The sequence below is a fragment of the Belliella baltica DSM 15883 genome (genome assembly GCF_000265405.1).
Classification (GTDB): Bacteria; Bacteroidota; Bacteroidia; order Cytophagales; family Cyclobacteriaceae; genus Belliella; species Belliella baltica.
In genome coordinates this window covers 574,212-1,035,584 of the sequence record NC_018010.1, presented here as the reverse complement: position 1 = coordinate 1,035,584, position 461,373 = coordinate 574,212, and the positions used below count along the sequence as shown (strand labels likewise).

Below are 461,373 nucleotides of genomic sequence, written 5' to 3'. Positions count from 1 at the left end.
ATCAAAAGAAAAGGAAAGCAAGGTGATATGCTTGCTAACTTCAAAAGAGGTAGAGGTGATTATGCAGGTATAGCTGGTGGCATTGCAAATGATGGGGATATCATTCCTACCAACGTTTATAATTATCCTCCGAATGACTTTGGATTGTACCAAATGGCAGGAAATATGAACGAATGGGTACAAGATGTTTATAGACCACTTTCATTTACAGATTTTGATGATTTGAATCCATTGAGAAAGGATGGAATCTATGACGAATCTGAGGATTACAATACCACTTTAATTGACGATAACTATAGAGTTTACAAAGGAGGTTCTTGGAGAGATATGGCTTATTGGTTATCTCCTGGTACAAGAAGGTTCCTTCATCAAGACTCTGCTACTAACCATATTGGTTTTAGATGTGCTATGATTTCTGTAGGAGCAGTTGGGAATTAAAAACTGTAATCTGAGACCTTGACAGAATTAACAGAAAGGTTTTTAGGAATAAGTAATAAAAAGGAGCTTTTGGGCTCCTTTTTTATTTTTTAAGCATCGGATTTGACCGTTTAAATTCAGAGAGTACCTCAAATTCAAAAATTTGTAAGAAACTGAGTAGAAAGGGTTAAATTTCTCTAATAAAAAGAACTTAAACTATGCTATACTCATTACACAAAACGATGCGCCTATCCTTGATAGTTTGCTTGACATGGTTCGCCATTAGTCCTGCGGTATCCCAAAGTGCGCTAACTTATCAGACCCCACCAAAAGAAATAGCTGACTTGGTAAAGGCTCCTTCTACGCCTTCCGTCAGCTTCAGCCGTACAGGTGATTTTATGTTGCTTCTAGAGCGCTCAGGAAATCCATCTATAGAAGATTTGGCTCAGCCGGAATTGAGAATTGCCGGTATGAGAATCAATCCTGCTACCAATGGTCCTAGCCGTAGTGGTGCTGTAGAAAATGTAAAAGTAAAAAACACGAGAACAGGTGTAGAAAATCAAATCACTGGACTTCCTGCAAATGCAAGATTAGGCAACCTATCTCTCTCTAAAGACGAGAAGTATGCTGCTGTTACAAATACGACAAACACAGGTATTAGCCTTTGGGTGGTTGATTTGAGCACCTTTGAAGCTAAGAAGCTGACTGACGAGATTGTCAATGATGTGATGGGTGGAACTATGACTTGGACACCAGACAACAAAATCTTATTGAAAGCCATCAACCCAAAAAGAGGTTCTATGCCAGTTGCGCCATTAGCTCCACTTGGTCCTACGATTCAGGAAACTTCAGGGAATGCGGCTCCTTCCAGGACTTATCAGGATTTATTACAAAATAGACATGATGAAAATTTATTTGCCTACTTCATGGATTCTCAACTAATGATGGTGGATCTTGAAGGCAATAAAACTCCTTTTGGTCAGCCAGGCATGTATTCTTCTGTGAGTCTTTCTCCAGATGGAAACTATGTGATGGTAGATAAAATCAAAAAGCCATTCTCTTATTTGGTACCAGCATCAAGGTTTCCTTATGATGTTCAGCTTTGGGACATGACTGGTAAAAATGTTAAAACTTTCGCTGAAATTCCTTTGGATGAAGTAAGACCGACTGGATTTGATGCTACTGTAACAGGGCCAAGATCTATCAATTGGAGAGCGGATAAGCCAGCGACATTATACTGGGTAGAAGCTCAGGATGGTGGAGATGGTAGAGTAGAGATTGCTGAAAGAGATATTGTTTACACATTAGATGCACCATTTACAGGAGAGAAAGTGAAATTTGCAAGTACTCCATATAGATACGGTGGAATCTCTTGGTCTGATGATAGCTTCGCATTATTTAGCGAAAGATGGTCAGCCACTAGAAAGCAAATTGTAAGAGTAATCAACCCTTCCAAGCCAATGGATAAAGGAACTGTGATCATCGAAAGATCTTCTGATGATATTTATAATGATCCAGGAAGTCCAGTGTTTACTACTAATGAATTTGGAAGAGGTGTGATTCTTAGAAAAGGAGACGATGTATTTATGACAAGTGAAGGTGGTTCTCCACAGGGAAGTATGCCATACCTTTCTACTTTCAATGTAAAGACAAAAACAGAAAAAATAATCTGGAGAAGTGAAGCACCTTATTATGAAAGAGTAGTAAAAGTCTTGAATGATAATGCTACGGAATTTATTACTTCAAAAGAAGGTGTTGAAATACAGCCTAACTATTGGTTGCTAAGCACAAAAAGAAGAGTTGCTCCTGTTCAAATAACTAATTTTGAACATCCATACGAATCTATAAAAGGTATCAAGAAGCAATTGGTAAAATATAAGAGAAACGATGGATTGGATCTTTCAGCTGTACTCTACACGCCTGAGGGATATGACCCTGCAAAAGATGGTAGGCTACCTGTGTTGATGTGGGCATATCCAAGGGAGTATAAGTCTGCTGCGGTAGCTGCTCAAGTAAGAGGTTCACAGTACCGATTTACTAGATTAAGCTGGGGTTCTCCATTGTATTGGGTGACTCAAGGTTATGCTATTATGGATCAGACAGAAATGCCAATTGTAGGTGAAGGTGACTTAGAACCAAATGATTTCTTCTTGGAACAGTTGGTTGCGAATGCTGAGGCAGCAATCGACTTTGTGGTAGAGTCTGGAGTTGGTGATAGATCTAAAATCGCTGTAGGAGGTCATTCTTATGGAGCATTTATGACAGCAAACTTACTTTCTCACACCAATCTATTTGCTGCGGGTATCGCAAGATCAGGTGCTTATAATAGAACGTTGACTCCATTTGGATTCCAATACGAACAGAGAACCTATTGGGAAGCTCCAGATGTGTACAATACGATGGCGCCATTTATGCATGCTGACAAAGTAAAAACTCCAATCCTATTGATTCACGGAATGGCTGACAACAACTCTGGTACTTTCCCAATCCAATCAGAGCGTTATTATAATGCCTTGAAAGGACATGGGGCTACTACAAGATTGGTGTTTTTACCTCACGAAAGTCATGGATATTCTGCTGAAGAGTCTATTCTTCACACCCTGTATGAACAACATCAGTGGTTGGAGAAATATGTAAAAAATAAATAATATTGTCAACAGTCCACAGTCAACAGCCCACTGCTGATTGAAATGAACTTCAAACACGACTGTTAAGAAAGTTGATTAAATTACAATTAATTGCCTCAATAAATAGAAAAAGAGCCTCCATTAGGGGGCTTTTTTTGTTTTTTGCCTTAATCGCTTTAAAATTAGATTTTGGAATTTAAATTTTACAAAAGAGAAAACTTTCACTCATCTGCTTAACTTTCTTTATTTCTAGGAATATAAATTATATTAGCCAATATGAGAAATTCAAGTAGTAGTCTTATGAACCTGAAACATAGCTTAAAATCTTTCCACGAATTGAGTATAAACGAGCTTTATGATCTACTTCGTTTAAGAAGTGAGGTTTTTGTGGTAGAGCAAAACTGCGTTTTTTTGGATTTGGATGATAAGGATCAGAAATGCTTTCATCTGCTTTTATACCAAGAAAATGGATTGGTTGCCTATACGAGGATTGTTCCAGCAGGTTTATCCTACGAGGAGGTTGCCATTGGCAGGGTTGTCTCTTCTCCTGCTTTTCGAGGAAAAGGACTAGGTCGAAAAGTAATGGAACTTACTTTAGATGCTTGTTATCAGCTTTTTGGTTCCTGTGATATTCGCTTAGGTGCGCAAACCTATGCTTTAGGATTTTATGAATCTTTGGGATTCAAGTCAGATGGGGAGATCTATGATGAAGATGGGATTGAACACATAGAAATGGTACGAAAAGCTTAAAGCTCTCCTTTCCCTAAAAAGGAGTTTCACTTTTATTCAATAATCTTGTTTGGTGCTTCATTCGACTCAACTTAGAGCCTTCGTGGCTTTTTTACATTTTAGCCACAAAGACGCTAAGGCACAAAGGGCTTCTTACATCCTTTGAACAAACTCCATGAAAACTTCTTTATGTCGCTCTAAATCTATATTAGGGGAAACTGAGGCTCTGACAATGTAATCTTTGTCGCCTTCCTTGGTAGTCCCTTGGGTGGATGTGGCTGGAATGGTCCAGTAGCAACCTTTCAATTGGCCGTAGCTGACACAGAATTTGCTTTCATCTGGAATCTTTGTGATCATCAAATCAATCAATTGTAGATTCAATTCCCTTTTATGGGCCTCCTTTTCCTCCGGCGTATTTCCTTTGGTAGGAAGATCCAGTGAAAATACAGAAGGAGTGAAGCCTCTTTCTGCCAGTTCTTCTGAGACAAAGTTGATCTTGGCTTCTGGCAAATTCGCTTGAATGAAATTGACAAATTCTCTGGTATTGACATAGGCATCTTGAATTCTTTGATTCATAGAAGGCAGCTGTTTGGCCAAAATCTCGTACTGCTGTCCCGTTGCTTCATTGTCACATAGTGCCAAGTGAAGCCCGATTTTATCCATCAATTCCTCAGCTTTTTGATTGGCCACGCAATAGCCTGCCGTGCATTCTCCCCCACTTGGAAACTTAGACCCACTGGCGTAAGCAATCGCTGGGACAACTGAAAGCGTATTTTCTTCTCCCAAAAAATGCACATTTGGGCAGAAAGTCTGATCTAGAATAAAAACAGGTTCAATGGCTGTTTCTCCGTTTTTTGTTTGACGAGTTTGGCTTAAGACTTCTTTTAGGCGATCCAAATCAGGAACTTCCACTCTTGGGTTGGTTGGAATTTCTGCTATGATAAAGGGTACTGCGTCTTTCTCGGCCAGTTCGTTCAATATCCTGTCTAGGCTTTGGTTCATGTCGTTGCCGGCATCCACGGGTAAGTCTACGATCTCTACATGAGACAAAGCAGCAGCTACTCTCCTCGCTTGGTCATTGGTCCCCCCGTAGCAGTTGGGCGGAACAATAAATTTGAGTTCCTTTCCCGGGTGTTTCTCCATGGCATCGTGGATCAATCCCATCATGATGGCATATTGAATCGATAAGCCACTGGAGGCAACTAGAGGTTTGACATCTGTACTTGTGATGTTGGCGATGGATACGAATACGTCGTCTTTGTAGTTGACGTCTCGATCATCTTGCGGTATTTTGATTGTTTTTCCTGCTAAAATTTCCAAAGCCATCAAGCAATTAGCTGGCGTCATGGCTATCGTTTCCCTTCTTCGTACATGCTGTATTTCACCAATATATGAGGCATGCTCTTTTTTAGTGACATGAATAATACTTCCCAAGGATCCATGCGTGGTAATCACAAAATCGCTGTTGAAATCATCTTGAATTTCCCCGATAGCGCTGGATTGAGAAATCAAAACTCTGCTCCCTTCAAAGTCGGGAATTTCCTCTTCAGCACTCACCTGTTTCATGTCAAATTGATACCCATAGATCTCACGAATCAATTCAGCTCCGAAGAAATTAGAAATATCTTCTGTGTAGAGTAACTGTGTTTTTCTACCGAGGAATAGGTTTTTTCTGAGCACAGCCAAAATAGGGGCTGTTTTGGAAGAAAAGCTAATGACATGGTCAAAGGGCAACTGATTCAATTCGGCAATGGCCCATTCCAAAATACTGGACAATGGATGACCGAGGCGGATGTAGTCATAGGCTGTGGGTAATTGATTGAGTTGCTCTGCGTCGATAGAATTCGACTTTAACAAACTTTCAAAATGCTCTAAAAATTGGGATTTGGCTAGCTTTTCATTATAGATATCTAGGCGATGCGTGGTGAGCTTGAGCCAGTCCACTGGCATATTTGATAAAATCGTTTGAAGATGCTGTTTAATTTGGGTTTGATTCATAGGATGTTTTGAATTGGGTGGCAAGATAGTTTAAATAGGAATATAATTATCCGCAATTACACCAGTAACTAAGTTTAAAATCTGAATTATAACGAATTGTCAACAGTCGGCGGACAACGGTCAACAGCTGATCTAAATCTGATAATTACATTATTTTGGATGGCTACTGGCATGAAAGCGGATATGCATAAATAGGAATTTTAATTTCCTTAAGGATTAACAAAATGGCATATTCATCAATATGATTATCTGCAATGACAGAAGTATGTGAAGATTTCATTTATAATTATGCTAATAATCGCCAACAGTCCATAGTCAATTGACCACAGCTGATTGAAATGAACTTCAAACAATATTATAAATGGCTGCTGGTATAAAAGCGGTTATTCATATTCATCAATATTTAAAGAAAGTAACAACAAGAAGGTATTTGAGTTCCTGAAAGCAAAGGAGAATGAGAAATTTAGAGGGATGAAAAAATGAGTGTTTAGTGGATTGGTTATTGGTTAAATTAGGCTGGGTAGTTTTATAATTTGATGTTTCTGTGAATGGGATTGCAAATCCCTTTTATCTGGTTTCGAGATTGCAAATCTTGAAAAGCCGGCAGATATCGAGTGGGGGATTGCAAACCCCTTTAGTCTGGTCTTGAGATTTCAAGTATTGTAAACCGGCGCTATTTTTTTTCTAGATGGGCATTTAGCAGATCTAGGAAATAGAATTCATTCTGAGTTTTCCTCAACTCATTAGATTTTTTCCTTGGTTCAATTTTTTGTGGGAGGTGTTTGGTGTCCTGTAGGCTACTTTTGAATCATCAATCATTCAAAACAAAAACCAAATCAATATGAACAAGGAATTAGTATTACTTAGGACTTTTGCAATAGCCATGGCGGGTGGAGCAATTTTACTTACTTCAGTTGCCTTTAAAAATAATGGTAACCATCATTTTGAAGAAATCGATGTACAGAGAATAAACATCGTGGAACCCGATGGCACGGTCAAGATGGTCATCACTAATGTGGATAAATTCCCAAATGGGGACACTAAAATCAACGATCGACCAACCAATGCAGAAAGGAAAAAGCGATCAGGGATGTTATTCTTCAATGAAGAAGGGATAGAATGCGGTGGACTTATTTACGATGGTGCACTCACCGAAAACGGCCACAGCGCTGGATTATCCATGACATTTGACCAGTATGATGGAGATCAAGTGATGCAGTTATTGACCACAGATTCCAAGCAAGGAGATAAAAGAAGGGTAAGCAGTAGTCTCGTGTTTATGGATCGAGCTGAAAAGGAAACCCAACTCAAAACGATGGAAATCATGGCAGAGGTGCAGGAATTGAGGAAAACCGATCCAGCGGCAGCTCGTGCCAAAATGCTAGAATATCAAGAACAAGAATTGATTGGTGGAGCTCCTAGAGTGATGTTAGGCAAATCAGGAAGTCAAAATAACGGTCTTTTTCTATTCGATGATCAAGGCATGCCGCTGGCGATGTTCTATGTAGATCAAGCGAATCAAGCCAAACTAGATTTCTTCAATGAAAAAGGTGAAGTGCTCTACTCCTTCCCTCCTGCAGCAGAAACAAATTGATCCATTAGTTTATTAGCCCTTTTGAAAGAAAGGGCTATTTTTACACCCTCCTAGTTCTTAGCAATGAAAAAGTTTTTCCAATCACTTTATTTAAGCAAATACTTTTTGGCTTTCATAGTCATCTTTGCCTATTTGGAATCCATACAGATCAGGTTCTACTTTAGTAAATCCTTCCGTTGGTTTTTATTTACTCCAGACGCAGCCATAGGTCAGTTGATCAATGCCATGCTTTTGTTTGTCATCATTGGCTTGGTGATCCGAAGGTTTGAAGAGAAGCTGACACTTAGCCATGCGCTTTCAGTATTCACTATTTCCCTTGTTGTTTATGTGATTGGTAATAATATTCTGTCCTTTTTGATCTCACTTGCTTTCAATACTGTAGCGCGTAATTTCAATTTTAATTCCTTGGCAAGCTCAAACATCAAATATGTAGTTGATGTATTTGTCTATGGTGGATTCTTCTTGGCGCACTATTATTTTCACAAAAATCAAGAAGACAAAAAGAAAATTTCCGAGCTTGAAAAGGCTCAGATTGAAAGTCAATTGTCTAAGCTCAAGGCACAATTGGATCCGCATTTTCTCTTCAACAACCTGAACGTGCTAGATCAATTGATTGAAGAAGATCAGAAACAAGCGTCGGCATTTTTGCATGATTTCTCGGATATCTACCGCTATGTGTTGCAGTCTTCCGATAAGCAACTCGTAAGCTTAGAAGAAGAGTTGGATTTTGCACAGCGCTATTTCCGATTGATGCAGCAGAAATATGGGGATGCTTATATTTTGAAAGTTGGTGGTGTGATTTCGAAAGGAGCTCTTTTGCCCGCATTGAGTTTGCAGGTGTTGATTGAGAATGCTATTGAGCATAATTTGGGCACAGAGAAGGATCCTGTATTGATTGAGTTGGATTTTGAGGAAAAGTCACTTTCTATCACCAATTCACTCAAACCCAAGAAAAATCCTAAAAAGAATGGAGCGCTATGGGAAAAACAATTTGGCTATTCAGGTTGTAGGTTCCGACAAAAAGCTAGTGACGAGTCAATCCAGTACGGCTGCATTCCGAGAGTGGGTGGAGCAGTGAGATAGAAAAGGAGGGAAATCTCGCTAAGACCGCTGAGGAGCAAAGGCTGCAAAGTGATTTTTCCACGGATGAACGCAGTGGGTTTTAGATTTTTGGGTTGCACAGAGTTTCGCTGAGGATGCACGGAGGTGCGCAGAGGAATTCTTTCACATGTAAAGGGAATTCAAATAGCCGTGTTTTTTGTGTTTATCCGTGGGAGAAATTTATTTAGATCTGTAAAAAGATATAAAGGCGTAGTTTCAAACTAGGCCTAGTTGGAGGCGAATATTAAAATTAGAATGGCACTGTTTTAAGCAAATGGAGGTAAAGCAGCCTCGTTTTTGTTGGATTTAAAAACTTAATCTTTAAATTTAAAATATACGAAGCAGCAACTCTCAGTAAATTGAAATCAAACCAATCGACACTACTCAAAAAAGTAAGAATTCTAAAGACCTTTTATCGGGCTTTTTCTGCGGCTAGTCTTACGCTAACCGTTGTGAGTTGGGGGATCATTTGGACTTCTGGAAATGCAGCTTTTGCCCCATTGTTTTGGTTGAAAATATTAACTTCTGCGGGGATTATCTTTTTCCTCCAAGATGATATGAGGAAACAGTTTTACTACTTTCAAAATTTGGGTTTCAATAGAAGACAGCTTTGGTCTTGGACCATTGGGTTTGATATTTTCTTGTTTCTATTTGGTTATTTTTTGATCCTAAAGTTTTTATGAAGCATACTTTAGAAGTGGACGGTGTCATGCTGAGTTTTGGGCAGAATCGTGTGTTGCAGAACATCTATTTGAAATGTGAATCAGGTAGTGTGACGGGTCTTCTAGGAAGAAATGGATGTGGAAAATAAAGGGATATTGATATCTGATCATCTTTACCAGCATATCATGGAGGTCTCTGATCAAGTGTACATGATCAACAATGGCAGAAGTTTTCCAATCCAAACTGCTGAAGAGCTTCATGAAAATGGGTATATCAGGCTTAGATAGGTTTGCCATAGATTTAATTGCACGCGGAGCCTCGAAGTGATTCTGCCACAGAACCTGTCCCGAGACGATCGCGATGAACACTGGTGGATTTTAGATTTTAAATTGTAGAATTCAGATTTGGGGGTGTGTAGTTTTATGGGGTTTGGTTGAATTCATTACTTTTTAGGGACAGTAGGTTTTTTGGGTTGCACAGAGTTTCGCTGAGGATGCACGGAGGTGCACAGAGTTTTTTTATTTGGGAAAAGCACTCGGATCCATCCCACCTTCGGCAAAAGGCATATTTTGTTTGAATTGATTTAGCACTAACAGCGATAGAAATTTCTAATTCTTGAATAATGAGTACTAAATTTGCTAAATTAGGTATAAAAAGCTTTAAATATGAAATAAATGACTTTAAAATAAATTAAAAGTTAAAATAATAATAAGAAAAATTATAAAATAACTTTAGTATATGTTGGATTATTATTTTTTTTATCTTATGTTTAATATATAAAGATTTCTAAACCAGTTGTGAAAACTTTTAAGGTTATCTACACTACCTTTTTAAAGTGTATTAAGATTAATTATTTTAATTTATGAACAGATTTAAAAAAATGATTGCTTTTGTAGCGCTGTTTGGAACACTAGGTGTATTAAATTACAGTTATGCATATAGACTAGCTTTTGATGTAAGGAATACCTCCGGTGAGTTAATTTATACCACTTGTTTTCTTTCAGGTGGAACATGTCTTCCTACTGTTGTTGTTACTCCTGGAAATGATGACTTAGAAGAAGGAGTAGGATGAGCAACTCATCATTTCAAAAACAGTTAACCAAGGCATTCAAAAATGCCTTGGTTTTCTTAAGTTTTATATTTACCGGTTTAAATTGCTCTGGTCATAAAATTTCTAATTCTGAATTTTTAAATTTAGATTTCAAAGAATTTATAACAATCTCTCTCAACAATAACGCTACTAATAGTTGGCTTTATCATCAAATTTTTAATCTAAATAATGGGAGTAAATATATGGTTATTCAAAATCCATTCCCAATGAACCCAAATCGGTTATTTCTGAATTCGCTTGAAGAAAAAGAAAAAAATATCGAACTGATTTTTGATGTAGAAGGACCTAATGGAGTTGGAAATGTAACAGATTTTTATCTTCACAACTTCGATTCCATTTTTCTAGTAGATAGATATTCTTACCTTTTATCTTTAGTCGATTCGTCAGGAAAAGTAAAACTCAGTTATCGTCTTAAAAAATCAGAAGGTAACAAGCCCGATGAAGTCTCTAGTTTACCATTCACTCTTAAAGGTAGAGACATTAGATTAGCAGATGGTTCCATTTATATACCTACAGTTCCTGATATTGATCCGTATCAAAATGCATATAAAAATAAAAATTTAATTGTTAAAGTTGATTTAAGTGACGGGAAAATCGAATATTTATTAGGATATCCTACAAGTTTTGGAAATGAGTTTCTAGGAGGTCCAGATCATTTTTTACCCAGTATTACTGCTTTTCGAAATCCAAATGAATTTCTAATTAGCTATCCTACAAGTGACTCTGTTTATTTTTTTGATGCAAAAAATGATGTTTTAAGAAAAATGTTTATTTCTAAATCAGATTTTGTTGAAAATATCAAAAGTCCAAATCCTCAAAATTGGGAGTATGAAGATCGAACTCGGCATCAATTAGAAACTCCTAGGCATGCTTTAGTAATTTTCGATCAATTTAGAGAGAAGATTTATAGAATTTCTTTAGGGGGATTTGATGATGAATCAGTTGATAAAATTATGAAAAATAGCAAAGTTACACCTAGAAAAGCTTCATTAAATGTTCATGATATCACTGGTAGGTTAATTAGTACTCATGTTATTGACACACGGAATTATGATCCTTTTGATATTATTGTTTTAGAAAATGGATTGTATTTAGGAGAAAATTCAAATAAGAGCGAAAATGAAAAAACTTTTTATAAAATTGCTTTTGATTAATATTTTATTCAGTTGTAATATCCACTCCAACGAAGAAGGCTATAAGCTTATTGAAATTAGTTATGAACAGTTAAATGAAATAAAATGTGATCATAAGTTGATTATAATCCCTTCTGTGGCTTGCTTTGAATGTCACACGACAGCATATTCATTAATAGAAAGATATGGTCAACATTTAGATTATCAGATCATTATTTCTGGAAGTTACAATAAGAATTCTAGAATTATGTTTGATGAAAAAGTTAGAGATTTTAAAAATGTAAAATTTGATAGCTTAGGTTTTTGGACAGAATATACAAGGCTTAATCCTAGTAAAATCATTGTTGTTTTTGTTAACGATGAATTTAGAACCCAAAAATTATTAAAATTAGATTCGAATAATATAGAAATATTAAATGCATTAGATTCTCTATGTCAAGATTGATTATTATAATAATTCTATTATTTCCTAGTTGTATTGATAAAACGACTTATCCAATAAATGAACTTGATGTTTTACCTGAATACCCCCAAGGCTTAGATGCTTTTTATAAATATCTTAAAAATGGACTTATACTTTCAGATAATCTAGAACCAGTAGAATTAGTTTTTAGGTTAGAAATTGACCTTGAAGGAAATGTTCGCAATCCACGAGTAATTAAAGGAAATTTCCCATTTTATGAAGAACAGATTGTAAAGAAGTTAATTGATTCTGAAAAATGGATCCCAGGTAGGTAAAGGGCTGCTTTTTTGCGACAAGTTAAAAATAGAGTTTTAACTTTATAAATAGCAAAAAAGAGTATGAAAAAGTCAAAGTTTACAGAAGCACAGATCTTGAAAGTGCTAAAAACCCAAGAGGAGGGAAAAAAGGTAAGTGAGATCTGCCGCGAGTTCGGTATTTCAGAGCCAACATTTTACAATTGGAAGAGCCGATATGGCGGAATGACATTGTCTGAGCTACAGCGCGTTAAAGAGCTGGAGGCTGAAAATGCACGCTTAAAGCGGTTAGTTGCAGATTTATCTTTAGACAACCAAGTGCTTAAAGAGATTAACTCAAAAAAGTGGTAACGTCTTATCAAAAGGAGCAATGCTTAACTTTTGTGCAAGAAGTTTTTCCTAAGTTAAGTTATGCTAAGACGTGTAAGTTGGTTAGTTGCTCAAGAACAAATAAGTATTACAAAAAAGTAATGCCTGAGAAGGATGTCGTGGTTAAAGAGGCTATTTCAAGTGTGATTGGTACGAGTCGATTAGGGCGAAGAAAAGTAATTGTAAAAGTGCAAAAGAAGTATCCGGGTATTGGAGCAGCAAAAATCAGACGTGTTTACGAAAAGGAAGGTTTTTCACTGTATAAGCGAATGAAGAAAAGACGCATTGATAATCCTGCAAATCCGATTGAAGTACCATTAGCTGCAAATGTAGAATGGGCAATGGATTTCATGTCTGATTCACTGGCAAGTGGTAAAAAGTTCAGAACACTCAATATTGTCGATCAATACAATCGAAAATGCCTAGAAATAGGCATAAACTACTCACTTCCATCAAGAAAAGTGATTGAAATCTTAGAAAGAACCATTATTGAGCACGGAAAACCTTTAGGAATTAGAACCGACAATGGACCAGAGTTTACATCGTGTTTATTTCAAATCTGGCTAGACAAAAACGATATAGAGTGGATAAAAATCCAGAAAGGGAAGCCACAACAGAACGCTATCGTTGAGCGATTTAACAGGACTTACCGCGAAGACATTCTTGATGCTAACTTATTCTTTTCATTGGATCATGTCTATGAAGTAACTCAACCCTGGAAAGAAGATTACAACCAAGAAAGACCCCACGAGTCCCTGAACTATTGTACACCAAATGAATACGCGGCATGATGTGGGTTTTTGAAGGCATAGCACTCGGAAAATGGGTAAAAAGAAAGACGTCCAACAATCGAACGCCTCCCTTTCATTTTCGTCGGTCAATTTATCCCTGATGAGTTGCTCCCCAGCAGAGCTCATTTCCGTTTCAATTGAACAGTTCAAATTTCAATTTAATCAACTATATTTACAAACTGTCGAAAAAAGCAACCACTTACCGGTAGAATTAATAAAAAAAATGTTAATACATATTTAGACTTACCATTTTTATTTTTACCAGATAAAAATCCTGAAATCTAATTATGTATTTTAGTGGATATTCCAGAGCATATTGACCCCTCAGAATCGGAATGTTTTTGTTTAGTGAAAAGGAAATGAATGGCAATATTCGACTGATATTCCGGAGCATGTTGCCCTCTCTTTGGTCAAAATTCAGGAGCATATTGACCTCTTTGATTAATGGTTTTAGTTTTTTTAGCGGATACTTTTGTTAACTGCTGATTATAATTCTATGGTTTGAAAAAAAAACCAATAAGTCAGATGAAGCAATTGATATTACTTAACAGACAACTTCAAGTCATCTTTTCATAATATTCATAAGATTTAAGAAAAAATCACCATAGAGGCAGAATCTCAAAACATAGAATATAAAAGCACTTTGAGGGAGGAATACCTTGCGTTCCTTTATTGATAAAAATATTTTTTACAGTGGATTAGGATTATCGGGATTAGTTGATTGTGAATATTGATTCTCACGCGGATCCTCCCTAAAGTGAGGTAAACCTCCCAGAGGGAAGCAAGTGCGTGGATTTTTTACCACGGATGAATATGGTGAATTTTAGACTTTAGATTGTAGAATTCAGATTTGGGGGTGTGTAGTTTTATGGGGTTTGGTTGAATTCAATACTTTTTAGAGACAGTAGGTTTTTTGGGTTGCACAGAGATTCACAGAGGAATTACGGAGGTGCACTGGGTTTTTTGATTAGGGAATTGCACGTGGATCTTTAGAAGGAGGCAAGTTCGGGGATTTTTATTTTACCACAGATGAACACGGGTGAACACAGTGGATTTTAGAGGGTAGATTTTAGATTTAATCAAATCAAAAACTGTGTTATTTGGCTTTATCAGTGGCTTTCTGGTTTTTAAATTTTCCTGTTTGAAAAATAAACCAGACCTTTTAACTTGTGAGCTATGAAGATCAATTTAGAAGAAAAGTATTCCAAAATAGCCGGTTACTGGCATCCGCATATCATCGGCGAACTGAATGAAAACTATGTCAAACTTGCCAAGCTAAAAGGTGACTTGGTGTGGCACAGTCATCAGGAGGAAGATGAGATGTTTGTGGTGATTAGTGGTACTTTGATGATGGATTTCAGAGATGGCAAGACGATTACAACCAAACCTGGAGAAATCTTGATTGTCCCCAAAGGTATAGAGCACCGCCCTTGGACGCATGATGAAGAGGTTCGGGTGATGCTTATCGAACCTAAATCAACTCAGCATACAGGTACTGTCAAAGTAGAGCAGACTGTAGAAGAGTTGAAGTGGATATAAATTTTACCATAGGTGTTTTCTCTCCGCCGCAAATGTTTTAGCCGCAAAGGAACGATAGGGAACGCAAAGAAAAACTGTGTTTACCTGTGTTCATCAGTGGTAAAATACCTCTGCGATTCACTGCGCTCTCCGCGGCAAATATTTTTAGCCGCAAAGGAACGCTGGGGAACGCAAAGAAAAATTGTATTCATTCGTGTTCATTTGTGGCTAATTAATTCCTAAACCTCGAATGTAAAACTTCGAATTATGAATTATGAAGGAGTGGGAGAAGTGAAAATTGAGAGAGAATTTATGTTGAAAAGGCAAATAGATCTCTCTAAAACAATTGAACACAAAAATATAATTGGCCTATATCTGGTGATATATCTTTTAAAAAAATCAGGGGAACAAAGCTCCCCTGATTCATTCAATTATTCACTCGTAATCTGGCTAATACTTGCCAGAACGGTACCCGCGGTTAATAAATAACCAGCTACGTTTGTCAAAACGAGGGGTAAAGCTACAGGAGCTGTTAAGATTGCTCCGCCAATTCCAGCTAGAATCAATCCGAGTTGACCCAGTTTTTGGAATAAAGGTGGTGTTGGTTTCTTCCACCTTGTCTTCAATTCAGAGATTAATTTGTTTACTTCCATGGTAAATTTAGATATGAGATTTGAGACGTAAGACATGAGACTTGAGCCTACTTAATGATAGGCGGGTTTAAGTCTTGGAAATCTTGTGTTCTAAGCTGATCTGCTTGGCTTTGAGCCAAATGCAGAGTTCTCTCAGGTCACCGTAATCTTTTCTAAGATCCCGGATATCCTGAACCAAAAGCTTGAGGAAATATGCGATGATAGAGAGGAGGAGTGACACCACCCCTCCCACTCCTATTATTATTAAACTAATCATCTTCCAAGAAATCTTGGTCTCCCTCCGTAATTTCAAGCCATAATCTGTCACCTGATGCAAATACTTTTTCAAAAGCTTCCAATACTTTGAAAGTTGCCAACCTTGAGAACTTTGCTTTCCTATCCCAATGCAGAACAGGTGCTATTCCCAATAGCGGTATAAACTTCCCTTTTTGTAATGGGCTGATGATGTATTTGTCAGGTCCTTCATTGCGAAGCTGAAGGAACCAACCTCTTCTTTCATTGTGCTTAAGGAGAAGTTCGTACTTTCCTTCTTTGATACAGGGAGTTGGAAACATCCTGATTTGTTCGATGGTTTTGGAAATTACTTTTCCTTCGCACATCAAATACCCTACGGTCATCTCAGGCCTGTATTTCCTAAAGAGCTGCACTGTCATGGCTTAGTCTCTTTCAGCTGTAATGATTTTCGCAGCATTAAAATCACCATTGCTGAGTGCATAATTTATTCCATTAGAAATCTGGAGAAATTCTACACCAAGCAGGTAAACTTTATGCGGGTCTACCAAGGTTGCTTTAGGAATAGTTAGCGTCAAAGGAGCTGACACATCCCCGATTGGGAGTTCTGTCGATGCTTCCATGATGTAGTTCCTTTCTGCTGTTTGGAAATTGACCGATGCACCTACTGCGAATACTCTGAAGTGCGTGGCACCTTCAGGAATCATCAGAAAATCGCTAGGCTGAAACTCCGGAACAGACACTGACCAATCCGCTGCTGAGTTGGCGAATGTGAGTTCTGGTTTGAGTACCGTCGCCAAGTTGGCTTTGATATTCATTTCCAGTCCCTGCATCATCAACCAGTCACCTTCGGCTACCTGTCGCTCACCTCTCACGTTGATTGGGTCAGTACGGAGGACTTCCAGCATTCTCTTGATCATTCTTTGATGCAGTCTAGGATCAGAGATTTTGATGATTGCCGGTCTGACTGTATCCTTTAGCAGTTTGACTGCTACAGCATTTGTCTTGAACTCGGCGATATTTTCTCTGGTTCGTGCATATCGAGGGTCAGTCATGATTCTGGATTTTGTGACCCCACCTTTTTCTCTGGCCTGGTAGCCATCGCGGTTTTTGAAGAAGTTCAACTTTCCAATGTTACCGCTGAGGGTTATTATACCTGTTTGTTTTGCCATTTTGATATGGTTTTAAGTGAAACATGGTCAAATATGGCTGGTAGTCAGAAGGTTTGGAAATGAGTATGCGGATTCTGCGGGTTTTGCGGAAAAGGGGGTTATTTGCCAAAGATGGACGCGGATGGACACGGTTGATTTTGTTATTGGTTGAATAAGTTAATTGGGGGATTGAGGGATTGGATTATAGGGATTAAGAGGTTAAAGGGGTTAATTGGATTGAATGAGGGAAAAGGGGAAAAGGAGAAAGGGTGTTTGTACTTCCCTAAATAGCGTTGACCGTTTGGTTCAACATTCATTAAGTATTTCCATCGGGCAATCATGAGCCAGAGGTTCTTCTCTTGGGCAAACTTCGTAGGGGCTCGACGCCCCTTCGAAGTTTTTCTTTCCTTCGGTATAAACAATCACCGTCGGTCTTTCTTGGGCAGATAAATGTACTAATTTTTGATAAAATCCCATAGGAGTAAATTTCATTTTGAAAGCTCTGTGTAGTCTTTTTGTATTGTAGTGTTCAACTGCTTTTCCCACTTTTTTCTTCAGGTCTTTTAAGTCCTTAATCTGCCATCTTTTGAGGTATTCATTTTTAATAATTCCGTTGATTCGTTCAGCATAAGGGTTTTCCCATGCAACTGTTCCCATACTGATGTGAATATGGTTTTCTTTTAGTAAACAGGTATATTCCTTACTACTATACTGGGATCCTCTGTCTGAATGATGGATCAAGCCCCAAGACTGGTAATTCATTATCTTGAGAGCCATTTTCATAGCCGCTATATTTCCTTCTGTCCTCAGATTTTCGTTGACTGCATATCCTACTACCAATCTGGTATAAACGTCAATGATAAACACCAAATAATAATGCTCACCGTTTAAGTGAAAATAGGTTATATCGCTTTGGATTACCTGAAATGGCCTTTTTATTCCCATCCCCTCTATCAGGTTGGGATAAATATAAGCCCCGCTATAAGTAGTTCTATGATAATTACTTACACGTTTGACTCCATAACCTAATTCCATGAAAATCTCACAGAACTGATCCCTACCCATAAAGGATGGGCGCAATGTATAATACATCTTTTCAACCCCACAACCAGGGTGTTCTTCCTTGAGCTTATCTGCTAAGATTACCAATTCGGAAACCTCAAGATCAAAGGCTTCCTGTCTTTTCTTAGCCTGATGAACAGCTTGCTTGCTCACGCCTACGACCTCGTAAAGTGAATTGAGTGAATAACTCATAGCTTGTCGGTTGTCTTGGAACCACCAGAGTGTGGGGTGTTGGAGTTTTTTTTAATATCAATCGAATAGTTCTCCTTGGCCAGATCAATCATCTTCTCTAAGTAATCAATCATTATCTGCTTCTGACCTACTGCGCGTTCCAATTCCTTGACCTTTTCTTCCAGTTCCTTTAGCTTGTTTGTCTGACTATCTTTCATCTCAACTATCCTAACATTTTTTTCATTATACGTCGAATACTTATAAATCCAATTGTAGATAAGACCATTTCTAATATTATAAAAACGCTCCATCTGAGCAACAGACATTATCCCTTTCTCATAATCATCAACCAATTTACGTTTAAACTCTTCAGAAAATCTCCTTTGGGAATTAATCCTTTTTCCAGTCTTTAACATCTAATTTAAGGGTTAAAAACGGTCAACCTATTTCAGGGAATGACAGGAAAAAGGGTGACCACGGATTTTACGAATTGAACGAATTAGGGATTTGTGGGCTGATTTGGGTTTAAACTAGTATTTATTTCTTTAAAATCATTTTGAATTTTGCGCCAGAGCGCTTCAAATTTTGCGAATTGAAGGAAAGGGTTGAAAAGGAGGAATTATGAAGGATGAAATTAAAAAAGGGAAAAGGGGAAAAGTGAAAGGTTAAAGGGGAAAGGATTTGAAAGGATGAAATTAAAAAAAGGTTAAAGGAAAAAGGTTAAGTAATAAAATTAAGAAAAATAGCTGCCCGATTCTATGGGGATTGAGTACTAGGTAGAATCAGCACAAGACCCAGGCAGTATGAAGGAGAAAGCCGAAAATCCTTATTTAGAGTAGGCATTTTAACCATAAACGTTTTTACTGTCTTTTTTGATTGTTAAAAAAAGGAGAATATTATGGAAACTTTATTGAAAAAAGTACCTCTTTTAGCTTTCATGGTTGCAGCTGTTTTTGCTTTTGCATTTACGCAGCCGAACCATGCACCCATTTTTGCGTTCAATCCAATGACGCAACAATGGGATAATTTGACAGAATTAGAATTTGAGTTGGGGACTGATTATATCTGCAACGAAAGTTCAAATGTATGTACTGCAAGTTATACCAATGATGATCCTGAGAACGAGAATCCTATCCCTGCCACAGTGGTTGATGGAGATTACATCAGGTTGACATCGCAATAAAATTGTAGTGATTCTGTTTAAAAGTAAATAAAATCAAAGGGTGAAGCTATTGGCTTCACCCTTTATCTTTTGATTATCTCGGATTAGGGGATAGTCCACTTCTTTGGAGTTCATCATCTGGGATTTGAAAAGCATACTTTGGACTGTTTATTGGCAAAACATAACTTTCCCCTGCAATTTCTTTGTTGAGCTCTGTAGCTGTTATTGGACTAGATGCAAGCCTTCTGATATCCGACCACCTGAGTCCTCGAAAAGCCAATTGTTTTCTTCTTTCTAATAGTATTCTTTCCAACAATTCCATATCGGAAATTCCATGGACTTCTTGAAAAGAACCGTTTTCAACTCTATTAGACAGTAGATAATTTAATAGTTCAAGAGCTTCTTCTGATTTACCCGTTCTTGCTTTTGCTTCTGAGGAAATCAGAACCACCTCATCAACAGCAATCCCAGTAAAGTAAAATAAGTTTCCCATGTAAGACCCTCTAAAGACCCTCCCAAACACTGTAGGTTGAGCAAAGAATAAATTAGATCTTAAATCTTCCTCTTCGTACAAAGAGAGTAATTCCGGGTTTGCAGGAATGGTCGGGAAAACTGAAAAAGTATATATAACCGAATTGGCATTGAATATCACTTCGCTGTTGAATCTTTGAAAAGGTCTTGCAGGAGAAGGGTTGATTTCATTATAATCCATCAATGTATCGTCGATTTCCAAACATAAATCTGCATATTGTTCTGCATTGGGATAGTCGCCCATCGCCAAATAAATTCTAGCCAGCAAAGCGAACGCAGCTTGTCTGGAAGGCCTGTTTTTGAATTGTGCTATTGAAGGTAATAATTCCATAGCCTCATTTAAGTCTTGAAGCATAAATTGATATGTTTGCTGTACTGTGGATCTTTGAGCAATAGTTGAAACATCAGAAAAATCTCTCAAAGGCATACCCAATGGTTCATTCGCAACATTTGTGCTGTAAGGTGGCATAAACATCTGCGATAACTGGAAATAGGCATGGGCTCTAAAGAACAAAGCGGCACCTTTGATTTCCTCTTTCCAAGCTTTTTCATTGGGCTTGATTTGAACTTGCTCTAATCTTTCCAGAACCACATTTGCATAGAATATTTGCTCAAAAGGCCTATTCCAGTCACCAACTAACGCCCCTTCATACATATCATCCGCCCAAATGAAGGCATTTCGTTGGATTTCCGGAATAGCATTCCACCCTTGTGGCGAAGGGAGTAATTCATCAGCTGCGGCAATTTGGAGCGCCGGTGTAATGTTCATCACCAATGCATCTGAATCCAGTAAACCTTGCAAGTCAGTGAGTGTTTCGGGTAATAGCAGAGACTTTTCTGGCTTGACATCTAGAAATTCCTCACAAGAAGTAAGGAGGATTAGGGATAAGAGGAAGTATAATTTGTTTTTCATGATTATGTAAATTTGAAGTTTTAAATAAGCTCATCCATAATACTTTTAGCATCAAAATCTGTCGACAGTTGACAGTCGTCTAAGCGTATGAGTATTTTCTTTTTGTTGTGGATAGTTATCAGGTATTTTATCATTTGGGAATCCATCTGTAATGATCAAAATATCGATTAATGGTTTGGGATTTGGGTTTAAACTTGGAACTGAAATTAGTTGCTGCATGATTGTTTATTTAAAAGTCAATTCTAAAACCTAGAGAAAGGCTTCTCTGCGGAGGCAATAATCTAAAATCAGGGTCTATTGGTTGATCTGTCGCTTTCCATAATAGGCCTATGTTATTGATGTAGGTATAGATCTCAGCTCTTTGAAAAGGAAGACTTGAGAAATTTTTCCTATCAAGTGTATAGGCGATGCGAATATCTTGCAGTCTGATGTGATCACCCTTTTCGACGAGTGCGGATGAATTGCTGTAGAAATTATCTCTTTGCGCATTATTTGTCAGTGGCCTTGAAGGAACGATAGTGGTGAGTTCATCTCCTGGCTGTTGCCATCTGCTTGCGTAATCTCCATGGAGTGGGTTCCCGCTAAACATGATGCTATACCTTACAGACTCTCTTCTAAAGTAATAGCCCAATCTATATGCGATATTGAAAGAAAGGGAGAGGTTTTTCCATGCGACATTATTTCTCAGGGCTCCAAATGCTGTTGGGGTAGCACTTCCGTGAAATACCAGCGATTCGGGAGTCACAGCATTCATTACAGCAGAATAATTTGAGCTTGGTTCTCCGTCTAAAAAGCCCATTGGATCACCCGTGGCCGGATCTAAGCCTGCAAATTGATAGCTATACACTGCAAATAATGGATTGCCTGTCAATGGTACAGGTGGGAAATTTTGAGCCCCAGCCCCATTCTGCACATAGGAAGCTACTGCTGCTTGAAGTTCATAATCCAATACCTCTTCTTTCAACGTAGTCAGGAAAAACTCCGAAGTCCACCTTACTCCTTTGTCGACAAGTGTTGATCTCAATGTGAGGTCAAGTCCTCTGGTCAGCGTAGAAGCTGTATTGCCTCTGAAAGTAGTCACCCCTGTAGAAGGCGCATAAGGGATGCTTCCTATCAAATCAAGCCCTTTTTTGCTAAAGTATTCGATAGAGCCTGAAAGGATGCTGTTTTTCATTTCAAAATCTAGGGCAAGGTTTGTCGTACTCACTCTTTCCCATCTTAGGTTAGGGTTTGGTGGGTTTTGAATTCGGGCAAATGGCAGGCCTGTATTGGTGCTCAAGCCAGAGAATGCAGAAGTGATGTATGCAGAGATCGTTCTATCTAGGTTGCCATTGTACCCATAGGTTGCTCTGACTTTGAGGTATGGGAGCCAGCTGCTATTGTAAAAGTCTTCTTCTTGAACTTGCCAATACCCTCCAACTGACCAAAGCGGGACTCCACGCATGTTTGCATTGACACCAAATAGGTTAGAAGCATCTCTTCTTGCGCTTACGGAAAGGCCGTATTTATTATCGAATACATAGGCCCAGTTGGTATAGTAAGAAAGAAATCTATCCGTTGTACCAGATAAACCCTGAAGGTTAGGAATTCTAGATTGGGTAGCTCTGTTTACTGAGAGCGGGAATTCGGAAATTAAATTAACGGGTTCGGAGAAAGCCAACTCATCTCTATATCCAAAGTACCTTGTTCTGGATAAGCCAAAAATCACATCTTTGATTTCCGTCCCTATGATTCCAGTGACTTGATGTTTGTCTTGGAATGTTCTATTGTAGTTTATTTGAAATCTACCATTGTGACCCCTAGAGTTTCCTTGTGAAAAATCTAAGATTCCACCCAGTGGAATTGGTCTTGTCAAGGTTCCATCTGGGTTTTCTTGGGTGTATCTATTGATGAGGTTTCTTACAAAGTAACTTTCAGCAGAGCGATGATGATTTTGCGTGTTTTGGCTTCCCCAATATTGGTAGCTTAGCTCAGCCTGAAGGCCTGGAAGAATTTCATAAGACCCTCGAAAGTTAATTCTATAATCATTGAGCGTACTTTTGTTATCAATTTCATCTAGGTCTTTCAGTGGAGCATATCTCCAATCTAGGTATCCCAAGGCTTCTTTTTCCTCGATAAATTCTTTTCGGTAATCCTTGACAATATGGATAGGGTTACCCATATCATCTACCAAAGCTGCATAAGGTGAGAGTCCTAGTCCTGATGATGAATTCATTTGGGATTCGCCTTGGTTGTCATTTTGGGTAATGGCATTGGCATAGTAAATCCCCGTATTGATCTTAAGCTTATTGTTGGCTGATTTGAATGTATTGGTGAAGTTTACTGAAGTTCTATCTCTTCCATTACCTATCAGGTTGTTGGCTACCCTATCATGTCCTAAAGAAATTGCGTAATTGTGGTTCTTTGATCCACCTGAGATATTGAAACTATGCTGCTGGTGTGCGGAGGGTCTATAGAAATACTGCTGGAGGTCATTCCTAACATCTCTTTGGGCGAGTAGTGCCAATTGACTATCCATAGTATTTTGATCAATAAGGCCATCTCTTTGGGCAATTAAAAGTTCAACGACTGGTGAAACTGGGGCTCTCACGATGGAATTCTCTACATTGTTGTAAATACCCTGAGCAAAGAGTTCCTTTTCTAGAGTAATAAAATCAGCGGGACTGATCTGAGGTCTAAAAAAGAGGTCAGGTCTTTCACTTGAGGTAAAATTACCGTTGTAAGTCACTTTCATCTTTTTGTCAAAAGCACCTTGTTTGGTAGTAATGATGATCACACCATTGGCAGCTCTTGCTCCCCAAATAGAAGCTGCTGCGGCATCTTTTAGGACAGTTATACTTTCTACATCATTGGGGTTGAGCGTTGAGATATTTCCTTCATAGGGGAAGTTGTCAATGACGATAAGTGGCTGGTCATTGGCAAAAATGGTACTTCTCCCACGGATACTTAGGTCAGGTCTATCTCTGCCTTGCACCCTCCTATTGAATATTAAGCCAGGAGTGACATCTTCAAGCCTGTCTAGGATATCTACAGACACTCTTCTGTTGACAAGTTCCTCATCGATTTGTACAAAGGATCCTGTAGCTCTTTCCTTGGGCAACTTTTGGTATCCTGTAGACACCAATTCAAATTCCTGCATAGCCAAACCTTCCCCCGTCATTTTGACAAGCAGGTTTCCATCATAAGGAATTGTAACGGTGACTATTTGGGTTTCAAAGCCGAGGTAGCTGAAGGTCAATTCGACTTTACCTTCTGGCAATTGAATTTGAAATCCCCCATTTTCATCAGTGACTACAGCCCTATTTTCATTTGCATAGATGATGGTACCTGGAAGTGGTGTGTTATCTGATTGGCTTAATACTCTTCCTTTGAGGAGCGCTGTATTCTGCGCAAGGGTGCTGAACTGTATTGCTAAGGCTAGCATACAAAAGAGTAAAACTTTTTTCATGGCTGATGTTAGTTTAAGTGTGACAATTGATTCATTTGGTTAAAGTGATGTTGGGATTCTATTAAGATTATCTGAGATAAGGAGCACTGGTACTTTTTCTTTTTGCGGTATAAAATCAAGGCCATAAGGTTCCAAGGCTTTTCTGATACTTTGTATATCTGTCATATTTCCTTGAAGAAGCAAATCGATATTATCTTTCAATCCAGTCTTATCAACTAGGGTAGCATTTAAGTCTTGGAGGTATTTGATATTGAGTATGGAAATCAGCCAACTTACTTTCCTATTTGTCATGGAGAATTCCGAGAAGCTGTCTTTGAGTATGGATTCAGATCTCTTGGTTTTCAATTGTGCTGCTTTTTCTTCATCTGTGATTACAAGGGCCCAGATATCTATATCTTCCATGATTACCTGGGCTTTATATTGTGGGAAGAAGCGATTGAGGTCATCCCGCATGATTTCAAAAGCTCTATCTCTAAAATATTCACCTAAAAAGAGCTCGTAGCAAAATGCATTGCCTTGTTTTTTCCAGTCAATAAATTTTTGTCCTGAACCATCGAATTGGATAGAATCTAAATGTTCTACTTCAATTCGGAGCCTATTTTGAGAAAAAGTAGAGTTGAGTTCTCCATAAGCTAATTTGTAGAGTTGAATGATGCCTTGGTTATTAACAATAATTCGCTCAACTTTTTTATTCTCATCAAAATGAACTTTATAAGCTCCCAAAAGTCCTTCAGTATACCCAGCTATGGAGCTTTGAAAAAGCAAGGTCTCTGGTTTAATGATTTCCGAGTTAAAGTATGACTTTTCGAGAATGGTGGTTTTGTAAGTCATATCTTTTTGATTTAGGGAAGTATTATTGTCTTCGAGAATTTTCTGGATGTTTTTGGTTGTTACTTCAGAAGACTCTGTAAAAGCCAAGACTTTACCCTCCTGATCTATCCATACATAATGGGGAAGTATTTTGTGGGGAAATATGGAGCGCAGGATATTATCTTCCACTATCATGGGTTTGCGGATATGCTTAATGCTCTCCATGCGGTTGAATAAGTTTTCGACTGGTTTGACTTTTTCGTATGTGGCAGGAATAATGGCGAGTTGGTCACCAAAAGCTTTATCGAGGCTATCGAGTCTAGGGAATGAAGCGATGCATGGTGCGCACCAGGTAGCCCAGAAGTCAAGGATCAGGATTTTGCCTTTGTAGTCAGAGATGCGGATGGGCTCTCCCTCGGTGTTGAGGACATTGGAAAATTTGAAGTCGGGGATTTGGTCGCCGATTTTGAGAGGAACTAGCTTCTGCTGAGCGGAGGTGTAATAAGCGAACAGAAAGGTAAGTAGGAAGATTATTCGTGTTTTCATAGATATTAGTTGATTAGGTTATTGGTTGATTAGAGGTGAAAGGGAAAAGGTGAAAGGTTTGGTTAGTGGTTGAAAGATGAGGTAAAAGGGCAAAGGTTAAAGGCTGGGTCTGAATAGGTTATTTCCGCCACGGCGGACAAGTGGTTAATTGGTTAATTGAGTTAGGGTTAGTGGTTGAGATTTCGTTTTTTAGTCGTCAAATCGAACAGAGTGAGATATCTCGTCTTGGTTACTAGGTGTAGATTATTTAGAACTCCTCTTCTGTTTTTGTCTAGATGAGATTTCTCCGTACCGTCGAAATGACGAAGTAGAAAAGGGAGGCCGGCGGGTTGTGAGTGGAATCGTGTTTGCCGGCCTGGGGAGTTACGGTGAGGCTCCCCCACTCCGCCGTCCAATAGTTTCGTCACCTTCTGTGTCTCCGAACTATTTGGGTCTATATTTATCGTTTAACCTTATGAGAAAAGGTGGACGGGGAGGCCCTGGGTATTGGTGATTTTAGATTTTAGAATTAAGATTTGGGGGACGGGTTGGTTTCATGGGTAGAGTTATTAGTGGAATAGGTTGAATTGTTAATCGTTAAATGTTAAGTGTTAAATGTTAGGTTTATGGTTGAGATGGTATACTTGAGTCATCATATCAGGATAGTTTATTGGGTTATCAGTTGAATTGTCATCTTTGAGTCGTCACATCGAGCGAAGGGAGATGTCTCGAACTAATAACTACATCTTAATTGCATCTTTCCTGAATTGCTCTAGATGAGATTTCTATCCCGAAAGCTTTCGGGATCGAAATGACAGAGTCTCGAAAGAAGGGTAAAAACCCCAGCGCGGTGGGCAGCAATGTGTTCGCTGCAAACCAGTTTAGCATCACTTGTTTTTAGGTTAGACATGGATTCCACTGGCTGGGGGGTACTTGATTTATTGGGGATAAGCAACCTTTACTTCTATCCATAGGGTTTCAATCATAAGTTCTGGTTTAGTCCGAGTTCAGCATTTGTCGGGAAAAAGAAGGCATAGGAATCCCATGGTGATCCATTTTTATGGATGACGTGTAAGGTCATTTGACAAATGGACATACCTCTTTCAACCCAGTGAAATACTGGTCAATGGCATATTAGAAATTGATTTGAATTGTAAATCTTTTATAGCTTCTGCAGCAGCTATATAAAGATTGCGAGCTCACTTAATTGCGTAACTACCTTGGAAAAACGTATCTCTGTCAGTGGCTCGACTCGCATGTAATAAAATAGGTTTAAATAGGGTTTTTGGGTTTGAGTGGAAATAGCCTATCATACGCTGTAAGCGCTATTTCAAAGCTCAGTACCAGCATGCCTAGCATGCCAATTTTGGACTCGAAGGCTACCTTTCTCAACAAGAAAGACAATACGATTCCGAGCTTCTCAGAAATAAACATTCTGAAATCTAGAATATAAAGCTGGATGGTGTTGCTCGCTTTCATGTTTTTGAAAAGTTTTTAAACGAGTCGGTAGTTGAAAAAGGAGTTATGGAGGGCTCCTTACAACCAAGCTGCTGGCTTCTGACGGCCTACGGATTGGAATTACGATAAGGAACCCATAACATAACTATACAAATATAGCTTGCTATGGGCATTTCCCTATCGTCTCGTCCGATTTAAGTGTCAGAATTTGCAGCCGAGACTCTTTAGAAATACCTTTTTGTATTAACCTTTGGAATAAGTAATTTATTTCATTTGGTTCTTTGAATCTGTTTCTAATTCTAAATTTGTCGCTACTAATATAATAATCAAATAAATATAAACAAATATAAAATTCCTATTTTAATAGATTTTATTAATTTTTCTTTGTTTATTCTTTTATGAATGCGAAATGAGGAGAGCAATTCAAAGGAATCAAACAAAGAAGAAAGACTTTTAAAGTTCAAAAAAGAGCTATCTGAATTTTTTTTAAAAGCCAGATTAGAGCTTGGATATAAAACAAAAGATGACTTCTCAGACGCAAAAAATATAGTTAGATCGCAGTATTCGCACTATGAAAGTGGCAAAGCAAATCCAACTATTGAGACGGTTTTTAACTTATTAAATGATCTTGGCTTAGACTATACTGATTTATTTAAACTTCCTGTGAATTCCGAAAAAGATTGTAAAGAATTTGATCATGATTTGTTATTTGAGTTCATTAAAGAACAAGTATTAGAACAAGTAAAAAGACTAAAGGGTAATGAATTTGCATCAAAATTCTCTTCAATTAACACAATTAGAATTTTAAAAACACTCACATTTTGTATAAAGCCCAAATCCAAAAAAGAAATACTTGGCAATCTTGGGTTAAAAAACACAACAAATAATTTTAAAAGAACAATAAGTATTGCTTTAGAATTAAATTGGCTGCAAATGACTGATCCTATAAGCCCAAACAATCCTCACCAAAAATATTATACAAGTGAAAAGGGCAAGAAGATCATATGATTTTTTAAGGTGAAAAATACCCAGTTGGGGGTATTTTTTGTTTGTGGGGGAATGGGTAGGTTTGAATGTTATAATAATTCAATTTCAAATAAAACTCTATAGAAATTTTTAAACCATCATTTATCATATACTTTGCTGATATAAGCTTTGGTATAACCTCAAAACAGTTGTCTGACTTTCACTAATATATTTAATTCAAGTCTTATAATTTTAAGTCTTGAACTCATACTTTTCAAAGAAATTTGTTACTTTGAATAAATTATCATAAAAATTTGAAGTGAAAACTTATGTTACTCAATCTAAAGGAATTAGAAGAAGAGATAGTTAGTCAATATTTTGAAGATGATGGGAATCGCCCTTGGATTATTGGCTTTAGTGGAGGTAAGGATTCTACAATGCTTTTACAACTAGTTTGGAACAGTGTTAGACAGCTTCCACAGGAATTGAGAAAACGAGAATTATATGTTGTTTGTAATAACACTCTAGTAGAAAATCCAAAAATTCTTAATTATACGGAAGAAGTTCTTGAAAAAATAGAAAAGGCTGCTTTTGAGCAATCTATGCCGGTTTTTGTGGTAAAAACAACACCAAAACTTGAAGATAGTTTTTGGGTAAATCTGATAGGTAAAGGTTACCCCGCACCAAATAATGCATTTAGATGGTGTACAGAAAGATTAAAAATCAATCCGACTACTGAGTTTATAAAAAATAAAATCAGTGAAGTAGGTGAGGCCATCATTTTGCTAGGAACCAGGAGTGAAGAAAGTGCAAATAGAGCCCGAAGCATGAAGAAACATGAGGTAGATGGTCAAAGGTTAAGGAAACATGTTCTTCCAAATGCGTTTGTGTATGCTCCTATTAAAGATGTTTTGGTAACCGAATTATGGCAATATCTAAATCAAGTTCCATCACCTTGGGGAGCAAATAATAAAATGCTAAATGCATTGTACAGAAATGCAAACAGTGGTGATTGTCCTCTAGTAATAGATGATACCACTCCATCATGTGGAAAAAGCAGATTTGGTTGTTGGGTTTGTACAGTGGTTAGTAAAGATAAATCTATGGATGCTTTAATTCAGAATGGTGAAGAATGGATGGAGCCCATGGCAGAGTTGCGAGACATGTTGGTAACCTACAGAAATCATCCAGAATGGAGGCAACCTACCCGGAGAGATGGGTCAGATGGCCCTGGTCCATATTTTATACATAAACGTGCATTAATTTTAGAAACGTTACTCATGGCTCAGAAAGAAGTTAATGAAACTGAGCCTGAGATTAGCTTAATCAATTACCAAGAATTGGTTGCAATTCAAGTAACTTGGTATAGGGATAACCATTTCAATTTCAGTGTAGCTGATATTTATAATAAGGTTTATGGAACTGAATTAACAGACCGTGACTTCAAAGATCACTTGATTTTTGAAAAGGAAATTTTGAAAGAATCATGTACGGAGCATCCTGAAGATTATCAGTTGATAAATGAACTTTTGAAGCTTCAAAAGGCCAAGACAATTATGGTCAAAGCGAAGGGCTTACAAAACGACTTGGAAAACAGACTTGATCAATTTGTAAAAAGCCAATAAGATGCTTATAGATAAAATTACATTAAAGGATTTTAGAATTTACCAAGGCGTTAACGAGGTTTCATTCCTTCATGCACCTGAAAAAAATGTTACTGTTATCGCTGGCAACAATGGTTTTGGTAAAACAACCTTTCTCACTTCATTGGTCTGGTGTTTTTACGGAAAACTTATGGTCGATGTGGATTATAGGTACAAAAGAGAAATTTATGAAAGTGGAGGCTATAAGCGTTTTTGTAGGAAAACTATAAACAAAGCTACTTGGGAAAGTCCTTCAAAAGAAAAATTGAAAAACGAATTAGAAATAAGTTTTGGGAAGGAAAAATCCAATATTCAAGAGCAATTAGACTTGCTCAATACCTTTAGTGTAAGCATATTGATTTCTGACATCTTTATTCCCTCTGTACCATGTAACAAGGTAGAAATTAAAAGATCATTCAATGTAGAGACAGAGGATGAAAAAGTTGAAATCCTGATTGATGGTAGAGTAAATGAATTAACCAAAGAAGTAGGGTCAGAGATTTTTATTCATGATTTTATAATGCCCAAAGAGATTGCAAAGTTTTTCTTCTTTGATGCAGAGAAAATTGTATCGTTAGCAGAAATTAGAACCGTGGATGAAAAAAGAGAGCTAAGCCGAGCTTACTCCGAAGTTTTGGGAATCAAAAAATATGAAGATTTAAAACGAAATCTTGAAAATTTAAGACTTAGACTAAGAAACAGTCAAGCTTCTGGTGAGGATAAACTTCAACTGGAGAAAGTCAACAAGGAGATTCAAAGTGCAGAAAAACTGCAAAAATATTTTTTGGAAACTATTGAAAGCAAAAGAGAAGAGTTTCTAAGAAAGCGGGAGGAATCAGAAAAGCTACAGGAAAAGTTAATCAGGGAAGGTTCTACTATTACTTTGGAAGAATTAAACGACCTAAAACTATTAAAGGAAAATGCTTCGCGAGAAAATCAAGTAGCTAATCAACAATTCAAGGATTTCATAGAGCTAGCCCCTTTTGCAATTGCATTTAAAAAAATGCAACGAGTTAACAACCAGCTTTTATTGGAGGAAGAAAACCAAGCATCTGAACTTTCGGCTGAATTTATAAAAACCAAGATAAATGCCATTGAGAGAATAATTGAGGAGAGGAAAGAAGAATTAGCAATATCAAAGGAAGCTAAGGAGAAATTGTCTAAAGTGCTTCTTTCTGAGCTCCTTTCATCAGGTGATAAAAATTTCAAACCTCTTTTAGAATTTAATAAAGAACAAACTAATCGGTTTAGATCTTTAATTGACAACATTGAAACTTCTTATTCGGAAAGATTCAGGGCATTGACACAGGATATGAGAGTCAAGCAAAGCACTATGAGAATAATCGTAAATAAACTTTCAAATGCAGAATCAAAAGAAGACGACCTAGTAATTCAAGAGATTAGAAAGGCTAAAATGAAGATAGATGAAGAATTGGCTAAAATTGAAGAAGAAATCATCTCGTTGAAAGTCCGGTCAGAAACTAATTTGAATGACTTAAAAATATTGTATAAGAGGCAATCCGAACTTAGTAAGAAAGTAAATATCGCATTGGCAGATGTGCAGAAAGATGAAACGGCTGCCCGGCTTATCAAGGAACTTACTGTTTTTCTTAAAAAACTAAAAGATAAGAAAAAGGAATCTCTTGAATCTAAGATTCTTTCAGAACTCCAGCAGCTGATGCACAAAAAGCAGTTTATTGAAAGAGTGGAAGTGATATTGGAAAAAGATCTCTTGGATATTGAATTTTATGATTCAGATGGAAGGGTTATCAATAAGGATGGTCTATCCAAAGGGGAGCAGCAATTATATGCCACTGCACTTCTGAAGGCTTTGGTAGAAGAATCTAATATTAAATTCCCTATTTTCATAGATAGTCCACTTCAGAAGTTTGACCATCAACATGCCACCAATATTATAAAGGATTTTTATCCTACAATCTCAGAGCAGGTGATTTTACTACCACTTCTTGAAAAAGAACTAACACAAAAGGAATATCAAAACCTTTACCCATTGGTCTCAAAGGCTTATTTGATAAAAAATTCTACCAAAGACAAATCGTACTTTGAAGAATGCAGGCCAACAGAGTTATTCAATTCTTTAAAATTTGTAGCCAATGTTTAATACCATCAAAACATCAAAAGAAAATAAGGAGCGGGTAGTTCAACTTACTCGAAAACTTAACTTAGGCGCTGAAAATGTGATTGCCAGGATAGCCTTTGCCTATTCATTAGGAAATGAGCATAAAGTGAACCTATCTGAGGTCCATGATTCACAAGGTAAAGAATATACATATAAGGTGCTGTTTGGAGATTATGGAGACTTTTACATGGCTATACTTTGTGTACATTACAATATTCATATTTCAGACAAGGATTTAGCTCGATATGTCAAAATGCATATTGATGATGGGCTAGAAATGATTGAAAAAGAATTCAAGAACTTCTCAGGTTCGGGTATTGATTTTTTGACTCAAAGAATTGAAGGGGGTTTAACTTAGCATTTAATAAAATGAAAAAATTCATAAATGATATAGAAGCAATTCCTTCAAAGCGTTTATATCTTTCCATAATTGTAGACTACCATTTGGAATTGGCTTTGTGTGAGCTTATTGATAATGCCATTGACAATTGGATTTTTAATCAAAGGCCTAGAGATTTGATAATTAAGATTGACTTGGATTATGAAAGGCAAACTATTCAAGTTGTAGATAATAGTGGAGGTATTAAAGAAGATGATATTCAATTAATTGTTAGTCCTGGTCAATCACGGGAAAATTATAATGATGAAATAATAGGAGTGTTTGGCGTTGGCTCTAAAAGAGCGGTAATAGCTCTCGCTGAAGATGTAAAGATATTTACCAGACACTCCAATGAAAAAACAATATTGGTTGAGATTGATGACGCATGGATATCGGATGAAGAAAATTGGTTTTTGAAAGCTTATGAAGTAGATCCTATTGAGGAGAATTCTACAATGATTGAGCTCATTAAGTTAAGAGATCCAATACTCCCAGAAAATGAGTCTAATCTTATAGAACATTTGGGTGCTACATATGCTTTATTTTTAGATACAGTTGGATTAGATATTATTCTTAACGAAAAAGAAATTAAACCCAAGACTTTTGACAATTGGTCTTACCCTCCTGGTTTTGAACCGAAACACTTTAAAGGACCAATCGATTTTGGAGACAGAGGCAGAATTGACGTTGAAATCCAAGGTGGGTTAACAAAATCTCACCGTGAAGAATCTTCAAGTGAGGAATATGGAGTTTATTTTTATTGTAACGACAGATTAATTGCCAGGGGATATAAGGGGTCTGAGGTTGGTTATAAACCTCCACGTGTAGGGAAACCACACCCCTCTTTGTCACTTGCAAGAGTCTTAGTTAAACTACATGGTACAGTAGAGTTGATGCCATGGAATAGTAGTAAATCTGAAATCGACTTCAAGCATAAGACATTCAGGGAAATAATGGACCATATTGAACGAGTTTTGTTTACTTATGCCTCTATGTCTAGGAATTGGTCTGGTGAATGGGAAGAAAAAATTTTTCAGTATAAAACAGGCATAGTAAAAACAGAAGCTCTCAATGATGTTTCTAGAAATGTAAGGATACATCTACCCGCTGTTCCAAGAAGTCCAAAAAAGAGGAAATATGCTGATATATTGAAGAGAAACAATAGGGCTATTGCTCAATCTAAGCCATGGATAGTAGGCTCTTATGAAACGGAGATAGCAGTTGAACAAATCATATCCTTGAAGCTTGAGCAAAATTTTAGAATATCTATGCTATTGCTAGACAGTGGTCTCGAAATAGCATTTAAAGACTATCTGGTAAATGATTCAGGAAAAACATTTAGCGAAGGACGGTTAGCTGCTATTATGAAGAATCGTTCTGAGGTTCATAATGAAATAAAGGGATGTAAAGTCAGAATTAACAAAGAACAATGGAAAAAGATTGAGCATTTTTATAGACTCCGGTGTGATCTAGTTCATAAGCGAAGCACAGTTACGATTTCATTTAATGATTTAAATACCTTTAGAGAAACCTATAAGTACACAGTCAATAAATTATTTAAGGTTGATTTTAGTAAAGAATTGAGAAATTAATATGTTACAAAATGCTGAATTCAAATCTGTATATGCCTCTGGTGAACACGAGCCTGCTGAGTTTTTTATTGAAGCATTGGTTAATAGTAATTCTTTTGATTTAGGGCTTGGATATTTCAGTTCAAGTGGTTTTAGAGCACTTTCAATTGGTTTTGCTTATTTTATCAAAAATGGCGGTAGAATGAGAATCATTATCAATGATGTTTTATCAGAATCAGATAAGATAGCTATATTGAAAGGTCAAGAAAAAATAATTGATTCAACTTTTGAAAAAAAAATCCTAAATGATATTTTGAAGTTAAAAAAGACGCTATCTAAATCAGATAAACATTTTTTCAATTGCATTTCTTGGCTTATAGCTACCAATCGGATAGAAATCATGGCAACCGTACCAAAAAACAATAGAGTTGGTATAGTGCATCAAAAATTCGGGATTTTTAAAGATCTAATTGGCAATGAATTAGTATTTACTGGGTCTATTAATTTTTCAGCTAACGCTATATTTAACAACATCGAGTCACTTATTTGCGATTATTCCTGGGCAGAAAACCAAGTAAGCAAAGATAGAATTCAACATTTTAACTACCTATTTTATAAAACCTGGAACGGATTATCCGAGGTTGTTGAAAAAATACCCATTGAGAGTATTAAAGCAATTATTCAACAAGAATTTCCTGTTAATGATATTGAATCTCTTGTTGAAGAGGAACTAGAATTAATGCGGGAATTAGAGGGAGATTACAGATTATCAGAATCTTTTAAAAAAAGAATCCAAGATCTAGTTCAAAAGCTTGAACCTATTTCCCGAAAAACAAAAAGTGTATCAGAATTACCTAAGTTAAGGGCTTATCAAGAGAATGCGATTTCAGCATGGAAAAACAATGGCTATAAAGGAATGTTGGCCATGGCTACTGGCACAGGTAAAACTTTTACTGCATTGGCTGCCATATGGGAACTACTCAGGAATAAAGAAAGACTGTTTATTATTATTTCATGTCCATTTATCCATTTGGCCGAACAATGGTGTGAAGAAGCTTTGAAATTTGGCCTTGACAATATTTTGGTTGGGGAATCCAGAAGCTTGTGGGAAGAGCATGCTGCAAGGCAGGCTCAACTATTTAGGAGGAAACGAATAAACCGTGTCGTTCTTATTACAACCAATGCCTCTTTTTCTTCAGAAACTTTCCAAAAAATTGTAAATCCATGTATCGAAGAGTTATTGCTAATCATAGACGAAGCCCATTATGCAGGTTCGAATTCAATGAGAAAACTTCTCCCTGAATTGTGTCCATTTAGATTAGGGCTAAGTGCTACACCTGAACGGCATGGAGATCCCGAGGGTACATTGGCATTAATGGATTATTTTGATAAGATTGTATTTAGTTTACCTATTAAAGATGCAATTGGGAAATTTCTAACACCATATTACTATCATCCGATTCCGGTAGAACTTACAGAAGAGGAATTCGAAAACTACGTTGATTTAACTACTCAAATTGCGAGATTAGCCAGTCGTAAAGATATTGATAGTGTCGAAAAACTTGAAAAACTGGCTATTAGACGTGCGAGGATTCAAAACAATTCACTCAATAAAATAGAATGGCTAAGGGAAAATATTCAAAATAAACCGATAGATTTTAGTTTGTTTTATGCAGGAGATCAGATTTTCGGGCCAGTCAAGGAGCTTTTGGGAAAAACTTTCAAAATAAAACTTCATGAATTTACCTCAAGACAAAGTAGAAAGGAAAGAAGAGAATTGCTTAAGGAATTTGGTGATCAAAAAATCCAATCTTTAATGGCAATGAAATGCCTGGATGAAGGTGTGGATGTGCCTCCTACTCGAGTAGCTTATTTTTTAGCCTCTTCAGGTAATCCTCGTGAGTTTGTGCAAAGAAGAGGAAGAGTTTTAAGAAAACATCCAGGAAAAGAACATGCAGTCATATATGATTTAGTGTCCATTCCTCCTCAAAGGCTTATTGCAGAAGGAAGAAAAAGTGTATCCTATTCAGCTGTAAAAAGTGCATTTACCAAAGAATATAAAAGAGTACAAGAATTTTCGAGCATGGCAATAAATCAATTTGACTCTATGAACCAGTTATTTACAATGGCAAACCAATTGGATTTGCTAGATATCACAGACCAATAAAATATGAAAAAAAGTAATATTGGTCGTTTGGAAGAAGTCCTTAATCAAGTGGAAGACGAAAAATTAAGAGACGTGATTAGAGGTGTCTTTAGAGTCGAAATTAGTTATCGATCTACCGAAAGGGTGAATTTCCCTTGGCAAAAAATTAGAGATATTATTGAAGGGGTTGCCAGAAGTACTCAACTTAATTTAGGTGATAAGCAAAAAGAAGATGAAGTTTCAAAAAATTGAATTAGAGAATTTTGCTTCTTACTATGGCAAAGTTGGACCTATTAACCTTGAAACTGATGAAAAAAAACCATTGATTATTTTCATTGGCGGTACTGGCTTTGGGAAAACCTCACTTTTTGATGCCATAAATTGGGCGTTGTATGGAGAGGAATTTGAGAAAGACCTAAAAAAAATAAAGGAAAGAGAGATTATTGATTTCCTTAATGAATCAGCATTAAGTGAAGCTGCTAATGACAATTCAAGGCTTAATATGTCTGCTACACTTTATTTCGAGCACGAAGATGAAAGTGGTAAAAGAGAGTTTTATATTAGACTTTCATTAGTACTTCAACCAAAAAAGGAATTAGACCATAAACTGACTGCGACCCTTGTCGATAGAAATCATATCCTCAAAGAAATCACACCTCAAGGAGATCATATTACCATCCCATATACCCGAACATTTTTGGATGAAATCTTGCCCAACAATGTTAAAAGCTACTTTTTATTTGATGGTGACCGGATACATAACCTTGCCAAACCAGGAAATAGTCAAGAAGTTCAAGATGCAATCTATAGGGTTGTTGATTTGGAAATTGTCAGAAATGCTTATGACCATTTGGAAGAGACAGCTCTATGGTATAGCAAAAAAGCCGCAAAGGCGGCCAAAGGAGAGTTAGGAAAAGTTGAGGAAGCTTATAATCAAGAGTTAAAATTTCAAAATGGTTTAAAAACTCGAATAAGTGATATCAAAAAAGAACGATTGGCAATCAATGATCAAATTGCATTAATAGACTCTAAATTAAAAGATCTCCCTGAAACAAGTACGCTTCAAGAAAGGAAAAACCAATTAAGTAAGGAGTTAACTCAAACTAAAGAAAATATTAAGGTTATCAAAAACCAAATGAGGGAGGATGCAGCTAAGGCTTCATTAATTTTAGCTAAAGAGCCCTTGATTGAGTTAAAAGAATTACTGAGAGAAAAAAGAGCTAAAGGCGAAATTCCTAAACATATAAGAGAAACATTTTTTCATGATCTGTTTGACCAAGAGGAATGCATATGCGGGACACAGTTTGAAGCTAAACCAGGAAATCCAATTTTCGAAAAATTAATTTCCAGACTTGAAAAAGAAAAACACAGGTCTGGTGAAGAGGATAAACTAATTGACCTATTCCATGATTTAAATAATGCTGAGGATATCATAAATAATTCCATTGATAATTTGGGGTTAAAAGAGAATACAGCCATAGAACTTGAGAAAGAAGAGAAAAGCCTTGTGTATCAAATTCAGGAAATCGACCAAGAGTTGGAATCTCTTCCAATAGAGAATGTTGCAACCTTAATGAATGAAAGAAAACAGAGAAAAGATAAGGATGATGAATTAATAGCTGAGCTAAGTACCAAACAAGAAGAAAGAACCAATTCAGAGCAGAAATTGAGAGAACTTGATGTGGAACGAAAAGCTCTTGGAAAAATGCAAGAAGAAGCTAATTACCTTCATATAAGGAGTGAATTAGCGAAGAAGGCAGGGGATGTTTTAGGAGCACTTTATGATGATTTCGCTGAGAAAAGTAGAAAGACAGTGGAGGATTTGACCATCGAGGAGTTTAAAAAATTTGTAGTTTCTTCTTCAGCTTACCATGTAGCTTTGAGTAAAGATTACTCACTAGAAGTTTTGGATTCCAATGGAAACAGAGCCTTACAAAGGCTTTCTATGGGACAATCACAGTGTTTGAGTTTAGCCTTTATCACTGCCATTTCAAGAGTATCAAGGAAAAACCCACCGCTAGTAATAGATATGCCGTTTAGTCGTTTGGATCATTCCGTTCATGCTGCTATTTCCGAACGTTTACCCAAATTGGCGGAACAGACTATCTTATTTTTGATTCCAGATGTTGAATGGAATCAAACGACACGGCTAAACCTATCAAAATATGCAAACCATGTTTATGAAATGCATTTTGATGAGACAATGAGACAAACAAGCATAACAGAATTAAAATGATATGAAGAATTTAAGGATCTATATCGATAAGGATAAGCATGAAACCTATGAGAAACTGGTGAAAAGAGGTTCTGAAAATCCGGACCACTATCCTTTTCAGACTATGAAGGATTTGTTCATGTTAGCTGCCTGTATGGGACAGAAATACAATGCCTTTGAAGAAATAACTGCTTCAAAGGATATTTTCAGTTCGGATGTTTTTGAAGAGAAAGTCGATGTGCCTGTCTTGATTGCTATCGCTTTTGCGAAAGAAAAAAATCTACTAAATTTATTGAACAATAGAAAGGTTCTGGATATAGCTCAGGGTTATGCTAACGGGGGTATTGTTTATGTGGTGGAAGAAATTGTAAATAACCCAGGGAAGCCTTTAGATAATTTGGTTGAGATGGTTTTAATGGATTAACTAATATGGCAAAAGGAAAATTTGATGCAGAACCAACAAAGGAATTCTTTATACATATGTTGACTAAAGACATTCCTTTGGAAAGAGCTATTATTGATTTAATTGATAATTCAGTAGATGGTGCAAAAACTGTCATGGAGAAGTCATTGGCTGAAATTCCGTATAGTTCATTTAGAATTGACATAGTAGTAAATGAAAATGAATTTATTATTAGTGATAATTGTGGAGGCTTTAGTAAGAAGGCTGCAAATGAACATGCCTTTAAGTTTGGTAGACCTACTGATATGAGTAGTGAACAGGGGAAAGGATTAGTAGGGAGATTTGGGGTTGGAATGAAAAGAGCATTATTTAAGTTAGGAAATTATTTTGTGGTAGAATCTAAGTGTGATGCAGACCATTTTATTGTTGAAGAAGATGTCGCTAAATGGCAAGATGAAGTAGGAAAATGGGAATTTGATTTTCACGACGTAAATGGAGAAGTTACTGAAGAAGGATTACATTCTCCTCTATTGGAATCAGATGGGACATATATTAAAGTTACAAATCTTAATGATGCGGTTAAATTAGATTTCTCATTAACCTCCTTTAAAAACAGGATGATAAGCGAGATTGAACGTACACTAAACTATACTCTTGAAAGTGGCTTAAAAATATTCTTTAACAAAATAGAACTTAAATCTAAGCCAATTCAACTATTGGTTTCAGAAGATTTGAAACCTTACTATTTTACAGATGATATAAGTGGGGTAAATGTTAAGATATTTGCTGGAATAGGCGAGCCTAATCCAAATTTAGCTGGTTGGTATATTTACTGTAATGATAGATTGATGGTAGAAAGAGATAAGACAAATCTTACTGGTTGGGAAGGAGGAAAGAATTACTATGATGATTCAGGTGTACAGAAATTTCATAATAAAGTGGCAATGTTTAGAGGTATAGTTTTCTTTTCTTCTGATGACCCTACAAAACTCCCAATGACAACAACAAAATGGGGTATAGATGTTAATTCAACAATTTTTAAAGAAACAAGGAATAAAATGATTTTCGCAATGAGGTCTGTTTTAACTGATCTCAATAGATTAGATAATGCAGAACAACGTCAATTTGTGGTAGATGATTCTATGCAAGTAGATATTGTTGCATATCAGCAAGAAAAGCAAGATTTAACCGAAGAGTTTAAGTTTCCAATTATTAAGAAAAGAGATTTTGGAGATGACAAAGCACTGGTATCTTATAGAGTCGATAAGGATGTTTTGAATAGGGTGAAAAAACATTTAAAAGTTTCAACAAATGGCGATGCTGGTGAAAAAACTTTTTTTTACTTTGTAGAAATGAAGGAATTGAACTATGAGTAGTGATAGAAAAATAAACTATAGCTTAAGACCCTCTAAGTCAATTGAACGAAAGATGCTTCTTGATGTATTTAAAGAAGTGTGCATTCCTTCAAATTGTGATCAATACCAATATATTGGGTTCGGAGCATCTTTTTTCTCTGATTTTAAATTAATTCACCGGGAATTAAGTATAACTGATATGATCAGTATAGAAGGTAATTCCGATAAATTGAATATTAAGAGGTGTGAATATAATAAACCCTTTAGTTGTATTGTGATTCGTCCTGGATATTCTTATCAAGTACTTAACAAATTGCCTTGGAAGAAAAAATCAATTGTCTGGCTAGATTATGATAAATCATTACAGAATTTCATGTTTCAAGATATTGAAACTTGCTGTCATAAAGCCAAGCCTTGGAGTTTTTTGGTATTATCACTTAGAAGAGACTTTGAACAAACCGAGAAAAAAAGTTTTCAGGATGAATTTGGAGATAAAGTTCCTGACTATTTAACCCCAGAGTATTTAGAATCTAAGAAAAGCCATATTTTGATAAGAGAAATGATAATAAATGTAATTGAGGATGTGATAGTAAATGATTATTCGACCAAAAAAGAAGAGGATCGTCTCATTTTCAAACAAATATTTAACTTTACTTATAAAGATGACGCTCCTATGTATACGTTTGGAGGCATTTTTATTTTAAAGAGTCAGGAAAATGAATTTAATAAATTAAAATTCCACTCTTATAATTTCGTAACAAATGATGTTGAACCTGTGTGTATTAGTTATCCAATCATAACTTCAATGGAGTATCATAGAATGACTCAATTATTGCCTTCTACAGAGGAAAACTTTGTTATTAATTCGGAAATTGATTTTGTCCCTAAGGCTCATAAAGAAAATTATTTCAACACTTATAAATATTATCCTTCATATTTAGAAAGTCGGGATTTATAGCTATTGTTATTCTAAAAATGATGAAAAATTTTTTATAGTATGTATTTCCTTTATTATTTTGGTTTTTGAGATATCAATATTTGAATAATTAGTAAATCGCCCTAAGCTCAGCCTCAAACTCGAATAAGCTTCACTTTCACTCAATCCCATAGCCGTCAAAACATGGGATGGTTCAACTTTAATCGAGCTACAAGCAGAACCATTAGAAACGGCAATATTTTCCAGTCCAGCTATAATTGCATCCGCATCAGCTCCTTTGAAACAAATATTAGAGACATTGTATAGCCTTTTTTTGGGATGTCCATTTAGAAAAGTGTCAGGCATTCCGAGAAAAGTTTTTTCCAATTGATCTCTTAGATCGCCAATCCTTTCTTGGTCTGCTTCCATTTCCTTCATGGATATTTCGGCTGCTACGCCTAAACCAACAATTCCAGGTACATTTAAAGTCCCACTTCTTACTCCCCTTTCATGCCCTCCACCGTGAATAAGAGATTCTAGTTTTACCTTATATGGTCTTCTACTCCTTAAATAAAGCCCTCCCACACCTTTCGGACCATAAAATTTATGTCCAGAAAACGCCATGATATCAATGCCCATTTCATTGACACTAACTTTCATCTTTCCAACAGCTTGGGTGGCATCAGTCATGAAAAAGGCTCCTTTTTGATGTGCTAATTCAGCGATTTCTTTGATGGGTTGAATCACCCCCGTTTCATTGTTGACCAGCATCACTGATACAAGTATCGTATCTTTGCGGATAGCCTTTTCTACTTCAGCTAAATCGACCAACCCAAATTTATCTACAGGCAAATAAGTTATCTCCACATCTTTTGATTCTAAGTACTTGGAAGTATCTAAAACTGCTGGATGCTCTGTGGACACCGTAACAATATGGTTTCCTTTATCTTGGTTTTGCTCTACAATGCCTTTAATTGCAAGATTAATGGCCTCTGTTGCTCCAGAAGTGAAAATAATTTCATGTGGGTCAGAATTAATTAGGTTTGCTACTTTTTCCCTTGCTGAATTTACAGCGCGATTAGCCATCACACCGGCAATGTGGTTACTTGAAGCATTTCCAAACGTTGTTGTCAAATAGGGCATCATAGATTCAAGAACCCTCGGGTCTAAAGGAGTGGTTGAATTATTATCTAGATAAATTAAATTATTTTGCATCTCTTGTAAAGGTAGGGAATGATTTAAATGTAATAAATTTGATTAGATATTATACAGATATATTCATTTAAAGGATTGTAATTATGAATCTTTATATTTGTCGTTATTTAGCAAGAGTTAAATTCAAAAGTGCTTAGCTCGTTTTTGCAATTTTGGTTAAAATTATGGAAAAGCCCGAATATAGAATCATCCCTTTGGATCAATTGAAATTAGATCCTAATAATCCTAGATTACCTAAATCACTTCAGGGGAAATCCGAAAAGGAAATTCTTGAATACATGTTGTTGGACGCATCATTGATTGAATTAATGTTGGCTATTGGTAAGAATGATTTTTTTCCTGGTGAACAACTTTTGGTTGTTTTAGATTCAGATGAAAAATTCAAGGTAGTAGAAGGTAATAGGAGGCTTTCAGCTCTCAAGCTTTTATCAAATCCAGGTCTTGCGGAAGTTCAGAAAGCAAAAGTCAATCAAGTAATAGATGAAACAGAATTTCGCCCGGATGAAATACCTTGCTTGGTTTTTTCAAAAGAAGAAGATATTTATAACTACTTAGGATATAGACATATTACAGGTATAAAGGAATGGAAGTTATTGGAGAAGGCAAAATATTTATATGACCTTTGGCAAACTTCCTCTTTTGAACTTTCTTTAAATTTGGCATCACGTGAACTTGCTAAGAGTATAGGAAGCAGAAAAGATTATGTCAAAAGGCTGCTTGTGGGATACCAAATCTATAAGATGATAGAAGATGAGAAATTTTTTAAAATAAAAGATCTTGATGACACCTCATTTTACTTCAACTATATAGCGGATAGTCTCTCAAGGGCAAATATTTGTGAATTCCTAGGTGTGGATTTGACAGATGACCGAGACGATTATTCTACCTCTATCAACCTTGGAAATCTCAAAAAATGGATCCATTGGTTGTTTGAAAAAAATGATCAGAACAGAACCCGATTGATTGGTGACAGTGAAAGTTTGACTGTTCTAAATAGGGTTATAGGTCATCCTGTTGCTTTTAAGGCATTTGATCAAGAAGGTGTTTCTTTGGAAGTGGCTCGAGAATTAACAGGGGAACTTGATCAACAATTTATGAATTCAATTCATAGTGCATTAAATGCTTTAGAACACGCAGATAGACTGGTAATCAAGGTCACAATAACTGAAGCTGAAGTCATAGAATACGTCAAAAACATTAGATCCTTGGCTACAAAAATTGCTAGAACTTTACAAGATAGGGAGGACGAGAAAGATGAGCTTTGAAGAAAAACTTGATTCTTATTTTTCAAAAATTTCTATTCAGTTAAAAGAATCTACTGGGCTGACTGGGAATCCAGCAAAACATTTATTGCATATATATGCCGATTATGTTGAAGTGGTCTCTGTTTTTTCCAATGGCACATATATTTCGGTTACTGATATTTTAGATAGATTTAAAGATGAAGGATTGATCCATCAAAAAGAAAAAGATTCAGACCAAGCAGAAGGAAATGACGAAAACCAAACTTTTGTGGAGAACATTTTTCGACTAATCTTGGAAAGAGAGCAATTGTATGGTAATGATTATCCTTTTTTAATAAGAGATTCAAATAAAATAATTGTTAAAGAGATAGCCGAATTGACATTAAGAAATAAGCTTTATTTTTTCTTGTTATTTTCTTCTTCATTGAGTCTTTTCAATTTGTTTCAACCAGAATTAACAAAAGAGTTTGAGTTTATCTGTTTTAAGGCTCTAAAAAATTTCTTACCTAATGACTCCGAAGTCAGATCTTTTGGAAAAAACACAACTTATTCTGGCACAGCAATTACAAAGATTAGACAACTCGCGTCAGAGTTGAATGTAGATATTGACGAAAGAGCTCTTGACCAAATTTCCCACCGTGGTACTCAAGAAAGAGGGCTGGATTTGATAGGTTGGATTCGTTTTACGGACAATGTACCTAATCTCCTTACAATCTTAGCTCAATGTGCCTGCGGAAAAGAATGGTATCAAAAACTAAGAGAAACAGAAAGGTATAACAGATATTTTGATTTTCATTGTAGCAAACCAATACATGTTATGTTTGTCCCCTACAGTATTATAGATTATAACAGAAGTATATTCTACCAAAATGATGAATGCAATGATAGAATAATTTTTGAAAGAAAAAGGATTTTAGATCTTTCAAAAAATGCAGAAGTATACAATGAATTAATTTCAGGTGAGTTTATTGAGCGATGTATTAATGCAAGAGAAGATTTAGTTTAAAAATACTTTTCCTTTTTTTATCACACCTTCTCCATAATCTCGGCATAGCTGATTCCCATGTGGCTGTTGTCGTAGACGGCTTTTCCATCTTTGATCAAAATGACCTGTGGGCTTTGGTGATAGACACCAAAATCGTCCGCAATCTGATTTGAAATCGCTCTATAAGAAAGTAAATCCAAATAGTATGGAGTCACCTTTTGAAGATCCTCTTCTTTCCAGTTTCGCTGTATTCTGTTCCATGCCATACCACTGATAGAACAAGAAGTGGAATGCTTAAAAATCAATACCGGCTTCTCACTGCTCTGAGCTTTTATCTCTTCTAATTGCGCAAGATTCTCTAGGGTTAACCAATTCATAGTCTTAAAATTTCTTAATCTAATATCCCGTTTAATTAATTATCCGTAAAAATAGTTCCTTTGTATCTTTAGCCTTTGATAGCTGGCAGGTTTTTTGAAACTTCGCTTCCTATGCAAAGCATAACTCATCCGAATTCCCTTTTCATGAACATATCTTTCCGAATCCTGATTCTTTTAATTTTTACCGTTTCTTGCAAAAGCATCAATCCCAACAAACCTACCTATTCCGGTGAACCCGTTGCCCTACCCCGAGCAACATCAATCATCAATATCCCTATAGAAATCCCCTTTTCAATGATTGAAAGTAACCTCAACAATGCCTTGGGGCAAAAACTTTTTGCGGACAAAGGCTTGGACTTAGGTTCCGGGTTTTTTACTGATATCGATGTCAATAGAACAGGTTTGATCAAATTAGCTGCAATTGATTCCAAAAAAATGTCTATTCATATCCCCATGAATATGGTGGGTAATCTCAAGTTTGAAAAGCGGGTTTTTGGTCAGAATCTAAAAACGGACATTCCCTTCAATGAAACCATGTTACCTGAAATCAGCTTCAGGCCGAAAATCGGGCAAAACTGGGATTTTTCCCTCGAATACATCAATATCGAGAGTTACGGCAGATCGATGAAATATAACTTGCTTGGATTTGAGATTGACCTCGACCCGATGATTCGCAGGCAGCTGCAGAGTGTGCTGAACAATCAACTGAGTGCCTCGAACCTGACACGAATGGATTTTAGGGAGATGGCCCAAGAAGCCTGGGATGGATTCAGCAAGCCCATTGCCCTCGAGCAGGATGGTGTATCAGCCTACATTTATACGCAACCTACCAAACTCAAAATCAGAGAAGAAGTGACTGCCGATCGCAAACTGAAACTCTTTTTAGGAATAGAAGGCGAGGTGTTTTCCCAGATAGGCAGTTCACCGCAAACCAAAAAAACACCTCTTCCCAACATCACTTACAACGAGAGCAGCGAAAACAAGGTGGATATCATGATTCCTTTGGCGATCAGCTACAGTGATTTGGACCAATATCTCAATGAAAATCTTGCAGGGAAAAGATTCCGAACCGACAAGAAAACCGAATTAGAAGTGTCGAATCTAGAATCCCAAAGTTTTGGAGACCGTACTTTGCTGAAAATGGACTTTTTGGCCATCAGAAAGGGCAGAAAGCAAATCACAGGACAAATGTATCTTGTGGGCAAGCCCAAATACGATGCTGCTACTGAGTCAATCCGATTTGAGGAGATCGAGTTTGACATCAACACCAAAAATATCCTCGCCCGAAGTGCTACTTGGATGAAGCAGGGGCAGGTTTTGACCCAAATCAAAAAACTCGCTTCCTACCCAATCGGAGAATACTTAGATGAAGCGCGCCGAGAAATGCGCCTACAAGGTCAGGTAAGGACTGAATATGCTGACTTCTCCCTGCTCAATTCCCAACTCGAGGTTGAGGGCATTTACAACACCGAAAACGACATCCGCATCTACCTCCGCACTACTGGAAAAATGAATGTGAAGGTGAGGGGGATGTGAGTTTGGGGGATTGAAGGATTATTTTCGATCAGTAAATGTAATTTTAAGTCAAAAATAAAAAATAGACTTTATTTATTATTTTGAGGAAAATTTGATAGAAGTATATCCATCAAAACAAGTAGAGATTCGAATCTAAGGAGCCTTTCAAAATAGTAGTTTATGTTTCCAACCTATCAAGCGAGAAAACTTATAAGAATTATCGAACCTGAATATGGACATACTCAACCTTGGGTGGTTCTTTGTGAAGGAGATAATGGTTTGGAAGAGTTCGTTGTAAAAGTATTTAACGAAGAACACCTTTTAGATAAGCCACGAGTTCATGGTGAATTTGCAGGAAGTTGGTTGGCTGAGGAGTTTGATCTATTAACACCAAAAGTAGCCTTGGATCGCTATTGATCAGTTATTTTTCAACTCACTTCCTACAAAATATGCAACTAAAATTGATTTTGACGATGATCGATTAAAATTTGGATCTAAAATTTAAAATCATTCCAACATTTCCCTAAGGGATATAAGAAGAAAGCATTTTCAAAATTGATCCCTATCGATAGGCTATTTGCTTTTGATAATTTTTATGTGTATCCGCTTGAATGCACGTGACAAAATTTGACAATACGTGTCAATTAGTTGTAGGTTGAGATTCGTTGTTGTTCCTTGTATAAAAATAGGAAACATTATGACAATACTTCAATTTCTACAATACTTTCCAGATGAAGAAAGCTGTGAAGTTTATATCAAAGAGAGCAGAGAAAAGGCAGGAATATGCTGTAAAACCTGTAAATCCAATACTAAGCATTACTGGTTCAGTGGTGGAAAATTCTTTGAATGTAGTCAATGCAGAAGGAGGAGCTCCTTAAAAAGTGGAACTGTAATGGAGAGCAGCAAGATATCTCTTCATACCTGGATGTTGGCTTTTATCTTCATGTCAGCTACTAAGAAAGGCTTTTCGTGTCTTGAATTCCAAAGGCAGGTTAGCTTGTCAAGATATGATACTGCTTTCAGACTGATGCATAAGATTCGTGCCATGATGGGTAAAAGGGATTCGCTGTATATCTTAAATGACATGATTGAGTTTGATGAATGCTTTGTAGAAGTTGCAACCAAAAAACAGGTAAAGCAAAACCTCAAACGAGGAAAAGGGAGCCAAAGACAGGCAAAAGTAGCAGTGGCTGCCGAATCTACCCCACTTGAAAATCCCAGAACAGGAAAGAAAGACAGAGCATGTGGATTTTATAAAATGGAAGTACTAGGAAAAGTAGATTCAGATCATGTCAACAAATTCATTAAGAAGAATATAGCTGGAGATGTCGTCCTGTTTACCGATAAAAACACAGCCTATGTTGATATTGTAGATATTGTTGACACACATTATATGGTTGTTTCAGACAAAGTAAGTGTCAATGAAACCCTGAAATGGGTACATAAAGGAATCAGTAACCTGAAAAGAAATCTATTGGGAATACATCACATGATCACATATAAATATTTACAGAACTACCTCAATGAATTCGTCTATAAGCTTAACCGAAGATATTTTGGAGAAAGACTATTTGACCAATTGATTATTGCAGCTGTTCATCCTTACGTGCAGTGATGCGGATACACATAAAAAAATTTCATCTTTTCTTCATCTAAACCATAACTTTACTCAGGAGTTTAAACTACAATGAAGCAAAAATCAATCATCATCGGGGCAGGAATCGCAGGTATTGCAGCCGCAATTCGACTTGCAGTAAAGGGGTATCTGGTAGATGTTTATGAAGCGAATTCCTACCCTGGAGGGAAGCTTTCCGAAATTACACTCAAAGGCTACAGATTTGATGCGGGCCCTTCACTTTTTACCTTACCAGAGCAAGTTGAGGAACTTTTTCTTCTTGCTGGTAAAAACCCATCTGATCATTTTGAGTATTCAAAGCTAGATGTAGCTTGTCATTATTTTTGGGAAGATGGCAAATCAATCAAAGCGTATGGAGATGTGAATGCATTTGCAGAGGAAGTAAATACTAAATTAGGAGAACCCTCTGAGAATATTAGGAAGGCACTTCGAAGCTCAGCTTATATCTACGAGCATCTTGCTCCGCTTTTTATGCACAGATCACTTCATCAGTGGAATACATGGGTCAACCCCCAAGCCTTACGTTCTTATTTGAAAATGGGGAAATTGGGAATTTTTGAGACTATGAATGCAGCCAACGAAAGGCTATTTCAACAAGATAAAACTGTGCAGCTTTTTAATCGATATGCCACTTATAATGGTTCAAATCCTTACGAAACACCTGCTACACTGAATATTATTCCTCATTTAGAGTTTAATATTGGAGCATTTTTTCCAAAAAAAGGAATGCATGATATCACACAAAGTCTTTATCAACTTGCTTTGGATTTGGGAGTAAGATTTCATTTCAATGCTAAGGTAGAAGAAATTTTGGTGGAAAATGATCAGGCAGTTGGTATCAAAGTCAATCAAAATGAAGTAAAATCAGACCTTGTCATCAATAACATGGATATGGTCAATGCATACAAGACCATTTTAAAAAAACAGAAACAACCTAAGAAACTTCTAGAGCAACCCAAGTCAAGTTCAGCACTCATTTTCTATTGGGGTATCAAAAAGGTGTTTCCTGAACTTGATCTACACAATATTCTTTTTAGCGATGATTATAAAGAGGAGTTTCACCATATTTTCGAGAAGAATGCAATTTATCAAGACCCAACGGTCTATATCAATATTACTTCTGTACATAAAAAAGATGATGCTCCTGAAGAATGTATGAATTGGTTTACCATGATCAATGTTCCCAATAATCAAGGTCAGGATTGGGATGTTCTAATAAAAGAAGCTAGAAAAAACATCATTTCTAAAATAAACAGGATTTTGAAGACAGATTTGGAACCACTCATTGAAGTAGAGCAAATTTTGGAACCAAGAACAATAGAAAGCAAAACTTCAAGTGCTAACGGCGCACTTTATGGCAATAGCTCTAATAATAAATACGCAGCATTTTTGAGGCATGCGAACTATTCTTCAAAACTCAAAAAACTTTATTTTTGTGGAGGAAGTGTTCACCCTGGAGGAGGAATTCCACTTTGCCTGCTATCTGCAAAGATTATGACAGAGCTGATTAAAAAATAAGACCTGTCTGGTTTCTAAAACCTGACAGGTCACTTGATATATTAAGATGTTATTTACATTCTATTGAAAATGATATAAGAATACCAAAACTCCTGAAAAAGCTGGTTTTTTTTGATCTTTAATTTCCAACTTGACATTTACTTCGGCTTTGATAGTTCCGCGTAAATTCACTACACTTTTCAGGTTTGCATTGAGCCTCACTTCGTTATTGACCAAAACAGGCTGAGCAAAACGTAAGTTTTCTATCCCATAGTTTACCATCATTCTTAAGTTCTGGACATCTACTACTTGCCCCCAAAGGTATGGGACAATCGAAAGTGTAAGGTAGCCGTGCGCGATAGTATCACCAAATGCACCTTCCTTTTTGGCTCTTTCAGGGTCTGTATGAATCCACTGATGATCCAAAGTAGCTGTTGCAAATTGATTGATCTGTTCTTGTGTGATTTTGTGGTAATCGGAAACCCCAAGTTCCAATCCAATATATTTTTCGAAATCTTCGAAACTTCCAATTGTTAGCTGACTCATAGATATTTCTGTTTTAAAAAAATTAAAGGTATTAAAAATCTGGTAAATTTCAGCTTAATTTGCTTTCCATTAGTCATGTCCATGAGTCAAAATACAACTTCCAAATATATTCACGGTTACTTAGAAACTGAGCAGGAAAGGCTTAGACATCAAGCTCATGTGATCGAAAAACCAATTTATGATTTCATTGATTTTTCTTCCAACAAAAAACTTTTGGAAATCGGTAGTGGTGTTGGTGCTCAGACAGAAATCTTACTTCGATATTTTCCAAACCTACACATTACCTGTGTGGAATACGAGAATCGTCAAATCGCCAAAGCAAAGGAAAACTTGCAAAATCTAGGCTTCGATGAATCAAAAGTAGAGTTTTTGAATCAAGATGCAAGAAACCTAAAACTCAATGGGAAATTTGATGCTGTATTTATCTGTTGGGTGCTCGAGCATATTGCAGAACCTCTTCGCGTTTTGCAAAGTATGAAGCCATTCCTTGACATAGATGCAAAGGTCGTGATTACAGAAGTTTTCAATGCTACTTTCTACACTTATCCACTCGTTCCTGCAATTATGGATTATTGGAAAATATATAATGACTATCAAGTATCTATCGGAGGAGACCCACAGGTGGGTGCTAGATTAGGAGATCTTTTGGAGGAAGCGGGATATAAGAATATTTCAATTAGATCAGGCGGGTTTCACCTTGATAGAAGAAATCCTCTTGATAAAAGGACTGTTTTCGATTACTGGAAAAACTTAATGAGTAGTGGTGCACCACTACTTTTGGAGGAGGGTTTGGTTACTGAAGTTCAAATCAAAGCCATGCAGACTGCTATGGATGAGTTAAGTGAGAGAAAGGATTCTATATTTTACTACAGATTTATACAGGCTACGGCTTTTGCCTAAAATTTTAACTATGAAAATATTCAAAAAAGTCTTTTTAATCTTAGCCAAATTGGTCATGTGGTTTTTCATTATCTCAATAGGTTTGACTGTGGTCTATAAATTTGTGCCGGTACCAGTTACTCCATTGATGCTTATTCGTGTTTGGGAACAAAGTTTAGATGATAAAAAAGAAGTTCGACTCTATAAGAACTGGGAATCTATTGATAATATTTCTAAGCATCTTCCACAAGCAGTAGTAGCAGCAGAAGATCAAAAATTCATGAATCACAATGGATTTGATCTTGAGGCAATGAAAAAGGCCTGGGAAGGAAATAAACAAGGGAAGCGAATAAAGGGGGCTAGTACCATCTCTCAACAAACTGCCAAAAATGTTTTTTTATGGCCCGGAAGAAACTTAGTTCGAAAAGGACTTGAAGCTTATTTTACTATTTTGATTGAATTTATCTGGGGCAAAGAAAGAATTATGGAAGTCTATCTCAACGTGATAGAAATGGGCGAGGGAATCTATGGTGCAGAAGCTGCTGCTGATGTTTTTTTCAAAAAATCAGCAGGAAATCTTAGCAGAAATGAAGCTGCATTGATTGCTGCGACACTTCCAAACCCAAGAAGATGGACCCCTTCACGACCGACAGGCTACATTTATGGGAGGCAAGCTTGGATTTTAAGAAATATGAATAATTTAGAGCCTGTAGGCTTTGGGAAGTGATAAAAAATATTTAACCGTAATTGACCATGTAAGAAGATTTAGCACTTAAATTAATGCGGCCAATTGTTATCGCTGAATTAGTCGATCAGTTATCAATTCATTAAAAGACATTGAAATAAAAATTTTGTTTGACTACTGATAATAAGAGTAAAACCAAATAAAAATAAAAAAGCCGCGAAACAAAGTTTCACAGCTTTAGTCAATTAACAATAAACCCAAAATAACCAGCTGTAGGAGAAGGATTCGAACCTCCACGGGACGGTTAGGCAAAACACGAGCTCGATATTTGCTTTATTCCGGAACCCCACCCCCGAGACAGGAGGGCATGTCTGCCAGTTTCAACATCCTACAGTATAATATTTTCAAACTTTAATTTTTAAAAGTCTTACACTTCTAAAACTTGGCTGTAGGAGAAGGATTCGAACCTCCACGGAGTAGTTAGGCAAAAATACGAGCTCGATATTCGCTTTATCCTAGAATCTCCACCCTCGAGACAGGAGGGCATGTCTGCCAATTTCAACATCCTACAAGTTGTTTATCAAATTTTCTGACCTTTTGTCTTTGTTTGATATTTCAAAGTTAATAAAACATTCCGTTCATTAAAATTTATTCAATAAAATAGATAAAAGTTTACATTAAAATTAATTTTTAACTTATTTTATTAGATAAATGATAATTAAGGCTTTTGATTTTCCGTGAATTTTAATAATATGGAAATGACTTCTTAGCAGATGTTCAGCTAAGAAATAATATAAGGTATTACATTGGATTGCTTTGAATAAAATTTTATGATGTAGACAGAATTCAGGTTAAAAAATTAAATTTTGAAACTTTACAGCATATATAAACTAGGTGTTGGTATTGAGCTCCTGAAGTATATGGTGAATTTTTTCTGCGTTGGGAGACTTGAAAAACTAACTTTTAAAATTTTCTGATGTTCCATTGGGGATCAATACTTCTGCATCAAAGCAATGAACAGATTTATTACTTTGATTTTGAAAAATAATTAAATCAAAATGAGCTGTGTAAGAATTACCTAAAAATTGTGGTGCATGAATAACATGAAGTGTAATGGCATTTCCCAAAACTTTATTGAAATAGGACTTTTGCTTTTCAATTTCATCCTGACTTTTCAAAACAATTAAAACTCGGTATCCTTTAGCAGATTCTGTGAATCTTGAATGTTCTGAAGGAGCCATTTCAAATAAAAAATCCACCTCCTTTCTGACATATTCAGAAGAACCATCTTTACGTTTGTCAGAAATTGATTTCATATAGAATTCGTTTAGACAAATGAAAGGAGGCAGAGACAATGCCTCTGCTTCCCAAAACAATTAAGTAAGCTTTACTAGAATTCAAAAGTATAATAGAACACTTAAATAGAATTGTTCTGAGGTTGCAATGATTTGTTGAATTGATTCAAAATAAAAAAAATCGTCCTATTTTTCTTGAATAAAGCTATTTATGTATTCAGATGGAGATTTGCCATACTTTTCTTTAAAAATTTTTGAGAAATGTGCGATACTGTTGAACCCACAGGAGTAAGCAATTTCACTGACTGTTCCCGCTCTTGATTCTAATAAAATGGCACTTCTTTCTAGCCGAACTCGCTTTAGTAAGTTGCTTGGAGTTTCTTTGGTCAGCGCGAATACTTTTCGATAAAGATTTGACCTACTTTGATTCATTTTTTCTGCAAGAGATTCTATGGAAAATTTTTCATCAGAAAGGTTTTCCTGAATTATCTCGAATAATGATTTGAGATAACTTTCCTCATTAGACTCAAGTGTGGCGTGTTCAAAACCAAATACATAATTTGTTTCTAAGGATTCAGAATTTGAGTAAAAGGCTTTCAACCTTTTTCTTAGCATAAATTGATGCCTGATGATTCCGATTAATTCATCCATTTCAAAAGGTTTTGGCAAAAATGCATCGGCTCCAATTTCTAATGCCTGAAGTTTGTCTTCTACTTGATTTTTTGCTGTAAGAAAGATAACTGGCAAAAATGCCCACTCGGGATTGTTTCTTATTGTATTGAGTAAGAAAAAACCATCTCCATCGGGCATCATTACGTCCGTAATAATCAAATCTGGAATTGAATATTCGAGATTTTCCAAAGCGGCATTTCCAGAAATAGCTTCTGTAATGTTGTATTCTTCAGAAAGGTGATTGATTACATATTGACGGATATCTTTATTATCATCTACAATGAGAATATTGGGCAATTCAGCTTTGAAATTATTGGAATGAACTTGTCCAAAGTATTTTTCATTTTTGATTAACTCCGTACTTGATGATACATGCAATGCATGCAAAGTACCTGATTCATTTGTATCTAGGCATCCATCACAATTTCTTCTGTATTAGGGTTTAATCTATTTAGTCCCTTATCTTCCGTGGCAATCCAAATATTTCCTTTTTGATCTTCCATCAATCCCCTGACATTGTCACTTGACAAGCCATCTGAAATATCATAAACTTTAAAATCTCCAGTTTCATAATTAAACTTTCGGATTCCTCCTCCATTAGTCGCCATCCAAAGTATATTATCCTTAGATTCTAAAATAAATCTCACAGGAAAATCTACCATCTCATCAGAAAATTTAATGGGATCTACAGCAGTTTCACCATTTTTGAGACGATGAAGGCCGAATTTATCCCCAAACCAAATAGTACCATCTCTACTTTCTTGAATAGCAAAAACACTTTCGTTTAAGCCCTGAATTTCTTCAAAAACCTTAGGGCCTTCTGATTTTAATGAAGTGTTTTGATTATTTTTCAACCTTCCCACATAAAGCGTTCCGTCTGACCCTTCAAGAAAAGAAGCCAAAGCACCCTTTCCTCTTCCAAATGGAAATGAGACGACCTGTCCATCCTTTGTCAGATAGTGCATTCCGTCAACCCAAGACCCAAACCATATTCTATCTGATGAATCTTCATACACGCCATAAAAATTGTTTCCAAAATCCTCAACTACAAGACTCTCTATCAATGACAATCTATACCTTTGGATTCCAGTCCTCAGGACACCCACCCAAATATTGTCCTCCAAATCACATAAAATACAGCTAGCAAGCTCTTCAGTTTGGAACTGTAATTCTCCATTTCTAAAAACTTTATTGTCTTGAATATTCCAAACAGCACCATCTTTGCACTTTGTCATCGTCGCTCCTCTCCAGACACTGATATCTGGAGCGAAAGAAAATGGCTTTTTATAAATGTACTCCAACTTTTCATCTGTGGCTTTGTATAAGCCAGTTTCTGAACTTACCCAGATATTATTATTGTCGTCTTCTTCAATTGCGTGATATAATGCAGGTACCTTAGACCATCCAGAATATATGGATTGTTCATTAGTAAAACCCATAACACTTTCTCCTGTTGAATAATTGATTCTGTTGTGTGCGCCCCAAATACGTCCTTTAGTATCTTCAAAGAGAATGCTTGTTTTGCCTTTATTAAATGTTTGAACGGTGTCAAATTCTATGTAGGGAAATTTTGTTTTGAGGACTTTTCCTTCTTCTCCGAAACCAATAAGAAGAGATCCATTCCTTAATCTTAAAAGGCTAGTGGCTTCTTTTTCTTTTGAAAACTTGGGGATTAAAGGTTCAAGTTTTTTGCTTTGATGATCAAATTGATTCACTCTGTTTTTTGCCAATACCCAAGTCAAAGAATCTCCATCTACAATTATTTGTAATTCTTGGGCATTCAAAATCCCTTCGAAAACAGTGAAATTTCCTTTATCAAAATGAATCAGGTGGTGTTGTTCAGTGGTCAACCAAAAGCTATTTCCTTGTCCAGCTGTGATTGTGGTGATTCTATTAGATGGCAAGTCAGGCGTATTGCTTACATCATAAAGTTTAAAGTTTACCCCATCAAATCGTAATAGGCCATTGAAAGTCGCTGACCAAATGAATCCATCGGGGGTTTGATACATTTGATTGATGTTATTTACAGGAAGCCCATTTTGTAAATTCCACTTTTCGCTTAGGTACATTTCTTCTTTACGATCTTGATTTTGCCAAATCCCTAAAGCAATATTGTTTGACTGAGCTTGTCCTTCATAAAAAACAAACAACAGTAAAAAAGAAACAAACCATTTCATTACATGTAAAAACTGCATCAATCCTCTCATTACTTTTTTCAATACTTACCAAAGAATTACACTTTACTAAAAATTTAAAGTGCCTTAACCTGAAAACCACAGTAATTTAAGTAGAAATAACCTGAAATGTTCAAAGGATCCAAATTAATTCTAACTATTTGAAAATCATCAATCAGACTTAAAATAATAGAACAATAAATGGCAAGAGAAAACTTGCTTCTAAAATTTTTCTAGTTATTTCTTTTGGTTTTTTTTCATCCAAAAAATAAATCATGTGTATCAACTGCATCAGCAGTAAGATTGCTGTGTATATATGAAAATAGGACATCAGACTTATAAATAAGTAAAAAGAAAAAGCTACTCCGAAAATTGCCAGCCCAAAAATCATCTTTTTCAGTTTTTTTGGTGCCACCCATTTGATTACTGAATCAAACCCATCTTTTTCATCTGAATCTTTATCTAAATAGGATAGTATGAGCAAATTCACCCAAGCAATGATAAAATAAAGAAAAGCTAGTCCATAAAAAGGTTTTGGAACTGAATTTTCATCAAAGGCTAAAGGAGCAAGTGTAATTCCTAAAACATAGAATGCAGCAATTAGAAATTCCTTCATATAAGCAATTTTTTTTCCGAAAAAATATACTAAAGACAGACAGCAGGTTATAATTGCAGCGAGCACAACCCCTGGAATAAGCAAAAAGTGAAGAGTTGATAAGCTTATCAATAATGAAATAACTATCAAAAAAATAATGACTAATACAATTTGCAGTGACTTTTTGTTTTGAAAATGAAAGTAGTGCCTTGGAGAATTAGGTTGGTGATTTGCTTTTTTGACATCCATCAAATGATCTAGTGTGTAAATGATCCAAACCGTCAAACCCAGTAATAAAATGACTTCAAAAGGGAGAGTTAATCGCAATAGATGTGCAAAAAACAACATCCCAGAAATGGCTCCCAAGACAACGTCAAATGATAGAAAATTGAAGTAATTATAAAGATTTTTGATTGCTTTCACTTCTCAAATCTACTATTGATTTTTGAAAAAATGATTAACCGAAGCTCTAACTCTATGAAATTTAAACAGTTTGAAATGAAACGGAGAGGAGTTGTTGGTGATCAGATAATCAGTTATCAGTGTGTCAAATGATACTAAATCCAATTAATTGTGGCACTCACAGTGAGAAAGTGGGTATACAAATTCGGAATTGTACCATAAGGAAATATCAAAATGAAAAAAGAGAATCAGTCAACTAAAATGATTGATTCTCTTTTTTGCTAGGATAAATTTAAAATCCTTAGAGCAAAATGATCAACAAGATCAAAATAATAATTAGCGCTCCAGTAGAAATGTAAACACCATTGTTTCTTTCATTTGCTTCTCTTTTCAGTTCCTTGAGCTCCATTCTGATTTCTTTTCGTTCTGCTTTGCTCATTTCTTTGAAATCCATTTCCTTGATTTCCAAAACTCTGGCATCGATTTCCTCTAACCTTTTGAGATCTTCGGCAGAGATTTCTTTTGCTTCTTTGTCTTTATCTTTTGCTGCAAATGAAGCAGTAGCTGTAAAACTTGTCAGCATAGCTGCTATAAATAATGTGTTGATAACTTTTTTCATACCCTAAATTTTAACCTGATTTAATTTATTTATTTCAAACTACCAATCATGTCTTCAGGTTTTACCCATTCATCAAATTGTTCGTTGGTCAGCAATCCTAAAGCGATCGCAGCTTCTCTTAGGCTTATGCCTTCTTTGTGCGCTTTTTTAGCGATCGCAGCAGCATTTTCATAACCGATATGTGGATTTAATGCTGTCACAAGCATCAAAGAATTTTCTAAGTGTTGTTTGATAAATGGCGTATTAGGTTCAATTCCAATCGCACAGTTGTCATTGAATGAAACTGCCGCATCTCCTAGAAGTCTCGCCGATTGAAGGAAATTGGCAATCATCATTGGTTTGAAAACGTTCAATTCAAAGTGTCCATTTGAGCCACCAACTGATATTGCAACATCATTGCCCATAACCTGTGCAGCGACCATAGTAATCGCTTCTACTTGCGTTGGATTTACTTTTCCAGGCATGATGGATGATCCTGGCTCGTTTTCTGGAATTAAAATTTCTCCAATTCCTGATCTTGGTCCTGAAGAAAGCATTCTGATGTCATTCGCAATTTTCATCAAGCTTACTGCAAGTTGCTTCAAAGCCCCGTGGGATTCAACAATTGCATCATGGGCTGCTAAAGCTTCAAATTTATTTGGTGCAGTAACCATGGGCTGTCCTGAGAATTCAGCGATTTTCTTCGCAACCAATTCCGAATATCCTTTTGGGGTATTTAAGCCTGTTCCAACTGCGGTGCCTCCCAATGCTAATTCAGAAAGATGAGAAAGTGTGTTTTTCAATGCTCTCAATCCATGATCAAGCTGTGCAACGTAACCAGAAAATTCCTGTCCCAAAGTAAGTGGTGTGGCATCCATAAAGTGTGTTCTGCCAATTTTAACCACATTCATGAATTTTTCTGATTTTGCTTTCAGCGTATCTCTCAATTTCTCAACTCCAGGAATAGTCGTCTCCAAAACCATTTTGTACGCTGCGATATGCATGGCTGTTGGGAAAGTGTCATTGGAAGACTGAGACTTATTCACATCGTCATTCGGATGGATTTTTTTCTTTTCATCCTCCAGCGATCCACCTAACAAAACATGCGCTCTGTAAGCAATGACTTCATTAGAATTCATATTTGACTGCGTGCCAGAACCAGTTTGCCAGATAACCAATGGAAATTGATCATCATGCTGACCTGCTAAAATTTCATCACAAACTTTAGCGATAATTTCTGCTTTATCCTGAGCCAAAACACCCAATTCAGCATTTGTGAATGCTGCTGATTTTTTCAAAATGGCAAAGGCTCTGATAATCTCGATAGGCATGCGATTTCGCTCACCTCCAATTTTAAAATTATTGATCGACCTCTGAGTCTGTGCGCCCCAATATTTGTCCGCAGGAACTTCCACAGGCCCCATGGTATCTTTTTCTATTCTGATGCTCATCGTATTGTTAGATTTAAGAGTTTTATTTTTCAAGATGCTAAATTAAGACCTGCGTTCCACAATCCATATAAATTATTTGTTATTCGGTCTTTTTCGTTTCCAAAATTTGATGAAATACTTCCTGAGAGATTTTGATTTTCCTTTTGAAATGCGCCCACGCAAATCCATAATTTAAGAATGCAAAACCCAAGCAAATTACTGCATACATGTATTTTTCATTAATCAATCCAAAAAATAGACTTAACAACAATGAGACTACATTCCAAAATCCAAGAAAGAATGCTGAACTTGGAAATAATGAATAAGAAAGAAAAAGAATTGATCCCATTGGGGTGTCTTCAATTTTTCCTTTTATCAAAGGGAGAAAGCTATCCGCTCTATCGATGACAAGGGAAATACTAAAGCTATTTTCTTTGATTAAACCATTAAAAAGATGTGTATTTTGCTTCAAAGCATTATAAGCTAGAAAATTCATGTTTTTAGTCACTTTTCCCAGATTACTCATCACCTCTGCTTTACTTTGAGGAGAGACTAAAATTTCGCTTTGATGAGGGAAAAATGGCATAAGGTCTAAACTTCGTTGTATCAAAATTAGTTTTTAGAGTTCATAAAATGAAGAAGTATGTCGTCAAACCAAAGAGAGACTTTTACTGAAGTATGGAAAGAATCTGTAGCGGGGAGGGAAAATCAGATTTGGGAAAATATCTGTGATATAGGTGGTGAAAGAGGCTGGTATTTTGGAACGGCTCTATGGAAAATTAGAGGTTTGATAGATCGTGTTTTTGGAGGGGTTGGCTATCGTAAGGGACGTCCTATTGGAAATCTTGAAGTTGGTGATCAGGTAGATTTCTGGAGAGTGATACATGTGGATAACTCTAAAAAAACCCTGAAAATGGAAGCTGAGATGAAGTTGCCGGGTAGCGTGTGGATAACTTTTGAAATCATCGGAAGCCAATTCATCCAAAAAGTGGAATTTCAACCCAGTGGAAATTACGGACGCGTCTATTGGTTCATGGTAAAACCAATTCATTATTTGATGTTCAATGGGATGTTTCGCGCCATCATCAAATACAAAAGGTGACTCAGCGAGCCACCTTTTGAAATTTATTTTACGGCGATGCAGGAGATTTCCACATTAACATCTTTAGGGAGTCTGCTGACTTCCACAGTTTCTCTTGCAGGTGGATTAACTTTGAAATATTGGCCATATGCATCGTTGATTGTAGCAAACTGACCCATATCTTTGATAAAAATGGTGCACTTCGCCACATTTTCGAATCCATACCCAGCTTGCCTCAGGACAGCTTCTAAGTTTTTCATCACAGCGTGAGTTTCTTCAGTGATATTTTCATTGATCAAGTCTCCTGTTTCTGCATCTAGTGCAATTTGTCCAGAAATATAAAGTGTATTTCCAGCTTTCACTGCCTGACTATACGGCCCAATCGGTGCAGGTGCTTCTGATGTATAAATGATTTCTTTTTCCATAAATGTCTCTCGCAGATTACGCGGATTTCGCAGATTTTAAATTAATTTTTTGATTTATTAGATTGTTCGAAATTATTTAGTTTGAGTTTTTTACAATATTTTTTAAATTTAATCATAATCATAATTTTTAAATAATGATTTTTTATGGATATCAATGAAAAGAGTTATTTGATAAGGAAAGCTTGCTTCAATGTGCATAATATTCTTGCCCCAGTCCATTCAAAACAAGTTCTTACGTATTTGAAAATTGCAAAAAAGGAACTGGGCTTTCTGGTAAATTTTAATTCAAAATCGCTTGATAAGTACAATTTAATTAGAATAATCAATTCAAAATAGTCCTTCCAACCAACCAAAAATTATTGAATCACAAATCAAAACAAAAAAATCTGTGAAACCCATGCACTTTCATCCCCTAGGGAGGATCAGCGCGTAATCAATATTTAGAAAAAAATAGAGGAATTTGCTAAAAATTGTTGTTAAAGAGCCATAGATGGGTTTAACAAAAATAAATTTTAAAAAATCTGCGAAATCCGTGTAATCTGCGTGAGCTCACTTTTTAGCTAGGGTTAAGAAGACCTCCAAATACTGATCGGTGACGTGGTCCCAGTTGTATTTTTGGGTAAGGCCGGAGCGGGAGGTTTCTCTTAAAATCTTCATTTCTTCTGGAGAATTTTCAGACTTATCCACAATTTCTCTCACCGAATTGCTACTTTTCTCAAAATACCAGCCATGTTTCCCGTTTTGCAACATTTCTTGATTGAATACGGTGTTCAGGGCTAAAATAGCACAACCATAGCCTAAAGCTTTCAGCATGGCCGGGTTTGTACCTCCATATTCATGACCATGAAAGTATCCATAGCAATTGTGATAAAGTGCCTTTAGCTCCTCTGGATCAGTTACATAACCTGTGAATATTAAGCGTTCATCTTGAATTTTCCGTAAGTTATCCACATAATCATCCTGATAGGGAACATCTCCCACGATAACCAACTTCCTTTTTGAGCTTGATTTGGCAAAACCTTGAATAATGATATCCGCATTGTTGTCAGGAACTAGCCTGCCAACGATAAGAAAGTAGCCTTCTTTTTCTAAATTCCACTTCTTAATTTTTGTCGCATCCGAACTTAGGGCAGGATTAGCTCCATATGCAATTACTTTAGAATTGGCTTGAAACAACTCTTGATAGATTCGCTGCATTTCATCAGAATCATTAATTATTTGATCATAGAGTTTTGTGGCTAGTTTTGATGACCAAAAGAAATATTTAGCCCCTAATCCTTTCCATTTTGGTCTCAACCATTCCAATCCATCGACATTGATGGCTGTTGGTTTTCTGAAAATTTTGGAAAAAACGCCAAAAGGACCATTGCCTGAATTCAAAACAAAAATCACATCAACATCAGAAAAACATGCGTGCAGCATAGAAACAAAAGAATGCGTCAGCTGAGTTAAGCTTTTCTTTTCAATGGCAGGTGTGTACACCAATTTAATTCCATTGACATAAGGTGGTCTGTCTTTAAAAAGTGCTCTATGACAATAGACAGTAACTTCTACACCTTTCTTTTGAAGTCTTTCTCCAAGTTCTTTGACCAAAGTATCGTAACCACCATAAACATAGGGATAACCCTTTGCGCCTAGGATCGCTACTTTTAATTTTTTGTTGGACGATGGGTAAGACATTTCTTTACTTTCTTAGATACTAAAATGTTGAATAACTCTTTCCTGACCTGATTTTCCCATTTTTTTGGCTAAAGATTGGTCATTGATAATAATGCTGATTTTCTCTACCGTATTTTCCAAATCATCTTTGTTGACCAAAAAGCCTGTTTCATTCTCTATTATGATCATTTCTGCAGTTTCACTTTTTGTACTGATCACTGGTAATCCTGTGGCCATTGCTTTCAAAAGAACCATCGAAGGATCCGTAGCTTCAGTTTCCGGTTGAAAAAATAGATTTGAAGCTTTCAGTGCATCTGGAATATCCTTCTTAGTTTTTACAATGTCCAACTTTCCTTTCAATCCCAGTTCAGATTTTTTTGATTTTAATTCTTTTTCAAAGTTGATATCTACTTCTTCACTTACAATCAAAAAATGAGTATTAGGAAAAATTTCAGAAACTCGAGTTGCTACTTTCAAAAAGAAAAAATGTCCAAACCCAGCTTTTAATGGCGCCATCATCGTCAAAATTTCTTTGTCTGGCGGCAGCTGTAAATAATATCTAGCATCAAGTTCCGGTTCTACGAATGGGCGATAGTCTATTTTATAAGGTTTTCTTTGGGTTGTATGTTCTTTTTGATTTTCTTTCATGAAGGGGTAATTATTGAATGTTAAATATAGTGGTCTTAATTGAATTTAGAAATTTGTGTCATTGAGAAACAAGAGCTGAAACTTCCGCAGAAAAGTTTTCCAAATAGGCTTCAATAGAAAAATGTTCTTTGATTCTTTTTTGCCCTGAAATACCCATTGCTATTCTTTTCTCTTTATTTTCTATTAATTCTTGAATGATTAAAGCAGCTTGATTCGCATTATCATGCGGAATTAACAAACCTGTTTCTCCATTGATCACCATCTCTCTTGCTCCTCCATGATTGGTGGCGATCACCGGTTTACCAGAAGCCATTGCTTCCAATATAGTTGTGGGCAATGGATCTGGAAGTATAGAAGGGAGAATAAAAATGTCTAATGTCTTCAAAATTTCAGGAATATCTTTCCTATAGCCCAAATAGCTTATTTTATCTTTGATTTCTGATTTACTTATTGTTTCATTCAGTTCATCAATAAAGTGTTCCGTTCCAGGAAAAGCATCTCCCACTATCACAAAATGTAAATTATCAAAGTTTCGAGAAAGTACTTGAGCGATTTCAATGAAATAACTTTGCCCTTTCCACTGATTTACTCTTGCAATCATTCCTATCAATACTTTGCCTGCGATATATTCAGGTAAGTCACCAAAGATATCTTTATTGATAATTTGATATTGATCATTATCAATACCATTGTAGACCAAAGACATTTTTTTTGAATCAATCTGATCAACCCAATTGTCTTTGACCGCTTGCGAGACAACAATAACTTTCTTAGAATTTTTATTGATAATCTTGCCTAAAAATATTCTCAACCAATTTGGTGATTGGATGATTTCATGAAGATGGGTAATGTGTGGAATATGGTTTTGTTTAGCAACCCAGCCACCAACTAAAACAGCTGAAGTGTTGGAGTAAATCAGGTCGATTTTTCTCTCCTTAACCAATGTGGATAAGTATCGTTTTGCTGCTGTAATTGTATTTATTCGATTGATTAAACCTGAAAAATTAAAATACTTTCTTCGAAGGATTCCTAGTTTTTGAATATGTACTTCCGAACCTAGTTTTGCAATTTCTTCTACCAAAGGACCGTCTTCTGAAAGTACTACAACTGTTTGGAATCCTTTGTTTTTAAGGGCAGTAATTGAAAGTAAAAACATTTTGCTAGCACCATAAAGATCTGAAGAACTATGAAGCATTAATACCCTTTGATTTCTTTCTTTCATGGATCTAATATTCTCTCTTAATCATGTAGAAACTTCCTAAAAAACCACCATGATTCGTTTTTACTTCTTTGACCTCACTTGAATATTTAGCAAAAAGACTTTTTAGCAAACTAGTATTGTAGAGGTTCATTTGCATTACTGGTTCAAACTTAAATTCCCTGTGTTTTATTGAAGAGTACAAAAAATTGTAAGCAGGCACTTTTGTTCTCAAATAAAAGTTCAGATAGGATTTGGTTGGCAGTTCGTGACCGTGAGTTATCTGAACGTGAGCGACCCCTCCAATTTTCACCTTATCCAATAGCTGTTGAAGTAAAGCAAGCCCTCGATCTACTTCAATATGCTGTAAGACGATATATGAATTTACAAGGTCGAAAGAAGGAAGCTCTGGAAGGTTTTTTCCATCATACACTTGAAATCTTACATTTTCTCTTTCAAATGTATGGGCATGTTCTTTTGCCTTTTCAATAATTTCTGGAGAGATATCCAAGCCTACGACTTCTTTGCCTGTAATTCTCGAAAAAGGTATAGCCAATCGTCCTACTCCACAACCAAAATCCAGAATAGACGCTTGGTCCAAAGAAATAGAAAATGCTTGTGTAATTCTCTCAGCAGTTTCTTTTACATACGCTTCTCCTGTTTCAAAAAATTCATTCAAGCCATCTTCTGTAATGTTTTCTGTTTTGTATTTTTCATCTGAAAGTACACCAAAGTAAGGGTCTGTTTTCCCAAATTTCTTCCAATTATCTAAAGAATCACGCTTCATTTTAATCTAGATTTAATAATTTTTGCAGGATTTCCTCCAACAATACTGAATGGTGGAACATCTTTCGTTACCACAGATCCTGCTGCTACAATAGACCCTTTTCCTACGGTAACTCCGGCAAGTATTATAGAATTTGCAGCTATCCAACAATCATTTTCAATTTTCACAAAGGATCGTGTAACACCCTGTTCAATCATGGACTTATCCACATCCTCAAAATTATGATTTTCAGAGTAAATACTGACTCTAGGAGACATCATTACGTTATCTCCAATTTCTATATATCCTGAACAACCAATGTAGCTATACGGCCCAATACTGCTGTTATTTCCAACTTTTAGACCAACACCTGCTTCACCACCATATAAATTTGTAGGTCGGATAATTGCATAGCTGCCTACTGTCACTTTATCACCAAAAATTAAGCCTTTTTGAGAAAGTCCATTAATTTCGCAATGGTCTTGTGCGATAAAATTTTTCCCCACTTCAATATATCCTACTTGCCTTAGCGTCACTCTTTTTCCAACTAAAAAAACTCCCTTTACTGACTTTAATCTCCATCTATACCATGTGCCTCGGATCAGCCAAATACTCATTCGAAAAATTACTCCCAATGTGGATAAACTATCCCAATCATCACCAAACCTTTCGCTTAGGTCAATTCCAGTGATTTTTGAAATACTTTTCCCTAGGAAATTACTCATCTAAAATATCGTTGAAAGTTTGCGCCAAAGATAAGAAAAACTTCTCCGTTGTAAATTCCTTGAGCCTCATTATCCCTTTCTTTCTTAAACTTTCTCGTAAATGCTCATCTTCAATTAATTTGATCATGTTCCTAAGCAAATTTTCAGAAATATTCTCCTCCAAAATTAATGCGGCATCTCCAGCTACTTCCTTCAGTGCACCTTGATTGGAAACAATGACAGGCAGCCCAAATGAAAAGGCTTCCAAAACAGGCAAACCAAACCCTTCATTTGAGGAAGGGAAAATATAAGCTAAGGCATTTTGAAAATAAGTGCTCAATTGTCCTTGGCTGACATAGCCTGGGAAAATAACCTGTTCTTCTAGCTTGTACTTTTTCACTAAAGCGATCAGGTTATCATAATCATCCAATGTTTCTCTTGGACCTCTCTGCCCGACAAGAAAAAGTTTAAAATCTGCATATTCAGGAATGTGGATAAGTTCGGAAAATGCTTTGATCAACATGCTAAGGTTCTTTCTTATCTCCAGGACACCCACATGTAAAAAATATCTTTCTGGTGATTTTGAATAAGATTTTAATGAGTTATCCACATTATTTCTTAAGCCAGATGATGGATAGGCAACATCGATTCTTAGATCCTTGAATTCATTCATATTTTGGAGACGACTTTTAGAAAATTCCGTAATTGTCACCACAGAAGCATTTTTTTGGAGTCCTTTTTTGAGGAAATATAAAAAGTATTTGAGCCAGATTTTTTGATAATGTTCAGGATTGTCCCAAAAAAAAGTATCATGGATGACCGAAACTTTTTTTCCTCTTCCCCACATTGGACTGAGAATATCAGGGCTGAAAATAAGGTCTGCTTGATGCCAAAAGGAAAGCAAAGGAAGAATAAGCTGCTTCCTAAAAAGGTATAACAATTGAAAAAGAAGATTTTTCCATTTTGGGGTTTTTCCTCTGAAAAAAGTGCTTTGACTAACACTTTCAAAATCAGGACTGATAATATATTCAAGATCTGAATTGGCGTTTTTCTTAACTTCTTCGCAAATGGAAAGGATGTAAGTCTTGATGCCCGTTTGGGCTACATGAAGGTAGAACACATCTATCAATACTCTTTTCCTAGGCTTCATCGGTTTTGAGTTTTGAGTAATTGTTCATTGCATAACCAATCATCCACCAAGAAATCCAGCTGATGTATAAATACATTTCTGCATTGGCGGTAAAAAGTGGAAGGATTAATCCAGTTTTGGCAGCTGCACCTGTGAATGCGATTCTCGCAGTCATCACATTGTCTGTATTTCTAAATACACGAATACTATGGATAATTGAAAAAGTTAAGAGTAAAATGTATATAATCATACCAATCCACCCTAACTGTACACCATAGATCAAAAATTGATTTTCACCACCAATCCTCAAATCATCAGTAACACTACCGGCATTACCACTCATGGCCAAACCTGCACCCCAAGGGTTTTCAATCATTCCTTCTAAGGCATTCAACCACTCAACGAGATGCCCAACACTAGAGAGGTTTTGGAATGTGAGTGTATCTAAGACGAAGAAATAAAAGTCTTCAGAAGCAAAGAAAACTACGAAAACAACAAAAGAGACCACCATAGAAAAGCCAATCATAATCAAGGTATAAAGTCTAAAAGTGATTGCAATAAAAAACAGCATCACAAAGAAAGATGCGAAAGAGGCTCTTGATGCAGCAAAAAACAAACTTCCCATTGCAAAAAGCATGATAAAAATGTAGGAAATTGAATCTTCTCTTTTACTCGTCAAATACCAAATTAACCCAGCTGCAAATCCCATCAAGACGGAACTTGATAGTTCTAAAGGATCTGAAAAGACAGAGGCCAGCCTCTTGGTCATCGCTTGTGTTTCAAAGGTCCAAGAAAGCCCAAAATTTCCTGATGGTTCTACATTGTTGATAACCTGATTGAAATTCGCATAACCGGTAAACGTTTGAAAATGTGTGTCTAAAACGACTTCCATTAAGTTGACTGCAAAACCAACTACTGTTAACCCAAAAATAATTTTGAAAACCAAAGCCACTTCTTGTTTATTGAATTTGGTATTTCGGCCCATAAAGTAGACCATGGCTGGAATAATCATTCCTTTGAAATAGAAGATTTTTCCTGAGAAGGTAGCTTCTCCTATAGGAGCGAAAAGAAAAAATACTGCAAGTAGAATCAATGCAGCAAATAGCTTATCCACAAGTGTAAGCCGAAATGGATATTGAAAGATATTTTTTTGAAAAAGTACAAAAACAAGAACAGCAAAAATTACTATCAGATCTTTGAAGAACTGCAGTGATTTGACTACGAATACCGATTCAGTTGATGCATAAGTGACACTTAAATAGACTGTATAAATTGGAAAATAAATCAAAAGAAAGTAGATGATATATTCCCATTTTCCATGCAGAATAGCATTTCTACCTGTCCAAAAAATAGTCAGTAAGAGCAGTGTGGATAAAATTACAAAAATAATAAAATGCATTCAGTGGATGTTGTTAGCTCAAATTTAGGGAAGTAAAGTTCTTATTTCCCAACTAGAAAAAAAATAATGGGTTCTTGTAATGCCTATTTTACACAGACTATCCATTGATTGATTTTGAAGAAATTCTGAACTACTCGTGTAAGCTTATTTTTCAGAGGCATTTTGTATTTGATCAGGTTACTATATTTATCTCCTAAGGTATGTGAATAATGCAATTTGATTTGAAGTCCTTGTTCTTTGACTAAAGTTGCCAAAAGATGTTTAGGGAAAATAAATGTATGCTCTAATCCATCGATAATTCGAGGAACTTTGAGTTGCAGGTGATTCAACCATTTGTAGCTTTTATAGAGTAGACTTGACATATCTGGAGTTCCTATAGCAAGTGTTCCTCCTGGCTTTAATATCCTCTTCATTTCAGCTATATATGCTTTAGGGTCCAATACATGCTCAATAACGTGGCTGATATGGATAAAATCAAAATAATTAGCTGTGGATAACTCCCCTTTAAAAACCTTGACAGGAAATTCACTTTCTACAAAATTTATTGCCCCTTGATCAAATTCTGTAGCATATAGCTCAAATCCAAGTTGATGAGCATAAGCCAAGCCCATTCCAAGTCCGCAACCTACATCCAAAAATTTCCCTGTTTTTTCATAAATACTGAAGTGAGGTGCACTTTTGAAAATCTCACCTTTATCCAGACTTTTAACTTTTAAAATCTCCTCTTTTATTGTGCTTTTGTAATCTGTACTTTGATAAATATCTTTTTCATAATAGTTGTTATAATACTGAAATAGGTCATTCGCATCAGCCATTGGATTGGCAAAAACTAACCCACAATCTTTACATCTAGCTCTTGAAATATGCGGTCCGAATCGATGAAGGTCGATCGCATCTCCGACAATGTTAGAAGAAGAACAAATTGGACAATTTTTATGGATAATCATTAAACGGCTTATTAATCATTAAGAAGTAAAACTAATAAAATTGTTTACCGAGGAGGCAACAATTCCTGAGATTTTGGGTCTTTGCTTAACCCGTCATAAAGTCCAAAAATAACAGCTTTAACTTTCCTAATCCGTAATCTGAGACAAAAATAAGTTATCCATATCAGAAACTTGAAGATTTGATATGGCCATGCTACCAGATAATGTGGAAATTTGGTATGAAGTCTCAATTGGAAAAGCTGATTTCTGGCTGTGAGATAGAAGACAGTAGGGCTCAACTGACCTTCAGAGGATTGCTTTTTGGAGGCAGCTCCTGCTTCATGATAAATTACAGCTTTCGGCTCAAGACCAATTTTGTAACCAAACTCAACCACGCGAAGAGAGAAATCCACATCTTCAAAATAAGCAAAAAAGGAATCGTTCAACAGACCAACCTTTTTAAAAATATAAGCAGGTACAAGCATGCAACATCCAGTTGCCCAATCAAGGTCTTTATGGACTTCATTTGAATATTGATTTAAAGGATCTCTATCAGCTATCGTTTTTGATCTTCCTAACCAAGTTTGGAATTTACCACCACCACTCCAAATGACATCTCTTTCTTGATTGAATAAAATTAAGGGTTGAACGATGCCATACTCTGGATTAGCTTGTTGAAAATCCACCAAATTGGATAAAAAATCTGGTTCCACTTCTGTGTCATTATTTAAGAGTAGTACTAAATCGAAATTGGCCTGTATAGCAGCATTGATACCAAGATTATTCCCTCCAGTAAAACCTAGATTACTTTTATTTTCCAATAAAGTGATATTTTGAAATCCTTCTTTCAGTTTTTGCACGGAATCATCAGTAGAACCATTGTCTATAACAAAAATTTGATGATTTAAATAGTCGATTCTAGAAAGGGAGACAAGACAAGCCCGAGTAAATTCAAATCCATTCCAGTTAACCAGAATTATAGCCACAGAAGGATTTGAATCTTTTTTCATTGTGTACAATTAAATTTGATGTGTTTTATTTAGTAAAATAAAAACAAGCTTGATCTCCTATTAGCTCTTGATTATAAATTTTAGCTTGTTGTATAGCTTTCTTTAATTCGATTTTATTAATGCTATTAACATCGTAATTCAATAAACTTCCACCATTTTTATAGTGTTTGGAGATCAAAAACTGTGATTCATCACTATCAAAAACTACTTTTTTTATCTTGAAGCCGGCATTTTGAGCCAAGGATAACATAGCCTTGACTGAAGGAATAAAGAAATGCCTTGGAGCATCTATTTGAAACCAATTGATACCATAATCTTTCCAAATCTTAGCATCAGAAACCGGGGTTCGGATAAGAAGTTGTCCATTTTTCTTGACTAATCTTGATAGAAGGTCGAAGACTTTCTTGGGTTCAGCCATATGTTCAAAAGAATGATGCATCATCACCACTTCAAATTCATCCTTAATATTATCGATGGCAACCTTTTTAACAGTTAACCCTTTCAAGTTAATCTCTTTGTAAACATACGGATCAAATCCATGAAGATTTATGAAACCTGAACAGTGCATCTCATAAAGCAATTGCCCAGGTCCACATCCGATGTCAGCTATTTTGCTGTTAAAATCAATATCTAGCTCTTTGATCCAATTGATATAAGGCTTTGTGGATTTCTTAAATATCCCAAAATTATAAAATTGCCATCGAACCTTTTTGAATAGATTTTTTATAGCATTGCTTTTGACAAATTTCCCTGTGGTATAATATTGAGAAGAGTAATAGCGATCAAGATTGTCAGGAACTGATACGATTTGTAGTGATCTGCATTTTTGACAATTCAGATATGTAAATTCATCTCCAAGACCAAACATTTTTTCATAAGCTTGAAAATGTTCATTCCCTTCTGAATTTCCGCAGGCAATACATACTTTAGCTCTATTTTCAATCATTATTCATTTGAATTTCAATAGGTAAATTTACCTTTTGTTGTTGATTAATATATTGAAAATATCAGTGATCTCTCTTTTATTATGTTTTAGATTTAGTGCAATGCAGATAAAAAACACAAATAATTCTGTTGAAATCAATGCAAATGAAAGCCCTACTCCACCATAATAGTGTGTCAAAGTGATTGATGCTAAAATCATATACAAGCACATCAGCCAAGAGGAATTGAACATTAAATTTTTTTGATTTTTGGCTAAAAACAGAATCACATTGATATTGTTAAGACAGGCTAGAAAAGGCACAAAAGCCAAAACTTTTAAGAAGGATACTGCTTCTGGGAGTTCTTTTTTTGAGAGTACTTTAATAATGATTGGAGCTAGAAAATAAGTGGCCAAGGATATAAATGTTCCAATTAACAATGCCCAGCCAGCTATTTTGATACAGAATCTATAGAATTTTTCCTTATCATTTTGATAGAGTTTCGAAGCATTTGGATAAACAGCCTGAATCACTAAAGCAGGAAACATCCTCAAAACCAATCCGATTTTTTCTGCCAAGCTAAACATCCCTAAGGTATTAGAGTTTGCAAAAAAAGAAAGAATAATCAATCCTCCATTAACTGAAATATGAGAAGCTAAAAGGGAAAAGAAAAACAAAGTATTAGATTTAATTGAATTGAAAACCTGCCTCAATCTTGGTTTGTAAAAAGTAATATCTAATTCATAATGAATATATAAAAGCAATAAAATATTGATTGAAAACCCTGCTCCTCCCAAAAGAAAATTAACCCATTTGGATTGGTCTGGACTGTGGATAAACAAAACAATCCCCATCAGGAAAAGGAGCTTGCTGAAGATATTTGCAATGGAAATCAACTTCATTTTTTCCATTCCCTGAAAAAACCAAAGCGGCATAGTCGCCTCTGAAAACAACATTAATAAAGAAAAAATTAGTATAATCTGATATTCTTGGAATAAGTTGAATCCAAAAATGGCAATTAAAATTATTGCTGAAGCAATCGTCGCTAAAATGATCTTTCCTGAAAAAATATTAGAAACTAAGTGAGAAAGTTCTGTATTATTTTTTTGATTGATCGCGACATCTCTAGGAGCACTAAGATTGAACCCAAAGCTCACAAAGATATTGGCCAAGACAACTACAGATAACGCTAAATTCACAAACCCAAACTGATCTACGCCAATCCCTTGAATAAGCAGAGGCATAGAAATCAAAGAAATCAAAACATTGGATGCTTGAATAATTGCCAAAAAAATAAAATTCTGAATCGACTTATTTCGAAACAGATTGATAAATGGAAAGGGGGATATTTTTTCAAGCATAAAAAAGTAAAAGATTATCGGGTTTCTCTCACATAGATTTCATACAACTTCGTCAAATAAAGCGAGAACAAAAGCATGATAAAAGCGATGGCAGCTCCAAATACAATTCCTTTTTTTAATTTGATTTCGATTCTTTGTAATGGGAATCTTGGAGAATCTATGATTTGAATTAAGGGTGAATTGTTTCTATGATTGACTCTGGCAATTTCCAGATTTTTGACAATTTCTGAATACACTGATGAGGCAGCAGAGATGTCAATTTGCCTTTTTCGGGCATCCACTGTTCCGGATTGCAAAAGCGGATTGGGATTGGGAATTCTATCGGCTGTATTGGCATAAGCTACTAAACTTTCGTCCAATATTTTCCTCACACTATCTGCTTGTGTTTGGAGAATTTGTAGATTTTCAGCAGTTTTTTTGGTTTTGGTTTCGAAATAAAAACCATTCACTTTTTCTACCAAAGTTTCATTAAACACTTTCGAAAACGCCTCATCTTTAGATTGAATGCTTACTTTGATGATGGTCAATTTCCTATCAGGCTTATTCACCCCAAGATGATCTTTTCTGATCAGCTTGGTGATTTCCTTCACTACAGAATCTTGTGTCACAGAAAAGGACGCTCTTTCGATTGAAAAATCAAAAGCACTCAAGTCCACTTTACTTTTCCACTTCTTTTGGAGCTTATTGAAAGCAATAAATCGATCAATTAAAAGGGATTCTTCATCAAAAGGACTCAAAAGTGCCTTATCAATCATATTGTCAGAGCGATAGAGCTCCATGATGTTATCTCCCTGAAAAAGGCCACTTGAACTTCCTAAAGAACCCAAATTCACTCCCACCAATGAAGCCAATCCAGACATGCCTCCCATACCTCCCATATCAGATTCTTCCAATACAAAAGAAGTTTCTGCTAAATAAACTGGCTTTTTAACTATTGAAATGACAGCTCCAAGTATTCCCCCAAGCAAAACAATTCCAAGTATCAATTTCCATTGACCCAAGAAATAATTGATCCAAAATCTAAATCTCAAAACAATCTCTTTAAGAGTAATCTTATCGTCCAAAATATGCTTTTCTGACATGCTACTTATTGACTTAATTGTGAGATAATCAAAGCTAGTGTGGCTATACCAGTCGTTAATCCTATTAACTCACCAGGTCTAAGCATTACTTTTGGTCCTTTTGTAGGTACGAAAATCTCTGCACCGGGCTCAACATTCGGATAGGCTCGAATGCCTAGGAAATTTCTTGTTCTCGATACTTCCCCATTGGCATAGACCACATAAGTTCTCTTCCTATTTGCTCTGGAATCAAAACCGCCTGCTTTATTGATGTAGTGCTTCAGCCCTTTTACATTTTCATACCTTACGGTTGTAGGATAGACGACATCGCCACGCATCCTGATGGTTTGCAATTGTCTCGGAATAGAAATGATATCCCCCTCTTCCAAAATCAAGTCATAATCGGAACCTGGATTATTGATGATTTTCTCTAAATCTATAGCCACTGCTTCCGTCTGTTTGATCTTGATAGGAGAAATATCAGCTTTACTTTCAGCGATTCCAGCAATCGTTTCCTTTTTTACATCAGATACAGCAGAGCTTTCTGCCGCACTACTTTGATCTGCTTCTCTATTTCCTAAGTCTTTGAATAACCTTTCAAGAAGTAATTCTTGTGCTTCAGTATTATTCGGGTCGAATTGGAGTTTTTGTTGAAGATCGATCAGGTTTTTCTGTCTTCTAAGTTGCTCAGATTCTGTATCATAATATTCTGTTCTTCTGATCAACGTTGCCCCTTTTGGATAAGCAAAGGCAGTCAAACCACCTGCTCTGCCGATGACATCAGAGATTCTTTCTTTCGCTGATTGCACGGCAAATGCGCCTGGAGAATTTACCTGACCTTCTATAAAGATCATTTTCTCCAAAGTGAAATTAGGCTTGCGTCTGATAATCACATTATCAAATGGTGCGAGAACTTCCGTTTCATTTGAAAGACTCAAATCTTGATTGATGGTGATAGGAATCAAGGTAGAAAAGACCCCTGATTCAGGATTTTCAATTCTTCTTGCGATTTCTATATCCTCAGTGCTTGCAGCTTCTCTAAGTCCACCTGCCAAAATAATGAGATCTTCTACAGTCATTTGTTTTGAGAAAGGATATGTTCCTGGCTTTTTTACCTCTCCTGTAATTTGAACATAGATCTCTTCTTTGAGATCGTAGATGCTTGAAATTCTGACAACATCTTCTCTTTCCAGTAGAATATCTTGAGCAGTTCCAGATAAAATGTTTTGAAGATTGACATTGATGATTTCTGTGCTTAAGTCATCTTTGGTTCTTAAGATACTCGCTCGCTCCAAGAAGGCTTCTCCTTTAATCCCATCAGCATTTTCTATCAATTTTTTAAGTGTCAACCCTTCAGTAAGTGCGTAGTTTCCTTCACGGAATACAGCGCCTTTGATTTGAACCCTGTTGCTAAACCTATTCAGTACTTTTCCTATGGTGTAGACATCACCGCCTTTGACAGTGAAAATTTCAAATTGATTTTTGAAGATATCAGAGACTGCCCTTTGTTTCCCAGTCACTCTCGTTACGGTAATTCGGTCTTGAAAAGCTTCATCGGTAAAACCTCCTGCGTATTTGAGTAATTGGTCAAAGCTTTCACCATTCTTCACTTCAAATATCTTCTTTCTCTTTACTTCACCTTCCATCGTGGCCCTACCTTCAAAAGGCTCCACCAAAATGATGTCTTGATCTTGGATTTGGAGATTTAGATTAGCTTTTCCATTGATCAGAAAATCATAAATATCGATCGTAGATACAACATTTCCGTTTCTTACCAATTTGATATTACGCATGGTACCATTTTCATTTGGCCCTCCTGCTGCATAAAGTGCATTAAAAACCGAACTGAAAGCACTCAGCGTAAATGTTCCAGGCAACCTGACCTCACCAACTAAGTGGACTTTTATTGTTCTTACATTTCCTAGGGTAACCTGAATAAAAGTATTTGGATTTGATCCCCTCATTCCCTCATAAAAACCAGAGATTCTATTTTTCAATATCGCTGTGGCTTCTTCTATCGATTTACCTGAAAGACTTACCGGACCGATATTATCTATGATCGCAAACCCGTCAGGATTGATATTAGCTTCATAATATTCCTCAGATTGGCCATAGATATCTATATAAATCATATCTCCAGCTCCCAAAATATAGCTTTTTGGAGTTGCTAGATTTAAGTTAGGTTCGAAGGTTAATTTCCTGTTTTTGTTATAAAAAAGGTCAGTCCCAAAATAAGGAGATTCTTCATCTTCCAAAGCATCACTTTGTTGAAATTTGAAAATTCCTTGTGTGATTTCATTGATGTCACCTTGGGTACGTGGTTCTCTTTTTGAGGCGCCAGCAGTAGTCGATCTTCCCATTGATCCAGCGAAATTTATTTTTTCAATTCGCTCTTGTAGCTTTTCAATCTGATACGCAGACAAGCCTCTTAATCGTGCCATTTGGATCAATTCAGCCTCAGAAAGCCCTGCTTCGCTTGCTCTTCTCAAAAGCTCTTTGATCTGCTCATCAGACAGTTCCTCTACATTGATACTAGAAATATCAGATAAAGACTGGGCTTGAGCTTGATAGGGGATTACTAAAAAAAGAGCTGAAAAGAGAATAATTGCAGCACAAAGGTTTCTAAATAATGAAATTAGAGGTGAATGCATAAGGGTAAAGACATTTAAGATCAATTGCATCAATGAAAATGAAAGCGTTCAATCCATAGAAGCAAGAATGGTATTCTTTCAGTATAAAATATGAGAAAACTTGCGTAAAGATAACTATTCCATGCAGTAAAGAAATAGTCTAAGAGCTAAAATAAGGGGTTTTTCATTTACTCTGAACAGTTCTTACAAATTTCTATCTCTGTTCTATCTGTAAGAAGCTGTTTCCTAAAATGCTGATATTTTGAATTTTGCCATATTTCAGCCATTGGGGTATAATTGATTTGACCCATGACATGTTCGGCATCTTTGTCAAAACAGCAGGGAACTACCCGTCCATCCCAAGTTACTACAGCACCTTGCCACATGCGCCAACATTTGTTTTCAATGGACTTTTTGAGTTTCCACTTTCCATTTTTCGCTAATATATATCGCGAATATTTCTCTTCGCTTGGAATTAACTCAGAGCCATTTTCAAAATCGTAAATCTGTGTAGACTTCAGCTGCAACTCGTCCACCTTCATTTCACTTGCCCAATATTTCAATTCATTGAGTTGATGTTCATTCTTACCTGTGACGAGAAATTGTAAAATGACTCGCGGATATAGCTGTTTTCTTTCTGCTCTTTTTTCGATCAGCAATTTCAGCCCTTCCTGAACTTTCGATAAACTCCCTCCAATCCGATAATCCTGATAAACTTCCTGAGTGATTCCATCCATTGAGATGATCAATTGTTTTAATCCGGAATCTAATGTTTTGGACACATTTTGCTCTGTCAAGTAATGTGCATTTGTAGAGGTAGCTGTGAAGACTTTTCGCTCATATGCATACTTTACCAATTCTAAAAATTTTGGATGCAGATAAGGTTCTCCCTGAAAGTATAAATGTAAATAGGTTAGCTCAGGTGCATTTTCATCAATAATTTTTTTGAAAAGTGCTTCCTGAATCATGCCTGTTGGACGGGAAAAGATCCTCAAGCCACTTGGACACTCCGGGCATCTGAGATTGCAGCTTGTGGTTGGTTCTATGGAGAGTGTCGTGGGCTTTCCCCAGACTATAGGTTTTTTGATCCAACGGCTATAGTGAAATGAAGAGAATAACAAAAAATAGTTAGAGATTTTCCTCCAACTGAGTAGTTTCAAATAGCTATGGGCTGTAATTAATTGATTCACAAAAGTCCGATCAGATATACGAAGGTAAGTTAGCAAAATGTTATTTATTGCGAAGGGATAATATGTTGGATCTTTAAATCTAATGAAGACATTCGACCCCAGTGGGCATACGCTTAAGTTAACGCGTATGCCCAATGGGGTCGGGGTTGGCATGTGCATATTGGTTTTCCCAGAAACATTAAACCTATTTGAGGTCGAGATTTATCAATCATGATCTATAATAGAAACTAACCAAAATTACGTTGAGCTTATCTATATCGGTAATATTTCTAACATTAACTTTAAAAAAAAGCATAATCGATTAGATTTTATCTTTATTTATCCTGAAGGGATAGCATGTTTATAGAAAAAATAGGATACAGTATCGTACCCAACGACCCTAAAAGGGTCGCATGTTTATAAATGAATATTATTAATCGAATATCGTTTTTACCTTTAGACAATTTGTTATTTAAGCATGAAAAAAGCGGAGAATCTTACATCTCCGCTTTTTTTATTCCTAAGTTTCTCAATTCTTCTTCGATTTCAACTCACCTGCAAGATCCATTAGGAAGCTATCGATAGTACCGGGCTTGACGTGAGGCATCACCACAATTTTGTACCATTCAGCTTTGTGTTCGTAGGAATTTGCAACCAAATAGTATTTGTCAGCAAGTTCGGCTGACATATATTTAGCTTTGATGGCTATGATATTATTATATGGATTTCTGAAATACTCCACACCCATTTTCTCCAATTTCTTACAAATCCGCTCAGTTTTGTCACAGAGGGTTTCCATCTTATATTTCCATCCTTCGGAGCCGTGAATTTTTAAAATCATCCACATTGAAATCGCATTGGCACCGGAGCGACTTCCACTGATCGTGTAGTCTTTTCCCGGAATGTATTGTGCTTCTTCAGTTTTCACATATTCTATATATCCCTTTCTGATCAAAAACAAACCAGTACCATAAGGCGTCTGAAGCATTTTGTGCCCATCCGCTGTTATAGAGTTCATGTATGGGTTTTGAAATGTGAATCGACTCGTCGTATTGGTAAAAGGATAGATAAATCCTCCATACGCAGCATCAACATGAATTCTGAAATCCACATTTTGATTACTGAAAAAATCACCCAACATATCGATATCATCCACCGACCCGAACATCGTTGTAGATAAGTTGGCAATGACAATAAAGTATTTGACTCCATTCGATCTGGCTTCTTTGATTTTCTCTTCCAGAGATGATTTAAGGATTTCCCTAGTCTCTGAATCTACTTCAAGAATGATATTTTGAATGTTAAGGATGTTTGCTCCCTTAGGCATAGAATAGTGAGAATCTTCTGAATAGACTAAGCCGATTTCTCCCAGTCGGGCACCATGCTCTTTTATGAAATAATTGCGGTATATCCACATGGCTTGGATATTCGCTTCCGTTCCTCCTGTAGCGACATAGCCATCTTGGCCATTGGGTTCTCCATTGAAAATTTCCTCGGCTACTAAGTGTATTAATTCTCTTTCAATCTTTTGTGTTCCTTCAAAGACTTCCAAAACAGATTTGTCGCTCAACGTATGTACGCCAATATGATTTGGGTTACGCACCATGGCAGACATATAAGGAGCATCTTGAAGGAATGGGGCATCAGGATAAAATTCTGAGGTATCCAAGTAAGTGCCTGGAATTCCAAGAATTGGTCTTTCGCCTCTATAATCAAGGTTTTCACCAAGAGCTTTGAAGACGATTTCTTTGATTTGTTCGTGTGATAATTTTTTCCAATACATGATAATAAGTTAAAATGGTAAGAAATTAATTCCAAATCTTCCAAGCAGCTTCCGCCTGAAGATGTAGCATTTCCAAACCGTTTTTAACTATAGCACCTCGTGCTTCCATGGAGCGCATCAAAAAAGTTTTTTCAGGATTATAGACCAAATCATACACTTTATGCTGATTTGTGATCAAGTTCACATCAATCTCTGGCATCACTTCAGTCTCTGGAAATGTCCCAAGAGGGGTAGAATTGATGATAAGATGATGACTTTGCAAGATGTTTTCATCTGCTTTGAGGTCCTGGTAAGTAATCATTCCTTCCACATTACTAGATGTACGAGACACAATCAAATATTCAATTCCTAAATCTCTCAAAGCTTGATTTACTGCTTTAGAAGCACCTCCAGTTCCTAAAACCAATGCTTTTGGGCGATCCTCACCCAACCAGTTTTCAAGTGAATTTTTGAAACCAATATAATCGGTATTGTATCCAATGAGTTTGTCACCTTCAATTTTAATGCAATTGACTGCACCGATTTTTTCACAAGCTGAATCGAGTTCGTCCAAAAGTGCGATCACTTTCTCTTTGTAAGGAATGGTTACACTCAAGCCTTCTAACTCTTTATTTTGAGTCAAAACATCTTTCAAATGCTCGATTTCATCCAATTCGTAAAGATCAAATTGACAATCAGACATTCCTTCTCTCTCAAATTTCTCAGAGAAATATTTCTTAGAAAAGGAGTGGGAAAGTTTAAAACCGATTAAGCCGAATTTTCTCATTGTTTTTTCAAATAATAGGCTAGCCTTTCAATTCCTACTACCAACAGAATACCAAAAGAAAAAGCCAATATTGCCTGTAAAAATAAAGATTCTTCTCCAGTTACAGCAAGGTAATTTTGAGGAAGAATATTTTCTGTCAAAAGTGGCTTCTGAGCTCCAGAAGAAGACAAGCGATAACTCAATACGACTTTCCATGGCCAAAGCTTATTGATTGAACCCAGCATAAAACCAGATAATAATCCAATAGTAAGTGCGTGGTGATTTTTTAATAACCAAGAAATCACTCGGCTAAATAGTAAGAGGCCTGTAATACAACCTGCACCAAAAATAGCAATGACCAAGAAGTTTTTATCTGAAACAGCAGCTAAAATCCGTTCGTATTGTCCGAGCATCAAGAGAAGAAAACTTCCTGAAACTCCTGGTAAAATCATTGCACAAATGGCAATTGCGCCTGCTACAAATGTAAACCAATATCCTTCTGGAGAACTTACTGATGGAATGCTAGTAAATAAATAGGCTCCAAGGATTCCAAGCAAAATTGCAGCTACGACTCCCAAAGACCACTTTTTGATATCCCGAAGAATGATGATAGCAGAAATGATGATCAGACCACCGAAAAAAGACCAAACAGGAATTGGGTGATTTTCAATCAGGTAGGTTATTAACTTAGAAAGAGCGAAAATGCTAGTTAGAATTCCAAACAAGAGCGTTGCTAAAAATCCTCCGTTGATATGCTTCCATAGAGCACTAAGTTGAAACTTAAACAAAAGTCTCAGAGCTGTTTTGTCTATAGCATTGATGCTGTTAAGCAGTTTTTCATAAATCCCTGTGATAAGCGCAATAGATCCACCAGAAACTCCAGGAACTATATCTGCTGCACCCATCGACATTCCTTTCAGATAGGTAAGGATTTTTTCTTTGATTTGAGTCATGAATGAAAACGAATTGGACTGTCTTGTTGAGATAAGACAGTCCAAGTTTTTTATAATTTTATATCTCCAAGGAAATGATCAAAAGTATCACCCCTAAGTCCCAGTCGGATAGTTTCTAATGGAATAAGTTCATTTGGAGCAATATTACCTAGATTGACATTCGCACCGAGCAGTTTTACAAACCATACCTGTTGTTCTTTCTGCGGAGCCTCCCAAATGATTTTTTCTTCTGGGATTTTTGTCAAAATCTCTTCCACAAGACCTTGTCTTACTTCTCCAGAATCTCTAAAAAGCCCAACATTTCCCCCTTCTCTTGCCTCACCAATTACTTTCCAAGATCCAGCTTGAAGTTCTTTCTCCATCTGATCGATCCATTTGTAAGGAGGGATGATTTTAGCGGCATCTTTTGAGCCTACTTCTGAAAGGACCGTGACGTCTTTGCTCAAGGTTTCTATAAACTCACATTTCTTGTCATGGGCCAAACTGATAGACCCATCGGAAACTTCCGCATAGCTCAAATTATACTTTTCTAAAACCCTTCTGTAGTCTTCGAATTGATTTCTAATGACAAAGGCTTCAAATAAAGTCCCACCAAAATAAACCGGAATTCCAGCATCTTGGTAAATACTTATTTTTTGGGCTAGGTTCTTCGTCAAATAAGAAGTAGCCCAGCCAAATTTTACAATATCAACATATTCTCCATGCGCATCTACAAAATCTTCAACTTCTCTTATGCTGAGTCCTTTGTCCATGACCATGGTAAAACCTGCGGTACGTGGTTTCTCTGTACGTACAGGAACGTTGTTTAGAACATAGTTCATTCTCTTTGTTTTTCAGGTATTAAATTGATTTCAAGAAGGCGAAGAACCTTCCTTAAATTGAGAGATAATCTTGAAAATAGCCTTTTGGTGCTTTACCTCAGGCATCAAATCATACAATATCGTATGCTTTTCAAAGTCCAAAGTTAATGCATTTTCTAAATAAGTAAAGGCTTCTTTGTATTTACCTGCTTTGATGAGATAGACTACCAAGCGATAATATAACTCTGAGTTTTCGGGCAACTCCTCTATCCCTTCTTTAATGACATCTTCTGCTTCTTCAAATCTATTTTGATCGAAATAAATAATAGAAAGATTGATATAGGTCTCTACAATTCCAGGTTCCAAATTGATTGCCTCTTCATAAGCTTCAGAGCTTGCATGGAGATTTCCCAATTGATACTCTGCATCTGCCAAGCCAACCCAATAATTTGCATTATCGTCAGACAACTTGATTGCTTTCTTGAAATAATGAATTGCCTCAAAAAATTTCTCTTTTTTCAGCATACACATTCCTAAGCCAAACCACGCATCTTCGTATTCAGGATCTAATTTTGCTGATTTCTTAAAATATTTAAAAGCCTGATCGATCTGCCCAAGCTTTTCATAAGCTGCTCCCATGTAGCAGCAGTTTTCAGAATTTGTTCCCTCACAGTTGATCGTATTTTGATACGCTTCGAGTGCCAATTCGAACTGCTCAGTATTCATATAAGCATTGCCAAGATTGAAGTATGCTGAAGCAAAAGCATCATCAATGATCAATGCATAATCATACGCTTTGATCGCCTCCTCGAACCTCCCTAATCGATTGTAAACAACACCTAAATTGTACCAAGCTCCCGCAGAATAAGGATCCTGATCTATAAACTCTTGGTAAAACTCCAAGATTTCATTAAACGACCCTTCTTCTTCTGTGATCATTGCCAATTGAAAGAGTGCGTCTTCGTGGTTGATCTTGACTTTGACACATTCTTTATAGTAATAGACAGCTTTTTCTTTATTATCATCTGCCCTATAAAAGGTGCCTAGGGAATAATATACTTCAGCTTTGTCCTCAGCTAAAGGAAGAAACTCCTCAAGAATAGCTATGGCCTCTTTGATACTTCCCGAAATCATCATCGCATTGGTCAAAGCCAAGATGATTTCTTCATTATTGGGAGAAATATTATTGATATTTTCTAAAAGCTCAAGACCTTCTTCCAATTCGTCATTAAAAATGAGGCATTGTGCTTTGAGTAATTTGATCTCTATGCTGAATGGAAATTTTTCCAAAGCATGTGTGGAGGCTCTAAGTGCCTTGAGGAATTTTTGATTTTCAAAATAAAACCGGATGATATCTTCCAGCTCCTCTTCTTCAAAATAAAGGTCTAGGTTAGCTTTGAGAGAGTTTTCAAACCTTTTTACCAACTCTTTATCATTATTCCATTCGTTTTCAAAATCTCCGGTCATCGGCTATATTTTAAATTCTAACTTAAGATACCAATTAAATCAGTGTCTCAAAATCAATTCAAATTATTTTTTGCTTTGTGAGAATAAATGCTCGCCTCTGTTTTGTTGGAGCGATTCTCTATTTTCGATCTTTTCAAACGACAGCATCCTAGGATTCGTTCTCTTTTGCCCAAGATATGGTTTCTTCTAATGTCTTAAACTCAAAATTGAGCTCCTTCTTGATTCTTTCATTAGACATGCTGAATTTAAGTTGGGCAAGTTTGGCAGATTGTGGACTAATTGGAATCTTGCTCAATCCTAATAGTCTTCCAAGCCAAGAAGCTGCTAGCACGATTTTGAGCATACCGTTACTAATCGGTTTAGTTGGGGGCTTTTTTCCAAATGCTTTACCCAGTTTTTCAAAAAATTGCTTGTATGGAATTGAGCCTGCATTGATGATGTAGCGCATTCCCCAAGTTTCTTTTATGTAGCATTGTGCGACGGCCTCTGCTACATCTCTTACATCTACATAATTGATGATTCCAGCTGGATAATAAGAATTCTCTTTCAGTACATAATCATAGATTTTTGTGCTTGTTCGATCATCTGTAATCCTTCCTAAAACAACTGAAGGATAGACTACAATAACATCCAAGCCTTCTTGAGCCGCTCTCCACACTTCCAATTCTCCCAAATATTTTGAAATTGCATAAGGTGAATTGAGGGGAGATTCTGTCCATTTTTGGCTTTCCGTTACAGTGAAAGCCTCTGGAGTTCTTCCTAATGCAGCGACAGAACTAATGTGAATCAGTTTTTTGATGTTTTTTTGAAGCATTACATTGACCACATTGGCCGTTCCAATCAGATTTACATCCATCAATGCTTTTTTATCTTTATCAAGATATGAAACCAATCCTGCAACATGTATAATCATATCCATGCCTTCAAATGCAGCTTCTAAAGATTGATAATCATTAATATCCCCTTCTATCCACTTGACTCTCTTGTCTTGAAGTAGTGAATCGTCACTTTGAGGTCTTTTGAGCGCATGGATTTCTCCCAGTGCAAAAAATCTTTTGGCAATATAACTTCCTACCAATCCTGAAGCACCTGTTATGAGAATCTTCATAGGGTTTTGTTCAACAAGTCTAATTCCTGTAATTTTTCATAATACTTGCTTTGAGGCAATGTCTCCAAAGCATCTAGGTACTTTCCATTGTGGCAATCAGTTCCCACCAGTTTTATACGGTTTTCATCTATAAGCGTCTCGGCAAATACCCTGCTTTCTTTGGAATAAAAACCAGTCAAAGAAAGAAGATTAATTTGAAAATAAACTTCTCTATCCAATAAATCCTGAACCAGCTTTTTATCATTCAATAAATAGAAATATCTTTCTGGATGTGCCAAGATAGGTTTGTAATGTTGAAGCTCAAGTTCAAACAAGGTTTCTAGTAAAATAGCTGGTTTTTCAATAAAACCAGTTTCTACCAAAATCAAATTGTCCGAAACAGTCAATAATTGCTCTCCTTTTTTTATTTTCTCAAAAAAGAATTCATCTAAGTAATACTCAGCCGCGCCAAGAATTTCTATATCTATTTCTTGATTTGACAATTCTTCTTGTAGTGCCTTGATTCCATTCGTTATGATCTCAGGAGTATTTTTGTAAAATTCCCACATGATATGGGGCGTAGTGATGATTTTTTTTATTCCATAACCTTTGAGTCTTTGGATCAATTCTATGGATTGCTCCAATGTTTTTGCTCCATCGTCTATGCCAGGAATGAGATGAGAGTGCATATCTATCTGCATCCAATCAAGCCTAAGGTTTTCTTGGGAATTGTTGGATTTACTCCTTCTAAAAATATCAAAAATACTCATTTATAAACCCCCTGTGTGTCTTTTAAATTCCTCTAATGTTGGCCATGTAATATCTTTTTCAGAAAGAATAGGATTTTCTACTTGCCAATCTATATTTAACTCAGGATCATTCCATAGAATTCCTCCTTCAGCTTCTTTATTATAATAATTGGAACACCTGTACATGAAAATCGCTGTATCCAATACAGAAAATCCATGAGCAAAACCCTCTGGAATAAATAGGGCATTGTTGATTTTACTATCTAGCACTATACTAAAATGTTGACCAAAAGTCTTGGAATCCTCTCTCAAATCAACAATTACATCTAAAACTTTTCCATGGATAACCCGAACCAATTTGGCTTGAGCATAAGGTTTTTTTTGAAAATGTAAACCACGGATGGTTCCCGCTTGGGAGTAAGATTGATTCTCTTGAACCCAATTGATTTGTATTCCTTGTGATTCTAAGGCTTCCGCTCTAAAGGATTCAAAGAAATACCCTCTACTATCTTCAAAAATCCTTGGTATCAGTTCAAAAACCCCTTCAAATGGAGTTGGGTGTACTTTCATGCTTTATTGTTTGATTTACCAATGAATTGGCTCTTTTATTAATATAAATTCAAAGATAATAGGATTTCATCTGAGCTTGGTATTTTTGCAGAATTATAAGCAAGGAACTAAAAAGCTTATCTTTTCCTTTTCAAACACAGAGCTTAAATTAAAAGATGACTAAATATTCAAAAAAACTTCAAAAATTACATGAAACCGCTCCAAAGGTGGATACTGCAGTTCTTGTAGCCCTGATCAAACAAGGACAGTCTGACAGGCAAATCCATGATTTTTTGGATGAGCTTGCTTTTTTGACTGAGACTTTAGGAGCAAAAACCGTCTACAGATTCACCCAAAGACTGGAAAAACCTGATGTAAAAAGTTTTGTTGGAACGGGAAAACTAGAAGAAATCAGAACTTATATAGAGCATTTTGAAGTCGATATGGTCATTTTTGATGATGATCTTTCTCCGTCTCAAATGAGAAACTTGGAAAATGAACTCAAAGTAAAAGTTTATGATAGGTCTTTGCTGATTTTGGATATTTTCCTCAAAAGAGCTCAAACCGCACAAGCAAAAACGCAAGTTGAATTGGCAAGATTTCAATATCTTTTGCCTCGACTGACAAATATGTGGACTCACTTGGAAAGACAAAGAGGTGGGACAACCACGCGTGGTGGATCAGGTGAAAAAGAAATTGAAACTGATAAAAGAGATATTCGTGGAAGGATTACACTTCTCAAAGAAAAACTCAAAGAAGTTGAAAAACAAGGTATTACTCAGCGTAAAAGCAGAAAAGGAATAGTTCGGGTTTCGTTGGTGGGTTATACTAACGTCGGAAAAAGCACCTTGATGAATCTGATCACTAAAACTGATATTTTAGCCGAAAACAAGCTTTTTGCAACTGTGGATTCCACTGTAAGAAAAGTAGTGCTTGAGAATATTCCTTTCTTGCTTTCAGATACGGTTGGGTTTATCAGGAAATTGCCTACTCACTTGATTGAATCTTTCAAATCTACTTTGGACGAAATTAGAGAGGCAGATTTATTAATTCATGTCGTGGACATTAGTCATCCGGGTTTCGAAGATCATATCGCTGTTGTCAATGAAACATTGAATGAGATAGGCGCAAGAGATAAGCCAATGCTGCTCGTTTTCAACAAAATCGATCTAGTGGCTCAGATGCCTTCTGAAGAGGAGCAAATGAATATGACAGAAATCGAATTGGAAGAAAGCAACTTCCTAGACTTCGAAAAACTCTCGGAAGCTTACAAGAAAAAAACCGGAATTTCTCCAGTTTTCATGGCAGCAGAAAGTGGTCAGAATGTTGAAGAATTTAGAGAGGTCTTAGTCAGAGAAGTCAAAAAAGAGCATAAGAAAATGTATCCGCACTATCTGGAAGATGAAAAGATAGACATGACAGGATTTGAAGAATAGATCAAAGGGGTTTCAAGAAATTGAAACTCCTTTTTTTGAGCCGAAATTGAGCTAAAATATCACCAGCTTTTCAAAATCAATCCATTGATTAATTCATCAAAATAAGCTCCATTGTATGGCCCATACCAATTCATTCCTCGAACTTCGTGGTAATCGTAATCATAATACTCATCAGGAGTTATGTATCCAATGTAACCCCCATTGAAAGTAGTCAACATCAAATTTAGCCCACGACTTTTTGCTAAGGCTTCCCAATCTTTCATAAAGACTCCTGACATTTCCCCACTTGAACTCAAAAGCAGAGTGTTTCCTAAAAGAAGTGCATCAATATGTGCATCGCTATTACCAAATGCTGTTTCAAAAATCCATGGGCTCAACCGTACATTTTTTCCCAATTTATAATGCGCTTCTCGAAGAGCTACTGGGAGCTTTGTAAATGCTATTTTCTCTTTTGCTATTGGGCTGATTTGCTTCACATTTTTTATGCTTTGCCGATAAACTGCCTCAGCAAAAGCTTCCACATGCTCTGGTTGATTCCCTGTTCGAGCAGGCCCCTGACTTCCTACTGCACCAGCGGCAAACAAAGCAAAATCATACATTTTATCTTCTAATTTCTCCATCAAATAGTGTGGGTAATCACCCGATAAACCCATGAACTTTACCGCCAAAGTAGTCGGATGGGCGCTGTATGTTAAAAATGCAGCACGCTCACCTGAATTTTTCTGAAAAGTCAACTGTCGAATAAATGGATCAATCGGTCCTCCTTTGATGAATCGATTGTATACCAAAGTATCTGTTTGAGAAATCTGATAATTGATAAAAGCAGTGTCTTGACTTGCCAAAGCTGATTCCAGTCCTTCGAGTGTTTTTTGCTCAAGCATCTTCACTATAGATTCATCATATCCACCAAAAGCAACTTTGCCCATCAATCCTGGGATATACCCTCCAATTCCGCTGTGAGTATGCGTAGCAGTGAAGTAAGTAAAATCAATTGGAAAGCCTTGATTTTTTATACTCGTTTTTATTCTATCCGCTAAATAGGGGTGAACGATCAGCAACTCGTAATTCAAAATCGCAATGTTTTGAACTCCGTTTCCAACAACCAAAACCCTCACAAAACTGCTATCTAGAACAAATTCATATTTTCCACGTGGTGCGTAACCTACGAGGTTTGCAGGTTGCTCAGGAGTCGCGTTGACTTTTGACCAACCCACCTGCCAAAATTCCCCTTCTGAAAAGTTGGGCTCGAGATTTTCAAGATCTGAAATGGTTTGGAGATAATAGTCTTTTGTTTTATAATCAGATCTATCAATAGATTTTGTCAACAAAACCCCAATCAAGGAAAGTATAAAAAGCACGAGGAAAAATGTAGAAAGGACTTTTTGAAGCATAATTTTAATTGATAAGTGTATTTTTCAAGAAGCCTTTCAACAACATTTCTAGTATTCAAAAGTACCATGAGCACCTTGAATGGTGACTTTCTTACCTTCATGTGGCAATACCCTTCCGATAATTTTTGCCTCTACACCAAATCCTTCTGCAATATCAATTATCTCTTCAGCAGATCTCTCTTCGAGGTAGATTTCCATTCTATGACCCATGTTGAAAACCTTGTACATTTCCTTCCAATCAGTACCGCTCTCTTCCTGAATAATTTTAAATAAAGGTGGAGTTTCAAACAGGTTGTCTTTGATCACATGTACGTTATCTACAAAATGAAGCACTTTGGTCTGTGCACCTCCACTGCAATGTACGATTCCACTAATCTTAGGTCTGAGATATTTCAATACATCCACCATAATCGGCGCATACGTTCGCGTAGGAGAAAGGACTAATTTTCCAATATCCACAGGAGTACCCGGCGCTGGATCGGTTAATCCATATTTTCCAGAATAAACCAAACTCTCAGGAACAGCAGGATCGAAGCTTTCAGGAAATTTTGTTTTGAGTACTTTAGAAAAAACATCATGACGTGCTGAGGTCAAGCCGTTGCTACCCATTCCGCCATTATAAAAATCTTCGTATGTCGCTTGCCCAAATGATGAAAGCCCTACGACTACATCACCTGCTTTGATTTTGTCATTTGATATCACTTCATCACGGCGTATTCTGCATGTAACAGTACTATCCACAATGATCGTTCTTACCAAATCTCCGACATCTGCAGTCTCTCCTCCAGTCAAAACTACATTGACCCCATTTTCTCGAAGCATTTGTAAAACCTCCTCCGTGCCTTCAATCAATGCTGAGATGACCTCTCCAGGTACAAGGTTTTTATTTCGACCAATAGTAGATGATACCAGAATATTATTGATTGCACCCACGCAGAGCAAATCATCTGTATTCATGATGATGGCATCCTGAGCAATACCTTTCCATACACTCAAATCCCCCGTTTCTTTCCAATACATATAGGCTAAAGCTGACTTTGTCCCTGCTCCATCTGCATGCATGATGTTGCAATACTCGGGGTCATTTCCAAGAGTATCTTCTACGATTTTACAAAATGCTTTGGGAAAAAGTCCTTTATCCAACTTAGAAATTGCTTGGTGAACATCCTCTTTAGAAGCAGAAACACCACGCTGCATATACCTTTCGTTCATGGGGGATTGATGGGTTGGTTATATGGAAGACAAAGTTAAGGATTAATTCCAAGAGATATTGGTTTGTCAACTGTTGAAATCATTTATAAAGACTAATTTTGTAGCATGATTGATCAAATAGACTTTAATAAATTAGAAATAACACTTAGCAATACCAAGAAAAAAGCTGCCGGTCTTTCGATTATAAGGCTTTTTTTGTTTTTCGGAATCATGGCTGTTGGAATCGTGGGGCTGAGTGAGATAAGATTACTTTTGATTTTATTACCTGTATTAGTTGGTCTTTTTGTTTATTTCATCATTGAATTCAACAAGCAAAAAGATAAGGAAGCCTATCTCAAAGAGCTGATCAAAATGAATGAGGAAAGGCTTCTGAGAAAGGAAAGAAAGCTGAGTAGTTTCAATCCGGGAACAGAATTTCAAGAGAAAAGCCATCCATTTGCAAATGACCTAGATCTATTTGGAGAGCACTCACTTTATCAGCTAATCAATCATACGGTCAATAAGGGAGGGAGAGAAAAGCTTGTCGCCAAGATGAAAAGCAGCTTTAACCCCAAAAAGGCTCAAATGGAAAGTAAAAGCATTGAGGAGCTCGCAAAGAAAGATACATTTTTGCAGAGTTTCGAAGCTTTGGGTCGTGCATTTATAAAAAAGGAAAAGTCAAAAGAAGCTTTTTATGACTGGATCGGCACAGATTTGACATGGAAATCCTGGCTTTTTATTCCCATGATTCTTGGACCCCTTGGGGGCTTGGCTATGCTGATTGGTACGGTATATTTTGGAATGCCATTTGGGTGGATTGGACTTTGGATTCTTTTAGGAGGAGTATTTCTTGCAACTGTTTTCAAGCCGCTTCAAGAGGCGGCTATGCTGATGCCTAATCAAGGAGACATTAAGACATTTGCTTTTTGGTCTTCTCTTTTAGTTAAAGAACAGTTCAAAAACACGCATTTGAAAGAACTTCAGCAGGCTTTTAAAAACGAAGATATAGAAGCTCCCAAGATTTTGAAATCTTTGGAGCAGAAGACTTTTATGATACAAAATAGACTAAATCTGATGTATCTAATTTTTAATCTACTCTTTTGGACAGACTTATTTCTTTGGTGGAGATTGATTTTATGGAAAGATAAAAACGGAAAATACCTCAGTCAATGGGAAAAAAGTTTTGAAGAGTGGCAAGTATTGGTTTCTCTATCATCTTTTTCCAATGAAGAAAACCTCAGCTGTAAAGTCAATTGGCTTGATAGGGAAGAAATCCGCGTGGAAAACCTTTGCCACCCCTTATTACACCCGCAAATTGCCATAGGAAATGATTTTAAGATGAAGGACTCCAATCATATTGTACTTTTGACTGGAGCGAATATGTCTGGTAAAACCACTTTCATGCGAACTTTGGGGATCAATATGGTTTTGGCCAACCTTGGACTTAGCCCTTTTGCGAAATCTTTCGAAATGGGGAGTTTTCAACTCTTTACAAGTATGCGAAACTCCGATAATTTGGGGGAAAGTGTCAGCTCTTTTTATGCAGAATTGGCCAGAATAAAGCTTTTACTTGATACAGCTGAGTCGGGTGTGAGGGTTTTCTTTTTATTAGATGAAATCCTAAAAGGAACCAACACCAAGGATAGGATTATGGGTAGTGAAGCGCTAATCCATCAACTCTATTCGGCGGGAGGAAAAGGAATCATTTCTACCCATGATATAGAGTTGAGTGAGCTAGAAACGAAATTGAATTACCTAGTAAACAAAAGTTTTCATAGCGAAATCACCGATCAAGAAATTCATTTTGATTACACGATAAAAGATGGGCCTTGCCCAAGTTTCAATGCACATAAGTTGATGGAACTGATGGGGATCAGATTTAATGAAAATTAGTTGCTGGCATAGTACTTGATTAAGGTTATGTAAATCAATTAATTACTAAACCATCTTACTATGAATTCTTTATTATATTTAATCGCAGTTATTTTGATTATCGGGTGGATCTTAGGATTCTTCGTCTATAGCGTTGGTGGACTAATTCACATTCTTTTAGTCCTTGCAGTCATATCAGTTATACTTAGATTGATCGGTGGACAACGGATCTGATCTAAAATTCATCAATATCAAGAAGCTCCTTTTTGGAGCTTTTTTGTTTTATGCTTTTCCTTTGAGTTGTTCTGTGCTCCAAGCTACTGCGTCTTCTTGTTTTTCAAAAATTTTGTAGGGAACAGGTTGTTTTTGGATTGAAAAAATCATTTTTAGAATAGCCCTAATGGCCAAATTTGAAATCACATAAGCTGTTCCGCAACAATAGTCTTCCATCAAGTTTTTATTTTCTTTAAGCCAATCAGCTTGCATTTTTTGATGCTTCAATGAGGGTAAACTAGCTTTCGATGCATCAAAAATTATCACAAGCTTTTATTTATCCGAATAGCAAGCTTTAAGTTTTTTTAGATAATTCAAAAAATTCTCATCTGTACTTGTCTCTCCTGTAAAAGTAACTTGAATTATAGGTCTCTTTGATTGATCTATTAATGCGTATTTTTCCATAGATCAGAAACCTCACAATAAGAAAATGGTTTTAGGACATGTTCTAATTCTGCAAAAGAAAAAAAGGTGACCTGTCTTCAGATCACCTTTCAAATTTATTTGATTATTGGACTAGGCTAAATCAAAGCGATCTAGATTCATCACTTTATCCCATGCTTTCACAAAATCTTTCACGAATTTTTCTTTCGAATCATCTTGTGCATAAACTTCAGCAATCGCCCTCAATTGAGAATTTGATCCAAATACCAAGTCAACTCTTGTGCCTGTTCTCTTTACTTCACCAGTTTTGCGATCATGTGCCTCAAAAGTATCTGCCTCTTTGCGAGAAGGTGCCCAAGCCACACCGATATCAACTAAATTCACAAAGAAATCATTACTTAATGTACCAGGTCGGTTTGTGAATACTCCATGTTTGGAATTTTTGTAGTTAGCTCCTAATACACGCATACCACCAACCAAAACAGTCATCTCTGGAGCACTCAACTCAAGCAATTGAGCCTTGTCTATGAGCATCTCTTCATCTGCTACCGTAAATGCAGCTTTTCTGTAGTTTCTGAATCCATCAGCCTCTGGCTTCAACCAATCGAATGATTCAGCATCAGTTTGCTCTTCAGTAGCATCCATTCTGCCTGGAGTAAAAGGTACTGTGATATCAAATCCACCGTCTTTAGCAGCTTTTTCAATCGCAGCACAACCTCCTAAAACAATTAAATCCGCAAGTGATACTTTCTTATTTCCTGATTGCGAACTATTGAAATCACCTTGAATACCTTTTAGGACATTTAATACTTTGGCTAATTGCTCAGGCTGATTTACTTCCCAATCTTTTTGAGGAGCTAGGCGAATTCTCGCTCCATTGGCTCCACCTTTTTTATCTGATCCACGGAAAGTAGATGCAGATGACCAAGCAGTATAAACTAATTCTGATACAGTTAAACCTGAAGCAAGGATTTTCCCCTTCAAGGATGCAACATCACTGCTATCAACCAATTCATGATTTACAGCAGGGATTGGATCTTGCCAAATAAGATCTTCTGCTGGAACCTCAGAACCTATGTAACGAGATTTTGGGCCCATATCCCTGTGCGTCAATTTGAACCAGGCTCTTTTGAATGCATCGGCAAATTCCTCTGGATTTTTATGGAAATGCTCTGAAATCTTTCTGTATTCTGGATCCATTTTCATAGCCATATCTGCTGTAGACATCATGATGCCCACTTTGATATTAGAATCTTCTGCATCTGGTGCTTTGTCTTTGTCGGCGAGATTCTTTGGCGCCCACTGATGTGCACCTGCTGGACTTTTTGTCAATTCCCATTCGTATCCAAAGAGTACATCAAAATAGCTCATGTCCCAAGTAGTCGGTGTTGGCGTCCATGCACCCTCGAGTCCACTTGTAATGGTATCTCTTCCTTTACCACTTTTAAAGCTACTTATCCATCCAAAACCCATTTGTTCCATTGGTGCCGCTTCAGGCTCAGGACCTACCAATGCAGCATCTCCAGCACCATGTGTCTTTCCAAATGTATGGCCACCTGCTGTTAGAGCTACTGTTTCATAATCGTTCATCGCCATTCTCTTGAATGTCTCACGAATATCTCTTGCAGATGCTAAAGGATCAGGATTACCATCCGGGCCTTCTGGATTAACATAAATTAATCCCATTTGTACCGCTGCTAGTGGATTTTCAAGGTTGCGATCACCTGAATATCTTTTATTTCCTAACCAAGTATCTTCTGTTCCCCAATATATATCTTCCTCAGGTTGAAAAATATCTTCTCTACCACCAGAAAAACCAAAGGTTTTCAAACCCATGGACTCAATCGCTACGTTACCAGCCAAAATAAACAAGTCTGCCCAAGAAATCTTATTGCCATACTTCTGCTTAATTGGCCAAAGAAGTCTCCTTGCTTTATCCAAGTTTCCATTGTCTGGCCAACTATTTAATGGGGCAAACCTTTGATTGCCCGTTCCTGCTCCTCCTCGACCATCACCCGTCCTGTAAGTACCAGCAGCATGCCATGCCATTCTAATCATAAAGGGACCATAGTGTCCATAATCCGCAGGCCACCAGTCCTGAGATGTAGTCAAAACCTCTTCTAAATCTTTCTTTACTTGAAGCAAGTCCAATTTTTTGAATTCCTCAGCATAGTTGAAATCTTCTCCAAGTGGATTTGATTTTGGAGCATGCTGATGTAAAATATTTAAATTGAGTTGGTTTGGCCACCAGTCTTTATTCATCGTTCCTCCACTTCCTAGTTGAGTGTTTGAACCATGCATAACTGGGCATTTACCTCCGCCATTTACATTGTAGGCTGTATTGCCTGTTTCATTGATGTGATCCATATTATTTTGATTTATTGTTCGTAATGAATTTCTAATTTAATGAAAATATTTTAGTATAAAATAAAAATTTCATTGATAAAATCTATGACTCTTTCTTGTTTTATTCTTCCCTTACAATTTAACTAAAAGGCTTCACCTAATCTAGGTATTTTCAATTCAAATTGATAGGTGGTATAAGGATTTTATCTGAGGAAATAAAAATTGATCAAGCCAGTCCTATTCTCATCTAAATAACTTAGTAAGCTGTAAGAGTACCATCCCTAATCTTTTTTCCTTATTTTTGAGGGAACAAAAAACCTCGTAGTGCAACAAAATTATCAACAAAAGACTCTAGGGATACTTGGTGGTGGTCAACTAGGTAGAATGCTTATCCAATCAGCCATAAATTATAATATTGATATCCATATTTTGGATCCTGATCCCAACGCACCTTGCAAGGCTATTGCCCATAAATTCATGCGTGGATCTTTGACAGATTATGATACTGTCTATGAATTTGGTCAAAACTGCGATGTTATCACAATTGAAATAGAAAATGTGAATACAGATGCATTGGAGAAATTAGTCGAAGAAGGCAAAGAAGTCTATCCACAGCCCCAATTGATTAAATTGATTCAAGACAAAAGAGAACAAAAGCAATTCTACAAAGACAATAACATACCTACTGCGGACTTTATTCTGACGGAAAATAAAGATGATGTTATTTCAAATTTAGATTTTCTTCCAGCTGTAAATAAATTAGGGAAAGAAGGCTATGATGGCCGAGGTGTTCAAATATTGAGGTCAGCTGATGACTTAGAAAATGCTTTTGAAGCGCCAAGTTTGTTGGAGAAATTAATAGATTTCGATAAGGAGCTAGCAGTAATTGTATCTAGAAATAAAAGAGGGGACTTAGTCGCTTACCCATCAGTTGAGTGTGCTTTTCATCCTACTGCTAATTTGGTTGAGTTTTTATTTGCGCCAGCCAATGTAAGTCTTGAAATTGAGAAAAAGGCAAAAAATGTGGCCATTGAAGTTATAGAAGCATTGGATTTGATTGGAATTCTAGCGGTCGAACTTTTTGTGACTAAAGATGGAGAAATCCTCGTCAATGAAATTGCCCCAAGACCTCATAATAGTGGACATCATACTATCGAAGCCAATTTCACTTCACAGTTTGAGCAGCATCTAAGAGCGGTGATGAATATGCCTTTGGGTAATCCTGATTTGAGAATGCCTGCAGCTATGGTGAATCTACTTGGCGAAGAAGGATATACTGGAGATGCTTTAGTAGAAGGTTTAGATGAGGCCATGAAGGAAAAAGGGGTCTATGTTCACCTTTACGGGAAAAAAATCACAAAGCCTTTTAGAAAAATGGGACATGTGACCTTGTTAAATGAAGACCTTGATGTCTTAAAATCAAAAGCAAAAAAAATTAAAGAATTGATTAAAATAAAAGCATAAATAATGACCAAGCAAGTAGGAATCATCATGGGTAGTAAGTCTGACCTTCCAATTATGTCAGAAGCAGCCAAGGCCCTTGAAGAATTGGGAGTAACTTACGAATTGACTGTAGTCTCAGCACATCGTACCCCACAAAGAATGATTGATTATGCCGAATCAGCTAGAAAAAGAGGCCTCAAAGTCATCATCGCAGGTGCTGGAGGTGCAGCACATTTGCCTGGAATGGTAGCTTCGTTGACATCGCTGCCCGTAATAGGTGTACCAATACTCTCCTCAAATTCTATCGATGGATGGGATAGTATCTTATCCATTCTCCAAATGCCAGCAGGAATCCCCGTGGCAACTGTTGCTCTAAATGGTGGGAAAAATGCAGGAATTTTAGCAGCATCAATGATTGGAGCTTTTGATCCAAAAGTTGCTGAAAATATGGACAACTTCAAGAAAGATCTCAAACAAAAAGTCGAAGATTCTGCCAGAGAGCTTGAACTTAAAGGTTGGAAAGAAAGCCTTGAGGATTAGTTATTACTTTATTATCACATAATCTATCAAACCAGTAGCCAAAAAAGTGTTGTATTTTAAACCACTTGATGCACTGATAACTAATCGACTAATAACTAATAACGGTCATTTCTGAAAAATATGCATACTGTTGTCATTGCGGATAATCATCAAAAACAACATGGATTTCAATAAAATCATCAAATTCAAAATCGGAAAAGAAGATTGGGAGATGCCTTTGGGCATTTTACTTCTTCTTGGAGGAATTACATTGGCAATGATTATAGCTGGACTTTTTATGGGCTTTAAGTTTGGTGAAAACATGCAATAAATTAATCCAAAAATAATCCCCAACCATCATCATAGCGGTCAGAAGAATCAAAGCCCTTTACCCATTCTCTAAAGAGTTCTTTAAATTCAACAATCGCATCTCGGAGTAATTGCAAATGCTCTTCCGCATGTGTACCCTCCAAAGCCAATTGATAGGTCATACTCCCCAAACTTCTTGCATGAACTTTCATGATCACCGCATTCTCCATTTTTAAAATGTAGTCATCAACTCCGTGCGCTGCAGAAAATTTAGCTCCCAACAAACCCGCACTTTCCATCATCAGTGTGCCATAAAGCTCTCTCCTTGCTTCATCGAGAGAGCCGACTAATGCATGCGTTAGTTCAAAAATCTCTAATGATTTGGATCGAAGGGGATGGTTTTTCATTTTGTCTCGTTCATTTCGAAACTCTTCCGCATCCTCTTCATTAAAGTCGTTATCATCAAAATCATCCCACATGGTAAAAAACACTTATAATTTTATGAATCATTTAAAAATTTAAAATGATCATTTCACCTTCCTAGAAAGCTGAAATGATCATTGATTAATAGGTTAGAATGGCAACACATCCCCTTCATCACTTGAAAATGAAGTTACATCAGGCATTGCTGCAGAGGTGTTTTGTGACTGTCGGTTAGCTTCAGCCCCACCTTGCTTGTCTACTTTCCAAACTTTTACATCTGTGTACCACTTTCCATTGTATTCTCTACTTTCTATTTCAATTCCAGCGCTCACTTGGTCGCCTTGCTGAAGATTGAATTGGTCAATTTTATCACCCCAAACTGCCAAAGCTACTTTTTTAGGGTAATTTCCTTCTGTCTCAAGAATGTAATCTTTTTTTCTCCAAACACCATTTCTACCATTTCCGCTTTGCTCAGCCATTACCTGAACAATTTTTCCGTTGATTTCCATATATCGCTATTTTATTGTTTTCTTCTGAAAAAACGAAGGTAATAAAATCAAGCAACAAACACCATTATTAAACCCATTGTATAGAACCACGAATCGTTATTTTCCCATATTTTTAAAACAGGTTAAAGAAGAAATAAACTATAGAGTTGCAAAACATCCATACTTACTATCTTTTAAAATTTACCAAATTTAATTTCATTGAATCATGATATAACGTCTCAATTATAAGATTGAAGATCTATTTTCAAAAAGGAATGCTTCAAAAAATTTAAATCATCTATTTGGAAGAGTGTTTTTGAATCTATACATTTGGTAGCATTCGTAAATATTCTTTCATTCCCAAAAAATATAATATGGCATAAACCTCTACGTTATTTTAAAGTCAAACAGTATGAGTAAAAGGATTGGTCCTAAAGACAGTGAACTTATAACACAGTATAGAGGTGGAAGTGAGGCTGCTTTCGAGATGTTGGTAGAAAAATATCAGTCAAGAGTTTATACCACCATCTATTTGATCGTCAAAGATCAGGGAGTAGCAGAGGATTTATTGCAAGACGTATTTATCAAAGTAGTGCAAACACTCAACTCAGATAAATACAACGAAGAGGGGAAATTTCAGCCGTGGTTAATGCGAATCGCACATAATCTCGCTATTGATTATTTCAGAAAAAGTAAACGCTATCCCACCATTATTATGGAAGATGGTGCAAATTTGTTCAATACATTAAGATTTGCCGAAGAGACTGTTGAAGACCTTCAAATCAAAGAAGACACTCTGGAGCTTGTTCGCAAATTGATCGATGAACTACCTGAATCACAAAAACAGGTATTAATCATGAGGCATTACATGGATTTGAGTTTTCAGGAAATCGCAGAACAAACAGGCGTCAGTATCAATACGGCTCTTGGAAGGATGCGTTATGCCTTGATCAATATGAGAAAAAAAATGAAACAACTTAACTTTGCCTATGACAAAAATATTTACCCCAAATGACTTGGTAAGATATATCTATCAAGAAATGAGCGAGGGTGAGAATGAGCTTCTAGTGCAGGCCTTACATCAAGACGAGTCTTTGATGGAAGAATATTTAGATATGCTGAGCACGATTGAGAAGTTAGATCAAATCATTCTCCACCCATCCGAAAAAGTAGTAAATGCGATTCTAAGGAAAGCTAAATCTACAGGGCTCGAAAGAGTTTAATCCTTTTAAAAAAATGGTAAGCCTGAGTTTTTCGACTCAGGCTTTTTTTAATTTCTACGAGTATTTTCTTTCACACCTGTAACCAAAGAAAGGATTGTGCTTTAAACCAATTGATGCACTGATAACGAACCTGATAAGAACCCTTTTCTACCTTAGCGTAAATGATGATTATCCGCAAGATTATTTTTGATAAAAGCACATACCTGAATCACTATGGATAATCTCATCAATTTATTACATTTCTATTCAAAGACTATTCTATCTGAGCTTTTAAAAACACGGCTACTTTTGCAATCAAATCCTGATTGACAGCTTGAGAAAAGCCATGTCCTCCTCCTTGGATATATTCATTTAAAAAGGGGACATTTGCTTCTTCAAGCTTTTCTTCCAAAAGGTAGCTTTGTTGAATTGGAACAACATTGTCAGCTGTTCCATGAAAAAATACAGTCGGGATGCTGCTTGTTCCTATAAAGTTTACAGGACTTGAATTAGCATAGCTAGTAGGGTTGCTATTTGGAGTACCTCCTATTAAGGCTTCTATCAACGCTGTAGTAAGGAAATTAAACCCATGAAATGTTGGGAAATCCGTAGGAGGAAAAAAAGCGACGGTAGCTTTTACCAAGCCATCATTGTTGTTTTTGTAGCTATGCAATAGTGCCAAATGACCCCCAGCACTTCCCCCAGCTAATATCACATCATTACTCAAATCCCAATCATTTAATCGGGACTTGACATAGTCTAACATGTTTTGAATATCTTCTTCTTGATTAGGAAATTTATTGCTTCCTGTGGTGATGTTATATAAACGATAATTGACCGCCACAAAAGCATAATCTTCAAGTTCTGCTTCTAACCATGGCTTAAACTGTACAAACTCAGATTTATCCCCATCAGTCCAAGCTCCTCCATGTATCCAAATAAATAATTTTGTTCTATCTGAGGATCGGTTTGCAGGAAGGTAAACATCCAATATTTGTCTAGAATGATTTCCATAAGGATCATCCTTTATTTCTACTGCAACACTTGAATCCAAATTTAAAGGTGCTTCTTCTGGCTCAGAGCAAGCAACAATCAAAAAAGTAAAAATTAGAATTATTGAGACTCTTGAGAATATATTCGATATCTTTTGCATTGCTAACCTGTTTATTAATTTCAAATTAAACGATCTCCTCTCGTACTTGTTGTAATTTAATCAATCTCAAACTTCAATATCAACAGGATGGATGCTAATTTTAAAAATCAAATACAAACCAGATGCTGAAAAAGGAAAGATACAATAACTTCATCAATCATTTTGAAGAGAACATGCCGATCGCAGAAACGGAGTTGAGTTATGAAAACCCATTTCAGCTTCTTGTCGCCGTAGTGCTCAGTGCTCAGTGCACAGACAAACGTGTCAATATAGTAACCAAAACACTTTTCCAACATTTCCCTACGGCGGAACATCTAGCTGCTACGACATTTGAAGAGCTATTTCCTTATATTAGAAGCATCTCATATCCAAATAACAAAACGAAACACCTCATCGGATTGGGAAAAATGCTGGTCAATGACTTCAACAGCGAAGTTCCATCAACAGTTGAAGAATTGGTTAGACTGCCCGGAGTGGGTAGAAAAACTGCCAATGTCATCACCTCAGTAGTTTGGAATCAGCCCAACATGGCTGTGGATACGCATGTATTCCGCGTTTCCAAAAGATTAGGCTTGGTACCGCTCAATGCAAAAACCCCACTTGAAGTTGAAAAACAATTGATCAAAAATATCCCTTCACAATATGTCCACAAAGCACATCATTGGTTGATTTTGCATGGAAGGTATGTTTGCTTGGCTAGAAAACCTAAATGCGAAGAATGTACAATCACACACTTTTGCAGATTTTTCGAGAAGTCAAATAAGCTTAAAATATCGACTTCCAAAACAGAATAAATTATGTGTGGAGTCAACCTGATTATCAAGCCTGAAGGTGATGGAAAAGAAGCGATCAAACAAATGATGCTATCTACAGCGCATCGTGGGCCTGATTTTTCAGGTTCTTGCCAAATATCAGATCAGGTTTGGATGGCTGGAAATCGACTCAAAATCCTTGATCTCAGTGAAGCATCAAACCAACCTATGTGGTCAGAAGATAAAAAGGCGGTCTTGGTTTGGAACGGAGCGCTTTACAATTATCAAGATCTAAGAAACCAACTACTTGATCTGGGTTACACTTTCAAAACCAATTCAGATTCTGAGGTTTTCTTACTTTGGCTCAAGCACTTTGGTGAAAATAAAATTAGTGAACTGCATGGAATGTTTGCCTTTACGTTCGTTGACTTAGAAAAAAAGGAAGTCATTGTAGGCAGAGACCCTTCTGGGGAAAAACCACTTTATTTTTACCAAAACGATCAAAGCTGGCTTTTTTCTTCTAAAGCAAGGGGAATTAATTCGGCTTTGATTTCCAAACCTACAATCAATCAAAATCAATTTTTACCCTACTTCTATTCCAGACATAGCTTCCCTAACCAAAGCTTTTTTCTTGGAGTGCATCAAGTGCTTCCAGGAAAGGGATACGTGATAGATTTTGAGGGCAATGTTTTAAAAAACCTCAGTTGGACGCATCAAAAATTAGCAAACATCACACCCAACCAAGCTGAGTTTGAAAGCAGACTTAAGGATGCTGTCTTGAAAAATTTCCACACCGAAAGACCAATAGGAGTGATCCTCAGTGGAGGGGCTGATAGCAGCTTACTTTATCAGCTTTGGTTGGAAGAAACTGGACAGCCAATGCCGACTTTTACAGTGGCTTTTGATAAAAAGTATCAAGAAAAATATGCTGATCCAATTTATGCCAACAAACTTACCAATAGATATGAAGGATATCATCATGAAGTCCTTGTCACGCCAGAGAAAATTACGAAAAATTGGCAGGAATACATCAACACCTTGGATCAACCTATTGGCGACAGTGCAAGTATTTTGACATGGCTAGTTGCAAAGGAAGCAAAGGAAGAAGTACAGGTTTTGATCTCGGGCGCAGGTGCTGATGAGCTTTTTGCTGGTTATAACAGACATTTAGCCTTTTTGAAGTATCTCCAAAGACCAAAATTCTATGAAAATTTAAAAGGAATTGCCTCAGGCTTTCCGCTTCCAGCTTCTCTCAAAAAATTCTTCTCCGGAATTGATCAAGATCCTCGCAAGACATTCTTGAACTTCAGTTCTCTACAAAATATCCCCGAAGAGGAATTTTCAAAATTCTTAGCTTGGTATCCTAACGAGGAATCAAATTTCCAAAATGCGCTGCACTTTGACAGAACATATTACCTCATCAATGATGTGCTCAAAATCCATGACAATGCCTGCATGGCGCACGGCATCGAAGGACGAGCCCCTTACCTAGATTTTGAATTGATTCAATGGACCAAGAGCTTTTCTGAGGCATCAAGCATTGCTTTTGCTGGAAAGAAGCTGATCAAAACCGCTTTAAAAGAGCGGGGATTGAAAATGATAGCCAACAGAAAAAAAATAGGTTTTGGGCTTCCACTCAAAGAATGGTTTTCAGAAAATCTTACATTTCGAAATTGGGTCTACTCCGAAATCAAAAATATGCACGATACTTGGGGGAAATATTTCCCGCAAGCCATGCAGCCTTTAACGAAAGAACCTCAAAAAGCTCCAAAAGACCAGTTTCTATTGATTTGGAATATGTTTATCTTAGCATCATGGCTGAAAAATAAGCAATGAGAATCATCTACATCCATCAGTATTTCTTGACGCCCGAAGAAGGAGGAGCGGTTCGCTCCTACCACCTTGCCAAAGGAATGGTAGAAGCAGGAATTGCAGTGGATATGATTACCACGCATAATAAATCCTATTATGACCTGAGAATCATTAATGGAATCCATGTACATTACCTACCCGTCGCTTACAGTCAAGATTGGGGGTTTGTGAAAAGGGTAAAGTCATTTATTCATTTTGTCCACTTGGCTCAAAAGTGGGTAGCAAAATTGCCTCGTCCAGATTATTTATACATCAGCTCCACACCACTGACGACAGGATTGATAGGGCTCTGGGCCAAGCGGAAATTTGCCCTACCATACATATTTGAGGTTCGGGACCTTTGGCCTGATGCACCCATCCAAGTTGGAGCTATCAGAAATCCGATTCTGAAAAACATGCTTTATGCTCTGGAAAAGCGGATTTACAAACATGCTTTGAAATGTATTGCTCTTTCGCCAGGTATAGCCAGTGAAATCAGAAAAAGAACTGAAACACCAATTTACATAGTCCCTAACTTTGGAGACACTGCGTATTTTACGCCAGAGAAAAAAGATCCTGTATTATTAGAGAAACTCAAACTCAATGATAGTTTTACCATCCTTTATGCAGGAGCGATAGGTCAGGTCAATGCCGTAGAAGAGTTGCTTGATATTGCAAAACTCGCTATGGATAGGGGTAAAGACTATCAATTTCTTGTCATGGGAAAAGGAAGTCGATTACCCAATTTGCACCGAAAAGCAGAACAACTGGAGTTGAATAATTTCAGATTCTTTGATTTTGGCAATAAAGAAAAAGTGCGCTATTTGCTGAACCTATCAGACATGGCTTTTATTTCCTTTGACCACCTGCCAGTACTGAAAACCAACAGTCCCAATAAGTTTTTTGATGCTTTGGCAGCAGGAAAAGCTGTCCTTGTCAATCATAAAGGCTGGGTTTATGACCTTACTAAAAAATATGAACTGGGATTGTATCATAACCCAAACAAGCCAGAGCAAACACTAGACAAAATTGAAAAAATGCTTGAAGAAGAAGCCATTCTTAAAAATTATCAGCAAAATGCGCGTAATTTGGCTTTACAATTTTTCACCAAAGAATTGGCTATTAAGAGAGTTTTAGCGGTCTTGGATTCAAAGAAATTTGGAAATGAATTTACTGACGAGGTTTATATCCTGACTGCCTAAATATTTTTTCGGCATCTTCCATTTCCATTAATTCATCCAATGAAATGTCATTATTGAATCGGTAATCATCCACAATATTCCATCCAAGCCACCTACCAACTCTTCCAGGTGCATCTGGGCTGATTGCATCTGTAGCAGGAGCTTCACCGGTATATTTTCGAATCTCAAATGGATTGGTCTCGTAAAGCAAATCATTCTCTATAAAGTGTGACCAAATAAACTCCTCATTTGCAAAACAAGCCACAACTTCCTCAGAAGTATATCCAATGATAAAATCATCTGCTGTGCAAGGCAAAATACTTTTTGTAAAATGATAGGCTTTTCCATAAAAAATCATCTCTGCCAACAAGGTATTTTGCTTGGGGTCTACCTTGTTGTATTTGGAAGAAATAGCTGTCACTACCATAGGAACTATATATTCTCGATCATATCGATCTGCAATATATCTCGGCAAATCTGTCGGTTGAAATTCATGCTCTTTGGGTAAAAAATAATCTAATCCAATTACAATCATTTCATCACTGATATAAAGGTCATTACTGAACCCAGTCAGAAATGTATACACCTTCGGAATATTGAAATCAGGAAAATAATACTTGATGTAAGCAAATGCATGACTCAAATCCTGCTCTAATTGATTTAAATCAGCATAGTTTTCTTGTACCTCTGCATAAAGTTCCTGCATTAAAGTGTCCTGATTGATAAATATCAATTCTTGAGCAAGCTGCTCTTTGGATTCGTAAAGTTCTACTTCCAAGTAATCTTTGGCAAAATCAGGATATTCTTCAAGGAGAAACAAAAATTCTTCCTCAGTAGAGGCGGTATAAAATTGCTTTTCTAATCTTTCAATGGATAAGTCGATTGGAACATCAAGAATTTTTTCATCTAGCTCACATTCTTCTTGAGAATTACCACAAGATGATAGTAGAAACATGCTGCAAGATATTGTAAGAATAAAATGGAAAGATTTGGTGTTCATTATAATCAGCTATTTAATCCCAAATGTAAGAGACAAATTACATAAAGTCATAATTTTTGGTGAGGGAGGTATAATTTGCTAAACATGAAACATTTGTATCCGCTTTCTATCCATTAGCCACGTAAAATAATGTAAATACCATTTTTGTAGCTGCTGTGGATTGTTAATCGTAGACTTTCGACAATTATTCGCATGATAATACTTCAAATTTTCATATTCTAGCATAATGGCGGATAATCTCAATGTTCACCTTTATGAGGATTGCCTTAATTTCATTAATAATACAATTCATTTACAAAATGAATTCATTCATACACATTTATCTGTTTTTTTTCTGAACCTACCCAACAATCCACCAATTGCTTGGGTTTAGCTGTTGTACTTTTAATTTTAACTAAACCAACAAAAATTATGAAAAAGAACAGTTTATTCAATTGGAATCTCAAGATTACTGCGGTTGCAATTGCTTTAGGTTTCGGTCTTGTGTCTTGTGAAGAAGAAGAGCCACCTATTGTAGAAACAAACACGATTGTGGATGTAGCTTCTGGAAATGCAAGCTTCTCTACTTTGGTAGCTGCGGTGGATAGAGCAGATTTGGTGACTACTTTATCAAGCCCAGGTCCGTTCACAGTATTCGCCCCAACAAATGATGCGTTTGGTGAATTCTTAACAGCAAATAATTTAACAGCTGATCAGTTATTGGCAAACCCTGATTTAGGTGATATCTTAACTTACCACGTGGTAAGTGGTTCTGTTGGTTCAAGTGACGTTGCTCCAGGAAGAGTAAATACTGCTGCTGGTGTTCCTTTCTATGTAAGCCAAGCTCCAGACAATAGTCTTTGGATTAATGGTTCTGCACAAATTACACAAACAGATATTGCTGCTTCAAATGGTATCATTCACGTATTGGATTATGTAATTACTCCTCCAACACAAAACATTGCTGAAATTGCTACTGGTTTTGCGGGTGCTGATGCTCCAGAATTTACACAGTTAGTAGCGGCTTTAGTAAGAGCAGATCTTGTAGATGCTTTCACAGGCGGTATTGATGATAACTTGACTGTTTTCGCTCCAACTGATGCAGCATTCGAAGCATTGTATGAAGCCCTTGGTCCTGATGTAAATGGAGTCGATGATATCGATTTAGAATTATTGACAAATGTATTGTTGTATCATGTAGTTCCTGCGAGAGCATTCTCTCAAGATTTGAGACAAGATGCTTCGCTTCCTACACTTTTAGAAGGTTCGAACTTGACTGTTGATTTGGCTAACCTGCAAATCAACGATTCTGGTCTTGTTCCAAGTCTTCTTAATGTACATGCAACAAATGGAGTTATCCACGTAATTGATCAAGTATTATTACCAGGATAATTTGAGTTTTTTTATGCTCAATAATTTCTAATTGAAAACTATTACTTGGTAACTTTGGTATAAATACTGCAGCAAGTTCAAAAGTTCGTTTATTTGAGTCATGATGAAATTCCAACCCGCTTCTTTTTTCAAAAATATATTTCTGATATTGATTTTTCCAGTTGCGTTCTTAGCTTGCAACGATGTACATGATCTTCCTCCAAGCAATGAACAACTACTAATCGAAACTGCAGCTGAAAGAGAAAATTTATCTTTGTTTGTCCAAGCGATTGATCATTCAGGTTTGAGACAAGCCCTTTCTGACCAAGGACCTTTCACCATTTTTGTACCCAATGATGAAGCCTTTCTCGAAGCTTTACAGTTTTTAGGAGCTTCGTCAATTCAAAGTATTCCAAGAGAGAATCTTGCTGCCTTACTTGTATATCATGTTATTCCCGGAAGAGTTCTATCTAGTCAAATTGCATCAGGTGAGGTAGATACATTTTTGGAAAATGCAGTTCTAAATATTAGCCGAACAGGTGGAAATATTGTTTTAAATGACTCTATACAGGTTATTACAAGTAATATTGAAGCAAGGAATGGAATGATTCATGAAATTGATAGGGTTCTTTTTCCTCCATCCAATTCTATTTTAGATGTAATAGAAAACAATGGTTTCACAACCATGCTAAATGCGGTTTTAACAGCCGAAATAGATGAAGAATTAGCTATCGGAGGGCCATTTACATTTTTTGTACCTACCAACGCTGCTTTTACAAGATTCCTCAATGACAATGACTTGACAGCCTCAGAATTTTCAGCATTTCCCAATTTAGAAGATCTACTCAAAATTCATCTTTTGGAGGGTGTGCTTCCTGCATCGGGAATTGAAGCAGGAGCATATCTTTCTGCTTCAGAAGAGCCTATTTTTATCAGTCTTGCCCCAAATGGAGCGATATGGATCAATGGAAATACGAGAGTTACTTCCACCAATCTTAATGCTGATAACGGAATAGTGCATGTCATTGATTATGTCATCTCTTCTCCTCAGCAGTCTTTGTCAGAATTGATTTTAGAATTTGCAACAGCCGAATCTCCACAATTCACGTATTTGTATGCTGCTTTGGAAAAATCTGGATTAGCAGCGAGTTTGAATCGAGGTTTTGAGGATAATGTGACACTTTTCGCTCCAACAGATGAGGCTTTTGAAGCTTTATTTATTGATCTGCGCGTGACGGGAATTGAGGAAATACCTGCGGAAACACTAGAAAGAATCCTGCAATATCATTTGTCTCCACAGAGGCTTTTCTCTCAAGACTTAAGGGAAGATGCTACGCTACCTACAACACTCAGTGGACAGACGTTAAACGTAAATTTAGCTCAGCTTAACATCAATGAATCTGGCCTAATTTCAGATTTCTTGAATATTCATGGCCAAAATGGTGTCCTCCACGGAATAGACCAAGTCTTGATTCCAGAAGATTAATTTTAGTTTCACGCAGAGGCGCAAAGGCGCAGGATTTCTAAGTAGGAAAGATTAACTGCAGAGGCTCACCATGATGTGCAAAGGAGAGTTTTACCACGGATAAATACAATTCTTCTTTGTTATCCTCCGCGTTCCTTTGTGGCTAATAAAATTTTATCGCAGATGATAAGAGGAAATTTTCCACGCATAAAAGCAATTCAAAAAAACCGTGTCTTTTGTGTTTATCTGTGGTTAAATAATTCCTCCTACCTTCTTGTAAATTCTTCCTTTGCGGTGTCTAGGAAATCGATGAAATTAGGGATACTTGTGTCATAAGCTTTTGGTCGGACAAGCAATTCCTCCTGATGATCCAAAATCACATAATAAGGCTGTGCATTATTATTAAATCTGGTAATCTGAAAGTCCGCATTTTGCTTGCCAATGGTTTTTTTCTCTTTGCCATCGTACTCGGATACATACCATTCTGATTCGGGCAACTCGAATCTTTCATCGATATACAAAGCCACCAAGACAAAATCTTCATTCAATCGCTGCATCACCTGAGGATCAGACCAAACGCGAGCTTCCATTTCTCTACAATTCACACAACCATGACCTGTAAAGTCTATAAACAAGGGTTTTCCTGTTCGCTTAGCCACCGCTAATGCTTGGTCATAATCAAAGTAGCCTTGAACTCCCGGAGGAAAATGTAAGAGGTCAGCATACTTAGGGACTTCATCGAGTTGATTTGCTTTTGAGATGCCTGAACTTCTATTTTCCATGATATTAAAATCATGTGTAGCCATAGGAGGAAGGTATCCGCTTAGGGCTTTCAATGGCGCTCCCCAAAGTCCAGGGATCAAATAGACCACAAATACAAATGTAGAAATCGCCAACATCAACCTTGGCACTCCTATAGTTTCCACCGGGGAATCGTGCTTGGTTCGGATTTTTCCCAAGAGATAAAAGCCCAACAAAGCAAAAATAACAACCCAAATGGCAATGTAAACATCTCTATCCAATAAGCCCCAATGATATACCTGATCGGCTACAGAAAGGAATTTGAATGCCAAAGCCAATTCTAGGAAACCCAAAACCACCTTCACAGAATTCAACCATCCACCTGATTTTGGAAGGGAGTTCAACCAATGTGGAAAAACCGCAAATAGCGTAAACGGAATAGCAAAAGCCAATGAAAAGGCAAACATACCCAAAATTGGTTTCAGCAAAGCTCCACCCGCAGAACTAATCAAAATAGATCCTACAATCGGACCGGTACATGAAAATGATACCAAAACCAAGGTGAAAGCCATGAAGAATATTCCTGTCATCCCGCCTTTATCGGCTTTTTCATCCATTTTGTTGACAAAACTGCTGGGAAGGGTCAACTCAAACATACCCAAAAAGGCAAATGCAAAGAAGATGAAAACCAAGAAGAAAAAGACATTGGGAACCCAATGGGTGGATAACCAATTGGCAAACTCAGGCCCTTGAATAGCAGCAACAGCCGTCCCCGCAATGGTGTAAATCGCGATAATCGAAAATCCATAAATAAAAGCATTTCTTATTCCCGAAGCTCTAGTTTTAGATCTTCCAGTAAAGAAAGTTACTGTCATCGGAATCATCGGAAATACACAAGGCGTCAACAAAGCTGCTAACCCTGCTAAAAATGCCAAAATCATAAAACCAATCAAACTCTCCTGCTCACCATCTGCCTCTAAATCAATATATGTTCTTTCTTCTGAAGCGGATTCCTTTGGTACAACCACTTTCTGATCAAGCGAATCTGCTACAATATTTTCTTCAATTTCCGCCTCTGTAGAATCAGCTGTTACAGCTACTATCCCAGGATTTACCACAGCAATAGCTTTTGCCTTGATCACAAAATCCTCTTCAAATGGCACACATTGACCAGTGACATCTGTACACATTTGATATCCCAAAAATCCATCAATATTGATGTTCTCCCCCGTTATCTTGATTGTTTGCTCAAAACTTCCCGTTCCTTCAAAATAGGTCACATCACCTTCCCATATTTCATCAAATTTCTTCTTAGGGTTGATGGCTTTTAGTTTGCCAACTAAGCTAAAACCACTTGAATTTTTTTCATCAAGCTCCAACTCAGTTAACATAGGACCCAAGTCTGGATCAAAATCATTGGAATAGATGTACCAATCTCTTGGAATCTGTGCTTTGAAGATCAACTTTACTTCATCACCAACTTGGGGTTCCTTCTCGGACAGCTGAATTGTCCACCTGGGAGGAGCAATCATTTGAGCTATAGCAGTACTTGTAAGAAGTAAAAAAAGAGAAAGAATCAGTGAAGATTTAATTAGTCTTGACATGGTATGTGTATGGATGCTAAACTGATTTTTAAAAGGATAATTGAACCAAGAAAGTTCAGTGATAAGTGTTCGATAAGAAATAGACAAAAGAAAAACTCCAAACTCAGCGAAATATGCAGTTTGGAGTTTTTCTGAAAGCAATTTATTTACCCGCTTGCTCTTTGAAATATTTGAAGAACAAAGCGATTGTTTCTATTCCCATGTAGTAATTTTTCACTCCATAATGCTCGTTTGGAGAATGCAATGCATCTGTATCCAATCCAAAACCAAGCAAAATTGGATCTAAGCCAAGTTCTTGTTGGAAAAGTGAACAAATTGGAATAGAACCTCCCTCTCGGGTTGGGATCGCTTTTTTGCCAAAAGCTTCCTGAATGGCTAAATCTGCCGCTCTGTAACCCGGAGTGTCTGTTGACACAACAGCTGCTTGACCACCATGATGCGGGGTAACTTTCACTTTTACAGAATCTGGAGCAATGGATTTGAAGTGGGCTTCAAATAGTTTTGAGATTTCCTTATGGTCTTGGTTGGGCACCAAACGCATGGAAATCTTTGCATAAGCCTTGGAAGGAAGAACCGTTTTGGCACCTTCTCCTGTGTAGCCTCCCCAAATTCCATTCACATCCAAAGTCGGTCGAATCCCAACTCTCTCAATCGTAGAATATCCTGCTTCTCCATACACATCATTGATGTCCAATTCTTTTTTGTAAGCTTCCAGATCAAATGGAGCATCATTCAACGCTTGTCTGTAAGCAGCTGAATATTCCTCAACTTTATCATAAAAACCCGGAATGGTAATATGATTATTTTCATCCTGAAGAGATGCGATCATCTTACAAAGGATATTGATTGGATTGGCAACTGCTCCTCCATACGTTCCTGAGTGCAAATCTCTATTTGGACCAGTCACCTCCACTTGCATGTAAGATAAACCACGAAGACCAACGGTTACCGAAGGATTCTCCAAGGAAATCATGTGTGTATCAGAAACCAATACCACATCTGCTTTCAATTTTTCTTTATTTTCTTTGACAAAAATATCCAGATGCTCAGATCCAACTTCCTCTTCGCCCTCTATCATAAATTTGATGTTGCAAGGCAGGTCATTGTTGGCCATCATCGCTTCGAATGCTTTTACATGCATATAAAACTGCCCCTTGTCATCTGCCGAACCACGAGCAAAAATAGCGCCCTCGGGATGTCTAGCTGTTTTTTTGATTACTGGCTCAAATGGCGGCGAGTCCCACAATTCATAAGGATCCGCAGGCTGCACATCATAGTGACCATATACCAACACCGTTGGAAGCGATGGATCAATTATCTTTTCTCCATAGACGATCGGGTAGCCTGCTGTCTGACAAAGTTCTACTTGGTCAGCACCTGCTTTTTCTAAACTCTCTCTAACAAATTCCGCTGCTGCAAAAACATCTCCCTTGAATTTAGGGTCTGCACTGACAGATGGAATTCTAAGTAGATCTAAAAGTTCATTAAGGAATTTTTCCTGATTGTCCTGAATATATTTTTTTACTGACATACTTGGGTTTGGATTATTTTCCACATCTGATTGAATTCAACCGATGTATGGAAATATTATGAATTTAAAATCTTGCAAAGTTCAAGGCTTTTGAAAGCGATTTGCGTGGGCAAAATTACGTTTTATATCATCAATTGCCTATTTTAGAGAAAACTTTTATCTATGAGAGCTATACTTTGTCAACAACACGGATTACCTGACTCCCTGATTTATACGGATATTCCCGAGCCAGTTTTGGGCAAAGGAGAGGTGCTGATTCAAGTGGCTGCCTGTGCGGTCAACTTCCCCGATGTCTTAATCATTCAGGATAAATATCAGTTCAAGCCAGAACTTCCCTTTTCCCCTGGTGGAGAAGTATCGGGAATTGTAGAGCAAGTCAGTCCTGAAGTCAAAAACCTCAAAGTAGGACAAAGGGTTTTGGCGCTTTGTGGCTGGGGAGGTTTTGCAGAAAAAGTAAAAGTGCAAGCTAACCGGGTTTTTCCCATTCCACCACAAATGGATTTTATCACTGCAGCATCTACGCTCTATACATTCGGCACTGCCTATCATGCCTTGAAAGATCGAGCAGAAATCAAACACGGAGAGACTTTGCTTGTTCTTGGTGCTTCGGGAGGCGTTGGGTTAGCTGCTGTAGCCTTGGGAAAAGTTATGGGGGCAAAAGTCATTGCCGCAGCTTCAACCACCGAAAAACTTGAAATCTGCAAGGAACACGGCGCTGAGCAAGTAATCAATTATGAAACTGAGAACCTCAAAGAGCGAATTAAAGAACTGACAAAGGACAAAGGTGTAGATGTGATTTTGGATGTAGTAGGAGGGAAATATGCCGAACCAGCACTTCGGGGCATGGCATGGAAAGGGAGATATCTTGTAGTGGGATTTGCAGCAGGCGAAATTCCAAAACTGCCATTTAACTTGACTTTACTCAAAGGTTGTTCGGTGATGGGTGTATTTTGGGGAAGGTTTTCTTCCGAAGAACCTCAAAAAAACCAGCAAAACATTCTGGAACTAGTCAACATGATTCAAAAAGGCCAAATCTCCCAGCACATTCATCAAACTTACTCTTTGCAAGATGCCCCCCAAGCCCTTCAAGACATGCTTGACAGAAAGGTAATTGGTAAGGCAATTGTAGAGATAGGGGAATAGTTAATTAAGTTATTCGGTTGATAAGGAACTAGATCTATTGCCCCCTCTTTGTACTTCGTACAATTAGCTAATTAAGTTTTCAGTGAGTTGAGTAAACTAATCACTCAGTTACCTAATCACTTAATCGACTAATTCCTTTACTCCAACAAAGCCTCAATATCATCCTTACTCAAGCTTTTCATAAAGCTTTCTTCAGTGCTAATCAGTTCTCCAGCAAGTGCCATCTTACGTTCCTGCAAAGCCATGATTTTTTCTTCTACCGTATTTCTTGTGATAAATTTATAAATCATCACCTTATTTTCTTGTCCGATTCTATGTGCCCTATCGATGGCTTGTGCCTCCACAGCAGGATTCCACCATGGATCGAGAAGGAATACATACTCCGCCTTGGTCAAGTTCAAACCGACACCTCCCGCCTTCAGGGAAATCAAAAATATCTTAACAGAATCATCTCCTTGGAAAGAAGTGACTTGTGCTTGCCTGTCTTTCGTAGAGCCATCGAGATACGCATATTTGATCTGATGCTCGTCCAAATAAGCCTTCACAATAGCCAAATGCCTCACAAATTGGCTAAAAACCAAAACCTTGTGCCCCTCACTCGCCGTGGATTTGAGCATATGAATCACATCATCAAGCTTTCCTGAATCGCCTTCATATTCCTTGTTGGTCAATTTAGGGTGATTGGCAATCTGTCTTAATTGTGTCAAACCCCTAAGTAAAGTAAACTGCTGATTTTTCGCACCGGGACTGGAAAGCTCAGAAACAATCTTCTCTCGGTAGTAACTTTTCACTTCCTCGTAAGCTCTCTCCTGATCTTCAGTCATGGAAGAGTATTTGACATTGATTACTTTCTCTGGTAAGTCTGTGGCCACCTGAGTTTTCAACCTTCGCATGATAAAAGGCTTGATCATCGCATGGAGCTTGGCGGCCTTATCCATATCATTCTTCTTCTCAATGGGCTGCAAAAATTGCTTTTTAAACATACTTTGGTTGCCCAAAAGCCCTGAATTGATGAAGTTCATCTGCGACCAAAGATCCATCGTGCCATTCTCTACAGGCGTACCTGTAAGAATCAACTTATGTCTACAATTCAACTCTCCAACTGATTTTGCAATGATACTTCCCGGATTTTTGATTGCTTGAGATTCATCTAGGATGATATAGTTGAAGTAAAAGTTCTTCAATAAGTCCAAGTCCAATCTGATAATCCCATAAGAAGTCAAAACCAAATCATAATTCGCAAATCGGGTGTTGTCCTTGATGCGCTGAGTGCCTGTGTATGTTAATATCTTTAATCCAGGGGTAAATTTCTTAGCTTCCAATTCCCAGTTGTAAATCAAAGATGTAGGCATCACCAAAAGAGAAGTAGCTCCTTCTGAGACTTTCTTTTCATGGGCTAAAAGCGCTAAGGTCTGAACAGTTTTTCCCAAACCCATGTCATCTGCCAGGCAGCCACCAAATCTATATTCGTTGAGAAATCTCAACCAATTGTATCCAGCTTTTTGATAAGGTCTGAGGGTTCCCTTGAAAGTTTCTGGTAGCTCATAATCCTCAATTTGAGAAAAATCACGCAGTTTTTCCAACTTCCTACTCATCGTCAATTGTACCAAGTTGTTGTTTTGAAGCTCCTGTGCTAAGGCAATATGATGCTTTTTCAACATCAAGGTTTTTTCCTCCGCATTTTCATTGTCTTCAAGGAATGCAAAAATCTCCGAATAATTCACAAACCAAGAATCAGGGATTACCGCAATCTCTCCATTGGGTAACTCAAACTCAGATTTTCCTTGCAACAAAAGCTTTCTAATTTTGGCAAAAGGAATTTTGTAGGTCCCAAATTTTATCAAAGCATTCACATCAAACCAATCTATATTTTCATTGACTTCAACAGAAATCTGTGCATGACCAATGAAATAACGCTTGCCCTTAAATGTGGCAGATTGTTGGATTTTGATCCCCATTTCTTCAAGGCTTTCTTTATGGGTATTGATCCAGCCAAATGCTTTTGATTTCTCCAAAGCGAAGCGAGAAGATTTCACGGGAAGACCTAAGTTTTTCAGATAATCTCCGTAAGATTTCTCCTTCACTACATCACGGATGACCTTGTGGAAAGTATAATTGTCTCCTTCTTGCTCCAATTCAATATTATTAGAAGCACTCTCCTCTGAGCGAAAGGCATAATTGCCATATTGGAACTTGAGATCAAAGACAATTTTTTCTTCTTCAAGGTCTGAGGATTTGTTTCCAAATAAATCTGCTTTTGGTGCGCCCGGCAGGTCACTTAAACTCAATACAGGTTCAGGTTGACTCCGCTCCACCTTGATATCAAAGCCCTTCGCATAGACATCAAAAGACGCCACGAGTTGGGTGACAAACTTCTGATAGTATTGCTGCTCTACTTTTTTGGGGATTACAATAAATTTTTTGTTCAAAAAAGGCATCAACTTCTTACCATCTTCACCTTTTGCAAAATGATAAAGATGATTATCTACTACAAGCCAAGCTGGCTGATTACAGATTAGATAGGCATTCCGATACTGCCACTCAAGCCTTTCTCCTTGATATTTGATTGTGGGAAAGTAATGGGTGTTCTCCTCATTTCTTCTAAAGTGAAAAAGTACAGAAGCAGGCTCCTCCATGATGAAAATTTCCCTCCAAATAGGATTTCCATCATTGGCCATTTCAAAAAGTCGCTTACCCTTCATTTTCTCAAGGATTCTTGATCTCAAACCTTCCAGCTTGATCTCAATCATTTCCTGTGAAGCCTTGTTCCCTGTCTTTTCATCGTAAATTTTACGAAGATATTCTTTTGGCTTCAACTTCTTGGTATTGAGCTTTTTGGTGATGGAATCCTGCTGCATTTCATCCATCATTTTGATCAACTGATAGTCTGTTTCGTCCAATCCTGATGCAAATTCAGAAGCATTGACATGCGAAATATTCTGATGAGCTAAGGACAATCTGCCTTTTTCGTCCAACTGAATTACAAAGGACTCAAAAAGTAATCCTAAATATTCATGGCTAAAAAGAGAATAAACAATTTCAAATGGCTGGTCAGCTGAAACTTTCATAGTGGTTCGGTTCTGTCGAAGAGTCAAAATCAACGACAAGTAGTTTTTTTTCAATTTAAACTAGTTCGAAAAATAGGGAATTATTTCGATTAAATGAAAAAATTAAAGAGAAGGAGTATTGTACAAAGTATAATCCGCCACGGCGGACAAGTTGTAGAAAGTACCAAGAGCTCAAGAACAAATAACTAAATCAACTAATCCCCAAATCTGAATTCTAAAATCTAAAATGCACTGTGTTCATCCGTGTCCATCCGTGGTAAAAAAAATCCACGTACAATCCCCAAATCAAAACTCTGCGCAACTCCATGACTCCTCTGTGAATCTCCGTGCAACCCAAAAACCCCATTGTCGAAAGTTGTCCCTAAACCAAGTCCTGCATCAATTTTGATTTCTTGTGCATGTGAAACAGAAAAGAATAGGAATAGTGCGGGTAAAAGAATTCTAAATTTCATAAAATCAATGTGGTTCGTTGAAAATAAAATATATCAATGCCAAAAAAAAGCACCTATTAAAAGTACGGTGTTAAGAAATAATGGTTTGGGAAAATGTACCAAGAACTTAGGAACTGATAACTAATTTAACTATTCCTCAATATTTGTGTTCATTCGTACCCATTTACGATAAAAAATCTGTGAAATCAGCGTACTTGCCTCACTTTGAGAGGATCTGCAAGAGATTCATTCTTCATCCTTTATTTCTTCACCAACCGGTACATATCCACGATCAACCCCTCGTTTTTGGATAGAATTAGTTCATCTTCATCACGCTCAACTCTAAAGTCTCCAGACAATATCAAGGTCCAGTCAAAATCCGCTGTAAAAAAACAGCTATTGGAAAAGTTGACTTTATTTCCCTCAACAGCAAAAGTGCCCCGACAGATGGTAGGATAGCGATTCGCTCCACCTTCACCCGAGAAACTATTTCCTTCCAAAAGCAAAGAAATACTTTCCACCCCCTCAGAGCTTCCATCTACAGTACGCTCAAAAGTACCCGTAAACTGCCCTTGAAGCAAAGTAGGATCCATATCGTCAGTTGAATTACAGGCTGTAGTACCCCAAAGGAGTAAAAGCCAAGTGATTGATCGTTTCATTTCAGTATCAAGTTACAGAATAGAGACGTGAAAAGAAGGGGGAATGTCTTGGGGTGGAGGTTAGAAATACGTTTTTACTGCAAACCGGAATTGCTCTATAAATACTTCCTTGAAAACACTAATATTATTTTGCTCATAAAAAATCAGCATAGCTTTTTTGTATTCAACAGAATCAATTGTCCTAAACGAGATTGGACAATATTGATTAGCAATCAGAATGGCGTTACTAATTATTCTTGCCGTTCGCTTGTTACCATCATTGAAGGCTTGGATATAAGATAACATTACCAACGCTAAAAGGGATTTTTCAAATATGTTTTCCTTGTTATTAATAAGTTTGCACATTTCTTCGAGAGCTTCCCTTATTTGATGTTCATTATCTAACGGCTTATAATTTGTGCCTGAAATACCTACGCGGCGTTGTCTAATATTTCGTTCGACAGGAAGTTCCTTAACTAGGATGCTATGTATATCTTCGATTCTTGCTATAGTCAAAGGCACAACATAGTCAGGATTATCAAGAATAAAGTTTAATGCTTCTTTGTGATTGAGGAGCATGGTTGCATCATCTTTCGATTTTCCCGCAGCAGTCTCTTTGTCTTTTAGTAGACGCTCTGTCTCTAACAAAGAATAGGTATTGCCTTCGATCTGTGATGATTTCCAACTCAAATCTATGGCAAGTCTTTCCATCTCTTTATTATACACATCCGGACTCATTTGAGCTATATTAGATTGAAACTCTTCTTGTAATTGTCGTAAAACTTTGACTTCATCCGCAGTGAAAATGTCTACTTTTGCCAAGACTTGTTTGACCAATTGAAAATTAAACCCTTCTTGGATTTCGCGTTCGTCAATTTCTTTTTCAAAGTAAGTCTCTATATCAATATACCCCAAAAGCTGATTTGATAAACTTACTTGATATCGGGTTGCACGTCGCTGCCCTTTGGATATTAACTGTCCATTTTCCAACAATTTAGCAATCGCCCGCTTCACTGTGGCATATGAACTTTTACCGATTCCTTTATGGATATCAGTAGAAGAGCTTAATGGGTTCTCTTGTAAGAATTTAATAATGTCATTGTCAATTTCTGCCATAATGAAGCTCAAATATTACCCTTTATAAGCTCAAACATAGGAATAAATGAGCTTATTTATAAATCTTTTTGAGCTTATTTCAATAATAAGCTCAAAAAGAACTAATTTAAAGCTTAAATAGTAGACTTTTGAGCTTTAAATAACATGAGATTGAGCTTATTGTTTTTATTTTTGGGATCCATATCCAAAACCGCTTTATGAAAATTACCATTGCATCTCTGTTGTTAAAATAATTTCATTTCCCATTTCTTTGATAAACAAAGTCCCTTCGTATTGAACATATTTCCCACCTTTTTTCTTTACCTCTTTCAGTGCTTTGATTAGTGTTTTCAATTTGACCTTTTTCATTGTTTTATTAGTTTAGTTTAGAAAATAATTTTGTAACTCCAAATTCATAGATATCGACATTTTCGCTTTGACATAGTTCAAAGCAGGATTCCAAGAGACAATTTCTCAGATTAGCTTCCTTACTTGAATAAGATGGAAGTCTTGTTTTTACATTGATGTAGTTTTTGAAATCTTCATCTGGATGAAAATTTAGACTTTCTTCTTCAAGCAGCTGCTCGAAAAATATCTTGACATCGGCTATTTCTTTTATTTCTAGAATCATACGATTGCTCTTAGGTTTTGAAATATTGCTTCATTTAGGAAGTTTCCCTTATAATCCAACCCCCCTAAATATTGTGCTTTTTCATTGCAAAGGATTCCTCCAATGAACTCCGCTTCTGATACTTGAAACATAGAAGTATAATTTTTGATGATCCTGCAAGCAGTCTCAATCAAATCAAAATCTTGGGCTATGAATTGTACTTTCTTGAAAACCAATGCCTTTCCAAAGGCATCAGAAACCATGAACTCACCACCCAAGTCATTTTTCACTTTGTCCATTTCTGAAACAGGACCAAGACCGACATATATTTCATGGGAAACAGGTGAAAAATTCGGATAATTGATCTTGACCATCTTCATAAGTTCGATCGCAGTGGAGACAGTTTCTTTCGGAGAGGCATGCCAACAGCTAATTCCAAACGTGGTATAATCATATCTCTGAAAGGCCCCTTTCATTTGTTGAAAATTCAGAAAATAAGGTTTGGATACATTTTCATCAGGCTCAAAACTTATTGATATCAAAAATTCACGATCATATCCCAAAAGTTCTATATACTTGTTATCAGGATCATCTTCTGAGATCATCCAATTCGGATCAATTGAAGAAGAGAAGTGAGCTTGATACATATACATTTTGTTTAAATGGTTGACAAAACTGACTATCTTAATGTAATGAAAAAAATCTAAATGTTTATAATAGTAAACAATATTATTTTATGGATATCAAAGAAAAATTTGGAAATAGACTCAAAACCCTCAGAAAAGAAAAAGGCCTGTCCCAAGAGGAACTGGCCGAAAAGTCCGGTCTCAATCGCCCCTATATCTCTGGAATAGAACAGGGCAAACGCAATGTATCTTTGGAAGTGATGGAGAAGTTGGCGGAGGCTTTGGGGGTGGGGATTGAGGAGTTGGTAAGGTTTTGATATATTAGATCCAGATAGTTTGTATAATCTAACTTATTTTTTAATAATTTTTTAAGTAAGAATCCAATTCATCCTCTGTATTAAAGCTTACACTACTATCTTTTCCAGATTGAAAAAATTCAAGTACGCTGATTAAGGTATCAAAGAATCTAAAGTGAGTTCCTTCATAATTGTAAACAAATACACAGCGTCTTCTTCTAGAATTTTCCAATGCTATTGTCTCTAAAGTTCTTGATGGCGTAATATACTCTGTGCCAATAACTGTGATCTTGTTCATGATAGGTTTTTTCTTTAATAGTTTTAAAAATATTTCTACCTTAAATCAAAAGCAAACTATTGACATTAGTTGTCACATTCATTTCGTGCATGCGAATTAGATTTGGACATTGAGACAAGAGAAAATATTTCTGAGACAATTAGCGTCAATCAATTATTTTCAGAAATTTTTACGGTCAAATATTCTATCATTTTTTAACTTTTGGAAAACTTATTATTATATATTTGTAACCATTGTGTAAGGTTTGATAATTTGGTTATGAATGAATATTTGTCATTAGCAGAAACAGCTGATTTGGTAGGTAAAAGCAAAGAAACATTGAGAAGATGGGACAAAGAAGGCATCCTAAATGCTGTTAGAGAGCCTGTTTCAAATTATAGGGTTTACCGAAAATCCGATGTTCAGTTACTTTTGGGGAGTTTATTTGATGAGGTTATTGATGACGAAGTCTCCAATTATGCAGAACCGAATCATGAATATGCTGTTCTCGAGCTTTTTGCTGGTGCGGGTGGATTAGGTATTGGAATGGAAAAGGCAGGCTTGAAATGTGTTGCACTTAATGAAATCGATAAGTGGGCATGTGAAACTTTGAGAAGAAATAGACCTCACTGGAATGTGATGGAAGGAGATATCAAAGACTTTGATTTTTCACAATACCGTAACAAAGTAGATGTTGTCACTGGTGGTTTTCCTTGCCAAGCTTTCAGCTATGCTGGCAAAAAACTAGGGCTTAATGATGCCAGGGGAACCTTATTCTATGAATTTGCAAGAGTAGTCCAAGAAGTTAATCCAGCCATCTGTATAGGTGAAAATGTGAGAGGCTTATTGAGCCATGAAAAAGGTAAAACCTTGCAAGGTATGATTTCCATTTTGGATGAAATTGGCTACAGAGTAGTTCCCGTTCAAGTTTTAAAGGCTATCCATTACAGGGTTCCTCAAAAAAGAGAGCGATTGATTTTGGTTGGCATTAGAAAAGACATAGATATAGATTTCCAATACCCGAAGCCACATAAAAAAATTTTCAATTTAGAAGATGCCTTGAAAAAAGGGCCATTGTTTGATACAGATGTCCCAAAATCAAACGGTGCAAAATATCCTGCATATAAAAAGAAAGTTTTGGATATGATCCCCCCTAAAGGATATTGGCGTGACCTTCCAGAAAATCTCCAAAAAGAATACATGGGAGGAAGCTTTTACTTGGGAGGAGGCAAAACTGGAATGGCAAGAAGAATTGGATGGGATGAACCATCACTGACCTTAACTTGTAGCCCAGCACAAAAACAAACTGAGCGTTGTCATCCAGAAGAAACCAGACCTTTTACGGTTCGAGAATATGCCCGAATCCAAACTTTTCCAGATGATTGGGAATTTGCTGGTTCCTTAGCTCAGCAGTACAAGCAAATTGGAAATGCTGTACCCGTGAACTTAGGTCAGGAGGTGGGTTTCGCAATCGTGAAGTTTTTGAATGCTTATTATAGCATTAAAAACTATAGTAGAAGGTGCGGAATTCTTAAGCTAATCGACCAATAATTAGTTTAAAGGGAATACATAGAAAGTTGGTTTTATCAATTTATTGAAAAGTAGATTTTACCTTATCTTTAGTGACAACTTGACTAGAGGCAATTACTTTTACTAATGGAGGCTCTTCAAATTGATAAGTTTTTAGGTCAGCAACTAACTTATCAAATTCAGGCTCAGTTGCTACAATAACATCATCTAAACCAATTACATCTCCTGTTTTTATTTTCTCCTTTACTCCTCGTGCTTCTCTTTCATCGAGTGTAATCAAGTAGCTCAGGGCTTTTCTATGAACATATTTGAGAGCTATTGATTCAAGGTCTGCTTGTTTGTATCTTTCTCTTAAGCTTGTTTTGACGCTCCAACAAACTGGCCCTCTTTCTGATGTGTAAAACATAAGATCATAAATAACATTTGGAACAAAAGCTACTTTAGCACTTATATAAATTGGTAAAATGTTTTCGCGAATACAAAGTGTTGCTAGTATATATTCAAAAACTTTACCGTTCAAATTACTATTTGTATCAACTAGACTTTGATACTTATTCCAATAAGTCTTCACGTACTCTGATGGCTTTGAATATTCTACTTCCATGAAGTTTGGGAAAAGTGATTCAAATGCCATTCCTGCTTTTGTATTAGACCCAATTATTATTCCTAACTCTTTAAGCATTTTTCAATATTCTTTTAATGATTTCATTTGCCGTAGCTCTGATAGCTGGCACAGCGACCGAATTACCAAACTGTTTGTATGCAGATGCATCCGCGACAGGAATCACAAATTCATCTGGAAACCCTTGAAGTCTTGCCCATTCTCTTGGCGTCATTTTCCTTATTCCAAGTCTATTTACTTCACCTTTGATATGGGTTATTGGAGTGAAGTCTTCCAGTCTATCATCGTAAACAAGGTTTCTTTCCCTGCCCATGCCTCCGCAGACCACTGCGTTAGCGATGCCTTCATCTGGGATGATTTCATACCCAAACCCATTTCCCTTGCTTTCATGTCGCTTTCTATGCTCTTGCAATGTTTTTAAGTATTGGGTTGATAAATAGTACTTTACAGAAACTGTATGTTTCTCTTTTACATCTTCAAAAGCAACTGGAATATTTTCAGGTTCTGGGTAGCTAAATTGTTTAATGCCTAAGTCTGATCTAAAACCCACAATAAAGATCCGCTCCCTGTTCTGAGGAACACCAAAATCCTTGGCATTAATTACCTTGGGATCTGGCACATAGTACCCAAGATCATTTCTTAGGACATTTAGTATAGTCGATAAGGTTCTCCCTCGATCATGATTTACGAGTCCTTTTACATTTTCTAGAAAGAAGGCTTTTGGTTTTTTTCTTTTGATAATTTCTGCTACGTCATAAAACAATGTACCTCTAGTATCTTCAAACCCACCTCTTTTTCCAGCTATAGAAAAGGCCTGACAAGGAAACCCAGCACAAAGCACATCAAAACCATCAGGAATAAAGTTTTTAGTTTCAGGCTTTGTTATATCTCCAAAAGGAATCTCACCAAAATTCGCATAGTAAGTTTTCTTTGCCTGTTCGTCCCATTCACTCGTAAAAACACATTTACCACCAAGACTTTGGAAAGCTAACCTGAATCCGCCTATCCCTGCAAAAAGGTCAATAAATTTAAATTTGGGTATTTCTACTTCTGGAAATGGTATTGATTTTTTATGGTCAAATAGGCTATATTGTATTGCCTCATAAGCTTCATGAAGTGTGATACCTTCACCATCTTTATTTTCTAAATAATCTCTGTAAAACGAAACAGCTCTCTCTTTATAAACTTCGCCTTCCTTATGCCCGTGAAGCATCATATAATGAGTCAAGGCCGCCTTTCCCGAGTCTTCCTCAACGAATCTAATTTTGAACTTTTTACCAAAAAATTCCTCTACCAATACTTGCTCTTTCAGATCAGCAATATTCCCCATTTCCTATAATTTATTTAATCTTATGCAATCTATAAATTTAACACTATTTGAACATATAGATTTCATTTTAATAACTCTAAAAAACATGTCAGTTTGCTTAAAAAGTATTCTTTAGGAAAATTTTTTTCATTCTCAATCTTTCTTGAAAAGATTCAATCTCAATTAAGTTTCAACTGTTCAAGATTAAACTTTAAAAAACTATTTCCATAGATAAGTTAGATCTATCAAATTCAAAATTATTGTTCCAATAAATGAAAGTAGAACAGAGACTATATATAACACTCCCCATTTGTTGGACCAAAAGTATCAGTTGCTAAGTTAATTTATTTATTTGTTAATACTTCTTTAGTTGTCCTATTTCCCAAGGGTACCCTTGGGAAATAGGACAACTAACTTTTACTTTATGCTGCTTTTCGGGTTGGCCCATAATATCTTTCCCCAGGCTTCTCCCTAGTGGTATGATGAACCTTTTGGTTGTAATATTCAATATACCATTTGACACCTTTGAGCAGGTCATAACCGTCCTCGCTTGGGTTCAGATAGATGTAATCATACTTGATCGACTTCCAGAACCTTTCAATATATACATTGTCCAAAGCCCTTCCCTTTCCGTCCATTGATACTTTGATATCCAGCCCTTCAAGGTAATTGATCCATAAGGCTGATGTGTACTGGCTTCCCTGATCGGAATTGACTATCTCTGGCTTACCATTTTCTCTGATGGCCTCTTCGATTACCTGCTTACACCATTTGGCGTCCTGACTGTTGGATATACCCCATGACAGTATCCTTCTGCTGTAAACATCCATGACTGCGGTCAGGAACATAAACCCCTTCTGCATCGGAATGTAGGTGATATCGGTTACCCACACTTGGTTGGGCCTTTCAATCTTTAAGTTCCTGAGAAGATAAGGCCTGATATATTCACGCAAACCGGATTTGGTAAGGTTCTTCCTCCTGTAAAGGGTTTCCCTGCCCATCAGCCTGAAAAGCCTCCTGATGCGCTTTGGGCCGACAACGAAGCCCAGTCCTGTCAACAGATAGACCATCGACACAACGCCTTCAGTAGGGTGATCGGTAAGATGCCTGTCCATGATTCCCATCAGTTTCAGATTGATCTCGTTTTCCCCTTTTGGTTTGTAATATAGACTGCTTCGGGGAACCTCCAATACTTCACACTGTTTCCTTATAGAAAGCCCCTTATAATCGGAACAAACCAATGTCGTCCGGTCTTTCATATCCCCAGTTTCTTGCAGCTTTTTTTTAAAAAGTCATTCTCTACTTTTAGCTCTCCGATCTGGGCATAGAGCTGCTCAAGGGCAGGGCCTTCTTCCTTTTTCTTTGAATGATCCTTTTCAAATACAGCTGACATATTATCCAAAAACTCACCCTTCCACTTGGAGATAATCACAGGGCTAACATCGAACTTCTTGGACAATTCAGCCAATGTAAACTGATTCTTGATTGCTTCAAGGGCCACTTTTGCCTTGAACTCAGGAGAAAACTTTCGTCTTGTTTGCTTGTTCATAAGGTTAAATTTAAACGGTTTTTTTAACTTAACCTCTGGTCTCAATTTTGGGGAGTATTATAATAAAGCTAACAATAATAGCTCTAGAACTTAATTCATTTTCTTGTGAAACTAATCCCGTGTAGGATACCATAAGAAACAACCAAGCGATAAAAAAAACAATTGTAGAAGTAACTTTTGTCATTAATCCTGCTTCGGTAAACCATGGTAAAATGAAAACCGTGAGCAATAATAAAATCGAAACAAATGTTAATAAGCCTAACACAAAACGCTTTATCCTTCCAATTTTTTTCTCCTCACTTTTTTCTATAACATAGTCAATATTCATGTTTAACACCCTATGGTATGGAATTATAAAACAATCTCCTGGAATCATTTTTAATTCAGGTTTTTGGCCTTCTACTTTCTTATATCTACCTGTCCCTGTCAAATATAATGTCTCAAGGTCGCCCTTAGGACATAGACTATATTGAGTCAATGCACTAGAAAAAAGAACATTATTACCCTCTCCATAATCTACCAACACATCCACAATAGTAGAGAATACCTTTCCATTCTTCGATTTCTTTAATTTAAATTCATGGGTATTTAAAATCTCTCCAGTAAAATAATAATACCACTTATTTGAAAAACGGAAGACTGCATAATTCAGATCCAACTTAGTTTTTCTAACTAGCTTATGTGACAAATGACCGAATAAAATCCCTATGGATACAGAGCCTATCAGATAGATAGAAGCAAAGTGAAATAACCGAGAACTCCCATTCGGAAGGCTTTTGTTTGAGATACTATTGTATACCTCGTTATATACATCAGAGAAGCTCCCCAAATTCAAATCACTCGTTTGTATTAAAATTTGAATGGTTATCCCTTGAATGATAGCACCCCAAAACAAACTTGTGATCAACCGATCTGCATATAACCCAGATTGAAACTGCTTATTAAAATGACCTTGAAAATAAAATCTTTTGAAAAAGACCCCAGGAATAATTAAGAAAACGATGTAGATAACAGTCCAAAAAGTAAGCTTATAATCCATGCAAAAATCAATGATTAAGTGTCAATGTCATCTCCCTCCTTTCCTCTTTTTTAGTTAAAATTCAACATAAATTTCACTCTATCCCCACATTCAAAAGTATAGCTGTATTTGGGAGGGTGAGTTTAACATTTAACCCTTAATAGTTTTCTACCCTGATTTATCCTGTAAGTGAGACGCCTCAACAGTTAAGCAATTAAACAATTTTCCTCCTTTAACCTCTCAAATTATTTCACTCCCCCAGTTTAACCTTGTAAATCTTTACAAAATCCTCCTCTTCTTCTAGATTGATGGAAGCTAAGAAATATAGATACCCATCTCTTTCAAGCCACTGACGGGTATTAAATTCTTTTGGAATGGGGATTTCCTTCAGCATATTTCCTTGCTTATCCATTACCAACATCCTCTTTGGATAGTCCACAGCTAGTTTGGGAAGCAATTCTTGCCAACCCATATTTTCATATTTGTCCTGATCTAATTCAGGAACTCCTGGGAAAAAGGACACTAAAATATACTCATCCGTTACTTTTAAATTTTCAAAAATCCCTGTAAAAATATCGGGATTGATCATTCTTGGGTCAGCTTCTGCAAATGGCTGACCTTGGTTAAATGTATAATCTGCAATATTGAGAGGAACCCGCGTGATTTTTTCATATGGCGCTTGGATACTATGAATATTCAGGGCAGGCTCTATGCCTTGAATAAGATAAATATGATCTTTATCTGCTGTCATTCTTGGGATCATATGTGCAATGTCATGCGCTTTGCCATTTCTGAAAAAACTGGTTTCATCTAAATAGAAAAATCGTTCTACTTTCCTTGCTGTCGTATCAAACCAAGCCAAAGAAGTATAATTTTCATAAAATTCAGGTGTGTTTCTTTGATATTGGGTTCTCCCTGCTCCTGTTGTCAAAATCTTATGTTCAACCCAATAAAATTCCATGTCCACTGATGCCCTTCCAGAAAAAGCAGGCATTTCCTCTACTTGATGCTTGCCACCTTGAATTAAATTGCCTTGCAAATCATAAGTATAGACCCCTTGATTTGAAATGATAGTAAAACGCTCCCCATCTTCACTAAATTTACCTGCTCCCAATGGAAATGATCCATAACTATCAGGTGAATCTGTATTTTTTGCAAATTCCTCGACTTGATTTCCTTCAAAACCTCCAACGACCAAAGTCCCCATCTGCTGATTGAAAAGCAAAACCTTTCCTGACTCTGGATGAACATCCATCAAATTAAGTAATCCTAAATATGGAATTTGAATTGAATCAACCTTCGTTAAATTAAGATTGTCAGGGTTTTCATTACTTTTATTATCTCCTTCAGAGCAAGAAATTATAAATACAAGTAAAAAGAGGAAGAGTGCTGTGTTTTTCATAGAATTCAATATTTCCCGTAAACTAATACTTAAATAGATAAAATCAAAAAAGGACATTGGATGTTATGAATTTATTTGACCTACATACCCATCAAAATACGTCTAGCTTTTCAATTTACAATCAAAGTACAAATGATCAAAAAGCAATTGCATGGTATTCTTTGGGCCTTCATCCTTGGTACTTGAAGGATTCTTGGGTGCAAGATTTAGAAAAAATGAAGGTTTTTTCTCAAGATAAAAATCTGATGGCAATAGGAGAGTGTGGCTTTGATTTGCTCAAAGGTTCCGATCTCAACCTCCAACTATCAGCATTTACAGCTCAAATTCATTGGGCTAAGGAATTAGGCTTGCCCATTATCATGCATCAGGTCAAAGGGCTTCACCTCCTCCAACAAATCCTCAAAAATGATTCAGCTCTTCCAGCTATCATTTGGCATGCTTACAATCAAAAACCAACTATTGGAGCATCTTTATTGAACTTTCCTATCTATTTTTCTTTTGGAAAAGATATCTTGAAACCTGCTTCAAATGCGCAAGAATTTTTGAAAAAATGCCCTTTGGAACGGATTTTTTTTGAAACTGATGATTCTGAACTTAAAATTGAACAAGTTTTTTCTCAAGCTTCCTTACTTTTGCAGCTTCCTGTAGAGACATTGGCAAAGCAGGTGATTGACAATTGGAATAAAATATCAAAAAGAAAAATTGATGAATGATTTTGAATGGCTCTCTAGAACAGAATTGATCACAGGTAGAGAAGGGCTAGAAAAATTAGCAGGTAAACATGTCTTGGTCGTTGGGCTTGGTGGAGTTGGTTCATTTGCTGCCGAATTTATCTGCAGAAGCGGTATAGGAGAAATGACAATCATTGATGGTGATGCCGTAGATATCAGCAATTGTAATCGGCAGCTTCCAGCAACTCAAAAAAATATAGGGCAACTCAAAGCAGAATGGATGGAAGAGCGCTTGACTGCAATCAATCCAAATCTCAAAATCCATGTGATCAAAGAGTTTCTCAAACCTGGAGCGATGTTTAATTTGCTTCAAGAGAATGATTATGATTATGTAGTGGATTGTATTGATAGTTTTACTCCCAAACTACACCTGATCGAAAGCGCTTACAAGCGTGGATTTCCGATAGTTAGTTCTATGGGTGCAGGAGGGAAAGTAGATCCTACACAAATTAAAGTAGCAGATATTTCTGAGACCTATAATTGTAAATTGGCGAAGCATGTTCGAAAAAGGATTAAGAATAAAGGCATCTCTTCTGGCTTTAAAGCTGTATTTTCCACCGAACTCTATCTCAAAGATAGTCTGATGATGACAGATGGTAGAAACTTCAAGAAGTCAGCTTATGGCACCATGTCATTCTTACCAGCCGCCTTCGGCTGTGCCTGTGCATCAGTAGTTGTCAATGATTTGCTTGCATAATGTACAAAGAATTAAGCACATAGAATACTAACCCATTAGCTCTAAATCTCCTAATCCACTATACCAACTCTTTTTCCCCCAAACCTTAAAACTTTCCAACTTTTTAACCTTCCAACACACATGACCCAATCCACTATTCCAACTCTCTTCCCCTATATTTACCCTCTTTTTTCACCTTTTAACCTGAAAAAAATCCTTTTAAAATTTACCAATTATACGAGTTAAACTTTTAGATCATTCCGGATGTCTAAGACTAGATTTAAAAACCAAATGAATGAAAATTACGATTTACAGATTATTTTTCTTGCTTATCATGATGGCTGCTACCTTGGAGGTTTCGGCACAGCGCACACAGCAAGGCAGGCCTGATTTGAAATTTAAAGGAAAGGTGATTGAAGGTCCTTCGAAACAACCTTTGATAGGAGCAAATGTATTGGTAAAAACCGTTACAGATTCTTTATTAGCTTCTACTGTCACTGATATTGACGGGAATTTTGAAGTAAGCAGACCATGGATTCCAACAGTGAAAGTTGAAATTATTTTCTTGGGTTTTGAGAAGTTCTCTAAAGAGATGGGCAGAGCAGAAGGGCTAGATTTGGGAATCATTGCTCTGAATGAAGACAGCAAACTCTTAGGAGAAGTGGTTATCGAAGGTCAAGTGGTAGTAGGTGAACAAAAAGGAGATACGACTTCTTTCAATGCTGCGGCTTTCAAGACCAGAGAAAACGGAGATGCAGAGGATTTGATTCGAAAGCTTCCTGGCGTTACTATCCAAAATGGTCAGATTCAAGCAAGAGGAGAAAATGTACAGAAAGTCTTGGTGGATGGACGTGAATTTTTCGGAAATGACCCATTTTTGGCCATGAGAAACCTTCCTTCTGATGTGATCGATAGAGTAGAAATATTAGATCAAAGATCCGATCAAGCGAGATTGACAGGCTTTGATGACGGAAATTATGCCCGTACCATAAATATTGTAACAAGAGGTGATAGAAGACAAGGAACTTTCGGTAGAGTTTACGCCGGATATGGTACCGATGACCGCTATTCTGCAGGTGGAAGTTTGAACTTCTTCAAAGGAGACAGAAGAATCTCGCTAGTCGGACTTTTCAATAATGTGAACCAACAGAATTTTTCCCAAGAAGACCTTGGTGGCGGAGGCGGTGGTCGTCCCGGAGGTGGAGGCCCAAGAGGTGGACCTGCTAATTTCGGAGGAGGTCAAGCTAATGGAATCATCACAACAAACAGTATGGGCTTGAACTATTCTGATAAGCTCGGTACAAAAATGAATGTAACAGGAAGCTACTTTTACAGCAATTCCAGAAATAATCTAAGCAGCTTTACCAACAGAGAAATCATCTTATCTGAAACCAACAGACAGTTTTATGAAGAGGATTTGATCAATACAGTTGAAAATGGTAACCACAGAGCCAATGCAAGAATAGAGTACGATATCAATCCAAAACATGCTTTGATCATCACGCCTAGCTTGAATTACACTACAAGCAACGCATTTACAGATAGAGATGCTTTGACAATGAATGGCATGCTTGACCCTTTGAGTGGAACAAGATCAATCTCTGATAACAACTCTTCGGGATATAACCTTTCAAATAATTTGGTCTATAGATACAAATTTGAAAAGCAAGGAAGAACACTTTCTACAACTTTGAATACCAGTTTTAATAAAAGAGATTCATTTGCAGAATTGCTGGCAGCAAATAGAGATTATATCAGGAATATTAGTGATACGATCAATCAAGAGACTTTTGGCTTGACTGACGGTTTCAATTATAGAGCCCAAATGCAATTGACAGAGCCAATCAATGAAAAATCATTGCTAACGCTTTCTTATCAAGTATCTAATAACAAATCCTCAGCTGATCAGCAAACCTTCAGCCTAGTTCCAGAGGTTGGAATTATGGTCTTAGATACTGCTTTAAGTAACGTGTTCGATAATAAATTTGTCGTTCAGAGACCTAGTGTGGGTTATAGATACAATTTCAAAAATTGGAATATCAACGCTAATCTTGACTATCAATATGCAGAACAAGACAACGAAAGCTTGTTCCCTCTTGAGAGAGTTTTCAATAGGTCATTCAGCAATTTGCTTCCAGGCTTAAACTTGAACTATAGAGATATGGCCAAAGGAAAGACATTCAGATTGAGATACAGAACCTCTACCAACGAGCCTAGCGTCAATCAATTACAGAATGTCATCAACAATGGAAACCCGCTAAACTTGTCTGTGGGTAATCCAAACTTAGGACAATCTTTCAATCACAATATATTTGTAAACCTTGGGAAATTAAATCTTGAGAAATCTAGAACCTTCTTTGTGTTTGCTTTCGCGTCTTTGACCGAGAATTTTATTGGAACAAATACATTTGTGGCACAACAGGATACTTTGATCAATGGTGAAGTTCTTTTGAGACCAGGTGGGCAACTTTCAAGACCTGAAAACCTAAGAGGTCAATTTAATACCCGTGTTTTCATGACTTATGGAGCTCCTATCAAGGCGATAAAGTCACAGTTTAACATGAATTCCTCAGCATCATTCAACAGGACTCCAGGGATCATTAATGGTCAGCTGAATAGAAATGATAACATTGATTTGAGTCAAGGTTTGACATTGACTTCGAATATTAGTAAAGATTTCGATTTTACTTTATCTACTACGGGGACGTACACGATTGTAAATTCTTCTTTGCAAAACAATTTGAATAACAACTATTACATTCAGAACTCAAACATTAGATTATACTATTCTCCAAATAATGGAAAATTATTTGTTTCCAATGTAGTGAACAACGCTTTATATAGAGGTTTATCAGCTGGCTTGGATCAGCAAGTATGGTTGTGGAATATTGAAGCTGGATATAGATTCTTGAAAGATAACAAAGGCGAGTTTAAAGTAACTGTATTCGATCTTTTGGGACAAAACAACTCAATTGCTAGAACAGTCAATGACATCTCAATTACGGATACTTTCACAAGAGTTTTGACGAGATATGCTTTGTTTAGTTTTACTTACAACATTGGAAGCTTCAAGCAGCCTACAAGAGAGCAAGGTGGGAATCCAATGATGAGAATGATGCAAGGTGGAGGCGGTAGAAGTTGGTAAGCTAAGTCTGACTTTAAACTAAACGAATAAAAAAAGCTGAACGAGTCTGTTCAGCTTTTTTTGAATTTAATTTTCAAAGTATTACTCGCTTTTAGGCAATACTACTGTGTCTACTGAGTGGATTACACCGTTTGACTGGTACACATCAGCAATAGTTACTTTTGATTTGTTGCCATTTTCATCAGAAATGTAAAGGTCTTTTCCTTGCATCCAAGCAGTCAATTTTCCTCCTTGGACAGTTGTTAACACAGCTTTACCATTTCCTTTTTTGATTGCCGCAGCAATTTCTTTTGAACCCATTTTACCTGCTACAACATGGTAAGTTAAAATTCCAGTTAAAGTAGCCTTGTTTTCTGGCTTTACAAGCGTTTCTACAGTGCCTGCTGGTAATTTTGCAAATGCAGCATTATCAGGAGCAAATACAGTGAATGGACCAGGTGTTTGTAAAGTTTCCACCAATCCTGCAGCTTTTACTGCCGCTACCAATGTGGTATGGTCTTTTGAATTAACGGCATTTTCTACAATGTTTTTAGAAGGATACATTGGAGCACCTCCTACAGTTACTGTTTTTTCACCTTGTGCAATTGCTAAATTCGAACCTATGAAAAATAGGATGACAAGAGCTGTCTGAAATAATTTGATAGTTTTCATATTATATAATTTTTGGTTTTGTTGATTTGGATGGAGATACGAGACAAGTTTAAAACTTGGATTTCCTAATCTATGATTATTTTAAAAAATGAGATCATTGTGGGTAATCTGAATATTAAAAGACAAAAAAAAGACCGAATCTTATGACTCGGTCTATCTTGATTTTAGGTTTATTGGTATTTGCTTAATTATCTTCTCGGAATTTATCTACTATATATAAAAATAGGTTGAAAGATAAAGTTGACATTTCCTCTTTTTTCACTTCCTTGTCACTTCCTTGTTTGTAAATCGGATTTTCTTTTTTGACAGTATTGCTTTGTGCAGGCTTTACTTCTCTAGTCGTATTTTGATAGTTTTGCCTTAAACCAAACTCATATCTTGATTCACTAGCCGTAGTCTCTTGATTTTCAAAAGTCCCTGCAACATCACTTGTTTTGACAGGAGTATCGGGTAAATTTTTTTCCTTTTCTCCTTGAGCGAATGAATTCAAAGATCCTAAAGCGCAAAATAAAATTGCGAGAATTATGTTCTTTCGATCGAATAGAGTAATATTATTTTGTTCTGACATACTGAGTGGTTCTTGTCCGAAATGTATAACAGTTGATTATGCTGTTAGGTTTTCAAAAATAGGAAAAATATAATATCTATGCAAACGATTGATTACTCTGATTTTCAAAAGATTGATGTCCGAATTGGGACAATTATTCGGGCTGAGGTCTTCGAAAATGCAAGAAAACCTGCCTATAAAATATGGGTAGATTTGGGGGATTTTGGAATCAAAAAGTCCTCTGCTCAAATTACAGATTTGTACCAACCCATGGAACTGATAGGGAAACAGGTCATCTGTATTTGTAATTTTTCTCCAAGACAAATTGCCAATTTTATGTCTGAAATACTAGTTACAGGTTTCGATGATGGTCAAGGTAGAATTTCCTTAGCGACCGTAGATTTTCCTGTTCCCAATGGAGGCAAATTACATTAAATAAAAATTTTAAGTCCTTCTTCAGTAAGTTTAGTCTTGTAGGTTTTTAGATCTCCACATGAACCTGCTCGAATTTCTCCGGATTTCATATCAAATCGATATTCATGAAGCGGGCACACAACTTCACCATAGACAGTGACCCAACCTTGATTTAATGCAGCTCTTTGATGTGGGCAGTTCGATTCAAAAGCAAAAAAATCTTTTGCTACTCGAGATACGCATACTTGAGTAGTTCCTAGTCGTACAACTCTGATGCTTTTGTCAGGGATCATTTCTAAAACTTGGTCTATATTTTGCCCTAGTATAAAGGTTTTCATTATCAAAGATAAAATCGGTAATTTAGAAGTCTAAACCTAATATAAAATACGCCATGAAAAAAATACTCTTCCTTCCTCTCCTTTTTATGATAGGTACATTACTTGGTCAAAACCTTGAAGGTGCTTGGAAACTCACCCACCAAAATGGGAAAGAAATTAAGGATAAAACATTTATTAAAATATATCAAGATGGTTACTTTTCTTTTGGAGCAAAAGAAACTGACACCAATAAATTCATCGGCGCAGGTGGAGGAGAATTCACTTTGAAAGATAATTACTACACTGAAATGTATGATTTCTACACTAGTGATACAGAAAGAGTTGGTACTACGACAGAATTTTCTCTCGATATAGTGGATAGCAAAATCGTCATTTCTACAGAAAAAGGAGGCAGTGCCATGGTTGAAATTTGGGAAAAAGTAAGTGATGCAAAAGACGATTTGACAAGAAATTGGGTCATCACTGGAAGAAAAAGAGGCGAAGAGATTAGTCGATCAACCCCAGGAGCAAGAAGAACTATTAAAATCCTTAGTGGAGGACATTTCCAATGGGTCGCTTTTAACTCAGAGACCAAAGAGTTTTCTGGAACCGGTGGAGGGACATACGCTGCTGAAAATGGGAAATATGTAGAAAATATTCAGTTTTTCTCTAGAGATGATAGCAGAGTTGGCGCTAGCCTAGAATTCAATTATGAGGTCATTGATGGGGAATGGCACCACAGTGGCATGAGTTCTACTGGAAATCCAATCTACGAAATATGGACAAAATATACTGATGCATACACCAAGCCTAAGTAAATTTTTTCCAGTTTAGCGCCAAAAAATCCCAACCAAATCGGTTGGGATTTTTTGTTTCAACGAATAAATTAAATCATTATTTCGCCAATAGCTTCACTTCTTCATAGCGAAAACAAGTTGTCAGATGATCATTGACCAAGCCGGTAGCTTGCATGTGTGCATAGATTGTAGTGCTTCCCAAAAATTTGAATCCTCTCTTTTTGAGGTCTTTTGCTAATTTATCTGATTCTGGAGTAGTAGCAGGTGCATTTTGCATGGACCTGAGTTGCCTGTCGATCACTTTTCCATCCACAAATTCCCAGATATACTTACTGAAACTTCCAAACTGAGATTGGATTTCCATAAATCGCTTTGCATTGTTAATGGCCGCTCGGATTTTCAGTTCATTTCTGATGATGCTTGGATCTTGAAGCAGTTCAGTAACATAAGAATCGGGAAGATCTGCCACTACTTGGTAATCAAAGTCTGCAAAGGCATGTCTGTAGCCTTCTCTTTTCTTCAATATAGTAGCCCAGCTAAGTCCAGCTTGTGCACTCTCAAGAATCAAAAACTCAAAATGTGTCTGATCATCATAAACAGGAACGCCCCATTCTTCATCGTGATATTTGATATATTGCTCAAAGCCCATACACCAAGGGCATCTGAATTTGTTAGGATCCTGAGGAATAGTTGGCATAGCGAAAGTTAATTAAGGTACCAGATACTTGCATTGAGTACAGTGGCAAAGCTTACCCAAAGTAGATAAGGAATCAAGAGGTAAGATGCCCATATGTCGATTGGGAAAAATGCTCTGATACAGACTAAAATCATAACCCAAAGTGGTACTATTACAAGCAAGCCCAATATTGGTGATTCAAGACCAAAGAATGCTGGTGACCAAATGGCATTGAGAAGCAACTGAATAGCAAATAACCAAAGCGCTTTTTTCTTAAAGGGATGATTTGATTTCCAAATTAGAAAAAGTGAAACCCCCATCATAATGTAAAGAACTGTCCAAGTAGGACCGAATATCCAAGAAGGGGGATTAAAAAACGGCTTATTAATGGACTGATACCAAGACCCTACAGATGAGATAGTAACCAAGGCACCCAAGCCACCTGCGATTTGGGGTAAGATAATAGAGATCAGTAATTTCAGCCAATTTTTCATGTTAGACCAATTCTAGTAAGGTCATGAATATCGCTAATTTCTTCGGAAATTTCTTTTGTACGATAGCATTATGTTGATCAAAGTATTGGTGCTGATAAGCCATGACATCTTGCATATCTTTTGCAAAATATTGTACAGAGTAATTGATTCCACCATCTTCTGAATCATGCATGATTCTAAACAGTTTATTTTCTACAAACATTTTCGTCTCCATGACAAAAGGAATGTGGGTGTTTTTCATCCAGTCAAGCCATTCTTTTTCCACGTCTTTTTCTACATTGACGGTTACATTATATAGTATCATACTTTTTTATCTTTAATTTTGCCTAGCAAATTTACCAACAAATATTAATCTGCCTTGTTAATTTGAACATATTCCAAAAATCAGATCACATTGGGATAAGCAGAAATGCACGCTTTCATGGAAAAAACCACCCTTAATAATACTTCAATCCCCTTTTTTTTCAATAAGGTCAATATTTTTAAAATTGTCATCACCATATTTCATTTGGTTGGAATATTGGGGATGACGGTGCCTGCGCTCAGACCATATTTTCAAGTTCTAACACCTTTTCATCTTCTTTTGTGTACCGGATTGTTGTTTGTGTTTCATAAAGGGTGGAATACTGCTTTTTATTTATTTGTGATTTTGTCTTTTGGTATAGGTTATGGCTCAGAAGTATTGGGAGTGCATACTGGATTTCCTTTTGGAAATTACAGGTATGGCCCTGTTTTAGGTTTTCAACTTTTCGAGGTTCCACTTTTGATTGGTGTGAATTGGTTGCTTTTGGTCTATCTGAGTGGGGAGATTTTTCACAAAAAAATAAAGAATGACTTCATAGCAGCGAGCTTGGGAGCATTAGTTATGGTTTTGTTGGACGTTTTGATCGAGCCAGTAGCAGTAAAATTGGATTTTTGGTCTTGGGAGAATGACTTGATTCCACTCTCCAATTTTATAGGATGGTTTGGTATTGCTTTTATTATTCAGTTGATTTACAGAAAATTGTCTTTTGATAAGTCGAATGTTCTTTCTTTGTATTTATTAATCAACCTAGCTATTTTCTTTCTTTTACTCAACTTGCTCTTGTAAAAGGATATTTTAGCAAACGTTAAACAAAAATAAAAAAATAGAGTTACGATTATGATGTACGCAATCCTTTACACCCTACTAGGTTTTGCCGCTATGGAATTCTCCGGATGGTTTATTCATAAATATATTATGCATGGACCTCTTTGGAGTATTCATAAGACACATCACCAAGCATCTAAATCATTCTTTGAGTTGAATGATTTATTTTCTTTGTTATTCGGGAGCATTGCTGTGATCCTTATTATTAAAGGTGTTGGACAGTTGGACTATAGATTTTGGATGGGGACAGGCATCAGTCTATACGGAATCAGTTATTTCTTTTTACATGATATACTGATACATAGAAGAATGAAATGGTTTGATAAACCAAAAAATTCATTCTTAAGAGGAATTTTCAAAGCGCATCAAGCGCATCATGCCACGAATAAAAAGGATGATGCAGTTTCTTTCGGTTTGTTTGTAGTACCCAAAAAATATTTTAAAGCAAAATGAACGTGAGCACCTATTCGATTAAAGATTTGGAGCAGCTTTCCGGTATCAAAGCACATACTTTGAGAATTTGGGAACAGCGCTACAATTTGCTTTCTCCTAAGAGAACAGATACCAATATCAGATTTTATGACGATGATGATCTAAAACTGATTTTAAATGTCGCTTTGCTCAATGACAATGGCTACAAGATAAGTAAGATCGCCAAAATGGATCTTCCTGAAATCAGAGCAGAAGTGGTCAAGCTTTCGGAACGAACACTGACACATGATGATCAGATTCATGCGCTTACTATATGTATGATAGAAATGGACGAGGAGCGATTTGATAAAGTGCTTTCGACTAATATTCTTAAAATTGGTTTTGAACAGACCATGTTGAATATTATATATCCATTTATGTCAAAAATTGGTGTTCTATGGCAAACTGGTGCTATTAATCCTGCGCAAGAGCATTTTATGAGTAATTTGGTTCGCCAAAAACTCATCGTAGCTATAGACGGGCAGATATATAAAGGTGGTGGGAAGAAATTCCTTCTATTTCTACCAGAAGGGGAATTACATGAAATTTCTCTTTTGTTTGCAGCTTATCTAATTAAGCTAAAAGGACATAAAGTCTTCTATCTGGGGCAAAGTACCCCAAGAGCTGATTTGGAATTGATATACAAAATGCATCAACCTGACTATTTAATGACTGTCATCACTACTTCACCTGGTGCCGAACAAGTACAAGAATATATCAATGATTTGTGCAGTAAATACAAGGAATCAGAGATCATATTATCTGGTTACCAAATACTAGGTCAAGATCTTTCCTTCCCTTCTAATGTCAAAGTGATGAACTATATCAGAAACATTAAAGAGTATCTTGAGGAATTAGATCCAGTTGTTCAAGAAAAATAATGAACAAAATGAAAAAATAATTAAACAGGCCTTCTGGCCTTTTTTTATGTTAAAAACAATGTATATACATCAAAAACAGCAATAATTTAAATTAAATTAGATTTTAAATTTTAGTTCACCTCTTTTTGTTTAACAAATATTTAAAAATATTCTACAAAATATTTTGCGGTTTGTTTAATCATTTCTATATTTGATTCAACAAAAACAAAAAGCCATGACAACTCTAGAATTCAGTTACTCATTAAACAAGCTCTCTAGTTCATTAAAGCCTTTCGCTTTAAAATTAACAAGAGATATGGATGACGCAAACGACCTAATGCAAGACACAATGGTTAAGGCGTTCACTAATAAAGACAAGTTTACAGAAGGTACAAATTTGAAAGCTTGGTTATATACTATTATGAAAAACACCTTCATTACCAACTATCAAAGAATGGTAAGAAGAGGTACTTTTGTTGACACTACCGATAATCTTCATTACATCAATTCAGGTGATGTGTTAGTAGAGAATGGAGCTTACGGGGATTTTACAATGGATGATATTCATGAAGCTATCGAGGGTTTAGATGAAGTTTACAAAACTCCATTCATGATGCACTACAGAGGTTTCAAATATCATGAAATAGCTGAAAAATTAGATATACCAATTGGTACAGTTAAAAATAGAATACATATTGCACGTAAAATATTAAAAGACGATCTTCACGTGTACAGACACAAAAACTAACAATATGTCAAAAAATAATGTCGTAGTAATTGGGGCTGGCTTTGCTGGCCTTTCTGCTGCTACACACCTTGCTGATCAAGGTTATCAAGTTACGCTTCTTGAAAAAAATAGTACCCCCGGAGGAAGAGCTAGAAAGTTCGAAACCGAGGGTTTTGTTTTTGATATGGGTCCCAGCTGGTATTGGATGCCGGATGTTTTTGAAACTTATTTTTCTCATTTCGGAAAAAAGCCTTCTGATTATTATGAGCTTCTCAGGTTAGATCCTTCCTATGCGGTGATTTTTGGAGATCAAGATTTTGTAGATATACCTGCAAACTTAGAAGAATTTAGAGCTCTGCTTGAAATGATGGAGCCAGGTGTTGGTCCCAAACTGGATGAGTTCCTTAAACAAGCAGCTTATAAATATAAAGTTGGCATTCAAGATTTGGTTTACAGACCTAGTCGCTCTTTGCTAGAGTTTGCTAGTCCAAAGTTATTAGTGGACATGATCAGAATGGATATTTTTCAATCCATGTCTAAGCATGTCAGAAAGTTTTTTAAAGAGGATAAAATCATCAGATTGATGGAGTTTCCTGTTTTGTTTCTTGGTGAGACAGCCAATAATATTCCTGCACTATATTCATTAATGAACTATGCTGATATCGCCCTAGGTACTTGGTATCCAAAAGGTGGGATGCATAAAATTATTGAAGGAATGGTGAGTTTGGCAGAAGAAAAGGGGGTAAAGTTTCATTTCGATGCTGAAGTAGATCATATTGATATTGAAAATGGTCTTGCCAAGGCTGTGAAAACCAAAAGTGGAAAAACTTTTGAAGCTGATATAATCATTGCTGGAGCAGATTACAATCATATCGATAGACATGTGCTTCAAGATAAATACAGCAATTACGATGATAAATACTGGGACAAACGTGTAATGGCACCAGGAAGTCTTCTATTTTATTTGGGCATTGACAAAAAGCTTAAAAATCTCCGTCACCACAATTTGTTCTTCGATGAGCCGCTAGGGCCTCATGCGCATGCAATATATACCAATCCGAGATGGCCAGAAAAGCCGCTTTTTTACGCCTCGGTTCCTTCTATAACCGACCCGACTGTCGCACCTGAAGGAAAAGAAAACTTGTTTCTCTTGGTTCCTCTTGCCCCTGATTTAGAAGATACTGAAGAAATGCGAGAAAAATATTACCAAATGATTATGGATAGATTGGAGAAGTTGACCGGTCAGGAAATTAGAAGTCATGTGATCTACAAGCGATCCTACGCACACAATGATTTCAAATCTGACTATCATGCTTTCAAAGGAAATGCCTATGGATTAGCCAATACGCTTTTACAAACAGCCATTCTTAAGCCTTCCTTGAAAAATAAAAAGGTAAAAAATTTATATTACACAGGACAACTTACTGTTCCAGGACCTGGGGTGCCTCCATCATTAATTTCTGGTCATGTTGTTGCCAAAGAAGTGATCAAAGAAAACAATTTGTAAATAAAATTGTATATTATCAGTATGGATGCAAAAGCCCTCTTTGATCAGACCACCTTTGAGTGCAGTCGGTTGATTACTCAAAGGTACAGTACTAGCTTTACTCTCGGGATAAAAACGCTCAACAAAAAGTACCATTTGCCGATCTACGCCATTTATGGTTTTGTAAGATATGCTGATGAAATTGTAGATACTTTTCATGATCAGGATAAAAAATCTCTCTTGGAGCTTTTTAAAAAAGACACATACAAAGCAATTGAAGATGGTATTAGTTTAAATCCAGTGCTTCACGCTTTTCAAATCATAGTCAATCAATATAATATTGATTTGGATTTGATTGAGGCATTTCTTCATAGCATGGAAATGGACTTAGATTTCAAAACTTATAACGATTCGAAATATCACGAATATATCTATGGTTCTGCAGAAGTGGTAGGCCTCATGTGTTTGGAGGTCTTCTGTGAAGGCAATGATGAAGAATATCAAAAATTAAAAGAATCAGCTTGCAAACTTGGTGCAGCATTTCAGAAAGTCAATTTCCTTAGAGACATCAAAAGTGATTATGAGGAAAGAGGGAGAGTTTATTTTCCTGGTGTAGATTTTTTGACTTTTGACAAACTCACCAAAGCTACCATTGAAGAAGATATTCAGAAAGACTTTGATGAAGCACTGATAGGAATTAATAATTTACCAATCGGAGCTAAAATGGGTGTAAAAGTAGCTTATCTCTATTACCAAAAACTATTTGACAAAATAAAAACTTTGCCACCTGAAGTGATTACCCAAGAGCGAATTAGAATTCCAAACTCTAGAAAACTTTCTTTATTGTTGGGTACATATTTTGGAATGAAATTAGGCTTTGCTTAGCACATGGATATCTATCTTTATTTACTCCTTAATCTTCTTACGATTTCATTTCCTTTATTTAGATCGTTTGAAAATCGCATTCAATATTACAAAAATTGGTATGCCCTGTTTCCAGGTATTCTTGTCACAGGTGCCTTCTTCTTGATTTGGGATCATTGGTTTACTGTAATAGGAGTTTGGGAATTCAATCCCCGATATATTCTTGGGATTTATTTCTTCGAATTACCGTTGGAAGAGTGGCTTTTCTTTTTGACTGTTCCATTTGCCTGCGTATTTATTTACGAGGTGTTGAAATACTTTGTGCCCAAAGACATTTTTGCCGCTGTAGCCAAACCAATTACATTTGTTTTAATTGTGCTTTTTGTATTAATTGGAGTATTGAATTTGGATAAATGGTATACTTCTGTAAATTTTATTGTAGCTGCTGTCGTTTTATCAATTCATTATATCGTTTTGAAAACGAAATTTCTTGGGAGATTTTATTTAACCTATTTGGTCTCGCTTATCCCATTTCTTTTAGTAAATGGCGTACTAACTGGTTCATTCATAGATGAGCCAGTAGTGAAATATAATGACATGGAAAACTTATCGATCAGATTGTTCACCATTCCTATTGAAGATACAGTTTATTCCATGACCCTATTATTGATGACGATTAGTATCTATGAGTTGATAAAAAGTAAAAAAACAATTAAACCCGCTTTAAGTTAATAGGCTATGATGAGTCTTCAAGTACATATAGACCAACATTCTGGCTTTTGCTTCGGCGTAGTTTATGCCATAGAGATGGCTGAAGAAATTTTAGATGAACAAGGTTATTTATATTGCCTAGGAGATATCGTACACAATGATGAGGAGGTAAATAGGCTGACGAAAAAAGGCTTGAAAATCATCAATCTTGAGGAACTTCAACATTTGAAAGATGAAAAAGTTCTCATTCGAGCACATGGTGAACCACCTTCTACTTACGAATTATCCATCAAAAACAACCTCACACTTATAGATGCTAGTTGCCCAGTAGTTTTAAAACTCCAGAATAGGATCAAAAACTCCTTTGATAAAGACGAGACGATCTATATTTATGGAAAGCATGGACATGCTGAAGTGATAGGTTTACTTGGTCAGACTAACAACAAAGCGGTAGTCTTTCAAGATATATCTGAGTTAGATATTCCAAGTTTACCAAAAAGCATGACATTATACAGTCAGACTACTAAGAGCACGGATAAATTCTATGAAATCAACGAGATTTTGAAAGTAAATGACATCGTAGTCAACACCAATGATACAATTTGCCGTCAAGTTTCAAATAGAGACAAAGAACTGAGAGCTTTTGCTGAGAAGTTTGATAAAATTATTTTTGTCAGTGGAACTAAGTCTTCGAATGGCAAGGTTCTCTATAATGTCTGTAAAGAAAAGAATCCAAATACCCATTTTGTATCCAATCAAGATCAGGTTTGTCCTTCTTGGTTTTCACCAAATGACACTGTAGGTATTTGCGGCGCTACATCTACACCCATGTGGCTGATGGAGCAGGTCAAAGAAAGATTGATCAACTTCTAAGACTCTGCAAAGATTTCATTAATTTTAATTTGTGTCCGAAAAAGTATTCCATACCAATAGAATTGATCCGAAAGGTGTTTTGATTGCTTCGGCAGTTATTTTTTTATGGTTCCTATCACTTGTGTTTTTATTGAATTTTGATTTGAATTGGAAAAATCCGCTAACTTATTTGGGGATTTTGATTCAAACGCATCTTTACACAGGTCTTTTCATCACTTCTCACGATGCGATGCATGGTCTTGTATCAAAAAATAAAAAAGTGAACCATGCCTTTGGTTGGTTCTCGGCCATTCTTTTTTCTTATAACTTCTATTGGAAGCTTTTTCCAAAACACCACGAGCATCACAAATTCGTCGCTACAGACAAAGACCCTGATTATCATAGTTCGGATAATTTTTTCCTTTGGTACTTTAGTTTTATCAAACAATATGTTACCATCTGGCAAATCCTCTTAATGGCCGTTACATTCAACATTCTTAAACTTTTTCTTCCAACTGAAAATCTAATTGTTTTTTGGATGCTTCCAGCAGTAATGGCAACTTTACAATTGTTTTACTTTGGAACCTTCAAGCCGCACATGGGCGAATCTCAAAATGCGCATCACTCCAAAACACAACCAAAAAACCATTTATGGGCATTCTTATCTTGCTATTTTTTTGGATATCATTTTGAACATCACGATTCTCCCGGGACTCCTTGGTGGAGACTTTGGAGAGTAAAAGAACAAAACATCTAATTTTTCAAAAAAAAATTGGAATAAGGCTAAACTTTTATGCCATAAATTGAATTAGGTATCTATTAATAATCAGATATGAGACTTCTATTTACACTAATTAGCTTTTTGTTTATTTCTTTTAATTCGATAGGTCAAGGTGGCATCATCCAAGGCAAGGTTAAAAATCCGGTTAACAACGAGCCTGTCCCATTTGCAAACATCATTATTTTGGATTCGGAAATAGGGACTGTTTCTGACGAAAATGGAAATTATATTCTCGAAGACATCAAACCTGGTTTGTACAATGTTCGCGCAAGCTTTGTTGGCTTCAAAAGTAAAACAGTTTTTGAAGTACAGGTCTCAAGAGCAAAACCAGTTCAGCTTGATTTTGAACTAGAAGAAGAAGCGGCTGACCTGAATGAGGTAGTTGTAAGCTCGGAGTTTTCAAGATCTGACGAAACACCACTTTCAGTCAGAAGGCTCAATGCGAATGAAATAGAAAGATACCCTGGTGGAAACAGAGACATCAGTAGAGTGATTCAATCGCTTCCAGGAGTTGCGAGTACTGCAAGTTTTAGAAATGACATTATCATCCGAGGCGGTGCACCCAATGAAAATAAATTCTATATAGACGAAATCGAAGTTCCCGTAATCAACCACTTTGCAACTCAAGGCTCTTCTGGCGGTCCTGTTGGAATACTCAATGTGAATTTGATACAAAATGTGGAAGTAATCACTGGCGGATTTCCAGCAAACAGAATGAATTCCCTCAGTTCATTCTTCGAGTTTCAACTCAAAGAAGGCAGAAGAGATAAAATGGCAACACAATTGACAGTAGGCGCGAGTGAATTGACCATATCAAATGAAGGTCCTCTTGGAGAAAAAACAACTTATCTGGTTTCTGCTAGAAGATCATATTTGCAAGGTTTGTTTAGACTGTTGGGATTGCCATTTCTACCAACTTTTAATGATTTCCAGTTTAAGACTACAACCAAATTCAATGATAAAACGGAATTGAATCTCATAGGGGTTGGAGCGATAGATCAGTTTGCTTTAAACTTTGATGTACCCAATGAAGAAACCCTAGAAGAGCGAGAAGAAAGACTTTTTAGATTGGATAATTTGCCGATTTCTTCTCAATGGAATTATGCTACTGGGGCAAAATTAAAACGATTTAGGGAAAATGGCTTTTGGACTTTTATTTTGAGCCGAAACATGCTCAATAATCAAGCTTATAAATATTTTAATAATGATGAAAGTGATGAAGGTAATCTGCTTTTTGATTATACTTCACAAGAAAGTGAGAATAAATTCAGGGCGGAGAATAGCATTTTTGGAAAAGGATATAGCTTGAAATATGGAGTAAATTATGAGTTTGCAAGATACCTGATCAACAATTTTGATAGAGGAACTCTTGCACAAGATGGTGGAGTGATTAATATCAATAACAAAGCTTTTTTCAACAGTTATGGTGTCTTTATTTCTGGTACAAAAACGTTTCAAGATGAAAGACTGCTGCTGTCAGGTGGCGTGAGAATGGATGGTAGTGATTTTGGGGCGACTGCCCAAAATCCTCTGAATCAAATCAGCCCTAGATTATCTATTTCCTATCAATTTAAACCAAACTTCTATTGGACAGCTAATGCGGGAATTTATTACCAAAAGCCGCCATACACCGCGTTAGGTTTCAGAAATAATGAAGGAGAGCTGATTAATCAGCTCAATGATATTCGTTTTATCCGTTCAAGTCAATTTATAACAGGAATTGAGCGCGTGATTCCTGAGAAAAATAGAAGATTCACCATCGAAGCATTCTACAAGCACTACAATAATTACCCAACTTCCATTAGAAATGGAATCGCTCTGGCCAATTTGGGGGCTGACTTTGGAGTGATAGGGAATGAGCCAGTAGCATCAAACTCTGAGGGAAGGGCTTATGGAATTGAGTTTTTAGCTCAGCAGCGATTATTCAATGACTTTTATGGAATCGCTGCAGTTACCTTGGTGAGAAGTGAATTTACCAATCCTAATACTGAAGGCTTCATTCCATCATCTTGGGACAATAGATTTATTGTAACAATGACTGCGGGTAAGCGATTTGGAAAGAATTGGGAACTCGGTGGAAGATGGAGATTTTTGGGTGGAGCACCTTACACACCTTTTGATATTGAAGCTTCTACTTTAAGGAGTAACTGGGATTTGAGAGGAGGAGGAATATTAGACTTCAATAGTATCAATGGAGTAAGACTCAAATCTTTCCATCAGTTGGACTTGAGAATAGACAAAAAGTATTTCTTCGAAAAATGGAATCTCAATTGGTACTTCGATATTCAAAATGCATACAATTTCAAAGCTCAACAACCAGATGATTTGATTCCTAGCAGAGATGCCGAAGGAAATATTCGAGTTGACCCAAATGATACAAGTAGATATCAGATTCGATCTGCCATGAACACCGCGGGTACAGTATTGCCCACGATTGGAGTTATCATCGAATTTTAATCCTTGTTTGAAAGAATTCATAGCTTAACTTTGCTGCCGATGAAAATGACATTGGCAGCTTTTTTATTTTTACTAAGCACCACCATTTATGCGCAGGAAACTGCTGAGACAGATTCAAGTTCCAATTCGGGGTTGATAGAAAAGCTATTTGATTTTGCTGATCATACCGTCGATTTGATTTCTGGAGAGAAGTGGTCGTTTATTCCAGCGGTAGTTTATTCACCCGAGACAAATCTTGGTTTGGGGGCCAGAGCTATTAGGATTTTCAAATATAAAAATGATGAAAACTCAATTTTACGTCCTTCATCTTTGCCTATTACTTTTCTTTACACACTGAATAATCAAGCTATTTTCACCACAGAACTTGAGCTTTGGGCAAATGAAAATAAAGAATATATCAATGCCCGTTTAGAACTGACAGATTATCCTTTCAAATTTTATGGAATTGGAAATGAGCTAGATGCTGCAAATGAGGAGTTTTATTCTACTCGCTATGCTTATTTTCATTTGAATTATGAAAGGCAAATCATAAAAGGGCTTTATTTAGGGCCAAGGTATGAATTTCGTGTGGATGATATTTACAAAAAGGAAATAGGTGGAATTTTGGATAGAGATGAAGTGGCAGGTTCTGATGGACAGCGGCTTTCTGGTTTAGGGTTGGTCTTGAATTATGATACTAGAGATAATATTTTCCAACCCAAAGGAGGCTGGTATAGTAGCGCTTCTTGGATGAGCTTTCAAGATTTTTTCGGTAGTAATTTTGATTTCAATCAGTATGCCTTAGACTTGAGAAAATATTTCAATCCTTATAAAAATCAGGTCTTGGCAGTTCAAAGTTATTGGAGTTTTACTTCGGGAAACCCGCCCTTTCAGCATGTTTCTTTGATTGGAGGGAGCGATCTGATGCGAGGGTATTTTGAAGGTCGATATAGAGATAGACACGCAATGGTCCATCAAGCAGAATATAGGTTACCTATTTATAGAAATTTTGGGATGGTATTTTTTGGAAGTGCAGGTCAGGTGGCAAGTCAGCCAAGTCAGTTTGCCATCAACCGAATGAAATATGGAGCAGGTTTAGGATTTCGCTACAAGTTAAATCCAGAAGGGCTCAATATCAGGATAGATATTGCTTTTGGGGATCAGCGAGCATTTTATTTTGGACTGAATGAAGTGCTTTAAATGAGTTTTATATTATTTTAGAATGTAAGAAAGCCCAATCTTTCCCACTACATTTTTTCTATCATCTCCTGGAACAAAATAAAAATCTGGATCATTTTCCAAATACCATTTATAGTTCAGAGTATTTACGTATTGCAAGCTTCCACTTAAAAGCAGGTTTCCAAACCTCCAATCTGCAAATAAGCCCGGGACTAGATCAATATATTTATTTCTCCAATCTTTGGAAGTTTCCATTCGGAAATAATAAAAGTCATTATTATAGACAATTCTTTCAAATTGGAATCCAATTCGATTGTAATTTTTCACCCAGCTTACTTCAAGCCAATTTACATTTGCTGCTGGTCCATAACCCATTCCTAAAACCTGACCTTGGTGAGTGTAGCCTTGTCTGATGTAATCGTGGATATACCAAGTGTCTAGATTTCTAATGCTTTCTCGGATGGTTTGACCAGTTTGCGTCATTTCGGCACTGAGTTGAATGTACTGGTCTTGTTTTTTTAGTGGAAACATATTACTGAACCCAAAAGTAAAACCTCGGTTTCTCTCAGGAGTGACCAAAAAGTCCATTAATCTACGGCTGTTTCCATTGGTTCCATACTCACCATAAAACTCGAAGTGTCCCTCGGGACTCATCCACCTGAAAAATCCTGAGCTAAATTGTTGACGTTGATCTCTTTTTTCATTTTCTACTCTACCGAATTTTTTCTCTCCATTAAAGACTGGTAAGTAATCCTTCAGTTCATCCATATCAGCGCGATACATGTGATTTGTCGAGGCATAACCCAAAGAAAGTCCGGGAACCCATTTTGGCTGGTAGGTCAAGATTAGGCCAGAAAGGTACCTGTCTCCATTTTCCCTTTTAGGAATGTACACCGTGTTTTGCTGAAAAATATAATCTTGGTGAGGAAGATCGTAATTCGTACTAGTCAAATGACCCGCAATGATTTGGCCTTCGAAATGTCCGATTGATGTTTTAACAGGCTTTCTTGTATTGAAAGTTAAATGTGCAAACCCTGGAGCATTATTACTTAGGATCAAAGAAGACCTTTTGGCAGGTCCCCACCAAAGATTTTCTGTAGAAAGACCAATAGAAAATGCTCCTGGATTGATTCTAATGCTCGATTGTCCTGGGTGAAATTTGCGATATCTGCTATTGCCAAATCTCTCAGGCATGTCAATTCTATTCAAATATTCATAATAGTAGAGAATCGTAGATTGATGCTCTATGGGAAAACCAATAAATTCTTTGTTTTCAGCTACAATAAGCTCTGGTTGAATTTGTACGCTAAAAATTCCATAGCTGGCAAAAAAACCAAGGCTATACAAAGTTTGCATACCTTTATTAGGAATCATGGAACCATCATTCTGACCAAAAGGAAGGTCTGAATTATATTGACTTGTAATCGTCATAGGCATCAAAAGAAAAGTGCCTTGCTGGTTTTTCCCAAACTTTCTATTGACTGGTGAAATATCAAAATCATGAAAAGTACTGTCTAAATCTAAGCCAGTATATCGATCAAATGCTTGTGCTGGGTATAATGGACGTATTGAAAAGGAACTGTTTGCATTGACATCTCCAAGTAATTGTTTTCTTCTCAAATATTCTTCCATTCCGGGAGTATTTAATGGAAGCGTTTGTGCACTCATTTCCTCAAAAACTGAAAAAATTAACAACACAAGAAAATTGATTTTAATGAACGTCTTCATACCCTATCCTACTTATCTTACTGCTACTGCACTTACTTCTATTTTGGAAACTGACCAACTTTCGTCACAAAGCGGACTGAATGCGTTGCTTTGCATCAATTCATCACCCATAGTGATTTTAACACTATCTTGAAAATGTCTAAAAGTTTTTGTGATGGAATATTTTGTGGTGTTGTTTGGCACTCCTGCTGTACTACAAAGCCCAGGCAAGTTGGTTTGTACTGCACCTTCTTTGGGAAAATTCTGTCTGAAAAATTGCTCTGGATAGGATTGTCTCAAACAATAAGTAGATACACAAACGCTATTAGAAAAAGTAGTTCTATAGACTTCTTCATCATCAAGCTTGAAGTACCAATAATCAGGTCCAGAAACACCATCATCTAAATTACCATCCCAGCTATCATGTGCCAGTACTTCAATCGTGATTTTTAGCGCATTATGTGGTGGAATATCGTAAAGCTTAACCCAAACTTCTTCATTGTGATAAAACCCCATAATGGTGTCGTTTTGATAAACAAAAAGTCTTGAGTTATTGAAATTTCTCAAATCCAACTGACTGAAATCGTTGGAATAGATTCTTACTTCTCCAAGTAATTCATCCTGGCAAGAACTTACTGTAATCATGATAAGTAGCCCAAAAAAATAAACAAGTACCGCTTTTCTGAAATTAAACATCATTATATAAATCTTTTATTAAATCACTTTACCTAAAGGTTAGGCATTGGGATTTTAAATAGTCTACAAATAAACGAAATAAATCTACAAAATGTCTTATTCCAAACTAGGAATACAAATTTGTTTGGCTTTGTCCCCCGATCAATTATAGCTATTTTAGCCATTCGAAATCACATCTATTACTTTATGATCAAGATTACATTGGTGGCTGGAGCTCGGCCTAATTTTATGAAAATAGCTCCTATTATTCACGCCATTCAAAAACAGATCAAAAATGGGGCTAAATTATCCTTTAGACTGATTCACACAGGCCAACATTATGATAAAAAAATGTCAGGGGATTTTTTTGATCAATTAAATATACCTGAACCTAATGTCAACCTAGCGGCTGGAGGTGGTACTCAGGCGGAGCAAACCGCTGCTGTGATGATTGCTTTTGAAAAAGAGCTGGAAGCCAATAGACCAGATTTGGTGATTGTAGTGGGTGATGTGACTTCTACCTTGGCATGCTCGATCACTGCCAAGAAGCTTTGCATTGATGTGGCTCATGTAGAAGGTGGTATCCGCTCTGGAGATTTGACCATGCCTGAAGAAATCAATAGAATGGTGACAGATAGCATTTCTGATCTTTTCTTTACCACCTCGGAGATAGCAAATGAAAATCTACACAAAGCAGGGTTTGCCAAGGAAAAGATTCATTATGTAGGCAATACCATGATAGATACCCTATTGGCTAACAGATCAAAATTCCAAAAACCAGAGGGAGCAGTATTTGAAGCTTTGGAAGCTAAAAAATACTTCGTACTCACCATGCATCGACCAGCCAATGTAGATCAAGAGGGACAACTCAAAGCGATGATAAATGCAATTATTGAGGGAAGTCAGGGCTTGCCAATAATTTTTCCTGTGCACCCAAGAACAGCCAAAAGCTTGGAAAATCTTGGTATATCACATTCTAATTTACACATGGTAGTTCCTTTGGGTTATTTGGAGTTCAATTACTTGGTAGAAAATGCTTTTGCAGTAATCACTGATTCGGGAGGAATCACCGAGGAGGCGAGTGTAATGAACGTACCCTGTTTGACTTTGAGAGACAATACAGAAAGAGCGGAGACCATACACTTGGGCACAAATGAATTGGTTGGTACAAATCCTCAAAACTTAGCACCTTTTATGGAAAAATTAATGAAAGGGAAATGGAAATCCTATCAAGGAATCCCTCTTTGGGATGGAAAGACAGCTGAGAGAATCGTGGATAAAATTATGGAATTATACGGATGAGTAAGTTTAGAATAGATGAGTTGGTTGCTCAATTGGATTTGAGGCCACATCCAGAAGGCGGGTTTTATAAAGAAATTTATAGATCTGATTTGGAAATTAATACAGACAACGGAGAACGAAGCCTGATGACCTCAATTTACTTTTTGCTGACTTCAGAGAATGTTTCCAAATTTCACCAGATCAAAAGTGATGAAATGTGGTTTTATCATGAAGGATCACCATTGACGGTTCATGTAATTGATGAAGGTGGGCAATATGAAAAAATCAAAGTTGGTCCTGCAGGTAAAAAATATAAGCCCCAGCAGATGGTTCCTGCTGGAGTTATTTTTGGTTCTACGGTTGATGAGCATGATTCCTATGCATTGGTTTCATGTGTTGTTGCTCCAGGTTTTGATTTTCAAGATTTTAGACTCTTTAACAAAGAAGAGCTCTTAGTAAAATTTCCCGAGCACGAAGAGATAATACAAATACTTACTTAGATCACATCAATCCAGCAGCTTTCAATGCGGTTTCAGCGATGATGCCATCTTGAGCGGAAGTTACTCCAGAGATTCCTATAGATCCAATGCAAACGCCATCTTTAAAAATAGGCAGACCTCCTTCCACAGCTGTGATAGGCATGGTGGTCAAATGAACTGCTCCTCCTTTGATCATATCTTCGAAAACCTTTGTCGGACGCTTGAATTCAAATGCTGTTTTGGCTTTGAGTTGCGCGATTTCTATACTCCCGATTTGTGTGCCATCCATTCTTCTCAGCAAAATCAAATTTCCTCCTTGGTCAAGAATTGAAATGACCACATTCCATTTCTCAGAAATTGCTTTCTCCTGAGCTGCATCAGCAATTTTTGTGGCATTTTCCAGATTGAGATAGGGCTGGGTCTGGGCATGGACCAAAGTAAAGAATGAAAGACCGAGCAAAAGTGTAACAAGAATATTTTTCATGGAATAAGAGTTTGATTTGGAGAATGAAGTTCAGAATAATATTTCCAAAATAGAAATTAATTCTATTTTAGTTCATTTGTAACCAGGAAATTATTAGGTTTGGATATGAAAAAAATCGGCTTAATTCTATTTATTACTTCTCTTATTTTTGGCATTTATTCTTGTGGGGGAAATTCTTCAGATTATGACAAAGATGTTGAATTTGAATTTGTAAAAGTGGATTCCTTAGTCATTGATATTTTAAAGACTGTCCATATACTGGACTATCATCATGAAAAAGAGCTGTACTTGATCATTCCTCAGATGAGTATGGAAGGCAGGTTTATAATCATCGATAAAGAAGGACAAATTGTAGCAGAAAACACATTAGCCGAAGGCCCTGATGCTTTTGGATTAGTTACAGCAAGAGTAGGGTTTGTAGGGGATGAGATTATGGTGGTTACAGATGGAAAGACTTTTGTATATGATCTCAATCTGAAAGTTCAAAGGAGCTTTCCATTTGAGCAAGGAATTAGATTTAGATTGATCAATTTCACTCGGGACAATATGAGTACTTTCAAAACGGAGGATGGAGCTGTTTCAGCTTTAGTGAATATGAATGATGCCTTTCTGCAAACTTATCCTGTTGATTATTTTGATACCCTGAATATGGTTCATTTGCAAAATGTCCAAACAGGGGAAATTAATAAAGGAGGAAAGATTGATGAAAGCAGTGCTTTTAAGCAAGGAGTTTTCATTCCATTTATGGATAATCCAATCTATTTTTCTGATTTAAAATCCACTACAATTTCCAGTATTATGTGGGGGGATTCTATCTTGTATCAAATTGATCCTAATGACAATTTCAAGATTGTCAATAAGATTAACTTGGAAAGAATCACGCCTAACAAATTGATAACTGTTCCATTGGAAGAAGCTACAAGAGCAGCTGTCCAAGAGCATCGTACTAATAATAGTAGATTTGGAGGGGTATTTAATGAGATAGTCGGTTATGGTGATGAAGTATTAGTTGGTTATAGAACTGGTTCTGATCCAAATTTGGTTTTTGAGAACCCAACTGAGGAGCAGCAGAAGTTAGAAACAGAATCACGTAAAAAATACTATTTCTATATCAAAGATGGTAAGCAAGTTGGAAAACCAATTGAATGGAATTTGCCTGGGAAAATCCAGCTTAACGTTGGCCAAAATAGATATTTACAGTACGGAGATCAAGCCGAACTGCATGATTTTGAAAAAGAATATCAGTGTTATTACATCTATGAATTGCGAGAAAAGGGCTAAAGGTTGTGCGCGACAAAAGATTTGGTCATGCCTAGAAATTTCTCTTTGTAGATTGTGGATTTTGGGAAGAGCATTTTCATTTCAGTTCCAGTTAGTAACCTAATTTCTTCAATATATTGCATGGCAGCATCAGGATCCCACTTTCGGGTTTGACTAAGCTTAGTTTTTGTAAGAATATCAAATAGGAGTTTGTTGGGGAGATATTGTGCAAAAGGAAGGGTATAATGAGCCTCTACTATAAAATGCTTATTAGGAGATTGGATAAAATGTTTTTTACCTACCCGAACACATTCATTGGCCATCTTGACTTGATTGTCCCATGTGTAAAGGTGTTCTATGACAGAATTTGAAAAAACGAGGTCAAAAGCTTCGTCTTTATATTCAGAAAGGTCTGTCGCATCTCCAACAATCGATTTCAACTGAGGGTGTTGTGTTTCAGAAGATTCCAAATTGAGTAAAATAATTTCTACTTTATATTTTTTTAAAAAATCTTTATCTCTCCAAAAATAAGCTGCACCACCTACGTCTAAGATTTTCAGTTCACTCCCAAGCGGAAAATTTTTTTTAATTAAGGTTTCAAATACAAAAAAGCGTCTACTTCTGAACTTATTCCCTATAGATTCGGGATTGTCCGAAGGGCTTAGTAAATTTTTAATTTTTGACATGGGCAAAATTGCCTTTTATAGCTTTGAAAGAAATATTGTAAAGAGAATAATTAATTACCTCAAATGTAATACTGCTTTGTAAATCTTTTTTAATTTTACAACCAAATTTAATTATTTGAAGGAAAAAATTCAGATAATCAATACTTAAAAGAAATCTATCCTAATTCGTAATTCCTTTTTAGGATTAATCAATTTTTATGAAAAGACGTTTTCACAAATATTTCCCTTGGCTTTTTGTACTTGGGGATCTTTTAGTACTCGCACTTGGACTGAGCGTAACTGCTCTCCTTTTCAGTTATTTTATAAATTATCCTGAGATAAATTTAGCCCTTTATGGTTATTTCCTCCTTTTTTGGTTACTTATATCTGTAGGTAGAAAGGATTACAAAATTGGAAGAACAACAGAAGTAGGATTTACGCTGAAGCAGTTGCCAGAATCCTTGATTTGGTTGCTGGGTTTATTATCCATTTTTTGGGTTCCGACGCAGGAGCATCCTTTAGGGATTTTCTTTTTGATTGGTGTAGCAGTGATCTCTGTGATGTTTTTGGGGCTCTTCAGAGTAGGGGTGCATTTAGCACTTAAGCAATATCGGATTCAAGGGAAAAACTACAGAAATGCGATTATCCTAGGCAAAAGCGGTGTAAGTAATAAGTTATCTCAAGTTTTCAAGCAAAGAAGAGATTTCGGTATTAATTTCCTTGGGTTTTACGATGATCTTGACAATAGAAGTATCAATGTTAGAGGAGGTCTTCCACAGTTTTTTGAAGAAGCTAAAGACTTGGATTTAGATTTGATTTACATAAGTGAAAGCCTTGATGCTAAATTTATAAAAAAGGTGATGGACTATGCTGACGATAAATATATCAAAGTAAAAGTTATCCCGAATGGAAATTTGCAATTAGAAAAGAACCTTTCATTTTCTAAATATGGAGAATTTTTTGTTATCAATGTCAATGATATCCCTTTAGATAATATGATGAACAGGGTTTTCAAGCGCGTTTTCGATGTGATTTTCTCTTTATTTGTCGTGATTTTTATTCTAAGTTGGATGATACCTTTAGTGGGGATTTTGATTAAATGGGAATCGAAAGGACCAATATTTTTTATTCAAGAGAGAAATGGTGTGAATAACGAGGTGTTTAGATGTTTGAAGTTCAGATCGATGACACCGAATGATTATGCAGACACGAAGCAAGCTACTAAAAATGACCCTCGAGTTACCAAAATCGGTGCTTTCCTAAGAAGTACATCTCTTGATGAAATGCCACAGTTTCTGAACGTGCTGATTGGAGATATGTCCATAGTAGGGCCTAGACCACACACAATTCCGATGAATCAAACATTTCAGCTTCAAGTAGAAAAGTATAACTCAAGACATAAAATCAAGCCAGGTATAACAGGCTTAGCCCAAGTAAAAGGATATCGTGGTGAGATAGAAAATCTAAGACAAATTCGCTCAAGAGTAAGATTAGATTCTTTTTATATTCAAAATTGGACGATTTGGATGGATATTAATATCTGCATTCGAACGATTATTGAACTGGTCTATAATAGAGAAAGCGCATATTAATTGTGAAATCAAACTCAAAAAAAAGGCGTGCTCAACGAGCACGCTCTTTTTTTGAGTTTTTGAGACAGATTTATATTTTCATCAAAGTATCTAAAAAGCTCATTGTTTCACCTTTGTTTTTAAAGATGATCATTGGAATTTCATTGTTTAGATTAATGATTTTTTCTGCAGTACTTCCTAAAAGCATTGCAGCGGAATTAGTTCTACCTCTACTTCCCATTAAAATTAAATTGATGTCATCATCTTTAGCTGTTTGTATTATAAACCTTCCCACATTGCCATCTTTTTTTAAGAGATATCTACACTCAAAAGCAGTGTGATTGTGCTTTTTAATAAACTTCTCGTAATCTTTTTTGGCATTTTCCTCCATAATTTTGGCGAATTCCTCAAATGATTTTCCAGTTTTATAATATCCTGTAGGAACTTCATAGACGTGTAAACCTACAATCTTTGTATCAAGTTCTTTATGTAGCTTTTCGGCAAACTCAAAAGAAAGATGTGAATGCTCTGAAAAATCCATAGGAATCATCACCTTTTTTGGAACAGCTATAGGCCCTATTTCAGTAAGGAACAGTACTGAACATGGGGCTTTCTGTGCCATTGTTTTAGACAGAGAGCCGCTGCCAGCCAATTCAAATTTTCTCCCCATGATGATGAGGTCCACATCTTTGATTTTTGCGGTTCGGAGAAAAGTCTCCAAAGGGCTGCCTTCTAAAACCAAAATTTCTGTTTCAATAGAAGGGTCTAATTCTTTTTCATTTTTCAGTAAAGTTTTAATCTCCGCATGGATGGTTTCATCCATTGGGGCAAGGAGATCAGGATAGGCCTTTCTAATTTCCTCAGGCAAAGAGAGATCTTTAGCTACATGAATCAAATATATTTTTTTGAACCCCATGATTTGCCTGATATAGGCGACTTTTTTTATCAAGATTTCATCCATTTCGGTGAGATCAAGTCCAATCATTGCTTTTTCAAAGTTCTTCATATTTCTATTTTCTGAATGATGTCTCAATTTAATGTTTTGCTGTTGAATTTTGTAATGCTTTAATATAATTATCCTCCTAATACCAATGAAATAAATAGAAGACAGCCTGAATTCAAATATATTTGTGTCAAATGGCTAAAATCTTTGGTAAATATTTCATTGCAATAGTTCCTCAAGGAGAACTCCAAGAGAAGGCAACAAGGATAAAGGAAGATTTGAAAGAAGCTTTCGGACTCAAATATGCCTTAAAATCTCCAGCCCATGTCACAGTCAAAATGCCATTCAGTTGGAACGAAGCAAAAGAGGATGAATTGATAAAAAAAGTCGGCTTTTTTCTTAAAGAAAGGAAAGGGTTTTCTTTAGATTTTGATGGCTTTAGTCGATTTGGTAAGCGAGTAATTTATATCAAAGTGAAACCAAACGAACACCTGAAAGTGCTTCAAGCTGAACTTGCTGAATATTGTAAAAGGGAGTTGAATTTGGTAAAGGAGCTAAGTGATTCAAATTACACTCCGCATATGACTGTAGCTTTCAAAGATGTCAAAGAAAAGAGATTTGACGAATATTGGAATTTTATCAAATCGAAGAAATTCAAAGCACATCATGATGTGAAAAGTCTGTTTATTTTAAAACGGATTGCTGGGCGATGGGTGATCTTAGAAGAAATTAAAAATTCTTTTGATTTCTAGTATTTGATTTCACTCTCTTTAAAAAGATATTTCCCCAAAAGTCTTGTCCTTGTATAGGATAAGGCTTTTTGGTTTTTTCTCAACATAGAAATTTATAATATTTTGTTGCTCACCAAAGGTTTCTATGAGGATTGTATTTATAATTTCAACAGATTTTGGTACTTCTACGTTTGTACCTTCTATATAGATCCAAGTGGCATCTTCTTCTATTTCATAACCTAAGTAATTAAGCGATACATTTTTGCCGTTAATTGTAATTTGATTATGCTTAAGGACATATTCCCTAATCATTTTTTCAAGCTTTTCCGGTGAGTTTGGATTTAGAAAATCCACCTTGGTTTTGTTGGTTTCTCCAAGTCCTCTTTCCAGATCATCCCAAAAAATCTTTTGTGCGATCTCAATGGTTTTTTCAGCATCGTTATACCTGATTTCTGTAAGGCTGATGTAGAAGGGATGAAGTAATACCTTCCATCCTAGAATTAATGTGAAAATGTAATATTGTAACATTTGGGATCTTTATTTTTACTTTTTGTGCAAATTATGCATTATACTTACATTCCCGAAATATAGATATTAAATAAATTATTAAAGCACCCAGTATAAATGAGTCAGTTTCAACTGTATTTTGAATTAGGTTACAAACATATACTTGATCTAAAGGGTTTTGATCATATTCTCTTTGTCATTGCACTTTGTGCAATATACTTGGCTAGAGATTGGAAAAAAATCCTAATTTTAGTTACCGCATTCACCATAGGTCATTCGATTACCTTGGCTTTGGCAACATTAAATATTGTAAAAGTAAATTCAAGCCTGATTGAGTTTCTTATTCCTGTCACGATTGCAATTACTGCTTTAGCTAATGTTTTCAAACCAAGGCCAAGTAATAGTAGAGGAATTCAGATCAACTATATCTTTGCTATTTTCTTTGGTTTGATCCACGGTCTAGGATTCTCAAATTACTTAAGGTCATTGTTGGGAAGAGAAGCTTCAATCTTTCAACCTTTGCTGGCGTTCAACATTGGCTTGGAAGTAGGTCAATTGGCCATCGTTGCCATTTTCTTGATTGCTTCATCGCTTATCGTAGGTCTCATAGGTGTCAATAGAAAAGAATGGACAATCACCATCTCAGCAATCGTTTTGGGGATGTCAATTATGATGATGATTGATACCAAATATTGGTAGTTTTCAAAAGAATACATCGGCCATTATAGGTCAAAAAACAATAAATAAACTCTATGAAAAGAATACTTACTCTCCTCGTTTTAGGTTTGATGTGTTCCGTTTCTTCATTTGCTCAAAGAAGCGAAAGAAATCATGCGGAAAGATTCGAACAATTAGGATCGATGCTTCGCTCTCCAAATGTATACAGAACCGCATCAGGAGCTCCAGGCCACATGTATTGGCAGCAAAAAGCAGATCATGAAATCGAAGTAGAATTGAATGATGACAATCAGTCCATCAAAGGTTGGCAGAAAGTCACCTATTTCAACAACTCTCCGGATCAATTGACTTATTTATGGATTCAGCTTGATCAAAACGAAAGAGCTGCTGATTCCAATACCCCAAAAATGGCTCAAAGCAGCATCAATTCAAGAGTGTCGATGAGACAACTTGAAGGGATTGTGTGGCATGATCAGGACTTGGGATACAAAATCAATTCTGTAAAAACCATGTCAGGTGAGGATATTCCTGTAACGATCAACAATACGATGATGCGCGTTGACCTTCCTCAGCCATTGAAGTCAGGCGAAAAGTTTGAATTCACAGTTGATTGGGCATTCAATATTCATGATAGAATGAGTTTTATCGGTGGACGTCCAGGATATGAGTTTTTCGAGAAAGATGGAAATTACCTTTATACGATGGCTGAATGGTTTCCGAGAATGGCCGTTTATTCAGATTTTGAAGGGTGGCAAAATAAAGAATTCGTAGGCAGAGGTGAGTTTGCTTTGACTTTTGGTGATTATAAAGTAAAAATAACTGTCCCTGCTGATCATATGGTTGGCTCTACAGGAGTGTTACAAAATCCTGAGGAAGTGCTTTCAGCTACTGAATTACAACGTTGGGAGCAAGCCCAAAAGTCATATGATAAGCCTGTAGTGATCAGAACACAAGCTGAGGCTGAGAGATTGGAAAAAGGAAAATCAAAGGACAAGAAAACATGGATTTTCCATGCTGAAAATGTAAGAGATTTTGCTTGGACTTCTTCTAGAAAGTTCATCTGGGACGCAATGGCTGTGAAGCAAGGCGGCAAAGATGTAATGGCGATGTCTTATTATGGAAAAGAGGGGAACCCACTTTGGGAGCAATATTCTACGCGAGTAGTTGCCCACACACTTAAATCATATTCTGCTAAAACATTTGACTATCCTTATCCTGTTGCGATTTCTGTAGAAGCGAGCAATGGAATGGAATACCCTATGATTTGTTTCAACTATGGTCGTCCTGATTCTGATGGAACTTATACAGATGCAGTGAAATACGGGATGATTTCAGTGATAATTCACGAAGTAGGTCATAATTATTTCCCAATGATCGTCAATTCTGACGAGAGACAATGGACTTGGATGGATGAAGGCTTAAATACCTTTATGCAATTTATGGCAGAGCAAGAGTGGGATAGAGATTATCCTTCCCGTAGAGGTCCAGCCCATAAGATTGTTTCTTACATGAGAAGTAGTCAGAATCTTCTTGAGCCAATTATGACTAACTCAGAGAATATCATTCAATTTGGCCCAAATGCTTATGCAAAACCTGCTACAGCACTTAATATATTAAGAGAAACTGTGATGGGAAGAGAGCTGTTTGATTATGCTTTCAAAGAGTATTCGCAAAGATGGATGTTTAAGCATCCTACTCCAGAAGATTTATTTAGAACTTTAGAAGATGCTTCTGGTGTTGATTTGGATTGGTTTTGGAAAGGTTGGTTTTTTGATACTGAGCCAGTTGACATTTCTTTAGAAGCGGTAAATTGGTACAAGCTTGATAATAGAACTCCAGCGGAGAAAAAAGCGGATGCAAAGAAAGCGTTTGATAGAGAAGAGAGTTATGTTTCTAAAACTTACAATGCCAAGGATATTGAAGAAACAGTCTTGGAAGCAGATCCTGCAACACGAGATTTCTATAATAGCTATAACCCATTCTCAGTCACTCCAGAAGATGAAAAGGCTTACAGAGACTTTATGGCTAGACTTAGCCAAGAAGAAAAAGACCTACTAAATAGTGGGTTGAACTTCTATGAAATGAAGTTTAAAAATGTTGGTGGCTTGGTGATGCCTTTGATTATTCAGTTTAATTATGTGGATGGAACATCCGAAGTTGAAAGAATTCCTGCACAGATTTGGAGATTGAATGAAACAGAAGTTTCAAAGGTCTTTGCGAAGAAAAAAGAAGTGAAAAATATAGTGCTTGATCCATTCAGAGAGACAGCAGATATTGATGAATCTAATAACTATTGGCCTAGAACTTTCACACCTAGTAGGTTTGAGTTATTCAAAAGCGCAGGTGGTGCAAGAGGGGTTTCTTCAGGAGATAATCCAATGAAAAGAGCCCAAAGAAAATAATTTTAAAATCTACCTTTTTAAAAAACCTCGGGATTTAAATCTTGAGGTTTTTTTTAATCATTTTTATTGAGTTGGTGTTATGCCTTTTGTAAATGACCGAAACTAAAGTCAATCTGCTTAAAAAGGATACTTACAGTCTAGAATTAAAATTATCCAACATGAAAAAACACTACTTCTTCCTAATCATATTTTTACCTTTTTCACTTTTTGCTCAAACCACAATTCAGGTGGTGGATCTTGAATCACAAGAGTCTATACCCGGGGTAGCGATCAAAGGAATAGGATTTAAAGGTCAAATCACCAATGATAAAGGCATTGCACAAATTGATTTGACACAATCTAAAAGCTTTAATTTTTCACATATTGCCTATCAGAAGAAGAGTCAAGAAATCATTCCAAATCAGGAGAATATTGTTGTCTTAGTTCCGGAAACAAACGACTTATCCACAGTGACAGTTTCTGCTTTTGATTCCGATAGACCTTTATTGCAGCAAGCCGGGTCTGTGAGTAGGGTTTTGGAAAGTGAGCTTTATAGATTCAATGAAACTTCCATAGCCAATGCTTTCAACACTAAAGCAGGTATCAGAGTGGAGGAAAGAGCTCCTGCTAGTTACAGAATATCTATTCGTGGAAGTTCGCTGAGGTCTCCCTTTGGTGTTAGAAATGTAAAAGTTTATTGGAATGGAATTCCTTTCACTTCCCCTGATGGAACGACTCCTTTGAACTTACTGGATCTCAGTAATATTCAACAGACCGAAATCGTAAAAGGACCTGCGAGTAGTATTTATGGTGCGGGAAATGGTGGTGTGATTAGCTTTCATAGTAAAACACAAATTGAAGAAAATAGGGTGTCTATGGATTTGAATGCCGGGGATTTTGGTTTGATAAGATATCGATTTGGAATTGATCAACAAATAGGGGACGGCGGTTTGAACGTTTCTTATGTTCATCAAAAATCTGATGGGTATCGGGAACACAGTGCTGTTGATAGAAAAGTATTTCAATTGGCAGCTCATATGAAGCCTTCGGACAAACAAAAGTTTTCCACACAAATTCTCTATAGTGACTTAGACTATCAAATTCCAGGAGCTTTAAACGCTACCCAATTGGAAGAAGACCCACGACAGGCGCGACCTGGTTCTGTAAATCAAAATAGCTCTATCGCTCAAAAATCTCTCTACGGAACACTTTCCCACACTTATACTTTTTCCGATAAATTGGAGAATCAAACCGCTCTGTATGTCAACACCACGGAATTTGAAAATCCGTTTATCTTAGATTATAAAAAGGAAACTGCTTTCAGTTATGGAGGAAGGACCAAGTTCACCAGAAATGATAAAATCGGTCGATTTCCTATCAGAATCATCGCCGGTGGGGAATATCAATATGGGAAAACTTTAGCGCAAAATTTCGGAAATAGAAATGGGCAAGCCGATACGGTTAGATTTAGCGATGATTTGGTGACTACTCAGGCTTTTCTTTTTCAGCAATTTGAAGTAGAATGGTCAAATCAATTCCTGATGACCATTGCGTTTAGTGAAAACTTCTCCCGATATGATATCAACAGAACCATCGATGCAAGTGCTAACGAACCATCTTCCAATCAGCGGAAATTTGATCCGATTATCGTTCCTAGAATTGCTTTGGCCTATCAGATCAATAACAAATCTGGAATTCATGGAAGTATCAGTTCTGGATTTTCGCCTCCTTCTATTGCCGAAGTACGAACAAATGAAGGAAGTATCAATTTAGACCTTGAAGCAGAAAGAGGAGTTAACTATGAGTTGGGCTACAGAGTAACACATGGGATCTTCAATGTGGATATCGTAGGCTTTTATTTCAAATTGGATCAGACCATTACCACATTTGCCAATGAACAAGGTGTGGTATTGTTCAGAAATGCAGGGAGTACCAATCAAAGAGGCATAGAAGCGCAAGTGGACTACGCTATTTGGCGAAATTCACAAACTCAAATTCAGGAATTTAAACTCAGCCACGCATTTACGGGCCATTATTTTGAGTTTGCTGATTTTAATAGTGGAGGAAATGATTTTTCAGGAAATCAACTTACTGGAATCGCCCCAAATACTTTAGTGAATCAATTAGATTTGAGAACAAAGCTTGGCTTTTATCTAAATTTCACGCATCAGTATGTGGATAAGTTACCCTTGAATGATGCGAATACAGTGTATCAAGATGCTTACAACTTGGTAAGTAGTAGAATCGGTTGGAGAAGCTTCTTTGCCAGAAATTGGGATGCTGAGGTATATTTTGGTGTGGATAACTTATTGAATGAATCCTACAGTTTGGGCAATGACCTCAATGCATTTGCCAATAGATTTTATCAGCCTGCTCCATTGAGAAATTATTATGGAGGTGTGAAGTTGGGGTATAGTTTTTAAGAATATTTTGATTTAAGAAACCTATTTTTCCAATCTTGCATTGTCTAAAGTAGAATAATACAAACACCTTTTAAAATATATGGAAAGACCAGAATTTAACATCGAAGAAGTCAATAAAATCATCCGTGGACGGAGATCCATGTTTATAGCTCAGTTCAAAGAAAATGATCCTGTGGAGGATTCAATCATCCAAGAAATGCTTGAAAATGCCAACTGGGCGCCAACACATAAGCTTACAGAACCTTGGAGTTTCACAGTTTTCTCTGGTGAGGGATTGAAGAAATTTGCAGACTTTCAAGCCAATCTTTACAAGCAAAGAGCAGAGAAAAATGGTAATTTTATCGAAGCAACCTTCCAGAAATTTTTAGAAAATCCACTGAAAGCATCCCATATCATAGCAATCAAAATGAAGCGAGATCTTCGAGCAAACCTTCCTGTGATGGAAGAAATAGCAGCTGTTGCCATGGCTGTTCAAAATATGTATTTGACAGCTGCTGCACATGGATTAGCAGCTTATTGGGGAACAGGCGGGCCAACGTTTTGGCCTGAAGCCAAAGAATGGTTTGGACTTGGCGAAGAAGATATGTTAATGGGATTTTTCTATGTGGCCAAGCCTGCCACAGACAGGTGGCCTGAGGGTCGTAGAAAACCAATAGAAGAAAAAGTAGATTGGGTAAGAGGCTAATTCGCTTAAAAAAATGAAGCCAAGCATTTTTGCTTGGCTTTTGTCTTTTACATTGCATTGAATCTCGGTGGCTCGATACCATTTGCTCGAATATAGGATATCGCTGCTCCTCTATGATGTGTACAATGATCATCGATCAAAGCTATAATTTGTCTTCTGCTAGCAGTATTTCCAAAGATTTCAACTTTTTCTGCTAATTGTGCCTCTGTTAACTTTGAAAATGTTGCTTTTCCATAATCATAGCAGGCAGTAACAAATGCTTTAAGTTCTTCTTTATTTGCAGGTTTTGAAGTGAGATCAAAAGCTGGATCTTCACCTGATAAAAAACCTTTGCTAATTCCAGCAATCGCTGAGGAGAGATGGGTTATTTGTTCATTGAAGCTCATGGCTGTTTCGTGCGGCTTATAGTTTTGTAAATCATCTGGCATTTTATCTACTACTTCCAAAGTAAACTGCTTACCATTTTCCCACTTCATCATAAATTCTTCCATAGTGGTTTGTGCAGTTGCTGTGAACTGTACAATGCATAAAAATAGAATGCTTAAAGCACTCGCGAGGATGGTTTTGTTAGTTTTCATAAGTTTAGATTTTTAAGTTTCTTATAAATATCGATATTTCAAAGTTGAAATCAATCCAAATTGATAACTTTGAAATATGTCAATTAAGTTTCTAAACTGGTTTTTTATAGTTTTGTTTGTGAGTGGATGCAGTGGGGATTATCTGCCGAGACCTTTGGGGTATAATCGCATTGATCTTCCTGAGAGAACTTTTGATACCCTGAATGGAAATTATCCATATCTTTTTGAAGTTCCAAGAGCTGCAACGGTAGAACAAGACACTTTTAATTTAGAACAAAAAGCTTGGATCAATCTCAATTATAGAGAAATGGGAGCTAAGGTTCATTTGACTTATTTGCCATTGGGAACAAAGGGTGGTGATGTAAAAATGGTTTTAAATGATGCCATCAACCTTACTGCTAAGCATCAAATAAAAGCGTATGGAATTGAAGAATCTATACTTCTTACACCAAAAGGTTATACTGCTGTGGTGGCAGAGTTGAGTGGAGAAGTTCCAACACAATTCCAGTTTTTTGTGACTGACTCTACGGATCATTTTCTTAGAGGGGCTTTATATTTCAATACTGCTATGAAAAACGATTCTCTCGCCCCAGTAATCGAACACATCAAAATTGATATGACCCATTTGATTAATACTTTGCAGTTTAAGAATGAGTAGTCCAATATTTTAGAATTTTTAAATTAGAATTAATGATAAAAAGAAAATCGAAATCTGAATTTGTAAATTGGTTTGGACCTTTATTGGATGCGTTAAGAGAGCTTGGATTTTCAGGTAAACCAAAAGAGGTTTCTGACAGAATAGCCGAAAATTTAAATTTAAATGAAAGTTTTTTAGATCAAACCTTGAAATCTGGAACTAATAAATTTCATAATCAAGTAGCGTGGGCAAGACAGTATTTAACTTGGGAGGGTTTATTGGATTCTTCTGTAAGAGGCACTTGGAAGCTTACTGAAAAAGGAAAGAATACCTACTTAGACAAAGATCAGTCAAGAGAGATTTTTTTAAAATGGGTAGCAATTAACCAAAAAGCTAGAATTAATAAGTCAAAATCTGAAGTCATCGATGAGCAGGAGGAGAATGATCCAGATTCAATTGAAATAAAGGCTGAAAACAGCTTATTAGAAATATTGCAAAGCCTTTCCCCAAGTGGATTTTAAAATGTATGTAAAGAGCTTTTAAGAGAACATGATTTTGAAAATGTTGAAGTTATTGGTCGGTCTCATGATGGTGGAATTGATGGTTATGGAATACTAGAAATCAACCCCTTTGTAAGCTTTAAAGTAATCTTTCAATGTAAAAGATATAAAGGATCAGTTTCTAGATCACAAGTTGGAGATTTTAGAAACGCTATGATAGGTAGAGCAGAGAAAGGAATTATCCTGACTACGGGAATATTTACTCGTGATGCTAAAAAGGAAGCTTCTAGAGAAGGAGCTCCTCAAATTGAGTTAGTTGACGGTCAAAAATTAGTCAAGATGTTTGAAAAAGTACAGCTTGGCGTTAAAGAAAGAAAGGTTTTTGACGTGGATATGGCTTATTTTCAAAAGTTTAAAGACTAAGCAATTAAGATCAAGTATTATAACTGAGTCAAAAATTTCTTACTTTCCATTAGCTAAAAAAAACCGAATTCAACTTCATAAATTTAGCTAAAAAACTGAAGTTGGTACTGCTTGTCAAGTGCTAATAACCTTGCCAAATCATAAAAAAACGTGTTTATTTGTGTTCATAATGGATAAAACCCATCACTTCATCCCTTTCCAACTTTTCAAAATAATTAATGCCCCAATGATTGCAATGATTGTGGATAAAGTAGCTGCCAATATATTTCCATAAATCCAGAAACCCACAGCAAAAAGAACAGCATATACCATCACAGACCCGACCAACATCAGTCCAATTTCTTTGGGAAGCTGTCCTTGCACCTGAGGTTCTTGTGGATAACGATCCAAGACCTTTTTCCAACCAAAAGCAGCAGGCTTTACTTTTCGATAAAAGGAAAGTAAGATATGATCTTTTTCAGGTTTCGTAAAAAATGTTACTGACAGCCAACCTACAGTAGTGATACCAACACCATACAGCAATTTTAAATATTCCTGTCCTTCAGGGATAGAAATTAAATCAATCTTTGGATTGATGACTTCAAAGAAAATGGCCACGACAAAAGAAATAACCATAGCGGCAATTTCTGTCATAGCATTGATACGCCACCAAAACCAGCGGAGAATGAAAATCGCTCCCGTTCCTGCTCCAATTTGTAATAAAATATTAAATGCCTCTAAAGCATTGGACAAGGCCAAAGCTAGAATCGCTGCAAGTAGCATCAACAAAACTGTGGATAACCTACCAACAAACACCAATTCTTTGTCAGAGGCATTTGGTTTAAGGAATCGCAGGTAAAAATCATTTACTACGTAGGAAGACCCCCAATTGAGGTGTGTGGATAAAGTGGACATCACCGCTGCGATCAGCGAAGCGAGCACCAATCCGATCAATCCTGCAGGAAGGAATGTGAGCATAGCTGAGTACGCTAGATCATGCCCCATCTTGTCAACAGGAATATGTGGGAAAGCTTCCTGCATGTCCGATACATTTGGGAAAATAATCAAGGAAGCCAAAGCAATAATGATCCAAGGCCAAGGGCGCATGCCATAATGTGCGATGTTGAAAAATAAGGTGGCGCCAATGGCATTTTTTTCATCTTTCGCCGAAAGCATCCTTTGGGCAATATAGCCGCCGCCTCCAGGCTCAGTACCAGGATACCATGTCGCCCACCATTGAATCGCCAGAGGCATAATCAATAGCGGGATAATCATATTCCAATCATTGAAGTCAGGAAGGAAATCTAACTTATCCACAACATTCGGATGTGTGAGTAGACCATCCAGAGAACCAATTTCTGGCATGTCCAAAACATAGATTGCTGCTCCAAAAGCACCTGCCATCGCGATGAAAAACTGGAAAAAATCTGTTAACAACACCCCTCTCAATCCACCAAGGGAACTATAAATCACAGTTACTATCGATGCGATAAGCAAGGTTTCAATAGGGCTTAATCCTAACATGACCCCGCCGATTTTGATCGCCGCTAAGGAGACAGTCGCCATGATGACGACATTGAAAAAGATGCCGAGGTAAATGGCTCTAAATGCTCTGAGGAATGCTGCTGATTTTCCTCCATATCTCAATTCATAAAACTCCAAATCTGTGGTCACTTCAGACCTTCTCCACAATTTTGCATAAACAAAGACTGTTAGCATTCCCGTCAACAAGAAAGCCCACCAAACCCAGTTGCCCGATACGCCATTGGTCCGAACGATGTCTGTAACAAGGTTTGGCGTATCTGCTGAAAAAGTCGTCGCCACCATCGATACTCCTAACAGCCACCAAGGCATATTTCTTCCTGACAGGAAAAACTCCTTTGCAGAGGCCCCGGCTTTTTTGGACGAGTAAACTCCTATCAGCATAGAAATCACAAAAAATGCAGCGATAATACTCCAATCGAGTAAGGAAATTGTCATTAGGATGGTGATTTAAAATTTCATGAAAGTAAAGATTTATTTCGAAAGCATGCAATACCTTTCGGAGGAATGATATAAGTAAGTGAATTCGTGTAAAAGCATCTTATTATGCAGATTATTTTTTTACCAGTAGCTACTTAAAATAATCTCAATATCATAATTGGAGGGCTGAGGACCGTTGACTGTCGGCGATTTATCCGCATAATTTTAAGTATAATAACAGCATTTATGTCTCTTTACTGATAATCATCCATATTTTTGATCCAAACTTAATCCCCATGCCTCACTACTCTTTTTTATCAACAATCAACCAAGCTTATGGAAAGCATTGGACTGAAGATCAAATTCAAGTTTTTGGAAATGGTCACATACATCAGACTTTTTTGGTTACGGAGCCTCAAGAAAAACACATTTTGCAAATTTTCAATAAGGGTGTCTTTGAAAATCCAGAATTTATTGTGGATAACCATCAAATTCTTCGAAAACAATTACCTTTTGAGAAGCTCCCCTATCAATTACCTTTACCTGTAGAGAATCTTAATGGACGCATGATTACAACCTTTGGTGAACAGGTTTTTAGAGTTCAACCTTATATCAAAGGAATTTGCTTGGAAGATGTAAAGAATCCCAAGCAAGCATTTCTTGCTGCTGAAGCCTTTGCGCAATTCACTCGTACAGCCAAAAATCTAGATGTTTCCGATTTCAAAGCTGTTATTCCAAGATTTCTAGATTTGGAGTGGAGATATCAACAATTTACAGAGGCCCTCGACCAAAAAGAGGGGAGGCTTGGTGAAGGATTAAAGGAGCTTATTGAATTTTATACAATCCATAAAAGCTTTGTTGAGGAATATCGCTATTGGGTAGAAAAACTTCCCATTCGTTTAACTCATAATGACTGTAAAATCAATAACCTGATATTTTCTGAAGATCAAGAAAAAGTGGTTGCGGTCATCGACTTGGATACCATTATGCCAGGATATGTATTTTATGATTTTGGAGATTTGGTCCGGACAGTGGCTTGCACGGAGGGAGAGAATTCAACTCAATGGGATCAAATCAATGTGGATAAGTTGAAATACGAGGCGCTTTATGAAGGATATACTTCTGCAGGAGAAGATTTCCTAACAAAGGAAGAACTCAATTCCCTAAACTACGGTGGAAAGATGATGACCTATATCTCAGGCCTGAGATTTCTAACCGACTACCTCAAAGACAATGTGTACTTTCCTGTGCAATATCCAGAGCAAAACTTCGATAGAGCAAGGAATCAGATGATGCTTTTAAAGTCTCTAAACGAATATTTTTTCCAATTAAAAAAAGCAACTTGACCATCAAGTTGCTTTTTTTAATTTATGAAAATTTGGACTTATCCACACTCTACTGATTAAACAGTGGAGGTCTTTTCTTTTGCCAATCGGTAATTTCTTGATAGGCCCTGCCGAGCATGATTAACTTTTCTTCATCAAATAAATTGGCTAAGAAAGTGATGGAAACTGGACTGCCATTTTGTAAAAACCCATTAGGCATACAAAGGGCAGGGTGACCTGTGAGGTTGGTGATTTGGAGTTGACTTCCTCCGTAGGAAGGAGTTACGATCACATCATATTCTTGAAATAAGGCATGCATTTCTTCTATTAAAATTGAGCGTAATCTACTTGCTTGGATATATTCTACTGCAGGGATAAATCTCGCAGAGCGGAAGAGATTTGGCCATGCATTTCTTCTTTGTCCGACGAGCAAATCATCTTGACCCAGCCTCGTCATGTCATCGAATGCCGCAGCGCCTTCAGCATAAAGCATGATCAACATACTGCTTACATCCACACTTGTTTCTAATTTCACAGGATATAGTGTTAGTCCCATTTCTCTCAAATCCTCCAAAACCCGTCTGTCTATTTCATTAGTTGGACGAGTGCCTTCAAAGAAATCTTCAAAATATCCGATTTTCAGATCCTTTACAGATTTGGTGGCATTGTAGTTCAATGCTGCAGGAATTGTGCTTTTGTCTAACTTATCCACACCATTCAGGATGGATAGGATTATGCCATTGTCCAAAGCAGATCTTGAGATCGGGCCGATTTTGTCCATACTCCAACTCAAAGCCATGGCACCATGTTTACTTACTCTACCATAAGTGGGTCGCAAGCCTGTCACGCCATTTCTTGTAGAAGGGGAGACTATGCTTCCCAAAGTCTCTGTTCCTAAAGCATAAGGAACCAAACCTGCACTGACAGAGGAAGCCGAACCTGCTGAAGAACCACTTGCTCCTTGATTCAGGTTCCAAGGGTTTTTGGTTACGCCACCATACCACACATCTCCCATCGCCAATGCACCGAGCGTGAATTTGGCCAGCAGAACCCCTCCAGCATCATTCAGTTTGTGGACAACTGTTGCGGTTTCGTCAATGACCTGATCCTTGTATGGCATCGCCCCCCAAGTGGTCTTTGTTCCTTTTACTGCAAAAAGATCTTTGATACCATAAGGAATGCCATGAAGTGGACCTCTGTATTTTCCAGCTTTTATTTCTGCATCCATCGCTTTCGCTTGGGCTAAAGCTTCGGTTTCCAGCACCGTGATTACCGATTGTAGCGTATCACCAAAGGTTTTGATTCTATTTAAATAGATTCTTGTTAATCTTTCAGAAGAAATTTTCTGCGTTTTAATCAATGTGGATAACTCTGCCACAGATAAAAAGGCGATATCATGATCATTCTCTGGAAGAGTAACATTGCTTGGAAGCCCCCAGTTATTTTCCTCTTGATTTTGATTGGGGAAAAAACCATGTGGCAAGGGATTGAAGGGCAGTGATGGGCTGACGGAGTTCTCTATTTTCGTTTTCCGCATATTTTCATAGCCATTGCGGTAATTGACGAGATTACCCACCATGCTGTCTTTTTCAGCGGGCGAGAAACTGATTCCGATCAAACTTTCAGCACCTTCGATAGCCTGAGGATTGATTTCTCCGATTTTTTTGCCGGCAATAAAACCGACTAGCAATAATGCAGGGACGAGAATAATAATCCCCAATCTTGGCGTGTTTGTAAAATCCTTCATGTAGTTTTGTATAGGGTGATGATCTCCAAAGAGATGTAATGTTAAATTTTCGGAATATAATTAAATAAACCTATGGATAAAAATAGTCTTACACCGACCTTTCCTATGCCAATGCGAGGATTACTTCTACTTACAGGAATGTACACCTTTGCCTGGTCGGCATTTTTCAGATATTTCGGAGCAGATCTGTTGAGGTGGCTGGCATTGAGTCCTGCTGAATCTACCACATTAAGCGCTACAGCCTTAGGGAGTTTTGGGATGCTTATTGGCTTTTTAGTGTTTTTGAGTGCGTTTTATCCCATTTCTTGGCATTATCTGATCGTAGTTGGGATTGCGGGAAAAATTGTGCTAGCTACTTGGTTTGTTTTGGGTTTCATTCCAGAGTTGGGGTGGAATAAAAGAACAATTTTTCACTTGGTCTTTACAGAATTATTTTGGCTTATTCCATTGATCATAATTTACTTGCGAGCAATCAAAGTAAAAGCTTACATTAAGACTCTTCCAGAAGAATAAAATAAAACCACTCCGAATCCACCTATGAAGTATTTTGTTTTCCCAGTCCTTTTTGCATTTATGTTTTCTTGTAATATCAAGTCTAAAGAGCAAATTGAAGCTTTCGATATCGAGGAGATTTACATTTTCTCTGAACCTGAAGTCAATTTTGGAGAACCATATCTATTTACTTCTCCAAAAGAGGAAGTATATCTTTCATGGATAGAGCAGCAAGAAGGCTTAAATTATTTCAAATATTCCCAACTCATTGATGGGCAATGGTCAGCACCAACTTTGATAGCCTCAGGATCAGACTGGTTTGTCAATTGGGCTGATTATCCACAGTTAGCAGCTTTTGAAGATGGATCATTGATGGCTTTTTTTCTTGAGAAAAGCGGTAAGGGGACTTTTGCATACGATATCAAAACTACTTTTTCAAAAAATGGAGTTGATTGGTCAGAACCAAAGACACTTCATGATGATGAAACACAAACGGAACATGGTTTCGGGTCTATGATTCCTTGGGAAAATAATATGTTGATAACTTGGCTAGATGGAAGAAATACCCAAGGAGGCAGCCATGATCACGGGAACCATGATGGACATGGAGGTCAGATGAATCTTCGAGCGGCTGTATTGACAAGCGATGGGGAGAAGTTGGAGGATTGGTTGTTGGATGACCGGGTATGTGATTGTTGCCAAACCTCGGCAACGCTTTTTGACAGTGAGCCGATTGTTTTTTTTAGAGATCGATCACAGGAAGAAGTCAGAGACTTGGGAATGGTTCGATTAGTGGATAACTCTTGGCAAGAGACACAGCTTGTTTATAATGATTTTTGGAAAGTCCAGGGTTGTCCTGTAAATGGGCCAAGAGCAGCAAGTTTTGGAAATACCTCAGCAGTTGCTTGGTACACAGGTGTCAATACCAAGCCGGAGGTGAAGGTGGCTTTTATCCAAGCCGGTCAGTCTACTTTTGAGAAACCCATCAAAATAGATTTGGGAAAAACGATTGGTAGAGTAGATCTTGCTCTTTTGAATGAAAAGACTGCTGTAGCTTCTTGGATGGAAGATGGTAATGTTTTTGTGAGAAAAATCAATAAAAATGGGCAATTAGAAAATCCAATTCTTGTAGCTTCCTCTTCTGAAAAAAGATCAAGTGGTTTTCCACAGTTAACTACTCAGGGTGATGATATCATCCTAGCATGGTCTGATGACAGTGGTGATAATCCTGTGATCAAAACAGTCAGGTTAACTCTAAGGTAATCGCATTTAAGGTTTTAAATGAAAAACCCTTAAAGAAGTATATCCTTAAGGGTTAAATATTTTCAGATAAATGATAAGAGCGCTTAGCTGCCGCAACCAACACAATCGATGTGACTGTCCATAGGTTTTACCCCTTTGAGTTGCATTTCTAAGTTGTGAATCTGATCTCTGGTGTCCATATCTTGGAACATATCACCAGTCAAGCTTGACTTCAAGTCTTCAATTCTTTTTTCGAGTGATGCTGTCTGTTCTGTAGTCATGATTTTATTTGGTTTAAGTGGTAAGCAGCTTCTAATATAAAAAAGTTCTCCAAAATTTTTAGACTTCTATGGCTGAGATATTTATTTTTTTCCACATATTCATCAAATACTCAAATTGAGGAACAATCCCAGCATTAATTTTGTCAGTTTGAAAGGTGTCTTTTCTGATTATAAAACTAGAATCCCCAATACATGAATAAAGCGACTTTCGAAAAGCTAAAAAACTTCCGAAGAACATTACATCAATATCCAGAACTGTCAGGAGAAGAAAAAGAGACAGCATCTCGCGTACTTGAATTTTTTAAAGAGATCCATGCGGATGAAGTTTTGGAGAATTTGGGAGGGAATGGTCTAGCCTTTGTTTTTGAAGGAAAAGAACAAGGGCCTACTACACTTTATCGTTGTGAACTTGATGGATTACCGATCAGGGAAGACAACAATATTAAATATAAGAGTACGATTCCAGGCAAAGCACATTTGTGCGGACATGACGGTCACATGGCCATCGTAGCTGGCTTGGGGCTTTATTTAAAGGAAAATCGTCCAAAAAAAGGGAGAGTAATCTTACTTTTTCAGCCTGCTGAAGAAACTGGTCAAGGTGCCGGAATGGTGGTGAAAGACAATAAATTTCAGAAAATCTTACCTGATTTTGCTTTTGCACTTCATAACCTTCCAGGATATGAAAAAAATCAAATCATCATCAAAAAAGGTGCATTTGCGGCAGCTTCAAATGGCATGATCATCAAACTCAAAGGTAAAAATGCCCATGCTTCGCATCCAGAAGCAGGCAATAGTCCTGCAGAAGCGATGTCAAAGATTATTGTAGCACTTCAAAAACTGCCTGATGCCATGAAGAAATTCACAATGATCACTGTGATTCATGCCAAGCTTGGTGAGGTGGCATTTGGAACGACTCCAGGAGATGCCACAGTCATGGCAACAATTAGGGCTTATGAGAATGAAACTAGAGAGCTTCTAGTGCATTATGCAGAAAAACTCTGTGAGCAGATTGCAAAAGAGTACATGTTAGAAATTTCCTTTGAGTACGTCGAAGAATTTGCAGCGACTCATAATCATCAAGAAGCTTGGGAATATGGTAATCAGGCAGCAAAAAATCTTAATTTGAAAACGAAGCATATTCGTATTCCATTTCGCTGGTCTGAAGATTTTGGACATTTTTCTATTCACACCAAAACCTTGCTCTTTGGATTAGGTTCAGGAAAATCTCAACCGCAACTGCATGAAAATAACTATGATTTTCCAGATGAAATTATTCCAACAGGAGTAAATATGTTTCAACAAATCATTGAACAACTTCATCATTGAAATTTATAGACTTGTTTTTTTAATATTATGAGTCAGATGACATCAATTTAAAACTCTTTTTATAATTATTATCGATTGAAAATCACATGAATCATACTTCCTACATTGAAATTAGTAAATCAGCTTATAAGAAAAATATTCAATTTTTAAGATCGGAAGTTGGAGAAGAAACTACGATTTCAGCTGTGATCAAAGGCAATGCTTATGGTCATGGAATAGAAAATATTGTTAGTATAGCGGAGGGAGTAGGTATTCGCCATTTTAGTGCCTTTAGTGCAGATGAAGCGATCAGGGTTTTCAATGCCAGCAAGAAAAATTCCCAAATTATGATTATGGGCATGTTGGAGAATAAAGATCTTGAAGAGCTTATCAAAAAAGGGATTAGTTTTTTTGTTTTTGAATTTGACCGATTAGAACATACGGTCAACGCAGCAAAAAAACTTCAAATAAAAGCCAAAATTCATATCGAGGTAGAGACAGGGTTTCACCGTACAGGATTTGAGTGGGAAGATCGAGAAGCGCTTCTAAAAATGTTAGAAGATCACAAAGACGATTTGGTTTTGGCTGGACTTTGCACGCATTATGCCGGTGCAGAGAGTGTGTCCAATTATGTAAGAGTAAGAGATCAAATCAAAAAATACCACACCTACAAAGATTGGTTGACAGAGAGAGGGTTGACTTTTGAAAAATTTCATACCGCTTGTTCAGCTGCTACTTTCAGTTACCCCGAAACAATCATGGATATGGTTAGAATTGGGATTGCTTCTTATGGCTTTTGGCCGACGCAGGAGACTTATATGTACAAATTCAAATCCTTACCAGAAAACAACAAAAACCCACTCAAACGACTGATCAGTTGGAAAAGCAGTGTCATGAGTTTGAAAAAAGTTAAGATGGGGGATTTTATTGGATATGGCTCTAGCTACATGGCACCAAGAGATATGCTGATTGCTTTGGTTCCTATAGGCTATTCACATGGGTTTAGCAGACTACTGAGTAATCAAGGGAAAGTACTTATTTCTGGGAAAATTGTTTCTGTAGTAGGAACAGTGACGATGAACAGCATAGCAGTAGATATCACTGACCTTAAAGGTGTGGAGAAAGGGGATGAAGTTGTGTTGATTGGAAAGCAAAAGAAAAATGAGATCACAGTTGCTTCCTTTGGGGAATCCATTCAGCAGGTGAATTATGAACTACTCACCCGCTTACCTTTGGATATTCCACGAAAGATTATTGCTTAAGCAGCTTGAGCTGCTTTTTTCAAGAAATAATAATGAGATTTTAAAGCCGAATAGAAGGTTTCGTTATCATGATAAGGCAAATCAAATTCATGTGCTGTTTCCTTGACAATCTCAGAAATAGCAGGATAATGAATATGACAGATTCTTGGGAATAAATGGTGTTCTACTTGAAAATTTAATCCGCCGCAAACGAAGGCTGCCAACTTACTTTTTCTAGCAAAATTTGCAGTGGTCCTCATTTGATGAGCTGCCCAAGGCTCTTCTATGTTTTCGTCCTCTTTTGGATGGGGAATATGTGTTTCTTCTACCAAATGTGCCAGTTGGAATACCAAACCGAGTACAAGCCCCATAGTAAAGTTCATTGCCAGATAACCAATGAGGAACTGCCACCATGCTATATCCATTACTACCAAAGGAATGATGATATACATGCCATAATAAACTATCTTATAAAAGAATAGATTGAAATATTCGATTTTCGGATGATTATTGACGTGAGCCCCGATTCTTTTTTGAAAAAATTTGACATAATCTTTTCTAAAAAACCAAGAAATAGAAGCAAGAGAGTAGAGGAAGAAAGCATAAATATGCTGATATCTATGAATGGGTTTTTTCTCTTCATCTTTTGATACTCTGATCAAACCCGGCGCTACGTCTAAGTCGCCATCATGTCCCATGATATTGGTATAAGTATGGTGCACTTTATTATGCGTGATTTTCCAGATGTAAACATTGGCTCCAATCAAATTAAAAATATAACCTAAGGATTCATTTACCCATTGTTTTTTCGAATATGATCCATGCAATGCATCGTGACAAATATTGAAGCCAATAAAAGACATAGTGGCACCAAGTCCAATGGCAAGCAATAAGCTGCCCCAAGGTGAGAATACTTCAAATAGAATGAGAAAATAAAACGACACAAAAAGTGTCAGATAAAGAATAGTCTTAAAAACCATTAGCCCATTTGCTGTTTTGGAGATGTTGTTACTTTGGAAATAATGATCTACGCGTGACTTGATGGTTGCAAAAAACTGGGAATTGTTCGTGTCCACGAACTTAATTGATTGATTCATACTGGTAATTGAATAATTTAGGATGGCTGGGTGTAGGCCTTTTCGTAAGTTTTGTTCTAAGTCATTTCTTGGAAACTTACTTCACAGAATTAAGATATTCTCAGCCCAAACAGGCTTTTGTTTAAATAGTAATGTGAACTTTTTGAAAGTTAGGGATAAATTTTCTCATCCCAAAATGCTTTTTAAATCAGCGGGTTGATAATTGATTGATTTTAATGTTTTTCTATCTCCCTCTCTATAAACTAAATATAAGTCTCCTTCCTTTTCATAAAAACAAGAAACACCTTGTTTTTGATAATGTGCCACTGTGGCTTCTGCATCAGCAATATTTTTGCAAGCTTTACTCATGTTCGAACGCTGAACCTCTTCGAATAATTCCTTGAACTTATCTGCCATCCCAAACTCAAGAATGGCGCCTGATAATACATATTGTATATCACAAAGTGCATCGGCGATTTCTATTAAATTATTGTCAGCAATAGCTTCTTGAAGCTCTTTTACTTCTTCTGCCAACAAGGATACCCGCAACTCACAGCGCTTGGCATCTGGAATTTGAGGATGTGGAAGGATCGGGTGTTTGAAAGTACTATGGAATTCTGCTACTGAACTGAGTGACTTGGGATCTTGCATTCTTCTTGATTTTATGGATTTTAATAACCCCAAATAAACAAAAAAAGACCGGAATTTTCCGGTCTCTTAAATAAGAATTCGATTTTAATTGAACATTATCTGCGCTTCAATACAACGGCTGATTCTAGATTACTTTCAATTTGAGCCAAGATTGTAGCGTTTCCATCAGCACTATTGGGGCCGATATCAATTTTCCCATCTGAATTTGCATCAACGGCCGTACTGAAATTTACATTTGCGAAAAGTTTGTCCATGTCAAAAGCCAAAACCATTTCTGTTTGACCATCTACCTCAACACCTGCGGCATTTTGTGATCTTGCTTTCAGGGCTTTTTCACTTGTCAACCAAATTGTAGAGATTTTTCCATCAATTTCACCCGCTATCCATAAGGATTTTTCGAACATGGGGTCGTTGCTGTTTCCTTCCATTTTTTTAAATAATCTAAAATCCACTTCTGTATAGTTTCCATCAGGACTTCTTCCCTCTGCTAATGCGGATACTTGGATAGTTCCGTCATTGACAAGAATTGCATTTTTAGACTTAGAAGACTCCGTATGCAGAGCAGTATTCACATTGGATTTCAGTGTAATATTTCCTATGCTTATTCCAGCCAAGAGGTCTGCTTTTGCAGCATATTTCATTTCAATGTCTTTCGTTCCAACGGCAAATTGGCTTGTAGCAAATCCATTGACGATTACTCTGTCATTGACCCTTCCTTCAGGAGAGGAACTTTCAGCTGTAGCGCTAAGAGCAATATTGCTTTGAGGTTCATTCATGTTGGCATCGTCATCTTCTGTACATGAAAATGTCATAGCTCCGAAGGTTAAAACAAAGGCTAATTTTCCGAAATTTTTGAATGTGTTTTTCATTTTCGTTAATAGTTGGTTTATGACTGCTATTTAGGCAATCGCTATGCCAACAGGCCTAGTAAAAAACAACAAAAAATAGAGGTTTTGAACCATTTTTATTAATCCTTTTTATAGTCATTTGTTTTTAAAAAATAACTATTCATTTACATTAATAATTATTTCATATCAAAATTTGCTTTTGATTAAGGAGTATTAAAAAAGGGTTAAGAAAATAAATTCTCAACCCTTTTTAAAAATAATGAATTTTTTAATTTAGATTATTTCAATGCATCAAATCTCTCTGCAACTGCATTCCAGTTGATTACATTCCACCAATTACCAATGTATCCTCCACGATCATTCATGTATTTGAGGTAGTAAGCATGTTCCCACACGTCAATTCCCATCAAAGGTACACCTTGAAAATCTGAAACATCCATCAATGGATTATCTTGGTTTGGTGTAGAACCTACAGCTAGCATTTGATTCTTATCAAGTACTAACCATGCCCAACCCGAACCAAATCTGGTTTTTCCGGCATTTTCAAATTCTGTTACAAATTCTTCAAAACTTCCGAATGAAGCATTGATCGCTTCGGCTAATTCGCCTTCAGGCTTTCCACCTCCATCTGGAGACATCGTTTTCCAAAAAAACTCATGATTGTAATGCCCTCCAGCATTATTTCTCATTTTAGTAGAATATTTCGAAATATTCATCAAGACATCCTCTAAAGGCTTGCTAATATCTACACTTTCTTCGGCAGCAGCATCAGCTAGATTTTTCGCATAGCCAGCTGCGTGTTTGGTATGGTGAATTTCCATCGTCATTGCATCTATATGAGGCTCCAAAGCTGCATAATCATAACCAAGCGGGGTTTGTTCAAATCCTGTGCTTAACATGATTTTTTCTTCTTCACCACTTCCGCCACTACAAGCCGCAAGGAAGGCAGAGCCAAAGACACTTGACCCTATTCCTAAGGCTAAAGTAGCTTTAGTGCTTTGACTGAGAAATGTTCTTCTTGAAAGATTTAAGGTTGGTTTTTTCATTTTAATATTTGTTTTTCAACGAAGTGATTGCTTTGTTTAAGAGAATACTATTTCTTCAATTTTGCCTAAGTTAAAGATTTCAGCGTTATAATAAAACCATAATTCGGACAATAAGTCTGATTTTATGACAAGATGCTTATGTTTGCACAACCAAAAACCCTTGGTTTGGTTTTTGAAATATTCCTTTCTCAGAACATAAAATTTAAGAATGACTTTATCTTTTTATAAATACCAAGGCACAGGGAATGACTTTGTCATGATTGATGACAGAAGTGAGAGTTTTCCAGAAGGAGACTTAAGCCTTGTTCGACAACTATGTGATCGAAAGTTTGGAATAGGTGCTGATGGATTAATTTTGATTAGAAACAAAGAAGGTTTTGATTTTGAGATGATCTATTTCAATGCTGATGGCTCTCAAAGTATGTGTGGAAATGGAGCAAGGTGTGCTGTATCTTTTTCAAAATTCCTTGGAATTATCGAGAGGCAAACATCCTTTATGGCAATAGATGGTGAACATAAGGCCGAAATCAACGACGGCTTGGTCTCGTTGGGAATGGGAAATGTGAGTAGCCTTACAAATTCTGGAAAGGATTTTTTCGTGAATACTGGCTCTCCACATCATGTTAGATTTGTAGAAAATGTGGAAAAGTATCCTGTAGTCGCTACAGGAGCAGAAATTAGATATAGCAAAGCTTATGAACAGCAAGGAACAAATGTGAATTTTGTCACTCCAATCTCAGATGATCAAATTTATGTAAGAACTTATGAAAGAGGCGTAGAGAATGAAACACTCTCTTGCGGTACTGGAGTCACAGCATGTGCTCTAGTCTATGGATATCAAAACGATTTAAATAAAGTAAATATCAAAACTCCTGGAGGAAATCTGATGGTTCAATTTGTTAATTCTTCAGATGGTTCTTTCAAAAATATTGTTTTAATCGGTCCTGCTGAACAGGTTTTTCAGGGAGTCTGGAGAAAATAAAATGCAATTTTCTGACTCGGAAAGATTTTAACTAGAAATAACAGGAAATACCAAGAATAGTGTTTTTATCTCTGCCGTAACTCTTTTCTAATTTCCTATTGTAATAAAAACAAAGTAATTTTAAGCCCCAATTATATAAAGTATCATATGTTAGAATTTATAGCAAAAGGTTTGGCGAAAGTTTTTGGAACTAAGTCAGATAGAGATATAAAAGAATTAAGTCCTAAAGTAGCGTTAATCAATCAAGAGTTTGACAAGCTTAAAAACTTGTCTGATGATCAGTTAAGAGCCAAGACCATAGAAATCAAGTCTACTATTAATGAAGATTTGAAATCCTTTGATGAAAAGATTAAAGGATTCAGAGATCAGATTGATGCTCTAGCACCTGAAAAGGTGCATGAAAAGGATGCACTTTATAATGAAATTGATAAGACTGAGAAAGAAAGAGATGAAGCCTTAGAGGTAGTTTTGGAAAAAGTTATGCCATTGGCTTTTGCCGTGGTCAAAGAAACTGCCAGAAGATTCAAGGAAGTTGGAAGTTTGAAAGTTACCGCGAATGCTTATGATAAGGAATTAGCAGTAAAGAAATCCAACGTAGAGATCGTAGGAGAAGAAGCCATTTGGCACAACAAATGGATGGCAGCAGGTACTGAAGTGGTGTGGGACATGGTTCACTATGACGTTCAGCTGATTGGTGGTATGGTTTTGCACAAAGGAAATATTGCTGAAATGGCAACAGGGGAAGGTAAAACTTTGGTTTCTACTTTACCATCCTATCTCAATGCTTTGGCAGGAAGAGGTGTTCACCTGGTGACAGTGAATGATTACTTGGCAAAAAGAGATTCCGAGTGGAATGCTCCACTTTTTGAATTCCATGGACTTTCTGTCGATTGTATTGACAAATATCAGCCAAATTCTGAAGGTAGAAAAAAAGCTTACAAAGCAGATATTGTTTATGGTACAAACAATGAATTTGGTTTTGATTACCTGAGAGATAATATGGCTCGTGATGCAGGTGATTTGGTGCAAGGAAAGCATCATTTTGCCATGATTGATGAAGTCGATTCTGTATTGATTGATGATGCAAGGACGCCGTTGATCATTTCTGGACCTGTTCCAAGAGGAGATGAACACGAGTTTATGGATATGAAACCAAGGGTTTCTACTTTGGTGGATGAACAGCGTAAATTGGTTCAAGGTTATTTGTCTGAAGCAAAGAGATTGATTGCCGAGAAAAATGAAAAAGATGGTGGTTTGGCTTTATTTAGAGCATTTAGAGGAATGCCAAAATATAAGCCATTGATCAAATACCTTTCTGAACCAGGTATCAGGGTAATTCTTCAAAAAACTGAGAATTATTATCTTCAAGACAATAAGCGTAACATGCCTGAGGCAGATGAACCGCTATTGTTTACGATAGAAGAAAAGACTAATGTCGTCGAACTCACTGATAATGGTATTGAGGTAATCACTAAGAAAAACGAAAACCCTGAATTTTTTATTCTTCCGGACATAGGCGTTGAAATTGCCGAAATGGAGAAAAATCCTGATTTAGATGACAAAGAGAAGTTAATCCGAAAAGAAGAAATCATTAAAGATTATGGAGTAAAGGCACAGCGGATTCATACGGTCAACCAGCTTTTGAAGGCATATTGTATGTTTGAAAAAGATACGGAATATATCTTGGTGGATGGCAAGGTGAAAATTGTCGATGAGCAGACAGGTCGTGTGATGGAAGGAAGAAGATATTCTGATGGTCTTCACCAAGCGATAGAAGCGAAGGAAAATGTAAAAGTGGAGGATGCTACGCAAACTTACGCGACTATTACCCTTCAGAATTATTTCAGAATGTACCACAAGCTTTCTGGTATGACAGGTACGGCAGAGACAGAAGCTGGAGAATTTTGGGAAATTTATAAATTGGATGTGGTGGTAATTCCTACCAACCGACCAATCGTAAGACAAGATAGAGATGATAAGGTATATAAAACAGTCCGTGAGAAATTCAATGCCGTAGCAGATGAAATCGTAGAACTGACACAAGCAGGCCGACCAGTTTTGGTTGGTACTACTTCGGTGGAGATTTCTGAATTGCTAAGTAGGATGTTGACAATCAAAAAAATTCAACACCAAGTATTAAACGCTAAGCAGCACGCTAGAGAAGCAGATGTGGTAGCAGAAGCCGGTAAGCCAGGAACAGTTACCATAGCCACCAACATGGCTGGTAGAGGTACCGATATCAAATTGACAGCGGAATCACGGTCTGCGGGAGGTTTGGCGATCATTGGTACAGAAAGACATGAGTCTAGAAGGGTTGATAGACAGCTGAGAGGTCGTTCTGGTCGTCAAGGAGATGTTGGTTCATCCCAATTCTTTGTTTCCTTGGAAGATAACTTGATGCGACTTTTTGGCTCTGAAAGAATCGCCAAATTGATGGATAGAATGGGCTTGGAAGAAGGAGAAGTGATCCAACATTCCATGATTTCTAAATCCATTGAAAGGGCTCAGAAAAAAGTTGAAGAAAATAACTTCGGAACAAGAAAGAGACTTCTTGAGTATGATGATGTCATGAACTCTCAAAGAGAGGTGGTCTATAAAAGAAGACGCAATGCCTTGATGGGAGAGCGACTTGAATTAGACATCTTAAACATCATGTTTGATGTTTGTTCAGATATCATTCAAATGGCAAAGTCCACCGAAGATTTGGATAATTTGAGGATGAATATTTTCAGTTCCCTGGGGATAGATCATCAGTTTACTGCAGAAGAAATTCAAAATAAAGATGCATATCAATTAACGCAGGAGCTTTTTGATGCTTCTTACAAGAATTATGTTTCCAAGAATGACAGAATACTTCAAAAGGCATTGCCAATTTTGAAAGATGTCTATGCACAACGTGGAGCTACAGTAAAGGAAATTATGGTTCCGATTACTGATGGCTTGAAGCAAATTGGCGTAGTTGTTGGTTTGGAATCCACAGTGAATCACGAAGGGAGAGATCTGATAAGAGCCATTGAGAAAAATGTGACTTTGGCGATTATCGATCAAAACTGGAAAGAGCATCTGAGAGATATGGATGACTTAAAGCAATCAGTTCAGAATGCTGTTTATGAACAAAAAGATCCACTTTTGATTTATAAATTTGAAGCATTTGAGATGTTTAAGCGCTTTGTAGGTAGGCTTAATGAAGATGTGATTTCTTTCTTGGCCAAAGCGGAATTGCCAACGCAAGATCCAAGTCAGGTGAAAGCAGCTCAAGCTCCAAGCAGACAAGAGAATGTACAAGCTTCGAAAGCTGAGGTTGGAAGTAGTCTAAATCCAGGATCCAATAGACAGGCAGCCGCTGCGGTAGCTAATAGAAGCGCAGAACAACAAGTGGTAGCACCGAGAAAATCGGATAAAGTCTATGGACGAAACGACAGAGTGACAGCTCAATATGCAGATGGTTCAGTAAAAAAAGATGTCAAATTTAAGAGTGTTGAACTCGATGTGGCAGCTGGAAAGTGTGTAATTATTGAAGGATAAAAAATAAAGTAATGAAGTCAATATTGAGTGGAGTAATTTTAATCATTCTCTTGGGTTCTTGTAAAGTTATCAAGAAGTCAGGGGCTGATGCTGATAAATATGCTTCTTATCAAGAAGACTTATCTGAATCTAGAATTAGTTTCCCTGCTTTAGATGATCAAGTCAAAGAGGAATCAACAGAAGCTTTTTATGAAGGGAGTTTGGCGATTGATGATGATTTGGATTATGCAATGCGAAGATTTGTAGAGAAAAATCGATCGGAAAGATATTATTCTGGCTATACTGTTTTGGTGTACAGTGGAGTAGATAGAGATGCCGCTTTCAAAACCAGAAATGATCTTTACAGGGATTTTCCAGAGATCAAATCAGAAATGCAGTATCAAGAACCTAGATACTTAGTGAAAGTAGGGAAATATATCAATAGGATAGAAGCACAAGCGAATTATAATAAACTAAAGGAATCCTTTCCAATGACTCGAATCATCCAAGACAGATTTGTGAGAGAAGGGTATGAGAATCCAAATGAAAAAGTAGATAATGATCAGAGAGAAAATTAAGTCATTAGCAAATAATTATAAATCTGAAATCATTGCAAATAGGAGGCATCTTCATGCCAACCCTGAACTTTCTTTTCATGAATTTGAGACCCTTGATTTTGTAAAAGCACAATTAAATCAGATCGGTATTACGGACATTGAGGTTAAAGCAAATACAGGACTTGTAGCATTAATCAAAGGTAAAAACCCAGATAAGAAAGTAATTGCACTTCGAGGCGATATGGATGCTTTGCCTATCATTGAGCAAAATGAAGTTTCTTACAAATCTACCAAACCTGGAGTGATGCATGCATGTGGACATGATGTGCACACGGCTTCACTCCTTGGAGCAGCAAAAATACTCCATGAAGTCAAAGAAGACTTTGAAGGAACGATTAAATTGGTTTTTCAACCGGGAGAAGAGTTGATCCCAGGTGGAGCTTCTTTAATGATTAAAGATAAGGCATTAGAAAATCCAAAGCCATCAGGAATTATTGGACAGCATGTGATGCCTTTGATTCCTGTAGGAAAAGTAGGTTTCCGAAAAGGAATGTACATGGCAAGTGCGGATGAGCTTTATATTACAGTCAAGGGGAAGGGGGGGCATGGTGCTATGCCAGAAACCTTAGTAGATCCAGTTTTGATAGCTTCACACATGATTGTTGCTCTCCAACAAGTGATTAGCAGAAATGCTTCTCCCAAAATCCCTTCTGTCCTTTCATTTGGGAGAGTTGAAGCACTAGGTGCGACTAATATTATTCCAAATGAAGTAAAGATCCAAGGAACATTCAGAACATTGAATGAAGAGTGGAGATCCAAAGCGCATGGGCATATGATTAGCATTGCCAAAGGAATTGTAGAGGGAATGGGAGGAGAAGTTGATTTTGAAGTGCGAAGAGGGTATCCATTTTTGAAAAATGCAGAAGAGCTTACAGATCGAGCCCAAAATGCTGCGATAGATTATTTAGGCAAAGAAAATGTAGTTGATTTGGACATTTGGATGGCAGCTGAAGATTTTTCATACTATACCCAAGAAATTGACGGTTGTTTTTATCGTCTTGGAACTAGAAATGAAGCCAAAGGGATCACTTCAGGAGTGCATACACCTACATTTGACATTGATGAAGATGCATTAGAAATTGGTGCTGGGTTAATGGCTTATTTAGCAGTAAAGGAATTGGAAGCTTAAATTTACCCTTAGTAATAACATTGAAATAAGCCTTGTGAAATAGATAGAAATATTGAGTTTCTCATCACAATTTTGACCAATTTCTAAAAAGTTCAACGAAGGCGTATTTCCATTTCTTTCTACCTTATTTCAAATAAATTAAATGGCCAAATTACAATTCCCAAAGGCTATATTTCTAAAGTATTTCTATTTTATTTCAATTTGAATTATGAAACAAATTAAATCACTAGCTCTTGCACTCGTTTTAGTGTTGGGCATGCAAACTCAGTCTTTCGCTTGGGGCGGAATAGGTCATTATGTGATCGGAAAGCTTGCAGAATGGCAGATGAAAACAGCTACAGTCGAGCGTGTGGAAACTATATTAAAGCAAGAATCCATCTCTGGCGTGGGCGTTTGGATGGACAATATCCGTTCGGACAAAAATTATAACTATACGAATACTTGGCATTGGGTTACTACGGTAGACGGAGAATACGATCCGACAATTCAAGAAGAAGCGGGAGATGCTTATGAAGCATTTTTGAGGCTGAAAGAAAACTTGAAAAGTGGGAAATTAACTCCAGAAGAGGAAAGAGATCAGCTGAGAATGTTGATCCACATTGTTGGAGATTTGCATCAACCATTTCACGTGGGCAAGCCAGGTGATCGTGGAGGAAATGACGTGAAGGTGAGTTTTTTCAACAAAGAAACAAACATCCATGCAATTTGGGACACTGATTTGATTGCTGGTAAAAACATGAGCTATACTGAAATCGCCACTGAATTACAGAAAAGAATCAACCCAAGTTTGATTGATCGCTATACACAAACTACCCCAGCCGATTGGCTAAAAGAGGCAGTAGCAATCAGGCCAGCAATGTACGACATACCAGAAAATGGTAGAATCGGTTACGAATATATTTATAAGCATTATCATCATACAGAAGAGAGGCTTATTGCTGCCGGTATTCGATTAGCCCAAGCCTTAGAAGAGATTTATGGGTAAGTAGACATTATCCTTCAAAAAGAAAATCATGGTCAATAAATGGCCATGATTTTCTTTTTATCCAATTTCTTTATCCCTTAGCTTTTTAAAATCATATGATTTAATTTGTAACTTTTAACCAAAAGCTATTTACCATTGTCCGGATTCTTTGATACTAAAATTGAATTTCTGAAGGGAATGGGGCCGCAGAAAGCTGCCCTTTTCAATAAGGAATTGAATATTTTCACTTTTGGTGAGCTGATACAGCATTACCCTTTTCGCTATGAAGACAGGACAAAATTTTTCAAAATCAAAGACCTCCATGAAGATCTTGAGCATGTACAAATCATCGCTAGAATTCGTAGCGTAGAGACTATTGGTGATGGCAGGAAAAAAAGACTGGTAGCCCATATCTTCGATGAAACTGGTGAAATGGAGCTTACGTGGTTCAAAGGGATTCAGTGGGTAATCAAAAAACTTGTGCCAGGTGCGGTATTCGTATTTTTTGGCAAACCAGCAAAATATGGTAGGAAATTTAGCATTGCGCACCCAGAAATGGATGTGCTCACTGCTGCCCAAGAGGAGCGGAGTTTCTTTCAACCTGTGTATCCAACTACCGAAAAACTCCGTGCTAGATTTCTCGATTCCAAAGGTATTTCCAGAATCATGGAAGGTCTCATCGCCTCGGCTTATCCGCAGATTCAAGAAACCATGCCAGAGAATGTTTTGCAACGTTTCAATTTGATTCCTAAAAAAGAAGCGCTCAGACAAATTCATTTCCCTGAGAATCCTGAAATCTTGAAAAGGGCTAGGTATAGACTGAAGTTTGAAGAGTTTTTCTATGTCCAACTTAGATTGCTTAAACTTAAGCTTACTCGAACCGAAAAGTCCGCAGGTCAAATTCTCAATCAAACCGAATTGCTTACTAAATTTTATAAAGAGCATCTCCCCTTTGAATTGACAGAAGCGCAAAAGCGGGTGGTGAGAGAATCCTTTGGTGATATGAAGTCAGGAAAGCAAATGAACAGGTTGATCCAAGGAGATGTGGGCAGTGGGAAGACCATGGTGGCTTTTATCTGTATATTAATTGCAATCAGTTCGGGCGCGCAAGCTTGCTTGATGGCACCGACGGAGATTTTGGCCAATCAGCATTATGAAGGGCTGAAAGAATATGCTGATTTGATGGGCTTGAATATTGCCTTGCTGACGGGATCTGTTAAGAAATCTGCCCGTAAAGTAATCCACGAAACGTTGCTTTCTGGTAATCTCCATATCCTTATTGGAACCCACGCTTTACTAGAAGATATCGTTCAATTCAAGAATCTTGGTCTCGCAATAGTTGATGAGCAGCACCGATTTGGCGTCGCGCAGCGGGCTAAATTATGGGCTAAAAATGAAAGGTTTATCCCCCATGTTTTGGTGATGACAGCCACGCCGATTCCGCGGACTTTGGCGATGACTTTATATGGAGACTTGGATATCTCAGTGATTGATGAAATGCCTTTGGGGAGAAAGCCAATCCAAACTGTTCATAGATATGACAAAGATAGGTTGAAAGTTTTTGGTTTTATGCGAAAGCAAATCGAATTGGGAAGACAGGTTTATCTCGTTTATCCATTGATTGAGGAATCCGAAACTTTGGATCTAAAGAATCTGATGGATGGCTATGAAAGTATCTGTCGGGCATTTCCTGAATATCCGATCAGCATCGTGCATGGCAATATGAAATCTACTGACAAAGACTTCGAAATGCAGCGCTTTGTCAAAGGAGAAACCAAGATCATGGTAGCCACCACAGTGATCGAAGTGGGTGTGAATGTGCCCAATGCTTCCGTGATGGTGGTAGAAAATGCCGAGCGATTTGGGCTTTCGCAGCTGCATCAGTTGAGAGGTAGGGTGGGAAGAGGGGCTGATCAGTCTTATTGTATTTTGATGAGTAAATACGAACTCTCCAAAGACAGCCGAGTTCGCCTTGATACCATGGTCAGGACAAATAATGGCTTTGAGATCGCCGATGTGGATTTAAAGCTCCGAGGTCCGGGTGATTTGATGGGCACACAGCAAAGTGGTGTCGCTGATTTGTTGATCGCTGACTTGAGTAAGGATGCACCGATATTGACCTTGGCGAGAGATGCCGCCCAAGAACTCCTCCAATCCGACCCCGATCTTTCCCAACCTGAAAACGCGCTAGTCTTAAGACAAATCCGTGCTCAAAAGAAGCACGAGATCAATTGGAGTAGGATTAGTTAGGGTGGTTTGCTCTCAGGGGAATGCAGGTGAACAGGGGTTTAGACTACCTTAGATTTTAAAAATTATTGAGTTTTAGACATACCAATTAGGAGTAGTGGTGTGGAATTGAGTTGGAAGGTTAAAGTAAATTTTGGAATTATAAAGAGAAGTTGGATGATTTATTGTAAAGTACAGTTCCTTCTAAAAGGAAAATTTTTGTAAATTTGATAGGTTGTAAATATTTAATTATGAAAGCGATTGATTTAAAGTTAGTAGATAGTTATTTCAAGTTGTTAAACGGATTAAGTCCTGATAATAAATTGGAGTTGATATCGAGGCTTTCTAAGTCTTTAAAGTCAGAAGAGAAGAAAGAAAAAGTTTCTTGGAAAAGTCTATTTGGAGCTTTGAAGCTTGATCAACCAATAGATGAATTTTTGACAGAATTGAAAGATGACAGAAAATTCGTACGAAAACAAATTGACATTTGAAAAAGTATCTATTAGACACGAATATTTGCGCCTATTTTTTGAATGGAAAATTCGATCTTGAAAGTAAAATCGAAGAAATTGGGATTGAAAGATGTTTTGTTTCAGAAATCACGATCGCTGAATTAAAATACGGAGTTGCTAAAAGTACTTTTAAAGAAAGAAATCAGAAGACTCTTGAGCTTTTTCAAACAATGTTTAATATACTTCCCATTTTTCCCGCTCTTGATATTTATGCTAAGGAAAAAGCTAGATTAAAAACAAAAGGGAAAATTTTAGATGATTTTGATCTTTTGATAGGCTCAACAGCAGTGTTTAATGATTTGATTTTGGTAACAAAGAATATTAGTGATTTCGATAGACTTGAAAATATCACTATAGAGGATTGGACAGTTTAGAAACAATTAGAACTACCAAATTCAATAGTTGCAGCCTCGGCATTCACTCATAAATTACCTTTGTTAACAGGTGATAAAGAATTTGCTAAGATTTCAGAATTGGATGTTATCCTTTTTGAAATTTGAGAAATCAACAAAAAAATTCTAGAATTGGTAAATCAATTTTTCCCTTTTATTCCAATTTCAACTTATATATCGGGTTGTCTTCATTCATTGGGTTAAATCCATACAAAACACCATTTGCTTCGTCAATAGTGATGAAATTCAAAGGATGATCCAAGATTATATTTTCTTGTAACTTTCCTTTCCAATCAAAAATCAACAGCCTACATTCTGTTGGATTTTCTAATTCGTTTACATTTTTCCCATAATAGACAGCATAGATGTTTTGATCAGTACTTGCGATGGCGGTGAAGGCAATATTCGTCTGATCTGCATCATATAGCAAGTCCCCAAAGAGTGTTTCGTGAAATTTAGTTTGCTTTCCATCAGTGATTAGAAGTTCATCATAATAATTGAAAACTGCCGCATAGCGCTCTTCGCTTGGCTTCTTGGTCAGGTAATTTGATGAAAATGTCAGTTTTCTAGTATTATCTAGACCTTGGAAATGAGCATTTTTGACTGAAAGCGAAAATGAACTTTTTGGCCCCCTGACCTCCCTAGCCATCTTGGTAAATAGGGTTTGGTATCCTCCTGGCTGAAAAACATATTCAGTCTCCGACACTGCTATTATTTCCTCCACAATATCAGATTCAGGAATCAGAAATTGTTCCTGCAAAAGGATCCCTTCTTCAAGTTCTAAGTTGAAAAGCTTGTTCCGAAACCCATCAAATACATAGACTTGCCCATCATCTCCAATTGACAAAGAAGGATAGCTTGAGAACTCATCAGGTCCTTCCCCTAGTTTACCCAAGCTATGAAGTACTTTCCAGTCCTGATCCAGGACCTTGATAAAAGCATGGATCCCAAACTCATCTATGATGACCATTTTTCCATTACCAGTGGCTTTCATTTGGCTCGGATTTCTAAGGAAGTCCTCTGATATGATGCTTTCTAAGCTTAGTTGAACTTCTATAAGGTTTTTTGAATTTTCAGAACAACCAAAAGTTACCAATAAGAATACTAAAACTAATAAATTACTTTTCTTCATAACAATATAAAGGTTAAGGCGGCTAAAATATTTAGCCACCTTTGATTTTACTTGCAAGCCTGTTCTGCTATTCCAGACTCTTTTCCACAGAAACAATTATAAAATGTTCTGTCTTTAGTTAAAGGACCCGATGAGGTCCACATAGATTGACCAAAATCAATACAGCCTGGACCATCTAAGCTTGGTTCACCAACCTCTGCATCTTGAGCAGATAAATGGCCTATAAATATGGACATTGACATAATCATTAAAATTGAAAATAACTTTTTCATACTTGATAAAATTTAGTTTAATTAAATAATTTAATAAGTGGCTAAAAGCCAGTGACAAAATCTTAAAAATTCCTGCGCAGTCTTTTTTATTCTTTCGACTCTTGATTATAAACATAAAACTCTTAGTTATAAACATAAAACATAATTATTTTTATGTATTACTTATAAGTAATTGGAAATCAGGGATAAAAAATATTATTGATATAGTTTTGATAAACCCACCTTTAGTTTAACCTATCGGTTTCTTATATAGCTAAAATCAAAATTCTTTAAAGTTCGGTTTTTGAGTAATTTTCTTTTGTGTTTTGCTTTTCAAAATTGAAAACCTATAACAATGTTACCAATTTTTGGTAACTTCGAAATATTAATCATTTCAATAAATTAAAATGGGGCGTAATACATCAGTTTCTTTAGGGAGCTATTTCGAAGATTTCGTTGATAGTAAAATATCAGAAGGACGGTTTAAAAATGCAAGCGAGGTAATTAGAGCTGGTCTGCGACTTTTGGAAGAAGAAGAAGGTAAGATTAAGTTACTAAAAAATGCAATTCAAGAAGGAATAGAAAGTGGAAGAGTAAAAGATTTTGATTCTGATAATCATTTAAAACTTTTAAAGGCAAAGCTCCAAAAGAATGGGTAAATATTTTTTAACTGCTAAAGCGCTGAGTGATTTATCGGATATTTATGAATACACCTACTATTTTTGGTCAGAAAATCATGCAGATAAATACTATCAAAATTTGATCGATTGTTTTCAAAGCTTAGCAAAAAGCCCAAGAATTGGAAGAGCGTATGACGAAATAGATCTTGGCTTGCTTGGATTTCCAATGAGGAAACATGTGATTTTTTACAAACTTTATGCTGAAGAAGAAATTGAAATAATAAGAATTCTAAGTTCAAATATGGATTTGAAAAAGCTTATCAAAGAATAAACTCTATGCCACAAAACCGCTACTTTATCATCTACAAACCTTTTGGCATCCTGAGTCAGTTCAGTGGTGATGCCAATACCTTGAAAGAACTTGGTGATTTTCCTTCTGATGTCTATCCAGTGGGCCGTTTGGATAAGGACAGTGAGGGCTTGCTGTTGATCACTAACGACAAATCTCTCAACCATCATTTGCTTAATCCTAGATTTGCTCATCAAAGAACATATCTAGCACAAGTAGAAGGTATTCCTACTGCAGAGGCGATCGCACAACTGGAAAATGGTGTAGATATCAATGTAGATGGGAAAATGTACCATACTAAAAAAGCCAAAGCCCAATTACTTAATGAAGCACCAACTCTCCCTCCAAGAAATCCTCCTATTCGCTACCGCAAAAGTGTTCCCGATTCTTGGATTGAATTAAACTTAATCGAAGGTAAAAATCGACAAGTAAGGAAAATGACAGCTGCAGTAGGATTTCCTACATTAAGGTTGGTGCGGTATGCTATGGAAAACTTAAGTATTGAAGGTTTTGAAGTTGGGGAGGTTAGAGAAATGGATAGAGCAACCCTCCTCAGTTTGTTAAAAATTGTTTAAAATCGCCGACCAACAAATTCATTTTGGCTTAAAACATATTTTGTTCTAATTTAGCCTGCGTTTGATAAAAGGATCAAGAAAAAACCAAACTAAGATAAGATTGAATAAGCTTTCTCGTTTTGGTAGGTGAAATGAGTTTTGGAAAACTGACTATTTAATGCCTGTTCTCATTTGCCAGAGGCTTTGCTGTTGACCATTGATAGTTGACTAATTACAGGTATTGGAATCTGCTAACAAAAGCAATTTAAAAATAAGCACAACAAGTACACATAATAAAACATCTCATGCATCAGGAGAAGATTCAGCAAGTCATAGAAGAAGTAAAGAAAATTGTAGTAGGTCAAGATCGCATGGTCAATAGACTTTTGATTGGCTTGTTTACCAATGGGCATATTTTATTGGAAGGTGTTCCAGGATTGGCCAAAACACTAACCGTAAATACCCTCGCAAGAGTTCTTCATTTAGATTTTAAAAGGATTCAGTTTACACCAGATTTGTTACCTTCTGATTTGATTGGTACGATGATTTACAATCAGCAGGAGTCTAATTTTGAAGTAAAAAAAGGACCCATCTTTTCAAATATTATTCTAGCAGATGAAGTGAACCGTTCACCAGCCAAGGTGCAGTCAGCACTTTTGGAGGCAATGCAGGAAAAGCAGGTGACTATTGGGGAGACTACCTACCAGTTGGATAGGCCTTTTTTAGTGTTAGCTACGCAGAATCCAGTGGATCAAGAAGGAACTTACCCACTTCCTGAAGCGCAGGTAGATAGATTTATGATGAAAGTGCATATCGACTATCCATCTAAAAGCGATGAACTTGAAGTTATGCGTAGAATGGCTAATATGTCTTTCAACTCAGAGGTAAATGCGATTCTTTCTAAAGAAGATATTTTTGCGATCCGTAACAAAATCAATGAAGTGAAGATTGCTGAGCCTTTAGAGAATTATATTATTGAATTGGTATTTGCTACGAGATTTCCAGAGAAATACGGTCTGAAGGAAGAAGCTAAGTATATACAGTTTGGAGTATCTCCACGAGCGAGTATCAATTTGAACTTGGCGGCGAGGGCTGTGGCATTTATGGATGGCAGAGATTATGTGTTGCCTGAGGATATTAAAGAAATTGCTGAGGATGTCTTAAATCATAGGATCATTGTTAATTATGAAGCAGAAGCAGACAATATCAATACCCGTGATTTGATCAAGATTATCTTAGATAAAATACCGATTAACAAAAGCGTAACATTAAAATAAGGCTTAATTGCTGAAAAACAGAACCCTCCGCCAAAACGGAGGTTTTTTTTGCTATTGAGTTTAATTGAATATTAAATTCTGTCTGTTTTTTTAAAAAAAGCATAATTCCAATTTTTATTTCCTCTGAGTTTTTTGAATCAGTTTTGTAGCGGTTAAAAAAAACATACCAATACTAAACTTTCTCAAAATGAAAAAAATTACCTCAATGCTCTTTTTGTTTGTCGCAGCCATTCTGGTTTTGACAAGCTGTGGAGAAGAAGAAACACCCGATTCTCAAGTGAGTATCTCTGGAATTCCACCAACGGCAACTATTGACGCTGGCGCAACTTTAGGTCCAGTGATTGCTCAAATTACCGCACCGGATGGTCTTGCATCTTTGACAGTAAGAAAAGATGGAGCTACTCTAGATACTGAAAACTTCAATGGAGCAACATCTGCTTCTTATGAATTTTCATATACTGCAGTAGCTGCTGATGCAGGAAATAATGTTGTATTTGAATTTGAAGCAGTTGATTCTGATGGTTCAAGAGCGACAGTTACTCATGTATTGACAGTAAGAGAAGCAGAAACTACTGTAAGAGTTACTACCAACATAGAGGGTGAAGTTACTTGGACAGCAGACAAAACGTATATTCTTGGAGGAAGAATTTTTGTTGTAGATGGAGGTAAACTGACGATTGAAGCAGGTACAATTATCAAAGGTGAAGCAGGTTCTGGTTCAAATGCAACAGCCTTGGTAGTAGCTAGAGGTGGTCAAATCTTCGCAAACGGAACGGCCGAAGCTCCAATTATTTTTACATCAATAGCAGATGAAATCGAAGCTGGAATGATCGCTAGTCCAAACTTAGATGCTGATATTTCTGGTCTTTGGGGTGGATTGATCGTCTTGGGTAGAGCTCCAAGCTCTTTTGCCGGTGATGTCTCTGAAGTTCAAATTGAAGGTATTCCACCATCTGATACAAATGGAAGATATGGAGGGAATATAGCCGACGATAATTCTGGTGTAATCAGATACATATCTATCAGACATGGTGGTGCAAATATCGGTGAAGGAAACGAAATCAATGGCCTGACTTTAGGTGCAGTAGGTTCTGGAACTGTAGTTGAAAATGTAGAAGTTATTGGAAATCAAGATGATGGTATTGAGTGGTTTGGCGGTACAGTGAATGTGAAAAACGCTATCGTTTGGAATTCAGGTGATGATGCTTTAGATACAGATCAAGCTTGGTCAGGAACTATGGACAATTTTATTATAATTTCTGGATCTGAAACTGATCATGCTTTAGAAATTGATGGCCCTGAAGGTTCTTTTAATGCTGCACACACTCTAAGAAATGGGACAATCGTAGGACATCCTGCTGCAGAAATGGGTGATTTTAGAGATGGAGCTAGAGGTACCTTTGAAAACCTTTATTTCATTGGTTTCCCTGATCCAGTAACAAGCACCGGCAGAGGAGATCTTTCTATCAGCGGAGATGCAAGTTTAGCAAATCTTGCCAGCGGAGTTCTTCTTTTCAACAACATTGAAACAACATTAGCAACTGGTGTACCTTTAAATCTTGCTTTCAGAAATGGAGTTGATTCAAAAGTTACAGCAGTGGCAGCAAATCAAAATACCGTAGGTGCAAACAAAGCTGTTTTCGCTGGTTGGTCTTGGACAGCTGTAGCTGGAAACCTTGATGATTTGAAATAAAAACCTATTAAATACAAAAAGAAGAGATTGCATGCACAATCTCTTCTTTCTACTTTTTTATCTAAAAATATAAACGTTCAAAAGCTGTAACAAATATTCTTGAAATATGAAAAAGTCATTATTTCTATCCATTATTGCCATATTATTAACTGTAGCTCCAATCTATTCTTTTGCTCAAAAAGGAACAATTAGGGGTACAATTTATGATGAATCTACTGGGGAACCACTCTATGGAGTTTCAGTTCTCGTAGTTGGAACTCAAATAGGAGCTGTTACTGACTTCGATGGTGATTTCGAAATCCAAATTGAAGCAGGAGTTCATTCCTTAAAGCTTTCTTACATTTCTTACAATCCTGTTGACATTTCCAATGTCACTGTTGAAGCTGGAAAAGTATTGGTCATGGAAAATCTAAAAATGTCAGAATACACCTCTGATCTTGAAGCCGTGACAATTTCCGCTGAAGCTATTAGAACTACCGAGGCTGCTTTGATGTCTGTCAAAAGAAATGCATCCAATCTAATGGATGGAATATCAAGTTCTACATTTAGGCAAATTGGTGATGGAGATGCCGCTTCGGCAATCAAGAGGGTGACAGGTGTATCTGTAGAAGGTGGTAAATATGTATATATTCGAGGTTTAGGGGATAGATATACAAAAACTGTCTTGAACGGGGTAGATGTACCAGGCTTGGATCCAGATAGAAATGCCATTCAAATGGATATCTTTCCTACCAATGTGATTGATAATATTGTCGTATCAAAATCATTTACAGCAGAGCTTCCAGCTGATTTTGCTGGTGGTGTCGTGAATATTGAAACCAAAGACTTTCCTGAAGAGAAAACTATGGCGGTCAATATCTCAGGTGGATATAATCCAAGTATGCATTTTAATCCAAATGCTCTTGCTGTCCAAGGAGGAAAAACAGATTGGTTAGGATTTGATGATGGTGGTAGAGCAATCCCTACAGCTGGTGTTGCTGAAATCCCTCAATTTCCTGAAGTAATCGGAAATCCAAATTCAGAAAAAGGACAACTTTTTCAATCTATCTTGGGCAAGTTTAACCCTACTCTAGGCGGATCTAGACGCACAAGTCCTATGGATTTTAATTTGGGTTACTCAATTGGAGATCAGCTAAGTATAAAGGATAAAAGTATAGGTTATAACTTTGCTTTGACTTATAGAAATGAAACTGAATATTACAATGATGCAGAATTTAATCTTTTTGCAAAACCTAGAAATTCAAATGAGTTTAATCTTGAGCCTTTAGAAAGGTCAAGAGGTGATTATTCTACAAACAATGTTTTGTTAGGAGGAATTGCTGGTTTGGCTTTTAAGTCTGATTTCACAAAAATCAAATTGAACTTTTTGAGATTGCAAAGTGGTGAATCAAAAGTGGCGAACTTTAATTTCATAAACACGAATTTGGGAGCTGAATTTGAAGCTGATCAATACAATATCGAATACAGTGAACGTGCTTTAACCAATCTTTTGCTAAGCGCAAGTCACTATTTGAACGGTGGTAAATGGCAACTGAACTGGAAAGTTTCTCCAAGTTTGAGTTCAATCAATGATCCAGATGTAAGAATTACAAGATTTAGGGTTCCCACAAATACAATAGGTACTGAAGTTGGTCTTCCAACGAGAATATGGAGAAGCTTAGATGAACAAAGTTTATTTGGAAATGTAGATTTGACAGATAACTATATGTTCAAAGGAAAAGCTGCCAAATTGAAATTCGGTGGGGCTTATGTTTATAAAAACAGAGATTTCCTAATAGAGAGTTTCCAGTTCAATCCTGGTAACACTCAGTTTGATGGTGATCCGAATCGAGTTTTATTAGAAGAAAACCTCTTCTCAGCTGAAAATAGAAATGGAATCAGATTTGACCCGACATTTATTCCGATAAACCCAAATCAATACAATTCAAATCTGGCGAATGTCGGTGCTTATGTTTCCAATGAATTCAACCCATTGCCAAATCTAAAAGCAATAGTAGGTTTGAGAGTGGAGCAGTACACACAATATTATACAGGTACAAATCAAACAAACACCATCATTTTTGATAATGAAAAAGTGCTTGATGATTTGGACTTTTTCCCTACATTGAATTTGGTACAGTCTATTGGCAAAGATCAAAATATCAGATTGGCTGCATCCAGAACAATCGCTAGACCTTCTTTCAAAGAATTGTCTTTTGCTGAAATCTTAGATCCAATCACAGGTAGATCATTTATAGGAGCACTTTTCCCTGAAACTTCTGAAGGTGGAACAGAAATCCTTTGGGATGGAAATCTTCAAGCCACCAGAATCAATAATTTTGATGTGCGTTGGGAAAAATTCACTGGTAGAAATGAAATTATTTCAGCAAGTGTATTTTACAAAATGTTTGATAGACCGATTGAAATGGTTCAGTTTCTCTCAGATCCTGGAGCATTTCAGCCAAGAAACGTTGGTAACGGTACAGTGCTTGGTGTAGAAGTAGAATTGAGAAAATCTCTTGGATTTATCACTCCAAAAATTGAAAATTTCTTCTTTAATGCAAACGTAACATTTGTTGAATCTCAAATCGATATGTCAGAATCAGAGTTTAGATCAAGACAATTGACTTCAAGAGAAGGTGAAAATGTGGCAAGAACAAGACAAATGGCTGGTCAAGCTCCATACATCATCAATACTGGAATTTCATATAATAGTATGATTTCGGGAATTGAAGCTGGGTTGTTTTACAACGTACAAGGATCTACTTTGAATTATGTAGGATTTGGTAATAGAACGGATACTTACACAGTTCCTTTCCATGCATTGAATTTTAATATCAACAAGACTTGGGGTAAAGAAGAAAGATTGCAAACATCAATGAATGTGGTCAATCTTTTGGATGATAGAAAAGAAGAAGTATTCAGAATGTTCAATGCTAATGATCAGATCTTCTCAAGCCTAAGACCAGGCAGGAGAGTTTCATTAAGTGTTAGATACAATATTTGGTAAGTTTAAAATCTAATTTTTGAAGCCCTCACCAATTTTGGCGAGGGCTTTTTTGTTTTAATGTTAATCTATTGTTAAATTCACTTAACAATTTGATAACATTAGAACATGAAGCGCTTCATTTTCATTATTTCGGCAATTTTCATTTCCTTTCAGGGAATGGCTATGCCTATAAATGATGACAAGGAAGTGGATTTTTCTTTAGAAAACTTTATATCGCATTGGGAGACACAGAATTCAAATTTTGAAAAAATGAACAGCAAATTGAAGGCTGATTTTTCAAAATATGGGAAAAGTCAAAAATTTCTAAAATTGCTTTTTTATAGAAGTCAAAAATATCTTTTAGGAAAGTACACTCAGTTTTCAGGAATTGAGGAGTTGATGCATGAGGGGAAATTTGATTGTGTTAGTGGATCTTTACTTTTATCAGTTTTCCTTGATACTTATGGCTTTGACTTTGAAATTATTGAAACCTCTTTTCATGTTTTTGTTCGTGTGAATTTGGATGGTAAATCTTTGATTTTGGAATCGACGGACAATTTTGATGGGTTTATATATAAGCCTGCAGAAGTGGAGGCCTATCTAGCAGAATTTGAAGAGGTAATTCCTTCCAAAGATGCTTATTATCTAGAGCCAACCCATCAATTAGTTTCAGAAATATTGAATCCTATAGTTTTTAAAATTATTGATGTTCGTGAATTAAAAGGACTTGAATACTTTAATAAAGCTATTTTTCATAATAATAAAGGTGAAATAGATTTGGCTTACAATTATATCAATCAAGCAGAATCTTATTACAGTTCAAAAAGAATCAAAACCATGAAAAATCTGATTCAGTCTCAGCTCGTTCTTGCTCAATCTGGGAGATAGTAGATTTCTGATTTTTTCCCTATTTTTAGATTATGAAAAAAGCGTTTTCATTTGCTTTGCTATTCTATCTGATTATGATGATGTTGACTCCTGTTCATGCAGAAGATCATTGTGATCATGGTGAAACGCATACAGAGCAACATGAATCTGATCACGCAGACAATCAATGCTGTCCTCCTTTTTCAGTTTGTAAGTTGTACTCACTTTTTGTCTATGAAATGGTATGGCAATTCGAAGGGCTTGAATTTGACCTTGTTCAAATCACAAACACGATTCTGATCCAACCAAAATACCCTATATCAAGCATACAAATCTGGCAACCCCCGAGGCAATCTTAATTTTTTTACAATAGCCATAAAATGGCTTTTCCTTCTTTGTCTACTCAGATTAAAGAGGATTTACATTTCAATTTTCCCAACACTACATAAAATGTTATGAAAAAAATATGCCTATTTAGCCTATTTTGGCTGAGTATAGTCACCACTTTATGGGCACAGGATCTCAGGATAGTTGTCAAAGAAGAACATGAAAAAACTCCTTTGATGGGGGTTGCAATGCTTATTTTAGAAAATAGGCAAGGGGCTGTATCTGATGAAAATGGTACGATCACTTTCTCAAATCCTCCAAGTGGAAAAATTACCTTGAGATTCCAATTGATTGGGTTCGAAAATAAAGAAATGACGATCAATTGGCCTGGGGATGCTCAAAATATGCCTATCGAAATTTTCCTACACGAGTCACATGATGAAATGGAAACTGTGACTATTTCATCCACTAGAAGTTCCCGTTCGATTGAAGATATTCCTACCCGGGTGGAGTTTATCGCTGGAGAGGAATTGGATGAAAAAGTCAATATGAAGCCAGGTGATATTAGGTTGCTCCTGAGTGAAAGTACAGGTATTCAAGTACAGGTATTCAAGTACAGGTCACTTCTCCGACATCAGCCAATGCAGGTATCAGGATACAAGGTTTGGATGGACGTTATACTCAGATTTTGAAAGATGGCTTTCCGCTTTATTCTGGAGCTGCAAGTGGTCTCGGATTGCTACAGATTCCGCCACTGGATTTGCAGCAAGTGGAGCTGATCAAAGGATCTGCCTCTACACTTTATGGTGGAGGAGCTATAGCAGGGTTGGTCAATTTGATCTCAAAAAGACCTACTGAGGAAAGCGAGTTGAGCTTTGTTCTCAATGGAACAAACGCAGGTGGATTTGATGCGTCAGGTTTTTATGCGAAGCGAAATGAAAAAATTGGCACTACTATCTTTGCAGCATATAACACAAATGCTCCATTTGATCCAGCAGATATTGGATTGAGTGCTATCCCAAAGTTCGATCGGTTTACTTTCAGTCCAAAAGTTTTTCTTTATCCTTCTTCTAGAACTGATGTCGAATTTGGTTTGAATTTATCTCTTGAAGATCGAGTGGGTGGAAATATGAATTATCTCAATGGAAATCGAGAAAATCAACAAGCCTTTTTCGAAAGGAATCTTAGTGAACGAATCAGCAGTCAGTTTGTTCTGAATCACGAAATGGGAGAAGGGCGCAAACTTCAAGTCAAAAATAGTTATAATCACTTTGATCGTAAACTTGGAACTCGAAATTATGATTTCAATGCTGTGCAGCAATCTACATTTACTGAGGTCAATTATAGACTAGATCGGGAGAAAACAGATTGGGTGATTGGAGGGAATCTCTGGACAGAAGCATTCAAAGAAGAACAAACCAACAGTTTTCCAGTGAGAGATTATAACCTCAATACTTTTGGTGCTTTTGTACAGAACAATACCAACTTGAGTAAAAAATGGGTATTGGAATCTGGTCTGAGAACGGATTATGTATTGGATTATGGTCTGGCAATATTACCAAGAGTAGCATTGCTGTACAAGGCAAATCTAAATTTCAGTTCTAGGTTTGGTGGCGGCTTGGGATACAAGGCACCGACTATTTTCACAGAAGAAAGTGAAAGGCTGCAATACAGAGATATTCAGCCTATCAATCCTGAATTCAATACTTTGGAGAAAAGTTATGGGCTCAATTGGGATTTGAATTATAAGACTGCGTTGTTCAATGATCAAGTGTTTTTCAGCGTCAACCACTTATTTTTCTACACCTACCTAGACAAACCCCTCTTTTTAGAGCAAGCGGCCGGTTTTCAATACAGATTTGTCAACATAGATGGTTTTAGTGATACTAAGGGTACAGAGACCAATCTAAAATGGACATTTCGGGATTTCAAGTGGTTTATGGGATATACCTATACTCATGCCCGAATCAATTCAAGTGGAGTTGTGAGAGATAATCCTTTGACTCCAAAACACAGAATCAATTCCGTGCTTTTCTATGAAGTTCATGACAAGTGGAAAATTGGCTGGGAGTCCTACTATTTCAGTCAGCAACGCTTGAGTGATGGTTCAGTTGGGCAGTCCTATTGGATCATGGGCTTTATGGCGGAGAAGATTTGGGAGAAATTTTCGGTATTTATCAATTTTGAAAATTTTCTTGATGCGCGCCAAACCCGATTTGACAACATTTTCACAGGAAGTATAGATAATCCTAGTTTCCGAGAAATCTATGCACCACTCGACGGCTTTGTCATCAATGGAGGAGTGAAGCTGAGGTTGAAATAGAAGATTTATGCCTAATATTTAGATTACAATCTAAGTATTAGGCGTAATTTTTTTCAAAATAGAATGTGAATCTATGTATCATGAAAAGTTAAGTTAGTTAACTTACAATCTAAATTCCCTCAGCCATCCAACCAATCTTTAAACGCCCCCACTTTTTCACGACTTACCAAAATATCATTATCCGAACAGTCTTTTAGAATGATTTTTAGGCGGCTGTTTGAGTAGGTATGGATCTCGGATATGGAAGAAAAGGAGGTAATGTATTTTCTATTCAGTCTGAAGAATTGTTTGGGTTCGAGCATATTTTCAAGCTGATCTAAGGTATAGTCCAAGACGAATTTTTTGTTTTCATAAGTTTTCAAAAAAGTAATCCGCTCTTCACTGTAAAAATATGCAGCATCTGAAGTTGGAATAGATTGAATTTTTTCACCGATTTTGACTAGAAATCTACTTTTATAAGTTTTGTTCTCAGCTTGAATTATCTCTTTAATTTTATTGAAATCTAAATTTGGGGTTTGAGTTTGCTGTTGAAATTTCTCTATGGCATGCTTCAATTCTTTTGGGTCGATTGGCTTGAGGAGGTAATCAATGGAATTGAGTTTAAACGCCTTGATGGCATATTGATCAAAAGCGGTTGTAAAAATAATAGGTGAATTGACCTCGATATTTTCAAAAATCGAAAAACTTAATCCATCAGCTAACTGGATATCACAGAAAATCAAATCCGGCGCAGGATTCGAACTTAGCCGGTCAATTGATGACTCGACGCTATCTAAATTCCCATACAAAATTGCCGTAGGAAGAATTTCCTTGATTAGCTGCATCAGTCTTTTCGCAGCCGGATTTTCGTCTTCTATGATGAGGATATTCATTATTTGGAAACTTTCAGTAGAGGCAGTTTGACGATAAATTCTTTTTCAGTTTGAGTTATTTCCGGTGAAGTCTCACTCAAAAGGTTGTACCGTTTTGTGATGTTATTGAGACCGATTCCGGAATTTGCTTTTTTATTCAATTTGGGTTGAATGTTATTTTTCACGATCAACTTTTGATTTTCTATGCCAATCCAAATTTTCAATGGCTTAGTTACACTCGTTACATTATGCTTGATGGCATTTTCAAGAAGCAACTGAAGTGATAGGGGTGGGATCGACCATTCTTTTGATTCGAAGACATCTATGTGGAATTCCAAACTTTGCTCAAACCGGATCTTTTGAAGACTCAAATAATTGAGCGCAAAATCAATTTCCATTTCCAAGCTTACCAATTCTTCATCTTGTACATCTAACACATAGCGATAAATGCGTGACAATTGCTGTATAAATTCAGCTGATTTATCTGCACTTTCATAGACCAAATTACTGAGCACATTTAATGAATTGAATAAAAAATGCGGGTTTAACTGGTCTTTTAACGATTGATATTGACTTGCAATATTTTCAGACTTGAGTTTCTCTGCTTCAATTGCAGCAATCTTCCACTCAAAAAGCCAAGATCTCGCAATGAATATGGTAATAATTATCACTTCTATACCTGTTGGCATCAAAGCATTTTGGCGAGGAGCAAAGGAAGGTTGCACCATTTGGGTGAACATGGCAAACTGTCTTTTGCTATCTATAAAGCTGTATGTGATCCAAAAATCTGTATTCTTGATTGATTTTTGATCTCTGTAGAAAAAGTCAAAGCCTTGGGCAAATCCCTCTCCAGTTTGTTCTATTTTTTGATAATTATATCGCTGCCCTTCAAAGGTTATCAAGTTATTGTATCCTTTGTAGAATGCTTCAGCACGGATAGTTCTTCCGTTTTTGTTGATGAAATAATTCAAAATCAAGTGCTCTGCTTTTGTGTTCTGAAGCGCTGGATTGATGATTCTGAGTTCTTCTAATGGCATTTGGCTAAATGTTCCGGCGGCCAAAGAAACCTGCCCTTCGTTTTCAAATTTGTATGCCAGTGAAAATCTGGGATCAAGCCAAGTTTGGTTTGCCAAGGAGCTATGTCCTGATCGTAAACCTCCTCGAAACACCAACTTATTGCTTAAATAGTAGTCGGCCTCTGTAAAAAGATTATACTGATTATCTGAGATTTCCCTTTTCAGATCCTGCGAAATTAATTGCTCAGAATATCGGGTCATATATGATTCTAATCCTGTTTTTATAGAAAATTTATCAGAAAAGCTTTTGATGGCTACCATTTTTCCATGATATAGTTTGTTTTGATTTCTGATTTCATCTGTTGCGATATTGAAATCATCGATGTTATTGGAGTAAGAAAATCCTCCATAATAGCTCCAGTCATTTTTTCCTACTTGCTTAAAAGAGCTTTGGGCAAAAGTATATTTGTTGCTGACATCCACTAGCTGACCTCTGTCTTCCGAGTCAGGTTGTTTGTTCCAGATTTTCATACCACTTGACTCCGTATGGACATAGGCTTTGGCCATGCCGTTTTTCCCCCATTTTTGTTTAGCGGCTATTTCAGCATCCCATCCGAAAGGTGCTCTTTCCCAATCGAAGTCTTGATTGATTAGACTTTGGTATGGAGATAAGTCGAAATAGTTTGCAGAAGCTGTAATGCTATTTTTTTCACTTGTAAGAGTTTGTGCAAAACCTCCCCCAATGGACATGATGCTAACATCTCCTTGATTTCTCAAAGGGATATCCACGGTATTGAGAGCCAATGCTGATGACAATGCCTGTCCATATTCTGCAGAATAACCACCTGTGCTGAAAAATGATCCTTTGAAGAGGTTAGGATTAAATCTTGTACGCGTAGGAACGTTTGATGCAGTGGTGCCAAAAGCATTGGCTACTTTCATTCCATCAATGAAAATAGTTGTCTCAGAAGCATCGCCACCGCGAACAAATAGTCGTCCATCATTGCCAACATTTGCTGTACCTGGCAAAGTCTAAAATGCGCCAATGATATCACCCATCGCAGATGGGACTGTGACAATATCGATAGGTTTGAGTACCACAGCTTTTTTTTCATCTGATGCTTCCATTGCTCCAGCGCTGATGGTTACAGCAGTCATTTCATTGATTGCTTCTCGAAGTGTCACTTCTAAAATGAGCGATTCTCCTTCTAGTGAGATTTCTTTTTCCAAGGAATTATAACCCATCGCCTGGAAGACAAGGATATATTCTCCAGTCAATGTGGTTTCAAGTATATAGTTTCCGTCTATTTCTGAGGATACACCCTCGTAAGTTCCTTTGAGAAAAATATTTACCCCAGGAATCGTTTCCCCCTTTTGATCTTTCACCACACCTTTGATGCTGGTTTGGGCGAGGACTTGTTGGGTCAGAATAAATAAAAAGAAGATGGCAAATGCTTTCATGGCTTTGAACTTTGATTCAAAACTCAGGGAAAACGTATTCAGAAAAAATTAAAGATTACTGAAGTGTAGAATTTGGTGACTGAAGTGCAATAAAATAAGATGTATGTACCACTGAATAATATTTATTGGTATATTTGAAAAGAGTAGATTAATTTTAACTACATGTCAAAAAATACAAGTATAACGCTGGGATCTCATTTTGAAGATTTTATAAGCAAGCAAATTGAGAATGGCAGATATGGTTCAGCAAGTGAAACTGTACGGGCTGCTTTAAGACTTTTAGAGGAAAAGGAAACAAAATTGGCTGCTATAAGACAGGCTTTATCTGAGGGAGAGGCAAGTGGAAGAGCCGATTATTCATTAGATTCATTAATTGAAGAACTTAACTTAGAATAATATTGGCATTTTTTTTAACCAAAAAAGCAAAAGATGACTTAAAAACAATTGCCCGATACACCCATAAAGAATGGGGGATCAGACAAAGGGATAATTATTTAAAGCAGCTTGATGATGTGTTTTTTTCTTTGTCCATAGCTCCAGAAAAAGGTCTTAAATGTGACTATATCCGTTTAAACTACCGGAAGTTTTGGGTTGGTCGACATATAGTTTTTTATCTTCTAATTGATAATTTAGACATTGAAATAGTTAGGATTTTGCATGAAAGTATGGACATTGAAGTTCATCTTGGTTGACTTAATACCTCCACTTATTCGCCAAAGCAACCAAGCTCAGCATAATAGGAACCTCTACCAATACGCCAACAACAGTCACCAAAGCAGCTGGGCTTTGCAATCCAAACAAAGCTATCGCCACGGCTACGGCCAACTCAAAGAAATTGCTTGCTCCAATCATCGCAGCTGGAGAACAAATGGCATGGGGAAGATTGAGTTTGCGGCCACCAAACCAAGCGAGAAAGAAAATAAAATAGGTTTGAATGATTAGTGGAATGGCAATCAATACAATGATTAATGGGTTGTTCAAAATATTTGGTCCCTGAAAAGCAAATAATAATACCAAAGTAAGTAATAAAGCGAAGATGCTGACAGGTTTAAATTTTGGTAGAAATTCAGTTTTAAACCAAGCTTCACCGTTGCTTCGGATCATAATTTTACTTGTGAGTACGCCAGCGACCAAAGGAACGACCACAAAAATCAAGACCGAAGCGACTAATGTGCCATAAGGAATTGTAATATCTGTGATACCTAGTAATAGGCCAACTAAAGGGACAAATGCCACTAAAATGATCAAGTCATTGACAGAAACCTGTACCAAAGTATAGTTAGGATCGCCATCAGTAAGATAAGACCACACAAAAACCATCGCTGTACAAGGTGCCACACCCAAAAGGATAGCTCCAGCGATATATTCTCCAGCAAGTTCAGGGTCAATATAAGCTGAGTACAACTTGTCAAAGAATATCCAAGCAAAGAATGCCATGGTAAATGGCTTAATCAGCCAGTTGATCACCAAAGTCAAAATCAGACCTTTTGGAGCTTTTCCCACTCCTTTGATGCTACTGAAATCAATCTGTAGCATCATCGGATAGATCATTAACCAGATCAATATCGCTATTGGAATATTGACATTGTAAATCTCCATATCCGACAAAAAAGTGATGTCCTCACCCGCTAAATGTCCAATCAGAATTCCTGCTCCTATACACAAGGCGACCCAGACTGTAAGATACTTTTCAAAAAAGGCGATTTTTTTGGTTTCAGACATTTTTTGTTCAATTAATATATGTTAAATACAATAGAAATACAGTTGAAATATTATTGAAGTAATGTAGAAATAAACTGGAAATAGGGTTTTATAATATTTCGGCGAACCTGTCTTCTGATATGTAAATCTATTTTCCTATTTATTTCGCCGAAGGCTTATTTCTTTTATATCCCGAATTACTTTGTTTGTAGGACCTCCGTGGCACTCGGATTTTACAAAGTTTATTTCAACAATATTTCGCGAAGCATATTTCTATTTTATTTCATTTTTTTATTTTTGAGAAAACAAAGAGCATTTCCGAAGCAATCTGAAGGGATCTTTCATCATACTTTTTCTCTTCATCAAGTGTGTCATCGAAGGCTTTTGGGTCTTCATATCTTACAGGAATTCTGGCTTCAGCACCTGGTATATATGGACAATTTTCATCTGCGTGAGAACAAGTCATGATTGCAGCGAAACCTTTTGGAGCATTGGCTGCATCATCGTAAACTTTACTAAAAGTCACGATCGGATCTTCATCTTCGGAGTAAAGGACAAAATATTTAGGATTGCCTTCCCCTTCTTTGCTGATTTTGAAACCAAATCTTTTGATAGAAGCTACTGCACGTTCATTGAAAGCGGTTACTTCAACCCCTCCAGAGAAAGAGTTGATATCAATCCCATGATAAGCAGCAGCCACCTTTCCCCAAATCTGCGAAAACTGGCTTCTTCGAGAATTGTGGGTACAGATGTAGTTCAAGTTGATCTCCTGATGCTGATCAATTTTCTTTTGGATGTAATCAATCAGGACTTGGAGTACAGCTTTGCGTTCTTCGCTAATCGGCAGTGCCTGAGCCTGCTCGATGTGGGATTGGAGGATAGGGTATAAGTTCATAGTAAATTGTACCATGTACCAAGTACGAAGTACCAAGACTGCACCTTACTTGGTACATGGCACTTTGTACTTCGTACAATGAATTAACAGCAACCCGATCCAGGTTCGCAGCTATTAGCGGTTTGAAGGGAAGCAAGTGAAACTCTGATTTTGGGTTTTTCGGATACTGGACCGCAGCAAGCGGCAGCTTTTTCTTCTGGAGTGGTGGCCCTGTCTTTGGCTTTGCAAGTTGTTTGGTCGGGTGTGAGTTGCACGATCAAGGCATTGCCACTGTCCTTGATGTTGTGAACAGGAAGTACTGCTGTTGGAAATACCGAATTACCATATTCAAACTTGATTTCAGCATCTGGGTAAATTTCTCTTACCTTATTGACTACATCAAAGATTTTCATCGCTTTTCCACTATCTACTGAATGATCCGGTTCGGGGATTTCATTTTCCCATAATTGTACATGCACTTCTGACCATTCATTGCGGATGCCACCGCAGTCCACGGTGTCGAAATTGACATTCTTGATTTCGGTGATGTGATAGTCAGTTCTTACATACTGACCACTTTGATACTCGAAGAAAAGTGCCTTTTCAGGGTTTTCTTGTAGGATTTGGGTAAACTCTTTAGTTTTCATAGTTTGTATTTTTTGTACCAAGTACCAAGTACGAAGTACCAAGACTGCACCATACTTGGTACATTGTACTTCGTACAATTCCTAGCAGCATCCAGATATCTTTGGAAAGCCGTCAAATAGCTCTTGAAATAGGTTTTGCACTTCTACCCATCGAATGGGGTCAATACAATAATTCACAGAAACACCTTCTATGCTTCCTTTGATCAAGCCAATGTCCTTGAGTTCTCGGAGATGTTGCGATATTGTCGCTTGGGCTAGTCCCAGTTCTTGCACCAAATCTCCATTGATGCAGGTGTTGGATTGGATCAAATATTCCAAGATGGCAACACGTGCAGGATGGGCAAATACTTTGGCGATTTTGGCCAGTTCGTTTTGCTTTTCTGTGAAGAGGTCTGTTTTGGTGACACCCATTTTATAAAGGAGGAATTAAGAAGGTAGAAGGATGAATTTAATTACATTGCAATATTACGATGTAATCTTGATAAAAAAAAATAATTTGATTTAAATTCTAATGAATGTCAGTAGCTTTTCTAGTTTGGGAAATGGTGGATAAAATCTATCATATTCATTAGTTTGTGTTTTTCTACAAGTACACCTATCATGAATTAGGAAACTATTGTCACCAGTTGAATTAGAATATTTAGCTACGTTTATGATTTCAAAGAATCCTGTAATAAAATTTCACCTTGATCATTTAAGTTCAACTTTTAAAATGACTTGATTTTGAGATAATCCAAAAAAAGGCTCGGTGTTTAAGCTTTCATAATCTGAGTTTGTGAGAAAAGAATAAAGATATTGATTATCCATAAAAAAAGGTCTCTTAATTATTTGATCACGCCCCTTTATAAGGTCAAGCTTATCATTCGCTTTATTATAAAATGCAAGATTTTCAAATTCATCTTTTCCCCACCACAAGAAAAACAAAAAATTATCATTTTCAATAAAATTACCGTTATGATAATGAGGTAATTCTTGCATCATACGCATTCGCATATCCATCAAAGGAAGTATTTTTATCTCGTCCGAAACTTTTTTCTCCCCAAAATCAATAAAATATTTAGGAGTGATTTTTTTTTCAAAAACACTATAAATAGTATCATTTAAAGACTTCGAAAAAATGAGTTCATGACCTGAAAAATAAAAATCTCCGGCAGTTTTATTTTGATCTGTCTTAGAGAAATCATTAACTCCTAGATAAATAAATTCACCTTTTTTTAAATCAAGGATTCCACCTAAATAATCCTTTTCATTTCCAGAAAATTTACCGTCAAAATGAACAGCAACAGTATTAGGAGAAAGAAACTGGATTGATTTTGCTTGGAAATTGATAGGTAACTCTCTAAGAAAACTACCGTCTTCTAATGAATAAAAAATAATTTTTCTTTGATTTTGATCTAAAATCGCAATCTGATCTGTAGAAGGAATTAAACTGATATCAAATGGCAATAAATAATTGCCTAACCCATCTCCTTTATCACCAATTTTGAATTGGAATACTCCATTATCGCTGAATTTAAAAACTTGATTTGAAATGTTTTTATCAGAAATAACAAATCCATCCTTTACTTTTAATATTTTGTGAATGTCGCCTACAATACAGTCTTCACAGAATTCCAAAGGTATAAATGATGTATCAGAAAAATAATCAATCGTATTTGAGAATTCAGTTCCCATAGAAATTCTCTTAATTCCGTCTTGATTTACTTCTGTGTTTTTTGTTGAGCAAGAAAATAAAAAGACAATTACAATAATAGTACTCAAAGATCTTAACATAATAAATTAAAATAAGAAATTGGGTCAGATTAAAATTATCTGACCCAAAGATTTAATTTAAGGTTTCTTCCTCCTCCTCATCAGGATGAGAAACACAACAAACTGCATCATGTGCTTCATCGCAAACTAACTCCCATTTACCATTAGGGCCGCCAAAATCTTGATTTCCTGTTGAATAATGGCCTGGATTACAATCTGCCATCACGGATTCCGAACTTAACAATGCAAAACATGCTATCAATAGAGTAGAGGTTAAAATAAACTTTAATTTTTTAAACATAGTTTTTTATTTAAATGAAAAGTCATTTAGACTATGTTTTAAAGAAAGAAGCAAGAAATTAGTTTAAAAATTTTTAATTTTTTGAATATTCTTGAAATAATATAATTTATATTCTAAAATATCCAGTGAAGTTTATTCTTTTTTTAGAATTAATTCTAATTGTCCAGTTTGAGGAAGGAGATTTGTATTGTTCTTTTTACATAATAATCAAAAATATGCCGTGACAATTGTTGTAAAGACAAGCCAAATTCAAAATAAGATTGTCGTCGACAAGGATTTTAGTGAAAGCTGTATCAGCATTAGTAAAACTCAATTTTGTGAATTCAAGCTCTCCATTTGAATTTAGTTTTTGTTCTTGCTTCCAAAGCAATATTTCTCTTGCTTCATCTTCAAAAGTAGATTTAATAGCCTTTACCAGTTGATTGTCCAAGGTGTAAATCTTTTCATTTAGCTCTTTTTCAATCCCAAAGCTTGTGACGCTATTGTAAAGATGCTCGCCTCCTCCGTCTTCGACTGGAAAAAAGTGATCGTTTAATTGGACGATTTTCCTTTTTTGGGCAATGGAAGTAAATTGTTCCCCAAGACTAAAATGAAAAGGAACAAGTGTGTTTTGTTAAAAATTTTTATCATGAAACTAACATATTAGATTTTTTCAAAATTTCCAAAACCTTGCTGATCCTTAATTTAGTTTTCAATGATAGATATCATATTTCATATGAATTTGATTTTCTACTTTGTCAAAAAAAATCATGAAAATGTTAATCGAACTCTGGAAAGAAGGCCGTACAAGGCTAACTAATCAATTGGTAAATATTAAATCTGAAGACCTCACCAAAAAGCTTGGGAACAGTCCAAATTCCGCAGGATTTCTGATCCGACATATCGCTGAAGTCGAGTTGCTCTTTGCCAAAAATGTCTTTTGCAATATGGAGGTGAAAGTGGATGCAAAAACCCTAAAGGCTGGTAAAGACACAGGAGAATGGACGGACTTGGAGTCTCTTTTGGGCCTAGTAAAAGAAGCAGGAGACCAACTCGAAAGAGCCATCAATAGTCAGACTGATTGGGATACGGTCATCAAAACCCAAGAGTTTGGAGAAAAAACCAAAGCTGAATCCTTAGGTAGAATTACAACCCATACTGCCTATCATGCAGGACAATTGGCGATTGTGCTGAAGTATGGTAAATAGTCTTTTAATTTCTTTCTTCAAAATTTTCCTGAGTGATTAATATCACTATACTGAGTGATTAATATCACTATACTTCTCTACTAGTATGTAGAGATTTGCTACTTCAAAAAAGATGAGTATGCGAAGCTTTATATATGTCATTATCCCAATACTTATTACATTTTCTTGTAAATCTGAGCAGAGTGATCAACACCTTGAAAATGTACCCAAAGAGAATTTGCTAAATGTGCTCTTGGAAGGAAACGAAAGATTTTCAGAGGACCATCCGATCCATCCAGATCAGACTCTTGACAGGTTGAGAGATCTTTCGCAAGGGCAACATCCTGTAGCGGCAGTAGTGAGTTGCTCAGATTCGAGAGTGCCACCAGAATTGATTTTTGATCAAGGTTTAGGGGACTTGTTTGTGATCCGTAATGCAGGAAATATTGTGGCGGATTATGAAATCGGTAGTGTTGAGTATGCTATTGAGCATTTAGAAGTTCCGTTAGTGATTATTCTTGGACATACCAAATGCGGAGCTATAGGCGCTTTTGTGGAACATGAACATGAGCCCTCACATCATTACTCAGATTATATCCAAAAGATTATTGATTTCATAGATGCTGAGGAAGAGGAACAAGTTCTTCAGAGAGGAACAGTTGATTTTTATGAAAAAGCTATCGAAGCAAATGTCCTACATGGTATTCATGAATTGAAAAATAAAGTCCCCTTAGTTAATAAGTTAATTGGGGCAAAAAAACTTCGTATTGTAGGCGCAATTTACGATGTAGAGACTGGGAGGGTTAAGGTGCTGGAAGATTTAGATTGATGATAATTGAATGTATGTATAGATATTTAAAGAGTATTTTACTTAAAACTAATAGAAATTAAAAAAACACACTACTTTATAAAAGTAATTTTAGGTTGTTAATTCAATATTTTTCTATCTTAGGGTTAAATTTTTCTAGTTAGGCAATTAAAAAGTAGCTGAGATTGAAAGGTAAACTAATTCATATTAAACTATTTGTTTGTATTCTGTTTTTTTTATGGGGTCCATATTTATTCAAGATAAAATTTCCCGCTTTTGAAATTTATCCTTCATTAGTTATGCCCGTGGGTTCGAGTGTTTTTCATAAACAATCTGAAAATTTTGTGGAGTATGAAATTACCGAATTGTTAACGATTAATAGAGAGCAAATAGATTTGAAGACTGTGTTTCCTGAAATACCAAGTCATTATTTAATGTACTTTTTTCAAACTGATTTTGGCACAGTTTCTTACGATAGGAGTCTAATTGTAAAAGGTTTTCTTCCATTAATTAAGTCCAATCGATTTTCCATAAAAGATAGAGATAGAGCTTTTATTTTTTTAAAGCGACGACTTGAGGATGCTGGGATCTATGAAAATCAATTAATAATTAGCAGAATTATTATAAAATTTGATTTACAATCGAAAAGAGTTATCTCTAAAATTATAGTAGATGAAAAGAATATTTTTATTGCTTGATTATTATTTTGAAAAATTATTTGAAAGATTAGAAAACAATACGAAGATTGAATCTAAGTATTTCCCATATATCAGAATTTTTTCTTCGCTTTTCACACTTTTATACTTTTTACCAAAATTCTCATGGATTGGTTTCTTACCTAACACTTTCTTTCGGCCAGATTATTTCAACTTTACAAATCTATTTAATGGATTTTTACCAAATTGGTATTTTATATTAACAGATATTATTATTGTTATTTTTTTAATATTGATAACTATTGGTGTATATTCTAGAGTTTGTTTAAGATTACTAGCTCTTCTACTTATTTTTAATTATGGCTTCCAGTTTAGTTTAGGTAAAATTGACCATTTATTGTTATTCCCATTATTTTTTTTATATCTAAGTTTTACTAATTCAGGATCAAGCCTAGCATTTAAGAAAGATAAAAAAATAGGGTTAGATTCTATAGTGACATCAATAATGGCAATTTTTATTGTATTTGCCTATTTTACAGCGGGTCTTGAAAAGTCTTTTGTTTGGGTGGACTTTGATTTATCAACAAGTGGGGTTTTGTCATGGTTATATTCAGGATATTTTTTAGTTGGTAGGGATCAGCTTCTCGCTAATAATTTTTTAGATCTTCACCCCCTAGTTTATGAAATTATGGATTATTCAGGTGTTTTTCTTGAGTTATTAGGGTTTGCCTTTTTATTCTATTCAAAAAAGACATGGAATTTGTATTTACTTTTCATTGTAATTTTTCATTTATTAAATACATTAATTTTAAATATTCCATTTACGCCGCATATTATTTTGGTTTCAGCTTGGTTACATTATCCAATTCTGAGCGAAAAAAAATATTTATATCTATTATTTTTGTAACTACTCAGGTACATTATTTACTGACCGATATTCAAGTATTTGGAGTCTTGTTGCCCTCTGTGGTGTATTGATGCGTATTTGTATGTGAATGTACGAAAATCAGCTTTAAAGTTGGTTTATCCACATTTTTTTGTGGGGAAAAACAGCGTGGATTATTGGTATTCATGGGATTATGTGCTGATATTCAGGAAACATTTCTATAGTATATTGGACCACAGGGATACGCTTATTCAGGAACTGATCAAGATGAACCTCCAGCTTATGGAGCAGGTCAAGTCTTTAAAATCTAGGGTATCCGATTTGGAAAATGAGCTTGCCCGTTACCGTAATCCAAAAAACAGCCGCAACAGCTCGGTTCCCCCTTCAAAAGACGAGAACCGCCCCAAAAAAAATCAGAGTCTCCGTCAGGATACAGGGCGCAAAACCGGCGGTCAGCCTGGACACAAAGGCCATACCCTTGAAATGACATCCTCCCCGGACATAATAGAAAACCACATCCCTTTATTCTGTACCTGCTGTGGTGGTGATCTGTCGGCGGTTCCAGCAGAACTGTCCTCCAAAAGACAGGTCCTGGATCTTCCTGTGATTAAAGTGGTATGTACCGAGCATAGAATCTTTTCCAAAAACTGTTCCTGTGGAGAAAAGATCAGTGGGTCATTCCCTGACAATATCAATGCCCCCATACAGTACGGGAGCGGTGTTGAAACCATTGTCGGTTATCTGCATGCCAGACAGTATGTTCCCTATAGAAGGATGAAAGAACTTCTCAGGGACTGCTTCGGTATTAATCTCAGCGAGGGGAGTATCGATAACATTATCGGTAGGTTTGCCCGCAAGTCTGCACCAATATATGCAAAGATAAAGACGGCAGTCTCTAAAAGTCCTGTGATAGGAGCTGACGAGACTGGGGCTAAAGTGGATGGAAACAAACAGTGGGTCTGGACTTATCAGACCGAGGAACTCACCCTGTTAGCTATATCTGAATCACGTGGACTTAAGGCGATGAATACACATTTTCCCGATGGGTTCGGAAAGGCAGTATTGTGCCACGATGCATGGAGGGCATACTTCAACTATTCGGAAAACCTGCACCAGCTCTGTTGTGCACATCTGCTTAGGGAGCTCAACTACATTGTTGAACGCTATAAATCTAAATGGGCTGACAGCCTTAGGGCCCTGTTCAGGGAAGCTATCTCACTGAAGAGAAAACTCAAAAAACTACCAGATCCAGAGAATAGCAGGAGTATTGCTTCCATTGAAGAGAAGATGGATAACCTACTCGCCCAACCTGTAGAGTCAAAACATAAAGAAGCAGTATCCCTACAAAAAAGACTCCTGAAATACAGAAAGTCACTTTTTACTTTTCTCTATCACCAAAAAGTACCACCGGATAACAATGCCTCTGAAAGAGCCATACGCAACATCAAGGTGAAACAAAAAATATCAGGACAGTTCAAATCCAACAATGGAGCTGAAAACTTCAGTGTTATAAGATCCGTCGTGGATACCCTGATCAAACGTTCGGGAAATATCTTAGAAAATCTAAATCATATAGCTAATTTACAACCTGAGTAGTTACTTATTTTTTATTCCTTTAATTTTTTTAGATCTAAAAAGGGAGTCGCTACTTTGGCTTTTTACTTTGATACTGAGCATTTTTAATTTACTTAAATATAAAAAACACTAAAAAAATCAATTTTGAGCCAAGTTTTAAACAAATTTTCTTAATTATTTTTAAAAACAAAAAACCCCGTATTTCTACGAGGTTTATGTACCAGGAGCGGGAATCGAACCCGCACGGCCGTGAAGCCACAAGATTTTAAGTCTTGCGTGTCTACCAATTCCACCATCCCGGCTTCACTAGAAGAATCTAGCTACTTGTAAACGACAAAGCCCTTCTTCAAGGGCTTTTTGAGCGAGAGACGAGATTCGAACTCGCGACCCCGACCTTGGCAAGGTCGTGCTCTACCAGCTGAGCTACTCTCGCTTTTTCTGACATCAACCATGTGTATCCGTCTTTTGTGTGTGCAAAGGTATATCAGTTTTCTTTATTTGCAAAAGTCAAACCCAAAAAAAATCATTTATTTGTGAAGATTTCTCCTCTAATATTGATAATCAGTATATTAATTCATTCGCGTGGCAAGTAGTATTTTCATCAATTCTACTGTGTTTTTTGCATTGAGCTTTTTCAATATATTTTTTCGATGTGTATTTACCGTATTTTTGGCTATATGCAGTTCATCAGCAATTTCTTGAGAATTAAAACCATCTAGGATCATATTGGCAATAGTTTTTTCCTTCTTAGTTAATTTGAAATTGATAGAAGCAGGATCTCTTTTTGAAGCGTGGATTTTATCACCATTCTTTGAAGTATAAGAATAGCTCCAGTCAAAGTTGCTTACCTGTGGAGGATTAGCCAAAAGAACTACAATGTGTAAGTCAAAAACCACATTCTTGTTTTTATCAATCAAGTATGGACGAACTTTGCAAGCAAACCATTTCACTTCTTTCGTTTTGAAATGAACCCAACGAACGGTGTATGAAAACTGGAAAGTATCCATTTCTTCTCTAGTGAGTTCTTGCAAAAGATCAAAAACAATCTTTTGAAATTTAGCCAACTCAGGAACATCATCTGGGTGCAACATGGTAAGAACTGCCTCCATACCTTTTTTCCTAAAAAAAGAACTGGGGTAGCCCATGATATCTTCCACATTATCCGTGAAAAAAGCTAAACTCAAATCCCGATAATCAATGCAGCCAATGATGATGCCTTCCTTCATCCCCATATTTTGACTGATTACTTCAAGATCTTTGAGGAGTTTGTCCTCATCTACATTTTCTAGGTCAAACTCTCTTTCTTTCCATTCAATAAAAAAATCAGAAAACGAATTTTGTTTTCTCAATTTATCTCTTAAAAATCCATCCATCTGATAAATATAACTTAGTTTAAAACTTACGAATCTAATTACTAATCCATCATAAAACAATTAATTCGCAAGTTTTTTCTTGATTTCATTTAGTTTTAAAAGGGCTTCTACAGGCGAGATAGTATTGATATCAATGGCGTCTAACATCTCTTTTGCCTCTTTGTATTTAGGGTCTATTTCGAACAAGGAAAGTTGAAAATTGTTTTTAGGCATATCCTTCATCTTTTCTTTTTGTTCATGAAGATCTTTGTCTTTTTCCAGGTGAACCATGATCTCAGAGGCTCTTAAGACTACGGGATTTGGCATTCCTGCCATTTGCGCTACATGAATACCAAAACTATGTTCGCTGCCACCTTCTTTCAATTTTCGCATAAAAATCACTTTGTTGCCAACCTCTTTTACAGAAACATTGAAGTTTTTGATTTTGGGAAAATCTTCTGCCAATTGATTTAATTCATGATAATGTGTCGCAAATAAGGTCTTTGCTCGTGATTTGGGGTGATTATGGAGAAATTCTACAATTGACCAGGCAATAGAAATTCCATCATAAGTAGATGTGCCTCTTCCAATCTCGTCCATTAGGACAAGGCTTCTATCAGAGAGATTATTCAATATACTTGCAGTCTCAGTCATTTCCACCATAAAAGTTGACTCGCCCTTGGCTAAATTGTCTGAAGCACCTACTCTTGTGAATACTTTATCTATGATGCCAATTCTAGCATAGGACGCTGGAACAAAGCTTCCCATCTGAGCCATCAAAACGATCAAGGCAGTCTGTCTAAGCAAAGCAGATTTACCAGCCATGTTTGGTCCTGTGATAATGATAATCTGCTGGGAATCATTGTCCAAGTAAATATCATTTGGAACATAGTCTTCACCAATAGGCAACTGCTTTTCGATCACGGGATGTCTTCCATCTTTGATTTCTAGGGAATCAGTATCAGAAATCTTAGGCTTACAATAGTTGTTGCTTTTGGCCACAGATGCAAAAGAAAGTAAGCTGTCCACAGTTGCTAAAACTCTTGCATTTTGCTGTATTTGGGTGACAAATTCAGAAGCATCTTGAACAAGTGCCAAGAAATATTTTTGTTCAATGGTAATCATTCTTTCCTCAGCATTCAGGATTTTTTCTTCGTAATCCTTGAGTTCGGGAGTGATATAACGTTCTGCATTTACCAAAGTCTGCTTCCTAATCCACTCCTCAGGCACCTTGTCCTTATGGGCATTGGTGACCTCTAGATAATAGCCAAATACTTTGTTGAATGCGATTTTTAATGATGAAATGCCTGTTCTTTGAATTTCTCGATGTTGCAGTTGAACTAGGTAGTCTTTGCCAGTATTAGCAAGCCCTCTATATTCATCTAATTCAGAATCAACACCATCTTTGATGATATTACCTTGATGGGTAAGCATAGGCGCATCTTCTTGAAGTTCTTTCTCGATTTTTTCGAGTAAGAATTCGCAAGGATTGATTTGATCTGCTAGCTTTTTTAGTGAAGCATTGCTTGATTTTCTCAATATTTCCTTGATCGGCAAGGTGTTTTTGAGTGCTTTTTTGAGTTGGTTCATTTCCCGTGGGTTGATTCTTCCAACAGCCACTTTGGATATCAATCTTTCCAAATCACCAATTTGCTTGAGGTGATTATGAATATCATCAGCAAGTTCTCTTTTAGAAAAAAAGTATTCTACGACTTTCAAGCGCTCTTCAATCGGTTCTTTTTCTTTCAATGGAAGGACCATCCATTTTTTCATCATTCTTGACCCCATCGGAGTGACGGTATGATCCAAAATAGAAATTAAAGGAATTCCCCCGTCTTGTTGAGGATAGACCAATTCAAGGTTGCGGATGGTGAATTTATCTAACCAAACGTACCTTTCTTCTGCTATACGTGATATCGCTGCAATGTGCTTGACTTCTTTATGTTCTGTTTCTTCCAGATAAAATAAAACAGCGCCAGCCGCAATGATTCCATGCTCCAAGTTTTCAATTCCAAAACCTTTGAGGTTATTCGTGGCAAAATGGTTGGTGAGTTTTTCGTAAGTATAGTCAAATTGATATACCCAATCCTCACAGTGAAAAGTTGAGAAATTGTCCTTCAGAATTTCTGCAGCTCTAGATTTTGCTGTTTTCGAATAGATGACTTCTGAAGGGCTAAAGCTCTGAAGGAGTTTTTCGATATAAGACTGAGACCCTTCGGCGCACATAAATTCACCGGTAGAAAGATCTAAAAAGGCGATTCCCAAGGTGTCCTTTCCAAAATAAATTGAAGCCAAATAGTTGTTTCTTCTTTTGTCAAGGACATTGTCATTAAAAGATAGCCCTGGAGTCACAAGTTCGGTTACGCCTCGCTTGACGATACCTTTGACTTCTTTCGGATCTTCGAGTTGGTCGCAGATAGCCACGCGATTACCAGCCCTGACGAGTTTTGGTAAGTAGCTGTCGAGAGAATGATGTGGAAATCCAGCCAATTCAATATGTGATGCAGCTCCATTTGCACGCTTGGTCAATACGATATCCAAGACCTTGCTAGCTTTGATCGCATCTTCTCCAAAAGTCTCGTAAAAGTCCCCTACTCTAAATAGTAATAAAGCACCAGGGTGCTTTGCTTTGATGGCATTGTACTGCTTCATCAAGGGTGTTTCTTTTACTTCTGCTACCTTCGCTTTGGCCATATTGTCCCTTTATTAAATCTTTATGCTAATTTTGAATCTGCTTGAAAGCTTGAAATTAAAATATAAAGGAAGGTAATCAAAACTCAATGAAAAAATTAAGCATGGAAGAACTCAATCGACTTTCGGTTGAGGAGTTTAAGGAAGTGAAAAAAAGCCCTCTTGTGATTGTCTTGGATAATATTCGGAGTTTGAATAATGTGGGGTCGTCTTTTAGAACTGCTGATGCTTTTTTGATTGAGAAAATTTACCTCTGTGGGATTACAGGAACACCACCTCACCGAGACATTCAGAAGACAGCCTTGGGAGCGACGGATTCTGTCGCTTGGGAATACAAAAGCAGCACGCTCGAAGCAATTGAAGAACTGAAGCAAAATGGATTTGAGATTTGTGCTTTTGAGCAGGTGGACAAAAGTGTGATGTTGCAGGAATTTCAGCCTCAAGAAGGTAAAAAATACGCCCTGATTTTTGGAAATGAAGTTTTTGGAGTGGAAGAAGAAGTAATCATGGCATCAGATCACCTCTTAGAAATCCCACAACTTGGCACCAAGCATTCCTTAAATATCTCAGTCACTTTAGGAATTGGTATTTGGGATTTCATGAGTAAGATGGGGCTTTTTGAAATAGAAAGAGAAGAATGAGATCAGCTATTTTTTAGAATCGTTCTCCACAAGATTTGCAGAAGATAGAATCGATGTCTTGATTTGCAGTTTTACAAACTCGGCAAGTTTTTCTTTCTTTTTTGAGAGCTTGACTACTTGCCATGGTTAATTCTGAGGTGACGATTCCTGTTGGAACTGCGATGATGGCATAGCCAAGAAGCATGATGACAGAGGCTAATAATTTACCAAGTGGAGTAATCGGTGTGATATCGCCAAACCCAACAGTTGTCAAGGTCACGATAGCCCAATACATCGACATGGCGATACTGGTAAACCCGTTTTCGGGGCCTTCTACTATAAACATCAATGTACCTGTGATCAATACAATGGTTAATACAGTTCCTAAGAAGAGTTGGATTTTTGGTCGGCTAGATTTGAGAGCAGTTTTCAAAACTTCGGCCTCTTTCATGTATCGGCCAAGTTTTAGAATCCTTACCACTCTCAGAAATCTGAGAGCTCTAATCACGACAAAAAATTGTGTTCCAACAAGGAATAGACTCAAATATGAAGGGATAATGGCAAGAAGATCTACGATCCCATAGAAGCTAAAAATATATCCAAGTTTTTTCTTACTCAGCCAAATTCTCCCAATATATTCTACAGTAAATAAACCAGTTAGGATCCATTCTAATATCAAGAATTCATTGTGGTATTTGGCATACAAACTAGGTTCGGAATCTAAAATCACAACGACTAAACTTGCCATGATCATCACTAAAATGATCAAATCGAAGTTTTTAGATGCCTCATCATCATGCTCAAAAACGATGTGTGCAAGTCGGGATTTGGATGGGAAAAGAGACATTATGATTTGAATTTTTTGAGTTTTACTATTTGAAATTATTTATCCCTAGCGGGAGAATGAACTCTCGTTTACTTCTATCATTTCTAATTCAATCAAATATGTAAATGTTTGCGTGAATTTTTGCAAAAAAGTTCCTAAAAATCATCTTAGAAATGTACTCGAGTTAATTTTATCTTTTTTGGAATTGGTCTTTATGATTTTCTTTCAATTAATCTTAGCCCAACTTAGACCGCAATAATACATTTAAAACTTTTATAAAAATCATAGAAAAAATCAATCAATATTTATTTGGATTTAATCTAAATAGAATGATATTTGTCATGTTATTTAAAATTAGTCTTAATAAATGAAATCTAACTTCTTTTTGTATCTATTCCTTTTAGGTGCTTGTTCATCTCCAAAGGAATCCGAAATAAAATCTGAAAAACGCATCATCACTGCTGGTGGAACAATCACGGAGATCGTATCAGAATTAGGTCTTGGCGATTTAATCGTTGCAACTGACATCACTTCTACCTATCCGACTAAAATGAAAGAACTCCCTTCTATAGGTTATCGAAATCAAATCAAATCAGAAGGAATTTTATCCATGAACCCAGATGTGATTTTGGCTGAGACAGATTATTTATCAGCGGATGTAGTTGCCCAACTCAAGGCTACAGGGATTGAGGTGAAGTTCTTTGAAAAGCCGACTTCAGTAAAAGGCGCTTTTAGCTTGATCTCAGATTTGGCTAATTATTTAGGTGTAACAGAAAAAGGTAAATTGATTCAAGAGGAAGTAAAAAACGAGCTTTTAGAGTTAGCGCAATTTTTAGAAAAGCAGGAAGTGGTTGAAAAGCCAACAATGCTGTTCATCATGGCTAGGGGAGAAGATATGGTTTTTGTAGGGGGAGATGATACTTTCGCCTCTTCTATTATTCAGCTTTCAGGTTTGCAATCTCCAGTTTTAGGTTTCAAAGACTTTATTCCATTGACTCCTGAAGCATTAGCGAAGTTCAATCCTGATTATATTTTAATGTTTGACTCAGGTTTGGCAACGTTGGGCGGAGAAGAAGGCTTGACGAAGATAAGAGGGATTGAACAGACTCATGCCTTCCAAAATGGGCAAATCTTAGCTTTTGATGGATTATTACTCTCTGGTTTTGGTCCTAGAGTAGCAGAAGTAGCTTTAGAAATCGCAAAATCTGTTTATCCATGATCAAAACTTTGCAAGCAAGTATTCCTAGAGAAAAGCACCGAATTCAAAATACAGTGTTGCTGTTTTTGAGTTTGCTTTTGGTGGGACTTATTTTATTATCTGCATCGCTAGGAGCATATCAGATTCCCTTTGAATCTGTTTTAGGTGTGCTTTCGAGCAAACTGGGGCTATCGTGGGGGTATTTTACTGAACCTCAATCGCAAGTTTTAATGACCATCAGGTTCCCAAGGATTTTGATGGGGATCTTGATAGGTGGAGGACTAGGACTTGCTGGCGCTGCTTTACAAGGACTGTTCAGAAATCCGATTGTAGAACCTGGTTTGATAGGTGTGAGTTCTGGGGGCGCATTTTTTGCAGTTGTTTTTATTGTTTTCGGTGCTGGTTTGACAAGTCTTTCACCTTTATTTTCCTTAATTGGTTTGCCCCTCTTTGCATTTTTAGGCGGATTGCTTGTCACATTTTTAGTTTATAACATTTCAAGTCATTCAGGTAAAACAGATATTTCTGTATTGATTTTGGCAGGGGTAGCTATCAATGCGCTAATGGGTGCTTTGATTGGATTGGTTTTGTTTTATGCGGATGATGCGGCATTGAGAAATTTTACTTTTTGGAGTTTAGGAGATCTTGGAGGTAGTAATTGGTCAAAACTCGGAATTGCTGCGGCTTTGATCCTTCCAGGAATAGGCTTTATAATCAGACTATTTCCACAACTCAATGCGATGGCATTGGGCGAGCGAGAGGCATATCATATGGGTGTGAATGTTCAACATGTGAAATATGTGTTGTTCCTTTCATCTGCATTGATTGTAGGGACAGCGGTGTCTTTGAGTGGAACTATTGGTTTTGTAGGCTTGGTGGTTCCACACCTTATCCGACTTGGTTTTGGTGCAGATCATCGTTTGGTTTTGCCGGGATCATTTCTTCTAGGGTCCATTCTCCTTTCTTCAGCTGATTTACTAGCAAGAAATTTGGTTCAGCCTGCGGAATTGCCAATTGGGATCATTACTGCTTTGCTAGGAGCTCCATTTTTTATCTATCTAATCGTCAATTTCAAAAAAGTAAAACACTAAAATGCTACAAGGGAAAAATATTCATTTCTGTATTACAGATACTCCGATCATAGGAGATGTAAATGTCAAACTTGAGCCTGGCAAATTCACAGTTATTATTGGTCCAAATGGAGCGGGAAAGTCAACGCTCTTTAAGATTCTATCCGGAGACATTTCTTGCAGTAGAGGTGAAGTTCTTTATAACGGAAAACCCATTAAGTCATTTTCGAGTCAACAATTGTCGAGAATCCGTGCAGTAATGCCACAGCACAGTTCCGTTTCTTTTCCTTTCTCGGCTTGGGAAGTAGTAGAATTAGGAACCCTTAATGCACCTCAAGAATTCGATCAAAAAGAGATCATTGAGGTAATGGAAAAACTCCAAATTTGGCACTTGAGAGATAGGTCATATAACCTCCTTTCAGGAGGAGAAAAACAGCGTGTGCAATTAGCAAGGGTATTGATTCAAATCTGGAAAAAACAGGCTTTCCCAAGATTTTTACTTTTGGATGAACCTATTTCTAGTATGGATATTTCTTTGCAACATTTGGTTTTGGGCCTTCTCAATGAGCTAAAAACTAGAAATATTGGCATTCTATCGGTATTGCATGATTTAAGTTTAGTAGGAAATTATGCTGATGAAGTGATCATGATGAAAAATGGAAATATCTCCTTCCAAGGCCATGTCTCCAAAGTTTTCAACAGCCATAATCTAGAGTTTTTATTTGGCTATCCTATTCAAGTTAGAAAGTTCAATGATGGCCCAGGACTTTTGGTTCATAGCCTTCCTATACATCATATAAATTATAGCATATCACAAGTACAATAAACATATGGAAACTACAATTTTGAATCAAACAAGTCCGCTCAAATTGGCTTGGGAAAAACTGAAAGTTGAGCAACCAAATTTAAGAATTAGAGACGCCGCAATTCAGCTTGGAGTATCTGAAGCCGAGCTTTTAGCTTCGCAAATTGGTGAAACAGTAACTGCCTTGAAATCAAATTGGTCTGATATTTTGCTGGATTTCAAAAAGCTGGGTAAAGTCATGTCACTTTGCAGGAGTAATGGCTGCGTGTTAGAACATAAAGGCAATTTTCAAAAAATTACCATCGATGGAAATGCACCACATCAAATTGCAACTGTAATTGGACCAATTGAGCAGAGAATATTCTTTTCAGCCTGGAAATTTGGATTTGCAGTTGAAAATGAGACTCCAAGAGGCAAAATACGAAGTCTTCAGTTTTTTGATAAATCAGGAACCGCGATTTTGAAGGTTTATCTTCAGGATGACTCAAAGATTGATGTTTACAATCATCTAGTGACAACTTACCGCTCCAAAAATCAGGATCAAAACTTGCAAGTTGAGGATTTTGCCAAGCCTGAATATGCTAAGAAAATTGACATGGAAGCATTTACCAATGATTGGGAAAATATGAAAGATACCCATGATTTTTTTGGGATGCTTAGAAAGCATAATGTACACAGACTAGATGCGGTGAAATGGGTTGATGATCGATGGGCACGCGAAGTGGATCGACTTTCCGCACGTAAAATCGTGGAAACTGCCTCAGCTTCTCAGTTGCCAATTATGATTTTTGCTGGGAATAAAGGAAACATTCAAATCCATCAAGGAAAAGTAAAAACTGTCCGGCAAATGGGAGATTGGTTCAATGTTTTAGATCCACAATTCAATATGCATTTAAATGAAAAATTGATATCACAAGCATTTGTTGTTCATAAGCATACAGAAGATGGATTGGTCTCTTCTTTGGAATTATTCGATGAAGATGGGGAAATGATTGCCCAGTTTTTTGGATTGAGAAAACCTGGTTTGCCCCAATTACCTGCATGGAAAGCATTGGTAGATAGTTTGTAAATTCATCTTGCAGGGAGAATACTTCCTGCAAAAAAATTTAAGTTTATGATTAGATTTAATCTAAATAAAATTAGCCTTCTTATTTTTTTCCTTTTTAGTGAGCTATCCTTTGGCTTTAGTCTCCAAGAGGAAAAGAAAATCGTGGATTCATATGGCAAACCTATTCCTCATGCTTTAGTCAAAATAGAAGGTGAGAAAGTGCTCTTAGTGGATGAGAAAGGAGTGGTGTCTTTGGATCAAACAGCAGATAAGATAATTGTCTTTGCATTGGGCTACGAAAGTTTACAATTGACTTGGGAGGAATGGGAAAGTAAAAAGGCTATCATTCTTCTAGAAAAGAGCGGAAACCTTCAAGAAGTAGTAGTCTCTGCTACTCGTACCGAAAGGAGTGTTGAACAATTGCCCATGCCTGTAACAGTTTTGAATACAATACAAATTCAGAATACTGGTGGAGTAAGATTATCGGAAGTTTTGCGTGAGCAAACAGGTCTTCAAATTACCTCCAATCATGGATCTGGCTTACAAATGCAAGGTTTAGATTCAGATTATATTTTGATTCTTTTGGATGGTGAGCCAATGATTGGTCGTACTGCAGGCACTTTTGATTTAGATCGTATATCCGTTTCTAATATTGAAAGGATAGAAATCTTGAGAGGTCCATCGAGCGCAATTTACGGCAGTGAAGCAATGGGTGGTGTGATCAATATCATCACCAAATCATATCAAGATAAGTCTGACTTGAATCTTGGTCTCCGACACCGTTCTTTCAATACTTGGAATCCATATTTCGAACTGGGAATAGGAAAAGATAAATTAAATGCTCAGATTTTCATTGATCATCTTCAATCAGATGGATTTGACCTTACTCCGGAAGTTATTGGTCAAACCCAAAATCCCTATAAAGCATCTACTGCACAGGTCAAAGTTTCAGGGATGATCTCTGACAAACTCAGTTTCAATTTGTTTGGGAGAGGGTATCTAGAAAACTCATATGGAATACTCCAAACAACTGGAAGTACTGAAACAGAATTACTAGACTTAGACAACCAAAGAGGCGATATAAATTTCAATCCTACCCTTCGCTTCAAGCCAAATGCTGATTGGACATTTACGCTGAGAGGAATGAGTTCTTGGTTTTCGACAAGGTCTGAATCAAACTTTAGAACTAGTGGGGAAATCTTCGAATTTCAAGAGTTCGATCAATTTTTCCATCGAACAGAATTGCAAACCGATTTTATGGCTAACTCCAAGAACTTAATCACGCTTGGTGTAGGACAGTCAGTTGAAACTGTAGAGGCCACGAGGTTTGAAGAGTTGAATCGCTTTGATGCGGGATATATTTTCTTGCAGCATATTTGGGATCCATTACCAAATGTAAATTTTGTTTCGGGACTGAGAGCTGATTTTCATAGCCAATTTGGGAATAGACTAAGCCCAAAAATCTCAGGACAATATCAAATTTCAGAAAACTTCAGTTGGCAGGCTTCTTTAGGAGCAGGCTTCAAGGCTCCTGATTTCCGCCAATTGCTTTTGAATTTCAACAATGCTGCTGCTGGATATTATGTGTTTGGTGCAAATTTGGCCTCAGATGGGATTACAAAACTTCAGGAGCAAGGCTTAGTTGCTCAAGTTTTGATAAATCCATCCTCTATAGGTCAGTTGGATGCAGAAACATCAAGGGCGCTGAATACAGGGTTCAGATGGAAACCAAGCTCCAATAGCCAAGTGACCTTAAATGCTTACAGAAATGAAATAGATAACTTGATTGAAACGGCGCCTATTGCTCAATTGGTGACAGGCCAAAACGCATTTTCTTATTTCAACATTAGCAGCGTGGTTACGCAAGGCTTGGAAGTTGATGTACAAGTTCGATTGTTAGAGAATCTTCGCTTGAGCGCAGGGTATGCTTTTTTGGATACTAAAGATGTAGAAGTAATTCAGCAAATAGAAAACGGGGAAATTTTCAAGCGAAACGATCAGAATCAAACCCGCAGAGTTACTCGGTCGGACTATGGAGGTCTTTTCAATAGAAGTAGACATTCGGGTAATCTGAAACTCAATTACCAAGAGAAACATTCAGGAATTGATTTAGCATTTAGAGCAATTTTCAGAGGAAAATTTGGGTTTGCAGATCTCAATGGAAACCTAATCCTCGACGATGAAAGTGAGTATGCTCCTAGCTGGATTAGTTATAATATGACAGCCACCAAGACTTTTGAAAATGGGATGTTCCTTGAAATTGGAGGGACTAATCTCCTCAACACCATAACAGCAGCCCAGCCAAACAACCCTGGAAGAGTAATATTTCTAGGGGTCAAATTGCCAATTCTTAACCTTATAAATAGATAAAATAAAAATGAAAACTATCCAAAAATTAATCTTTACAGTTAGTATTGCCACTTTGCTCTTTTCTTGTGACGACAATGATGATTTGGTTCCTACAACTCCTCTGGAAGTCACAATGGTAGAAGATTTAGCCGCACCAAATGATGAAATTGATCGCAATACAGGTGAGGTTGTAGTGGTACGCCCTTTTCAATATTTCAGTTTAGAAAGAAATGAACTTGTAACTGAGACTGAAGACTGGGATTTAGCCTTCAAAGGTACTACTATCAGAGTAAATAGTTCAAAAAATGTAGAGGCTGCCATAGTAAATGGAATTTTCGAAGAAATTAGTGAGGTTCCAGCAAATGCAACTTTTAGCACTGATTCTGACAACACCTTTGCCATCCCAACAGGTAGTGGAAGCGGTTGGTATAATTATAATTCTGCGACATTTACAGTGACACCAATACCTGGAAGAGTGATCTTGGTGAAAAGTACGGATGGAAATTATCTCAAACTTGAAATCTTAAGCTACTATAAAGGCAATCCACCTGCTGCCGAAATCGATCCTAGAATCACTCCAAGTGGATACTACACTTTTAGATATGTGCTCCAAGCAAATGGCACTTCCAAATTTTAGAGCTTTGATTATAAAAGCAAATACTTCAAAATTCATATCAAAAATTCGAATTTGACTTATTTAATAAGCAAAAAGGAAGCTTTATCAGGCTTCCTTTTTTAGATTGGAAGTAAGCGTTATTGTTTGTCCCATCATTGAATAAAGCAAAATTATTCACTTCGTTTATCAAAAAAGCAAGACTGTTTAGTAATTTAGCCTTATGGTGTACAATTGGAAGATCAGAGAGAAAGCAGAGGAAGAAAATGTGACAGCTTTGAGTAGTGAGATCAATGTGAACATGACCCTTGCTAATATGCTGGTCAATAGGGGCGTGAGTACTTTTCAAAAGGCAAAGGATTATTTTAGACCTGATCTTGACAAGCTGCATGATCCATTTTTGATGCAGGACATGGACAAGGCTGTAGATCGGCTAATTCATGCGATATCTAAGGAGGAGAAAATATTGATCTATGGTGATTATGATGTAGATGGAACTACATCTGTGGCCTTAGTTTATGGATATTTGAGTCAGTTTTATAAGCATTTGGAATTTTATATTCCAGATCGATATAAAGAAGGTTACGGGATTTCCGAACGCGGAGTAAGATATGCAGCGGAGAATAATTTTAAGCTAATCATATCTTTGGATTGTGGAATTAAAGCAATTGAAAAAGTCAATCTGGGAAAAGAACTCGGAGTTGATTTCGTTATTTGTGATCATCATACACCAGGCGATACACTTCCTCCAGCTGCTGCGATTTTAGATCCAAAAAGGAATGATTGTGCTTATCCATACAAAGAGCTCAGTGGTTGTGGGGTAGGTTTTAAGTTGATCCAAGGCTATGCCCAAAAAACAGGTAAGGATCTCGCACAAGTTATTTCTTATCTTGATTTGTTGGCAATTAGTATAGCAGCCGATATTGTTCCGATTACAGGGGAAAACAGAATTTTGACTTTTTATGGATTAGAAAGATTAAATAATAACCCAAGACCTGGAATCAAGGCACTGATTCTCAAAAGCAGAATTGAGAAAGAAATTGAAATCTCTGATATTGTATTTAAAATCGGTCCAAGAATCAATGCTTCTGGAAGGTTGGAGCACGCCAAAGCTTCAGTAGAATTGTTGATTTCCAAAGATTTGGATGATGCAATGAAGCAGGCAGAAGCCGTAGATACTGTGAATGCAGCAAGGAAAAATTTTGATGAAAATATCACAAGAGAAGCATTGCAAATGATAGAGGAGCAAGACACCGTGGCCCAAATGAAATCAACGGTGCTTTATAAAGAAGACTGGCATAAAGGAGTCATAGGAATAGTCGCTTCGCGCTGTATTGAAAAGTACTATCGACCTACTATCATCCTCACAGAATCAAATAATAAAGCCACAGGAAGTGCTAGATCAGTCTATGATTTCAATATTTACGAAGCTATCAGTGAATGTAGTGAGCTTTTAGAGCAATTTGGTGGTCATAAATATGCAGCAGGTCTTACTATGGCTGTGGATAAAGTAGCTGCTTTTCAACAGAAGTTTGAGGAAGTCGTCAGTGCCCGAATTAGGGAAGTCCACATGATGCCAGTCTTGGAAATTGATGATGAGATTTTATTAGATCAGATTAATTACAAATTCTACAATATTCTCAAACAAATGGCGCCTTTTGGTCCAGGAAATCCAGAGCCTATATTTTATGCCAATCAAGTATATGCTGAGGATGTTCGGATATTGAAAGAGAAACATCTTCGTTTCAATGTCGTTCAGAATGGTCAAGTTACAAAGCCTGTTTGCATTGCTTTTGGAATGGCAGATCGTACAAAGTATGAAGATGAGATTGTTTATAAAATGCTCAAACAAAAGATGAGATTTGATCTTGCTTTTGAAATTCGAGAGAATACCTTCAGAAATAATAGTAGCTTGCAACTTTACGTCAAAGACATAAAATTTGATTAAATATGATGATTTTAAAGGCAGATAATCTGGTCAAAATTTATAAGGGAAGAAAAGTAGTTAATAATATTTCTGTAGAGGTCAAGCAGGGAGAAATTGTTGGTTTGCTTGGTCCAAATGGAGCAGGTAAAACGACCTCATTTTATATGATTGTTGGCTTGATTCAGCCCAATGAAGGGCAGATTTTTTTAGATGAAAATAATATTACTTCCCTTCCTATGTACAAAAGAGCACAATTAGGAATTGGATATTTAGCTCAGGAAGCCTCGGTTTTTCGAAAGCTTTCAGTTGAAGAAAATATTATGGCTGTCTTAGAAATGACTAAGATGAAAAAAGCTGAAAGAAAAGAAAAAGTAGATAGTTTGTTGGAAGAATTTTCCTTGACCCATGTGCGAAAAAATCTAGGAATGGTCCTTTCAGGAGGCGAAAGAAGGAGAACGGAAATTGCTCGAGCTTTAGCAGTGGATCCTAAGTTTGTTCTTTTAGATGAACCATTTGCCGGAGTAGATCCAATTGCTGTGGAGGAAATTCAAACTATAGTTGCCAAATTGAAGACCAAAAATATTGGGATATTGATTACAGATCACAATGTGAATGAAACGCTTTCTATCACTGACAGGGCGTACTTGATGTTTGAGGGTCAATTACTAAAAGCAGGGACAGCAGAAGAACTAGCCGCAGATGAGCAAGTAAGAAGAGTTTATTTAGGTCAGAATTTCGAATTAAAACGTAAAGTATTTAATTGATGGAAGTAGTTAATTCTTTTATGACCTGGATTTTCAAAAGCCGTATAGGTCAAATCAATAACTTTAAGCAACACCCAATAGAAGTTCAAGAAGAAATTTTGGGTGAGCTCATTCATTCCGCTAAGAGAACAGAATTTGGCAAGAAATATAATTTTTCTAAAATCAAAGATTACAAAGATTTTGCTGCACAAGTCCCCATTCATGATTATGAACAAATGAAGCCTTATATAGAAAGAACTATGGAAGGGCATCAAAATACCATCTGGAAATCAGAAATTGAGTGGTTTTCTAAATCATCTGGCACGACTGCAAGCAGAAGCAAATACATACCTGTTTCTCAAGAATCCTTGGAAGAGTGCCATTTTAAAGGAGGGAAGGATATGATTTCGCACTATGTTAATAATTATCCAGAGAGCAAGCTTTTTTCTGGAAAGGCATTGACTATAGGTGGAAGCTTGGCCCCCAATCCAATTTCACCCAAGCTTGCAAGTAAAGTGGGTGATATATCTGCAGTGATTACACATAATTTACCTATTTGGGTTCAAATGGCTAGAACGCCACAGTTAAATGTGGCATTGATGGGAGAATGGGAAGCAAAGATTGATCGCATGGCGCGAGAAGTAATGAACGAGAATGTTACCAGTATCTCTGGTGTTCCTACTTGGACTATTGTATTGCTACAAAAGATTTTAGAGTTAAAAAAAGCAAATCATATTCTTGAAATTTGGCCAAACCTTGAAGTATTTTTCCATGGAGCAGTGGCATTTGGGCCCTATAGAGCGCTTTTCAAAGAGCTTATTCCTTCAGAGAAAATGCACTATATGGAAACTTACAATGCTTCCGAAGGCTTTTTTGGAATTCAAGATCAGAAGGATTCAGATGAGTTGCTTTTGATGTTGGACTACGGAATATTTTATGAATTCATTCCAATGGAAGAATGGGAAAATGATGACCCAAAAGTGATACCTCTTTGTGAGGTTGAAAAGGAAAAAAATTACGCCATCTTAATTTCTACAAATGCCGGTCTTTGGAGATACAAAATCGGTGATACAGTGAAATTCACTAACACGTCTCCATATAGAATTAAAATTTCGGGAAGAACGAAACATTTTATCAATGCATTCGGAGAGGAAGTTATTGTAGAAAATGCAGAAAAGGCCATTCAAGTTGCTGCAGAAAACACCCATTCTACCATTACAAATTTCACTGCTGCTCCAGTATATTTCGATGGGGCAAAGTCCAAAGGAGCCCATGAATGGATCATTGAATTCAAGACAATGCCAGAAGATCCTCAGTATTTTGTGAAATTACTGGATGATTCATTGAGAGAAATTAATTCTGATTATGATGCCAAACGTTATAAGGATTTAGCATTAACTTCTCCAAAAGTTCATTTTGTAAATGAAGGAATATTTGAATCATGGTTGAGATCTAGAGGAAAGCTAGGCGGGCAAAACAAAGTTCCAAGACTATCAAACACGAGAGAACATATCGAGGAGATATTAAAATTAATGGATAAAGCTGATTAAAAGTATCTGTATTTTGTGTTAAATCGACTCAGTTTTTTCAGTTGATTAAGGTAGTTTCAAGTGAATTAAAGATCTGTCGATTTTACTTTCGAAGCGATCACCGCAGGTCTATAGGAAGCAAGAAATGTGATCGTAATTACTGCGACACTAGTCCACAAAAAATCTGTCCAAATCATTTTTACCGGGTAATTGTCGATTACAGAAGAGCTGATTCCTAAAGAGACTATGCCATAAGTGTCCTGGATTAAACAAACGATAAACCCTAAAAATAACCCTATTGTAGCACCTGAAAATGCGATAATAGCACCTTGTTTGATATAAATTTTCTTGATCAATTTGGCTTTCGCACCCATAGCTATTAATACCGCTGTATCTTTTTTCTTTTCGATTGCCATCATAGATAAAGAGAAGAAAATATTGAAAGAAGCGACAGCAAGAATGAAACTTAAGGTTATAAAGACAAAAAGCTTTTCAACTTTAATAGTCCGTAGAAGTCCAGCATGTTGTTCATCTGTGTCTTTGACCGAAAAGTCTTCACCAAGGACAGTTTTCAATCGTTTTTTGACTGAGGAAATGCTGAATCCTTCCTTGACTTTAATTTCAATTGAAGTTCGTTTTTGACCGTAATTGAGTAGGTTCTTAACAAAATTAAGAGGAGCAATGATGTAATTATCATCAAACTCTTTTTCAATACTGAAAAATGCCGATGGCTTGATTACATCTCTTGAATAAAGTTGCCTTGGATCTAAAGTTCCAGCATTTCTAGGAGCTTTGGGATAGAAAACCTGAAGTAATTCAAATTCATTGTCTAAGTCCATGGATAAATAAAAACCAACCCCTCTTCCAATGATTGCTTTAGGTTGCGATTCAGTGCCCAGCTCTAATTCCCCCCAAATGTAACCTTCATTAAAACGACCCTGCTTCAGGTAATTTTCAGAAACGCCCTTGAGTCTAGCAAGATGTTGATAATCTTTGTATTTGAAAAGAGCATTATCTTCTATGACTTCTGTCAGAATTTCAACCCCCTCAGTATCTCTAATCTGTTGAAGCCAATCATCCGTGACTTCAAATGACTTTCCTTTTACAGATTCGATTTTCAATTCCGCATCAAAAGATGCATATAAACTCCTAATTAGATCCTCGAGGCCATTGAAAACAGAAAGAACAATCACCAAAGCCATTGTTCCCACTGCCACCCCAATCATAGAAATGCGCGATAGGATGGTGATGAAATTCCGTTTTTTTTTACTTCGGAAATATCTAGATGCTATGAAAAAGGAAAGATTCAAAGTCTTAAATTTTCTGATGATTAATCTTCTTCTTCGTCGTCTGCGGAGGCTTCTGGGATGTCTAAAGATGAAATAATTTTATCCATGTGCTGTGCATAAGAAGCGGACTCGTCCATAAAGAAAGCAATCTCTGGAATGATTCTCACACTTTTTCCAATGCGTCTTCCAAGATGCTTTCTGATTTCTTTTTTATGATCATTGATTTTATCAAAAAGTTCTTGATTATTGGCTAAGAGCAAACTTAAATTGATCTTAGCAACACTCAAATCGGGACTCATAATTACTCTCACTATTGTTACCATTGCATTACCTACCAATGGTTTTGCTTCCTTTTGAAAAATTTCTCCAAGCTCTTTCTGGATTAGCTTTGAATATTTTTGTTGTCTTTTACTTTCCATATTAATAATAGTTGGTACAAATTTAGTGAATTAAATGAGTAACCTTTAATTTCGTATGTTCCGATTGTTCCACCACTCAATATAAATCCTATTTTGCTACGATTTTTCAGAATCAACGACCCCTTCAGATTGATTGGTATTTTAATCATATTGGTTATACTCAGTGGGACATATTTTTGGATTTTAGATGTGCCTATGTTGCAACCTGAACTGATTTGGATGTTAGCAGGTGAAAGGCTTGCAGATGGGAATCATATGTATAAGGATGTTGTGGATGATACAGGGCCATTATCTGCTGGAGTGTATTGGATAATTCATTTAATCTTTGGAAAAAGCTTAACAGCTCTTAGGCTCTTGGCGGCATTGGTGATTTTGTTTCAAGTAACTTATATCAATTCATTGTTTATTAGATATAAGTCTTTTGAAGAAAACACCTACATACCTGCTGCTATAATGGTGGTTTTATTTCATCTTTCTTATGACTTTCTTACTCTTTCACCAGCTTTGATGGGGAGTACTTTTATATTACTTGCTTTAGGACAATTATTTTCTCAGACAGTTTTACAGAAAGAAGGCTCTGATTCAGTGTTGCTGGTAGGGGTTTTTGGTGGTATTGCAGCTTGTTTCCATTTTCCACTGGTTGTTTTTTTACCTTTCTTGGTAGTTTCAGGAGTAATAGTAAGTGGGTTTACTTTCAATCAATTTGTTTTGGCATTGGTGGGCTATTTTCTTCCTATTGTATTGGTTGGTCTTTATTATTTTTGGATAGATGCATTACCTGACTTTATTTTTGAATATTTTTTTGCTACACGTATTCTTGAGGTATATCAACATATTAGTATTGAGGACACCGGATTGCTTTTTGCCTTACCAGTAGCTTTGGCATTGATAGGCTATTTTGTCGGCCTGTGGTTTAAGCTTATCACAGTCAATCAACAAAAGCAGCGGCAGTTGATTTTTATTTTTCTTTTGTTTGCAATCAGTTCAGTGTTTTTGACTAATCGAAGGACACCATACCAATGGATTATTTTACTTCCTGCCTTGACTTATTTTATTAATCAAATTTTTATTTATCTAACTCAAAAAAGGGTCTTGCAAATTTTTGTTATTTTATTCTTTTTGGGGATTCCTCTGGTAGGATATGGCTGGTTTATATTTCAAAATAGCGCTGGTAATTTTGATTCTTATGCTATTGTCTATCAAGAAAAACATCAAATAGCTAGGGGAAAAAAGATTTTAGTACTTGGAGATGATATTGCCTATTATAAAGAGGCTAGCCTAGGAGCATCCTATCTGAATAGTAAGTTGTCAAATAGGATTTTAAAAGACTTCGATGATTTTGCAGATATGGCTGCTGTTTATCAAGAGTTTTTTACAGAGAAGCCAGATCTTATTATAGATCAAGAAGGCGTTTTTGCAGGATTGACTGACCGAGTTCCCTTGCTCAATAATTTATACCAAGAAGAAGCTAATGGGATATACTTGCTCAAATGAAAATGAGAGTTGGCAAGAATATAAAAAAAATAAGATTACTCAATTTAAAATTTTATTTTGTTTGGTTAATTTATCCACTTTTTAGAAGGACTAGTTGAATTTAAATTTCTCAGTTACGGTCTTTTATCCACAAAATTAGGGTTTAAAAAAATGTTTTATAATATTGATTTACAGATAGTTATGACTAGTTCGCTTACTGATGTTGATAACTTAATGAAAATGTGGATAAAAAAACCTTGCTTTTTACTATCTACGAATGCGGCTCATTTTAAAGGATTTTGATCAGTGGATAAACAAAAGAAAGAGGTCTGCGTTACGACTTTGTGTTATCAAATATGTATTTCAAATAGAATAAAATTTGGTTGCAATCTCTCTTAAAATTTTAAATTTCCTTTAAGCTAGAAGAAGATGTGCTTTTTATAAAATAATAGGTCAATTTCTTAACAGGATAATTCAATTGGTAATAATTAAGTAACATGTCAGATAAAGTCAGCATTTTAATATTACTGACTTATGGATCTACTTTTCTTGGTTTATCCTTGTAAAATTTTCTAGTAAAGCTTCATTTGAAATCATGAACTTTGAAGAGTTATTGAATAACCCTTCAAGGAAAATCAAAGTTTACAATCTTTGAGCGACGAGGCGTGAACCATGGGTTAAAGAAATCTCCTGTTTTGAGGTTGTTAAACTGCTTTTGCTGCATCCATTTGATCTATGATGTCTCCATAATCCAGTTTGTCCCAATTTTGAGTGATTAGAGGATTAGACATCACTTTGTCCATAATGCTTTCTTGTAGCTTTCCTTGAGCATAAGCTTCAGAATATGGCATATCTGAGAATGTCACCATAGTGTAGAGAGGTATCCAGTCTTTTGGATAGAGACTGTGTAGTTTTGCTTCTATTTTCTTTCTGATAATAAACTTAGGATCAGCTACAGCATCTCTCATTTCTGTGAAGTTTTCCAATGCCAATTGGCAAATCGCATCTGTATCAGGTTTTCTGTTTTTTTGGAATTTTGCAAAAATCAAATCCCAAGCAGTAGTTCCATATTTATCGATCAAGCTATCCAAGATAAAGCAATCCTCAAATCCACAATTCATTCCTTGTCCATAAAAAGGAACCATGGCATGTGACGCATCACCGATCAACAAAGCCTTGTCTTGAACCCAAGGATAGCATTCTATATTGATCAGTGCTGAAGTTGGGTTTCTTAGAAATTCCTCAGCAAGATTTGGCATTACTTGATAAGCATCATCAAAATATGTCTTAAATACGCCTATCACATCCTGCTTGTCATTGATTTTGTCAAAGCAAACTTTAGTACCTTCAAAAGGTAAAAATAAAGTACAGGTAAATGATTTATCTGGGTTGGGAAGGGCGATCAGCATGAATTTCCCTCTTGGCCAAATGTGAAGTGCATTTGGATCCATTGCAAATTCCCCATTTGGAGTCGCAGGTATTGTCAATTCTTTGTAGCCATGGGAGATGTATTCTTGCTTGTAATTGAATCGACCCTGCTTTTGCATTGCCATTCTTAAAGCACTATATGCTCCATCTGCTCCAATTATAATATTCGAAAAAACACGATTTTTTTCAAAACCCACTGCAAAATGCATCTCATTTTTGTGTAGGTTAATGTAGTCACATCGATGGCCAAAATTCATCTTCACACCTTCTTTTTCCGCTTCATCAATTAATACTCTATTGAATCGACCTCTCGAGATGGAGTAAATTGCTTGATTATCTTTGCCATAAGGCATAAAGGTGGTTTTACCGTGTTCATCATGAACTTTTCGTCCATACATCGGGATAGCCAAAGGCATAATTTTGTCTTTAAGCCCAATTTTTTCCAATGCCTTCCACCCTCTATCACTCAAAGCCATATTGATGGACCTGCCCTCTTCTTTGTATTGAGATTTTCTATTGTCTTCTCTTTTTTCATAGAGAGACACATCCAAACCTCTTTTTTTCAAATAAATACTCAAAAGTGATCCTATCAAGCCAGCACCTAAAATGCTTATATCGTTTTTTTCCATTACTTCCTTTTCAATACCTTTCTTTTCACGCAAACTTTTGCAGTGATTGCTCTAGGATTTTGGCAAATCTAAACACATCTTCATAGCTGTTATAAAGGGGTGTAGGAGCTATTCTAATCACATTTGGATTTCTCCAATCTCCAACAATGCCGTTTTTATAAAACTCATCGAAAACAGCCTTCCCGCCTTTATGAACGAGCAAAGATAATTGACAGCCGCGCTCGTTTATGTTTTTGGGTGTAATTATTTCAAGTACACCACTATTTCCACTTATTTTTTGAATTAAAAACTCAAGATATGAGGTTAAAGTTTCACTTTTTTCTCTTAAAGTTTTAATTCCAGCCTGTTGAAATATATCTAAAGAAGCTTGATGCGCTGCCAATGCCAACACATTAGAGTTGGCAAGTTGCCAACCGTCAGCACCAAACATAGGCTTGAAGCCTTTTTCCATTTTGAATCGCTCCCCTTCATCATGACCCCACCATCCTGCGAAACGTATCATGTCAGGTTTTTCAGCATGATTTTCATGAACAAATATCCCCGAAACATTCCCTGGACCAGAGTTCATGTATTTATAACTACACCATGTAGCAAAATCCACACCCCAATCGTGTAAAGCCAAAGGAACATTGCCAGCTGCATGAGCTAAATCAAATCCAACAAAAGCTCCTTCATCTTTTACGGCTTGAGCAATTGCTTTCATATCAAAAACTTGACCTGTGTAATATTGCAGCCCTGCCATCATTACTAAAGCCAGTTCCTCACCTTGTTCTTTGATCGATTGAAGAATATCCTCCGTTCGTAGTGTATGCTCTCCATCCCTAGGAGCTAATTCGACAATTGCTTTATTGGGGTCTAGTCCATGAAATTTTACTTGAGTTTCCAACATGTACATGTCGGAAGGAAATGCTCCTGCTTCTGTGATTATTTTAAATCGTTTTGCATTTGGCCGATAGAATGAAACCATCAAAAAGTGTAGGTTTGAAGTCAAATTATTCATCGCGACCACCTCGTGCTCATGTGCTCCTACAATTTCGGCAAGTGCTGGTTTAGATTTTTTTCGAATATGATACCACGCATCTTCTCCGTGGAAATGCCCATCAACAGCCATCTCAGCCCAATTACTCAACTCTTTTTGAATATAATTTTGCGTAGTTTTGGGTTGTAAACCAAGTGAGTTGCCACAAAAGTAGATTGCTTCTTTGTCCTCTACTTTCGGGAAGAAAAATTTTGACCGAAATGACTTGAGTGGATCTTTTTCATCCATTTTTTGGGCAAAATCCAAACTGTATTCAAAATTGATTTGATTACTCATGCTTTCATTTTTTTGATTTTGGGCTAAATTTTGAATCAGAATTATTTGGTCATGATAGTCCCACAACTTTTGCAAGTGGTATGTTCGGGGTTTGACCAAAAACGATCCATAATCGGTGGGAGTTGATTGACAATATCTGTGACAACAGCATATTCTTCATAGAGTTTTTCGCCACAGTTTTCACAATGCCAAATAAAACCATCTCGCTCCCCTTCTCTTCTATATCTTTCAAAAACCAAACCGATGGTGTTTGCTGGCCTTCTAGGGCTATGTGGGGTTCGAGGGGGTAAGAGGAAGATTTCTCCTTCTTTTATATTAATGTCCTCTGGTTTCCCATCTGTCACCACTTTGAGAGTAATATCTCCCTCTATTTGGTAGAAAAATTCTTCTCCCTCGTTATAATGATAGTCTTTTCGTGAATTTGGTCCGCCAACTACCATCACAATGAAATCTTCATTATTCTTAAAAATTTGTTGATTGCCAATTGGTGGTTTAAGTAAATGTCTATTTTCCTCTATCCATTTGATAAAATTAATTGGTTTTGATATTGGCATGGTTTGGCTGGTTTTGATTTTTGGTTTTTCTTTTTTTGCACTCTAGAAATGTTTTTCATCATCTCTGAGTTGTATTCAGGCTTTCAATACATTCTTAACTCAAAAGAAGGCTAAAAGTATAAAAAAACTGTCATTTTTTGAGTTTCTTTGATTTTCAAATCTATTCTTATGATACAATTACCCATTGTCGATACTCATTGTGATTTACTTTCTTACCTAGCAAGTGTGCCAGGGGCTCGTGCTGATAAGGTTGAAGATATTGCTTGTGCTGTTCCTTTTTTGAAAAAGGGAAATGTCAAATTGCAGATTTTGGCCATATTCACAGATGTAGTGCCGGGGAGCATGGACTTTGCTTCGAAACAAGCAGCTCATTTTCAGGAAATCTTAGCTACTTTTTCGAGTGATTTGCAGTATGCGACCAAAGATTTCCTAGCTGATTTAGCCCAACAAGAGAAAATTGGTGTCGTGACTTCTATAGAAAGCGCGTCGGGTTTGGCTAATGAAAGGGTGCCCTTGCAGACGGCTTTTGATAATTTAGATAAAATCATAGCCCAAACTGGGAGAGTAGCTTACATCAGCTTGACACATCACAAAGAAAATAGATTTGGTGGAGGGAATTATACTGAAGGAATTGGGCTGAAGGATGATGGCAAAAGATTGCTGGACTACGTGGCATTCAAGAATATCCCTATTGACCTCTCGCATACTTCTGATTTGCTTGCTGAAGGAATATTGAACCATATTGATCAAGAAAGTTTAGATATCCCAATTTTAGCAAGCCATTCTAATTTTCGTTCCATTTGGAATCATAAGCGGAATTTGACTGACGAATTTGTTAAGGAAATTATTCATAGAAAAGGTGTGATTGGGGTGAATTTTCTCAGGGCTTTTTTAGACAATGATAATCCTGATAGGATATATGACCATATTTTATATGGCTTGGAAAAAGGTGCAGAAGATCATATATGTTTTGGGGCTGATTATTTTTATACGGTAGGATTTGCAGATATTGGAAGAGAGCCTTTCTATTTCCCAAATGTGGAAAATGCTGGGAAGTACCCGGATGTTTTGGGTAATTTATCAGGAAGAATGAGTACTGAGCAACTTGAAAAGTTAGCTTTTAAAAACGCCCAAAATTTCTTTTCAAGAGTTTGGAGATAAGTTATAATACCTAAATAGAATACCATGTCCTCTCATCATTTTGTCAAAGAGCAACAAGAACCTGCCTTGCTTATTTTGGATACCAATGGCTTCGGTTACGAAACTATTGCGCCACTTTTGGAATGGTCACCTACTGTGTTGGTGGCTCAGGAAGAAGTACATACGGTTATTTCCTGGGGGATTAAAATCGACTGTATATTAGCAACTATGGATTTTCAAAAAGAAAATTACCATTTATTAGAAGAGCAATATCCAGTTAAATTTTTAGGGATTGATAATGACGAGTTTTTGGAAAATGGATTACAATACTTGATTGCGACAAAGCACTCGGCAGTAAATATCATTGGGTTTGATCATCAGCACATTTTTGATCTAGAAGAAAAATTAAGCTTTTTGGATTTAGTTGTGTGGTACCCTCCTATGCGGTATTTTCCAATTAAAAATGGCGTGTTTAAAAAATGGTTTTCTTCTGCGACCTTACAGCTTCATGCTCCTGAGGGGACTTTTATTGAGGTCCAAGAAGATGGGGAAAGTCACATTCATAGAATTTCCCATGCTACTTTTGTTGAAGTGGGTGAAGGGACGACCGTTTTGAAGTCGGATAAGGTTTTTTGGGTTGGAGAATTTGTTATGGAAGTTTAAGGGACAATTCCTATCAGCATTTATCTAACTGTTTGGAAATAAAAAACTCACTTCTGTGCCATTTGAATTGCTTTTTATATCAATATTGACTCCCAGATATAAAGCGATTTTGTACATAATTTGGAGACCAAATCCAGATTTATCTTTTTCCACTTCGTTTAAAAATACAATCCCATCTTTTACTTGATTCAAAAGGTTTTCAGAGATCCCCGGCCCAGAATCATTTACAGAAATCTCATATCCTTTGGTACTCATTTTTCCCTTTAAAACGATAGTACCTCCTTGTGGGGTATATTTCAGGGCATTGATCAGCGCATTTTGGATCATCATATTGCAAAGTGATTTATTACTGTTTTGAGCAATGAATGAATCTTTCTCCTTAATTCTTAAACTTATATCCTTATCCTCTGCTAAGGCAAGCCACTCTTCTTTGAGTTCGGAAATGATTTTATTCAAAGACACGGAGTCATTTTTTAAAAATTGGGTATTGTTTACTTTCGAAATCAACAAGAGTGCATTGACTGTTTTTTTCATTTTTTGAATAGTCAATTGCATGTCCATTAATTTTTCCATTTGTCTATCGCTTACGCCTTCACTTGAAAAAAGTGTCTCTACTTTTGTCTGAAGGATAGATATAGGAGTTTTTAATTCATGGGAGGCATGTGAAATAAATTCTCTTTCTTGATTGAAAGATTTTTGAATTCTTTTCATCATATCCGTAATCGATTCATCTAGCAATTTGAATTCATCTGTCGAAGTTTTCTCTGGCAAATAGGGAAATTGCTGTGGTTCATGGATCTGCGAAAGTTTCTTTGTGATGATTCTTTTGAATGGAAGGAGGATTCTTTCAGTATAAAGCGAGTCTAAAAAAGAAGTTAAAACTAGAAAAACGATCAACGTACTGATTAAAATATTGAAAAGGATAGACTCAATATCATTGATAGTTTCAATGCTTCTGCCTATTTCTATGATATATGTATTGTCATCAGAGGTAAAAGTATGTGAATAGACCCGATAGGTTACTTTTTCTCTTTCCAGAATTCTATCCTCAACGAAAATAGTGTCTACTTTGGTGTCGTACTGCCATTGTTCAAGTAAAATATATTCTTCTTTTAAGATATTATATGAACCAAAGCCAATACTTGGATTTTCTTCTTCAATAAATGTATCTATACCTTTTTCAGAAATTATTTCTAAAACCTCGTCTTTTTTGTCAAGAAGCTGATTGTCTGTGTCTAATATTGCGAAGTATTTTAGTAAAAAGGGAGCAGCGGTCAAGAATATCAATAGGATGAATCCTTTGGAAAGCAGATTATAGAGTAGGAGTTTTTGGGATATTTTCATAAAAATTATCTCCTGATTTTATAGCCCAATCCTCTTACGGTCTCTAGCCAATCCATATCGGCAAATACGCCCATTTTTTTTCTAATATTTTTAATATGTACATCAATATAATTCGATTGATGATCATCATCCAAATGATCTCCCCACAAATGTTCTGCAAGTTGGAATCTATTGAGTACTCTGTTTTTATTAATTAAAAGAAAATGAAGAAGTCTAAATTCTTTGTTTGTTAGAGGAATTTCCTCTTTTTCATGCATTACGACCTTGCTGTTGAGATCCATTTGGAAGTCTCCGATTTCTAGAATGTTGCTGTGCCATCCTCCTTTTCTCCTAGCGATTGCTTGCATTCTAGCTTTGAGTTCTAATAAGGAGAATGGTTTAGACAAATAATCATCAGCACCTTGTTCTAGTCCTTCAACTTTATCATTTATTTCAGATCTTGCTGTCAAAATAATGATAGAAACATCTTTTTGATATTGATTGATTTCTTTGATCAAATTCAATCCATTTCCATCAGGAAGTCCTAAATCGAGCAAGACAAAATCATAGGGATTAATAGCTAATTTTTCAGAGGCATCTTTCAAATTTTTTGACCAATTGCATATATATCCTTCTTTTTCCAAGAAGTCTATCATTTCAATTCCTAATTGTTGTTCATCTTCAACTAATAATACTCTCATAACCTCTATTTCTTTTTGATAGGAATCGCATAGGAGGTCTGCAAAGAAAAAACAAACCTACGTGTAGAATTATCGAACGCTGGAAGGTTTAAAGGGTGGATGTATCTTGTATGAAACTCTAAATCCCAATATCCGATTCCAAATGTAATTGGCAAAACAGCTTCCCAGCTTAAAAGCTGAAGTTTCTCTAAACTTAAATTCTCTTGTCCACTTAAATCATAGCCAGAATGATAAAATTGTGAGGTGCCAGCCATCAAGGTAAATTTGGGTTCAAATGAATCATGAAGTTTAGATTCCTCCTGGAGGCGTCACTGGCTTTCCAGGTTTATCTGGCCTAGATGGCCTTACTACAGGTGGAGTTGGTCTTGCTCGAGGAACTGTAATGTTTGGCCTTGTTATTTGACCCGGTATATTTAGTTTATTATTTGTTCTTGATTTAGCTTGGTTTGATATTTCTTTTCCTCTTTCAGCATTTCCTGCTCCTAGTTTTGCTTTTTCATTTGCTGGTTCAGAGGAGTTTCCTTTTTTTTCTGCTTTTTCTCTTATTAAAGTACTTTTTCGTGCTGCACTTGAGATACTTATTCCTTTTTCTTTCCCACCTTCAGTTGAAGTTGCCTTTTGACTGATTTCTACGCCTTTTTCGGCCTTTTCAGGTAATTCCGTTTTAGTTGGTTTTGTTTTCTCTTTTTCTGTTGATTGGGAGAAAGTAACTCCTGCTATCAAGAAAAATAGAAGTAAGAATGTTAAACTTTTCATTTCAGTTTAATTTACTTACAAAATAGAAACAAAAGAATGAAGCAAAGATGAAGAATTCTAATTTTTTGAAAATTAATACTTTAAAATGTCGCTTTTACAATTCTGTCTTTATTATTTAAGTCCTTTAAGATCGCAATTTCTGTGTAGCCCAGCTCTTTCAAAAGATCATATATTTCTTGTCCAAGTGCTTCATTGATCTCAAAATATAATTTACCACCTAAGATAAGACTAGATTTAGCTTTTTGTGCGATTATTTTATAAAAAATCAATGGGTCATTGTCTTTTACAAACAGTGCCAAATGAGGTTCGAAATTGAGGACATTTTCATGCATGAGAGATTTTTCTGACTCGCAGACATAAGGAGGATTGCTAACTATAATATCTAGATTTCTAATTGGAATTTCTTCTTTTAAAATATCAGTTTGGAAAAACTCAACTCTTGCTTCGTTTTTTTCAGCATTTTCGATTGCGACTCTTAGTGCATCTTCACTGATGTCTAAGGCAAAAATCTTCGAAGAAGGAATTTCTAAAGCTAAGCTAATTGGGATACAGCCTGAACCTGTTCCAATATCCAAAATTCGGAGATTCAGTTTTTTATTTTCTTTGATAATCAAATGAACCAGCTCCTCTGTTTCATTTCTTGGAATCAATACAGCCGAATTCACAATGAATTCACGACCATAAAATGGAGCTTTTCCAAGGATATATTGAATAGGTACTTTTTCTAAAAGTTGAGAAAATGCTGCCTCCAGATTTTTAGGGATTTTTGCTAAATTTTCATCTTTTAAAATTTCCATTTTCCCTTTTTTCAGAAAAGCTTCAAATAGCCAGAATATTAAACTTTCAGCCTCTTGCTTTCCATAGATGGGCTGGAGTTTTTCGGAATAAGTAGTGAAAAGTGTTCTTAGCGTCATATTGAAGAAATAAGGTGGACAAAGTTAAGATTTCCTGTTAATCAATCTATCAAAAATGATTGTTCCAATTCCATAACAAACCACATCCCAAATATCAGCTGTGTAAATATCAGACCAGGCAGACAATAGAACTTCAAAAAGAAAGGAAAAATATAGCCAGCCAACGAGCAGCTGGAATTTGGAGAAATAAAAACAATTTTTCAATGGGTGAATCCACTTCAATATTTGAAGCGTGATCCCCAAGACGACAGGCATAGCCAAAAAATCATCCAAAATAGGCATGGATAAATGGGACAAATATCCCAAACAATCTTTCGATAGCTTGATTGATCCAAAAAAGCAAACAAGCCATCAAAAAGTAAATGTTTCTAAATACAGTCATTAACCAGGAAGTGCAGCGATAACCCATGCCAAAAAGGTGATGATCGCCAAATAGATGGTATAAAAGAAGTTTCCGACTTTTTTCATGCCTTTCACAAACTCGCTATCGGTTTCTTTGATGTAAAAAATCCACTGCTCTTCATTGGCTTGAGTATCTCTATCCCTTTGCTCTTTGTATTCCAAATCTCTACCGCCAAGCGGTTTGCCACAGTGTTCGCAGATGTCATTGATATCAGTAGTCCAAACAGACCATTGTCCACAATGGGGACATTTTTTCTCTCCCATACTTCAAAATTAATAATCTTATGAATTAATCCTTAAAATTAGAAAAGCATCAATGATGATACCGAAAATATCTTTCAGTATTATATTTTGAATTTTTGACTTTTTCCTTATTCCATCCTTTTCTTTCTATCTTTGCTTTTTCAAATACAAAATCATGAAACTTCACACCAGTACAGTCCACGGAGTCATCACGGCAATAGAGGATATTTTCAAGAATAATAGATATGCAGATAAAGTAATAGAAAGGACACTACGCTCTAATCCCAAATGGGGAGCGAGAGACAGAGGTTTCATTGCAGAGTCTGTTTATGATATGGTTCGCTGGTGGAAACTAATCAACAAAGTAAGCCCATCAGATGATACGTATCATTTGTTTGGTACATATTGGCTACTTCAAGGGAACGAGTTACCTGATTGGCGTGAGTTCAAAGGTATTGATTCCAAGATGATAGAATATAAGTTCAATAAAATTGAAGATAGAGCCACACTTCAGTCTATTCCTGAATGGCTAGATGAGTTGGGCGAAAGTCTTCTTGGAGAAAAATGGGATTCGGAAATAGAAACTTTGAATACCCAAGCAGAAGTAGTCTTAAGAGTGAATACATTAAAGATTTCTAGAGAAGATTTGATGAATCGCTTGGCAGAAGAAGGTGTCGAAACCTATGCGCCTAAAGGGTATAAAGATGCTTTGGTGTTGGGCAAAAGACAAAATATTTTTAGAAATCCAGCTTTCAAAGCGGGCATGTTTGAAGTACAGGATGCATCCTCACAATTGGTTGCGCAGGCTTTAGAAGTTGAACCTGGAATGCGCGTGATCGATGCATGTGCGGGAGCTGGAGGGAAATCATTGCACCTTGCTGCCTTGATGGAAAATAAGGGTAGAATCCTTTCTATGGACATCGAAGGTTGGAAGCTTCAAAATGCTAAATTGAGAGCGAGGAGAGCTGGTATCAGCATTATTGAACCACGAGTAATTGAAGGGAATAAGACTATCAAAAGACTCAAAGAAACAGCAGATCGACTTTTGTTAGATGTACCTTGTACTGGACTTGGTGTTTTGAGAAGAAACCCAGATACCAAATGGAAAATATCTCCTGCGTCAGTTACTAAAGTTCAAGAAATCCAGCAAGAAATTATTCAAAGTTATTCAACTATGGTCAAGCCGGGTGGAATTATGGTTTATGCGACTTGCAGTATTTTGCCAAGTGAAAATCAAGATCAAGTAGCCAAATTCCTTTCCTCAGAAAAAGGGAAGCCTTTTGAATTGATTGAAGATCACAAAGTGTTGGCACAAGAAAGTGGTTTTGATGGATTTTATATTGCCAAACTCAAAAAGAAAGCTTAAGCACCTTTTTATTCTTATAATTAATCCTCCTTTCTATTAGAATCTTTTAGATTTGTAATTTCAAAAATTCTTGATCCGATGCAACAAGAGAAAATAGATGCAATAAAATCTGAAATAGCCGCCACAGATGCTCAAAACGCAGATGAGCTGGAGGCTTACAGAATGAAATATATCAGTAAAAAAAGTGTCGTTGGGGAGCTTTTTGCTGAAATGAGAAATATCCCTAATGAAGAAAAGAAAGCTTACGGTCAGTTGATCAATGAGGTGAAAGTTCTTGCCGAGGAGAAGTTTCAAGTATTGATCGATAAAGTAAATAGCAGCCAAAAGCAATCAAAAACTCAAGATAGAGACCTGACGCTACCGCCAACAAACGTGAGCGTTGGAGGGATTCATCCTTTGACGGCTACTCGTCAGCGAATTATTGAGATTTTTGAAAGAATTGGCTTTAATCTTTCTGAAGGGCCAGAAATCGAAGATGATTGGCATAATTTCACGGCTTTAAATTTCCCTGAAAATCATCCTGCTAGAGAAATGCAGGATACTTTCTTTATTGAGAAAAATCCTGATATCGCTTTGAGAACGCATACTTCGTCTGTTCAGGTAAGGGTGATGGAAAATCAAAAACCACCTATTCGGACACTTTCACCAGGAAGGGTTTACAGAAATGAAGCGATCTCAGCAAGAGCACATTGTATCTTCCATCAAGTGGAAGGGCTTTATGTGGATGAAAATGTGGGGTTTGCTGATTTGAAAAACACATTATATCATTTTGCAAAGGAGATGTTTGGGAAGGAGACAAAAGTGAGATTCAGACCTTCCTACTTCCCATTTACTGAACCAAGTGCGGAGATTGATATCTCCTGCCAACTCTGTGGAGGCTCTGGCTGTAACGTCTGCAAAGGTTCGGGCTGGGTCGAAATCGGTGGTTCTGGGATGGTAGATCCAAACGTCCTCGAAAACTGCGGTATTGATTCCAAAAAGTACACAGGATTTGCTTTCGGTATGGGAATAGAGCGGATTGCGATGCTCAAGTATCAAATCAAAGATTTAAGACTCTTCACTGAGAATGATGTCAGATTTTTGAAGCAGTTTAGGCCGATGCTGTAATTTGTTATTGAATAAAAAGCATAAATAATTCGAGAGCTTGGGTTTTATCAAATCCAAGCTTTTATTTTTTCAGTCTTTTGATTTCTTTGTCGAAAAAGTGTTTCCCCTTGCTTCAATCGGTCATCATCAAGCACAAATCCCTTGAAGATATATTCTCGCAATGTTTTAGTCGCCCAGATTCTGAATTGGGTAGCTTTAGCAGAATTTACCAGGTAGCCTACAGAAATAATTGCATCAAGATTGTAAAACTTTGTCTTGTAGTTTTTTCCATCAGAAGCAGTTGTTTCCAAAATGGAAATAACTGAAAACTCTTCTAATTCATGGCTTTCAAAAATATTTTTGTGCTAAAGGCTCAAATTATTTTCGATGATTTATCTAGCTAATTCTGCCAAATACAACACATACTTTTCCCTGGATTTGGTCCCAATCAGGAAATGTGTACCGCCGTCTTTGAGTTTGTATTTTTTCTTGAAATCGTCTGGAGAGAGTATATAATTTCTCGTAATGACATTGACTTTTCCAGATGGAACTAGCTGTTTCAATTCCTTTTTAGGATTTTCGACTTCTTGTAATATTTTAAAAACCCGTCCAGGTATCTGTTCAGCTGGTAATGCATCACAAGTAAAAAGATGACTATTAGGGTGTAGTTTTTTCAAACCGAATTGCTGCCCAAATAGCTTAAAAGCACCCGCTTTGAGGATACTTGACGTAGGTTCGATAAGATAGCTCCCTGCCGCCCCAAAAACACTTTCTGCTTCTTCTTCCGCTTCAAAAGTGAAAGAGAATTCTCTTTTCCCATCGTGGTGTAGATCGATAGCAATGATTTTTTGGTACTCTATTTTGGGTTCTTGCTGCCATTTGAGGAGCACTTCTTTGACTTCATTGCGGACAGAGATGACCCACACTTGTTGGATTTCTGGAATCTCAATTAGTACTTGCTTGATGTCAAGCATTGGAGAGGCTTTGATTAGAATGGTTTTAGCTTTAGATTTCAACAAACCCCAATGCTGTACGACATTAGGTTCACAATCTGCCAATTTGTAAAGTTTTTGGTTTTGTCCACCACGACGCGCAGGATCTACATAAATCAGGTCGAAATTCTCTTGACTTTTGGAAAGGAAATCCAAGCTGTCGCCATGGATGACTGTGAATTTATCGTTAGAGAGTTGCTTGAAATTATGTTCAGAAAGTTTAGCTAGATCTTCCTGTCTTTCGCAGTAGATTGCTTTTTCGAAATTCTGGGCCAAAAAATAAGTGTCAATTCCCAGACCTCCGGTAAAGTCGATCATGGATTTTCCTTTTACCAATTCAGCCTTAAAAAGAGCTGTATCTTCTGAGGAAGCCTGCTCCATAGAAATGGATGCTGGAAAAAGCAAATTTGGGTTTACAGCCCAAGAGGGGATTTTGTTTTTGGCTTTTTGCCTTGCTTGGATTTGCTGTACTGCAAACTTGAGATCAAATTCGGTCTTCCCAGCGTATTTTAAAAGCAATTGTGCAGGATCTTCATGAAGATGATCCTGCACAAATTGTTTGAATGTTTCAGTATCGAATTGGCTAAATTCCAAATTATACCAAGTTGTGTTCTACTAAGTATTCTGCGATTTGCACGGCATTGGTAGCAGCACCCTTTCTTAAGTTGTCTGCTACAATCCACATATTCAATGTATTTGCTTGGGATTCATCTCTTCTCAATCTTCCTACAAATACTTCATCTTTTTTGTGTGCTGTCAATGGCATTGGATACACATTGTTAGCCGGATCATCTTGTACAATTATGCCTGGAGCTGCAGTAAGAAGATTTTTCACTTCCTCCAAGTCAAAATCTTTGTGGAACTCCACATTGACAGCTTCAGAGTGGCCACCCATTGTTGGGATTCTTACGGTTGTTGCCGTGACTTGGATACTGTCATCGTTGAAGATTTTCTTGGTCTCGTTGATCATCTTCATCTCTTCTTTGGTGTATCCGTTTGGCTGGAATACGTCGATATGAGGAAGTACATTCAAGTCAATTTTATGTGGATAGACCATTTCTGCTTTTTCTCCAGCGCGTTCAGCCATCATTTGATCCACTGCGGCTTTTCCTGTACCCGTTACAGACTGATAAGTGGACACTACGATTCTTTTGATCCCATATTTTGCTCTCAAAGGCTCAAGTGCCAAGACCATTTGAATGGTAGAACAGTTTGGGTTAGCGATGATTCTATCATCAATTCGAAGGTCTTTGGCGTTGATTTCAGGGACAACCAGCTTCTTGGTGGGATCCATTCTCCAAGCGGATGAATTATCGATGACAATGGTACCCGCTGCCGCAAATTGTGGAGCCCATTCTTTGGAAGTGTCACCTCCTGCCGAAAAAATAGCGATGTCAGGCTTCTCAGAAACTGCCTGTTTGAGTCCAATTACCGTATATTCCTTACTCTTATAGGTCATCTTTTTGCCTGCGGATCTTTCACTTGCAACCAAGAGTAATTCATCAAATTGGAAATTGTGCTCTGCCAGCACTTCTAGGATTTCTGAGCCTACCAATCCGGTAGCTCCTACAACGGCTAGTTTCATTTTAAATAGTTTTTGAATTGTTAAAATTGAACCGCAAAGGTAAGTTAAGAATTTTCAAAATGAACTCCTTTGGCAGTGATAATTGGTTAAACATCAAAGAAATGCCATTTTGTTTAAGGATTTTGAAATAAAATTGATTTAAACGTTTAATTTCCAAATATTTTAGAAGTGATTTTGTAAATTTAGTTCATGAGAATTCTTTATTTTGTTTGGGGTTTTCTTGCTTTTTCCCTACTCAGATTTGGGTTTTTTGAAACTGCCCAAACATTAGCTCAAGTTCAGGATTTTGAAAGCAACTTTGAGATAGTCAATCATCCTGATGAATTTTTACCTTTTTGGTCTGCAAATGAAGTTAGAAGTACTTCGGCGAGAATCTTCCAAATCAATCAAGAAGGAAGAAGCAACTCCAGAGCATTGGCGGTTCAGCCGATTAGTACTTTTGATGGTGTTATTTACACACAAGTAAATTTGTCCGACATCGTTGATCCCAAAATTGCATTTTTTGCGAAAACTATTCAAAATGGAGCTGGTAATCGTTCGGCTTTGGTTTTTATATCTTTTTCCAATGATCAAATTCAATATTCTTCCCCTATTCAAGTCGGAGAAGATGAAACATTCAGTAATGAAAATTCAGAATTCAAATTATATGAATTGGAAATCCCAGAAAGCTATACTGAGCTTGTTTATTTGAAAATTGAAGTCAAGTATGGCTCAGGTTCAGGTTCTGCAGCAAGATTTGTGATGGATGACTTTGGTGTTTTTCCAGGTGCCGAGCAAGTAGATCCGATTCGAATTGATCAAGTTTTAATTTTGAACCCTTACGAGTTACAAATTCAATTTGATAGAGCTGTTCGGAGTTTTGAATTATCTCAGGTTAATCTTGATGGTTTACAAATCGAAAATATCATTCATATAGAAGAAAAGTTAGTGAACATTCAAACTATCGATCCATTTCCAAAAGGTAGGATTATGCTTCTCCTAGAAGATATTTGGTCTGAGCAAGGTGATCTGACTGAGCAAATTGATTTTGAAATTGACAATGAAAAGATTCAGTTGGGACAAATTCTAGTCGAAAATCCAAAGCAGATGAGACTGAGCTTTAGCCAACCTTATTTGGAAGCGGATGTTAGTCAAACTTCCAAGTTCACTATAAATGGGAAAAGTCCTCTAGAAATTCGAATCGATGAAAATGTATTTTCAATTCATTTAGAATTAAATGATGAGCTTGTTGTAGATCAAGAAGTCCATGTAGAGGTCAATTCGATCAGAAATTTAGATTTAGAAAATGGAGAACCTCAAAGACGGAATTTTTTATATACAGATGAAATTGAAGCTGTCTTCGCAGTGAATACAAATCAAATCAATATAAGTTCTTCAGTAAATTTGGATTTTTCTTCTTTTGAAGGGCAGGATTTTTCTGTTTTAGATTCAGATTTTGTTTTTTCTGAAATCGAGAATTCAGACGACCAAAAATCATTTCTACTTAATTCCACTACTGATTTTGAGGAGAATGTCGTGTACACGCTAAGTATTCCACCAAGGAAATCATCTAATGGAAAATTACTCAATGGCTCGTTCAGAGATTTTGTTTGGGATGCTACTCCACCAGAAATTGTCCGAGTAGTTGGAATTAGAGAAGATGAGCTTTTGGTGATTTTTTCGGAACCCATAGATCCTGTTTTTGGATTGATTTCAAACAATTATAGCATTGCTGACCAATTCCCAACGAGCGTAATTGTTCAAGAAAATTCGAGCTCTATTCTTTTAAAGTGGGATCTTGATTTTCAAGATCAAATTGAATATTCTCTTGAAGTTTCAGGAATTCCTGATTTGGCGGGGAATTTTATGGAGTCAATTTCTTTTCAATTTACTTTTGAGGCGGCAAAAAGCCTTTCATTCAAAAATCTAATCATCAATGAAATTATGCCTGCTCCAAGAGCTGGAAATTCACTTCCTAATGTGGAATATGTAGAGCTTTTCAATCCTAGTGATAATCCGATTGCTTTAGGAGGATTTCAATTAGCAAATTCTCGAAGAACGACCACTTTGCCCAACGAAGTAATCTTGCCTCTTGAATATGTTATTCTCTGTCCACGAACACAAATCTCTCAATTCACAAATTACGGGAGGGTGATGGGTTTGACTAATTGGCCAACCTTATTGAATGCTGCAGATCAAATTAAACTCTTTGATGACGGAGGGTTTGTTATTGACAGTTTGAATTATACGACTGCAAGTTTTGGGGGTAGTTCTTTTGCTTCGGGTGGGTATAGCTTGGAAGTTGTCAATCCATTTATCACTTGTAATTTATCTGGAAATGTAAAAACTGCTATTGCAGCCGAGCGTGGGACACCAGGAAAAATCAATTCTGTATTTGACGAAACCCCTGATATGACGAATCCTGTTTTGCTTTCAGCAAAAATGATTCATTCAAATCAGGTCTTGCTGGAGTTTTCGAAAAGCTTAAGTCTCAATTTTGATAATATTTCTTGGGAAATCAATCCGAATTTGGTTATTCAATCAGTGGGGATAGGAAATAATCAAGAAAGTTTGATTGTAACTTTTGAAAGCATCATTCAAGAGGGTCTACAATATTTGATTCGTGTCACTGGTTTAAGAGATTGTGTTGGAAACTTGATTCAAGATGGGGAGAATGAAACCTATTTTACCATTCCATCTCCAGCTGAATCAGGTGATGTTATAATTAACGAGGTACTTTTCAATGCCAATACTGGAGGACCGAAATTTGTTGAAGTGTACAACCACTCAGATAAATTTATCAATTTGAAAGACTGGAAATTGGCGAATTTAAGTTCAGAAGGAGAGATTGCAAACCGAAGAATTGTCGCAAATAATGATTTGATTATAGCTCCGAAAAGTTTTTTTGTTTTCACAACAGATGGCAACAGACTTCTATCAGAGTACCCTAAAGGGAATAGCAACAACTTTGTAGAACTTTCTTCCCTGCCAAGTTACCCTCAAGCAGCAGGGAACGTTGTCTGGCTTGACCCTGAGGAAGAGCTAGTTGATATTTTTTCTTATACCGAAAAGATGCATCATCGATTATTGAAAGAAGTTAGAGGGGTTTCACTTGAACGACTCTCTCCTACCGAGCCAACTCAAAATCCAGAAAATTGGAAATCTGCATCTGCTTCAGTTGGGTTTGCGAGTCCAGGATTGAAGAACTCCAACTTATTTGAAGGCTCAGAAGAGTTTGGCATAGAAATCAATCCAAAGGTGTTTGTGCCAGATGCTCCAGGAGAGCAAAATTTCACTACGCTTACATACAAAATGGATCAAGCCGGCAGTTTAGCAACAATCAGAATCTACTCAGTAAGTGGTCATCTGATACGCGAATTGTGTCAGAATGATATTTGGGGTACATCTGGATTTTACACTTGGGATGGAACAGATTCAAGTAATATAAAGGTTAGATCTGGTTATTATATTATCACAATTGACATTTTTGATATGCAGGGAAATGTAAGTCAAATCAAAAAAACTGTGGTTGTCGGAACAAAATTTTAGATAATATTTCATTATCAATTTATTATTTCATATTTTAACTGCCTGAACCTCAAAATATACCTAAAGATGAACCATGACATAATCTCTCAAACATTAAGAACCTATTTCGTAGAGAAAGGAAAAACGATTAAAGTAATCCAGCGCTACCTCAGGATGAAATACCGCTTGGTAATGGACGAAAAGCTACTCGAAAAGAGACTTCAGAATCTCTCAATGAATTAAAAACCGCCTTGTGCGGTTTTTTTATTTTTGATTTCCAAAACCTAAGTGTATTTTAGCGACTTTTAAACCCGATGGGTATAAAAAGAGTATAACTTTACTAAATTACTAACCAATGAGTCAAGACCAAAAAACAGCTTATTCCCCAGATGAACTTAAGGAATTTGAAGAAATAATTTTACAAAAACTTAGTGTAGCTAAAGCAGAGTTAAATTCATTAAAAGAAACGCTAAGCAAAAAAAACGATAGTGGTACTGACTTTACTGCTTCGACCTCAAAACTTTTGGAGGATGGTGCTGATACGCTAGAAAGAGAAAATATGAGTCAGTTGGCGGCAAGACAGCAGAAGTTCATCATCAATTTGGAAAATGCCCTTGTTAGAATTAAGAATGGCACTTACGGAGTTTGTGTTGATACAGGAAAATTAATCGCCAAAGAAAGATTGAAAGCTGTTCCTCACACAATGCATTCTATTGAAGCAAAATTAGCTAAAAGATAATTTGGACTTTCTACATAGACATATTGAAGCATTGGTCTTTTGCTCTCCTTCTCCAATCAGCATAGATGATATTCAAAAGTGTCTTTCTGAAATGTTTGAATCAGAGATACCAAAAGAGCATATTTTAGCTGCAATTTCAGATTTGCGGTTGAAGTATGCTGCTGAGGATTTTTCATTTGGATTTGAGCAAATTGCTGGTGGATATCAGTTTTTAACCAAGCCAGCATATCAAAGTAGTATTTCGATTTTGCTCAAGCAACAATCGCAAAAGCGTCTCTCAACTGCACAATTGGAGACACTTTCTATTATTGCTTATAAACAGCCTGTTACAAAGACAGAAGTAGAGCAAATCCGAGGAGTAAACTGTGATTATTCTATACAAAAATTATTAGAAAAGGAGCTTCTTACCATTAGGGGAAAAGCGGAAACTATAGGCAGACCCATATTGTATGGCACGAGTGAAAAGTTCATGGAGTACTTTGGAATCAATAGCCTTTCTGAACTTCCACAGCCGAAGGATTTTACTACTGAAGAAAATCAAATTGGGGAGTCAAAAGACTAATTTTTGATTTTAACTTCTGCATGACTTGAGATCAAGTATTTTTTACCTGAATTAACTTCTAAACAAAGAACGCGAGTGCGACGAGTTTCTAATTTTTCAAAGAGGCGGCCTTGGATTTCGAATTGTGTTCCTTTTTTGACTTGTTGTAAATATTGCAATTCATCACTTTTTTCAGAACGATCAAATTTGCGCAGCTCTACCATCAAGAAAAAGTCAGCTCCTGAACTTGCTTTCGGATTCATCATGTGTCTTTTGAGTGGAATTAATACATCTCTGGGAAAAATACTCACATCAAGCAAAGGCTCCATTAATTCCTGAAAATACTTTTTCCATTCTAAACCGTGGGGTTTGATGCTGAGACCAAACTTTGTAAATGCTCGGTAATGGGCTACTTCGTGAACATATGTGATCAGAAATTGATAAGGATTTAAATTGTGGTTGATTGTGATCGTTTGTACTTTTTTGTCTCTTCTATAGCGAAAGTCTCCAAGCTTGGTATTTCTTTCCTTTGTTATATAGAAATTAAAAGGGTCTTCTTTCCAGATGTCAAAACAATAATTTACGGCTCCTTTAGGCACATGCTTTTCGAAAGCTTCATAAAAATTCTGATCTCTATTCACAGGGCGAATATAAGAATAGATCAAATTATACTTGTTAAGAATCTGTACTTTTCGCTTTGATTCTACCTCTTTTATATATTTTCTTTTTTTGTTGTACGAATTTAAAATTTAAATCAACATCTTAGGGATAGGATTGGTTTTTGGATTTGATTTTCACATGATATAAATAGATGAATTCGAAATTACTCGTTCGGCTTTCGCTGATCTTTAACTACATGGTTTTTGCCGTTTTACTCAATTCGGTCGGAGCAGTTATACTTCAAGTTCAGAGAACTTATGACGTCAGCAAGGCAGAAGCCTCAGTTCTTGAAGGCTTCAAAGATTTGCCTATTGCAATCTTTTCATTTATTGTAGCTTCTTTTCTTCCAAAGTTAGGAATCAGAAAAGGGATGTTGATTGCCCTTTTTGCTGTGGCCGGACTTTGTTTTATGATGCCGATGGTGGCGGATGAGTTTTGGTATTTCAAGTTGCTCTTCGCTGTGGTAGGAATTTCATTTGCTGTGATCAAAGTGTCTGTTTTCGCTACTATCGGATTGGTGACGAACAGTACCAAGGAACACAGCAGCTTGATGAGCTCAATAGAAGGGTTCTTTATGGTCGGAGTTCTTTTGGGAAATGTCTTCTTCAGCTTGTTTGTTGATGATGCCAACCCAAATTCGAGTACTTGGCTGAATATTTACTGGTATCTGGGAGCCATGACACTAATGGCGGCCTTGCTTTTATATTTTGCCCAGATCAATGAATCAGAATCAAGGAGAGAAGATTCAAAGGCCTCGGAAGATTTTATGGAAATGCTCAAATTGGTAATCAAGCCCTTGGTGTTGGTATTTGCCGCATCAGCATTTCTATTTGTGTTGATCGAGCAGAGTTTTATGACTTGGACGCCTACATTCTATCAGGATGTGCTACAAGTCCCAGCAAGTATGGGAATTCAAGCTGGCGCTGTTTTAGCAGGAGCACTGGCTGTGGGAAGGTTATTGGCAGGAATTATTCTTCGGAAAATTCAATGGCTCACTTTCACCTTAACGTGTACCATTTTGGTTGGCGTTTGTGTGATTTTAACTTTGCCCTTGACCAATAATCAGCCAGAACTTACTGAAACGATTACTTGGTTCAATGCACCTTTTGTTGTTTATCTTTTCCCGATTTTAGGAGTTTTCCTAGCGCCAATTTATCCCACGATCAATTCCGTTGTGCTAAGTGCCCTTCCAAAATATATGCAAAGTTCTATGTCAGGTTTGATTGTTGTTTTCTCCGCATTGGGCGGGACGACGGGATCGATAGTGACAGGACATATATTTGAGTCTTATGGAGGAACTAATGCATTTTATTTCTCCTTATTACCTATCGCAGCACTTTGTCTGGTGCTGGTTTTGCTCTTTAGACAAGTAAGAAAACAAGCCGCATGAAATTTTACGAACAGCCAGAAGATTTATATTTAGCACTTTTTGAGGTTGTGCAAATGAGTGGGGTTTTCCCTGACTCCAAAACTTTTGTGGATTGTATTCCAAAAAGAGAAGCATACGATATTTTAAGTGATTTTTATAAAGCCTTAAAAAGTAAGGACTTTGATTTAAGAACTTTTATCGAAGAGAATTTTATTCTTCCTGAGGAAAGTGACAACAAAGAAATGCAATTTCCTGAGGGGATTACTCTAGAAGGAAGGCTAAAACTTCAATGGGATTTTCTAACTAGGGATGCCGATGAGGAAGTGGAAGGCTCGAGCCTGATTCCGCTGCCACAACCTTACATTGTTCCAGGAGGAAGATTTCAAGAGATATATTATTGGGACAGTTATTTTACCATGCTCGGGCTAAAAGCCTCTGGAAGAGTGGATTTAATTGAAGATATGGTAGAAAATTTCGCCCACCTTATTCGGACAGTTGGTCATATTCCCAACGGGAATAGAACCTATTTTCTTTCAAGGTCTCAGCCGCCATTTTTCTCTAAAATGGTTGAACTCTTGGCTGAAGTAAAAGGCGATAAGGAGGTCATTAAAGATTATTTGACTGAAATTTGGGTAGAATATTTATACTGGATAGAAGGAGAAACAGAAATTCCATTACCAGGAAAATATTACAAAAGAGTTGTCAGAATGGATGATGACACTGCCTTGAATAGGTATTGGGATGATGAAAATACACCAAGAGCTGAATCTTACGTAGAGGATGTAGAGCTTTCTGATCAGAGCAGGCGTTATCCCGAAAAACTCTATCGCAACCTCAGAGCCGCATGCGAGTCAGGATGGGATTTCAGTTCTAGGTGGCTGTACGATCCTATGGATCTTAAAAGTGTCCAAACGATCGCTCTGGTTCCTGTGGATTTGAATGTGTTGATTGCGGAGACAGAAAGAATTATTATAGATTCTATGGAGCTGTATGGTGAAGATGAGCAAGTCATCACCCGCATGAAAAATTTTAGAAAAAATAGAATCGAAGGAATTGATAGGTATTGTTGGGAAGAGGAGAGAGGGATTTTCCTTGATTTTCATATTAAATTCAAAGAAAAAGTCGATAGACCATCTTTAGCAATGCTTTATCCACTTTGGGCAAAAATCGCAGAACCTGTTCAAGCAGATCGGGTATTGGATTATGTAGAAAAACACTTCCTGAAAGCTGGCGGACTTGTCACTACAGAGATCAATTCAGGACAGCAATGGGATGCGCCCAATGGCTGGGCACCTTTGCAGTGGATTGGATTTCAGGCGATGTTGAACTATGGTAGGGAGGATATGGCTAGAACACTTGCAGAAAGATGGACAAAACTCAACGAGTCTGTTTTTGAGCGGACCGGTAAGATGATGGAAAAATATAATGTGGAAGATCTAACCTTGGAAGCTGGAGGAGGAGAATATTCTGTGCAAGATGGCTTTGGTTGGACAAACGGAGTTTATCTGGCGATGAAAGCTTGGCTAAAGGAGAACGCTAAATAAAGAATTGGTTTTAGAAATTATGGAAAGAAAAATAGCACTTATCACAGGGGCTACTTCAGGAATCGGAAAAGCAACAGCGATTGCATTGGCTCAAATTGGCTATCATATCATCGCTACGGGAAGAAGAAAGGAGAGATTGGATTCTTTGAAAGAAGAATTGCCTGAGGGAATAGATTTTTTACCACTTTGCTTCGATGTTAGAGACAAAGAGGCTGTGCATTCTGCCATTTCTGGGTTACCTGAAAATTGGAAAAGCATAGATGTCTTGGTCAATAACGCAGGGAATGCCCACGGCCTAGATCCAATACAATCAGGTTCTTTGGAGGATTGGGATGCTATGATGGATATCAATGTCAAAGGTTTACTTTATGTATCTCACGAAGTGATGCCCATTATGATTGCCAGAAAATCAGGCATCATTGTCAATGTTGGATCTATCGCTGGCAAAGAAGTCTATCCTAATGGAAATGTCTATTGCGGTTCCAAGCATGCTGTAGATGCCATCACCAACGGGATGCGCATGGATTTAAATCCTTATGGAATCAAAGTGATAGGTGTTCATCCTGGTTTGGTAAAAACTGAATTTTCAATAGTCAGATTTAAAGGTGATGCTGAGAGGTCGGATAAAGTATATCAAGGTTTTGAGCCTTTGCTTCCTGAAGATATTGCAGATACCATTGCATTTGCTGTGAGCAGACCAAAACATGTGGTTTTAGCAGATATTGTAATGCTCCCAACAGCTCAAGCATCAGCGACGATAGTGAACAAAAACCTATAAATATGACTCAGAAACTGAATAAATATCTTCTCTTTCTTTTGATCATTTCCTTGGCTTCCTGCGAAACAAAGCAAGTTCAAACAGAGGTTGAAGTTGAAGAAATATTTGAGCAATCAGAAGAAATTGTTCTGTCCGAGGATGAATTTATTGGTGAACTTGAGCAAGGCCTGATTGATGCCGGATTGATAGATATCGAGACAATCATTCCTGAGGTTTATGTGGATTTGAAATATTCTACCACAGATAATTTTTTTGGTCAAGATGTTTATGGAGAGTTGACACGCTGCTATATCCAACCTGAGGTAGCTAAAATGCTGCTTAAATCCTTCGAAATTCTTAAAAAGGAACATCCTGAATTGACTTTTTTGATCTATGATGGTGTACGACCACAATCTGTTCAGCAAATACTTTGGGATAATTTGGATAAACCTGACAGCATCAAGCCACTTTATGTTGCTGATCCGAAAGTTGGGGGATTACATAATTTTGGTGTTGCCGTGGATTTGACATTGGCTTTTCAGGAATCAGGAGAGGCTTTGGAGATGGGAACGAGTTATGATTATTTTGGCTATCCTGCTTACCCCGACAGAGAAAGTCAAATGCTCAAAGAAGGAAAAATCACACAAGAACATATATCAAACAGAGAGATTCTCAGGAAAGTCATGAAGCATGGAGGTTTCACCGGCATCGGTTCTGAATGGTGGCATTTTAATGCTTTTTCGAGGAAAGAAGCTGCAGAGCGATTTGAGATAGTAAAGTAGGTCTCACGCGGATTCCGCAGATTTCACAGATTTTAATTTATCACGGATGAACATATATGGACACTTTGTTAAAAAACAATTCAAATCTTAGTGCCCTCAGCACCTTGGCAACCTTTGCGAGAATCTAAATCTACAATCTACAATCTTAAATTTTAACCAAGCCAATTATGAAATTGAAAAACGTTATCATCCCTTTTCTAGCCTTATTTCTGATGATGATTATAAGTGCGGAAAGCTTTTCTCAGAATCAATTCAAAGCTCTGGTGTTTAGCAAGACGAAGGGATTCCGTCATCAATCCATTCCTGATGGGGTAGTGGCTTTGAAGAAATTGGCTAGGGATAATGTTTTCCAGATTTACACGACGGAAGATGAAGATTTTATTACTGACAAAAATCTAGCAAGTTTTGATGTGATCATTTTGATGAGTACGACTGGGACGATTTTCAACTCGGAGCAGAAAAAAAGTATTGAGAAATTTGTCCAAAGCGGGAAGGGCATAGTAGGTATTCATAGTGCAACAGATACAGAATACGAATGGGACTGGTACACTAAATTGATCGGGGCACAGTTTCTCAACCATCCCCATCAGCAAACACTCAAACTCAATGTAGTCGATAGAAATCACCCTGCGACTTACCATCTTCCTGAAAGTTGGGTTTGGTCGGATGAAATTTACGCCTTCAAAAACTTCAACGAAGATGTGAATGTCCTAATCACCGCTGATGAAAGAACGTATGATGCAAAAGACGGCATGGGAGATTTTCATCCTATTTCTTGGACCAATGAATATGACGGTGGTCGCATGTTTTACACTGCCTTAGGCCATACAGATTGGGCTTTTCAAGATGACAACTTTATGAAACACATCCTTGGAGGCATTTGGTGGGCTGCGAAGGGATATCCTGTGGAGTGAGGGAAAATAAAGGATGATCTCGCTAAGGACGCGAAGGGGCAAAGGGCGGAAAGGAAAAAGAAAAAAGAGGAAAGGGGTACGAAGTACAAAGTACAATCCGCCGTGGCGGACGAGTTGAACCAAGTAAGGCAAGTCTCTGTTGAGCATTGAACTGTTAATTTTGTCTTTTATTAGTCTTAGTTCTCGCTTCTTGTATCTTACGTCTGAAGTCTCAAATCTTATTTCCTCCTTCCGCTCTTCTCCATCATCCTTTTTTTCAACACCCTGTCATATATTATGTATTTTTAGACACTAAGTAATGTAAATGAAGCAAGAACTACTCAATCAAATCTTCAAAGAACTTCATCGCGAGGCTTATCTCTGGTCTCGGCAATGTTGTGGTTTTGATGATGAGCTTGCCAAAGATGTGCTTCAACAGGTGTATCTGAAGATATGGGAGGAAAAGGCGAAATACAATTCTGAATCAAAAATCAAAACTTGGTTGTTTTCTGTCATCAGGTTTACAGCACTAGAATGGTTGCGAAAAAATCAGAAAGTGGTACCACTACACGCCGATTTTGATTTGGTAGAAGAAGAAAGAATCCCTGAGACAGCCTCGCATGAAGATCTGATTCAATTACTCCCAGAACGGCAAAAAGAGGTTTTACTGTTGGTCTTTTACCATCAAATGACTCTGGAAAAAGCCGCAGAAGTAATGGAAGTCAGCATAGGAACAGCACGGACTCATTATGATAGGGGAAAGAAAAAATTGAAAGAACTCATCCTAATAAAACAGACTTATGAAGCTACAAGATGATATCAATGACAAGGAGCTTGAAATGTTTTTTGCAGAGCTCAAGCATCAAGATAGCGAAATCGCTATTCCTGCTTATAAAAAAAGAACTCCTTCTAGGATTTGGAAACTTCTTCCTTTAGGGATCGCTGCTTCTGTATTGTTAGGATTTTGGATATGGAATCAGGAGGAAAAAGAAGTGCCACTATATCAAGATTTGATTATCATTTCCTTGGTGGAGGGGGAAAATCAGGAACAAAAATTCGTCATCGAGCAAGCAGCGTCCATGGATGTTTGGGAATCGCCTACAGCATCATTATTAGATACTTACTAAACCAATTATACGATCATGAAAAAATTATTCACAGTTTATTTATTGCTCTTGGCCGGCATGGTGCAAGGTCAGGATTTATTTCAAGGAACTTTGTTTCCAGCTGAATTGATCATGAAAAACAGAGAGACGATTTCCTTGACTGATCAACAAGCCGAAAAAATCAAAACGATTCACGGCAAAAACGCTGGTGAATTCAGCACACTGAGATGGGATTTGGATGCAGAGAATGAAAAGCTGAAAAAAATACTGCAAGAACCAAAGATCAATACAGATGCTGCAATCAAGCAAATGGACAAGATCCTAAATCTTGAAAACCAATTGAAGAAGAAGCAGTTTAGCAATTTGTTGGCGATACGAGCAGAGCTAAGTGAGGATCAAGCAAAAACTTTAGCAAATTATTCCAAAACAGTAAGTCCTTTTGTAGTTACCACGAGAGGAAATGCCAATAATTCTACCGTAGTAGTTGGATCAAGTGATACCAAAAGCACATCTATCAAATTGACAGGAAAAAGTACCTTGTCAGGAGATAAACAACCGCTATATATTCTCAAACAAGATGGAAAGGATATCATTTTAAAGGGCTTTGAGGATATCAAGCCAGATGATATCGATAGCATTACTGTTCTAAAAGATGCAGCCGCAGTCAATACCTATGGCGTAAAGGGCGAAAATGGTGTAATTATTATCACCTTGAAAAAGGATAATAACCCTGATTTAGAGAAGTAAGAATTAATAAAGCCCTTCATACAGAGTAAGTTTGAAGGGCTTTTTTCATTATGTTTTTAATGTTTTGATTTTTTCAAGTAGGTTTTATTTTAAGATTTGACTAATATCTTGTCTTCCTACAATGGTCATTATTAAAACATTTGACGCAAATTTACATCACTATCGAACCAATGTAAAGTAAAATTTTCAAATTTTTCCATAAAACTCAATCTAACGCCATTTTTCAAATCTCTATTGGTATTCGCAGGTGACAAGTCTTGGTAATGTTTGGGATATTGTTTACTCGTAGAATCCCCTTACAAAGTTTCTAAAAATAAATTGAGTCTCTCAGTTTCATCTTTTTGATAGTATCATTTGATACTATGAGTCCTTTTTAAGTGTCGCAACTTCCAAAAAATAATAATCCATCAAATCCTCACTGCTTTGTGATTTGGCTTTGATCAAGAGTTTCCCAGTGAGCGGAATCGTAAAATTGCTGACATTCGGATTGATTGTTGATAAGTTCACTTCGTCAGTTTTGTAATTTAAAAATTTATTCCCTAGTCTAATGTAAATAAAGTTGGTAAAGGGAAAAATCTAAGAATTTTGAAGGGTGTATTTTTGTTTAATTAAAATAAGTTCATCAATATTTGGGTGAACACGAATAAAGTATAGCGATTCATTATCTGCATGAATCAATTTTTGATAGGGGTAGATTTCTTTTGAATAAATAATATTATTTTTTGAATCTTCAATCAATAGAAAGCCATGGTCTTCATTGATATCCATATTTTCATCTCGGTATTTAACAGCCATAGATGCTATAAATTGATCATCTATAGGTATTAATGATAGATAACTATCTCCAATTTTGCTTGAACCAATTTCCCCTCCTTGATACTCATATAATTTATAATCTAATGCACTACTATAAATTTTAGAGTATTTGATTAAATTTCCATTTGTATCAAAAATTTCGATTAGAGGACTTCCTAACGATTGCCTTATGAAAATTTTATTACCCTTAATATTAAATCTAAATAGACCCCTACTTAAAACATCAATTGGCTCTTTCTTTCTTTCCTGAGGAAATCCACCCATTACATTTTGTAATCTTCCATCAATTGCATTAAAAACACCCACAAAAGATGATGTGTTTATATATTTTCTAATGTCAGTATTTCTAAACTTGCTACGTATTCCAGTGACATAAGACATTTGTTCTGACAAGTAATAGAAAGACTCTTGATAATTAAAAAACTCATGTTCTTCGTCTTCTAAGCCTGATAATTCTATTTCTTGATATTTATCTCTTTGAGAGTTTAAAACAATTACTTTTGATTTATCAGGAAAAAATAAGTGTATATTCTTGGTTTCAGGATCATAATTTACTCCTTTCAAGTTGACTTCTGGTAGAGCAAATTGCAATGTGTTTAGATCAAGATTTTCCAGAATTTTCATATCTTTAAAATTAAGAATCAATATTTTTCTATCATCTTGAATGGTCAAAAATTCTGAGTTCTTGTCTAAAATAAAATTTGAATTATTAAAAATCACCTGTTTGGTATTAATCAATACTGTATCAGATGAAATTATATTTATCGGTAATTCAAGGAGTTCCTTATTATTAATATTACAGGAACTCAAAATAATCAAAATAATCAAAAGTGAAATTCTCATATTTTTAAGTAGAGTAAAGCGTGGTAAGGATACCACGCTTTTTTTAATTAGTGAACAATAACTTCTCTTAAATTACAAACTTGTTGTCTTGAACCATCGGGACAATCATACATTGCGCAAATCATCCATTCATCCCCTGAAATACTGTCTCTATCCAAAACACAAGTCATTGTGCCCCCACCTTCAAGTGAAGATTGAGCATTTGCATTTAGATTGAAAATACCGATCCCTATGAAGGCTAATAATCCAAAGAGAAAAAGAAACATTTTACTTTTCATAATAATAAAATTTAATTTGTTAATAAATTGATTAAAAAGGTTTTAGCGCCAAAAACTTGACCTAAACATACCCCCCCCCTAATTTAAAGTCAAGTTTTACTTAAAAAAATAATTCAAGATTTTAGATAAGTAGTTGATTTTCAGTTAGAAAAATTTTTTTATTAAAATAGTAATAAATCGTCATAAAATTATCCGATATATAGATTAAAAATGAATATTATGATGATAAATGTTATTTTATTGTAAATAGGATGACAGTACTAAGAAATAAGTGGTAAAACTCTTTGCTTAATCTGTTTTTAAGTCTAATTTTTAGATAAGATTGACTTGTTATCAATTAGTAACCCGATATTATATTTGGTTATGGAATGAATTTGGATAAGGTTGTGACAATAATTATTACAAAAGCGCTCTTTGTAAAAACGAAATTATTAGGAGTTTACCTCATTATTAGGAGTTTACCTATTAAAACAAAAAACCCCAAAAACATCTCCAATAGATATTTCCAGGGTTTTGTAATACTCAAATTTTCTCTGCGTCTCTGCGTGCACTAAACTTCCGCACACTTTGCTCCTTGGTGCACTTCGCGAGAGCCAGACTTATATCATCCCAACAGATCGCTTCACAAACTCAGTCAAGTCCTTACCTGTTAGCAAGCCTTGAGCAAGGAGTGCAAGGTCGAAAGATTGCTTGGCAAGTTTGGTTTGTTCCTCTTCGCTTTCGGCTTTGATCCTACTTTGAAAAAAAAGCGATATATTTTAAAACTATACTTTTGTTTTTAGTTGGTGTGTCTGGAAAGAAATTACAAGTCAAACAGGAAATTTTCAGATAGGTAAGAGGTGTTTTTGATTTGACTTCATTCATAACAAAATTAAAATCCTCTTCTAATTCAATATCAGTTTCTTTTAGAAGTTGGAAACCTATAAATATTTGTTCAAACTCATTAAAATTTAAATTATAATTCACTAAGTCTATAAAAAATCTCTCATTAAGGTTTTTGTTAATGCTATAAGATTTGTTGTCTTCAAATAAAAGTTCTCCTGGCCTTCCATCCGCATCACCATAAATTACAGGACGAATTAAAAATCGTTCCACTCCATCTGTATACCACTTATGATTAAAGAAAAATTCTAGGCCTTGCAAATTTTTATCCTTGACCTTATTTAGATTTAAAATGGAAACAACCACAGCTTCACCTTTAACGCCTACTCTTACGTTTTTCTTAGAAAAGTTGGGATTATTCACAAGCTGAAATCCCTCAGATTTGACTTCAACCTTTTCCAATTCAATAATTTGACTAGATAAATCTTGGGCAAGTGATAATCTACAGGTTAATATAAAGATCAGAGTGAGTAAGTTTATGATCTTAAGGAAGTCCTCAGTAAGCATTGTTTCTTCTTATTTAATATTTAACTAAGTGATCAAATCTATTGGGTTAACTATTACCATGGATGCTAATTTTTATAATAGTCAAATTGATAAATTAATGGGGGATGAATTCCCCCATTTAATTTTATAATAAAGCAGAACAATCAAAGTCATAACTGACCTCTGTCCCTACTGTTATCCATAGAAACTTTTGTTTACAAACTGTTTTTGTTTTTGGGCAAGAGCCAGGCTCTACCTCTATTTGAGTGGTTTCACAATCTTTTCCAAATGCGCTAGCTTCAGCACTATTTGGCATAAATGTAAGTCCCAAAGCAAATGCAATCGCTAGATTGAATGACATGAATTTTGTAATTAACTTTCTCATCTTAATAAAATTAAATTTGTTAATAAATAGATTAAAAAGCTTTTAGCGCCAAAAACTTGCACTAAACATACCCCCCCCTAATTAAAAGTCAAGTTTTACTTAAAAAATTAATTCAAGATATTAGATAAGTGGTTGATTTTCAGTTAGAAAAATTTTTACATAGGAATAGTAATAAATCGTCATAAAATTATCCGATATATAGATTAAAAATGAATATTATGATGATAAATGTTATTTTATTGTAAATAGGATGACAGTACTATGAAATAAGTGGCAAAATGCTTTAGTTATCTGCCCCTAAGTCTAATTTTTTAGATAAGATTGACTTGTTATCAATTAGTAACCCGATATTATATTTGGTTATGGAATGAATTTGGATAAGGTTGTGATAATAATTATTACAAAAGCGCTCTTTGTAAAAACGAAAGCATTAGGAGTTTGCCTCATTATTTGGAGTTTACCCCTTAAAACAAAAAACCCCGGAAATATCTATTGGAGATGTTTCCGGGGTTTTTTAAAACTCATATTTTCTCTGCGTCTCAGCGTGCACAAAACTTCCGCGCCCTCTGCACCTCAGCCTTACTTCGCGAGAGTCAGACTTATATCATCCCAACAGAACGCTTCACAAACTCAGTCAAGTCCTTACCTGTTAACAAGCCCTGAGCAAGGAGTGCCAAGTCGAAAGATTGCTTTGCAAGCTTGGTTTGTTCTTCTTCGCTTTCGGCTTTGAGGATTTTGTCGATGACGCTGTGGTTTCCGTTGATGGCTACTTTGTAGTTGTCAGGAAGTGAACCATAGAAGCCCATTCCACCGCCTGTTGCAGCCATGTCTTTCATTCTTCGCATAAACTCATCCATCGTCACAGTTACCGGAAGCTCCTCAGGATTCAAGCCTTCGATTTCTACACTGTAGGATTTGTTGTCAATCGCTTTTTCGAAGATTTCTTTCACTTTAGTGGATTGCTCTTCAGAAAGTAAATTTGCAAATGCATCATCCTTTTGAATCAACTTCTCTGCTACATCAGCATCTACGCGCTTTAGTTGTGTCTTCTCTTCCTTGCCTTCCAAGTGCTGGATAAAATGACTATCAATCGGAGAATCCATCACCAAGACATCATAGTCTTTTTTGTTTGCAGATTGGATAAATGCATCTTGCTTATTGATATCAGTAGCATATAAATAGATCGTCTGCTCGTTTTTGTCAGTTTGGATACTCTTTACTTTCTCCTTGTATTCAGGAAGTGTATAGAATTCACCTTTTGTGTTTTTCAGCAAGACGAAATCTTTTCCTTTTTCAGCAAATTTCTCTTCAGAAATCATTCCGTACTTTACAAAAAGGCCAATATCATTCCATTTGTCTTCGTAAACTTTTCTGTCCTTCTTGTAAAGCTCCGCCAACTTATCCGCCACTTTCTTCGTGATGTAGTTGTTGATCTTTTTCACATTTCCATCAGCCTGCAAGAAGCTTCTCGATACGTTCAATGGAATATCTGGAGAATCGATCACACCGTGTAGCAACATCAAGAATTCAGGAACGATGTCCTTCACTTCGTCCGTGATAAACACCTGTCTGCTGTAAAGCTTGATCTTGTTTTTCTGGAAATCGAAGTCATTTTTCACTTTCGGGAAATACAAGACTCCGGTCAAGTTAAACGGATAATCTACATTCAAGTGAATCCAGAAAAGCGGGTCTTCACTCATTGGATAGAGTTCCTTGTAGAAAGCAAGGTATTCCTCGTCAGTCAAATCACCTGGAGACTTGGTCCAGATCGGTGAAGTAGTATTGATGATGTTGTCAACTTCTACAGATTTCCATTTTTTCTTACCTTCTTCATCCACACCATCTTCCACACTTTCGGTCTTTGTTCCGAACTTGATCGTGACAGGGAGGAATTTGCAGTATTTGTCAAGGATTCCTTGAAGTTTCCACTTGTCTAGGAATTCTTCGGACTCTTCATTGATGTGAAGGATGATGTCGGTTCCTCTTTCTGTTCTGCTGCCTTCGGAAATTTCGAAAGATGTACTTCCGTCACACGTCCATTTGGCAGGCTCAGAGCCTTCTTGGTAAGAAAGGGAGTTGATTTCCACAGTGTGCGCCACCATAAATGCCGAGTAGAAACCCAAACCAAATTTACCGATGATTTCATTGGCATCTTTGGCGTCTTTGAATTTCTCTACGAATTCAGTAGCCCCAGAAAAAGCGATTTGATTGATGTACTTTTTGATCTCTTCGGCTGTCATCCCAAGTCCTCTATCGGAGATGGTGATGGTCTTTTTGTCTTTGTCGAAAGCCACTTCCACAGTGGTATCTCCAAGATCTCCTGTATATTGACCTAATGTGGCCAATCTTTTGATTTTTTGGGTGGCATCTACCGCATTGGATACCAATTCACGAAGGAAAATCTCATTGTCTGAGTATAAGAACTTTTTGATGATCGGGAAAATATTCTCGGTATGTATCGAGATGGTTCCTTTTTCCTGCATAGCTATATTGAATTTTAATTATTGATAAACAATTTTGACAATACAGCCTTATCAATGCTTGTTCCAAAGGGTGAAAAGTGTCATTTTGGCAGTTTAAAAAGAAATATATTTCGTGAAATATGTAGAAACATGCCTCTTCCTTTCGGTAGACAGGCTTGGTAAAATATCTTGATGTTAGTGGATATTAGCCTTTGGCGATATTGGTAGATATTTACTTTGTGATATTAGTTGATACTAGGGATATACTTTTGAAATAGAAATTATATAAGTCCTTTAGCTTTTAAGATACCTAGTGTAATTCCTATTGTGAACATTAGGAAGATTAATAGAAAAGTCAAGCAACCTCCTTTTCCGATTCTATGATGGGTTTGCCATTTTTGTAGAAGTCATAGACTATTCCATTGATTCCCAATGAGAATTTGAATTGATAATGATTTGTATTCTCTTCTTCTTTTAAGGAAAAATGATGGTCAGCACCGAAAATGGAGTACTTTGAAGAAACAATTTGGTCATCTACTTTTATGGTTTCTTTACCTAAAAGTGAGTTGAAAATTTCTATTTTCTTGTTGTCAAGGAAGATGGTAGTGTATTTCATTATATTAAAGAGTCTTCTTTGTCTTCTTCATCAGGTAAAATTCGTATAAGTATAAATGGTATTACAATACAGATGATGCCTATGATTGATTTGATTTCAAAATCAGGCAGAAAGTTCATGATGATCACATAAATCCCGCAACTAAGAAAGGTGAGTTTAAGCGCAGGTTTGTCAAAAGCCCAAGCAAAAGTCAAATAGGCAATTCCGATTAAACAAAACATGATGGTTCTGATCAATGCGTCTATTTCATCTCCGAAATCAATGAAATAGCCAAGAACTATAGCCGCTAAAACTAAAAATAATGCTACTCGGTAAATTGTTATAATGTGTTTTTTAAAGAAATCCATAAATCTACTTTTCGTGGATCAACTAAATAAAGACTTCAAGGTAATGGATTTAGACTAAATTCAAAAGAATTTTCTCAATCTAATATTTCAAAGTATTCCCACCTTATTTCTATTTATTTCCATGTATATCAAGATATTGAAAAATATCCCAATACCTTTCAATATCACCTTAATATCTTCTCCATTTTCTTTCCTTTGGCAAGTTCATCCACCAATTTATCTAAGTATCGAACTTGCTTTGTGAGTGGGTTAGCAATCTCTTGAATCTTGTAGCCACAGATGGTTCCTGTGATCATTTCTGCATTCGGATGTAGCTTTGCATGTGCAAAAAACTGCTCAAAAGTAACCTTTTCATCGATCAAGGTCTGAATCTTCTCATCATCAAATCCTGTCAGCCAGGTGATCACTTCATGCAGTTCTTCTTTGGTTCTGTCTTTCTTTTCCACTTTGGCAACATAATGTGGATAGACCGAAGCAAAGGTCATTTTTGCCATTCTTTCGTTGTGTTCTGGAGTAGGAATCATAATCTATATTATTTTTCAGGGAGTTTAAATTTAGGATTCTTTGAAATAAAGTGGAAATATAATCTCCAAAAATGCAGGCAGGTTCGTGAAATATGCTTTGAGAATAATTTTGAAATAGATATTTACATGGTGCTATGATTGTGTGGTAAATATGTATTGCTTATCAGGAAACAAGTTTAAAAGCTGTGTTTAATTTATTTCTATCATATTTCAACCTTATATCTACCTTATTTCCTATCTAAATCCACCTTATATCTATCATTTTCATAACTTTGACCTTGAATAAGACATCATGTTAAATCAAATACGAACACTTGTCCTCAAAGAACTCACGCTAGAATGGCGTCAGAAGTATGCCCTCAATGGGATTTTGCTTTATGTAGTTTCAGCAGTTTTTATTACGTACTTGAGTGTGGGAGCCAAGCAGGGAAATATTGGAATACCTACTTGGAATGCCTTGTATTGGATTATTATTCTTTTTTCAGCAGTGAACGCCGTGGCCAAAAGTTTTGTGCAAGAGCATCAGGGACGGCAATTGTACTATTATATGATAGCTTCACCAGAGGCTATTATTGTTTCGAAGATTGTTTATAACGCTGTTTTGACTTTGGTCTTGGCGTTATTGGGTTATTTGGTTTTTAGTGTGATTCTTGGGAATCCTGTGCAAGACCAAGGGTTATTTATATTGAACTTGGTGCTTGGTTCTTTAGGCTTCTCTGCTTGTTTGACGATGGTATCTGGTATCGCTTCCAAGGCTAGTAATAATGCCACTTTGATGGCTATTTTGAGCTTCCCAGTAATTATCCCCATACTTTTGATGACCATACGTGTATCCAAAAACGCCATAGATGGATTGGACTGGAGTGTCAGTGTGGACAAAATCGTCACCTTATTGGCAATCAATGCCATTATTTCTGCCACAGCTTATATCTTATTTCCTTATTTATGGAGGAGTTGATATTGAAAATTCATCAATTTATCGACATTCCTTTGGAACTGCTCAAATAAGTAACAAAAAGCACAGAAATCAGGAACTTATGCCTTATTTTTGCGCTTGAAAAGCAAAGATCAAATACATGAAATCAAGCTGGTGGAAAATTCTTACGATAGTATTACTTACCTATACTATCGTAGCAGGTCTCTTACTCGATGTTCCCCGACTTCCTATCCTCAACGAAACTATCAGAGCCTTATATTTCCATGTAACCATGTGGTTTGGGATGATCATCATGTTGGTGGTGGCAGTGATTTATAGCATCAAATTTCTTCGAACAAATGATTTGAGAAATGATGATATCGCTATAGAATTCACCAATGCAGCAATTCTTTTCGGAGTGTTGGGTATAGTGACTGGAATGCTTTGGGCCAAATTCACTTGGGGCGACTATTGGAGTGGAGATCCGAAGCAAAATGCTTCTGCGATTGGTTTATTGATGTACTTTGCCTATTTGATTTTAAGAAATTCACTTACAGATGTTCAACAGAGGGGAAGAATAGGAGCTGTTTATAATATTTTTGCTTTTGCTGCCTTCATTCCTTTGATTTTCGTATTACCAAGACTGACAGATAGCCTTCATCCAGGGAATGGTGGAAATCCTGGCTTCAATGCCTATGACATGGACAGCAATCTTCGAAAGGTGTTTTACCCAGCAGTCATTGCTTGGACGCTTCTTGGGACATGGTTGACCATTGTTAGAGTAAGGCTTCGAAGAGCAGAAAGAAAAATAGAAGACAAACTGATTAACCAATTAAAATGAAGAAGTGGTTTATAATATTATTTCTCCTTATCAGCCTTCAAGGAATGGCTCAAGAGAAAATTGCTATCACAGAAGACGATTACAATAATTCAAAGATTGAAATGGCAGATGTCATGCGGTCAGAGGGGAAAATTTACGTACTAGTAGGTGTGATCGGGATTGTTTTTGCTGGAATCTTGGTTTATATCATTGCAACTGATAGGAAAGTAAGCCGATTAGAAAAATTGCTTAAAGAAGAAAAATAAAAAATGCTGTTTTTTACTCAAAATATCAAAAGGGATAAAAAGCAATCAATATATTAAATTCACTGAATTATGAAAAAGGGGCACATTTTAGGACTTGGAATCATTGCTATAGCCATAGTGATTATAGTTTCTATGTTGGGCGATGCGAGTACTTATGAGAGTTTTGCGACCGCTAAGGAAATGAAAATGAAGGGTGATGAGAAGGCAATCCACGTAGTGGGCCAACTGAAGAAAAGTGAATTGGGTGAAGTTGAAGGGATTGAAGTGAATGAAAATAAGACCTCTTTCTATTTCATGATGGTGGATAATGATGGGACTGAACAAAAAGTTTTTTATAACGAGCCAATTCCAGCGGATTTTCACAGGTCAGAGCAAGTCGTAGTCATTGGTTCTTACAAATCTGACGAGATCTTTATGGCAGATAAGATTTTAATGAAATGCCCATCCAAATACCAAGAAACGGAAGTGAATACTGCCGGAATGTAAATTTGATTAAGATTAGATATGATAAATACCTTTGTGGGTAATTTAGGCCATTTTGCTACTATTCTTGCTTTTGTCAGCGCAGTAGTGACGGCCTTTTCCTATTATAAATACAGTGTAGCTTCCGAGCTTGAAAAAGGGAATTGGAGAAATTTCAGCAGAATACTTTTCTATATTCATTCAGCAGCTAGCGTGACTATAGCAATCTCACTTTTTGAGCTTATATATAGTCATAGATTTGAGTATTTCTACGCATACTCACATTCCTCCGTGGCTTTGCCTGTACATTATATGATTTCGAGTTTCTGGGAAGGTCAAGAGGGTGCATTTATCCTTTGGATCTTTTGGAATGTCGTACTTGGTTTGGTTATTATTCATACCAATAAATCTTGGGAGGCACCTGTTATGGTGGTTTTTGCCTTGGTGCAAGCTTTCTTGGTCTCAATGATTTTAGGTGTGGTGATTGGTGATCTGAAGATTGGGAGTTCACCATTTATATTGCTTAGAGATGCTGTATCTGCACCAATTTTCCAGATGAATCCAGATTTTATTCCAGAAGACGGAACTGGATTGAATCCATTGCTTCAGAATATTTGGATGGTGATCCATCCTCCGACTTTGTTTTTGGGATATGCGAGTACTTTGGTGCCCTTTGCATTCTTGATGGCAGGTCTAGCTACCAAAAAATATTCAGAATGGATTCGTCCGGCTTTACCTTGGGCGATATTCTCAGCAATGATTTTAGGTATGGGGATAATCATGGGTGCTTATTGGGCATACGTTACCTTGAATTTTGGGGGTTATTGGAACTGGGATCCTGTAGAAAATGCAGTTTATGTGCCTTGGTTAATCATGGTAGCGGGTATTCATACCATGATTACTTTCAAGAAAAGCAGTACAGCTTTGAAAACATCCATAGTTTTGGTGATTGCTTCCTTTATCTTAGTTCTTTACGCTACTTTTCTAGTAAGAAGTGGTGTTTTGGGTGATTCTTCAGTTCACTCTTTTACAGATTTAGGGCTTTCTGGTCAGCTGTTGATTTATATGCTGTTCTTTTTAGTAGTCGCAATCTTCTTATCGATAAGAGCTTGGAAGCATATTCCAAGTTCAGAAAAAGAAGCTTCTGTATATTCTAGAGAATTTTGGATATTCATCGGTGCGACTACTTTGGGGCTGATGGCATTTCAAGTGATTTTACCAACTTCTATTCCTGTATGGAATGCTCTAGTAGAGAGTTTTGGAGGGATTTCCAATATGGCACCTCCTGCTGATCAAGTTGGTTTTTATACAAAATTTCAATTGTGGTTTGCGGTAGCTTTGGCATTACTTACAGCTGTAGGTCAGTTTTTCTGGTGGAATAAAATCGATGGCAAAACCCTTAAAGAAACTTTGGTAATGCCATATATTATATCTGTTTTGATTTCCGCTGTAATAATTGTCTGGGGGAAAGTATATGATGTCAGTTATATTATTGTCGTTCTTGCTGGTTCCTTTACCATAGTTGCAAATGCAACCATTTTATTCAAGCTTCTCAAAAAGTCTACATTCAAACTGGCTGGTGGTTCCTTGGCACATATTGGTTTAGGTATGATTTTGATAGGGGTGATGTTTTCTTCAGGTTATTCTGAAGTGATTTCTTACAACTTATCTGGGTTGACCTATAGCAATAGTTTTGAAGATGAAATCAACAAAGAGCATGTTTTACTTTGGATTAATAAGCCTACTCAGATCAAAGATTACACGGCGATTTATAGAGGTAGACAAAAGAAAGTTGCAGGTGTGCCAGGGCTTGTTGATGCAAAATTGTTGAAAAAAGCAGATGGAGTCAACCAAGCTATAGCATTGGGAGATATCGTTGTAGATGGAAAAACCTATCATAGAGAAGGTGAATTTGTACAAATTGTCCTTGAAGAAAATGATTATTACAAAATTGATTATTATAAAGGTGATCAATTTGCATTTTCATTGAGTCCGATGGCACAATACAATACCACAATGGGTTTGATTTCATCTCCAGATTCTAGAAGATTCTTGAATAAGGATTTATATACATTTGTATCTGTGGTCAATGATTTTGATGATCCTGATTGGAGAGAAGATGAAGTATTTGAAGTATCACCAGGAGAAACTTTCTATGTTTCTGATATGGTCACCAAGTTCGAAAGTGCAGATGTAGTCAAAGAGCTTGATGGGATGCAGCTTTTTGATGGAGATGTTGCAGTCAAGGCTAGACTTGTCATTCAGGATTATGATGTGGAAAAAGTACTTGAACCTATTTTTATCATCAGAAACAATCAGGTAGGAAGAATTCCTGTTATCGAAAACGAACTGGGTGTCAAAGTGGAATTGACGAACATTTTACCTGAAAATGATAAGTTTGTCTTCACTGTTAACAGATATCAAAAAGACTATGTGGTTTTGAAAGCCATTGTTAAACCACAGATTAATGTTTTGTGGATTGGAACAATCATCATGTTGATTGGATTCTGCGTGGCGATCTATAGAAGATATGATGAATTCTCGAAAATGAGAGATAAAGGTCTGGAGTAATCTGGTAAATAGAATATTTCTACAGTACTTCAATTATCTAATATGAAAAAAACCTTCCAATGCATTGATGCCCATACTTGCGGCAATCCAGTCAGAGTCGTAGCTGGCGGAGTTCCTTTTCTAAAAGGGAGTAATATGCTTGAAAAGCGTCAATATTTTTTAGATCACTTGGACTGGATAAGAACTGGGCTAATGTTTGAACCAAGGGGTCATGATATGATGTCGGGTTCTATGCTTTTTCCTCCACATGACCCTGAAAATGATTTTGCGGTACTTTTTATAGAAACTTCGGGCTGTCTCCCGATGTGTGGACATGGAACTATCGGGACGATTACCATTGCCATTGAGGAAGGATTGATTCAGCCTAAAAACCCTGGTTTTCTTAGAATGGAAGCTCCGGCAGGGTTGGTTTTGGTGGAGTACAAGCAGGAAGGAAAGAAAGTCACTTCTGTCAAGTTGACGAATGTCAAGAGTTTTTTGGCAGCAGAAGGATTGGAGATAGAAAGTGATGATCTGGGAAAACTTATCGTGGATGTGGCTTATGGAGGCAATTTTTATTGTATTGTAGATCCACAGGAAAACTTCCATGGATTGGAACATTACAAAGCCGAGCAGTTGATATCCATGGCAAGAAATCTTCGTCAAAAGATGAATGAAAAATATGAATTTGTCCATCCTGAGCATCCTCAGATCAAAGGGCTCTCTCATGTGCTTTGGACTGGAAAAACCTTAGAAGAATCTAGTACGGCTAGAAATGCTGTTTTTTATGGAGAAAAAGCCATCGATAGGTCACCTTGTGGCACCGGAACCTCCGCACGAATGGCTCAATGGCATGCAAAGGGTTGGCTGAAGCCTGGTGATGAATTTATCCACGAGAGTTTTATTGGCTCAAAGTTTACAGGAAGGATAGAAGAAGTTATCGAGATTAAAGGAAAGCCGGCGATCATCCCAAGCATAGAAGGTTGGGCAAAAGTCTATGGTTATAATACCATCATTCTTGATGACGATGATCCTTATGTACATGGATTTCAGGTGATATAGAGAATGGAACGCGGAAGACGCTGATTTGGCGGATGAACACGGATTTTTGATCTGCGACCATCTGCTTAACCCGCGTTATCCGTGTTCCATCCTAAAAAAATCCTCACTCCAAGGGCTGAGCGTAGCAAACTCAAAATTAAAATTGGGGTAATTTTCTTGGAAGTAATTATATTTTTTGGCTTTGATTTGATTGCGATCAAATTTGGATTCTAAAGCAAGAGGAGACTGCAAGTCAGGAATAATGAAATCTACTTCCTTGCCATCTGCAGTTCTCCAAAAATGGATAGCATCCTCCCCATGCTTGTCGACCAACATTCTAAAGACGGTCATTTCCCAAAGCTCTCCCTTATCTAGTCTCATATTTATAGGCTGAAAATTATTGATCAGACAGTTCCTCAAACCTGTATCCATCAAGTATCCTTTTGGCATTTTAGTAAGTTCTTTTCTCAAATTGGCAAAAAAAGGCTTTACCAATGTTAAGTGGAAACAGGTTTGCATTACTTCTAGGTAGCTTTGGATGGTTTCATTCCTAGTCCTTAGTGTATTGGCTAATTCATTGACATTGACCAATTGGCCGGTTTGAGAAGCTAATATTTTGAGCAATTGATAAAAAGTATCTTCATTTCTGACTCCAGCTTCCTGAATATCTCTTTTTACAAATGAATCTCTTATTTCTTTGAGAATTTCTTTTTTTTCATTCGAATCTGGCTCTATCACTACAGCTGGATATCCACCATAAAGCATGTATTCTTCCCATTCTAGTCTTAATAGATCTGTTTTTACTGACTTATAATTCTTATTTTCTTGAATTCTTATGATTTCAGTCAATAGTTCTTTTTTATTTTTCAGCATTAAAAATTCTTCAAAATCGCAGGTGTTGATTCTGAATATTCTTTTTCTTCCAGCCAAAGAATCTTTGAATTTATTATCCATGAAAAAAGCGCTGCTTCCACTGCAGACAATTTTGACTTGATAACTGTGATCATCATAAAGTAATTTCAAAAAATTTGAAGGATCATTCAAGTACTGAATTTCATCTATAAAAAAAGTTACTTTTTTCTCAACTGTAGGTAAATATGCTAATAGATTCAATGGAGAATTATTTAACTCCTCCAAAAGGATTTTATTTTCTAAATTCAGAAATACTGTAGGCTCGCCTTTATTTTTAAGTGTTTTATCAAGATCTTTCAGCAGGGTAGATTTACCCGTTTGCCTTGCTCCTGTTAGTATTGTAAACTCTCTTTTCGAACAATGCCTCAAAAGTTTTTCAAATAATTTTCTTTTCATAATATTCATCCTTCTTAAGACAATAGTAAATATAATTTCCGATATTTTCACTATTATACTAGGTAAATTATCCGATATTTTTACTATTACATTAGATAAATTATCCGATAATTTTACCATTAGTAGGAATGAGCACCTGAAAATCATCAAGAGTTTATGATCAATTCTTAAACCTTATCAAACCAAATATTACCCTTCAATAATTTTTTCTAACTCTATTTTTCCAAAAAACATTATCTTTCTTGAGGAAAAGAAGGTTAGAGCAAACAGCCAAAATCCTTAACTTTCTTTAAATGAAATCCATGTCTTGGTACATGGTACATTATACATTGTACAATAAACTATGAAACCAACCATCATCATCGGCGGAGGCATTATTGGGCTTTTTACAGCTTACTATTTGGTAGAAGAAGGAGTGGAGGTAGTCATTGTGGACAAAGGTGACATGCAGGTAACTACTTCTACGGGAAATGCCGGGATGATCGTGCCAAGCCATATTATTCCTTTGGCTGCTCCAGGGATGATTTCTAAGGGAATCAGCTGGATGTTTTCTTCCAAAAGTCCTTTTTACATTCATCCACGATTGGATAGAAAACTGCTTGAGTGGTCTTGGTTGTTCTATCGTGCTGCCAATCCGCAACATGTAGAGAAAAGTATCCCTTTTTTGAAAAATATCAGTTTGCTCAGCAAATCACTTTATCAAGAATTCAAGACAAAACATGCCGATGCAGAGCTGGGTTTAGTCGAAAAGGGATTGATGATGCTTTATCAAACTCCTGAAGTGGAAAAAGAGGAAATTGAATTTGCGCACTTAGCTAGAAAGCATGGCTTGGAAGCTGAAATTCTTACACCTGACGATATTGCACAGGTAGAACCAAACCTGAAAGTTAAAGCGCGTGGAGCAATATTGTTTCCCGGTGATGCGCATTTGTCTCCTTCCGCTTTGTACAATTATCTAAAGACTTATCTCAAATCAAAGGGTGTTACTTTCAAATCTAATTTATCGGTTTTGGGTTTTGAGAAAAAAGGAGCTAAAGTCAGCGCAGTCATTACTCCTGAAGGGGCAATAGAGGGTGATCAATTTATCCTCTGCGGAGGTGCTTGGTCAGGTGAGTTGGCCAAAATGTTAGGATTCAAACTGCCCATGATGGGAGGGAAAGGCTATAGTTTCGTTCAAGAAAATCAACCTGAAATCCTTCGAGCTTCTATCTTAACTGAGATGAAAGTTGCTGTAAGTCCTTATGGAAATCAAGTCCGCTTCGGTGGAACGATGGAAATCGCCGGGACGAATGAAAATATTAATATCAACAGAGTGAAAGGAATCTTCGAATCGATAAACCGATTTTATCCTGATTTTCAGTCCAAGTTTCCAAATCATGAAGAGGTCTGGAAAGGCTTGAGACCTTGTTCCCCTGATGGCTTACCTTATATCGGACAGGCTCCAGGATTGGAAAATGTTTTGGTAGGTTCAGGTCATGGAATGATGGGAATCAGCATGGCTCCCGGTACCGGCAAACTCCTATGCCAAATCCACCAAAAAGAAGCCACAGGGATTCTGATTGATGGATTTGGAGTGGGGAGGTATCAATAATTCTGATTGAGTTTAAGTTTCTGATTATTTACCTCACCTTTATACTATTCTCTTATAAAATCTTAGAATAACCTATAGCTGACTCCAATTGTAGATATCCAATCAGTTTTAAAGTCTTTGAAGTGATTGTTATAAGAAATTTTAAAATGTGGATTGATTTGAAAGTCAAATCCTAAAAGATTATTTCTTTCACCAAAGAAGGTGCTTGCATGATTTGAACTAATCATTCTGCCGTATTTAATTGTTGTAGTATAATCTAAGACACCAGCCCTCCAGCCTCCAGTTAAAAAGAAATCGCTATTAAATTCAAAACCAGAGCCTTCATTTTTTTGAACAAAAGCATAATTTATCCAAGATAATTCAATGCCTGACTTTGATCTCGTTATCCATTTTTGCCTTTTCCCAAAATCTAAGAATAAAGAAAATTCAGTTGTTAAGGGGAAGTAACTATTGATAAATTGAGTACCAATATCAAAATTGAAATTTAAGCTTTTTGAATCCTCTAGATTATAATAAGTTATTATTTCTTTTTCTCCGCTAGCACTGATTTTTAAATCTTTATTAAAGAGTCCTTTTTCATATTTTTTGAACCAGTCTTTTTCAAGCATTAGGTTTCTAACCATTTCTGTGATACCAGCGTCTTTTAAGATTAAAAGTTCATCTATTTCACCGAGATAAAGCTCTATATCTGTCATACCAGCGTAATTAGTAAATCTTATAGTGTGTCGATGAATTGGAATGGCTTGATTTCCATCTTTTTTAAATCTTACATTGGGAAGATTTTCGTAAATTAATTGTGAGGTCTCTGGGCTGTACCTCACATAATAATTATTGTTTTCGAAATCCAAGCCGATTTCTTTAAACAGTTCAATAAGAGAGTCAACATGTTTTTCAAATCCTGGGAAATTTTCAAATTCCCCAACACTTGACCATAAGTAAGAAAGCTTTTTTTCATTCTCAAAGAATACATTTAATGTATCATTGACTCTTCTTAGAATTAAATCTTCTTGATTGTAGGAGCTTTTAAATAACTTATAGTCTCTTTTTTCAGCAATCTTTTCCTGTGCAATTGTTCGCTGTATCGAGAGCATAGAAAGAATGATAAATACTAAATTAATTTTTCTCATAATTACCACGAATTAAAGTGCTTAAAACTGACTCTTGATTTATATTATTTCCCTTAGCTAAGTCTAAATTTCTGTTGGCACCTAGAAATTCTGCCAATGTCATCCGTTGGAGGATAATTTTCTCCTTGAATTCTGATTTTGGATTGACCTTATCCAAACTCGCCTGCAAGCGCTGAGCTGCAGGGCTAAGCTGGGTTTTTACTGGTTTTGGTTCTACAACTTGAATTTCCTGAAGTATTTCTTTTTCAATTTCCTCTGTATCTGCAATGAAGCGATCAACTTCCTTGTTTTCCACATTTTCTACTCTCATGATTGAAGGCTTAGATTTTGATTGAGGAATATTTGATTCCTGACTCAGTTTTGCTTTTTCCACAATTTCATCAGCTTCTACTTTTTGTATTTCAGGAATAGGAAGGATGCCAATTTCCTGTTGTAAAGTAGTGGTCAATAAAAGATCTTCTTTAAAGTTCGCGGAATTTGAAAACAAGAATAGTCCAATCGAAACAATTAAAATTACGGACGCTGCAAACCACCGAAATACTGGCTTTTTGTTTTTCTTCGGTCTTTTGATTTGATCCCAAATCACATCTTCTCGGAAATTTATTCCTTCGGGAAGATTTACCTTTCGATCTATATTTTTTCTATTAGGATGCATGATTTAGTCCAAGTTTGATGATGATTTCTCTCAAGTATGCTTTTGCTTTACTCAATTGGGATTTAGAAGTCCCGATGTTGATTCCTAGTTTCTCCGCTATTTCTGCGTGTGAAAAACCTTCTATTTCATACAAATTGAAGATGGTCCGATAACCTTCTGGTAGCTTCAAGATCAATTCAAAGAGTTCTTGACTTTTGAGTTTGTCCAAAGCAGATTCACTTTGTTCAGCCACATTTTCGTCAGGTTCTATGATTAATGGTGCATTTTTTTGCTTTCGCAAAAACATCAGGCATTCATTGACCGTGATTTTTTTGATCCAAGCCTCAAATGATCCTTCGCCTTGAAAATCGAAGTTTGATATCTTCTCAAAAGCTTTGGTAAATGTGATGCTAAGAATTTCTTCTGCATCATGTTGATTTCTCACATACCTCAAGCATAGCATGAATAGAGGCTTGCCCAATTCCTCAAAGATGCTTCTCTGAGCTTGATGCTTTCCTTTTTTTGCTTGTTTGATGAGGTCGAAGTGGATCAAAATTTATAATCTTATTGGCTTACAATCGGATAAATGCAATGAAGTCGAAAATGGTTGTCTGAAGAAAACTAAAAATTGTATAAAAGAGTAAAAATTAACTATAAAATAGTGAGCAATTCAAAAAAGAGCCTCAAGGAATCTCCCTGAGGCTTTTATCAATCAACATTCTAATCAATCTGGATTATTTAAGATTTCAATCTTTTCCTAATCCATTAAACCACCACACTATCTATATTTTTGAAATACACTTGTTTTTCAGCATCCAAGTCAACCAAGACGGCTGAATCATTTTTGATATATCCCGATAAAATCTGTTTGGAAAGCTCATTCAGAATCAGGCGCTGCATGGTTCGCTTCAACGGCCTTGCACCAAATTGAGGATCGAAACCGACTTCTCCCAAATAATCCAAAACCTCTGGCGTGGCATCGATTTCAATATTTGCCTCTTCTAGTCTTTTTTGGATTTCTCTCCATTGAATATCGACAATTTTTCTAATGACGCCTCTATTCAATGGTTCAAACATAATCGTTTCATCAATTCTATTCAGGAATTCCGGTCTTACAGATTTCTTCAAAAGATCATAAACTTCCGATTTGGTTTTTTCCAATATTTCCTCTTTGTTCCATTCTTCTATTTCAGCAAATCTTTCTTGAATTAGCGTAGAGCCAATATTAGTCGTCAAGATGATAATCGTATTCTTGAAATTAGCGATTCTACCTTTGTTATCCGTCAAGCGACCATCATCCAATACTTGAAGTAAGATGTTGAATACATCAGGATGAGCTTTTTCAATCTCGTCAAGCAAGACAACAGAATATGGTTTTCTTCTAACGGCTTCCGTAAGTTGTCCACCTTCATCATATCCAACATAGCCTGGAGGTGCTCCTACAAGTCTGGAAACTGCATGTCTCTCCTGATATTCTGACATGTCTATCCTGACCATGGCATTGTCATCATTGAAGAGATATTCTGCAAGGGCTTTTGCCAATTCTGTTTTTCCAACTCCCGTTGTTCCCATGAAAATAAAGGAACCAATAGGTCGCTTTGGATCTTGAAGACCTGATCTGCTTCTCCTCACAGCATCTGAAAGTGCTACGATTGCTTCTCGCTGACCTGCTACTCTTCTTCCCAATTCATCTTCGAGGTGAAGGAGTTTCTCTCTTTCACTTTGAATCATTTTGCTCAAAGGAATTCCTGTCCACTTGGACACAACGGCCGCAATATCTTCATGATCGACTTCTTCTTTGAGTAGTGGAGAACCTTGTTGCATTTCTTCCAATTGATCTTTGAAAGATTCCAGTTTTTTTTCCGAATCTACGATCTTGCCGTACCTGATTTCTGCTACTTTTCCAAAATCTCCCGAGCGCTCAGCTTGTTCAGCTTCCAGTTTGAGCTTATCGATATTTTCTTTCTCTCTTCTGATACCGGTGATGACAGCTTTTTCGCTTTCCCATTTGGCTTTGACACTTTGTCTTTTTTCAGAAAGATCTGCGATTTCCTTGCTGAGGACTGTTTCTTTGTCTTTGTTATTTTCTCTTCTGATGGCTTCTCGCTCGATTTCAAGCTGCATGATTCTCCTATTGAGCTCGTCCAATTCTTGAGGGAGTGAATCGATTTCCATTCTCAATTTCGCTGCGGCTTCATCCATCAAATCGATGGCTTTGTCAGGCAAAAACCGATCAGAAATATAGCGTTGTGAAAGTTCTACTGCTGAAATTACCGCATCATCTTTGATACGAACACCATGATGAAGCTCGTATTTGTCTTTGATTCCTCTTAGAATAGAAATTGCATCAGCTGCATCTGGTTCGTCCACGATTACGGATTGGAATCGTCTTTCGAGCGCCTTGTCTTTTTCTATATATTTCTGATATTCTTTCAGCGTAGTCGCTCCGATGGCATGCAGTTCACCACGAGCCAAAGCCGGCTTAAGCAAATTGGCTGCATCCATTGCACCTTCTCCGCCTCCTCCAGCACCAATTAGCGTGTGTATTTCATCTATGAAAAGGATAATTTCTCCATCTGAATCTGTCACTTCCTTGATGACTGCTTTGAGTCTTTCTTCAAATTCTCCTTTGTATTTTGCTCCAGCTACCAGCAAACCCATATCCAAAGAAATCAATGTTTTGGATTTGAGGTTTTCTGGGACATCACCGCTTACTATTCGCTGTGCTAGGCCTTCCACAATGGCGGTTTTACCCACGCCCGGCTCTCCGAGTAAGATCGGGTTGTTTTTGGTCCTTCTTGCCAAAATCTGTAAGACTCTTCTTATCTCCTCATCACGGCCAATAACAGGGTCTATTTTCCCTTTTTTGGCCATTTCATTCAGGTTTTTGGAGTATTTCTCCAATGCCCTGTATTTTGATTCTGCATTTTGATCTGTCACTTTGTTTCCTTGTCTAAGTTCTTTGATTGCTTCGATCAGAGTTTTTTCAGTCAACCCTTGATCTTTTAATAGTTGCGCTGCTTTATCTGATCCATTAAGTATTGCCAGAAGCAAATGCTCGATCGCAACAAACTCGTCACCAAAAGTTTTAAGGTAATCTTTGGCTTTTGTAAGTACTTGATTAGCCGAATTGGATAGATACGGTTGTTGACCACTTATTTTTGGAAAGCTTTTGATAATCTCTTCCAGTTTTTGGGCGATCAGATTTTTATTCACTGATAATTTCTTAAAGATAAAATCAGTGACATTTTCATCTTCTGAAAAGATTCCTTTCAAAATATGTGCAGGCTCGATGACTTGCTGTTGTTCTGCTAAAGTCAATTCAGCTGCCTTTTGAATGGCCTCTTGAGATTTGATAGTGAATTGTTTGAAATCCATTTTATTGTTAGTTTTTCTGTTGCTGTGGCTATTTGAAATCATCTCATCAAATGATCAACCAGAGCAATTATTCGGAAAAAATGTCTGAAAAATATCCTTAAACAGCTTCAAATCAAGACTTTTTGACAGGAGTTAGGAGTTTTTTGTTTTTTTAAGCTTGTTTTGAAGAGACAAGTGACCCGATGCTTCTCGTGTCGAACTTCAGCTAAAAATGGTATCAACAAAAAATATAAAAATAAAAAAAGCTCACTTTTGTGAGCTTTTTTTATTTAATTTTCTTTGGCTTGATATTGTTTGATTTCTCTTTCAAATTTTGAGATTTCTGAGTTTGCTTTTTCCACATTGATCTCTAGTTGCTTTTGTTTGAGTTCCATTTTGGCAATTTTTTCATTGGTGGTGCCTTTTTGGATAGCTTTTTCAATCTTGAGGTTTTGCTCTGCAAATTTAATTTCGGCTTTTTGTCTTTTGGTTAAAGCCTTGTCATAGTTTTTCTGAGCTTTTTCTAAATTTTTCACTCTTTTTGCTTCAGCTTTTTCTGCGGCTTGAATTCTTTTTAGTTCTGCCTGTTGAGCTTTCAGTTCTCTTTTTGCTTCTTTTTCAGCCTGCTTTGCCTCTTTCATTTCTTGCTTAGACTGCTGATTTTCTGATTTTTCATTTTGTGCCAAGCCCTCTAAATTGATTAAAAGACCGAATAAAAATATTCCTACGAGTATTTTAAAGTTTCTCATGTTATTAAGATTTATTTGATTAAAATATGAAATACAAATTTGATGCCTCAAAGTAAGAAAAATTGGGTGATTAAAGATAGAATAGCCACTTATTATCTAGTGATTTTTATATTAAATCTATAATTTTTGTAAATTCACACTTGACTTTTATAGTAAGAATATGTTAGAGCAACTTCAATTTAATTTAATCTCATTTCCAGTTTTTGCAACAAGTACACTGTTTTTGTTTCTTATAATAATGAACATAAAAAGAGGGAATCAATCCGGTGAAAAATATTTTACTTTTCTCTTAATCAGTTGTTGTGTCTATGCAATATTGTACGGCTTTGAGATCATCTCAACAGAAAGAGCTTTTATCGTTGGTTTTTACAAAGCAGAATTTGTAGGTGGTGTATTTATCACACCCTTGCTTTTGGCTTTTATGCTTAAGTTTACAGGGAATGATCGGTTTTTGACCAAAAAGAACTTGATTTTACTGCTTGGTTCAGCTATTTTTTTTCTTGTTCTTTTGCTGACAAATTCTTTTCATCAGCTTTTTTATAGATCCTTTGATATTATTGAAAATAAGCACTTTTCAGCAATTCAATTTGAGGCGGGGCCTTTACACTGGATTTATGGAGGCTATAACATCACACTTGTGATCGTCACAAATATTCTTTTATTTCGGATGCTATTTTTCATCCCAAAGACTTATTCAAAACAAGTTTATGTGTTCCTTCTTGCAACACTAATTCCTTGGGCAACTCATATCATAGATTTGATTGGTTTTCATACCTATCAAGTTGATTTAGTTCCTTTTTCTTTAGCAATAAGTGCATTGATCATGTCTTTTGGATTATTTAAATTGAATATGCTCAAAACAATGCCTATAGCATTCGAGAAAATTTTTAATGAACTGAATGATGGGGTGATTATTTTGGATCAGGTTGGACATGTCGTAGCTCAAAATAAAACAGTACTAAAACAATTAGAACTTTATGCGCCTCTTGATAAGTTTAGTGTAGTCCAAAAGTGGCCAAGTCTCAAAGTTTATTTTGATCTTTTACAGGAGCCAAAACCTATGGAGTTTCAAGTAAATCCAAGACAAACATTTTTGGTAAAAAGGGATTCTGTGGTAGACTTGGAGGATCGAAACGAGGCAATTCATTATATAATATTTAGAGATATTACGATAGAAAAAAATTCTGAAGAGCGAATCAAATACAATGAAAGTAAGCTTCAGCTTGCAAATGAAAGTTTGCTGAAAAATGAAAAAATGCTGAAATCAATTGCTATGGCTACCAAAGAATTGCTATCTAATCCGGATTTTTCGATTGCTACACAAAAAGCCATTACTATTTTGGGGGAAGGTGCGTCTGTTGATAGAGCCTATCTTTTTGAAAACAGTCAGGATGAAGCAGGTAGTCTCTTTAGTTCACAGCGGTTTGAATGGAGTGCAAGTGGAGTTCCTCCACAAATTAATAACCCAGAGCTTCAAGGTTTGCCTATGAATATGTTTGGTGAGGCAGTTGATTTCTTGAAAGAAAATAAAGTTTACCAAGCAATTGTTTCCCAACTAGAGGATCATGATTTGAAGGAATTGCTAGAAGGTCAGAAAATCAAATCCATTCTTCTTATTCCAATTTTTGTTGAGAATGATTTTTGGGGTTATGTGGGCTTCGACGACTGTACCCAAGAGAAAGTTTGGAGCGAAGCAGAGGCTGCTCTTTTATTAAGTTTTGCAGATAGTATTTCTAATGCTTTGGAAAGAAAAAGTTTGGAGCAAAATCTGTTTGAATCTATGCAGCAAGCCAAAGATGCAAATATTGCTAAATCAGAATTTCTAGCAAATATGAGTCATGAAATCAGAACTCCACTAAATGGTGTGATCGGTTTTTCAGATTTATTAATGAGAACTAGTCTCGATGAAACGCAAAGGGATTATCTTAAATCTATAACCCAATCCGGTAATTTACTTTTAGAATTAATTAATGATATTTTGGATTTTTCTAAAATTGAGGCAGGAAAACTCGAGCTGAGTCCTGTGATATTGAATCTTCGGGAAATTGCTGAAGAGTTATTATCTATTTTTAAACCTAAGGCTGAAGAGAAAAATATCAAATTAATTCTTTCTCTTGATTTGAATATTCCAGAAGTGGTGGTGATGGATATTACAAGAATAAAGCAGATTATCATGAATTTGCTGAGTAATGCTGTCAAATTCACTAAAGAAGGTGAGATAGAATTAGCTATTCAAGTCAATGATATTAATCCTGCTAAGCAGATTGCTGGGATTACCTTTAGCGTCAGAGATACGGGAATAGGTATATCAAAAGAGAAAGAGAAAGTGATTTTTGAAGCGTTTGCACAAGAAGATAATACGACAACAAGAAAATATGGTGGTACAGGTTTGGGACTCTCTATTTGTAATAAACTACTAGAACTCATGGAGAGTAAACTAAAGCTTGAAACAGAGTTGGGAAGGGGAAGTAAATTTAGTTTTACAATAGATGTTCCATTTGATGAAGGGTCTTATAAATCTGAATTGGCTGATGGGACATTCCGTAAGAAAGTCTTAAATCCAAATGTACTTAAAACAAAAGCAAATAAGATTTTATTGGTAGATGATAATCCTGTCAATATGCTTTTAGCGAAGACTGTTGTGAGAAGTTTGATCCCTGAAGCGTCAATTTTTGAAGCAAAAAATGGTTTGGAGGCGATAGAGTCTTTTAAAATTCATAAACCTGATATTGTTTTTATGGATATTCAAATGCCAGAGTTGAGTGGTTATGAAGCTACTAAAAAAATTAGGGAATTTGAGCAAAATTTGAATCAAAGAGTTCCTATTATCGCCTTGACAGCAGGTACTGTAAAAGGAGAGCATGATAGATGTATAGAGGCAGGAATGGATGATTATTTGAGTAAGCCTATTTTAGTTTCTGATATTTCTGACATGTTGTATAAATACCTCAAAGGAGATAGGAAAACCGAAACACATCAATATCAATCCAAATTTGATGAATATAAGATTACTGATCCTGAGTTTTTTCTTGAATTGATAGAAGTGAGTAAAGTAAATATTTCTGAATTACGGAAAACTTTAGAATCTTATATTCAAGAGCAAAACCTGAATAAAATTAAACAAACGGGGCATGCTTTGAAAGGGGTCGCTTTGAATTTAGAATTAAGCAACCTAATTGATTTGGCATCAGAACTAGAAAGATTGAAAGAATTTCCAGCGTCTGAAAGTCAAGAAATTTTCAAAAAAACTGATAAAGAAATTCAAAAAATCATTGATACGCTGAGTGAAGAAATAGATGAAGCAAAAAAAACATAGGAGAAATCATTTGACTCCTCCTTTGTTTTTTTCTAGGAAGAAAGTTGAATTTTCGAATAACTTGAAATCCTAACTTTCTAATCTCCTTTTGGAAATTCTAATAATTTATTCGGCAATTGCTTCAACAGCTTTCCAAACTCTGAAGAAATTTTTATAGCAGATCTTTTCAAGATCTTCATTAGAATATCCTAATTTCATCAATTCTGCTATAAGGTTCGGGTACATGGAAGCATCTTTGAGTCCTTCAGGAAGACTATCTCCGACACCATCAAAATCAGACCCTAAACCAACATGATCTATTCCTACTAGTTTCACAACATGATCAATATGCTCAGCAACTTTTGATACATGAACTGTAGGCTTATTAGCTGCAGTGTAAGAGGAAATATATTCCTGTGCTGCAGAATCTCTTCTATTCAGGTTGTTTTCTTCTAGCCATTCCTGAATATGAGTCCTATTTGCAGTATTTTTCTCAGAATAAGCTTGATCTAAGAAGCTTCCTCCAAATGTAATCATCACCATTCCGTCTTTTTCAGCGATTTTTTGAATCACCTCGTCTGATACATTTCTTTCAAAACCGGGGGTAAAGTTTCGGACTGAACTATGTGTCGCCACGATAGGAGCAGTACTCAGTTCAGCCACGTCAAAAAATGTCTTATCAGTAATGTGCGAAACGTCGATAATCATGCCGAGTCTGTTCATTTCTTTGACTACGTCTTTACCAAATTCACTCAATCCTCCGTGAGTCTCTGCATCGTCATAGGAAGAATCGCCTACTAAGTTATCTTTTCCATGCGTCAATGTCATATAACGAATCCCTTTATCAAAAAAGTAAGCGACATTACTGAGATCGTCTTCGATTGCTGCTGCATTTTCTATACCCATAGGAAGAGAAAGCAGGCCTTTTTTGAAATTTTCCTCTATTTCTTCGGGAGATTTAGCAAGAGCGATTTTATCTGGCCACGTACTAGCAAGTCTTTCGACCATCATGATCAATGTATCTGCTAAAGCTTTTGCGCCTCCACTTTCTTGATATCCTGCTGGGATATATATTGCCATAAATGGTGCATCCATGCCTCCTTCTCGCGCTCTGACATAATCAATGTTTCCAGCTTCTTGCCTGTTGATAAAGTCATAAACTTCTCCTGTCATGGTATTTCCTTGATTATACATTCTATAAGGCAAGTCCATGTGCCCATCAACAAGGATTGTGTTTTTTGTAAACTCTTTAGCAATTTCAAGTCTTTCTTCGTCAGTCAGTTGTGTATAATCAACTTCTGCAGGTTTTTCGTTACAGGCAAATGTCAAGGACGCAGCAAGTGCAAGTGTTAGTATTTTTCTCATAGTGTTCAGGCTTAAGTTTCAATTTAAGAAAACCAATGAATTCCCTATCTAGAAGATTTATAAGCGGTTGAAATTTTTGCTAAAACAGATTTACAATTTTATTGTTATCAGTCATGTTGGAATTAAATGGATGAATAATTTTGTTGTTCATGATAATTGCGAATATAAAAAGTTGAAAATTCAAAAAATCTTAACCTTTACAAAATCAAATTATGAAAACTATTCAAAAACTAAGTTTAGCACTTATGCTTCCATTTATTATATGGAGCTGTGGCCCAGGGACAACTACGGAAACTTCAGAAACTACTGAGGAGATTGTCGAAGAAAGTGTAGAACCTTCATTGACAATGTTATGGGAAACTTCAGAAGAATTGATTACAAACGAATCTGTCTTGGTAGATGAAAATTCAGGGAAGATTTATGTAGCAAATATTGAAGGAAACCCAACTGAAAAAGATGGAAAGGGCTCTATTTCTATTATCAACAAAGCAGGTGAAATTATTGAAAATGTGTGGATATCTGGCATTGATGCACCAAAAGGAATGGGGATTAGTAACGGCAAGTTGTACGTAACCAATATTGACGAGTTGGTAGAGATTGATCTAGAAACAGCACAAATTAGCAATAGGATTGCTGTAGAAGGTGCACAATTTCTTAATGACGTAGATACAGATGGAGGGAAAGTTTATTTTTCTGATATGAATACTGGAAAGATCCATCTTTTTGAAAATGGAAATCTAAGTTTGTTTGCAGAAGGACAAGAAGGTATCAATGGATTGAGAATTGGGAATGACGGCACGGTATATGGTCTAGATGCTGCAGGATTGAAAAAGTACAATTCAGAGGGTAGCTTTGAGATCATCAATTCAGTTGTTACAGGCGGAGATGGCTTGATTATCTTAGACGAAAATACATTCCTAGCAAGCAGATGGCAGGGAGAGATTTATATTATCCAAAATGGTCAAGAGACAAAACTTTTAGATACTACAGCCGCTGAGTCTAATACTGCTGATATTGGATATATGGCTGAGGAGAATATAGTTTTCGTTCCTACCTTCTTCAAGAATAAGGTTGCAGCATATAAATTAAATTATTAAGGGATAAACTCAATTTAGAAATCGAGTTTCTAGCATCGAATTTCCCCATTTTGTGCTTATCTTTATAATGCAATTATCCAAAAATGATCCTTGAGAACATAAATTTTAAGAGGTCATTCTTTGGTTTTGAATGATTATAATATGAACAAGTCAGAGAATATCAATTACGAATTAGAAAAAAACATGGAAGTCATCAGTCAGCTTGATGGCTTCGTCGGTCACGCTGTGGATAACGTTCTTGTAGATCCAGACGATTGTTGGCAACCTACTGATTTTCTTCCTGACATGGGGAAATTAGATGCTTTTGATCAAGTAAAATTACTTCAAGAAAGAGCAGCTGGAATTCCTGACACTGTAATTACATCCTTGATTGGAAATATGATTACTGAGGAGGCACTTCCAAGTTATCAAACTTATTTCAATCTTTTGGAAGGCATCAATGAGGAAGGGAACTTGCTAAGCCCTTCAGGATGGGTAAGGTGGTCCAAGGCATGGACAGCTGAAGAAAATAGACATGGCGATCTTTTGAATAAATATCTTTACCTCTCGGGTAGAGCTGATATGAAAAAGGTAGAGCAAACCATACATAGATTGATTTACAATGGTTTTGATCCAAAATCTGAAAAAGATCCTTATCAAGCCATTATATATACTTCTTTCCAAGAAAGAGCTACAAAGGTATCTCACGTAAACACGGGGAAACTTGCTGACAAAGCTGGTGATGATGTGTTGTCAAGGATTTGTAAGACTATTGCAGGAGATGAAGCGAGGCACGAAAAGGCATATAAAAGCTTTATGTCTGAGATCTTCAAAATCGATCCTAATGGAGCAATTTTAGCATTTGAGAAAATGATGCGTAAGCAGATTGTCATGCCAGCAGTATTGATGGGAAAAGGAAGCCCAAACCCATCCTTGTTTGATCAATTCTCAGCAATTACTCAGAAAATTGGTGTTTATACCGGTTGGGATTATGCAAGAATCATAGATCACCTGGTGAAACTATGGGACATCGAAAAATTAACAGGCTTGAATGATGTCGCTTCAAAAGCTCAAGATTATCTTGCCAATTTAGGTGAAAGATATATGAAAGTTGCTGATAGGATGAAAGCCCCTGACGAGGTACAACTCGCATGGTTAAAGTAAAAATGACAATAAAAAAGATAGCATTGGATGATTCATTCAATGCTTTTTTTATGTCTAAATGGAACATTTTTAGTCAAATATCAATTACATGTATATACACACAAAAATGACTATGAAAACAAGAAAAGCAATACATGCGGCAGATTATCATCCGATTGCAGATTTGATAACATATAACCCGTTGCCATCTCACAAACTCAGACAGATTGATCCATTTATTTTTCTCAATCATCATGGACATCAGACTTATCCAAAAAACAACAATGGCTTGCCCTTTGGGCCCCATCCACATAGAGGAATGGAGACGGTGACTTTTATCTTGGAAGGAGATATTATGCACAAGGATTCAGGAGGTCACGAGTCAGTAATAGAAGCAGGAGGGATTCAATGGATGACAGCTGGTAGCGGTTTGATCCATGCTGAAGTCAGCTCTGAGAAGTTCAAAAAAGAAGGTGGTGACTTAGAAATACTACAACTTTGGGTAAATCTGCCTGCCAAACATAAGATGACAAAACCCAAATATATCGGCTTACAAAAAAATGAAATCAATCACTTCAAACTGGATGAAGATAAAGTGAATGTACAATTAATTTCAGGTGAATGGGAAGGTCAAAAAGGTTCCTTTGAAACGATTTCACCTATTATGTTGAGTACAATTCATCTAAAAGCAGGAGGGAAATTCACCAAGTCAATTCCTCAAGAAGAAAATGTATTCTTCTACATCGTCAAAGGTTCTGTCGAGCTCCAAGGAGAAAAGATTCCATTCAGAAATCTTGTTGAATTCAATAATGATGGAGAAAGTGTATCTGTTAAGGCTTCAGAAGATGCCATCATTATCTTGGGACATGCCAAGCCGTTCAACGAACCCATAGTTGCTCAGGGACCATTCGTCATGAATACCCAACAAGAAATCATGCAAGCTTATCAAGATTATCAGGCAGGTAAATTTGGTTCTTGGGATCATGAGTAAAAATTATATTTTTGAAGAAAAACGCACAAATCTAATAGTTGTAAGATTGTGTGTTTTTCTTTTTAATACCAAGTGAAATCCTATTCACTAAGAAATTAATTTTTCAATCTTAAAATTTTACAATTTTAATTCACATCAATGATGTCTTGAGAGATTAGACGGTATATTTCAGCTACTTGCTCGTTGTAATTCAGAAATTGAAAATGGTGGTCTAAAGTCCCATAATCGCCTCTAATGGCTGGACCTGTTTGGGCTCTTTTTGCACCTAACTCTAAGCTCTTGCTTACTGATTCGATAATCAGAGGCTTAAGCATTTCAAAATCTAAACCTTGTCTTCCCATGATTTCTTCTGATAAACGAATCATGTGATTGGTGAAATTACTGGCGAAAACAGCAGCAACATGTAAGGCTAATCTGTCCTTTGATTTTACTACAAAAACACTTGGGGAAAGGCTTTTTGCTAGTTTTTTTAATTTCTGTAAAGTTTCCTGATCCTCAGATTCTATCAAAAAAGGCACATCTACAAAATCGACTTCTCTCCCTTTAGAAAAGGTTTGCAAAGGATAAAAGATCCCTGTATATGAAGCTGAACTATAACCTAACATGCTTAAGGGAACGGTACCTGAAGTATGAACAAGTATACTCTCTTCAGGAAGGATGATTTCATCGGCAAGATCTGAGATGGCGGCATCACTTACAGCCAAAATAAAAATCTCCGCTTTACTATCAGAAAAATCCAAGTCACTTTTGGCATCGGCTACATAAACTTTTTCTGTTAGTTTTTCTGCATCATTGATGTCTCGCGCATAGATCTCGGTAATAGTGTGACCAGCATTTTCTAAAGCAGGTACCAAGTGGTTGGCGACATTTCCAGTACCCAAAATAGCTATTTTGAACTTCATGATTGAAATATAAAAAAAATATTATGAACCCAGAACAGTAATAAAGCTCTTACTTAGGAAAGAAAAGCGATTCATGATTTTTTGAGAGGATAATTATGGAGTTTAACTAAGAATTTATCCCTGCAAATCTAAAATATAATTTTAGATTTGCAGGGATAAAGACTAGAATTGAATCAATAATATTTTCTTTTAATTTCTCCAATTTTCATTACTGAATTGATTAAAAGTGCTAGTCCTGTACTTCCTAAAATTGATATATATATCCAATATTGGTAGCCATTAATACTTGCCGAAATACTTTTTGTTGCTGCTGTTTTGTGATAATAAATAACAAGAGCAATTATAATTAAACCTATTAAGCCACTTAAAAATGCCTGTTTAATTTCTGATTTCTTTTTTTTCTATGTTCAGTATTTAACCATTCTTTATCAGAGATTATTTTTCTTTTCATATTTTTGATATAAATCATCTTATAATTTCGTTCAGGAAATCTCGCAATCCAATCACATCAATATTTGATTCGTAGGCATACTTTTCTATACCTGGCGTGATGATATAGAGTTTTTCTAAGCCTAAATCTTCCATTGCCAAATAACTCCCTTTGGTCAATTTGGGAGAAAGACTGAGTTTGATTTCCGCGGCAGCGAGCCATCGGTTATTGACCCATCTATCATATTTCAACTTTATATCTATTTTTATTTCTATTATATTTCAATTTAAGATTCACCAATATCATTTGAATATGAAAAACCTAATTCTACTCTTCTTCAGTTTTTTGATTATCCAAACTTCCTTTGCGACCGAGTTGTATCATGCCATCAGCAGCTATCAAGCAGATGCGAGTGCGCTGAGTAGAAAATATAACAACCCCAATTCAGAGGAATATTTTCAAAGATTTGATAAGCTATATTCTGATTGGTTGAGTGCATTGCAGGCGATGCCATATGAGAGGTACTCTCTTGATGGGAAATTGGATTACCAGATTTTCAAGAATTACTTGGAGAAGCAACAGTACTTTCACCAATCAGCTTATGAGGAATTCAAAACTGTTAAAAATGTTGTGGATTTTGGAAAGCCTTTAGAGGATTTTTATCAAAAAAGAAGAGCAGCTATCAAGCCTAATGCACAAGAGCTAGCGGCTACTTTTGATCAAGTAGTAAGGCTTGCCAAAAACAAATGGGAGCAGATAAAGAAGGCTAAGCCATACACATCTTGGCAACAAGCAGAACTTGCTGCAGCTGTGGTGGAATCGCTGAGGAGAAATACAGATGAGGCTTATAGATTTTATTTTGACTATGATCCGGAGTTTACTTGGTGGATGAAAAAGCCTATGGAAAGTCTGAATCAGACTTTGAAAGCCTATTCTAGTTTTCTTCAAAGTCACTTTGAAAATACTGTGGTCAAGGATGATGGATCAGGAATTATAGGAAAGCCAATTGGCAAGATCAATATTGAAAAAGAATTGCAGTACAATATGATCCCCTACACGGCTGAGGAGTTGATCAAAGAGGGCGAAAAACAATATGCTTGGTGTGAAGCTGAGATGATCAAAGCCTCAGAGGAATTGGGTTTTGGTAAAGATTGGAGAAAAGCTTTGGAGCATGTCAAAAACCAATATGTTCCAGCTGGAGTATGGCCGGGGATGGTGGTCGAAATGGCTGATGAAGCCATCGATTTTGTGGAGGAGCGCGATTTACTCACAATTCCTGACATGGCAAAAGAAACTTGGAGGACAACGATGATGTCAGCCGAGAGGCAAAAAGTAAGTCCATTCTTTTTGGGAGGAGAGTCGATTTTGATTTCTTACCCTACTTCTGAAATGTCTCATGAAGATAAGATGATGAGTATGCGTGGCAATAATCCACACTTCTCTAGAGCTGTGGTGCATCATGAATTGATCCCTGGCCATCATTTGCAGCAGTTTATGAATCAGCGTCATTTTCCTCACAGAAGGATGTTCAACACGCCGTTTTGGGTAGAAGGTTGGACTTTGTATTGGGAGTTCAATCTTTGGGACAAGGATTTTCCTAGAAATGTAGAAGATAAAGTAGGAATGCTTTTTTGGAGAATGCATCGGGCAGCAAGAATTGTTTTTTCACTGAAATATCACTTAGGAGAATGGACACCACAGCAGTGTATAGACTTTTTGGTAGATAAAGTTGGACACGAAAGAGCCAATGCAGAAGCAGAAGTTCGCAGATCCTTTGAAGGAAGCTACGGACCGCTTTATCAATTGGCATACATGATTGGTGGTACTCAAGTCTATCAATTGAGACAAGAAATGGTCGAAGGGGGAAAGATGACCGAAAAGGAATTTCACGACTATTTCATTACACAAAATTACATGCCGATTGAACTCCTCAGGGCAAGGATGAAAGAGGATTTGCCGAGAGATTTTAGGAGTTCTTGGAAGTTTTTGAAGTAAAGTCACTTCCCAAATAAATAAAACCTTAGTAAGAAGGTAGCGTTTCCATAGTTATGTTCGTCTAGTAAAAAAATGTTTATGAAAACTCTACCTCTTATTTTATTTATTCTCCTAGCATTTCAGGCAAATGCGCAAGAAGGAAAAGGAAAACCGCAGTCGTCTTTGTTGCTCTATCCAGAAGTTTATCAAATTGCAAAAGTTGAATTGTCAGAAGCAGGACTGTTAAGTGATTTGGTCAATTTTTGTGATGCGGCAACATTCAGTTTGATTGAGGTGGAAAAAGGATACGAGATTATGCGGATTTATCCTCAAAGTGTGGGTGCAGAACTAGCCGCTATGAATTTTGAAGATCAGTTGAATAAAGAATTGGAAGGAAAAGCAAAAGTTGTAAGTATCAAGTCCTATGGGAGAGAATATTTGCCACAGGTTTATGTCAATCAAATATCAAAGGGAAGTGTGAGGATAAGAGTGGATTGAATTTATCAATATTGACATTTTAGATACTTTGGATGCCTTGAGATTTGCTTCCTTTTCAAATCAGATAAAAAGACTATTTTTGTAACTATGCTATCCAAAAAAACTAAATATGCTTTTCATGCCCTGACTTACTTGGGTAAAAATAGAGATCAAAAGACCGTCTTGATTCAAGATATCGCCGCTGCTTATGGTATCTCCCACAAATTTTTAGAAAACATCCTCTTAGAGTTAAAGAAAGCAGGGATTCTTGGCTCAAAAAAAGGAAAAGGTGGAGGTTATTATTTGATCAAAGAACCTAAAGATGTGGCTTTATCAAAAGTGATTAGACTATTGGATGGTCCGATAGCCTTGTTGCCCTGTGTGAGTTTAAACTATTACGAACCCTGTGCAGAGTGTCAAAGTGAAGCTGAATGTGGACTCAATAAGGTCATGATTCAAGTAAGAGACGAAATGCTTAATGTATTGGAAAACAAATCATTAGCAGACATTTTAGATAAAGAGTAAAATTTTTTCTCCATAAACCCTATTATTTTTATATAGTTTGTATACTTTTGTAATTCAACTTTTAATAAAAGTATTATGATTCTGGATCAACCGATCAAAAAATGGTTTGTGGACAACACAGGAAAGGATAGCAATATCAAGAGTTTCCTGAAATCTATTTCCTGGAGGATTGTCGGAACATTCGACACCATTGTCATATCATATTTCATTACTGGCCAATTGAAAATGGCTCTATCGATAGGTTCAATTGAGGTAATCAGCAAGATTGTCCTCTACTATTTTCATGAAAGAGTTTGGGAAAAATTCACAAAAGAGAAAAAAGATGAACATACAAAAGAGTTTGCCTGAGTTAAGGCTTAAGATAGATGAGTTGGGTCCTGTAAACGGCTTACAATTCCTAGCTGATCTTTTTCGAGAAAAGGTTGTTTTTTCTACTTCTCTGGGTCAAGAAGATCAAGTGATTACTCAAATGATTGCAGACAATTATATCCCCATACATATTTTTTCTTTGGATACAGGGAGGTTATTTCCTGAAACTTTAGACTTGATCGCCCGCACAGAAAGTAAATATAAAAAAAGAATTGAAGTGCTTTATCCAGAGCAATCTTCGGCGGAGTCTTTGGTCAGAGAAATAGGAATTAATGGTTTTTATGATTCAGTAGAAAACCGGAAATCTTGCTGCTATGTCCGAAAAGTTGAACCACTTAAGAGAGCTTTGGCAGGAAAAAGCATATGGGTAACTGGGTTAAGAGCGGAGCAAAGTCCAAATAGAAGTGATATGCAAAAGTTGGAATGGGATGAAGCCAATCAAATTATCAAATACAATCCATTGCTTGATTGGTCTTATGATGAAATGATCGCTTACATCAATCAAGAAAACATACCCTACAATCCCCTGCATGACAAAGGATTTATCAGCATAGGCTGTGCTCCCTGCACGCGAGCAATCTCAGAAGGCGAAGAAGCCAGAGCAGGAAGATGGTGGTGGGAAGAATCGAAGAAAGAGTGTGGATTGCATGCTAAATAGATGAAAAACATAAGACGCAAGATTCAAGACAGCTTTAACCAAACTTCAATATTCATCATTCGGAATTCATTATTAAAAATTTAGAATATCGAATAAAGAATATTGAAGTGGGTAACAAATGATTCAAGACTTTAGTCTTTGACCAAAAACTTGCAGTCTTCAGACTGCTAATAAAATTACAGAGATAAAACATGAAAATGATGGCTGTTGCAATTTTCGACAAAAATCTAAATTCTAAAATTTAAAATAAATATGTCAAACCTATTCATACCAAATCCAAAAGAAGCAGAATCTATTCATATTTTGAGAGAAGTTGCAGCTCAATTTGAGAAGCCTGTATTACTTTTTTCTGGTGGGAAAGACTCCATTACTTTGGTAAGATTGGCACAGAAAGCATTTTACCCGGCGAGAATTCCTTTTCCGCTTTTACATATTGACACCGGTCACAATTTTCCAGAGACCATAGCATTCCGAGATCAGCTAGTCGAAGAACTTGGCTTGGAATTGCTTGTCAGAAATGTACAAGATTCAATCGATCAAGGAAAAGTTACCGAGGAGCGAGGAAGGTATGCGAGCCGAAATACGCTTCAGACGACCACTTTACTGGATGCGATAGAAGAATTTAAGTTTGATGCTTGTATCGGGGGAGCTCGAAGGGATGAGGAAAAGGCAAGGGCAAAGGAACGTGTGTTTTCAGTAAGGGACGATTTTGGTCAGTGGGATGAAAAAAACCAAAGACCAGAACTTTTTGATATGCTTAATGGGAAAATCCAGCAAGGTCAAAATGTAAGAGTTTTCCCCATCTCAAACTGGACAGAATTGGATGTTTGGGAATATATCAAAAATGAAAACATGAAAATTCCCTCTATCTATTTCGCTCACAAAAGGGAAGTGTTCTTTAGAGATGGGATGGTATGGACAGCAAATCAGCATGTTTACAGAGATAATTCTGAGAAAGTAGTAGAAAGAATGGTGCGATTTAGAACAGTTGGTGACATGACTTGTACAGCTGCTGTACTTTCAGATGCGGATACCTTGGAAGCAGTTGTTGATGAAATTCGACTTTCAACCATCTCAGAACGAGGAGCAAGAATCGACGACAAACGCTCCGAAGCATCGATGGAAAAGCGGAAGAAAGTAGGGTATTTTTAGAAGCAAGAGTCAAGAGATAAGATTCAAGAAGGGAAATTCGTAGTCATCAGTATTGTAACTTTCTCAAGTAGAAAATGTAAAAAGTAATTCAAAAAATCTGTGGAATCTGCGAAATCCGCGAGAGTAAAAAATAGTAAAATGGCTGAAAATAGAAAATTAATAAAAATAGCTACTGCCGGTTCGGTGGATGATGGGAAGAGTACTTTGATTGGAAGATTATTGTATGATACAGGTTCACTAACTTCTGATAAATTGGAAGCAATCGAAAGAAATAGCAAACAACGTGGATATGATTACTTGGATTTTTCTTTGGCGACAGATGGATTGGTAGCCGAGCGGGAACAAGGAATTACCATCGATGTAGCGCATATTTATTTCAATACCGACAAGACCAATTTCATCGTAGCTGATACACCAGGTCATGTGGAATACACAAGAAATATGGTTACAGGGGCTTCGACTTCTCAAGTTACCATTATCTTAATTGATGCTAGAAAAGGTGTGATAGAGCAGACTTATCGCCATTTTTTTATCAGCAATTTGCTAAGATTGAGTCATGTGGTTGTTGCGGTCAACAAGATGGATTTGGTTGACTATGATGAAGAGGTGTATTTGAAAATCAAATCTGATTTTGAGGAATTGGTTGCGAAAAGTAACTTCTCTACAGACCAAATCACCTTTATTCCAATTTCTGCTTTGAAAGGCGAGAATATTGCCAAAAAATCTGACTTGATGAATTGGTATATCGGAAATACACTTTTAGATCACCTAGAAGTTTTGGAACCGGCAGATTTACAAGAAAGTAGTGCTGCAAGATTCCCTGTTCAATTTGTCATCAGACCAAAAACAGAAGCTTACCACGACTTCAGGGGTTTTGCAGGGAAAGTTTACGGTGGAAATCTGAAAAAAGGAGATAGCATCACGGTTTTGCCTTCAATGACAACCTCCAAAATCAAATCCATTCACTTTTTTGAAAAAGAAGTAGAAGAGGCAGCAATAGGTTCATCAATCACGATTACTTTGGAAGATGAGGTGAATGTGAGTAGAGGTGATACCATCGTGAAAAATTCCGATTTGCCAAAATCAGAAAAATCAATCTCTGCAACCATCTGTCAAGTCAATGCCAAACCATTGAAGGTTGGAGATAAATATACGCTTCAACATGGAGTCAACAGAGTCCTAGCGAAAGTTGAGAGCATTCAGGGAAGAATACATACGGATTTTTCTGGAGAAGAGGCAACCGATCAGTTAAAACTCAATGATATCGGACAGGTGACATTCAAATTGAGCAAAGCGATTCACTTTGATTCTTATAAACAAAATAAATCAACAGGCAGCTTTATTTTGATAGATGAAGGTTCATTTGATACAGTCAGTGTTGGGTTTATAAATTGAAGATTTTAGAAGGTAGATTTTAGAATCTACTAAAAATCAAAACATATAAGGTACATGAAACACATTGTACATCGTACTTGGTACTTTGTACAACAAATTAACCTATAAAACCGATAGAGAATAAATATTATGCAAAGTTTTAGAACAGAAATAGAAAATCCGGTTGTAGAAAAAGACATTATCGAATTGGAAAGAAAAATCGCGCTTTTCAAGGAAGGTAAAATTGATGATGAAAAATTCAGAAGCTTAAGACTTGCCCGTGGAATCTATGGTCAGCGGCAGCAAGGTGTACAGATGATCAGGATCAAACTTCCTTATGGAAGAGTTACTTCCGAGCAGCTTCACAGAATCTCTCAAGTTTCGGATAAATACTCCACAGGAAGACTTCATATTACTACCCGTCAAGATATTCAGATCCATTATGTCAAAATTGATCAGACGCCAGAATTGTGGGCTGAGTTGGAGAAGGATGATGTGACAATTCGTGAGGCCTGCGGAAATACAGTTAGAAATGTAACTGCTTCTGAGATGGCGGGAATTGATCCCAATGAGCCATTTGATGTAACTCCGTATGCTGAAGCTACTTTTCAGTATTTTCTTAGAAACCCAATTTCTCAGGAAATGGGAAGGAAATTTAAAATTGCTTTTTCATCAAGCGATGAAGATACAGCTTTGGCTTACCTGCATGATATTGGCGTGATTCCAAAAGTGAAAGAGGAGAATGGTGAGCAAATAAGAGGATTCAAGATTTTGCTGGGAGGTGGACTTGGTTCTCAGCCGAGACATGCTGATGCAGTGTATGAATTTTTACCTACGGATAAATTGATTCCTTTCATCGAAAGCGTTATCAGAATATTCGACCGATATGGAGAAAGAGCCAAAAGAATGAAAGCCAGAATGAAATTTTTGGTCAAAGATTTAGGCTTAGAGACATTTCTAGATTTGGTCAAAGAGGAAGAGTTGTCACTTCCTTTTAAAACCTATCCCATCGAGTATAAAGCCTATGAAGCTTCACAAATTCAGCCTTCTCCAGAAATCATCCAAGTTGAAGAACCAGCAGAATTAGCATATGAGCAATGGAAACTGACCAATATCATACCGCAAAAGCAAAGTGGATTTGTTGCTATTGGCATCAAAGTTAAGCTTGGCGATTTTTATACAGATAAGGCAAGATTGCTCGCTGATTTGGTGAAAAAATATGCAAATAATGAATTGAGATTTACCCTCAGACAAAATATACTGATCAGAGATGTGAAAGAAGAATTGATTCCTTTTTTCTACCAAGAACTCAAAAAACTCGGTTTTGTAGATAGAGGATACAACACCTTCGGAGATATCACGGCTTGCCCAGGAACAGACACTTGTAATCTTGGGATTGCATCTAGCACAGGAGCGGCAGGTGTACTCGAGGATGTGATTTTTAACGAATATCCACAATATCTCAGCAATAAAGACCTAACAATCAAAATCTCAGGCTGTATGAATGCTTGTGGGCAACATAATATGGCTTCCATTGGCTTTCAGGGTATGTCCATCAAAGCTGGGAAACATGTGCTTCCTGCGCTTCAAGTATTGCTTGGGGGAGGAACTTTAGGAAATGGAGAAGGAAGGTTTGCAGATAAAGTCATCAAAATCCCAAGTAAAAGAGGGCCTCAGGCATTGAGGATTTTGCTGGACGATTTTGAAGCAAATGCATTTGAAACAGAAAATTTCCTTGCGTACTACGACCGTCAAGGACAGATGTATTTCTACGAATTATTGAAAGAAACTGCCAACATAGAAGATGTTGTAGAAAGTGATTTTGTCGATTGGGGAAATAATGATCCTTACGTCAAAGAGATCGGCGTAGGAGAATGTGCCGGAGTGATCATCGACTTGGTATCCACCTTACTCTTAGAAGCGAGAGAAAAAATAGCCAATGCAGAAGAAAGCCTCGAATCTGGAGCTTGGTCAGATGCGATTTATCATACCTATGCAGGGTTGGTGAATACAGCCAAGGCAATTTTACTCGCAGAGGGAGTCAACACAAATTCACATGCCAGTATCTTAAAGCAATACGACGAGCAATTTACAGAAACTGGTAAAATCGATCTGAAGGATTCTATCGAGAATATTACATATCAGATAAAAAGCAACGAACCAACAGAGGCATTTGCTAAGGCATACTTTGCAACTGCACAGCAGGTTTTTGAAACAATCAGTAATTACAGAGCAAAAGAGGTAAGCGCATGAGACGAGATAGTAAACCTAAAGTCACCCTTCTAGGGGCAGGTCCAGGTGATCCAGAGTTGATTACACTAAAAGGAATTCTTGCACTCAACAAAGCAGATGTTGTGCTTTATGATGCCTTGATAGATCCTGTTTTACTCAAGCATGCACCTGCACAAGCGATCAAAATCTTTGTTGGGAAAAGGGTAGGCAAGCATTCTTTGCCACAGGAGGATACCAATAAGCTTTGTGTGGAAAATGCACTTAAGCATGGTCATGTTGTCAGACTCAAAGGAGGTGATCCATTTGTATTCGGAAGAGGCTCGGAAGAGATTGATTACATCGAAGCTTTCGGAATTCCAACCGAGGTCATTTCTGGAATCAGTTCATCGGTAGCTGTTCCAGCCCAAGTGGGAATACCTGTTACCAAACGGGGTGTTTCTGAAAGTTTTTGGGTAATCACGGGTACGACGAGCAGCGGGGAAATTTCCAGGGATATCGCACTAGCAGCCCAATCTACGGCAACGGTTGTGATCCTGATGGGAACAAAGAAGCTTCGAGAAATCGTCAGCTTTTATCAGCAATACGACAGAAATGATCTTCCCATTGCAATCATTCAAAATGGGACCACCAAGGAAGAAAAATTAGTTGCAGGATACATGGATGACATTCTTATCAAAGCAGAAAATGCAAAAATAGCCGCTCCAGCTATCATCATCATTGGTGAAGTGGTCAAGGAAAGTTATAGACTGAAAGAGATATATCAAGACGTGGTCAGTGTTGAAATCAATCGGGTTTGATATATTTTAGAAATATACGTTGCGAAATAAGATAGAAATATGGCTTCGCTGAAATTTGCTTCGCGAAATATTTATCCCCTTATTTCAATACATTTCAACTGTATTTCCACCCTATTTCTATTCTATATCTAATTTCCCCCGAATCTTTTCGTTATATGAATTTCTGCAAAAGTTCCTGTTTCAATCATATATCAATCGTATTTCCACTTTATTACAATCCAATTTCCTTCAATAAAATCAGAATAAATGAATCGATTATATCCCATTTTCCTCAAAGCCCATGAATTAAACTTTCTGCTCGTTGGTGGAGGGTTTGTGGGAACTGAGAAATTGAGTTTTCTGCTCAAAAGCAGTCCCGAAGCTCAGGTGACGGCAGTTTCAAAAGAATTCAATGCTGAATTTTTGGAATTGGCAGAGTCAGCGGCTAATGTTACTTTGATTCAAGATATTTATCATGAAAAGTATCTTGGAGGGAAGCACATCGTTATTGCGGCGACGAATTTCCCAGAGATCAACAGAAAGATTCATGATGAAGCCAAGGAAAGATATATTCTCGTCAATGTAGCTGATACACCAGAACTTTGTGATTTTTACTTAGGAGGAATCGTCACAAAAGGAAATCTAAAAATTGCGATCAGCACCAATGGAAAATCCCCTACTACAGCCAAAAGGCTTCGACAATTGCTGGAAGAAGTGCTCCCCGAGGAAATTGATGACCTGCTACAAAACCTCAACGCCTATCGCGATACGCTCAAAGGAGATTTTGAGTACAAGGTCAAAGCCATGAATGATATTACGGATTTGTTGGTGGAGAAGAAGGGTTAAGAATTAAAACTCTTGAGATAAGAGCTTCAAATCAAGAAATTAAAAGTTATCGTTTTGGTAACTTTTTTCTTTATATTTGTTTTAAACAAGTAAATTTGGTGTGAAAATATTTTCTAGAGGGACTTTAAGAGATTTTTGGGAAAAACACGCTAATTGTGAACAACAATTGAAAATTTGGTATCGTGAAACTGAAAAATCTAATTGGTCATCCATTCAAGATCTTAAAATAGAGTATCCTAGTGCAAGTATTCTAAAAAATAATCGAATTGTTTTCAACATTAAAGGAAATGATTATCGATTAATTGCCAAGTTCAACTTTGAATATCAGCTTTGTTGGATACGGTTTATTGGGACACATGCTGAGTACGATAAAATCAATGCAAACGAAATTTAAGATGAAAATTAAACCAATAAAAAACGAGAAAGATTATCAAAATGCACTTACTAGATTAGAGGTGATTTTTGATGCTAAGAAAGGTACTGAGGAAGGTGATGAATTGGAAATCTTATCCATTATCATTGATAACTACGAAAAAGAGAATTTCCCAATTGAAATGCCTGACCCCATTGCTGCAATTAATTTCAGAATGGAACAAATGGGATTAAAGCAAAAGGACTTGGTTGAGATGATTGGTTTTAAAAGTCGCGTTAGTGAAGTCATGAATAAAAAACGAAAACTAACTTTAGAAATGATCAGAAAACTAAGTACCAACTTAAAAATCCCAACTGATGTATTGATTCAAGATTATTAAGAGTTTTAGATAGGAGTAATTTTTTTGAAAAAATCAGGATATACTTCTAGAAACCTGAGTATAGCCTGATTTTTAGAATTTTAGACTAAAACAACCTAACACCCACTGTTGGTATAATTGTTTTCACATTATCTGTGAAAATAAAGCCAGCGTTGAGTTGGAGGTTGCCTTTTACCTGATATCTGTAAGCAAGCCTGAAAGTATTGCCTGTAAATACTGGACCTGAGCTTTTAAGTAAATACCCAGCTTGAATGGTACTCGAGGCTCTTTTGAATGGATTCAAATCAATTTCTGCATTTAAAAATGGATTATGATGAACTCTTACCCCTCCCTCAACTTTATCAGTGAAGAATGTTGTATTGGTAATTGAAGCTCCAAGTCCAAATTTTTTAAGGTCAGCAATAATCCTAAATCCCATTTCAGGGGCGAATCTCCCTGCTATAAAGTCAAGCCCAACAGGGATTCCTATTGTGTAGCTTGTCTTATGATTTGCATACTGTTGGTATAAATCTCTAGTTACAAATTCTAGTTCACTTTCCCAGAAATTTGGATTTAGATAATAGTTTCGCACTTCATTTTCGGAGATTTTGACAGCTCTTTTTAGGGAAGACGTAATTTCTTCTTCGATTTGCTGAGTATCATAATCATCAGGATTATAATAAACCATTACAGATGCAGAATTAGGAAGCTTAAATTCTAGAGTATCACTAAAATATTGCGGATTATTTTCAGCAAAGCGCTTAAATGACGCAATGTAATTTGGCGTATTACTTTTCAATTGTGCCTGTGCAAGGTAGCTGAAGCTACATAAGAAGATGAGAATGATAAGTTTTTTCATTGGTTTGTGTGTTTTGGTTGAATAATCCCTGTGCACAGGATTTTAGGTATTCAGCTGTTTATTGTTCATAAAGTCGGGCCGTCAGCGCATTGATTTGTAGCCTGAGCCTACCTTTCTTTCTATTATTTAAATCTTTGATAGCCTTCAGTTCTTTATCAGAAAGCTCTACGTTAAACCCATCAATCTTGATCCGTCGGTTAGGTTCTTCCCAATTGACTGCAATTACTTTTTTACTCCCCTTGATGTCCTTTGCAGTGTCAAGCTCATTTTCTATTTCATCTGTATAAATTTCTGCTACGAAGATTTCTGGGAGAGGAATAGCAACCTCTATTTCCTTCACTATCTCTTCCTTTTTAATTGTTGGAATCAATTCAGGAGAAGTTGTAAGCTCTTTTTTTGAGGGTGAAGTACTATTGATTTCCATTACATCTTGTGGTGGAGCTTGAATCAAAGTTGGTTGGATGGTGATTGTATTTGTAATGTCAGTCATCAAGAACTCTTCTTCAAAGACGCTTTTTTGCTTTGCTAACCAAATCATCCCCCAAATTCCAAAAAGGAATACTGCTGCTGCAGAAAATCTATAAAATACTATTATTCGCTTTTTGCGTTCTATGCCTTTCTGTATCCCAAACCATAAATTTTCTTTTGGAGTATGAATAGGAAGTTGATTTTTCAGACTAGACACCTGCTGATCCAAGAATTTTTCACCCAAGATCTTACCCCAGACAATTTCATCCGGAAGATGCTCTGGCAAGCGGTTTTTCCAAGAATTATGTTCGGGATCTTTCATTTTGAATAGTAGGTTTTGCTTAGGGCTTTCTGTAATAGTTTTTTAGCGTAATGAAGCTGCGACTTAGAAGTCCCAACACTCACTTTGAGCATGTTGGAGATTTCTTGATGGGAATATCCCTCGATTTCATAAAGGACAAAGACCGCTCGGCAGGATTCGGGTAAATTTCTGATTGCCTGATCGAGCATTACTGCATCTATCCATTGGTCTAGCATTAGGTCATTGGATTGGATATTCTCGTTCAGTTCTTCAAATGCAATCTCGGACCTAATTCCTTTGAGTGCTTTTCGAATCATAATTGTTTTGATCCAAGCTCCGAGAGTTGATTCATTTCGGAAGTTTTTGATATTTCTGAAAACTTCGATAAAACCTTCCTGCAAGTAGTCATTCGCTTGGTCATAGTCATTGCAGATTCTATAGATCAAATTGAACATGGCTACTTTATACTTCTCAAAAAGCGCAAACTGAGCCTGAGCATTTTGCTCTTTACAGGCTTGAATCAGTTCATCTTCATTGGTGTAGTTTTTTGCCATATTCAACATAAAGAGTCTTCTTATCTAAAAAAGGTTGGAAGCGAGTAGAAAAAAACTTAATATTCTTCAAAAATCAAAGAATGAAGACTATAGATGATATTGTGAAGCTTGGAGATCCAAGATTATATGAAGTTTGTGAACCCGTGCTGAAAGAAGAACTTCATCTCGTGGAAGCTTGGGTAAAAGATCTCCAAGATGCCATGGAAGATATTCGAAGAGTTTATGGCTTCGGAAGAGGGATTGCCGCGCCGCAACTTGGGATTATGAAGCGACTTTTTTATTTGAATCTTGATCGGCCTTATATCATCATCAATCCAGTATTGAAGAACCAAAGTGAAGAAATGTTTGAGCTTTGGGATGATTGTATGAGTTTCCCAAATCTGCTGGTCAAAGTCAAAAGGCATCAATCACTTACTTTAGAGTACTTGGATGAAAACTGGGAAATGCAATCTTGGGACGTTTCAGATGATATTTCCGAACTTGTCCAACATGAATATGATCATTTGTATGGTGTTTTATGTACCATGCGCGCAATTGACGACAAGAGTTTTCAGTGGAAAGGTTGAGTTTTTGTATATTCACGTTTGATAGAAAAGGAAAATATGTCATTTTCAAAAGAATTTAAAGAGGCAATTAGTAATCTTCCTGACAAGGAAAAAGACAAATTATTATTTCGTTTGCTCCGAAAAGATATGAAGTTGGCTAATCGCCTTTATTTTGAGCTAATTAGCGATTATTCTGTAGAAGAAGAAAGAGAAAAGGTTCGTGAAGCCTTGGGAAAACAAATTCAATCTATTAGTAATGACCATTATTCAATCGGATACCTCAGCATGGATGTTCGATCTCTGAGTGGGATAATTAATGAGCATGTCTCAACAACAAAAGACAAGATTGGTGAAATCGAATTGAATATATTTTTATTAATCGAAGTTCTGTCTAAGAATAAAGATAGGATATTTAGATCTCACCCATCTAAGGCTCAGAAGTTTTCAACGGCAGTAGTAGCAAGAGTTTTTAAAATACTTTTATTGATTAATAAACTTCATCCAGATTTTAGACTGGAGTTTAAAGATGAACTTGCAGAACTTGGAAATATCATAGGAGATAACCCATATATCATGAAAATGGCTATTTTTAATGGTTTAGATGTAAATTGGTTGACTTCAAGAGATATCCCTGAAGATATTGAAGAAATATATAAAGACTTGAGATCAAGGGGATATTTGAGATGAATTTGAAAGTTTATGGATCCTTTTAGGCGAACTATTCTTATTCTGTCAGGCTACTTTAAAAATTTTGTCTAAATTTGCACCAATTTAGCCATAAGTATTTACACCTCTTAAACCCTCACTCATAATGCCTAAGGATAGCAGTATCAAACACGTACTCATCATCGGTTCAGGTCCCATCGTCATCGGTCAAGCTTGTGAATTTGACTACGCAGGCTCTCAAGCCGCTAGGTCACTCAGAGAAGAAGGCATCACTGTCACGCTTATCAATTCCAATCCTGCGACCATCATGACTGATCCAGTCACTGCTGACAACGTGTATTTGCTCCCATTAGAAAAAAAATCTATCATTCAGATTCTAAAGGAACACCCAACAATTGATTGTGTATTACCAACTATGGGTGGACAGACAGCGCTCAATCTTGCTATCGACTGTGATGTTGCAGGAATTTGGAAAAAATTCGGAGTAAGAATGATTGGTGTAGATATTGACGCCATCGATACTGCAGAGAACAGAGAGAAGTTTAAAGTTTTGTTAGAAAAAATCGGGGTAGGTGTCTGCAAAGGAGCTACAGCTACTTCATTTCTTCAAGGAAAAGAAATCGCACAAGAAATTGGCTTTCCACTAATCATCAGAGCTTCCTATACTTTGGGTGGTGCAGGAGGGGCTTTTGTTGAGAAAGCCGAAGACTTTGAAAAACTTTTAATGTCTGGACTTGAGGCCTCACCAGTGCACGAAGTCCTGATTGAGCAAAGTATCCTAGGCTGGAAGGAATATGAGCTTGAAGTAATGAGGGATAATATCGGTAACATGATTGTAATCTGTTCTATCGAAAACTTTGACCCTATGGGTGTTCATACGGGTGATTCGATCACAGTAGCGCCTGCCCAAACACTTCCTGATACAGTTTATCAAAGAATGCGAAACTATGCCATCACCATGATGAATAGCATAGGAACTTTTGCAGGTGGTTGCAATGTGCAGTTTGCGGTAAGTCCTGATAACAAAGAAATCATTGGGATTGAAATCAATCCAAGAGTTTCACGGTCATCGGCCTTGGCTTCTAAAGCGACAGGATATCCTATTGCAAAGGTAGCCGCGAAATTAGCTGTCGGCTATAATTTAGATGAATTGAAAAACTCCATTACTGGAACAACTTCTGCATTTTTTGAGCCTTCAATAGATTATGTGATCGTAAAAATCCCAAGATGGAATTTTGACAAATTCAAAGGATCTGATAGAAGACTAGGCCTTTCAATGAAAGCTGTCGGTGAAGTAATGGGGATTGGAAGAAATTTCCAAGAAGCACTTCAAAAAGCATGTCAATCTCTTGAAATTAAAAGAAATGGCTTGGGTGCTGATGGGAAAGAACTTAAAAATCAAGATGAAATTCTTTATAGCCTTGCCAATCCAAGTTGGAACAGACTTTTTCATGTCTATGATGCTTTTAAGCTAGGCATATCATTTAGAACAATCCAAGATTTAACAAAGATCGATAAATGGTTTTTGAAACAAATCGAAGAGTTGATTCATTTAGAGAAGGAAATCGAGAAACAGGATTTGGATAGTATTTCGAGGGAATTGATGGAAACGACTAAGTTAAAAGGCTATGCGGATCGTCAATTAGCACATTTGCTAGGTTGTCTTGAAAGTGAGGTTTTTGATAAGCGTTATAAAGAAATGGGTATCAAGCGAGTTTACAAACTTGTTGATACTTGTGCAGCTGAATTTGAAGCACAGACACCCTACTATTATTCCACTTTTGGTGAAGAGAATGAATCTGTTGCGAGCAACAAAAAGAAAGTTGTCGTACTTGGGTCTGGACCAAATAGAGTTGGGCAAGGAATTGAATTTGATTATTCTTGTGTGCATGGAGTATTGGCAGCAAAAGAGTGCGGCTACGAGACGATTATGATCAATTGTAATCCTGAAACGGTCTCTACTGACTTCGATATTTCTGATAAGCTTTACTTCGAGCCGGTATTTTGGGAACATATTTATGAAATTATTCTTCAGGAAAATCCTGAAGGTGTGATCGTTCAGTTAGGTGGTCAGACTGCTTTGAAATTGGCGGAGAAGCTTGATAAATATGGAATCAAAATTATAGGGACAAGTTTTGAAGCACTAGATTTAGCAGAAGATAGAGGAAGATTTTCTCAGCTTTTGAAGGAAAATGATGTTCCCTATCCTGAGTTTGGTACAATCCACAATACAGATGAAGCTTTAGATTTGTGTAAGACAATTGGTTTCCCACTTTTAGTAAGACCTTCGTATGTACTTGGAGGTCAAGGGATGAAGATTGTAATCAATGAAAAAGAACTCGAAGAGCATGTAGTAAATGTGCTAAGAGATATTCCTAACAATGAAATTTTGCTTGATCATTTCCTAGAAGGAGCCATTGAAGCAGAGGCAGACGCCATCTGTGATGGGGAAAATGTTTATATCATTGGAATCATGCAACATATTGAGCCAGCGGGAATCCACTCTGGAGATTCTTATGCTGTGTTGCCTCCATACAATTTGGGAGATTTGGTCATCAGACAGATAGAAACTTATACGCACAAGATTGCTTTAGCCCTGAAAACAAAAGGCTTGATCAATATTCAGTTTGCCATCAAAAATGATAAAGTTTATATCATTGAGGCAAACCCAAGGGCGTCTAGAACCGTTCCATTTATCTGTAAAGCATATCAGGAGCCTTATGTCAATTATGCGACTAAGGTGATGTTGGGAGAAAATAAAGTGACAGATTTTGAATTCAAACCTGTAAAAAAAGGTTATGCGATCAAAGAACCTGTTTTCTCTTTCCACAAATTCCCAAATGTCAACAAGGAATTGGGTCCTGAGATGAAATCAACCGGAGAAGCGATCTATTTTATTGAGGATTTGATGGATGATTTCTTCTTGAAAATTTACAGCGAAAGAAACTTATATTTGAGTAGATAATTTAATTTGGGAATTGGTAAAACTCCAATTCCCAAATGAATAAAAATTTCATAAAATTGGTAAAAGCATTAGTAATTATTCTAGGTATTGGCTGGCTGCTTGGTCAGCTGATTAGGTACTTTCTGAGAAGCAAATTGGCTAAATTTGCCCAGCAGGTAAATGAGGCAGCCAGAGAGCAACAGCAATCTCAAAACAGAAATAGTACTCCTAAAAATGGCAATGTCCATGTAGATCATATCCCTGAAAACTTCAAAGCAAAGCGCTCTAAAGAAATTAAAGGTGGTGACTATGTAGATTATGAAGAAATAAAGGAATAAATTAACCTTAACTCATAAAAAAAGCCTGTCAATCTTAAAGTTGACAGGCTTTTTTGTATAAAATAAATCTTATTTGCCATCCAAAGCATTACATCTATCATAAGCTGGGTCAATGTCTATATAAACGTCTTCTTTGGCAGTGATAAACCATTTACTTAAAATTTCATCTTCTTTTTTCCTAAGAGTCGCGGCTTTTAGCTTTTCATAATCGTCATTCATATTTGCTCGATGTGCAGGATAGCGATTTTCATAGTATAGGATTCGCACTTTTGTTCCCTCTCTAGGATCTTCGAATTTCATAGGTTTTGTAATAGAGCCTATTTTCATGCTATCAATAGTGAAATATAAAACAGGATCGTCTAGTGTTCTTAAAGTTAGTTTGTTAGACCCAGAACCTGGATCCGAGAAATATCCGCCATTGTCTGAAGTACTTCTGTCTTCAGAATATTCTTTGGCAGCTTTTGCAAATTCTATTTTACCATCTAAGATTACAGTCCTGAGACTATCCAAGTATCTTTCTGCGTCTTCAATATCTTCTTCTGATGGTTCGGGCTTGATCAAAATATGTCTAGTATTAAAAGTATTGCCCCTTCTTTCTAAAAGTTGGATCATATGAAATCCAAACATAGTCTCTACGGGATCTGATATTTCTCCTGGTCTCAGAGCTAAGGATGTTGCTTCATATTCAGGAGCTAACTCTCCTCTTCTATAGAATCCCAGTTCACCTCCTTGTACAGCAGATCCTGGATCTTGAGAATATTGACCTGCTAAAGAAGCAAAGTCCGACTTTCCTTCACCGATTTGTTTTTTAAGATCCAAAAGAAAAGCAGCGACTTCATTTTTTCTTGCTTCATTCACAGATGGTTTTTTTACAATTTGACCCACAGTAACCTCAGCAGAGAAAAATGGTAGAGAATCCCTTGGAATTGAAGTGAAAAACCTTCTTACTTCTGCTGGAGATACCCCCATGCCTTCTGTGATTTTCCCTTTCATACGTTCTACAGTCATTTGCTCTTTTAGAGCATCAGTAATCTCAGCTTTCAATTGTTCTGAGGTTTTGCCGTATACTTCAACAAGCATGTTTTCATCTCCACCTATTTGCTGCATGACCATTGCAAATCGTTGATCTGCTTGAATCATCACTTCGGCATCACTCACTATTACTGAATCAATCTCAGCTTTAGCAACCATAAGCTTATTGATAAGTAAAGATTCAAAAATGTCACATCTCGTAGGTGCTTCAAATCCCTGTTGAGAATTAGCTATGGCCTCCAGATAGGTTTTCTGAACATCAGATTCAAGAATGATATTGTTGTTTACTTTTGCAACAATCCTGTCTAGTACTTGCCCTGTCGGCTGGGTTTGTTTGGTTTCTTCTTCTTGGGCACTTAGTGTATTTGCATACAAAAATAGACCTGCTAAGACGAAGAAGTATTTCACTTTAATCATATATTTTGAACTCATTATTTTCTAGTGCTCTATTGTAAATATCTTTTTGTAATTGTTCAATCAAGGCTACTCGCTTTTTATTAGTGAGGATTTTGTAAATTTCCTCTTTTACAAAATCCAGTGGAGGAATTTGATCCTGCAATTTGTAGTCCAAAATTTGAAAATAATAAGAATAGACTTCATCATCTACTGTGATCAATTTATTATTTCGCAATAGCTCGACTTTATTATTGTTATTTGAAAGCGGGGTATTGATAATCACATCTTCAAATCTCACCCAAGTAGAATCTTCCATATAATAATTTGTAGCATGATCCAATGCGATTTGACGAATGCTACTTTCTGATTTATCATTATCTGTAGACAATAATCTTCGAAGCGGTCTGTTTTGAGGACTTGATTTTTCCAGCTTGAAGAAATTTGTTCTCACAATAATTTCTTTAAGACTGAAGCTTTCTTTGTTATTTTCATAGTACTCTGCGATTTCTGCTATACTAATTTCAGTTTCTGAATTTGACGTAACATAAGATTTTTCAAATTCATATACCATCAAAGCATATTTATAATCTAATAATTTTCTATTCAGTTCGGCTTCATCAAAGGTCATGTTTTTACCCGCTTCGAGGATCATAAGCTGTTTTTTTATCCAAGATTGCACATATCTATTTGTGAGATTTGTGCTGTCTTCTTTGCTACTATTCGAAGTGACAAGAAAAGCAATATCAGATTTACGAAGCATCTGATTTCCTACACTAGCCACAATTGGGTTCTCTTCTAAATCTTCATTCTCGGATTTGAATTTGAAGAAATCACAAGAACTGATTAAGAGGCTGACTATTATAGGGAGGTAAAACTTATTTGTTAGTGACAATATCGTATATTCTTCTTTTTTCATCCTCGTTTACCCGGATGATATAATTGTTTTTTAATGAACTTATTAGTGACTTGTCGAGAAACTCTTGATAATCTTGAATTACTTTTCCTCTAGTTTCTTCAAATTTCTTTTGTCCTGCAGGGATTATTCGGCCAAGTAAGATAAAGTAAGTTTTTCCTTCTAAACTCACTTCTTGGAAGGCTTTGTTTGGAATAGCTCGACTAAGTATGGGGTGAGAGTCCATCTCAAAGATGTTGTTTTCTACTGTAAATGCCAAGGGATCATCATTGAGGAAAGTGTTATCTAGTCTAGTTTCAAGATTGGATTGATATTTTTTGTCGGCTAGGAATTTTCTAACATTTGCTGTTTTATTTTCTTTCCCCATCTTTATGATAAGTGCTTCTACTCGCTCTTGCCATTGATATTTTTCTTTATTTTTTTCGTAGAACTCTATCTGACCAATACTATCTTCAAGTGCTTTTTGCCAAACTTTTTGATTCATCAACGAAAAAAGAAGTATGCCGTCTCGATACTCTTTTAATATCAATTGATATTCTTTATTGTTTGCTTCTAAATCTTGTTCTTCTGCTTCGTTTAGACTTACCTCGACAAATTTATTATACCATGATGTAAAATAATCACTATTTCCAATTCTGACGATTTGATCGGAATTATTCATAAAGTCCATCAAGTCTCTAACAGATCTCTCTTCTCCACGTATCTTGACGATCATTTCATCTATCCATGGTTTATTCTGAATCAACTCAAAGGCATCATTCTTTGAGTTTACTTTAAAAGTTCCACTCAAGGTATCCAATAAGCTGTCGTTTTCTTCGAAAGAGTATCTTGATTTCTGGATAGCGATTACTTGAGATTGAATTAGTGTGGATCTGCTATCTCTGAGTGTTTTGGATTTGATGACTTCTTCCATTTCCTCAAAAGAGGCCAGAGGCTTTTTTTCTTCTAATCTGATAATATGGTAACCATATGGGGTTTTGACAGGGGGAGAAATTTCTCCTATTTCAACTAAGTTGAAAGCTGTTCTTTCAAATTCTGGGATTACAGAGCCTATAGAGATCCATGGCAATAGTCCTCCAGTATTTTTAGTACCCATGTCTTCTGAATACATTTTACAAACATCTTCCCAAACACTCTCAGATTTTTGTAATTCAGTGTAAATATCCTGAACTTTTCGCAAGGCCCTCTCTTCAGATACAGGATCATTTGCTGGCGTACGAACTAAAATATGGGAAACACGAATTTCTCCAGGATTGGGCTTTCTATCTTCTAGTTTGATGATATGATATCCGTAGCCTGTAAGAATTGGATCAGAAATTTGTCCTGTTTGTAAAGTATATGCCGCATCTTCAAATTGATGTACCATTTGAAGTGCAGTAAAGTATCCCAAGCTTCCTTTGTTTTCTAGTGCAGAAGGGTCATCCGAATATTCTAATGCCAATTCATTAAAATCAGCTCCTTCTTCAGACCTTGACTTTAGTTTTTCGGCCATTCTAAAAACGGCAATGCTATCCGCTTCATTTGCATTGGATGGGAATTGCAAGAGAATATGACTGGCTTTTACCACTTCTTGCATTCTATTGTAAGCTTTCATCAGCTCACCTTCCTGAAGTGAATTTTTGATAAGAAAAGGTCGAATAAGATCTTCCTTAAACATTGAAAATTCTTTTTGGAATTCATCTACCTCTGCCAATCCCTCGTTTTCGGCTTCTTTTACCTTTAATTTGAAATTCACAAAAAGATCAAAAGTCTCCTCAAATTCTGATTCAGAGATCTTTGATTCTTTGTTTTGAAAGCCCCTGTTTTTTGATAAGATGTGTAAAAATTCATCAGCAAAAACTTCTTCATTCCCAATGGTCAAAAGAGATACAGGTGAAGATGCCTGATTCTCCTCTTGAGTCACTGTGGTTTTTGGACTACAAGAGTAGACAAGAATCAAGAGAGTAATTGAGAAATATTTGATTTTCATATTGATGACATGCTGAAAATGATACTGCAATGTTACAAATTAAAATGAAGAATATTTTTGCTAGAAAGCATAAAGAGCAAATAATTAACAATTATTTGGATTTCAAATTCTTAAACAACCTGCAAGTGTTTTGTTTACCAGATGACTCAAATTCGATTTTATCCATTATTTTTTTTACCAAAATGATACCTAATCCCCCTTTTCTTTTGGCTTTTTTGACATGGGTGATTTCTGGCTCTCTGTATTCAGTAATATTAAAACCTTCTCCTGAATCTCTTATTTCAATTTTAAGTATTCCGGCATCTTTTTCAACTCCTATTTGTATAAATTCTTCTACATTGCAGCCATGAGAATGGATGATAAGGTTCGCGCACACTTCATCCACAGCTAAGGTGACTTGATGTTGCTCAATTTCGCTTAGAGAAGTACTTTGTAGGATCTCAGACAAAAAAATTCTTAGATCAGCAAGTCTAGTAGTGTCACAATATAGTTTTAATTCGTGCCTCATTCTATTTCTTGTACCGCCTCGACTTTTTTTGATTTGATATTTATGAGATGGTCTAAACCTAGGATTTTGAATACTTGATAGACTTTTTCGTTTAGTCCAAAGATTATTAGGGCTATATTTTTTTCTTCAAAATCTTCAATGTATGACATAAATACCCCCAAGCCAGCAGAAGATATGTAGTCAAGTTGGGTGCCATCAATTAAGATGTTTTTTGCACCTTGCTCGATCAAGTCAATAATGGCCTCATCTAGTTCCACCGAATTGCTAGCATCAACCTCTCCTATCAATTGTAGTAGATGGTAATTAGTCTCTTTCGTTGTTTCGATCTTTAACATGTTTTTATATACGCTTTTAGGGCTAAGTGGTTATGAATTGAATTTGATAACCAATAGAGAATAATCATCATCGGGGAGTGTGTTCGACCCAATGAATTCATAAACTTGATCGATTAATTTTTGTTGAATCTCTGAAGCACTTTGCTCGTTATTAGCAGTCAATACGTTTTTTAGCCTTTCGTAGCCGAACTCTTCACCACTTTCATTCTTAGCTTCGACGATTCCATCTGTAAATAAAACTAAAATGTCGTTTGGCCTGTAATTCACTTCTTTTTCATGAACATACTTTTCAAAAAGATGATTTCGCAAAATGCCAAGCCCCATCCCATCAACACTTAAGTACTCTGATGCATTCTTTTCAGAATCAAAAAATAATGTCGGGCAATGTCCTGCTCTTGCATATCGAATAATTTTTTTCTTCGTGTTGATTATAAAATATGAAGTAGTGATAAAGTGATTTTTTTCCAAACAATGACTTAATGCGATATTTGCTTTGATTAGAAACTCTCTCGGGCTTGGATTGAGCTGGACCAAGCTGTGAAATATTCCTTTCATCTGAGACATGTTGAAAGCAGCAGAAGTGCCTTTTCCTGAAACGTCCCCAATAATTACTGCAAATTCATTTTCTCCTAAAATCTGAGTTTCAAAATAATCCCCACCAACTTCATCCGCAGCTTCTGAAAAACCACGAATTTCGAAGCTTTCATCATGATGCAATTCAGACGGCAGCAAACTTCTCTGAACTCTCTGAGCTATCAATAATTCTTCCTTATATCTTTCATTTTTCAAAGCCTCATTGAGTAGTCTGTGGTTTTCTACAGAAATACATGCTTGGCCTACAAAAGTGGAAATGATATTGATCATTTCCTTGTTAAATCCATCCTTAACTTCTTTCAATAGAAAAATTCTTCCGATTGTTTTTTTATTTACAATCAAAGGAATCATCATGACAGACTTATATTTCAAATCGTTGATTTTCCCTGTATAAGTTTTATTATCCTGAAGTTTTTGGTCCCAATTGAATTCAGAAAAAGGTTTGGAACTTTCAATCAGTTTTTGAAGTGAAGACTGTTCACTATTTTCTAAATAACGTTGATGAATAACAGTTCTCTTTTCATTACTTTCTTTCAATTCCAACCATGCAGCATCTACATAAGCAGCGCTCATACAGGAATCCATCAAAATATCTAAAACTTGAATTTCATTTTGTCCAGGTTTGATCGATTGGCTAAGACGTTGAAAATTGATTGCTTCGATTAGCTTTTGCTCAAAAACAGAAGATGTTGGTAAATTGAAGAGTGTAACCAAAAAGCTAAAAATCGCATAAATAAATACAAATGCGAAAAGTGACAAGATAAAGAGATTATCAGTCAGGTTTAAATAAACAGAGTTTCCCTCACTGTAACTTAATACTTGTATAAATAAATAAGCTGCTGAAAATTGAATTAGCACTAAAAATAGAATCGATTTCCATTTTTCTTTGAAGGTCAAATATGGAATCCATTTTAGATTAATAGCTAGTGATGCCCCAAAAATGACCAATACAGCAAGACCAAAAAGAAAACTATAATCAAGTGTGTTCCTGTTGAAAAATACGAAAAACATACTTATCAATAGCCCAACTTCAAAAGCTTGCCATTGTTGAACTACCCGCTTGGTTCTTTGGTATAAAATCAAATGCTTCCAAAGTAAAGTACAGGATACAAGGAATAAAGTTACGAATGCAAAATCAATATGATAGAAGACATTTCGGAGCAAGGGATCTGTAGCAAGTCTGCTTTCTCCAAGTAAATAATAGAAAATTGAAATTATTATCGATATACTTGTAGCAACAAGCCCTGTGGCAGCTCCGCGCCAAATGAGGTCAATAAAATTATTCTTTTCACTTTTCTGTATGGAATAATTAGAAAACAGATAAATAACAATAAAGAAAAGAATTTCTAAAATGTAGGAAATTTCAGGAGCTATACCTGATTCCATTTGATTTAAATTTCCAAAAAGTCTTGTGATATCAACAAAAAGCAAGGCTAGCCAAGTCATGATGGCAACCAAAAGGTTTATTTTGCCGATATTTAGGTTTGGGAGCTTAAACATTTGTGTTAAAGAGTACAATTATACACAAACAAACTTAATTATCCTGATAAGGAATCCCTGTATAAGTATAAAAAAATGTTAAAATCTTTAAAGTTTAATATGCGTAAATCACTTAGTTTTTCGATAATTGTTATTTTCTTGCTTGCTTCATGTACTGCTACAGATTTGAATAGAATTCTTGAAGCAGCTGGAAGTCAAGGTCCTTTGACACAAACGGAAGTTTCTTCTGGTTTGAAAGAAGCATTGGTACAAGGAATAAGTAAAGGAGCGGACAAAGCTTCCGTAACCGATGGTTTTTTCAAGAATGAATTGATCAAAATTCTCCTCCCAGAAGATGCTAGAAGGGTAGAGGCAACTTTAAGACAAATAGGATTAGGGTCTGAGGTTGATCGAGCACTTTTAGCCATCAATAGAGGAGCAGAAAAGGCAGCAATTGAGGCAAAGCCTATTTTTATCAGTGCAATTAGACAACTCACCATCCAAGATGCTTTTGCTATTTTGAGAGGGGAGCCTGATGCGGCGACGGCTTTTTTAAGGAGAACTACAGAGTCCCAGTTAATTGAATTGTTTCAGCCAAGAATTCAAGAATCATTAAATGAGGTTGGTGCTACAAAATACTACAGCGATATCGCTACTACATATAATGCGATTCCTCTGACAAATAGAAAAATAGATCCTGATCTGAATTCTTATGTAACAAATCGTGCGATAGATGGATTATTTAAGCTGATAGCAGAAGAGGAATTGAATATCCGAAAAGATCCTTTGGCAAGAACATCTGCGCTCATGCGAAGGGTTTTTGGAGAACAAGATTGATCCTACTGGAGTAGTTACAGAAACACAATTTCCGTAATTACTCCTTTTCCGAATTTTTGTTCTACTATTTCCATGACTTTAGTTCTATTCATGGACATTTCTTTTTTGATAGCTCCTGAAGTTACCTGTACAAAAAGCTTTTTGTCTTTAATATAAACTGAGGTTGTCCTTGAAGCGACTGTATGTCCCATCATTTCTGGCCAAGCCTGAACAAGTAATCGCTCGTCAAATTTGTCTTTAAGGCGATAAGCTTTCAAAAGCTCATCGAATGCTTCCTGAAGTGGAGCCACCTCTTTTCGCCTTCCCGAATAGTCTTTATACTTCTCCATATCTAGCTCAAAAGTAAGATAATTTATTAGATAAAAAGAGAAGCCGCAATACTATCTGCCAAAAGCTTTCCTTTGTTGCTCAGGATTAAATGATCATCTTTTATTTCTAAAAGTTGCTCTCTTTGAAGCTGTGAAAGAAGATCAGCTTTACCTTTCAAATAGCCATTTCCTAGTCTCTTATTCAGGAAATTGATGTCTGTTCCCCATATAGTTCTCAAAGAAGTCAAGATGTATTCATTGACTATATCTTCTTCTGTCATCGCTTCAACTGTAAATGGGATTTGTTCAGTTTCGATAGCTTTGATATATTTAATATTATTGGAAATGTTGAATCCTCTTTCTTTTCCATCATAAGAATGTGCGCTCGGGCCAACTCCTAAGTAAGGGGTGTTTTGCCAATAGTTTTTATTGTGGATTGCAAACTGGTTGATCTTGCCAAAGTTTGAAATTTCGTATTGAATATAATTTGCCTTTTCCATGCTTTCTTGCAGCATTTCAAACTGATCTGCTGCAAAATCTTCTGAGGCGGGTTTAAATTTCCCTTTTTCAGCCCAATTCCCTAAGGCAGTTTTGGGTTCCACTGTCAAGCAATAGCTACTGATGTGTCCTGGGTCTTGTTGAATTGCAATTGCTAAATCTTTTTCCCATAGCTGATGATCTTCTGAAGGAAAGCCATAAATCAAGTCAATTGATAATTTTTCAAAACCCGCATTTTTAGCCAAATCTATCGCTTGCAGAGATTCCTCAGCATTGTGAGCTCTATTATAGTATTTGAGAAGACGGGCATCAAAACTTTGAATTCCGATACTCAACCTATCTATTCCGATGCTCCGCAACTCTTTAAGCTTTTCTTTTTTTAGATCATCAGGATTCGTTTCGATCGTCAATTCCTCCAAATCCAAGATGAAGTGCTTTGAAATTGTTTCTAAAATCTGCTCAAGTTGCTGGGTGGAAAGCAAAGAAGGTGTCCCTCCTCCAAAATAAATGGTGTTGATAATAGAATTTTTGGGAAGATATTCTTTTCGTTTTACTATTTCTAGCGTAATCGCATCCACCACTTCTTGAGTTTGACTCAGATTGGTGCTAAAGTGAAAGTCACAATAATGACAAGCTTGTTTGCAAAAAGGAATGTGAATGTAAATACCAGCCAAAATATTTCGTTTAGTGCATAAAGATAGATCAGATGTAGAGAAGTATCAAAAACAGCCTTATTTTTAAGCAGCTATTTTGATCACTAAAAGTGATGGCAATAGAATGAAACATTTTCCCAATTGACGTGAAAAAAGCAGTTTTTATCATCATCCTATTTCTTTTGACAGGGAAAGCTCTTGTTGCCCAACAGGAGAAATACCTGCAATATGAAATTTCAGGAGAAGTGAATAAATCAGAATTGTTGGGGTTTGCAGATTCATTGCAAAGACAAGTTGGAATTCAAGTGATTTTTCAAGATCTCTACGCAAGTGGATATTTGGGAGCAGCTGAATTTAGCAGGAAAATAAAAGGAGACACACTTTCACTCAAAATTGTCACTGGAGCAATTTTTAATTGGGTTGATTTAAGAAAAGGAAATTTAGAACCAGTACTTTTAATTCAAGCGGGATATGATGAAAAGAGATTTGAGAATAAGCCTTTTCAATATCAGGAAATCGTAAAGCTTTTCGATAAAATCTTAAGTCAATCAGAAAATGAAGGATTTCCATTCGCAGCGATGAAATTGGATAGTCTGTCGAGAAATGAAGATGGTTTTTCTGCTGCCTTAAATATAGACTTAGGTCCTTACATCACTTTTGACACACTTAAAATTAGTGGGAATTCAAAAACTAAAAGGATGTACTTGGCAAAATTTCTTCAAATTCTCCCTGGAGAGCCATTTTCCCAAAGAAAAATAGAACAAGCAATCAGTCAAATCAAGAATTTGCCCTATCTAAGATGGGCTGGTGAACCGGAAATTAGCTTCCAAAATGAAGAAGCCACGCTCTACTTGCCTATTAATGACAGGAAAATAAATACGCTCGATGGGATTATTGGATTTCTACCTAACGAATTTGAAGAAAACAAACTTTTAATAACCGGCCAATTTGATCTTGGGTTGTATAACGTGGGAGGAAATGGAAGAAATTATAATCTCAATTGGCAAAGACTGAGTCAATATTCTCAAAATCTTAGAGTAGGAGCGATTGAACCCATGGTTTTTGGTTCGATGATTGACATTGGGGCATCATTCTACTTATTGAAGGAAGATACGACCTTTTTGAATCGAGATTTTAGGTTGGATTTTGGATATAGATTCAAATCGGATAGCTACATCAAGTTTTTTGGAAGACGACAATCCGGGGATTTGTTGGCTACTTCCAATTTGAGAGAAATTCAAGAATTACCTGACTTTGCTGATTTTAGGTACAATAATTATGGGGTAAGCTATCAGCTGACTAAACTAGATGATATCGTTATGCCTAGAAGAGGTTTTTATGGACACGCCGAATTTGCAATTGGTAACAAGGAGATTTTGGAAAACACAGGTCTTCCACCTGTGGTCTATGAAGGGCTGGAGCGAAGAACAATTCAATACTATATAAAAGGTGATGTCCTCAAGCATTTTTATTTTAATAACAATTGGGGCTTGATGACCAAAGCCTCAGGAGGAATTTTGGTAAATGAAAATCTATTGGGGAATGATTTATATAGACTTGGGGGCTTAAGAACAATTAGAGGTTTCAATGAAAATTTCTTCTTTGCTAATAATTATATCTATTTTTCAGTAGAACCGAGATTCTATTTTGATACGTATTCATATTTTATGATTTTTGTGGACACAGGAAGATTAGAAAATAGAGTTCAGGGTCTTCAAACAGATTTTCCCCTTTCAACAGGTTTAGGGTTTAGTCTAGAAACTAGCGGAGGGATTTTCAATTTTATTTATGCTTTAGGCATGTCCAATAGTCAAGATTTTGCCCTTAACCTTTCAAAAATCCATTTTGGATATACTGGTAGATTTTAAAATGTATGTATAGATCTCAGAAACAATTGATTTTACTACTGAGCTTATTTTTTATCCAATTTCAGCTGATTGGGCAAGTTGTGGAGAACTATGATTCCAAGCTTTCCTATGATAAAAAGGCAGGATGGTTCCAATCCTCTGAATTCGTTCAGGTTTCTCTTGATCTTAGTACTTTCACAAGTGCTAGTTTTATCGCAAATGTTCCCGCAGAATCTACAGTTTTCATGGATAATGTATTGTGGTTTTATACTTCTAATGACACCACTGTAGAGATCTCTATTAAAGATTTAAGAAGTAAATTTGGATTCATTGAAGAATCTAAAATCAATTTTTCAGTATTAAAAAAAGATATCAGTACTTCTGAAGTTTCTATAAAAAAGGGGTTCTTTAATAAGAATAGTTTTTTTTCTAAAGTATCCGAAAACCAACCTTTAAATCAGTTTGAAAAAAGGAAAATAGATAGATTCTATGACTTCTTTTTTCTAGCATTGATTTGTATTTTATTCTTTATATCAATCTATAAAGTAATCTACCCTTTGGTTCTTGGATATATTTTGAATCCAAAGTCAATATTTACTGCTGAGGATTTCTCTGAGTCCAATGCGATACAAAAATTCTTTTCACTAGACATCATATTTTTTATAATCATCAACAATCTCACAGTTGCTTTGATAGCTATGGTTGGGGTGAAAGAAATAGGATTAGGAGGACTAGGAGACTTTATCAAGGGTGACGTAGATGAACTATTTCTATATTGGTTGGTAATTACGCTAGGGTTATTTGTATTGACTATCGTTAAGTTTCTCTTTATCAAATTCATGACTCTGATATATGAATTAGGAAAAAATGAATTTGCACATTTTTTTTATTTACTAAGAGTGGTATCTATTTTGATGATATTTTTGGTAATTATTATTTGTGTTGCTGCATTAAATAGTCAAGAAATATTAGGTGTAGTATTAAATTGGTCTTTAATTATCTTTTTTTGGTCTTATTTGCTTGCGGTAGTCTTACTGATGTTTATCATGATGAATCGTGTGTCTTTTAATAATTACCATTTATTTGCTTACATTTGCACCGCGGAATTGGTGCCCTTTTTGATTATCGCAAAGGTTATCATGGGGTAGTAAATTTTATAAAGGTTACTAAAAGGATAAGCGATTAAAAATGAGTAAATCTACCAAAGACAGATTCAACCCAGTAAAAAGCATATTAGTTTCACAGCCAAAGCCGAGTGGTGATGATTCTCCTTATTTCCAACTTGCTGAGAAATATAACCTCAAGATTGATTTTAGGCCATTTATCCAAGTCGAGCCAGTTTCACTGAAAGACTTCAGAAAGCAGAAGATCGAAATCTTGAAACATACAGCTATTATTTTTACGAGTAGAAATGCCATAGATCATTTTTTTACAATCTGTAAAGAATTAAAAATAGAAATGCCTGCGGATATGAAATACTTCTGTATTTCAGACCAAACAGCGCATTACCTTCAAAAATATATAGTAATCAGAAAAAGAAAGTTATTTGTTGGACAAAAAACAGCATCTGATTTATTCGATTATTTTAAAAAACACAAGTCAGAGAAATATTTATTCCCATGTTCGGATATCAGAAAAGATGAAATCCCCAACTACATGGCCAAAAATAATATCGAGTTTACAGAAGCGATCATCTATCATACTGTAGCGGCTGATTTGTCAGACTTAAGGGATATCAAGTATGATGTATTGGCTTTTTTTAGCCCTTCAGGTATCAAATCATTGATTACAAATTTCCCTGACTTCAAACAAAATAACACAAGAATTGCTGCATTTGGTCCCACCACAGCAGAAGCAGTTAGAGAAGAAAATTTGATTTTGGACATTGAAGCACCAATGCCAAATGCACCAAGTATGACTGGCGCATTGGAGCTTTACATAAAAAAAGCAAATAATTTATAACATCTTTTCAATCTTTTATGGGGTTTTTCAGTTTAATTGTGTAGAATAGATTCTGAAAAGATTCTGAAAAGATTAAATCTTTTGATACATGGATAAGCTGACAAATTTCTCACTTAGATTTTTACCGATATTTCTGCTAGCAGCGACATTGTCTGCTAAAGTTACTGCGCAACAAGACGCTCAGTTTACACAATACATGAACAACGGGCTTTTTTATAACCCAGCCTTTGCAGGAAAGGAAAAGGGATATAATTTTTCAGCTTTACACAGAACACAATGGGCCAACTATTCAGGAGCAAATGGCCCTGCACCTATTACACAATTACTAACAGCATCAGGTTCTTTAGATAATACCAACCTGGGTTATGGTTTGTCATTTGTCAATGATAATATTGGGCCAACCACCAATCAGGAAATCAACCTTTCTTTGGGATATCACTTGAGGCTACGTAGAGGGGTGTTAAGTTTGGGTGCTTCAGGTGGTGTTTTTTCAAGTACGCTCAAATATGATGAATGGAACTTAGTCAACCCAGATAGAGCAGTACCTGCTGGAGGAAGAGAAACCCAAATGAATTTCAACGTGGGTTTTGGAGCAATTTATGATCAAAGAAATTTCTACGTGGGTATCAGCTCACGTCATTTGAATGAGCCAGGCTTTGATTTCGGAGAAGGAGCAATAGGGAATCAGTTGAGGAATCATTCTTATTTGAATGCAGGATACAGAATAAGAACATTTGCATTTTGGACTTTTGAGCCAAGTTTTCTTTTAAAAACGGTTTCATTTAATAATTTTTCATATGACCTGAGCGTTATAGCCACACATAATCAAAAAGTAAGTGCAGGTCTAGCCTATAGAGGGGAAGAATCGGTATCTTTACTAGTAGGATATAGTCTTTTGAGAGACAATTCATTGAGAATAGGTTATGCATTTGACTTGGTAGTAGGAGGGCTCGAAGCCAAATCTCCTACGAGTCATGAGTTCATGTTGACCTACAACTTGCCACAGGTTTCTAGGGAATTTCAAAGAGCAATACAGCGGACACCTAGATATAGGTTCTAAAGAAAATGCGTAAAATTTGACAAATGATTAGTGTTTTTGTCAAATTTTCGTTTAAATTTCGCTTTCGTTGTAAATAGAAAATTATCAGTTATTTACATAACTTAATTACTGTCATTTATGTATAAAAAAATGATTTCAAGGTTTTTTCCGGTGATTGCGATGCTTTTAACAGCCTCGTTTTTACAAGGTTGTGGACTTTTTGGGAAGAAAGGATCTGCAAGTGAAAAGGATAACAGAAGAGGAGAAGTAACCGGTGTCGCCAAGCGTGTCGGTTGGCAACAGAATCTTCCGATCGATATGGTGGCTGTGAAAGCAGGAACTTTTTGGATGGGGCAGGCGGATGAAGATATCGCCACCACTCAATCAGCCTTCAACAGGCAGGTTACCATTTCGGAATTTTACATGGACAAATATGAAGTGTCCAATAACAAGTACAGACAATTTGTAGAAGCGGTTAGACTTGGAGAATATTCCTATTCTACTCCTACTACTTTGAAAGATCCTCCGCAATTCAATTTGGATGAAGTTTTGCCTGATACTACAGTTTGGACTTCAAGTTTTTCTTATCATTATGGTGATCCATTGATGGAATTTTATTTTGATCATCCAGCATTTGACAACTATCCAGTAGTTGGTGTCAGTTGGGAGCAAGCAAATATGTATTGTGAGTGGAGAACTTACCACATGAATGCAAATGACAAATCAGATTTTGAAATGCCTCCATTTAGACTTCCTACAGAAGCAGAGTGGGAATATGCTGCAAAAGGTGGTAAAGATGTTGCGAAGTATCCTTGGGGAGGACCTTATTTAAAGAATAAAAGAGGGTGTCTGATGGCTAACTTTAAGCCTGGAAGAGGAAATTACATTGATGATGGTTTTTCTTACACAGCACCAGTAGATGTTTTTGCACCTAATGGTTTTGGACTGTACAATATGTCAGGAAATGTTTCGGAATGGGTATTGGATGATTACAGTGAAGTAGGTACAGCCTTGACTTGGGATTTGGATCCAAAATTCACAAAAGAAGGTGAATCAAGAAAAGTAGTAAGAGGCGGATCTTGGAAAGATATCGCTCACTACTTAGAGACAAGCACAAGAATTTATGAATATCAAGATGTCAAAACAGCTCATATTGGTTTTAGAACTACGATGATATTCATCGGCAGATCTGGATCTATGAATGTGAGCAACAATAGAAGAAGACAACGTTAATTAACTACCTCAAAAAAACTTAATCACAAACACTATTTACTTTTAATCAAAATGGAACAGAATAAACAATCATTTAAGTATAAGTTTTATGGCTCTATCATGCCAAAAATTTATGGTATCGGTGCAGCTGTAGTAATTCTTGGAGCGATGTTTAAAATCTTGGATTGGCCTTTTGCCAGTTGGATGATTGGAGTTGGTCTTTCTACAGAAGCTGTGATATTTTTCTTATCTGCATTTGAACCTAAACATGAAGAATTAGACTGGACTAAGGTTTATCCAGAACTGGCTGGAGATTCTCCAGCAGAAAGAAGAGCTGCTGCAAAAGTAGCTTCTGGGCCTAGCTCTACACAACAATTGGATGAGATGCTTGAAAAGGCTAAGATTGGTCCAGAATTGATCGAAAGTCTTGGCAAAGGAATGCAGAATTTGGCTTCTTCTGCTGAAAAAATGGGCAAATTGTCAGATGCTGCTGTTGCTACAAATGAATATGCAGAAAATGTAAAATCAGCATCAAAAACCCTTGTTGATATCAATCAATCTTATGGTAAAACTGCTGCCGCATTGACAGAAATGTCATCTGCTTCAGCTGATGCCAAAGAATACCATACACAAGTAGTTGCAGTTACTAAAAATCTATCTGCTCTGAATAATGTGTATGAAATGGAATTGCAAGATGCGAATTCACATGTGAAGACTTTGAATAAATTCTACTCAAATATGACTTCTGCTTTGGAAGGATTAAATGAAGCTGGAAAGGAAACAGAAGCTTTCAAAAATGAATTGGCAAAATTGAATGCTAATGTAAGTTCATTGAATAAAATATATGGTGGCATGTTATCAGCCATGAAAGGTTAAGCCTTATTTAAATAAATTATGTTTAATCTTTTAGATAAATAATATGGCCGGCGGAAAAGAATCTCCAAGACAACGGATGATTGGTATGATGTATCTTGTGTTGACAGCTTTGTTAGCACTACAGGTAAGTAATCAGATCCTTCAGAAGTTCGTATTGATAAATGATGGTCTCGAAAGAACCTCAAAAAACTACATCCTAAAAAATGAATTTGCTGTTCAGTCAATTGCTGGAACAGTAGAACAACAAGGGAATAATGAAAAGGACGCCCCTAAAGTAGAAGTAGCTAAAGAGCTTCGTAAGAAAACAGCTGAAGTTTTCAATTACCTAGAATCAATGAAACAAGAGTTGATCACCGTCTCTAATGCTAAAGATGATCAAGGAATGTACAAGACATCCGCATTGAAAAATGTCGATGTTTCTGGAAATATCTTTAATAACAACAAAAAAGGATATGAAATGCAGGAAATCTTGAACACCTATCCTCAGGAAGTATCTGCTATGTTGAAAGAAATTGGCATTGACATGACATTTCAGCCGATTGCCAAAGACGCAGATCAAATCGACTTGTTCAAAAATGATCCAGATGTAAGAACCAAAGATTTCGTGAACCTTACCTTCGTGAAGTCACCAATTGGAGCTGTGTTGACTTTGATTTCTCAATTTCAAAATGAAGTTTTAAATGTAGAAAGTGAGTCATTGGTTGCAATTACGAATACCATTGGTTCGTTCTATTACAAAGCAGATATTGTCCAAGCTAGAATTGCTGCCTTATCTAATGTGGTAGCTGCAGGGACAAAATTTGAGGCAGATATGTTTATTGCTTCAAGCTCATCTTCTGATGTTCCTAGGATGACAATAGATGGCAGAGAAGTTCCTGTTGAAGAAGGATTTGGTAAAATTGAATTCACAGCGACTCCTGGACAGTATGATGACAGAGGGTTATCAAGAAGAGTTATACAAGGTGAAATTATAACTAATGTTGGTGGTGAAGATCAAGTTCTTCCTATCGAATATGAATATTTCGTAGCTCAGCCCGTTATTAGAGTAACTTCAGAAGTTGTGAATCAGCTATATGCTGATTGTGCTAATGACTTGATGATTGATGTTCCTGCTTTAGGTAATAGTTATTCACCTTCATTTGCTGTTTCTAATGGTCAGGCCATTGCAGGAACACGACCAGGACAAGTTACCATCATCCCAGGACCTTCTGGAAAAACGGTTATTGGAGTAAGTAGTGGAGGGAATAGAATTGGCGATGTTTCTTATGATATCAAACCAGTTCCAATGCCAACGATTGTACCTTCAACAAATCAAGGTCCAATTGATTTGAGTCAGGGGATAGCTCCTATTCAATCAATTTTGGTGAAAGCAGAAGCAGAACCAACTTTCGCCAGAACTATGGCTAGGGATGCTAAATTTGAAGTGACAGGAGGTGAAATCACATTAGTAAGAAGTGAGGTGCCTAGAGGTTCTGTGAATATAACGGGTGAAGCCGTTGGGATTAGAAATCTCGCAGAGCAAGCAAAAGCTGGAGATCAATTTATTATCAGAGTGACAGAGATAACTAGAACAAATTTCCAGAACAGGAAAATTAAAATGCCATTATCTAGACCTCAGATAATTAGAATTGCGATCAGATAATAGAATAACGTCCTTTTGGACTTAAAAAATCAGCATATGAAAAGGAATGCTAAAATTTTGGGATTAATATTATTCTTGGGTTTTTACCTAAGTTTGGATGGATTTGCCCAAGTTCCAACCAGTATGAATCCATCTGGTACAGGAGATAGACAATTCAAAGTCGATACAGTATTTTCAGTTAGACCGATTAGAGAAGACGATAAGATGTATCAAATTGGTGTTTGGAGAAGAATAGATTTGAGAGAAAAATACAATCTTCCTCTGTATGGCTCTGGAGACTCTAAAACTGATGGGATCATCAACAATATTTACAAAGCTGTAGTCGAAGAAAATGCTTTAGAAGTTTTTGCAGATGAGGAGTTCACACAACCTTTATCCATAGCAGAATTTCAAAATAACTTCTGGATTGCTGCTAATGGGGATAGTCTCTTTGTAAAGAATTTATATTATTTGGATTTTAGAGAGGATTTTATTTTCGATAAACATCATTCTCAACAAAAATTTGATGTAAAATATCTTGAGTTGGTTATGCCATCAGAGTCTAACAGTAATGCTGGTCAGAAGACTATTGCGTTCATTAAGTTCAAAGACTTTTATAATCACTTTGTAGATCATCCTGAAGCGAAATGGATTAATTTCCAAAATGCATCAAAAAACCTAGGATATGATCAGGTTTTTGATTTGAGATTATTTAGGTCTGTTGTTAGAAAATACACCAATAGAGATGATGCATTGATCGTTGATATGGTTGATCCAATACATCCAAATCCTGAATTGCAAGCATTTCTTGATGCCTTAGAGTTTGAATACAAGCTTTTAGACTATGAAAATGCCCTGTGGGAATGGTAAAAAAAGAGCGGTTGAATTATCAACTGCTCTTTTTTTGTTCAAAGGATTCAAGTAATTTTTCAGCTTTACTTTTTCCAATTATAGCTTCAATCTCTTCTAGAGAAGCTTCTTTTATTTTTTTGACAGATTTGAAGTGCTTCAGTAACTTTTCAGATGTGCCTGGCCCTATTCCTTCAATTTCTGTAAGCTGAGTACCAAAGGCTTTCTTGCTTCGGACATCTCTGTGAAAAGTGATTGCAAATCTATGCGCTTCATCTCTTATCCTTTGAAGCAGTCTCAATGATTCTGATTTTTTATCAATATGAATAGGGTATGAATCTTCTGGAAAGTAAATCTCTTCCAACCTTTTCGCAATTCCGATAATGGGCACTTTGCCATAAATTCCCAGGTTCTTCAAAGCTTCTACTGACGAAGAAAGCTGACCTTTACCGCCATCAATGACAATAAGTTTAGGGAGCTGTTTATCTTCTTCCAAAAGACGCTTATATCTTCTTCCTACTACTTCAGTCATTGAGGCAAAGTCATTTGGTCCTTCGACAGTTTTGATATGGTAATGCCTATATTCTTTGTTCGCTGGTTTTCCATTGAGGAAACAAACCATACTAGCCACTGGATTTGTGCCTTGGATGTTTGAGTTATCGAAACATTCTATATGATCTGGCATTTCTTGAAGGGAAAGATCATTCTGTAATTGCTTCAGAACTCTAAATTTCTTATCTGCAACATCACCTGCTGCCAATGCTTTTTCTTTTTTATAGTATTTCGCATTTTTTAGGGAAAGGTCTAAAAGATGCTTTTTATCCCCAATTTTGGGAACATGGATATTTAATCCTTCAAATTCTTCTTCAAATTCAATGTTAACAATGATTTCTGGAGACTCACTGTTGAACTGATCTCTCAATCGGACAATTGCTGTCAATAATAATTCAGATTCGGTTTCATCGAGTTTTTTCTTCAGTTCGACAGTCTTAGTGATATTTATACTTCCATTTTTGATTTTCAGGAAGTTGACATAGGCAATTTTTTCATCAGTAACGATCGTAAACACATCCAGATCTTTAATCGAAGGGTTGACGACCATAGATTTTGCTTGATATTTTTCCAACAAGTCAAGCTTGTCTTTGTAGTACTGTGCTCTTTCGAAAGCATATTTCTCAGCAGCTTCTTGCATGTACTGTTTGAAATAAGCTTTCGCAATTCCTAAGTTTCCTTTGAGAATATTTTTTGCTTGCTCAATGTCTTTCATATAGGCAGGTTCACCTTGCAGTCCTTCACATGGACCCAAGCAGTTGCCAATATGATATTCCAAACAAACTTTATATTTCTGCTCGGCAATCTTGTAAGGGCTCAAATCAAGTCGACAAGTCCTGATTGTAAATAAGCTCCTGATCAGTTCTAGGACATTATTCATAGCCTTTACACTCGCAAATGGGCCATAATAAATACCTCTTCCTATAATCATCTTTCTTGTTGGATAGATTTGAGGGAAGTTTTCATTGGTTAACACGAGATAAGGATAAGTCTTATCGTCTCTTAAAAGTATGTTGTATTTGGGCTGAGTCTTTTTGATTAAGTTATTTTCTAGCAATAAAGCATCAAATTCAGAATTGACAAGCGTGATTTCAATCTGTCTGATCTCACGCACCATTCTCCGTGTTTTGTGATTTACTCCAGTATTTTTCACGAAGTAGCTTGAAACTCGCTTTTTGAGACTTTTCGCTTTACCTACATAAATCAACTCTTGATTGTCATTATAATACTTGTAGACCCCGGGTTGATCGGGTAGTGCGTTATAATCCTCAGGAGTGTAAAATGATGCTTGCATATTTTGTAACAAAGATAAAAAAACAGCCTTGATGGAGGCTGTCTTTTTACTTATTAATTCATTTTCAAATATTAGAAGTCTGTTTTCCTTGGATCATAATCATAGTCACTGAAGCGATTGCTTTGCATTTCATATTGATCACAATCGATCTCTATGCTAAGAGGTCTTTCTGGTCTTGGAAAAGGGCCTTTGGTTATTCCAATACTTGGATCCGCATAGACTTTCTCCATGAACTTTACCCAAATCGGTCTAGCTGTTCTCCCTCCTTGGCCATTTATCCAGCTTCTAAAGTGAATAGCTCGATCATCTCCACCTACCCAAACGCCAGAAACCAAGTCTTTGCTAATTCCCATATACCATCCATCGGAGGCATTCTGTGTAGTTCCTGTTTTTCCTCCCAATTCATTTCCTTCTCTCAAAGCATAAGGTACACCCTGAGATGTTCCTCTTTCTTCTTCAAAACCCCCTCTCAACATATAAACCATTAAGTAGGCGTGTTCCTCGCTCATCGCAGGTTTTTTTCTTGGAGTAAATTGTTGGAGAAGATTACCATTTTTGTCTTCAATTCTATCAATATAAAATGGTGTGATATGCTCTCCTTTGTTGACAAAAGTTCCAAACGCTCCAATCATCTCATAAATAGAAACATCGTTTGTACCCAGAGCTAGGGCAGGAACTGCTTCTAAATCACTTGTAATCCCTAATCTTTGAGCAGTTTCCACTACCACTTTTGGGCTGAGTTTTTTCATCATGTATGCTGTGATGGAGTTAATAGATTGCGCCATAGCTCTTCTGATAGTCAATCTTTCATAAGAGAATTTACCATCAGCATTACTAGGAATCCATGTAGGTTGTCCTGGGATATTAATTTCAACAGGCTGATCTATTACAGAATAACAAGGGCTATATCCATTTTCGATTGCTGCTGCGTACACAAATGGCTTGAAAGTAGATCCCGGCTGTCTTCTACCTTGTTTCACATGGTCATATTTAAAATACTTTTGATTGATACCCCCAACCCAAGCTTTAATATGCCCCGTATGTGGATCCATGGATACAAATCCAGCTTGTAAATGTTTTTTATAATAGCTTAAAGAGTCCATTGTGCTCATTAAAGTATCTACTTCTCCTTTTTCCCAAGAAAAAACTTTCATTTTTTTCTTTTCATTAAGCTTGTACTCTATAGAATCTGTGTCTGTACCATATCTTTTGACAAGGTTTCTATAGGCTTCAGTCCTTTTAATTTGAGTTTCAAGGAAATTCGGAATAACACGACCATTTTCATCAATCCATGGTGCCCTTGTGCCCATTTCTTTTTCAAATAGTTCTTGCAAAGCTTTCATGTGCTCTTGTACAGCCTCTTCAGCAAATTTCTGAAGTCTACTGTCAATCGTAACATAGATTTTCAAACCATCGCCATAGAGATCATAAGGAGTCCCGTCTGATTTTAAATTCTCTCGTGTCCACTTTGTCAAATCAGCTTTGATAACCTCTCTAAAATATTGTGCATAACCTTGGTTGTGATTCTGAACGTTGTACTCAAGTTCAATTGGTAATGCCCTCAAGGAATCATACTCTGTATCTGTTAAAAAGTCATATTTTTCCATCTGTGCAAGCACTATGTTTCTCCTTCGAAGAGAATTTTCAGGGTTGAACACGGGGCTGTAGTATGTTGGAGCTTTGAAAAGACCAACAAGGACAGCTGCCTCTTGTATGGCAAGATCATTTGGAGTTTTGTTGAAAAAGGTCTTGGCTGCAGTTTTTATCCCGTATGCATTACTGCCAAACTCTGAAGTATTTAAATAAAGGGTGAGTATTTCATTTTTTGTATAAGATTTTTCAAGGCGAGTTGCTACAATCCATTCTTTTGTTTTGATGATCAACATTCTTAAACCAGGAACTTTACTTAACAGTCCTTGAGATTCTTGACCTCTTGTTTTGAATAAATTTTTTGCTGTTTGTTGAGATAAGGTACTGCCACCACCCGCTCCTTGTCTTAAGATGATTGATTTGAACAAGACCCTTCCCATGCTTTGGAAATCAATTCCTGAATGGTCTTCAAACCGGATGTCTTCTGTAGCTATTAGGGCATTGATAAGATTCGGAGACAGGTCATTGAAAGTTACAGGGCTTCTGTTTTCTCTAAAATAAGTACCTAAAAGCACATTATCTGAAGAGTATAATTCAGATGCAATTTCACTTTGTGGATTTTCAAGCGTCTTGAAATCAGGTAATTCTCCAAAAAGACCTAAGAAGTTTACGCTAACCCCCCAGACAAATAAGATAAAACTGAATAGTCCAGCTATGAAAACCAGCCAAAGATACTTTATAATTTTATTGGTCATTATTGCAATGAGATTGGATAAGGAGTATTAGTTATATGTTTTCTTGTAGAAGCTTCTATACTCTTCTATATTTTTTCTTTTGTTGAGCTCTTGAAAGTTTTCTATTGAGATTAAGAAACTGTTCGCTTTATCATCCTCACTTAATGAAGTTGTTTCGAAATCTTTCATAAACTTAGACCTATATTCTAAAGCTTTTTCTGCATTATTGAACGGGCTGACTATGTAGATTGCATTTTCTCTGTTCAAATTCATATTACCAGTTCTCAGCCTCGAGGATGGGAAGTTAGCAGAATGGAAACCTTCTAAATCTGCCAAAAGGCTTTTGGCAACACTCGACTGCTCTGCCTCTAGGGCGATCACAAATATATGTGTTTGGTTAGGATTTTCTTTATAAGGAGATTCATCTTCAATATCCGCTTCTTCCTCTACGGTTTGTACTTCTTCTTTTTCTTCAAGCTCTTCTTCTTCACCTAAAGTATCTGTATCTGGTTTCTCGCCGGTAAGTGCAATTAGCATATTTCTTGCCATTTTTAACAGGTCGGGATTTTCTGTGTTCTGAATGTAACTTTCTAATCTAGTTTTATATCGATTTTTGTCATCGATTTTACCAGAAATCATGACATCCAAAAGAAGAAGCTTTTCAGTATTTCTTGTCAATGGGAACTCCTCAAGTGTTGACCTTAGAATTTTTCTAGCTTCAGGGTAATTTCTTGAATTATATAGATTGTATGCTTCTTTGTAGCCATTGGATGATTGGATATAAGCAAGGTTTCCAGACACACCATCAGGATTGTTCACAGAAAATGTGAATGGTGACTCAGGGAACTCTCTATTCAACCTTTGGCTATAAAGTTCAGCATTTCCATTTCTTTCTTTTTGAGCGAGGTAAAGGATATAATAAGCCTCAGGTTTCTTGATGGTGTTTGGATAGGTAGTTATCAAACTTTCAAGATTTTCAATACTAAACTCAGGCTCCTTAAAATCAAAAAACAGAAGTTTGCCTAATTCAAAATAAGATGTTTCAAGTTTTGAATCAAGTATAGCGATATCAGTTTCTGATTTTGGTATTTGTGAAAGTAATTCTTCCTTGCTAGGAATCTGCTCAAAAATATTCTCTTCCGAAACGTCCGACTCTGATTGTTCTGGGGTATTTTCGATTTCATTATTGGTGATGGAGGAGAACCCTTGTGTGCTTCTTCTCCAATTATCTTGCAAGGGTCTATTCCCCCAATCTCTAAAGAAATCTATAGACCCTTGTTGCATGGCGACACTGTTGTCGAAATAGAAGTTTTCACCCGTACTTTTACCACCGAAGGCCAAAAGATTCTCAAATATTCCCGTATTTTTTGGCTTTTCTTTTTCTGCCGCTTCTTTCAATAATCGTTCTTCTTCACTCTTAATGAAGTTATCCGCAATCAGTTCTTGCTCCTCCGAACTAAGTTTACTTAAACTTATTAGACTGTCATTTTTGGCAATTGTCTCAAAATGTAAAACATATTCATCCAAGATACCTTTGCTTGACTCTATTTGTTGGTAGGAAGGGTCTCTGGGCCTGAAATGTGTCAGCGCACTGTCATAATAATATTTTGCAGCCCTATAATCCTTCTCCGTTTCAAAACTTATTTCTGCAAGTTTTTGATAGATATACCCTTTTTGGATTGGGTTGTTCCCCTCTTCTTTTGCAGCTCTGTGGAGTAGATTCACCGCAACTTCTTTTTCATTTTGTAATAATTCAAAAAGAGCTTTTTCATAAAGGACTACATCTTTGAGTTCTTTGTTCTTACTATCAGCATAGAGTTCGTCGTAATAATTTCTTACTCTTTTGATATCCTTGGATCGATCAAGCTCAGCTACTTTCTGTGCATATAGCTGGGCAAAAAAGCTTCTCTCGTAGGGAGGGTTTCCCTTTTGGGCTTCTATATAATAATTATATGCAAGTGCATCCAGTCCTTCTCTTTGGTAAAGTTGAGCTAGTATAAAGTTAATCCTTGATTTTTCCTTGCTGTCTTTTGTGTATTCTAAGGTTTTGTCAAGTGCACCTATTTTACCTTCTATGTCTTCTTTTGAATGATAATAGTAAGCTAATGTTTTGAAAAGATGATACCTATTTTCAGCATTGATTTTTGATTCTTTGGATAGGTAGTCAATGACGAAGACAACATCATCATATTTTTTTTGATCAATAAAAATTCTCATCAATTGAATTAAACTCCTGTGCCGCAGATCTTTGTCTTTGCTGTTTACATTGAGGTATTTGAATGTGTTGATGGCGTCATCCGTATCTGCTTGATAGTAATCAATCATTCCGATCAAAAAATAATTGTCGTCAACCCATTTTGAAATTCTATGCCAATCTATTGCCTTTGAGGAAAGTTCTCTCGCTTCTTTTAGAAGTTCTTCATTTTGCTCAATTGTAGCACTATCCACAGGATAGAAAATTGGCAGAACCTGACTGAAATCCTCCTTATGGTTAGATTTGATAGTGTTTTCTAATTCTAAAATTTTCTCATTTGACAAATAATAAGCATTGTGCCTAGACGTAGTATTGTGATACATTCGATTCATAAAGGTATTCTTCTCGGAAGAACATGCTGAAAAAATCAGAAGCAAAAATAGAATAAAACAAGGATGCTGCGTTTTCATTGCTAAGGTTAGAAATACATTGGAGCAAAATAAAGGTTTTGCTTTAATTTATTAAACGGTTTTGATTAATATTATATTTTTGAGGCATAGAAATACTTAAAACAAAAATAGGTTGGGACTAAAAGAGAAAGTTAGAAGTTGGATCGACACGAAATTTCTTTTTGTAATACGGAAAGAAGAGGATTTTTCTGTGATTTCATCTTTAAGTATTACCAAAGTAAAAATAGCTTTAATTTTTATATTGTTTGTGCTTATCGCTTTTGTCATCTCTCTTTTTGCATCAAGGACATTTTTAAGAGCGTGGTTTGATCCAGAGTTTTTGGAAACAGAAAATATGGTTCGAATAGCAGAACTCTCCGAGACTGTGGACTCTTTGATGATTGATCTGAAGCAAAAGGATATGTATGTCAAGAATATTCAATCGATTTTATCAGGAGATAGCCAAGTACAAAATTTCGATCAAGATTCTATTCCCGTAAATGATTCCGATTATTCAGGAAGTGAAATAGATTTATTTAGTAAAAGTGAATCAACTAAAGCCATTGAAGAAGAATTTAAAGGAGTTCCATTAGACTTTTCTTCTCCACGAGATTTTGTTCCGTCTTCATTTACCGAAACTTATTTATTTTCCCCAATCAAAGGAGTAGTTGTTTCGGCCTTTGAGCCACAAGACAATCATTTTGGTGTAGATATAGTTGCAACTGAAAATGAACCTGTCAAAGCAATTGCAGCTGGAACAGTCATCATGTCTTCTTGGACATTAGAAACCGGTTATGTCATTGGTATTCAACATTCAAACGAATTGGTTTCGTTTTATAAACATAATTCAGTATTATTGAAAACTGTAGGTGATATCATCAGAGGAGGAGAAATCATCTCTATCATCGGCAATACAGGCGAGTTGACAACTGGTCAGCATTTACACTTCGAGCTATGGTATAAAGGTAGCCCGCTTAATCCCCAAGAATTCATTACATTCAATTAAATATGTTTAACAAACAAGAAGATAAAAAATCAGTTGCTGATATGGTGAGTTCCAGCAATGTGATTTCAAAAGAAACCCTGATCAAAGGAGACATCAAAGCACAAGGAAATATTAGAATCGAAGGTAAAGTAGAAGGAACCTTAGATTCACAAAATAAGATTGTGATTGGAGATTCTGCTTTAGTGATTGGCAACGTTAGGGCAGAAGAAGCAGAAATTTCAGGAAGAATCGAAGGTGAGATACATTGCACTGGTGTATTATTTCTCAAAAAAACAGCAGTAATCGAAGGGAATATCTACACCCAAAAGCTAGTCGTAGAGAATGGTGCCGTTTTTAATGGCAAATGTCAAATGGGTGAAGCGATTGCTAAACCTTTAAATGGAAAGGTGAAACGTGAAGCCTCAGAAAAAGAACTTATCTCAGGATAGTTTTCCAATTTATGTAAAATATATAGGATTATCCTTTCAGCTATTTGCCATTATTGGTCTTGGTACATGGCTAGGTTGGATAATTCAACAAAAGAGCCAAATAAAGTTTCCTGTTTGGCTCTTACTTTTTTGTTTCCTTTCGATCGTTCTCGCATTTTATCAGCTTTTTCAATCATTGAAAAATGACAATAAGGTAGAAGATAAGAATAAAAAGTCTTAATTTTGCGCCTCCATTCAAAAGGTCATGTCAAGTATAAAAATATTTACGGTGAGGATTTTAGCATTAACGCTAATTTTAGCAGGGATCATCTATGTCATGCAAAACTATCTCTTGCCAACTTGGATCCATCCTTCGGTGTGGAAAGTCCTTTCTTTTTTTGCTTTATTGACATGGCTTACAGGAACTTTTGTTCATTATTTGATAAAATTGAGCAAAGAAAATTCTCCAAATATCCTTCTTGGGGCTACAGCTTTGAGATTTATGGCAAGTTTAGGATTTATTGTTATCTATCTTTTCTTGGATGTTGAGAATATAATTCTGTTCGTGGCTAATTTCTTTGTAATTTATTTGTTCTACTTAATATTTGATATATACGGGTTAATAGCTAATTTGCGCCCGCATTCAAAATAGGTCATAAAAATTCGATTTGATGTTCCGTAAGTTTCTTTGCCTAAGTGTTTTATTTACAGCAGTTTTGCTGACATTTTCAACTCCTACTTTCGCGAGTGGTGATGATGAAGATAAGACTGGATTTATCATGCATGACATTAAGGACTCCCACGAGTGGCATTTTGCTACCTTTGGGCATACTCATGTGACGCTTCCACTTCCGGTTATTATTTATTCTGCTGATCGAGGACTTGAAGTGTATATGTCTTCAGATTTTCAAGATCATGAGACCCATAAATTTGGAGAAGCTTATGGGGTTGAAGGATACTTTATCGACGAACATGATCATTTACATCGAGCTGATGGGGCTAGCTTCATAGACCTTTCGATTACCAAAAATGTAGCGATGTTATTTTTGGTGATTTTAGTAATGGGTTACTTAATCCTATCTGCTGCAAATCATTACAAGAAGCATGGTGTTCAATCTCCAAAAGGAATCGCTTCATTCGTCGAGCCAATTGTTATATTTGTAAGAGATGAAATTGCACACAAATCAATTGGTCCGAAATACAAGAAATTTGTTCCTTATTTGTTGACGCTATTCTTTTTCATTTGGATAGGCAACTTGATGGGCTTGTTGCCAGGTGCAGCCAACTTGACTGGTAACATTGCTGTAACTGCTACGCTTGCTGTATTGACATTCATCATTGTCAATGTCAATGGAAATAAAGAATACTGGAAGCACGTATTCATGACACCAGGTGTGCCTGTGCCATTGCTTCTAGTAATTGTTCCAGTAGAGATTATTGGTTTGTTTACAAAGCCATTTGCTTTGATGGTCCGTCTTTTTGTGGCAATCACAGCAGGTCACATTGTGATCTTGGCATTCATAGCATTGGTGTTCATCTTTGAATCTTATGCGATTGGCGTAGTGAGTACCTTGATGGTGACATTTCTGAATGTAATCGAACTCTTGGTAGCTACTATTCAAGCTTATGTTTTTACACTCTTCACTGCGATGTATATCGGTGGAGCTGTAGCGGAGCACGAGCATCATTAATTAGAAATTTCTTTGTTCAATTTATAAATAATACACACGTATGTTAACTTCATTATTATTGTCTGCTGGATTAGCACTTATGGGTGCAGGTATCGGTGCTGGAATTGTAGCGATAGGCGCAGGTCTAGGTATCGGTAGAATTGGTGGTCAGGCTATGGAATCTATTGCTCGTCAGCCTGAGGCTGCTGGTAAAGTTCAGACTGCCATGTTGATCATTGCAGCTCTTATTGAGGTAGTATCCCTGTTTGCAGTAGTAGTTTGTCTACTTATTGCTTTGAATGCAGGTGGTCTTACTTTCTAAGAACAACAGAAAAAAGGGATTGGCGTTAGGCCAATCCTTTCTCTTCATTTGAACAAAATTGAAATTATAACTCTCATATTACATGGATCTTATACTACCTAGTTCGGGGCTTATTATTTGGCAACTTATCGGTTTCCTAGCCTTGTTATTTATTCTGATGAAGTTCGCTTGGAAACCAATCCTTGAGTCTTTGGAAGAAAGAGAATCAAGCATTGATGATGCATTGAAAGCAGCTGAACAAGCAAAAGCTGAAATGGCTAACTTGAAATCAGAAAACGAGAAATTGCTTCAAGAAGCAAGAATCGAAAAAGATAATATCTTGAAAACTGCCAATGATACTTCTGCTAAAATGATCGAGGATGCAAAGCAAGCAGCTATTGTTGAAGGAGCTAAAATGATCGAAAACGCAAAAGCTGTAATAGAAAATGAGAAAAAAGCTGCCTTGAGTGAAGTGAAAAACCAAGTTGCCCAGCTTACATTAGAAGTTACAGATAAATTATTGAGAAAAAATCTTTCGTCCCAAGCTGCTCAACAAGAGCTAGTAGAAGGTATGGTAAAAGATATTAACTTGAACTAAGATGTCTGAATTTAGAGTCTCCACCAGATATGCAAAGTCCCTTATCGAGTTAGCCAATGAAAAAGGTATACTTGAAGAAGTTCTGGCTGATATGAAGCAATTAGCGTCGGTAGCAGCAGCTAACCGTGATTTTGCTTTGAGCTTAAAAAGTCCGATTATCAATTTTGATAAAAAATTGAAGGTCCTGACTGCTTTGTTTGAGAAATCTGCAAATGCAATGACAATGGCTTTTTATGGTATCGTAGCCAAGAAAAATAGAGCGGATCTTTTGGTGGATATCGCTAGAGAATTTCAAGTACAATATAATCTCTATAAAGGAATTCAAGTAGCGGATTTAACTACAACTTTTCCCATTACGGAAGAGCTTAGAAGTAAGTTTGTGAATGTAGTTAAAGAAATTTCTGGACTGGACAAAATAGAATTGGTTGAGAAAATAAATGCTGAGCTAATCGGTGGTTTTGTCTTGAAAGTCAATGACAGACAACTAGATGAGTCACTAAGCAGCAAATTGAAAGCATTGCGCTTGGAATTTTCTCACAATCATTACGAAAGTAAAATATAAATCATAGCAATAACATTTAATCATATTCGATAATGGCAGAAGTAAGACCTGACGAAGTTTCGGCAATATTGAGAGAACAACTCTCTGGTGTCAGAACTGAGGCTGAATTGGAAGAAGTGGGTACCGTCCTTCAAGTAGGTGATGGTGTAGCCCGTATCTATGGACTTTCTAAAGCTCAGGCTGGTGAATTGTTAGAGTTCGAAAACGGACTTAAAGCAATGGTGCTTAACCTGGAAGAAGATAATGTCGGTGCCGTATTGTTCGGTGACTCGAAAGAGGTAAAAGAAGGTGATACTGTAAAGAGAACCAAGAAAATTGCTTCTATCAATGTTGGCGAGGGTATGCTTGGCCGTGTTGTGGATACTTTAGGTAACCCAATTGATGGTAAAGGTCCTTTGAAAGGTGAATTGTATGATATGCCTTTGGAAAGAAAAGCTCCTGGGGTAATCTACAGACAGCCGGTAACAGAGCCACTCCAGACAGGTATCAAATCTATTGATGCGATGATTCCAATCGGAAGAGGTCAGCGTGAATTGGTAATTGGTGACCGTCAGACTGGTAAGACTGCCGTAGTTATCGATACGATTTTGAACCAAAAAGAATTCTATGATAAAGGTGAACCAGTTTTCTGTATCTATGTAGCGATCGGTCAAAAGGCTTCTACTGTTGCTGGTGTGGTTGCTGCTTTGGAAAAAGGTGGCGCACTTCCTTATACAGTTGTAGTTTCTGCTTCTGCTGCTGATCCAGCTCCAATGCAATTCTTTGCTCCATTTACTGGTGCTGCAATCGGTGAATTCTTCCGTGATACAGGAAGACCAGCCTTGGTTGTTTATGATGATTTGTCTAAGCAAGCTGTTGCATACCGTGAAGTTTCCCTACTATTGAGAAGACCTCCGGGACGTGAAGCATATCCAGGTGATGTATTCTACCTTCACTCAAGATTGTTGGAAAGAGCTGCGAAAATCAACGCTTCTGACAAGATTGCACAAGAAATGAACGATCTGCCTGATTCTATCAAGCATTTGGTTAAAGGTGGCGGATCTTTAACTGCACTTCCGATTATCGAAACACAAGCATCTGACGTTTCTGCATATATCCCAACGAACGTGATTTCCATTACTGATGGACAGATATTCTTGGAAACTAACCTTTTCAACTCAGGTATTAGACCTGCGATTAACGTAGGTATCTCTGTATCTAGAGTAGGTGGTAACGCACAGATCAAATCTATGAAAAAGGTAGCAGGTACTTTGAAGTTAGATCAAGCACAATTCCGTGAATTGGAAGCTTTCTCTAAATTCGGATCTGACCTTGATGCTTCTACAAAAAGAACTATCGAAAGAGGTAGAAGAAACCAAGAAATCTTGAAACAACCTCAATATGCACCAGTTGCAGTTGAGAATCAAGTAGCGATTATCTATGCTTCTACAAAAGGTTTGATGGACAGCGTGCCAGTAGAAAAAGCAAGACAATTCGAGAAAGAATTCTACTTGTTATTGGCAGCTAGCTATCCTGAAGCTTTGGTTGCCATCAAAAAAGGTGACTTAGATACAGCAGGTAAATTGTTGGAAGCAGCTGCGAAAGAGTTGTCTCCAAAATACGCGAAGTAATTAAATCGATCTAATCATACTTGGGGTTTGATCCCCAAGTGTGTTTTAATATAAGATACCTCTCCATATCACAAAAATATATGGCTAATTTAAAGGAAGTAAAGGAAAGAATTAATTCGGTAGTTTCTACGCAGCAAATTACCAAAGCCATGAAAATGGTGGCAGCAGCGAAACTAAGAAGGGCGCAGGACAAAATCACTCAGATGCGTCCTTACTCACAGAAATTAACAGCTATCCTGAACAATGTTTCCGCTGCCAGTGATGGTCAAGCTGACATTGTCTTTGCTGAAAAACGTGAAGTCAATAATGTCCTAGTGATTCCAATCACTTCTGACAAAGGTCTTTGTGGCGCTTTCAACTCAAATGTATTGAAAGCCTCAAGTACTGCTATTGCCGGTCAGTTTGTAGGGAAAAATATTACTGTTCTTCCTTTGGGAAAAAAGGCATTTGAATTCTTCAAGAAAAGAGGATTCAATGTAATTGATACTTATTACCAAGTTTTCTCTGACGTCTCTTTTGAAAATGTGAAGTTGGCTGCTGAGTTTGCTATGAATCAGTTTGCTGATGGGAACTACGACAAAATAGTATTGGTATATAACCACTTCAAAAATGTGGCAACGCAAGAAGTAATAGTAGAGAACTTCCTTCCAATGTCTTCTGATACAGAAGATGCTGTTAAGAAAGGGTCTGATACGGACTATATCCTTGAACCATCAAGAGAGTTTATCATCGAAGAACTTGTTCCTACTTCATTGAAAATTCAGTTTTTCAAGGCTGTACTTGAAAGCAATGCTTCCGAACATGGCGCTCGTATGACTGCTATGGACAAAGCAACTGAAAATGCTGGTGAGTTATTGAAAGACCTAAGATTGATGTACAATAGATCACGTCAAGCTGCTATTACCAATGAAATCCTTGAGATCGTAGCCGGTGCAAATGCACTTGGAGGGAAGTAAGTTAAGAATGAAGATCTAAGATTTTAGATTTATAATAAAAAAAACCACAAGCTGAGAAGTTTGTGGTTTTTTTGTTCTTTTTTTGTCTTTTCCTCCTAAAAACCCATGGTTTTGAGTTCTTTATAAAAGGGGCGTTAGCCCTGAATTCTTCGTAGTATAACGAGGGGGTAGGTAATTTAAAAGAGGGACGTAGCCCTGATTTCTTCAAATTCCCATCAGCTCTCAGGTTTATTTTTTTGATGTATTCAGATAAAAGGGCTACGCTGCAAAAATCCATTACAGGGCAAGTATTATAATAGGGTAATTTTTGTCAACGCTTTGTATGGAAACCAAAAAAGGCCGTCCTTTTAGGACAGCCTCAATTTTAGTTTTAAAATTATAATAGATGGTTGTGAAGCTTTAGATAATGGAGTAGCTAGTATTTGTTAATATCTAGAATCAACAAATATCATATTTCTGTTACTTCATCCCAACCAATATGACATCCAAAGTCACTTCGTCATAGATCATTTTATCTGCAAGGTTTTCGAAGTAATTGCCAGATCTGTATTTGATGTCATACTTTGTTCTGTCAAAAGTTATCTTACCTGTAGCAGTCACTTTGTTTCCTGCTTCTGTTACTTGAACTGGAAATGTAACTGGGCTACTGATTCCTTTGATGACCAGATCACCTGTGATTTGGAAATCTTTACCATTGCTGGAAGTAGCTTTTGTGATTTTAAAAGTTGAATTTTTGTGTTTTTCTACCGAAAAGAAATCATCTGATTTCAAGTGGTTTACCAATCTTTGATTTGAGTTGGCGTCTTTTATGTCTTCAACGGAAATACTTGTCATGTCGATTTCAAAAGAGCCTCCTAAGATTTTGCCGCTTTCATAATCTAAGTTAGCATCAGAAATATTTACTTTCCCAAAATGCTCCCCAGTAACTTTGCTGGCCTTCCAGCTGACCGTACTTTCTGTTTTGTTGACTGCAACTTTTTCAATTTCTGTGTTGGAAAATAGAATGCTGGAAAATAGTCCCAAAGAAAGGGCTAATGATGTGATTAATTTCATGTTTTATGATTGGTTTAAAATATTCTCCTTAGACATTTGAAAAGGGAATTGGTTTAATTTGGTTGGTTCAAAATACTTGAAGATTTATCAAATAAGGACTAGCGTGTTGAATTTAATCAATCACCTCCTTTTTAGCTTCTTCCCAATACACATCCATCTCTGCCAAGGTCATATCTTCGATTTTCTTGCCTGTTTTTTTTGCAGCATTTTCTAGATATTGAAATCTTTTGATGAATTTGATATTGGTTTTTTCCAAAGCCTCTTCAGGATTGATTTCAATAAATCGGGCGTAATTGATCAAGGAAAAAAGTAAATCTCCAAACTCTCCCGTAGCTTTTTCACGATCGATCTCTTTGTCAGAGTCAGCATTGAATTCTGCTTTGAACTCCTGCATTTCCTCCTCGACTTTTTCCCAAACCTGATTTTTCTCTTCCCAATCAAATCCAACTCCCCGGGCTTTTTCTTGAATCCGCATGGATTTGATTAAAGCAGGTAATGACTTGGGTACTCCTCCCAAAACAGAAGTATTTCCTTTCTCCTTCAATTTGATTTTCTCCCAATTTTGCTTGACAGCTTCTTCGTCAGTGGCGATGGTATCACCATAGATATGAGGATGCCTTCTGATCAGTTTTTCACAAAGGCTATCGATGACCGTTTTGATATCAAAAGCCTTTTTTTCATCCCCTATTTTGGCATAGAATACAATATGAAGCAGAATGTCCCCCAGTTCTTTTTTGATTTCCTCCATATCATTCTCCAATATGGCATCCGATAGCTCAAAAGTCTCTTCTATAGTCAAATGTCGAAGACTTTCTATCGTCTGTTTCCTGTCCCAAGGGCATTGTTCTCTCAGCTCATCCATGATTGTCAGTAGGCGATCAAAAGCTTCAAGCTGCTGTTTTCTAGAGGATAATTCAGACATATTGGGGAAACTAATTGGAATGTATGGGGGTTTTGAAAGTATTGCGTAAATTTGTAAAAATTAATTTGATATGGCAACTCTATATTTGACATTAGGCTTTCTGGCACTGTTTTTCGTTATGATGTCAGTAAGACTTATATTCCTTAAAAATGGTGAGTTTAAAGGTACTTGTGCTTCACAAAACCCTTACCTTAATAAAGATGGTGGTACTTGCAGCTATTGCGGGAAAACTGTCGATTCTGACAGCAGTTGTGGTAACCCAGAAAATGAGGTGGACAAAGTGCTAGCAAAATTTAAATAATACTTCTTTAAGACTCCCAATTCTGGGATTTTTCAATATCACCTTAATTATTTTCAAGTGGCTTTAATAAAATCGATTTCTGGTATTCGTGGTACCATTGGTGGCAAACCTGGTGAAGGGCTGACTCCTTTGGATGTAGTAAAATTCACAGCTGCTTATGGCTCTTGGGTCATGGAGCATTCTTCAAATACAAAGATTGTGATCGGTAGAGATGCCCGAATTTCTGGCGAAATGGTCTCAAAACTTGTCGCTGCAACACTCCAAGGATTAGGCCTTGATGTGGTTGATTTGGGGCTAAGCACCACACCTACAGTGGAACTTGCTGTGCCTTTAGAAAATGCAGGCGGTGGAATCATTCTTACCGCTAGCCATAACCCCTTGCAATGGAATGCTCTCAAGTTACTCAATGAAAAGGGAGAGTTTATTTCTGATGCAGAAGGAAAAGATATTTTGGCGAAAGCTGAAAATGACGCTTTTCACTTTGCTGAAGTCAAAAAACTCGGTTCTTACACTACCATCGATGATTATATAGATAGACATGTGGAACATGTTCTTGGTTTGAAACTGGTCGATAAGGAAGCGATTGCTGCTAGAAACTTCAAAGTAGTCATTGATTGTGTCAACTCTACTGGCGGGATTGCTTTACCAAAGTTATTGAGAGCACTTGGCGTAGAGCATATTGAAGAAATGTATTGTACACCTGATGGACATTTTCCACATAATCCAGAGCCGCTTCCTGAAAACTTAAGAGATATCTCTGAGAAATTGAAAAAGGGGAAATATGATCTTGGAATTGTGGTCGATCCAGATGTGGATAGACTATGTTTTATGAATGAAGATGGTTCTCCATTTGGTGAAGAATACACTTTGGTAGCTGTTGCTGATTATGTGCTTTCTCAAACTCCTGGGAATACCGTTTCAAACTTGAGTTCTACCAGAGCCTTAAGAGATGTGACAGAAAAAAGAAGTGGGACCTACAATGCTGCAGCTGTGGGAGAGGTGAATGTGGTAAACAAAATGAAAGAAACCAATGCCGTAATTGGAGGAGAGGGAAATGGTGGGGTGATCTATCCTGAATCACATTACGGAAGAGATGCTTTGGTTGGAATTGGTTTATTTTTGACACATTTGGCAAAATTTGGGAAGTCAATCTCTAGATTAAGAGCTTCCTATCCAAACTATCATATTTCTAAAAATAAAATCGAACTGACACCTGAGATCAATGTAGATCAGGTTTTGGATGCGATCAAAAAGAAATATTCCAAACAACCAGTCAATGATATTGACGGGGTGAAAATAGAGTTTGACAAGGAATGGGTTCATTTGAGAAAATCAAATACAGAACCGATTATCAGAATCTATTCTGAATCGGAAAGTCAGGCTACAGCAGAACACCTAGCCAATAAAATAATGCTTGACATAAAAGAGGTGGTTACAGCCTCCTAAAAAAAACTGCTTGATGATGTGATTTGATAGCAGAAAAATAAATTTACCAGCCCAAATATTGAAGAGATCATGAGAGTTTATTTTGATAACGCCGCAACAACGGCGATGGACGACAGAGTTATAGAAGCCATGTTGCCTTTTATGAAAGAACACTATGGCAATCCGTCTTCTGTCCATAGTCATGGAAGAGAAGTGCGTTCTGCCATAGAAAAATCCAGAAAGAAAGTTGCGGAATTATTGAATGCGTCGCCTTCAGAAATATTTTTTACCTCAGGTGGAACTGAGGCGGATAACACGGCTATCGTATGCGGAATCCAAACTCACGACATCAAACATGCCATCACTTCTCCTTTGGAGCATCATGCCGTCTTACATACTTTACAGGAATGTGAAAAAAAAGGATTGCTTAAGCTAAGTGTTTTGGAAATAAATGAAAAAGGAGAACATGATTTAGCTCATTTGAACAAGCTTCTGAAAGAAAATCCTAAAAGCTTAATTTCAATTATGCATGCCAACAATGAAATTGGCAATATCAATGATTTGAATGCAATTGGAAATCTAGCCAAAGAACATGATGCTTTTTTTCATTCTGACACAGTTCAGACCATGGGACATTACAAACATGATCTTAAAAACCTGCCTGTTGATTCAATTGTAGCCGGCGGGCACAAGTTTCATGGACCAAAAGGTGCTGGCTTTTTGTATGTGAATAAAGCGAAAAAAATCTCGCCTTTCATTTACGGTGGAGCCCAAGAAAGAAATATGCGTGGTGGAACTGAAAATGTGATAGGTATTGTCGGGATCGCCAAAGCTTTGGAATTGGCGTACGAAGATATGGAAGGTCACAGGAAACATGTCGAAGGATTGAAAACCAGATTTATAGAACAACTTAGAGCTCATATTTCTGGTGTTGAATTCAATGGTTTGTCAGCTGATTTGGACAAAAGTCTATACACAGTCTTGAATGTGAGTTTACCTCCTTCTGAGGACAATGCAGGAATGTTACTTTTCAACCTAGACTTGAATGGAATTTCTGCTTCAGGGGGTTCTGCTTGTAGCAGTGGAGCTTCTGTTGGTTCACACGTATTGAGAGCACTGGGCGCAAGTCCAGAAAGAGATGCTGTCAGATTCTCTTTTAGCCGATTCAACACAGTCGAAGAAGTTGATTATACAGTAGAAAAACTGAAAGAACTTTACGGCGTTATTGCTTAATCGTAGTTTATCAATAATTTTAAACCTGACAGGTTTTAACTCTAAAAACAGGACTAATTTCCGGCGTAAATAATAAAAACAGTCGGGATTTTGTGAAGGTCAATCTTCGCCTTCTTCCAATTTTGGACAGTTTTCGTTTGGATAAATTCATCAGCACCAGTTAGATTTTTACCTATACAAAGCTTTGTATTTGGATGTAAATTGTTTTTCAAATCCTCAAAAAGTGGATTGTTTCTAAATGGCGTTTCCATAAAAATCTGGGTACGATTGCTTTTGATGGATTCTGCTTCCAGATTTTTGATGGAGGCGATTCTGTCTTTTTTATCGATAGGCAGATAGCCATGAAAAGCAAAGGACTGTCCATTAAACCCTGAACCCATCAAAGCTAAAAACATGGAACTTGGCCCTGAAAGCGGTACAACTTGAATGCCTTTTTCATGTGCCCAAGCTACAGCAATTGCTCCAGGGTCTGCGATTCCAGGGCAACCAGCCTCTGAAATAATCCCCATATCTTGTCCATTGAGTATTGGCTGCATCAGCTCTGCAAGTTGTGGGATTCGCGTTTTTTTATTCAAAATCTCCAAATGTAAATCTTCGATTACCAGTCCAAGCTTTAAGCTACTGATATATCTTCTGGCGGTTCTAAGTTCTTCGACAAGATAATGCTTTGTGTTTTTGACCACTTCCTTGATCTGAGGAGACATGACATTCTGTGAAGTGTTTTCTGCAAGGATAGATGGAATGAGGAAAAGTTTGCCTTTCATGACGCAAAGATGGCCAAAAAATAGTCAACGGTCAACAGTTTATGATTGTACATTTCTTCGTAGATGACTCTTCAAAAAAGTTTACATTTAACGAAACAATTGCTAGCTTTGTTTCGTTATTGTATGATAAGAAAATGATGGTAAAGCGATTTAAAACAAAGCTCTTAGAAGAGGCTTTTGAGTTTATCCAAAAACAAGATATAAAAGCAAGGAAAAAAATACTTCAGAATATTAGACGAGCTGAACAACATTCTGATTCTAAATTTTTCAAAAAACTAACCAGCGAAATTTGGAAATTTAGGACTTTATATTCAGGAATTCAATATCGGCTTTTGGCATTTTGGGAAAAAGAAGATAAAATTGAAACTTTTGTTTTTGCGACACATGGAATTATCAAAAAAACCTGTAGAGTAGACAAAAAAGAAATCGAGAAAGCAGCTAACATCAGAATAGAATATCTAAAAAACAAAAAGAAATGAAGAGTTATAAATTAGAAGAAGCGGAAGACTTGTTGATCGGTAAGATTGGAACACAAGAGAGAGATGAGTATGAATTTGAATTAAAACTTGAACTAATTGGTGATATGATTAAAATCGCTCGCAAAAAACGAAAACTGACTCAGGAACAATTAGGAGAATTGGTGGGAGTGAAAAAAGCTCAAATATCAAGATTAGAGAATAGCACTGGCAATGTAACATTTGAGACTGTAGTTCGAATCTTTAATGCTTTGGGTGCAAAAATGAACGTAAATCTTCAGATGTGAAAAATCAGTTTTGTCAATAGTTTTCAAAGCTTCTTTTTGTTCGGAAAAAAATAGATCTTCAAATTTTTATTCCCAAGATCAAGAAAAATCAGAAAAGACCATAGTTTTTTCGAACTATGGTCTTTTCTGATTTTTACCTAAAAGTATACTTCAGACCTATACCTGCTCGGAAGTAATTTCCGTATTCGGTGGGAAAAACAGGAGAGGCTTCAAGAAGAAACCCGAAATTTCTCGTATTGGAAAATGGCTTGATTAAGACTCCAAGTGGAATACCTAAATAAAGTCCATCTCTATTTCCTTCAGTTCCCAAATGAAAACCACTGTAGAAATTCACTTCTTCTTTTTGGACGAAGTTATAGCCAAAAGTACCTTCTATTCCCACTCTGCCTCCCGTAGAGACACGAGCCTCTCCGAAGATTTTCTTGTCCGGGTCTGATCCGATTGAGGCAAAAGTTGCAGAACTCAACCTGTAAACTCCCGCACTGATTTGCGCTTGTGACTCAAGGATAGCTGCAAAAAACAACAGCATCGAAAATAACATTAACTTTTTCATAAATTATAAATAGTTGGTTTTCGATGTTTTTGCAAAGACTTTGCCAAAAATGGGTTTACTTCTTAGGTAAGAAGTACTCTTTTTCCAGACTGACTGCTCTCAAATGCTGATTCAATGATCTGAAGGACAGCAATGGCTTCATCGATTTTCACGAGAGGGGTTTCTATTCCTTGAATAGCTTTGGCGATATTTTCATAAAAAAGCCTATAATCCCCACGCAAGGTTTCGTATTTGAAGCTTCGATCTTCTAGGTAGATGGTTCCCCAACTTTCTTCTGATTCCAAACCCCAATCCGCACCTTGAGGCAATTTTTCTGCTTTCAAAGCACGTTCTTGAATATCTAGACCAAATTTAGAAAAGGAGCCCTTTTCACCAAGTAAAAGGAATTTCGGCATCGGTGCATTGGAAAGAACAGAAGCTGTGAGTCTGACAAAAACATCACCGTAGCCTAAAGTAATATCAAAGAAATCATCAGCAACAGCATTCGTTCTCTGACTGCGGATATCGGCAGAAACCCATTGTGGCATGCCAAAAAGTAAATAGGCTTGATCTATCAAATGTGTTCCCAAATCATAGGTGATTCCATTTCCAGGAACGTTTTTTTCTCGCCAATTTTCAGTTAGCACAGGTCGGAAGCGATCAAAGTGAGATTCAAAATGTACCAAACGTCCCAAAATTCCTTCATGTAGAATCTTTTGAATCGTCTGAAAATCTCCGTCTAACCTTCGATTTTGGAAAACCGAAAGCAATAAGCCTTTTTGCCCTGCAATCTCTTTCAACTCCTTGGCTTCTTTGGAAGAAATGGTGACCGGCTTATCTACCACTACATGTTTTCCATAAGAAAGTGCAAGCTTGGCTTGATCGAAATGCAAATAATTGGGAGTGACGATGATAATTAAATCAGCGGCATCAGCCTCAAGTAAGGCTTCTAAACTTTTGAAGATTTGAACCTGAGGATATTTTTCTTTTGATTTTGTTAAATTTCTTTCTACAACAGCCACCAGCTCCAAATTTTCGCAAACAGAAATTAAGGGAGCATGGATTTTTTCCCCCACTGATCCATATCCCACTAATGCCGCTTTTATCTTACTCATTTCAATTATTTAAAGAAAAACAAAATCTGATTTATAATTCTAGTTAATATAAATAGAACTGGATCAGTTCTTCTATTTCTAATGTTTTAGATTTTTTTCTTATTTCGCCGAAGGCATATTTCCACATTATTTCATTCTCTAAATATAAAAATCCAGTTAGTTACTTAATATTTCTATACTAATGTTGTGGATACCCATATCAAATATTCATTTCCATCGCTTTTTTCACCAGTTCTAAGGCAGAACTAACTCCTAGTTTGGAATTTATTTTTTTTCTGTGGGATTCTACAGTAAGTTGACTCAGGTGCAATTCTTCGGCAATTTCTCTATTGATTTTACCATCTTTTATCATAAGAAAGATTTGCAATTCTCTTTTAGAGAGTTTGTATTTGTCCCTAAATGAATCATAATAATAATAATCGTTGTTTTGTTGGATGACTTTTTGAAAACTCATCACGTGACTTCCGTCCAAGACTTCTCTGATGGTATAGATCAACTCGTCCGGATCAGCATCTTTGAGCATGTAGGCATTGGCACCAAGTTTTTGGCACTTTTTAAAAATAGTTTCATCGTCATACATGGACAGCACAATGACTTTTGTTCTAGGGTATTTTGATTTGATGGCGCTGATGACGCCATCACCACTCATCACAGGCATATTCATATCTGTCAGGACCACATCTACACGCTTGGTTTCAAGAAAATCGATTAATTCTTGACCATTGATGAAAGTTCCGCAAATCTGAAAATCCTCCTCCTCAGCAAGGAGGCCTTCGATTCCTTTGGCGAATAGTTTGTGATCGTCTGCGATTGCTATTTTTATCATGATAAGGGTAATTATCCAAAAGATAGCTTATGCATTTGAATTTGGCAATAAAAGTTTGATTTGTGTACCTTTTTTTAGTTCAGAGTGAATTTCTATTGTTCCACCGATTGTTTTCATTCTAGATTTTAGATTATTCATTCCTGAGCCTGCACTTTCCAGATTTGTGTCAAATCCAATACCATCATCTGATATACTCACCTCCAAGAAGTCATGATAATAATCGAGTTTGATTTTGATAATTTCAGGTTTGGCATGTTTGATGGCATTATTCAGACATTCTTGAATGACTCTGATCAAAACCAGTTTCTTTGAGTTCTCATAAGCTATAGGCTCGCCGGTTCTTTCGTATTCTACTTTGCAAAATTCTAGACGCTCCAACTTACCAAGTTCTTTTTGAATATAAACATCCAAGTCAACTGTGGCTACCCAATCCAAATTTAAAGATTTCGATAAGTTTCTGACTTCCTTTATTACTTGGTTGACCAGTTGTTTTCCCTCTTGTATTTTTTCAGGTTTAGAGTTGTTGAGCGTAAGTTTGGTGAGAGAAAGGAGCTGACCAATATTATCATGAAGCTCTCTGCCCACATGATTAAGCGTTTCTTCTTGAATTTCTTTTTCGACATTCAGAATCGTCTTCTCAAATTCAGCTTTTAAGCTTTCCAGCTTTTGTTTATTTTTGATTTGCCTGCTTCTGTGAATCAATACCATAGTGACGATAAAGCCAGCCATCAGCAAGGTCAGCAGTGACCCAAATAAAATCAAAAGAAAAATATTACTGCCTTCATTTTCCATGGCTTACAACCCTAGATTTCAAATCATTTTGGATTGCCTAATTTAGGCTTTTTGAACTGATTTTTTTAAGTAGGGAAGATAAAAAGCCAATCCCATTACTAAATACATGAAAATGGACATGGTTCTTTTTAAGGAGCCTAAAATTAAAATTAGATTTCGATCCAAATCAGTTACAAATGTTACTGAAGAAAAGTAAAGGAAAGTACTCGTGTAAAATAAAAATATACAGGTAGTAATCCAAAATAGAGGATTCGAAGCCAGTTTTTCATCGATAAACCAGTCTTTTAGGAAAACAGAAATAAAGTAGTAAATGCAGCAAAGAATAATTATAAAACTCCCTAAAGAAAAAGAATAGGTATGAAAAATAGATAAGTCTTCAATAAAAAGGGTGTAGATAATTCCCCAAAACAGAAATGAAATAGATGCTATTTTGATCAGGAGTTTTGCTTTTTTAGATTCAAAAAAACTTTCGAAAAGCCATAGGATCAATAAAGTCTCTATATAAACAAAGAATATGTTGTAGACATCAATGTTGTTTATTTTCCTTGGAACTGTATAGGCTCCATATGACTCAAGACAGAATGCAAGTATTAAAATAATAAATGTGATAAGATGTTGCTTCTTAAAGCTATTTTTTAAAAAAAAGTGAGGTATGCTGAGACTGTTCATTTAAGTGTGTCTGCTAACTTTACACAAGATGAACAAGAAAAAGACAATTGAGGATTTATTAAATGATCCAAAGATGAGTGACCGTCTAAAAGAGCGGTTATACAGCAAGAAGGGCTTGCTGGGCAAAGAGAGCCCCTTTAGTGAGATTTTACAACAAATGGTGAATACCATGCTTGAGGGAGAGATTGAGAGTTTTCTATTAGAAGAGCGGGCCTCTGGCCATGTTAATAAGCGTAATGGCAGGACTCCCAAGCGAGTGGTGAGCGATGCCGGTTTTCTGGATATTTCTACTCCCAGAGACCGTAATGGAGACTTTGAGCCCGAACTGGTAGGCAAACGTGAACGTGAACTGAGCAGCGGCCTTGATGATCAGATACTGGCGCTGTATGCGCAGGGTAATTCAGTGGAAGACGTAAGACGTCTGCTGGAGGAGATTTACGGGGTGAGTATCTCAGCAGGCCGTATCTCCCAGATTACCGATAAGGTGCTCCCTGAGATTCAGGAATGGCGTACAAGAAGCCTTCAAAGCTTTTATCCCATCGTGTACCTGGATGCCATACACTTCAAAGTACGCCAGGAGGGCAAATACATCAGTAGCGCCTTCTATACAGTATATTCGGTGGATTGGGAAGGGAATAGGGACGTATTAGGTCTTTACATCAACTCGGGCGGAGAAGGAGCTAAAAAATGGGGCCTGGTAATGGAAGATCTTAAATCAAGAGGAGTAGCCGATATTTTGGTGGTCTGCACGGATGATCTACAGGGATTTTCCGAACAGATTCAGGAAGTGTTCCCTGCTTCAGTTGTCCAAAAGTGCATTGTTCATCAAATGAGGAATTCGCTGAAATATGTGGATGAAGCTGATAAGAAGGCTTTAATAAAGGACTTACGTCAGGTATACACCTCCACCACTGAAGAAGGTGCGAAAACAGCATTGTCAGCCTTTGAAGCCACATGGGGCAAGAAATATAAGTATATAGTACGGCAATGGCGTGACAACTGGACTGAGCTGATGGCATTCCTGGATTTTCCTGTAGGGATGCGGAAGATGATCTATACAACAAATCCGGTAGAGGCCCTACATCGGATCATGCGAAAACTGATAAAAAGCAAAGCTGCATGGGCATCGGAAACAGCACTGTTAAAGCAGCTCTATTTATCGATCAGTCGGAACGAAAAGTCATGGAAGAAAAATGCAAGGGGATGGACTTCCATCCAGCGTGAAATCATGGAGCTGTACCCGGATAGGGTGCCACAAAAAAACTGAATTTTCAGCCTACTGTCTTAGTTGCCTTAAGGCAACTAAGACAGTAGGCTGAAAGAAAGATTAAACCTTAGACACAGTTTAATGAACTATTCCGGTATGCTTAAAAGCAACCCCACTAAAATTACAACTACATACCAATCTATATGTTCCATTCTTTATATTTTTAGCAATCTGGAGGACACATTCTTCCTCCATTCCAGCCATCATCCTCTTCTTCGTCAGAATCATCGGAATCTATTGCATCACCGATTTCCTGAAGACCGCCTTCAGTTTTATTTGTCGGTACCAAAACTAATGAAACTCTTCCAATATAGTCTTTCCAAATCAACTATTGGAAATGGAAATGAAATAACCCATTAAATTTTTTGCTCAGATCTATTGAAATATGGAAGGTAGAATGCAAGACCCATTCCTAGGTACATGGTTACTGCCATGATTTTATTTATACTAGCTAAAATTGAATTTAATTTCGGATCTATTTTTAATATGAGATTAACTGAGGAAAAATAAAGTGTTGTCGCAGAATAAAAGAAAAATATAAACACTGTAATCCAAAACAGTGGATTAGCCATTAGAAACTCTTTGATATACCATTCTTTTAAAAATATTGATACTAAGAAATAAATACAACATAATATAATGATTAAGCTCCCTATTGAAAAGGAAAGGGTATGGAAAGCCCTAAGATTCTCGATGAGTATAGTGTATAATATTCCCCATAATAGAAATGCGAACGATGCTATTTTTAGAAAAAATTTTGGTTTTTTCTCTTTGAAAATACTATAAAATAAGCCCAGTATTAAAAGTGTTTCGCCATAAACAAAAAATAAGTTATAGGCTAAACTATTATTTATTTTTCTTTGAACCGTGTATTCGCCATAAAGCTCAAGTATATTTGCAACAATCAAAATGGCAAAACTGATTAAATGCTCCTTTTTATATTTACTTTTTAAAAAAAAGTGGGGAATGCTAAAAAGCAACCCCACCAATAATGACCCATTATACCAATCTATTAATTCCATTTTTAATTATTAGCAATTTGGAGGGCAAAGTTTTCCTCCATTCCAGCCATCCTCCTCCTCTTCGTCAGAATCATCGGAGCCTATGGCATCACCGATTTCCTGCAGACCACCATCAGTTTTATTTGTCGGTACCAAAACTAATGAAATTCTTCCAATATAGTCTTCTCTCTTTGGCCTATCCGCAGGAATCATAGCAATGGTTTCTTTGTTGTACTGTCCGAAGTACATTTTCAGTCCACCAACCTTTCCATCCGCGTCAGCTTTTTTTAAAGCCTCTTCTATGGTTTCTCTGTCAAACCAAACCCAGTCAGTTTGTTTTTCGATTGGTTTGTCATCCTTATCCCGGCCGGGAATGTTGATTTGTCCATGTTTGCTGTAGTTCTCTCTAAATTTTTTGATTAATCCTTTTTTCATATTGTTATGTGTTTGATTACCAGTATTTCCATTTTTAGCAAATAAATTAAATAAGTAGTATTGTTGATACTTTTAAATAGAAGCAGGGCCCGTTTCTACTTGGTTAATAAGCGTTTGAATTTCTTCTCGATATAAAGAAAGGAATAAAAAAAGAAAGTCCAAATGTCAAGTACATAATACCAGCCAACAAGCGGTTGAAATTAAATACAATCTCTACATTTTCGATAACAGGTCTTGGGTAAAACTGATATGTGCCAAAAAGTAAAACCGCTTCACAATAGAAAAATAGCAAGGAACAAACGATCCAAAAGTGAGGGACACTTAAGATATTCCTTTCAGCAAAGATTTTTAGATTCAGAATTTTTGAAAAGAAGTGAATACTTAAAGTAATGATGGCTATAGCGAAAGGAAGAAAAGAAAAGAATTGAAAAGTACTTGTGATTTCTTGGAAGAAATAGGTATTCGCCAATCCCCAAATCATCAAAACTATGGTTATGAATCGGATTTTTTTCTTTACTAAAGCGTCGATTTCTAAAGAATAGAAATAAAAAATTAAAAGAACAGACTCTAGGTAAACCCATCCGATATTGTAGAGGAGAGAATTGTTGATAGACCTGGATGCGGTATAGTCTCCAGTCATTTCCATTAAAAACACCAAAAAAAGGATTGCTAGAATGACTCCATGATTTTTGATTTGAGGTTTGTTTTTGATTCCCCAAAATATAACAGAAGCAATTAGACTAACTCCTATGCAAACGAGATAAAAATTTGAACTCATGTACCTTAGCTATAGATTAATTACAAAGCTAAGAGATATAAAAGCCCTAAAAAATACCCTGAACAGGGTATTTTTTAGGGCTTTCTTTCGAGTCAGTACTTTAATGGATAACGGTAAAAGTTTTGGGGGAACTTGTATTTCTATAACATTTTCAAGCGAACTAATCTCAAATTCCCAAAGAGCCATCCCCACAGGATTGCGAGAGAATGAACAAAAAAACCTGCATGTCAATACGGAGGACTTAAGCAGCAAATAACTACCTCCAACACCGAAGGTGTTGAATCTTTTCTCTCTATAATGCCTTCGTCAAATTCAACTCCTCTGGAGTTGGTAGCAGCGAGTATTGAGAATTGTTCTTTCCACCGGATTTTCATCCGGGGTTAATTAGATTTGTTCCCATTCGGGAACGGTGCTTAAAAGTCTAGATATGTTTTGATGGTTTGCAATTATATTCCTGAGTGAGATTGTCTCACATTTGACTAGCCTATCCCATAATCTCATGAGCCTTGCGTGCAAAATTGCATCTCACATTCCCATATGTAGTTTATTCCACATCCCCTAAGAGCCTGTCCCGCAGAATTGCATCCCACAATCTCGAGCGAGTTTTAACTTACATTCCCGAAGGGAATGAACCATGATTAGCCCCGCATTCCAATGCGGAGGAAAAGAATAATCAACCCCACCCCCCAACAACACCGAAGGTGTTGAATTTATAGTAGATATTTTTCATCAAAAATGACCCCATGATCATTCAATAACTTTTTATACTCCTCTAAATATGAAACATGCTTATGATGTTCTTCTTGTTTGATGATATAATCAATTAGCTTATCCTTACTATTTGCATTCACAGTAAAAGCCCCATAACCTTCTTGCCATCCATTCCAATTTTTAAAAAGTAGCTTATCTTTTATTAATGTAGATGTAGATAGTTTAATATCTTTAACCAAACTTGCCAATGAAATTGATTGATGAATATGTGTAAAAATATGGATATGGTCTTCGACTCCATTTAAGCGGTAGAGATGGCAGTTTTTATTTTTCAAATACCCATAGATATAGGCAAATAGTTCTTTTTTATTGCTTTGAGTTATAGTTTTTTCTCTTTTATATGTTGAAAAGACAATGTGATAAAGTAGAGATGTGTAAGTGCTCATGATTAAATAGTTAATGTTAAAAATCATAACTAAGATAGAAAGATTAAAAAAATAATTCAAGGTGTAAGGATAGTTGATTTTCAGTAACTACTCAGGTACATTATTTACTGACCAATATTCAAGTATTTGGAGTCTTGTTGCCCTCTGTGGTGTATTGATGCGTATTTGTATGTGAATGTACGAAAATCAGCTTTAAAGTTGGTTTATCCACATTTTTTTGTGGGGAAAAACAGCGTGGATTATTGGTATTCATGGGATTATGTGCTGATATTCAGGAAACATTTCTATAGTATATTGGACCACAGGGATACGCTTATTCAGGAACTGATCAAGATGAACCTCCAGCTTATGGAGCAGGTCAAGTCTTTAAAATCTAGGGTATCCGATTTGGAAAATGAGCTTGCCCGTTACCGTAATCCCAAAAACAGCCGCAACAGCTCGGTTCCCCCTTCAAAAGACGAGAACCGCCCCAAAAAAAATCAGAGTCTCCGTCAGGATACAGGGCGCAAAACCGGCGGTCAGCCTGGACACAAAGGCCATACCCTTGAAATGACATCCTCCCCGGACATAATAGAAAACCACATCCCTTTATTCTGTACCTGCTGTGGTGGTGATCTGTCGGCGGTTCCAGCAGAACTGTCCTCCAAAAGACAGGTCCTGGATCTTCCTGTGATTAAAGTGGTATGTACCGAGCATAGAATCTTTTCCAAAAACTGTTCCTGTGGAGAAAAGATCAGTGGGTCATTCCCTGACAATATCAATGCCCCCATACAGTACGGGAGCGGTGTTGAAACCATTGTCGGTTATCTGCATGCCAGACAGTATGTTCCCTATAGAAGGATGAAAGAACTTCTCAGGGACTGCTTCGGTATTAATCTCAGCGAGGGGAGTATCGATAACATTATCGGTAGGTTTGCCCGCAAGTCTGCACCAATATATGCAAAGATAAAGACGGCAGTCTCTAAAAGTCCTGTGATAGGAGCTGACGAGACTGGGGCTAAAGTGGATGGAAACAAACAGTGGGTCTGGACTTATCAGACCGAGGAACTCACCCTGTTAGCTATATCTGAATCACGTGGACTTAAGGCGATGAATACACATTTTCCCGATGGGTTCGGAAAGGCAGTATTGTGCCACGATGCATGGAGGGCATACTTCAACTATTCGGAAAACCTGCACCAGCTCTGTTGTGCACATCTGCTTAGGGAGCTCAACTACATTGTTGAACGCTATAAATCTAAATGGGCTGACAGCCTTAGGGCCCTGTTCAGGGAAGCTATCTCACTGAAGAGAAAACTCAAAAAACTACCAGATCCAGAGAATAGCAGGAGTATTGCTTCCATTGAAGAGAAGATGGATAACCTACTCGCCCAACCTGTAGAGTCAAAACATAAAGAAGCAGTATCCCTACAAAAAAGACTCCTGAAATACAGAAAGTCACTTTTTACTTTTCTCTATCACCAAAAAGTACCACCGGATAACAATGCCTCTGAAAGAGCCATACGCAACATCAAGGTGAAACAAAAAATATCAGGACAGTTCAAATCCAACAATGGAGCTGAAAACTTCTGTGTTATAAGATCCGTCGTGGATACCCTGATCAAACGTTCGGGAAATATCTTAGAAAATCTAAATCATATAGCTAATTTACAACCTGAGTAGTTACGATTTTCATTATCTAACCTGCCTTCATGAAATTCAACTCCTTCGGAGTTGGTAGTTGTTAGGTTATGTTTTTCATCCATACCACCGGATTTTCATCCGGGGTTAATTAGATTAGTTCCCTTCGGGAACGTAATACTAAAGTTGGCTTTAACTTAAATATATGATATTAGGTCTTTAAAAAAATTATAGACTAATAATTTGTGATAAACTTGCACTCGTTCCTAAGCGATCCAATCCCTCAGTATCCCTTAATAGACAATGATATAGGAGCGAAGATCAGATTCCCAGCGGGAATGAACCATGATTAGCCCCGCATGCCAATGCGGAGGAAAAGAATAATCAACCCCACCCCCCAACAACACCGAAGGTGTTGAATCATCTTCCCTGTATCACAAAAAAAAGGGAGTCGATTTCTCAACTCCCTTCTTCTATAAAAGCTTTATTCAAGCGCTTCAATATTATGCTGCCTTCTTAGCAGAATCGGCTTCATTGGCAATTTCTTTCTTCATCAAATCCACTACGATTGGAGTCGCAATGTAGATAGAAGAATAAGTACCTACCAATACACCAATGAAGAGTGCAAAAGAGAATCCTCTCAACACTTCACCACCGAATACAAGTAATACCAATACTACGATCAAAGTGGTAAAGGACGTAATCAATGTTCTGCCCATCGTTTGATTGATGGCGTCATTGAACATTTTTACCAATTTAGAAGTACCTCTATTTTCTATATTTTCTCGAATTCTATCAAATACAATCACGGTATCATTGATCGAATAACCTACTACGGTCAGCATCGCTGCAATAAATACCTGATCGATCTCAAATGTAGCTCCCAAGGCACTTGCAATAGCAAATGCAGCAATCACAAAGAATACATCGTGAATCAATGCTATGATAGAGCCTAGAGAGAACTGCCACTTACGGAACCTCAATAGGATATATAAGAAGATTGCTACAAGTGCAAAGAACATGGCTTCTCCAGAAGAAGCTTTGATATCATCTGCTACTGTTGCCCCTACTTTTGAAGAACCCGTGATGGCAAATTGACCATCTTGAAGATTCAATGCATCATCTGCCAAAGTTAATCCAGTTACCGTAGCGATACCTTCTTTTACTTTTTTCTCAACCTCTGCATTAGAAGCATCATCATCTTCATTGATCAAATAGGAAGTAGTTACTTTCAAGATGTTATTTCCACCGAAAGTTTTTACTTCTACAGAGCCATCAAACTCACCATCCAAACCTACTTTCAAATCTGATGTAGCTATTGGCTCGTTGAATTCGACTATGTAGGACCTACCACCTGTGAAATCCACACCAAATTTCAATCCACTGATCAATGCAACTGCCAAACCAACAACGATAAATCCGGTAGAGAATAAATAAGCAATTTTACGCTTGCTCAAGAAATCAATATTCAAATCACTCAAGATATTTTTAGCAAATGGGGTAGCGAAAGAAATGGAACTCTTGTCTCCACCTTTTTTGCTCATCCAGTACACAATCACTCTTGTGATAAATACAGCTGAGAAGAAAGATGATGCGATACCGATCATCAATACAATGGCAAAACCTTTTACTGGACCTTGACCCAAAGCGTAAAGAATAGCACCAGTCAAGAATGTAGTCACGTTGGAATCCAAAATTGCAGAGAATGCTTTGTTGTAACCTTCGTTGATTGCTACCAATAATCCTGAGCCATTTCGAAGCTCTTCTTTGATCCTCTCGAAGATCAAGACGTTTGCATCAATGGACATACCTATGGTCAACACAATACCTGCAATACCTGGTAAAGTTAATGCAGCACCAAGCTGAGCCAAAATACCCAAGATGAAGAAGATGTTGAAAACCAAAGCTGCAATTGCAACAAATCCACCTTTTGCATAATATGCAACCATAAATAGAACAACCAATACCAAACCAGCAACCATTGAAATCACACCTTGGTTGCTAGCCTCTTTACCCAAAGTAGGACCAACAAAGGCTTCTTCTACGATTTTGGTTGGTGCAGGTAAGCTACCTGATTTTAGAATGTTAGCTAAATCTTTCGCCTCTTCCAAAGTGAAGTTACCTGTAATCTGAGATTGACCATTTGGGATTTCTCCTTGAATCGTAGGTGCCGTATAGACATAATCATCCAATACAACAGCTATACTTTTTCCGATATTTTCGGCAGTCAGTTTTCTCCATTTTCTAGCACCGTCAGCATTCATTTGCATGCTCACAGCTGGTCTTGAAGACTGATCAAGCTCTTGTCTTGCGTCAGTGATTACATCACCTTCCAAAAGTGCTTGATCAGAGTTTCTAGTCATTTTGATTCCATAAAGCTGTAACAATTCCATTCCGTCAGCTGCCTGTGGCTTTACCGCCCAAAGGAATTTTATATCTCTTGGTAATACAGATTTCACATCTTCTCTAGCGAAGATTCTGTTGATAGTTACTGTATCTCTGATTTCATAAACCAAACCATAATTGGCTTTTGTCAATGCGAAAATAGGAGAGATTTCAGATGAAAAATCAGAGGTGCTGTCACCATCTGCCAATTGCTGCTCAAGGGAAGAAGCTTCTTCACCTTCTTCAGTTTCTCCTTCTACATCAGTAGCCACTTCTGCAGCTGTTGGAGATTTGCTTGCTTTAGCTTCTGCTACTAAAAGTGCATTTGCAGCTTCTAGCTCACTTGCATAATCATTGATTTCTGCAACTTCCCAAAATTGTAGCTTGGCAACTCCTTGAAGTAAGTTTCTAACTCTTTCTTGGTTATCAACTCCTGGCAATTCGATTTGAATTCTACCAGAACCTTGGATTCTCTGAATGTTTGGCTGAGAAGTACCGAATCTATCAACACGTGTTCTAAGGATATTGAATGATCTTTCGATTGCATTTTCAATTTCAAGGTCGATGATTCCTAAAATATCAGCATCAGTCGATTCCAAAGAAATTCTGCCTCTGTTTGCTGCAGTAGCAAATACTGTATTAAGATTTTTACCACCAGCTTTAGACTGCCAAGAAGTGTAAAAAAGATCTACAAATTTTTCGTTGGTAGTTTTTGCAGCTTCAGTAGCTTCTTCCAATGCAGCATTGAACATTGGGTCTTTGCTGTTTCCAGAAAGTCCTTTGACAATTTCTACAGGAGAAACTTCAAGCGTTACGTGCATTCCACCTTGCAAATCAAGACCCAAACCAAGTTCGGTCTCTTTGATTTCCTTGTAAGTGAAATCTGCTCCTAAGAAATTGTAAACTGGCTCTCTATAAATAGAGTCTAAATAAGATTGTTTTTTGTCGAAATTGACATTTCCGACCTCATCAGTAGCATATTCTGCAGCTTTCTGCTGAATATTGCTTGATACGAATGTGAATGACAAGTAGTACAGACAAAGCGCTGTAACGATTACTGTCAGAAACACAATAACACCTTGGTTACGCATAGTAATTGAATAATTATAGATTGATTTTTAAATGAATAAGTGATTTGAACATCTATAAGATGTTCAGAAATTGAGTTAAGGATTTTTTTAATTAGGGAGCGTTGGTCGAAATGATTCTTTCAAAAAGTATTTCCCTAAATTCTAAATCGATAATTGCTTGACTTAGCGCTAATGAAGCTGAAGGAGCTTCAAAATTCACAATTTCATAAATAATGTAATAAACCTGACTGCCCAAAGTGGTTACAAATGGAACCACCGCGTCAACTGCTACATCTAAAAAAGTTTGATTTTGTTGAGGAGCTTCTTTCTCTGTAGAAGTCTCTTGTTTTTCTGTATTTTCATCTTGTGAAAGATTTGGAAAATATTCCATACCAGACACAAGCATACAAAAGAACATCACCATGATCAGTGTGATGCGTTGCTTGAATAGGTTGATATTTTCTTTTTCTTCTTTCACGGGCTGCAAATATATAAATATTTGAAAACTTACATAGCGAAATGCGCTAAAACTTGTTGTTTATATTGAAAATCAGTTAGTTAAATCTTGACTCTTAGGTAAGTTTTGATCACATCTAGTGCCTTATCAAAGTTTCTGTTATTTGGTACTATAAGATCAGCATCATGTTTAAATGGCTCAATGTATTTTTCATAAGTTGGCATCACATGACTTTCATATCTATAAAGCACATCATCCAAATCATAACCCCGCTCCACTTTATCTCTAACAATTCTCCTTTTCAGCTTGATATACTCTTTGGCATCAATAAAAACTTTGAGATCCAGCAGGTTTGCTAATTCTGGATAGTAAAGCACAAAAATACCTTCTACCACAACCACTGGAGACGGTACAAATTCTAGGATTTTCGGTTTTTTGTTTGGGTTGTTAAAAGTATATTCTTGCCTATATACGGTTTCTCCAGATTGAATTTTTTTGATATCTAGAGCATATTGTTCAAAATCAATAGAACCTGGCATGTCGAAATTATGAACCCCTTTATCATCAATAGGCTGCTGATGTCTAGGCTTGTAATAATTATCCTGAGAGATTAGACAAACTTGGTTTGCTTCAAAGGAGTTGAGTAATTTGTCTAAGAAGAGGGTCTTTCCGGAGGCACTACCACCTGTAATTCCGACAATGTAAGGCTTGCTCATGGAGGACAAAATTAGGGATTTATTTCAAAAACTGCACAAGTGACTTCACAGCTTTTCCCCTATGACTGATTTCGTTCTTTTCTTCTATACTCAATTCTGCAAATGATTTCTCATATCCTTCAGGTTTAAAGATCGGATCATAGCCAAATCCACCCTTGCCTGTTCGGATTTCTAAAATTTCACCTTCTGCAGTACCTTCGAAAGCATGCTCTTCTCCATCTAGGATTAATGCAATGACAGTTCTGAATCTTGCTTTTCGATTTGTTTCTCCATTGAGATTTTTTAAAAGAAGATCAATGTTTCTTTCATCACTTCTTGGCTCTCCAGCGTATCTTCCTGAATATACGCCCGGCTCCCCATTCAAAGCATCCACTTCCAATCCTGTGTCGTCTGCAAAACAGTCTACACCATAATGATCCTTGACATATCTAGCTTTTTGAAATGCATTGTGGTCTAGCGTATTTCCTGTCTCGGGCAATTCTTCATGACATCCTATTTCTTCCAATGACACTATCGTAAAATCATTCCCTAGAGCAGCTTTTACCTCTTCGATTTTCTTTTTGTTATTTGTAGCAAAACAGATTTTCATCTTGTAAAAATAGATTATTTTTTATTGAGTTTAAAGGTTACAAAATTGTAATGTTTTAAAGTTGGGACTTAGCGTGAGTGTATACACCTGATGCCCCAATCCCTTAATCAACCAATAACCAAACCCACATTCCCCAATAAATATCTCCATCCCAAAACCATCCAACCTTCTAACTTTTCCAACTTTCCAACTCCTTTTCCCTAACTTTGGGCAAAATATTTATAGAATGAAAAAGGTAACAGTTTATTGTGGTTCAAATAAGGGAAGGAATCCGATTTATGTCACTGCTGCGCAAGCCTTGGCAACTGAGATGATTCGAAGAGATATGGCTCTAGTTTATGGAGCTGGAAATGTGGGGTTGATGGGAGTGATAGCCGATAAAATGCTAGAAGCAGGGAAGGATGTTTATGGTATTATTCCTCAAAAACTGGTTGACATTGAAGTGGCGCATATTGGCTGCACGGAATTGACAGTAGTGGAGACGATGCGCGATCGAAAGTGGTTGATGGCTGAGAGAGGTGATGGTTTTGTTGCCATGCCTGGCGGAATCGGGACTTTTGAGGAGCTATTTGAGATCATGACACTCAATCAATTGGGATATATTAGAAAGCCACTTGCACTGTATAATGTGAATGGTTACTACGACAAGTTGATTGATTTTTTGAAGTTTAGTTGCGAAGAAGGTTTTCTTCATCAGGCACAGTTGGACTTATTGATCATCTCTACTGATCCTGTGGAGTTATTAGATAAAATGGCGGCATTCCAACCTAAGTTTATTGAGAAGTGGGAGGTCAAATAGACATCCCAAATACTTATTCACTCAGATAATCTGGAGGAATTTCTTCTCTAATCGCAAATTTTATATAAAATCAGCGATCATAATCGCAAAATTTATATGAATTTTGCGATTATATTGTTTTTTCAAGGGTTGACATCAACTTCTCTAAGTAAACTTGATCAGTTTCATTGAAGTCAGCAAGTTTATCCGAATCAATATCCAAAACGCCAGCAACTTCGCCATTTAAAGAAAAGGGAAGGACAATTTCTGATTTGGAAGCAGAACTACAAGCAATATGTCCTGGGAATGCATCTACATCTGGTACAAGCTGTGTCTTATTTTCTTTCCAAGCAGTACCACAAACACCTTTTCCGTGATTGATCCGGGTACAGGCGATAGGCCCTTGAAATGGTCCCAAGACCAATTGATTGTCTTTGACGAGATAGAAACCAACCCAAAAAAAGCCAAAAGACTCCTTTAGTACGGCTGAGATATTTGCCAGATTTGCGATCAAATCTTTTTCTCCGCTAATCAATGCCTCAATTTGAGGAAGTATTGCCTCATATTTTCCTTCTTTTGAAGCTGTTTCCGGTATAAATAGTGATTCTGCCATTTCTTATATTTTCTTTTTTATTTGATCCATACTTTCAATTCGTCCCCCAAAATCTCTGATTTATGAATCAGTTTCCCTTGGATTCTTGGAGCAGGAATGCCCTTTTCAAAATTGATTTGCCCAGTAAACACTCGAGCTTCGTCCCAAAGTTCAGCATCTATTAATTTTTGAAGTAAAAATGTCCCGCCTTCTACGATTACACTTTGAATTTTACGTTGATAGAGGGCTTGCAATAAATTTTCCAAAGAAAAGTCAGGATCTAATTTGACATATTCTAAGTTTTTGGAAATTTCGTTTTTGACTAAATTCAAACAAATGGTACTCTGACTTTGATCGAAAAGTGCAAGTTCCTGACTGAGTTGCAACATGCGGTCGATCACAATTCTTATCGGATTCTTTCCAACCCAATCTCTCACATCTAGTTTTGGATTATCATATCTTGCGGTATTTGTTCCTACCATGATAGCATCTTCCTCAGTTCTCCAGCGGTGTACCAGTTGTCGGCTGTAAGCATTGCTGATCCATTTGGAATCATAATTTTCTCTTGCAACAAAACCATCTTGAGTTTGTGCCCATTTCAGAATGATGTAAGGTCTTTGCTTTTCTATATAGGTAAAAAATCTTCTGTTTTGAAACCTCACTTCTGATTCTAAAATTCCTGAAATCACCTGGATACCTGCTTTTCTTAAAATCTCCATTCCTTTACCTCCAACCAATGGATTCGTATCCACTGCACCAATGACAACTTCTTTAACTCCTTTTTCGACCAGTAAATTGGCGCAAGGAGGAGTTTTTCCAAAATGCGCACAAGGTTCCAAAGTCACATAAACTGTGGCTTCATTTAGTATATTTTGGTCATTTACTTTCGAAATCGCATTAGGCTCAGCATGGGGTCCACCATAATATTCGTGATAGCCTTCAGCGATGACTTGATCCTGATGGACGATTACACAGCCAACCATTGGATTGGGACTTGTATTTCCCATTCCTAATTCTGCGAGCTCGATAGCTCTTCGCATGAATTTGATGTGATTTTCCAAGGTGAATTTTATTCTTCTTTTGGTCTAAGGGTAATATTTCCTAAAGGTGTGGTAATTTGAGGTTGAACAATCACTGTAGGAATTGTGTCAGCCAAATAATCATCATTTTTTGGAATGATATAAATCGTATAAATCCCTTCCAAACCTCTAAAAAGAAATTGACCTTGACCATTTCCTCTTAGGTTTACTCCTGTTGTCACCGTATCATTTTGCTGAATCGCATATAAAAAGGCATCCTGTGGAACAGGCCGTATACTACCAGAAATCTCACCTGTGTTTATTTTAGAAAATGCACTTAGCTTTGGATTAAATTCATAGCTTTCCAAAGGTTCTTCTGGAGCTTTCAATGAGCGAAGAAGATCAAAATCTATATAGATATCATGCGAAATACCTGGTCTTAGTTCGAAATTTGTATCGATTTCTAAACCAGACTTGTTGGCTTCTGGCAATTCTAAATTAATCCGTAATCCATCTTTTCTCAAATAATTTTCATTACCTAATCTAAGGGTTATTTTAGTTAATACTCCTACATCTACTGCGCTTCTTCCAACCAACACCTCTTGTCCAGCGATCAGTTGAGTGATGTCTACAAATTGAATGCCTGCTTCATAGGGTAAGAAAATAGTTGCAGGAGCATCTTCATTAGAGGGATTTGAAATCTGAACATCTACACCTAATACTTCCACCCAAAGTTCATCTATATCTGCAGGAGCATCCACGATAAAAATATTCAGCAAGGCATCGGATCGTTCTTCTGTGCCTGCACAAGAAAAAAGACTGAAAAGCAAGAAAGCAAGAATATGTATTTTTTTCACAGCTTAAAATTAAAGAAAGATTGTGGATTGTACGAAATTCTTAGAAATAAGGTCAAAAAAATAACCCGAGGAAAAATCCAAGGGTTATTTTTTCTAATGTTCATAATTTTATTATTCTCCACCTTCGCCATCATCTTCTGGTACAAGTTCTAACTCTACAGGTGAAACAGTTGTAACCTGTCCTAATACTGTAGTGATATTTTCTAAAGTATCAGCGAGGTATAATTCATTTGGTAAAATTGATAAGGTATAGTCACCTTCAACCAATCCGCGAATCATAAATGATCCATTTTCACTAGTAAAAGTACTTACTGAATCATCATTGATAATTGCAATTACTCTTACTGGAGTTGCTTCTAAAGGAGTGATTACACCTTCGATTGTTGCAGACTCTTCAGCAATTGCTCTTAACACTGGTTTTAAAATATATTGGCCAGAGTTGCCAGCTTTCACAATTGATTTTCCAGCATCAAAGTCAAGGACCAAATCATAGGAAATTCCAGCCATCAGAGGCTTATCAATTTTAATTTTCAAGCCACTTTGTTGTGCACTTGGTGTTTTCAAATCAATTCTTTGCTCCCCATGCATTAAGTAATTGTTTTCACCTAAAATCAATCTAATTTGAGAGATTTCTCCTGCGGGAACTTCTACTTCACCTAAATTCGCTGAATTTCCTCCAACCAACTCAAGTAGATTGATCATATTATCTTCAGATGCATCATTGCCAACGTTGATCCAAGCAGAACCATTATCTTCATTTTCGCCTTTAGGTAAAATCTCAACTCCAAGTACTTCCACCCAAACAGCATCATAATCAGCTGGAGCATCGACCAAGAATACATTTACTCTGGCATTTCCTTCTGCAATTCCATTTTCATCATCTGGATTACAAGAAAATGCAAACATTGATAGTGCTGCAAGGAACAACACATTCAAATTTTTGAGATAAGTTTTCATAATAATGTTGGTTAATTTTGTTTTCTTAAATCTACTTTTCCAATCACCGTGCCAATCTATTTTGCGATTATGAATTTTTGATGAAAGAGCGCAATCATTACTTGAATTTGTTGAATAGGTTGTATTTTTGGGAATGATGAAATGGGAAAAGTTATTAACTGCGGGTAGATTTGATCCAAAAAATATCAGGCAGCAACCTGAAAATCATTTTAGAAGCGAACCCGAAAGAGATTATGATAGAATCATTTTTTCAGCTCCTTTCAGGAATCTTCAAGATAAAACGCAAGTTTTTCCGCTTCCGGATCATGATTTTGTTCACACCAGGTTAACTCACAGTCTCGAAGTGTCTTCAGTCGGAAGGACATTGGGAAAAACAGCTGGAGAATTTCTAATTAATAAATACCCACATTTAAAAGATTCAAATATCAGTGCTGCAGATATAGGAGCGATAGTAGCTGCTGCGGCGTTGACTCATGATATTGGCAATCCTCCTTTTGGACATGCGGGAGAATCAGCGATTTCAGATTTTTTCAAATTTCACCCTTATGGCCAAGTTTGGCAGCGCTATACTACTCCAGAGCAATGGGCAGACCTTTGCAATTTTGAAGGTAATGCTCAAGGTTTTCGCATGTTGGTTTCAAAAAACAATGGTTTGAAGTTGTCTTATGCAACTTTAGCTGCTTTTACAAAATACCCTAGGCCAGCTCACATTTTTGAAAAAGAACGCAAACGAAGAAGTCAGAAAAAATTTGGGTTTTATTCAGATCAAGCGGAAGATTATAGACATTTAGGAGAAATACTAGGTATAGAAAAAGCTGAGAATGGATGCTATTTAAGGCATCCACTGGCGTTTTTGGTGGAGGCTGCGGATGATATTTGCTATAGTATTATAGATTTGGAAGATGGCTGTACATTAGGTCTAGTTACTCTAGATAAAACAATCGAGTTGCTAGCTTCTATTTTGAAGGAAAAATTTGATGCCGAGAAGTTAGAAACTTATCAAACTCAAACCCAAAAACTGGCAATTCTGAGAGCCATGGCAATCAATCAACTGATCCAAGAAACTGTACTAGCTTTTGAAGAAAATGAAGGGGCGATGCTTAAAGGAGAATTTGACCAGGCCTTAACAGAGATCATTCCTTCAGCCCAAGCCTTGGAGATCATATCCGATTTGTCTGTAAAAAAAATATACAGATCCAAACCTGTTCTTGAAAAAGAGGCGGCAGGTTTCCAAGTTTTGGAAGGACTTCTTGAGGTTTTTTCCAAAGCCTTGAATCATAAATTCTATCAAACAGATTTGTATTCTGGGCAAGATAAAAGTATTCTAAGATTGCTTCCCGAAGATTTTCCTTTGGAAGGGTGGGAGTCAAATGTCAACCCGTATCCCATGCTCCGTGTTTTGATGGACTTCATCTCTGGAATGACCGATAAATATGCACTTAATTTATACCGAAGAGTAAAAGGGATAGCATTACCTGGAGCATGATTAAAAGAGGGGGCTCAAAATTGCTAGGCTGTTTAGCGATTTTATGCGTTTTTTGCTAAATAGATTGGCAAAACAAAAATAGAACAAGAAGATGATCTCATGATTGATTTTTTCTTCAAACTTTTGTTTACAACCCAAACTGTTTCAAATGATGATCTAAATGCTTCCAGACAAATTTGCCCCAGTAAGTATGATTTAGCTTTCCAAATACTGGATGAGGCCCTTCCAGTTTATGATCCAAATGCCCAAACTTACTAAGGAGATGTTGAAATTTTGATTTTTCTACTTCGAAAGTTTTTTCATCTACTTTCCCCTTCACATCGAATCTTTTGGCACCCCTAGCACCTTTTGGGAAATCTTTTTTGACATGGAAAAAAATAAATTTATAGAATCGCTGCTTCAAGCTGGGAGGTAGATTTCTTGTTTTAGATGAAGTGCACAAATATCCCACTTGGGCAAGGGAGTTAAAGAATGCCTATGATTTTTATAAAGAGTTGAAAGTGGTATTTACCGGATCATCGGTGATTGATATGCTGAATTTGGATGTGGATTTAAGTAGGAGAGCAGTTTTATATTACCTTACAGGATTGTCATTCAGGGAATATTTAAATTTCACAAAGGACACTCAAATACCTATTTTTCCATTAAATGAAATATTATCAAATCACATAGATATAGCAAATTCCATTTTAGAGAAAGTCAACCCTTTACCTGAATTTGAAGACTATCTTAAATTTGGGTACTATCCGTTTTTTATAGAAGGAAAAAAAACATATCATTTAAGGATTGAACAAATCATTCGTTTGATTATAGAGACAGAGCTTCAGTTTATTGAGGGCATGGATATTCACAAGACCAAAAGAATACATCAGTTGTTAGGTTTGATTGCTCAAAGTGTCCCTTTCAAACCTAATGTTGCGAAGTTGAGCGAAAAAATAGGGATTCATCGAAATACACTGACTACCTATCTGCATTATTTGGAAAAAGCTAAGATCATCAACAGTCTTTTTGCAGAAGGTAAAAGCACAAGTGTTTTGCAAAAGCCAGACAAGATATTTTTGGAAAATACAAATATCAGCTATGCTTTAGCAGGTGCAAATTTAGATGCTGGAAATCTCCGAGAGACTTTTTTTTATTCCCAATTGGAAGAAAAACATGAGATAAGTCTTCCAAAAAAAGGAGATTTTTATATTGATGATAAGTTCACTATCGAAGTGGGTGGAAGAAACAAAAATGATTTTCAAATCAAAACCGAGGCCAATTCTTTTTTGGCAATAGCCGATTTACCTATTGGATCTTTTAATAGAATTCCGCTTTGGTTGTTTGGGTTTGTAAGGTGAAATCTTTTTGATTTGGTTGAGAAGAGATATTCTAATTTAAAATTAAAACCGATGATAAAAGTAAAAGCCAGTATTTGCTTAGGCTTATGCTTTGATTTTCTAAATTGTATATATTTTTAGTGATCATTCTTTCTAAGGTTTTATTTTTATATGACTTTTCAAGTAGATTTTATGTAAAAAAAAGAGTTTATTTAATTGGTATAAAAAAAACATGCCTGAAATAAAACTATAAGTTTGTTTCTTAATTTTTTTTTTTATTTCTTGTTTTCAATTTTATAAGTAGCTACTCTTTTAAAAGATAATTTTAACTATTCATTATTTAAATTTTATTTTATGAAAAATCATTTAAAATCTTTGAGTTACATTCTCGGAATCACATTTGTTTTCTTTTTAGGAGGCGGTATGTTTGGTTGTCAAAGTACAACAGAAGAAGAAATTCTTCCTAAATTAACAAACAATTCATTGGAATTGATTAATGGTACTTTGAAATTTCAAAGTCTAGAAGATTATGATCAAATTTTGGAAAATCAGAATACTAATGATATTCCAAATTTCCGAAGTTTTGGAAAAAGTATAGACTTAATTTTACATTCATCAGATCCTGACAAAAGAATAACAGAGAAGGTAAAAAATTATGTAGAAGAATTAGAAGGTACAATTTTACTGGATATTTTAGATGAAAATGGAATGTTTATAATTGAAGAATATCTTTATTATTTAGATTTTAACAGAGAGCTAGTTGCAGTTACTAATAATTTTAGCTTAAAAAATGATATTTTGGAAGGAAATTTTGAAGATTCCTCTATTAGGTTGTTTTCTTTTGAAGACGATGTTTTGGATCTTGTGTTAACAAATAAAACATCTACTATAAATAGATCCGAAATTGATGCTAGAATTTTAAATTACAATCCTAATGCTCCTACTATTATAGACGGATGTGGATGGGATAAATGTAGTAACAATGGAGATTCACAACAAAATATTGAAGGAATAACTTCAAATGGTAGCAATTTTACATATAGACTTGAAGCAAAACATGTCTATCAAGCAGTTGGTGTTTATTTTAGATTATTTTCTGAAGCTAAGCATATGCGTAGACCAAGTGGCTCACCACTCACTTGGAATAGTGAATCCACTACAATGTATGTTTACTATGAATATGAATACGATAGTCGAAAAAATAGTATTGGATTAAGATCTGGAAATAGCTATGCCTATGTGTTTTCTAATCAACTGAAACCAACTTACTATGAATCAAATAGAAGTTTAAGAAAGTTTAAATTGGAAACCCAGTATTACGTTGAAATCGGTGGTAATCATGGAACTCCTCTAGATGGCTCAATAGCATGGAATTTTAATTTGAAAAGAATTATCAAAGGTTATTAAAAGTTTATGAAAAAGATTGTTTTTATACTTTTCCTTTTTTTAACATCTGGAAAAATGATTTACAGTCAGAATATCAATATTGGAACTCGATTAGGAGGTTTTATCACAGGCTGGGAAAATACAGGTTCATTTATGACTCTTCAATCAAGAAGTACACGTATGTGGAGTTATAACATATATGGCAGACAAGAGATTTTAGATAATCTTTACTTGGGGATGGATCTTGGCTACAGTAGATCGACCGCAGAGCTTAATGTGATTGAACCAGAAAGAAATATTGCTAGAGGCAATGGCCCCACTTTGGGATTGTGGTCTATTGGACCAACTATCAGAAAGGATTTTCCTTTATCAAATGGGAAGTTGGGTTTTCATACTTCCCTATCTATTCCTTTAAATTATACAAGTTTTCGCAATTATGAATATAGCGGAAGCGAATTTAGGACAGTTGTTAGAGTCGGAGACAATCAACCAATTACAGATATTTATGTTTATGGGGAGGATCGAATCCAAAGAAGATTCAGTGTCTTTGTAAGACCAGAAGTTGGGGTATTTTATAATGTAAATGCAAGAGGAAGAATATCTTTTGATCTTTTGTGGGGAATCAATTCAGGCGGCCCTTTGGTGACGAGGGATTTTAATGAAATCATCTACGAGGGAGAGACTTTAAATAATAATTTACATAAATTTAATGGTCAATATTTCGCTTTTACAATTGGATATGAATATAAACTGTTTAAATAGTTTCTTACAGGCTATGAGTGAACAAATCCTTAAGTTGTATGTCATAAGTATATTTCAAAATTGATTTACTAAAAGAATATGAAAGAGGCTGTCAAAAAGAATTGGACAGCCTCTTTCTTTATCATTTTAACATGATTCAATAAGATAAATCTGTCAATACTTAAACTACAACCCAAACTGTTTCAAATGATGATCTAAATGCTTCCAGACGAATTTGCCCCAATAATTGTGACTTAGTGCTCCAAATATTGGGTGTTGAGCTTCCAGTTTACGATCCAAATCTCTGAATTTATTCAAAAGATGAAGGAATTTTGATTTTTCTTCTTCAAAAGTTTTTTCATCTACTTTTCCCTTCACATCGAATCTTTTGGCACCTCTAGCACCTTTTGGGAAATCTTTTTTGACATGGAAAAAAATAAATTTATAGAATCGCTGCTTCATGCTGGGACTTTGGGTTGCTTTTGACGAAGCTAAAATCGCTGCATTGGCTAGGTTACAATGAACAAGCATCTCAGTAGGGTTCATCGAGCCCCAAAGTGATATTTGGTCTGCTTGCAGTCCATTCATTCGAGTTGAAATTTCTTCAATTGCTCCTTTTGAATAAATTGATTTCCCCATGTTTGCTGTGCTTTACTGCCATAATTTAAAGCTTTTCTACTTACTAGAAATCATTTTGGAAATATTAATCTGTACCAAAATCGAATTCTAAGATTATTTATCCCTAATCCTACAAAATATCTTAACTTTGCGCCTGCATTCCATTTTTGGAATTCCCGCATATCCAAAGGGATATGCTTTCCTTTTTTATAAAAGGAGAAGAATTTGAGAAGGGTGTTTTCTTCAATAATCATTGAATTTAGCACTTTTTTGAGTATCAAAAAATCATTCAAGACTAAGAGTAGAGTGGTTTTCAAAACAAACATCAAGGAATACTGTGAAAAAATATCAGGAGTTTAAGCAAGTAGATTATCCCAATATCGGGGAGAGCGTACTTCAGTACTGGAAGGAAAATGACATTTTTAACAAATCTGTAGTCAATAGAGAAGGGGCAGAGACTTTTACATTTTTTGAAGGACCGCCATCAGCCAATGGTACACCGGGTATTCACCATGTGATGGCGCGGACGCTCAAAGATATTTTCTGTAGATACAAGACACTCAAAGGTTTTCAGGTAAAAAGAAAAGGTGGTTGGGATACCCATGGCCTTCCTGTCGAACTTCAAGTTGAAAAGGAACTTGGGATAACTAAAGAGGATATCGGAAAAAAAATCTCCGTGGAGGAATACAATCGCAAATGCCGTGAGACTGTTATGCGATTCAAGGACGAATGGGATGATTTGACTGAAAAAATCGGCTATTGGGTTGATTTGGATGATCCATATATCACTTTTGATGCAAAATACATAGAGACACTTTGGCATTTGTTGAAAAGGCTTTATGATAAAGATTTACTTTATAAGGGTTACACAATTCAGCCTTATTCTCCTGCTGCTGGTACTGGTCTGAGCTCACATGAACTCAATCAGCCTGGTTGCTACAGAGATGTGAAAGATACTTCCATCACCGCTCAGTTTAAACTGAAAGGTGAAGAAAATACATACATTTTAGCCTGGACCACCACGCCTTGGACCTTGCCTTCTAACTCCGCTTTGGCAATTGGAGAAAAATTGGATTACGTGAAAGTGAGAACTTTCAATCCCTATACTTTTGAGCCACAACAAGTGATTTTAGCGAAAGCTAGAATTGGTTCTTACTTCAATGCAAAAGCAAAAGATTTAGCTATAGCTGATTATAAAGCTGGTGATAAATTGATTCCTTATGAAGTTGTCGAGGAGATGAAAGGTGCAGATTTGCTTGGCTTGGAATATGAACAAATTTTTCCAATAGCTGACTTGACACTTCCAAATCCTGCGTTTACGGTAATATCTGGAGATTATGTGACTACTGAAGATGGTACAGGAATCGTCCATCTCGCAAAAGCTTTTGGTGCAGACGATTTTAGAACTTTGGTTCAGAATAATATTCCTGGAGTATTTGTGCAGGACGAAAAAGGCAATGAAATCCCTGTAGTCGATAAGCAGGGTAAATTCTTGCCAGTGGTAGGAAAATACCTCGCTGCCAAAATGAAGGAGCATGGAATCACAGCTCATAAAGAGTTTGGTGAAGATGATTTCTTTGTAAAAAATTACACCAATGATGATGAAGATAGCAAAGATTACAAAAATACGGACATCATCATCACCATTATTTTAAAGAATGAAAACAAGGCCTTCAAGGTCGAAAAATACGAACACAGCTATCCACATTGCTGGAGAACTGACAAGCCCATCCTCTATTATCCTTTAGAAAGCTGGTTTATCAAAACCACTGCTTACAAGGATAGAATGGTAGAATTGAACAAGACGATCAACTGGAAGCCTGAGGCAACTGGAATCGGTCGTTTTGGGAATTGGTTGGAGAATTTGGTGGATTGGAACTTGAGTAGATCCAGATTCTGGGGAACTCCGCTTCCTATCTGGAGAACAAAAGATGGATCGGAAGAAATTTGCATCGGATCAATCGATGAATTGAAATCAGAAATCAAAAAATCCATTGAAGCTGGATTGATGGAATCTTCTCCAATCAATGAAGAAGAAATTGATTTGCATAGACCTTATGTAGATGATGTGATTTTACTTTCTCCTAAAGGCGTGGCTATGTACCGCGAACCTGATCTGATCGATGTTTGGTTTGATTCTGGAGCGATGCCTTATGCACAATGGCATTATCCTTTTGAGAACGAAGATATTTTCAATTCGAATTATCCAGCAGATTACATTGCCGAAGGAGTAGATCAAACTAGAGGTTGGTTCTTCACCTTACATGCTTTGGCTGTGATGTTATTTGATTCAGTTTCTTTCAAAAATGTCATTGCCAACGGATTGGTTTTGGATAAAAACGGTAATAAAATGTCTAAGAGATTGGGCAATGCTGTGGATCCATTCAAGACCTTAAAAGAATATGGGCCTGATGCTTTGCGTTGGTATATGCTCAGCAATGCAAATCCGTGGGATAATTTGAAATTTAGCTTGGAAGGTGTTGCAGAAGTGCAAAGAAGATTCTTTGGAACACTTCAGAATACATACAATTTCTTTGTCCTTTATGCGAATTTGGATCATTTTGTTTATGACAATAACAAGAGTATTCCTGTAGCCCAAAGAGCAGAGTTGGATCAGTGGATTATCTCAAAACTTCAAACTTTGATTTCAGAAGTTGAGAGTTCCATGGATAATTATGACGCTACCAAAGCGACAAGAGCGATCATGAATTTCACAGTAGATCAGTTGTCAAACTGGTATGTGAGATTGGCAAGAAAGAGATTCTGGAGAGGTGATTTGAACCCAGACAAGCAGGCTGCTTACGAGACTTTATACGAATGCTTGATGTCACTGAGTCAGTTGATGTCTTCTTTTGCACCGTTCTATTCAGATTGGATGTATAAAAATCTGACTGAGGCCACAGCAAATCCAATGGAGTCGATTCACTTGACTGATTGGAATAATGCTAACGAATCCTTGATCAACAAAGATTTGGAAGAAAGCATGGATTTAGCTCAAAGAATTTCATCTTTGGTTCATTCTTTAAGAAAAAATCCTAAGATCGGCATCAAAGTGAGACAACCTTTACAGAGAATTTTAATTCCTGTATTGAATGATAAAACAAAGGTTCAAATTCAGCATGTTGAAGAGCTTATCAAATCTGAGGTAAATATCAAGTCGGTAGAATATATTGATGATGCTTCTGATGTTTTGGTGAAAAGTGTAAAACCTAACTTACCTATTTTGGGTAAAAAGCTTGGGCCTAAAATGCGCTTTGTAGTAGCAGCTATCAATTCTTGGGGAAAGTCGGAGATTTCAGAAATCGAACGAAATGGCAAGATCAATGTGAATGTAGATGGGGAGTCATTAGAATTGCTTCTAGAAGAAGTTTTGATTAGCTCTCAGGATATTCCAGATTGGTCAGTAGCCTCAGATCAGGGATTGACGGTTGCTCTTGATGTGACTTTGACTGAAGAATTGAAGCAAGAAGGAATTGCTAGAGACTTGGTAAATAGAATCCAAAATCTAAGAAAAGATATGGGATTAGATGTTCAAGATAAAATTCACATTCAAGTAGCCAAACACGATGATTTGGTCAATGCTTCATTTGAAAACTTCGGAGGATATATAAAGACTGAGACACAAGCATTAAGTTTAGAAGTAATGGAATCTATCGCGGACTCTATTAAATTAGATATGGATGACTTTGAGTTGTCAGTTAAAGTTTCAAAGGCTAATTAATTAAAATATCAACCATACATAGGGGTTAAAATCAAAAAAAATCCTTAAATCTGTGGTTTTAATAGGAATACATGAAGTATCTAAAATATTTTGGGATAGCACTTGCAGTGATTATTCTAGATCAGGTGGTCAAATTATTGGTTCATTATCAAATGGATTTTGGAACCCCAGGTCAGATCAAGATTTTCGGGGATTGGTTCAAACTCCACTACACAACTAATCCAGGTATGGCATTTGGGATGAAATTACCTTTTGAATATGGTAAAATCATCTTGACTTCGTTCAGGTTGGTGGCCATGTTTGGGATTGGTTATTACCTCTATTATATCATTGATAAGAAGATGCATGTTGGTTATCTTATTTGCATTGCGATGATTTTAGGCGGTGCAATAGGAAATCTGATAGATAGCATTTTTTATGGCGTATTCTTAAATAATGCACCTTATGATGCCACTACACCATGGTTTCATGGACAAGTAGTAGATATGTTTTACATTGATATTTGGGAAGGATATATCCCTGAATGGGTACCTTTATGGGGAGGAAGTTATACTGCATTATGGCCAATTTTCAATATTGCTGATGCATCGATTTTTGCAGGAGTAGCGATTATATTAGTTTTCCAAAGCAAATTCTTCAAAGAGGAAGGCCTTGAAGGTGAAGATGAAATTCAAAAACAATTTATTGAAGAAAATAAAGAATAGCTTCTTCAACTAAAAAAGAGCCCTCAGAGTCATGCTTTGAGGGCTTTTTTTGTTTACAATAGGATCTTCAATTTTTTTCCTTTGAAAAAGTGTAATGGTTTACATTTTTTCATTCGAAAAAATGTGTTCTGATACATTTATTCCCTAGGAAAAGTTGATTTTTTAAATCTTTATCCATTAGATTTTGAAGAGTTTCTAATGGCTATGAATGAAGAAGACCTGATTGAATTAGTTAAGAATCGGGATTGGGCTTTGATCAATACTTTTAAGGAGAAATATATTGTGCTTTTGAAACAATATTACTTCGTGGGTGGAATGCCTGAAGCAGTTACAAATTATGTTCAATATGGAGATTTGAAGGAAGTTAGAAAAATTCAAAAGGGAATTTTGGCAGCTTATGAACAAGATTTTTCTAAGCACGCACCAGTCGAAATCATACCTAGAATTCGAATGCTATGGAATGCTATCCCTTCTCAATTAACAAAAGAAAATAAAAAATTCATCTATGGGCAAGTCAAACAAGGAGCTAGAACAAAGGACTTTGAATTGGCTTTGGCATGGCTTTATGATTCTGGATTAGTTCATCGGGTGAATAAAATTTCTAAACCGGGAATTCCATTGAAAGCTTATGAGAATATTAATTCCTTCATACTTTTTATGCTTGATATTGGACTTTTAGGAGCTTTGACGGACTTAGATTCCAAGTCAATTTTGGAAGGAAATCACCTCTTTGAAGAATTCAAAGGTGCTTTGACTGAACAATATGTTCTTCAGCAATTTCTGGCAAGAAATATTCATCCGTTCTATTGGTCTACAGAAAAATCGACAGCGGAAATTGATTTTATAATTCAATTAGATGGTAAAGTTTATCCGGTTGAGGTCAAAGCAGAAGAAAATTTGAAAGCAAAAAGTCTCAAAGTTTTTTCTGAGAAATATAAAATTCCAGTCTCCATTCGAACATCAATGTCAGGATATAGAAAAGAAGATTGGCTGGTAAATATTCCACTTTATGCTATTGGTTTTCTAAATCATGAAAACACATTTTATTAATGTTTGCTACAAAGAAAATATTGACTTAATTCGCCACATGGAATTTGACGGGATTTTAGAAAGTTTCCAACAAGGGATAGCAGAGATGTCATTGCTGGAAGCTTTTGCAGTATTTTTTGGAATTGCAAGTGTTTTTTATTCTATCAAAAAGAATATTTGGGTATTTCCTACAGGAATGATCAGCACCTTGATCTATGTTTATATTTGTCTGAAATATAAGCTTTATGCAGATATGGGAATCAACGCTTATTATTTCGGCATGTCTATTTATGGCTGGTATTTGTGGAGTAGGCCAAGTGGTTTTGAAGCTGAGTTGCCCGTTACATGGCTAAGCCAAAGGGGTATTCTCAAATCTATAGCTTTATTTTTTGTCTCCTATGGGCTGCTTTATTTTATTTTAGCCAATTTTACAGATAGCGATGTCCCTTATTGGGATTCATTTACTACTTCCTCAGCCTTTGTCGGGATGTGGCTGATGGCCAAAAAGAAAGTGGAAAACTGGATTGCTTGGATAATAACGGACCTTGTTTCTATTCCCTTGTATTTCTATAAAGGTCTGATGCTGACATCTTTTCAATTTGTGTTTTTTACTGTGTTGGCTTTTATAGGTTTATTTTCTTGGATTAAGTCAGTGAAGCAATCTTCAAATGGAAATTAAAAAAATTGTAATTATCGGACCCGAATCTACAGGGAAAAGTACGCTTTCTCAAGCCTTAGCAGCTGCTTACAATGAACCTTGGGTGCATGAATATGCAAGGCAGTTTATCGAAAATTTGAATCGCCCTTATGAATTTGATGATTTACTTCAAATCGCAAAAGGGCAGATTTATGCCGAAGATTCTGCCTTGAAAAATGCCAAGAAGTATCTTTTTATTGATACCGATTTGCAAGTAATAGATGTCTGGAGTAATCATAGATTCGGAAAAACAGACCCTTGGATTCTGGAACAAATAAAGCATAGAAAATATGATTTGTACCTTTTGACGAATGTGGACATTCCTTGGGAGGAAGACCCCCAAAGAGAGCATCCTGATCCAGAAATGCGTAATTACTTTTTTGATCTTTATCATAATTTACTTCAAAAATCAAAAGTGCCTTTTGAAATAATCCAAGGGAATTATATTGATCGGTTTGTGGCAGCTATGAAAGCCTTGAAAAATAATGGCTTGTAAAAACCTCAAATGGACTGTTAAAAATCCTTAAATGCAACAGCCTCAAGAAGATGATATTTGTCAGTTTTTTATTTTCTAAATTTTTTTGATGTACCTTTATAGCAGAATGTCTGATAATCACCCAGCGATTTTGCATTCTGATTATTAATTTCATTAAAAACATTATTATGCGTCCGCCTAGATTCAGTGCCGCATCCTCTTTCCATTCAGATTTAAAATTGAGGATCAAAAATTACTTTACAGAAAAAAATCTCAACCAAACAGGAAATTTCTCTCTTTACTTCAAAGCCATTCTGCTGGTTTGTGCTTACATAGCAACTTATGTAACGCTTATATTCTTCACACCACACTGGGCTATTGCCTTGGTTGGCTGTGTGCTTTTAGGAGCCTTGGCTTCAACCATCGGTTTCAACGTGATGCATGATGGTGCACATGGTAGCTTTAGTAAGAAAAATTGGGTCAATGAACTCGCTGGAGTTTCAATCAATTTTTTAGGAGCGAATGTATTCATGTGGAAAACCAAACATAATGTAGTTCATCACTCTTTTACCAATATAGATGAAGTAGATGACGATATGAATGCAAGACCTTTCTTGAGACTTTGCCCAAATCAAAAATTTCATCGTATCCATAAGTATCAACATAAATACTTCTTATTCGTCTACTCACTGCTGTACTTGTATTGGATTTTTGTGACGGATTACAAAAAATATGCAACCAAAAAAGTGGGAATTGTCCCAATTCAGAAAATGACTGTTGGAGACCACTTGTCTTTCTGGGGTTTCAAACTGCTTCATATCATACTATTTGTAGCAATTCCACTTTATATGCTTGGATTTACACCTTGGTTGATAGGATTTTTGGTTTATGGGATTTCAACAGGAATTCTCTTAAGTGTTGTATTCCAGTTAGCACATGCTGTCGAAGAAGCCTCTTTCCCAATGCCAAATATAGAAACCAACAAATTGGAAGATGATTGGGCAATCCATCAGTTAAAAACTACTTCAAACTTTGCCACCAATAACAAAGTACTTTCCTGGTTAGTTGGTGGGTTAAATTTTCAAGTTGAGCACCATTTATTTCCAAATATCTCTCACGTTCACTATCCGGCGATAAGCAAGATCATAAAAGAAACTTGTAGAGAATATGGAATCCCATACTTGGAGCATCCAAAACTCAGTATGGCATTTACCTCTCATGTCAATCATTTGAGAAATTTAGGTAATAACCAATAAACACAAAAGTCTTAATTTTTCCCGCTGTTCAGTTTTGAGCAGCGGGTTTTTTTATTTTCAGCATTTTTGGATATTAAGCTTTTCCACCTACATTTGCAGCATAGATCATTAGGGGTGCCTTAAAATATCAGGCTGAGATCATACCCACAATACCTGATCCGGGTAGTGCCGGCGAAGGGAAATGAGTAACCAATGAAAATAGAGCAGTCAAGTTTTCTTTGAAAACTTTGGATTAGTCCATAAAGCTTAGACTTTGCGCATGCATGCAATTCTGCTGTATTTGACTTGGAAACGGGTAAACAAAATGAAGAAAATCATCCCCTTGGTTTTCCGATGTTTAACCAGCCGGTTTTCGGCAAAGTAATTAAATCAAATGAAACAATTAGGATTTACACTGGCACTGCTGCTGGTGTGTTTTGTTGCAACAGCACAGAACAAGATTAATGGAACTGTAAAGGATGCCTCAACGGGAGAATTACTGGCTGGGACCAATGTGCTTTTAGAAGGAACTGGAAGAGGATCAACCACAGATATTTCTGGAAACTTTGAGATTAGAAATATACCTCAAGGAACTTATGATTTGAGAGTGTCTTTTTTAGGTTACACAACACAAACTTTAAAAATCACTGTTCCAAATACTGAGGAAATCAATATCTCTTTGGAACAAAGCAGTATTTTCACTGAAGAATTTGTTGTGAATGGAACAAGAGCTTCAGACGTGACTCCAACAACTTTTCAAAACATCAAAAAGGAAGAAATAGCCAAGTTGAATCTTGGGCAGGATATTCCGATGTTGTTGAATTATACGCCATCTGTGGTGAGTTTTTCGGACGCAGGAGCCGGAGTAGGCTATACTGGGCTAAGGATTAGAGGTTCAGATCAGACACGAATCAACGTGACAGTCAATGGTATTCCGATGAACGACGCAGAATCACATGGAGTGTTTTGGGTAAATATGCCTGATTTTGCATCTTCTGTTGATAATATGCAAATTCAAAGAGGTGTCGGTACATCCACTAATGGAGCAGCCACCTTTGGTGCCAGTATTAACATTCAGACAGATACGCGTCAGGATGAAGCTTATGGAGAAATAGACAATTCTTTTGGGTCTTTTAATACCAGGAGACACACGGTAAAGGCAGGAACTGGGCTATTGAATAATCGATGGGCTTTTGATGCCAGATTATCTCAAATCACATCTGATGGTTATATGGATCGCGCTTCATCTAATCTCAAATCTTATTTCCTAACAGGTGGGTATTATGGTGAAAATCATGTTTTCAAACTGAACGTCTTTTCTGGCGCTGAAAAAACCTATCAAGCGTGGGAAGGTGTACCCGAAGCGCTTTTAGAAACAAATCGGACATTCAATCTCTATACTTATGATAACCAAACTGATAATTATCAGCAGGATCATTATCAGTTTATTTACACAGGAAAAATTAACCAAAATTGGAAGGCAAATGGAGCTTTGCATTATACTTATGGACGTGGTTATTACGAACAATTTAGAGAAAATGATAGGTTGAGTAGTTATGATCTTTCTCCTGTTATTATCGGAGGAGAAAGTATCTCTAGAATGGATATTATTCGCAGAAGATGGTTAGATAATGATTTCTTTGGTGGTGTTTTCTCGCTGAATTATATTTCAAATGATGCCAGACTTGATGCTGTCCTGGGTGGAGGCATCAATCGTTATGATGGAGATCATTTTGGAGAAATTATCTGGATGCAATATGCAGATAATGTCAATATTAGAGACAGATACTATGATAACAATGCAGTCAAAGATGATAGAAATGTCTATTTAAAAGGTACATACGAAGCTTCAGAAGGGCTATTTCTTTTTGGTGATTTGCAATATAGAGGAGTGGATTATCGCTTTGATGGTTTAAATAATGACCTGAGAAATGTCTCAGGAAATGTTAGCTATAATTTCTTTAATCCTAAATTCGGACTGACTTATCAAACTAGTTCTGGGAATTCGTTATACGCATCTTATGCAGTGGCAAATAGGGAGCCTGTAAGGAGGGATTTTACTGATTCACCTATTGTAGATCGAGCACCTCAAGCTGAGAATCTTCAAAATATAGAAGCAGGAATCAAAGCCAATACAAGCAAGTATGCTTATAATGTGAATTTCTACTACATGAATTACAATAATCAACTTGTCTTAACGGGTCAGTTGAATGATGTGGGTGCTTATGTGAGGGATAATGTCGCAAATTCTTATCGAGCTGGGATTGAAATAGATGGGGCATATAACTTCTCTCCTCAATTTACATTTGGTGGTAATTTGGCTATAAGTAGAAACAAAATTTCAGAATTTACGGAGTATATAGACGACTACTCTGCTGCAGAATTTTTCCAAGAAGAAATAACTTACACTGATACAGACATTGCTTTTTCACCAAATGTAGTTGCTTCAGCGATTTTGGATTACAAACCAATCAAAAACTTCGAAATAAGCTTGCTAAACAAATATGTTGGTAGTCAATACATGGATAATACCATGAATGATAATCGCATGCTAGATGCATTTTGGACCACAGATTTAAGATTGAATTATGCCTTGAGACCACGCTTTGTGAAAAATATGGAATTCACTTTGATGGTTTACAACATCTTTAATAAACTGTATGAACCAAATGGATACACTTTCTCATACTTCCTTCCTGGAGAAGGAGGGGCAGGAAGAGAATTAACCACGGAGAATTTCTATTACCCAATGGCTGGAACAAACTTTCTGGCTGGAGTAAAAATGAGATTTTAAATAAATTTCAAGTTTTATTAAGCATAAAAGCATCTTCGATTTCGGGGGTGCTTTTTTTGTGAAACGCTAGAAGCGACACGACTATTCTACCAAACTGCATGAAACTCAAGAATCAAAAAATATTTAATAGATAGCAAGACAAAGAAACTTCCAAAGGTTATCAATTCTTTTTAGATCCATGAAGTTATTCGGGTTTGTTGATCAAGCGGTAGAAGTCTTTTATTGGGATTCTTAAGGCATCTCTTTCCTTTTCATCGATCAAAATAGGAATCCAATCCTCGTCTATCAATATCTCAAAATAGGTATTTTCTTCCAACAAGGGATAAAGTTTCTCCACAAATTCAAAATGTGCAATCTTATCTCCTGTAACAAATTTTATTGTATCAGTCTGCGTACCAGATTGTACTCTTAGGGAGAAAGAACTTAAATCTTTCGATGACTCAACATAGATGTATGCTTCATCTTTTACTCTATTGATTAAAATTGAAAGATTGAGGAGCGGATGATCTGCCTCTTGAACTCGCTTTCCGTACCGATACACGGACATTTTTGCATCATCTCTGCCCTCGAGGTCATAATATAAGCCTCTGACATTTTTGAAATACAAGCGTTCTGCATCGGTTATGCTCAGAATGGATGTTTCCTTCCCAGAATTATTTGCTCTCTTTTCATTAAAAAATGATAATAGAAAAACGAATGCCAAAGATCCAATTCCAAAAATCTTAATGATTTTGAGCATTTCTGGGGTTAAGGAATCACTTTTAGACATGTGGTAAAGAGATTGTTTTATGTTAATAACCTCATTTTGAGTTTTAAGTTAAAGATTTCTAAAAGTTATTACTTGGGCATTCTACTAATGTACATAAGATCCTGCATTGATATCAATGGTACATCCTGTAGCGTGATCAGCAAAGCCAGAACAAAGAAGTGTTACCATCGGAGCGATATCTTTTGGTTCGGTCAATGTAGGAAGTGCAATATCATTCAAGGCATAGGCTTCACCGTATTGATCCATAAAGTCTTGAGCCATATCTGTGCGAGTAAACCCAGGAGCTATTACAAATGCCATAATTCCTTCTTTTCCATAATAGCGAGCAATTGATTTGGTGTAGCTTACTATTGCTGCCTTAGATGCCGCATAAGCCAAATAATCTGGAGTATCTCCCCGGAAAGCTGCACGAGAGGAAATGTTGACTATACGGCCATTTTTTCTACTTTTTGCATGCTCAATAAACTCTTTTGTAATAATTGCCAAAGCATTGATATTTACATCCATGGTCTTGAGCCATGCAGCTGTCCAATCATCAGTTTCCGCATCATCAGCAATTGAAATTGCTATCCCTGCATTGTTGACAATTGAATCGATCGGACCATAAGCTTTAATCAAATCTGGAATCCACCCCTTTACAGATGATAAGTCAGAAAGATCGCAAGGAACTAAATGAGATATATTAGGCAAGCGTTCTTGCAAAGATCTTGCTTCTTCAAGGTTACTATTGAAATGAATCAAGACTTCAGCTCCTGATGCGGAAAGTTGCTCGGCAATTCCTCGTCCAATTCCGCGAGAAGCGCCAGTAACTAGTATTCTATGATTTTTTAGTGAAATGTTCATCTTAAAGAGTTATTGGTTATCAGTTATTATGTGGAAATAGTTTACTAAGAAAAATATGGGACTGAATAATAATTAGTCTTTGTGACTTGCAACTAATAACCAATCCCTTAATCCACTTAATTAACTTTTCCAAGCAGGGCTTGGATTTCATCAGACTGCAGGTTACAATTGATCCATTCACCGTCGAGATCTGCACCGTATTTTTTATAGAAATTGATTGCAGGCTCATTCCAATCTAAGACTTGCCACATCATTCCTGAACAGTTGTCTTCAAGACATTTAAGCATTGTTCTATCGAAAAGTAGTTTTCCCGCACCATTTCCTCGCTCCGATTCTGTAACGACTATATCTTCCAAATAAAGTCTGCGCCCTTTCCAAGTACTGTAGCGATAATAGTAAATCGAGATGCCAATAATTTCTCCTGTACTTTTTTTCACAGCTACAAAAAAACCATAAACTGGATTTGCTCCAAAGCCGTCTTCTTCCATCATTTCGACAGTATTGGTGACTTGCTCAGGCGCTTTTTCATAAAGTGCCAGTTCTTTGACCAATTCCAAAACCCTTGGAAGATCTTTCTTTTCTCCTTTTCTTATTTCATACATGTCCGAAAGTAACCAAAATTCTAAAAACCTTAAAATCAATTTTTATCTTTGGATTGGCTAATTTTTGTTCGGACTCTCTAAAATCATTTATCCTATGTTTCTTTCCATTGATGCAGGCAACTCAAATATTGTTTTTGGATTTTATGATGACGAGACCAAGACTTGGAAGTATGAATGTCGTGTGAATACGAGTACTGAGCTTTCTTTAATTCAGATAGAAAAGGAACTTCATCTTTTTTTCTTGGAAAACGATATCAAAATCGAACAGATTGATCAGATTGGTTTCAGTTCAGTGGTGCCAGAAATCAATAGAATGATTGCGCAATTTTGTTCTGAGTTTTTAGGAAAAAGCTGCTATCTGATTTCTGGGAAAAGCTATCAAAAGCTAAAAGTTAGCACCAAAAGGCCAAATGAAATTGGTACTGATTTGATGTGTAATGTAGTCGCAGCCTATGAAGTTTTTATGGATGCTTGTGTTATCGTTGATTTTGGTACAGCGCTTACTTTTACGGTTGTAGATTATAAAGGAGCCGTTCAAGGAGTGAATATTGTTCCTGGTTTGAAAACAGCCATGCGTGCTCTTGTTCAAAATACTTCAAAACTTCCGGAAGTAAAATTAACCCAGCCCAATTCAGCAATTGGTAAGAACACAATCGAATCCATTCAATCAGGATTGTATTTTGGATATTCCGGCTTGGTAAGAGGGATGCTGTTTGAAATAGAGAAGGAATTGGGTCACGCTTCAAAAATTATCGCCACAGGAGGTCTGTCATCTATCATTACCAATCTTAAATCCACTTTTGACATCGTAGATCGAAATTTGACTTTAGAGGGGATTCGATTGATTACCTTATCTAATCTTCATCCTTGAATCCAATTATAATATTTGGATCAGGACATATTTTCTGAAATTTCTCCATTTCTGCTCGAGAACAAACACCCGGAAAATCACCAACTAACCCCATCATAGTCCACATCAGTTGAAAATGTAAATGTGGAGGCCAATCACCATTTTCAGGAAATGGTCCCAAATGGCAGAGCAAATCTCCTTTATTGATATTTTGTCCCACTTCTAAGTTTTCCAAATCGGATAAAGCCAAATGTCCATAAAGACTATAAAAAGTAACTGTTTCTACTTGATGCTCTAAAATGATGGTTGGCCCATAATTACCAAAACCTGCATTGTCTTGAAAACTATGTATTTTTCCGTCTAAAGGAGCAAACACAGGGTGACCTGCTTCAGCCCAAATGTCTACACCTAAATGAATATCTCTAAATGCTTTTTCATTTGTTGCAAATACAGTACTTCTCCTGTAGATCGCCCGATGTTCAAAGTAGCCTCCTATGCCATAAGTTTTGCTGGACTGCTCCAAGATCCCAAAAACATAAGTGTTAAAAGCATCGGTATTTCCCAGATCAATGGTCTCTAAAGTTTTGTTATTTGGAGAAAAATCCAATTTCATTGTATTTGCGCTATCTAGGGCAGTGCCCATGATTGGAAAAACTTCAATCTGATCGAGGAGTGTGTTTAGCATTTTAGTTTATGATTCTAATTCAATGTAAATATAAGAGCAACTTTGATTAATCATGTGTAAATGTACTTCATGAACTGATTTTTGGGAACAGTGAATTTAGGATACAAGGGTAATTTTTGCTATTTTTCACTCTCCCAACAAAATTGACAGTTATGTTTAAAAAAATAGCATTGGCCATTTCTTTTTCTCCTCGCATGGAGGCCTTGATCTGTGAATCAAAGAGATTGAAGGATTTATTTGGTGCCGAGTTGATACTTGTTCATGTGGGAGAACGAACAGCTACTTTGGAGGAAAATCTCAAATTTATGCTTGAAAAGCATGGAGTGGATAAGGATAAGACTACTATTTTATGGGAAACTGGAAACACCGCAAAAAAAATCATTCAAGCTTGCAATCGTGAAGGGGTAGATTTGCTTGTAGCGGGAGCATTGAAGACTGAAGGTTTTTTTAAGTATTATTTAGGTTCTATTGCCAGAAAAATCATCAGAAAAGCAAAATGCTCCGTACTTACTTTGATCGAGCCTCTCGAAGATCCCACCCCATTTGAGAAAGTTGTGATCAATGGGACACAACAAGAGCAAACTCCTTATGTTATTCAAAAAGGAATCGAATGGTGCAAATTAGACAAAGCCAAAAAAGTATATGTAGTCAACGAAATTAAAATGTATGGCTTACAGATGGCGACAGCTGGTGAAGGTGGTGAAGGTGAAATTGCGAGTACCAGGAGAAAGCTCGTGGGCGAAGAGGTGGACTATGTGGAGAATATTTTAAAGACTATAGATAAAGGTGACTTGAAGATTAACGTGAAAATCACCTGTGGAAAATGGGCAGTAGAATTGGCTCGATTTGCCACAGATTTTAATGCAGATCTTTTGGTAGTTGGTGATGAAGGAAACCTTGGGTTTTTTGATCGACTTTTCCCGCACGATTTGGAAGACATCCTCAGCGATCTTCCTTGCAACCTACTGATCATAAAAAAATAAGACAACATGGAAAGTTTATCACATCAAGATGTAGTCAATCTATTTCTGCAGCTTGCTGCTATGCTCTTGCTTGCACGGGTATTTGCTGAAATAGCTCAGAAGTTCAAGCAGCCCGCCGTTGTGGGGGAGTTGCTTGCAGGCATTATTTTGGGGCCAACGATTTTGGGGACTCTGACTCCTGAGCTTTTCGATTATCTTTTTGCTAGTAATCCAAGTGCCAATCTAGCATTGGATGGATTTGTGCAGATTGCAGTTGTTTTGCTTTTGTTTATTGCTGGACTGGAAGTAGAATTGCACTTGGTTTGGTCACAAGGAAAATCTGCTTTGAGCATTAGTCTCTTGGGCTTGGTGGTCCCTTTTATTTTAGGTTTTATATTCCCCTACTATTTTTCAACTTTCTTTGGTCTAGCTGATGGTGATCGCTTGCTATTCTCACTCTTTATGGGGACAGCCATGTCAATTACCGCCCTGCCAGTTGTCGTAAGAATCTTGATGGATATGAATCTCTTCAAGACTAAAATGGGGATGTTAATTGTAGCTTCAGCGATGGTCAATGATATCATTGGCTGGTTGATTTTCTCTGTGATTCTTTCTTTCATGGGCAAAGGCAGTTCACTTTCTTTGGCTCAGACCATTGGTGTAACATTAATGTTTACTTTCTTTATGCTTACCCTTGGGAAAATCATCATCAACAAAGTGCTTCCTTGGGTAAATAAGAAACTTGCTTGGCCAGGTGGCGTGCTTTCTCTTTCTATGGCTTTTTGCTTTTTAGCAGCAGCATTTACAGAATGGCTGGGGATTCACTCGATCTTCGGTGCTTTCCTTTTGGGAGTGGCATTAGGAGACTCAGAGCATATGTCTGAGCGAGCTAAGGAGATTGTACATCAATTTATCAACAATATCTTCGCTCCGCTTTTCTTTGTTTCCATTGGTTTGAAAATCAACTTCTTTACCAATTTTGAAATTTTACTGACTTTAGCAGTCTTGGCGATTTCATTTGCTGGAAAAATTATAGGAAGTGGTTATGGCGCCTTCAAAGGTGGATTTAATATCAAAGAATCCTTAGCAATAGGATTTGGGATGAATGCGAGAGGTGCGATGGAAATTATCCTTGGCTTGATAGCTTTGGAGAATGGCCTGATCGATGAAAAACTCTTTGTGGCTCTCGTTGTCATGGCAATCATCACAAGTATGACAAGTGGACCTTTGATGAAATGGGCGCTGAAAGGGAGCAAGAAAGGGTAGGGGAGAGATGATTGGGCTTTTGAGGGAGTTTAAGATTGGGAAATTGTAAGATTTGAAGGTTGCAAAGTTGGAAGGTTGGAAAGTTAGGTAGTTCTAGTGATATTGATGGTCTTTGTACTAGGTGCAATTAAGTAAGATTTGGAGATTGTAAGATTGGAAAATTATAAGATTGGAAAATTATAAGGTTGGAAGGTTACAAAGTTGGAAAGTTAGGTAGTTCTAGTGATATATTGGTGGTCTTTTTATTAGGTACAATTAAGTAAGATTTGAAGATTGTAAGATTGGAAGATTGTAAGATTGGAAAATTGTAAGGTTGGAAAGTTAGGTAGCTCTAGTGATATATTGGTGGTCTTTGTTCAGGGATAGTTCATTGTACTTTGTTTATCAAATTGAAAGGGTTAGTTAATCGCTAAAAAGAAAGTAGTCTCACATCTCAAATCTCATGTTTCATATCTAAAATAGAATATTTCCGATTTAATTTTGTTAATAAACTTTTAAAAATATAATTAGAAATCTTGTAACTACTCAGGTACATTATTTACTGACCAATATTCAAGTATTTGGAGTCTTGTTGCCCTCTGTGGTGTATTGATGCGTATTTGTATGTGAATGTACGAAAATCAGCTTTAAAGTTGGTTTATCCACATTTTTTTGTGGGGAAAAACAGCGTGGATTATTGGTATTCATGGGATTATGTGCTGATATTCAGGAAACATTTCTATAGTATATTGGACCACAGGGATACGCTTATTCAGGAACTGATCAAGATGAACCTCCAGCTTATGGAGCAGGTCAAGTCTTTAAAATCTAGGGTATCCGATTTGGAAAATGAGCTTGCCCGTTACCGTAATCCCAAAAACAGCCGCAACAGCTCGGTTCCCCCTTCAAAAGACGAGAACCGCCCCAAAAAAAATCAGAGTCTCCGTCAGGATACAGGGCGCAAAACCGGCGGTCAGCCTGGACACAAAGGCCATACCCTTGAAATGACATCCTCCCCGGACATAATAGAAAACCACATCCCTTTATTCTGTACCTGCTGTGGTGGTGATCTGTCGGCGGTTCCAGCAGAACTGTCCTCCAAAAGACAGGTCCTGGATCTTCCTGTGATTAAAGTGGTATGTACCGAGCATAGAATCTTTTCCAAAAACTGTTCCTGTGGAGAAAAGATCAGTGGGTCATTCCCTGACAATATCAATGCCCCCATACAGTACGGGAGCGGTGTTGAAACCATTGTCGGTTATCTGCATGCCAGACAGTATGTTCCCTATAGAAGGATGAAAGAACTTCTCAGGGACTGCTTCGGTATTAATCTCAGCGAGGGGAGTATCGATAACATTATCGGTAGGTTTGCCCGCAAGTCTGCACCAATATATGCAAAGATAAAGACGGCAGTCTCTAAAAGTCCTGTGATAGGAGCTGACGAGACTGGGGCTAAAGTGGATGGAAACAAACAGTGGGTCTGGACTTATCAGACCGAGGAACTCACCCTGTTAGCTATATCTGAATCACGTGGACTTAAGGCGATGAATACACATTTTCCCGATGGGTTCGGAAAGGCAGTATTGTGCCACGATGCATGGAGGGCATACTTCAACTATTCGGAAAACCTGCACCAGCTCTGTTGTGCACATCTGCTTAGGGAGCTCAACTACATTGTTGAACGCTATAAATCTAAATGGGCTGACAGCCTTAGGGCCCTGTTCAGGGAAGCTATCTCACTGAAGAGAAAACTCAAAAAACTATCAGATCCAGAGAATAGCAGGAGTATTGCTTCCATTGAAGAGAAGATGGATAACCTACTCGCCCAACCTGTAGAGTCAAAACATAAAGAAGCAGTATCCCTACAAAAAAGACTCCTGAAATACAGAAAGTCACTTTTTACTTTTCTCTATCACCAAAAAGTACCACCGGATAACAATGCCTCTGAAAGAGCCATACGCAACATCAAGGTGAAACAAAAAATATCAGGACAGTTCAAATCCAACAATGGAGCTGAAAACTTCAGTGTTATAAGATCCGTCGTGGATACCCTGATCAAACGTTCGGGAAATATCTTAGAAAATCTAAATCATATAGCTAATTTACAACCTGAGTAGTTACGAAATCTTTTTTGGATTGGAATTTGTACTTTTGGGTATGTATCAAACAAAACCTAAAAATTATGAATGATTCAAAATTAATGACCAAGACTTCGATGCTTTCGCTGATATTCACCTTATTTATTGGATTTGGTGCCATTGCACAGCAGATGATGCAGCCGCAAACCCAAGTAAACGAGGATTTTTCAGACCAAGAGTTTGAAGAATTTGTAAAAATCAATTTGGTATTGATCCCGCTTCAAGAGAAATCTCAGGGAGATATGATTAAAGCCATCGAAGAAAATGACCTTAAAGTAGAACGATTCCAAGAATTGGCACAAGCCCAACAAGCTGGTACTTTGCAAGAGGTGGCTTCAGGTGCTGAGGAAATGGCAAGTTTCAATAGCGCTGGCCAAAAAGTAATGGAAATGCAACAAGGTTTGCAAACTGAAATCCAACAAGCAATCACTGATAGTGATCTTTCTGAAGAAAAATTTCAGGAGATGTATATGGCTTATACCCAAAGTCCAAAAGTGAAAGAGAAAGTGGATAAAATGATCGAAAAAGAGATTAAATAAGAGCCGATAGTATTTGAGATTGGCATCTAACCCAAAAATGAAGGCCGGTTTTGTTTAAATCGGCCTTTTTCTATGGAGAGAATTGAGAGTACTTATTTTTGATAAGTATCAAGATTTCAATTGAATTCTTACTTTCTATTTTAATGAAATGTTCGGTTCGCATCCATAAATTAAGATTTAAAAAGCCTGTGGTTTTTGATCAAGATCTGATGGAAAACCACAGGCTTTGTGTATTTTATTTTAACTTACCTTCTGTATCTATAAAGTCACCTTTGATAGTTACATTGTTGTTTTTGGTTACTTTACCATATACAGTGATACTGGTACCTTCACCGACAAACTCAAGTGTTGCGCCTGAATTCAAAGTAAGGTCACCGTAAATGACTGCTGAGCCACTAATTTTTAACACAGCATTGTTATTTATATTCAACCTGCTATTTCCTTGGTATCTGCCAAATGAAAAGCTGCCTGACATTTCAAAAAAGCCATTGCTGTTGATATTCATATTATCCTGAACAGCCATAGATCCACAAAAAGTCAATGTGCCACCCACATTGATATTACTCAAAGATGCTGAACCTGAAAATCTCATCACATCGTTGGAATTTACATTCAAATTGCTGCTTCCTCTATATGGGGTTAGATTTTCACAATTCACACCTGGAGCAGGTACGCTTGTAGTTCTTTCAATTTCCAAGATTTGAAGACCTTTAGATCCAGATGCTACGAATAGATGTTTGCCTTTCAATTTCACAAAGTTGGAAGAGCCAAAAAGGGACAGAAGACCTAGGGTTTCTGTTTCATTGTTTGTAGAGATTTCTACCACTTCCACTCCTGCACCTCCATTTGCCATCATCAAAAGTCCTTCGTCAAAAGAAACAGCATTAGTTACAATGTCACCATTTTCTACACCTTCTGGATTAGAAAGAATAGCGATTTTTTCTACCAAAGAACCAGAAGGAAGGCTGTAAACACCAGCTCCTTTTGCTCCTTCAGAAGTGAAAAGAAGATCTCCATCTATATCCAAAGTACGCTTTGAATCTGGCGTGTCTTTGTCCAAATTGATTTTTCCAATAGCATTAAGATTGGTAGCATTCAAAAGCGAAACACCATCTTCGCCACTGAGGGCAGCGAGGATGTTGTTGCCAAAAGCTACATCTCGAAGGTCAGTGATTGGCGTGCTAGCGATCTTGTTATGATTCCCATCAAACAATGCTACAATTCCTCCGTTTCCAGAAGTAACTGCTGCGTGCGAGTTTGTAAAAGTCACGCCAGTTCCTGCGAATCCTTCCAAATCTGATTTCACAAAATCAGATGTAAATTGTCCATTGCCTACACTTACACTAAGGTATTGAGCTGCAGTATTGATTTCCCTCTCAGCATCTACATCGAATGCCGCTGCAATATGTAATCTGCCTTCATGAAATTTGAGGGCATTGATGTCTGCTGTGGTGAAAATTGCCTGGGCTGTGATTTTTGGCTTGGTAGGTTCGGAAATATTGTAAATCTCAACAGCTCCAATGAATTCCGCACCTTCTTTATTGTAACTCACATAAGCGAAATCTCCATCGATATCAACATGTGTTGCTTTCAAAACTTTCCCATTGTGAGTAGGTCCTTCAGCTTGGGCAACAAGGATCATTGGGAATTTACCGGCAGGTATTTCGTCTTCAGAAATCCTACCATTTAGAAAATCAGGCCCAAGTAAACTAACTACACCGGTACCATCTATGCTGATTCTTTCAGAAAGTTGCTCGGAATCAGAATTGATCAAAATATTCCTCTCAAAACCAGGATTTTCTTGTTTCCAGTCACAAGAGAAAGTTACTGCAAGAAGCAGAATAATAGAATAAATTTTTTTCATGTCAATATTTTGTTTTTCATACTCAAATAACTGCTATTCGGAATAAAAGCAATTATTTTCCATACAAATAAGAATATAATTCTTTGAATTACATTATTTAATAAAGGAAAAAGTTTACTTTTTTCTTTAAAAGTGAGGAGGTTACGGAGCGAACTTGCTGTAATTAAATTTTGGGAATTGAGTTGGGTAAAAAATATCGCTAGATGTTATTTTGCCAGTAATTTCAAAAATTAGGGCAAATGATCTGTCTATTTCTTTAAGATTTTGATGTATTCTATTTTTTGTCCCCAGTTGACTTCTAGGATATAAACTCCATGCGGTGATTTTCTGAGAAGATCAGCTATTTTATGTGAGATTTCTTTTAGGTCTTTGCCTTCAACAGGTTTGTGGTTGGCAAGAGAAGTTACAAGTCGGATGCTTAGTTCCTCGTTGTTGTATTCTCTATTATTTATCAATTCAAGGTTGAAAGATTCTCCTGAGGTAGGATTAGGAAATGCCCTCCAAACTCCTTTGGTGATATTCATAGGAGGGATTCTGACTCCAACTACATCACTGTATGAAAAAGATCCAGAGAAATCCACCTGCTTCAACCTATAGTAAGCCATACCACCAAGAAGAGGGAGTTTTTCGTCTATAAAGCTATATTCTTCCACATCATCAGAGTAACCAACCCCTTCCACTTCACCGATTTTCTCAAAAGACTTTACGTTATCTATTGCTCTTTCTATTTCGAAATGTGAGTTTTCCCATTCTTTACCCGTCGCCCAAGAGATTGTTGAGGTTCGGTTTTGTGGGGTGAAGGATGCGTTGAATTCTAGGAGTTCTACGGGGAGGATTCTGAATATTTCATATCTAATTATCACGATACCTGACCCACCATTTCCTCCAGATCGGTTATTACCACCTGCACCACCACCACCACTTCCCGTGTTTACAGCGCCATTTTGGGCAGTATTATTTGCATTTCCTCCATTACCTCCACCTCCAATGCCTCCATTACCACTATTGTTATTTCCTCCTGCACCACCACCTCCGCCTGCAGCATAGTCTGTTTCAATCCCCGAGATTGGGTTCATTATTCCAGAACCTCCATTCCGATTACCATCTCCATTTACACCTGCAGCATTAGCTCCACCACCACCTCCGCCATATTGGTTATCCGAGTTTCCACTAGAGGAAGAATTGCCTCCTAGATTACCATTTCCATTTCCTGATGCGCCGTTTCCACTTTGATTATTACCTTGTGCACCAGCGCCACCACCTGAAGAATTGTTTATTCCAGACAAACCATTTTGCACGTTTGATAAACCACCGCCTCCGCCTCCGCCTGCAATAAAGTTATTGCCGTTATTAAAAGTAGATTGCTGTCCATTTCTTTGAGCAGGAACGGTGGAAGCACCATTACCACCTGCACCTATTGTGATATTGTAGGATTGTCCTGCTGGAATACCAGAAGGAATACTAACTGTTTGAAAAACTACAGCACCGCCTCCTCCACCTCCTCCAGCTTTGTTTGAGTTACCTGAATTTGTTCTTCCACCGGCACCGCCTCCACCAACTATCAAAACTTGATATTCAGAAAGACCCTGAGGAGGTGTCCATGTGCCATCACAGAAATACGTAATGATAACCGCTTCACCATCATTTATAGATTGAGTGACTGTACAGTTTTGACTACATCCAGAGGGATTTATTGAGTTTGTTCTATAGCAAGCTTGGGATCCTATGTTTCCACCCATACTTCCAGTTCTTTCTCCAACAACATAGAATTTTGATGTATTAGATAGGTTGACAGGGTTATTGCTTGATACGTTATGATTTCCATTAACTTGAATGTATGAATTTCCAGAGCCGTTGTATGAACCTCCACCGCTTTGTAAAAAATTATTTGCTACTCTAATATCTGTGTTTCCTGATGCATTGAATAAACCATTACTTAGATTCACATTATTGCTAACTCTTACAAAGGAATTATTCATAGCATTCAAATTCCCACCAGAGCCGAAAATCAAGTCTCTGGTTAAGAATTCACCATTTACATTCAAAGTAGTATTTGAATTGATAGTCGTTGTATTTAGAATAATTAATTTTGATCCTTCTTCAACGTTTATTGTTGCGTTATTTGATACAAGTATTAGGTCTCTAACAATTACAGTACTATTGCCAGTGATGTTGATGACCCCACCTCTATTTACACTCAAAGTACCATTAGGAACATTTAATTCTCCTCCATTATTTACATTAAAAATTACATTGTTTGGGGCAGGTAAGCTTGATCCTGCTGTGTTAAAAGTGACATTTTCTTGAAAAGTTAATTTCCCATTAATTCCATTTACATTCAAAGTTCTAAAATATCCACTACCAAACTCAACATTAGGTTGATTGTAAAAAACTTCGTGATTTATATTTACATCTACTCTACATGCAGCGGCATAATCACTTGTAGAAGGAGGCGCATTCCTAAGAGCTCCACATCCAAATGGATTAGATCTTGTCCAGATTCCAGCTGTGTTCCAATTGCCATTTTGATTACTAGTAAATGTCTGCCCCAAAACCTCTCCCGAAAAAACTAAAAACACAAAAATGCCAACAATAAATGACAGGTAAAATTTTATATTCATACAGTAGGTTAATGTGTAGGTATGGAGAAAATTTAGGCTTGAGGGTGATTCGAATCAGTAGTTCTTTTTTTCAAACAGCTGGTTTTTCTATTACTCTTTTGTACTTTATTAGGTGAATACTACTTGTTTGCTGAAATTGTTTTGGTAATAAATACTAGGGGTGATTGGGCTGGGTAAGCTGGCGCAAAGATATATGAATCTTTATTTTAAAACAAAATAAAAATTCATTCAAAGCTGATTAAATGTATTTTGGTAACTACTCAGGTACATTATTTACTGACCAATATTCAAGTATTTGCAGTCTTGTGCTCCTCTGTGGTGTATTGATGCGTATTTGTATGTGAATGTACGAAAATCAGCTTTAAAGTTGGTTTATCCACATTTTTTTGTGGGGAAAAACAGTGTGGATTATTGGTATTCATGGGATTATGTGCTGATATTCAGGAAACATTTCTATAGGATATTGGACCACAGGGATACGCTTATACAGGAACTGATCAAGATGAACCACCAGCTTATGGAGCAGGTCAAGTCTTTAAAATCTAGGGTATCCGATTTGGAAAATGAGCTTGCCCGTTACCGTAATCCCAAAAACAGCCGCAACAGCTCGGTTCCCCCTTCAAAAGACGAGAACCGCCCCAAAAAAAATCAGAGTCTCCGTCAGGATACAGGGCGCAAAACCGGCGGTCAGCCTGGACACAAAGGCCATACCCTTGAAATGACATCCTCCCCGGACATAATAGAAAACCACATCCCTTTATTCTGTACCTGCTGTGGTGGTGATCTGTCGGCGGTTCCAGCAGAACTGTCCTCCAAAAGACAGGTCCTGGATCTTCCTGTGATTAAAGTGGTATGTACCGAGCATAGAATCTTTTCCAAAAACTGTTCCTGTGGAGAAAAGATCAGTGGGTCATTCCCTGACAATATCAATGCCCCCATACAGTACGGGAGCGGTGTTGAAACCATTGTCGGTTATCTGCATGCCAGACAGTATGTTCCCTATAGAAGGATGAAAGAACTTCTCAGGGACTGCTTCGGTATTAATCTCAGCGAGGGGAGTATCGATAACATTATCGGTAGGTTTGCCCGCAAGTCTGCACCAATATATGCAAAGATAAAGACGGCAGTCTCTAAAAGTCCTGTGATAGGAGCTGACGAGACTGGGGCTAAAGTGGATGGAAACAAACAGTGGGTCTGGACTTATCAGACCGAGGAACTCACCCTGTTAGCTATATCTGAATCACGTGGACTTAAGGCGATGAATACACATTTTCCCGATGGGTTCGGAAAGGCAGTATTGTGCCACGATGCATGGAGGGCATACTTCAACTATTCGGAAAACCTGCACCAGCTCTGTTGTGCACATCTGCTTAGGGAGCTCAACTACATTGTTGAACGCTATAAATCTAAATGGGCTGACAGCCTTAGGGCCCTGTTCAGGGAAGCTATCTCACTGAAGAGAAAACTCAAAAAACTATCAGATCCAGAGAATAGCAGGAGTATTGCTTCCATTGAAGAGAAGATGGATAACCTACTCGCCCAACCTGTAGAGTCAAAACATAAAGAAGCAGTATCCCTACAAAAAAGACTCCTGAAATACAGAAAGTCACTTTTTACTTTTCTCTATCACCAAAAAGTACCACCGGATAACAATGCCTCTGAAAGAGCCATACGCAACATCAAGGTGAAACAAAAAATATCAGGACAGTTCAAATCCAACAATGGAGCTGAAAACTTCAGTGTTATAAGATCCGTCGTGGATACCCTGATCAAACGTTCGGGAAATATCTTAGAAAATCTAAATCATATAGCTAATTTACAACCTGAGTAGTTACGAATATTTTAAATATATTTATTAATCTTCTGAATCAAATTTACTTATATGAAGAAAATTTTACTGTTTACATTGTTTATTATTCTCTCAAATGTCACACAGGCTCAAGAAAAGTACAAGGTCGTCCTAGACTACTTATCAAAAGAAACCATCTACTTGAGATTGGATAAAAAAAACGTCGTTATTGATACACTTGATAGCCCAAAATTCAAAAGAAATAGTCTTGTTGAAGTTGAAGTCAGGAATATTAATCCATTCGCGATTGACCTTGTCGCTGAGTCAAAAGAAAAATTTATTCACAGCAGTTCTTCTGGGTTCAATTTTGCTAGTATGCTAGGTGGAATGAGTTCATTGGCAGGAGATGGCTTAAAATTAAGTGTACAAAACCTCCCTATGGATGATCTATTGCCTGAAAATTCTTTGACCAGCCGGGGGTTAAAATCCAGAGGTGATGAATTGGGGTCTCAGTTATCCCATATCAATGAACTTAGTACCAGCATCGAAGCAATGCGTACCAGTCTTCAGGCTAATTTACTGAACCCTAACCTTTCGAAGGAAGAAATAAAAGCGACACTTTTGAAGCTCTCTAAGATTCCTGTAGATTCTAGACTGACCAACCCTGATGAAGACTATTATCTTTATCTTTTGAATTTAGAAAGGGCTTTGAAAGAAGATGTGCAATCTGCTGCTACAAATATTCAAGTTTTGGAATCCGAAATTGATGATACGGACGATAATTCTGCTATCAGTAGAGGAGGGACTTCCAAAATAATTTTTAGTGATTTGGAGAAAGTATCCAAATCATTGGATCAGGTTACTTCGGGGTCGGGGGACAACCTACAAAAAATCAAAGGGATGTACAGTATGCTTGAAGCTGCTTCTTTTGAAAAAAAGTTTGATTACCTGATGGAAGCAGACAAGGTAAATTTAGAAATGAAGTTTATTCCAAGTCAATACGCTATGGATAATTCCGGCTCTAGTGACAACTCACCAATAAGTACTAAAAAGATAGAGTTGGCTTCTAAAGGTGGCTTTAAAATCAATTCTAGTGTTGCTCTCACCTTGGTGAATTTTGGAGCTAATTCATCTAACTTTTTCATCTCAGAAGATGGTATGGTTGGTTCAGAGGCAAATGATTTTTATACGCCAAATATCAGCACATTGATTAATTTTTATCCCGTTTTATCTGAAAACTTTAATGTCGGTGGAAGCTTTGGACTTTCAGTTCCTATTGCTGGTAATATCAATGGTATTAATTTTCTTTTAGGTCCTTCGATATTTTTAGGAAACAATAGTAGGTTGGCTATATCTGGAGGTATAGCATTTGGACCGGTGAATAAACTTACAAATGGGATTCAGGTCGGAGACCAAACGACTCTAAGAAGTCTAGAAAATTTTACTAGAACAGTTTATCAAACAGGTTATTTTTTCGGTGTTTCATTTAGCATACTCGATATCAAATGATAAAATTCTTCAAACTACTAGCGCTTATTCTTTGTCTAGCCTCAAATAGTTTAGAGGTTTTAGCAGAGAAGAAAGCTTTAATAATTGCTGTAGGTGATTACCAGCCAAGAACAGGATGGGGTAAAATCAGCTCAGCAAATGATATTCCGCTTATAAAAGATGCCCTGATCAGTCAAGGATTCGATGATGAAAAAATTGCCGTCATAAGGGATCAAGCTGCCACTCGAAAAGGGATATTAGATGCTCTAGCTAAACTTTATCAAGAATCTGTAAAAGGAGACATTGTTGTCGTTCACTACTCGGGACATGGTCAGCAAATATTCGATGACAATGGAGACGAGGCAGATGGTTTGGATGAAGCGTTGGTGCCTTATGATGCTTTCTCGAAATTTGCCTACAATTATCAAGGAGAAAATCATATCAGAGATGACGAATTGGGAAATATCATCAATCAATTCAGGAATAAACTAGGGACAGATGGTCAGTTACTTTTCATTTTGGACAGTTGTCACTCAGGATCTGCCACAAGAGGTGGAATTGCTAGAGGCGGGCAGGGCGCACTGACTCCTCCTGATTGGAAAGAACCAGACTCGTCTAATGCTGCATTGACAAGCAGTATGTTTGAAAGAACTAAATTAGATGATAATTCTTCTCCATTTGTCATGATCAGCGGTGCATCTGCTGACGAACTCAATTATGAATATCAGGGAAAAGGCTCGTTGAGCTATGCTTTTTCGGTAGCAATGACTTCTTTAGGTTCAGAATTTTCATATCGTCAACTTTTCTCAAATATAGCAGCTCAAATGAGCGTGATTTCTCCTCTTCAAAGTCCTGCTATAGATGGTGATTTAGATTTCATGCTTTTCAATGGTGATTACCTTACCCAATCACCTTTTTTCAATGTAAAAAGAATCGCTAAAAGCAACCTTATTCAAATTGATGCAGGTAAACTTCAAGGCGTTTTTGAAAATACCACAATCTTCCTGATGCCCGCAGGGACTTCTGATCTGGAATCTGCCAAACCTATTGCCAAAGGGAAAGTTATCAACACCAAATTTAACGAGGCTGTAATAGAGCTGGAATCTGATCTTTCAGATTTAAATGAAAAGCTTTATTGGGTATTTATAGACCAACCCAGTTATGGAGATCTTTCAGTTTCTATTTTTATAGAAGAATCGGAACCACTAACAAATACTAAAAAGGAAATTGAAGATTTTTTCAAAATGAGTGGGTTGGGAGAGGTCGTATCAGATACTGCCGAAGCAGATCTTCAAATAAGACACTTCGAAAAAGAAACAGCACTTTTTGTTAGTAATGGCTTATTGAAAATACAAATATTAAATGATCAGCCCAATGCTGCTCAAATAGATGAATTAAAATCAAGTATAGCCAGCTATGCTCAAGGAAAATACTTAAAGCAAACGCAACTTAAAAACCCAAAATTCGAAATTGAATTTAGATTGAGGCCAATCAGTTTTGATGAGATTCTTCAAACAGCTGAATTATTGCCTGATGATACCATTTATCAGACAGGGATTTTAAAAGTTAGACCTGATGAGGATAGGGTAGTTTTGGAAGTTACCAATAAATCTAAAACCGATTTGTACTTCAGCATCATTGAAATCAATAGTAAGGGAGAGATAGGAGCTTTCATGCCCAATAACAACTGTACCATGAACGATCAGGAAAGAAAAATTTCTGCTGGACAAACAGTCATTTATTCTGATTGCATATTCTCTTTTGGACCTCCTTATGAAAAATTAATGCTGAAATCTTTTGCCGCACCATTCCCCATCAACTTTCAACCAACAGTCCAACAGCAAGGTATGAATTCAAGGGGTAATTCAAATCCTTTAGAGAAATTTGTGCAGTTATCCTTTGAAAGGTCAAGAGGGAGCTCGGGATCGCAAGTCGCAGAAAAAATGGATGGCTATAGCTATGAATATATTTATGAAATAGTAGAGAATTAAAAACATACGCTACATTTTTTGTTCAATGTCCTTGACATCGGTGAATATATGAGTCTATCAGTTATAACATAACTTTCTTTAGTTACAGGTCTAAATTTAAATTTGTAGAATCAATCAGGAATTTGTCTATGTATTATCCCAGAATCATAAACACTAGATATGTTTTACCCAAGATTAGTTTAATACTCTTATTGTTTGGCTGTTTATTTTATTTTTCAAATCCTGTATTTGGTCAAGATAATATCATAGAATATGCCGCCAAATTCACTGGTGATGGAAAAACCTTTTTCCAGTATCAATTAGAGACTGACAAAATCAAAAAGCTTCGATTGATTCAAAATGAAACCGGACATTTATTGAAGTCCTATCAGCTTCCAGAAACTACAATCTATCATTTCGAATTTGACCTTAACAAAAAAAGAATCCTACTCATATCCCATGATGGAATTTACCATATGGATTTTTTGACCGGAGATTTGCTTGAGAAAATCCCATACAACGCAAATTTGGAGACCGAATTCAAAGGTTATTCATATTCAATGACTGAAGATAAATTTGATTTTTATGATGACATGCTGCTGATCAAAACTGTCAACCAGGTCTTTCTTATGAATCCATTTAGCGGAGAAGTTATTACCCAAGTAAAACTGCAAGAAAACGTAGATAATGTATGGCTGATTGATCAAGAAAATTCAGTTTTGTTTACAACAGATCTGGGTTCAAGAGTTGCTAAATTGGATTTGAAAACAAAAAAAATCTCAGAGTTAGGAAATGTAGGGTTTTTTAATGTTCTCAAATTGTCTGAAAATAGAGAGGAAGCTATTTTTGTAAATGCTGAGACAGTGAATACTTTCGATATAAGATCCAAAACATGGGTACTTAAAAACTCAATTAAAAAAAATAATAACATATTTATCTCAATACAAGATGCTGTTGTAGGAGATGGTGGTTTCGTTTTTTCTACGGGTAAATCTTCTTTTGTTTCTTATGACAATCCATCTTCGGATTTTTCTGATTACAACACTTTTCCTCATCTTATAACTGGTCTTGATTATTATAGTAACAGATTATTGCTTTTCAATCAGGATTATACCTACATCTATGATATTTATGGACAAGAGATTTCCAGATATTTTAATGCTTCAGTCAATACACCTTTATTCTATGAGGCTGAACTTACTTTGTCAGAGGTATATGAAAATGATATTTCTGCTCTATCAAGGGTTGATGGTAAATTGGCTATCGGTACTACCGCTGGGAAACTAAAGCTAGGAGAATTAGACAGTACCTACTTAAGTACTGCAATTACATATTTGGAGGAAATCAATCAAAAAATAATTATAGGAGGCTATTCAAGAATGATTACAGTTGATCCAAAATCTACTGAAGTTGAAAAGGTATTCAGAGGTTTTGAGGGGAATGTCATTCATAAAGCTCAAAGAGCAAATGATCCTTATTTTTTCTTGCAGACGCAAAATGATTTAATATATCTGGTTTCTAATGAGGGTGAGTTTATTGAAAAGATTGCCTACAGCAAACCCATAGAGAAATTTTCGATCACAGATAAAAAGTTAGAAGTACAGCACGCTGATTTTATAGAGACTACAGACTTCAGTTTTGCAATCAACAATCACTTCGATCCTCCATTAGAAATTCTTTTCAGCCAGCTTCATCAGTATTTTTCAAAATCATTGATCTATGATCCTTCAGGTGATTATATTTTTTCATTTGACAATAAAGAGCTTAAGTTATGGGACAGTAAATCCTTGACTGTTTTGAAAAATCAAAACCTCAGTAGTATTTCTAATGCTATTTTTAGTCAAAATGGAAAAGAAATCATTGCTTACAGCCTAACAAAAATTTTTCTCCTTGATGCTAAAACCCTGCAAATCAAAAAGGAGTACCCAATATCAAGACTTGCATATTCTGGATTGGAGAGAGGTTTAAATCTAAGACATATTACATTAGCCAATGAGAATTTGGCAATTTTCTCCGACATCTATGGGATTCTTTATTATTTAAACTTAAATACAGGATTTTTTTCAAAGTGGTTCTATCCTGAACAGAAAGCAGTCTTTGGTTTAGCTTACAGTAAAAAGAGAGACGCTGTTTTGATTTATGGAAACGACGCAATTCTTGCATACAAACTCAATGATATCGAAAATCCAATTTTCAGAATACCATATCCTTCAGATCCGCGAAGAAATATTTATACACAAGAAACATTTGATCTCTCTCCAGATGAAAAATACCTTTTAGTGGCAAATTCAAATGACGTATTGCATTTGATTGATCTTCAGAAGGAAGAGATAATCTGGGAAACAAAGCATAAAACCCATGCTTTGTTTTTAGACAACAGTAATTTTTTAACTGTCGAAGAATCTGAGAAAAGGATCGCATCCTTATATAAGTATAATATTTCCGACCTTTCGAACCCTGAAGTGATAAAAGAGTTTGGCTTACAGACCATGTCCTACGCTCCAATACCTAATTCGATTGCTAATAATACGATTACAAATGAATTGGCATTTCTTTATTCCAATGGCTTTGTTGAAAGTTTTGATTACCAAAGGAAAACCTCTTTAAAAAATATCAAAAATGGAATTATTAATGCAAACGGAAAATTCAATCCTAATAATGGACAAATTCATATTGGCTATCCCAATAAAATTAAAATTTTTGATTGGTTGAGAGGAACTTATGAGCGCGAAATAACCTCAAAAACAAGAGGAGGGAGTAGTCCTAATTTTATGTTTTCACCTTCTGGCCAATATTTCATTATAATTTATTCAAATCTTATTCGCTTTTTTAATTCAGATGGAAGTAAGGAGCTTTTTACTCTTGATGTTGAGAAAACTTACAGCATTAATTTCAATAAGGATGAATCCAAAATTGTACTATGGGATTATTTAGGGGAATTTCAAGTTCTAGATCTTGCAACTCAGGAGATTTTGTTTACAAAAAATCAAGTTGAGGGTGAGGGCTTTAAATACCTCAAATTGGTTGAGTTTGATGAAACAGACGATCTTTTGGTTATTGGTTCCGAAGATGCTGACAAAACCGTATTGTATGGAACATTTGAAAAAAATCGTCTTGATAATTTTGAGAGATATGATGGAAATTCTGGGAAACTTAAAGAGAATTTTATAATCGAGACTTTTTTGGCCGAAAGCCCTATTTTGATTAAGGATAAGCTATACTTTCAAAGCCATTATGGAGAACTATCTCGAATGGATATCAATACAAAGGAAATCTTCAAAGCTCGCTTTGAAGGCAGCATAGATAAACTCTTTCATAGCTATGATTCAAATTCATTTTTAGTGGGTGACGATAATGGACTAGTTCATATCATGGATATTAATTCTTTGGAAAGTACGTCAATTTGGGAAGGTACTCGAGAAGGAAAAATAAGAACAATAGAACATTATCAAAATTACTCTTTGGTAAATTTTGACAACCGTGGTAGTTTGATTTTGAATAATAAATCTAAGGAAAATATCTTTCATGCTGTAATGATGTCGAACGAGGGATATTTATTTTACAGAGATGATGGCTATTATTCTGGATCAACAAATATCAGCGATGCCATTTACTTCAAAGACGGAAATGCTATTTATTCTTTTGACCAGTATGATGTAAAGTATAACAGGCCTGATTTATTGATTTCATCAGTCCCTGAATATGACAAAAACTTAGCTGACGCATATTATCATGCATACAAAAAAAGGTTGAATAGACTGAAAATTGACGAACGGAAACTAGAAGGTGAAATCAGTCTTCCACAAGTTTATTTTGTGTCAGATCTTGAAAGGAGCTATGATAAAAAAGAAATTTCTTTAGTTTTTGAAGCCATCGATGAGGTCTTACCCATTACTTCTTATAATATTTGGATTAACGAAGTTCCTATTTTTGGTCAAAATGGGAAAACGATAAGTAATACAACACAAGAAACCATTCAAATCAAAGAAGATATCCTTTTGAGCGAAGGGATAAATACAATTAGAATTGCAGCATCCAATAGCGATGGTATTACCTCTAACAGACCAAGCATAACGACCTATTTTATTCCTCAAGAACCTTATAAGCCTAAACTATATTACATCGGATTAGGAGTAGATCGCTACGTTCAGAATAATTATAACCTGAATTATGCTGCAAAGGATATAAGGGACTTAGCTTTGGCCTTTAAAGATATTTATGGAGAAAATGCCATTATAGATACACTCTTTGATGAAGCAGTGAATGTAAAAGCCTTGGAAAAAATAAAAGTACTTTTGGCTCAGACAAATGTGGAAGATCAGGTGATCATTTCTTTCTCAGGACATGGACTTCTTAACGATGATTTCGATTATTATCTTGCGACACACCAAATTGATTTTGATCAACCAGATCAACTTGGGATTCCATTTGAAGAGTTTGAGGCACTTTTGGATATGATCCCAGCAAGGAAAAAACTGATGTTGATTGATGCATGCCATAGTGGAGAAGTCGATAAAGAGGAGTTGGAGGAAATCCAGCAGTTCAAAAAAACTGAAGGTATGAAAGGTTCAACTTCGGTCAGTTTGAAAAAACCAAAACTTGGAAGTAAAAACACATTTGAATTGATGCAGGAGCTTTTTGCAAACCTAAATAAAGGGACAGGAGCCACAATTATTTCTGCTTCAGCTGGGACAGAGTTTGCTTTGGAAAAGAGCTCACTGGCAAATGGATTGTTTACTTACAGTATCCTGGAATTGATGCAAGAATATCCAGAAATGAATGTTTCTCAACTCAAAGACTTAGTAGGAGAGCGGGTGTTAGAGCTTTCTAATGGTTTACAAAAACCCACAAGTAGAAAAATCAATATGGAATTAGATTGGAAAATTTGGTAATGTATCTCAATATGAAAAGCTATTTTGTCAGTTCGAAACTTTTTATTTTAACTTTTACAATACTATCGTGCTCATGTCTGAGTATTCCAAGATCTAATAAGACATCAGGAGATCGTTTGGAGTCCATAATTATTGAAAGGAGTAAACCACTGGATTTGTCTAAGCTTCCTGCTCAAGAGGTGAGAAGTAGAGGATTGGTAACAGCCACTATTCTGGGAAAAGGACTGCCACTTGCAATCGATGGAATCAAAGCATTGATCAAAAGAGATCAGAATAAATACACAGTAAGCTATAAGCAGCTGAAAAGTAATATGTTTTTTTACAGTAAACCATCCTCTTTGGGCAGTCTTGATCCACAAGATATACAGTTTGAAGGAGTAGAAGTGAAGCGATATTATACTCCAAAAAATAAAAATGAAACTATGGCTATGCGTATGGTATTCAGCATCGCAGAAGATGAAGCAAGTCTTTATAATTTAATCAATAACTCCCTTTTCCAATTGCAATTGGAAGAATTGGAGCTCAATTACGCCAAAGCAAAGATTCCCGATGCCAAGTGGTATCTTCCTTGGACACTGATTTATAAAAATGATGATAAACTCAATCTGGATGTTAACATCAGCATCTTTGGCTCCTGGATTACAGAGCAAGGAATTATTTACAACAACCAAAAGCTAGGAATGGCCATGCTCAACCTAAGAGATGTTCCATTAGAAGACCCCGAAAAGCTCAAAAATTTTATAAATGAACACCTCGGAAAGAATTTAGATGGATATTTTTACTTAGTACCAAGATCTGCGGGAAGTTATATGTCTGCCGAAAATAAAATAGAAAAGGGTTTTGGCCAAGGAATCTTTGCTGTAGAAGTCAATGTAACTGAGTCAGGTAAGAAAAAATTCATCAATGAAATTATCTACAATAATATCGATGCCTTAGACCAAATTCCCAAAGCAATCAAATTCAAATAGATCAATAACCTACTGAATACTAGACCATATAAGCTATTAACCCCTTAGAATCATCAATCGTTATTTTTCTTTAAGTTATTCGATAAAACTAAGTGATATTATCAAAAAAACCTTGCTAATGTTCATTATTGGAAAAAATTATCAGAGTTCTTTTTTGTGAGAAACAAGAGGCTTAACGCAAATCAATACTTAATATTCAAGCATTTCAAAAATTTCATTGTCCTTATTGGCACATTTAGACCGAAAAGAGTGGCACAATTCGAACAGTTAAGTCAAGAATCCGCTAAAAAACTAAACCCTTTAATCAGAGGTGTCAATCCCGAGCTTCGAGACAAACTGTACTTCAAAATATCCTCTTACTCCATTCCAAAAAAATAACTTTTGACGGGGGTCAATTTACATCACCAGCCGGGGGTCAATTTGAATCACCAGATGGGGGGCATTTTTTATCGTCAGATGTCAAAAAAGAAGTAAAAAGAAAAGCCTCTCAATAAATTTGAGAGGCTTACTTAAAAGTCGGTTGGGGTGGTATCGAACCACCAGCTATCAATTCTTGATTATTTCAAAGTGTAAACTGGATTTCTACTATTTTGCCAACCGAGTAGAACCAGAACCATTTACACCTAGGATTGTCATCATTCCGGAGGTGAAACCTATTATATTATTTAATTTATTTGTTGAATTTTTAATTTTATTTTTCATTTTTTTCCTCCTTTCAAAATTTAATTTGTACAATTTATTTTTTAAAAATTTAAATAACCCCCAAAACGTCAATGAAATCAAAATAAACCAAGGATCTGATAGCATCCCCAAAATATCTTTGACCACTTATTGGTCACAATTAAATAACGAAAGCTATTGAACTAAGGCTCTTAGTTTGTTACATATTTGTGTTTTTTTCATGGATAAGTTTTAGAAGCTTTTTAGTTGAAAAAGGAAGACGAAGAAATAACAATTATCAATCTAATACCCCCCTAATCCTTCAAAATTAAATAAGATTGAAAACCGCCAACATTGGTTTTAAAGGATAAAAAAATAAAGTCAATCAACAATCAATATCCACTTCCTCTTTATCAATCCCATTGAGATTCAATAAGCTATTGATCGTTTCATCCATACTTTTACACAAGCTGATCATCTTTTGAATATTGACATCGTCAAGGTCTTCAAAATGCGCATAGTGAAATTTAAAAACTTCCCCAATTTCAAAAGCCTCGTCTAACTCTTTATAGTCATTAGACATAGCCATCGAAACGAGAAGACCAAATACTTTGATTCGAGCCTCCCACAGCTCATTGATCGTATCTATAATTTGTTCTCTATATGTTTTCATAATTCACGCCTTAGGATCCATTGTATTTCTGATACAAGCATTTGCCTTACTATTTATAAATTTAAGCTGGAGTCCAATACGTCTCTAACTTCCAATTAAAGAAACCATAATTAGAACGAATATGAGAAACTAAGCCCCAATAATCTTTAAAATCCATTGTCGTCCAATTAATATCTTTGAAATAATTGTCTTTAGTTTCCTTATAAAGTCTTTTAAGTAAAATCCGATCTATGGGAGGATGGATTACTTCACAGATTTCCCCTTTTCCATTTTCAGGAAGAACCACAGCAGTTTTTAAATAAATAGCAATAATTTTTGATGCTCTGCCGTAACTCACTTTTTTATCAGTTAATTCTTTTAAATCTGATATAAGCTTCGTCGCACATGTCCTATGGAACAAATCGAAATTATCCTGAGAAAGATCTTTAGGGAAATTTTGTGTAAAGTACTTAAGTTCAGATTTTTCAATTGCTGTTTTGATGTTCTTAACAGTACTAAAGTTTCTCAAGGTAGCTCTTGCAGCTGTCCAAACAGCAAAATTATGAAGGTGATCATTGAAAGGGTATATTGGTAGCATAATTTAATAAAGAATTGATTAGATGTTTATTTTAAGGTAATTGATATTATTTGACCAATTAAATCAGGTTTGAAAAGTATTCTTTTACCCCTATGGAGACATTAAGAGCATACTTTCTATGTTAGTCTGTAGATGCTTTTTTAAATTGTTTATGCTCAATCGCCCAGATGAAGACAAAAACTAATAATTGTAAAAAAAGGACCAAATAAAGGTTTTCTAAGATGGAGAAATCAAAGAAAATATTTAAAATAATAACACAGTAAATTATAAAAATAGCAAATGTACTGCCTGCCATGCTACAGATTTTTAGAAGATCGGTCGGTACTTCATCGTGAAGTTTTGTTTCTAAGACTAAATAGATCAAAGAGTTTATGACCCACAATGGACTAGTGATAGCAAAACTTAAAAATATCAGTTTTGTAGTATCTAGATTTAGAAATAGATACTGATCATAAATAAAAAAAAATAGAAATCCTGGGATGACAGTTGCAAAAAGCAAAAGTAGGATTGTTAACCAAACCTCAGTAGAGATTTTAGAAAAATCGATATTAAGCATATTAAATAAATTTGGATTTAGTGGAATACAAATAGGGGAGACGCTAACCTCCCCTTAAACTTACCGAGTATGACAATCTGAACTACAATGAAAGCAACCATCAGATTTTGAATAAATTTTTTTGGCTTCAACAATTGCTGATCTGCAGGAACTGTGATTCCCTAGGTCTTGGTACGAAGATGGGAAAAAGGCACATCCCGATTTGTGTACTTCATGATCTCCATTTGCCTGAGCTTCATTATTGACAACATATCTGTTCATAGCTTTAGTAGTTTTCTGAGATAACAATTTAGTCAAAAAACACCAAAATATGGTGGGGAATATTAATCTGTGACATGAATTGTCGTGAAAGTTATCGAGCTACTGAACCTCATAAATCCTTCTTATTCAATGAAAACTAAGTTCAGAATACCCTAAACTAAATAACCAAAGTTTATGATTGTTAAACAATTTCCTAAAATAACTTTATTCAAGTTCACTTAGCTTATCTGGATTTTCTGTGAAATAATCATCACATTCATTTCCAGTCCATTCTTTATTAACCAAATATTTAAAAATTGTATCATCATCAAATAAAAGTTCAATCGATGCTCTTGATGCGTTTCCGACATAGCTTGTATAAAAGGTAAATGATTTACTTTCTCCTGCTTGAAATAAATCATAAGTAACATAACCATTGTCTGAAGTTATTTCATCTCCAGAATTTGTTTTGTAAGTTATTTTATATTTTAAACTTGGTACAGAAAAAGTAGAATTATTTTTAACTATTCCTTTTCCAGAAGCAGAACCTTGGTAACCCGACTCCCAACTCCAATCTGAAACTACAATATCTTTTTTAAGTTCTATCCAAACATCTAATGCTTTGCCAACCATTACCTTTTCAGCTTTTTTTATAGCTTTTAAAATTTGTTGATCTGTAGTGTCAATTGCTGTATTAAGGCAACCAGTTCCAACCCCAAAAATATATTCATCTTTTTCGTCAAATCCCGTCAAACCTTTTGAATCAAACAATTTAAGTTGTCCTACAGAATCTTGTTTAAAAAATAAAAAAATGTCTTTTTCTGTTAGTTTCCCAAAACCATTTGTAAACCTATTGCGCGCAGATACGGTAACAATGTTGTCTTTATAATTTACGGTACTGATATTTACAGAATCTGATTTAAAGTAACTATCAAATTTCGTAAAGTCGCTATATAACTCCTTCATTTTTGTCTCATTACCTTCTTTTAATGCTGAAAAAAATGATTTTGTTTGTTTTTCAGCTTCACTTTTAAGTTTTTTTGATTCACAAGAAAACAAAATTAAAGCGATGACGACCAAAAATGATAATCTTGTATTCATAATTAGATTGTTAGGTTTTACAGTATAATTTTTTACTTCAGTTTATTTTATAGTTCCATAGTCAATCCTAAAACATAGACTAACTAGGCGTATCAATGCATAAGGATTTAAACCTAATAAATCCCTTCCACTAAAAAAATACCAACTACAGGGTATTTTTAATAGATAAAACACATGAAGAGCAGGGAAATATCAGAAATGCCTTCTGTTATCGATTATAAATTCTTTAGGGTGAAGATTATAAACAGAATTTATTAAAGGTAAAAGGACTCCTAGTTATGCTTAAAAGTATTTAAGTATAATTAATTCAGTGTTCGATTACAATAGAAGTAGCTAACCACACAAAGGAATTTCAAATCATGAGATTTCAAGTCGCCTGCTGTAGTTTTGCAAATGATTGTTTGCTATTTGTATATATTTTTCTTGGAATAATTTTCCTTTTCTATTGGACCAATTGTTAATGGTATTTACAATGTCTTCTTGGGTTATTCCTGGATTATCTTTTTTTATAAAATCTACAGTTGCTAGGATTTCTAACGAAAGCGCAGACTGAAAACCATCAATTAGTTTTACCAAATTAGAAAGCCTTGTTCTCTGTTCCGAGCTCAATTCTTTCTTCACATAATCGCTTACTTCCATCAACTTGTCATATTGCAGTTCAAGCGGCTCAAATGCTTTAGCATTCATCTGCTCTAAACCTTTCAGGTATTTACCATTTACATTATGTAACAAATGTTCCACCTGCACAGCATATGGTCCATAGTGATAAGCTTTAAATTTTAGATTTTTCAAACTCTTTTCACCCAGCCTTTGAAGAAAGTAAGCCAACTTGTTTGCCACAAATAAACTTGCATTTTCTCCTAATGATTCATAATAATACATGGAATAAAGTAGCATCGCTCTTGCGGGAGTTAATTTGACTTCTTTATTTGACTCCTGTTGTTTCAAAATTTCTTTTACCGCTTCATTTGGTTCAAATACCTGAATATTTACTCCAGTTAAGTTACCAAGATACTTTTCAATCAATGATCTTACTTTGTCCCATTTTAATCCACCATTACCACACCCTAAAGGTGGGATCGCTATGCTTTCAATTTTGTGTTCAACAATAACCTTGGCTAATTCTTTCAATCCTTCCTCAACATACTCGTACTTGGATTTCAAATACCATTCGGTCTTTGTAGGGAAGTTGATTATAGTTTTTTCACCTTGTAGAGTTTGCTCTTTCACTACCAGCAATTGACCAGGATGCAATTCTTTTTTCTTACAGGCAGCTGCGTACAATTTATAATTCATTGGAAATGCTTCTTTGAATTGCAAAGCAATTCCTTTACCCATAACTCCAACTGTATTCACAGTATTTACTAGTGCTTGGGCTTGAGCTTCTAATAAGTTTCCTTTGATATATTCCATTAGTAATAAAATTTATTATTTGGATCAACAAGAACGGGGATGTCTAATCCAAGTCGAGTTACTATTTCTTCAACAAATGTTTTTCTTGCTTCATTCAGCACCACTATACCGCTAATACAGCTAACAGGTACATGATGTTTTACTAAAAATTCAGCTTGCTTTCTAACTTGTCTATCTATGAATTCTTCAACAGGATACCAATATCGTAAATTTACAACATCCCAATGAATTTTATTAATGTCATTTAAGTCATTGTAAAATTCCGTTACCATTTGATCTTTAGCATGACCATCAGTAAAACACCATTCTCTACAGTTTTCTACTACATTATTCAATCGACATACAATGTAAATTATTTCACCTTGTGGCCTTTGAGTAATGCCTCTGTAACCAGTTTTAATATTGAGTAACATAGGTGAAAGAGGACCGAAATAAAAGGGAATATATTCACCTAAAACACCATTAGGAGGAGTAATACCAACTGGATATTCATTTCGTTGAGTAATTAATCCACGATCACCTATATTGATATAATTAGGGTCTGCTTGGATATGATTTCTCGTGTACATTCCATGTGTCAACAGATATTCCACGTTATTGATATGAACTATTCTGAAAAGTCTAACAATATTTGGTTGTTTCCCTGACATTTAAATTTAATGTAACAATTTAATTAGAAATCATAAAACACCCTAACTAGGATATTTTTTTATTAAATGAATAGCCTGAAAAATTATTTTTCTTTCAAAACTTTAACAAACTCCTCTCTAAGTTTTTCAAGCTGTCTTTCAAATACTTCAATCGTTTCTTTTAATGGGTTGTTAATATTTTCAACATTGGCATTAATGCTAGAAGCATTAACACCGCTATTTTCGTAGAAATTAATGGTATTATAAAGTACTTTCTCTTCACTAAAATCTTTCAGTCCTTCAAATGTTACTTCTAAAGCACTCGCAATTTCTTTCAATTTATCATCAGAAATATTTTCAGACTGTTCTAATTTTGATATTGCTTGCTTTGTAATTCCTCCGAGCCTTTGTCCTAAGTCTGCTTGGGTTATACCTCTTAATTTCCTTACCCTTTCAACTTTACGGCCCTTATGAAAAGATAATATTTCTTTTAGATCACTCATTTTATTTGTTTTTTAATATTTCAATCTTTTCTCTTTCACTTTGCAATAATCTCTCATAAAGTTCGACCACTTTATCTAGAGGATTAAAAATTTGACTAATCCCATTAGAATTTTCAGAAATAGTTGAATTCTCAATTTTGTTAGAGATATTGTATAGTGCAGAATCTAAATCAAATTTCTCTAAAAACTCTTGAGAAACACCTAATGCATCTGCAATTTGAGATAAAATTTCTTTTTCAATTACATCAAGATTTTCTAGTCTAGACAATTCTGATTGAGAAATACTTAAATCAAAGGCCAGTGATTCTTGTTTAATCCCCTTTAATTGTCTTAATTTTGCTACTTTCTCTCCATCTTTCATATATTCAGTTTTAGATATAAGATAAATGTCAACCTTTTTTATATAAAAGTCAACCTTGAATATTTATTTTTTCAATAATTATTGAATTACTTGCTGATGTGATTAGACATCTGAAAAATAGAACAATATCTAATGTTTCATACGAGTTCTTCATTATAGAACTTATGTGGAATTATATTGAGCCTATCTCAAAGTTCGAAATCCTCTTTGAGCGCAAGCCAAAGAACCCTATTTAAACCTATTATTCCCAAGAGCCATCTACTCAGATACGCTTTTCCAAAACACATACGTCATGGATGCGCTCGCCAATCTTCCTATCCTATCGCTCCTGCAGAAGCCCCGATAGGCAAGACCCAAAATCAATCTTCTTAACCCAAGTCTAACAGAGGATATTCCCCTGAATGGAATTGTCTTGTCTAAGATTTAAGAAACTCAAATGCGAGAATTGTACCAAGTACCACGTACCATGTACAAAGATTTGGCTTCGCTGTCAATCTGATTGCTAATTCTCCAAATCCATTCAGTTTCCCTCTAGACTTCAAACACTCAAAGTATGAAAACACAAAAAAACATGCTTACTGGGATTGCTATGCCCTCTCGTCAATCCGACTACACTGTCATTTTGTCTCGTCCTGAAAATGGTTGACACTTTTATTGTTCAAATATAGTTAGTATTTCAATTTCTAAGAAGTTTGGGATAACTTACAATACCACGATGAAGCGGAGGCAAGCTCTGCTGAGGAGCAACTTGCCAAGGAATAGTCGTTTGGTCCGATAGTGTTGCTATTTTCAGACCGGATCTTAACAGGTTCGGTCTTCTTTTTCCAGCTGTACTTATTCCCAATAACGCGTTCGGTATCATGCCTTAGAAAACCTTCGTCATGTACTTGGTTTGGCGTAAGATTACTCCCCAGTCCTTCGTGCGGTCTCATATCATTATAGATTTTGATGATCTGACTTATATATTTTTGTGCATTGACACCTTGTTCTCTAGCAATATCATCCAACCACTCTTCTTTAAGAATACCGTTTACTCTTTCTGCTATGGCATTTTCATGTGGGGAGGCAGGCTTCGTCATACTGATCCAGACTTTTTTCTTTTTTAAAAGGTCCGTGTAATCATAACTGCAGTACTGTACCCCACGGTCTGAGTGATGAATCAGGGAGTATGGTTCAATGTATTTCTGAGATTGAAAAGCCATTTTTAGGGCATCAAGCGCCGATTCAGCCTTCAGGTCAAAAGAAAGATTCCAGCCCACTATTTTCTGGGAATAAGCATCTGTAATAAGATACAGATACATGACTTCCCTGTTAAGCTCGACATAGGTAATATCGGAGACCCATAACTGGTTGGGTCTTGAGACAACCATATTTTCAACAAGATTATGGTACTTCCTTAGCCAATGATGGCTCTGGGTAGTGAAAAACCTCCTTTTTCTCTTAGTAACTAATAATCCGTTCATACGAAGCAGATCAAACAGTTTATCTCTGCCTATCTTGATTTTATGTAGGGTTAAATCTTTCTTTATCAAAGAATACATTTTTCTCAACCCCCACCTGGATGTTTTAGCCTTCTTCCTGATCTTGAGAACAAAACTTAGCACCAAATCTTCCTCAAATGCCTCTTTACAAACATTATTGATACCTTTATAGTAACCTTGTCTGCTCTTGCCAAACAATCCACAAAGTTGAGCCAAGCTTATCCTTGGCTCTTCTTCTTTGAGTCTTTGAACTGCTTGGCACCAGACTTTTTTTCAAGATCCAGCCCATATTCTTCTTTGGCAATATCGACCATGATCTGATATGCCCTGCCCTTTAACTGGCTAAGCTTCAACTCTTCTTCAAGTTGCTTAATACGAGCTTTTAACTCGTTGTTGGAATCCTGTTTTTCTGACATGTTTCTTAATATCGGAAGAGGGTCCTTAGGAACTCTCCTTTCTAAACCAGCAAAAATCCTCATCCATTCCAAGATAGCGGATTTACTTTTAATTCCATAAACATGCCTTGCTTGTTCTTTAGTCAAAGTACCTGATAGTACTTCCATAACAATTTTTCTCTTTGCCTCCTCAGAGAATTTTTCTGTCTTTCGCATTTTGTCCGATTATAGGTTTACAATTTCTAGTAAAATTGTGTCAACCTATTTCAGTACACGACCCGATTCATCCCCTCTGAGCCTGCCCCGCAGAATTGCGGGGGGCTAATTTCCCTGACTAGATTTATTATTCTTTAGTACATACACTATCAATTCCTAGTCTTCAAGAGCCACCCTAATTGAGTCAGCTTTTTAGATAATCCTCAAAATTTACTCCAACCGTCTGATGCGGGCGGGACGACGGAGATCCGGGCCGGCGCTGGCCTTGTGCGTTGATAGAGCCTGTCCCGATCTTTATATCGGGAATATCTCCGTCTTGACTTTTTTGTTACTTTTTGCGTCAAGGCAAAAAGTAAGAGGAAAAAATATAAAATGCTTCAACACTTTCTCTCACTACTCAAAATCAACCTTCATCCTTTCTAAATTGACTTTCTCTCTATCGTCCCGAGAAACATCTCTTCTCTCTTACATATCCACCGCCGGGACTCCCGGTCAGGTGTACGCATTCCTTTACCATGCACTGCGGCGCATTACAAAAGTGGTGACTATAAAGGATTTTCTGCGCCTTGTACATGGCTATTCAATGTTAAGCCCGCTTCGGGGCTTCCTTCCTTGATTTTTTTCATCACTCAGACTTTATCATTTCAACTCCTTTCCTCAGCGACCCTCCGTGCCTCCTCTGAGCAACTCGGTGTAATAAAAGGACTTTGCTCTTTAAACTTTTCCCTTCAATTAGCCAATTACTTAAATTATATCATTGTGCTCATTGTGACTCTTGGAGCTCTTCGTGTCAATCTATAGCGCTTCAGCGCCATAATTTATAATCCCTCCAAATCGAATTTCCGATCATCAAATACTAACTACCTCCCAAATCCCTTAAGTCCTAATTCGTTCAATTAGATAAATTAGTGGTCTTCCTTTTTTCCTTTTGCCTTACATTTCCTAACTGCCACACTCGACATTCGAAATTCAACATTCATCATTTTTCATCCCATCGCCATCATCTTTATTTATCCTCTGTGCATCTCGGTGCCTGCTCGGTGTAATAAAAGATCTTTGAACTCTTTTTCCTTTTACTACGAATTCCCTATCGTCCCGAGAGATACCTCTTTTCCCTAATATATCCACCGCCGGGACTCCCGGTCAGGTGTGCGCACTTTTCAACCATGCACGGCGGCGCATTACAAAAAGTGGTGACTATAAAGGATTTTCTGCGCCTTGTACATGGCTATTCAATGTTAAGCCCGCTTCGGGGCTTCCTTCCTTGTTTTTTTTCATCACTCAGACTTTATCATTTCAACTCCTTTCCTCAGCGACCCTCCGTGCCTCCTCTGAGCAACTCGGTGTAATAAAAGGACTTTGCTCTTTAAACTTTTTCCTTCAATTAGCCAGTTACTTAAATTATATCATTGTGCTCATTGTGACTCTTGGAGCTCTTCGTGTCAATCTATAGCGCTTCAGCGCCATAATTTATAAATCCCTATAAATCGAATTTCCGATCATCAAATACTAACTACCTCCCAAATCCCTTAAGTCCTAATTCGTTCAATTAGATAAATTAGTGGTCGCCCTTTTTTCCTTTAACCTTGTGTCATTCATCTTTTCAATACCTCTAAAACCCCCACAGCTCTTTTTCCTGCCAACTCATTCATCTTTCCATTAACCTCCTGCAAAAAGACAATCCCCATCACAAGAAACAATACCTCTTCTTCTTGCAACGCACTGCCCAAATCCATTTCTTTAATCCCATTTAAATCAAGAGAATCATCTAAATCAAGAATATTCCCCTGATATTCCTGATAACCTACTTTTTCATTGACTTCATGAAGCCTACACCATAATAGATCTACTCTATAATGTGTAGCTCCTCCAGGAGTAGTCTTTTTATCCATACCTCCAATTTTATTAAAATCTACTTGAACTATTTGTCCTTGATAATCAACAGCAGGTAAGTTTGCAATCAGACTCTTCAAAGAAGTAGCTTCAAAATCGAATCCTTTCATTAAATCTAAATCTCCAAATCGCAACCTTCTACAGCCATATACACTGACAGGGTCGGATTGAACTACCTTATGCATTTTTGAAGTCAACCTTCCATGTAAACCATCATGTCTGCCTGGATTCAGAAGACCTACACATGACCGGGATAGTTTAGCCGCGAATTTCGAGGCATGCCCAAATTCAGAACTTACCCTTCTAGAGTTCTCAAATTCTGGACCTTCCTTTAATCTTTTCTTTTTGGGGCTTCCTTTTGACCTGGAATAAAACTTTCCATTTCTCTTGTAAAAGATAACATTTCCCATTGTTCCTTCTAGCGTTAATGATCCTGTTTGCTTAGCCATAATTTCTTGGTGTTTGATTGGACTCTAAAATAATGATAATTAGTGACTTATCCTATACAAACACGTATTAACTCCGTATCATATCCGTATCAATACCATATCAGACACGTATCAAACATAAAGCAGACTATAGCCAAACTAGACATAAAGTCTGTTTAAAGCTATTTTTAATAAGATTCTGTTTAATTTTAAACCTTAGTGTTCCTTGTGGTAAAAGCCATTAAACTACAAAAGGAAAAAAAATTACTCAAAGGTCCCAAGGGATTTATCATGTGGGAAGAATTCCTAGTGTACCTTTGTTCCTTCTTAGTGTACCTTGTGGTTAAAAACATTTCACCACAAAGTGAATAAAGCTTCGAACAAAAGTCACGAAGAGCTTATTTAAAAATTTCTAGAATTGAAAGTTAATTATCAGATTTCAATCTCCAGGTAAGCCTACCTTCTTACTTTCCAAGGTCTTGCGTAAGTCAACTTTTCGATTTTTCAACCCAATTATTGCAAGAAGCTAATTTCAATCATCCGTGTACATTTCACCATCGACCTTTAAATTCATTTCTTTAGAATTTTAAGATGCTCTACTTGGTTGCCCCAAATGATCTCTAATATGGCAACACCTCTTCCTATTGGGTCAAGCATTTGCCTAAGCTGATTGTTTATTTCAAAAATGTCTTTAATAATCAGTTGCTTGTTTTCCAAACTACTATAATTCGATAATAGACGTATCGAGATTTCTTCTCCATTATAATTTTCCCTATTGAGTAATTCTAAGCGAATCTCTTCACCATTGCTGGGGTTAGGATAAACTCTCCAAGTGCCTTTCCCATCCATAGGTCCTACTTTCAAAGAAATTACTTCACTCAATGATGATTTTACTTCTAGGTCAACTTGCTTTAATCTATAATAGATATTCCCGCCAGCAAGTGGGAGAGAAGAATCTTTAAAATTATATTCAATAGGCATATCAGAATTGATTGCACCATTCACCTCACTAAGAACTTCCCATGACTTGATATCATTCACTGACCTTTCAATGATAAAATGAGAATTACTTTTTTCAGATGCCGTTATCCAATTGATTTCATTGGATCTATCCTGACTGTTGTGTTTTGCTGTGAAGGAAAGATATTCGACTGGGAGAACTCCAAAATTTAAGATGGCACAAATATTTACTGTATCTGAATTCCAAGAAATGTTACCAGATTGACCTGTTGGTGTTGGGTTCGGTGACCCAGCTGAAGGACATGTTATATCACCCGTCCAGCCAACAATATCAAGTCCAGATTCTATTTTAATTTCAGAGTCCCCAAACTCTAGACTTGCACCAGGACCTTGAAGATTAATTGTTACTCCATCAAAAGTATAACTATTCTTTATACCACTATTGTCATTTTCTGAGTCAAAAATAATCTTCCCTCCTTCTTCAACACAGACATCTACATATTTGAGTTCAGAAATCCATGCTAAATTTAAGGTTGCACCATTTTTAACAATTATACAACCTCTATTGGTAGCTGATAAACCTTCAATACTGAATGCCTCGGTATTTCCATTGCTTCTTGATGTACCAAGAGTCATAAAAACACCTGACTCTACTACCAAACCTCGTATAGTAATTGTATTATTTGTAGACCATCTATAAAAGCCATTACCTGAAAATCCGAAAATTTGATTGGATGCCCCACTATTATTATTGTTATTCCCAAACGTATAGGAAATAGGGTTTTCTAAGGTTCCACCAGTTGTTAATGAAACATTAGTACTAGGAGTACAGGTAGGACAAGTCTGTCCAAAGCTTTCAACTGAAAAAATAACACATAAGAGAAGTATTAGTGCAAAGACACTTCGAGTTTTAATCAAGAAATTTTTACGCATAAAGTGGTGATATAACTATTGAAATGGGGTGAATGTTTCCAATAATTACTAAGGCACACGAATATAAGTAGAGAATTGTTATTTGTAGGGACTATGACAAAAACTGTGTAAGTTGGTTTAGCTACTTACGAAGTTAAAGTTATACCTCGAAATTCTCTGTGTGATTTAGAAGAAATCGCACAGAGAATTTGAGGAACCCGCGGTAGGCGAATACCCGATCTGTGTGTGGACAATTTCTTACCTTTAACACACAGATTGCAAAAATGAAAAAAGAAGATCTATTAAATGATGATTTCCTCAAGCAGTTCAAGACTGCAGGGGAGCTCAATTCCTTTCTTCAACAGCTTCAGAAAAGAGCTGTCGAGAAAATGCTTGAAGGCGAGTTAGATGCCCATCTTGGTTATGAAAAGCATCAGAACTCCGATAATTCCAATTCAAGAAATGGCCATTCCAGCAAAACCATAAAGAACTCCTTTGGAGAAGCTGAAATCAAAGTCCCAAGAGACCGGGACGGCAGCTTTGAGCCTGCCCTTGTGCCCAAACGCAAAAGGATGGCAGAGGGCGTTGAAAACGTGATCATATCCATGTATGCTAAGGGAATGTCAAACCAGGACATCGAAGAGCAGATCCGGGAGCTTTATGACATCAATGTATCCACTTCCACCATCTCAAGGGTTACCAGTGCCGTAGCGGAGGATATTGTTGCATGGAGAAACAGGCCACTTGACCCTGTATACCTGATCGTTTGGATGGATGGTATATCCTTCAAAGTCAGGGAGAACTCCAAAGTAGTTAATAAGACCGTTTATATTGCTGTTGGCCTCAGAACTAACGGCCTCAAAGAGATACTCGGCCTTTGGCTTGGTAAGAATGAATCTTCCGCTTTTTGGATGGGGGTACTCACTGACCTGAAAGCCAGAGGGGTTGAAGATATTCTCATAACAGCAACTGATAACCTGAACGGGTTTACTGATACAATAAAGGCCTCCTTCCCTCAGTCAGTCACCCAGATATGTGTTGTCCACCAGATCAGAAATGCATGTAGATATGTCGTATGGAAAGACCGTAAGGCCTTTACTAGGGATATGAAGGAAATTTATACCGCCCCTACTAAGGACGCCGCATGGGCTGCTCTTAACGATTTTGCCAAAAAATGGGACTCCAAATACTCGTATGCAATCAAAAGCTGGAGGGACAACTGGGATGAACTCACCGTTTTCTTCGATTACCCGGTTGAAATCCGCAAAATCATCTATACCACCAACCTGATTGAAAACCTGAATGGAAAGATCAGAAAATACACCAAAAACAAGCTCTCTTTCCCAACAGATGATGCTGTTATGAAGTCTGTTTTCCTCGCTGCAAGAGAAGCATCGAAAAAATGGACTATGCCCATTCGGGACTGGGGCACTATTCTTAACAGTTTCCTGCTTATATTTGGTGATAGGGTCAGGCTTCTTGAAACCTGACCATAAAATCATAATTTAAAGTTTACACACTTATCGGGATAGTGTCTATTTGTAAGAATTTTCCCGTATTTTATTTACTAAAAAATGTAATTAATATACTGTTTAATGGAATTTATCATCAGTTCTTTTTAAGCTTATAAACAAACGTATTCGTATCATTTTGTAACTTAATGAAATACAAACCTGCCTTTAACTTTTCAGTTTCTAAATTCACTTCATTCGTTGTGCTTTTTGAACCACTATTCTGGATAATTCTTCCTGAATAATCTGATAAACTCCAATTAAATTGGTTCAAATCCTTTCCTTTTATTATAATTTGATTTGTAAAAGGGTTTGGAAAAACTTTAATATCCCAAGTAGGGCTAAAATCCACTCGGATGACTTTGGATAAATTATAACTGCCATCTAAATCAAATTGAGCTAAGCGGTAATAATTGATCCCAATCCTAGGAAGGGTATCAATCCATTCATATTGGGTAACTTGATCAGTGAACCCAAAAGCCTGAACTTCTCCGATATTTGCCCATGTTTGGATGTCTTTAGATCGCTGTACCAAAAAGTGATCGCTGTAACGCTCTTTGGCCGTCGCCCAATTTAAAAGAACAGATTCTTGCTCTAGCTTTCCATGGAATTTCAACCAATCAACTGGAAGCTCTGAAATGGGTTCTGTTGTTGCACTTGCATAGTTGTTGTCATCACGGGTTTCAGGTATTAGTGTGCTGCTGTATGTCTCTACAAAATTGAAATAATCTATTGCATCTTGCACTTCGACTACAATAGTTAAAGTTGCCGTTTCCCAACTCTCAAGTATTCCTACATCCCATATTGCAGGACTAGAAAGGGGGTCATAAGTTCCTTGAGAAGCTGTGTGACTGACATACGAATATCCAACAGGCATATTTTCTTCTAACACTACCTCTCTAGCAATACTATGCCCCTGATTTTCAACAGTTATTGTAAAAATAATTTCATCTCCAACTTCTGGTTTCATGGCAGAAACAGACTTTCCTGCTACTAAGTCATATTCTATGAGACGTATTCCAAAGTTTGCATTGCTGAGGGATGCATTATCAACCACGATATTGGGAAGAATACTATTTACTAATCCATCATGCCCCTCTCCTATACCCAAAAACTCCCCAGTGCTTTCATAATAGTTTGGAAGTACTAAATCTGGAGCAATTTGCCCCAAAGTCGGAAGTTGAGTAGTCAGCATAATACTGAAAGTTCCATTTGGAACATCATTGATCACAAAAGTACCGTCTGATTGTACAGTGGTAAAACTGACCACATTATTCAAATCATTGATTAAAACTGCATACAGATTTGTTAAATCTACCCCTGTACCGTTTACAGTATTATCTGAAAGGGCATTGATGTCTTCATATACATTTCCTGAAATAGAAAGAAAAGTGAATCCACTTGTCCTTTCGACGACTCTGTAGAAAGAAGCTGTCCAAGTATTGATGGTTTTATTATTACTAAACCCATTATCCCCAGTTGCCCACCAAATATGTTCAGGGCTCTCTACTCCAGTTACATTCACAGCAATAGATTGAGGACTATCGGATGGCGTCAATCCGGTTCTGGAAATATTTGAATCATCCCAAAAATAAACTCATTACTTAAAGCTCCAGGGCGGATGTTTGTAACTTCAATCCCAAGGTTCTGCTCCAAATCATAAATTGGAAAATGAACAGGGAAAAAAGCCACGGAAGCAATAAAATTCACTTCTCCACCACTTGGTAATTCGACACCATTGGCATCTTCGCCATTCCAATAGATCGTATAATTTCCAGGGCTTTCATAGATGGCAGAAAGAATGACATCCGTATTGTCAAATTCTCCGTTTCCATTGATGTCGATCAAAATATCGACAATGGCTGGTAAGCTAATATTAATGTTGACGTTTGCTTCTCCACCTGTCGCAGGCGCAGCTTTCTCACTGTAAATGATATCCAGAACAGCCGACGGCGGAGTAGTAGAAGCCCAGATACTGGGATCGGGGTCATTGATAAATAACGGGTATTGGTAATTATTAGAGGATGTGCCAGCTATGGACTTTCTATTTTCTTCAAATGATAAGTGATTCCTTGGTCCATCTTGATTGGCAAAAAAATTAGTCCATCCGCCAGATGATCCGTCAAATTTGATTCGCTTGACAAAATAGTCATTTGTAGCAGCGGTGTAGGTATTGTCTATGGGTACATAGAATCCAAAATCTTGGTGAAATGAATAAGCATCTGCTTGCCCTTTATTTTGAATCATTAAATTGTTTTGAGCAGCATTAGACCTAGAATTCGAAGTGCTCCAATATCTCGAATAAACCCTGCCTTTCTGTTCAGTATAGTTTTCAGGAGTCCCTGATGCCGCAGTGATGTCCCAAAAGTTTATATTGAATCCACTGGGTATGATTAAATCGTCAGTCCCAGAAATTTCTACCCAAAAAGCTCTATCTGCTCCAGTATCATTGATAAATGACAGGCCTGTATAGCCTGTACCAGTGACTTGGGTAGGGCCAGTGTGTGCGGCAAGTTCATCGGCAGGACGGCCAAACCCACCGCCTGCATCACTTGGATTGATTTCGTAACCTCCATGAAATGATCTGGAAGTACCTGTAGTTCCTTGCGGGAAAAAACCGGAAGAAGTTGCATCATAAAACCATCGTACTCGAATATTTCCAGTTGATCCACTTCTTCTAAATCCCCAAAATACGGTCTCGCCTTGTTTTACATAAACATACAACCGATGCCCTGCATTATAACCAGGAGTTCCTGAAGGAACCATCATGGACCCTCTTACTGTCAGTCCAGACACAGCTTGGTTTCCCGGTACCCAAAGCATACTTTGTCGATTTGTTGCGGTGCCCCAATCCCCAGAGCCTTCAGCATGGCTTTCATCAATTTTGACAATCAAAAACAATAAAAATAGAATCAAAGAAGCCTTTCCCAAAGAATGAAACTTCTTAGTCCAATTTATTGCTTTGATATTTGTAAAATCAATCTTCAACTTTCCCTGGGTTTGAATTTTTTAAAGTGATTTGACCATAGGGTGTAACCTTCTGAAAGCAAATATCATATAGGAAAAAATGCTAAACAATTTATTAGTTTACAAAGCGGTTTTAAGTATGCAAAATCCAAATTTTTAGCTAGATTCATTCTACTAATTTCTTAGAAAAATAAATTGATTTATTTTTAGAAAAAATTAACCCCTACCAAGTTAATGATAGGGGTTATAAGCTTTTTAAAACAGGTCGTTTTTTAGCTGTTCATACTGATCAAAAACTCAGCATTGTCTCTTGTTCCACGCATTCTCTGAAGTAAGAATTCCATGGCCTCTTGAGAGTTCATATCAGACATCAACTTGCGGAGTATCCATACACGCTGCATTTCTTCTTTGTCCATCAATAAATCCTCTCTTCTCGTGCCTGAGCTTGGTACATCGATAGCAGGGTAGATTCTTCTATTAGATAGTTTTCTATCTAGTGCAAGTTCCATGTTTCCAGTTCCTTTGAATTCCTCAAAAATCACTTCATCCATCTTAGAACCTGTTTCCACCAAGGCTGTAGCGATGATAGTCAATGAACCACCATTTTCTACATTTCTTGCTGCTCCAAAGAATCTCTTAGGCTTATGCAAAGCATTGGCATCCACACCACCTGAAAGGATTTTTCCTGATGAAGGTACGACTGTATTATAAGCTCTTGCTAGTCTAGTGATGGAATCGAGTAGAATCACAACATCGTGACCACATTCCACCATTCTTTTTGCTTTCTCTAGTACGATAGAAGCTACTTTCACATGACGATCAGCTTGCTCGTCAAAAGTCGAGGATATTACCTCAGCTTTTACGGATCTTGCCATATCTGTTACTTCTTCTGGTCTTTCATCGATCAAAAGAATCATCAAATGTACCTCAGGGTGATTTTCTGAGATAGCATTGGCGATTTGTTGAAGAAGAACGGTCTTACCTGTCTTAGGTTGAGCGACGATCATACCTCTTTGACCTTTACCGATTGGAGCAAATAAATCAAGAATTCTTGTAGAGTAATTATCAGCTCTTGTCGTAAGGTTAAGTCTTTCCTCTGGGAAAAGTGGAGTCAAATACTCAAAAGGTATTCTATCTCTGATTTCTTCTGAAGTTTTTCCATTGACCGTGATGACTTTTAGAAGTGCGAAATATTTTTCTCCTTCTTTTGGTGGTCTAATGGTTCCTTTAATGTGATCACCTGTCTTAAGACCAAAAAGTTTGATTTGTGATGGTGATACATAAATATCATCCGGAGATGCGAGGTAATTGTAATCTAAAGATCTCAAAAAGCCGTAGCCCTCTGTCATGATCTCAAGTACACCTTCATTTTCGATGATGCCTTCAAATTCCTTAGGACTTACATAAGTTTTTCTCTTGTTTGGAACTACCTCTGCTGAAGAAATATGTGCTTCTTCGATATCTTTGATGTTTTTTCTTCTTGGAAGCTCTACTTCTGTTTCTTGTACTGGAGTAGAAGAAGCGGGTTTTTCACCTTCAATTTCATCGATAACCCTTTTTCTAGGTCTGATAAATTTTGGTTTTTCTTCGTCAGTTGTAGCAGAAGGAATTGATTTTTTTGATTCTATAGAAGGTTCAGCCTTCGGTTTCTCTTGCTCTCTTTTTGGATTATCCTCCTTGTTATTCGAGTGCTCTCTTTTTTTAGGTTGATTTTCTCTTGGAGATTTTTCACGAGCTGTGACCTTATCTTCTGTTTTAGCTTCTTCTTTTGGAAGTTCGGTTACATTTTGTCTTCTAAACTTCGGCTTGCTGTCTCCTTCTTCTGATTTGGGTGATTCAGATTTTTTGGTTTCAGTAACTTTCTGTTCGGTTTGGTTTTGTTCAACCTCGGCTACAGATGGTTTTTTCTTGGGAAGTGCCTTTTCTGGGGTGATGGCTTGCTGATCTAATATTGCATATACCAGATCGTCTTTTTTAAGTGTCTTAAAATTTTTTACTCCCAACTCCTCTGCAATGTCTTTCAATTCAGAAAGAAGTCTGATTCTTAATTCTTCTATGTTATACATAAAAAGCTTATGATGTTGATTAATTTACTAAAGATGTGTTTTGATAAACTGTTATTGAGTATTACTGAACTGAATTAAAAATATATTCAGGAAAGTATAAAATCCACGGGGAGAGGATTTTGAAATACTGTTACGCCACAATATTACACCATACATTCTACATACGCAAATTTTTGGCAGAATGACTTTTTTCTCAAGAAATCAACTGTCGAAGGACTTTTACAGATTTCCAAGGATTACTGTCTTCCAAGTGTTGGGAATAAAACACCAAAAAGTGATCTAAAAGCACTTTTCTGACACTTGATGGAATGGTTTGCTCACATGAAAATGACGAACGAATCAACAAATCAAGTGCATCTCTTTCCGAAATTAATTGGGTTTGAGATTTAATTTCATGTATGATTTCATCAAAAAACGAAGCAGAATCAATTGGTGCAAAGCCAAGGTAATTAGACATTTCTAAAAGAAATACAATCGGATAGATCGCTAGCTTTACCTCTTGACTGTCTAAATGTGCCAAAGCGGATTCAAGAAAATCGTATAATTGGTCATTTTGGTAATTCTCAAAAATCGATTTTGCTAAAACTTCTGCCACAAACATCGCTATTCCTGAGCGAATAAAATCAAACGGAATAAGTTGATAGGGGAGTTGTAATTTTGCTTCTGAGATCCGATTCAAACCTGCTCCTTCTTTATCATACACAACCAAGTCTAATTGGGTGAGCGGTTGATAAAGCGCCATCTTGGATTTTCCAGAGCTACTTCTTACCCCATTGATGATGTAGGATTTTAGACCTAATTCTCTTGTGAAAATTTTTACAATAATCGATGTTTCTTTGTATCGAATATAGGAAATGACTACACCTTTGGTTTTTTTCTGCATCAGATGATTACAAATTTTCCTGCCACGCGCTCTCTTCCAAATTCATCCCTGACATATACTAAATACACACCGGAAAGAGGCCTATTCCCAGAATTATCTAATAGATTCCAAGACAACTTGCCTCCTCTTACTTGTTTTGAGAGCACAACTCTTCCCGATGAATTTGTGATTTTTACCTCAGCAAAATCTGAGAGACCTTCTATACTCAAAAGTCCATTAAAATCAGGTCTTACTGGGTTAGGATAAATTTTTAAGGGTTCTAAAGTTTCAAAGGAGCCAATTGTTCCTGTTCTATAAGTAATCCCTCCCTCAGGAAGAACAATTAGCAATTCCCCAGAACGATCATCAAAAGTTAAATTGACAATTTCATTTGAATAGATTGGACTATTTTGTCTGGTAAAATGATTTAAAAGTACAGTCCCCTGATCGGAGAAGTTCCAAAGTCCATTTGTAGCCGTTCCCAACCACAAACTCAAATCCGGCGCTGTAGCAATTGCAGTTATGGATTCACCATTTAATAAAGCTGCGTTTTCGAATAAAGGTTGTATGGCATTGATGGAAGAACTGTTATTTACTGATGGAGCATTGGGTATAAAAACAATTCCAGTACTCAATCCAATCCAAAGTCTATTTTCTCGATCTAATCCTATATCTTGTATGACACCATTAGGTAATCCTCCTTGATTATTTGCTGTGGATATTACTCTGTTTAAGCCAGAGTCTTCATTGAAAACCCTCAAAACTGTAAATCCAGAATTGTTTGATTGTAAAATCCACAGGTTACCTGCTGGATCGACTTGGATCTTTTGAGGAAAATTCAACCCTTGAACAGCAACATTTTCAATAGATCCATCTGCTTGAATCTTCAACAATCTACTCAGATTATCTTCTATGCCCACCCAAATTTGACCCATATTGTCTTTCTGGAGCAAACGAATAGAGGCATTTTCGGGAAGTCCTTGAAGTGAAATTTTTGAAAGGCTTTCATTTTCTATAAGCCAAAGTCCATCACCTCTTGTTGCAATGTATTGCAGTTCTCCTAATGATTGTGAAGCTATAGCATGTTCTGGAAAATCAAGCCTTTGCCATATCCCTTCCACAATTTGAGAACTTGCAGCCCCTGAAGACTGGCGAACTCCCCCAGAAATATCTCTGAAAGTAGGGAATGCAAAAATGATATTTTCATCAATGCCGAAGTGCTGTATTTTTGTATTAGGACCTGTTGGAGAATAGAAAGTAGCATCAGAGGACTTTAAGATTCCTAGTCCTGGCACACTCAAGTAGATGTCATTATCTATCAAGTGAAAATCCGAAAAACTGCTTGATGAAGCATATACTTCTCGAAATGAACCGCTAGATTCAATTTTGAATATTTTATTGTCTTTTTGGAAATACAGACCGGAAGAAAAAGATTTCAATGATTGGCTATTTTCAGTACCAAAAATCAACTCCGCATCAGTTCCTCTTACTAAATATAGGTTAGTATCATTTCCCAATGCGATCAATGAATTTTCTATTCGTTCAATTTCTTTAAATCCACCTGAAATGGCAGAATTGCTTAATGTCCAATTTCTGAAATCCTTCAAGTTTGTACTTTTATTTCCAATTAAGATTCCCAAATCAGTGGCTAAATAGAAGCTGTTTTCAGCTTCCGCAATGTCATTGATGGGAATAGAGCTGCCATTTGTTCCAATATTGATATAAGAATCTATGAACCTACCTGATTGAGCATCGATAATGCCAATCCCATAATTTCCAGCCAAAAAAGCATTCTGATCTATTATTTTGATAGAATTGATTTGCTTACTTTCTAGTTGCGTATTATTGCGCAAGGTGTTGATTGTGATGATATCATTTTCTCCAACTAGATCAATGGTTCCATCTGAATAAGCTAGAATGAGTTTTTTACTCTGTGAATCAAAAGTGGCCGTGGTAAAATCATGTCCATACAGGCCATCGATTTTGGTGATAGGATTAGCTTCCTGAGAGCTGATGGAAAAGTAAAATAAGCTTTCTTCTCCAACATGAAAAATAGTCTGATCAGACCCAGTTAACTTTGCGGGGTCGAGATAGGAATGATGGGTTTTCCAAGTTCCTACCGGAATATTTGATTGAGAAAAAGCAATTAAAGGGATCAAGACAAAAATCAATGATATACCTACAATTTTCCAAAGAGAATCGAGATTTCCTTTCAAGAATTTATCGAAGAATTCTAATTTTTGGAAGTGATTTGAATTGATTTTTTGCTTCATTGATCAGCCGGATTAATTTTTTTCTTCATAGAAGCATTTTCTACACCTTGCCTCGTAGCTGTCTTTTTCTCCCAACATCACTTTGTCTTTCGTATCTGAAAGTCTATAAGAATAAGAAGCCAAATCTCCACATTTCATACATATCGCATGAACCTTTGTGACATATTCTGCGATAGCAAGCAGTTGTGGCATAGGCTCAAATGCCTTGCCTTCAAAATCCATATCCAAACCTGCAAGAATAACTCTCTTTCCGCCATTGGCAAGAACATTGGCAATATGCACGATATGATTATCAAAAAACTGTACCTCATCTATTCCTACCACATCACAATCACCTGCAAGCAAAAGGATATCTTCGGCAAAGTTAACCGGAGTTGATCGGATGGCGTTTTCATTGTGAGAGACGACATCAAGTTCATGGTATCGTTTATCAATGGACGGCTTAAAAATTTCAACTTTTTGCTTGGCAATCAGGGCACGGTTCAATCGGCGAATCAGTTCTTCAGTCTTCCCTGAGAACATTGATCCACAAATCACCTCAATGTGACCCTTCTTATCTTTTTTATTCTTTATACTGATAAACGGCTCTATAAACATTTTTTCTTTTTAGAGTGAGATTTTAGACGTGAGACTCAAGATTTAAGACACAAGAATCAAGACAAAAGATTTAACCACCTAACTCGCTACTCCCCAACTTTTCAACTTTTAAACCTTGCAACCTTACATCCACTTAGCAAGACCAATCTTCCAATTTTTAATTTTTCTGATCTTCTAACCTCCTAATCACTATATTCCATGTGTGGAAATTTATTGACCTCTGCCACTCTGATTTTTAGTGTTCCTGATTTTAATTCTGCTTGGCAAGTTAATCTTTCATTCAGTTTTAATCTTTCTTTTTCTCTAAAAAATTCCTCTCTTTCGGTCAAAGGACCAAGGTTTTCAATACCCTCAGTGATGATCATTTTGCATGTAGTACATCTTCCTTTTTTGCCACAAGCATGCATCCAATCGACGAAGTTTTCGTGAATTATCTCAATAACCTTGCGCTTATTTTCTTGAGAAATAATTTCTTTGTTATTTAGATTCTCAATAATAATTTTCAGCATGATTTCTGCTCCACTTAATACTAAATTATTCAAATTATGAGTGTCAAAATTAATAGCAAATATTTAGAAAACTACGCTATAGAGTTCTCTAAGAAAGTTTGCGATCAATACTTTTCTTCAAAAAAGTACATGACTGGTACAGAAATTCTAAACCTTACGCCTTCTAAGCAAGTGAATTTCTTTATAATCAAATCTTTATTTGAGGCTTGGCATGCAGAGTTAGAAAAACTGAAAAGTAATCCTTATTTTGACTACAGAGATAATAATGTTCATCGAGCATTAAACGAATTTATGAACGTACTCTCAAGATCAATTAAGATAGGAAGAGAAAATTTTGAGCCTTTGTTAACTGAGGCTGTAGCTTTTTCTATTCTTGTGGCGCTTGAGCCATTGTCTTTTTTCAGAAATGAATTTGAAAAATCTGCTGAAGGAAAAATCAATGATTTTTTGAAGGAGAATAAGAAGTATTATAAATGGCATCTGAGTTTAATTGAAAACTTGATAGATCGTGCGGGGATAAGTCAAACCAAAGAAGCTTATTTGTCTGCCCTCACTCAAAATTTTGATCAGCAGAAAGATCACTTGAAAACAGCAGAAGAATTGCTTTCTGAATTGAAGGAAACGCTCTACTTAGATTTTGATATTTTGTACGAGTTTGTAGCTGAAGATCGAGCACAATCTGTGGATTCAAAAGTAGGAGTTGAAGAACAAGAAAAAACTATTGAAAAACCAGAAGTGCCAGAAAATGAAGATTCCTCAAATCCAGAAAAAGAAATTGAGTTTGTAGAAAAAGTTGAAGTCGCTGAGAAAGTCTACAAAGTTGCTGATTCTGATCGTGCAATTGATCCTTTACAAGCTTGGGCAAAATTTGAGTCAGAGCAATACAGTGTCATGAAAAGCACTATTGGCGAATTATCTGAAAGTATTGGAATCAACCAAAGGTTTATGTTTACCAAAGAACTGTTTGATGGGAATCCTGATCTGATGAAGCATGCTTTGAAATCTATAGATCAATGTGACAGTTTTATGGAGGCAATTTCTTTGGTCAATGAAAGGTATGTAGGTGAATTGAACTGGGATAAAAATTCCGAACCTGTAGAGGAATTCTTACAACTTATTTTTAGAAAATTTGATCAAAAGGGATAATCTTTCTTACACTTCAAATCTAAACCTTCATCGATAACCTTCGGTGAAGGTTTTGTTTTTTTTCAAATTGAGATCACTCTCAACTGTTCTATTTTCTATTTATCCATGTAATCTACCATTTCTAATACTCGGCTTTGTTTGATGTGTTCAATTGACTACTTTTTGGTTGAAATCCTAGTATAGAATCGATGTCTGTTGATTTTTGACCTGAGGAATTTCCAATTTCTACTCAAACAAACAATTATGATAAAACAAACACCCACAACTAGCCGAATAGGGATTTTTCTCTTAGGCTTATTGATTCTATCAGCTCAGGCTGTTTTTGGGCAACAAATCCCAACTCCGGAGGAACATTTTGGTTTCGGAATGGGCAAGGATTATCATGTCTCTAATTATTCTCAGACAGAGGCGTATTTCAAAAAAGTAGCAGAGATTTCGGATAGAGCGAAATTAGTTTCTATTGGCAAAACTGAAGAGGGTAGAGACCAATGGATGATGATCGTTACTTCACCTGAGAATCATAAGAATTTGGATAGATTCAAAGAGATTTCTGTGAAAATGGCTCGGGCTGAAAAGCTTACTGAAGCAGAGGCTAGAGCTTTGGCAGATGAAGGAAGGGCAGTGGTTTGGATTGATGGTGGCTTGCACTCGACAGAGACGGTTGGAACGCATCAATTGACAGAGACGATTTATAACGTTTTGTCTCGAAATGATAAAGAAAATCAAAGAATACTCGAAAATGTAATCATTTTGTTTGTACATGCAAACCCAGATGGACATGAAAAAATAGGGAATTGGTATATGAGAAACCCTGAACCTGAAAAGAGAAGTTTATCAGGTCTTCCTGTTTTATATCAAAAATACATTGGTCATGACAACAATAGGGACTTTTATATCCAAAATATGAAAGAATCTGTAAATATGGGGCATCAGCTTTTTGTAGAATGGATTCCTCAAGTGATGTATAATCACCACCAAAGAGGACCAGCAGGTTCTGTTTTGGCTGGCCCTCCTTACAGAGATCCATTCAATTATGTGTTTGATCCGATGATGGTAACAGGGATTGATGCAGTTGGAGCAGCGATGTACAACAGGCTAAATGCCGAAAATAAACCTGGATTTACAAGAATGAATGGTTCTTCTTTCTCTACTTGGTACAATGGTGGTTTGAGAACTACAACACATTATCACAATATCATAGGAATTCTCACAGAAATCGTAGGAGGGCCAAATCCTGAATCAATTCCATTGGTTCCCGATAGATTGGTTCCAAATGCCAATACACCATTCCCTGTTACTCCGCAGGCAACATGGAAATATCAGCAATCCATAGATTATTCAGTATCCTTAAATTATGCAGTTTTGGATTATGCTGCTAGAAATAGAGATCATTTGTTATACAATATGTATAGCATGGCTAAAGGCTCTGTGCAGCGAGGAAGTCAAGACTATTGGACACCTTTTCCAAAAAAAGTAGAAGCCATAAAAACCGCTTATGCAGATTCAAGATCAAATGGTCAAGGAAGTTCTCGTTGGGGAATTCCGTCTGTTTTTTATGATAGTATTTACCAAGCTCCTGAAAAGCGTGACCCTAGAGGATTTATCATTCCATCAGATCAAAAAGATTTTCCTACAGCAGTGAAGTTTATCAATGCTTTGATCAAAACAGGGATCAGAATCGAAAAGGCAAATTCTCAATTCCAAGTTCAAGGAAAAACCTACCCTAAGGGCTCTTATATAGTAAAAACAGATCAGGCATTTAGGCCACATATCATTGATATGTTTGAGCCTCAAGATTATCCTAATGACTTCCAATACCCGGGAGGACCTCCTATTCGTCCTTATGATGCTGCAGGATGGACTCTAGCTTTTCAAATGGGAGTTGAGTTTGATAGGATTTTAGATGGATTTGATGGGCCATTTGAAACATTGACCTATGGGATTTTGGAAACTCCAATAGAAAGTAATTTGGCAGACTCAAGAAATGGCTACTTGATTAGCAGTGTCCACAACGATGCTTTCGCAATTGCGAACGAATTCTTGAAAAAGGGTGTGAAAATTTCTAGAACAACAAAGACTGTGGATGGATTGCCTGCTGGATCTTTTTATATTCCATCTGATGGCTATAAAGTCCTTGAGGCTTATGGAAAGAAATTCGGTGTTGAAATCAAATCTGCTAAATCTCAACCAAGTGATTTGATGCCGATCAAGCCTTCAAGAATAGCCTTGTATGATTATTATGGAGGCTCTATGCCAAGTGGTTGGGTGAGATGGATTTTAGAACAGTATAATTTTGAGTTCGAATTGATCTTTGCAAAGGAAATTGATCAAGGAAATTTGAATAAAAAATATGATGCCATACTCTTTATCAGTGGAGGAATACCAAATGTAGGAAGTAGAGGCGGTTCACGAGGACCTAGCGAAGAAGAAATTCCAGCAGAATACCGTCATATGGTGGGTGGAATTTCAGCAGATAAATCTATCCCTCAATTGAAATCTTTTATAGAAAATGGAGGGAAAGTAGTGGCTGTAGGTTCAGCATCAGTTTTGGCCTATCATCTAGAACTGCCAGTGAGAAATGCCTTGGTGGAGATCCAAAGAGATGGATCAGAAAATCCTTTGCCTGGAGAAAAATACTATGTCCCTGGAAGTGTCTTAGAAACAAGGATCAATACAGAAGTAAATCAAAACTGGGGCATGGATGATCATAGCTTTGTTTTATTCAATAATAATCCTGTTTTTAAACTTAAGCCGGAAGCAAAACTTCAGGGAATCCAAGCCTTGAGTTGGTTTGATACGCAGACTCCTCTAAGAAGTGGATGGGCTTGGGGGGAAGCTTATTTGGAAGATGGAATTACTGGTTTTGTTGCTCCTATTGGTAAAGGTCAACTTGTAGTTTATACCCCTGAAATCACCTACAGAGCACAATCTCACGGAACTTTCAAAATGTTATTCAATAATCTTTATCAATAATCAAGTTTAGTTTAAAGCAAAAGCCTTCCATTCTAAATCCTGATTGGAAGGCTTTTTTCTTATTAATAACCTAAGAATCACATTTTTTAAATTTCACTTTTTACTTATTTTCAGTATCCGAAATATTCAACTTTATTTGAAGTACTGATAACTTTCACCCATTATCCGCTACAATTCAAATGTTTAATTTACTCATAGGGATTTCTATCGATAATTACTTTAATTCATTCTGCCTAGCATTTGAATTCTATGTGAGTCAAGTTTGATGAAAATAAACAAAAGAATAGTAAATGCCCATAAGGATGATCCTCCATAACTAAAGAATGGAAGGGGGATTCCAATCACTGGGAAAAGCCCAATTGTCATGGCAATATTGACCATAAAGTGGAAAAGCAATATTGAAATCACACAATAACCATACACTCTAGAAAATCTTGTTTTTTGCCTCTCAGCTAAAAAAACAAGTCGAATTAACAAGGTGCAGAAAAGAGTTATGACGATTAAACTTCCGATCCAACCAAATTCTTCACCAAGTGTACAAAAAATAAAGTCCGTATGCTGTTCTGGGACAAAATCAAACTTAGTTTGAGTCCCTTCGAGGTATCCTTTCCCAAGAAAACCTCCCGAACCAATGGCGATTTTGGATTGAGTAACATTCCAGCCAACACCTAGTGGATCTAAGTCGGGGTTGAATAGGACCATGATTCGATTTTGCTGATGTTGCGGAAGTTTGGATACTGCGTAATCTAAGCTGTAAACATAGCCTATCATCAAAAGCCCTATTACAGCAAAAGAGATAACTCTTGATAATTTCTTTTTACCCAAAAATATCAAGATCGTAATGATAGCTACTATTGCAAACACCAAGTAAAGGTTATTCTCTATCGCTAAAGCAAGTAGTGAAACTGCAATAAAAGTAAGCCCTAAAGCATAATATCTCTGAGGCATTCCTTCTCTATAAAGCATGATAAAAAAAGCAAAATAAACCATTGCTGTGCCAGTATCAGGTTGTAGCATGATCAAAATTACCGGAATCATGATGATAAGAAGAGCCTGAAGCTGATATTTAACTTGACTGAGGTCGAAGCTTGGGCGTTCCATAAACTTTGCCAAGGCCAATGCAGTAGCAAATTTGGCAAACTCAGAGGGTTGTATTCTGATAGAGCCAATACCAACTGTAAGTATCTGACCATTCACTTCTTTCCCGATAAAAGGAGTAGCAATAAGTAGAACTATAAAAAAAACATAAAGTATCATGGAAAGATTATCAAATAATCGATAATCAGCTACCATAATTAATAGAATCATAACAACTCCTGCACCTATCCTTACCAGTTGTTGCCCCGAATTAATGGATAAATCAAAAATACTTTTTGCATTTTGTTCATCAAAAACGGCAGCATAGATATTGAACCAACCAATGATGACCAATGCGGCATAGATTAGAATTGAAATCCAATCAATTTTATTAATGTATAAATCGTCTTGTCTCAAATCACATGAATTTACCTACTAAGACATAATCTTCTAGATCTAATCTAGCGACCTCTCTTTTGATGTATTTCTCTATCATCAAACTAGCTGTACTTGCCGCAGCTCTACCTCCCCAGCCGGCATTTTCTACATATACAGCGATTGCTATTTTAGGATCTTCTTTTGGTGCAAAAGCGATAAAAACTGAGTGATCTTCACCTTGAGGATTTTGAGCTGTTCCTGTCTTACCAGCCAGTGTAATGTCTTTCATGGCTGCTCTTGCAGCGGTTCCATAGATGGCTTCTGCCATAGCATCTTGAATCAAATCAAAATGATGTGCATCGACGCCCACTTCTTTCTTTGTTCTATACTCTTCGTTGATTCTGTTATTATCCCCATCTATTGCTTTGATCAAATGAGGAGTATAATAATAGCCTTTGTTAGCAAAGATTGCCGCCAAGTTTGCCATTTGAAGTGGAGTTACCATCATTTCTCCTTGGCCAATGGATAAAGAATAAATGGTAGAATATTTCCATCTTCCAGCACCATAAATTCTGTCATAATAGCTGCTTGATGGAATACTACCTTTACTTTCGTTATACATATCTATTCCCAAAGAACTTCCTAAGCCAAATTTGAGTACTTTATCTCTCCAAAGATCAAGACCTATTTCGGTATCTTTAAAAGTATTACTCGACACTTCTCTATTGATCATCGTGCGGTAAGCTTGATGGTAATATGGGTTACATGAATTCCTGATCGCTCCAAATAGATTCACTGGAGAAGGGTGGTTATGGCAAGCTACAAGGGATCTGTTACATGCATAAGTCGTATTGGGTGTTATTACTCCCATTTGTAGCCCTATCAAGGATTGAACAATTTTGAAAATAGATCCAGGAGGATACATGGCCATAATAGGCCTATTAAAAAGTGGTTTTGATTCATCTTGATTAAGTACTCCAAAATTAGACCCGAACTTTGATCCTGCTAATAAATTTGGATCGTAAGTAGGAGCCGAGATCATCGCTAAGATCTCGCCTGTTTTGGGTTCTATCGCTACTACGGATCCTACTTTTCCCGCCATCAGTTTTTCTCCATATTGTTGAAGCTCGAGATCGATAGTGGAGGTAAGATTTCTTCCTGCTACTGAAGCAGTGTCATATTCTCCGTCTTTAAAGGAGCCTTTGTCAATTCCTCGCACATTGACCATCTTATACTTCACCCCTTTCACCCCTCGAAGTTCTTTTTCATAAAATGCCTCTAAGCCACTCAAACCAACAAAATCCCCCTGTCTGTAATATTGTGTGGTATCTCTTTCAAGTTGTCTGCTGCTTATTTCTCCAATATAACCAAGGGCATTTGCAGCATTGGCTTGTGGGTAAGACCTGACAGATCTGGTGGTCACAAACAAACCTGGATAATCGATTAAGTAATCTTGAATTTTAGCAAATTCGGTAGTGGATACCTGAGGGATAAGTATAGAAGGTTTTACAGATGAATATTTCCGTGCAGCGGTATATTTTTCAATGAGTTCTTCTTTGTCTATATTGAATGTCTCACAAAAACTTGCTGTATCTTTCACATTGAATTCTTTGGGGATGACCATCAGGTCAAAAATTGGGTTGTTGTAAACCATTATTTTACCCGTCCTATCATAGACAAGACCTCGGTAGGGGTGATCTACGAGCCTTTGGACAGCATTTCTCTCAGCTCTTTTCAAAAAGCTGTCATCTGCCACCTGAATCATAAATAATTTGGTCAACAATACGATTCCAATCAGTACAATTACGACAATGATGGTGATCGGTCTTTGTTCGTTCATTATAATCCTCTCCTTCTCCTGTAAAATAACAGTTGAACAATAATACTCATTACAAATACAAAAATAGCACTCGCTATAATTTTTTGAACGACAGGAATAAATAAATCTGTACCCATACTTTCAATAAAAAAGAAAAAGCTATTAAAAATCAGAATCAGTGGTAAACTATATGTGGTAAACCAGCCAAAGCCCAAGTTCAAGAGAGAAGGCTGTAAATCCTCATCATAGCCTCCTGTTGGTGTTAAAATCTTGATCCAAGGCCTTCTTATGAATGCTATGGTCAGAAGGCTAGCTGTATGGATTCCGATGGTGTCATAAAAAAGATCTACAGACAAGCCCATCACAAAGGCAATCATCAGCGTAGGGATAGTTTTTGTCTCAATAGGAAGCAATAGCAAATATAAAATATATAAAAAGCAAAAAGCCGAGCCAAACAGCACAAGGTTTTTGAGTACTAAAATTTGTACCAAAAGGTAGATGATAAATCCACCGACTAATATAAAAACCCTATTGGCGTTCATTATTCAGTTCTGAATTTATATATAATGAATCTAACTCTTCTTCGATAGTATTTTCTACAAGATAGACATAAGATATTCTAGTAAAATCTGTCGAAAGCTCAACAGTAATATCCAGATAATTGGTATCTGTACCTTGACTCACTTCTGAGATTTTTCCGATAGCAATACCTTCTGGAAAGACCGCATTATATCCTGAGGTGACAATTTTATCTCCCTTTTTTACATTGACATGCCTTGGGACATAAAGGAGTTTAGCATTTTTTGAATCTATACCATCCCATTTGATGGAACCAAAAACCTCTGAAGTCTCAATTTTTGAAGAAACTAAGAGCTCTGTATGTAAAAGCGAAATGACTGTTGCAAAATTATCAGTGACTCCTTTTACTCTTCCTACTACTCCTTCCCCGTTGAAAACACCCATTCCAGGTTTTACCCCATGTTTTGATCCCTTATTTAATGTAAGGTAGTTGTGGTTTAGTCTAATGGAATTATTGATAACTTTTGCTCCCTTGAAATCAAACGATGTCAAAAGAGTGCTATCCAACTCTATAAATGCACTATCAGCTGGTTTTCTATACATTTCCAACTCTGCTAATAATTGGGCATTGGTGTCTAATAAACGATTGTTAACTTCTCTTAAAGAAAAATAATCCGTAACATTATTTTTCGTCCCTAAAACTTTAGCGCTAAACTGATTTGAGCTATTAAAAAAAACCGAACCTTGCTGAGAATTGTAGGAAACAATTAGCCAAATGGCTATCACCTCTAGCACAACAAATAAAAGAAATGCTCTTAAACTGTATAGGAATAGTAAAATGCGCTGCATTCTTCATTAACTCATCAAAACGGTTCTGAAATTGGAAATATTTTTTAAGGCGGTTCCTGTTCCTCTTACTACAGCTCTGAGTGGATCTTCAGCGATGTGAATAGGTAATTTAGTTTTTTGGTGAAGTCTTTTGTCAAGTCCTTTGAGCAAGGCTCCCCCTCCTGTGAGGTGAATACCATTGTCATAAATATCTGCTGATAATTCTGGTGGAGCTATTTCAAGAGCTTTTAGGACAGCCTCTTCAATTTTCGATACAGATTTGTCTAAGGCAAAAGCAATTTCTGAATAAGATACTTTGATAACTTTTGGAATACCAGTCATCAAATCTCTCCCTCTGATTTCATAATCCTCTGGTGCATCATCTAGTTCAGTCAAAGCTGAACCAATTGCTATCTTTACTTTTTCAGCAGATCTTTCACCAATCAAAAGATTGTGTTGCCTACGCATATAATCTAAGATGTCTTTGGTAAAAGTATCACCTGCAACTCTTATAGATTGATCAGCTACGATTCCCGAAAGAGCAATCAATGCAATTTCTGTAGTTCCTCCGCCGATATCCACAATCATAGATCCCATTGGTTTTTCTATATCAATGCCAATACCAATAGCAGCTGCTATCGGTTCATAAATCATATAAACTTCTTTTGCGCCAGCATGCTCTGCAGAGTCACGAACAGCTCTTTTTTCAACTTCCGTGATTCCAGAAGGGATACAAATAACCATTCTGTGAGATTGTGGGAACATTCCTTTTTTGTGACCAGGAATCATTTTTATCAATCCTCGGATCATTTGCTCGGCAGCATAGAAGTCAGCAATAACCCCGTCTTTCAATGGACGGATAGTTTTGATGTTTTCATGCGTCTTTTCATGCATATTCATCGCATCTTTTCCAACAGCCAAAACCCTGTTGGTTGTTCTATCGATTGCTATGATAGAAGGTTCATCTACCACGATTTTGTCCTTGTGAATGATTAGCGTGTTTGCAGTACCTAAGTCGATAGCAATATCACTGGAAAAAAAATCGAATAATCCCATTATATCTTTTGATTGAATTTTTTAGTGAACTTGTTAAAGTTAGCATTATAGATGCATAACATGAAACGCAGAGAGGCAAAATTATTATCTTAATTGCAATTTCTTATCATTATACTCTTTTTTTTTGAAACAATGTTTCATTTTACTCGAATAGCTGATTTTACATTTGGGAATTTGAATTCTAAAAGGAAAGATAGCAGCAAGTTGGAGCACATTTAGCAATTGGCATACCAAAATCGAAGTCTTAGATGAAATGTTTTTAGTTTTGAGTGTAGGTAGTTTGAATTCAGATACCTTAATATTATTTTGATAACTCAGACGTTTTTTTTTATAGAATAATTTTTATTAAATTTGTACCGTATTAGCCGATTATATGGAGGGGACGACAGTCCCCTCTTTCATTATGGTATATCGTAATATATGAATTTGAGAAGCACAATAGAAGAAATAGTAGAGAAGCATTTGCCAGATCAAGAGCACTTTGTAGTAGAGGTGCAGCTAATTGAAAATGCGAGCAAGCCTCAGTTGAAGATTTTGATCGATGCGGATCAAGGAGTAAGTATTGAAACTTGTGCTTTTATAAGTAGACAAGTAGGTGAAGAAATCGAAGCAAAGGAATTGCTATCTGACGCCTATGTATTGGAAGTTTCCTCTCCAGGGGTAGATTATCCGCTAAATTCGAAAAGACAATATTTAAAAAATGTTGGTAGAAAACTTAAAGTAACCTTAATAGATGGAAGGGAAACTGAAGGACAACTTCTATCAGTAGGCCCTTCAGATATCAAATTGAAGGTTGTAAAGAAGGAAAAGGGAAAGAAAGCCACCGAAGAGGAGCTTGAAATCACTTTAGAAGAAATAAAGAAATCAATTGTACTAGTCTCTTTTAAGTAAAAAAAATGGATGCTAAAGTTCTTATAGAGTCATTTGCAGAATTTGCAAGATCAAAAAATGTAGATCGTCCAACAATGATCCGCATTCTCGAAGATGTGTTTAGAGCGATGATTCGCAAGAAATACGAAACAGATGAAAACTTCGACGTAACGATAAATGCTGATAAAGGTGATCTTGAAATATTGCGAATTAGAGAAATTGTCGACGACAATTCTGAAGATATTTGGGATTTTGATAAAATCAGTCTGACTGACGCAAGAAAAATTGAACCAGATTTTGAGGTTGGAGAAGAAGTGTATGAGAAGATAGAACTTGAAGAGTTCGGTCGCAGAGCTGTGATGATGGCTCGTCAGACTTTGATTCAAAAAATCAAAGATTTGGAAAAGGATTTGCTTTTCAACCAATATGAAGAATTAGTAGGGGAGATTATTTCTGCCGAAGTGTATCAAATTTTAGGTAGAGAAGTGCTTTTGATGGATGGAGAAGGGAATGAACTTATTCTTCCAAAAGGAGAACAAATCCCAAAAGATAGATTTAGAAAAGGAGATTCTGCAAGAGCTATTGTACACAAAGTAGAAATGGTGAATGGTAATCCTAGAATTATTCTTTCTAGAACTTCTCCCATTTTCTTAGAGCGACTTTTTGAAAACGAAGTGCCTGAAGTTTTTGATGGATTGATCACAATTAAGAAAATTGTCAGAGAACCAGGAGAAAGAGCAAAAGTAGCTGTTGAATCTTACGATGATAGAATTGATCCCGTAGGAGCATGTGTCGGAATGAAAGGAAGCAGGATTCATGCTGTCGTCAGAGAATTGCAAAACGAGAATATTGATGTGATCAATTACACCGATAATCTTGACTTGTATGTTTCGCGTGCACTTAGCCCTGCTAAAGTGACTTCAATTCAAGCCGATCACGAAAAGAAAAGAATTTCAGTATTCATGAAGCCAGATCAAGTATCTATGGCAATTGGTAAAGGTGGATTCAATATTCGTCTTGCAAGCCGATTGGTAGGTTATGAAATTGATGTATTCAGAGAGCTGAGTGAAATAGAGGATGAAGAAGATGTTGTACTTGATGAATTCGGTGACGAAATCGAAGATTGGGTAATAGATGAATTGAAAAAGACAGGACTAGATACTGCTAAGAGTGTTCTTTCATTGACAAAAGAAGATCTCTTAAGAAGAACTGAGCTTGAAGAAGAAACTATTGACGAGATCTTCAGAATATTAAAACAAGAATTTGAACAATAAATAAAGACCGAATTACCCAAATATAGGTCTTATATTTGCCAAAGAATTAGAAAGAGGTTTTTAGCGTATGTCAGAAGAAAAAATGATGAGACTTGGCCAAGTCGCCAGAAAACTCAACGTAGGAATAGCTACGATTGTGGAATCTATGGCTAAAAAAGGCTTTGAAGTCGAAAACAACCCAAATTCTAAGATCAGCATGGATCAATATAGTGTGCTGGCTAAGGAATTTAAGTCCTCCGCCCAAGAGAAGGAAGAGGCATCTCACCTATCTATAGGTAAGCGTCATCACGAAACGTTTACAATAGAAGCTGATTCGGACGCTCGTGAAGAGTCTAAACCCGAACCCGTCAAAGAAGAGAAAAAAGCAGAAGTAAAAGAACCAGCTCCAGCTCCAAAGCCTGAGCCAACTCCTCCTGCTCAAGAAAAGGAGAAAGTTGAACAACCTAAAGTTGCAGCTGAAGCACCTAAGTTGCCTGGGATTAAGGTCTTAGGCAAAATCGATCTTGCACCAAAAAGTGAACCTACTCCAACTCCTAAGAAAGAGGAAAAGGCGATCGAAAAACCAAAAGTAGAGCCAAAGCCACAACAGAAAAAGGAAGAAGCTCCTAAAAAGGAGTTGAAAGAAGAAAAGAGCACTCAGGCTGTGAAGCCTCAGCAAAATGACAACGCTAAAACTCAAAAACCTGCTCAATCTAATCCTCAAAAGCCTACTCAAGTAGAAAAAAATCCTCCAAAAGAAGAACAGAAATCTACACCGGCACCAGTAAAGCCTGAGCCTGCACCGCAGCAAGTTATTGCCGCAAAAGCGGATTCACTAAAAGGTTTGACAGTCTTGGGTAAAATAGAACTGCCAACGGACAAACCTAAAAAGAAAGGAAAGCCAATTGCCTCTTCTGACGAGAGAAATAAGGATAAAAAGAAAAGAGTTCGCAAGAGAATTGATAAAAATACTCCTGGAAGCGACGCTGCAAAAGGCGGAGCAGCAGGAGGAAATAGACCTGCCACACCAGGACAACCACAAGGAGGTCACCGTGCTGGAGGAGGTCCAAATAGTAGAGAAAGAAGAAGCCCTCAAGGAAGACCAGGACAAGGAAGACCAGGTCAAGGAAGACCAGGTCAAGGTCAAACTGGTGGTCGAGTTCAGAAAGCTGAACCAACACAAAAAGAGATTCAGGATCAAATCAAACAAACTCTTGCTAGACTTCAAGGTGGCAAAGCCAGTGGAGGGAAAGGAAAGAATAGAAGAGATAAGAAGGCTGAAAGAAGTAGAGAATCTGAGGAAGGTGTAGAAGAGAGCAGAGTATTAAAAGTAACTGAATTTATCTCCGCTAATGACTTAGCCTCTTTAATGGACGTATCTGTAAATCAAGTTATTTCTACTTGTATGTCTTTAGGGATGTTCGTTTCTATCAACCAAAGGTTGGATGCGGAGGCAATTACGATTATCGCAGATGAATTTGATTATGAAATTGAGTTCACTAAATCTGACGAAGAAGAGAATTTTGTAGAAGAAGTCGATAACCCAGAAGATCTTGTCACAAGAGCTCCGATCGTAACGATCATGGGACACGTAGATCACGGTAAAACTTCCCTTCTTGATTATATCAGAAGAGCGAAAGTAACCGATGATGAAGCTGGTGGGATCACACAGCACATTGGTGCATACGATGTGATGACCAACACCGGAGAAAAAATCGCATTCCTAGATACTCCAGGTCACGAAGCCTTTACAGCTATGCGTGCTCGTGGTGCGAAAATTACGGATGTTGCCATCATTGTAGTTGCAGCTGATGATGACATCATGCCACAGACTAAGGAAGCAATCAATCACGCTCAAGTTGCTGGCGTTCCTATGATTTTTGCAATAAATAAAATTGATAAGCCAAATGCTAATCCAAATAAGATTAAAGAGCAATTGGCAAATATGAATCTATTAGTAGAAGAATGGGGTGGTAAATACCAATCTCAAGATATCTCAGCAAAAGTAGGTACAGGTATAGAAGAATTACTTGAAAAAGTACTTTTGGAAGCTGAAGTCCTTGAATTGACTGCTAACCCAAACAAAAATGCGGTCGGAACTGTAGTTGAAGCATCTCTAGATAAAGGTAGAGGATATGTGACTACAGTGATGGTGCAGGCAGGAACTCTTCGAGTAGGTGATGTGATGCTAGCAGGTCAACACTATGGTAAAGTAAAAGCCATGTTTGATCATAAAGGTAAAAAGCTGAAAGAAGCCCCACCATCAACCCCCGTTCAAGTATTGGGACTTAGTGGAGCACCTCAAGCAGGTGATACTTTCAAAGTATATGACTCAGAAAGAGAAGCTAGAGAAATTGCAAACTCAAGAGAGCAGATTCTTAGAGAACAAAGTTTGCGTACCAAGAAACACATCACATTGGATGAAATTGGGCGTAGATTGGCTATCGGTAGCTTTAAGGAATTGAATATTATTATCAAAGGTGACGTGGATGGTTCAGTAGAGGCATTGTCAGATTCCTTGTTGAAGTTGTCGAAAGATGAAGTGTCAGTCAACATCATTCATAAAGGTGTAGGTCAAATTTCTGAATCCGATGTTTTGTTGGCCTCAGCTTCTGATGCAATCATTATTGGATTCCAAGTAAGACCTTCTCCAAATGCGAAGAAAATCGCAGAACAAGAAGAGATCGAAATCAGACATTACTCGATCATTTATGATGCGATCAACCAAATCAAAGATGCAATCGAAGGAATGCTTGAACCAGAGTTTGAAGAAATCATCACTGGTAATATCCAAGTGAGAGAAATATTCAAAATCTCTAAAATTGGTACTGTTGCCGGTTCTTATGTTACAGATGGTTTCATTACCCGTAAGAATAAGATCAGGGTTATCAGAGATGGTATTGTAGTTCACGATGGAGAGATCGATCAATTGAAGAGATTCAAAGACGATGTTTCTGAGGTGAAAGCAGGCTACGAGTGTGGTATTTCAATTAAGAAATTCAACGATATCCTTGTTGATGACACGATTGAGGGTTACACCATGCAAGAAATCAAGCGTAAGAAATAATTAACTTATGAATCTTAAAAAGGAACTTCCGTAAGGTTGTTCCTTTTTTTATTTTCTATGAGAGAGGCGATCCATATTTTTCTTCAAATTCTCGTTATATTCAGTACCCTTTCATTGATTTTGGGCTTGTATAAGCCTGTATTAGTACTTTGGTTTTTAGATCGTTTCAACAGATTGAAAGTATTGAAAATATATGGTTTGGCACTACTTATTTTTGTACTCCTATTATTTTTGAATAATATCTTTTGATATGGTGGCTTTTGGGTAATTTTAATTATTTTGATTTTAAAATTTCCTAAGATTGAGAAAAGTTATCTCCATATTACTTTTAAGCGTGTTTGCTTTGTACCATTTTGGGTACTATGGATTTTATTATTCGCTCAATTTTAGATTAGAATCATATTGGACTGATAAAATATTCGAAACTGAAGAGTTTACTGAAGAGATTATGGAGATCCCTATTTCTGTTCCATACATGTCAGATCAGTCTGATTTTCAGGTTACAAATACTACATTTGAAAAAGACGGGAAAAATTACCGGGCTGTAAAGCAGAAGTATTCAAATGATACCTTACAAATTGTCTATGTCCCTGATACAGCAAAGAACAAACTGGATAATGTTGTGAAAAAATGGATCATTTCGTTGGTTTCAGATGAAATTCCCACAGAAAATAGCAATTCTTTACTTTCAAAAATATTCATAAAGGATTATACCAAGCCCAATCAAGATTTTGTGATTGCACCTTTCATGAATCAAGAGAAAAACTACATAGGATTTATTTTTTCGCCTTTCAATGAATTATTTCTCAGTAATAATACTCCTCCTCCAGAAGTGGTTTGAGTTAAACCATTCTTAATTGGTATTTTCTTTAGATAATCACTCATTAAAATTCAGTTTTTGAGCAGATGATTCTATGTTTTCAAAGGGGTTTGTTGTACATAGATCATCTCTTCATATTGTATTTCTGTTGATTTTTCTGAAAGAAAATGAAAAGTCTACCCTCAGAATATGAATGTGATTATCTTTTGATAATCGGGTGTCATGTGATTAATTGGTTAGACAGCAACTTATTTATCCCCTCCAAAGCTTCAATTTTGGAGGGGTATTTCTCCAATTTTGAATGGATTGATTTTTAATATTCAAACAATTTCAAATTTTAACTTAAAAATTATTATGAAAAGATTATTACCAATAATCCTTGGTATGATTGTACTTTTTTTTGTACAAACTCAAATCCATGCGCAAGGTTGCGTGGCGATTAGGCAATTTTCGGGTATAGGAAATGCAGTTGGACAAGGAAATATCCTTGAAAAAGGAGAATGGAATATTAGCTCAAATTATCGCTATTTTAAGTCATTCCGACACTTCAGCGGTACAGAAGAGCACCCAAATCGAGTTGCAGACAATACCGAAGTGATTAACTGGTCGCATGGAGTGGATCTCAATGTAAGTTATGCCATTTCGGAGAGAGCTTATGCTGTAGTTTCATTGCCTTTTGCTTACAATGAAAGAAGTTCTTTATATGAACATGGAAGAAATTCACGCCATAAGACTTATTCTAAAGGATTGGCAGATATGCGAATTGGGGCTGGCTATTGGTTGCTACCTTCAGAAAAAGCGAAGAAAGGAAATACAGCAATAGGTTTTGGAATCAAAATTCCAACGGGCGATTACAATGCTCAAAGCACATTTTATAATGTAGGTCCAAATGGTACTTCAGAAGTAAGACCTGTTGATCAATCTATTCAGTTAGGAGATGGTGGATTGGGACTGATAGTAGATGCGCAGGGGATTTGGAATTTGCGCTCTAATTTCTTTTTATACTATGATGGATTCTATATGTTTAATCCAAGAAATACCAATGGGACTATGACAAATAGGAGCAGAGCATCTGAATCAATCATGAGTGTTCCTGATCAATTTGCTTTTAGAGCAGGTCTTTTTAAGCCAATTCCTAGGCTTCACGGACTGGGAATTTCATTGGGAGGAAGAGCTGAAGGAATTCCAATAAGAGACTTGATTGGAGAAAGTGATGGGTTTCGTAGACCGGGATATATTGTTTCTGTTGAGCCAAGGATAAGTTATATGCTGGGTAATTTTACCACGACTTTAACTGTTCCAGTGGCATTAATCAGGAATAGAACACGAAGTTTGACTGACATCATTGAGTCCACTCCTGAAAACCGAAGACACGGTGATGCTGCTTTTGCAGATTATCTAATCAATATGAATTTGGCTTGGAGGATTCCGAAGAAGGTTAAAGAAGTATTTAATAGTATTGATTAATTATGTTTTATTAGGGGGATTAGCCTAAAAGACTAGTCTCCTTTCTCAAACTTTTCCCTGCCAAAAGAATCAAAGCCAATGATAAAATAAATAGTATCACTGCGATTCCAGTTAAAATATATCCTTGCTCTTGGAAATTCTTCCAAGCAAATAATGCCAAGGAAGTCAAAGTAACTGTAAACATAAAGAACATCGGAATCAAGACAAAGGTAGCATTGGTCTTTTGTCTGATGAGATAAACTGAGATTGCCAATAATGCCAATGCTGCCAAAAGTTGGTTTGCGGATCCGAAGATGGGCCACAAGACACTGAATCCTCCAGATGTCAATAAAAGAACAGAAAGTACAATGACAATACTTGTTGAGAGGTAGCGATTTTTTGCAAGCTTCACACCGATAGGATTTTTCACATCTTCGAAATATTCCTGAAAGGTGAATCGAGCCAATCGTGTACAAGTATCCAAAGTTGTCAAAGCAAATGCGGATACTGTCAATGCAACGAATCCAATCCCAAACCCTTCTGATATCCCTAAGCTAGAGATAATATTTCCCAAGCCATTCGCAAACAAAGGCACGGGGCCTAAAGTGTCTATTTTCTCTAGATACTCCGCTCTTGATAGGACAACTACCGCTGCAACAGCAATAATTGCGAGAAAAGATTCAATCAGCATGCCTCCAAAACCCACGATTTTAGCGTCACCTTCTTTGTCTATTTGCTTTGAAGTAGTTCCTGAAGCGACCAAAGAGTGAAACCCACTGATTGCGCCACAGGCGATAGTTACAAATAGAACAGGGAAAATATATCCCAAATTCTCAGAAGTAAAATGAATGTCATTATCCATGACGATAGTAGGGTTGGCGATAAAAACACCAATAACCGCGGCTATGATTAATCCATAAAGTAAAAAGCTATTTAAATAATCCCTTGGCTGAAGCAGCATGGACATGGGACTAACCGAAGCAATAAATGCATAAGCTAGTAAAATGTAAATCCAAGTTTGATAATCTAGGACGATTGGAAATAGCATTCCCAAATACACAAAGTAATACATCAAGACGATTCCAATAATGGAAATGATGATGAATGCCATTTTTTTATCTCCAACAGCCTTACTTACAAACCCAAATAATACAGCCAAGAAAATAAAGAGCAAAGATGCCGACGCAACTCCAGGATTACTCACAAAAGTTTTGGCGATGATATCTGCAAAAACACCAATGATGAGAATCAAGGTTGAAAAGCTGAAAAGTATAAAAAGTTGCTTACCTCTGTATCCGATGTTATTTTGGATAATTACTCCAATAGATTTTCCTTGGTTTTTTAAAGAGGCAGCCATACTACCTAAATCATGAACTGCACCAAAAAATATCCCTCCCACTAGAATCCAAATCACAGCAGGAATCCATCCAAATGTCAATGCAATGATTGGCCCTACTATAGGCCCAGCACCTGCAATAGATGCGAAATGATGCCCCAATACAACTATTGGCTTACTTGGGATGTAGTCAATACCATCAGATAGCTGATGTGAGGGCGTGATATTCTTATTGTCAAGTTTAAATTTTTTAAAAACATATTTACCATAAATGAAATATGCAGCAATCAATACAAAAGCAGAAAGACTCAATAAGGTGATCAGATTCATGTCTGAAGATATATTTGGGGTTTCAACCTTGAATATCATGCTTATTCAGCAGAATACAAATACCCAATTCGAACTAAAAGGTATTTAAAAAAAACTACAGGATTGAAATTCCATAATCTCTTTCCATCAACACTTCTAGTGCTTGATTTTAAGCTATTTACTTGTTTTGACTTTGAGGAACTTACTGGTGTAATTTTATTTAATGGATATAACCTATAAATTTGTAATCCCTGAAATAAATATTCAGGGATTAACAAGAATAAATTATGGCTTGGTTTAAAAGAACAGATAAAGGAATAAAGACCTCAACAGAGGAAAAGAAAGATGCTCCTGATGGCCTGTGGTTTAAAACACCTAAGGGAAATATCATTCATACACGTGAATTAAAGCATAATTCTTACGTTTGTCCCGATGATGATTACCATGTAAAGATTGGGTCAAAAGAATATTTTGAAATATTATTTGATGGAAATAAATTTAAGGAAATAGATGCCAATATGACATCTGGAGATCCTTTGAAATTTGTCGATACCAAACCATATACATCGAGAATTGATGCAACTATTGCCAAGACAGAATTGAATGATGCTGTAAGAACAGCAGTAGGGAAAATGAATGGTTTAGACCTAGTTGTTTCTTGTATGGACTTCAACTTTATTGGAGGATCCATGGGTTCGGTCGTTGGAGAGAAAATTGCAAGAGCAATTGATTACTCACTAAAAGAGAAAATTCCATTTCTGATGATTTCAAAATCAGGAGGCGCAAGGATGATGGAAGCAGGATTTAGCTTAATGCAAATGGCAAAAACCTCTGCTAAACTCGCTCTTCTAGACAAAGCAGGAATCCCATACATTTCATTATTAACTGATCCTACTACCGGTGGAGTTACCGCTTCTTATGCCATGTTAGGGGATTTCAACATAGCAGAGCCCGGAGCCTTAATTGGGTTTGCCGGTCCTAGGGTTATTAGAGAAACCATAGGTAAAGATCTACCCAAAGGATTTCAGAGTTCTGAGTTCGTTTTGGAACATGGATTTTTAGATTTTATCATCGATAGAAGGCAGTTGAAGAACAGATTGACAACTTTGTTAAACTTACTGAACAATTAATCAGTTACAACTTAAGATCATTAAGGATAAAAGTGGCAAAATTCATATAGATTTTGACCTTCTTTATCTATTTATAAATATATTTGTATTCCCTAAGTAGGGACTAAATACTGAAAAATTAAAAGTAAAAATTATCATTAAATGGGTTCAGTAATTATTACCTCGATTGTAGCATTTACACTGATTATTCTGCTACTCGTTTTTATCCTTTTGTTTGCCCAATCTAAGCTAGTCAACTCTGGAGATGTCAAAATCATCATTAATGGTGATGAGAGCAATCCAATTGTGACATCTGCTGGTTCAACTTTGTTGAATACCTTGGGTAACAAAAAAATCTTCTTGCCATCCGCTTGCGGTGGAGGGGGTACTTGCGCAATGTGTAAGTGCGTCATAGAAGATGGTGGTGGAGAAGTTCTTCCTACAGAAGAAGGTCACTTGAGTAGAGCAGAAAAGCAAGGTAATGTAAGACTTTCATGTCAAGTAAAAGTAAAACAAGACATGAAAATCAGAATTCCAGAAGAAATATTTGGAATTAAGAAATGGGAATGTGAAGTTATTTCAAACTATAACGTATCCACATTTATTAAAGAATTTAAAGTTAAACTTCCAGAAGGTGAAAATCTAGATTTTGAGTCTGGAGGATATATCCAAATTGACGTTCCAGCTATAACTGTCAATTTCAAGGATATGGACATCACACCTCACCCAGACTTGGGTCACCCTAAAGATGTTTATCAAAGTGATTGGGATAAGTTTGGTCTTTGGGATCTAGTGATGAAGAATGACGAAGAGTTGTTTAGAGCCTACTCAATGGCAAACCATCCTGCAGAAGGAAATATTGTTATGTTGACCATTCGTATTGCTACTCCACCATGGGATAGAGCGAATAACAAATGGATGGATGTAAATCCAGGAGTTTGTTCTTCATACGTGTTTGCTCAAAAGCCAGGTGATAAAGTGACCATTTCGGGTCCTTATGGTGAATTCCATATCAACCCAACTGATAGAGAAATGATCTACATCGGTGGTGGTGCAGGAATGGCTCCACTTAGATCTCATATTTTCCATTTATTCCATACAGAGAAAACAGACAGAAAAGTATCTTATTGGTATGGTGGTAGATCCAAAAAAGAGTTGTTCTATACTCCTCAGTTTAGAGATATCGAAAAAGATTTCCCAAATTTCAATTTCCACATAGGCTTATCTGAGCCACTTCCAGAAGACAATTGGAAAGTCAAAAAATCTTTGGACGATAGAGAAGGTGATGGATATGTTGGATTTATCCACCAAGTACTTTACGATAATTATTTGAAAGATCACCCAGAGCCAGATGAAGTTGAATTTTACCTTTGTGGTCCTCCATTGATGAATGCAGCAGTATTGAAGCTTCTAGATGATATGGGAGTTCCTCAAGAGAATATCAGGTTTGATGACTTTGGAGGTTAATTTATAAATAGAGTCCCGCAATAGCGGGACTTTTTTATTTCACTCTGATTTTTTTACTTATTTTTGAAAAAGACTTAGCAACAATCTATGAATCTCAAATCTTTCTTTGAGCCAGTTCCTGAAATTATCACCAATCAGAAATTTGCACACAATTCTTTCTTTAATTTTATTCATTTTCATGGGGATACTTTTCCCGACATAAAAGGTGTACAGATTGCGATTGTAGGCTTATCCGAAAAAAGAGGGATGAAGCATGCTGATACAATAGAAAGATCTGCCATTGAGATTAGAGAAAAACTCTATCACCTTAAAAAAGGTGAAGCATTGTATAAGATAGTGGATCTTGGAGATCTCCTTTCTGGGGATACCCTAGAAGAATCTATCGAAATACTCAAAACTGTTGGTGAGTTTCTCTTGAAAAAGCAAATCCTTCCAATTTATATTGGAGGATCGCACGACTTGGATTACGGACAGTATCTCTCTTATCAAAAATTAAAGAAACTCGTCAGCCTGGTAACTGTTGACGCCAAAATAGACATGGAAGAGGATGGGCTTCCTTATCAAACTCACACGCAAAATATCATACTTCACCAGCCCAATTTCCTTTTTAATTATTCCCATTTGGCATATCAAAGTTTTTTGGTGGACAAGGACTTAATCAATGTGATGGAGAAATTATATTTTGATCATATCAGACTTGGTAATGTAAGAGCAAATTTCAAAGAAATTGAACCCCTAATCAGAAATGCAGATTTGATGAGTTTTGACGTTTGTGCGATCCAATCTTCCGATGCTCCAGGTGCTGCAGATGCTCAGCCTTTTGGATTGACAGGGGAAGAGGCTTGTCAGATTTGTCGATTTGCTGGAATGAATGAAAAATTGAGCTCTTTTGGGATTTATGGCTATCAACCATATTATGATGATAGTAGAAATAAAACAGCCTCAATCATTGCTACCATGATTTGGTATTTTATTGAAGGTTTTTATGATAGGAAAGATAGTCTAAGTTTCAAAAGTAATGACTATATAAAGTATACTGTCTCCTTGGATACAAAGCCCTCCATTATCATCTTTTATAAAAGTAAAAGAAGTGATAAATGGTGGATGGAAATCCCTCAAAATGATCAAGAGAAGTTTGAAAGAACGACCATAATCCCATGCAGCTACAAGGATTACCAAATGGCACAATCAGGTGAAATCCCAGAAAGATGGATCAATGCCCAATTAAAATTGTTTTGAGATGAAAACATATACAAGGCAGCAACTTGCTTTGAGAAATGGGCAAGATAGACCTGAGATTTGGATAGCCTTCAAAGGTGTGATTTATGATGTGACAGCATCAAGACTTTGGAAAAACGGAAAGCATTATGAGCATTGGGCAGGACAAGATTTGACTGAGGAACTTGTCGATGCTCCACATACCGAAAAAGTTTTTGTGAAATTTGATCCTATAGGACAATTGATTTAAGAAAATGATTTTAATAGCAGATAGCGGTTCAAGTAAAACAGACTGGAGATTGATTGCTGATGATGGTTCGATTGTGCAGCATCGTGGGATAGGTTTCAACCCGACTTACCAATCAAAAGAAGAAATGATCAAATTGCTCCAAGAGGATTTTCTTTTAAGTTCTTCAAATCAAGTCGATCAGATTTTTTATTATGGAGCAGGTTGTTCTAACGATGCGAAGAAAACTCAAGTAAGTTTAGCACTATCTTCTATTTTTACTAAAGCAGAAATAATCATTGAACATGATATGCTTGCCGCAGCTAAAGCCACATGTGGCCATGAGGCTGGAATTGCTTGTATTCTTGGAACAGGTTCCAATAGTTGTGATTATGATGGTAAAGAAATCATAAGGTCCATGCCTGCACCAGGATATATTTTGGGAGATTTCGGTGGAGGATCTAGTATAGGGAAAAAATTTTTGCAGGATTTTCTTTATAATGAACTGCCTGATTCAATTTATCAAAAAGCATTGGATCAATTGGGTCTTAGCTATGACCTGATCATTCATGAAGTTTATAAGAATCCTTTTCCTGGGAGGTACATGGCATCTTTTTGTAAATTTCTAACAGAAAACAAGGCTGATCCATATTGTTATTTGCTGTACTTGAATGCCTTTCAAGATTTTTTCAGAAAATATGTAATGAAGTTTGATGATTACCAAAATAAGCAAGTGAATTTTGTTGGTTCAATCGCTTTTCATAACAGTGATATTTTAAGAAATGCTGCTTTTGATCTAGGGGTTCACGTTAATTTAATTCTAGAAAGCCCAATTGCAGGCCTCACACTTTATCACAAGAAAAATGAACACCACAGAAAGTAATTCTCTATATAACAATCTCGAGAAATTAGATATTGCCACTTTATTGATGAATATTAATCAAGAAGATCATAAAGTTGCTGTTGCGGTAGAGAAAGCTCTACCTTTGATTATTGCTCTTGTAGAGCAAATCGTCCCAAGGATGGAGCAAGGAGGAAGACTTTTTTATATTGGAGCTGGGACAAGTGGAAGACTTGGGATTTTGGATGCTTCAGAGTGTCCTCCTACCTTTGGAGTGTCTTATGATCGCGTGATTGGGATTATAGCTGGTGGTGATAAAGCCATTAGAAAGGCAGTAGAAAATGCTGAAGATGATCAAAATCAAGCTTGGAAAGACATTTGTGCGTATGGATTTCATGCCAGTGATATCGTGATTGGTATTGCCGCCTCTGGAACCACCCCTTATGTCATTGGTGGAGTAAAACAAGCCAAAGGAATAAACTTGTTGACTGCATGTATTACTTGCAATGCCGATACACCATTAGCTCATGAAGTTGACTTTCCAATTGAAGTGATTGTAGGTCCAGAGTTTGTCACAGGAAGTACTCGGATGAAAGCAGGAACAGCTCAAAAATTGGTGCTGAACATGATTTCAACATCGGTAATGATTAAGCTTGGTCGTGTGAAAGGGAATAAGATGGTTGATATGCAATTGTCTAATGAAAAACTTGTCAAAAGGGGTACAAGGATGATAGCCGAAGCAACTGGGTTGAAAGAAGAAGAGTCCAAAAATCTTCTTTTGAAACATGGGTCTGTCAGGGCAGCAATCAAAGCTTTTTATCAGAAATAATCCTTATCTTTGCAGCCCCTTTAAATTCAGGAGCTTAGATTCTTTTCAATTAAAGTGGACTTACTAAAAAATACAGCAGAGATGTTGCATGAAAAATGAAAAAAGATAATAATAGAAATCAAGGGTCTAATAGAGATTCTAAACCAAGTAAGCCTTACAACAAAGAAGGTAGAAGTGACAGAGAAAAAGATTTTTCAAAGGATTCAGACTTTAAGAAATCCAGATCAAAAGATGATTTTAAAACTGAAAGAGGATCTAAATCAAGTTTTAAAAAATCAGATGGACCTTACGAAAAGAAATTTTCTCCCATAAGAAAATCAAAAGAAGATGCTGCCAAGTCAAGTTCAGCCAAAAAGGATGAATTCAGCTTAGAAGGTTATCCAAAAAAGAAATATACTCCAAAACCACAAGAAGGGAGAAATAATCCATCCTATGGGAAAACTAGTTCAAGATCTAAAACCTCGGGCCCTAAATTAAATTCAGGTGAATTTAAGACAGTTTATAAAGGGAGAGGAAAAGATGAAAGGCCTGTTTTTGAAACGGTGAAGAAGTCTGATGTTGATAAGAAATTGGCTGCTAGAAAAAAGTCTCAGAAATCTAAGTTTCATGAAGCTCCAGCTGAACCCAGACCTGAATATAATTTTGATAGAATTGAGAAAAAACTCAATAAAAATCAGGATGATGACGAAATTAGATTGAATAAATATATTTCTAATTCTGGAATCTGTTCAAGAAGAGAAGCTGATACTTTAATCCAAAATGGAGATATCAGAGTGAATGGAGAAACGATCATGGAAATGGGCTATAAAGTTCAAAGAGCTGATGTGGTCACTTACAAGGGGAAAAATATCAATCCTGAAAAGCCAGTTTATTTGCTCTTGAACAAGCCAAAGGATTTCATCACTACAACTGATGACCCAATGGAAAGAAAGACCGTGATGGAGCTCGTAGGCAATGCTTGTAAAGAGCGCATATTTCCTGTTGGTAGATTGGATAGAAATACTACAGGGTTATTGCTATTTACCAATGATGGGGAATTGGCTGCTAAGCTCTCGCATCCTTCCAATGAAATTAAGAAGATTTACCAAGTAACTTTGGATAAGCCGCTGACCAAAGCTGATGAAGAGACAATTCTTGAAGGCTTTGCATTGGAAGATGGCGATGTGAAAGTGGATGATATGCAAGTGCTTTCAAAAGACAAAACTATTTTAGGTTTAGAAATTCATGTTGGGAGAAATAGAATTGTAAGAAGAATTTTTGCACATTTTGGATATGAAGTGATTGCACTAGACCGTGTTACTTATGCTGGTCTTGACAAAAAAGATCTTCCAAGAGGAAAATACAGATTCCTTACCGAAAAGGAAGTGATCAACTTGAAATATTTCAAATAAACAAAAGAGGCGTTTTCGGTAAGAAAACGCCTCTTTTTTTGAATTTAATCTATTATTTTGTCGCTAATAGTTTCGAGAATCCATTGTCTGATTTTACAAAGAATTCAATTTTAGAATTTGATCTGCTATGGTTGAAGATATAAGTTTTTTGAAAACCTTTAGAATTGAATAATTCTTCCTCGTGAACCAATTGATTGTTTTCATAAATTAGAACAGTCATATTTGACGGTAGGAGAGAGTTTACCAATAGTTTATATTGATTGTTTTCCACTTTTTCCAATTTCGAGAAAACTACAGGCTCTACTTTTCTGTCTGTCCCAAGATTTAATTCCAAATGATCGATTTCTCCTGAATTGTTGAAAACCCCGATTTGGTATTTTCCTTCTGCCAATTTTGAAAAATCGTAAGCTTTGGAGAATTCCTTTTTGGAAAGAATTCTGTCAGTATGGAGTAGGGTGTTAAAATCATCATAGATTTTAACTGTGATTGCACCACTCGGTACCATTCCATAAATCAATTGAACTTTGCTGTCTGCTACTTTTTTAAGTTTAACAGTTCCTTCAAGTGTGTTTTGTTTTGCAAAGGCTGTAACTGAAATGCTCATTGCAAGAATCATTGCTGTCATTAATCTCATAATAGTATAATTTAATAGGGTTAAGAAATACTTATTTTTTGATTAACCTCTGTGTCGATTTATCGAACATGTAAAATAGAGGCCAGCTACTTTGGGAGAGTATCTTTTAAAAGATGATGATACAAACTTATACATGAATAACTTTAATTGCAAATAATGCAATGAAAATAATTTATTATTATCAAATATATAATTAAAACATTAAAATGATATGAATTTGATAATAAATGAAAAATTTTTACGGAAAC

General features: G+C 36.6%; 433 protein-coding genes, 2 tRNA genes, 1 pseudogene and 1 riboswitch (1 of these 437 cut by a window edge). Of the genes and pseudogenes, 226 read left to right on the top strand and 210 right to left on the bottom strand.

Annotation, left to right across the window (positions count from 1 at the left end; all coding sequences use genetic code 11):
- From gldJ to BELBA_RS04830, 3 genes are all read left to right on the top strand, one after another.
- Positions 1–438, top strand: the end of a protein-coding gene (gene gldJ / locus BELBA_RS04840) for a gliding motility lipoprotein GldJ (RefSeq protein ID WP_014771635.1). The gene continues 786 nt to the left of window position 1, outside the view; 438 of the gene's 1,224 nt are visible here — the last part of the coding sequence; its start codon lies off the left edge, out of view; it ends in the stop codon at positions 436–438.
- A gap of 197 nt (positions 439–635) precedes the next feature.
- Positions 636–3,065 carry an alpha/beta hydrolase family protein gene (locus BELBA_RS04835; RefSeq protein ID WP_014771634.1) on the top strand — a complete coding sequence of 810 codons (2,430 nt, stop codon included), beginning with the start codon at positions 636–638 and terminating at the stop codon, positions 3,063–3,065.
- A 279-nt stretch (positions 3,066–3,344) separates the two neighbouring features.
- Complete coding sequence (locus BELBA_RS04830) at positions 3,345–3,794, top strand: GNAT family N-acetyltransferase (protein ID WP_041779240.1); 450 nt, start codon at positions 3,345–3,347, stop codon at positions 3,792–3,794.
- A 132-nt stretch (positions 3,795–3,926) separates the two neighbouring features.
- Here the strand turns inward: BELBA_RS04830 and BELBA_RS04825 are convergent, their stop codons facing one another.
- Positions 3,927–5,771 carry a PLP-dependent aminotransferase family protein gene (locus BELBA_RS04825; protein ID WP_014771632.1) on the bottom strand — a complete coding sequence of 615 codons (1,845 nt, stop codon included), beginning with the start codon at positions 5,769–5,771 and terminating at the stop codon, positions 3,927–3,929.
- A gap of 841 nt (positions 5,772–6,612) precedes the next feature.
- Between BELBA_RS04825 and BELBA_RS04820 the strand changes: the two genes are divergently transcribed.
- The 3 genes from BELBA_RS04820 (at position 6,613) to BELBA_RS04810 (ending at position 9,149) form a co-directional block, all read left to right on the top strand.
- Positions 6,613–7,365 (top strand): hypothetical protein, encoded by a 753-nt coding sequence (locus BELBA_RS04820; protein WP_014771631.1) that lies wholly within the window; start codon positions 6,613–6,615, stop codon positions 7,363–7,365.
- 63 nt (positions 7,366–7,428) lie between these two features.
- A complete protein-coding gene (locus tag BELBA_RS19025) occupies positions 7,429–8,448 on the top strand; it encodes a sensor histidine kinase (RefSeq protein ID WP_014771630.1) in 1,020 nt (339 codons plus the stop codon).
- Positions 8,449–8,825: 377 nt separating this feature from the next.
- Positions 8,826–9,149: a hypothetical protein gene (locus BELBA_RS04810; protein ID WP_041779239.1), complete on the top strand. Its 324-nt coding sequence runs from the start codon at positions 8,826–8,828 to the stop codon at positions 9,147–9,149.
- 24 nt (positions 9,150–9,173) lie between these two features.
- Here BELBA_RS04810 and BELBA_RS19610 read toward each other — a convergent pair whose 3' ends face one another.
- Entirely contained in the window at positions 9,174–9,425 is a 252-nt protein-coding gene (locus BELBA_RS19610; RefSeq protein WP_157466057.1) for a hypothetical protein, read from the bottom strand.
- Positions 9,426–9,991: 566 nt separating this feature from the next.
- Between BELBA_RS19610 and BELBA_RS04805 the strand changes: the two genes are divergently transcribed.
- From BELBA_RS04805 to BELBA_RS04770, 7 genes are all read left to right on the top strand, one after another.
- On the top strand, positions 9,992–10,201 hold the full coding sequence (locus BELBA_RS04805) for a hypothetical protein (RefSeq protein ID WP_014771629.1): 210 nt from the start codon (positions 9,992–9,994) through the stop codon (positions 10,199–10,201).
- Positions 10,198–11,394, top strand: a complete 1,197-nt coding sequence (locus BELBA_RS04800; RefSeq protein ID WP_014771628.1) for a DUF4221 family protein — start codon at positions 10,198–10,200, stop codon at positions 11,392–11,394. Before BELBA_RS04805 ends, BELBA_RS04800 begins: the two co-directional genes overlap by 4 nt.
- Positions 11,360–11,818, top strand: a complete 459-nt coding sequence (locus BELBA_RS04795) for a hypothetical protein (RefSeq protein ID WP_014771627.1) — start codon at positions 11,360–11,362, stop codon at positions 11,816–11,818. Before BELBA_RS04800 ends, BELBA_RS04795 begins: the two co-directional genes overlap by 35 nt.
- Complete coding sequence (locus BELBA_RS04790) at positions 11,806–12,111, top strand: hypothetical protein (protein ID WP_014771626.1); 306 nt, start codon at positions 11,806–11,808, stop codon at positions 12,109–12,111. Before BELBA_RS04795 ends, BELBA_RS04790 begins: the two co-directional genes overlap by 13 nt.
- Before the next feature lie 63 nt (positions 12,112–12,174).
- Positions 12,175–12,441 (top strand): transposase, encoded by a 267-nt coding sequence (locus BELBA_RS04785; protein WP_014771625.1) that lies wholly within the window; start codon positions 12,175–12,177, stop codon positions 12,439–12,441.
- A gap of 32 nt (positions 12,442–12,473) precedes the next feature.
- Positions 12,474–13,250: an IS3 family transposase gene (locus BELBA_RS04780; RefSeq protein ID WP_041779522.1), complete on the top strand. Its 777-nt coding sequence runs from the start codon at positions 12,474–12,476 to the stop codon at positions 13,248–13,250.
- Positions 13,251–14,426: 1,176 nt separating this feature from the next.
- Positions 14,427–14,789, top strand: a complete 363-nt coding sequence (locus BELBA_RS04770; protein ID WP_014771623.1) for a cupin domain-containing protein — start codon at positions 14,427–14,429, stop codon at positions 14,787–14,789.
- A 410-nt stretch (positions 14,790–15,199) separates the two neighbouring features.
- Here the strand turns inward: BELBA_RS04770 and BELBA_RS04765 are convergent, their stop codons facing one another.
- The 6 genes from BELBA_RS04765 to BELBA_RS04740 form a co-directional block, all read right to left on the bottom strand.
- Positions 15,200–15,457, bottom strand: coding sequence for a hypothetical protein (locus BELBA_RS04765; protein WP_245531135.1), 258 nt, complete (start codon positions 15,455–15,457; stop codon positions 15,200–15,202).
- A gap of 31 nt (positions 15,458–15,488) precedes the next feature.
- Positions 15,489–15,677 (bottom strand): hypothetical protein, encoded by a 189-nt coding sequence (locus BELBA_RS04760; protein WP_041779237.1) that lies wholly within the window; start codon positions 15,675–15,677, stop codon positions 15,489–15,491.
- A complete protein-coding gene (locus tag BELBA_RS04755; RefSeq protein WP_014771620.1) occupies positions 15,670–16,074 on the bottom strand; it encodes a DUF5675 family protein in 405 nt (134 codons plus the stop codon). Before BELBA_RS04755 ends, BELBA_RS04760 begins: the two co-directional genes overlap by 8 nt.
- A gap of 3 nt (positions 16,075–16,077) precedes the next feature.
- Entirely contained in the window at positions 16,078–16,824 is a 747-nt protein-coding gene (locus BELBA_RS04750) for a hypothetical protein (protein WP_014771619.1), read from the bottom strand.
- A 285-nt stretch (positions 16,825–17,109) separates the two neighbouring features.
- Complete coding sequence (locus tag BELBA_RS04745; protein WP_014771618.1) at positions 17,110–18,057, bottom strand: IS3 family transposase; 948 nt, start codon at positions 18,055–18,057, stop codon at positions 17,110–17,112.
- Complete coding sequence (locus BELBA_RS04740; protein ID WP_014771032.1) at positions 18,054–18,452, bottom strand: transposase; 399 nt, start codon at positions 18,450–18,452, stop codon at positions 18,054–18,056. Before BELBA_RS04740 ends, BELBA_RS04745 begins: the two co-directional genes overlap by 4 nt.
- Positions 18,453–18,934: 482 nt before the next feature.
- On the opposite strand from BELBA_RS04740, the gene BELBA_RS04735 reads away from it, so the two are divergent.
- Positions 18,935–19,219: a hypothetical protein gene (locus BELBA_RS04735; protein WP_014771617.1), complete on the top strand. Its 285-nt coding sequence runs from the start codon at positions 18,935–18,937 to the stop codon at positions 19,217–19,219.
- Positions 19,220–19,292: 73 nt separating this feature from the next.
- Here BELBA_RS04735 and BELBA_RS04730 read toward each other — a convergent pair whose 3' ends face one another.
- From BELBA_RS04730 to BELBA_RS04715, 5 genes are all read right to left on the bottom strand, one after another.
- Positions 19,293–20,642 carry a RagB/SusD family nutrient uptake outer membrane protein gene (locus BELBA_RS04730; RefSeq protein WP_014771616.1) on the bottom strand — a complete coding sequence of 450 codons (1,350 nt, stop codon included), beginning with the start codon at positions 20,640–20,642 and terminating at the stop codon, positions 19,293–19,295.
- Between the two features lie 51 nt (positions 20,643–20,693).
- Positions 20,694–20,861, bottom strand: coding sequence for a hypothetical protein (locus tag BELBA_RS19605; RefSeq protein ID WP_014771615.1), 168 nt, complete (start codon positions 20,859–20,861; stop codon positions 20,694–20,696).
- 10 nt (positions 20,862–20,871) lie between these two features.
- Positions 20,872–24,090 (bottom strand): SusC/RagA family TonB-linked outer membrane protein, encoded by a 3,219-nt coding sequence (locus BELBA_RS04725; RefSeq protein ID WP_014771614.1) that lies wholly within the window; start codon positions 24,088–24,090, stop codon positions 20,872–20,874.
- Positions 24,091–24,129: 39 nt separating this feature from the next.
- Entirely contained in the window at positions 24,130–25,446 is a 1,317-nt protein-coding gene (locus tag BELBA_RS04720; RefSeq protein WP_014771613.1) for a TlpA family protein disulfide reductase, read from the bottom strand.
- 1,251 nt (positions 25,447–26,697) lie between these two features.
- Positions 26,698–26,904 carry a hypothetical protein gene (locus BELBA_RS04715; RefSeq protein ID WP_014771612.1) on the bottom strand — a complete coding sequence of 69 codons (207 nt, stop codon included), beginning with the start codon at positions 26,902–26,904 and terminating at the stop codon, positions 26,698–26,700.
- Between the two features lie 381 nt (positions 26,905–27,285).
- Here BELBA_RS04715 and BELBA_RS04710 point away from each other — a divergent pair, with 381 nt between their 5' ends.
- The 11 genes from BELBA_RS04710 (at position 27,286) to BELBA_RS19020 (ending at position 40,659) form a co-directional block, all read left to right on the top strand.
- Positions 27,286–27,891, top strand: a complete 606-nt coding sequence (locus tag BELBA_RS04710) for a helix-turn-helix domain-containing protein (protein ID WP_014771611.1) — start codon at positions 27,286–27,288, stop codon at positions 27,889–27,891.
- Positions 27,892–28,178: 287 nt separating this feature from the next.
- Positions 28,179–29,474 (top strand): DNA phosphorothioation system sulfurtransferase DndC, encoded by a 1,296-nt coding sequence (gene dndC / locus BELBA_RS04705; RefSeq protein ID WP_014771610.1) that lies wholly within the window; start codon positions 28,179–28,181, stop codon positions 29,472–29,474.
- Between the two features lies 1 nt (position 29,475).
- Entirely contained in the window at positions 29,476–31,614 is a 2,139-nt protein-coding gene (locus BELBA_RS04700; protein WP_014771609.1) for a hypothetical protein, read from the top strand.
- On the top strand, positions 31,607–31,990 hold the full coding sequence (locus tag BELBA_RS04695) for a DndE family protein (RefSeq protein WP_014771608.1): 384 nt from the start codon (positions 31,607–31,609) through the stop codon (positions 31,988–31,990). Before BELBA_RS04700 ends, BELBA_RS04695 begins: the two co-directional genes overlap by 8 nt.
- A gap of 11 nt (positions 31,991–32,001) precedes the next feature.
- Positions 32,002–33,603, top strand: coding sequence for an ATP-binding protein (locus BELBA_RS04690; RefSeq protein WP_014771607.1), 1,602 nt, complete (start codon positions 32,002–32,004; stop codon positions 33,601–33,603).
- A 1-nt stretch (position 33,604) separates the two neighbouring features.
- On the top strand, positions 33,605–35,749 hold the full coding sequence (locus BELBA_RS04685; protein WP_014771606.1) for a DEAD/DEAH box helicase family protein: 2,145 nt from the start codon (positions 33,605–33,607) through the stop codon (positions 35,747–35,749).
- Positions 35,750–35,752: 3 nt separating this feature from the next.
- Positions 35,753–35,980, top strand: coding sequence for a hypothetical protein (locus tag BELBA_RS04680; RefSeq protein WP_014771605.1), 228 nt, complete (start codon positions 35,753–35,755; stop codon positions 35,978–35,980).
- Complete coding sequence (locus BELBA_RS04675) at positions 35,961–37,964, top strand: AAA family ATPase (RefSeq protein ID WP_014771604.1); 2,004 nt, start codon at positions 35,961–35,963, stop codon at positions 37,962–37,964. The genes BELBA_RS04680 and BELBA_RS04675 overlap by 20 nt, the downstream gene beginning before the upstream one ends.
- A 1-nt stretch (position 37,965) precedes the next feature.
- Complete coding sequence (locus BELBA_RS04670; protein ID WP_014771603.1) at positions 37,966–38,367, top strand: hypothetical protein; 402 nt, start codon at positions 37,966–37,968, stop codon at positions 38,365–38,367.
- Positions 38,368–38,372: 5 nt separating this feature from the next.
- Positions 38,373–39,722, top strand: coding sequence for an ATP-binding protein (locus BELBA_RS04665; protein WP_014771602.1), 1,350 nt, complete (start codon positions 38,373–38,375; stop codon positions 39,720–39,722).
- The gene (locus BELBA_RS19020; protein WP_014771601.1) at positions 39,715–40,659 is read left to right on the top strand and encodes an O-methyltransferase; all 945 of its coding nucleotides are present in this window, start codon (positions 39,715–39,717) and stop codon (positions 40,657–40,659) included. The genes BELBA_RS04665 and BELBA_RS19020 overlap by 8 nt, the downstream gene beginning before the upstream one ends.
- A 6-nt stretch (positions 40,660–40,665) precedes the next feature.
- On the opposite strand, the gene BELBA_RS04655 is transcribed toward BELBA_RS19020, so the two are convergent.
- The gene (locus BELBA_RS04655) at positions 40,666–41,832 is read right to left on the bottom strand and encodes a cysteine desulfurase family protein (RefSeq protein WP_014771600.1); all 1,167 of its coding nucleotides are present in this window, start codon (positions 41,830–41,832) and stop codon (positions 40,666–40,668) included.
- A 164-nt stretch (positions 41,833–41,996) separates the two neighbouring features.
- Between BELBA_RS04655 and BELBA_RS04650 the strand changes: the two genes are divergently transcribed.
- Together BELBA_RS04650 and BELBA_RS04645 are read left to right on the top strand one after the other, a co-directional pair.
- Complete coding sequence (locus BELBA_RS04650; protein WP_014771599.1) at positions 41,997–43,097, top strand: hypothetical protein; 1,101 nt, start codon at positions 41,997–41,999, stop codon at positions 43,095–43,097.
- The gene (locus BELBA_RS04645; protein WP_014771598.1) at positions 43,087–44,082 is read left to right on the top strand and encodes a hypothetical protein; all 996 of its coding nucleotides are present in this window, start codon (positions 43,087–43,089) and stop codon (positions 44,080–44,082) included. Before BELBA_RS04650 ends, BELBA_RS04645 begins: the two co-directional genes overlap by 11 nt.
- A gap of 20 nt (positions 44,083–44,102) precedes the next feature.
- Here BELBA_RS04645 and ytxJ read toward each other — a convergent pair whose 3' ends face one another.
- Complete coding sequence (gene ytxJ / locus BELBA_RS04640; RefSeq protein ID WP_014771597.1) at positions 44,103–44,438, bottom strand: bacillithiol system redox-active protein YtxJ; 336 nt, start codon at positions 44,436–44,438, stop codon at positions 44,103–44,105.
- Positions 44,439–44,582: 144 nt separating this feature from the next.
- Between ytxJ and BELBA_RS04635 the strand changes: the two genes are divergently transcribed.
- From BELBA_RS04635 to crtD, 4 genes are all read left to right on the top strand, one after another.
- Entirely contained in the window at positions 44,583–45,974 is a 1,392-nt protein-coding gene (locus BELBA_RS04635; protein WP_052307658.1) for a DUF4403 family protein, read from the top strand.
- 159 nt (positions 45,975–46,133) lie between these two features.
- Positions 46,134–46,370, top strand: a complete 237-nt coding sequence (locus BELBA_RS04630; RefSeq protein WP_014771595.1) for a hypothetical protein — start codon at positions 46,134–46,136, stop codon at positions 46,368–46,370.
- A 280-nt stretch (positions 46,371–46,650) separates the two neighbouring features.
- Positions 46,651–47,568 carry an IS1595-like element ISBeba2 family transposase gene (locus tag BELBA_RS04625; RefSeq protein ID WP_014771594.1) on the top strand — a complete coding sequence of 306 codons (918 nt, stop codon included), beginning with the start codon at positions 46,651–46,653 and terminating at the stop codon, positions 47,566–47,568.
- 72 nt (positions 47,569–47,640) lie between these two features.
- Positions 47,641–49,107, top strand: a complete 1,467-nt coding sequence (gene crtD, locus BELBA_RS04620) for a 1-hydroxycarotenoid 3,4-desaturase CrtD (RefSeq protein ID WP_014771593.1) — start codon at positions 47,641–47,643, stop codon at positions 49,105–49,107.
- 60 nt (positions 49,108–49,167) lie between these two features.
- Here the strand turns inward: crtD and BELBA_RS04615 are convergent, their stop codons facing one another.
- Positions 49,168–49,632: a MaoC family dehydratase gene (locus BELBA_RS04615; RefSeq protein WP_014771592.1), complete on the bottom strand. Its 465-nt coding sequence runs from the start codon at positions 49,630–49,632 to the stop codon at positions 49,168–49,170.
- An 81-nt stretch (positions 49,633–49,713) separates the two neighbouring features.
- Between BELBA_RS04615 and BELBA_RS04610 the strand changes: the two genes are divergently transcribed.
- Complete coding sequence (locus BELBA_RS04610; protein WP_041779233.1) at positions 49,714–50,532, top strand: class I SAM-dependent methyltransferase; 819 nt, start codon at positions 49,714–49,716, stop codon at positions 50,530–50,532.
- Positions 50,533–50,542: 10 nt separating this feature from the next.
- Complete coding sequence (mtgA, locus tag BELBA_RS04605; RefSeq protein WP_014771590.1) at positions 50,543–51,238, top strand: monofunctional biosynthetic peptidoglycan transglycosylase; 696 nt, start codon at positions 50,543–50,545, stop codon at positions 51,236–51,238.
- Between the two features lie 914 nt (positions 51,239–52,152).
- On the opposite strand, the gene BELBA_RS04600 is transcribed toward mtgA, so the two are convergent.
- The 7 genes from BELBA_RS04600 to BELBA_RS04570 all read right to left on the bottom strand — a co-directional run bounded on the left by BELBA_RS04600 (position 52,153) and on the right by BELBA_RS04570 (position 58,972).
- On the bottom strand, positions 52,153–52,512 hold the full coding sequence (locus BELBA_RS04600; RefSeq protein ID WP_014771589.1) for a hypothetical protein: 360 nt from the start codon (positions 52,510–52,512) through the stop codon (positions 52,153–52,155).
- 165 nt (positions 52,513–52,677) lie between these two features.
- Positions 52,678–53,550, bottom strand: coding sequence for a response regulator transcription factor (locus tag BELBA_RS04595; protein ID WP_014771588.1), 873 nt, complete (start codon positions 53,548–53,550; stop codon positions 52,678–52,680).
- 20 nt (positions 53,551–53,570) lie between these two features.
- Positions 53,571–55,382 carry a ligand-binding sensor domain-containing protein gene (locus BELBA_RS04590; RefSeq protein ID WP_157466056.1) on the bottom strand — a complete coding sequence of 604 codons (1,812 nt, stop codon included), beginning with the start codon at positions 55,380–55,382 and terminating at the stop codon, positions 53,571–53,573.
- Between the two features lie 136 nt (positions 55,383–55,518).
- Positions 55,519–56,280 carry a UbiA family prenyltransferase gene (locus BELBA_RS04585; protein ID WP_245531163.1) on the bottom strand — a complete coding sequence of 254 codons (762 nt, stop codon included), beginning with the start codon at positions 56,278–56,280 and terminating at the stop codon, positions 55,519–55,521.
- Between the two features lie 355 nt (positions 56,281–56,635).
- Positions 56,636–56,953, bottom strand: coding sequence for a hypothetical protein (locus BELBA_RS04580; RefSeq protein ID WP_014771585.1), 318 nt, complete (start codon positions 56,951–56,953; stop codon positions 56,636–56,638).
- A 29-nt stretch (positions 56,954–56,982) separates the two neighbouring features.
- Positions 56,983–58,383, bottom strand: coding sequence for a class II fumarate hydratase (gene fumC / locus BELBA_RS04575; RefSeq protein WP_014771584.1), 1,401 nt, complete (start codon positions 58,381–58,383; stop codon positions 56,983–56,985).
- A gap of 79 nt (positions 58,384–58,462) precedes the next feature.
- Complete coding sequence (locus BELBA_RS04570) at positions 58,463–58,972, bottom strand: hypothetical protein (RefSeq protein WP_245531134.1); 510 nt, start codon at positions 58,970–58,972, stop codon at positions 58,463–58,465.
- 33 nt (positions 58,973–59,005) lie between these two features.
- On the opposite strand from BELBA_RS04570, the gene BELBA_RS04565 reads away from it, so the two are divergent.
- Positions 59,006–59,464 (top strand): DUF2867 domain-containing protein, encoded by a 459-nt coding sequence (locus BELBA_RS04565; protein ID WP_041779229.1) that lies wholly within the window; start codon positions 59,006–59,008, stop codon positions 59,462–59,464.
- Between the two features lie 23 nt (positions 59,465–59,487).
- Here the strand turns inward: BELBA_RS04565 and BELBA_RS04560 are convergent, their stop codons facing one another.
- A complete protein-coding gene (locus tag BELBA_RS04560) occupies positions 59,488–59,868 on the bottom strand; it encodes a RidA family protein (RefSeq protein WP_014771582.1) in 381 nt (126 codons plus the stop codon).
- A gap of 144 nt (positions 59,869–60,012) precedes the next feature.
- On the opposite strand from BELBA_RS04560, the gene BELBA_RS20315 reads away from it, so the two are divergent.
- Positions 60,013–60,204 carry a GxxExxY protein gene (locus BELBA_RS20315; protein ID WP_041779228.1) on the top strand — a complete coding sequence of 64 codons (192 nt, stop codon included), beginning with the start codon at positions 60,013–60,015 and terminating at the stop codon, positions 60,202–60,204.
- A gap of 213 nt (positions 60,205–60,417) precedes the next feature.
- Here the strand turns inward: BELBA_RS20315 and BELBA_RS04550 are convergent, their stop codons facing one another.
- The 22 genes from BELBA_RS04550 to rfbC all read right to left on the bottom strand — a co-directional run bounded on the left by BELBA_RS04550 (position 60,418) and on the right by rfbC (position 84,605).
- The gene (locus tag BELBA_RS04550; RefSeq protein WP_014771581.1) at positions 60,418–61,548 is read right to left on the bottom strand and encodes a DUF1972 domain-containing protein; all 1,131 of its coding nucleotides are present in this window, start codon (positions 61,546–61,548) and stop codon (positions 60,418–60,420) included.
- 12 nt (positions 61,549–61,560) lie between these two features.
- A complete protein-coding gene (locus BELBA_RS04545) occupies positions 61,561–62,175 on the bottom strand; it encodes a glycosyltransferase (protein ID WP_041779227.1) in 615 nt (204 codons plus the stop codon).
- 58 nt (positions 62,176–62,233) lie between these two features.
- The gene (locus BELBA_RS04540) at positions 62,234–63,397 is read right to left on the bottom strand and encodes a glycosyltransferase family 4 protein (protein WP_014771580.1); all 1,164 of its coding nucleotides are present in this window, start codon (positions 63,395–63,397) and stop codon (positions 62,234–62,236) included.
- 4 nt (positions 63,398–63,401) lie between these two features.
- Positions 63,402–64,160 (bottom strand): class I SAM-dependent methyltransferase, encoded by a 759-nt coding sequence (locus BELBA_RS04535; protein ID WP_014771579.1) that lies wholly within the window; start codon positions 64,158–64,160, stop codon positions 63,402–63,404.
- Positions 64,157–64,864 (bottom strand): acyltransferase, encoded by a 708-nt coding sequence (locus BELBA_RS04530; protein ID WP_014771578.1) that lies wholly within the window; start codon positions 64,862–64,864, stop codon positions 64,157–64,159. The genes BELBA_RS04535 and BELBA_RS04530 overlap by 4 nt, the downstream gene beginning before the upstream one ends.
- Positions 64,857–65,993 carry a glycosyltransferase family 4 protein gene (locus tag BELBA_RS04525; protein WP_014771577.1) on the bottom strand — a complete coding sequence of 379 codons (1,137 nt, stop codon included), beginning with the start codon at positions 65,991–65,993 and terminating at the stop codon, positions 64,857–64,859. Before BELBA_RS04525 ends, BELBA_RS04530 begins: the two co-directional genes overlap by 8 nt.
- Positions 65,983–67,371: a hypothetical protein gene (locus tag BELBA_RS04520; protein ID WP_014771576.1), complete on the bottom strand. Its 1,389-nt coding sequence runs from the start codon at positions 67,369–67,371 to the stop codon at positions 65,983–65,985. The genes BELBA_RS04525 and BELBA_RS04520 overlap by 11 nt, the downstream gene beginning before the upstream one ends.
- Before the next feature lie 83 nt (positions 67,372–67,454).
- Positions 67,455–68,318, bottom strand: a complete 864-nt coding sequence (locus tag BELBA_RS04515) for a class I SAM-dependent methyltransferase (protein ID WP_014771575.1) — start codon at positions 68,316–68,318, stop codon at positions 67,455–67,457.
- A gap of 44 nt (positions 68,319–68,362) precedes the next feature.
- Entirely contained in the window at positions 68,363–69,307 is a 945-nt protein-coding gene (locus BELBA_RS04510; RefSeq protein ID WP_014771574.1) for a glycosyltransferase family 2 protein, read from the bottom strand.
- A gap of 25 nt (positions 69,308–69,332) precedes the next feature.
- Positions 69,333–70,253 carry a class I SAM-dependent methyltransferase gene (locus tag BELBA_RS04505; RefSeq protein ID WP_014771573.1) on the bottom strand — a complete coding sequence of 307 codons (921 nt, stop codon included), beginning with the start codon at positions 70,251–70,253 and terminating at the stop codon, positions 69,333–69,335.
- Between the two features lie 27 nt (positions 70,254–70,280).
- Positions 70,281–71,591, bottom strand: a complete 1,311-nt coding sequence (locus BELBA_RS04500; RefSeq protein ID WP_014771572.1) for an oligosaccharide flippase family protein — start codon at positions 71,589–71,591, stop codon at positions 70,281–70,283.
- Between the two features lie 14 nt (positions 71,592–71,605).
- Complete coding sequence (locus BELBA_RS04495) at positions 71,606–72,673, bottom strand: GumC domain-containing protein (RefSeq protein WP_014771571.1); 1,068 nt, start codon at positions 72,671–72,673, stop codon at positions 71,606–71,608.
- Between the two features lie 5 nt (positions 72,674–72,678).
- Positions 72,679–75,303, bottom strand: a complete 2,625-nt coding sequence (locus tag BELBA_RS04490) for an SLBB domain-containing protein (RefSeq protein WP_014771570.1) — start codon at positions 75,301–75,303, stop codon at positions 72,679–72,681.
- A 167-nt stretch (positions 75,304–75,470) separates the two neighbouring features.
- Complete coding sequence (locus tag BELBA_RS04485) at positions 75,471–76,625, bottom strand: radical SAM/SPASM domain-containing protein (RefSeq protein WP_014771569.1); 1,155 nt, start codon at positions 76,623–76,625, stop codon at positions 75,471–75,473.
- Between the two features lie 355 nt (positions 76,626–76,980).
- A complete protein-coding gene (locus BELBA_RS04480; RefSeq protein ID WP_014771568.1) occupies positions 76,981–78,234 on the bottom strand; it encodes a pyridoxal-dependent decarboxylase in 1,254 nt (417 codons plus the stop codon).
- A 25-nt stretch (positions 78,235–78,259) separates the two neighbouring features.
- A complete protein-coding gene (locus tag BELBA_RS04475) occupies positions 78,260–79,000 on the bottom strand; it encodes a shikimate dehydrogenase family protein (protein WP_014771567.1) in 741 nt (246 codons plus the stop codon).
- Positions 78,997–79,932: a DUF368 domain-containing protein gene (locus BELBA_RS04470; protein WP_041779226.1), complete on the bottom strand. Its 936-nt coding sequence runs from the start codon at positions 79,930–79,932 to the stop codon at positions 78,997–78,999. The genes BELBA_RS04475 and BELBA_RS04470 overlap by 4 nt, the downstream gene beginning before the upstream one ends.
- 50 nt (positions 79,933–79,982) lie before the next feature.
- Positions 79,983–80,753, bottom strand: coding sequence for a phosphosulfolactate synthase (locus tag BELBA_RS04465; RefSeq protein ID WP_014771565.1), 771 nt, complete (start codon positions 80,751–80,753; stop codon positions 79,983–79,985).
- A gap of 30 nt (positions 80,754–80,783) precedes the next feature.
- A complete protein-coding gene (locus BELBA_RS04460; RefSeq protein WP_014771564.1) occupies positions 80,784–82,199 on the bottom strand; it encodes a tetratricopeptide repeat protein in 1,416 nt (471 codons plus the stop codon).
- A gap of 148 nt (positions 82,200–82,347) precedes the next feature.
- Positions 82,348–83,307 (bottom strand): SDR family NAD(P)-dependent oxidoreductase, encoded by a 960-nt coding sequence (locus tag BELBA_RS04455; protein ID WP_014771563.1) that lies wholly within the window; start codon positions 83,305–83,307, stop codon positions 82,348–82,350.
- Positions 83,304–84,056: a tyrosine-protein phosphatase gene (locus BELBA_RS04450; protein WP_014771562.1), complete on the bottom strand. Its 753-nt coding sequence runs from the start codon at positions 84,054–84,056 to the stop codon at positions 83,304–83,306. The genes BELBA_RS04455 and BELBA_RS04450 overlap by 4 nt, the downstream gene beginning before the upstream one ends.
- Positions 84,057–84,605: a dTDP-4-dehydrorhamnose 3,5-epimerase gene (gene rfbC, locus BELBA_RS04445; protein ID WP_014771561.1), complete on the bottom strand. Its 549-nt coding sequence runs from the start codon at positions 84,603–84,605 to the stop codon at positions 84,057–84,059.
- 155 nt (positions 84,606–84,760) lie between these two features.
- Here rfbC and hflX point away from each other — a divergent pair, with 155 nt between their 5' ends.
- Positions 84,761–86,020, top strand: coding sequence for a GTPase HflX (hflX, locus tag BELBA_RS04440; RefSeq protein WP_014771560.1), 1,260 nt, complete (start codon positions 84,761–84,763; stop codon positions 86,018–86,020).
- A gap of 59 nt (positions 86,021–86,079) precedes the next feature.
- Here the strand turns inward: hflX and BELBA_RS04435 are convergent, their stop codons facing one another.
- Positions 86,080–87,411: a neutral/alkaline nonlysosomal ceramidase gene (locus BELBA_RS04435; protein WP_014771559.1), complete on the bottom strand. Its 1,332-nt coding sequence runs from the start codon at positions 87,409–87,411 to the stop codon at positions 86,080–86,082.
- Positions 87,412–87,459: 48 nt separating this feature from the next.
- Positions 87,460–88,623, bottom strand: a complete 1,164-nt coding sequence (locus BELBA_RS04430; RefSeq protein WP_041779225.1) for an AIR synthase related protein — start codon at positions 88,621–88,623, stop codon at positions 87,460–87,462.
- Between the two features lie 105 nt (positions 88,624–88,728).
- Between BELBA_RS04430 and BELBA_RS04425 the strand changes: the two genes are divergently transcribed.
- The gene (locus tag BELBA_RS04425) at positions 88,729–90,495 is read left to right on the top strand and encodes a MutS-related protein (RefSeq protein ID WP_014771557.1); all 1,767 of its coding nucleotides are present in this window, start codon (positions 88,729–88,731) and stop codon (positions 90,493–90,495) included.
- A 60-nt stretch (positions 90,496–90,555) separates the two neighbouring features.
- Positions 90,556–90,708, top strand: a complete 153-nt coding sequence (locus BELBA_RS19600; protein ID WP_014771556.1) for a lmo0937 family membrane protein — start codon at positions 90,556–90,558, stop codon at positions 90,706–90,708.
- A 48-nt stretch (positions 90,709–90,756) separates the two neighbouring features.
- On the opposite strand, the gene BELBA_RS20070 is transcribed toward BELBA_RS19600, so the two are convergent.
- Positions 90,757–90,960, bottom strand: a complete 204-nt coding sequence (locus BELBA_RS20070; protein ID WP_245531131.1) for a DUF7793 family protein — start codon at positions 90,958–90,960, stop codon at positions 90,757–90,759.
- 303 nt (positions 90,961–91,263) lie between these two features.
- A complete protein-coding gene (gene katG / locus BELBA_RS04415) occupies positions 91,264–93,498 on the bottom strand; it encodes a catalase/peroxidase HPI (protein ID WP_014771555.1) in 2,235 nt (744 codons plus the stop codon).
- A 303-nt stretch (positions 93,499–93,801) separates the two neighbouring features.
- On the opposite strand from katG, the gene BELBA_RS04410 reads away from it, so the two are divergent.
- The 3 genes from BELBA_RS04410 to BELBA_RS19840 all read left to right on the top strand — a co-directional run bounded on the left by BELBA_RS04410 (position 93,802) and on the right by BELBA_RS19840 (position 95,770).
- Positions 93,802–94,941 carry a 5-(carboxyamino)imidazole ribonucleotide synthase gene (locus BELBA_RS04410; protein WP_014771554.1) on the top strand — a complete coding sequence of 380 codons (1,140 nt, stop codon included), beginning with the start codon at positions 93,802–93,804 and terminating at the stop codon, positions 94,939–94,941.
- Between the two features lie 3 nt (positions 94,942–94,944).
- Positions 94,945–95,460, top strand: a complete 516-nt coding sequence (gene purE, locus BELBA_RS04405; RefSeq protein ID WP_014771553.1) for a 5-(carboxyamino)imidazole ribonucleotide mutase — start codon at positions 94,945–94,947, stop codon at positions 95,458–95,460.
- A 160-nt stretch (positions 95,461–95,620) separates the two neighbouring features.
- The gene (locus BELBA_RS19840) at positions 95,621–95,770 is read left to right on the top strand and encodes a hypothetical protein (RefSeq protein WP_014771552.1); all 150 of its coding nucleotides are present in this window, start codon (positions 95,621–95,623) and stop codon (positions 95,768–95,770) included.
- Between the two features lies 1 nt (position 95,771).
- Here the strand turns inward: BELBA_RS19840 and BELBA_RS04400 are convergent, their stop codons facing one another.
- Positions 95,772–96,239: a hypothetical protein gene (locus BELBA_RS04400; protein WP_245531130.1), complete on the bottom strand. Its 468-nt coding sequence runs from the start codon at positions 96,237–96,239 to the stop codon at positions 95,772–95,774.
- An 81-nt stretch (positions 96,240–96,320) separates the two neighbouring features.
- Positions 96,321–96,680 carry a DUF3127 domain-containing protein gene (locus BELBA_RS04395; RefSeq protein WP_014771550.1) on the bottom strand — a complete coding sequence of 120 codons (360 nt, stop codon included), beginning with the start codon at positions 96,678–96,680 and terminating at the stop codon, positions 96,321–96,323.
- A gap of 391 nt (positions 96,681–97,071) precedes the next feature.
- Between BELBA_RS04395 and BELBA_RS04390 the strand changes: the two genes are divergently transcribed.
- Positions 97,072–97,674, top strand: coding sequence for an RNA polymerase sigma factor (locus tag BELBA_RS04390; protein WP_014771549.1), 603 nt, complete (start codon positions 97,072–97,074; stop codon positions 97,672–97,674).
- Positions 97,649–97,882, top strand: a complete 234-nt coding sequence (locus BELBA_RS04385; protein ID WP_014771548.1) for a hypothetical protein — start codon at positions 97,649–97,651, stop codon at positions 97,880–97,882. Before BELBA_RS04390 ends, BELBA_RS04385 begins: the two co-directional genes overlap by 26 nt.
- A 253-nt stretch (positions 97,883–98,135) precedes the next feature.
- Here BELBA_RS04385 and BELBA_RS04380 read toward each other — a convergent pair whose 3' ends face one another.
- Positions 98,136–99,038: an alpha/beta hydrolase gene (locus tag BELBA_RS04380; protein ID WP_280956331.1), complete on the bottom strand. Its 903-nt coding sequence runs from the start codon at positions 99,036–99,038 to the stop codon at positions 98,136–98,138.
- 98 nt (positions 99,039–99,136) lie between these two features.
- Between BELBA_RS04380 and nth the strand changes: the two genes are divergently transcribed.
- Genes nth through BELBA_RS04365 form a run of 3 tightly spaced genes read left to right on the top strand, consistent with a single transcriptional unit; the run spans position 99,137 to position 102,819 of the window.
- On the top strand, positions 99,137–99,808 hold the full coding sequence (nth, locus tag BELBA_RS04375; RefSeq protein ID WP_014771546.1) for an endonuclease III: 672 nt from the start codon (positions 99,137–99,139) through the stop codon (positions 99,806–99,808).
- A gap of 3 nt (positions 99,809–99,811) precedes the next feature.
- Positions 99,812–101,602, top strand: coding sequence for an asparagine synthase (glutamine-hydrolyzing) (asnB, locus tag BELBA_RS04370; RefSeq protein WP_014771545.1), 1,791 nt, complete (start codon positions 99,812–99,814; stop codon positions 101,600–101,602).
- Positions 101,599–102,819 (top strand): glycosyltransferase family 4 protein, encoded by a 1,221-nt coding sequence (locus BELBA_RS04365; RefSeq protein ID WP_014771544.1) that lies wholly within the window; start codon positions 101,599–101,601, stop codon positions 102,817–102,819. The genes asnB and BELBA_RS04365 overlap by 4 nt, the downstream gene beginning before the upstream one ends.
- Here BELBA_RS04365 and gldB read toward each other — a convergent pair.
- Positions 102,788–103,798, bottom strand: coding sequence for a gliding motility lipoprotein GldB (gene gldB / locus BELBA_RS04360; RefSeq protein WP_014771543.1), 1,011 nt, complete (start codon positions 103,796–103,798; stop codon positions 102,788–102,790). The genes BELBA_RS04365 and gldB overlap by 32 nt on opposite strands.
- A gap of 411 nt (positions 103,799–104,209) precedes the next feature.
- Between gldB and BELBA_RS04355 the strand changes: the two genes are divergently transcribed.
- Positions 104,210–105,169, top strand: a complete 960-nt coding sequence (locus BELBA_RS04355) for a fasciclin domain-containing protein (protein WP_014771542.1) — start codon at positions 104,210–104,212, stop codon at positions 105,167–105,169.
- Positions 105,170–105,269: 100 nt separating this feature from the next.
- Positions 105,270–106,634: a fasciclin domain-containing protein gene (locus BELBA_RS19015; RefSeq protein WP_052307611.1), complete on the top strand. Its 1,365-nt coding sequence runs from the start codon at positions 105,270–105,272 to the stop codon at positions 106,632–106,634.
- 245 nt (positions 106,635–106,879) lie between these two features.
- On the opposite strand, the gene BELBA_RS04345 is transcribed toward BELBA_RS19015, so the two are convergent.
- A complete protein-coding gene (locus BELBA_RS04345; RefSeq protein ID WP_041779516.1) occupies positions 106,880–108,958 on the bottom strand; it encodes a protein-disulfide reductase DsbD family protein in 2,079 nt (692 codons plus the stop codon).
- Between the two features lie 142 nt (positions 108,959–109,100).
- Positions 109,101–110,489 (bottom strand): dipeptidase, encoded by a 1,389-nt coding sequence (locus BELBA_RS04340; protein WP_014771539.1) that lies wholly within the window; start codon positions 110,487–110,489, stop codon positions 109,101–109,103.
- A gap of 162 nt (positions 110,490–110,651) precedes the next feature.
- Here BELBA_RS04340 and BELBA_RS04335 point away from each other — a divergent pair, with 162 nt between their 5' ends.
- Entirely contained in the window at positions 110,652–111,632 is a 981-nt protein-coding gene (locus BELBA_RS04335) for an NADPH:quinone oxidoreductase family protein (RefSeq protein WP_014771538.1), read from the top strand.
- Between the two features lie 137 nt (positions 111,633–111,769).
- On the opposite strand, the gene BELBA_RS04330 is transcribed toward BELBA_RS04335, so the two are convergent.
- From BELBA_RS04330 to BELBA_RS04305, 7 genes are all read right to left on the bottom strand, one after another.
- Positions 111,770–114,700 carry a DEAD/DEAH box helicase gene (locus BELBA_RS04330; RefSeq protein ID WP_041779224.1) on the bottom strand — a complete coding sequence of 977 codons (2,931 nt, stop codon included), beginning with the start codon at positions 114,698–114,700 and terminating at the stop codon, positions 111,770–111,772.
- Positions 114,701–114,921: 221 nt separating this feature from the next.
- Positions 114,922–115,152 carry a hypothetical protein gene (locus BELBA_RS04325; RefSeq protein ID WP_014771536.1) on the bottom strand — a complete coding sequence of 77 codons (231 nt, stop codon included), beginning with the start codon at positions 115,150–115,152 and terminating at the stop codon, positions 114,922–114,924.
- A gap of 239 nt (positions 115,153–115,391) precedes the next feature.
- Entirely contained in the window at positions 115,392–115,790 is a 399-nt protein-coding gene (locus tag BELBA_RS04320) for a hypothetical protein (protein ID WP_014771534.1), read from the bottom strand.
- Positions 115,791–115,850: 60 nt separating this feature from the next.
- The gene (locus tag BELBA_RS04315) at positions 115,851–116,885 is read right to left on the bottom strand and encodes a Fic family protein (protein ID WP_014771533.1); all 1,035 of its coding nucleotides are present in this window, start codon (positions 116,883–116,885) and stop codon (positions 115,851–115,853) included.
- Positions 116,886–117,089: 204 nt separating this feature from the next.
- The gene (locus BELBA_RS19595) at positions 117,090–117,233 is read right to left on the bottom strand and encodes a hypothetical protein (protein ID WP_014771532.1); all 144 of its coding nucleotides are present in this window, start codon (positions 117,231–117,233) and stop codon (positions 117,090–117,092) included.
- Between the two features lie 7 nt (positions 117,234–117,240).
- Positions 117,241–117,495: a hypothetical protein gene (locus BELBA_RS04310; RefSeq protein ID WP_014771531.1), complete on the bottom strand. Its 255-nt coding sequence runs from the start codon at positions 117,493–117,495 to the stop codon at positions 117,241–117,243.
- Entirely contained in the window at positions 117,492–118,121 is a 630-nt protein-coding gene (locus BELBA_RS04305; protein ID WP_014771530.1) for a hypothetical protein, read from the bottom strand. The genes BELBA_RS04310 and BELBA_RS04305 overlap by 4 nt, the downstream gene beginning before the upstream one ends.
- Positions 118,122–118,210: 89 nt before the next feature.
- Between BELBA_RS04305 and BELBA_RS04300 the strand changes: the two genes are divergently transcribed.
- Positions 118,211–118,417 carry a helix-turn-helix domain-containing protein gene (locus BELBA_RS04300; RefSeq protein ID WP_014771529.1) on the top strand — a complete coding sequence of 69 codons (207 nt, stop codon included), beginning with the start codon at positions 118,211–118,213 and terminating at the stop codon, positions 118,415–118,417.
- Between the two features lie 40 nt (positions 118,418–118,457).
- On the opposite strand, the gene BELBA_RS04295 is transcribed toward BELBA_RS04300, so the two are convergent.
- Positions 118,458–118,694, bottom strand: coding sequence for a hypothetical protein (locus tag BELBA_RS04295; RefSeq protein ID WP_014771528.1), 237 nt, complete (start codon positions 118,692–118,694; stop codon positions 118,458–118,460).
- A 258-nt stretch (positions 118,695–118,952) separates the two neighbouring features.
- On the opposite strand from BELBA_RS04295, the gene dcm reads away from it, so the two are divergent.
- On the top strand, positions 118,953–120,224 hold the full coding sequence (dcm, locus tag BELBA_RS04290; protein ID WP_014771527.1) for a DNA (cytosine-5-)-methyltransferase: 1,272 nt from the start codon (positions 118,953–118,955) through the stop codon (positions 120,222–120,224).
- A 40-nt stretch (positions 120,225–120,264) separates the two neighbouring features.
- Here the strand turns inward: dcm and BELBA_RS04285 are convergent, their stop codons facing one another.
- The 6 genes from BELBA_RS04285 to BELBA_RS04260 form a co-directional block, all read right to left on the bottom strand.
- Positions 120,265–120,885 carry a PDDEXK family nuclease gene (locus BELBA_RS04285; protein WP_014771526.1) on the bottom strand — a complete coding sequence of 207 codons (621 nt, stop codon included), beginning with the start codon at positions 120,883–120,885 and terminating at the stop codon, positions 120,265–120,267.
- On the bottom strand, positions 120,878–122,155 hold the full coding sequence (locus tag BELBA_RS04280) for a DNA cytosine methyltransferase (RefSeq protein ID WP_014771525.1): 1,278 nt from the start codon (positions 122,153–122,155) through the stop codon (positions 120,878–120,880). The genes BELBA_RS04285 and BELBA_RS04280 overlap by 8 nt, the downstream gene beginning before the upstream one ends.
- Before the next feature lie 401 nt (positions 122,156–122,556).
- Complete coding sequence (locus tag BELBA_RS04275; RefSeq protein ID WP_014771524.1) at positions 122,557–123,393, bottom strand: IS3 family transposase; 837 nt, start codon at positions 123,391–123,393, stop codon at positions 122,557–122,559.
- Positions 123,390–123,683 carry a transposase gene (locus BELBA_RS04270; protein WP_014770860.1) on the bottom strand — a complete coding sequence of 98 codons (294 nt, stop codon included), beginning with the start codon at positions 123,681–123,683 and terminating at the stop codon, positions 123,390–123,392. Before BELBA_RS04270 ends, BELBA_RS04275 begins: the two co-directional genes overlap by 4 nt.
- A 28-nt stretch (positions 123,684–123,711) precedes the next feature.
- Positions 123,712–124,722, bottom strand: coding sequence for a hypothetical protein (locus BELBA_RS04265; RefSeq protein WP_014771522.1), 1,011 nt, complete (start codon positions 124,720–124,722; stop codon positions 123,712–123,714).
- A 229-nt stretch (positions 124,723–124,951) separates the two neighbouring features.
- Complete coding sequence (locus tag BELBA_RS04260; RefSeq protein WP_157466055.1) at positions 124,952–126,103, bottom strand: hypothetical protein; 1,152 nt, start codon at positions 126,101–126,103, stop codon at positions 124,952–124,954.
- Positions 126,104–126,168: 65 nt separating this feature from the next.
- Between BELBA_RS04260 and BELBA_RS04255 the strand changes: the two genes are divergently transcribed.
- The 3 genes from BELBA_RS04255 to BELBA_RS04245 all read left to right on the top strand — a co-directional run bounded on the left by BELBA_RS04255 (position 126,169) and on the right by BELBA_RS04245 (position 130,655).
- The gene (locus BELBA_RS04255) at positions 126,169–126,816 is read left to right on the top strand and encodes a TatD family hydrolase (RefSeq protein ID WP_014771520.1); all 648 of its coding nucleotides are present in this window, start codon (positions 126,169–126,171) and stop codon (positions 126,814–126,816) included.
- Positions 126,809–127,531 carry a tRNA threonylcarbamoyladenosine dehydratase gene (locus tag BELBA_RS04250; RefSeq protein ID WP_014771519.1) on the top strand — a complete coding sequence of 241 codons (723 nt, stop codon included), beginning with the start codon at positions 126,809–126,811 and terminating at the stop codon, positions 127,529–127,531. Before BELBA_RS04255 ends, BELBA_RS04250 begins: the two co-directional genes overlap by 8 nt.
- A 274-nt stretch (positions 127,532–127,805) precedes the next feature.
- On the top strand, positions 127,806–130,655 hold the full coding sequence (locus BELBA_RS04245) for an outer membrane beta-barrel protein (RefSeq protein ID WP_014771518.1): 2,850 nt from the start codon (positions 127,806–127,808) through the stop codon (positions 130,653–130,655).
- An 81-nt stretch (positions 130,656–130,736) separates the two neighbouring features.
- Here the strand turns inward: BELBA_RS04245 and BELBA_RS04240 are convergent, their stop codons facing one another.
- On the bottom strand, positions 130,737–131,306 hold the full coding sequence (locus BELBA_RS04240) for a fasciclin domain-containing protein (protein WP_014771517.1): 570 nt from the start codon (positions 131,304–131,306) through the stop codon (positions 130,737–130,739).
- A gap of 184 nt (positions 131,307–131,490) precedes the next feature.
- Complete coding sequence (locus BELBA_RS04235) at positions 131,491–131,874, bottom strand: hypothetical protein (RefSeq protein WP_014771516.1); 384 nt, start codon at positions 131,872–131,874, stop codon at positions 131,491–131,493.
- 78 nt (positions 131,875–131,952) lie between these two features.
- Here BELBA_RS04235 and BELBA_RS04230 point away from each other — a divergent pair, with 78 nt between their 5' ends.
- A complete protein-coding gene (locus BELBA_RS04230; protein ID WP_014771515.1) occupies positions 131,953–132,288 on the top strand; it encodes a tRNA-binding protein in 336 nt (111 codons plus the stop codon).
- On the opposite strand, the gene BELBA_RS04225 is transcribed toward BELBA_RS04230, so the two are convergent.
- Complete coding sequence (locus tag BELBA_RS04225; RefSeq protein WP_014771514.1) at positions 132,285–132,605, bottom strand: Rieske (2Fe-2S) protein; 321 nt, start codon at positions 132,603–132,605, stop codon at positions 132,285–132,287. The genes BELBA_RS04230 and BELBA_RS04225 overlap by 4 nt on opposite strands.
- A 53-nt stretch (positions 132,606–132,658) precedes the next feature.
- Between BELBA_RS04225 and BELBA_RS04220 the strand changes: the two genes are divergently transcribed.
- Complete coding sequence (locus BELBA_RS04220; RefSeq protein WP_014771513.1) at positions 132,659–133,402, top strand: hypothetical protein; 744 nt, start codon at positions 132,659–132,661, stop codon at positions 133,400–133,402.
- Positions 133,403–133,478: 76 nt separating this feature from the next.
- Here the strand turns inward: BELBA_RS04220 and BELBA_RS04215 are convergent, their stop codons facing one another.
- From BELBA_RS04215 to BELBA_RS04205, 3 genes are read right to left on the bottom strand one after another with little or no spacing between them, the layout of a single operon-like run.
- The gene (locus tag BELBA_RS04215; RefSeq protein ID WP_014771512.1) at positions 133,479–134,078 is read right to left on the bottom strand and encodes a DNA-3-methyladenine glycosylase I; all 600 of its coding nucleotides are present in this window, start codon (positions 134,076–134,078) and stop codon (positions 133,479–133,481) included.
- A gap of 8 nt (positions 134,079–134,086) precedes the next feature.
- Entirely contained in the window at positions 134,087–134,551 is a 465-nt protein-coding gene (locus BELBA_RS04210) for a TspO/MBR family protein (protein ID WP_014771511.1), read from the bottom strand.
- Position 134,552: 1 nt separating this feature from the next.
- Complete coding sequence (locus BELBA_RS04205) at positions 134,553–134,855, bottom strand: DUF4286 family protein (protein ID WP_014771510.1); 303 nt, start codon at positions 134,853–134,855, stop codon at positions 134,553–134,555.
- Positions 134,856–134,972: 117 nt separating this feature from the next.
- Between BELBA_RS04205 and BELBA_RS04200 the strand changes: the two genes are divergently transcribed.
- From BELBA_RS04200 to BELBA_RS04150, 11 genes are all read left to right on the top strand, one after another.
- The gene (locus BELBA_RS04200) at positions 134,973–135,641 is read left to right on the top strand and encodes a carotenoid biosynthesis protein (protein ID WP_041779223.1); all 669 of its coding nucleotides are present in this window, start codon (positions 134,973–134,975) and stop codon (positions 135,639–135,641) included.
- A gap of 51 nt (positions 135,642–135,692) precedes the next feature.
- The gene (locus tag BELBA_RS04195; RefSeq protein WP_014771508.1) at positions 135,693–136,133 is read left to right on the top strand and encodes a sterol desaturase family protein; all 441 of its coding nucleotides are present in this window, start codon (positions 135,693–135,695) and stop codon (positions 136,131–136,133) included.
- A complete protein-coding gene (locus BELBA_RS04190; protein WP_014771507.1) occupies positions 136,130–137,032 on the top strand; it encodes a MerR family transcriptional regulator in 903 nt (300 codons plus the stop codon). Before BELBA_RS04195 ends, BELBA_RS04190 begins: the two co-directional genes overlap by 4 nt.
- A gap of 214 nt (positions 137,033–137,246) precedes the next feature.
- Entirely contained in the window at positions 137,247–137,759 is a 513-nt protein-coding gene (locus BELBA_RS04185) for an RNA polymerase sigma factor (RefSeq protein WP_014771506.1), read from the top strand.
- Positions 137,760–137,763: 4 nt separating this feature from the next.
- Positions 137,764–139,245: a phytoene desaturase family protein gene (locus tag BELBA_RS04180; protein WP_014771505.1), complete on the top strand. Its 1,482-nt coding sequence runs from the start codon at positions 137,764–137,766 to the stop codon at positions 139,243–139,245.
- A 21-nt stretch (positions 139,246–139,266) separates the two neighbouring features.
- A complete protein-coding gene (locus tag BELBA_RS04175; RefSeq protein ID WP_014771504.1) occupies positions 139,267–140,109 on the top strand; it encodes a phytoene/squalene synthase family protein in 843 nt (280 codons plus the stop codon).
- A gap of 3 nt (positions 140,110–140,112) precedes the next feature.
- Entirely contained in the window at positions 140,113–140,820 is a 708-nt protein-coding gene (locus BELBA_RS04170) for a lycopene cyclase domain-containing protein (protein ID WP_014771503.1), read from the top strand.
- Between the two features lie 6 nt (positions 140,821–140,826).
- Positions 140,827–141,672 (top strand): 4-hydroxy-3-methylbut-2-enyl diphosphate reductase, encoded by an 846-nt coding sequence (locus BELBA_RS04165; RefSeq protein WP_014771502.1) that lies wholly within the window; start codon positions 140,827–140,829, stop codon positions 141,670–141,672.
- A gap of 31 nt (positions 141,673–141,703) precedes the next feature.
- The gene (locus BELBA_RS04160) at positions 141,704–142,408 is read left to right on the top strand and encodes a fatty acid desaturase (protein ID WP_014771501.1); all 705 of its coding nucleotides are present in this window, start codon (positions 141,704–141,706) and stop codon (positions 142,406–142,408) included.
- 75 nt (positions 142,409–142,483) lie between these two features.
- Positions 142,484–144,889 carry a TonB-dependent receptor gene (locus tag BELBA_RS04155; RefSeq protein ID WP_014771500.1) on the top strand — a complete coding sequence of 802 codons (2,406 nt, stop codon included), beginning with the start codon at positions 142,484–142,486 and terminating at the stop codon, positions 144,887–144,889.
- A gap of 39 nt (positions 144,890–144,928) precedes the next feature.
- Positions 144,929–146,068, top strand: coding sequence for a BamA/TamA family outer membrane protein (locus tag BELBA_RS04150; protein WP_014771499.1), 1,140 nt, complete (start codon positions 144,929–144,931; stop codon positions 146,066–146,068).
- A gap of 12 nt (positions 146,069–146,080) precedes the next feature.
- Here BELBA_RS04150 and BELBA_RS04145 read toward each other — a convergent pair whose 3' ends face one another.
- Together BELBA_RS04145 and BELBA_RS04140 are read right to left on the bottom strand one after the other, a co-directional pair.
- Positions 146,081–147,775, bottom strand: a complete 1,695-nt coding sequence (locus BELBA_RS04145; protein WP_014771498.1) for a capsule assembly Wzi family protein — start codon at positions 147,773–147,775, stop codon at positions 146,081–146,083.
- A 12-nt stretch (positions 147,776–147,787) separates the two neighbouring features.
- Positions 147,788–148,453 (bottom strand): hypothetical protein, encoded by a 666-nt coding sequence (locus BELBA_RS04140; protein ID WP_014771497.1) that lies wholly within the window; start codon positions 148,451–148,453, stop codon positions 147,788–147,790.
- A gap of 183 nt (positions 148,454–148,636) precedes the next feature.
- Between BELBA_RS04140 and wecB the strand changes: the two genes are divergently transcribed.
- A complete protein-coding gene (wecB, locus tag BELBA_RS04135) occupies positions 148,637–149,731 on the top strand; it encodes a non-hydrolyzing UDP-N-acetylglucosamine 2-epimerase (RefSeq protein WP_014771496.1) in 1,095 nt (364 codons plus the stop codon).
- Positions 149,728–150,210: a cupin domain-containing protein gene (locus BELBA_RS04130; protein ID WP_014771495.1), complete on the top strand. Its 483-nt coding sequence runs from the start codon at positions 149,728–149,730 to the stop codon at positions 150,208–150,210. Before wecB ends, BELBA_RS04130 begins: the two co-directional genes overlap by 4 nt.
- A gap of 1 nt (position 150,211) precedes the next feature.
- Here BELBA_RS04130 and BELBA_RS04125 read toward each other — a convergent pair whose 3' ends face one another.
- A complete protein-coding gene (locus tag BELBA_RS04125; RefSeq protein ID WP_014771494.1) occupies positions 150,212–150,673 on the bottom strand; it encodes a GlcG/HbpS family heme-binding protein in 462 nt (153 codons plus the stop codon).
- Between the two features lie 105 nt (positions 150,674–150,778).
- Between BELBA_RS04125 and BELBA_RS04120 the strand changes: the two genes are divergently transcribed.
- Positions 150,779–151,954: a hypothetical protein gene (locus BELBA_RS04120; RefSeq protein WP_014771493.1), complete on the top strand. Its 1,176-nt coding sequence runs from the start codon at positions 150,779–150,781 to the stop codon at positions 151,952–151,954.
- Here the strand turns inward: BELBA_RS04120 and BELBA_RS04115 are convergent.
- The gene (locus tag BELBA_RS04115; RefSeq protein WP_014771492.1) at positions 151,951–152,619 is read right to left on the bottom strand and encodes a class I SAM-dependent methyltransferase; all 669 of its coding nucleotides are present in this window, start codon (positions 152,617–152,619) and stop codon (positions 151,951–151,953) included. The genes BELBA_RS04120 and BELBA_RS04115 overlap by 4 nt on opposite strands.
- Before the next feature lie 197 nt (positions 152,620–152,816).
- Here BELBA_RS04115 and BELBA_RS04110 point away from each other — a divergent pair, with 197 nt between their 5' ends.
- Complete coding sequence (locus BELBA_RS04110) at positions 152,817–154,190, top strand: exopolysaccharide biosynthesis polyprenyl glycosylphosphotransferase (RefSeq protein ID WP_014771491.1); 1,374 nt, start codon at positions 152,817–152,819, stop codon at positions 154,188–154,190.
- A gap of 70 nt (positions 154,191–154,260) precedes the next feature.
- Here BELBA_RS04110 and BELBA_RS04105 read toward each other — a convergent pair whose 3' ends face one another.
- Positions 154,261–155,175 (bottom strand): universal stress protein, encoded by a 915-nt coding sequence (locus BELBA_RS04105; RefSeq protein WP_014771490.1) that lies wholly within the window; start codon positions 155,173–155,175, stop codon positions 154,261–154,263.
- Between the two features lie 131 nt (positions 155,176–155,306).
- On the opposite strand from BELBA_RS04105, the gene BELBA_RS04100 reads away from it, so the two are divergent.
- Positions 155,307–155,864 (top strand): 2'-5' RNA ligase family protein, encoded by a 558-nt coding sequence (locus BELBA_RS04100; protein ID WP_014771489.1) that lies wholly within the window; start codon positions 155,307–155,309, stop codon positions 155,862–155,864.
- An 18-nt stretch (positions 155,865–155,882) separates the two neighbouring features.
- Here the strand turns inward: BELBA_RS04100 and BELBA_RS04095 are convergent, their stop codons facing one another.
- Positions 155,883–156,371 carry a DUF6702 family protein gene (locus tag BELBA_RS04095; RefSeq protein WP_014771488.1) on the bottom strand — a complete coding sequence of 163 codons (489 nt, stop codon included), beginning with the start codon at positions 156,369–156,371 and terminating at the stop codon, positions 155,883–155,885.
- Positions 156,372–156,467: 96 nt separating this feature from the next.
- Here BELBA_RS04095 and BELBA_RS04090 point away from each other — a divergent pair, with 96 nt between their 5' ends.
- The 4 genes from BELBA_RS04090 (at position 156,468) to BELBA_RS04075 (ending at position 162,517) form a co-directional block, all read left to right on the top strand.
- Positions 156,468–157,049 (top strand): HupE/UreJ family protein, encoded by a 582-nt coding sequence (locus BELBA_RS04090; protein WP_014771487.1) that lies wholly within the window; start codon positions 156,468–156,470, stop codon positions 157,047–157,049.
- Positions 157,050–157,102: 53 nt separating this feature from the next.
- A complete protein-coding gene (locus BELBA_RS04085; protein WP_014771486.1) occupies positions 157,103–159,430 on the top strand; it encodes a M1 family metallopeptidase in 2,328 nt (775 codons plus the stop codon).
- A 158-nt stretch (positions 159,431–159,588) separates the two neighbouring features.
- Entirely contained in the window at positions 159,589–161,832 is a 2,244-nt protein-coding gene (locus BELBA_RS04080) for a TonB-dependent receptor domain-containing protein (protein ID WP_041779509.1), read from the top strand.
- Between the two features lie 79 nt (positions 161,833–161,911).
- Positions 161,912–162,517: a nitroreductase family protein gene (locus BELBA_RS04075; protein WP_014771484.1), complete on the top strand. Its 606-nt coding sequence runs from the start codon at positions 161,912–161,914 to the stop codon at positions 162,515–162,517.
- 47 nt (positions 162,518–162,564) lie between these two features.
- On the opposite strand, the gene BELBA_RS04070 is transcribed toward BELBA_RS04075, so the two are convergent.
- Positions 162,565–163,095: a DinB family protein gene (locus BELBA_RS04070; RefSeq protein WP_014771483.1), complete on the bottom strand. Its 531-nt coding sequence runs from the start codon at positions 163,093–163,095 to the stop codon at positions 162,565–162,567.
- Between the two features lie 76 nt (positions 163,096–163,171).
- Between BELBA_RS04070 and gldD the strand changes: the two genes are divergently transcribed.
- The 3 genes and pseudogenes from gldD to BELBA_RS20060 form a co-directional block, all read left to right on the top strand.
- Positions 163,172–163,753, top strand: a complete 582-nt coding sequence (gldD, locus tag BELBA_RS04065; RefSeq protein WP_014771482.1) for a gliding motility lipoprotein GldD — start codon at positions 163,172–163,174, stop codon at positions 163,751–163,753.
- Between the two features lie 32 nt (positions 163,754–163,785).
- Positions 163,786–164,253 carry a winged helix-turn-helix domain-containing protein gene (locus BELBA_RS20065; RefSeq protein WP_245531128.1) on the top strand — a complete coding sequence of 156 codons (468 nt, stop codon included), beginning with the start codon at positions 163,786–163,788 and terminating at the stop codon, positions 164,251–164,253.
- 15 nt (positions 164,254–164,268) lie between these two features.
- Positions 164,269–164,655, top strand: a pseudogene (locus BELBA_RS20060) (restriction endonuclease); the annotation flags it as partial.
- A gap of 183 nt (positions 164,656–164,838) precedes the next feature.
- Here the strand turns inward: BELBA_RS20060 and BELBA_RS04055 are convergent.
- A complete protein-coding gene (locus BELBA_RS04055) occupies positions 164,839–166,614 on the bottom strand; it encodes a sodium:solute symporter family protein (RefSeq protein WP_014771481.1) in 1,776 nt (591 codons plus the stop codon).
- 278 nt (positions 166,615–166,892) lie between these two features.
- On the opposite strand from BELBA_RS04055, the gene BELBA_RS04050 reads away from it, so the two are divergent.
- Positions 166,893–167,942, top strand: coding sequence for a phosphotransferase enzyme family protein (locus tag BELBA_RS04050; protein ID WP_014771480.1), 1,050 nt, complete (start codon positions 166,893–166,895; stop codon positions 167,940–167,942).
- A 49-nt stretch (positions 167,943–167,991) separates the two neighbouring features.
- Here the strand turns inward: BELBA_RS04050 and BELBA_RS04045 are convergent, their stop codons facing one another.
- The gene (locus BELBA_RS04045; protein WP_014771479.1) at positions 167,992–169,668 is read right to left on the bottom strand and encodes an amidase; all 1,677 of its coding nucleotides are present in this window, start codon (positions 169,666–169,668) and stop codon (positions 167,992–167,994) included.
- A 72-nt stretch (positions 169,669–169,740) separates the two neighbouring features.
- Between BELBA_RS04045 and BELBA_RS19835 the strand changes: the two genes are divergently transcribed.
- Both BELBA_RS19835 and BELBA_RS04035 read left to right on the top strand, forming a co-directional pair.
- A complete protein-coding gene (locus BELBA_RS19835) occupies positions 169,741–170,181 on the top strand; it encodes a hypothetical protein (protein ID WP_014771478.1) in 441 nt (146 codons plus the stop codon).
- A gap of 24 nt (positions 170,182–170,205) precedes the next feature.
- The gene (locus BELBA_RS04035; protein ID WP_014771477.1) at positions 170,206–171,423 is read left to right on the top strand and encodes a hypothetical protein; all 1,218 of its coding nucleotides are present in this window, start codon (positions 170,206–170,208) and stop codon (positions 171,421–171,423) included.
- Between the two features lie 83 nt (positions 171,424–171,506).
- Here the strand turns inward: BELBA_RS04035 and BELBA_RS19830 are convergent, their stop codons facing one another.
- Complete coding sequence (locus tag BELBA_RS19830; RefSeq protein ID WP_014771476.1) at positions 171,507–171,683, bottom strand: hypothetical protein; 177 nt, start codon at positions 171,681–171,683, stop codon at positions 171,507–171,509.
- A gap of 192 nt (positions 171,684–171,875) precedes the next feature.
- On the opposite strand from BELBA_RS19830, the gene BELBA_RS04030 reads away from it, so the two are divergent.
- Both BELBA_RS04030 and alr read left to right on the top strand, forming a co-directional pair.
- Positions 171,876–173,009, top strand: a complete 1,134-nt coding sequence (locus BELBA_RS04030) for an amidohydrolase (protein ID WP_014771475.1) — start codon at positions 171,876–171,878, stop codon at positions 173,007–173,009.
- Between the two features lie 86 nt (positions 173,010–173,095).
- Entirely contained in the window at positions 173,096–174,250 is a 1,155-nt protein-coding gene (gene alr / locus BELBA_RS04025) for an alanine racemase (protein ID WP_014771474.1), read from the top strand.
- Here alr and BELBA_RS04020 read toward each other — a convergent pair.
- The 4 genes from BELBA_RS04020 to BELBA_RS04005 form a co-directional block, all read right to left on the bottom strand.
- On the bottom strand, positions 174,247–175,326 hold the full coding sequence (locus BELBA_RS04020; protein ID WP_014771473.1) for a fatty acid desaturase family protein: 1,080 nt from the start codon (positions 175,324–175,326) through the stop codon (positions 174,247–174,249). The genes alr and BELBA_RS04020 overlap by 4 nt on opposite strands.
- 165 nt (positions 175,327–175,491) lie before the next feature.
- Positions 175,492–175,956: a pyrophosphohydrolase domain-containing protein gene (locus BELBA_RS04015; protein WP_014771472.1), complete on the bottom strand. Its 465-nt coding sequence runs from the start codon at positions 175,954–175,956 to the stop codon at positions 175,492–175,494.
- Between the two features lie 95 nt (positions 175,957–176,051).
- Entirely contained in the window at positions 176,052–176,825 is a 774-nt protein-coding gene (locus BELBA_RS04010) for a hypothetical protein (protein WP_014771471.1), read from the bottom strand.
- Between the two features lie 257 nt (positions 176,826–177,082).
- Positions 177,083–177,850, bottom strand: coding sequence for a superoxide dismutase (locus tag BELBA_RS04005; RefSeq protein ID WP_014771470.1), 768 nt, complete (start codon positions 177,848–177,850; stop codon positions 177,083–177,085).
- Positions 177,851–178,058: 208 nt separating this feature from the next.
- Between BELBA_RS04005 and dapF the strand changes: the two genes are divergently transcribed.
- The 8 genes from dapF (at position 178,059) to BELBA_RS03965 (ending at position 188,158) form a co-directional block, all read left to right on the top strand.
- On the top strand, positions 178,059–178,832 hold the full coding sequence (dapF, locus tag BELBA_RS04000) for a diaminopimelate epimerase (RefSeq protein WP_014771469.1): 774 nt from the start codon (positions 178,059–178,061) through the stop codon (positions 178,830–178,832).
- A 147-nt stretch (positions 178,833–178,979) separates the two neighbouring features.
- Complete coding sequence (secA, locus tag BELBA_RS03995; protein ID WP_014771468.1) at positions 178,980–182,357, top strand: preprotein translocase subunit SecA; 3,378 nt, start codon at positions 178,980–178,982, stop codon at positions 182,355–182,357.
- 11 nt (positions 182,358–182,368) lie between these two features.
- Positions 182,369–182,914 carry a hypothetical protein gene (locus BELBA_RS03990; protein ID WP_014771467.1) on the top strand — a complete coding sequence of 182 codons (546 nt, stop codon included), beginning with the start codon at positions 182,369–182,371 and terminating at the stop codon, positions 182,912–182,914.
- Positions 182,895–184,082, top strand: a complete 1,188-nt coding sequence (locus BELBA_RS03985; protein ID WP_014771466.1) for a M20 metallopeptidase family protein — start codon at positions 182,895–182,897, stop codon at positions 184,080–184,082. The genes BELBA_RS03990 and BELBA_RS03985 overlap by 20 nt, the downstream gene beginning before the upstream one ends.
- 208 nt (positions 184,083–184,290) lie before the next feature.
- Positions 184,291–185,067: a S1/P1 nuclease gene (locus tag BELBA_RS03980; protein ID WP_014771465.1), complete on the top strand. Its 777-nt coding sequence runs from the start codon at positions 184,291–184,293 to the stop codon at positions 185,065–185,067.
- A gap of 135 nt (positions 185,068–185,202) precedes the next feature.
- Positions 185,203–187,296: an ATP-dependent DNA helicase RecG gene (gene recG, locus BELBA_RS03975; RefSeq protein WP_014771464.1), complete on the top strand. Its 2,094-nt coding sequence runs from the start codon at positions 185,203–185,205 to the stop codon at positions 187,294–187,296.
- Between the two features lie 227 nt (positions 187,297–187,523).
- The gene (locus BELBA_RS03970; protein WP_014771463.1) at positions 187,524–187,763 is read left to right on the top strand and encodes a hypothetical protein; all 240 of its coding nucleotides are present in this window, start codon (positions 187,524–187,526) and stop codon (positions 187,761–187,763) included.
- A complete protein-coding gene (locus BELBA_RS03965; RefSeq protein WP_014771462.1) occupies positions 187,760–188,158 on the top strand; it encodes a type II toxin-antitoxin system VapC family toxin in 399 nt (132 codons plus the stop codon). Before BELBA_RS03970 ends, BELBA_RS03965 begins: the two co-directional genes overlap by 4 nt.
- A gap of 172 nt (positions 188,159–188,330) precedes the next feature.
- Here the strand turns inward: BELBA_RS03965 and BELBA_RS03960 are convergent, their stop codons facing one another.
- On the bottom strand, positions 188,331–189,308 hold the full coding sequence (locus BELBA_RS03960) for a BF3164 family lipoprotein (RefSeq protein WP_014771461.1): 978 nt from the start codon (positions 189,306–189,308) through the stop codon (positions 188,331–188,333).
- A 47-nt stretch (positions 189,309–189,355) separates the two neighbouring features.
- Positions 189,356–189,580, bottom strand: a complete 225-nt coding sequence (locus BELBA_RS03955; RefSeq protein ID WP_157466053.1) for a hypothetical protein — start codon at positions 189,578–189,580, stop codon at positions 189,356–189,358.
- Between the two features lie 386 nt (positions 189,581–189,966).
- Here BELBA_RS03955 and BELBA_RS03950 point away from each other — a divergent pair, with 386 nt between their 5' ends.
- The 10 genes from BELBA_RS03950 to BELBA_RS03910 all read left to right on the top strand — a co-directional run bounded on the left by BELBA_RS03950 (position 189,967) and on the right by BELBA_RS03910 (position 200,537).
- Positions 189,967–190,218, top strand: a complete 252-nt coding sequence (locus tag BELBA_RS03950) for a type II toxin-antitoxin system ParD family antitoxin (protein ID WP_014771458.1) — start codon at positions 189,967–189,969, stop codon at positions 190,216–190,218.
- On the top strand, positions 190,211–190,510 hold the full coding sequence (locus BELBA_RS03945) for a type II toxin-antitoxin system RelE/ParE family toxin (protein WP_014771457.1): 300 nt from the start codon (positions 190,211–190,213) through the stop codon (positions 190,508–190,510). Before BELBA_RS03950 ends, BELBA_RS03945 begins: the two co-directional genes overlap by 8 nt.
- Before the next feature lie 5 nt (positions 190,511–190,515).
- Positions 190,516–191,103, top strand: coding sequence for a pseudouridine synthase (locus BELBA_RS03940; RefSeq protein ID WP_014771456.1), 588 nt, complete (start codon positions 190,516–190,518; stop codon positions 191,101–191,103).
- A gap of 284 nt (positions 191,104–191,387) precedes the next feature.
- Positions 191,388–192,359, top strand: coding sequence for an AAA family ATPase (locus tag BELBA_RS03935; protein WP_014771455.1), 972 nt, complete (start codon positions 191,388–191,390; stop codon positions 192,357–192,359).
- A 187-nt stretch (positions 192,360–192,546) separates the two neighbouring features.
- Entirely contained in the window at positions 192,547–194,052 is a 1,506-nt protein-coding gene (locus BELBA_RS03930) for a hypothetical protein (protein ID WP_014771453.1), read from the top strand.
- Between the two features lie 106 nt (positions 194,053–194,158).
- Positions 194,159–197,041, top strand: coding sequence for a TonB-dependent receptor (locus BELBA_RS03925; RefSeq protein ID WP_014771452.1), 2,883 nt, complete (start codon positions 194,159–194,161; stop codon positions 197,039–197,041).
- A 105-nt stretch (positions 197,042–197,146) separates the two neighbouring features.
- On the top strand, positions 197,147–197,908 hold the full coding sequence (locus BELBA_RS03920; protein WP_014771451.1) for a hypothetical protein: 762 nt from the start codon (positions 197,147–197,149) through the stop codon (positions 197,906–197,908).
- A gap of 32 nt (positions 197,909–197,940) precedes the next feature.
- The gene (locus BELBA_RS03915) at positions 197,941–198,246 is read left to right on the top strand and encodes a hypothetical protein (protein WP_014771450.1); all 306 of its coding nucleotides are present in this window, start codon (positions 197,941–197,943) and stop codon (positions 198,244–198,246) included.
- Between the two features lie 96 nt (positions 198,247–198,342).
- Positions 198,343–198,906, top strand: a complete 564-nt coding sequence (locus tag BELBA_RS20055; protein ID WP_245531127.1) for a carboxypeptidase-like regulatory domain-containing protein — start codon at positions 198,343–198,345, stop codon at positions 198,904–198,906.
- The gene (locus tag BELBA_RS03910; RefSeq protein WP_342626403.1) at positions 198,822–200,537 is read left to right on the top strand and encodes a TonB-dependent receptor plug domain-containing protein; all 1,716 of its coding nucleotides are present in this window, start codon (positions 198,822–198,824) and stop codon (positions 200,535–200,537) included. Before BELBA_RS20055 ends, BELBA_RS03910 begins: the two co-directional genes overlap by 85 nt.
- A gap of 119 nt (positions 200,538–200,656) precedes the next feature.
- Here BELBA_RS03910 and BELBA_RS03905 read toward each other — a convergent pair whose 3' ends face one another.
- Genes BELBA_RS03905 through BELBA_RS20050 form a run of 3 tightly spaced genes read right to left on the bottom strand, consistent with a single transcriptional unit; the run spans position 200,657 to position 203,865 of the window.
- Entirely contained in the window at positions 200,657–201,409 is a 753-nt protein-coding gene (locus tag BELBA_RS03905) for a LytR/AlgR family response regulator transcription factor (protein WP_014771449.1), read from the bottom strand.
- Entirely contained in the window at positions 201,409–203,433 is a 2,025-nt protein-coding gene (locus BELBA_RS19950) for a histidine kinase (protein WP_052307610.1), read from the bottom strand. The genes BELBA_RS03905 and BELBA_RS19950 overlap by 1 nt, the downstream gene beginning before the upstream one ends.
- Before the next feature lie 3 nt (positions 203,434–203,436).
- Positions 203,437–203,865: a carboxypeptidase-like regulatory domain-containing protein gene (locus BELBA_RS20050; RefSeq protein ID WP_052307609.1), complete on the bottom strand. Its 429-nt coding sequence runs from the start codon at positions 203,863–203,865 to the stop codon at positions 203,437–203,439.
- 162 nt (positions 203,866–204,027) lie between these two features.
- Between BELBA_RS20050 and BELBA_RS03895 the strand changes: the two genes are divergently transcribed.
- Together BELBA_RS03895 and BELBA_RS03890 are read left to right on the top strand one after the other, a co-directional pair.
- A complete protein-coding gene (locus BELBA_RS03895) occupies positions 204,028–204,261 on the top strand; it encodes a type II toxin-antitoxin system ParD family antitoxin (protein ID WP_014771448.1) in 234 nt (77 codons plus the stop codon).
- Between the two features lie 2 nt (positions 204,262–204,263).
- Positions 204,264–204,557 carry a type II toxin-antitoxin system RelE/ParE family toxin gene (locus tag BELBA_RS03890; RefSeq protein WP_014771447.1) on the top strand — a complete coding sequence of 98 codons (294 nt, stop codon included), beginning with the start codon at positions 204,264–204,266 and terminating at the stop codon, positions 204,555–204,557.
- A 1-nt stretch (position 204,558) separates the two neighbouring features.
- Here BELBA_RS03890 and arsB read toward each other — a convergent pair whose 3' ends face one another.
- From arsB to BELBA_RS03860, 7 genes are all read right to left on the bottom strand, one after another.
- Positions 204,559–205,587 (bottom strand): ACR3 family arsenite efflux transporter, encoded by a 1,029-nt coding sequence (gene arsB / locus BELBA_RS03885; RefSeq protein WP_014771446.1) that lies wholly within the window; start codon positions 205,585–205,587, stop codon positions 204,559–204,561.
- A gap of 262 nt (positions 205,588–205,849) precedes the next feature.
- Positions 205,850–206,461, bottom strand: coding sequence for a low molecular weight phosphatase family protein (locus BELBA_RS03880; RefSeq protein WP_041779222.1), 612 nt, complete (start codon positions 206,459–206,461; stop codon positions 205,850–205,852).
- Between the two features lie 83 nt (positions 206,462–206,544).
- Positions 206,545–207,087, bottom strand: coding sequence for a DUF6428 family protein (locus BELBA_RS03875; protein WP_014771444.1), 543 nt, complete (start codon positions 207,085–207,087; stop codon positions 206,545–206,547).
- Positions 207,088–207,168: 81 nt separating this feature from the next.
- A complete protein-coding gene (locus BELBA_RS03870; protein ID WP_014771443.1) occupies positions 207,169–207,498 on the bottom strand; it encodes an ArsR/SmtB family transcription factor in 330 nt (109 codons plus the stop codon).
- 279 nt (positions 207,499–207,777) lie between these two features.
- Positions 207,778–208,848: a 6-bladed beta-propeller gene (locus BELBA_RS03865; RefSeq protein ID WP_157466052.1), complete on the bottom strand. Its 1,071-nt coding sequence runs from the start codon at positions 208,846–208,848 to the stop codon at positions 207,778–207,780.
- Positions 208,849–208,912: 64 nt separating this feature from the next.
- The gene (locus BELBA_RS19580; protein WP_014771441.1) at positions 208,913–209,140 is read right to left on the bottom strand and encodes a hypothetical protein; all 228 of its coding nucleotides are present in this window, start codon (positions 209,138–209,140) and stop codon (positions 208,913–208,915) included.
- A 196-nt stretch (positions 209,141–209,336) separates the two neighbouring features.
- Positions 209,337–209,570 (bottom strand): hypothetical protein, encoded by a 234-nt coding sequence (locus tag BELBA_RS03860; RefSeq protein WP_041779221.1) that lies wholly within the window; start codon positions 209,568–209,570, stop codon positions 209,337–209,339.
- A 325-nt stretch (positions 209,571–209,895) separates the two neighbouring features.
- Here BELBA_RS03860 and BELBA_RS03855 point away from each other — a divergent pair, with 325 nt between their 5' ends.
- From BELBA_RS03855 to tnpC (BELBA_RS03835), 5 genes are all read left to right on the top strand, one after another.
- Complete coding sequence (locus BELBA_RS03855) at positions 209,896–210,327, top strand: DinB family protein (RefSeq protein WP_014771440.1); 432 nt, start codon at positions 209,896–209,898, stop codon at positions 210,325–210,327.
- A gap of 118 nt (positions 210,328–210,445) precedes the next feature.
- Positions 210,446–211,135, top strand: coding sequence for a carbonic anhydrase (locus BELBA_RS03850; RefSeq protein ID WP_014771439.1), 690 nt, complete (start codon positions 210,446–210,448; stop codon positions 211,133–211,135).
- Positions 211,136–211,299: 164 nt separating this feature from the next.
- Positions 211,300–211,812, top strand: a complete 513-nt coding sequence (locus tag BELBA_RS03845; protein ID WP_014771438.1) for a hypothetical protein — start codon at positions 211,300–211,302, stop codon at positions 211,810–211,812.
- Entirely contained in the window at positions 211,787–212,677 is an 891-nt protein-coding gene (locus BELBA_RS03840) for a hypothetical protein (RefSeq protein ID WP_014771437.1), read from the top strand. The genes BELBA_RS03845 and BELBA_RS03840 overlap by 26 nt, the downstream gene beginning before the upstream one ends.
- 132 nt (positions 212,678–212,809) lie before the next feature.
- Positions 212,810–214,252, top strand: coding sequence for an IS66 family transposase (gene tnpC, locus BELBA_RS03835; RefSeq protein ID WP_245531119.1), 1,443 nt, complete (start codon positions 212,810–212,812; stop codon positions 214,250–214,252).
- A gap of 197 nt (positions 214,253–214,449) precedes the next feature.
- Here the strand turns inward: tnpC (BELBA_RS03835) and BELBA_RS03830 are convergent.
- The 4 genes from BELBA_RS03830 to mutS form a co-directional block, all read right to left on the bottom strand.
- A tRNA-Leu gene (locus BELBA_RS03830) sits at positions 214,450–214,533 on the bottom strand.
- Positions 214,534–214,591: 58 nt separating this feature from the next.
- Positions 214,592–214,664 (bottom strand) — tRNA-Gly (locus BELBA_RS03825).
- 136 nt (positions 214,665–214,800) lie between these two features.
- Entirely contained in the window at positions 214,801–215,604 is an 804-nt protein-coding gene (locus tag BELBA_RS03820; RefSeq protein ID WP_041779218.1) for a response regulator transcription factor, read from the bottom strand.
- A gap of 60 nt (positions 215,605–215,664) precedes the next feature.
- Positions 215,665–218,277, bottom strand: coding sequence for a DNA mismatch repair protein MutS (mutS, locus tag BELBA_RS03815; protein ID WP_014771435.1), 2,613 nt, complete (start codon positions 218,275–218,277; stop codon positions 215,665–215,667).
- 86 nt (positions 218,278–218,363) lie between these two features.
- Between mutS and BELBA_RS03810 the strand changes: the two genes are divergently transcribed.
- Positions 218,364–218,915, top strand: a complete 552-nt coding sequence (locus tag BELBA_RS03810; RefSeq protein WP_041779217.1) for an RNA methyltransferase — start codon at positions 218,364–218,366, stop codon at positions 218,913–218,915.
- A gap of 13 nt (positions 218,916–218,928) precedes the next feature.
- On the opposite strand, the gene BELBA_RS03805 is transcribed toward BELBA_RS03810, so the two are convergent.
- On the bottom strand, positions 218,929–219,741 hold the full coding sequence (locus tag BELBA_RS03805) for an ion transporter (protein ID WP_014771433.1): 813 nt from the start codon (positions 219,739–219,741) through the stop codon (positions 218,929–218,931).
- Between the two features lie 346 nt (positions 219,742–220,087).
- Here BELBA_RS03805 and BELBA_RS03800 point away from each other — a divergent pair, with 346 nt between their 5' ends.
- From BELBA_RS03800 to BELBA_RS03760, 9 genes are all read left to right on the top strand, one after another.
- A complete protein-coding gene (locus tag BELBA_RS03800) occupies positions 220,088–220,939 on the top strand; it encodes a heme/hemin ABC transporter substrate-binding protein (RefSeq protein ID WP_014771432.1) in 852 nt (283 codons plus the stop codon).
- Positions 220,936–222,009, top strand: a complete 1,074-nt coding sequence (locus BELBA_RS03795; RefSeq protein ID WP_014771431.1) for a FecCD family ABC transporter permease — start codon at positions 220,936–220,938, stop codon at positions 222,007–222,009. Before BELBA_RS03800 ends, BELBA_RS03795 begins: the two co-directional genes overlap by 4 nt.
- A 1-nt stretch (position 222,010) precedes the next feature.
- The gene (locus BELBA_RS03790; RefSeq protein ID WP_014771430.1) at positions 222,011–222,814 is read left to right on the top strand and encodes a heme ABC transporter ATP-binding protein; all 804 of its coding nucleotides are present in this window, start codon (positions 222,011–222,013) and stop codon (positions 222,812–222,814) included.
- Between the two features lie 4 nt (positions 222,815–222,818).
- Positions 222,819–223,862 carry a hemin-degrading factor gene (locus BELBA_RS03785; RefSeq protein WP_014771429.1) on the top strand — a complete coding sequence of 348 codons (1,044 nt, stop codon included), beginning with the start codon at positions 222,819–222,821 and terminating at the stop codon, positions 223,860–223,862.
- A 45-nt stretch (positions 223,863–223,907) separates the two neighbouring features.
- The gene (locus BELBA_RS03780; protein WP_014771428.1) at positions 223,908–226,211 is read left to right on the top strand and encodes a TonB-dependent receptor plug domain-containing protein; all 2,304 of its coding nucleotides are present in this window, start codon (positions 223,908–223,910) and stop codon (positions 226,209–226,211) included.
- 7 nt (positions 226,212–226,218) lie between these two features.
- Entirely contained in the window at positions 226,219–226,827 is a 609-nt protein-coding gene (locus BELBA_RS03775) for an HmuY family protein (protein ID WP_014771427.1), read from the top strand.
- 199 nt (positions 226,828–227,026) lie between these two features.
- Complete coding sequence (gene recJ, locus BELBA_RS03770; protein ID WP_014771426.1) at positions 227,027–228,751, top strand: single-stranded-DNA-specific exonuclease RecJ; 1,725 nt, start codon at positions 227,027–227,029, stop codon at positions 228,749–228,751.
- 5 nt (positions 228,752–228,756) lie between these two features.
- Positions 228,757–229,494, top strand: coding sequence for an LPS export ABC transporter ATP-binding protein (gene lptB, locus BELBA_RS03765; protein WP_041779507.1), 738 nt, complete (start codon positions 228,757–228,759; stop codon positions 229,492–229,494).
- Positions 229,494–231,023, top strand: a complete 1,530-nt coding sequence (locus BELBA_RS03760) for a GH3 auxin-responsive promoter family protein (protein ID WP_014771424.1) — start codon at positions 229,494–229,496, stop codon at positions 231,021–231,023. Before lptB ends, BELBA_RS03760 begins: the two co-directional genes overlap by 1 nt.
- Before the next feature lie 65 nt (positions 231,024–231,088).
- Here the strand turns inward: BELBA_RS03760 and BELBA_RS03755 are convergent, their stop codons facing one another.
- The gene (locus BELBA_RS03755; protein ID WP_014771423.1) at positions 231,089–232,312 is read right to left on the bottom strand and encodes an FtsX-like permease family protein; all 1,224 of its coding nucleotides are present in this window, start codon (positions 232,310–232,312) and stop codon (positions 231,089–231,091) included.
- A 20-nt stretch (positions 232,313–232,332) separates the two neighbouring features.
- Positions 232,333–232,710 carry a 30S ribosome-binding factor RbfA gene (gene rbfA / locus BELBA_RS03750; protein ID WP_014771422.1) on the bottom strand — a complete coding sequence of 126 codons (378 nt, stop codon included), beginning with the start codon at positions 232,708–232,710 and terminating at the stop codon, positions 232,333–232,335.
- 93 nt (positions 232,711–232,803) lie between these two features.
- On the opposite strand from rbfA, the gene BELBA_RS03745 reads away from it, so the two are divergent.
- Positions 232,804–234,204 (top strand): hypothetical protein, encoded by a 1,401-nt coding sequence (locus tag BELBA_RS03745; protein WP_014771421.1) that lies wholly within the window; start codon positions 232,804–232,806, stop codon positions 234,202–234,204.
- A gap of 683 nt (positions 234,205–234,887) precedes the next feature.
- Here the strand turns inward: BELBA_RS03745 and BELBA_RS03740 are convergent.
- Genes BELBA_RS03740 through BELBA_RS03730 form a run of 3 tightly spaced genes read right to left on the bottom strand, consistent with a single transcriptional unit; the run spans position 234,888 to position 238,109 of the window.
- Positions 234,888–236,240 carry an FAD-dependent oxidoreductase gene (locus BELBA_RS03740; protein WP_014771419.1) on the bottom strand — a complete coding sequence of 451 codons (1,353 nt, stop codon included), beginning with the start codon at positions 236,238–236,240 and terminating at the stop codon, positions 234,888–234,890.
- Between the two features lie 25 nt (positions 236,241–236,265).
- On the bottom strand, positions 236,266–237,555 hold the full coding sequence (gene kynU, locus BELBA_RS03735) for a kynureninase (protein ID WP_014771418.1): 1,290 nt from the start codon (positions 237,553–237,555) through the stop codon (positions 236,266–236,268).
- Positions 237,556–237,596: 41 nt separating this feature from the next.
- On the bottom strand, positions 237,597–238,109 hold the full coding sequence (locus BELBA_RS03730; protein WP_014771417.1) for a 3-hydroxyanthranilate 3,4-dioxygenase: 513 nt from the start codon (positions 238,107–238,109) through the stop codon (positions 237,597–237,599).
- Positions 238,110–238,277: 168 nt separating this feature from the next.
- On the opposite strand from BELBA_RS03730, the gene BELBA_RS03725 reads away from it, so the two are divergent.
- Together BELBA_RS03725 and BELBA_RS03720 are read left to right on the top strand one after the other, a co-directional pair.
- A complete protein-coding gene (locus tag BELBA_RS03725; protein ID WP_014771416.1) occupies positions 238,278–239,270 on the top strand; it encodes a dipeptidase in 993 nt (330 codons plus the stop codon).
- Between the two features lie 24 nt (positions 239,271–239,294).
- Entirely contained in the window at positions 239,295–239,912 is a 618-nt protein-coding gene (locus BELBA_RS03720) for a hypothetical protein (RefSeq protein ID WP_014771415.1), read from the top strand.
- Positions 239,913–239,936: 24 nt separating this feature from the next.
- On the opposite strand, the gene BELBA_RS03715 is transcribed toward BELBA_RS03720, so the two are convergent.
- The 7 genes from BELBA_RS03715 to BELBA_RS03685 all read right to left on the bottom strand — a co-directional run bounded on the left by BELBA_RS03715 (position 239,937) and on the right by BELBA_RS03685 (position 244,272).
- The gene (locus tag BELBA_RS03715) at positions 239,937–241,256 is read right to left on the bottom strand and encodes a sensor histidine kinase (RefSeq protein ID WP_014771414.1); all 1,320 of its coding nucleotides are present in this window, start codon (positions 241,254–241,256) and stop codon (positions 239,937–239,939) included.
- A 5-nt stretch (positions 241,257–241,261) separates the two neighbouring features.
- A complete protein-coding gene (locus tag BELBA_RS03710; protein ID WP_014771413.1) occupies positions 241,262–241,936 on the bottom strand; it encodes a response regulator transcription factor in 675 nt (224 codons plus the stop codon).
- A 5-nt stretch (positions 241,937–241,941) separates the two neighbouring features.
- Positions 241,942–242,190, bottom strand: coding sequence for a hypothetical protein (locus BELBA_RS03705; RefSeq protein WP_014771412.1), 249 nt, complete (start codon positions 242,188–242,190; stop codon positions 241,942–241,944).
- 34 nt (positions 242,191–242,224) lie between these two features.
- Entirely contained in the window at positions 242,225–242,692 is a 468-nt protein-coding gene (locus BELBA_RS03700) for a hypothetical protein (RefSeq protein WP_014771411.1), read from the bottom strand.
- Between the two features lie 80 nt (positions 242,693–242,772).
- A complete protein-coding gene (prmC, locus tag BELBA_RS03695; RefSeq protein WP_014771410.1) occupies positions 242,773–243,606 on the bottom strand; it encodes a peptide chain release factor N(5)-glutamine methyltransferase in 834 nt (277 codons plus the stop codon).
- A 24-nt stretch (positions 243,607–243,630) separates the two neighbouring features.
- A complete protein-coding gene (locus tag BELBA_RS03690) occupies positions 243,631–243,888 on the bottom strand; it encodes a magnesium citrate secondary transporter (RefSeq protein ID WP_245531126.1) in 258 nt (85 codons plus the stop codon).
- A 99-nt stretch (positions 243,889–243,987) separates the two neighbouring features.
- The gene (locus BELBA_RS03685; RefSeq protein WP_014771409.1) at positions 243,988–244,272 is read right to left on the bottom strand and encodes a hypothetical protein; all 285 of its coding nucleotides are present in this window, start codon (positions 244,270–244,272) and stop codon (positions 243,988–243,990) included.
- Between the two features lie 154 nt (positions 244,273–244,426).
- On the opposite strand from BELBA_RS03685, the gene BELBA_RS03680 reads away from it, so the two are divergent.
- Both BELBA_RS03680 and pheS read left to right on the top strand, forming a co-directional pair.
- The gene (locus BELBA_RS03680) at positions 244,427–245,617 is read left to right on the top strand and encodes an RsmB/NOP family class I SAM-dependent RNA methyltransferase (protein ID WP_014771408.1); all 1,191 of its coding nucleotides are present in this window, start codon (positions 244,427–244,429) and stop codon (positions 245,615–245,617) included.
- Positions 245,618–245,695: 78 nt separating this feature from the next.
- Positions 245,696–246,724 carry a phenylalanine--tRNA ligase subunit alpha gene (pheS, locus tag BELBA_RS03675; protein WP_014771407.1) on the top strand — a complete coding sequence of 343 codons (1,029 nt, stop codon included), beginning with the start codon at positions 245,696–245,698 and terminating at the stop codon, positions 246,722–246,724.
- A 47-nt stretch (positions 246,725–246,771) separates the two neighbouring features.
- Here the strand turns inward: pheS and rhuM are convergent, their stop codons facing one another.
- The 3 genes from rhuM to BELBA_RS03660 all read right to left on the bottom strand — a co-directional run bounded on the left by rhuM (position 246,772) and on the right by BELBA_RS03660 (position 249,280).
- Positions 246,772–247,017: a RhuM family protein gene (gene rhuM / locus BELBA_RS19510; protein ID WP_280956343.1), complete on the bottom strand. Its 246-nt coding sequence runs from the start codon at positions 247,015–247,017 to the stop codon at positions 246,772–246,774.
- A gap of 78 nt (positions 247,018–247,095) precedes the next feature.
- Entirely contained in the window at positions 247,096–248,289 is a 1,194-nt protein-coding gene (locus BELBA_RS03665; protein ID WP_014771406.1) for a THUMP-like domain-containing protein, read from the bottom strand.
- A 1-nt stretch (position 248,290) separates the two neighbouring features.
- Positions 248,291–249,280 carry an aspartate-semialdehyde dehydrogenase gene (locus tag BELBA_RS03660; RefSeq protein WP_014771405.1) on the bottom strand — a complete coding sequence of 330 codons (990 nt, stop codon included), beginning with the start codon at positions 249,278–249,280 and terminating at the stop codon, positions 248,291–248,293.
- A gap of 189 nt (positions 249,281–249,469) precedes the next feature.
- On the opposite strand from BELBA_RS03660, the gene BELBA_RS03655 reads away from it, so the two are divergent.
- The 4 genes from BELBA_RS03655 (at position 249,470) to scpB (ending at position 254,088) form a co-directional block, all read left to right on the top strand.
- Positions 249,470–252,808 carry a lamin tail domain-containing protein gene (locus tag BELBA_RS03655; protein ID WP_014771404.1) on the top strand — a complete coding sequence of 1,113 codons (3,339 nt, stop codon included), beginning with the start codon at positions 249,470–249,472 and terminating at the stop codon, positions 252,806–252,808.
- Between the two features lie 66 nt (positions 252,809–252,874).
- Positions 252,875–253,030: a hypothetical protein gene (locus BELBA_RS19820; protein ID WP_014771403.1), complete on the top strand. Its 156-nt coding sequence runs from the start codon at positions 252,875–252,877 to the stop codon at positions 253,028–253,030.
- 112 nt (positions 253,031–253,142) lie between these two features.
- A complete protein-coding gene (locus BELBA_RS03650) occupies positions 253,143–253,526 on the top strand; it encodes a TraR/DksA family transcriptional regulator (RefSeq protein ID WP_014771402.1) in 384 nt (127 codons plus the stop codon).
- A 1-nt stretch (position 253,527) separates the two neighbouring features.
- Positions 253,528–254,088 carry an SMC-Scp complex subunit ScpB gene (scpB, locus tag BELBA_RS03645; protein ID WP_014771401.1) on the top strand — a complete coding sequence of 187 codons (561 nt, stop codon included), beginning with the start codon at positions 253,528–253,530 and terminating at the stop codon, positions 254,086–254,088.
- Here the strand turns inward: scpB and BELBA_RS03640 are convergent.
- Positions 254,085–254,732, bottom strand: a complete 648-nt coding sequence (locus BELBA_RS03640) for a SprT-like domain-containing protein (RefSeq protein ID WP_014771400.1) — start codon at positions 254,730–254,732, stop codon at positions 254,085–254,087. The two genes, scpB and BELBA_RS03640, sit on opposite strands and share 4 nt — an antisense overlap.
- A 146-nt stretch (positions 254,733–254,878) precedes the next feature.
- On the opposite strand from BELBA_RS03640, the gene BELBA_RS03635 reads away from it, so the two are divergent.
- From BELBA_RS03635 to BELBA_RS03600, 8 genes are all read left to right on the top strand, one after another.
- Positions 254,879–256,117: an MFS transporter gene (locus BELBA_RS03635; protein ID WP_014771399.1), complete on the top strand. Its 1,239-nt coding sequence runs from the start codon at positions 254,879–254,881 to the stop codon at positions 256,115–256,117.
- Positions 256,114–257,640, top strand: a complete 1,527-nt coding sequence (treF, locus tag BELBA_RS03630; protein WP_014771398.1) for an alpha,alpha-trehalase TreF — start codon at positions 256,114–256,116, stop codon at positions 257,638–257,640. The genes BELBA_RS03635 and treF overlap by 4 nt, the downstream gene beginning before the upstream one ends.
- 19 nt (positions 257,641–257,659) lie before the next feature.
- Positions 257,660–258,418 (top strand): SDR family NAD(P)-dependent oxidoreductase, encoded by a 759-nt coding sequence (locus tag BELBA_RS03625; protein WP_014771397.1) that lies wholly within the window; start codon positions 257,660–257,662, stop codon positions 258,416–258,418.
- 2 nt (positions 258,419–258,420) lie between these two features.
- Positions 258,421–259,179 (top strand): M15 family metallopeptidase, encoded by a 759-nt coding sequence (locus BELBA_RS03620; protein WP_014771396.1) that lies wholly within the window; start codon positions 258,421–258,423, stop codon positions 259,177–259,179.
- Between the two features lie 167 nt (positions 259,180–259,346).
- The gene (locus BELBA_RS03615) at positions 259,347–260,093 is read left to right on the top strand and encodes a ThuA domain-containing protein (protein ID WP_014771395.1); all 747 of its coding nucleotides are present in this window, start codon (positions 259,347–259,349) and stop codon (positions 260,091–260,093) included.
- A gap of 304 nt (positions 260,094–260,397) precedes the next feature.
- Positions 260,398–260,889, top strand: a complete 492-nt coding sequence (locus BELBA_RS03610; protein ID WP_014771394.1) for an RNA polymerase sigma factor — start codon at positions 260,398–260,400, stop codon at positions 260,887–260,889.
- Positions 260,873–261,199, top strand: coding sequence for a hypothetical protein (locus tag BELBA_RS03605; protein WP_014771393.1), 327 nt, complete (start codon positions 260,873–260,875; stop codon positions 261,197–261,199). The genes BELBA_RS03610 and BELBA_RS03605 overlap by 17 nt, the downstream gene beginning before the upstream one ends.
- Positions 261,200–261,214: 15 nt before the next feature.
- On the top strand, positions 261,215–261,925 hold the full coding sequence (locus BELBA_RS03600) for a Spy/CpxP family protein refolding chaperone (RefSeq protein ID WP_014771392.1): 711 nt from the start codon (positions 261,215–261,217) through the stop codon (positions 261,923–261,925).
- A 360-nt stretch (positions 261,926–262,285) separates the two neighbouring features.
- On the opposite strand, the gene BELBA_RS19575 is transcribed toward BELBA_RS03600, so the two are convergent.
- The 9 genes from BELBA_RS19575 to BELBA_RS03560 all read right to left on the bottom strand — a co-directional run bounded on the left by BELBA_RS19575 (position 262,286) and on the right by BELBA_RS03560 (position 269,564).
- Entirely contained in the window at positions 262,286–262,432 is a 147-nt protein-coding gene (locus tag BELBA_RS19575) for a hypothetical protein (RefSeq protein WP_157466050.1), read from the bottom strand.
- A gap of 69 nt (positions 262,433–262,501) precedes the next feature.
- The gene (locus BELBA_RS03595; RefSeq protein WP_014771391.1) at positions 262,502–263,584 is read right to left on the bottom strand and encodes a hypothetical protein; all 1,083 of its coding nucleotides are present in this window, start codon (positions 263,582–263,584) and stop codon (positions 262,502–262,504) included.
- 47 nt (positions 263,585–263,631) lie between these two features.
- Positions 263,632–263,862: a hypothetical protein gene (locus BELBA_RS03590; protein WP_014771390.1), complete on the bottom strand. Its 231-nt coding sequence runs from the start codon at positions 263,860–263,862 to the stop codon at positions 263,632–263,634.
- Between the two features lie 732 nt (positions 263,863–264,594).
- Complete coding sequence (locus tag BELBA_RS03585; RefSeq protein ID WP_157466049.1) at positions 264,595–265,146, bottom strand: hypothetical protein; 552 nt, start codon at positions 265,144–265,146, stop codon at positions 264,595–264,597.
- 229 nt (positions 265,147–265,375) lie between these two features.
- Positions 265,376–265,615 (bottom strand): hypothetical protein, encoded by a 240-nt coding sequence (locus tag BELBA_RS03580; RefSeq protein WP_014771388.1) that lies wholly within the window; start codon positions 265,613–265,615, stop codon positions 265,376–265,378.
- 599 nt (positions 265,616–266,214) lie between these two features.
- Complete coding sequence (gene htpG / locus BELBA_RS03575; protein WP_014771387.1) at positions 266,215–268,098, bottom strand: molecular chaperone HtpG; 1,884 nt, start codon at positions 268,096–268,098, stop codon at positions 266,215–266,217.
- Positions 268,099–268,432: 334 nt separating this feature from the next.
- On the bottom strand, positions 268,433–268,693 hold the full coding sequence (locus BELBA_RS03570) for a hypothetical protein (protein ID WP_014771386.1): 261 nt from the start codon (positions 268,691–268,693) through the stop codon (positions 268,433–268,435).
- Positions 268,693–269,040: a hypothetical protein gene (locus BELBA_RS03565; RefSeq protein WP_014771385.1), complete on the bottom strand. Its 348-nt coding sequence runs from the start codon at positions 269,038–269,040 to the stop codon at positions 268,693–268,695. The genes BELBA_RS03570 and BELBA_RS03565 overlap by 1 nt, the downstream gene beginning before the upstream one ends.
- A 164-nt stretch (positions 269,041–269,204) precedes the next feature.
- The gene (locus BELBA_RS03560; protein WP_014771384.1) at positions 269,205–269,564 is read right to left on the bottom strand and encodes a DUF2200 domain-containing protein; all 360 of its coding nucleotides are present in this window, start codon (positions 269,562–269,564) and stop codon (positions 269,205–269,207) included.
- Positions 269,565–269,856: 292 nt separating this feature from the next.
- On the opposite strand from BELBA_RS03560, the gene BELBA_RS03555 reads away from it, so the two are divergent.
- The 6 genes from BELBA_RS03555 to BELBA_RS03530 all read left to right on the top strand — a co-directional run bounded on the left by BELBA_RS03555 (position 269,857) and on the right by BELBA_RS03530 (position 275,640).
- The gene (locus BELBA_RS03555; protein ID WP_014771383.1) at positions 269,857–270,522 is read left to right on the top strand and encodes a heme exporter protein CcmB; all 666 of its coding nucleotides are present in this window, start codon (positions 269,857–269,859) and stop codon (positions 270,520–270,522) included.
- 118 nt (positions 270,523–270,640) lie between these two features.
- The gene (ccsA, locus tag BELBA_RS03550) at positions 270,641–271,321 is read left to right on the top strand and encodes a cytochrome c biogenesis protein CcsA (protein WP_014771382.1); all 681 of its coding nucleotides are present in this window, start codon (positions 270,641–270,643) and stop codon (positions 271,319–271,321) included.
- Entirely contained in the window at positions 271,318–271,566 is a 249-nt protein-coding gene (locus BELBA_RS03545) for a CcmD family protein (protein WP_014771381.1), read from the top strand. The genes ccsA (BELBA_RS03550) and BELBA_RS03545 overlap by 4 nt, the downstream gene beginning before the upstream one ends.
- A 69-nt stretch (positions 271,567–271,635) precedes the next feature.
- Complete coding sequence (locus BELBA_RS03540; RefSeq protein ID WP_014771380.1) at positions 271,636–272,052, top strand: cytochrome c maturation protein CcmE domain-containing protein; 417 nt, start codon at positions 271,636–271,638, stop codon at positions 272,050–272,052.
- An 18-nt stretch (positions 272,053–272,070) separates the two neighbouring features.
- Complete coding sequence (gene ccsA, locus BELBA_RS03535) at positions 272,071–274,599, top strand: cytochrome c biogenesis protein CcsA (RefSeq protein WP_014771379.1); 2,529 nt, start codon at positions 272,071–272,073, stop codon at positions 274,597–274,599.
- A 42-nt stretch (positions 274,600–274,641) separates the two neighbouring features.
- A complete protein-coding gene (locus BELBA_RS03530; protein ID WP_014771378.1) occupies positions 274,642–275,640 on the top strand; it encodes a 4-hydroxyproline epimerase in 999 nt (332 codons plus the stop codon).
- Between the two features lie 75 nt (positions 275,641–275,715).
- Here BELBA_RS03530 and BELBA_RS03525 read toward each other — a convergent pair whose 3' ends face one another.
- Positions 275,716–276,927, bottom strand: coding sequence for an ATP-binding protein (locus BELBA_RS03525; RefSeq protein WP_041779501.1), 1,212 nt, complete (start codon positions 276,925–276,927; stop codon positions 275,716–275,718).
- A gap of 343 nt (positions 276,928–277,270) precedes the next feature.
- Between BELBA_RS03525 and BELBA_RS03520 the strand changes: the two genes are divergently transcribed.
- Positions 277,271–278,518, top strand: a complete 1,248-nt coding sequence (locus BELBA_RS03520) for an NAD(P)/FAD-dependent oxidoreductase (protein ID WP_014771376.1) — start codon at positions 277,271–277,273, stop codon at positions 278,516–278,518.
- Between the two features lie 62 nt (positions 278,519–278,580).
- Here BELBA_RS03520 and BELBA_RS03515 read toward each other — a convergent pair whose 3' ends face one another.
- The 5 genes from BELBA_RS03515 to BELBA_RS03495 all read right to left on the bottom strand — a co-directional run bounded on the left by BELBA_RS03515 (position 278,581) and on the right by BELBA_RS03495 (position 284,385).
- Positions 278,581–279,645, bottom strand: a complete 1,065-nt coding sequence (locus BELBA_RS03515; protein ID WP_014771375.1) for a hypothetical protein — start codon at positions 279,643–279,645, stop codon at positions 278,581–278,583.
- The gene (locus tag BELBA_RS03510; RefSeq protein WP_014771374.1) at positions 279,632–280,300 is read right to left on the bottom strand and encodes a hypothetical protein; all 669 of its coding nucleotides are present in this window, start codon (positions 280,298–280,300) and stop codon (positions 279,632–279,634) included. The genes BELBA_RS03515 and BELBA_RS03510 overlap by 14 nt, the downstream gene beginning before the upstream one ends.
- A complete protein-coding gene (locus BELBA_RS03505) occupies positions 280,290–280,832 on the bottom strand; it encodes an RNA polymerase sigma factor (RefSeq protein WP_014771373.1) in 543 nt (180 codons plus the stop codon). The genes BELBA_RS03510 and BELBA_RS03505 overlap by 11 nt, the downstream gene beginning before the upstream one ends.
- A 212-nt stretch (positions 280,833–281,044) precedes the next feature.
- A complete protein-coding gene (gene clpB, locus BELBA_RS03500) occupies positions 281,045–283,657 on the bottom strand; it encodes an ATP-dependent chaperone ClpB (RefSeq protein WP_014771372.1) in 2,613 nt (870 codons plus the stop codon).
- Positions 283,658–283,926: 269 nt separating this feature from the next.
- Entirely contained in the window at positions 283,927–284,385 is a 459-nt protein-coding gene (locus tag BELBA_RS03495; protein ID WP_014771371.1) for a hypothetical protein, read from the bottom strand.
- Positions 284,386–284,545: 160 nt separating this feature from the next.
- On the opposite strand from BELBA_RS03495, the gene BELBA_RS03490 reads away from it, so the two are divergent.
- A complete protein-coding gene (locus BELBA_RS03490) occupies positions 284,546–287,701 on the top strand; it encodes a histidine kinase N-terminal 7TM domain-containing protein (RefSeq protein ID WP_014771370.1) in 3,156 nt (1,051 codons plus the stop codon).
- A 105-nt stretch (positions 287,702–287,806) separates the two neighbouring features.
- Here BELBA_RS03490 and BELBA_RS03485 read toward each other — a convergent pair whose 3' ends face one another.
- Positions 287,807–289,045 carry a dipeptidase gene (locus BELBA_RS03485; protein WP_014771369.1) on the bottom strand — a complete coding sequence of 413 codons (1,239 nt, stop codon included), beginning with the start codon at positions 289,043–289,045 and terminating at the stop codon, positions 287,807–287,809.
- A 212-nt stretch (positions 289,046–289,257) separates the two neighbouring features.
- On the opposite strand from BELBA_RS03485, the gene BELBA_RS03480 reads away from it, so the two are divergent.
- From BELBA_RS03480 to BELBA_RS03470, 3 genes are all read left to right on the top strand, one after another.
- The gene (locus BELBA_RS03480) at positions 289,258–290,142 is read left to right on the top strand and encodes a YncE family protein (protein WP_014771368.1); all 885 of its coding nucleotides are present in this window, start codon (positions 289,258–289,260) and stop codon (positions 290,140–290,142) included.
- Between the two features lie 141 nt (positions 290,143–290,283).
- Positions 290,284–291,285 (top strand): acyl-ACP desaturase, encoded by a 1,002-nt coding sequence (locus BELBA_RS03475; protein ID WP_041779214.1) that lies wholly within the window; start codon positions 290,284–290,286, stop codon positions 291,283–291,285.
- A 112-nt stretch (positions 291,286–291,397) separates the two neighbouring features.
- Positions 291,398–292,255 (top strand): pirin family protein, encoded by an 858-nt coding sequence (locus BELBA_RS03470; RefSeq protein WP_014771366.1) that lies wholly within the window; start codon positions 291,398–291,400, stop codon positions 292,253–292,255.
- A 125-nt stretch (positions 292,256–292,380) separates the two neighbouring features.
- Here the strand turns inward: BELBA_RS03470 and BELBA_RS03465 are convergent, their stop codons facing one another.
- Positions 292,381–293,157, bottom strand: a complete 777-nt coding sequence (locus BELBA_RS03465) for a Rossmann-like and DUF2520 domain-containing protein (protein WP_014771365.1) — start codon at positions 293,155–293,157, stop codon at positions 292,381–292,383.
- A 465-nt stretch (positions 293,158–293,622) separates the two neighbouring features.
- Positions 293,623–293,838 carry a hypothetical protein gene (locus tag BELBA_RS03460; protein ID WP_041779213.1) on the bottom strand — a complete coding sequence of 72 codons (216 nt, stop codon included), beginning with the start codon at positions 293,836–293,838 and terminating at the stop codon, positions 293,623–293,625.
- Positions 293,839–293,899: 61 nt separating this feature from the next.
- Between BELBA_RS03460 and BELBA_RS03455 the strand changes: the two genes are divergently transcribed.
- The 12 genes from BELBA_RS03455 to BELBA_RS03400 all read left to right on the top strand — a co-directional run bounded on the left by BELBA_RS03455 (position 293,900) and on the right by BELBA_RS03400 (position 304,722).
- On the top strand, positions 293,900–295,582 hold the full coding sequence (locus BELBA_RS03455; protein ID WP_014771364.1) for a DUF885 family protein: 1,683 nt from the start codon (positions 293,900–293,902) through the stop codon (positions 295,580–295,582).
- Positions 295,583–295,660: 78 nt separating this feature from the next.
- Complete coding sequence (locus BELBA_RS03450; RefSeq protein WP_014771363.1) at positions 295,661–296,059, top strand: hypothetical protein; 399 nt, start codon at positions 295,661–295,663, stop codon at positions 296,057–296,059.
- Between the two features lie 87 nt (positions 296,060–296,146).
- A complete protein-coding gene (locus tag BELBA_RS03445) occupies positions 296,147–296,563 on the top strand; it encodes an RrF2 family transcriptional regulator (protein ID WP_014771362.1) in 417 nt (138 codons plus the stop codon).
- A 75-nt stretch (positions 296,564–296,638) separates the two neighbouring features.
- On the top strand, positions 296,639–296,911 hold the full coding sequence (locus tag BELBA_RS03440; RefSeq protein ID WP_014771361.1) for a DUF2061 domain-containing protein: 273 nt from the start codon (positions 296,639–296,641) through the stop codon (positions 296,909–296,911).
- A complete protein-coding gene (locus BELBA_RS03435; protein ID WP_014771360.1) occupies positions 296,886–297,590 on the top strand; it encodes a phosphoadenylyl-sulfate reductase in 705 nt (234 codons plus the stop codon). Before BELBA_RS03440 ends, BELBA_RS03435 begins: the two co-directional genes overlap by 26 nt.
- Positions 297,591–297,842: 252 nt before the next feature.
- Positions 297,843–298,742, top strand: coding sequence for a sulfate adenylyltransferase subunit CysD (cysD, locus tag BELBA_RS03430; RefSeq protein WP_014771359.1), 900 nt, complete (start codon positions 297,843–297,845; stop codon positions 298,740–298,742).
- Positions 298,743–298,880: 138 nt separating this feature from the next.
- Positions 298,881–300,137 (top strand): sulfate adenylyltransferase subunit 1, encoded by a 1,257-nt coding sequence (locus BELBA_RS03425; protein ID WP_041779500.1) that lies wholly within the window; start codon positions 298,881–298,883, stop codon positions 300,135–300,137.
- A 129-nt stretch (positions 300,138–300,266) separates the two neighbouring features.
- The gene (locus BELBA_RS03420) at positions 300,267–302,369 is read left to right on the top strand and encodes a HEPN domain-containing protein (protein ID WP_014771357.1); all 2,103 of its coding nucleotides are present in this window, start codon (positions 300,267–300,269) and stop codon (positions 302,367–302,369) included.
- Positions 302,366–303,145, top strand: coding sequence for a uroporphyrinogen-III C-methyltransferase (cobA, locus tag BELBA_RS03415; protein WP_014771356.1), 780 nt, complete (start codon positions 302,366–302,368; stop codon positions 303,143–303,145). Before BELBA_RS03420 ends, cobA begins: the two co-directional genes overlap by 4 nt.
- Before the next feature lie 246 nt (positions 303,146–303,391).
- Positions 303,392–303,970: a precorrin-2 dehydrogenase/sirohydrochlorin ferrochelatase family protein gene (locus BELBA_RS03410; protein ID WP_014771355.1), complete on the top strand. Its 579-nt coding sequence runs from the start codon at positions 303,392–303,394 to the stop codon at positions 303,968–303,970.
- Between the two features lie 100 nt (positions 303,971–304,070).
- Positions 304,071–304,364 carry a type II toxin-antitoxin system HigB family toxin gene (locus BELBA_RS03405; protein ID WP_014771354.1) on the top strand — a complete coding sequence of 98 codons (294 nt, stop codon included), beginning with the start codon at positions 304,071–304,073 and terminating at the stop codon, positions 304,362–304,364.
- Between the two features lies 1 nt (position 304,365).
- Positions 304,366–304,722: a helix-turn-helix domain-containing protein gene (locus tag BELBA_RS03400; RefSeq protein ID WP_041779499.1), complete on the top strand. Its 357-nt coding sequence runs from the start codon at positions 304,366–304,368 to the stop codon at positions 304,720–304,722.
- A gap of 85 nt (positions 304,723–304,807) precedes the next feature.
- On the opposite strand, the gene BELBA_RS03395 is transcribed toward BELBA_RS03400, so the two are convergent.
- Genes BELBA_RS03395 through BELBA_RS03385 form a run of 3 tightly spaced genes read right to left on the bottom strand, consistent with a single transcriptional unit; the run spans position 304,808 to position 306,883 of the window.
- On the bottom strand, positions 304,808–305,560 hold the full coding sequence (locus BELBA_RS03395; RefSeq protein ID WP_014771352.1) for a hypothetical protein: 753 nt from the start codon (positions 305,558–305,560) through the stop codon (positions 304,808–304,810).
- A gap of 58 nt (positions 305,561–305,618) precedes the next feature.
- Positions 305,619–306,350 carry a hypothetical protein gene (locus BELBA_RS03390; RefSeq protein WP_014771351.1) on the bottom strand — a complete coding sequence of 244 codons (732 nt, stop codon included), beginning with the start codon at positions 306,348–306,350 and terminating at the stop codon, positions 305,619–305,621.
- Entirely contained in the window at positions 306,347–306,883 is a 537-nt protein-coding gene (locus BELBA_RS03385; protein ID WP_052307656.1) for an RNA polymerase sigma factor, read from the bottom strand. Before BELBA_RS03385 ends, BELBA_RS03390 begins: the two co-directional genes overlap by 4 nt.
- 80 nt (positions 306,884–306,963) lie before the next feature.
- Here BELBA_RS03385 and BELBA_RS03380 point away from each other — a divergent pair, with 80 nt between their 5' ends.
- The 4 genes from BELBA_RS03380 to BELBA_RS03365 all read left to right on the top strand — a co-directional run bounded on the left by BELBA_RS03380 (position 306,964) and on the right by BELBA_RS03365 (position 311,376).
- Positions 306,964–307,449: a peptide deformylase gene (locus tag BELBA_RS03380; protein WP_014771349.1), complete on the top strand. Its 486-nt coding sequence runs from the start codon at positions 306,964–306,966 to the stop codon at positions 307,447–307,449.
- A 36-nt stretch (positions 307,450–307,485) separates the two neighbouring features.
- Positions 307,486–308,115, top strand: coding sequence for a hypothetical protein (locus tag BELBA_RS03375; RefSeq protein ID WP_014771348.1), 630 nt, complete (start codon positions 307,486–307,488; stop codon positions 308,113–308,115).
- Between the two features lie 124 nt (positions 308,116–308,239).
- Positions 308,240–311,059 carry a carbamoyl-phosphate synthase large subunit gene (gene carB / locus BELBA_RS03370; RefSeq protein WP_014771347.1) on the top strand — a complete coding sequence of 940 codons (2,820 nt, stop codon included), beginning with the start codon at positions 308,240–308,242 and terminating at the stop codon, positions 311,057–311,059.
- A gap of 35 nt (positions 311,060–311,094) precedes the next feature.
- Positions 311,095–311,376, top strand: a complete 282-nt coding sequence (locus tag BELBA_RS03365; RefSeq protein WP_014771346.1) for a DUF4834 family protein — start codon at positions 311,095–311,097, stop codon at positions 311,374–311,376.
- Positions 311,377–311,445: 69 nt separating this feature from the next.
- On the opposite strand, the gene BELBA_RS03360 is transcribed toward BELBA_RS03365, so the two are convergent.
- The 6 genes from BELBA_RS03360 to BELBA_RS03335 form a co-directional block, all read right to left on the bottom strand.
- Positions 311,446–312,825, bottom strand: coding sequence for a peptidylprolyl isomerase (locus BELBA_RS03360; RefSeq protein WP_014771345.1), 1,380 nt, complete (start codon positions 312,823–312,825; stop codon positions 311,446–311,448).
- Positions 312,818–313,720: a hypothetical protein gene (locus tag BELBA_RS03355; protein ID WP_014771344.1), complete on the bottom strand. Its 903-nt coding sequence runs from the start codon at positions 313,718–313,720 to the stop codon at positions 312,818–312,820. Before BELBA_RS03355 ends, BELBA_RS03360 begins: the two co-directional genes overlap by 8 nt.
- Positions 313,680–315,686, bottom strand: a complete 2,007-nt coding sequence (locus BELBA_RS03350) for a peptidylprolyl isomerase (RefSeq protein WP_041779212.1) — start codon at positions 315,684–315,686, stop codon at positions 313,680–313,682. Before BELBA_RS03350 ends, BELBA_RS03355 begins: the two co-directional genes overlap by 41 nt.
- A gap of 91 nt (positions 315,687–315,777) precedes the next feature.
- A complete protein-coding gene (locus tag BELBA_RS03345) occupies positions 315,778–316,194 on the bottom strand; it encodes an ATP-binding protein (protein WP_014771342.1) in 417 nt (138 codons plus the stop codon).
- On the bottom strand, positions 316,191–316,529 hold the full coding sequence (locus BELBA_RS03340; RefSeq protein ID WP_014771341.1) for an STAS domain-containing protein: 339 nt from the start codon (positions 316,527–316,529) through the stop codon (positions 316,191–316,193). Before BELBA_RS03340 ends, BELBA_RS03345 begins: the two co-directional genes overlap by 4 nt.
- Positions 316,530–316,559: 30 nt before the next feature.
- The gene (locus BELBA_RS03335) at positions 316,560–318,623 is read right to left on the bottom strand and encodes a GAF domain-containing SpoIIE family protein phosphatase (protein ID WP_014771340.1); all 2,064 of its coding nucleotides are present in this window, start codon (positions 318,621–318,623) and stop codon (positions 316,560–316,562) included.
- Between the two features lie 99 nt (positions 318,624–318,722).
- Between BELBA_RS03335 and BELBA_RS03330 the strand changes: the two genes are divergently transcribed.
- Positions 318,723–319,439, top strand: a complete 717-nt coding sequence (locus BELBA_RS03330) for a DUF4197 domain-containing protein (protein WP_014771339.1) — start codon at positions 318,723–318,725, stop codon at positions 319,437–319,439.
- 14 nt (positions 319,440–319,453) lie between these two features.
- On the opposite strand, the gene BELBA_RS03325 is transcribed toward BELBA_RS03330, so the two are convergent.
- Positions 319,454–319,768 carry a DciA family protein gene (locus tag BELBA_RS03325; RefSeq protein WP_014771338.1) on the bottom strand — a complete coding sequence of 105 codons (315 nt, stop codon included), beginning with the start codon at positions 319,766–319,768 and terminating at the stop codon, positions 319,454–319,456.
- A gap of 26 nt (positions 319,769–319,794) precedes the next feature.
- The gene (gene hemW / locus BELBA_RS03320; protein ID WP_014771337.1) at positions 319,795–320,919 is read right to left on the bottom strand and encodes a radical SAM family heme chaperone HemW; all 1,125 of its coding nucleotides are present in this window, start codon (positions 320,917–320,919) and stop codon (positions 319,795–319,797) included.
- Positions 320,920–321,044: 125 nt separating this feature from the next.
- On the opposite strand from hemW, the gene BELBA_RS03315 reads away from it, so the two are divergent.
- From BELBA_RS03315 to porN, 8 genes are all read left to right on the top strand, one after another.
- The gene (locus BELBA_RS03315; RefSeq protein WP_014771336.1) at positions 321,045–322,766 is read left to right on the top strand and encodes a POTRA domain-containing protein; all 1,722 of its coding nucleotides are present in this window, start codon (positions 321,045–321,047) and stop codon (positions 322,764–322,766) included.
- Positions 322,767–322,771: 5 nt separating this feature from the next.
- Positions 322,772–323,893 (top strand): DUF4271 domain-containing protein, encoded by a 1,122-nt coding sequence (locus tag BELBA_RS03310; RefSeq protein WP_014771335.1) that lies wholly within the window; start codon positions 322,772–322,774, stop codon positions 323,891–323,893.
- Positions 323,894–323,933: 40 nt separating this feature from the next.
- Entirely contained in the window at positions 323,934–324,707 is a 774-nt protein-coding gene (locus BELBA_RS03305; RefSeq protein WP_014771334.1) for a uroporphyrinogen-III synthase, read from the top strand.
- Positions 324,708–324,795: 88 nt separating this feature from the next.
- A complete protein-coding gene (locus tag BELBA_RS03300; protein WP_014771333.1) occupies positions 324,796–325,767 on the top strand; it encodes a PorP/SprF family type IX secretion system membrane protein in 972 nt (323 codons plus the stop codon).
- Between the two features lie 117 nt (positions 325,768–325,884).
- Complete coding sequence (gene porK, locus BELBA_RS03295; RefSeq protein ID WP_014771332.1) at positions 325,885–326,979, top strand: T9SS ring complex lipoprotein PorK/GldK; 1,095 nt, start codon at positions 325,885–325,887, stop codon at positions 326,977–326,979.
- Between the two features lie 51 nt (positions 326,980–327,030).
- Positions 327,031–327,834 (top strand): type IX secretion system motor protein PorL/GldL, encoded by an 804-nt coding sequence (porL, locus tag BELBA_RS03290; RefSeq protein WP_014771331.1) that lies wholly within the window; start codon positions 327,031–327,033, stop codon positions 327,832–327,834.
- Between the two features lie 43 nt (positions 327,835–327,877).
- Complete coding sequence (porM, locus tag BELBA_RS03285) at positions 327,878–329,476, top strand: type IX secretion system motor protein PorM/GldM (protein WP_014771330.1); 1,599 nt, start codon at positions 327,878–327,880, stop codon at positions 329,474–329,476.
- A 36-nt stretch (positions 329,477–329,512) separates the two neighbouring features.
- Complete coding sequence (gene porN, locus BELBA_RS03280; protein ID WP_014771329.1) at positions 329,513–330,325, top strand: type IX secretion system ring subunit PorN/GldN; 813 nt, start codon at positions 329,513–329,515, stop codon at positions 330,323–330,325.
- Between the two features lie 19 nt (positions 330,326–330,344).
- On the opposite strand, the gene uvrC is transcribed toward porN, so the two are convergent.
- The 3 genes from uvrC to porW form a co-directional block, all read right to left on the bottom strand.
- Positions 330,345–332,150, bottom strand: a complete 1,806-nt coding sequence (uvrC, locus tag BELBA_RS03275) for an excinuclease ABC subunit UvrC (protein WP_014771328.1) — start codon at positions 332,148–332,150, stop codon at positions 330,345–330,347.
- A gap of 71 nt (positions 332,151–332,221) precedes the next feature.
- A complete protein-coding gene (locus tag BELBA_RS03270) occupies positions 332,222–334,495 on the bottom strand; it encodes a penicillin-binding protein 1A (RefSeq protein ID WP_014771327.1) in 2,274 nt (757 codons plus the stop codon).
- A 27-nt stretch (positions 334,496–334,522) separates the two neighbouring features.
- Positions 334,523–337,138 carry a type IX secretion system periplasmic lipoprotein PorW/SprE gene (gene porW, locus BELBA_RS03265; RefSeq protein ID WP_014771326.1) on the bottom strand — a complete coding sequence of 872 codons (2,616 nt, stop codon included), beginning with the start codon at positions 337,136–337,138 and terminating at the stop codon, positions 334,523–334,525.
- Between the two features lie 112 nt (positions 337,139–337,250).
- Here porW and BELBA_RS03260 point away from each other — a divergent pair, with 112 nt between their 5' ends.
- From BELBA_RS03260 to atpG, 10 genes are all read left to right on the top strand, one after another.
- Positions 337,251–338,123, top strand: a complete 873-nt coding sequence (locus BELBA_RS03260) for a M23 family metallopeptidase (protein WP_014771325.1) — start codon at positions 337,251–337,253, stop codon at positions 338,121–338,123.
- A 2-nt stretch (positions 338,124–338,125) separates the two neighbouring features.
- Positions 338,126–338,551 (top strand): bactofilin family protein, encoded by a 426-nt coding sequence (locus BELBA_RS03255; protein ID WP_041779211.1) that lies wholly within the window; start codon positions 338,126–338,128, stop codon positions 338,549–338,551.
- Entirely contained in the window at positions 338,517–338,771 is a 255-nt protein-coding gene (locus BELBA_RS19245; protein ID WP_014771323.1) for an AtpZ/AtpI family protein, read from the top strand. Before BELBA_RS03255 ends, BELBA_RS19245 begins: the two co-directional genes overlap by 35 nt.
- A gap of 24 nt (positions 338,772–338,795) precedes the next feature.
- A complete protein-coding gene (locus BELBA_RS03250) occupies positions 338,796–339,182 on the top strand; it encodes a hypothetical protein (protein ID WP_014771322.1) in 387 nt (128 codons plus the stop codon).
- A 19-nt stretch (positions 339,183–339,201) separates the two neighbouring features.
- Positions 339,202–340,221, top strand: a complete 1,020-nt coding sequence (gene atpB, locus BELBA_RS03245; RefSeq protein ID WP_014771321.1) for a F0F1 ATP synthase subunit A — start codon at positions 339,202–339,204, stop codon at positions 340,219–340,221.
- A gap of 40 nt (positions 340,222–340,261) precedes the next feature.
- Positions 340,262–340,522 carry an ATP synthase F0 subunit C gene (gene atpE / locus BELBA_RS03240; protein ID WP_014771320.1) on the top strand — a complete coding sequence of 87 codons (261 nt, stop codon included), beginning with the start codon at positions 340,262–340,264 and terminating at the stop codon, positions 340,520–340,522.
- Positions 340,523–340,604: 82 nt separating this feature from the next.
- Positions 340,605–341,099 (top strand): F0F1 ATP synthase subunit B, encoded by a 495-nt coding sequence (locus BELBA_RS03235; RefSeq protein WP_014771319.1) that lies wholly within the window; start codon positions 340,605–340,607, stop codon positions 341,097–341,099.
- 1 nt (position 341,100) lies between these two features.
- A complete protein-coding gene (gene atpH / locus BELBA_RS03230) occupies positions 341,101–341,661 on the top strand; it encodes an ATP synthase F1 subunit delta (protein ID WP_014771318.1) in 561 nt (186 codons plus the stop codon).
- 32 nt (positions 341,662–341,693) lie between these two features.
- Entirely contained in the window at positions 341,694–343,271 is a 1,578-nt protein-coding gene (gene atpA, locus BELBA_RS03225) for a F0F1 ATP synthase subunit alpha (protein ID WP_014771317.1), read from the top strand.
- 80 nt (positions 343,272–343,351) lie between these two features.
- Entirely contained in the window at positions 343,352–344,227 is an 876-nt protein-coding gene (atpG, locus tag BELBA_RS03220) for an ATP synthase F1 subunit gamma (protein WP_014771316.1), read from the top strand.
- Positions 344,228–344,686: 459 nt separating this feature from the next.
- Here the strand turns inward: atpG and BELBA_RS03210 are convergent, their stop codons facing one another.
- Together BELBA_RS03210 and mazG are read right to left on the bottom strand one after the other, a co-directional pair.
- The gene (locus BELBA_RS03210) at positions 344,687–345,280 is read right to left on the bottom strand and encodes a YceI family protein (protein WP_014771315.1); all 594 of its coding nucleotides are present in this window, start codon (positions 345,278–345,280) and stop codon (positions 344,687–344,689) included.
- 112 nt (positions 345,281–345,392) lie between these two features.
- A complete protein-coding gene (gene mazG, locus BELBA_RS03205) occupies positions 345,393–346,202 on the bottom strand; it encodes a nucleoside triphosphate pyrophosphohydrolase (protein ID WP_014771314.1) in 810 nt (269 codons plus the stop codon).
- Between the two features lie 70 nt (positions 346,203–346,272).
- On the opposite strand from mazG, the gene BELBA_RS03200 reads away from it, so the two are divergent.
- The 3 genes from BELBA_RS03200 to BELBA_RS03190 all read left to right on the top strand — a co-directional run bounded on the left by BELBA_RS03200 (position 346,273) and on the right by BELBA_RS03190 (position 349,161).
- The gene (locus BELBA_RS03200; RefSeq protein ID WP_014771313.1) at positions 346,273–346,503 is read left to right on the top strand and encodes a hypothetical protein; all 231 of its coding nucleotides are present in this window, start codon (positions 346,273–346,275) and stop codon (positions 346,501–346,503) included.
- Between the two features lie 57 nt (positions 346,504–346,560).
- On the top strand, positions 346,561–347,949 hold the full coding sequence (gene glmM / locus BELBA_RS03195; protein ID WP_014771312.1) for a phosphoglucosamine mutase: 1,389 nt from the start codon (positions 346,561–346,563) through the stop codon (positions 347,947–347,949).
- 69 nt (positions 347,950–348,018) lie between these two features.
- Positions 348,019–349,161 (top strand): cysteine desulfurase family protein, encoded by a 1,143-nt coding sequence (locus BELBA_RS03190; protein WP_014771311.1) that lies wholly within the window; start codon positions 348,019–348,021, stop codon positions 349,159–349,161.
- Between the two features lie 53 nt (positions 349,162–349,214).
- On the opposite strand, the gene BELBA_RS03185 is transcribed toward BELBA_RS03190, so the two are convergent.
- The gene (locus BELBA_RS03185) at positions 349,215–349,925 is read right to left on the bottom strand and encodes an SAM-dependent methyltransferase (RefSeq protein ID WP_014771310.1); all 711 of its coding nucleotides are present in this window, start codon (positions 349,923–349,925) and stop codon (positions 349,215–349,217) included.
- 41 nt (positions 349,926–349,966) lie between these two features.
- Here BELBA_RS03185 and BELBA_RS03180 point away from each other — a divergent pair, with 41 nt between their 5' ends.
- A complete protein-coding gene (locus BELBA_RS03180; protein WP_014771309.1) occupies positions 349,967–350,404 on the top strand; it encodes a type II toxin-antitoxin system RelE/ParE family toxin in 438 nt (145 codons plus the stop codon).
- Positions 350,401–350,688 (top strand): helix-turn-helix domain-containing protein, encoded by a 288-nt coding sequence (locus BELBA_RS03175; protein WP_014771308.1) that lies wholly within the window; start codon positions 350,401–350,403, stop codon positions 350,686–350,688. The genes BELBA_RS03180 and BELBA_RS03175 overlap by 4 nt, the downstream gene beginning before the upstream one ends.
- Before the next feature lie 133 nt (positions 350,689–350,821).
- Here the strand turns inward: BELBA_RS03175 and BELBA_RS03170 are convergent, their stop codons facing one another.
- The 5 genes from BELBA_RS03170 to BELBA_RS03150 all read right to left on the bottom strand — a co-directional run bounded on the left by BELBA_RS03170 (position 350,822) and on the right by BELBA_RS03150 (position 354,622).
- Positions 350,822–351,241 (bottom strand): hypothetical protein, encoded by a 420-nt coding sequence (locus BELBA_RS03170; protein ID WP_041779209.1) that lies wholly within the window; start codon positions 351,239–351,241, stop codon positions 350,822–350,824.
- 62 nt (positions 351,242–351,303) lie between these two features.
- Complete coding sequence (locus BELBA_RS03165; RefSeq protein WP_014771306.1) at positions 351,304–352,335, bottom strand: Gfo/Idh/MocA family oxidoreductase; 1,032 nt, start codon at positions 352,333–352,335, stop codon at positions 351,304–351,306.
- Positions 352,336–352,534: 199 nt separating this feature from the next.
- The gene (locus BELBA_RS03160) at positions 352,535–353,161 is read right to left on the bottom strand and encodes a response regulator transcription factor (protein WP_014771305.1); all 627 of its coding nucleotides are present in this window, start codon (positions 353,159–353,161) and stop codon (positions 352,535–352,537) included.
- Positions 353,162–353,188: 27 nt separating this feature from the next.
- The gene (locus BELBA_RS03155) at positions 353,189–353,953 is read right to left on the bottom strand and encodes a sensor histidine kinase (protein ID WP_014771304.1); all 765 of its coding nucleotides are present in this window, start codon (positions 353,951–353,953) and stop codon (positions 353,189–353,191) included.
- Between the two features lie 42 nt (positions 353,954–353,995).
- Positions 353,996–354,622: a hypothetical protein gene (locus BELBA_RS03150; RefSeq protein WP_014771303.1), complete on the bottom strand. Its 627-nt coding sequence runs from the start codon at positions 354,620–354,622 to the stop codon at positions 353,996–353,998.
- Between the two features lie 28 nt (positions 354,623–354,650).
- On the opposite strand from BELBA_RS03150, the gene BELBA_RS03145 reads away from it, so the two are divergent.
- On the top strand, positions 354,651–355,889 hold the full coding sequence (locus BELBA_RS03145) for an IS256 family transposase (RefSeq protein WP_014770852.1): 1,239 nt from the start codon (positions 354,651–354,653) through the stop codon (positions 355,887–355,889).
- Between the two features lie 163 nt (positions 355,890–356,052).
- Here BELBA_RS03145 and BELBA_RS19570 read toward each other — a convergent pair whose 3' ends face one another.
- The 5 genes from BELBA_RS19570 to tnpA form a co-directional block, all read right to left on the bottom strand.
- Complete coding sequence (locus tag BELBA_RS19570; RefSeq protein WP_157466048.1) at positions 356,053–356,217, bottom strand: hypothetical protein; 165 nt, start codon at positions 356,215–356,217, stop codon at positions 356,053–356,055.
- A gap of 28 nt (positions 356,218–356,245) precedes the next feature.
- Positions 356,246–356,911, bottom strand: a complete 666-nt coding sequence (locus BELBA_RS03140) for a hypothetical protein (RefSeq protein WP_014771302.1) — start codon at positions 356,909–356,911, stop codon at positions 356,246–356,248.
- Between the two features lie 9 nt (positions 356,912–356,920).
- Positions 356,921–357,325 carry a hypothetical protein gene (locus BELBA_RS03135; protein ID WP_014771301.1) on the bottom strand — a complete coding sequence of 135 codons (405 nt, stop codon included), beginning with the start codon at positions 357,323–357,325 and terminating at the stop codon, positions 356,921–356,923.
- A 103-nt stretch (positions 357,326–357,428) separates the two neighbouring features.
- Positions 357,429–358,103 (bottom strand): hypothetical protein, encoded by a 675-nt coding sequence (locus tag BELBA_RS03130; RefSeq protein ID WP_014771300.1) that lies wholly within the window; start codon positions 358,101–358,103, stop codon positions 357,429–357,431.
- A gap of 710 nt (positions 358,104–358,813) precedes the next feature.
- A complete protein-coding gene (gene tnpA, locus BELBA_RS03120) occupies positions 358,814–359,260 on the bottom strand; it encodes an IS200/IS605 family transposase (protein ID WP_014771299.1) in 447 nt (148 codons plus the stop codon).
- 219 nt (positions 359,261–359,479) lie between these two features.
- Between tnpA and tnpC (BELBA_RS03115) the strand changes: the two genes are divergently transcribed.
- On the top strand, positions 359,480–360,922 hold the full coding sequence (tnpC, locus tag BELBA_RS03115; protein ID WP_245531063.1) for an IS66 family transposase: 1,443 nt from the start codon (positions 359,480–359,482) through the stop codon (positions 360,920–360,922).
- Between the two features lie 461 nt (positions 360,923–361,383).
- On the opposite strand, the gene secDF is transcribed toward tnpC (BELBA_RS03115), so the two are convergent.
- From secDF to BELBA_RS03095, 4 genes are all read right to left on the bottom strand, one after another.
- Positions 361,384–364,356 carry a protein translocase subunit SecDF gene (gene secDF, locus BELBA_RS03110; protein ID WP_014771298.1) on the bottom strand — a complete coding sequence of 991 codons (2,973 nt, stop codon included), beginning with the start codon at positions 364,354–364,356 and terminating at the stop codon, positions 361,384–361,386.
- A gap of 91 nt (positions 364,357–364,447) precedes the next feature.
- On the bottom strand, positions 364,448–364,822 hold the full coding sequence (locus tag BELBA_RS03105; protein ID WP_014771297.1) for a hypothetical protein: 375 nt from the start codon (positions 364,820–364,822) through the stop codon (positions 364,448–364,450).
- Positions 364,823–364,893: 71 nt separating this feature from the next.
- Positions 364,894–365,508: a uridine kinase gene (gene udk / locus BELBA_RS03100; RefSeq protein WP_014771296.1), complete on the bottom strand. Its 615-nt coding sequence runs from the start codon at positions 365,506–365,508 to the stop codon at positions 364,894–364,896.
- A 19-nt stretch (positions 365,509–365,527) separates the two neighbouring features.
- On the bottom strand, positions 365,528–366,097 hold the full coding sequence (locus BELBA_RS03095) for a non-canonical purine NTP diphosphatase (protein ID WP_014771295.1): 570 nt from the start codon (positions 366,095–366,097) through the stop codon (positions 365,528–365,530).
- A gap of 226 nt (positions 366,098–366,323) precedes the next feature.
- Here BELBA_RS03095 and BELBA_RS03090 point away from each other — a divergent pair, with 226 nt between their 5' ends.
- Positions 366,324–366,896: an LOG family protein gene (locus BELBA_RS03090; RefSeq protein WP_014771294.1), complete on the top strand. Its 573-nt coding sequence runs from the start codon at positions 366,324–366,326 to the stop codon at positions 366,894–366,896.
- A 109-nt stretch (positions 366,897–367,005) separates the two neighbouring features.
- Here the strand turns inward: BELBA_RS03090 and BELBA_RS03085 are convergent, their stop codons facing one another.
- The 4 genes from BELBA_RS03085 to BELBA_RS03070 form a co-directional block, all read right to left on the bottom strand.
- A complete protein-coding gene (locus tag BELBA_RS03085; RefSeq protein WP_014771293.1) occupies positions 367,006–367,488 on the bottom strand; it encodes a GAF domain-containing protein in 483 nt (160 codons plus the stop codon).
- A gap of 17 nt (positions 367,489–367,505) precedes the next feature.
- Entirely contained in the window at positions 367,506–368,528 is a 1,023-nt protein-coding gene (gene ribD / locus BELBA_RS03080; RefSeq protein ID WP_014771292.1) for a bifunctional diaminohydroxyphosphoribosylaminopyrimidine deaminase/5-amino-6-(5-phosphoribosylamino)uracil reductase RibD, read from the bottom strand.
- Between the two features lie 8 nt (positions 368,529–368,536).
- Entirely contained in the window at positions 368,537–369,343 is an 807-nt protein-coding gene (locus BELBA_RS03075) for a DUF4382 domain-containing protein (protein ID WP_014771291.1), read from the bottom strand.
- 111 nt (positions 369,344–369,454) lie between these two features.
- On the bottom strand, positions 369,455–370,300 hold the full coding sequence (locus tag BELBA_RS03070; protein ID WP_014771290.1) for a DUF4382 domain-containing protein: 846 nt from the start codon (positions 370,298–370,300) through the stop codon (positions 369,455–369,457).
- A gap of 133 nt (positions 370,301–370,433) precedes the next feature.
- Here BELBA_RS03070 and dgt point away from each other — a divergent pair, with 133 nt between their 5' ends.
- A complete protein-coding gene (gene dgt / locus BELBA_RS03065) occupies positions 370,434–371,786 on the top strand; it encodes a dGTP triphosphohydrolase (protein WP_014771289.1) in 1,353 nt (450 codons plus the stop codon).
- A gap of 127 nt (positions 371,787–371,913) precedes the next feature.
- On the opposite strand, the gene BELBA_RS19005 is transcribed toward dgt, so the two are convergent.
- Complete coding sequence (locus BELBA_RS19005; protein ID WP_245531124.1) at positions 371,914–372,189, bottom strand: DUF1569 domain-containing protein; 276 nt, start codon at positions 372,187–372,189, stop codon at positions 371,914–371,916.
- A gap of 31 nt (positions 372,190–372,220) precedes the next feature.
- Here BELBA_RS19005 and BELBA_RS03055 point away from each other — a divergent pair, with 31 nt between their 5' ends.
- The 3 genes from BELBA_RS03055 to BELBA_RS03045 all read left to right on the top strand — a co-directional run bounded on the left by BELBA_RS03055 (position 372,221) and on the right by BELBA_RS03045 (position 375,253).
- Positions 372,221–373,126 (top strand): AAA family ATPase, encoded by a 906-nt coding sequence (locus BELBA_RS03055; protein WP_052307607.1) that lies wholly within the window; start codon positions 372,221–372,223, stop codon positions 373,124–373,126.
- A 333-nt stretch (positions 373,127–373,459) separates the two neighbouring features.
- Positions 373,460–374,512 (top strand): hypothetical protein, encoded by a 1,053-nt coding sequence (locus BELBA_RS03050; RefSeq protein ID WP_014771287.1) that lies wholly within the window; start codon positions 373,460–373,462, stop codon positions 374,510–374,512.
- Between the two features lie 6 nt (positions 374,513–374,518).
- A complete protein-coding gene (locus BELBA_RS03045; protein WP_014771286.1) occupies positions 374,519–375,253 on the top strand; it encodes a hypothetical protein in 735 nt (244 codons plus the stop codon).
- A 165-nt stretch (positions 375,254–375,418) separates the two neighbouring features.
- On the opposite strand, the gene BELBA_RS03040 is transcribed toward BELBA_RS03045, so the two are convergent.
- Positions 375,419–375,871: a DUF1569 domain-containing protein gene (locus BELBA_RS03040; protein WP_014771285.1), complete on the bottom strand. Its 453-nt coding sequence runs from the start codon at positions 375,869–375,871 to the stop codon at positions 375,419–375,421.
- A gap of 316 nt (positions 375,872–376,187) precedes the next feature.
- On the opposite strand from BELBA_RS03040, the gene ileS reads away from it, so the two are divergent.
- From ileS to BELBA_RS03000, 7 genes are all read left to right on the top strand, one after another.
- Complete coding sequence (ileS, locus tag BELBA_RS03030; protein ID WP_014771283.1) at positions 376,188–379,571, top strand: isoleucine--tRNA ligase; 3,384 nt, start codon at positions 376,188–376,190, stop codon at positions 379,569–379,571.
- Between the two features lie 71 nt (positions 379,572–379,642).
- A complete protein-coding gene (locus BELBA_RS03025) occupies positions 379,643–380,275 on the top strand; it encodes a lipoprotein signal peptidase (protein WP_014771282.1) in 633 nt (210 codons plus the stop codon).
- Between the two features lie 198 nt (positions 380,276–380,473).
- A complete protein-coding gene (locus tag BELBA_RS03020; protein WP_052307606.1) occupies positions 380,474–381,325 on the top strand; it encodes an ATP-binding protein in 852 nt (283 codons plus the stop codon).
- A gap of 37 nt (positions 381,326–381,362) precedes the next feature.
- Positions 381,363–381,983, top strand: coding sequence for a nicotinamide riboside transporter PnuC (gene pnuC / locus BELBA_RS03015; protein ID WP_041779494.1), 621 nt, complete (start codon positions 381,363–381,365; stop codon positions 381,981–381,983).
- Positions 381,973–382,497, top strand: coding sequence for an AAA family ATPase (locus BELBA_RS03010; protein WP_014771280.1), 525 nt, complete (start codon positions 381,973–381,975; stop codon positions 382,495–382,497). The genes pnuC and BELBA_RS03010 overlap by 11 nt, the downstream gene beginning before the upstream one ends.
- A gap of 167 nt (positions 382,498–382,664) precedes the next feature.
- The gene (locus BELBA_RS03005) at positions 382,665–383,732 is read left to right on the top strand and encodes a fatty acid desaturase family protein (RefSeq protein WP_014771279.1); all 1,068 of its coding nucleotides are present in this window, start codon (positions 382,665–382,667) and stop codon (positions 383,730–383,732) included.
- A 100-nt stretch (positions 383,733–383,832) separates the two neighbouring features.
- Positions 383,833–383,929: riboswitch (TPP riboswitch) on the top strand.
- 176 nt (positions 383,930–384,105) lie between these two features.
- Positions 384,106–386,505, top strand: a complete 2,400-nt coding sequence (locus BELBA_RS03000; RefSeq protein WP_014771278.1) for a TonB-dependent receptor — start codon at positions 384,106–384,108, stop codon at positions 386,503–386,505.
- 184 nt (positions 386,506–386,689) lie between these two features.
- Here BELBA_RS03000 and BELBA_RS02995 read toward each other — a convergent pair whose 3' ends face one another.
- The 3 genes from BELBA_RS02995 to BELBA_RS02985 form a co-directional block, all read right to left on the bottom strand.
- Positions 386,690–387,274: a hypothetical protein gene (locus tag BELBA_RS02995; protein ID WP_014771277.1), complete on the bottom strand. Its 585-nt coding sequence runs from the start codon at positions 387,272–387,274 to the stop codon at positions 386,690–386,692.
- Between the two features lie 84 nt (positions 387,275–387,358).
- Positions 387,359–388,117, bottom strand: coding sequence for an SDR family NAD(P)-dependent oxidoreductase (locus BELBA_RS02990; protein WP_014771276.1), 759 nt, complete (start codon positions 388,115–388,117; stop codon positions 387,359–387,361).
- Between the two features lie 116 nt (positions 388,118–388,233).
- On the bottom strand, positions 388,234–388,719 hold the full coding sequence (locus BELBA_RS02985; RefSeq protein WP_014771275.1) for a GNAT family N-acetyltransferase: 486 nt from the start codon (positions 388,717–388,719) through the stop codon (positions 388,234–388,236).
- A 94-nt stretch (positions 388,720–388,813) separates the two neighbouring features.
- Here BELBA_RS02985 and BELBA_RS02980 point away from each other — a divergent pair, with 94 nt between their 5' ends.
- Positions 388,814–389,590 carry a type III pantothenate kinase gene (locus tag BELBA_RS02980; RefSeq protein WP_014771274.1) on the top strand — a complete coding sequence of 259 codons (777 nt, stop codon included), beginning with the start codon at positions 388,814–388,816 and terminating at the stop codon, positions 389,588–389,590.
- Here the strand turns inward: BELBA_RS02980 and BELBA_RS02975 are convergent.
- Positions 389,574–390,254 carry a peptidoglycan DD-metalloendopeptidase family protein gene (locus BELBA_RS02975; RefSeq protein WP_014771273.1) on the bottom strand — a complete coding sequence of 227 codons (681 nt, stop codon included), beginning with the start codon at positions 390,252–390,254 and terminating at the stop codon, positions 389,574–389,576. The two genes, BELBA_RS02980 and BELBA_RS02975, sit on opposite strands and share 17 nt — an antisense overlap.
- A gap of 152 nt (positions 390,255–390,406) precedes the next feature.
- On the opposite strand from BELBA_RS02975, the gene BELBA_RS02970 reads away from it, so the two are divergent.
- The 4 genes from BELBA_RS02970 to BELBA_RS02955 all read left to right on the top strand — a co-directional run bounded on the left by BELBA_RS02970 (position 390,407) and on the right by BELBA_RS02955 (position 395,138).
- On the top strand, positions 390,407–391,237 hold the full coding sequence (locus BELBA_RS02970; protein ID WP_014771272.1) for a universal stress protein: 831 nt from the start codon (positions 390,407–390,409) through the stop codon (positions 391,235–391,237).
- 6 nt (positions 391,238–391,243) lie between these two features.
- On the top strand, positions 391,244–392,482 hold the full coding sequence (locus tag BELBA_RS02965) for a cation:proton antiporter (protein ID WP_014771271.1): 1,239 nt from the start codon (positions 391,244–391,246) through the stop codon (positions 392,480–392,482).
- Between the two features lie 653 nt (positions 392,483–393,135).
- Positions 393,136–394,578, top strand: coding sequence for an IS66 family transposase (gene tnpC / locus BELBA_RS02960; RefSeq protein ID WP_245531113.1), 1,443 nt, complete (start codon positions 393,136–393,138; stop codon positions 394,576–394,578).
- A 65-nt stretch (positions 394,579–394,643) separates the two neighbouring features.
- On the top strand, positions 394,644–395,138 hold the full coding sequence (locus BELBA_RS02955; RefSeq protein WP_014771270.1) for a DUF4168 domain-containing protein: 495 nt from the start codon (positions 394,644–394,646) through the stop codon (positions 395,136–395,138).
- A gap of 235 nt (positions 395,139–395,373) precedes the next feature.
- On the opposite strand, the gene BELBA_RS02950 is transcribed toward BELBA_RS02955, so the two are convergent.
- Positions 395,374–397,002, bottom strand: a complete 1,629-nt coding sequence (locus BELBA_RS02950) for an LVIVD repeat-containing protein (protein ID WP_014771269.1) — start codon at positions 397,000–397,002, stop codon at positions 395,374–395,376.
- Between the two features lie 248 nt (positions 397,003–397,250).
- Entirely contained in the window at positions 397,251–399,623 is a 2,373-nt protein-coding gene (locus BELBA_RS19565) for a glycine-rich domain-containing protein (RefSeq protein WP_014771268.1), read from the bottom strand.
- A gap of 388 nt (positions 399,624–400,011) precedes the next feature.
- Between BELBA_RS19565 and tnpC (BELBA_RS02935) the strand changes: the two genes are divergently transcribed.
- The 5 genes from tnpC (BELBA_RS02935) (at position 400,012) to BELBA_RS02915 (ending at position 410,730) form a co-directional block, all read left to right on the top strand.
- On the top strand, positions 400,012–401,454 hold the full coding sequence (tnpC, locus tag BELBA_RS02935; RefSeq protein ID WP_157466047.1) for an IS66 family transposase: 1,443 nt from the start codon (positions 400,012–400,014) through the stop codon (positions 401,452–401,454).
- A gap of 51 nt (positions 401,455–401,505) precedes the next feature.
- A complete protein-coding gene (locus BELBA_RS02930) occupies positions 401,506–402,921 on the top strand; it encodes a hypothetical protein (RefSeq protein WP_014771266.1) in 1,416 nt (471 codons plus the stop codon).
- A complete protein-coding gene (locus BELBA_RS02925) occupies positions 402,918–404,891 on the top strand; it encodes a caspase family protein (RefSeq protein WP_014771265.1) in 1,974 nt (657 codons plus the stop codon). The genes BELBA_RS02930 and BELBA_RS02925 overlap by 4 nt, the downstream gene beginning before the upstream one ends.
- A 128-nt stretch (positions 404,892–405,019) precedes the next feature.
- Entirely contained in the window at positions 405,020–409,762 is a 4,743-nt protein-coding gene (locus BELBA_RS02920) for a caspase family protein (protein WP_014771264.1), read from the top strand.
- Positions 409,763–409,917: 155 nt separating this feature from the next.
- Positions 409,918–410,730 (top strand): hypothetical protein, encoded by an 813-nt coding sequence (locus BELBA_RS02915; protein WP_245531123.1) that lies wholly within the window; start codon positions 409,918–409,920, stop codon positions 410,728–410,730.
- A 1,045-nt stretch (positions 410,731–411,775) separates the two neighbouring features.
- Here BELBA_RS02915 and BELBA_RS02905 read toward each other — a convergent pair.
- The 12 genes from BELBA_RS02905 to BELBA_RS02845 all read right to left on the bottom strand — a co-directional run bounded on the left by BELBA_RS02905 (position 411,776) and on the right by BELBA_RS02845 (position 423,749).
- The gene (locus tag BELBA_RS02905) at positions 411,776–412,063 is read right to left on the bottom strand and encodes a hypothetical protein (protein ID WP_014771261.1); all 288 of its coding nucleotides are present in this window, start codon (positions 412,061–412,063) and stop codon (positions 411,776–411,778) included.
- 61 nt (positions 412,064–412,124) lie between these two features.
- Positions 412,125–412,640: a hypothetical protein gene (locus BELBA_RS02900; RefSeq protein ID WP_014771260.1), complete on the bottom strand. Its 516-nt coding sequence runs from the start codon at positions 412,638–412,640 to the stop codon at positions 412,125–412,127.
- A gap of 616 nt (positions 412,641–413,256) precedes the next feature.
- Positions 413,257–413,457, bottom strand: a complete 201-nt coding sequence (locus BELBA_RS02890; RefSeq protein WP_014771258.1) for a hypothetical protein — start codon at positions 413,455–413,457, stop codon at positions 413,257–413,259.
- Positions 413,458–413,661: 204 nt separating this feature from the next.
- Complete coding sequence (locus BELBA_RS02885) at positions 413,662–414,537, bottom strand: hypothetical protein (protein WP_014771257.1); 876 nt, start codon at positions 414,535–414,537, stop codon at positions 413,662–413,664.
- Between the two features lie 357 nt (positions 414,538–414,894).
- Positions 414,895–415,950, bottom strand: coding sequence for a type II toxin-antitoxin system antitoxin DNA ADP-ribosyl glycohydrolase DarG (darG, locus tag BELBA_RS02880; protein ID WP_014771256.1), 1,056 nt, complete (start codon positions 415,948–415,950; stop codon positions 414,895–414,897).
- Positions 415,950–416,600, bottom strand: a complete 651-nt coding sequence (gene darT, locus BELBA_RS02875) for a type II toxin-antitoxin system toxin DNA ADP-ribosyl transferase DarT (protein ID WP_014771255.1) — start codon at positions 416,598–416,600, stop codon at positions 415,950–415,952. The genes darG and darT overlap by 1 nt, the downstream gene beginning before the upstream one ends.
- 83 nt (positions 416,601–416,683) lie before the next feature.
- Entirely contained in the window at positions 416,684–417,082 is a 399-nt protein-coding gene (locus tag BELBA_RS02870; RefSeq protein WP_014771254.1) for a helix-turn-helix domain-containing protein, read from the bottom strand.
- A 1-nt stretch (position 417,083) separates the two neighbouring features.
- Entirely contained in the window at positions 417,084–417,443 is a 360-nt protein-coding gene (locus tag BELBA_RS02865) for a helix-turn-helix domain-containing protein (RefSeq protein ID WP_014771253.1), read from the bottom strand.
- Between the two features lie 683 nt (positions 417,444–418,126).
- Entirely contained in the window at positions 418,127–419,140 is a 1,014-nt protein-coding gene (locus BELBA_RS02860) for an IS3 family transposase (RefSeq protein WP_014771252.1), read from the bottom strand.
- 2 nt (positions 419,141–419,142) lie between these two features.
- A complete protein-coding gene (locus tag BELBA_RS02855) occupies positions 419,143–419,535 on the bottom strand; it encodes a hypothetical protein (protein WP_014770964.1) in 393 nt (130 codons plus the stop codon).
- A gap of 1,595 nt (positions 419,536–421,130) precedes the next feature.
- Positions 421,131–421,877, bottom strand: coding sequence for a hypothetical protein (locus BELBA_RS02850; RefSeq protein WP_014771250.1), 747 nt, complete (start codon positions 421,875–421,877; stop codon positions 421,131–421,133).
- A 549-nt stretch (positions 421,878–422,426) separates the two neighbouring features.
- Positions 422,427–423,749, bottom strand: coding sequence for a fibronectin type III domain-containing protein (locus tag BELBA_RS02845; RefSeq protein ID WP_014771249.1), 1,323 nt, complete (start codon positions 423,747–423,749; stop codon positions 422,427–422,429).
- A gap of 263 nt (positions 423,750–424,012) precedes the next feature.
- On the opposite strand from BELBA_RS02845, the gene BELBA_RS02840 reads away from it, so the two are divergent.
- Positions 424,013–425,218 carry an IS256 family transposase gene (locus tag BELBA_RS02840; protein WP_014771248.1) on the top strand — a complete coding sequence of 402 codons (1,206 nt, stop codon included), beginning with the start codon at positions 424,013–424,015 and terminating at the stop codon, positions 425,216–425,218.
- 118 nt (positions 425,219–425,336) lie between these two features.
- Here the strand turns inward: BELBA_RS02840 and BELBA_RS02835 are convergent, their stop codons facing one another.
- The 7 genes from BELBA_RS02835 to BELBA_RS02805 form a co-directional block, all read right to left on the bottom strand.
- Entirely contained in the window at positions 425,337–426,797 is a 1,461-nt protein-coding gene (locus BELBA_RS02835; RefSeq protein ID WP_014771247.1) for a T9SS type A sorting domain-containing protein, read from the bottom strand.
- Entirely contained in the window at positions 426,794–428,227 is a 1,434-nt protein-coding gene (locus BELBA_RS02830; RefSeq protein WP_014771246.1) for a hypothetical protein, read from the bottom strand. The genes BELBA_RS02835 and BELBA_RS02830 overlap by 4 nt, the downstream gene beginning before the upstream one ends.
- 251 nt (positions 428,228–428,478) lie before the next feature.
- The gene (rho, locus tag BELBA_RS02825) at positions 428,479–430,272 is read right to left on the bottom strand and encodes a transcription termination factor Rho (RefSeq protein ID WP_014771245.1); all 1,794 of its coding nucleotides are present in this window, start codon (positions 430,270–430,272) and stop codon (positions 428,479–428,481) included.
- Positions 430,273–430,465: 193 nt separating this feature from the next.
- Complete coding sequence (gene recO, locus BELBA_RS02820) at positions 430,466–431,155, bottom strand: DNA repair protein RecO (RefSeq protein ID WP_014771244.1); 690 nt, start codon at positions 431,153–431,155, stop codon at positions 430,466–430,468.
- Positions 431,155–433,407, bottom strand: a complete 2,253-nt coding sequence (locus BELBA_RS02815) for a PorZ beta-propeller-like domain-containing protein (protein WP_014771243.1) — start codon at positions 433,405–433,407, stop codon at positions 431,155–431,157. The genes recO and BELBA_RS02815 overlap by 1 nt, the downstream gene beginning before the upstream one ends.
- A gap of 12 nt (positions 433,408–433,419) precedes the next feature.
- Positions 433,420–434,004: a thymidine kinase gene (locus tag BELBA_RS02810; RefSeq protein WP_014771242.1), complete on the bottom strand. Its 585-nt coding sequence runs from the start codon at positions 434,002–434,004 to the stop codon at positions 433,420–433,422.
- Between the two features lie 182 nt (positions 434,005–434,186).
- The gene (locus tag BELBA_RS02805; RefSeq protein ID WP_014771241.1) at positions 434,187–434,513 is read right to left on the bottom strand and encodes a 2Fe-2S iron-sulfur cluster-binding protein; all 327 of its coding nucleotides are present in this window, start codon (positions 434,511–434,513) and stop codon (positions 434,187–434,189) included.
- Positions 434,514–434,549: 36 nt separating this feature from the next.
- Here BELBA_RS02805 and BELBA_RS02800 point away from each other — a divergent pair, with 36 nt between their 5' ends.
- Entirely contained in the window at positions 434,550–435,659 is a 1,110-nt protein-coding gene (locus BELBA_RS02800; RefSeq protein ID WP_014771240.1) for a hypothetical protein, read from the top strand.
- Positions 435,660–435,902: 243 nt separating this feature from the next.
- Positions 435,903–438,632 (top strand): M14 family metallopeptidase, encoded by a 2,730-nt coding sequence (locus BELBA_RS02795; RefSeq protein WP_014771239.1) that lies wholly within the window; start codon positions 435,903–435,905, stop codon positions 438,630–438,632.
- 219 nt (positions 438,633–438,851) lie between these two features.
- On the opposite strand, the gene rodA is transcribed toward BELBA_RS02795, so the two are convergent.
- The 5 genes from rodA to BELBA_RS02770 are packed head-to-tail and all read right to left on the bottom strand — an operon-like array spanning position 438,852 to position 444,309.
- Positions 438,852–440,126: a rod shape-determining protein RodA gene (gene rodA / locus BELBA_RS02790; protein WP_014771238.1), complete on the bottom strand. Its 1,275-nt coding sequence runs from the start codon at positions 440,124–440,126 to the stop codon at positions 438,852–438,854.
- A 1-nt stretch (position 440,127) separates the two neighbouring features.
- Positions 440,128–441,927 (bottom strand): penicillin-binding protein 2, encoded by a 1,800-nt coding sequence (gene mrdA / locus BELBA_RS02785; protein WP_014771237.1) that lies wholly within the window; start codon positions 441,925–441,927, stop codon positions 440,128–440,130.
- Positions 441,927–442,448: a hypothetical protein gene (locus tag BELBA_RS02780; protein ID WP_014771236.1), complete on the bottom strand. Its 522-nt coding sequence runs from the start codon at positions 442,446–442,448 to the stop codon at positions 441,927–441,929. The genes mrdA and BELBA_RS02780 overlap by 1 nt, the downstream gene beginning before the upstream one ends.
- The gene (gene mreC, locus BELBA_RS02775) at positions 442,435–443,274 is read right to left on the bottom strand and encodes a rod shape-determining protein MreC (protein ID WP_014771235.1); all 840 of its coding nucleotides are present in this window, start codon (positions 443,272–443,274) and stop codon (positions 442,435–442,437) included. The genes BELBA_RS02780 and mreC overlap by 14 nt, the downstream gene beginning before the upstream one ends.
- 6 nt (positions 443,275–443,280) lie before the next feature.
- The gene (locus BELBA_RS02770) at positions 443,281–444,309 is read right to left on the bottom strand and encodes a rod shape-determining protein (RefSeq protein WP_014771234.1); all 1,029 of its coding nucleotides are present in this window, start codon (positions 444,307–444,309) and stop codon (positions 443,281–443,283) included.
- Between the two features lie 420 nt (positions 444,310–444,729).
- On the opposite strand from BELBA_RS02770, the gene BELBA_RS02765 reads away from it, so the two are divergent.
- The 5 genes from BELBA_RS02765 to BELBA_RS02740 all read left to right on the top strand — a co-directional run bounded on the left by BELBA_RS02765 (position 444,730) and on the right by BELBA_RS02740 (position 451,786).
- Positions 444,730–445,200 carry a ribosome maturation factor RimP gene (locus tag BELBA_RS02765; protein WP_014771233.1) on the top strand — a complete coding sequence of 157 codons (471 nt, stop codon included), beginning with the start codon at positions 444,730–444,732 and terminating at the stop codon, positions 445,198–445,200.
- Between the two features lie 5 nt (positions 445,201–445,205).
- The gene (gene nusA / locus BELBA_RS02760; RefSeq protein ID WP_014771232.1) at positions 445,206–446,453 is read left to right on the top strand and encodes a transcription termination factor NusA; all 1,248 of its coding nucleotides are present in this window, start codon (positions 445,206–445,208) and stop codon (positions 446,451–446,453) included.
- Positions 446,454–446,520: 67 nt separating this feature from the next.
- Positions 446,521–449,499: a translation initiation factor IF-2 gene (gene infB / locus BELBA_RS02755; RefSeq protein WP_014771231.1), complete on the top strand. Its 2,979-nt coding sequence runs from the start codon at positions 446,521–446,523 to the stop codon at positions 449,497–449,499.
- A 301-nt stretch (positions 449,500–449,800) separates the two neighbouring features.
- Complete coding sequence (locus tag BELBA_RS02745; protein ID WP_014771230.1) at positions 449,801–450,340, top strand: hypothetical protein; 540 nt, start codon at positions 449,801–449,803, stop codon at positions 450,338–450,340.
- 333 nt (positions 450,341–450,673) lie between these two features.
- The gene (locus BELBA_RS02740; protein ID WP_014771229.1) at positions 450,674–451,786 is read left to right on the top strand and encodes a transporter; all 1,113 of its coding nucleotides are present in this window, start codon (positions 450,674–450,676) and stop codon (positions 451,784–451,786) included.
- A gap of 19 nt (positions 451,787–451,805) precedes the next feature.
- On the opposite strand, the gene BELBA_RS02735 is transcribed toward BELBA_RS02740, so the two are convergent.
- Complete coding sequence (locus tag BELBA_RS02735; protein WP_014771228.1) at positions 451,806–453,431, bottom strand: carbon starvation CstA family protein; 1,626 nt, start codon at positions 453,429–453,431, stop codon at positions 451,806–451,808.
- 266 nt (positions 453,432–453,697) lie between these two features.
- Here BELBA_RS02735 and accD point away from each other — a divergent pair, with 266 nt between their 5' ends.
- The 7 genes from accD (at position 453,698) to BELBA_RS02695 (ending at position 460,491) form a co-directional block, all read left to right on the top strand.
- The gene (gene accD / locus BELBA_RS02725) at positions 453,698–454,540 is read left to right on the top strand and encodes an acetyl-CoA carboxylase, carboxyltransferase subunit beta (RefSeq protein ID WP_014771227.1); all 843 of its coding nucleotides are present in this window, start codon (positions 453,698–453,700) and stop codon (positions 454,538–454,540) included.
- A 141-nt stretch (positions 454,541–454,681) separates the two neighbouring features.
- Positions 454,682–455,986, top strand: coding sequence for an NADH:ubiquinone reductase (Na(+)-transporting) subunit F (gene nqrF / locus BELBA_RS02720; RefSeq protein ID WP_014771226.1), 1,305 nt, complete (start codon positions 454,682–454,684; stop codon positions 455,984–455,986).
- A gap of 87 nt (positions 455,987–456,073) precedes the next feature.
- The gene (locus tag BELBA_RS02715) at positions 456,074–457,225 is read left to right on the top strand and encodes a formimidoylglutamase (protein ID WP_014771225.1); all 1,152 of its coding nucleotides are present in this window, start codon (positions 456,074–456,076) and stop codon (positions 457,223–457,225) included.
- Position 457,226: 1 nt separating this feature from the next.
- Positions 457,227–457,454, top strand: coding sequence for a cytochrome b5 domain-containing protein (locus BELBA_RS02710; protein WP_014771224.1), 228 nt, complete (start codon positions 457,227–457,229; stop codon positions 457,452–457,454).
- 4 nt (positions 457,455–457,458) lie between these two features.
- Entirely contained in the window at positions 457,459–458,313 is an 855-nt protein-coding gene (locus BELBA_RS02705) for a hypothetical protein (RefSeq protein ID WP_014771223.1), read from the top strand.
- Positions 458,294–459,100 (top strand): N-acetylmuramic acid 6-phosphate etherase, encoded by an 807-nt coding sequence (gene murQ, locus BELBA_RS02700; protein WP_041779198.1) that lies wholly within the window; start codon positions 458,294–458,296, stop codon positions 459,098–459,100. Before BELBA_RS02705 ends, murQ begins: the two co-directional genes overlap by 20 nt.
- 95 nt (positions 459,101–459,195) lie before the next feature.
- Positions 459,196–460,491, top strand: a complete 1,296-nt coding sequence (locus tag BELBA_RS02695; protein ID WP_014771221.1) for a pseudouridine synthase — start codon at positions 459,196–459,198, stop codon at positions 460,489–460,491.
- A 52-nt stretch (positions 460,492–460,543) separates the two neighbouring features.
- Here the strand turns inward: BELBA_RS02695 and BELBA_RS02690 are convergent, their stop codons facing one another.
- Complete coding sequence (locus tag BELBA_RS02690) at positions 460,544–461,125, bottom strand: hypothetical protein (protein ID WP_014771220.1); 582 nt, start codon at positions 461,123–461,125, stop codon at positions 460,544–460,546.
- Positions 461,126–461,373: the final 248 nt, after the last annotated feature.

Coding starts and splice junctions, on each gene's coding strand:
- BELBA_RS04835 (WP_014771634.1), top strand. CDS start 636: ATGCTATACTCATTACACAAAACGATGCGCCTATCCTTGATAGTTTGC.
- BELBA_RS04830 (WP_041779240.1), top strand. CDS start 3,345: ATGAACCTGAAACATAGCTTAAAATCTTTCCACGAATTGAGTATAAAC.
- BELBA_RS04825 (WP_014771632.1), bottom strand. CDS start 5,771: ATGAATCAAACCCAAATTAAACAGCATCTTCAAACGATTTTATCAAAT.
- BELBA_RS04820 (WP_014771631.1), top strand. CDS start 6,613: ATGAACAAGGAATTAGTATTACTTAGGACTTTTGCAATAGCCATGGCG.
- BELBA_RS19025 (WP_014771630.1), top strand. CDS start 7,429: ATGAAAAAGTTTTTCCAATCACTTTATTTAAGCAAATACTTTTTGGCT.
- BELBA_RS19610 (WP_157466057.1), bottom strand. CDS start 9,425: ATGGCAAACCTATCTAAGCCTGATATACCCATTTTCATGAAGCTCTTC.
- BELBA_RS04805 (WP_014771629.1), top strand. CDS start 9,992: ATGAACAGATTTAAAAAAATGATTGCTTTTGTAGCGCTGTTTGGAACA.
- BELBA_RS04800 (WP_014771628.1), top strand. CDS start 10,198: ATGAGCAACTCATCATTTCAAAAACAGTTAACCAAGGCATTCAAAAAT.
- BELBA_RS04795 (WP_014771627.1), top strand. CDS start 11,360: ATGAAAAAACTTTTTATAAAATTGCTTTTGATTAATATTTTATTCAGT.
- BELBA_RS04790 (WP_014771626.1), top strand. CDS start 11,806: ATGTCAAGATTGATTATTATAATAATTCTATTATTTCCTAGTTGTATT.
- BELBA_RS04785 (WP_014771625.1), top strand. CDS start 12,175: ATGAAAAAGTCAAAGTTTACAGAAGCACAGATCTTGAAAGTGCTAAAA.
- BELBA_RS04770 (WP_014771623.1), top strand. CDS start 14,427: ATGAAGATCAATTTAGAAGAAAAGTATTCCAAAATAGCCGGTTACTGG.
- BELBA_RS04765 (WP_245531135.1), bottom strand. CDS start 15,457: ATGTCTTACGTCTCAAATCTCATATCTAAATTTACCATGGAAGTAAAC.
- BELBA_RS04760 (WP_041779237.1), bottom strand. CDS start 15,677: ATGATTAGTTTAATAATAATAGGAGTGGGAGGGGTGGTGTCACTCCTC.
- BELBA_RS04755 (WP_014771620.1), bottom strand. CDS start 16,074: ATGACAGTGCAGCTCTTTAGGAAATACAGGCCTGAGATGACCGTAGGG.
- BELBA_RS04750 (WP_014771619.1), bottom strand. CDS start 16,824: ATGGCAAAACAAACAGGTATAATAACCCTCAGCGGTAACATTGGAAAG.
- BELBA_RS04745 (WP_014771618.1), bottom strand. CDS start 18,057: ATGAGTTATTCACTCAATTCACTTTACGAGGTCGTAGGCGTGAGCAAG.
- BELBA_RS04740 (WP_014771032.1), bottom strand. CDS start 18,452: ATGTTAAAGACTGGAAAAAGGATTAATTCCCAAAGGAGATTTTCTGAA.
- BELBA_RS04735 (WP_014771617.1), top strand. CDS start 18,935: ATGGAAACTTTATTGAAAAAAGTACCTCTTTTAGCTTTCATGGTTGCA.
- BELBA_RS04730 (WP_014771616.1), bottom strand. CDS start 20,642: ATGAAAAACAAATTATACTTCCTCTTATCCCTAATCCTCCTTACTTCT.
- BELBA_RS19605 (WP_014771615.1), bottom strand. CDS start 20,861: ATGCAGCAACTAATTTCAGTTCCAAGTTTAAACCCAAATCCCAAACCA.
- BELBA_RS04725 (WP_014771614.1), bottom strand. CDS start 24,090: ATGAAAAAAGTTTTACTCTTTTGTATGCTAGCCTTAGCAATACAGTTC.
- BELBA_RS04720 (WP_014771613.1), bottom strand. CDS start 25,446: ATGAAAACACGAATAATCTTCCTACTTACCTTTCTGTTCGCTTATTAC.
- BELBA_RS04715 (WP_014771612.1), bottom strand. CDS start 26,904: ATGAAAGCGAGCAACACCATCCAGCTTTATATTCTAGATTTCAGAATG.
- BELBA_RS04710 (WP_014771611.1), top strand. CDS start 27,286: ATGCGAAATGAGGAGAGCAATTCAAAGGAATCAAACAAAGAAGAAAGA.
- dndC (WP_014771610.1), top strand. CDS start 28,179: ATGTTACTCAATCTAAAGGAATTAGAAGAAGAGATAGTTAGTCAATAT.
- BELBA_RS04700 (WP_014771609.1), top strand. CDS start 29,476: ATGCTTATAGATAAAATTACATTAAAGGATTTTAGAATTTACCAAGGC.
- BELBA_RS04695 (WP_014771608.1), top strand. CDS start 31,607: ATGTTTAATACCATCAAAACATCAAAAGAAAATAAGGAGCGGGTAGTT.
- BELBA_RS04690 (WP_014771607.1), top strand. CDS start 32,002: ATGAAAAAATTCATAAATGATATAGAAGCAATTCCTTCAAAGCGTTTA.
- BELBA_RS04685 (WP_014771606.1), top strand. CDS start 33,605: ATGTTACAAAATGCTGAATTCAAATCTGTATATGCCTCTGGTGAACAC.
- BELBA_RS04680 (WP_014771605.1), top strand. CDS start 35,753: ATGAAAAAAAGTAATATTGGTCGTTTGGAAGAAGTCCTTAATCAAGTG.
- BELBA_RS04675 (WP_014771604.1), top strand. CDS start 35,961: ATGAAGTTTCAAAAAATTGAATTAGAGAATTTTGCTTCTTACTATGGC.
- BELBA_RS04670 (WP_014771603.1), top strand. CDS start 37,966: ATGAAGAATTTAAGGATCTATATCGATAAGGATAAGCATGAAACCTAT.
- BELBA_RS04665 (WP_014771602.1), top strand. CDS start 38,373: ATGGCAAAAGGAAAATTTGATGCAGAACCAACAAAGGAATTCTTTATA.
- BELBA_RS19020 (WP_014771601.1), top strand. CDS start 39,715: ATGAGTAGTGATAGAAAAATAAACTATAGCTTAAGACCCTCTAAGTCA.
- BELBA_RS04655 (WP_014771600.1), bottom strand. CDS start 41,832: ATGCAAAATAATTTAATTTATCTAGATAATAATTCAACCACTCCTTTA.
- BELBA_RS04650 (WP_014771599.1), top strand. CDS start 41,997: ATGGAAAAGCCCGAATATAGAATCATCCCTTTGGATCAATTGAAATTA.
- BELBA_RS04645 (WP_014771598.1), top strand. CDS start 43,087: ATGAGCTTTGAAGAAAAACTTGATTCTTATTTTTCAAAAATTTCTATT.
- ytxJ (WP_014771597.1), bottom strand. CDS start 44,438: ATGAATTGGTTAACCCTAGAGAATCTTGCGCAATTAGAAGAGATAAAA.
- BELBA_RS04635 (WP_052307658.1), top strand. CDS start 44,583: ATGAACATATCTTTCCGAATCCTGATTCTTTTAATTTTTACCGTTTCT.
- BELBA_RS04630 (WP_014771595.1), top strand. CDS start 46,134: ATGTTTCCAACCTATCAAGCGAGAAAACTTATAAGAATTATCGAACCT.
- BELBA_RS04625 (WP_014771594.1), top strand. CDS start 46,651: ATGACAATACTTCAATTTCTACAATACTTTCCAGATGAAGAAAGCTGT.
- crtD (WP_014771593.1), top strand. CDS start 47,641: ATGAAGCAAAAATCAATCATCATCGGGGCAGGAATCGCAGGTATTGCA.
- BELBA_RS04615 (WP_014771592.1), bottom strand. CDS start 49,632: ATGAGTCAGCTAACAATTGGAAGTTTCGAAGATTTCGAAAAATATATT.
- BELBA_RS04610 (WP_041779233.1), top strand. CDS start 49,714: ATGAGTCAAAATACAACTTCCAAATATATTCACGGTTACTTAGAAACT.
- mtgA (WP_014771590.1), top strand. CDS start 50,543: ATGAAAATATTCAAAAAAGTCTTTTTAATCTTAGCCAAATTGGTCATG.
- BELBA_RS04600 (WP_014771589.1), bottom strand. CDS start 52,512: ATGAAATCAATTTCTGACAAACGTAAAGATGGTTCTTCTGAATATGTC.
- BELBA_RS04585 (WP_245531163.1), bottom strand. CDS start 56,280: ATGTTGTTTTTTGCACATCTATTGCGATTAACTCTCCCTTTTGAAGTC.
- BELBA_RS04580 (WP_014771585.1), bottom strand. CDS start 56,953: ATGAAAAAAGTTATCAACACATTATTTATAGCAGCTATGCTGACAAGT.
- fumC (WP_014771584.1), bottom strand. CDS start 58,383: ATGAGCATCAGAATAGAAAAAGATACCATGGGGCCTGTGGAAGTTCCT.
- BELBA_RS04565 (WP_041779229.1), top strand. CDS start 59,006: ATGTCGTCAAACCAAAGAGAGACTTTTACTGAAGTATGGAAAGAATCT.
- BELBA_RS04560 (WP_014771582.1), bottom strand. CDS start 59,868: ATGGAAAAAGAAATCATTTATACATCAGAAGCACCTGCACCGATTGGG.
- BELBA_RS20315 (WP_041779228.1), top strand. CDS start 60,013: ATGGATATCAATGAAAAGAGTTATTTGATAAGGAAAGCTTGCTTCAAT.
- BELBA_RS04550 (WP_014771581.1), bottom strand. CDS start 61,548: ATGTCTTACCCATCGTCCAACAAAAAATTAAAAGTAGCGATCCTAGGC.
- BELBA_RS04545 (WP_041779227.1), bottom strand. CDS start 62,175: ATGAAAGAAAATCAAAAAGAACATACAACCCAAAGAAAACCTTATAAA.
- BELBA_RS04540 (WP_014771580.1), bottom strand. CDS start 63,397: ATGAAAGAAAGAAATCAAAGGGTATTAATGCTTCATAGTTCTTCAGAT.
- BELBA_RS04535 (WP_014771579.1), bottom strand. CDS start 64,160: ATGAAGCGTGATTCTTTAGATAATTGGAAGAAATTTGGGAAAACAGAC.
- BELBA_RS04530 (WP_014771578.1), bottom strand. CDS start 64,864: ATGAGTAATTTCCTAGGGAAAAGTATTTCAAAAATCACTGGAATTGAC.
- BELBA_RS04525 (WP_014771577.1), bottom strand. CDS start 65,993: ATGAAGCCTAGGAAAAGAGTATTGATAGATGTGTTCTACCTTCATGTA.
- BELBA_RS04520 (WP_014771576.1), bottom strand. CDS start 67,371: ATGCATTTTATTATTTTTGTAATTTTATCCACACTGCTCTTACTGACT.
- BELBA_RS04515 (WP_014771575.1), bottom strand. CDS start 68,318: ATGATTATCCATAAAAATTGTCCAATTTGTTCTTCTTCTAACATTGTC.
- BELBA_RS04510 (WP_014771574.1), bottom strand. CDS start 69,307: ATGAAAAAAGATTCAAATCCTTCTGTGGCTATAATTCTGGTTAACTGG.
- BELBA_RS04505 (WP_014771573.1), bottom strand. CDS start 70,253: ATGATTGAAAATAGAGCTAAAGTATGTATTGCCTGCGGAAATTCAGAA.
- BELBA_RS04500 (WP_014771572.1), bottom strand. CDS start 71,591: ATGCTTGAAAAAATATCCCCCTTTCCATTTATCAATCTGTTTCGAAAT.
- BELBA_RS04495 (WP_014771571.1), bottom strand. CDS start 72,673: ATGTCAGAAAAGCATATTTTGGACGATAAGATTACTCTTAAAGAGATT.
- BELBA_RS04490 (WP_014771570.1), bottom strand. CDS start 75,303: ATGCATTCACCTCTAATTTCATTATTTAGAAACCTTTGTGCTGCAATT.
- BELBA_RS04485 (WP_014771569.1), bottom strand. CDS start 76,625: ATGCCAACCCCGACCCCATTGGGCATACGCGTTAACTTAAGCGTATGC.
- BELBA_RS04480 (WP_014771568.1), bottom strand. CDS start 78,234: ATGTATTGGAAAAAATTATCACACGAACAAATCAAAGAAATCGTCTTC.
- BELBA_RS04475 (WP_014771567.1), bottom strand. CDS start 79,000: ATGAGAAAATTCGGCTTAATCGGTTTTAAACTTTCCCACTCCTTTTCT.
- BELBA_RS04470 (WP_041779226.1), bottom strand. CDS start 79,932: ATGACTCAAATCAAAGAAAAAATCCTTACCTATCTGAAAGGAATGTCG.
- BELBA_RS04465 (WP_014771565.1), bottom strand. CDS start 80,753: ATGAACTATGTTCTAAACAACGTTCCTGTACGTACAGAGAAACCACGT.
- BELBA_RS04460 (WP_014771564.1), bottom strand. CDS start 82,199: ATGACCGGAGATTTTGAAAACGAATGGAATAATGATAAAGAGTTGGTA.
- BELBA_RS04455 (WP_014771563.1), bottom strand. CDS start 83,307: ATGAAGATTCTCATAACAGGTGCTTCAGGATTGGTAGGAAGTTATATT.
- BELBA_RS04450 (WP_014771562.1), bottom strand. CDS start 84,056: ATGAGTATTTTTGATATTTTTAGAAGGAGTAAATCCAACAATTCCCAA.
- rfbC (WP_014771561.1), bottom strand. CDS start 84,605: ATGAAAGTACACCCAACTCCATTTGAAGGGGTTTTTGAACTGATACCA.
- hflX (WP_014771560.1), top strand. CDS start 84,761: ATGACTAAATATTCAAAAAAACTTCAAAAATTACATGAAACCGCTCCA.
- BELBA_RS04435 (WP_014771559.1), bottom strand. CDS start 87,411: ATGCTTCAAAAAGTCCTTTCTACATTTTTCCTCGTGCTTTTTATACTT.
- BELBA_RS04430 (WP_041779225.1), bottom strand. CDS start 88,623: ATGAACGAAAGGTATATGCAGCGTGGTGTTTCTGCTTCTAAAGAGGAT.
- BELBA_RS04425 (WP_014771557.1), top strand. CDS start 88,729: ATGATTGATCAAATAGACTTTAATAAATTAGAAATAACACTTAGCAAT.
- BELBA_RS19600 (WP_014771556.1), top strand. CDS start 90,556: ATGAATTCTTTATTATATTTAATCGCAGTTATTTTGATTATCGGGTGG.
- BELBA_RS20070 (WP_245531131.1), bottom strand. CDS start 90,960: ATGCAAGCTGATTGGCTTAAAGAAAATAAAAACTTGATGGAAGACTAT.
- katG (WP_014771555.1), bottom strand. CDS start 93,498: ATGGATCACATCAATGAAACAGGCAATACAGCCTACAATGTAAATGGC.
- purE (WP_014771553.1), top strand. CDS start 94,945: ATGACCAAGCAAGTAGGAATCATCATGGGTAGTAAGTCTGACCTTCCA.
- BELBA_RS19840 (WP_014771552.1), top strand. CDS start 95,621: ATGGATTTCAATAAAATCATCAAATTCAAAATCGGAAAAGAAGATTGG.
- BELBA_RS04395 (WP_014771550.1), bottom strand. CDS start 96,680: ATGGAAATCAACGGAAAAATTGTTCAGGTAATGGCTGAGCAAAGCGGA.
- BELBA_RS04390 (WP_014771549.1), top strand. CDS start 97,072: ATGAGTAAAAGGATTGGTCCTAAAGACAGTGAACTTATAACACAGTAT.
- BELBA_RS04385 (WP_014771548.1), top strand. CDS start 97,649: ATGACAAAAATATTTACCCCAAATGACTTGGTAAGATATATCTATCAA.
- nth (WP_014771546.1), top strand. CDS start 99,137: ATGCTGAAAAAGGAAAGATACAATAACTTCATCAATCATTTTGAAGAG.
- asnB (WP_014771545.1), top strand. CDS start 99,812: ATGTGTGGAGTCAACCTGATTATCAAGCCTGAAGGTGATGGAAAAGAA.
- BELBA_RS04365 (WP_014771544.1), top strand. CDS start 101,599: ATGAGAATCATCTACATCCATCAGTATTTCTTGACGCCCGAAGAAGGA.
- gldB (WP_014771543.1), bottom strand. CDS start 103,798: ATGAACACCAAATCTTTCCATTTTATTCTTACAATATCTTGCAGCATG.
- BELBA_RS04355 (WP_014771542.1), top strand. CDS start 104,210: ATGAAAAAGAACAGTTTATTCAATTGGAATCTCAAGATTACTGCGGTT.
- BELBA_RS19015 (WP_052307611.1), top strand. CDS start 105,270: ATGATGAAATTCCAACCCGCTTCTTTTTTCAAAAATATATTTCTGATA.
- BELBA_RS04345 (WP_041779516.1), bottom strand. CDS start 108,958: ATGTCAAGACTAATTAAATCTTCACTGATTCTTTCTCTTTTTTTACTT.
- BELBA_RS04340 (WP_014771539.1), bottom strand. CDS start 110,489: ATGTCAGTAAAAAAATATATTCAGGACAATCAGGAAAAATTCCTTAAT.
- BELBA_RS04335 (WP_014771538.1), top strand. CDS start 110,652: ATGAGAGCTATACTTTGTCAACAACACGGATTACCTGACTCCCTGATT.
- BELBA_RS04330 (WP_041779224.1), bottom strand. CDS start 114,700: ATGAAAGTTTCAGCTGACCAGCCATTTGAAATTGTTTATTCTCTTTTT.
- BELBA_RS04325 (WP_014771536.1), bottom strand. CDS start 115,152: ATGAAATTTAGAATTCTTTTACCCGCACTATTCCTATTCTTTTCTGTT.
- BELBA_RS04320 (WP_014771534.1), bottom strand. CDS start 115,790: ATGAAACGATCAATCACTTGGCTTTTACTCCTTTGGGGTACTACAGCC.
- BELBA_RS04315 (WP_014771533.1), bottom strand. CDS start 116,885: ATGGCAGAAATTGACAATGACATTATTAAATTCTTACAAGAGAACCCA.
- BELBA_RS19595 (WP_014771532.1), bottom strand. CDS start 117,233: ATGAAAAAGGTCAAATTGAAAACACTAATCAAAGCACTGAAAGAGGTA.
- BELBA_RS04310 (WP_014771531.1), bottom strand. CDS start 117,495: ATGATTCTAGAAATAAAAGAAATAGCCGATGTCAAGATATTTTTCGAG.
- BELBA_RS04305 (WP_014771530.1), bottom strand. CDS start 118,121: ATGTATCAAGCTCACTTCTCTTCTTCAATTGATCCGAATTGGATGATC.
- BELBA_RS04300 (WP_014771529.1), top strand. CDS start 118,211: ATGGATATCAAAGAAAAATTTGGAAATAGACTCAAAACCCTCAGAAAA.
- BELBA_RS04295 (WP_014771528.1), bottom strand. CDS start 118,694: ATGAACAAGATCACAGTTATTGGCACAGAGTATATTACGCCATCAAGA.
- dcm (WP_014771527.1), top strand. CDS start 118,953: ATGAATGAATATTTGTCATTAGCAGAAACAGCTGATTTGGTAGGTAAA.
- BELBA_RS04285 (WP_014771526.1), bottom strand. CDS start 120,885: ATGCTTAAAGAGTTAGGAATAATAATTGGGTCTAATACAAAAGCAGGA.
- BELBA_RS04280 (WP_014771525.1), bottom strand. CDS start 122,155: ATGGGGAATATTGCTGATCTGAAAGAGCAAGTATTGGTAGAGGAATTT.
- BELBA_RS04275 (WP_014771524.1), bottom strand. CDS start 123,393: ATGAAAGACCGGACGACATTGGTTTGTTCCGATTATAAGGGGCTTTCT.
- BELBA_RS04270 (WP_014770860.1), bottom strand. CDS start 123,683: ATGAACAAGCAAACAAGACGAAAGTTTTCTCCTGAGTTCAAGGCAAAA.
- BELBA_RS04265 (WP_014771522.1), bottom strand. CDS start 124,722: ATGGATTATAAGCTTACTTTTTGGACTGTTATCTACATCGTTTTCTTA.
- BELBA_RS04260 (WP_157466055.1), bottom strand. CDS start 126,103: ATGAAAAACACAGCACTCTTCCTCTTTTTACTTGTATTTATAATTTCT.
- BELBA_RS04255 (WP_014771520.1), top strand. CDS start 126,169: ATGAATTTATTTGACCTACATACCCATCAAAATACGTCTAGCTTTTCA.
- BELBA_RS04250 (WP_014771519.1), top strand. CDS start 126,809: ATGAATGATTTTGAATGGCTCTCTAGAACAGAATTGATCACAGGTAGA.
- BELBA_RS04245 (WP_014771518.1), top strand. CDS start 127,806: ATGAAAATTACGATTTACAGATTATTTTTCTTGCTTATCATGATGGCT.
- BELBA_RS04240 (WP_014771517.1), bottom strand. CDS start 131,306: ATGAAAACTATCAAATTATTTCAGACAGCTCTTGTCATCCTATTTTTC.
- BELBA_RS04235 (WP_014771516.1), bottom strand. CDS start 131,874: ATGTCAGAACAAAATAATATTACTCTATTCGATCGAAAGAACATAATT.
- BELBA_RS04230 (WP_014771515.1), top strand. CDS start 131,953: ATGCAAACGATTGATTACTCTGATTTTCAAAAGATTGATGTCCGAATT.
- BELBA_RS04225 (WP_014771514.1), bottom strand. CDS start 132,605: ATGAAAACCTTTATACTAGGGCAAAATATAGACCAAGTTTTAGAAATG.
- BELBA_RS04220 (WP_014771513.1), top strand. CDS start 132,659: ATGAAAAAAATACTCTTCCTTCCTCTCCTTTTTATGATAGGTACATTA.
- BELBA_RS04215 (WP_014771512.1), bottom strand. CDS start 134,078: ATGCCAACTATTCCTCAGGATCCTAACAAATTCAGATGCCCTTGGTGT.
- BELBA_RS04210 (WP_014771511.1), bottom strand. CDS start 134,551: ATGAAAAATTGGCTGAAATTACTGATCTCTATTATCTTACCCCAAATC.
- BELBA_RS04205 (WP_014771510.1), bottom strand. CDS start 134,855: ATGATACTATATAATGTAACCGTCAATGTAGAAAAAGACGTGGAAAAA.
- BELBA_RS04200 (WP_041779223.1), top strand. CDS start 134,973: ATGGAAAAAACCACCCTTAATAATACTTCAATCCCCTTTTTTTTCAAT.
- BELBA_RS04195 (WP_014771508.1), top strand. CDS start 135,693: ATGATGTACGCAATCCTTTACACCCTACTAGGTTTTGCCGCTATGGAA.
- BELBA_RS04190 (WP_014771507.1), top strand. CDS start 136,130: ATGAACGTGAGCACCTATTCGATTAAAGATTTGGAGCAGCTTTCCGGT.
- BELBA_RS04185 (WP_014771506.1), top strand. CDS start 137,247: ATGACAACTCTAGAATTCAGTTACTCATTAAACAAGCTCTCTAGTTCA.
- BELBA_RS04180 (WP_014771505.1), top strand. CDS start 137,764: ATGTCAAAAAATAATGTCGTAGTAATTGGGGCTGGCTTTGCTGGCCTT.
- BELBA_RS04175 (WP_014771504.1), top strand. CDS start 139,267: ATGGATGCAAAAGCCCTCTTTGATCAGACCACCTTTGAGTGCAGTCGG.
- BELBA_RS04170 (WP_014771503.1), top strand. CDS start 140,113: ATGGATATCTATCTTTATTTACTCCTTAATCTTCTTACGATTTCATTT.
- BELBA_RS04165 (WP_014771502.1), top strand. CDS start 140,827: ATGATGAGTCTTCAAGTACATATAGACCAACATTCTGGCTTTTGCTTC.
- BELBA_RS04155 (WP_014771500.1), top strand. CDS start 142,484: ATGAGACTTCTATTTACACTAATTAGCTTTTTGTTTATTTCTTTTAAT.
- BELBA_RS04150 (WP_014771499.1), top strand. CDS start 144,929: ATGAAAATGACATTGGCAGCTTTTTTATTTTTACTAAGCACCACCATT.
- BELBA_RS04145 (WP_014771498.1), bottom strand. CDS start 147,775: ATGAAGACGTTCATTAAAATCAATTTTCTTGTGTTGTTAATTTTTTCA.
- BELBA_RS04140 (WP_014771497.1), bottom strand. CDS start 148,453: ATGATGTTTAATTTCAGAAAAGCGGTACTTGTTTATTTTTTTGGGCTA.
- wecB (WP_014771496.1), top strand. CDS start 148,637: ATGATCAAGATTACATTGGTGGCTGGAGCTCGGCCTAATTTTATGAAA.
- BELBA_RS04130 (WP_014771495.1), top strand. CDS start 149,728: ATGAGTAAGTTTAGAATAGATGAGTTGGTTGCTCAATTGGATTTGAGG.
- BELBA_RS04125 (WP_014771494.1), bottom strand. CDS start 150,673: ATGAAAAATATTCTTGTTACACTTTTGCTCGGTCTTTCATTCTTTACT.
- BELBA_RS04120 (WP_014771493.1), top strand. CDS start 150,779: ATGAAAAAAATCGGCTTAATTCTATTTATTACTTCTCTTATTTTTGGC.
- BELBA_RS04115 (WP_014771492.1), bottom strand. CDS start 152,619: ATGTCAAAAATTAAAAATTTACTAAGCCCTTCGGACAATCCCGAATCT.
- BELBA_RS04110 (WP_014771491.1), top strand. CDS start 152,817: ATGAAAAGACGTTTTCACAAATATTTCCCTTGGCTTTTTGTACTTGGG.
- BELBA_RS04105 (WP_014771490.1), bottom strand. CDS start 155,175: ATGAAGAACTTTGAAAAAGCAATGATTGGACTTGATCTCACCGAAATG.
- BELBA_RS04100 (WP_014771489.1), top strand. CDS start 155,307: ATGGCTAAAATCTTTGGTAAATATTTCATTGCAATAGTTCCTCAAGGA.
- BELBA_RS04095 (WP_014771488.1), bottom strand. CDS start 156,371: ATGTTACAATATTACATTTTCACATTAATTCTAGGATGGAAGGTATTA.
- BELBA_RS04090 (WP_014771487.1), top strand. CDS start 156,468: ATGAGTCAGTTTCAACTGTATTTTGAATTAGGTTACAAACATATACTT.
- BELBA_RS04085 (WP_014771486.1), top strand. CDS start 157,103: ATGAAAAGAATACTTACTCTCCTCGTTTTAGGTTTGATGTGTTCCGTT.
- BELBA_RS04080 (WP_041779509.1), top strand. CDS start 159,589: ATGAAAAAACACTACTTCTTCCTAATCATATTTTTACCTTTTTCACTT.
- BELBA_RS04075 (WP_014771484.1), top strand. CDS start 161,912: ATGGAAAGACCAGAATTTAACATCGAAGAAGTCAATAAAATCATCCGT.
- BELBA_RS04070 (WP_014771483.1), bottom strand. CDS start 163,095: ATGAAAACTAACAAAACCATCCTCGCGAGTGCTTTAAGCATTCTATTT.
- gldD (WP_014771482.1), top strand. CDS start 163,172: ATGTCAATTAAGTTTCTAAACTGGTTTTTTATAGTTTTGTTTGTGAGT.
- BELBA_RS20065 (WP_245531128.1), top strand. CDS start 163,786: ATGATAAAAAGAAAATCGAAATCTGAATTTGTAAATTGGTTTGGACCT.
- BELBA_RS04055 (WP_014771481.1), bottom strand. CDS start 166,614: ATGACAATTTCCTTACTCGATTGGAGTATTATCGCTGCATTTTTTGTG.
- BELBA_RS04050 (WP_014771480.1), top strand. CDS start 166,893: ATGCCTCACTACTCTTTTTTATCAACAATCAACCAAGCTTATGGAAAG.
- BELBA_RS04045 (WP_014771479.1), bottom strand. CDS start 169,668: ATGAAGGATTTTACAAACACGCCAAGATTGGGGATTATTATTCTCGTC.
- BELBA_RS19835 (WP_014771478.1), top strand. CDS start 169,741: ATGGATAAAAATAGTCTTACACCGACCTTTCCTATGCCAATGCGAGGA.
- BELBA_RS04035 (WP_014771477.1), top strand. CDS start 170,206: ATGAAGTATTTTGTTTTCCCAGTCCTTTTTGCATTTATGTTTTCTTGT.
- BELBA_RS19830 (WP_014771476.1), bottom strand. CDS start 171,683: ATGACTACAGAACAGACAGCATCACTCGAAAAAAGAATTGAAGACTTG.
- BELBA_RS04030 (WP_014771475.1), top strand. CDS start 171,876: ATGAATAAAGCGACTTTCGAAAAGCTAAAAAACTTCCGAAGAACATTA.
- alr (WP_014771474.1), top strand. CDS start 173,096: ATGAATCATACTTCCTACATTGAAATTAGTAAATCAGCTTATAAGAAA.
- BELBA_RS04020 (WP_014771473.1), bottom strand. CDS start 175,326: ATGAATCAATCAATTAAGTTCGTGGACACGAACAATTCCCAGTTTTTT.
- BELBA_RS04015 (WP_014771472.1), bottom strand. CDS start 175,956: ATGCAAGATCCCAAGTCACTCAGTTCAGTAGCAGAATTCCATAGTACT.
- BELBA_RS04010 (WP_014771471.1), bottom strand. CDS start 176,825: ATGAAAAACACATTCAAAAATTTCGGAAAATTAGCCTTTGTTTTAACC.
- BELBA_RS04005 (WP_014771470.1), bottom strand. CDS start 177,850: ATGAAAAAACCAACCTTAAATCTTTCAAGAAGAACATTTCTCAGTCAA.
- dapF (WP_014771469.1), top strand. CDS start 178,059: ATGACTTTATCTTTTTATAAATACCAAGGCACAGGGAATGACTTTGTC.
- secA (WP_014771468.1), top strand. CDS start 178,980: ATGTTAGAATTTATAGCAAAAGGTTTGGCGAAAGTTTTTGGAACTAAG.
- BELBA_RS03990 (WP_014771467.1), top strand. CDS start 182,369: ATGAAGTCAATATTGAGTGGAGTAATTTTAATCATTCTCTTGGGTTCT.
- BELBA_RS03985 (WP_014771466.1), top strand. CDS start 182,895: ATGATCAGAGAGAAAATTAAGTCATTAGCAAATAATTATAAATCTGAA.
- BELBA_RS03980 (WP_014771465.1), top strand. CDS start 184,291: ATGAAACAAATTAAATCACTAGCTCTTGCACTCGTTTTAGTGTTGGGC.
- BELBA_RS03970 (WP_014771463.1), top strand. CDS start 187,524: ATGAAAGCGATTGATTTAAAGTTAGTAGATAGTTATTTCAAGTTGTTA.
- BELBA_RS03960 (WP_014771461.1), bottom strand. CDS start 189,308: ATGAAGAAAAGTAATTTATTAGTTTTAGTATTCTTATTGGTAACTTTT.
- BELBA_RS03955 (WP_157466053.1), bottom strand. CDS start 189,580: ATGAAAAAGTTATTTTCAATTTTAATGATTATGTCAATGTCCATATTT.
- BELBA_RS03950 (WP_014771458.1), top strand. CDS start 189,967: ATGGGGCGTAATACATCAGTTTCTTTAGGGAGCTATTTCGAAGATTTC.
- BELBA_RS03945 (WP_014771457.1), top strand. CDS start 190,211: ATGGGTAAATATTTTTTAACTGCTAAAGCGCTGAGTGATTTATCGGAT.
- BELBA_RS03940 (WP_014771456.1), top strand. CDS start 190,516: ATGCCACAAAACCGCTACTTTATCATCTACAAACCTTTTGGCATCCTG.
- BELBA_RS03935 (WP_014771455.1), top strand. CDS start 191,388: ATGCATCAGGAGAAGATTCAGCAAGTCATAGAAGAAGTAAAGAAAATT.
- BELBA_RS03930 (WP_014771453.1), top strand. CDS start 192,547: ATGAAAAAAATTACCTCAATGCTCTTTTTGTTTGTCGCAGCCATTCTG.
- BELBA_RS03925 (WP_014771452.1), top strand. CDS start 194,159: ATGAAAAAGTCATTATTTCTATCCATTATTGCCATATTATTAACTGTA.
- BELBA_RS03920 (WP_014771451.1), top strand. CDS start 197,147: ATGAAGCGCTTCATTTTCATTATTTCGGCAATTTTCATTTCCTTTCAG.
- BELBA_RS03915 (WP_014771450.1), top strand. CDS start 197,941: ATGAAAAAAGCGTTTTCATTTGCTTTGCTATTCTATCTGATTATGATG.
- BELBA_RS20055 (WP_245531127.1), top strand. CDS start 198,343: ATGAAAAAAATATGCCTATTTAGCCTATTTTGGCTGAGTATAGTCACC.
- BELBA_RS03905 (WP_014771449.1), bottom strand. CDS start 201,409: ATGAATATCCTCATCATAGAAGACGAAAATCCGGCTGCGAAAAGACTG.
- BELBA_RS20050 (WP_052307609.1), bottom strand. CDS start 203,865: ATGAAAGCATTTGCCATCTTCTTTTTATTTATTCTGACCCAACAAGTC.
- BELBA_RS03895 (WP_014771448.1), top strand. CDS start 204,028: ATGTCAAAAAATACAAGTATAACGCTGGGATCTCATTTTGAAGATTTT.
- arsB (WP_014771446.1), bottom strand. CDS start 205,587: ATGTCTGAAACCAAAAAAATCGCCTTTTTTGAAAAGTATCTTACAGTC.
- BELBA_RS03880 (WP_041779222.1), bottom strand. CDS start 206,461: ATGAACTTATACCCTATCCTCCAATCCCACATCGAGCAGGCTCAGGCA.
- BELBA_RS03875 (WP_014771444.1), bottom strand. CDS start 207,087: ATGAAAACTAAAGAGTTTACCCAAATCCTACAAGAAAACCCTGAAAAG.
- BELBA_RS03870 (WP_014771443.1), bottom strand. CDS start 207,498: ATGGGTGTCACCAAAACAGACCTCTTCACAGAAAAGCAAAACGAACTG.
- BELBA_RS19580 (WP_014771441.1), bottom strand. CDS start 209,140: ATGTTTAAAAAATTAAAGTTTATTTTAACCTCTACTCTATTGATAGCA.
- BELBA_RS03855 (WP_014771440.1), top strand. CDS start 209,896: ATGTTAATCGAACTCTGGAAAGAAGGCCGTACAAGGCTAACTAATCAA.
- BELBA_RS03850 (WP_014771439.1), top strand. CDS start 210,446: ATGCGAAGCTTTATATATGTCATTATCCCAATACTTATTACATTTTCT.
- BELBA_RS03840 (WP_014771437.1), top strand. CDS start 211,787: ATGAAAAGAATATTTTTATTGCTTGATTATTATTTTGAAAAATTATTT.
- BELBA_RS03820 (WP_041779218.1), bottom strand. CDS start 215,604: ATGGATGGATTTTTAAGAGATAAATTGAGAAAACAAAATTCGTTTTCT.
- mutS (WP_014771435.1), bottom strand. CDS start 218,277: ATGGCCAAAGCGAAGGTAGCAGAAGTAAAAGAAACACCCTTGATGAAG.
- BELBA_RS03810 (WP_041779217.1), top strand. CDS start 218,364: ATGAAAAAATTAAGCATGGAAGAACTCAATCGACTTTCGGTTGAGGAG.
- BELBA_RS03805 (WP_014771433.1), bottom strand. CDS start 219,741: ATGTCTCTTTTCCCATCCAAATCCCGACTTGCACACATCGTTTTTGAG.
- BELBA_RS03800 (WP_014771432.1), top strand. CDS start 220,088: ATGAAATCTAACTTCTTTTTGTATCTATTCCTTTTAGGTGCTTGTTCA.
- BELBA_RS03795 (WP_014771431.1), top strand. CDS start 220,936: ATGATCAAAACTTTGCAAGCAAGTATTCCTAGAGAAAAGCACCGAATT.
- BELBA_RS03790 (WP_014771430.1), top strand. CDS start 222,011: ATGCTACAAGGGAAAAATATTCATTTCTGTATTACAGATACTCCGATC.
- BELBA_RS03785 (WP_014771429.1), top strand. CDS start 222,819: ATGGAAACTACAATTTTGAATCAAACAAGTCCGCTCAAATTGGCTTGG.
- BELBA_RS03780 (WP_014771428.1), top strand. CDS start 223,908: ATGATTAGATTTAATCTAAATAAAATTAGCCTTCTTATTTTTTTCCTT.
- BELBA_RS03775 (WP_014771427.1), top strand. CDS start 226,219: ATGAAAACTATCCAAAAATTAATCTTTACAGTTAGTATTGCCACTTTG.
- recJ (WP_014771426.1), top strand. CDS start 227,027: ATGGTGTACAATTGGAAGATCAGAGAGAAAGCAGAGGAAGAAAATGTG.
- lptB (WP_041779507.1), top strand. CDS start 228,757: ATGATTTTAAAGGCAGATAATCTGGTCAAAATTTATAAGGGAAGAAAA.
- BELBA_RS03760 (WP_014771424.1), top strand. CDS start 229,494: ATGGAAGTAGTTAATTCTTTTATGACCTGGATTTTCAAAAGCCGTATA.
- rbfA (WP_014771422.1), bottom strand. CDS start 232,710: ATGGAAAGTAAAAGACAACAAAAATATTCAAAGCTAATCCAGAAAGAG.
- BELBA_RS03740 (WP_014771419.1), bottom strand. CDS start 236,240: ATGGAAAAAAACGATATAAGCATTTTAGGTGCTGGCTTGATAGGATCA.
- kynU (WP_014771418.1), bottom strand. CDS start 237,555: ATGAGTAATCAAATCAATTTTGAATACAGTTTGGATTTTGCCCAAAAA.
- BELBA_RS03730 (WP_014771417.1), bottom strand. CDS start 238,109: ATGCCAATATCAAAACCAATTAATTTTATCAAATGGATAGAGGAAAAT.
- BELBA_RS03725 (WP_014771416.1), top strand. CDS start 238,278: ATGATACAATTACCCATTGTCGATACTCATTGTGATTTACTTTCTTAC.
- BELBA_RS03720 (WP_014771415.1), top strand. CDS start 239,295: ATGTCCTCTCATCATTTTGTCAAAGAGCAACAAGAACCTGCCTTGCTT.
- BELBA_RS03715 (WP_014771414.1), bottom strand. CDS start 241,256: ATGAAAATATCCCAAAAACTCCTACTCTATAATCTGCTTTCCAAAGGA.
- BELBA_RS03710 (WP_014771413.1), bottom strand. CDS start 241,936: ATGAGAGTATTATTAGTTGAAGATGAACAACAATTAGGAATTGAAATG.
- BELBA_RS03705 (WP_014771412.1), bottom strand. CDS start 242,190: ATGGCTGGCACCTCACAATTTTATCATTCTGGCTATGATTTAAGTGGA.
- BELBA_RS03700 (WP_014771411.1), bottom strand. CDS start 242,692: ATGAAAAGTTTAACATTCTTACTTCTATTTTTCTTGATAGCAGGAGTT.
- prmC (WP_014771410.1), bottom strand. CDS start 243,606: ATGACGCTAAGAACACTTTTCACTACTTATTCCGAAAAACTCCAGCCC.
- BELBA_RS03690 (WP_245531126.1), bottom strand. CDS start 243,888: ATGCCTATTTTGGATGATTTTTTGGCTATGCCTGTCGTCTTGGGGATC.
- BELBA_RS03685 (WP_014771409.1), bottom strand. CDS start 244,272: ATGGGAGAGAAAAAATGTCCCCATTGTGGACAATGGTCTGTTTGGACT.
- BELBA_RS03680 (WP_014771408.1), top strand. CDS start 244,427: ATGAAACTTCACACCAGTACAGTCCACGGAGTCATCACGGCAATAGAG.
- pheS (WP_014771407.1), top strand. CDS start 245,696: ATGCAACAAGAGAAAATAGATGCAATAAAATCTGAAATAGCCGCCACA.
- BELBA_RS03660 (WP_014771405.1), bottom strand. CDS start 249,280: ATGAAACTAGCCGTTGTAGGAGCTACCGGATTGGTAGGCTCAGAAATC.
- BELBA_RS03655 (WP_014771404.1), top strand. CDS start 249,470: ATGAGAATTCTTTATTTTGTTTGGGGTTTTCTTGCTTTTTCCCTACTC.
- BELBA_RS19820 (WP_014771403.1), top strand. CDS start 252,875: ATGAACCATGACATAATCTCTCAAACATTAAGAACCTATTTCGTAGAG.
- BELBA_RS03650 (WP_014771402.1), top strand. CDS start 253,143: ATGAGTCAAGACCAAAAAACAGCTTATTCCCCAGATGAACTTAAGGAA.
- BELBA_RS03635 (WP_014771399.1), top strand. CDS start 254,879: ATGAATTCGAAATTACTCGTTCGGCTTTCGCTGATCTTTAACTACATG.
- treF (WP_014771398.1), top strand. CDS start 256,114: ATGAAATTTTACGAACAGCCAGAAGATTTATATTTAGCACTTTTTGAG.
- BELBA_RS03625 (WP_014771397.1), top strand. CDS start 257,660: ATGGAAAGAAAAATAGCACTTATCACAGGGGCTACTTCAGGAATCGGA.
- BELBA_RS03620 (WP_014771396.1), top strand. CDS start 258,421: ATGACTCAGAAACTGAATAAATATCTTCTCTTTCTTTTGATCATTTCC.
- BELBA_RS03615 (WP_014771395.1), top strand. CDS start 259,347: ATGAAATTGAAAAACGTTATCATCCCTTTTCTAGCCTTATTTCTGATG.
- BELBA_RS03610 (WP_014771394.1), top strand. CDS start 260,398: ATGAAGCAAGAACTACTCAATCAAATCTTCAAAGAACTTCATCGCGAG.
- BELBA_RS03605 (WP_014771393.1), top strand. CDS start 260,873: ATGAAGCTACAAGATGATATCAATGACAAGGAGCTTGAAATGTTTTTT.
- BELBA_RS03600 (WP_014771392.1), top strand. CDS start 261,215: ATGAAAAAATTATTCACAGTTTATTTATTGCTCTTGGCCGGCATGGTG.
- BELBA_RS03595 (WP_014771391.1), bottom strand. CDS start 263,584: ATGAGAATTTCACTTTTGATTATTTTGATTATTTTGAGTTCCTGTAAT.
- BELBA_RS03590 (WP_014771390.1), bottom strand. CDS start 263,862: ATGAAAAGTAAAATGTTTCTTTTTCTCTTTGGATTATTAGCCTTCATA.
- BELBA_RS03580 (WP_014771388.1), bottom strand. CDS start 265,615: ATGAGAAAGTTAATTACAAAATTCATGTCATTCAATCTAGCGATTGCA.
- htpG (WP_014771387.1), bottom strand. CDS start 268,098: ATGCAGGAAAAAGGAACCATCTCGATACATACCGAGAATATTTTCCCG.
- BELBA_RS03570 (WP_014771386.1), bottom strand. CDS start 268,693: ATGAAATACACTACCATCTTCCTTGACAACAAGAAAATAGAAATTTTC.
- BELBA_RS03565 (WP_014771385.1), bottom strand. CDS start 269,040: ATGGATTTCTTTAAAAAACACATTATAACAATTTACCGAGTAGCATTA.
- BELBA_RS03560 (WP_014771384.1), bottom strand. CDS start 269,564: ATGATTCCTACTCCAGAACACAACGAAAGAATGGCAAAAATGACCTTT.
- BELBA_RS03555 (WP_014771383.1), top strand. CDS start 269,857: ATGTTAAATCAAATACGAACACTTGTCCTCAAAGAACTCACGCTAGAA.
- ccsA (WP_014771382.1), top strand. CDS start 270,641: ATGAAATCAAGCTGGTGGAAAATTCTTACGATAGTATTACTTACCTAT.
- BELBA_RS03545 (WP_014771381.1), top strand. CDS start 271,318: ATGAAGAAGTGGTTTATAATATTATTTCTCCTTATCAGCCTTCAAGGA.
- BELBA_RS03540 (WP_014771380.1), top strand. CDS start 271,636: ATGAAAAAGGGGCACATTTTAGGACTTGGAATCATTGCTATAGCCATA.
- ccsA (WP_014771379.1), top strand. CDS start 272,071: ATGATAAATACCTTTGTGGGTAATTTAGGCCATTTTGCTACTATTCTT.
- BELBA_RS03530 (WP_014771378.1), top strand. CDS start 274,642: ATGAAAAAAACCTTCCAATGCATTGATGCCCATACTTGCGGCAATCCA.
- BELBA_RS03525 (WP_041779501.1), bottom strand. CDS start 276,927: ATGAAAAGAAAATTATTTGAAAAACTTTTGAGGCATTGTTCGAAAAGA.
- BELBA_RS03520 (WP_014771376.1), top strand. CDS start 277,271: ATGAAACCAACCATCATCATCGGCGGAGGCATTATTGGGCTTTTTACA.
- BELBA_RS03515 (WP_014771375.1), bottom strand. CDS start 279,645: ATGAGAAAAATTAATTTAGTATTTATCATTCTTTCTATGCTCTCGATA.
- BELBA_RS03510 (WP_014771374.1), bottom strand. CDS start 280,300: ATGCATCCTAATAGAAAAAATATAGATCGAAAGGTAAATCTTCCCGAA.
- clpB (WP_014771372.1), bottom strand. CDS start 283,657: ATGGATTTCAAACAATTCACTATCAAATCTCAAGAGGCCATTCAAAAG.
- BELBA_RS03495 (WP_014771371.1), bottom strand. CDS start 284,385: ATGAGAAACTTTAAAATACTCGTAGGAATATTTTTATTCGGTCTTTTA.
- BELBA_RS03490 (WP_014771370.1), top strand. CDS start 284,546: ATGTTAGAGCAACTTCAATTTAATTTAATCTCATTTCCAGTTTTTGCA.
- BELBA_RS03485 (WP_014771369.1), bottom strand. CDS start 289,045: ATGAGAAAAATACTAACACTTGCACTTGCTGCGTCCTTGACATTTGCC.
- BELBA_RS03480 (WP_014771368.1), top strand. CDS start 289,258: ATGAAAACTATTCAAAAACTAAGTTTAGCACTTATGCTTCCATTTATT.
- BELBA_RS03475 (WP_041779214.1), top strand. CDS start 290,284: ATGAACAAGTCAGAGAATATCAATTACGAATTAGAAAAAAACATGGAA.
- BELBA_RS03470 (WP_014771366.1), top strand. CDS start 291,398: ATGAAAACAAGAAAAGCAATACATGCGGCAGATTATCATCCGATTGCA.
- BELBA_RS03465 (WP_014771365.1), bottom strand. CDS start 293,157: ATGAAGTTCAAAATAGCTATTTTGGGTACTGGAAATGTCGCCAACCAC.
- BELBA_RS03455 (WP_014771364.1), top strand. CDS start 293,900: ATGAAAAACCTAATTCTACTCTTCTTCAGTTTTTTGATTATCCAAACT.
- BELBA_RS03450 (WP_014771363.1), top strand. CDS start 295,661: ATGAAAACTCTACCTCTTATTTTATTTATTCTCCTAGCATTTCAGGCA.
- BELBA_RS03445 (WP_014771362.1), top strand. CDS start 296,147: ATGCTATCCAAAAAAACTAAATATGCTTTTCATGCCCTGACTTACTTG.
- BELBA_RS03440 (WP_014771361.1), top strand. CDS start 296,639: ATGATTCTGGATCAACCGATCAAAAAATGGTTTGTGGACAACACAGGA.
- BELBA_RS03435 (WP_014771360.1), top strand. CDS start 296,886: ATGAACATACAAAAGAGTTTGCCTGAGTTAAGGCTTAAGATAGATGAG.
- cysD (WP_014771359.1), top strand. CDS start 297,843: ATGTCAAACCTATTCATACCAAATCCAAAAGAAGCAGAATCTATTCAT.
- BELBA_RS03425 (WP_041779500.1), top strand. CDS start 298,881: ATGGCTGAAAATAGAAAATTAATAAAAATAGCTACTGCCGGTTCGGTG.
- BELBA_RS03420 (WP_014771357.1), top strand. CDS start 300,267: ATGCAAAGTTTTAGAACAGAAATAGAAAATCCGGTTGTAGAAAAAGAC.
- cobA (WP_014771356.1), top strand. CDS start 302,366: ATGAGACGAGATAGTAAACCTAAAGTCACCCTTCTAGGGGCAGGTCCA.
- BELBA_RS03410 (WP_014771355.1), top strand. CDS start 303,392: ATGAATCGATTATATCCCATTTTCCTCAAAGCCCATGAATTAAACTTT.
- BELBA_RS03400 (WP_041779499.1), top strand. CDS start 304,366: ATGAAAATTAAACCAATAAAAAACGAGAAAGATTATCAAAATGCACTT.
- BELBA_RS03395 (WP_014771352.1), bottom strand. CDS start 305,560: ATGAAAAAACTTATCATTCTCATCTTCTTATGTAGCTTCAGCTACCTT.
- BELBA_RS03390 (WP_014771351.1), bottom strand. CDS start 306,350: ATGAAAGATCCCGAACATAATTCTTGGAAAAACCGCTTGCCAGAGCAT.
- BELBA_RS03385 (WP_052307656.1), bottom strand. CDS start 306,883: ATGGCAAAAAACTACACCAATGAAGATGAACTGATTCAAGCCTGTAAA.
- BELBA_RS03380 (WP_014771349.1), top strand. CDS start 306,964: ATGAAGACTATAGATGATATTGTGAAGCTTGGAGATCCAAGATTATAT.
- BELBA_RS03375 (WP_014771348.1), top strand. CDS start 307,486: ATGTCATTTTCAAAAGAATTTAAAGAGGCAATTAGTAATCTTCCTGAC.
- carB (WP_014771347.1), top strand. CDS start 308,240: ATGCCTAAGGATAGCAGTATCAAACACGTACTCATCATCGGTTCAGGT.
- BELBA_RS03365 (WP_014771346.1), top strand. CDS start 311,095: ATGAATAAAAATTTCATAAAATTGGTAAAAGCATTAGTAATTATTCTA.
- BELBA_RS03360 (WP_014771345.1), bottom strand. CDS start 312,825: ATGATTAAAGTGAAATACTTCTTCGTCTTAGCAGGTCTATTTTTGTAT.
- BELBA_RS03355 (WP_014771344.1), bottom strand. CDS start 313,720: ATGAAAAAAGAAGAATATACGATATTGTCACTAACAAATAAGTTTTAC.
- BELBA_RS03350 (WP_041779212.1), bottom strand. CDS start 315,686: ATGAAAATCAAATATTTCTCAATTACTCTCTTGATTCTTGTCTACTCT.
- BELBA_RS03345 (WP_014771342.1), bottom strand. CDS start 316,194: ATGAGGCACGAATTAAAACTATATTGTGACACTACTAGACTTGCTGAT.
- BELBA_RS03340 (WP_014771341.1), bottom strand. CDS start 316,529: ATGTTAAAGATCGAAACAACGAAAGAGACTAATTACCATCTACTACAA.
- BELBA_RS03335 (WP_014771340.1), bottom strand. CDS start 318,623: ATGTTTAAGCTCCCAAACCTAAATATCGGCAAAATAAACCTTTTGGTT.
- BELBA_RS03330 (WP_014771339.1), top strand. CDS start 318,723: ATGCGTAAATCACTTAGTTTTTCGATAATTGTTATTTTCTTGCTTGCT.
- BELBA_RS03325 (WP_014771338.1), bottom strand. CDS start 319,768: ATGGAGAAGTATAAAGACTATTCGGGAAGGCGAAAAGAGGTGGCTCCA.
- BELBA_RS03310 (WP_014771335.1), top strand. CDS start 322,772: ATGTATAGATCTCAGAAACAATTGATTTTACTACTGAGCTTATTTTTT.
- BELBA_RS03305 (WP_014771334.1), top strand. CDS start 323,934: ATGAGTAAATCTACCAAAGACAGATTCAACCCAGTAAAAAGCATATTA.
- BELBA_RS03300 (WP_014771333.1), top strand. CDS start 324,796: ATGGATAAGCTGACAAATTTCTCACTTAGATTTTTACCGATATTTCTG.
- porK (WP_014771332.1), top strand. CDS start 325,885: ATGTATAAAAAAATGATTTCAAGGTTTTTTCCGGTGATTGCGATGCTT.
- porL (WP_014771331.1), top strand. CDS start 327,031: ATGGAACAGAATAAACAATCATTTAAGTATAAGTTTTATGGCTCTATC.
- porM (WP_014771330.1), top strand. CDS start 327,878: ATGGCCGGCGGAAAAGAATCTCCAAGACAACGGATGATTGGTATGATG.
- porN (WP_014771329.1), top strand. CDS start 329,513: ATGAAAAGGAATGCTAAAATTTTGGGATTAATATTATTCTTGGGTTTT.
- uvrC (WP_014771328.1), bottom strand. CDS start 332,150: ATGCAAGCATCATTTTACACTCCTGAGGATTATAACGCACTACCCGAT.
- BELBA_RS03270 (WP_014771327.1), bottom strand. CDS start 334,495: ATGACCAATAAAATTATAAAGTATCTTTGGCTGGTTTTCATAGCTGGA.
- porW (WP_014771326.1), bottom strand. CDS start 337,138: ATGAAAACGCAGCATCCTTGTTTTATTCTATTTTTGCTTCTGATTTTT.
- BELBA_RS03255 (WP_041779211.1), top strand. CDS start 338,126: ATGTTTAACAAACAAGAAGATAAAAAATCAGTTGCTGATATGGTGAGT.
- BELBA_RS03250 (WP_014771322.1), top strand. CDS start 338,796: ATGTCAAGTATAAAAATATTTACGGTGAGGATTTTAGCATTAACGCTA.
- atpB (WP_014771321.1), top strand. CDS start 339,202: ATGTTCCGTAAGTTTCTTTGCCTAAGTGTTTTATTTACAGCAGTTTTG.
- atpE (WP_014771320.1), top strand. CDS start 340,262: ATGTTAACTTCATTATTATTGTCTGCTGGATTAGCACTTATGGGTGCA.
- BELBA_RS03235 (WP_014771319.1), top strand. CDS start 340,605: ATGGATCTTATACTACCTAGTTCGGGGCTTATTATTTGGCAACTTATC.
- atpH (WP_014771318.1), top strand. CDS start 341,101: ATGTCTGAATTTAGAGTCTCCACCAGATATGCAAAGTCCCTTATCGAG.
- atpA (WP_014771317.1), top strand. CDS start 341,694: ATGGCAGAAGTAAGACCTGACGAAGTTTCGGCAATATTGAGAGAACAA.
- atpG (WP_014771316.1), top strand. CDS start 343,352: ATGGCTAATTTAAAGGAAGTAAAGGAAAGAATTAATTCGGTAGTTTCT.
- BELBA_RS03210 (WP_014771315.1), bottom strand. CDS start 345,280: ATGAAATTAATCACATCATTAGCCCTTTCTTTGGGACTATTTTCCAGC.
- mazG (WP_014771314.1), bottom strand. CDS start 346,202: ATGTCTGAATTATCCTCTAGAAAACAGCAGCTTGAAGCTTTTGATCGC.
- BELBA_RS03200 (WP_014771313.1), top strand. CDS start 346,273: ATGGCAACTCTATATTTGACATTAGGCTTTCTGGCACTGTTTTTCGTT.
- BELBA_RS03190 (WP_014771311.1), top strand. CDS start 348,019: ATGAGAGTTTATTTTGATAACGCCGCAACAACGGCGATGGACGACAGA.
- BELBA_RS03185 (WP_014771310.1), bottom strand. CDS start 349,925: ATGAAAGGCAAACTTTTCCTCATTCCATCTATCCTTGCAGAAAACACT.
- BELBA_RS03180 (WP_014771309.1), top strand. CDS start 349,967: ATGATTGTACATTTCTTCGTAGATGACTCTTCAAAAAAGTTTACATTT.
- BELBA_RS03175 (WP_014771308.1), top strand. CDS start 350,401: ATGAAGAGTTATAAATTAGAAGAAGCGGAAGACTTGTTGATCGGTAAG.
- BELBA_RS03170 (WP_041779209.1), bottom strand. CDS start 351,241: ATGAAAAAGTTAATGTTATTTTCGATGCTGTTGTTTTTTGCAGCTATC.
- BELBA_RS03165 (WP_014771306.1), bottom strand. CDS start 352,335: ATGAGTAAGATAAAAGCGGCATTAGTGGGATATGGATCAGTGGGGGAA.
- BELBA_RS03160 (WP_014771305.1), bottom strand. CDS start 353,161: ATGATAAAAATAGCAATCGCAGACGATCACAAACTATTCGCCAAAGGA.
- BELBA_RS03155 (WP_014771304.1), bottom strand. CDS start 353,953: ATGGAAAATGAAGGCAGTAATATTTTTCTTTTGATTTTATTTGGGTCA.
- BELBA_RS03150 (WP_014771303.1), bottom strand. CDS start 354,622: ATGAACAGTCTCAGCATACCTCACTTTTTTTTAAAAAATAGCTTTAAG.
- BELBA_RS03145 (WP_014770852.1), top strand. CDS start 354,651: ATGAACAAGAAAAAGACAATTGAGGATTTATTAAATGATCCAAAGATG.
- BELBA_RS03140 (WP_014771302.1), bottom strand. CDS start 356,911: ATGGAATTAATAGATTGGTATAATGGGTCATTATTGGTGGGGTTGCTT.
- BELBA_RS03135 (WP_014771301.1), bottom strand. CDS start 357,325: ATGAAAAAAGGATTAATCAAAAAATTTAGAGAGAACTACAGCAAACAT.
- BELBA_RS03130 (WP_014771300.1), bottom strand. CDS start 358,103: ATGAGTTCAAATTTTTATCTCGTTTGCATAGGAGTTAGTCTAATTGCT.
- tnpA (WP_014771299.1), bottom strand. CDS start 359,260: ATGAGCACTTACACATCTCTACTTTATCACATTGTCTTTTCAACATAT.
- secDF (WP_014771298.1), bottom strand. CDS start 364,356: ATGCGTAACCAAGGTGTTATTGTGTTTCTGACAGTAATCGTTACAGCG.
- udk (WP_014771296.1), bottom strand. CDS start 365,508: ATGAGCAAGCCTTACATTGTCGGAATTACAGGTGGTAGTGCCTCCGGA.
- BELBA_RS03095 (WP_014771295.1), bottom strand. CDS start 366,097: ATGAAAATCTGTTTTGCTACAAATAACAAAAAGAAAATCGAAGAGGTA.
- BELBA_RS03090 (WP_014771294.1), top strand. CDS start 366,324: ATGAAAAAGGTAACAGTTTATTGTGGTTCAAATAAGGGAAGGAATCCG.
- BELBA_RS03085 (WP_014771293.1), bottom strand. CDS start 367,488: ATGGCAGAATCACTATTTATACCGGAAACAGCTTCAAAAGAAGGAAAA.
- BELBA_RS03070 (WP_014771290.1), bottom strand. CDS start 370,300: ATGAAAACTTATCTCAAAAATTTGAATGTGTTGTTCCTTGCAGCACTA.
- dgt (WP_014771289.1), top strand. CDS start 370,434: ATGATGAAATGGGAAAAGTTATTAACTGCGGGTAGATTTGATCCAAAA.
- BELBA_RS03050 (WP_014771287.1), top strand. CDS start 373,460: ATGAAAAATCATTTAAAATCTTTGAGTTACATTCTCGGAATCACATTT.
- BELBA_RS03045 (WP_014771286.1), top strand. CDS start 374,519: ATGAAAAAGATTGTTTTTATACTTTTCCTTTTTTTAACATCTGGAAAA.
- BELBA_RS03040 (WP_014771285.1), bottom strand. CDS start 375,871: ATGGGGAAATCAATTTATTCAAAAGGAGCAATTGAAGAAATTTCAACT.
- BELBA_RS03025 (WP_014771282.1), top strand. CDS start 379,643: ATGAAGTATCTAAAATATTTTGGGATAGCACTTGCAGTGATTATTCTA.
- BELBA_RS03020 (WP_052307606.1), top strand. CDS start 380,474: ATGGCTATGAATGAAGAAGACCTGATTGAATTAGTTAAGAATCGGGAT.
- pnuC (WP_041779494.1), top strand. CDS start 381,363: ATGGAATTTGACGGGATTTTAGAAAGTTTCCAACAAGGGATAGCAGAG.
- BELBA_RS03010 (WP_014771280.1), top strand. CDS start 381,973: ATGGAAATTAAAAAAATTGTAATTATCGGACCCGAATCTACAGGGAAA.
- BELBA_RS03005 (WP_014771279.1), top strand. CDS start 382,665: ATGCGTCCGCCTAGATTCAGTGCCGCATCCTCTTTCCATTCAGATTTA.
- BELBA_RS03000 (WP_014771278.1), top strand. CDS start 384,106: ATGAAACAATTAGGATTTACACTGGCACTGCTGCTGGTGTGTTTTGTT.
- BELBA_RS02995 (WP_014771277.1), bottom strand. CDS start 387,274: ATGTCTAAAAGTGATTCCTTAACCCCAGAAATGCTCAAAATCATTAAG.
- BELBA_RS02990 (WP_014771276.1), bottom strand. CDS start 388,117: ATGAACATTTCACTAAAAAATCATAGAATACTAGTTACTGGCGCTTCT.
- BELBA_RS02985 (WP_014771275.1), bottom strand. CDS start 388,719: ATGTATGAAATAAGAAAAGGAGAAAAGAAAGATCTTCCAAGGGTTTTG.
- BELBA_RS02980 (WP_014771274.1), top strand. CDS start 388,814: ATGTTTCTTTCCATTGATGCAGGCAACTCAAATATTGTTTTTGGATTT.
- BELBA_RS02975 (WP_014771273.1), bottom strand. CDS start 390,254: ATGCTAAACACACTCCTCGATCAGATTGAAGTTTTTCCAATCATGGGC.
- BELBA_RS02970 (WP_014771272.1), top strand. CDS start 390,407: ATGTTTAAAAAAATAGCATTGGCCATTTCTTTTTCTCCTCGCATGGAG.
- BELBA_RS02965 (WP_014771271.1), top strand. CDS start 391,244: ATGGAAAGTTTATCACATCAAGATGTAGTCAATCTATTTCTGCAGCTT.
- BELBA_RS02955 (WP_014771270.1), top strand. CDS start 394,644: ATGAATGATTCAAAATTAATGACCAAGACTTCGATGCTTTCGCTGATA.
- BELBA_RS02950 (WP_014771269.1), bottom strand. CDS start 397,002: ATGAAAAAAATTTATTCTATTATTCTGCTTCTTGCAGTAACTTTCTCT.
- BELBA_RS19565 (WP_014771268.1), bottom strand. CDS start 399,623: ATGAATATAAAATTTTACCTGTCATTTATTGTTGGCATTTTTGTGTTT.
- BELBA_RS02930 (WP_014771266.1), top strand. CDS start 401,506: ATGAAGAAAATTTTACTGTTTACATTGTTTATTATTCTCTCAAATGTC.
- BELBA_RS02925 (WP_014771265.1), top strand. CDS start 402,918: ATGATAAAATTCTTCAAACTACTAGCGCTTATTCTTTGTCTAGCCTCA.
- BELBA_RS02920 (WP_014771264.1), top strand. CDS start 405,020: ATGTATTATCCCAGAATCATAAACACTAGATATGTTTTACCCAAGATT.
- BELBA_RS02905 (WP_014771261.1), bottom strand. CDS start 412,063: ATGAAAACATATAGAGAACAAATTATAGATACGATCAATGAGCTGTGG.
- BELBA_RS02900 (WP_014771260.1), bottom strand. CDS start 412,640: ATGCTACCAATATACCCTTTCAATGATCACCTTCATAATTTTGCTGTT.
- BELBA_RS02890 (WP_014771258.1), bottom strand. CDS start 413,457: ATGAACAGATATGTTGTCAATAATGAAGCTCAGGCAAATGGAGATCAT.
- BELBA_RS02885 (WP_014771257.1), bottom strand. CDS start 414,537: ATGAATACAAGATTATCATTTTTGGTCGTCATCGCTTTAATTTTGTTT.
- darG (WP_014771256.1), bottom strand. CDS start 415,950: ATGGAATATATCAAAGGAAACTTATTAGAAGCTCAAGCCCAAGCACTA.
- darT (WP_014771255.1), bottom strand. CDS start 416,600: ATGTCAGGGAAACAACCAAATATTGTTAGACTTTTCAGAATAGTTCAT.
- BELBA_RS02870 (WP_014771254.1), bottom strand. CDS start 417,082: ATGAGTGATCTAAAAGAAATATTATCTTTTCATAAGGGCCGTAAAGTT.
- BELBA_RS02865 (WP_014771253.1), bottom strand. CDS start 417,443: ATGAAAGATGGAGAGAAAGTAGCAAAATTAAGACAATTAAAGGGGATT.
- BELBA_RS02855 (WP_014770964.1), bottom strand. CDS start 419,535: ATGCGAAAGACAGAAAAATTCTCTGAGGAGGCAAAGAGAAAAATTGTT.
- BELBA_RS02850 (WP_014771250.1), bottom strand. CDS start 421,877: ATGGCTAAGCAAACAGGATCATTAACGCTAGAAGGAACAATGGGAAAT.
- BELBA_RS02845 (WP_014771249.1), bottom strand. CDS start 423,749: ATGCGTAAAAATTTCTTGATTAAAACTCGAAGTGTCTTTGCACTAATA.
- BELBA_RS02840 (WP_014771248.1), top strand. CDS start 424,013: ATGAAAAAAGAAGATCTATTAAATGATGATTTCCTCAAGCAGTTCAAG.
- rho (WP_014771245.1), bottom strand. CDS start 430,272: ATGTATAACATAGAAGAATTAAGAATCAGACTTCTTTCTGAATTGAAA.
- recO (WP_014771244.1), bottom strand. CDS start 431,155: ATGCAGAAAAAAACCAAAGGTGTAGTCATTTCCTATATTCGATACAAA.
- BELBA_RS02815 (WP_014771243.1), bottom strand. CDS start 433,407: ATGAAGCAAAAAATCAATTCAAATCACTTCCAAAAATTAGAATTCTTC.
- BELBA_RS02810 (WP_014771242.1), bottom strand. CDS start 434,004: ATGTTTATAGAGCCGTTTATCAGTATAAAGAATAAAAAAGATAAGAAG.
- BELBA_RS02805 (WP_014771241.1), bottom strand. CDS start 434,513: ATGCTGAAAATTATTATTGAGAATCTAAATAACAAAGAAATTATTTCT.
- BELBA_RS02800 (WP_014771240.1), top strand. CDS start 434,550: ATGAGTGTCAAAATTAATAGCAAATATTTAGAAAACTACGCTATAGAG.
- BELBA_RS02795 (WP_014771239.1), top strand. CDS start 435,903: ATGATAAAACAAACACCCACAACTAGCCGAATAGGGATTTTTCTCTTA.
- mrdA (WP_014771237.1), bottom strand. CDS start 441,927: ATGAACGAACAAAGACCGATCACCATCATTGTCGTAATTGTACTGATT.
- BELBA_RS02780 (WP_014771236.1), bottom strand. CDS start 442,448: ATGAACGCCAATAGGGTTTTTATATTAGTCGGTGGATTTATCATCTAC.
- mreC (WP_014771235.1), bottom strand. CDS start 443,274: ATGCAGCGCATTTTACTATTCCTATACAGTTTAAGAGCATTTCTTTTA.
- BELBA_RS02770 (WP_014771234.1), bottom strand. CDS start 444,309: ATGGGATTATTCGATTTTTTTTCCAGTGATATTGCTATCGACTTAGGT.
- BELBA_RS02765 (WP_014771233.1), top strand. CDS start 444,730: ATGAATTTGAGAAGCACAATAGAAGAAATAGTAGAGAAGCATTTGCCA.
- nusA (WP_014771232.1), top strand. CDS start 445,206: ATGGATGCTAAAGTTCTTATAGAGTCATTTGCAGAATTTGCAAGATCA.
- infB (WP_014771231.1), top strand. CDS start 446,521: ATGTCAGAAGAAAAAATGATGAGACTTGGCCAAGTCGCCAGAAAACTC.
- BELBA_RS02740 (WP_014771229.1), top strand. CDS start 450,674: ATGAAAAGATTATTACCAATAATCCTTGGTATGATTGTACTTTTTTTT.
- BELBA_RS02735 (WP_014771228.1), bottom strand. CDS start 453,431: ATGAATCTGATCACCTTATTGAGTCTTTCTGCTTTTGTATTGATTGCT.
- accD (WP_014771227.1), top strand. CDS start 453,698: ATGGCTTGGTTTAAAAGAACAGATAAAGGAATAAAGACCTCAACAGAG.
- nqrF (WP_014771226.1), top strand. CDS start 454,682: ATGGGTTCAGTAATTATTACCTCGATTGTAGCATTTACACTGATTATT.
- BELBA_RS02715 (WP_014771225.1), top strand. CDS start 456,074: ATGAATCTCAAATCTTTCTTTGAGCCAGTTCCTGAAATTATCACCAAT.
- BELBA_RS02710 (WP_014771224.1), top strand. CDS start 457,227: ATGAAAACATATACAAGGCAGCAACTTGCTTTGAGAAATGGGCAAGAT.
- BELBA_RS02705 (WP_014771223.1), top strand. CDS start 457,459: ATGATTTTAATAGCAGATAGCGGTTCAAGTAAAACAGACTGGAGATTG.
- murQ (WP_041779198.1), top strand. CDS start 458,294: ATGAACACCACAGAAAGTAATTCTCTATATAACAATCTCGAGAAATTA.
- BELBA_RS02695 (WP_014771221.1), top strand. CDS start 459,196: ATGAAAAAAGATAATAATAGAAATCAAGGGTCTAATAGAGATTCTAAA.
- BELBA_RS02690 (WP_014771220.1), bottom strand. CDS start 461,125: ATGAGATTAATGACAGCAATGATTCTTGCAATGAGCATTTCAGTTACA.